449 protein-coding genes, 6 tRNA genes, 7 pseudogenes and 2 riboswitches (2 of these 464 running past the window's edge) are annotated in these 449,616 nt (G+C 72.3%); of the genes and pseudogenes, 279 read left to right on the forward strand and 183 right to left on the reverse strand.

Annotation, left to right across the window (positions count from 1 at the left end):
• Window positions 1-139 carry the 3' portion of an ArsI/CadI family heavy metal resistance metalloenzyme gene (locus CLT75_RS25275; RefSeq protein ID WP_135242761.1) on the forward strand. 296 nt of this gene lie to the left of the window's left edge, so 139 of the gene's 435 nt are visible here — the last part of the coding sequence; its start codon lies beyond the left edge, outside the window; its stop codon occupies window positions 137-139.
• 135 nt (window positions 140-274) lie between these two features.
• Here the strand turns inward: CLT75_RS25275 and CLT75_RS25280 are convergent, their stop codons facing one another.
• Window positions 275-1,510, reverse strand: a complete 1,236-nt coding sequence (locus CLT75_RS25280; RefSeq protein ID WP_209310385.1) for an NAD(P)-binding domain-containing protein — start codon at window positions 1,508-1,510, stop codon at window positions 275-277.
• 79 nt (window positions 1,511-1,589) lie between these two features.
• On the opposite strand from CLT75_RS25280, the gene CLT75_RS25285 reads away from it, so the two are divergent.
• The gene (locus CLT75_RS25285; protein WP_135242762.1) at window positions 1,590-2,486 is read left to right on the forward strand and encodes a LysR family transcriptional regulator; all 897 of its coding nucleotides are present in this window, start codon (window positions 1,590-1,592) and stop codon (window positions 2,484-2,486) included.
• 113 nt (window positions 2,487-2,599) lie between these two features.
• Here the strand turns inward: CLT75_RS25285 and CLT75_RS25290 are convergent.
• The 8 genes from CLT75_RS25290 to CLT75_RS25325 form a co-directional block, all read right to left on the reverse strand.
• Window positions 2,600-2,673, reverse strand: a tRNA-Phe gene (locus tag CLT75_RS25290).
• A gap of 76 nt (window positions 2,674-2,749) precedes the next feature.
• A tRNA-Asp gene (locus CLT75_RS25295) sits at window positions 2,750-2,823 on the reverse strand.
• A gap of 33 nt (window positions 2,824-2,856) precedes the next feature.
• A tRNA-Glu gene (locus CLT75_RS25300) sits at window positions 2,857-2,929 on the reverse strand.
• A gap of 143 nt (window positions 2,930-3,072) precedes the next feature.
• On the reverse strand, window positions 3,073-3,861 hold the full coding sequence (locus CLT75_RS25305) for a polysaccharide deacetylase family protein (protein WP_135242763.1): 789 nt from the start codon (window positions 3,859-3,861) through the stop codon (window positions 3,073-3,075).
• A gap of 76 nt (window positions 3,862-3,937) precedes the next feature.
• Window positions 3,938-4,885, reverse strand: a complete 948-nt coding sequence (locus tag CLT75_RS25310) for a MerR family transcriptional regulator (protein ID WP_135242764.1) — start codon at window positions 4,883-4,885, stop codon at window positions 3,938-3,940.
• Window positions 4,875-5,468: an isopentenyl-diphosphate Delta-isomerase gene (idi, locus tag CLT75_RS25315; RefSeq protein WP_135242765.1), complete on the reverse strand. Its 594-nt coding sequence runs from the start codon at window positions 5,466-5,468 to the stop codon at window positions 4,875-4,877. The genes CLT75_RS25310 and idi overlap by 11 nt, the downstream gene beginning before the upstream one ends.
• Window positions 5,465-6,946, reverse strand: a complete 1,482-nt coding sequence (gene crtI / locus CLT75_RS25320; RefSeq protein ID WP_209310386.1) for a phytoene desaturase family protein — start codon at window positions 6,944-6,946, stop codon at window positions 5,465-5,467. Before crtI ends, idi begins: the two co-directional genes overlap by 4 nt.
• A 29-nt stretch (window positions 6,947-6,975) precedes the next feature.
• Window positions 6,976-8,130: a polyprenyl synthetase family protein gene (locus CLT75_RS25325; protein ID WP_135242767.1), complete on the reverse strand. Its 1,155-nt coding sequence runs from the start codon at window positions 8,128-8,130 to the stop codon at window positions 6,976-6,978.
• 64 nt (window positions 8,131-8,194) lie between these two features.
• On the opposite strand from CLT75_RS25325, the gene CLT75_RS25330 reads away from it, so the two are divergent.
• Entirely contained in the window at window positions 8,195-9,121 is a 927-nt protein-coding gene (locus tag CLT75_RS25330; RefSeq protein WP_135242768.1) for a phytoene/squalene synthase family protein, read from the forward strand.
• Window positions 9,118-10,440, forward strand: a complete 1,323-nt coding sequence (locus tag CLT75_RS25335) for a cryptochrome/photolyase family protein (protein ID WP_135242769.1) — start codon at window positions 9,118-9,120, stop codon at window positions 10,438-10,440. The genes CLT75_RS25330 and CLT75_RS25335 overlap by 4 nt, the downstream gene beginning before the upstream one ends.
• A 330-nt stretch (window positions 10,441-10,770) precedes the next feature.
• On the opposite strand, the gene CLT75_RS25340 is transcribed toward CLT75_RS25335, so the two are convergent.
• Window positions 10,771-11,871, reverse strand: a complete 1,101-nt coding sequence (locus CLT75_RS25340; RefSeq protein WP_135242770.1) for a serine hydrolase domain-containing protein — start codon at window positions 11,869-11,871, stop codon at window positions 10,771-10,773.
• A 92-nt stretch (window positions 11,872-11,963) separates the two neighbouring features.
• Between CLT75_RS25340 and CLT75_RS25345 the strand changes: the two genes are divergently transcribed.
• On the forward strand, window positions 11,964-13,448 hold the full coding sequence (locus CLT75_RS25345; protein WP_135242771.1) for an FAD-dependent oxidoreductase: 1,485 nt from the start codon (window positions 11,964-11,966) through the stop codon (window positions 13,446-13,448).
• Between the two features lie 4 nt (window positions 13,449-13,452).
• Here CLT75_RS25345 and CLT75_RS25350 read toward each other — a convergent pair whose 3' ends face one another.
• The 3 genes from CLT75_RS25350 to CLT75_RS25360 are packed head-to-tail and all read right to left on the reverse strand — an operon-like array spanning window position 13,453 to window position 14,889.
• Window positions 13,453-14,217 (reverse strand): crotonase/enoyl-CoA hydratase family protein, encoded by a 765-nt coding sequence (locus CLT75_RS25350; RefSeq protein ID WP_135242772.1) that lies wholly within the window; start codon window positions 14,215-14,217, stop codon window positions 13,453-13,455.
• 40 nt (window positions 14,218-14,257) lie between these two features.
• The gene (locus CLT75_RS25355) at window positions 14,258-14,683 is read right to left on the reverse strand and encodes a PIN domain nuclease (protein ID WP_135242773.1); all 426 of its coding nucleotides are present in this window, start codon (window positions 14,681-14,683) and stop codon (window positions 14,258-14,260) included.
• Window positions 14,680-14,889 (reverse strand): type II toxin-antitoxin system VapB family antitoxin, encoded by a 210-nt coding sequence (locus CLT75_RS25360; protein ID WP_135242774.1) that lies wholly within the window; start codon window positions 14,887-14,889, stop codon window positions 14,680-14,682. The genes CLT75_RS25355 and CLT75_RS25360 overlap by 4 nt, the downstream gene beginning before the upstream one ends.
• A gap of 110 nt (window positions 14,890-14,999) precedes the next feature.
• Here CLT75_RS25360 and CLT75_RS25365 point away from each other — a divergent pair, with 110 nt between their 5' ends.
• A complete protein-coding gene (locus CLT75_RS25365) occupies window positions 15,000-15,851 on the forward strand; it encodes a Rieske (2Fe-2S) protein (RefSeq protein ID WP_135242775.1) in 852 nt (283 codons plus the stop codon).
• Between the two features lies 1 nt (window position 15,852).
• Here the strand turns inward: CLT75_RS25365 and CLT75_RS25370 are convergent, their stop codons facing one another.
• The 12 genes from CLT75_RS25370 to CLT75_RS25425 are packed head-to-tail and all read right to left on the reverse strand — an operon-like array spanning window position 15,853 to window position 24,802.
• Window positions 15,853-16,869 carry a LysM peptidoglycan-binding domain-containing protein gene (locus CLT75_RS25370; RefSeq protein WP_135242776.1) on the reverse strand — a complete coding sequence of 339 codons (1,017 nt, stop codon included), beginning with the start codon at window positions 16,867-16,869 and terminating at the stop codon, window positions 15,853-15,855.
• A 15-nt stretch (window positions 16,870-16,884) separates the two neighbouring features.
• A complete protein-coding gene (locus CLT75_RS25375; protein WP_135242777.1) occupies window positions 16,885-17,316 on the reverse strand; it encodes a pilus assembly protein TadG-related protein in 432 nt (143 codons plus the stop codon).
• Window positions 17,313-17,786 carry a TadE/TadG family type IV pilus assembly protein gene (locus CLT75_RS25380; protein ID WP_135242778.1) on the reverse strand — a complete coding sequence of 158 codons (474 nt, stop codon included), beginning with the start codon at window positions 17,784-17,786 and terminating at the stop codon, window positions 17,313-17,315. Before CLT75_RS25380 ends, CLT75_RS25375 begins: the two co-directional genes overlap by 4 nt.
• A complete protein-coding gene (locus tag CLT75_RS25385) occupies window positions 17,783-18,265 on the reverse strand; it encodes a TadE family protein (RefSeq protein ID WP_135242779.1) in 483 nt (160 codons plus the stop codon). The genes CLT75_RS25380 and CLT75_RS25385 overlap by 4 nt, the downstream gene beginning before the upstream one ends.
• Complete coding sequence (locus CLT75_RS25390; protein ID WP_013283462.1) at window positions 18,265-18,474, reverse strand: hypothetical protein; 210 nt, start codon at window positions 18,472-18,474, stop codon at window positions 18,265-18,267. Before CLT75_RS25390 ends, CLT75_RS25385 begins: the two co-directional genes overlap by 1 nt.
• Before the next feature lie 23 nt (window positions 18,475-18,497).
• The gene (locus CLT75_RS25395) at window positions 18,498-19,364 is read right to left on the reverse strand and encodes a type II secretion system F family protein (protein WP_135242780.1); all 867 of its coding nucleotides are present in this window, start codon (window positions 19,362-19,364) and stop codon (window positions 18,498-18,500) included.
• Entirely contained in the window at window positions 19,361-20,314 is a 954-nt protein-coding gene (locus CLT75_RS25400) for a type II secretion system F family protein (protein WP_436971608.1), read from the reverse strand. Before CLT75_RS25400 ends, CLT75_RS25395 begins: the two co-directional genes overlap by 4 nt.
• Entirely contained in the window at window positions 20,257-21,798 is a 1,542-nt protein-coding gene (locus tag CLT75_RS25405; RefSeq protein ID WP_135242782.1) for a CpaF/VirB11 family protein, read from the reverse strand. The genes CLT75_RS25400 and CLT75_RS25405 overlap by 58 nt, the downstream gene beginning before the upstream one ends.
• The gene (locus tag CLT75_RS25410; RefSeq protein ID WP_135242783.1) at window positions 21,788-22,624 is read right to left on the reverse strand and encodes a P-loop NTPase family protein; all 837 of its coding nucleotides are present in this window, start codon (window positions 22,622-22,624) and stop codon (window positions 21,788-21,790) included. Before CLT75_RS25410 ends, CLT75_RS25405 begins: the two co-directional genes overlap by 11 nt.
• Window positions 22,624-23,292: an SAF domain-containing protein gene (locus CLT75_RS25415; RefSeq protein ID WP_135242784.1), complete on the reverse strand. Its 669-nt coding sequence runs from the start codon at window positions 23,290-23,292 to the stop codon at window positions 22,624-22,626. The genes CLT75_RS25410 and CLT75_RS25415 overlap by 1 nt, the downstream gene beginning before the upstream one ends.
• On the reverse strand, window positions 23,289-24,242 hold the full coding sequence (locus CLT75_RS25420; protein ID WP_135242785.1) for a hypothetical protein: 954 nt from the start codon (window positions 24,240-24,242) through the stop codon (window positions 23,289-23,291). The genes CLT75_RS25415 and CLT75_RS25420 overlap by 4 nt, the downstream gene beginning before the upstream one ends.
• Window positions 24,236-24,802 (reverse strand): hypothetical protein, encoded by a 567-nt coding sequence (locus CLT75_RS25425; RefSeq protein ID WP_135242786.1) that lies wholly within the window; start codon window positions 24,800-24,802, stop codon window positions 24,236-24,238. Before CLT75_RS25425 ends, CLT75_RS25420 begins: the two co-directional genes overlap by 7 nt.
• A gap of 559 nt (window positions 24,803-25,361) precedes the next feature.
• Here CLT75_RS25425 and CLT75_RS25430 point away from each other — a divergent pair.
• Window positions 25,362-26,138, forward strand: a complete 777-nt coding sequence (locus CLT75_RS25430) for a prepilin peptidase (protein WP_135242787.1) — start codon at window positions 25,362-25,364, stop codon at window positions 26,136-26,138.
• 107 nt (window positions 26,139-26,245) lie between these two features.
• The gene (locus tag CLT75_RS25435; protein WP_135242788.1) at window positions 26,246-28,621 is read left to right on the forward strand and encodes a glycosyl hydrolase family 65 domain-containing protein; all 2,376 of its coding nucleotides are present in this window, start codon (window positions 26,246-26,248) and stop codon (window positions 28,619-28,621) included.
• Here the strand turns inward: CLT75_RS25435 and CLT75_RS25440 are convergent.
• Window positions 28,594-29,076, reverse strand: a complete 483-nt coding sequence (locus CLT75_RS25440; protein WP_135242789.1) for a hypothetical protein — start codon at window positions 29,074-29,076, stop codon at window positions 28,594-28,596. The genes CLT75_RS25435 and CLT75_RS25440 overlap by 28 nt on opposite strands.
• 115 nt (window positions 29,077-29,191) lie before the next feature.
• Between CLT75_RS25440 and CLT75_RS25445 the strand changes: the two genes are divergently transcribed.
• Entirely contained in the window at window positions 29,192-29,965 is a 774-nt protein-coding gene (locus CLT75_RS25445) for an SAM-dependent methyltransferase (protein ID WP_135242790.1), read from the forward strand.
• 6 nt (window positions 29,966-29,971) lie between these two features.
• Here the strand turns inward: CLT75_RS25445 and CLT75_RS25450 are convergent, their stop codons facing one another.
• Together CLT75_RS25450 and CLT75_RS25455 are read right to left on the reverse strand one after the other, a co-directional pair.
• The gene (locus CLT75_RS25450; RefSeq protein ID WP_047892875.1) at window positions 29,972-30,265 is read right to left on the reverse strand and encodes a hypothetical protein; all 294 of its coding nucleotides are present in this window, start codon (window positions 30,263-30,265) and stop codon (window positions 29,972-29,974) included.
• 56 nt (window positions 30,266-30,321) lie between these two features.
• A complete protein-coding gene (locus CLT75_RS25455) occupies window positions 30,322-31,203 on the reverse strand; it encodes an RNA polymerase sigma-70 factor (RefSeq protein ID WP_135242791.1) in 882 nt (293 codons plus the stop codon).
• Window positions 31,204-31,370: 167 nt separating this feature from the next.
• Here CLT75_RS25455 and CLT75_RS25460 point away from each other — a divergent pair, with 167 nt between their 5' ends.
• A complete protein-coding gene (locus CLT75_RS25460; RefSeq protein WP_135242792.1) occupies window positions 31,371-31,856 on the forward strand; it encodes a carboxymuconolactone decarboxylase family protein in 486 nt (161 codons plus the stop codon).
• 94 nt (window positions 31,857-31,950) lie between these two features.
• On the forward strand, window positions 31,951-32,415 hold the full coding sequence (locus CLT75_RS25465; protein ID WP_121686279.1) for a DIP1984 family protein: 465 nt from the start codon (window positions 31,951-31,953) through the stop codon (window positions 32,413-32,415).
• A 231-nt stretch (window positions 32,416-32,646) separates the two neighbouring features.
• On the opposite strand, the gene CLT75_RS25470 is transcribed toward CLT75_RS25465, so the two are convergent.
• Window positions 32,647-33,738: an epoxide hydrolase family protein gene (locus CLT75_RS25470; RefSeq protein ID WP_135242793.1), complete on the reverse strand. Its 1,092-nt coding sequence runs from the start codon at window positions 33,736-33,738 to the stop codon at window positions 32,647-32,649.
• Window positions 33,739-33,832: 94 nt separating this feature from the next.
• On the opposite strand from CLT75_RS25470, the gene CLT75_RS25475 reads away from it, so the two are divergent.
• The 8 genes from CLT75_RS25475 (at window position 33,833) to CLT75_RS25510 (ending at window position 41,937) form a co-directional block, all read left to right on the forward strand.
• Window positions 33,833-34,294, forward strand: a complete 462-nt coding sequence (locus tag CLT75_RS25475) for a MarR family transcriptional regulator (RefSeq protein WP_135242794.1) — start codon at window positions 33,833-33,835, stop codon at window positions 34,292-34,294.
• Between the two features lie 77 nt (window positions 34,295-34,371).
• The gene (locus CLT75_RS25480) at window positions 34,372-34,968 is read left to right on the forward strand and encodes a helix-turn-helix domain-containing protein (protein WP_135244126.1); all 597 of its coding nucleotides are present in this window, start codon (window positions 34,372-34,374) and stop codon (window positions 34,966-34,968) included.
• Window positions 34,968-35,339, forward strand: a complete 372-nt coding sequence (locus CLT75_RS25485; protein WP_135242795.1) for a hypothetical protein — start codon at window positions 34,968-34,970, stop codon at window positions 35,337-35,339. The genes CLT75_RS25480 and CLT75_RS25485 overlap by 1 nt, the downstream gene beginning before the upstream one ends.
• Window positions 35,336-36,241 carry an ATP-binding cassette domain-containing protein gene (locus tag CLT75_RS25490; protein ID WP_135242796.1) on the forward strand — a complete coding sequence of 302 codons (906 nt, stop codon included), beginning with the start codon at window positions 35,336-35,338 and terminating at the stop codon, window positions 36,239-36,241. The genes CLT75_RS25485 and CLT75_RS25490 overlap by 4 nt, the downstream gene beginning before the upstream one ends.
• Window positions 36,238-37,032: an ABC transporter permease gene (locus CLT75_RS25495; RefSeq protein ID WP_135242797.1), complete on the forward strand. Its 795-nt coding sequence runs from the start codon at window positions 36,238-36,240 to the stop codon at window positions 37,030-37,032. The genes CLT75_RS25490 and CLT75_RS25495 overlap by 4 nt, the downstream gene beginning before the upstream one ends.
• A gap of 111 nt (window positions 37,033-37,143) precedes the next feature.
• A complete protein-coding gene (locus tag CLT75_RS25500) occupies window positions 37,144-38,136 on the forward strand; it encodes a DUF559 domain-containing protein (protein ID WP_135242798.1) in 993 nt (330 codons plus the stop codon).
• On the forward strand, window positions 38,123-38,776 hold the full coding sequence (locus CLT75_RS25505) for a hypothetical protein (protein ID WP_135242799.1): 654 nt from the start codon (window positions 38,123-38,125) through the stop codon (window positions 38,774-38,776). The genes CLT75_RS25500 and CLT75_RS25505 overlap by 14 nt, the downstream gene beginning before the upstream one ends.
• Window positions 38,776-41,937, forward strand: coding sequence for a helicase HerA domain-containing protein (locus tag CLT75_RS25510; RefSeq protein WP_135242800.1), 3,162 nt, complete (start codon window positions 38,776-38,778; stop codon window positions 41,935-41,937). The genes CLT75_RS25505 and CLT75_RS25510 overlap by 1 nt, the downstream gene beginning before the upstream one ends.
• Here CLT75_RS25510 and CLT75_RS25515 read toward each other — a convergent pair.
• Window positions 41,919-42,833 carry an NADP-dependent oxidoreductase gene (locus CLT75_RS25515; RefSeq protein WP_135242801.1) on the reverse strand — a complete coding sequence of 305 codons (915 nt, stop codon included), beginning with the start codon at window positions 42,831-42,833 and terminating at the stop codon, window positions 41,919-41,921. The genes CLT75_RS25510 and CLT75_RS25515 overlap by 19 nt on opposite strands.
• 115 nt (window positions 42,834-42,948) lie before the next feature.
• On the opposite strand from CLT75_RS25515, the gene CLT75_RS25520 reads away from it, so the two are divergent.
• The 3 genes from CLT75_RS25520 to CLT75_RS25530 all read left to right on the forward strand — a co-directional run bounded on the left by CLT75_RS25520 (window position 42,949) and on the right by CLT75_RS25530 (window position 45,582).
• Window positions 42,949-43,380 (forward strand): winged helix-turn-helix transcriptional regulator, encoded by a 432-nt coding sequence (locus CLT75_RS25520; RefSeq protein WP_135242802.1) that lies wholly within the window; start codon window positions 42,949-42,951, stop codon window positions 43,378-43,380.
• Window positions 43,381-43,670: 290 nt separating this feature from the next.
• Window positions 43,671-45,149 (forward strand): endo-1,4-beta-xylanase, encoded by a 1,479-nt coding sequence (locus tag CLT75_RS25525; RefSeq protein ID WP_135242803.1) that lies wholly within the window; start codon window positions 43,671-43,673, stop codon window positions 45,147-45,149.
• A gap of 133 nt (window positions 45,150-45,282) precedes the next feature.
• The gene (locus CLT75_RS25530) at window positions 45,283-45,582 is read left to right on the forward strand and encodes a hypothetical protein (RefSeq protein ID WP_167796960.1); all 300 of its coding nucleotides are present in this window, start codon (window positions 45,283-45,285) and stop codon (window positions 45,580-45,582) included.
• A 15-nt stretch (window positions 45,583-45,597) separates the two neighbouring features.
• Here CLT75_RS25530 and CLT75_RS25535 read toward each other — a convergent pair whose 3' ends face one another.
• The 9 genes from CLT75_RS25535 to CLT75_RS25570 form a co-directional block, all read right to left on the reverse strand.
• The gene (locus CLT75_RS25535; protein WP_135242804.1) at window positions 45,598-46,116 is read right to left on the reverse strand and encodes a cupin domain-containing protein; all 519 of its coding nucleotides are present in this window, start codon (window positions 46,114-46,116) and stop codon (window positions 45,598-45,600) included.
• Between the two features lie 88 nt (window positions 46,117-46,204).
• The gene (locus tag CLT75_RS32780; RefSeq protein ID WP_167796961.1) at window positions 46,205-46,381 is read right to left on the reverse strand and encodes a hypothetical protein; all 177 of its coding nucleotides are present in this window, start codon (window positions 46,379-46,381) and stop codon (window positions 46,205-46,207) included.
• Between the two features lie 11 nt (window positions 46,382-46,392).
• A complete protein-coding gene (locus CLT75_RS25540) occupies window positions 46,393-49,272 on the reverse strand; it encodes a CHAT domain-containing protein (protein WP_135242805.1) in 2,880 nt (959 codons plus the stop codon).
• A 22-nt stretch (window positions 49,273-49,294) separates the two neighbouring features.
• The gene (locus CLT75_RS25545) at window positions 49,295-51,697 is read right to left on the reverse strand and encodes a CHAT domain-containing protein (RefSeq protein ID WP_135242806.1); all 2,403 of its coding nucleotides are present in this window, start codon (window positions 51,695-51,697) and stop codon (window positions 49,295-49,297) included.
• Window positions 51,698-51,720: 23 nt separating this feature from the next.
• Window positions 51,721-52,752, reverse strand: a complete 1,032-nt coding sequence (locus CLT75_RS25550; protein ID WP_135242807.1) for a hypothetical protein — start codon at window positions 52,750-52,752, stop codon at window positions 51,721-51,723.
• Between the two features lie 138 nt (window positions 52,753-52,890).
• Window positions 52,891-53,118, reverse strand: a complete 228-nt coding sequence (locus tag CLT75_RS25555) for a hypothetical protein (protein ID WP_135242808.1) — start codon at window positions 53,116-53,118, stop codon at window positions 52,891-52,893.
• A gap of 36 nt (window positions 53,119-53,154) precedes the next feature.
• On the reverse strand, window positions 53,155-55,683 hold the full coding sequence (locus CLT75_RS25560; protein WP_135242809.1) for a caspase family protein: 2,529 nt from the start codon (window positions 55,681-55,683) through the stop codon (window positions 53,155-53,157).
• 31 nt (window positions 55,684-55,714) lie between these two features.
• Window positions 55,715-58,609 (reverse strand): AAA family ATPase, encoded by a 2,895-nt coding sequence (locus tag CLT75_RS25565; RefSeq protein WP_167796962.1) that lies wholly within the window; start codon window positions 58,607-58,609, stop codon window positions 55,715-55,717.
• Between the two features lie 21 nt (window positions 58,610-58,630).
• Window positions 58,631-59,617, reverse strand: coding sequence for a hypothetical protein (locus tag CLT75_RS25570; RefSeq protein ID WP_135242811.1), 987 nt, complete (start codon window positions 59,615-59,617; stop codon window positions 58,631-58,633).
• A 293-nt stretch (window positions 59,618-59,910) separates the two neighbouring features.
• Here CLT75_RS25570 and CLT75_RS25575 point away from each other — a divergent pair, with 293 nt between their 5' ends.
• The gene (locus CLT75_RS25575) at window positions 59,911-60,102 is read left to right on the forward strand and encodes a hypothetical protein (protein WP_091414270.1); all 192 of its coding nucleotides are present in this window, start codon (window positions 59,911-59,913) and stop codon (window positions 60,100-60,102) included.
• Window positions 60,103-60,720: 618 nt separating this feature from the next.
• On the opposite strand, the gene CLT75_RS32785 is transcribed toward CLT75_RS25575, so the two are convergent.
• Window positions 60,721-60,894 carry a hypothetical protein gene (locus CLT75_RS32785; RefSeq protein WP_167796963.1) on the reverse strand — a complete coding sequence of 58 codons (174 nt, stop codon included), beginning with the start codon at window positions 60,892-60,894 and terminating at the stop codon, window positions 60,721-60,723.
• Entirely contained in the window at window positions 60,891-61,109 is a 219-nt protein-coding gene (locus tag CLT75_RS25585) for a flavin reductase (RefSeq protein WP_135242812.1), read from the reverse strand. Before CLT75_RS25585 ends, CLT75_RS32785 begins: the two co-directional genes overlap by 4 nt.
• Window positions 61,110-61,478: 369 nt before the next feature.
• Here CLT75_RS25585 and CLT75_RS25595 point away from each other — a divergent pair, with 369 nt between their 5' ends.
• Together CLT75_RS25595 and CLT75_RS25600 are read left to right on the forward strand one after the other, a co-directional pair.
• A complete protein-coding gene (locus CLT75_RS25595) occupies window positions 61,479-61,880 on the forward strand; it encodes a GntR family transcriptional regulator (protein WP_069088172.1) in 402 nt (133 codons plus the stop codon).
• A 180-nt stretch (window positions 61,881-62,060) separates the two neighbouring features.
• A complete protein-coding gene (locus CLT75_RS25600; RefSeq protein WP_135242814.1) occupies window positions 62,061-62,744 on the forward strand; it encodes a hypothetical protein in 684 nt (227 codons plus the stop codon).
• A gap of 296 nt (window positions 62,745-63,040) precedes the next feature.
• On the opposite strand, the gene CLT75_RS25605 is transcribed toward CLT75_RS25600, so the two are convergent.
• Window positions 63,041-63,904 (reverse strand): DUF4393 domain-containing protein, encoded by an 864-nt coding sequence (locus CLT75_RS25605; RefSeq protein WP_167796964.1) that lies wholly within the window; start codon window positions 63,902-63,904, stop codon window positions 63,041-63,043.
• Window positions 63,905-64,542: 638 nt separating this feature from the next.
• Between CLT75_RS25605 and CLT75_RS25610 the strand changes: the two genes are divergently transcribed.
• From CLT75_RS25610 to CLT75_RS25625, 4 genes and pseudogenes are all read left to right on the forward strand, one after another.
• Window positions 64,543-64,980: a pentapeptide repeat-containing protein gene (locus CLT75_RS25610; protein ID WP_135242816.1), complete on the forward strand. Its 438-nt coding sequence runs from the start codon at window positions 64,543-64,545 to the stop codon at window positions 64,978-64,980.
• 399 nt (window positions 64,981-65,379) lie between these two features.
• Window positions 65,380-66,922, forward strand: a pseudogene (locus CLT75_RS25615) (replication initiator).
• On the forward strand, window positions 66,919-67,116 hold the full coding sequence (locus CLT75_RS25620; RefSeq protein WP_107075187.1) for an excisionase family DNA-binding protein: 198 nt from the start codon (window positions 66,919-66,921) through the stop codon (window positions 67,114-67,116). The pseudogene CLT75_RS25615 and the gene CLT75_RS25620 overlap by 4 nt, the downstream one beginning before the upstream one ends.
• Window positions 67,116-68,335 (forward strand): annotated as a pseudogene (locus CLT75_RS25625) (tyrosine-type recombinase/integrase). The gene CLT75_RS25620 and the pseudogene CLT75_RS25625 overlap by 1 nt, the downstream one beginning before the upstream one ends.
• Window positions 68,336-68,418: 83 nt before the next feature.
• On the opposite strand, the gene CLT75_RS25630 reads toward CLT75_RS25625, so the two are convergent.
• A tRNA-Lys gene (locus CLT75_RS25630) sits at window positions 68,419-68,490 on the reverse strand.
• Between the two features lie 131 nt (window positions 68,491-68,621).
• Here CLT75_RS25630 and CLT75_RS25635 point away from each other — a divergent pair.
• Both CLT75_RS25635 and CLT75_RS25640 read left to right on the forward strand, forming a co-directional pair.
• Entirely contained in the window at window positions 68,622-69,788 is a 1,167-nt protein-coding gene (locus CLT75_RS25635) for a sensor histidine kinase (protein WP_135242817.1), read from the forward strand.
• Window positions 69,785-70,447: a response regulator gene (locus tag CLT75_RS25640; RefSeq protein ID WP_135242818.1), complete on the forward strand. Its 663-nt coding sequence runs from the start codon at window positions 69,785-69,787 to the stop codon at window positions 70,445-70,447. Before CLT75_RS25635 ends, CLT75_RS25640 begins: the two co-directional genes overlap by 4 nt.
• Window positions 70,448-70,514: 67 nt before the next feature.
• On the opposite strand, the gene CLT75_RS25645 is transcribed toward CLT75_RS25640, so the two are convergent.
• Window positions 70,515-70,898: a DUF6223 family protein gene (locus CLT75_RS25645; protein ID WP_135242819.1), complete on the reverse strand. Its 384-nt coding sequence runs from the start codon at window positions 70,896-70,898 to the stop codon at window positions 70,515-70,517.
• 183 nt (window positions 70,899-71,081) lie between these two features.
• Here CLT75_RS25645 and CLT75_RS25650 point away from each other — a divergent pair, with 183 nt between their 5' ends.
• Window positions 71,082-71,381: a hypothetical protein gene (locus tag CLT75_RS25650; protein WP_091332063.1), complete on the forward strand. Its 300-nt coding sequence runs from the start codon at window positions 71,082-71,084 to the stop codon at window positions 71,379-71,381.
• Between the two features lie 37 nt (window positions 71,382-71,418).
• Window positions 71,419-72,501, forward strand: a complete 1,083-nt coding sequence (locus CLT75_RS25655) for an NAD-dependent epimerase/dehydratase family protein (protein ID WP_135242820.1) — start codon at window positions 71,419-71,421, stop codon at window positions 72,499-72,501.
• A 58-nt stretch (window positions 72,502-72,559) separates the two neighbouring features.
• Here CLT75_RS25655 and CLT75_RS25660 read toward each other — a convergent pair whose 3' ends face one another.
• The 5 genes from CLT75_RS25660 to CLT75_RS25680 all read right to left on the reverse strand — a co-directional run bounded on the left by CLT75_RS25660 (window position 72,560) and on the right by CLT75_RS25680 (window position 77,257).
• Complete coding sequence (locus CLT75_RS25660; RefSeq protein WP_135244128.1) at window positions 72,560-73,708, reverse strand: hypothetical protein; 1,149 nt, start codon at window positions 73,706-73,708, stop codon at window positions 72,560-72,562.
• 131 nt (window positions 73,709-73,839) lie between these two features.
• Window positions 73,840-74,589, reverse strand: coding sequence for a ZIP family transporter (locus tag CLT75_RS25665; RefSeq protein ID WP_135242821.1), 750 nt, complete (start codon window positions 74,587-74,589; stop codon window positions 73,840-73,842).
• Between the two features lie 39 nt (window positions 74,590-74,628).
• The gene (locus tag CLT75_RS25670) at window positions 74,629-75,828 is read right to left on the reverse strand and encodes a GNAT family N-acetyltransferase (RefSeq protein ID WP_135242822.1); all 1,200 of its coding nucleotides are present in this window, start codon (window positions 75,826-75,828) and stop codon (window positions 74,629-74,631) included.
• 52 nt (window positions 75,829-75,880) lie between these two features.
• Complete coding sequence (locus CLT75_RS25675; RefSeq protein ID WP_013283512.1) at window positions 75,881-76,600, reverse strand: PP2C family protein-serine/threonine phosphatase; 720 nt, start codon at window positions 76,598-76,600, stop codon at window positions 75,881-75,883.
• Window positions 76,601-76,693: 93 nt separating this feature from the next.
• Window positions 76,694-77,257 carry an XRE family transcriptional regulator gene (locus CLT75_RS25680; protein ID WP_135242823.1) on the reverse strand — a complete coding sequence of 188 codons (564 nt, stop codon included), beginning with the start codon at window positions 77,255-77,257 and terminating at the stop codon, window positions 76,694-76,696.
• A 58-nt stretch (window positions 77,258-77,315) separates the two neighbouring features.
• Here CLT75_RS25680 and CLT75_RS25685 point away from each other — a divergent pair, with 58 nt between their 5' ends.
• Window positions 77,316-78,542, forward strand: coding sequence for a benzoate/H(+) symporter BenE family transporter (locus CLT75_RS25685; protein ID WP_135242824.1), 1,227 nt, complete (start codon window positions 77,316-77,318; stop codon window positions 78,540-78,542).
• Between the two features lie 7 nt (window positions 78,543-78,549).
• Here the strand turns inward: CLT75_RS25685 and CLT75_RS25690 are convergent, their stop codons facing one another.
• From CLT75_RS25690 to CLT75_RS25720, 7 genes are all read right to left on the reverse strand, one after another.
• Window positions 78,550-80,454 (reverse strand): bifunctional diguanylate cyclase/phosphodiesterase, encoded by a 1,905-nt coding sequence (locus tag CLT75_RS25690; RefSeq protein WP_167796965.1) that lies wholly within the window; start codon window positions 80,452-80,454, stop codon window positions 78,550-78,552.
• Window positions 80,441-81,064 (reverse strand): RNA polymerase sigma factor, encoded by a 624-nt coding sequence (locus CLT75_RS25695; protein ID WP_486485268.1) that lies wholly within the window; start codon window positions 81,062-81,064, stop codon window positions 80,441-80,443. The genes CLT75_RS25690 and CLT75_RS25695 overlap by 14 nt, the downstream gene beginning before the upstream one ends.
• A complete protein-coding gene (locus CLT75_RS25700; RefSeq protein ID WP_135242826.1) occupies window positions 81,061-81,354 on the reverse strand; it encodes a hypothetical protein in 294 nt (97 codons plus the stop codon). Before CLT75_RS25700 ends, CLT75_RS25695 begins: the two co-directional genes overlap by 4 nt.
• Window positions 81,355-81,586: 232 nt before the next feature.
• Complete coding sequence (locus tag CLT75_RS25705) at window positions 81,587-81,952, reverse strand: hypothetical protein (protein ID WP_135242827.1); 366 nt, start codon at window positions 81,950-81,952, stop codon at window positions 81,587-81,589.
• Window positions 81,953-81,981: 29 nt separating this feature from the next.
• Entirely contained in the window at window positions 81,982-82,230 is a 249-nt protein-coding gene (locus CLT75_RS25710; protein WP_026268772.1) for a hypothetical protein, read from the reverse strand.
• 77 nt (window positions 82,231-82,307) lie between these two features.
• Window positions 82,308-82,778, reverse strand: a complete 471-nt coding sequence (gene mscL, locus CLT75_RS25715; protein WP_135242828.1) for a large conductance mechanosensitive channel protein MscL — start codon at window positions 82,776-82,778, stop codon at window positions 82,308-82,310.
• A 40-nt stretch (window positions 82,779-82,818) separates the two neighbouring features.
• A complete protein-coding gene (locus tag CLT75_RS25720) occupies window positions 82,819-83,502 on the reverse strand; it encodes an FCD domain-containing protein (protein WP_135242829.1) in 684 nt (227 codons plus the stop codon).
• Between the two features lie 49 nt (window positions 83,503-83,551).
• On the opposite strand from CLT75_RS25720, the gene CLT75_RS25725 reads away from it, so the two are divergent.
• Window positions 83,552-84,820 carry an MFS transporter gene (locus CLT75_RS25725; protein WP_135242830.1) on the forward strand — a complete coding sequence of 423 codons (1,269 nt, stop codon included), beginning with the start codon at window positions 83,552-83,554 and terminating at the stop codon, window positions 84,818-84,820.
• A 10-nt stretch (window positions 84,821-84,830) separates the two neighbouring features.
• Here the strand turns inward: CLT75_RS25725 and CLT75_RS25730 are convergent, their stop codons facing one another.
• Window positions 84,831-85,187, reverse strand: a complete 357-nt coding sequence (locus CLT75_RS25730; protein WP_135242831.1) for an STAS domain-containing protein — start codon at window positions 85,185-85,187, stop codon at window positions 84,831-84,833.
• Window positions 85,188-85,346: 159 nt separating this feature from the next.
• Here CLT75_RS25730 and CLT75_RS25735 point away from each other — a divergent pair, with 159 nt between their 5' ends.
• The 6 genes from CLT75_RS25735 to CLT75_RS25760 are packed head-to-tail and all read left to right on the forward strand — an operon-like array spanning window position 85,347 to window position 90,927.
• Window positions 85,347-86,207 carry an STAS domain-containing protein gene (locus CLT75_RS25735; protein ID WP_135242832.1) on the forward strand — a complete coding sequence of 287 codons (861 nt, stop codon included), beginning with the start codon at window positions 85,347-85,349 and terminating at the stop codon, window positions 86,205-86,207.
• Window positions 86,207-86,617, forward strand: coding sequence for an STAS domain-containing protein (locus tag CLT75_RS25740; RefSeq protein ID WP_135242833.1), 411 nt, complete (start codon window positions 86,207-86,209; stop codon window positions 86,615-86,617). Before CLT75_RS25735 ends, CLT75_RS25740 begins: the two co-directional genes overlap by 1 nt.
• The gene (locus tag CLT75_RS25745; RefSeq protein ID WP_120572138.1) at window positions 86,614-87,033 is read left to right on the forward strand and encodes an ATP-binding protein; all 420 of its coding nucleotides are present in this window, start codon (window positions 86,614-86,616) and stop codon (window positions 87,031-87,033) included. Before CLT75_RS25740 ends, CLT75_RS25745 begins: the two co-directional genes overlap by 4 nt.
• Complete coding sequence (locus CLT75_RS25750; RefSeq protein WP_135244130.1) at window positions 87,030-88,043, forward strand: SpoIIE family protein phosphatase; 1,014 nt, start codon at window positions 87,030-87,032, stop codon at window positions 88,041-88,043. The genes CLT75_RS25745 and CLT75_RS25750 overlap by 4 nt, the downstream gene beginning before the upstream one ends.
• On the forward strand, window positions 88,040-89,386 hold the full coding sequence (locus tag CLT75_RS25755) for a sensor histidine kinase (RefSeq protein WP_135242834.1): 1,347 nt from the start codon (window positions 88,040-88,042) through the stop codon (window positions 89,384-89,386). Before CLT75_RS25750 ends, CLT75_RS25755 begins: the two co-directional genes overlap by 4 nt.
• A 2-nt stretch (window positions 89,387-89,388) precedes the next feature.
• Window positions 89,389-90,927 carry a SpoIIE family protein phosphatase gene (locus CLT75_RS25760; protein WP_135244131.1) on the forward strand — a complete coding sequence of 513 codons (1,539 nt, stop codon included), beginning with the start codon at window positions 89,389-89,391 and terminating at the stop codon, window positions 90,925-90,927.
• Between the two features lie 44 nt (window positions 90,928-90,971).
• On the opposite strand, the gene CLT75_RS25765 is transcribed toward CLT75_RS25760, so the two are convergent.
• Window positions 90,972-91,760 (reverse strand): helix-turn-helix domain-containing protein, encoded by a 789-nt coding sequence (locus tag CLT75_RS25765; RefSeq protein ID WP_135242835.1) that lies wholly within the window; start codon window positions 91,758-91,760, stop codon window positions 90,972-90,974.
• 31 nt (window positions 91,761-91,791) lie between these two features.
• Between CLT75_RS25765 and CLT75_RS25770 the strand changes: the two genes are divergently transcribed.
• The 4 genes from CLT75_RS25770 to CLT75_RS25785 all read left to right on the forward strand — a co-directional run bounded on the left by CLT75_RS25770 (window position 91,792) and on the right by CLT75_RS25785 (window position 95,172).
• Window positions 91,792-92,358, forward strand: coding sequence for a TIGR03086 family metal-binding protein (locus CLT75_RS25770; RefSeq protein ID WP_135242836.1), 567 nt, complete (start codon window positions 91,792-91,794; stop codon window positions 92,356-92,358).
• 71 nt (window positions 92,359-92,429) lie between these two features.
• A complete protein-coding gene (locus tag CLT75_RS25775; RefSeq protein ID WP_135242837.1) occupies window positions 92,430-92,966 on the forward strand; it encodes a PadR family transcriptional regulator in 537 nt (178 codons plus the stop codon).
• Window positions 92,963-93,664 carry an ABC transporter ATP-binding protein gene (locus tag CLT75_RS25780; protein ID WP_135242838.1) on the forward strand — a complete coding sequence of 234 codons (702 nt, stop codon included), beginning with the start codon at window positions 92,963-92,965 and terminating at the stop codon, window positions 93,662-93,664. Before CLT75_RS25775 ends, CLT75_RS25780 begins: the two co-directional genes overlap by 4 nt.
• Window positions 93,661-95,172 carry an FtsX-like permease family protein gene (locus CLT75_RS25785; protein WP_135242839.1) on the forward strand — a complete coding sequence of 504 codons (1,512 nt, stop codon included), beginning with the start codon at window positions 93,661-93,663 and terminating at the stop codon, window positions 95,170-95,172. Before CLT75_RS25780 ends, CLT75_RS25785 begins: the two co-directional genes overlap by 4 nt.
• 4 nt (window positions 95,173-95,176) lie before the next feature.
• Here the strand turns inward: CLT75_RS25785 and CLT75_RS32790 are convergent, their stop codons facing one another.
• Window positions 95,177-95,320, reverse strand: coding sequence for a hypothetical protein (locus tag CLT75_RS32790; RefSeq protein WP_167796966.1), 144 nt, complete (start codon window positions 95,318-95,320; stop codon window positions 95,177-95,179).
• A gap of 33 nt (window positions 95,321-95,353) precedes the next feature.
• Complete coding sequence (locus tag CLT75_RS25790; protein WP_135242840.1) at window positions 95,354-97,450, reverse strand: S9 family peptidase; 2,097 nt, start codon at window positions 97,448-97,450, stop codon at window positions 95,354-95,356.
• A 100-nt stretch (window positions 97,451-97,550) separates the two neighbouring features.
• Between CLT75_RS25790 and CLT75_RS25795 the strand changes: the two genes are divergently transcribed.
• Entirely contained in the window at window positions 97,551-99,170 is a 1,620-nt protein-coding gene (locus CLT75_RS25795; protein WP_135242841.1) for an FAD-binding oxidoreductase, read from the forward strand.
• A gap of 401 nt (window positions 99,171-99,571) precedes the next feature.
• Here the strand turns inward: CLT75_RS25795 and CLT75_RS25800 are convergent, their stop codons facing one another.
• Entirely contained in the window at window positions 99,572-101,632 is a 2,061-nt protein-coding gene (locus tag CLT75_RS25800) for a SpoIIE family protein phosphatase (protein ID WP_135242842.1), read from the reverse strand.
• Between the two features lie 170 nt (window positions 101,633-101,802).
• On the opposite strand from CLT75_RS25800, the gene CLT75_RS25805 reads away from it, so the two are divergent.
• A complete protein-coding gene (locus CLT75_RS25805) occupies window positions 101,803-106,167 on the forward strand; it encodes a HAMP domain-containing protein (RefSeq protein ID WP_135242843.1) in 4,365 nt (1,454 codons plus the stop codon).
• Window positions 106,164-106,721, forward strand: coding sequence for a response regulator (locus CLT75_RS25810; RefSeq protein WP_013283536.1), 558 nt, complete (start codon window positions 106,164-106,166; stop codon window positions 106,719-106,721). Before CLT75_RS25805 ends, CLT75_RS25810 begins: the two co-directional genes overlap by 4 nt.
• A gap of 4 nt (window positions 106,722-106,725) precedes the next feature.
• Here the strand turns inward: CLT75_RS25810 and CLT75_RS25815 are convergent, their stop codons facing one another.
• A complete protein-coding gene (locus CLT75_RS25815; protein ID WP_486485269.1) occupies window positions 106,726-107,250 on the reverse strand; it encodes a GbsR/MarR family transcriptional regulator in 525 nt (174 codons plus the stop codon).
• A gap of 53 nt (window positions 107,251-107,303) precedes the next feature.
• On the opposite strand from CLT75_RS25815, the gene CLT75_RS25820 reads away from it, so the two are divergent.
• Window positions 107,304-108,242 carry an ABC transporter ATP-binding protein gene (locus tag CLT75_RS25820; protein ID WP_135242844.1) on the forward strand — a complete coding sequence of 313 codons (939 nt, stop codon included), beginning with the start codon at window positions 107,304-107,306 and terminating at the stop codon, window positions 108,240-108,242.
• Entirely contained in the window at window positions 108,239-109,831 is a 1,593-nt protein-coding gene (locus tag CLT75_RS25825; RefSeq protein WP_135242845.1) for an ABC-2 transporter permease, read from the forward strand. The genes CLT75_RS25820 and CLT75_RS25825 overlap by 4 nt, the downstream gene beginning before the upstream one ends.
• A 115-nt stretch (window positions 109,832-109,946) precedes the next feature.
• On the opposite strand, the gene CLT75_RS25830 is transcribed toward CLT75_RS25825, so the two are convergent.
• On the reverse strand, window positions 109,947-110,279 hold the full coding sequence (locus CLT75_RS25830) for an STAS domain-containing protein (protein WP_135242846.1): 333 nt from the start codon (window positions 110,277-110,279) through the stop codon (window positions 109,947-109,949).
• Window positions 110,280-110,424: 145 nt separating this feature from the next.
• Between CLT75_RS25830 and hemL the strand changes: the two genes are divergently transcribed.
• From hemL to ccsB, 6 genes are read left to right on the forward strand one after another with little or no spacing between them, the layout of a single operon-like run.
• On the forward strand, window positions 110,425-111,762 hold the full coding sequence (gene hemL, locus CLT75_RS25835) for a glutamate-1-semialdehyde 2,1-aminomutase (RefSeq protein WP_128137298.1): 1,338 nt from the start codon (window positions 110,425-110,427) through the stop codon (window positions 111,760-111,762).
• 2 nt (window positions 111,763-111,764) lie between these two features.
• Window positions 111,765-112,412 carry a histidine phosphatase family protein gene (locus CLT75_RS25840; RefSeq protein ID WP_116503393.1) on the forward strand — a complete coding sequence of 216 codons (648 nt, stop codon included), beginning with the start codon at window positions 111,765-111,767 and terminating at the stop codon, window positions 112,410-112,412.
• Entirely contained in the window at window positions 112,412-112,987 is a 576-nt protein-coding gene (locus CLT75_RS25845; RefSeq protein ID WP_135242847.1) for a TlpA family protein disulfide reductase, read from the forward strand. The genes CLT75_RS25840 and CLT75_RS25845 overlap by 1 nt, the downstream gene beginning before the upstream one ends.
• Entirely contained in the window at window positions 112,987-113,823 is an 837-nt protein-coding gene (locus CLT75_RS25850) for a cytochrome c biogenesis CcdA family protein (RefSeq protein ID WP_135242848.1), read from the forward strand. Before CLT75_RS25845 ends, CLT75_RS25850 begins: the two co-directional genes overlap by 1 nt.
• Entirely contained in the window at window positions 113,823-115,439 is a 1,617-nt protein-coding gene (gene resB / locus CLT75_RS25855; RefSeq protein WP_135242849.1) for a cytochrome c biogenesis protein ResB, read from the forward strand. The genes CLT75_RS25850 and resB overlap by 1 nt, the downstream gene beginning before the upstream one ends.
• The gene (gene ccsB, locus CLT75_RS25860) at window positions 115,439-116,413 is read left to right on the forward strand and encodes a c-type cytochrome biogenesis protein CcsB (RefSeq protein WP_135242850.1); all 975 of its coding nucleotides are present in this window, start codon (window positions 115,439-115,441) and stop codon (window positions 116,411-116,413) included. Before resB ends, ccsB begins: the two co-directional genes overlap by 1 nt.
• Here ccsB and CLT75_RS25865 read toward each other — a convergent pair.
• Window positions 116,382-116,606 (reverse strand): hypothetical protein, encoded by a 225-nt coding sequence (locus CLT75_RS25865; RefSeq protein WP_135242851.1) that lies wholly within the window; start codon window positions 116,604-116,606, stop codon window positions 116,382-116,384. The two genes, ccsB and CLT75_RS25865, sit on opposite strands and share 32 nt — an antisense overlap.
• A 44-nt stretch (window positions 116,607-116,650) precedes the next feature.
• Entirely contained in the window at window positions 116,651-117,121 is a 471-nt protein-coding gene (locus tag CLT75_RS25870; RefSeq protein ID WP_135242852.1) for a MarR family winged helix-turn-helix transcriptional regulator, read from the reverse strand.
• Window positions 117,122-117,184: 63 nt separating this feature from the next.
• Here CLT75_RS25870 and CLT75_RS25875 point away from each other — a divergent pair, with 63 nt between their 5' ends.
• The 4 genes from CLT75_RS25875 to mqnP all read left to right on the forward strand — a co-directional run bounded on the left by CLT75_RS25875 (window position 117,185) and on the right by mqnP (window position 121,827).
• A complete protein-coding gene (locus CLT75_RS25875) occupies window positions 117,185-117,751 on the forward strand; it encodes a carboxymuconolactone decarboxylase family protein (protein WP_135242853.1) in 567 nt (188 codons plus the stop codon).
• Between the two features lie 229 nt (window positions 117,752-117,980).
• A complete protein-coding gene (locus tag CLT75_RS25880; protein WP_167796967.1) occupies window positions 117,981-119,411 on the forward strand; it encodes an MFS transporter in 1,431 nt (476 codons plus the stop codon).
• A gap of 53 nt (window positions 119,412-119,464) precedes the next feature.
• A complete protein-coding gene (locus CLT75_RS25885) occupies window positions 119,465-120,922 on the forward strand; it encodes a menaquinone biosynthesis decarboxylase (protein ID WP_030273542.1) in 1,458 nt (485 codons plus the stop codon).
• Entirely contained in the window at window positions 120,922-121,827 is a 906-nt protein-coding gene (gene mqnP / locus CLT75_RS25890; RefSeq protein WP_013283552.1) for a menaquinone biosynthesis prenyltransferase MqnP, read from the forward strand. The genes CLT75_RS25885 and mqnP overlap by 1 nt, the downstream gene beginning before the upstream one ends.
• A 19-nt stretch (window positions 121,828-121,846) precedes the next feature.
• Here the strand turns inward: mqnP and CLT75_RS25895 are convergent, their stop codons facing one another.
• A complete protein-coding gene (locus tag CLT75_RS25895) occupies window positions 121,847-122,857 on the reverse strand; it encodes a terpene synthase family protein (RefSeq protein WP_486485270.1) in 1,011 nt (336 codons plus the stop codon).
• A 98-nt stretch (window positions 122,858-122,955) separates the two neighbouring features.
• Here CLT75_RS25895 and CLT75_RS25900 point away from each other — a divergent pair, with 98 nt between their 5' ends.
• Window positions 122,956-123,600, forward strand: coding sequence for a UbiX family flavin prenyltransferase (locus CLT75_RS25900; protein ID WP_135242855.1), 645 nt, complete (start codon window positions 122,956-122,958; stop codon window positions 123,598-123,600).
• A 56-nt stretch (window positions 123,601-123,656) separates the two neighbouring features.
• On the opposite strand, the gene CLT75_RS25905 is transcribed toward CLT75_RS25900, so the two are convergent.
• Window positions 123,657-123,923, reverse strand: coding sequence for a BldC family transcriptional regulator (locus CLT75_RS25905; protein ID WP_013473529.1), 267 nt, complete (start codon window positions 123,921-123,923; stop codon window positions 123,657-123,659).
• Between the two features lie 256 nt (window positions 123,924-124,179).
• Between CLT75_RS25905 and CLT75_RS25910 the strand changes: the two genes are divergently transcribed.
• Genes CLT75_RS25910 through cds1 form a run of 3 tightly spaced genes read left to right on the forward strand, consistent with a single transcriptional unit; the run spans window position 124,180 to window position 126,628 of the window.
• Window positions 124,180-124,638 (forward strand): Lrp/AsnC family transcriptional regulator, encoded by a 459-nt coding sequence (locus CLT75_RS25910; RefSeq protein WP_120572118.1) that lies wholly within the window; start codon window positions 124,180-124,182, stop codon window positions 124,636-124,638.
• Between the two features lie 42 nt (window positions 124,639-124,680).
• Entirely contained in the window at window positions 124,681-125,523 is an 843-nt protein-coding gene (locus tag CLT75_RS25915; protein ID WP_135242856.1) for an SDR family NAD(P)-dependent oxidoreductase, read from the forward strand.
• A gap of 10 nt (window positions 125,524-125,533) precedes the next feature.
• Complete coding sequence (cds1, locus tag CLT75_RS25920) at window positions 125,534-126,628, forward strand: L-cysteine desulfhydrase Cds1 (protein WP_120572116.1); 1,095 nt, start codon at window positions 125,534-125,536, stop codon at window positions 126,626-126,628.
• A gap of 16 nt (window positions 126,629-126,644) precedes the next feature.
• Here cds1 and CLT75_RS25925 read toward each other — a convergent pair whose 3' ends face one another.
• The 3 genes from CLT75_RS25925 to CLT75_RS25935 form a co-directional block, all read right to left on the reverse strand.
• The gene (locus CLT75_RS25925; RefSeq protein WP_047891634.1) at window positions 126,645-127,265 is read right to left on the reverse strand and encodes a putative glycolipid-binding domain-containing protein; all 621 of its coding nucleotides are present in this window, start codon (window positions 127,263-127,265) and stop codon (window positions 126,645-126,647) included.
• A 76-nt stretch (window positions 127,266-127,341) separates the two neighbouring features.
• Window positions 127,342-127,551: a helix-turn-helix transcriptional regulator gene (locus tag CLT75_RS25930; protein WP_041798756.1), complete on the reverse strand. Its 210-nt coding sequence runs from the start codon at window positions 127,549-127,551 to the stop codon at window positions 127,342-127,344.
• A 44-nt stretch (window positions 127,552-127,595) separates the two neighbouring features.
• Complete coding sequence (locus tag CLT75_RS25935) at window positions 127,596-127,811, reverse strand: helix-turn-helix transcriptional regulator (protein ID WP_036311366.1); 216 nt, start codon at window positions 127,809-127,811, stop codon at window positions 127,596-127,598.
• A 183-nt stretch (window positions 127,812-127,994) separates the two neighbouring features.
• Between CLT75_RS25935 and CLT75_RS25940 the strand changes: the two genes are divergently transcribed.
• Window positions 127,995-128,192: a flavin reductase gene (locus tag CLT75_RS25940; protein WP_486485271.1), complete on the forward strand. Its 198-nt coding sequence runs from the start codon at window positions 127,995-127,997 to the stop codon at window positions 128,190-128,192.
• Window positions 128,185-128,406, forward strand: coding sequence for a hypothetical protein (locus CLT75_RS25945; protein WP_135242858.1), 222 nt, complete (start codon window positions 128,185-128,187; stop codon window positions 128,404-128,406). The genes CLT75_RS25940 and CLT75_RS25945 overlap by 8 nt, the downstream gene beginning before the upstream one ends.
• 76 nt (window positions 128,407-128,482) lie before the next feature.
• On the opposite strand, the gene CLT75_RS25950 is transcribed toward CLT75_RS25945, so the two are convergent.
• The 3 genes from CLT75_RS25950 to CLT75_RS25960 all read right to left on the reverse strand — a co-directional run bounded on the left by CLT75_RS25950 (window position 128,483) and on the right by CLT75_RS25960 (window position 133,938).
• Window positions 128,483-130,381, reverse strand: coding sequence for a DEAD/DEAH box helicase (locus tag CLT75_RS25950; protein WP_135242859.1), 1,899 nt, complete (start codon window positions 130,379-130,381; stop codon window positions 128,483-128,485).
• A 190-nt stretch (window positions 130,382-130,571) separates the two neighbouring features.
• Window positions 130,572-132,182 (reverse strand): hypothetical protein, encoded by a 1,611-nt coding sequence (locus CLT75_RS25955; RefSeq protein WP_135242860.1) that lies wholly within the window; start codon window positions 132,180-132,182, stop codon window positions 130,572-130,574.
• A gap of 109 nt (window positions 132,183-132,291) precedes the next feature.
• Window positions 132,292-133,938, reverse strand: a complete 1,647-nt coding sequence (locus CLT75_RS25960) for an NlpC/P60 family protein (protein ID WP_209310387.1) — start codon at window positions 133,936-133,938, stop codon at window positions 132,292-132,294.
• 222 nt (window positions 133,939-134,160) lie between these two features.
• On the opposite strand from CLT75_RS25960, the gene mqnE reads away from it, so the two are divergent.
• Genes mqnE through CLT75_RS25975 form a run of 3 tightly spaced genes read left to right on the forward strand, consistent with a single transcriptional unit; the run spans window position 134,161 to window position 136,077 of the window.
• Window positions 134,161-135,330: an aminofutalosine synthase MqnE gene (gene mqnE, locus CLT75_RS25965; protein ID WP_013283566.1), complete on the forward strand. Its 1,170-nt coding sequence runs from the start codon at window positions 134,161-134,163 to the stop codon at window positions 135,328-135,330.
• 7 nt (window positions 135,331-135,337) lie between these two features.
• The gene (locus CLT75_RS25970; protein ID WP_135242862.1) at window positions 135,338-135,766 is read left to right on the forward strand and encodes a MarP family serine protease; all 429 of its coding nucleotides are present in this window, start codon (window positions 135,338-135,340) and stop codon (window positions 135,764-135,766) included.
• 26 nt (window positions 135,767-135,792) lie between these two features.
• A complete protein-coding gene (locus tag CLT75_RS25975; RefSeq protein WP_135242863.1) occupies window positions 135,793-136,077 on the forward strand; it encodes a DUF4229 domain-containing protein in 285 nt (94 codons plus the stop codon).
• A gap of 71 nt (window positions 136,078-136,148) precedes the next feature.
• On the opposite strand, the gene CLT75_RS25980 is transcribed toward CLT75_RS25975, so the two are convergent.
• Window positions 136,149-137,489, reverse strand: a complete 1,341-nt coding sequence (locus CLT75_RS25980) for a C39 family peptidase (protein WP_135242864.1) — start codon at window positions 137,487-137,489, stop codon at window positions 136,149-136,151.
• Between the two features lie 205 nt (window positions 137,490-137,694).
• On the opposite strand from CLT75_RS25980, the pseudogene CLT75_RS25985 reads away from it, so the two are divergent.
• The 4 genes and pseudogenes from CLT75_RS25985 to CLT75_RS26000 form a co-directional block, all read left to right on the forward strand.
• A pseudogene (locus tag CLT75_RS25985) lies at window positions 137,695-139,008 on the forward strand (M14 family metallopeptidase); the annotation flags it as partial.
• Between the two features lie 120 nt (window positions 139,009-139,128).
• Window positions 139,129-139,222, forward strand: a riboswitch (cobalamin riboswitch).
• 107 nt (window positions 139,223-139,329) lie between these two features.
• Window positions 139,330-140,262 (forward strand): ABC transporter substrate-binding protein, encoded by a 933-nt coding sequence (locus tag CLT75_RS25990; RefSeq protein WP_135242866.1) that lies wholly within the window; start codon window positions 139,330-139,332, stop codon window positions 140,260-140,262.
• Window positions 140,263-140,339: 77 nt separating this feature from the next.
• A complete protein-coding gene (locus CLT75_RS25995; protein ID WP_135244134.1) occupies window positions 140,340-141,434 on the forward strand; it encodes an iron ABC transporter permease in 1,095 nt (364 codons plus the stop codon).
• Window positions 141,431-142,210 (forward strand): ABC transporter ATP-binding protein, encoded by a 780-nt coding sequence (locus tag CLT75_RS26000; RefSeq protein ID WP_135242867.1) that lies wholly within the window; start codon window positions 141,431-141,433, stop codon window positions 142,208-142,210. Before CLT75_RS25995 ends, CLT75_RS26000 begins: the two co-directional genes overlap by 4 nt.
• Window positions 142,211-142,618: 408 nt before the next feature.
• Here the strand turns inward: CLT75_RS26000 and CLT75_RS26005 are convergent, their stop codons facing one another.
• From CLT75_RS26005 to CLT75_RS26015, 3 genes are all read right to left on the reverse strand, one after another.
• Window positions 142,619-143,377 (reverse strand): VOC family protein, encoded by a 759-nt coding sequence (locus CLT75_RS26005; protein WP_135242868.1) that lies wholly within the window; start codon window positions 143,375-143,377, stop codon window positions 142,619-142,621.
• Between the two features lie 94 nt (window positions 143,378-143,471).
• Complete coding sequence (locus tag CLT75_RS26010; RefSeq protein ID WP_135242869.1) at window positions 143,472-144,209, reverse strand: ABC transporter permease; 738 nt, start codon at window positions 144,207-144,209, stop codon at window positions 143,472-143,474.
• A gap of 9 nt (window positions 144,210-144,218) precedes the next feature.
• On the reverse strand, window positions 144,219-145,106 hold the full coding sequence (locus tag CLT75_RS26015; protein ID WP_135242870.1) for an ABC transporter ATP-binding protein: 888 nt from the start codon (window positions 145,104-145,106) through the stop codon (window positions 144,219-144,221).
• A 149-nt stretch (window positions 145,107-145,255) separates the two neighbouring features.
• Here CLT75_RS26015 and CLT75_RS26020 point away from each other — a divergent pair, with 149 nt between their 5' ends.
• The 4 genes from CLT75_RS26020 to CLT75_RS26035 are packed head-to-tail and all read left to right on the forward strand — an operon-like array spanning window position 145,256 to window position 147,482.
• Window positions 145,256-145,576 carry a type VII secretion target gene (locus CLT75_RS26020; protein WP_135242871.1) on the forward strand — a complete coding sequence of 107 codons (321 nt, stop codon included), beginning with the start codon at window positions 145,256-145,258 and terminating at the stop codon, window positions 145,574-145,576.
• A gap of 12 nt (window positions 145,577-145,588) precedes the next feature.
• A complete protein-coding gene (locus CLT75_RS26025) occupies window positions 145,589-146,515 on the forward strand; it encodes a WXG100 family type VII secretion target (RefSeq protein WP_135242872.1) in 927 nt (308 codons plus the stop codon).
• A gap of 9 nt (window positions 146,516-146,524) precedes the next feature.
• The gene (locus tag CLT75_RS26030) at window positions 146,525-146,878 is read left to right on the forward strand and encodes a YbaB/EbfC family nucleoid-associated protein (RefSeq protein WP_135242873.1); all 354 of its coding nucleotides are present in this window, start codon (window positions 146,525-146,527) and stop codon (window positions 146,876-146,878) included.
• A gap of 4 nt (window positions 146,879-146,882) precedes the next feature.
• Window positions 146,883-147,482 (forward strand): hypothetical protein, encoded by a 600-nt coding sequence (locus CLT75_RS26035; RefSeq protein WP_135242874.1) that lies wholly within the window; start codon window positions 146,883-146,885, stop codon window positions 147,480-147,482.
• A gap of 110 nt (window positions 147,483-147,592) precedes the next feature.
• Here the strand turns inward: CLT75_RS26035 and CLT75_RS26040 are convergent, their stop codons facing one another.
• Entirely contained in the window at window positions 147,593-149,638 is a 2,046-nt protein-coding gene (locus CLT75_RS26040) for a helicase domain-containing protein (protein ID WP_135242875.1), read from the reverse strand.
• A 237-nt stretch (window positions 149,639-149,875) separates the two neighbouring features.
• Here CLT75_RS26040 and CLT75_RS26045 point away from each other — a divergent pair.
• The 5 genes and pseudogenes from CLT75_RS26045 to CLT75_RS26065 all read left to right on the forward strand — a co-directional run.
• Window positions 149,876-150,127, forward strand: a pseudogene (locus CLT75_RS26045) (type II toxin-antitoxin system RelE/ParE family toxin); the annotation flags it as partial.
• Window positions 150,124-150,444, forward strand: a complete 321-nt coding sequence (locus CLT75_RS26050) for a helix-turn-helix domain-containing protein (RefSeq protein WP_135242876.1) — start codon at window positions 150,124-150,126, stop codon at window positions 150,442-150,444. The pseudogene CLT75_RS26045 and the gene CLT75_RS26050, both read left to right, overlap by 4 nt.
• A 55-nt stretch (window positions 150,445-150,499) precedes the next feature.
• Window positions 150,500-151,081, forward strand: a complete 582-nt coding sequence (locus tag CLT75_RS26055; protein ID WP_135242877.1) for a helix-turn-helix domain-containing protein — start codon at window positions 150,500-150,502, stop codon at window positions 151,079-151,081.
• A 42-nt stretch (window positions 151,082-151,123) separates the two neighbouring features.
• Complete coding sequence (locus CLT75_RS26060) at window positions 151,124-152,380, forward strand: MFS transporter (RefSeq protein WP_135242878.1); 1,257 nt, start codon at window positions 151,124-151,126, stop codon at window positions 152,378-152,380.
• A 136-nt stretch (window positions 152,381-152,516) separates the two neighbouring features.
• Window positions 152,517-153,368 carry a menaquinone biosynthesis protein gene (locus CLT75_RS26065; protein ID WP_135242879.1) on the forward strand — a complete coding sequence of 284 codons (852 nt, stop codon included), beginning with the start codon at window positions 152,517-152,519 and terminating at the stop codon, window positions 153,366-153,368.
• 69 nt (window positions 153,369-153,437) lie between these two features.
• Here the strand turns inward: CLT75_RS26065 and CLT75_RS26070 are convergent, their stop codons facing one another.
• Together CLT75_RS26070 and CLT75_RS26075 are read right to left on the reverse strand one after the other, a co-directional pair.
• Complete coding sequence (locus CLT75_RS26070) at window positions 153,438-154,373, reverse strand: hypothetical protein (RefSeq protein WP_135242880.1); 936 nt, start codon at window positions 154,371-154,373, stop codon at window positions 153,438-153,440.
• Window positions 154,373-155,353: a hypothetical protein gene (locus tag CLT75_RS26075; protein WP_135242881.1), complete on the reverse strand. Its 981-nt coding sequence runs from the start codon at window positions 155,351-155,353 to the stop codon at window positions 154,373-154,375. The genes CLT75_RS26070 and CLT75_RS26075 overlap by 1 nt, the downstream gene beginning before the upstream one ends.
• Before the next feature lie 358 nt (window positions 155,354-155,711).
• Between CLT75_RS26075 and paaA the strand changes: the two genes are divergently transcribed.
• The 5 genes from paaA (at window position 155,712) to paaE (ending at window position 159,594) form a co-directional block, all read left to right on the forward strand.
• Complete coding sequence (paaA, locus tag CLT75_RS26080) at window positions 155,712-156,779, forward strand: 1,2-phenylacetyl-CoA epoxidase subunit PaaA (RefSeq protein ID WP_135242882.1); 1,068 nt, start codon at window positions 155,712-155,714, stop codon at window positions 156,777-156,779.
• 167 nt (window positions 156,780-156,946) lie between these two features.
• Entirely contained in the window at window positions 156,947-157,234 is a 288-nt protein-coding gene (gene paaB / locus CLT75_RS26085; protein ID WP_135244135.1) for a 1,2-phenylacetyl-CoA epoxidase subunit PaaB, read from the forward strand.
• Window positions 157,231-157,953 carry a 1,2-phenylacetyl-CoA epoxidase subunit PaaC gene (gene paaC, locus CLT75_RS26090; protein ID WP_135242883.1) on the forward strand — a complete coding sequence of 241 codons (723 nt, stop codon included), beginning with the start codon at window positions 157,231-157,233 and terminating at the stop codon, window positions 157,951-157,953. Before paaB ends, paaC begins: the two co-directional genes overlap by 4 nt.
• A gap of 55 nt (window positions 157,954-158,008) precedes the next feature.
• Window positions 158,009-158,485: a 1,2-phenylacetyl-CoA epoxidase subunit PaaD gene (gene paaD, locus CLT75_RS26095; RefSeq protein WP_135242884.1), complete on the forward strand. Its 477-nt coding sequence runs from the start codon at window positions 158,009-158,011 to the stop codon at window positions 158,483-158,485.
• On the forward strand, window positions 158,482-159,594 hold the full coding sequence (gene paaE, locus CLT75_RS26100) for a 1,2-phenylacetyl-CoA epoxidase subunit PaaE (RefSeq protein ID WP_135242885.1): 1,113 nt from the start codon (window positions 158,482-158,484) through the stop codon (window positions 159,592-159,594). Before paaD ends, paaE begins: the two co-directional genes overlap by 4 nt.
• Before the next feature lie 12 nt (window positions 159,595-159,606).
• Here paaE and CLT75_RS26105 read toward each other — a convergent pair whose 3' ends face one another.
• Window positions 159,607-160,257: a hypothetical protein gene (locus CLT75_RS26105; RefSeq protein WP_486485272.1), complete on the reverse strand. Its 651-nt coding sequence runs from the start codon at window positions 160,255-160,257 to the stop codon at window positions 159,607-159,609.
• A 104-nt stretch (window positions 160,258-160,361) separates the two neighbouring features.
• Here CLT75_RS26105 and CLT75_RS26110 point away from each other — a divergent pair, with 104 nt between their 5' ends.
• The 22 genes from CLT75_RS26110 (at window position 160,362) to CLT75_RS26215 (ending at window position 184,025) form a co-directional block, all read left to right on the forward strand.
• Entirely contained in the window at window positions 160,362-160,640 is a 279-nt protein-coding gene (locus tag CLT75_RS26110) for a type II toxin-antitoxin system prevent-host-death family antitoxin (RefSeq protein ID WP_135242886.1), read from the forward strand.
• Window positions 160,637-161,047, forward strand: a complete 411-nt coding sequence (locus tag CLT75_RS26115) for a type II toxin-antitoxin system VapC family toxin (protein WP_135242887.1) — start codon at window positions 160,637-160,639, stop codon at window positions 161,045-161,047. Before CLT75_RS26110 ends, CLT75_RS26115 begins: the two co-directional genes overlap by 4 nt.
• Window positions 161,048-161,120: 73 nt before the next feature.
• Entirely contained in the window at window positions 161,121-162,311 is a 1,191-nt protein-coding gene (mqnC, locus tag CLT75_RS26120) for a cyclic dehypoxanthinyl futalosine synthase (RefSeq protein ID WP_135242888.1), read from the forward strand.
• 426 nt (window positions 162,312-162,737) lie between these two features.
• Window positions 162,738-163,997: a cell wall anchor protein gene (locus tag CLT75_RS26125; protein ID WP_135242889.1), complete on the forward strand. Its 1,260-nt coding sequence runs from the start codon at window positions 162,738-162,740 to the stop codon at window positions 163,995-163,997.
• Window positions 163,998-164,097: 100 nt separating this feature from the next.
• Complete coding sequence (locus CLT75_RS26130; RefSeq protein ID WP_135242890.1) at window positions 164,098-164,808, forward strand: demethylmenaquinone methyltransferase; 711 nt, start codon at window positions 164,098-164,100, stop codon at window positions 164,806-164,808.
• A gap of 74 nt (window positions 164,809-164,882) precedes the next feature.
• Window positions 164,883-165,101 carry a hypothetical protein gene (locus CLT75_RS26135; protein WP_030273586.1) on the forward strand — a complete coding sequence of 73 codons (219 nt, stop codon included), beginning with the start codon at window positions 164,883-164,885 and terminating at the stop codon, window positions 165,099-165,101.
• A 134-nt stretch (window positions 165,102-165,235) separates the two neighbouring features.
• On the forward strand, window positions 165,236-166,510 hold the full coding sequence (locus CLT75_RS26140) for a geranylgeranyl reductase family protein (protein WP_030273587.1): 1,275 nt from the start codon (window positions 165,236-165,238) through the stop codon (window positions 166,508-166,510).
• Window positions 166,511-166,644: 134 nt separating this feature from the next.
• Window positions 166,645-167,010, forward strand: a complete 366-nt coding sequence (locus tag CLT75_RS26145; protein WP_013283601.1) for an NADH-quinone oxidoreductase subunit A — start codon at window positions 166,645-166,647, stop codon at window positions 167,008-167,010.
• An 11-nt stretch (window positions 167,011-167,021) separates the two neighbouring features.
• Window positions 167,022-167,702, forward strand: a complete 681-nt coding sequence (locus CLT75_RS26150) for a NuoB/complex I 20 kDa subunit family protein (protein ID WP_013283602.1) — start codon at window positions 167,022-167,024, stop codon at window positions 167,700-167,702.
• Window positions 167,699-168,430 (forward strand): NADH-quinone oxidoreductase subunit C, encoded by a 732-nt coding sequence (locus tag CLT75_RS26155; RefSeq protein WP_135242891.1) that lies wholly within the window; start codon window positions 167,699-167,701, stop codon window positions 168,428-168,430. Before CLT75_RS26150 ends, CLT75_RS26155 begins: the two co-directional genes overlap by 4 nt.
• 55 nt (window positions 168,431-168,485) lie before the next feature.
• Window positions 168,486-169,811, forward strand: coding sequence for an NADH-quinone oxidoreductase subunit D (locus CLT75_RS26160; RefSeq protein WP_120572080.1), 1,326 nt, complete (start codon window positions 168,486-168,488; stop codon window positions 169,809-169,811).
• Window positions 169,808-170,902, forward strand: a complete 1,095-nt coding sequence (nuoE, locus tag CLT75_RS26165) for an NADH-quinone oxidoreductase subunit NuoE (RefSeq protein WP_135242892.1) — start codon at window positions 169,808-169,810, stop codon at window positions 170,900-170,902. The genes CLT75_RS26160 and nuoE overlap by 4 nt, the downstream gene beginning before the upstream one ends.
• Window positions 170,899-172,215 (forward strand): NADH-quinone oxidoreductase subunit NuoF, encoded by a 1,317-nt coding sequence (nuoF, locus tag CLT75_RS26170; RefSeq protein ID WP_135242893.1) that lies wholly within the window; start codon window positions 170,899-170,901, stop codon window positions 172,213-172,215. The genes nuoE and nuoF overlap by 4 nt, the downstream gene beginning before the upstream one ends.
• Complete coding sequence (locus CLT75_RS26175) at window positions 172,215-174,656, forward strand: NADH-quinone oxidoreductase subunit G (RefSeq protein ID WP_135242894.1); 2,442 nt, start codon at window positions 172,215-172,217, stop codon at window positions 174,654-174,656. The genes nuoF and CLT75_RS26175 overlap by 1 nt, the downstream gene beginning before the upstream one ends.
• Entirely contained in the window at window positions 174,653-176,008 is a 1,356-nt protein-coding gene (gene nuoH, locus CLT75_RS26180; protein WP_135242895.1) for an NADH-quinone oxidoreductase subunit NuoH, read from the forward strand. Before CLT75_RS26175 ends, nuoH begins: the two co-directional genes overlap by 4 nt.
• Window position 176,009: 1 nt before the next feature.
• A complete protein-coding gene (nuoI, locus tag CLT75_RS26185) occupies window positions 176,010-176,657 on the forward strand; it encodes an NADH-quinone oxidoreductase subunit NuoI (RefSeq protein ID WP_013283609.1) in 648 nt (215 codons plus the stop codon).
• The gene (locus tag CLT75_RS26190; protein ID WP_135242896.1) at window positions 176,654-177,424 is read left to right on the forward strand and encodes an NADH-quinone oxidoreductase subunit J; all 771 of its coding nucleotides are present in this window, start codon (window positions 176,654-176,656) and stop codon (window positions 177,422-177,424) included. The genes nuoI and CLT75_RS26190 overlap by 4 nt, the downstream gene beginning before the upstream one ends.
• A gap of 55 nt (window positions 177,425-177,479) precedes the next feature.
• Entirely contained in the window at window positions 177,480-177,779 is a 300-nt protein-coding gene (nuoK, locus tag CLT75_RS26195; protein WP_013283611.1) for an NADH-quinone oxidoreductase subunit NuoK, read from the forward strand.
• A gap of 7 nt (window positions 177,780-177,786) precedes the next feature.
• The gene (nuoL, locus tag CLT75_RS26200; RefSeq protein WP_135242897.1) at window positions 177,787-179,748 is read left to right on the forward strand and encodes an NADH-quinone oxidoreductase subunit L; all 1,962 of its coding nucleotides are present in this window, start codon (window positions 177,787-177,789) and stop codon (window positions 179,746-179,748) included.
• A gap of 64 nt (window positions 179,749-179,812) precedes the next feature.
• The gene (locus CLT75_RS26205; RefSeq protein ID WP_120572072.1) at window positions 179,813-181,345 is read left to right on the forward strand and encodes an NADH-quinone oxidoreductase subunit M; all 1,533 of its coding nucleotides are present in this window, start codon (window positions 179,813-179,815) and stop codon (window positions 181,343-181,345) included.
• A complete protein-coding gene (gene nuoN / locus CLT75_RS26210; protein WP_013283614.1) occupies window positions 181,342-182,895 on the forward strand; it encodes an NADH-quinone oxidoreductase subunit NuoN in 1,554 nt (517 codons plus the stop codon). Before CLT75_RS26205 ends, nuoN begins: the two co-directional genes overlap by 4 nt.
• 89 nt (window positions 182,896-182,984) lie before the next feature.
• Window positions 182,985-184,025: a polyprenyl synthetase family protein gene (locus CLT75_RS26215; protein ID WP_135242898.1), complete on the forward strand. Its 1,041-nt coding sequence runs from the start codon at window positions 182,985-182,987 to the stop codon at window positions 184,023-184,025.
• Window positions 184,026-184,162: 137 nt separating this feature from the next.
• Here the strand turns inward: CLT75_RS26215 and CLT75_RS26220 are convergent, their stop codons facing one another.
• On the reverse strand, window positions 184,163-185,359 hold the full coding sequence (locus CLT75_RS26220) for an MFS transporter (protein ID WP_135242899.1): 1,197 nt from the start codon (window positions 185,357-185,359) through the stop codon (window positions 184,163-184,165).
• A gap of 153 nt (window positions 185,360-185,512) precedes the next feature.
• On the opposite strand from CLT75_RS26220, the gene CLT75_RS26225 reads away from it, so the two are divergent.
• On the forward strand, window positions 185,513-186,295 hold the full coding sequence (locus CLT75_RS26225) for an IclR family transcriptional regulator (RefSeq protein ID WP_013283617.1): 783 nt from the start codon (window positions 185,513-185,515) through the stop codon (window positions 186,293-186,295).
• A 117-nt stretch (window positions 186,296-186,412) separates the two neighbouring features.
• On the opposite strand, the gene CLT75_RS26230 is transcribed toward CLT75_RS26225, so the two are convergent.
• A complete protein-coding gene (locus tag CLT75_RS26230; protein ID WP_135242900.1) occupies window positions 186,413-188,539 on the reverse strand; it encodes a PhoX family protein in 2,127 nt (708 codons plus the stop codon).
• Window positions 188,540-188,710: 171 nt separating this feature from the next.
• Here CLT75_RS26230 and CLT75_RS26235 point away from each other — a divergent pair, with 171 nt between their 5' ends.
• Window positions 188,711-189,280 (forward strand): sigma-70 family RNA polymerase sigma factor, encoded by a 570-nt coding sequence (locus CLT75_RS26235; RefSeq protein ID WP_013283619.1) that lies wholly within the window; start codon window positions 188,711-188,713, stop codon window positions 189,278-189,280.
• Entirely contained in the window at window positions 189,277-189,966 is a 690-nt protein-coding gene (locus CLT75_RS26240) for a zf-HC2 domain-containing protein (RefSeq protein WP_135242901.1), read from the forward strand. The genes CLT75_RS26235 and CLT75_RS26240 overlap by 4 nt, the downstream gene beginning before the upstream one ends.
• A gap of 87 nt (window positions 189,967-190,053) precedes the next feature.
• Here CLT75_RS26240 and rarD read toward each other — a convergent pair whose 3' ends face one another.
• From rarD to eccE, 4 genes are all read right to left on the reverse strand, one after another.
• On the reverse strand, window positions 190,054-190,992 hold the full coding sequence (gene rarD, locus CLT75_RS26245) for an EamA family transporter RarD (protein ID WP_135242902.1): 939 nt from the start codon (window positions 190,990-190,992) through the stop codon (window positions 190,054-190,056).
• The gene (locus CLT75_RS26250; protein WP_135242903.1) at window positions 190,989-191,477 is read right to left on the reverse strand and encodes a GNAT family N-acetyltransferase; all 489 of its coding nucleotides are present in this window, start codon (window positions 191,475-191,477) and stop codon (window positions 190,989-190,991) included. Before CLT75_RS26250 ends, rarD begins: the two co-directional genes overlap by 4 nt.
• Before the next feature lie 104 nt (window positions 191,478-191,581).
• Window positions 191,582-191,968: a phage holin family protein gene (locus CLT75_RS26255; protein WP_135242904.1), complete on the reverse strand. Its 387-nt coding sequence runs from the start codon at window positions 191,966-191,968 to the stop codon at window positions 191,582-191,584.
• 67 nt (window positions 191,969-192,035) lie between these two features.
• Window positions 192,036-193,838: a type VII secretion protein EccE gene (gene eccE, locus CLT75_RS26260; protein WP_135242905.1), complete on the reverse strand. Its 1,803-nt coding sequence runs from the start codon at window positions 193,836-193,838 to the stop codon at window positions 192,036-192,038.
• Between the two features lie 245 nt (window positions 193,839-194,083).
• On the opposite strand from eccE, the gene CLT75_RS26265 reads away from it, so the two are divergent.
• Both CLT75_RS26265 and CLT75_RS26270 read left to right on the forward strand, forming a co-directional pair.
• A complete protein-coding gene (locus CLT75_RS26265; RefSeq protein ID WP_018787788.1) occupies window positions 194,084-194,401 on the forward strand; it encodes a WXG100 family type VII secretion target in 318 nt (105 codons plus the stop codon).
• A gap of 20 nt (window positions 194,402-194,421) precedes the next feature.
• A complete protein-coding gene (locus CLT75_RS26270; RefSeq protein WP_135242906.1) occupies window positions 194,422-194,715 on the forward strand; it encodes a WXG100 family type VII secretion target in 294 nt (97 codons plus the stop codon).
• A gap of 119 nt (window positions 194,716-194,834) precedes the next feature.
• Here CLT75_RS26270 and mycP (CLT75_RS26275) read toward each other — a convergent pair whose 3' ends face one another.
• Entirely contained in the window at window positions 194,835-196,058 is a 1,224-nt protein-coding gene (mycP, locus tag CLT75_RS26275; protein WP_135242907.1) for a type VII secretion-associated serine protease mycosin, read from the reverse strand.
• 152 nt (window positions 196,059-196,210) lie between these two features.
• Here mycP (CLT75_RS26275) and CLT75_RS26280 point away from each other — a divergent pair, with 152 nt between their 5' ends.
• Complete coding sequence (locus CLT75_RS26280; RefSeq protein ID WP_135242908.1) at window positions 196,211-199,417, forward strand: SseB family protein; 3,207 nt, start codon at window positions 196,211-196,213, stop codon at window positions 199,415-199,417.
• Window positions 199,414-199,779: a hypothetical protein gene (locus CLT75_RS26285; protein ID WP_114919301.1), complete on the forward strand. Its 366-nt coding sequence runs from the start codon at window positions 199,414-199,416 to the stop codon at window positions 199,777-199,779. The genes CLT75_RS26280 and CLT75_RS26285 overlap by 4 nt, the downstream gene beginning before the upstream one ends.
• Before the next feature lies 1 nt (window position 199,780).
• On the opposite strand, the gene CLT75_RS26290 is transcribed toward CLT75_RS26285, so the two are convergent.
• The 5 genes from CLT75_RS26290 to acs form a co-directional block, all read right to left on the reverse strand.
• Window positions 199,781-200,713 carry an alpha/beta fold hydrolase gene (locus CLT75_RS26290; RefSeq protein ID WP_135242909.1) on the reverse strand — a complete coding sequence of 311 codons (933 nt, stop codon included), beginning with the start codon at window positions 200,711-200,713 and terminating at the stop codon, window positions 199,781-199,783.
• A 132-nt stretch (window positions 200,714-200,845) separates the two neighbouring features.
• Window positions 200,846-201,184, reverse strand: a complete 339-nt coding sequence (locus CLT75_RS26295; RefSeq protein ID WP_135242910.1) for a hypothetical protein — start codon at window positions 201,182-201,184, stop codon at window positions 200,846-200,848.
• Window positions 201,185-201,355: 171 nt separating this feature from the next.
• Window positions 201,356-203,758 carry an immune inhibitor A domain-containing protein gene (locus tag CLT75_RS26300; RefSeq protein ID WP_135244137.1) on the reverse strand — a complete coding sequence of 801 codons (2,403 nt, stop codon included), beginning with the start codon at window positions 203,756-203,758 and terminating at the stop codon, window positions 201,356-201,358.
• A 355-nt stretch (window positions 203,759-204,113) separates the two neighbouring features.
• Entirely contained in the window at window positions 204,114-206,897 is a 2,784-nt protein-coding gene (locus CLT75_RS26305; protein ID WP_486485273.1) for an immune inhibitor A domain-containing protein, read from the reverse strand.
• Between the two features lie 233 nt (window positions 206,898-207,130).
• A complete protein-coding gene (acs, locus tag CLT75_RS26310) occupies window positions 207,131-209,119 on the reverse strand; it encodes an acetate--CoA ligase (RefSeq protein WP_135242912.1) in 1,989 nt (662 codons plus the stop codon).
• Between the two features lie 201 nt (window positions 209,120-209,320).
• On the opposite strand from acs, the gene CLT75_RS26315 reads away from it, so the two are divergent.
• Window positions 209,321-210,067 (forward strand): Fic family protein, encoded by a 747-nt coding sequence (locus CLT75_RS26315; RefSeq protein WP_135242913.1) that lies wholly within the window; start codon window positions 209,321-209,323, stop codon window positions 210,065-210,067.
• A gap of 13 nt (window positions 210,068-210,080) precedes the next feature.
• On the opposite strand, the gene CLT75_RS26320 is transcribed toward CLT75_RS26315, so the two are convergent.
• From CLT75_RS26320 to CLT75_RS26335, 3 genes are all read right to left on the reverse strand, one after another.
• Window positions 210,081-210,887 (reverse strand): HAD family hydrolase, encoded by an 807-nt coding sequence (locus CLT75_RS26320; protein WP_013283636.1) that lies wholly within the window; start codon window positions 210,885-210,887, stop codon window positions 210,081-210,083.
• Window positions 210,888-211,211: 324 nt separating this feature from the next.
• Complete coding sequence (locus tag CLT75_RS26330) at window positions 211,212-212,168, reverse strand: aminoglycoside phosphotransferase family protein (RefSeq protein ID WP_135242914.1); 957 nt, start codon at window positions 212,166-212,168, stop codon at window positions 211,212-211,214.
• 42 nt (window positions 212,169-212,210) lie between these two features.
• Window positions 212,211-212,906, reverse strand: coding sequence for a VHL beta domain-containing protein (locus CLT75_RS26335; protein WP_135242915.1), 696 nt, complete (start codon window positions 212,904-212,906; stop codon window positions 212,211-212,213).
• Between the two features lie 247 nt (window positions 212,907-213,153).
• On the opposite strand from CLT75_RS26335, the gene ssd reads away from it, so the two are divergent.
• The 7 genes from ssd (at window position 213,154) to CLT75_RS26370 (ending at window position 218,157) form a co-directional block, all read left to right on the forward strand.
• Window positions 213,154-214,257, forward strand: a complete 1,104-nt coding sequence (gene ssd, locus CLT75_RS26340) for a septum site-determining protein Ssd (protein ID WP_123109990.1) — start codon at window positions 213,154-213,156, stop codon at window positions 214,255-214,257.
• A complete protein-coding gene (locus CLT75_RS26345) occupies window positions 214,254-215,465 on the forward strand; it encodes a TadA family conjugal transfer-associated ATPase (protein WP_135242916.1) in 1,212 nt (403 codons plus the stop codon). Before ssd ends, CLT75_RS26345 begins: the two co-directional genes overlap by 4 nt.
• 326 nt (window positions 215,466-215,791) lie before the next feature.
• On the forward strand, window positions 215,792-216,364 hold the full coding sequence (locus CLT75_RS33465; protein WP_486485274.1) for a hypothetical protein: 573 nt from the start codon (window positions 215,792-215,794) through the stop codon (window positions 216,362-216,364).
• The gene (locus tag CLT75_RS26355; protein ID WP_135242918.1) at window positions 216,364-217,092 is read left to right on the forward strand and encodes a type II secretion system F family protein; all 729 of its coding nucleotides are present in this window, start codon (window positions 216,364-216,366) and stop codon (window positions 217,090-217,092) included. Before CLT75_RS33465 ends, CLT75_RS26355 begins: the two co-directional genes overlap by 1 nt.
• 23 nt (window positions 217,093-217,115) lie before the next feature.
• Window positions 217,116-217,283 (forward strand): DUF4244 domain-containing protein, encoded by a 168-nt coding sequence (locus CLT75_RS26360; RefSeq protein ID WP_013283643.1) that lies wholly within the window; start codon window positions 217,116-217,118, stop codon window positions 217,281-217,283.
• A 50-nt stretch (window positions 217,284-217,333) separates the two neighbouring features.
• Window positions 217,334-217,756 (forward strand): TadE family type IV pilus minor pilin, encoded by a 423-nt coding sequence (locus tag CLT75_RS26365; RefSeq protein ID WP_135242919.1) that lies wholly within the window; start codon window positions 217,334-217,336, stop codon window positions 217,754-217,756.
• An 8-nt stretch (window positions 217,757-217,764) separates the two neighbouring features.
• Complete coding sequence (locus tag CLT75_RS26370) at window positions 217,765-218,157, forward strand: Rv3654c family TadE-like protein (RefSeq protein WP_486485275.1); 393 nt, start codon at window positions 217,765-217,767, stop codon at window positions 218,155-218,157.
• Window positions 218,158-218,213: 56 nt separating this feature from the next.
• Here CLT75_RS26370 and CLT75_RS26375 read toward each other — a convergent pair whose 3' ends face one another.
• From CLT75_RS26375 to CLT75_RS26385, 3 genes are all read right to left on the reverse strand, one after another.
• On the reverse strand, window positions 218,214-218,792 hold the full coding sequence (locus CLT75_RS26375; RefSeq protein WP_091414614.1) for an LURP-one-related family protein: 579 nt from the start codon (window positions 218,790-218,792) through the stop codon (window positions 218,214-218,216).
• Between the two features lie 115 nt (window positions 218,793-218,907).
• Window positions 218,908-219,114, reverse strand: coding sequence for a hypothetical protein (locus tag CLT75_RS26380; RefSeq protein WP_013283647.1), 207 nt, complete (start codon window positions 219,112-219,114; stop codon window positions 218,908-218,910).
• Between the two features lie 143 nt (window positions 219,115-219,257).
• Window positions 219,258-221,750 (reverse strand): DEAD/DEAH box helicase, encoded by a 2,493-nt coding sequence (locus CLT75_RS26385; protein ID WP_486485368.1) that lies wholly within the window; start codon window positions 221,748-221,750, stop codon window positions 219,258-219,260.
• A 92-nt stretch (window positions 221,751-221,842) separates the two neighbouring features.
• Between CLT75_RS26385 and CLT75_RS26390 the strand changes: the two genes are divergently transcribed.
• The 6 genes from CLT75_RS26390 to topA all read left to right on the forward strand — a co-directional run bounded on the left by CLT75_RS26390 (window position 221,843) and on the right by topA (window position 229,614).
• Window positions 221,843-222,193, forward strand: a complete 351-nt coding sequence (locus tag CLT75_RS26390; protein WP_013283649.1) for an STAS domain-containing protein — start codon at window positions 221,843-221,845, stop codon at window positions 222,191-222,193.
• Window positions 222,193-222,630: an ATP-binding protein gene (locus CLT75_RS26395; RefSeq protein WP_013283650.1), complete on the forward strand. Its 438-nt coding sequence runs from the start codon at window positions 222,193-222,195 to the stop codon at window positions 222,628-222,630. Before CLT75_RS26390 ends, CLT75_RS26395 begins: the two co-directional genes overlap by 1 nt.
• Window positions 222,631-222,951: 321 nt before the next feature.
• Entirely contained in the window at window positions 222,952-225,300 is a 2,349-nt protein-coding gene (locus tag CLT75_RS26400; RefSeq protein WP_135242921.1) for a sodium-translocating pyrophosphatase, read from the forward strand.
• A 101-nt stretch (window positions 225,301-225,401) separates the two neighbouring features.
• Complete coding sequence (locus CLT75_RS26405) at window positions 225,402-225,944, forward strand: hypothetical protein (RefSeq protein ID WP_135242922.1); 543 nt, start codon at window positions 225,402-225,404, stop codon at window positions 225,942-225,944.
• Window positions 225,935-226,543, forward strand: a complete 609-nt coding sequence (locus tag CLT75_RS26410) for a hypothetical protein (protein ID WP_135242923.1) — start codon at window positions 225,935-225,937, stop codon at window positions 226,541-226,543. The genes CLT75_RS26405 and CLT75_RS26410 overlap by 10 nt, the downstream gene beginning before the upstream one ends.
• Before the next feature lie 269 nt (window positions 226,544-226,812).
• Window positions 226,813-229,614, forward strand: a complete 2,802-nt coding sequence (topA, locus tag CLT75_RS26415) for a type I DNA topoisomerase (protein WP_135242924.1) — start codon at window positions 226,813-226,815, stop codon at window positions 229,612-229,614.
• A 47-nt stretch (window positions 229,615-229,661) separates the two neighbouring features.
• On the opposite strand, the gene CLT75_RS26420 is transcribed toward topA, so the two are convergent.
• Window positions 229,662-230,978: a D-arabinono-1,4-lactone oxidase gene (locus tag CLT75_RS26420; RefSeq protein ID WP_209310389.1), complete on the reverse strand. Its 1,317-nt coding sequence runs from the start codon at window positions 230,976-230,978 to the stop codon at window positions 229,662-229,664.
• Between the two features lie 219 nt (window positions 230,979-231,197).
• On the opposite strand from CLT75_RS26420, the gene CLT75_RS26425 reads away from it, so the two are divergent.
• Window positions 231,198-231,773 (forward strand): TetR/AcrR family transcriptional regulator, encoded by a 576-nt coding sequence (locus CLT75_RS26425; protein WP_047893935.1) that lies wholly within the window; start codon window positions 231,198-231,200, stop codon window positions 231,771-231,773.
• A 63-nt stretch (window positions 231,774-231,836) separates the two neighbouring features.
• Here CLT75_RS26425 and CLT75_RS26430 read toward each other — a convergent pair whose 3' ends face one another.
• Window positions 231,837-233,045, reverse strand: coding sequence for an amino acid deaminase/aldolase (locus tag CLT75_RS26430; RefSeq protein ID WP_135242926.1), 1,209 nt, complete (start codon window positions 233,043-233,045; stop codon window positions 231,837-231,839).
• 217 nt (window positions 233,046-233,262) lie between these two features.
• Between CLT75_RS26430 and tmk the strand changes: the two genes are divergently transcribed.
• The 6 genes from tmk to CLT75_RS26460 all read left to right on the forward strand — a co-directional run bounded on the left by tmk (window position 233,263) and on the right by CLT75_RS26460 (window position 239,227).
• Entirely contained in the window at window positions 233,263-235,419 is a 2,157-nt protein-coding gene (tmk, locus tag CLT75_RS26435) for a dTMP kinase (protein WP_486485276.1), read from the forward strand.
• Window positions 235,416-236,687, forward strand: a complete 1,272-nt coding sequence (locus CLT75_RS26440; RefSeq protein ID WP_135242927.1) for a DNA polymerase III subunit delta' — start codon at window positions 235,416-235,418, stop codon at window positions 236,685-236,687. Before tmk ends, CLT75_RS26440 begins: the two co-directional genes overlap by 4 nt.
• Window positions 236,688-236,819: 132 nt before the next feature.
• A complete protein-coding gene (locus CLT75_RS26445; RefSeq protein ID WP_013473591.1) occupies window positions 236,820-237,149 on the forward strand; it encodes a YbaB/EbfC family nucleoid-associated protein in 330 nt (109 codons plus the stop codon).
• Between the two features lies 1 nt (window position 237,150).
• Complete coding sequence (locus tag CLT75_RS26450; protein ID WP_135242928.1) at window positions 237,151-237,456, forward strand: hypothetical protein; 306 nt, start codon at window positions 237,151-237,153, stop codon at window positions 237,454-237,456.
• Window positions 237,456-238,124, forward strand: a complete 669-nt coding sequence (locus CLT75_RS26455; RefSeq protein ID WP_135242929.1) for a hypothetical protein — start codon at window positions 237,456-237,458, stop codon at window positions 238,122-238,124. Before CLT75_RS26450 ends, CLT75_RS26455 begins: the two co-directional genes overlap by 1 nt.
• 260 nt (window positions 238,125-238,384) lie before the next feature.
• Window positions 238,385-239,227: a regulatory iron-sulfur-containing complex subunit RicT gene (locus CLT75_RS26460; RefSeq protein ID WP_135242930.1), complete on the forward strand. Its 843-nt coding sequence runs from the start codon at window positions 238,385-238,387 to the stop codon at window positions 239,225-239,227.
• 40 nt (window positions 239,228-239,267) lie between these two features.
• Here the strand turns inward: CLT75_RS26460 and CLT75_RS26465 are convergent, their stop codons facing one another.
• Window positions 239,268-240,998, reverse strand: coding sequence for a metallophosphoesterase (locus CLT75_RS26465; protein WP_135242931.1), 1,731 nt, complete (start codon window positions 240,996-240,998; stop codon window positions 239,268-239,270).
• 133 nt (window positions 240,999-241,131) lie between these two features.
• Here CLT75_RS26465 and CLT75_RS26470 point away from each other — a divergent pair.
• The 3 genes from CLT75_RS26470 (at window position 241,132) to CLT75_RS26480 (ending at window position 242,372) form a co-directional block, all read left to right on the forward strand.
• Window positions 241,132-241,205 (forward strand) — tRNA-Thr (locus tag CLT75_RS26470).
• A gap of 117 nt (window positions 241,206-241,322) precedes the next feature.
• A complete protein-coding gene (locus tag CLT75_RS26475; RefSeq protein WP_486485277.1) occupies window positions 241,323-241,943 on the forward strand; it encodes a hypothetical protein in 621 nt (206 codons plus the stop codon).
• Between the two features lie 123 nt (window positions 241,944-242,066).
• A complete protein-coding gene (locus CLT75_RS26480; RefSeq protein WP_486485369.1) occupies window positions 242,067-242,372 on the forward strand; it encodes an alpha/beta fold hydrolase in 306 nt (101 codons plus the stop codon).
• Here CLT75_RS26480 and CLT75_RS26485 read toward each other — a convergent pair.
• Window positions 242,267-243,127 (reverse strand): MmyB family transcriptional regulator, encoded by an 861-nt coding sequence (locus CLT75_RS26485; RefSeq protein ID WP_167796968.1) that lies wholly within the window; start codon window positions 243,125-243,127, stop codon window positions 242,267-242,269. The two genes, CLT75_RS26480 and CLT75_RS26485, sit on opposite strands and share 106 nt — an antisense overlap.
• Before the next feature lie 96 nt (window positions 243,128-243,223).
• Here CLT75_RS26485 and CLT75_RS26490 point away from each other — a divergent pair, with 96 nt between their 5' ends.
• Together CLT75_RS26490 and CLT75_RS26495 are read left to right on the forward strand one after the other, a co-directional pair.
• On the forward strand, window positions 243,224-243,946 hold the full coding sequence (locus CLT75_RS26490) for an SDR family oxidoreductase (RefSeq protein ID WP_135242934.1): 723 nt from the start codon (window positions 243,224-243,226) through the stop codon (window positions 243,944-243,946).
• Window position 243,947: 1 nt separating this feature from the next.
• The gene (locus CLT75_RS26495) at window positions 243,948-244,370 is read left to right on the forward strand and encodes an Atu4866 domain-containing protein (RefSeq protein WP_135242935.1); all 423 of its coding nucleotides are present in this window, start codon (window positions 243,948-243,950) and stop codon (window positions 244,368-244,370) included.
• Between the two features lie 35 nt (window positions 244,371-244,405).
• Here CLT75_RS26495 and CLT75_RS26500 read toward each other — a convergent pair whose 3' ends face one another.
• A complete protein-coding gene (locus CLT75_RS26500) occupies window positions 244,406-245,233 on the reverse strand; it encodes a TrmH family RNA methyltransferase (RefSeq protein WP_135242936.1) in 828 nt (275 codons plus the stop codon).
• Window positions 245,234-245,363: 130 nt separating this feature from the next.
• On the opposite strand from CLT75_RS26500, the gene CLT75_RS26505 reads away from it, so the two are divergent.
• Both CLT75_RS26505 and CLT75_RS26510 read left to right on the forward strand, forming a co-directional pair.
• A complete protein-coding gene (locus tag CLT75_RS26505) occupies window positions 245,364-247,538 on the forward strand; it encodes an acyltransferase family protein (protein WP_135242937.1) in 2,175 nt (724 codons plus the stop codon).
• Window positions 247,539-247,580: 42 nt separating this feature from the next.
• Window positions 247,581-248,192, forward strand: coding sequence for a DUF3592 domain-containing protein (locus CLT75_RS26510; RefSeq protein ID WP_135244141.1), 612 nt, complete (start codon window positions 247,581-247,583; stop codon window positions 248,190-248,192).
• Between the two features lie 29 nt (window positions 248,193-248,221).
• Here CLT75_RS26510 and CLT75_RS26515 read toward each other — a convergent pair whose 3' ends face one another.
• On the reverse strand, window positions 248,222-248,842 hold the full coding sequence (locus tag CLT75_RS26515; protein ID WP_135242938.1) for a pyridoxamine 5'-phosphate oxidase family protein: 621 nt from the start codon (window positions 248,840-248,842) through the stop codon (window positions 248,222-248,224).
• Between the two features lie 167 nt (window positions 248,843-249,009).
• Between CLT75_RS26515 and CLT75_RS26520 the strand changes: the two genes are divergently transcribed.
• The 3 genes from CLT75_RS26520 to CLT75_RS26530 are packed head-to-tail and all read left to right on the forward strand — an operon-like array spanning window position 249,010 to window position 251,214.
• Entirely contained in the window at window positions 249,010-249,516 is a 507-nt protein-coding gene (locus CLT75_RS26520; RefSeq protein WP_135242939.1) for a DUF2231 domain-containing protein, read from the forward strand.
• Complete coding sequence (locus CLT75_RS26525) at window positions 249,513-250,049, forward strand: Hsp20/alpha crystallin family protein (RefSeq protein ID WP_135242940.1); 537 nt, start codon at window positions 249,513-249,515, stop codon at window positions 250,047-250,049. Before CLT75_RS26520 ends, CLT75_RS26525 begins: the two co-directional genes overlap by 4 nt.
• Window positions 250,050-250,056: 7 nt before the next feature.
• Window positions 250,057-251,214: a glycosyltransferase family 9 protein gene (locus tag CLT75_RS26530; protein ID WP_135242941.1), complete on the forward strand. Its 1,158-nt coding sequence runs from the start codon at window positions 250,057-250,059 to the stop codon at window positions 251,212-251,214.
• Here the strand turns inward: CLT75_RS26530 and CLT75_RS26535 are convergent.
• Both CLT75_RS26535 and rfaE2 read right to left on the reverse strand, forming a co-directional pair.
• Entirely contained in the window at window positions 251,189-252,061 is an 873-nt protein-coding gene (locus tag CLT75_RS26535; protein ID WP_135242942.1) for a glycosyltransferase family A protein, read from the reverse strand. The genes CLT75_RS26530 and CLT75_RS26535 overlap by 26 nt on opposite strands.
• Window positions 252,058-253,941 (reverse strand): D-glycero-beta-D-manno-heptose 1-phosphate adenylyltransferase, encoded by a 1,884-nt coding sequence (rfaE2, locus tag CLT75_RS26540; protein ID WP_135242943.1) that lies wholly within the window; start codon window positions 253,939-253,941, stop codon window positions 252,058-252,060. Before rfaE2 ends, CLT75_RS26535 begins: the two co-directional genes overlap by 4 nt.
• A gap of 126 nt (window positions 253,942-254,067) precedes the next feature.
• Here rfaE2 and CLT75_RS26545 point away from each other — a divergent pair, with 126 nt between their 5' ends.
• Entirely contained in the window at window positions 254,068-254,625 is a 558-nt protein-coding gene (locus tag CLT75_RS26545; RefSeq protein ID WP_135242944.1) for a type 1 glutamine amidotransferase domain-containing protein, read from the forward strand.
• 53 nt (window positions 254,626-254,678) lie between these two features.
• A complete protein-coding gene (locus CLT75_RS26550; RefSeq protein WP_135242945.1) occupies window positions 254,679-256,346 on the forward strand; it encodes an MDR family MFS transporter in 1,668 nt (555 codons plus the stop codon).
• A gap of 7 nt (window positions 256,347-256,353) precedes the next feature.
• Here CLT75_RS26550 and CLT75_RS26555 read toward each other — a convergent pair whose 3' ends face one another.
• Window positions 256,354-256,845 (reverse strand): NUDIX domain-containing protein, encoded by a 492-nt coding sequence (locus CLT75_RS26555; protein WP_018785677.1) that lies wholly within the window; start codon window positions 256,843-256,845, stop codon window positions 256,354-256,356.
• A gap of 85 nt (window positions 256,846-256,930) precedes the next feature.
• Here CLT75_RS26555 and CLT75_RS26560 point away from each other — a divergent pair, with 85 nt between their 5' ends.
• A complete protein-coding gene (locus CLT75_RS26560) occupies window positions 256,931-258,580 on the forward strand; it encodes a fatty acid--CoA ligase (RefSeq protein WP_135242946.1) in 1,650 nt (549 codons plus the stop codon).
• Window positions 258,581-258,760: 180 nt separating this feature from the next.
• Here CLT75_RS26560 and CLT75_RS26565 read toward each other — a convergent pair whose 3' ends face one another.
• From CLT75_RS26565 to CLT75_RS26585, 5 genes are all read right to left on the reverse strand, one after another.
• Complete coding sequence (locus CLT75_RS26565) at window positions 258,761-259,774, reverse strand: NADPH:quinone reductase (RefSeq protein WP_135242947.1); 1,014 nt, start codon at window positions 259,772-259,774, stop codon at window positions 258,761-258,763.
• Window positions 259,775-259,864: 90 nt separating this feature from the next.
• Entirely contained in the window at window positions 259,865-261,001 is a 1,137-nt protein-coding gene (locus CLT75_RS26570) for a glutathione-independent formaldehyde dehydrogenase (RefSeq protein WP_167796969.1), read from the reverse strand.
• A gap of 41 nt (window positions 261,002-261,042) precedes the next feature.
• Window positions 261,043-261,705 carry an HAD family hydrolase gene (locus tag CLT75_RS26575; RefSeq protein ID WP_209310502.1) on the reverse strand — a complete coding sequence of 221 codons (663 nt, stop codon included), beginning with the start codon at window positions 261,703-261,705 and terminating at the stop codon, window positions 261,043-261,045.
• Between the two features lie 23 nt (window positions 261,706-261,728).
• Window positions 261,729-262,577, reverse strand: a complete 849-nt coding sequence (locus CLT75_RS26580; protein ID WP_209310503.1) for an SCO6745 family protein — start codon at window positions 262,575-262,577, stop codon at window positions 261,729-261,731.
• Between the two features lie 139 nt (window positions 262,578-262,716).
• Window positions 262,717-263,376 carry an FKBP-type peptidyl-prolyl cis-trans isomerase gene (locus CLT75_RS26585; protein WP_486485278.1) on the reverse strand — a complete coding sequence of 220 codons (660 nt, stop codon included), beginning with the start codon at window positions 263,374-263,376 and terminating at the stop codon, window positions 262,717-262,719.
• A 156-nt stretch (window positions 263,377-263,532) separates the two neighbouring features.
• Here CLT75_RS26585 and CLT75_RS26590 point away from each other — a divergent pair, with 156 nt between their 5' ends.
• Window positions 263,533-263,925, forward strand: a complete 393-nt coding sequence (locus CLT75_RS26590; protein WP_013283688.1) for a PPOX class F420-dependent oxidoreductase — start codon at window positions 263,533-263,535, stop codon at window positions 263,923-263,925.
• Window positions 263,926-263,973: 48 nt separating this feature from the next.
• Here CLT75_RS26590 and ku read toward each other — a convergent pair whose 3' ends face one another.
• Entirely contained in the window at window positions 263,974-264,966 is a 993-nt protein-coding gene (gene ku / locus CLT75_RS26595) for a non-homologous end joining protein Ku (protein WP_013473609.1), read from the reverse strand.
• 87 nt (window positions 264,967-265,053) lie between these two features.
• Between ku and ligD (CLT75_RS26600) the strand changes: the two genes are divergently transcribed.
• Window positions 265,054-265,992, forward strand: a complete 939-nt coding sequence (ligD, locus tag CLT75_RS26600; RefSeq protein ID WP_135244144.1) for a non-homologous end-joining DNA ligase — start codon at window positions 265,054-265,056, stop codon at window positions 265,990-265,992.
• On the forward strand, window positions 265,982-266,890 hold the full coding sequence (ligD, locus tag CLT75_RS26605) for a non-homologous end-joining DNA ligase (RefSeq protein ID WP_135242950.1): 909 nt from the start codon (window positions 265,982-265,984) through the stop codon (window positions 266,888-266,890). The genes ligD (CLT75_RS26600) and ligD (CLT75_RS26605) overlap by 11 nt, the downstream gene beginning before the upstream one ends.
• Here ligD (CLT75_RS26605) and CLT75_RS26610 read toward each other — a convergent pair.
• Entirely contained in the window at window positions 266,823-267,947 is a 1,125-nt protein-coding gene (locus tag CLT75_RS26610) for a hypothetical protein (RefSeq protein WP_135242951.1), read from the reverse strand. The genes ligD (CLT75_RS26605) and CLT75_RS26610 overlap by 68 nt on opposite strands.
• Before the next feature lie 95 nt (window positions 267,948-268,042).
• Complete coding sequence (locus CLT75_RS26615; RefSeq protein WP_135242952.1) at window positions 268,043-268,417, reverse strand: DUF4267 domain-containing protein; 375 nt, start codon at window positions 268,415-268,417, stop codon at window positions 268,043-268,045.
• Window positions 268,418-268,504: 87 nt separating this feature from the next.
• On the opposite strand from CLT75_RS26615, the gene CLT75_RS26620 reads away from it, so the two are divergent.
• The 5 genes from CLT75_RS26620 to CLT75_RS26640 all read left to right on the forward strand — a co-directional run bounded on the left by CLT75_RS26620 (window position 268,505) and on the right by CLT75_RS26640 (window position 272,420).
• The gene (locus CLT75_RS26620) at window positions 268,505-269,083 is read left to right on the forward strand and encodes a TetR/AcrR family transcriptional regulator (RefSeq protein WP_135242953.1); all 579 of its coding nucleotides are present in this window, start codon (window positions 268,505-268,507) and stop codon (window positions 269,081-269,083) included.
• A 27-nt stretch (window positions 269,084-269,110) separates the two neighbouring features.
• Entirely contained in the window at window positions 269,111-269,800 is a 690-nt protein-coding gene (locus CLT75_RS26625) for a TIGR03089 family protein (RefSeq protein WP_135242954.1), read from the forward strand.
• Window positions 269,801-270,197: 397 nt separating this feature from the next.
• Complete coding sequence (locus CLT75_RS26630) at window positions 270,198-271,052, forward strand: GNAT family N-acetyltransferase (protein WP_135242955.1); 855 nt, start codon at window positions 270,198-270,200, stop codon at window positions 271,050-271,052.
• Window positions 271,045-271,368: a hypothetical protein gene (locus tag CLT75_RS26635; protein WP_135242956.1), complete on the forward strand. Its 324-nt coding sequence runs from the start codon at window positions 271,045-271,047 to the stop codon at window positions 271,366-271,368. The genes CLT75_RS26630 and CLT75_RS26635 overlap by 8 nt, the downstream gene beginning before the upstream one ends.
• A gap of 92 nt (window positions 271,369-271,460) precedes the next feature.
• Complete coding sequence (locus CLT75_RS26640; protein WP_135242957.1) at window positions 271,461-272,420, forward strand: zinc metalloprotease; 960 nt, start codon at window positions 271,461-271,463, stop codon at window positions 272,418-272,420.
• 71 nt (window positions 272,421-272,491) lie between these two features.
• Here CLT75_RS26640 and CLT75_RS26645 read toward each other — a convergent pair whose 3' ends face one another.
• Both CLT75_RS26645 and CLT75_RS26650 read right to left on the reverse strand, forming a co-directional pair.
• Window positions 272,492-273,850, reverse strand: coding sequence for a pentapeptide repeat-containing protein (locus CLT75_RS26645; protein WP_167796970.1), 1,359 nt, complete (start codon window positions 273,848-273,850; stop codon window positions 272,492-272,494).
• 151 nt (window positions 273,851-274,001) lie between these two features.
• The gene (locus tag CLT75_RS26650) at window positions 274,002-275,681 is read right to left on the reverse strand and encodes a DNA repair helicase XPB (protein ID WP_135242959.1); all 1,680 of its coding nucleotides are present in this window, start codon (window positions 275,679-275,681) and stop codon (window positions 274,002-274,004) included.
• Between the two features lie 216 nt (window positions 275,682-275,897).
• Between CLT75_RS26650 and CLT75_RS26655 the strand changes: the two genes are divergently transcribed.
• Together CLT75_RS26655 and CLT75_RS26660 are read left to right on the forward strand one after the other, a co-directional pair.
• Window positions 275,898-276,773, forward strand: coding sequence for a L,D-transpeptidase family protein (locus CLT75_RS26655; RefSeq protein ID WP_135242960.1), 876 nt, complete (start codon window positions 275,898-275,900; stop codon window positions 276,771-276,773).
• A gap of 121 nt (window positions 276,774-276,894) precedes the next feature.
• Window positions 276,895-277,131, forward strand: a complete 237-nt coding sequence (locus CLT75_RS26660) for a hypothetical protein (protein ID WP_013283702.1) — start codon at window positions 276,895-276,897, stop codon at window positions 277,129-277,131.
• Window position 277,132: 1 nt separating this feature from the next.
• Here the strand turns inward: CLT75_RS26660 and CLT75_RS26665 are convergent, their stop codons facing one another.
• Complete coding sequence (locus CLT75_RS26665) at window positions 277,133-279,595, reverse strand: helicase-associated domain-containing protein (protein ID WP_135242961.1); 2,463 nt, start codon at window positions 279,593-279,595, stop codon at window positions 277,133-277,135.
• 37 nt (window positions 279,596-279,632) lie between these two features.
• Between CLT75_RS26665 and CLT75_RS26670 the strand changes: the two genes are divergently transcribed.
• Together CLT75_RS26670 and CLT75_RS26675 are read left to right on the forward strand one after the other, a co-directional pair.
• Window positions 279,633-280,256 (forward strand): HAD hydrolase-like protein, encoded by a 624-nt coding sequence (locus CLT75_RS26670; protein ID WP_135242962.1) that lies wholly within the window; start codon window positions 279,633-279,635, stop codon window positions 280,254-280,256.
• A gap of 28 nt (window positions 280,257-280,284) precedes the next feature.
• A complete protein-coding gene (locus CLT75_RS26675) occupies window positions 280,285-280,671 on the forward strand; it encodes a cold-shock protein (protein WP_026267952.1) in 387 nt (128 codons plus the stop codon).
• On the opposite strand, the gene CLT75_RS26680 is transcribed toward CLT75_RS26675, so the two are convergent.
• Both CLT75_RS26680 and CLT75_RS26685 read right to left on the reverse strand, forming a co-directional pair.
• A complete protein-coding gene (locus tag CLT75_RS26680; protein ID WP_135242963.1) occupies window positions 280,632-281,462 on the reverse strand; it encodes a 1,4-dihydroxy-6-naphtoate synthase in 831 nt (276 codons plus the stop codon). The two genes, CLT75_RS26675 and CLT75_RS26680, sit on opposite strands and share 40 nt — an antisense overlap.
• Window positions 281,463-281,496: 34 nt before the next feature.
• Window positions 281,497-282,207 (reverse strand): TetR/AcrR family transcriptional regulator C-terminal domain-containing protein, encoded by a 711-nt coding sequence (locus CLT75_RS26685; protein ID WP_135242964.1) that lies wholly within the window; start codon window positions 282,205-282,207, stop codon window positions 281,497-281,499.
• Window positions 282,208-282,324: 117 nt separating this feature from the next.
• Between CLT75_RS26685 and CLT75_RS26690 the strand changes: the two genes are divergently transcribed.
• On the forward strand, window positions 282,325-283,308 hold the full coding sequence (locus CLT75_RS26690; RefSeq protein WP_135242965.1) for an NAD(P)-dependent alcohol dehydrogenase: 984 nt from the start codon (window positions 282,325-282,327) through the stop codon (window positions 283,306-283,308).
• Window positions 283,309-283,365: 57 nt separating this feature from the next.
• Here CLT75_RS26690 and CLT75_RS26695 read toward each other — a convergent pair whose 3' ends face one another.
• Window positions 283,366-284,061 carry a futalosine hydrolase gene (locus tag CLT75_RS26695; protein ID WP_135242966.1) on the reverse strand — a complete coding sequence of 232 codons (696 nt, stop codon included), beginning with the start codon at window positions 284,059-284,061 and terminating at the stop codon, window positions 283,366-283,368.
• A gap of 13 nt (window positions 284,062-284,074) precedes the next feature.
• Window positions 284,075-285,673: pseudogene (locus CLT75_RS26700) on the reverse strand (MFS transporter); the annotation flags it as partial.
• An 87-nt stretch (window positions 285,674-285,760) separates the two neighbouring features.
• Here CLT75_RS26700 and CLT75_RS26705 point away from each other — a divergent pair.
• Entirely contained in the window at window positions 285,761-286,600 is an 840-nt protein-coding gene (locus CLT75_RS26705) for a DUF3027 domain-containing protein (protein WP_135242967.1), read from the forward strand.
• Between the two features lie 4 nt (window positions 286,601-286,604).
• Here the strand turns inward: CLT75_RS26705 and CLT75_RS26710 are convergent, their stop codons facing one another.
• Entirely contained in the window at window positions 286,605-286,868 is a 264-nt protein-coding gene (locus CLT75_RS26710; RefSeq protein ID WP_135242968.1) for a DUF2530 domain-containing protein, read from the reverse strand.
• 92 nt (window positions 286,869-286,960) lie between these two features.
• On the opposite strand from CLT75_RS26710, the gene CLT75_RS26715 reads away from it, so the two are divergent.
• From CLT75_RS26715 to thpR, 5 genes are all read left to right on the forward strand, one after another.
• On the forward strand, window positions 286,961-288,442 hold the full coding sequence (locus CLT75_RS26715) for an NCS2 family permease (RefSeq protein ID WP_135242969.1): 1,482 nt from the start codon (window positions 286,961-286,963) through the stop codon (window positions 288,440-288,442).
• A 61-nt stretch (window positions 288,443-288,503) separates the two neighbouring features.
• Complete coding sequence (locus CLT75_RS26720) at window positions 288,504-288,953, forward strand: MarR family winged helix-turn-helix transcriptional regulator (RefSeq protein WP_030274920.1); 450 nt, start codon at window positions 288,504-288,506, stop codon at window positions 288,951-288,953.
• Window positions 288,954-289,021: 68 nt separating this feature from the next.
• Window positions 289,022-290,308, forward strand: a complete 1,287-nt coding sequence (locus CLT75_RS26725) for an MFS transporter (RefSeq protein WP_135242970.1) — start codon at window positions 289,022-289,024, stop codon at window positions 290,306-290,308.
• A 75-nt stretch (window positions 290,309-290,383) separates the two neighbouring features.
• Window positions 290,384-290,893: a hypothetical protein gene (locus CLT75_RS26730; RefSeq protein ID WP_013283716.1), complete on the forward strand. Its 510-nt coding sequence runs from the start codon at window positions 290,384-290,386 to the stop codon at window positions 290,891-290,893.
• Window positions 290,894-290,897: 4 nt separating this feature from the next.
• Complete coding sequence (gene thpR / locus CLT75_RS26735; protein WP_135242971.1) at window positions 290,898-291,449, forward strand: RNA 2',3'-cyclic phosphodiesterase; 552 nt, start codon at window positions 290,898-290,900, stop codon at window positions 291,447-291,449.
• Between the two features lie 165 nt (window positions 291,450-291,614).
• Here the strand turns inward: thpR and CLT75_RS26740 are convergent, their stop codons facing one another.
• The 4 genes from CLT75_RS26740 to CLT75_RS26755 all read right to left on the reverse strand — a co-directional run bounded on the left by CLT75_RS26740 (window position 291,615) and on the right by CLT75_RS26755 (window position 296,431).
• Complete coding sequence (locus CLT75_RS26740; protein ID WP_135242972.1) at window positions 291,615-292,601, reverse strand: aldo/keto reductase; 987 nt, start codon at window positions 292,599-292,601, stop codon at window positions 291,615-291,617.
• A gap of 63 nt (window positions 292,602-292,664) precedes the next feature.
• Window positions 292,665-293,753 carry a septation protein SepH gene (gene sepH / locus CLT75_RS26745; protein WP_135242973.1) on the reverse strand — a complete coding sequence of 363 codons (1,089 nt, stop codon included), beginning with the start codon at window positions 293,751-293,753 and terminating at the stop codon, window positions 292,665-292,667.
• A 191-nt stretch (window positions 293,754-293,944) separates the two neighbouring features.
• The gene (gene serC / locus CLT75_RS26750; protein WP_135242974.1) at window positions 293,945-295,072 is read right to left on the reverse strand and encodes a phosphoserine transaminase; all 1,128 of its coding nucleotides are present in this window, start codon (window positions 295,070-295,072) and stop codon (window positions 293,945-293,947) included.
• A gap of 252 nt (window positions 295,073-295,324) precedes the next feature.
• A complete protein-coding gene (locus tag CLT75_RS26755; protein ID WP_013283721.1) occupies window positions 295,325-296,431 on the reverse strand; it encodes a citrate synthase 2 in 1,107 nt (368 codons plus the stop codon).
• Window positions 296,432-296,704: 273 nt separating this feature from the next.
• On the opposite strand from CLT75_RS26755, the gene pdxH reads away from it, so the two are divergent.
• From pdxH to CLT75_RS26790, 7 genes are all read left to right on the forward strand, one after another.
• Window positions 296,705-297,334: a pyridoxamine 5'-phosphate oxidase gene (gene pdxH, locus CLT75_RS26760; protein WP_209310504.1), complete on the forward strand. Its 630-nt coding sequence runs from the start codon at window positions 296,705-296,707 to the stop codon at window positions 297,332-297,334.
• Window positions 297,331-298,623, forward strand: a complete 1,293-nt coding sequence (locus CLT75_RS26765) for an MFS transporter (protein WP_135242976.1) — start codon at window positions 297,331-297,333, stop codon at window positions 298,621-298,623. The genes pdxH and CLT75_RS26765 overlap by 4 nt, the downstream gene beginning before the upstream one ends.
• A gap of 16 nt (window positions 298,624-298,639) precedes the next feature.
• Window positions 298,640-299,566: an aldose 1-epimerase family protein gene (locus CLT75_RS26770; RefSeq protein WP_135242977.1), complete on the forward strand. Its 927-nt coding sequence runs from the start codon at window positions 298,640-298,642 to the stop codon at window positions 299,564-299,566.
• Between the two features lie 2 nt (window positions 299,567-299,568).
• The gene (locus tag CLT75_RS26775) at window positions 299,569-300,171 is read left to right on the forward strand and encodes a nitroreductase family protein (RefSeq protein WP_135242978.1); all 603 of its coding nucleotides are present in this window, start codon (window positions 299,569-299,571) and stop codon (window positions 300,169-300,171) included.
• 53 nt (window positions 300,172-300,224) lie between these two features.
• Complete coding sequence (locus CLT75_RS26780; RefSeq protein ID WP_013283726.1) at window positions 300,225-300,530, forward strand: type II toxin-antitoxin system VapB family antitoxin; 306 nt, start codon at window positions 300,225-300,227, stop codon at window positions 300,528-300,530.
• Between the two features lie 31 nt (window positions 300,531-300,561).
• Window positions 300,562-301,722, forward strand: a complete 1,161-nt coding sequence (locus tag CLT75_RS26785; RefSeq protein ID WP_135242979.1) for an acyl-CoA dehydrogenase family protein — start codon at window positions 300,562-300,564, stop codon at window positions 301,720-301,722.
• A gap of 99 nt (window positions 301,723-301,821) precedes the next feature.
• Entirely contained in the window at window positions 301,822-302,598 is a 777-nt protein-coding gene (locus tag CLT75_RS26790; protein WP_135242980.1) for a DUF4230 domain-containing protein, read from the forward strand.
• Window positions 302,599-302,682: 84 nt separating this feature from the next.
• On the opposite strand, the gene CLT75_RS26795 is transcribed toward CLT75_RS26790, so the two are convergent.
• Window positions 302,683-302,886 (reverse strand): PspC domain-containing protein, encoded by a 204-nt coding sequence (locus tag CLT75_RS26795; protein ID WP_135242981.1) that lies wholly within the window; start codon window positions 302,884-302,886, stop codon window positions 302,683-302,685.
• 897 nt (window positions 302,887-303,783) lie between these two features.
• Here CLT75_RS26795 and CLT75_RS26800 point away from each other — a divergent pair.
• The 6 genes from CLT75_RS26800 to CLT75_RS26825 all read left to right on the forward strand — a co-directional run bounded on the left by CLT75_RS26800 (window position 303,784) and on the right by CLT75_RS26825 (window position 312,361).
• Complete coding sequence (locus CLT75_RS26800) at window positions 303,784-305,154, forward strand: L-serine ammonia-lyase (protein ID WP_135242982.1); 1,371 nt, start codon at window positions 303,784-303,786, stop codon at window positions 305,152-305,154.
• A 66-nt stretch (window positions 305,155-305,220) separates the two neighbouring features.
• Window positions 305,221-306,048: an ABC transporter permease gene (locus CLT75_RS26805; protein ID WP_135242983.1), complete on the forward strand. Its 828-nt coding sequence runs from the start codon at window positions 305,221-305,223 to the stop codon at window positions 306,046-306,048.
• Entirely contained in the window at window positions 306,049-306,792 is a 744-nt protein-coding gene (locus tag CLT75_RS26810; protein ID WP_013283732.1) for an ABC transporter ATP-binding protein, read from the forward strand.
• Window positions 306,789-308,690, forward strand: a complete 1,902-nt coding sequence (locus CLT75_RS26815) for a CDP-alcohol phosphatidyltransferase family protein (RefSeq protein ID WP_135242984.1) — start codon at window positions 306,789-306,791, stop codon at window positions 308,688-308,690. Before CLT75_RS26810 ends, CLT75_RS26815 begins: the two co-directional genes overlap by 4 nt.
• Window positions 308,691-308,706: 16 nt before the next feature.
• Window positions 308,707-310,890, forward strand: a complete 2,184-nt coding sequence (locus CLT75_RS26820; RefSeq protein ID WP_135242985.1) for a bifunctional glycosyltransferase family 2 protein/CDP-glycerol:glycerophosphate glycerophosphotransferase — start codon at window positions 308,707-308,709, stop codon at window positions 310,888-310,890.
• A gap of 157 nt (window positions 310,891-311,047) precedes the next feature.
• Window positions 311,048-312,361 (forward strand): ABC transporter ATP-binding protein, encoded by a 1,314-nt coding sequence (locus CLT75_RS26825; RefSeq protein WP_135242986.1) that lies wholly within the window; start codon window positions 311,048-311,050, stop codon window positions 312,359-312,361.
• Between the two features lie 47 nt (window positions 312,362-312,408).
• Here CLT75_RS26825 and CLT75_RS26830 read toward each other — a convergent pair whose 3' ends face one another.
• Together CLT75_RS26830 and CLT75_RS26835 are read right to left on the reverse strand one after the other, a co-directional pair.
• Window positions 312,409-312,756, reverse strand: coding sequence for a hypothetical protein (locus tag CLT75_RS26830; protein ID WP_135242987.1), 348 nt, complete (start codon window positions 312,754-312,756; stop codon window positions 312,409-312,411).
• Window positions 312,753-313,022, reverse strand: coding sequence for a hypothetical protein (locus tag CLT75_RS26835; RefSeq protein ID WP_135242988.1), 270 nt, complete (start codon window positions 313,020-313,022; stop codon window positions 312,753-312,755). Before CLT75_RS26835 ends, CLT75_RS26830 begins: the two co-directional genes overlap by 4 nt.
• Window positions 313,023-313,179: 157 nt before the next feature.
• Here CLT75_RS26835 and CLT75_RS26840 point away from each other — a divergent pair, with 157 nt between their 5' ends.
• Both CLT75_RS26840 and CLT75_RS26845 read left to right on the forward strand, forming a co-directional pair.
• Entirely contained in the window at window positions 313,180-313,980 is an 801-nt protein-coding gene (locus CLT75_RS26840) for a helix-turn-helix domain-containing protein (RefSeq protein WP_091332031.1), read from the forward strand.
• Window positions 313,971-314,159: a DUF397 domain-containing protein gene (locus tag CLT75_RS26845; protein ID WP_135242989.1), complete on the forward strand. Its 189-nt coding sequence runs from the start codon at window positions 313,971-313,973 to the stop codon at window positions 314,157-314,159. The genes CLT75_RS26840 and CLT75_RS26845 overlap by 10 nt, the downstream gene beginning before the upstream one ends.
• Before the next feature lie 13 nt (window positions 314,160-314,172).
• Here CLT75_RS26845 and CLT75_RS33470 read toward each other — a convergent pair whose 3' ends face one another.
• The gene (locus CLT75_RS33470; protein WP_167797016.1) at window positions 314,173-314,532 is read right to left on the reverse strand and encodes a nuclear transport factor 2 family protein; all 360 of its coding nucleotides are present in this window, start codon (window positions 314,530-314,532) and stop codon (window positions 314,173-314,175) included.
• Window positions 314,533-314,559: 27 nt separating this feature from the next.
• Window positions 314,560-315,264, reverse strand: a pseudogene (locus CLT75_RS33475) (nucleoside/nucleotide kinase family protein); the annotation flags it as partial.
• A gap of 100 nt (window positions 315,265-315,364) precedes the next feature.
• Here CLT75_RS33475 and CLT75_RS26855 point away from each other — a divergent pair.
• Window positions 315,365-316,219, forward strand: a complete 855-nt coding sequence (locus tag CLT75_RS26855) for a sulfotransferase family protein (RefSeq protein ID WP_135242991.1) — start codon at window positions 315,365-315,367, stop codon at window positions 316,217-316,219.
• 21 nt (window positions 316,220-316,240) lie between these two features.
• Here CLT75_RS26855 and CLT75_RS26860 read toward each other — a convergent pair whose 3' ends face one another.
• The gene (locus CLT75_RS26860) at window positions 316,241-316,765 is read right to left on the reverse strand and encodes a hypothetical protein (protein WP_135242992.1); all 525 of its coding nucleotides are present in this window, start codon (window positions 316,763-316,765) and stop codon (window positions 316,241-316,243) included.
• Window positions 316,766-316,875: 110 nt separating this feature from the next.
• On the opposite strand from CLT75_RS26860, the gene CLT75_RS26865 reads away from it, so the two are divergent.
• The 6 genes from CLT75_RS26865 to CLT75_RS26890 are packed head-to-tail and all read left to right on the forward strand — an operon-like array spanning window position 316,876 to window position 322,943.
• On the forward strand, window positions 316,876-317,289 hold the full coding sequence (locus CLT75_RS26865) for a GntR family transcriptional regulator (RefSeq protein ID WP_135242993.1): 414 nt from the start codon (window positions 316,876-316,878) through the stop codon (window positions 317,287-317,289).
• Window positions 317,286-318,194 carry an ABC transporter ATP-binding protein gene (locus CLT75_RS26870; protein ID WP_135242994.1) on the forward strand — a complete coding sequence of 303 codons (909 nt, stop codon included), beginning with the start codon at window positions 317,286-317,288 and terminating at the stop codon, window positions 318,192-318,194. Before CLT75_RS26865 ends, CLT75_RS26870 begins: the two co-directional genes overlap by 4 nt.
• Window positions 318,191-319,255, forward strand: a complete 1,065-nt coding sequence (locus CLT75_RS26875; RefSeq protein WP_135242995.1) for an ABC transporter permease — start codon at window positions 318,191-318,193, stop codon at window positions 319,253-319,255. Before CLT75_RS26870 ends, CLT75_RS26875 begins: the two co-directional genes overlap by 4 nt.
• A 49-nt stretch (window positions 319,256-319,304) precedes the next feature.
• Window positions 319,305-319,772, forward strand: a complete 468-nt coding sequence (locus CLT75_RS26880) for a DUF4442 domain-containing protein (protein ID WP_091414765.1) — start codon at window positions 319,305-319,307, stop codon at window positions 319,770-319,772.
• Between the two features lie 46 nt (window positions 319,773-319,818).
• Entirely contained in the window at window positions 319,819-320,571 is a 753-nt protein-coding gene (locus tag CLT75_RS26885) for a beta-phosphoglucomutase family hydrolase (protein WP_135242996.1), read from the forward strand.
• Window positions 320,568-322,943: a glycoside hydrolase family 65 protein gene (locus CLT75_RS26890; RefSeq protein ID WP_135242997.1), complete on the forward strand. Its 2,376-nt coding sequence runs from the start codon at window positions 320,568-320,570 to the stop codon at window positions 322,941-322,943. Before CLT75_RS26885 ends, CLT75_RS26890 begins: the two co-directional genes overlap by 4 nt.
• A 42-nt stretch (window positions 322,944-322,985) precedes the next feature.
• On the opposite strand, the gene CLT75_RS26895 is transcribed toward CLT75_RS26890, so the two are convergent.
• The 3 genes from CLT75_RS26895 to CLT75_RS26905 all read right to left on the reverse strand — a co-directional run bounded on the left by CLT75_RS26895 (window position 322,986) and on the right by CLT75_RS26905 (window position 323,956).
• Entirely contained in the window at window positions 322,986-323,165 is a 180-nt protein-coding gene (locus tag CLT75_RS26895) for a hypothetical protein (protein WP_071097001.1), read from the reverse strand.
• Between the two features lie 81 nt (window positions 323,166-323,246).
• Window positions 323,247-323,594: a thioredoxin gene (trxA, locus tag CLT75_RS26900; RefSeq protein WP_013283751.1), complete on the reverse strand. Its 348-nt coding sequence runs from the start codon at window positions 323,592-323,594 to the stop codon at window positions 323,247-323,249.
• A complete protein-coding gene (locus CLT75_RS26905) occupies window positions 323,564-323,956 on the reverse strand; it encodes a MerR family transcriptional regulator (RefSeq protein WP_135242998.1) in 393 nt (130 codons plus the stop codon). Before CLT75_RS26905 ends, trxA begins: the two co-directional genes overlap by 31 nt.
• Window positions 323,957-324,180: 224 nt before the next feature.
• Between CLT75_RS26905 and CLT75_RS26910 the strand changes: the two genes are divergently transcribed.
• A complete protein-coding gene (locus CLT75_RS26910; protein ID WP_209310390.1) occupies window positions 324,181-324,834 on the forward strand; it encodes a dienelactone hydrolase family protein in 654 nt (217 codons plus the stop codon).
• A gap of 26 nt (window positions 324,835-324,860) precedes the next feature.
• Here CLT75_RS26910 and CLT75_RS26915 read toward each other — a convergent pair whose 3' ends face one another.
• Window positions 324,861-326,012 carry an AI-2E family transporter gene (locus CLT75_RS26915; RefSeq protein ID WP_135243000.1) on the reverse strand — a complete coding sequence of 384 codons (1,152 nt, stop codon included), beginning with the start codon at window positions 326,010-326,012 and terminating at the stop codon, window positions 324,861-324,863.
• A 130-nt stretch (window positions 326,013-326,142) separates the two neighbouring features.
• Between CLT75_RS26915 and CLT75_RS26920 the strand changes: the two genes are divergently transcribed.
• A complete protein-coding gene (locus CLT75_RS26920; RefSeq protein ID WP_135243001.1) occupies window positions 326,143-326,325 on the forward strand; it encodes an antitoxin in 183 nt (60 codons plus the stop codon).
• Window positions 326,326-326,413: 88 nt separating this feature from the next.
• Here the strand turns inward: CLT75_RS26920 and CLT75_RS26925 are convergent, their stop codons facing one another.
• From CLT75_RS26925 to eccB, 8 genes are all read right to left on the reverse strand, one after another.
• A complete protein-coding gene (locus CLT75_RS26925) occupies window positions 326,414-327,022 on the reverse strand; it encodes a C39 family peptidase (RefSeq protein ID WP_135243002.1) in 609 nt (202 codons plus the stop codon).
• A 146-nt stretch (window positions 327,023-327,168) separates the two neighbouring features.
• Entirely contained in the window at window positions 327,169-327,582 is a 414-nt protein-coding gene (locus CLT75_RS26930) for a TIGR03618 family F420-dependent PPOX class oxidoreductase (protein WP_135243003.1), read from the reverse strand.
• 30 nt (window positions 327,583-327,612) lie between these two features.
• A complete protein-coding gene (locus CLT75_RS26935) occupies window positions 327,613-327,948 on the reverse strand; it encodes a YkvA family protein (protein WP_135243004.1) in 336 nt (111 codons plus the stop codon).
• Between the two features lie 97 nt (window positions 327,949-328,045).
• Window positions 328,046-328,879 (reverse strand): hypothetical protein, encoded by an 834-nt coding sequence (locus tag CLT75_RS26940; RefSeq protein ID WP_135243005.1) that lies wholly within the window; start codon window positions 328,877-328,879, stop codon window positions 328,046-328,048.
• 157 nt (window positions 328,880-329,036) lie between these two features.
• Window positions 329,037-329,492, reverse strand: coding sequence for a hypothetical protein (locus tag CLT75_RS26945; protein ID WP_135243006.1), 456 nt, complete (start codon window positions 329,490-329,492; stop codon window positions 329,037-329,039).
• Between the two features lie 160 nt (window positions 329,493-329,652).
• Entirely contained in the window at window positions 329,653-330,939 is a 1,287-nt protein-coding gene (locus tag CLT75_RS26950) for a WXG100 family type VII secretion target (RefSeq protein WP_135243007.1), read from the reverse strand.
• A complete protein-coding gene (locus tag CLT75_RS26955; protein WP_013283763.1) occupies window positions 330,932-331,303 on the reverse strand; it encodes a hypothetical protein in 372 nt (123 codons plus the stop codon). Before CLT75_RS26955 ends, CLT75_RS26950 begins: the two co-directional genes overlap by 8 nt.
• A gap of 116 nt (window positions 331,304-331,419) precedes the next feature.
• Complete coding sequence (gene eccB, locus CLT75_RS26960) at window positions 331,420-332,889, reverse strand: type VII secretion protein EccB (RefSeq protein WP_135243008.1); 1,470 nt, start codon at window positions 332,887-332,889, stop codon at window positions 331,420-331,422.
• Between the two features lie 162 nt (window positions 332,890-333,051).
• On the opposite strand from eccB, the gene CLT75_RS26965 reads away from it, so the two are divergent.
• Window positions 333,052-334,224, forward strand: a complete 1,173-nt coding sequence (locus CLT75_RS26965) for a type VII secretion protein EccE (protein WP_135243009.1) — start codon at window positions 333,052-333,054, stop codon at window positions 334,222-334,224.
• Here the strand turns inward: CLT75_RS26965 and eccD are convergent.
• Window positions 334,208-335,605, reverse strand: coding sequence for a type VII secretion integral membrane protein EccD (gene eccD / locus CLT75_RS26970; protein WP_135243010.1), 1,398 nt, complete (start codon window positions 335,603-335,605; stop codon window positions 334,208-334,210). The two genes, CLT75_RS26965 and eccD, sit on opposite strands and share 17 nt — an antisense overlap.
• Window positions 335,606-335,773: 168 nt before the next feature.
• Between eccD and eccCa the strand changes: the two genes are divergently transcribed.
• From eccCa to CLT75_RS27005, 7 genes are all read left to right on the forward strand, one after another.
• A complete protein-coding gene (gene eccCa, locus CLT75_RS26975; protein WP_135243011.1) occupies window positions 335,774-339,739 on the forward strand; it encodes a type VII secretion protein EccCa in 3,966 nt (1,321 codons plus the stop codon).
• Window positions 339,740-339,812: 73 nt separating this feature from the next.
• Entirely contained in the window at window positions 339,813-340,223 is a 411-nt protein-coding gene (locus CLT75_RS26980) for a YbaB/EbfC family nucleoid-associated protein (RefSeq protein ID WP_135243012.1), read from the forward strand.
• Window positions 340,224-340,239: 16 nt separating this feature from the next.
• The gene (locus tag CLT75_RS26985) at window positions 340,240-340,533 is read left to right on the forward strand and encodes a hypothetical protein (RefSeq protein WP_135243013.1); all 294 of its coding nucleotides are present in this window, start codon (window positions 340,240-340,242) and stop codon (window positions 340,531-340,533) included.
• Window positions 340,534-340,564: 31 nt separating this feature from the next.
• Window positions 340,565-341,293, forward strand: coding sequence for a hypothetical protein (locus CLT75_RS26990; protein ID WP_135243014.1), 729 nt, complete (start codon window positions 340,565-340,567; stop codon window positions 341,291-341,293).
• Between the two features lie 12 nt (window positions 341,294-341,305).
• Complete coding sequence (locus tag CLT75_RS26995) at window positions 341,306-341,575, forward strand: hypothetical protein (protein ID WP_135243015.1); 270 nt, start codon at window positions 341,306-341,308, stop codon at window positions 341,573-341,575.
• Window positions 341,576-341,790: 215 nt separating this feature from the next.
• Window positions 341,791-342,099, forward strand: a complete 309-nt coding sequence (locus tag CLT75_RS27000; protein ID WP_013283772.1) for a WXG100 family type VII secretion target — start codon at window positions 341,791-341,793, stop codon at window positions 342,097-342,099.
• Between the two features lie 28 nt (window positions 342,100-342,127).
• Window positions 342,128-342,409, forward strand: coding sequence for a WXG100 family type VII secretion target (locus CLT75_RS27005; protein ID WP_013283773.1), 282 nt, complete (start codon window positions 342,128-342,130; stop codon window positions 342,407-342,409).
• Window positions 342,410-342,470: 61 nt separating this feature from the next.
• On the opposite strand, the gene mycP (CLT75_RS27010) is transcribed toward CLT75_RS27005, so the two are convergent.
• Both mycP (CLT75_RS27010) and CLT75_RS27015 read right to left on the reverse strand, forming a co-directional pair.
• Window positions 342,471-343,709, reverse strand: coding sequence for a type VII secretion-associated serine protease mycosin (mycP, locus tag CLT75_RS27010; protein WP_486485279.1), 1,239 nt, complete (start codon window positions 343,707-343,709; stop codon window positions 342,471-342,473).
• A 57-nt stretch (window positions 343,710-343,766) separates the two neighbouring features.
• The gene (locus CLT75_RS27015) at window positions 343,767-344,108 is read right to left on the reverse strand and encodes a helix-turn-helix transcriptional regulator (RefSeq protein ID WP_135243016.1); all 342 of its coding nucleotides are present in this window, start codon (window positions 344,106-344,108) and stop codon (window positions 343,767-343,769) included.
• A 156-nt stretch (window positions 344,109-344,264) separates the two neighbouring features.
• Between CLT75_RS27015 and CLT75_RS27020 the strand changes: the two genes are divergently transcribed.
• A complete protein-coding gene (locus CLT75_RS27020; RefSeq protein WP_135243017.1) occupies window positions 344,265-344,918 on the forward strand; it encodes a carbonic anhydrase in 654 nt (217 codons plus the stop codon).
• A 57-nt stretch (window positions 344,919-344,975) separates the two neighbouring features.
• Here the strand turns inward: CLT75_RS27020 and CLT75_RS27025 are convergent, their stop codons facing one another.
• The 4 genes from CLT75_RS27025 to CLT75_RS27040 all read right to left on the reverse strand — a co-directional run bounded on the left by CLT75_RS27025 (window position 344,976) and on the right by CLT75_RS27040 (window position 348,367).
• On the reverse strand, window positions 344,976-346,004 hold the full coding sequence (locus CLT75_RS27025) for a VldE C-terminal domain-containing protein (RefSeq protein ID WP_135243018.1): 1,029 nt from the start codon (window positions 346,002-346,004) through the stop codon (window positions 344,976-344,978).
• Between the two features lie 4 nt (window positions 346,005-346,008).
• Window positions 346,009-346,139, reverse strand: a riboswitch (cyclic di-AMP (ydaO/yuaA leader).
• A gap of 154 nt (window positions 346,140-346,293) precedes the next feature.
• Window positions 346,294-347,568, reverse strand: coding sequence for a YibE/F family protein (locus CLT75_RS27030; RefSeq protein WP_135243019.1), 1,275 nt, complete (start codon window positions 347,566-347,568; stop codon window positions 346,294-346,296).
• Window positions 347,569-347,731: 163 nt separating this feature from the next.
• Window positions 347,732-347,941 carry an SHOCT domain-containing protein gene (locus CLT75_RS27035; protein ID WP_030503502.1) on the reverse strand — a complete coding sequence of 70 codons (210 nt, stop codon included), beginning with the start codon at window positions 347,939-347,941 and terminating at the stop codon, window positions 347,732-347,734.
• A 126-nt stretch (window positions 347,942-348,067) separates the two neighbouring features.
• Window positions 348,068-348,367, reverse strand: a complete 300-nt coding sequence (locus CLT75_RS27040; protein ID WP_013283780.1) for a metal-sensitive transcriptional regulator — start codon at window positions 348,365-348,367, stop codon at window positions 348,068-348,070.
• An 80-nt stretch (window positions 348,368-348,447) separates the two neighbouring features.
• Here CLT75_RS27040 and CLT75_RS27045 point away from each other — a divergent pair, with 80 nt between their 5' ends.
• From CLT75_RS27045 to CLT75_RS27060, 4 genes are all read left to right on the forward strand, one after another.
• Complete coding sequence (locus tag CLT75_RS27045) at window positions 348,448-348,654, forward strand: heavy-metal-associated domain-containing protein (RefSeq protein ID WP_013473785.1); 207 nt, start codon at window positions 348,448-348,450, stop codon at window positions 348,652-348,654.
• Window positions 348,655-348,690: 36 nt separating this feature from the next.
• Window positions 348,691-349,671: a hypothetical protein gene (locus CLT75_RS27050; protein ID WP_135243020.1), complete on the forward strand. Its 981-nt coding sequence runs from the start codon at window positions 348,691-348,693 to the stop codon at window positions 349,669-349,671.
• A gap of 17 nt (window positions 349,672-349,688) precedes the next feature.
• Window positions 349,689-351,944 carry a heavy metal translocating P-type ATPase gene (locus CLT75_RS27055; protein WP_135243021.1) on the forward strand — a complete coding sequence of 752 codons (2,256 nt, stop codon included), beginning with the start codon at window positions 349,689-349,691 and terminating at the stop codon, window positions 351,942-351,944.
• Between the two features lie 67 nt (window positions 351,945-352,011).
• The gene (locus CLT75_RS27060) at window positions 352,012-352,185 is read left to right on the forward strand and encodes a CsbD family protein (protein WP_013283784.1); all 174 of its coding nucleotides are present in this window, start codon (window positions 352,012-352,014) and stop codon (window positions 352,183-352,185) included.
• Window positions 352,186-352,251: 66 nt separating this feature from the next.
• Here CLT75_RS27060 and CLT75_RS27065 read toward each other — a convergent pair whose 3' ends face one another.
• The 3 genes from CLT75_RS27065 to CLT75_RS27075 form a co-directional block, all read right to left on the reverse strand.
• A complete protein-coding gene (locus CLT75_RS27065) occupies window positions 352,252-353,502 on the reverse strand; it encodes a sigma-70 family RNA polymerase sigma factor (RefSeq protein WP_135243022.1) in 1,251 nt (416 codons plus the stop codon).
• Window positions 353,499-353,861 carry a YciI family protein gene (locus CLT75_RS27070; protein ID WP_486485370.1) on the reverse strand — a complete coding sequence of 121 codons (363 nt, stop codon included), beginning with the start codon at window positions 353,859-353,861 and terminating at the stop codon, window positions 353,499-353,501. The genes CLT75_RS27065 and CLT75_RS27070 overlap by 4 nt, the downstream gene beginning before the upstream one ends.
• Before the next feature lie 101 nt (window positions 353,862-353,962).
• Window positions 353,963-355,153, reverse strand: coding sequence for a DUF2786 domain-containing protein (locus tag CLT75_RS27075; protein WP_135243024.1), 1,191 nt, complete (start codon window positions 355,151-355,153; stop codon window positions 353,963-353,965).
• 205 nt (window positions 355,154-355,358) lie between these two features.
• On the opposite strand from CLT75_RS27075, the gene CLT75_RS27080 reads away from it, so the two are divergent.
• Window positions 355,359-356,141, forward strand: a complete 783-nt coding sequence (locus CLT75_RS27080; RefSeq protein ID WP_135243025.1) for a DUF3152 domain-containing protein — start codon at window positions 355,359-355,361, stop codon at window positions 356,139-356,141.
• 27 nt (window positions 356,142-356,168) lie between these two features.
• Here CLT75_RS27080 and CLT75_RS27085 read toward each other — a convergent pair whose 3' ends face one another.
• Window positions 356,169-356,594, reverse strand: a complete 426-nt coding sequence (locus tag CLT75_RS27085; RefSeq protein ID WP_091330304.1) for an ATP-binding protein — start codon at window positions 356,592-356,594, stop codon at window positions 356,169-356,171.
• Between the two features lie 38 nt (window positions 356,595-356,632).
• Window positions 356,633-357,388, reverse strand: a complete 756-nt coding sequence (locus tag CLT75_RS27090) for a methyltransferase domain-containing protein (RefSeq protein ID WP_135243026.1) — start codon at window positions 357,386-357,388, stop codon at window positions 356,633-356,635.
• Between the two features lie 84 nt (window positions 357,389-357,472).
• Between CLT75_RS27090 and CLT75_RS27095 the strand changes: the two genes are divergently transcribed.
• Window positions 357,473-357,691 (forward strand): hypothetical protein, encoded by a 219-nt coding sequence (locus CLT75_RS27095; RefSeq protein WP_013283796.1) that lies wholly within the window; start codon window positions 357,473-357,475, stop codon window positions 357,689-357,691.
• An 8-nt stretch (window positions 357,692-357,699) separates the two neighbouring features.
• On the opposite strand, the gene CLT75_RS27100 is transcribed toward CLT75_RS27095, so the two are convergent.
• Window positions 357,700-358,410: a GAF and ANTAR domain-containing protein gene (locus CLT75_RS27100; RefSeq protein WP_013283797.1), complete on the reverse strand. Its 711-nt coding sequence runs from the start codon at window positions 358,408-358,410 to the stop codon at window positions 357,700-357,702.
• Between the two features lie 145 nt (window positions 358,411-358,555).
• Complete coding sequence (locus CLT75_RS27105) at window positions 358,556-358,948, reverse strand: STAS domain-containing protein (RefSeq protein WP_486485280.1); 393 nt, start codon at window positions 358,946-358,948, stop codon at window positions 358,556-358,558.
• Between the two features lie 194 nt (window positions 358,949-359,142).
• Between CLT75_RS27105 and CLT75_RS27110 the strand changes: the two genes are divergently transcribed.
• From CLT75_RS27110 to CLT75_RS27120, 3 genes are all read left to right on the forward strand, one after another.
• Window positions 359,143-359,847 (forward strand): GAF and ANTAR domain-containing protein, encoded by a 705-nt coding sequence (locus CLT75_RS27110; RefSeq protein WP_135243027.1) that lies wholly within the window; start codon window positions 359,143-359,145, stop codon window positions 359,845-359,847.
• 74 nt (window positions 359,848-359,921) lie between these two features.
• Entirely contained in the window at window positions 359,922-360,881 is a 960-nt protein-coding gene (locus CLT75_RS27115; RefSeq protein ID WP_135243028.1) for an ATP-binding cassette domain-containing protein, read from the forward strand.
• Window positions 360,878-361,672 (forward strand): ABC transporter permease, encoded by a 795-nt coding sequence (locus CLT75_RS27120; RefSeq protein ID WP_135243029.1) that lies wholly within the window; start codon window positions 360,878-360,880, stop codon window positions 361,670-361,672. The genes CLT75_RS27115 and CLT75_RS27120 overlap by 4 nt, the downstream gene beginning before the upstream one ends.
• On the opposite strand, the gene CLT75_RS27125 is transcribed toward CLT75_RS27120, so the two are convergent.
• Window positions 361,614-364,850: a BTAD domain-containing putative transcriptional regulator gene (locus CLT75_RS27125; protein ID WP_135243030.1), complete on the reverse strand. Its 3,237-nt coding sequence runs from the start codon at window positions 364,848-364,850 to the stop codon at window positions 361,614-361,616. The genes CLT75_RS27120 and CLT75_RS27125 overlap by 59 nt on opposite strands.
• A gap of 171 nt (window positions 364,851-365,021) precedes the next feature.
• On the opposite strand from CLT75_RS27125, the gene CLT75_RS33480 reads away from it, so the two are divergent.
• From CLT75_RS33480 to CLT75_RS27175, 10 genes are all read left to right on the forward strand, one after another.
• Complete coding sequence (locus CLT75_RS33480) at window positions 365,022-365,441, forward strand: hypothetical protein (RefSeq protein WP_486485281.1); 420 nt, start codon at window positions 365,022-365,024, stop codon at window positions 365,439-365,441.
• Between the two features lie 184 nt (window positions 365,442-365,625).
• Window positions 365,626-365,715 carry a K(+)-transporting ATPase subunit F gene (kdpF, locus tag CLT75_RS27135; protein ID WP_036311210.1) on the forward strand — a complete coding sequence of 30 codons (90 nt, stop codon included), beginning with the start codon at window positions 365,626-365,628 and terminating at the stop codon, window positions 365,713-365,715.
• Complete coding sequence (gene kdpA / locus CLT75_RS27140) at window positions 365,715-367,370, forward strand: potassium-transporting ATPase subunit KdpA (protein WP_135243031.1); 1,656 nt, start codon at window positions 365,715-365,717, stop codon at window positions 367,368-367,370. Before kdpF ends, kdpA begins: the two co-directional genes overlap by 1 nt.
• 20 nt (window positions 367,371-367,390) lie before the next feature.
• On the forward strand, window positions 367,391-369,565 hold the full coding sequence (gene kdpB, locus CLT75_RS27145) for a potassium-transporting ATPase subunit KdpB (protein WP_135243032.1): 2,175 nt from the start codon (window positions 367,391-367,393) through the stop codon (window positions 369,563-369,565).
• The gene (locus CLT75_RS27150) at window positions 369,565-370,446 is read left to right on the forward strand and encodes a potassium-transporting ATPase subunit C (protein ID WP_135243033.1); all 882 of its coding nucleotides are present in this window, start codon (window positions 369,565-369,567) and stop codon (window positions 370,444-370,446) included. The genes kdpB and CLT75_RS27150 overlap by 1 nt, the downstream gene beginning before the upstream one ends.
• 70 nt (window positions 370,447-370,516) lie before the next feature.
• Window positions 370,517-373,063, forward strand: coding sequence for a DUF4118 domain-containing protein (locus tag CLT75_RS27155; protein WP_135243034.1), 2,547 nt, complete (start codon window positions 370,517-370,519; stop codon window positions 373,061-373,063).
• Window positions 373,060-373,740: a response regulator gene (locus CLT75_RS27160; RefSeq protein WP_135243035.1), complete on the forward strand. Its 681-nt coding sequence runs from the start codon at window positions 373,060-373,062 to the stop codon at window positions 373,738-373,740. Before CLT75_RS27155 ends, CLT75_RS27160 begins: the two co-directional genes overlap by 4 nt.
• 58 nt (window positions 373,741-373,798) lie before the next feature.
• Window positions 373,799-374,905 carry a magnesium and cobalt transport protein CorA gene (locus CLT75_RS27165; protein WP_135243036.1) on the forward strand — a complete coding sequence of 369 codons (1,107 nt, stop codon included), beginning with the start codon at window positions 373,799-373,801 and terminating at the stop codon, window positions 374,903-374,905.
• A gap of 99 nt (window positions 374,906-375,004) precedes the next feature.
• A complete protein-coding gene (locus CLT75_RS27170) occupies window positions 375,005-375,964 on the forward strand; it encodes an ion transporter (protein WP_135243037.1) in 960 nt (319 codons plus the stop codon).
• A 111-nt stretch (window positions 375,965-376,075) separates the two neighbouring features.
• The gene (locus CLT75_RS27175; RefSeq protein ID WP_135243038.1) at window positions 376,076-376,345 is read left to right on the forward strand and encodes a GlsB/YeaQ/YmgE family stress response membrane protein; all 270 of its coding nucleotides are present in this window, start codon (window positions 376,076-376,078) and stop codon (window positions 376,343-376,345) included.
• A 49-nt stretch (window positions 376,346-376,394) separates the two neighbouring features.
• On the opposite strand, the gene CLT75_RS27180 is transcribed toward CLT75_RS27175, so the two are convergent.
• Window positions 376,395-377,981, reverse strand: a complete 1,587-nt coding sequence (locus CLT75_RS27180) for a mucoidy inhibitor MuiA family protein (protein ID WP_135243039.1) — start codon at window positions 377,979-377,981, stop codon at window positions 376,395-376,397.
• Window positions 377,982-378,281: 300 nt separating this feature from the next.
• Here CLT75_RS27180 and CLT75_RS27185 point away from each other — a divergent pair, with 300 nt between their 5' ends.
• Window positions 378,282-378,623 (forward strand): STAS domain-containing protein, encoded by a 342-nt coding sequence (locus tag CLT75_RS27185; protein WP_230651205.1) that lies wholly within the window; start codon window positions 378,282-378,284, stop codon window positions 378,621-378,623.
• Here CLT75_RS27185 and CLT75_RS27190 read toward each other — a convergent pair.
• Window positions 378,603-379,871 (reverse strand): PP2C family protein-serine/threonine phosphatase, encoded by a 1,269-nt coding sequence (locus CLT75_RS27190; protein ID WP_135243040.1) that lies wholly within the window; start codon window positions 379,869-379,871, stop codon window positions 378,603-378,605. The two genes, CLT75_RS27185 and CLT75_RS27190, sit on opposite strands and share 21 nt — an antisense overlap.
• A 202-nt stretch (window positions 379,872-380,073) precedes the next feature.
• Between CLT75_RS27190 and CLT75_RS27195 the strand changes: the two genes are divergently transcribed.
• From CLT75_RS27195 to CLT75_RS27215, 5 genes are read left to right on the forward strand one after another with little or no spacing between them, the layout of a single operon-like run.
• Window positions 380,074-381,672, forward strand: coding sequence for an ABC transporter substrate-binding protein (locus CLT75_RS27195; RefSeq protein WP_135243041.1), 1,599 nt, complete (start codon window positions 380,074-380,076; stop codon window positions 381,670-381,672).
• Entirely contained in the window at window positions 381,669-382,673 is a 1,005-nt protein-coding gene (locus CLT75_RS27200; protein WP_135243042.1) for an ABC transporter permease, read from the forward strand. Before CLT75_RS27195 ends, CLT75_RS27200 begins: the two co-directional genes overlap by 4 nt.
• Complete coding sequence (locus tag CLT75_RS27205; RefSeq protein WP_135243043.1) at window positions 382,666-383,532, forward strand: ABC transporter permease; 867 nt, start codon at window positions 382,666-382,668, stop codon at window positions 383,530-383,532. Before CLT75_RS27200 ends, CLT75_RS27205 begins: the two co-directional genes overlap by 8 nt.
• Entirely contained in the window at window positions 383,529-384,497 is a 969-nt protein-coding gene (locus tag CLT75_RS27210) for an ABC transporter ATP-binding protein (RefSeq protein ID WP_135243044.1), read from the forward strand. The genes CLT75_RS27205 and CLT75_RS27210 overlap by 4 nt, the downstream gene beginning before the upstream one ends.
• Entirely contained in the window at window positions 384,494-385,204 is a 711-nt protein-coding gene (locus tag CLT75_RS27215) for an ABC transporter ATP-binding protein (RefSeq protein ID WP_135243045.1), read from the forward strand. The genes CLT75_RS27210 and CLT75_RS27215 overlap by 4 nt, the downstream gene beginning before the upstream one ends.
• 7 nt (window positions 385,205-385,211) lie before the next feature.
• Here CLT75_RS27215 and CLT75_RS27220 read toward each other — a convergent pair whose 3' ends face one another.
• The 3 genes from CLT75_RS27220 to CLT75_RS27230 form a co-directional block, all read right to left on the reverse strand.
• Window positions 385,212-385,652 carry a hypothetical protein gene (locus CLT75_RS27220; protein WP_135243046.1) on the reverse strand — a complete coding sequence of 147 codons (441 nt, stop codon included), beginning with the start codon at window positions 385,650-385,652 and terminating at the stop codon, window positions 385,212-385,214.
• A 110-nt stretch (window positions 385,653-385,762) separates the two neighbouring features.
• On the reverse strand, window positions 385,763-386,560 hold the full coding sequence (locus CLT75_RS27225; RefSeq protein ID WP_135243047.1) for a serine protease: 798 nt from the start codon (window positions 386,558-386,560) through the stop codon (window positions 385,763-385,765).
• A 167-nt stretch (window positions 386,561-386,727) separates the two neighbouring features.
• Window positions 386,728-387,891 carry a peptidoglycan DD-metalloendopeptidase family protein gene (locus CLT75_RS27230; RefSeq protein WP_135243048.1) on the reverse strand — a complete coding sequence of 388 codons (1,164 nt, stop codon included), beginning with the start codon at window positions 387,889-387,891 and terminating at the stop codon, window positions 386,728-386,730.
• A gap of 169 nt (window positions 387,892-388,060) precedes the next feature.
• Here CLT75_RS27230 and CLT75_RS27235 point away from each other — a divergent pair, with 169 nt between their 5' ends.
• Window positions 388,061-388,537 (forward strand): TspO/MBR family protein, encoded by a 477-nt coding sequence (locus CLT75_RS27235; protein WP_135243049.1) that lies wholly within the window; start codon window positions 388,061-388,063, stop codon window positions 388,535-388,537.
• 15 nt (window positions 388,538-388,552) lie between these two features.
• On the opposite strand, the gene CLT75_RS27240 is transcribed toward CLT75_RS27235, so the two are convergent.
• Window positions 388,553-389,416 (reverse strand): MmyB family transcriptional regulator, encoded by an 864-nt coding sequence (locus CLT75_RS27240; protein ID WP_135243050.1) that lies wholly within the window; start codon window positions 389,414-389,416, stop codon window positions 388,553-388,555.
• A gap of 133 nt (window positions 389,417-389,549) precedes the next feature.
• On the opposite strand from CLT75_RS27240, the gene CLT75_RS27245 reads away from it, so the two are divergent.
• From CLT75_RS27245 to CLT75_RS27295, 12 genes are all read left to right on the forward strand, one after another.
• Entirely contained in the window at window positions 389,550-390,455 is a 906-nt protein-coding gene (locus CLT75_RS27245; RefSeq protein ID WP_135243051.1) for an oxidoreductase, read from the forward strand.
• 87 nt (window positions 390,456-390,542) lie between these two features.
• The gene (locus tag CLT75_RS27250; RefSeq protein ID WP_135243052.1) at window positions 390,543-391,610 is read left to right on the forward strand and encodes a DUF2855 family protein; all 1,068 of its coding nucleotides are present in this window, start codon (window positions 390,543-390,545) and stop codon (window positions 391,608-391,610) included.
• 118 nt (window positions 391,611-391,728) lie between these two features.
• Window positions 391,729-391,947: a hypothetical protein gene (locus tag CLT75_RS27255; RefSeq protein ID WP_244253947.1), complete on the forward strand. Its 219-nt coding sequence runs from the start codon at window positions 391,729-391,731 to the stop codon at window positions 391,945-391,947.
• A gap of 141 nt (window positions 391,948-392,088) precedes the next feature.
• Window positions 392,089-392,820, forward strand: a complete 732-nt coding sequence (locus tag CLT75_RS27260) for a GAF and ANTAR domain-containing protein (protein ID WP_135243053.1) — start codon at window positions 392,089-392,091, stop codon at window positions 392,818-392,820.
• 221 nt (window positions 392,821-393,041) lie between these two features.
• Complete coding sequence (locus CLT75_RS27265) at window positions 393,042-393,761, forward strand: SigB/SigF/SigG family RNA polymerase sigma factor (protein WP_167796971.1); 720 nt, start codon at window positions 393,042-393,044, stop codon at window positions 393,759-393,761.
• A gap of 166 nt (window positions 393,762-393,927) precedes the next feature.
• On the forward strand, window positions 393,928-394,320 hold the full coding sequence (locus CLT75_RS27270) for a LapA family protein (RefSeq protein WP_209310391.1): 393 nt from the start codon (window positions 393,928-393,930) through the stop codon (window positions 394,318-394,320).
• Entirely contained in the window at window positions 394,320-394,685 is a 366-nt protein-coding gene (locus CLT75_RS27275) for a DUF5994 family protein (RefSeq protein ID WP_135243055.1), read from the forward strand. The genes CLT75_RS27270 and CLT75_RS27275 overlap by 1 nt, the downstream gene beginning before the upstream one ends.
• 67 nt (window positions 394,686-394,752) lie before the next feature.
• Complete coding sequence (locus CLT75_RS32810; protein ID WP_167796972.1) at window positions 394,753-394,926, forward strand: hypothetical protein; 174 nt, start codon at window positions 394,753-394,755, stop codon at window positions 394,924-394,926.
• Window positions 394,923-395,936 (forward strand): glycosyltransferase family 4 protein, encoded by a 1,014-nt coding sequence (locus CLT75_RS27280; RefSeq protein ID WP_135243056.1) that lies wholly within the window; start codon window positions 394,923-394,925, stop codon window positions 395,934-395,936. Before CLT75_RS32810 ends, CLT75_RS27280 begins: the two co-directional genes overlap by 4 nt.
• Window positions 395,937-396,074: 138 nt before the next feature.
• On the forward strand, window positions 396,075-397,211 hold the full coding sequence (locus CLT75_RS27285; RefSeq protein WP_135243057.1) for a glycosyltransferase: 1,137 nt from the start codon (window positions 396,075-396,077) through the stop codon (window positions 397,209-397,211).
• Window positions 397,208-398,260 carry a glycosyltransferase gene (locus CLT75_RS27290; RefSeq protein ID WP_486485282.1) on the forward strand — a complete coding sequence of 351 codons (1,053 nt, stop codon included), beginning with the start codon at window positions 397,208-397,210 and terminating at the stop codon, window positions 398,258-398,260. The genes CLT75_RS27285 and CLT75_RS27290 overlap by 4 nt, the downstream gene beginning before the upstream one ends.
• On the forward strand, window positions 398,251-399,753 hold the full coding sequence (locus CLT75_RS27295) for a glycoside hydrolase family 130 protein (protein ID WP_486485283.1): 1,503 nt from the start codon (window positions 398,251-398,253) through the stop codon (window positions 399,751-399,753). Before CLT75_RS27290 ends, CLT75_RS27295 begins: the two co-directional genes overlap by 10 nt.
• Window positions 399,754-399,821: 68 nt before the next feature.
• Here CLT75_RS27295 and CLT75_RS27300 read toward each other — a convergent pair whose 3' ends face one another.
• A complete protein-coding gene (locus CLT75_RS27300; protein ID WP_135243058.1) occupies window positions 399,822-401,114 on the reverse strand; it encodes a GAF domain-containing protein in 1,293 nt (430 codons plus the stop codon).
• A gap of 153 nt (window positions 401,115-401,267) precedes the next feature.
• Between CLT75_RS27300 and CLT75_RS27305 the strand changes: the two genes are divergently transcribed.
• Window positions 401,268-402,653, forward strand: coding sequence for a glycoside hydrolase family 6 protein (locus tag CLT75_RS27305; protein ID WP_135243059.1), 1,386 nt, complete (start codon window positions 401,268-401,270; stop codon window positions 402,651-402,653).
• Window positions 402,654-402,705: 52 nt separating this feature from the next.
• Here CLT75_RS27305 and CLT75_RS27310 read toward each other — a convergent pair whose 3' ends face one another.
• The 3 genes from CLT75_RS27310 to CLT75_RS27320 form a co-directional block, all read right to left on the reverse strand.
• A complete protein-coding gene (locus tag CLT75_RS27310; protein WP_135243060.1) occupies window positions 402,706-403,380 on the reverse strand; it encodes an NAD(P)-binding domain-containing protein in 675 nt (224 codons plus the stop codon).
• A 12-nt stretch (window positions 403,381-403,392) separates the two neighbouring features.
• Window positions 403,393-403,791 carry an ester cyclase gene (locus tag CLT75_RS27315; RefSeq protein ID WP_135243061.1) on the reverse strand — a complete coding sequence of 133 codons (399 nt, stop codon included), beginning with the start codon at window positions 403,789-403,791 and terminating at the stop codon, window positions 403,393-403,395.
• Between the two features lie 66 nt (window positions 403,792-403,857).
• Window positions 403,858-404,544, reverse strand: a complete 687-nt coding sequence (locus CLT75_RS27320) for an SDR family NAD(P)-dependent oxidoreductase (RefSeq protein WP_135243062.1) — start codon at window positions 404,542-404,544, stop codon at window positions 403,858-403,860.
• 118 nt (window positions 404,545-404,662) lie between these two features.
• On the opposite strand from CLT75_RS27320, the gene CLT75_RS27325 reads away from it, so the two are divergent.
• Window positions 404,663-405,298: a TetR/AcrR family transcriptional regulator gene (locus tag CLT75_RS27325; RefSeq protein ID WP_135243063.1), complete on the forward strand. Its 636-nt coding sequence runs from the start codon at window positions 404,663-404,665 to the stop codon at window positions 405,296-405,298.
• A 28-nt stretch (window positions 405,299-405,326) separates the two neighbouring features.
• Here the strand turns inward: CLT75_RS27325 and CLT75_RS27330 are convergent, their stop codons facing one another.
• Together CLT75_RS27330 and CLT75_RS27335 are read right to left on the reverse strand one after the other, a co-directional pair.
• Entirely contained in the window at window positions 405,327-405,635 is a 309-nt protein-coding gene (locus CLT75_RS27330) for a hypothetical protein (protein WP_135243064.1), read from the reverse strand.
• Complete coding sequence (locus CLT75_RS27335; protein ID WP_167796973.1) at window positions 405,632-406,348, reverse strand: CHAT domain-containing protein; 717 nt, start codon at window positions 406,346-406,348, stop codon at window positions 405,632-405,634. The genes CLT75_RS27330 and CLT75_RS27335 overlap by 4 nt, the downstream gene beginning before the upstream one ends.
• A gap of 133 nt (window positions 406,349-406,481) precedes the next feature.
• Here CLT75_RS27335 and CLT75_RS27340 point away from each other — a divergent pair, with 133 nt between their 5' ends.
• The 10 genes from CLT75_RS27340 (at window position 406,482) to CLT75_RS27385 (ending at window position 416,449) form a co-directional block, all read left to right on the forward strand.
• Window positions 406,482-407,123, forward strand: coding sequence for a hypothetical protein (locus CLT75_RS27340; RefSeq protein ID WP_135243066.1), 642 nt, complete (start codon window positions 406,482-406,484; stop codon window positions 407,121-407,123).
• 22 nt (window positions 407,124-407,145) lie between these two features.
• The gene (locus CLT75_RS27345; protein ID WP_135243067.1) at window positions 407,146-407,859 is read left to right on the forward strand and encodes a vWA domain-containing protein; all 714 of its coding nucleotides are present in this window, start codon (window positions 407,146-407,148) and stop codon (window positions 407,857-407,859) included.
• 70 nt (window positions 407,860-407,929) lie between these two features.
• Window positions 407,930-408,649, forward strand: coding sequence for a VWA domain-containing protein (locus tag CLT75_RS27350; protein ID WP_135243068.1), 720 nt, complete (start codon window positions 407,930-407,932; stop codon window positions 408,647-408,649).
• Window positions 408,650-408,689: 40 nt separating this feature from the next.
• A complete protein-coding gene (locus tag CLT75_RS27355) occupies window positions 408,690-409,526 on the forward strand; it encodes a protein phosphatase 2C domain-containing protein (RefSeq protein ID WP_167796974.1) in 837 nt (278 codons plus the stop codon).
• Window positions 409,523-411,037: a protein kinase family protein gene (locus CLT75_RS27360; protein ID WP_135243070.1), complete on the forward strand. Its 1,515-nt coding sequence runs from the start codon at window positions 409,523-409,525 to the stop codon at window positions 411,035-411,037. Before CLT75_RS27355 ends, CLT75_RS27360 begins: the two co-directional genes overlap by 4 nt.
• A gap of 22 nt (window positions 411,038-411,059) precedes the next feature.
• Window positions 411,060-412,538: a DUF4407 domain-containing protein gene (locus tag CLT75_RS27365; RefSeq protein ID WP_167796975.1), complete on the forward strand. Its 1,479-nt coding sequence runs from the start codon at window positions 411,060-411,062 to the stop codon at window positions 412,536-412,538.
• Complete coding sequence (locus CLT75_RS27370; protein WP_135243072.1) at window positions 412,535-414,127, forward strand: hypothetical protein; 1,593 nt, start codon at window positions 412,535-412,537, stop codon at window positions 414,125-414,127. The genes CLT75_RS27365 and CLT75_RS27370 overlap by 4 nt, the downstream gene beginning before the upstream one ends.
• Window positions 414,128-414,332: 205 nt before the next feature.
• Window positions 414,333-415,364, forward strand: coding sequence for a sporulation protein (locus CLT75_RS27375; protein WP_135243073.1), 1,032 nt, complete (start codon window positions 414,333-414,335; stop codon window positions 415,362-415,364).
• A 108-nt stretch (window positions 415,365-415,472) separates the two neighbouring features.
• A complete protein-coding gene (locus CLT75_RS27380; RefSeq protein WP_135243074.1) occupies window positions 415,473-415,694 on the forward strand; it encodes a hypothetical protein in 222 nt (73 codons plus the stop codon).
• A 110-nt stretch (window positions 415,695-415,804) separates the two neighbouring features.
• The gene (locus CLT75_RS27385; protein ID WP_135243075.1) at window positions 415,805-416,449 is read left to right on the forward strand and encodes a cation efflux transmembrane domain-containing protein; all 645 of its coding nucleotides are present in this window, start codon (window positions 415,805-415,807) and stop codon (window positions 416,447-416,449) included.
• Window positions 416,450-416,495: 46 nt separating this feature from the next.
• Here the strand turns inward: CLT75_RS27385 and CLT75_RS27390 are convergent, their stop codons facing one another.
• Entirely contained in the window at window positions 416,496-417,335 is an 840-nt protein-coding gene (locus CLT75_RS27390) for an MmyB family transcriptional regulator (protein ID WP_135243076.1), read from the reverse strand.
• Between the two features lie 102 nt (window positions 417,336-417,437).
• On the opposite strand from CLT75_RS27390, the gene CLT75_RS27395 reads away from it, so the two are divergent.
• The 4 genes from CLT75_RS27395 to CLT75_RS27410 all read left to right on the forward strand — a co-directional run bounded on the left by CLT75_RS27395 (window position 417,438) and on the right by CLT75_RS27410 (window position 420,058).
• Window positions 417,438-418,145 (forward strand): SDR family oxidoreductase, encoded by a 708-nt coding sequence (locus CLT75_RS27395; protein ID WP_135243077.1) that lies wholly within the window; start codon window positions 417,438-417,440, stop codon window positions 418,143-418,145.
• 592 nt (window positions 418,146-418,737) lie between these two features.
• Window positions 418,738-419,034: a helix-turn-helix domain-containing protein gene (locus tag CLT75_RS27400; protein WP_135243078.1), complete on the forward strand. Its 297-nt coding sequence runs from the start codon at window positions 418,738-418,740 to the stop codon at window positions 419,032-419,034.
• A 258-nt stretch (window positions 419,035-419,292) separates the two neighbouring features.
• Entirely contained in the window at window positions 419,293-419,496 is a 204-nt protein-coding gene (locus tag CLT75_RS27405) for a cold-shock protein (RefSeq protein ID WP_135243079.1), read from the forward strand.
• 280 nt (window positions 419,497-419,776) lie between these two features.
• A complete protein-coding gene (locus CLT75_RS27410) occupies window positions 419,777-420,058 on the forward strand; it encodes a hypothetical protein (protein ID WP_486485284.1) in 282 nt (93 codons plus the stop codon).
• Window positions 420,059-420,538: 480 nt separating this feature from the next.
• Here the strand turns inward: CLT75_RS27410 and CLT75_RS27415 are convergent, their stop codons facing one another.
• On the reverse strand, window positions 420,539-421,855 hold the full coding sequence (locus CLT75_RS27415) for a reverse transcriptase family protein (protein ID WP_209310392.1): 1,317 nt from the start codon (window positions 421,853-421,855) through the stop codon (window positions 420,539-420,541).
• 285 nt (window positions 421,856-422,140) lie between these two features.
• Between CLT75_RS27415 and CLT75_RS27420 the strand changes: the two genes are divergently transcribed.
• From CLT75_RS27420 to CLT75_RS27450, 7 genes are read left to right on the forward strand one after another with little or no spacing between them, the layout of a single operon-like run.
• Window positions 422,141-422,677 carry an RNA polymerase sigma factor gene (locus CLT75_RS27420; protein ID WP_135243081.1) on the forward strand — a complete coding sequence of 179 codons (537 nt, stop codon included), beginning with the start codon at window positions 422,141-422,143 and terminating at the stop codon, window positions 422,675-422,677.
• Window positions 422,674-423,459, forward strand: a complete 786-nt coding sequence (locus tag CLT75_RS27425; protein ID WP_135243082.1) for a zf-HC2 domain-containing protein — start codon at window positions 422,674-422,676, stop codon at window positions 423,457-423,459. The genes CLT75_RS27420 and CLT75_RS27425 overlap by 4 nt, the downstream gene beginning before the upstream one ends.
• A complete protein-coding gene (locus CLT75_RS27430; protein WP_135243083.1) occupies window positions 423,456-424,211 on the forward strand; it encodes an ABC transporter ATP-binding protein in 756 nt (251 codons plus the stop codon). The genes CLT75_RS27425 and CLT75_RS27430 overlap by 4 nt, the downstream gene beginning before the upstream one ends.
• Window positions 424,208-425,482 carry a hypothetical protein gene (locus CLT75_RS27435; RefSeq protein ID WP_135243084.1) on the forward strand — a complete coding sequence of 425 codons (1,275 nt, stop codon included), beginning with the start codon at window positions 424,208-424,210 and terminating at the stop codon, window positions 425,480-425,482. The genes CLT75_RS27430 and CLT75_RS27435 overlap by 4 nt, the downstream gene beginning before the upstream one ends.
• Entirely contained in the window at window positions 425,479-426,117 is a 639-nt protein-coding gene (locus CLT75_RS27440) for a hypothetical protein (protein ID WP_135243085.1), read from the forward strand. Before CLT75_RS27435 ends, CLT75_RS27440 begins: the two co-directional genes overlap by 4 nt.
• A gap of 37 nt (window positions 426,118-426,154) precedes the next feature.
• Window positions 426,155-426,736, forward strand: coding sequence for an RNA polymerase sigma factor (locus tag CLT75_RS27445; protein WP_135243086.1), 582 nt, complete (start codon window positions 426,155-426,157; stop codon window positions 426,734-426,736).
• Window positions 426,733-427,578: a hypothetical protein gene (locus tag CLT75_RS27450; protein ID WP_135243087.1), complete on the forward strand. Its 846-nt coding sequence runs from the start codon at window positions 426,733-426,735 to the stop codon at window positions 427,576-427,578. Before CLT75_RS27445 ends, CLT75_RS27450 begins: the two co-directional genes overlap by 4 nt.
• Window positions 427,579-427,618: 40 nt before the next feature.
• On the opposite strand, the gene CLT75_RS32920 is transcribed toward CLT75_RS27450, so the two are convergent.
• The gene (locus tag CLT75_RS32920; protein WP_209310393.1) at window positions 427,619-428,176 is read right to left on the reverse strand and encodes a hypothetical protein; all 558 of its coding nucleotides are present in this window, start codon (window positions 428,174-428,176) and stop codon (window positions 427,619-427,621) included.
• Between the two features lie 460 nt (window positions 428,177-428,636).
• On the opposite strand from CLT75_RS32920, the gene CLT75_RS27465 reads away from it, so the two are divergent.
• The 3 genes from CLT75_RS27465 to CLT75_RS27475 all read left to right on the forward strand — a co-directional run bounded on the left by CLT75_RS27465 (window position 428,637) and on the right by CLT75_RS27475 (window position 430,375).
• Complete coding sequence (locus tag CLT75_RS27465) at window positions 428,637-429,827, forward strand: IS110 family RNA-guided transposase (RefSeq protein WP_135243088.1); 1,191 nt, start codon at window positions 428,637-428,639, stop codon at window positions 429,825-429,827.
• Window positions 429,828-430,021: 194 nt separating this feature from the next.
• Window positions 430,022-430,094: transfer RNA gene (locus tag CLT75_RS27470), tRNA-Arg, on the forward strand.
• A 20-nt stretch (window positions 430,095-430,114) separates the two neighbouring features.
• Complete coding sequence (locus CLT75_RS27475) at window positions 430,115-430,375, forward strand: hypothetical protein (RefSeq protein WP_135243089.1); 261 nt, start codon at window positions 430,115-430,117, stop codon at window positions 430,373-430,375.
• A 618-nt stretch (window positions 430,376-430,993) separates the two neighbouring features.
• On the opposite strand, the pseudogene CLT75_RS33485 reads toward CLT75_RS27475, so the two are convergent.
• Window positions 430,994-431,476: pseudogene (locus CLT75_RS33485) on the reverse strand (recombinase family protein); the annotation flags it as partial.
• Here CLT75_RS33485 and CLT75_RS33490 point away from each other — a divergent pair.
• A complete protein-coding gene (locus tag CLT75_RS33490; RefSeq protein ID WP_486485285.1) occupies window positions 431,378-432,154 on the forward strand; it encodes a hypothetical protein in 777 nt (258 codons plus the stop codon). The pseudogene CLT75_RS33485 and the gene CLT75_RS33490 overlap by 99 nt on opposite strands.
• Before the next feature lie 430 nt (window positions 432,155-432,584).
• On the opposite strand, the gene CLT75_RS33495 is transcribed toward CLT75_RS33490, so the two are convergent.
• The 3 genes from CLT75_RS33495 to CLT75_RS27500 form a co-directional block, all read right to left on the reverse strand.
• Window positions 432,585-433,466, reverse strand: a complete 882-nt coding sequence (locus tag CLT75_RS33495; protein WP_486485286.1) for a S8/S53 family peptidase — start codon at window positions 433,464-433,466, stop codon at window positions 432,585-432,587.
• On the reverse strand, window positions 433,454-434,038 hold the full coding sequence (locus CLT75_RS27495; protein ID WP_135243090.1) for a hypothetical protein: 585 nt from the start codon (window positions 434,036-434,038) through the stop codon (window positions 433,454-433,456). The genes CLT75_RS33495 and CLT75_RS27495 overlap by 13 nt, the downstream gene beginning before the upstream one ends.
• Window positions 434,039-434,136: 98 nt before the next feature.
• Window positions 434,137-434,379 (reverse strand): hypothetical protein, encoded by a 243-nt coding sequence (locus tag CLT75_RS27500; protein ID WP_135243091.1) that lies wholly within the window; start codon window positions 434,377-434,379, stop codon window positions 434,137-434,139.
• A 458-nt stretch (window positions 434,380-434,837) separates the two neighbouring features.
• On the opposite strand from CLT75_RS27500, the gene CLT75_RS27505 reads away from it, so the two are divergent.
• Genes CLT75_RS27505 through CLT75_RS27560 form a run of 12 tightly spaced genes read left to right on the forward strand, consistent with a single transcriptional unit; the run spans window position 434,838 to window position 445,712 of the window.
• Window positions 434,838-435,485, forward strand: coding sequence for an SAF domain-containing protein (locus tag CLT75_RS27505; RefSeq protein ID WP_135243092.1), 648 nt, complete (start codon window positions 434,838-434,840; stop codon window positions 435,483-435,485).
• Between the two features lies 1 nt (window position 435,486).
• The gene (locus CLT75_RS27510; protein WP_135243093.1) at window positions 435,487-436,185 is read left to right on the forward strand and encodes a MinD/ParA family ATP-binding protein; all 699 of its coding nucleotides are present in this window, start codon (window positions 435,487-435,489) and stop codon (window positions 436,183-436,185) included.
• Window positions 436,182-437,510 (forward strand): ATPase, T2SS/T4P/T4SS family, encoded by a 1,329-nt coding sequence (locus tag CLT75_RS27515; RefSeq protein ID WP_135243094.1) that lies wholly within the window; start codon window positions 436,182-436,184, stop codon window positions 437,508-437,510. Before CLT75_RS27510 ends, CLT75_RS27515 begins: the two co-directional genes overlap by 4 nt.
• Before the next feature lie 2 nt (window positions 437,511-437,512).
• A complete protein-coding gene (locus CLT75_RS27520) occupies window positions 437,513-438,337 on the forward strand; it encodes a type II secretion system F family protein (protein WP_421499625.1) in 825 nt (274 codons plus the stop codon).
• Complete coding sequence (locus CLT75_RS27525; protein ID WP_135243095.1) at window positions 438,334-439,242, forward strand: type II secretion system F family protein; 909 nt, start codon at window positions 438,334-438,336, stop codon at window positions 439,240-439,242. Before CLT75_RS27520 ends, CLT75_RS27525 begins: the two co-directional genes overlap by 4 nt.
• A 56-nt stretch (window positions 439,243-439,298) precedes the next feature.
• Window positions 439,299-439,493 carry a hypothetical protein gene (locus CLT75_RS27530; protein ID WP_135243096.1) on the forward strand — a complete coding sequence of 65 codons (195 nt, stop codon included), beginning with the start codon at window positions 439,299-439,301 and terminating at the stop codon, window positions 439,491-439,493.
• The gene (locus tag CLT75_RS27535; RefSeq protein WP_135243097.1) at window positions 439,490-439,882 is read left to right on the forward strand and encodes a TadE/TadG family type IV pilus assembly protein; all 393 of its coding nucleotides are present in this window, start codon (window positions 439,490-439,492) and stop codon (window positions 439,880-439,882) included. The genes CLT75_RS27530 and CLT75_RS27535 overlap by 4 nt, the downstream gene beginning before the upstream one ends.
• Before the next feature lie 59 nt (window positions 439,883-439,941).
• Entirely contained in the window at window positions 439,942-440,403 is a 462-nt protein-coding gene (locus CLT75_RS27540; RefSeq protein ID WP_135243098.1) for a hypothetical protein, read from the forward strand.
• Window positions 440,400-440,828: a pilus assembly protein TadG-related protein gene (locus tag CLT75_RS27545; protein WP_135243099.1), complete on the forward strand. Its 429-nt coding sequence runs from the start codon at window positions 440,400-440,402 to the stop codon at window positions 440,826-440,828. The genes CLT75_RS27540 and CLT75_RS27545 overlap by 4 nt, the downstream gene beginning before the upstream one ends.
• A gap of 13 nt (window positions 440,829-440,841) precedes the next feature.
• Entirely contained in the window at window positions 440,842-443,577 is a 2,736-nt protein-coding gene (locus CLT75_RS27550) for a BTAD domain-containing putative transcriptional regulator (protein ID WP_135243100.1), read from the forward strand.
• The gene (locus CLT75_RS27555; RefSeq protein WP_135243101.1) at window positions 443,574-444,293 is read left to right on the forward strand and encodes a prepilin peptidase; all 720 of its coding nucleotides are present in this window, start codon (window positions 443,574-443,576) and stop codon (window positions 444,291-444,293) included. The genes CLT75_RS27550 and CLT75_RS27555 overlap by 4 nt, the downstream gene beginning before the upstream one ends.
• Before the next feature lie 42 nt (window positions 444,294-444,335).
• On the forward strand, window positions 444,336-445,712 hold the full coding sequence (locus tag CLT75_RS27560; protein WP_135243102.1) for a hypothetical protein: 1,377 nt from the start codon (window positions 444,336-444,338) through the stop codon (window positions 445,710-445,712).
• A 185-nt stretch (window positions 445,713-445,897) separates the two neighbouring features.
• On the opposite strand, the gene CLT75_RS27565 is transcribed toward CLT75_RS27560, so the two are convergent.
• The 3 genes from CLT75_RS27565 to CLT75_RS27575 all read right to left on the reverse strand — a co-directional run.
• A complete protein-coding gene (locus CLT75_RS27565) occupies window positions 445,898-446,344 on the reverse strand; it encodes a hypothetical protein (protein WP_135243103.1) in 447 nt (148 codons plus the stop codon).
• A 483-nt stretch (window positions 446,345-446,827) separates the two neighbouring features.
• Window positions 446,828-447,442 (reverse strand): hypothetical protein, encoded by a 615-nt coding sequence (locus CLT75_RS27570; protein ID WP_209310394.1) that lies wholly within the window; start codon window positions 447,440-447,442, stop codon window positions 446,828-446,830.
• 61 nt (window positions 447,443-447,503) lie between these two features.
• Window positions 447,504-449,616, reverse strand: partial view of an N-6 DNA methylase gene (locus CLT75_RS27575; RefSeq protein ID WP_167796976.1) — the 3' portion only. It continues 680 nt past the right edge of the window; the window shows 2,113 of its 2,793 coding nt (coding positions 681-2,793); its start codon lies off the right edge, out of view; it ends in the stop codon at window positions 447,504-447,506.

Below are 449,616 nucleotides of genomic sequence, written 5' to 3' on the forward strand. Positions count from 1 at the left end.
CCAGGACAAGGTCTGGGTACGCGGCCCCGGCGACGAGCCGTGGGAGGTCTACACGGTCAAGGCCGACTCGCCGCAGCTGGCGAAGGTGACCGAGAGCGCCTGCTGCGCCTCGGACGCCGAGCAGCCCGCCGCGGTCTGAGCCGGATACGGGAGGGATCCCCACCGGCCGGGATCCCTCCCGCCGGTTCAGCCGCCGTTGCGGGGAAGAATCGGGAGTAGCGCAACCGTCGGGCATGGGGCCCACACGAGTTCTGTGCCGCGTGAGTGTCGAGCCCTAGCGGGACCGGACCACGGCCGTGACCTCGACCTCGAGCACAGCACCCGGCAGGAAGAGCCTGCTGACCTCGACAGTCGTGCTCGCCGGCGGCGGTGTGCCCGGGAAGAGCCGGCGCCGGACGGCCGCGTACGCCGGCAGGTCAGCCAGGTCCGTCATGAACGTGCGGATGTGCAGCACGTCGTCGAAGCTCGCGCCGTGCGCCGCGAGCACGCCGCCCACGATCTCGAAGATCCGTTCGGCCTGGGCGCCGGGGTCTCCGGGGGCCACCACCTCGCCGTCGTCGTCGACGGCCACCTGTCCGGCGAGCATCAGCAGCGCGCCGCCGCCGACATCGATCCGGGCGACGTGCGCGAAGCGGTCGCCGAACGGGGCCGCGACGGATGCGGGGTTGTCCAGGGTGAGGTGCATCAGCATCCCCTTCAGGAAGTCGGCTGAGACGAGGGAGGAGAGATCCGCGTCCTGGTCCGGCGCGGCCCGCATCAGGTCGAGGGCGGCCTCCAGCACGGGGGCCGGCACCGGACGGCGCAGCGCCAGCCGCGCATCCTTCGCGGCCAACGCGACTGCGAACGAGGCGCCCGGGGCGGTGACCCGTCCGACCGCGCCGGCGAGGGCCCCACGGCCGAGCACGTCGAGGGCGGCCTGCCTGTCGACACCGAGCGCCGCGGCGACAGCCAGCGCGTCGTGCAGCGCGGCGACAGCAGTCACCAGGCCCGTGTTCGCGACGAGTTTGACGGCGGCGGCTGCGCCGATCGGACCGCAGTGACGGACCGAACCGAGTTGTTCCAGCACCGGAGCCGCCCTCTCCACGACATCGGCGGGGCCGCCCGCGAAGATCGCCAGCGTGCCGGCCCGCGCGGCGTCGACACTGCCGCCGACGGGTGCGTCGAGGAGGGAGACGCCCGCCGGAAGCCGGCCGGCCACTGCTCGGACTTCGTCCGGCCCGATCGTCGACATCTGTACCACGACCGTCCCGGGCCGGAGCGCGGCGGCGACGCCGTCCGGCCCGAACAGCACCGTCTCGACCGCGCCGGCGTCGGCGAGCATGACGACTACGACATCGGCCCCGTCGACCGCGGCGGACGGGCTCGCGGCCACCGTCGCGCCGGCCGCGGCGAGCGGCTCCGAACGCTCCGGGCTGCGGTTCCACACACTGACCCGGTTGCCGCCGGCCAGGAGGCGGCGCGCGATCGGCGTACCCATGTGTCCGGTCCCGAGGACCGCGATGATCTTCACGCGGTAACGCTAGGCCGATAGAAGCAATGCGGCCAACGAATGTCTCGCATACGTGCCATGCGTGACTAGCATGCCTGCCATGGAGACTCAGCTGCTGGAGGTGTTCCGCACCGTCGCGCAGCACGGCTCGATCACGACCGCCGCCCGCGCCCTCAGCTTCACCCAGTCGGCTGTCTCCCGGCAGATCGCCGCACTCGAGGCCGACATCGGCGCTCGGCTCTTCGACCGGCTGCCCCGTGGCGTCGCCCTCACCGAGGAGGGACGAGAGCTGCTCCCGCACGCCGAGGCGGTCCTCGACCGGCTCGCCGCGGCCCGCCGTGACCTCGAGGAGCTGCGCGGGCTCGGTCGAGGGCGGCTGCGTGTGGGTGCCTTCCCGACCGCTGTCGCGGCTCTCGTACCCCGGGCGATGGCGTCGTTCCGCTCGGTCCACCCGGAGATCTCACTGTCGCTGGTCGAGGGTGTGACGCCGCGGCTGCTGGAGCGCCTGCTCGCGGAGGAGGCGGATGTGGCAGTGGTCAGCACCTCGCCCACGGGCGAGCTGGACCGCGAACGATTCGACCTGCGACATCTGCTCGACGAGCGGCTCCTGGTGGCGGTCGCGCGCGATCACCGGCTGGCGCGCCGCCGCTCGGTGCGCCTGGCGGACCTCGCCCAGGACGCGTTCGTCGTGGGCTCGGCCACCGCGGAGAACAGCCTGCTCCGCGCAAGCCTGCCCAGCGGTTTCTCGCCGCGCATCGACATCGTCGCGGCCGAGTGGACCGGCAAGCTGGGATGCGTCGCCGCCGGGTTGGGGGTGGCTCTGGTTCCGGCCCTGGCGGTACGCGGAACCCCGCCGGACATCGCCCTGCTACGCCTGCATCCGGACGACGAGTCGGTACGGCAGATATTCGCGGCGACCGTGCGGGGCAGGACGCCGCCGCCGGCGGTCACGCACTTTCTGGAGCATCTGCGGGCGGAGGCGGCCCACCTGGGCTGACCACCTCAGGTCATCCATGCCTGGACCGGACAGACGGGTTTGCCGGGGGGAAAGCAGAACGCCGACCTGCGTTCCCGCTGGTCGGCGCTCCTGTAGCCCGGCGAAAGGCTATGTGGCCAGGGGCGGGGTCGAACCGCCGACCTTCCGATTTTCAGTCGGACGCTCGTACCAACTGAGCTACCTGGCCGTGGTGCTCGGCACATGCTACCGCACGGGCCGATACGCAGAACGCCGCGCATCGAGCTGCGCGGCGTCAGCGCTTGCGGTCCTGACGGGACTTGAACCCGCGACCTCCGCCTTGACAGGGCGGCGAGCACTCCAACTGCTCCACAGGACCTGGCTGGTGTTGCATCCGGCGTGAGCCGGACCGTGCCCCCAACGGGATTCGAACCCGTGCTACCGCCTTGAAAGGGCGGCGTCCTGGGCCGCTAGACGATGAGGGCGGCCCCGCCATCATTGCACACTCGCAACTTCAAGCGGACTTGCTCCCATCCGGCCCCGCCGGAGGCAGGAGAAGCATATGTCATGCCTGCGCGGACGACAAAACCGGTATGGGGATGACCGTGGGACCGGGTAGAACCGCAGGTCAGCGCGGTAGGGCGATGCCGTACCGCCGCTTGAGGTCCGGGATCAGGTGCCGGCAGGCGGCCATCGTCTGGGCCCGGTCGCCGCCCGCGTCGTGCATCAGCACGACCGAACCGTGCCGGGTGGCGCCCTTCACCCGCTTGATGATCGTCTTCGCCGGCGGGTGGTCCCAGTCCTGCGGGTCCACGCTCCAGTGCAGCGGGCGCAGGCCCATCTGCTTGGCGATCGTGACCTCCTCGGCCGTCCAGCGGCCGCCGGGCTGGCGGAACCAGGTGATCGGCGCCTTGGGCGCGGCGGCGTGGATGGCCTCGTTCGTCCGTTCCAGGTCGGATCGGATCTCGGCGGCGGAGCGCCGGCCCAGGTTCACGTCGTGGTGCCAGCTGTGATTGCAGAGCTGGTGACCCTCCCGGACGATCCGGGCCACCAGCTCCGGGTAGCGCTTGGCCTGCTTGCCGACGACGCAGAAGGTGGCCTTCACGCGGGCCGCCCGGAGCTGGGCCAGGATCTGCGGGGTGTACCGGGGATCCGGCCCGTCGTCGAAGGTGAGCGCCACGCCGGTGCTCCCGCTGGCCCGGTGCAGGCCCGCCGGCAGTTTCTTCGGCAGCGGGCGCAGCTTGGGCTTCGCGGGGGTGGTGTGGGTCGGTGAGGGCTTCGTCACCGGCGTCGGGGACGGCGACGCCGAGGCCGACGGCGGTGCGGCGGCCTTCTCGGGTGACTTGCCGGCTTCGCCGCAGCCGGTGACGAGGAGCACCAGGCCCAGGGCGAGCGCCGACAGGGCGCGTGGACGCATTCGTCGCTCCCGGAGGGGTCGGGGTCAGACGGACTTTCCGACCGTAGTGGACGCCGACCCGGAACGGGAGAGGGGCTCAGCTTGTCGTCGACTGGTCCAGCGAGTCGCGTACGGCCACGGCCAGCGACAACGCCTCGGCCAGGTCCACCGGCCGGACCACCCCGGCGGGCAGCGAGTCGGCCCGCCAGCCGGGCCCGGCGGCGAGCACCAGCAGCGGCCGGCGCGGCACCGCCAGCAGCGCGGTGAGCTGGCACGGGTCGGCCGTCGCGCGGATGTGCGACCAGAGCACCACCGCCGCCGGACCGGTCCGGTTGACCGCCTCGACCAGGGCCGGCACCGGTACGCGGGCACCCAGCATGCGATAACTCACACCGACCTCGGCCAGCGCGGCGGCGAGCGCCTCCAGCGGCAGCGAGTGCTGCTCCTCGTCGGCGCAGGAGAGCAGGATCCGGGGCGGCCCGGAGGTGGGGTGGGCCCACGCCACCGTGGCGAACGCCTCGGAGACGCACCGGGACATGAGGTGTTCCACCTCGATCAGCGCGGAGGTGGCGGCGTGCCGCTCCCCGATGCCGGCGAGCACCGGCCGCAGCAGCCCCTCCCAGGTCGCCACCACCCCGTCGGCGGCCAGCGCGTCGGCGATGGTCCGGCTGATGGTCACCGAGTCCAGGCGCATGGCGGCACGGGCCAGCCCGCGCGCGGCCGGCCCGGCCCGGCCGACCGGGATGGTGGTGCCGCCGCCGTCGCGTACCGTCGAGGCCCTTGCCTTGAGGCCGAGCCGCTCCGGAGGCAGCACGGCCGGCGCCTGCCGGGCCCAGCGGGCGGCCTCGGCGGGCGCGACTCCCTCGGTGGTCAGCCGGCGCATGATCTCCAGGCGGGCGAGGTCGGCGGGCGTGTACCGCCGGTGGTGGCCCGGCACGTGCTCGCTGGGGCCGAGGCCGTAGCGCTGGTGCCAGGTACGGAGCGTGGTGACCGCCACGCCCAGTCGGCGTGCGACGGCCCCCGCGCTCAGCGCCTCATCGGCCACCCGACCGCTCCGGTGCCTCGGTGGCCGGTACGCCCGGCCGGGACGCGTCGGTGGGGTGCAGCAGCCGGTTGACCACGCCGCCGAGCCACGGGGCGTACTCGCGGGGGTGGGCGTCCAGGTCGCCCACGACCGCGCCGGGGTCGACCCAGCGCAGGTCGGCCACCTCGTCCGGGTCGGGTCGCGTGACCAGGTCGGCGGGCACGTCGGCGCGCAGCACGTGGTCGTACTCGAACTCGACCCGTCCGGTCGCCGGGTCCTCGGCGTAGTAGAGGTAGACGCCCACCTCGGTGAGGTCGACCGGGTCGACGCCGAGTTCCTCGGCGAGCCGCCGGTTGGCGGCCTCGGCCAGCGACTGCCCGGGCAGCGGGTGCCCGCAGCAGGAGTTCGCCCAGCGCAGCGGGAACCGCGTCTTGACCGCGGCCCGCTGCTGCAGCAGCACCCGCCCCTCGGGGTCGACGAGCAGCACCGAGAAGGCGCGGTGCAGCCGCCCGGGCGGCTGGTGCGCGGCCGCCACGGTGGTCTCGCCGAGCACCCGCCCGTCGTCGTCGACCAGCTCGACCAGGTGGGTCTCCCGCTCGCTCACGACATCGCCCCGGTGACCCGGGCCGCGGCGATCTTGCCGCTGATCAGCACCATCGGCACGCCGACACCGGGCTGCGTGCCGGAGCCGACGAACACCACGTTCTCCAGCGTCCGGTGCAGGTTGGAGGGGCGGAACGGGCCGGTCTGGAAGAGGCTGTGCGAGGCGGCGAACGGGGTGCCGGCGGCCATGCCCTGCGCGGCCCAGTCGGCCGGGGTGACCGCTCGCATCACCTCGACGCCGTCGCCGAAGCCGACGTAGCCGCGCTCCTCCAGCGTGCTCACGAGCTGGTCGGCGTACCGCTGGGTGAGGTCGCCGGTCCAGTCGAACGGCGCCCGTTCCAGGTTCGGCACCGGGGCCAGCACGTAGTAGGTGTGCCTGCCGGCCGGCGCCACCGACGGGTCGGTGCGACTCGGGTTCGTCACCAGCAGCGACGGGTCGGTCATCAGCTCGCCTCGCCGGATCACCTCGTCGAACGTCCCCTTCCAGGAGCGCCCGAAGTGGATGTTGTGGTGGGCGATCTTGCCATAGCCCTGCGTCGAACCGATGTGCAGCACCACGCACGACGGCGAATAGGTCAGCTTGCGCTGTCGGCTGGGCGGCAGCAGGTCCTGGTAGGCGACCGGCAGGTCCGGGTTGAGCACCACCGTGTCGGCGGGGATGAAGTCGCCGTCCGCGGTGACGACGCCGGTGGCGCGGCCGTTGGCGGTCTCCACCCGGGTGACCGTGGTGCCGTACCGGATCTGCACGCCGTGCTTCTCGGCCGCGCCGGCCATGCCGCGGGAGACCGCGTGGATGCCGCCGCGCGGGAAGCACACACCGGCCACCGAGTCGAGGTACGCGATGACCGCGTAGATCGCCAGCGCGTCGTGCGGCGACAGGCCCGCGTACATGGCCTGGAAGGAGAAGATCCGCTGGGTACGCGGGTCGCGGAAGAACTGGTTGATCTTCGTCTGGAGCCGCCGGAAGGCGCCGCTGGCGAACAGCTTCAGCAGGTTGCCGGTGAGCAGGTCGGTCGGCGCGTCGAGGTTGCGCTCGATGAAGTCGGCCCGTTCCCACTGCCACAGGTTGCGGGCGTAGTCGACGAAGCGCAGGTAGCCGTCGGCCTCGCGGGGGCCGCAGACGCGGGCGATCTCGGCGGCCATCCGGGTGGTGTCGGTGATGACGTCGAGCGTCGACCCGTCCGGGTAGTACGCGCGGTACGCCGGGTCGAGCGGGGTCAGGTCGAGCCAGTCGGTCAGCTCCTCACCCACCGCGCCGAGCGCCTCGGCGATCAGGTCGGGCATGGTGAGGACGGTCGGGCCGGTGTCGAACTCGTACCCGTCGACGCTGAGCCGTCCGGCGCGCCCGCCCGGCACCGGCTCGCGTTCCAGCACTGTCACCTGCCGGCCGCTGCCGGCCAGGTGCAGCGCGCAAGCCAGCCCACCCAGCCCGGCGCCGACCACGACCACCCGGTCGGTCCGTCCCTTGACGGTACGCATTCCGGCCCCCTTGCTCACGAAGTTGCTCATCATGCCCGCCGCGCCGTGGCGGCGGTGGCGAGGCCGGTCAGCGCGGTGCGCGCGGTCTCGTCGATCGGTGCGGTGCCGAGCGCGGCGAGCGCCTCGGTCACCCGGTCGGAGATCATCCGCTCCACCCGGGCGGTGGCCCCGGTGTCCCGGACCACGTCGGCCAGCCGGTCCACGTCGTGTGCCGCGGTGACCGAGCCGGCCCGCTCCAACGCGCGGCGCTGCGCGGGGTCGGCGAGCTGCCGGGCCAGCATCAGCAGCGCTGTCGGCTTGCCGGTACGAAGGTCGTCCCCGGCCGGCTTGCCGGTGGTCTCCGGGTCGCCGTAGACGCCCAGCAGGTCGTCGCGGAGCTGGAACGCCTCGCCGACGGCCAGCCCGTACCGGGTGTACGCGGCGATGAGCGGGTCGTCCGCGTCGGCGCCGGCCAGGCAGGCACCGAACAGCAGCGGACGCTGGACGGTGTAGCTGGCGGTCTTGTACCGGGCCACCCGCAGCGCCCGGTCGACGGTCCAGCTCGCCGAGTCGTTCTCGCCGAGCACGTCCAGGAACTGCCCGGCGACCGTCTCGACCCGCATCTGGTCGTAGCAGCGGCGCACGTCGAGCAGCCGGTCCGCCGGGACCGCCGCGTGTGCCATGAGCCGGTCGGCCCACACCATGCACAGGTCGCCGATGAGGACGGCGACGGCTTCGCCGTACCGGTCGGGGTCGCCCGTGTGCCCGGCGGCCCGGTGCCGGGCGGCGGCGGCCCGGTGCGCGGTGGGCAGCCCGCGCCGGGTGTCGGAGGCGTCCATCACGTCGTCGTGGACCAGCGCGAACGTGTGCAGGAGTTCGAGCGCGGACAGCGCGGGGAGCACCGAGCACAGCGGTTCCTCACCGCCGACCACACCTCGCCATCCCCAGTACGCGAACGTGGGACGGACCCGTTTGCCGCCGGCCAGCACGCAGTCACGTGCCGTCGCGGCGAAACCACCCATCGCTGCGTCGATCTCGGTGAGCGATTCGACTTCCGCGGCCAGGAACGCCGCCAGCGTCTCATCGACCCCTTTGATCAGGTCTTTCGTGAACGCGGCCAGTACGCCGCGGACCGGATCGTCCGTCGCCCCGGGCTGAGCCGGCGCGACGCGGAGCGCATTACCCGCAACTGCGTCGTTGGCCATGTCGGCGAGCGTACCCTAGGGTTACGAGTTGCGTCGATTGCTGCGTCGAAACTGAGGAGGGCCGATGGACACGGATCTGACCGCTGCCTATGACCGTTGCCGCGAGCTGCACCGGCGTCACGGCCGTACCTACTATCTCGCCACCCGGCTGCTCCCCGCCTGGAAACGGCGACATGTGCACGCCTTGTACGGCTTCACCCGGTACGCGGACGAGATCGTCGACCGCACCGAGGACCTGCCGCCGGCCGAGCGCGCCGCCCGGCTGCGCGACTGGTCGGATCGATTCGTCGCCGGGCTGCGCGGTGCGTCGGTCGACGACCCGCTGCTGCCCGCGGTGCTGCACACCATCGCCGTGTTCGACCTGGACCGCGACGACTTCGCGTCGTTCCTGCGCAGCATGGCGATGGACCTGACGGTCATGTCGTACCCGACCTACGACGACCTGCTCGACTACATGGAGGGCTCGGCCGCTGTCATCGGCACCATGATGCTGCCGATCCTCGGCAGCTCCGACCCGGCCGCCGCCCGCGAGCCCGCACGTCAGCTCGGCTTCGCGTTCCAGCTCACCAACTTCATCCGGGACGTCGCCGAGGACCTCGACCGGGGCCGGACCTACCTGCCCGACGAGGACATGGCCAAGTTCGACCTCACCCGCGACGATCTGCTCGCCGCGAAGGCCGCCGGCCGCACCACGCCGCGCATCCGCGAGCTGATCGAGTACGAGGTGACCCGCGCCCAGGCCCACTACGTCGCCGCCGCACCGGGCATCCCGCTGCTGGAGCCGGCCTCGCAGGCGTGCATGCGCACCGCGTACGCGCTCTACGGCGGCATCCTCGACGAGGTGGCCGCGCAGGACTACGACGTCTTCGTCCGCCGTGCCCTGGTGCCGCGGCGGCGCCGGATGGCGGTGGCCGCGCGGGCGCTGCTCACCCCGTCGGGCACGCCGGTGCGGGTGCCCGGCCCGGCACTGGAACCGGCCCTGGCCGGATGACCGGCCGGACGGCGGTGGTGCTGTTCACCCGTGACCTGCGGGTGCACGACCATCCGGCGCTCGCCGCCGCCTGCTCCGCGTTCGACCGGGTGGTGCCGCTCTACGTGCTCGACCCGGCGTTGCAGAAGCTTTCGCCGAACCGCACCCGGTTCCTGCACCAGAGCCTGGCCGACCTGCGCGAGGCGCTGCGCAAGCGCGGCGGCGACCTGGTGGTCAGGCGCGGCGACCCGGTGGCCGAGACGGTCGCGCTGGCGCGGAAGGTGGGCGCCGAGGGCATCGGGCTCTCCGCCGACGTGAGCCGCTACGCGCACCGCCGGGAACGCCGCCTGCGTGCCGAGTGCGACAGGCACCGGATGTTCCTGCGCCTGTTCCCCGGCCTGACCATCGTCGAGCCGGGCGCGCTGCGGCCCGGTGGCGGCGACCACTACCGCGTCTTCAGCCCGTACTTCCGAGCCTGGCGGGGCGCGCGGTGGCGGGACGAGCTGGCCGCGCCGAAGCGGGTCCGGCTGCCCGACGGCGTCGACCCGGGCCGGCTGCCGGACCCGCCGAAGGGCGACAGCCAGGATGCCGCCGTCGGTGGCGAGACCGTCGCCAGGCGCCGGCTCACCGCCTGGCTGCCCACCCTCGATCGGTACGACGACATCCACGACGACATGGCCGGCGACGAGACGTCGCGGCTCAGCCCGTACCTGCGCTTCGGGTGCGTGTCGCCGCTGGCGGTGGCGAACCGGGCGGGTGACCGGGACGGACCCTTCGTCCGGCAGCTCTGCTGGCGCGACTTCTACCACCAGGTGGTGGCCGGTTTCCCCGACCTGTCCACGGTCGCGTATCGGCGCGGCGCGCGGGAGGACTGGCGCGACGACGCGCACGCGTTCGACGCCTGGGCCGAGGGGCGGACCGGCATGCCGATCGTGGACGCGGGCATGCGCCAGTTGCGCGCCGAGGGCTGGATGCACAACCGGGCCCGGCTGGTCACCGCCGGCTACCTGACCAAGCACCTCGGGCTGGACTGGCGGCCCGGCCTGGAGGTCTTCTTCCGGTGGCTGCTCGACGGCGACCGGGTCAACAACTCGGGCAACTGGCAGTGGGTGGCCGGCACCGGCAACGACACCCGGCCGTACCGCGGCTTCAACCCGGTACGGCAGGCCGAGCGCTACGACCCCGACGGCGGGTACGTGCGGCGCTGGGTGCCCGAGCTGGCGTCGGTGGCGGGCAAGGCGGTGCACCAGCCGTGGCGGCTGCCCGACGAGGTACGCCGCACGCTCGACTACCCGCCGCCGCTGGAGGTGCCGGGCGCCGACCCGGTCTGGCTCCGCTGACCGCTGAGTGGCCCGCGCACGATCACGAACGCCGCCTGCGCAGACCTCCCGCGCCTCAGGGGCCGGCTTCCTCGGTGACTGTCGGTGATCGCGTGCCCGGCCGGCACTGTCCACCTCCGGTCCCCTTTGCTCTGCAGCCATATCCGCACCGGTTGCGGAACGTCACCACCCGGGCCTCGCGCGGTTTTCGGGACCTGCGAGGAAATCCCTGCTCAGCGCGGTGCTGCGCCGATGGCTGCAGAGCAAAGTGGGAAAAGGGAAGACAGGGCCGCCCGGCCGGACGAATGCGCTGCGTGACGATGGCTCGGAATTACCGAGGGTGACCGACAGTCAGAGGCAGGAGTGCAACGCCTCGACCAGCTCCTCCACCCGGTCGTGGTCGGCCAGCCGGGCGGTCGCGTACGCGAAGGTGTAGCCGCGTTCCGGGTCGGCCCAGGCGCTGCTGCCGCCGATCCCGCCCATGCCCCAACTGCCGTCCGGCTCCCACTGCATGCCGAGCGTCCAGTCCACCGGCCGGTCCAGCAGCAGGTCCGGTCCGCTGTGCTGCACGCGCGTCGCCTCGGTGACCAGTTCCGGGCTGAACAGGCGTACCCCGTCCAGGGTGCCGCCGGCGAGCAGGCCCGCGTACAGCCGGGCGAGCCCGGCGGCGGTCGCGTGCAGGTTCACCGCCGGGATCTCGGCGGCCCGCCACAGGTCGCTGTTCACCATCGCGACGTCGCGCCCGCCCGGCGGGTTGTCCAGCGCCCGCGCCCGCAACGAGCCCGGCTCGCCGCGCATCGCGTCCGGCCAGGCCGGATCCGCGTACGACAGATCGGCGCACCGCCGCCGGTCGGCCTCACCGAGCCCGAAGGCCAGGTCCAGGCGCCACGGTCCGGCGATCTCCTCGGCCAGGAACCGGCCCACCGAGCGTCCGTCCACCCGGCGGACCAGCTCGCCCACCAGGTGCCCGTACGTCCAGGCGTGCTCGGCCGCGACGGCGCCCGGCGTCCACTCGGGCTCGGCCGCCGCCAGGTCGGCGCAGAGCAGGTCCCAGTCGGCGATGGCGGCGGCGGGCCGGGCCACCGGGAAGGCGGGCAGCCCGGCGGTGTGGGCGAGCACCTGCCGGACGGTGGCCGGGGCGCGGAACCCCGGCCAGTACGCCGAGACCGGCGCGTCCAGGTCGACCCGGCCCTTGTCGACGAGCAGAAGCAGGCAGAGCGCGACCACCGGCTTGCCGGTCGAGTAGACGTCTACGAGCGTGTCCGGTCGCCACGGCCGGTCCGCCCCGGAAGCCGGTACGACAGCGCCGGGCGGGACCGCAGCGGTGGTGCCGCCCACCAGCTCGATCACCGGTACGCCGTCGTGCCACACCGCCAGCGACGCGCCGGTCTCCCGGCCGGTGGCGAACAGGTCGTGGAAGCAGTCCCGGACCGGGGTGAAGCGCGTGTGCATGCGGCCACGGTAGGCGGTCGCGTTCGTGACGAGCGCGGGAATTCGGGCCCGGTGCGGTGGCCGGTGTCCCGAAGGTACGGAATGCTTGCGGAATGGCGGAGCCGGAACTGGTGGACGTAGTAGTGGTCGGGCTCGGCGTCGGCGGCGAGGAGGTCGCCGGGCGGCTCGCCGAGGCCGGCCTCACCGTGGTCGGCATCGAACGGGACCTGGTCGGCGGTGAGTGCCCCTACTGGGGGTGCGTGCCGAGCAAGATGATGATCCGGGCGGCGAACGCGCTGGCCGAGGCGCACCGGGTCAACGAGCTGGCCGGGTCCGCCCAGGTGCGGCCCGACTGGGCGCCGGTGGCGAAGCGGATCCGCGCCGAGGCCACCGACACCTGGGACGACAAGGTGGCGGTGGACCGCTTCACCGGCAAGGGCGGCCGGTTCGTCAGGGGAAGCGGGCGGCTCGACGGCCCGAACCGGGTACGCGTCGGCGACCAGGTGTTCCAGGCGCGCTACGGGGTGGTCCTCGGCACCGGCACCCGGCCCTCGGTCCCGCCGATCGACGGGCTGGCCGACACGCCGTACTGGACCAATCACCAGGCCATCGAGGTCGAGGAACTGCCCGCGTCGCTGCTGGTGCTCGGCGGCGGCGCGATCGGGCTGGAACTCGCCCAGGTCTTCGCCCGGTTCGGCGTCCGGGTGACTGTCATCGAGGCGGCCGACCGGGTGCTCGCGGTCGAGGAGCCGGAGGCGTCAGCGCTCGCCGCCGACGCGCTGCGCGCCGACGGGGTGGAGATCCACACCGGGGTCAAGGCCGGCCGGGTCGGCCACGACGGCGGCACGTTCACCGTGTACGCCGACGGCGCCGAGTTCACCGGCGAGAAGCTGCTCGTGGTGACCGGCCGCAAGGCGCACCTCGAGGAGCTGGGCCTGGACACGGTCGGGGTGGACGCCGGGCAGCGCTACCTGCCGGTGAACGACCGGATGCACGTAACCGACGGGATCTGGGCGGTCGGCGACCTCACCGGCGAGGGCGCGTTCACCCACATCGCCATGTACCAGGCCGGCATCGTGGTGGCGGACGTACTCGACCACATGCGGCGTACCAAGGGAGGCCCGGACGCCAGCGGCACCGCGAGTGTGGTCGGCGGCGCGGCCGGGGTGGTCAGCGCGGTCGGCGGCGCGATGAGCGCGGGCAGGTCGACAGCAGCGCCTGGCAGCGTCTCGGTCGCCGACTACCGGGCGCTGCCCCGGGTCACGTTCACCGACCCCGAGGTCGGCGCGGTCGGCCTCACCGAACAGCAGGCCCGTGAGCGCGGCGTCAACGTCCAGGTCGGGTACGCCGACCTCACCTCGTCGGCCCGCGGCTGGATCCACAAGACCGGCAACGCCGGGTTCATCAAGCTGATCGCCGACGCCGACCAGGGCGTCCTCGTCGGTGCCACCTCGGCCGGACCGGCCGGCGGCGAGGTGCTCTCCGCGCTCGTCGTGGCGGTGCACGCGGCGGTGCCGATCAGCCAGCTCCGACACATGATCTACGCGTACCCGACGTTCCACCGCGCCATCTCCGACGCGCTGCGCGCGCTGAAGTGACGCCTCAGCCGGCCGGCGCACCGTGCCGGCCGGCCCCGTCGGCGAACCGGCCGGCGCCGCGTACCCCGTCCACCGCCAGCGACTCCAGGCCGTAGGCCAGCTCGGCCGCCATCGCCTCCGGCTCCGGCAGCCCCGCGCCGTCCCGCACCGCCGCCCGGTCGTTGCGCAGGCACGTCTGCGGCGACCGGGCGATAGCGGCGGCCAGCTCCTCGGCCGCCGCGCGGGCCCCACCCGGCGCGACCAGCCGGTTGACCAGACCCATCGCGTACGCCTCGTCGGCGCCCACCGGGCGGCCGGTGAGGATCAGGTCCATCGCGCGGCTCTCCCCGATCAGCCGGGGTAGCCGGACCGTCCCACCGTCGATCAGCGGTACGCCCCACCGGCGGCAGAACACGCCCAGCGTGGCGTCCGACTCGGCGACCCGCAGGTCGCACCAGAGCGCCAGTTCCAGGCCGCCGGCCACCGCGTACCCGGAGATCGCGGCGATCACCGGCTTGGACAGCCGCATCCGGGTGGGGCCCATCGGCCCGTCGCCGTCGGGCTCGACCCGGTTGCCGCGCGGCGTACCGACGGCCTTGAGGTCGGCACCGGAGCAGAACGTGCCGCCCGCGCCCCAGAGCACGCCGACCGCCGCGTCCGGATCGGCGTCGAACGCGCGGAACGCGTCGGCCAGCGCTCGTGCGGTCGGCCCGTCCACGGCGTTACGGGCCTCGGGCCGGTCCAGGATCACAGTGGTCACGGCACCGGCGTGCTCGACGCGTACCCCCATGGGCCCAGCATGCCCGCGACGGCGCCGTCGCGGCTACGGGCTATTTGATCGTGCCGGGCCGGGCCAGCCAGCGCATGGGCTGGCCGGTGACGGCCCCGACCTGGTCGAAGTCCCGGTCGTAGTGCAGCAGCGAGAGCCCGTGGTACTCGGCGGTGGCGGCGACGAGCAGGTCGACCGCGCCCGCCGAGCGGTGCGTCCCCCGCGCGGTCAGCTCGCCCTGGATCTCGGCGGCGCGCTCGTAGATCCGGTCCGGCATCGTCACCCAGCCGAAGGCGGCCCGGAGTTGCTCCGCCAGGCGCGTCCGGTCGGCGACGGACCGGGCGGTGTAGAGGAATTCCAGCTCGACCAGCGGGCAGACGGCGAGCAGACCGGCGGTCACCTGCTGGTCCCAGCGCGCCAGCACCTCGCGGTCGCGCAGGAGCCGGACGAGGGCGCTGGTGTCGATCAGGTAGTCGGCCAGCTTCACGAGCGGTAAGCGCCCTTGTCGAGCAGTTCGTCGAAGTCACCGGCCTGCGCGCGCTCGGCCAGCTCCGCCAGCGCGCGGGCGCGGCGCAGTCTCGCCGCGCCCTCGCGGAGCGCGACGTTCACCGTGTCCTTCTTGGTCTTCGTGCCGAACGCCTCGGCGGCATCCGCGAGCGCCTCGTCGTCGACGTCCACCAGGATCTTGGTCATCGCGGCTCCCTATATACGGTCAGCCGCTTGAGTATATCTAGCGGCGGTGCCGTGCGAGGGAATTCCGGGGCGTCCGGTTTGGGGGCTCTCCTGCCGGGAAGTCGGAACGGGTGCGCGAACTACTGACGAAGCTCGAACAGGCCACCGGTCTCGACCGGGTGGGTGACCGGTTGCAGCGTGCCGTCCAGGGCACGCTGCGTTCCCAGCGGGTACGCGACGCGCTGCACGGCGTGTGGCTCGGCCATCCGCTGCACCCCGCGATGGTGCAGGTGCCGGTCGGCGCCTGGATCTCCGCCGCCGTGGTGGATCTGCTGCCCGGCCAGCGCCGCGCCGCCACCGCCCTGGTGGGTCTCGGTACGGTCAGCGCGCTGCCCGCGGCGGTCGCCGGGCTCAACGACTGGGCCACGCTCTCCCGCGACCAGCGCCGGGTCGGGCTGGTGCACGCCGCCGCCAACACTGTCGGCCTGGCGTTGTTCGCCGGCTCGCTGGCGGCCCGGCTCAACGGGCGGCACGGCCTCGGCCGGACGCTGTCCTACCTGGGCCTGTCCGCCGCGAGCGGTGGGGCGTACCTGGGTGGGCACCTCGCGTACAAGCAGGGCGCCCAGGCCAGCCAGAGCGTCTCCGAGCTGCACCTGATCAGCGACGGCTGGCACCGGGTCGGCGACCTGAGCAGCCTGCCCCGGCACGAACTGGTCACCAAGAAGATCGACGACGTCTCGGTGATCCTCTACCGGGACGGCGACGACGTGACCGTCATGCTGGAGCGCTGCCCGCACCAGAGCGGCCCGCTCGGCGAGGGCACGATCGAGCAGGTCGACGGCCACGCCTGCGTGGTCTGCCCCTGGCACGGCAGCGCGTTCCGGCTCGACGGCGGCGAGGTGGTGCACGGCCCGGCCGCCAACGACCAGGTCGTGCTGCCCACCCGCGTGGTGTCCGGCCGGGTCGAGGCGCGGCTGCCCTGAGTCAGTCCCGCCGGTGCCGCCCGCTGGACAGCGCCCGGGCCGGTACCGGCCGCTTGCGCAATCCGAGCAGCGCGCCGATCTGCGCGCCGACGATGCTCGCCACGGCCAGCACTGCCGAGATGGCGAGCGGGCGGTTGATGCCCTCCTCGGCGGTGGCCCGGGACGCGCCCGCCGACATGGCCGGCGGCTGACCGACAGGCGCCTCCACCGTGGGGGTCGCGTCGCGCGGCGTGGGCTTGGGCTTCGCCTTCGGGGTGGTCGACGAGGCGCCGCCGCCACCGGGCTTCACCGGCGCCGTCTCGGCCGGCTCGGTGACCACGATCCGTCCGGCGGCGTGCCGCCGGGCACCCGAATCCGTCGCGCCCTCGGGCAGCGTGATGAGCTGACCCGGGCGGATCCGGTCCGGGTCGGCGAGCCGGTTCAGCCGGGCCAGCTCCTTGTACCTGTCGAAGTCGTCCAGATAGCGATCCGCCACCTCGCCCAGGTAGTCGCCCTTCGCCACCCGGTACACGGCCGGGTCGTCCGCCTTCGACGCGACCGGGGCCGGCGCGGTGACCTGGCTCGCGGCCACGGCCGGTGAGGTGACGGCGGCGACCGCCGGCTGCGGGGCGGTCAGCGCGGCGGCACTCGCCGCGGCCGGGCTCGCGACCAGGATCAACGCGACCGAACCGACGAGGGCGGCTGCGGCCTTCTGCTGGCGGTGCATGCCGGGCAGCTTCGGCGCCGGCCGGCGTACCGCCGCGGCGAGCAGCTCCACCACGACGGAGAACGCGAACGTGGCCCAGCCGAACCAGCCCACCACCGCCAGCGCGCGCAGGAACAGTTGACCGTCGTCGCGGCTGGTCAACGCCGTACCGACCTCGGCCAGCGTGGGCAGGTGATCCGGCAGCGGGTTGCCGGCGAACGCCAGCAGCGCGACCGGCCCGCCGGCCAGCACGCCGACGAGCACGACGAGGGCGCCGAGGCCGGTGAGAACCTGGCCGGCGCGGCGGACGGGGGAGCGTCGGGGTGCGCCCATGGCGGCCTTCCCTTCCTACGGTGGTCCGGTGAGCGCCCGAGCGGTGGCCTCACCGGTGACGGTGGCGGTCTCTTGCACGCCGAACAGACTCAGCAGGTCCCGGCTGTAGGTGATCTGCACGCTCACCCGGATCTGGGTCTCGGTGCCGACCACGGGGAAGTCGACCTCGTGGTCCTGGACGCCGCCCGCGGCGTCGAGGTAGGCGGCGACAGCGGCGCGGGCGGCGACCTGGTCGATCCGCTTCGGGCCGCCCTCGATGGCCCGCGCCCGGTCGATCATCTGGCCGCCGGCGCGGGCCGCCTCGGCGGCCAGGTTGTCCGCGCGCTGGAGCGTGCGCAGTTGACCCGCGCCGTCGTAGGCGAGGCCGATGATCGCGAGTACGCCCGTCATCGCCACGGCCAGGAACAGGCTCACCCGGCCGTTCTCCGCCTCGCGCCGCCCGGTCATCCGCGACTCCGGTAGGTGTCCAGCGGCGAGGTGAAGCTCGCCGAGACGGTCTTGCCACCCGGCACGCCGGGCAGGCCGGGCGCGCTCAGGTCGTCGAAGGAGACGGTGCAGGTCACCGTGACGGTCACGGTCGCCGGCACGCCTGCGGCGCTCTGGTACGCGGCGGCGAAACTCGTCGTCGTCCCGGCCACCGAGCCCGCGAGATCGAGCTGGGGCTGGCCGGTGCAGTTCAGCCCCGCCCAGCCGAGCTGGTCCCAGGCGGCCGTCTCGGCGGCCTCCGCACCGTCGTCGGCGTTACGGGCGAGCGAGGCGGCCCGGGCGGCGTCGTGGGCGGCCGTCTCCACCGCCTCGTCCGCGATCGCGGTCCGCCCGGCGACCCCGGCCAGCACCATCAGCCCGATGAAGGCGGGCGCGAGCACCGCCACCTCGATCGAGACGGAACCCCGGTCCCGCCGCGCCCCGGCGCTCATCCCGTGGTCCAGCGTTCGGCCGGGCCGTGCGCGGTCTGCGTGACCTCGAACGAGACGCCCGGGATGACCGACAGGGAGCGTCCCTGCACCGTGCAGGTGACGCCGGTGGCGCTCTCGACGCAGGTCGGGCCGGTCTGCTCCCAGCCGACCAGCCAGTCCCCGGACTGTTGCAGGAAGCTGATCGCCCGCTGCCGGCCGGCGTCCGGCCCGGCGTCGATCGTGCGCTGGGCGTTCACAGCGGTCTGCGCGGCGTTCAGCGCTGTGGACCGGGCCACGAACCAGACGGCGACCTGGATCGAGCCGAACAGCATCACCAGGATCACCGGCATCACCACGGCCAGCTCGACCGGGTTGGCGCCCCGCTCGCCCTCGGCCAGGCGGGCGCGCAGGGCGGCGGCGAACCGCCCCGGACCGGGCGGGCCGGCGAGCCGGCCGGCAGACGCCGGCCGGCTCCGGACCGTACGGGCGGGGCGGGGCATCACGGGGCCTGCGGCGCCGTGTTGTTCGGGATGGCGTTCATCCAGTTGTTCGCCTTGGCCAGGGCGAGCCCGGTGACCGCCATGGCCACCGCGACCAGGCCGAAGATGATCACCGCGGTCGGCACCGGGCTGTCGCCGCGCTCGGAGTCCCGGCGCAGCTCGGCGAGGCGGGTGCTCACCGCCACGTACAGGTAGGCGTACAGGTGCATGGTCGTCTCCTTCTCGGGTGGGTTCACAGACGGGCGAGGAACGGATAGACGGCGAAGCCGAGCAGGACGAACACCAGCAGCGAGCCGGGGATGTCCAACTTGCTGGTGACCCCCTCGGCCCGGGCCAGGTTGTCGGTGCGGATCTGGTCGCGCAGCGAGTCGGCGCGGGACCGCAACGTCTCGTGCACCTGGGCGCCCTCGCTGCCGGAGGAGCGCATGATGGCGCCCACGTCACCCAGCTCCGGGATGCCGATCCGCTCGGCCAGCTCCTGCAACTCGTCCCAGGGCGAGTGCATCTGGAGCTGGGCGAGCCGCAGCGCCTCCCGGATCCGGTCGAAGACCCAGCCGTCGCAGACCGCCGCCGCGCGTTCCAGCGACTGCACCGGGCCGTGCGCGGCGGACAACTGCAACGCCACCAGGTCGAGGTAGGTGCAGACCGCCTGCCGGAACTCGTCCCGGGCGGCGTCGGCCTTGGCGAGGACCGCGCGGTGCGCGAGCAGACCGGCGCCGAGGGCCAGGCCCAGGCTGGCCACCACCGGTACGGCCACCGGCAGCGCCACCCCGCCGACGAAGAGCACCGCCGAGGCGACCGCCGGGGTGGCGAACCCGATGAGCGCCGACAGCAGCACCGACAGCGCGTACTGCTCCGGGGTGCGGTCGAGCAGCGCGAGCTGCCGGTGCGGCGGGCGCAGCCAGCGGGCGAACCCGCCGAGCCAGTCCGGCCCGGCGCCGGCGGCCGGGGCCTGGCCGGGTGGCTGGTGCAGCCGGCGCAGCGCCGGACCGAGCGCCGGGGTGGCCGGCAGCGCCTCGCGGACGACGAGGAACAACCCGAGCCCGACCGCGCACCCGCCGAGCACCGCGATCGCCAGCTGCCAGTTGAGTGCGCTCACGCGATCGCCTCCTCCAGGTCGGGCGCCGGCAGGAACCGCGCCGGCCGGGGCGGCTGGCTCATCGAGCGCACCCAGACCAGCAGGCCGACGAACGCCGCGCCGAGCACCGCCATCACGAGCTGACCGGTCACCGTCCCGTAGGGACGGATGTAGTCGCTGTTCACCAGCCCGTACGCGAGCGTCGCCAGCGTCATGCCGGTGAGGAAGCGGACCGCGAACCGGGGCTGGGTGCGCTTCGCCTCGACCTCGCGCCGGGTCGCCACCTCGGCCGAGGCGGCGGTGGCGATCGACCCGAGCACGTCGCCGAGGCGCTCGCCCCGGTCGGTGAGGTGCAGGATCAGCGCGGCCACCACCTGGTCGGCGACCGGGTCGGCGATCTCGTCGGCGAAGGCGAGCAGCGCGGAGCGGGCCAGCCAGCCGGCCTGGAGGCGGGCGGCGAGTGTGCGTACCTCCTCCTGGATCTCCTCCGGTGCGGTGGCGATGGTGCCGATGATCGCCTGTTGGAGTCCCTGGCCGGTGGCCGAGATGTCCTTGAGGCGGCGAGTCCACTCGCCTACGGCTTCGACCCGGGCGATGGCCCGCTGCTCGGCCCGGCCGACCGCGAACAGCCACGGCACGCCCGGCACCGCGAGCGCCACCAGCAGGCCGACCACGGGTAGCCCGGTGAGCAGGAACGCCGCCGCCCCGGCGACCACAGCGGCGCCGAGCAGGAGCTGGTAGCGGCGCTGGTCGGCGCGGCTCGCGCCGGAGCCGGTCCAGAGCCGGCTCAGGCCCGGCCCGGTACCGGGCGCCGGACCCGGCGGGCGGCGGGTGCCGACGAGCGCGACGACTGTCAGCACCAGCCCGGCCACGCAGGCGGCGCCGGAGACCAGGGCGATCAGTTCGATCTGCGTCACGCCGGGCCTCCGCTCGGCCGCGCCCCGAGGCGGGTGTGCCGGGGCCGCCGCCACGCGCCCATGCCCGCCTCGACGAACCGGGTGAGCAGGCGGGCGTCGTAGCCGACGCGCAGCAGCTGGTCGCGGATGCGTTCGGGCAGGTGGCGGGGGACCGCGCGGCCGTCCGGCCCGGGGCCGAAGACGGTCGTCGTGGTGATCCGGTTGCCCTCGCCGACGCCGATGACCTCCTCGACGTGCGAGACGAACCGGTGCTTGCGCCCGCCGATCGCTGTCTCGTCCTCGACCGTCACGTAGACGATCAGGTCGAGCGCGTTACCGGCCATCCGGCGGGCCTGGTCGACAGTCATCTCCCGGCCGTGGGACAGCGCCAGCTCGATGATGCGTTCGCTCACCCCCGAGGGCGTACGCGCGTGGATGGTGCACATCGACCCGCGGCTGGTGGTCATCGCCTGGAGCATCGGCACGATCTCCCGGGACCGCACCTCGCCGACGATGATCCGCAGCACGCCCATGCGCAGCGACACCGGGATCAGGTCGGCGATGCTGACCTCACCCGCCGGCCGCCCGTCCGCGCCGCGCTCGCCGTGCCCCTCCCGGGACTCGAAGCTCATCACCGCCCGGTGCTTGTGCCCGCGCCGGGCCGGCAGCAGTTCCCGGCTCTCCTCCAGCAGCACGTACGGCTCGTCGGCCGGGATCTCGTCCATCAGCGCGCGGATGACAGTGGTCTTCCCGGCCCCGGCGAGCCCGGCGACCATGATGTTCAGCCCGGCCCGCATGGACGCGCGGAGGAAGTCCCGCAGCAGCGGGTCGATCATCTCGTCCAGGTCGGGCCGGCCGCCCGCGATGTCCTCCAGGCTCACTTCGAGCGTGTTGTGCTTGCGGATCACCGCGTACGGGCGGTGGCTGACCAGGAACACGGCGGCGAGCCGGCTGCCGTCCGGTAGTTGCAGGTCGAGCGTGGGCTTCGAGGTGGACAGCGACCGCTCGGTGGCACCGGCCCGGCGGGCCGCCGCCTGGAGGATCTCGACCAGCTCGTCGTCGGTCTCGGCGATCGGCTCGGCCCAGTCGACGCCCCCGCCGTGCCGGGTGATGCGCACCTGGTCGCAGCCGAGGATGTGCACCTCCTCGATGCTGTCGTCGACGAGCAGCGTCTGGAGCCGGCCCAGCCCGACGAGTTCGGCCGTCACCTGGTCGAGCAGCAGCCGTTCCTCGTCCGCCGCCATCGGCGTGCCGGCCCGGCGTACCGAGTCGGCGTACGCGGACACCACGGCTACCGCCAGCCGCGCGCGCTCGACCTCTTCGGCGTCGGCGTCGAACTCGCGTCCGCGCTGCCAGTGCGTGAGTCGCTCGCTCAGCTCCCGGCGCAGCTCGCGGACCACGGCGAAGTCGACTCGGGGACGTGGCGGTGGCACCGCCGGCGCGGCGGGCATCGGACCGGGTACGTGGTGCCGCCCGTTCGGCGGGGCCAGCGGCGGGACCGTGGAGACGACGCCCGGATGCTGGACGCGCGGGTCGTGGGATACCGGCTCAAACCGCACCGGACACCCCCGGCACGCTCGGCGCGGTCACCGCGCGCGGTGTGGCTGCCGCCCCGGGCCAGGCCAGCCGGGCGCGCCGCCGGTCCAGCAGCGCCCGTACCGGCACCTCCAGGGCGCCGGCCGCACGCATCAGCGGCCGATTGGCCCGTACGGTGCCGCCGTGGGCGAGCACCTCGGCGGTACGCGGGTCGTGCGGCAGGCGGGCGATCACCGGCAGCCGCAGCGCCTTGCTGATCTCGCTGGTGCCGTGTCCGTCCCCGACGACGAGGAGGCGCAGCGTGCCGGGCGGTACGCGGTGCTCGGTGAGGTCCCGCTCGATCGCGCGGGCGGTGGCCCGGGTGGCGGAGAGGTCGGGTAGGTGCGCGCGGGTGACGAGCAGTACCACCGCGGCGGCCCGTAGCAGCGGCCACGGTGGACCGCCCACTGCCAGCCGGCCACAGTCGACGAGCACGTCGTACGGCGGTTCGCCCCGTTCCAGCCCCGTGAAGTAGTCGGCGAAGCGCTGCCAGAGCGGGATCACGCTGCCGGCCTGGGCCGGGTCCACCACGCCTGGTAGCAGCAGCCGCTCGCGGCGGGGCGCGTCCAGGTCGACCAGTTGGGACCAGAACGCGTGCTCCAGGCTGCCGTCGCGCAGCTCACCCACCGCCAGCTCGCCGATGCCGCGCGGGCCGTCCAGCGCCCCGCCGAGGTAACCGGCGAGGATCGAGCCGCCCGCCGGGTCGCACTCGGCCAGCACGAGCCGCCGGTGCCAACTCAGCGCGGCGGCGAGCGCGGCGGTGGTGACGCCCGGCGAACCCTTCGCCGAGACCAGGGCGATGACCGCCATCAGGCCGCCTCGGTGAGCACGAGCGCGATCCGGTCGTCGGCGGCGAGCGCCACGACAGCGGGCACGTCCCGTACGGCCAGCGCCAGGTAGACCACCACGTCGCCGTTCTGCGGCGTGGCGGTGTCGATCACGGTGCCCTCGAACCGGGTGCCGCCGCCACGGGACGCCTCCGAACCGCCGCCGGTGGCGTTCGACGGCGTGCTGACCAGCAGCACCTTGTCGCCGGGGTGCAGCTTGCGGGCCGGCACCTGCTCGGGTTCCAGCCCCAGCGCGATCTGCTGCTGACCGGCGCCGAGCAGCGGGGCCTCGGTGAGCTGCGCCTCGGTGAGCAGCGTGCCGGGGGTGAGCCGGACGGCCGCCCGCAACCCCAGCACCTCGTTCATCCGGTCGGCGGGCACCGGCCGGAGTTCCCGGCCGCCGGAGACGCGTACCGGCACCAGGTCGTCGGCGCTCAGTTGCTGTCCCACGTCGACCTGCCGGGCCACGGCCAGGTACGTGCCGGTGGAGCGGACCGAGGTGACCGCGAACGCGGCGCCCAGACCGCCGAGGGCGATCAGCAGGACCGCCAGGCCGAGCAGGCCGGGGCGGACGCGTCGTTGCCGGACCACCTTCGGCGGCGCGACCGGCGCCTCCACCGGGGTTCCGTTGCGGGCTGCCACGACACTCATCGGGTCACCACCTGAAGCTCGTTGATCTGTACCAGGACGACGCCGCTGGACCGGCTCTGGGCGATCACGCCGCTCTCGCCGCCGCCGGACCACTCGACGGTCCAGAACGTCGTGGCGCTCACCTGGTAGGTGCCGGCCGTCGGATAGCCCTGGTCGAGACCGCAGTCCGGTGAGGTGGAGCCGGCCCTCGGCCCGTCGGCCCGGTAGGGCGTGCCCGGCCCGTCGCAGGTGACGTCGATGTCGTCGGACATGTGCCAGACGATCCGGTCCACCTTCGCGGTGATCTCCACGGTCAGTCCCCGGTCGGAGGCGGACGCGGACAGCGGCCCGAAGTACGCCGCGCCCGGGCTGGCCCACATCCAGACGGGCAGCCCGACCAGGCCGGGGCCCTGGCTGCGCCGGGGCGCCACTGCGGCCCGGGGCGGGAGCAGCGAGATCGAGGCCAGCGCGCGGCGGGCCAGTTCCTCCGGGTCCGGCGGCGCGCCGTAGCCGGGCGGCGGGGCGTCGAGAAGCGCCCGGCGCAGGCTGCCGAGGTCGCCGCCGTTGCAGGTGAGCTGGTACCACTGCTTGCCGGGAGGCGCCTCTTCCTGCGGCTCTTCGAGCTTGTAGTAGCAGCCGTCGGCGTTGTTGAACCAGCCGAGAATCGGGTGGTAGCAGGGGATGGCCCGGCCGTTCCACTGGCACTTCGGGGTGCCGCCGCCCCCGCCGCCGTTGTCCCCGCCACCACCCGGCCCACCCGGTCCGCCCGGTCCGCCGGGGGTGCCGGGGTCGTCGTCCCAGACGTCGCAGTCGGTCTGTTCGGGCGGGCACGAGCCACCGGGGTCGGCGGCGCGGGCGGGTGCGCCGGTGAGCGTCAGCAGCGCGGCCAGGCCGGCGGCGAGCAGCAGCCGGCGAAGCGCCCCGGCCCGGGCCGGCCGGGCCGGGACACCCCTTCCTCCCCAGGTCAGCACGGCTGGTCCTGGTGCGCGGCACCGCCGTTGATGCGCCACCGGCCGTCCGGGTACCGGACCGCCGTGGCGGTGGCCAGGTAGCGCCCGCCGCGCGTGCCGGGCACGGCCTTGCGGTCCTTGGCGTAGACGAGCCGGTAGCCGCTCGCGTCCAGGCAGTCCTGGATCTCGACGGTGGGCGGGCGCGCGGTCAGGTCGACCGACACGACCTCGGGGTCGGAGAGCAGTTTCCCGGTACGCATCGCGCCATGCTCCTTCGCGTCGAGAATCGCCATTCGCACCCGAGTCAGCAGCGGATCAGCCAGAAAACGGGTCAGAGCGGGATGGGACGGATCGCTACGCGCACTGGCTGCCCGAGACGCGTCGAGATAGCCGGAATAGGCGGCCAGAGCCGCTTTTCCGGCCGCGTTCTCCTCGGCGCTGGAATGGGCGGCGGGTGCGGCGGCGCGGCCGGTCAGCGGACGGGTGGCCGCCTCCGGCTCGGTGCCGCAGCCGGTCGAGCCGACCACCAGCACGACGCTGAGCAGGAAGATTTCCCATCGGCGGGATTGCCGTGTGCGCAACGCCGATCCCTCCTCGGTGCCGGCCCGGGGCGATCACGCCGACCCGCTCCGGGCATGCGGAAGCGCGCCCGGAACTGTCACTCCGGGCCCCCGTCGCCACCACTTGTATTGACCTGTACTGATCGTTGCGGATTCTGTGCCCTGACTCCTCCGACGCCAATTGATCGGGGGTTGCGTCGTACCCAAGGGGCGAGCATAGGCTCACGTCCGCCGATGCAACAGAGGCAATTCACGTGAACACGGTGAGTGAAGACGGGAGGTGGTGGCCGGTGTGTGTCACCACGGTGACGAGCGGGCTTCGGCGGGGTTCCGGGCCGGCTGGTGTGTGCTCACCCGTACGCGCCGCGGCGGTGGCGACGGGCCGCCGGTATGGGTGGGGAGCGTGCCGCTCGTCCGATCCGTCCCGCCGGTCCGGCGGGGTTCACGCCCTGGCTCGTCCCGGCCGGTCGCGCGTCGCGCCGCACGCCGCCGCGGGCTTCCCCCGTCACATCCGCGCGGCCGATAAATCACTCTGCGTGCTCCACGACGGAACGCACGGCGACCGGACGGGGGATCCGGCATGACGGCTGAACGGGTGCTGCGTACCGGACCGGTGGCCGATGCCCGCCGTCCGAGCGCCCGGCTGGCCGCCGCCCTGACGGTCGTACCCCTGCTCCGGCTGGCGGTGGCGCGCTACGCCGTACCGCCGGGTTGTCCGGACCGGACGGCGTGCGACGGCTGCGGCGCCCCGATCGGGCTGGACCGGCCGCTGCCGGCGCTCGGCCCCGCGGCCCGGTGCCCGGCCTGCCGGGCCCGGGTCGGCGCGCCGCCCGCGGTGGTGGAGGTGGCGTTGCTGCTCGCGGTGGCCGTGCCGGTGTTCGCCGGCGGGGCGCCCGCCGCGCGGCTGGCGCTGGCGTGGTGGCTGGTCTGGGCGGTGCCGATGACGATCGTGGACGCGATGGCGCACCGCCTGCCCGACCGGCTCACCTGGCCGGCCGCCGGCGGCGTGTGGGCGCTGCTCGGGGTGGCCGCGCTGACCGGTCCGGGCGTCGACCCGCTGGTACGCGCCGTCCTGGCCGCCCTGGCGCTCGGCGGCGGCTTCGCCGCGACCACGCTGCTGTTCGGGCGGCGTGGCTTCGGCCTCGGCGACGCCAAGCTGGCGCTCGGCGCGGGCGCGCTGCTCGGCTGGTACGGCTGGCCGGTGCTGGTGGCCGGGCTGGTGCTCGCGCTCCTCCTCGCCGGGGTGGCCGGGGTGGCGCTGCTCGCCGCCCGGCGGGTCCGCTGGTCCGGGCACCTGCCGTTCGGGCCGTTCCTGGTGTTCGGCACCGCCGCCACGCTGGTGCTCGTCACCGTGTGATCGGCCACCCGCAGGTGCGGGCGGGTTCGCCAGGGTATCGGAGTCCCAGCCACCTCCCAGCCGGGTCTGGTTCGGTGGCGGTCCAGGCTTCGGACTCGGGAGGGCACGTGCCGCACGGCGACGACGGTTGGCGGATCCGGCGCACGAGCGCGGACCTGGACCGGCTGGGCGAGACCGAGTCCGTCTTCGCGCTCGCCAACGGCTGGGTGGGCTGGCGCGGGACGCTCGACGAGGGCGAGCCCTGCGGCATGCCCGGCAGCTACCTCAACGGGTTCCACGAGCAGCACGAGCTGACCTACCCGGAGAGCGGGTACGGGTTCCCGGAACGCAGCGACACCGTGATCAGCGCGCCGAACGCCGCCCTGATCCGGCTCTGGGTCGACGACGAGCCGCTGGACCTGGGCACCGGCACGATCCGGCGGCACCACCAGGAGCTGGACCTGCGCGCCGGGGTGGTCCGGCGGGAGACCGAGTGGGTCTCGCCGGGTGGCCGGGGTGTGCGGATCCGCAGCACCCGCCTGGTCTCGCTGACCCGCCGTCCGGTCGCCGCCGTCGACTGGGCTGTCGAACCGCTGGACGAGCCGGTCCGGCTGCGGGTCGGCGCCGACCTGCTCGCCAACCAGCGGGTGCCGGAACGCGCCGACGACCCCCGGGCCGCCTCGGTGATCCACGACCCGCTCACCGGCGAGATCGGCCGCGACGACGGCCTCGACGGTGTGCTCGTGCACCGGACCGGGCGCAGCGGCCAGCGGGTCGCCGTCGCCGTCGCGCACCGGGTCGAGGCGCCCGACGAGATCGCCACCGACACCGAGCTGACCGCCGACCGGTTCCGGCTGGCGCTGTCCGGTCCGGTACGCCCCGGCGAGCGGATCCGGGTCACCCGGTTCGCCGCGTACGAGTGCGCCGACGTCGACGGCACCCCGGCCGGTGAGCTGGCCGACCTGGTCGTCGCGGAGGCGGACACGGCCCGCGACGACGGGTTCGACGCCCTGCTCGCCGAGCAGCGCGCCGCGCTCGACGCGGCGTGGGCCACCGCCGACGTCGAGCTGGACGGCGACCCGGAGTTGCAGCTCGCGGTCCGGTTCTCGGTGTTCCACCTGCTCCAGTCCGGCCGCGCCGACGGCGACCGGACCATCCCGGCGAAGGGGCTGACCGGAAACGGCTACGACGGGCACGTGCTCTGGGACACCGAGGGCTACGTGTTGCCGGTGCTGACGTACCTGGCGCCGGAGCTGGCCCGCTCGGCGCTGCGCTGGCGGCACGCCCACCTGCCCGAGGCCCGCGAGCGTGCGGCCGAGCTGCGCCTGACCGGCGCCACCTACCCGTGGCGGACGCTCAGCGGCCGGGAGTGCTCCGGCTACTGGCCTGCGGGCAGCGCGGGCCTGCACGTCAACGCCGACATCGCCGACGCGGTGCTGCGGTACGTCGCGGCCACCGGCGACACCGCGTTCCTCGCCGAGTGCGGCGCCGAGATGCTGATCGAGACCGCCCGGCTGTGGCACGGCTACGGCAACTTCGACGACGGCGGCGCGTTCCACCTGACCGGCGTCACCGGCCCGGACGAGTACTCCGCGCTCGTCGACGACAACGTCTTCACCAACGTGATGGCCCGGCGGAACCTGCGCGGCGCCGCCGACGCCGCGCAGGACTGCCCGGAGGTGGCCGCGCGGCTCGGCGTCGACGCCGCCGAGGTGGCCGGCTGGCGGGCCGCCGCCGACGCCATGTTCGTCCCGTACGACGGCAAGCGCGGCGTGCACGAGCAGTCGGCCGGATTCACCGCGCAGCCGGAGTGGGACTTCGCCGGCACCGGCGAGGACGACTACCCACTGCTGCTGCACTTCCCCTACCAGGAGCTGTACCGCAAGCAGGTGGTCAAGCAGGCCGACCTGGTGCTGGCCATGCTGCGCTGCCCGGGGGAGTTCACCGCCGAGGAGAAGACGCGCAACGTCGCCTACTACGAGGCGCGGACCGTCCGGGACTCGTCGCTGTCGGCGTCCGCGCAGGCGATCCTCGCCGCCGAGGTCGGGCATCTCGACCTGGCGTACGACCTGTTCGCCGAGACGGCGTTCCAGGACCTCGCCGACCTGGGCGACAAGACCGCCGACGGGCTGCACCTGGCGTCCCTGGCCGGCGCCTGGCTGGTGGTGGCGCAGGGCTTCGGCGGGCTGCGCGACGACCGGGGCGTGCTCGCGTTCGAGCCGCGGCTACCCCGGCCGATCACCCGGCTGGCGTTCCACCTGCGCCGGGACGGGCACCGGCTGCGGGTCACGCTCACGCCGCAGGAGGCCCGCTACGAGCTGCCGGACGCCGGGCCTGGTGACGCGGTGGAGCTGTGGCACCACGGCGAACAGCTCCGCGTCACCGGCGACGGGCCGGTCACCCGGCCGATGCCGCCGGTGCCCGACCCCGGTCCCGAGCCGCAGGCCCCGCCCGGCCGCCGTCCGGAACGGCACGCTCAGGAGGCGGCCGGCGGCGACGACTGAGCCGGCAGGCCGGACATCCGGGCGACGACCTCCTCCAGCGCCTCGAACGCGTACGCCCAGTTGTGGCACTTGAAGCTGCGCAGCCCGGTGATCGGGGTGCGGCAGTCGGCACAGTGGACACCCGGGATCGCGTCCGGCACCTCGGTGTTGACGTACTTGCGTTCGCCGAGGATCACCCGCGCGATCATCGTGTGGTCGTGCACGCCGTGCAGCGCGGACGCGACGATGTCGTACCAGGTGACCCGCCGCCCGCACTTCGGGCAGTCCGGCTCGTCGCCGCTGACCCACAGCGGCGCGCCGATGCTGCGCGCCGGCATGTTCAGCAGCTTCTCCAGCCGCCGCACGTCCGCCTCCGGGGTGGTCCACCGGTGCCGCCCGGGCAGTGACGCGGGCGAGTCGTAGACGGCGCGGAACACCGCCGGCTCGACCTCCACCGTCTCCCGTTCACCTGTCATCGGAACCTCCTCGCGCCGGCGTGTCCCACCGTCGTACCAGGTGGAGACCGGGATCGGCCGGACCGTCGACACGACGGGTCAGCGGTGTGTCGCGCAGAGTGCTAGACATCGAGGCGTGACGGAGGCTGAGAACCGACCCAATGTCGCCCGGATGTACGACTACTACCTCGGCGGCTGCCACAACTTCGCCGCCGACCGGGCCGCCGCCGAGGAGATCCTGAAGATCTTCCCGGATACCGGCGTCGCCGCGCAGAGCAACCGCGCGTTCCTGCGCCGGGTCGTGCGCTGGGCGGCCGATCAGGGCGTACGCCAGTTCCTCGACATCGGCGCCGGCCTGCCCACCCAGGGCAACGTGCACGAGGTGGTCCGCGCGGTACGCCCCGACGCCCGGGTGGTCTACGTCGACCACGACGAGGTCGCGGTCGCGTACGCCCGGCGGTTGCTGCCCACCGACGGCCGCACCGTGGTGCTCCAGGGCGACCTGCGGCGTCCCGGCGAGCTGCTGGCCGACCCGACGCTGCGGGACACCATCGACCTGAGCGAGCCGGTGGCGGTGCTGCTGCTCGCGGTGCTGCACTTCGTGCCGGACGCCGACGACCCGTACGCGGCCGTGGCGACGCTGCGCGACGCGACAGTCCCGGGCAGCGTGCTCGCGCTGTCCCACCTCACCCTGGACGGCCTGCCGACGCTGCCCACCGAGCAGGGCACCGCGATCTACCGCCGCAGCAGTTCCCCGCTCGTGCCGCGCACCCGCGACGAGGTGGCCCGCTTCCTCAACGGCTACGAGCTGGTCGAGCCGGGCCTGGTCAAGGTGGCGGACTGGCGGCCCGACGGGGAGCCGCAGGCCGCGGTGTCGCACGGCTACGGCGGGGTCGGCGTCCGCCGTTGAGCGCGGTCAGTCCAGGCCGCCGTGCGCGGCCCAGAGCGCTGCGGCGCGGTCGGCCGCCGCCGCCACGAGCGCGGCCAGTTCCGGCCGGTCCGGCACCCGGAACGACACGTACGCGCCGCGTCCACCCGCTGTGGGCCGGCCGTACGCCTTCGCGGCGAGCCGCCCGTCCGGTAGCAGCCGGATGTTCAGCGTGGTCAGCGTGAACTCCTCGCCGCGCCGGGTGTCGGTCCAGCGCAACTCCTCCGGCACCGTGACGTTGATGGCGAGGGCGCTGACGTCGGGGGAAGCGGCGCTGCTCATCCGGCGATCGTCGCACGGTCCGCCCGCCGTGCCCTCCCGCCGTGCCTTCCCGCCGGTCACCGGCGCAGCGTCGTCTCGCGGGTCATGTGGGACAGCTTCTCCGGGTTGCGCACCGCGTAGAGGCCGCTGATCCGGCCGTCGTCGAGGCGTACCGCGACGACCGTGTCCAGCTCGCCGTCGAGGCGTACCAGCAGCGCCGGGTAGCCGTTGACCTGCACCGGTTCCATCGACGCCACGGCCGCGACCCGGCGCCAGCCGCCCGCGAGCAGGCGGGCCACCTTGTCGCCGCCGGTGACCGGGCGGGCGATGGCCTGCTTGATCCCGCCACCGTCGCCGACCAGCACCGCGTCCGCGGCCAGGACGCGGAGCAGCCCGTCCAGGTCGCCGGTCTCGACCGCCCGCCGGAACGCGTCGAGCGCGTCGCGGGCCTCGGCCGCCGGGACGGTACGCCGGGGGCGGCGCGCCGCGACGTGAGCCCGCGCCCGGTGCGCGATCTGCCGCACGGCGACCGGGGTCCGCTCGACCGTCTCGGCGATCTCGTCGTAGCCGACGTCGAACACCTCCCGCAGCACGAACACGGCACGCTCGGTCGGTGTGAGCGTCTCCAGCACCAGCAGCATCGCCATCGACACGCTCTCCGCAAGCGTCACGTCGTCGGCGACGTCGGGCGCGGTGAGCAGCGGTTCGGGCAGCCATGAGCCGACGTACGACTCCTTGCGCCGGCCCAGCGTGCGCAGCCGGGACAGCGCCTGCCGGGTGGCGATCCGGACCAGGTAGGCGCGCCGGTCCCGGATCTCGTCGAGGTCGACGCCGGCCCAGCGCAGCCAGGTCTCCTGCACCACGTCCTCCGCGTCGGCGGCCGAGCCGAGCATCTCGTACGCGACGGTGAAGAGCAGGTTCCGGTGCGCGAGGAAGTCCTCGGTGGCCGGGTCCGCCATGACTGACTCCTTCGCCGCTCGGTTGCGTTCCCCACCAGACGCCGGCCGCCGTCGTTCTGTGACACCGGGTCGCTGTGGCGGTCCTCACCCGCCCTCGCCGTCACGCCGGACGCGTCCCCGGCATCTCGTGGTCGTCCCACATTCACCCCAGCAGAGAGGGCGCCACCATGCAGACCCGATTCAACCTGTTCGAGAACCAGGTCTCCGCGACGTTCATGAAGCGCTTCGCCGGCGCGGGCCTGGTGATCCACCAGTCGTCGCTGCCCCGCACCGTCCAGGAGTTGGTGTCGCTGCGGGCCAGCCAGATCAACGGCTGCGGCTGGTGCATCGACATGCACACCAAGGAGGCGGTGGCCGGCGGCGAGAGCGCGGTCCGGCTGAACCTGGTCGCCGCCTGGCGCGAGTCGACGGTGTTCACCGAGGCCGAGTGCGCGGCGCTGGCGTTCGCCGAGGAGGGCACCCGGCTCGCCGACGCCCATCAGGGCGTGTCCGACGAGACGTGGGAGCAGGTGCGCAAGCACTACGACGACGACCAGATCGCCGCGCTGGTGTGCCTGCTCGGGCTGATCAACGCGGCGAACCGGTTCGCGGTGCTCGTGCACCAGCGCGGCGGCTCGTACGAGCCGGGCATGTTCGCGGCGGCGATGAGCTGAGAGCCGAAGCGGTGGCCCGGCCCGGTACCTCCGGGCCGGGCCACCCGCGGAAAACGGAACGACACCCGTGATCCCCGTCGCCATACTGCTGACCATGAAGATTGCGGAGGCCCTTGCGCTGCGGGCGGATGCGGCGCGACGCGTCGAACGGCTGCGTTCCCGCATCACCGCGAGCGCCCGCTACCAGGAGGGCGAGACGCCCGCCGAGGACGCCTCGGCGCTGCTCGCCGAGGCGGGTGAGGTGCTGGGTGAGCTGGAGACGCTGATCCGACGGATCAACCGGACCAACGCCGTCACGACGGTGGACGGCGGCACCCTCACCGACGCGCTGGCGCGTCGCGACGTACTGCGTCTGCGGCACGGCGTGGTCACCGCCGCGGCGGACGCCGCCGCCGGCGAAGGCCAGCGCGGCTACCGTCAGCTACGGTCGGAGCTGACGATGATCCCGGCGCTGCCGGTGGCGGAGTTGCGCCGGCAGGCCGACGACCTGGCCCGGCAGATCCGCGAGGTGGACACCACTATCCAGCGGACGAACTGGGAGGTCGACCTGCTGGACTGACGAGTCGCGGAGCAGGTAGCCGACGTGGAGGCGTGCACGCCCCCGAGAGCCGGCGGGCAATCCGGCTCACTCCTGGCGCGCCGAGGGCAGGCGCAGGGGTTCGACTCCCCGGCACACAACGCATGCCCAGCACAGGACACAGGTGACGGCGCACAGGGCACGGCACACCACCAGGTGCAGATCCACGACGGTGAGGGTGGGACAGGGGACTTCCGCGACTCGTCCCAGGCGTCATCGCAGGTTCCAGAAGAACGACCGGACGTCGTCGACGAACAGCTCCGGCACCTCCAGCGCGGCGAAGTGACCGCCGCTGTCGAACTCGCTCCACTGCCGGATCGTGTACGTCAGTTCGGCGATCGGCCGGACGGACCGGGTGATGTCGTGCGCGAACACGGCGACTCCGAGCGAGGGCGGGCAGGGTGCGGGCGGGCCAGCGAACGCGCTCTCCCGCACCAGCCGCGCGGACGAGGCGGCAGTGCCGGTGAACCAGTAGACCGAGACGTCGGTGAGGATGCGGTCCACGCTGACTGCGGATCGCGGGTCGCTCCACTCGGTGAACTTCTCCGCGATCCACGCGAGCTGCCCGACGGGTGAGTCGTTGAGCGCGTACGACACGGTCTGCGGCCGGCTGGCGTAGAGCACCTGGTGGGGGTGCCGCTGCGTCTTGAGCCGCATGATCCGGGCCAGCCGGTCCCGGTCCTCGCCGGACAGTCCGGCCTCCCCGGTCCAGCCCGGTGGTGGGGGCGTGGGCAGGTAGTTGAGGTGGACGCCGACGACGTGCTCCGAGTCGATGCCGCCGAGCCGGGTGGAGATGACCGAGCCCCAGTCGCCGCCCTGTGCGCCGTACCGCCGGTAGCCGAGCCGGCGCATCAGCTCGGCCCAGGCGCGGGCGACGCGGTCGACGTCCCAGCCGCGCTCCCGGGTCGGCCCGGAGAAACCGAACCCGGGGATCGACGGTACGACCAGGTGGAACTGTGCGGACAACGGGCCGAGCACGTCGAGGAACTCCACGACCGAGCCGGGCCAGCCGTGCGTGAGGATCAGCGGCAGCGCGTCCGGGTCGGCGGAGCGTAGGTGCAGGAAATGGATGGTCTGCCCGTCGATGGTGGTGGTGAACTGCGGGTACCGGTTCAGCTCGGCCTCGGCCGCTCGCCAGTCGTACGCGGTGCGCCAGTGCTCGGCCAGCTCGCGTACCCGGGTCAGCGGGATGCCGTAGTCCCACCCGGCGTCCGGTAGCTCGTCGGGCCAGCGGGCACGGGCCAGGCGGTCGGCCAGGTCGTCGAGATCAGCCTGCGGGACGTGGATACGGAACGGCTCGATCACTGTCGTGCTCCGATCGTTGGTGGCACTAACGTTGGTGCCACAAACGGTAGCGCAGATCGTTGGGGACGCCAACGTTTCCGGTTAGGCTGTGCACGTGGAGACCCCGGACCCGGACCTCGTACCGACCCGCCTGGCCGGCCTGCCGAGCTGGCTGATCACCCAGGCCGCCGTACGCGCCGGGCGGCTGGTGAGCGACGGGCTCGCGGCGGTCGACGCCCGGGGCTACCACTTCCGGCTGCTCGCCACGCTCGACGAGTTCGGGCCGGCCAGCCAGGCGGCCCTCGGCCGACGCAGCGGCATCCATGTCAGCGACGTGGTGGCGGCACTCAACGAACTCGCCGAGCGGGAGTTCGTCACCCGCAGCCCGGACCCGGCCGACCGGCGGCGCAACGTCGTCACCATCACCACGGCCGGGCGGCGGCAGTTACGGCGACTGGAGAAGCGACTCGCCGCCGTGCAGGACGAGCTGCTCACGCCACTGTCGCCGGACGAGCGTGCGGAGCTGACCCGGCTGCTCGCGCGGGTGCTGGCCCACCACACCCGCCCGCCCGCCTGACGGCTGCCCTCCGGCACCGTCCTCATTCACCGCCTACCATTATCGTTCTCGATAGTGATAACGTGTGGGGCGTGACGATGTCGATGGAGCGGTGGGCGGAGACCGCGCTGCACCCGGTGCGGATCCGCATCCTGCGCGCGGTCGCCGGTGCCCGGGCGACCACGCACGACCTGGTCGAGCTGCTGCCCGACGTCCCGCAGGCCACCCTCTACCGGCACCTGGCGACGCTCGTGAAGACCGGGATGCTCGACGTGGTGCAGGAGCGCAAGGTCCGCGGGGCCGTCGAGCGGGTGTACGCGCTGCCCGCACACGGCGCGGCGCTGGACCCCGCAGCCCTGGCGACGGCGACGCCGGAGGACCACGCGCGCTACTTCACCGCGTTCGTGTCGAGCCTGCTGTCCGAGTTCTCCCGCTACCTCGCCCGGGAGTCCGTCGACTTCGTCGCCGACGGCGTCGGATACCAGCAGCTCGTCCTGCACCTGACCGACGCCGAGCTGCACGAGTTCGCGGCCGGGCTCAACGCGCTTGTCGGCCCGTTGCTCGCCAGAGGTCCCGGCGACGGACGGATCCCCCGGCTGCTGGCGACCGTCCTGATGCCCGCCGAGCGCCCGGCGACCCCCGGCGACACGCACACGTCAGCGCACGACTCCGACACGACGAAGGGCGACGACTGATGGCCTCGGTAACGCTTGACCGCGACGTGATCGACATCCGGTTCACCGGATGGGAACGAATGTGGGTCGGGCGGGAGCGGTTCACGCTGCGCCTGTCCGCCGTGCGGCACGCCGCCCCGGTGGACGAGCCGATCCGGCTGGCCCATGGCGCCCGGCGCGGGTACACGGTGTCCGGCTTCACCAAGGTCGGCGTCTGGGGCATCTTCGGTGGTCCCCGGCAGCTCGTGGCGGCCCGGCGCGGTCAGCCCGGTCTGCACCTGGTGCTGGACCGCGCGGCGGCCGGCGGCGAGTTCGACGAGGTCGTCGTCTCCGACCCGGCCGCGTCGCACCTGGTCGAGACGATCGAGCGTGCGACGAGGAGCCGGCCATGACCGGCGACCGGCTGGCGATCGAGGCGTCGGGCCTGACCAAGCGCTACGGCGACGTCACCGCCGTCCGCGACCTGACCTTCACCGTACGACCCGGTGCGGTCACCGGCTTCCTCGGCCCGAACGGCGCCGGCAAGACCACCACGATGCGCATGCTGACCGGACTGGTGACTCCCACCAGCGGCGCCGCCACGATCGGCGGGCAGCCGTACGGCCGGCTGGCCCAGCCGTCGCGGACCGTCGGCGCGGTGTTCGACGGCAACGCGTTCCACCCCGGCCACACCGCCCGTGACCACCTGGGTGTCTACGCCGCGATGGCCGGCTGCCCGGACCGTCGCGTCGCGGAACTGCTGGACCTGCTGGGCCTCGCGCAGGCCGCCGACCGTCGTACCCGGGAATTCTCCACCGGCATGCGCCAACGGCTCAGCCTCGCCACGGCGCTGCTCGGCGACCCCCGCGTCCTGCTGCTCGACGAACCCTCGAACGGCCTGGACCCGGAAGGCATGTCGTGGCTCCGCGGACTGCTGCGCCGCCTCGCCGACGAGGGCCGCACCGTGCTCGTCTCCAGCCACGTCCTGCACGAGGTCCAGCAGGTGGTGGACGACGTGGTGGTCATCCGGCGCGGTGAACTCGTCGCCGCCGGGCCGTGGTCCCGGCTCGCCGGCCCGCCGACGGTGCTCGTCACCTCGCCGGACGCCACCGACCTGGCCGCCGCCCTGACGGCGGGCGCCGGGTCCGTCGAACCGGCCGGGCCCGGCCGACTGCGGGTACGCGGACTGGACGCGCCGCGCGTCGCCGACCTGGCCGCGGACCACCGGCTGCGGATCCACGAGCTGGTCACCGAGACCACAAGCCTCGAACAGCTCTTCCTCGACCTGACCACCGACCCGGCGGAGGCCCGATGAACCTGATCAGAGCGGAACTACGCCGGGTCCTGGCCACCCGCATGTGTACCGGGCTGCTGCTCGCCGCCCTCGCGCTCGGCGGCGGCCTGGTCGGGCTCATGGCGCTCGTCGGACCGGAGAACTTCGACCCGCCGATGCCCGGCCTGCACACCGAGGAGGGCCTGCGATCCATCCTCGGCCTCCTCGGTTTCACCGCCTTCGTGCCGGCCGCCGCCGGGGCCCTCGCTGCGACGTCCGAGTACCGGCACGGCACCGCCGCCGTCACGTTCATGTTCGCGCCGCGCCGAGGGCGGGTGCTCGCCGCGAAACTCGCCACCCACGCGATCGTCGGCCTCGGCTACGGGATCGCCCTGGCCGGCTCCGCCGCGGTGGCCCTGTTCACCGTCGCCGCCGCGCGTGGCGTGTCGCTGGGCCTGCCCGCTCCCACAGTGCTGGCGCTGCTCGCCCGCATCGGCGTCGCGATGGCGGTGTACCTGCTCGTCGGCACCGGCGTGGGCGCACTGCTCCGTAACCAGGTCGTGGCCGTGGGCGTCGTGGTCGGCTACCTGTACCTGGCCGAGCCCGTGCTGATGATGATCCCCGGCGTCAACGCGCTCTACCCGCTCCTGCCCGCCGGCGCCACCGCCGCACTCACCGACTTCACGTACGTCGCCGACGCGATGTCCGCGCAGCTCGGCAGCGACGCCGTCGCGCTCCTTCCACCGGCGGCCGGCGCCCTGTTGTTGACCGGGTACGCGCTCGCCGCCGCCGCGATCGCCGTGGTCGTCCCGATGCGCCGCGACATCACCTGAGCGTCGCCGCTTCGTCGCCGTCCGGCGTATCAGGGCTGGCGCCGGCCGAAGACGATTCGTACTCTGGTCCTCCGACGTCCGGGGTCGACGGTGGGGGAGGGCCGACGCTGCATGGACCCGGTCCTCGCCGGTCTGCCGACCGACCGCGTCGTCGCCCTGCCCGGCGCGGACGCCGACGCGGTCGCCATGACGCTCGCCCGCGACCACGCGGAGCTGGCCGCCGTCGTGCACCGCCCGGCCTCGGCGTACGCCATGCCCGCGGACTTCGTGCACGCCGCGCTGGACCGGCTCGAACAGGTCGCCGTCGAGCTGCTGCCGGCCTGGCTGCCCGAGGTCGCGCACGATGTCCGCCCGGACACCTCCGGACTCGCCGCCGTGCGAGCCGCGGCCGCCGCACGCTCGCGCCGTGACCGCTACCCCGGTTCGTTCCTGTCCGATCTGGCCGTCTTCGCGGTGACCGGCCGACGGTCCGGCGCCACGACGCTCCCGCTGCGCGCCCAGGCCGCCGCGTTGGCGCGTCTCGTCGCCGGCGCATTCGGCAGACGGAAAGTGGTGCTGCTCGCCGAGCCGGCCCACGGTGACGGCGCGGTGATGGCGGCCGGGGCCGCGTGGCTCGTGCAGCACGGTGGCCCGGCGGTCTGGCTGGCCGGAGCCGGTGCGGTCGGGCTGGACGGACTTCCGGCTTTCCGCGTCGCACCGCCGGCAGCGCCCGTCGGCCAGGCGCCGGTGGCGGGCCGGCCGCACCCGGGCAGCGACGCCGAGAAGAGGCTGGAGGCGGCGCTCGCGGCCCAGAGTTGGGCGGCCGGACGGAGATGGAACCAGAGCTACCAGTCGCACCGCCTGGCCGCGCCGGTGCGGCTGGATCTACTGTGGCCGGACGAGCGGTGCGTGGTGGAGATCGACGGTCCGGAGCACTGCCGCCCGGTCCGCTTCGAGGCCGACCGGCAACGCGACGTCCAACTGCAACTGGACGGCTACGCCGTCCTGCGCTTCACGAACGCCCGAGTAATCCACGACGTCGGCACCGTGATCCAGCAGATCGGCACCTATCTGCGGGCACGTCGCCGAGACCTGGCGGAAGGACGGCATCATGGCCGGCGATGACCTGACCGCATCCGAGAGCGCGATCCTCGTCGTGCTCATGGCCGAGGCGCGGGAGGTGCTGAACACCGAACTCCGCGACCGTTACGGGCTTGACGTACGCAAGCCGCAGCGCGACAAGCTCACCCGCCTGCACTACGTCGCCAGCCGCAAGAGCGGCTCGACGTACGCCCTGCAACTGGACGACAAGGGCTGGGTACGGATGCAGAGCGACCTCGACTTCACGCTGCGGGGAGCGAGCGCGCTCGGCGCCGCGCTCACCGCGGTGCAGGCGCACCTGCGCGATCGTGTCCTGGCCCGCAGCGGCTGTGCGACGCTCGCCGAACTCTTCGCGCTCACCGACGTGCGCGGCCCGGCCCCGGCACCGGCTCCCGAAGCGTCCGGGTCGCTGGAGGCACGTGTCGTCGCCGCGTACCGCGCGCTCGCCGACGAGCCCGGCGCCTGGGTGAGCCTTCGGCGCCTGCGACCGTTCTTCGCCGATCTGCCCCGCGACGACCTGGACGAGGCGCTGCGGCAGCTCAGCCGGTCCGAGGGCGTCACCATCGCGCCGGAGTCGAACCAGAAGACGCTCACCGAGGCGGACACCGCTGCCGCGCTCCGCCTCGGCGGGCAGGAGAACCACCTGCTGGCGATCGGCGTGTGATGAACGAGGCGGAACGGAACGCGTTGGCCGCCCTGCGGTTCGACTGGGCGCCGGTGCCCGACGACGTGTGGCGGCCGTTGCCCTTCCACGTCGAGGGACTGCACGTCCCGGTCCTCCGGGATGTGCTCGCCGGAGTGGACGAGGCCGCGGCGAACCCGCACGGCAGCCCGCTCGGCCTGGTCGTCCAGGGTCAGCGCGGCTCCGGCAAGACCCACCTGCTGGGTGTGATCCGCCAGCAGGTGCAGGAGCGTGAGGGCTACTTCTTCCTGGTCGGTCTGCTCGACGCCGGTAGCTTCTGGGACGGCGTGCTCGCCGCGATGCTCGACGGCTTGTCCCGGCCGGTGCCCGGCAGGCGCGAGACGCAGCTCAAACTGCTGCTGCGGCGCCTGTCCGCCCTGGTCGGGGCACCCCGAACGGCGCGCCGGGCCGTCATGGGCGACACCGAGCTGACCCGAGCGGCGCTCGACGCATTCCTGGAAGGGCTGGGCGCCTTCGACAGGCATGCCGCCCGCACCTGCCAGGAGACGGCACGCGCGCTGGCGCTCAGCGCCTCCGAGGACATCTCCCACCGCGACATCGCGGAGAACTACTTCCTCTCGGGCGAGGAGGTGGCCGCCGGGGAACGCGCGGCCTGGGGCATGCGCCGCGTTCCGCGCCCTGCCCAGCAGATCGTGCAGGACCTGTCCTGGCTTCTCGCCCTCACCGGCCCGTCGGTGGTGGCGATCGACCAGATCGACACGCTCATCGCCCAGTTGGCGATCCAGAGCGATCCCGCCCTGGGCGGTGCCGCCGCGATGAGCCCGGAGCAGGCGCTGATGCTGGCCCGGATGGCGGACGGCCTGATGGCGTTACGGCAGACGACCCGGCGCACGCTCACCGTCCTGGCCTGCATTCCGAACTCGTGGACCATCATCAAGTCCACCGCCGCCGACACCGTCGCGGACCGGTTCCGGGAGACGCCGCCGCTGCGTCGCATCGACGACGCCGACGTGGCCCGGGCGATCATCGAGAAGCGGTTCACCCTCCGCTACCAGGAGGCGGGGTTCGTCCCGCCGTACCCGTCGTGGCCGGTGTCCCCGCGCGCCTTCGCCGAGGCCGGTGCGTTCACCCCGCGTCAGCTGCTCATCGAGATCGACAAGCACATCCGCGAATGCCTCGCCGACGACGAGGTCCGGGAGATGACGAGCCTCGGCGAGCCGCCCATCGCGGAACCCCGGGCTCCCCGGCCCGCCCCGGTGACCGCCACCGGCGAGGAGATGGACCGCTACGACGCCCGGTTCGCCGAGCTGCGGGAGGCCGCCGACGTCACCGGCCCGCTGCGCCGCGCATCCGAGGACGCGGCCATGCCGCCACTGCTCGCCGCCGGGCTCACCGCTTGGATCCTGGAGCGGGGCGACGCGGGCGAGGCGTTCAGTGTCGACCCGCCCCCGAGCACCGACCCGCCGCTGCACGCCCGGCTGCGGCTCACGCTCGACGAGCGCACCGAGGACCAGGTGCACTGGTGTTTCCGGGCGATCGGCGACGACCACCACGGCAACGCCGCGCTGGCCCGGCTCCGCAAGGCGTCAGTGGCCGCCGCCCTCGACACAGGCTCCGGCAGGCGCAAGCTGTTCCTGCTGCGCAACCGCGCCTGGTCGACCAGCGCGGCCACCAGCAAGGCAGTGGGGGCGTTCACCGCGGCGGGCGGCCAGACGCTCGGCGTCGACGAGGAGGACCTGCGGGTCCTCTCCGCGCTGCGGGTCATGCTCGCCGAGGCCACCATGGACCTTCAGGGCTGGCTGGCCGAGCGCCGGCCGACCCGGGAGCTGAAGTTCCTCCAGCACGCCCTGGCCGACGTGGAGCGGTGGGGCCCCGACGCCGGGCCGATGCCGGAACCCGCCGAGCCGCCGCCAGCCGCTGCCGTCACCGGCCCGGCCGATCCCTCCTTCGTCGTCGGGCACGGGTACGACGACGGGACGCCCGTGCCGCTGGCGTTGGAGGCGTTGCGCAAGCACACCACGATCTTCGCCGGGTCCGGCTCCGGTAAGACCGTCCTCATCCGCCGCATCGTCGAGGAGTGCGCGCTGGCGGGCATCTCCGCCATCGTGCTCGACCCGAACAACGACCTCGCACGGCTCGGCGAGGGATGGCCCGAGCCGCCGGCGCAGTGGCGACCGGGTGACGCGGACCGGGCCCGCGACTACCTCACCCACACCGACGTCGTCGTCTGGACGCCCCGCCGCAACTCGGGTCGCCCGCTGAGCTTCCAGCCGCTGCCCGACTTCACCGGCGTACGCGACGACCCGGACGAGTTCGGCGAGGCCGTCGAGGCCGCCGTCGCGTCCCTCGCGCCGCGCGCCATGCTCACCGGCCGGGCCACCCGGGCTCATCTGGGGCTGGCCGTGCTGCGCAAGGCGGTCGAGCACTACGGGCGGCGCGGCGGCTCCCGCCTGCAGGGCCTCATCGACACGCTCGCCGACCTGCCGGACGGAATCATCGACCTGGACGACGCCGACAAGATCGGCCTCAGCCTGGCGCAGACCCTGACCGCAGCCATGGTGAACGACCCGCTGTTCGGCGGCGAGGGCACACCGATGGACCCCGGCGTGCTCCTCACCCCCGCTCCCGGCAAACGGGCCCGCGTCTCGGTGGTCAGCCTGGTGGGTCTGCCGTCCGACGACGTACGGCAGAGTTTCGTCAACCAGCTCCAGATGGCCCTGTTCGCCTGGATCAAGAAGAACCCGGCCGGAGACCGGCCGCTGCTCGGGCTGCTCATCATGGACGAGGCGCAGACGTTCGCCCCGTCCGGCGCGATGACCGCGTGTACCCAGAGCACACTGGCGCTGGCCGCTCAGGCCCGCAAGTACGGCCTCGGTCTGATCTTCGCCACCCAGGCGCCGAAGGGCCTGCACAACCGCATCCCGGGCAATGCGGCGACCCAGCTCTACGGCCTGATGAACAGCCCGATCCAGATCGAGGCGGCCCGGGAGATGGCCCGGGCCAAGGGCGGCGACGTGCCGGACATCTCCCGCCTCACCGTGGGCGAGTTCTACCTCGCCGCCGAGGGCGCCGCACCCCGCAAGATCCGCACCCCGCTGTCGCTCACCCACCATCCGCGCAGCCCGCTCACCGTCGAGGAGGTGCTGGACCGGGCGCGCGGCGGTCAGGGACGCAGCACGTAGCGTCCGCGTACCCCGCCCTCGGCCACCGCCCGGTGCGCGTCCGCCACCCGGTCCAGCGGCAGGACCGCGTGCACCCGCGCCGGCAGCTCACCGGCTGCGGTGCGGGCGAGCAGGTCGGCCAGGCGTAGCCCGTCGGGGCGCACGTCGACAGCGCGCACGGTGACTCCGCGTTCGGTGGCCGGCAGGGCGTTGGGCCGGACGCCGACGAACACGCCGCCGTCGCCTACCAGCGCGAGCCCTTGGTCCTGCCAGCCCGCGGCGTCGGCGACAGCGTCCCAGCCCGGCTCGGCGGCCGTGGTGAAGTCGGCGCCGAGCCCGCGGACGAACTCCTCGTCCGCGGCCCGGGCCAGGCCGGTCACCCGCCATCCCCGGGCCCGGGCGAGCGGCACGACGTAGCCGCCCACCGCGCCGGCCGCGCCGGTGACCAGCAGCCGGCCGCCGGCGGGCGGGTCGCCGAGCAGGTCGACGATCTGCGCCGCGGTCTGGCCGTTGAGCGGCACCGTCGCCGCCGCCACCAGGTCCAGATCATCGGGTACGACCGCCAGGGCGGCCACTGGTACGACGAGCTGCTCGGCGTACGTGCCGAAGTCGCGGTCGAACCCGCCGACCAGTCCGGCGACCCGCGTGCCCACGGTGAGGTCGACGCCGGGGCCAGCCGCCGCGACGACACCGGCGAAGTCCCAGCCCAGGCCGGTGTGGTGCGGCTGGTGGATGAGCCCCAGCGAGTGGAAGAAGCCGCCGACGACCCCGAGGTCGGCCGGGTTGACCGGTGCCGCCGCGACGTCCACCCGGACCTCGCCGGGCCCCGGCTCGCGCTCCGGAACGTCGATGATCTCGATCGTGTCCGGTCCGCCCGGGTTGCGGACGACGGCGGCGCGGAAGGTGCGCGTACCCATGATGGTGTCTCCTTGTTCGTGAGGGATGCCCTGCTCCACGATGGAGGGGTAACTTTCCTTCGGGAAGTACGCACTTCGGAGTGCGTTGGGTACCCCCGGGTGGGAGGCGCGGACGATGCCGACGCAGACGGCGGCGGAGAAGCGGGCGCAGGCGCGTGAGGAGTACGACGCGTTCCTCGCCGGCTGCCCGAGCCGGCAACTCCTGGACCGGATCTCCGACAAGTGGGTGGCGCTGATCCTGGCCGCGCTCGGCCGCGACGGCCCGGACCGCAACGCGGAGCCGCGGGCCATGCGCTACTCCGAGTTGTCCCGCCGGCTGGCCGGGGTCAGCCAGAAGATGCTCACCCAGACGTTGCGCTCACTGGAACGCGACGGCCTGGTCACCCGCACCGTGACGCCGAGCGTGCCGGTCACCGTCACCTACGAGCTGACCGACCTCGGTCAGTCGCTGCACCAGCTGATGTACGGCATGAAGCTGTGGGCCGAGGCGCACATGGACGAGGTGCACGCCAACCGCGAGCGGTACGACACAGCCGCCCAGAGCTGACCCGGCCACGCCGGGATTCTCCGAAACTTTCGGTACTCCTCTCGGTTCTCGTTGCGCTTCGCTCTCACGGCCGTCCATGGACTCCCGCGCTGATCAGCCGGTGGAGTCCATGTTCGCGTTGACATCGACATTGACCGATCGTGCCGTCGCGGATATCTTCCCAGGGAAGTTACCGGTACATCTTCGAAAAGTTTCAGGGCAGTGACGCGGGGGTGGGCGCACCGCCGGCTCCCACCCGCGTCGAGCCGGGCATCGCCAGCGCATCATCGTCCGATATGCAGAGGAGTGTCATGAAACATCTACCGAGGCGCAGCCACCGCGTGGTGCTGGCCGCCGTCAGCAGCGCGCTGGCTCTCGCCGGCGCCGCGCTCGTGGTGCCCAGCCTCGCCCAGGCGGCGGCGAGCACGCTCGGTGCCGCCGCGGCACAGTCGGGCCGCTACTTCGGCACCGCCATCGCGGCGAACCGGCTGGGCGACTCGACGTACAGCACCATCGCGGCACGTGAATTCAACATGATCACGGCCGAGAACGAGATGAAGCCGGAAGCGCTGCAGCCCCAGCGGGGCCAGTTCAACTTCTCCTCCGGTGACCAGATCTACAACTGGGCCACCCAGCGCGGCCTCCAGGTCCGCGGCCACACCCTGGCCTGGCACGCGCAGCAGCCGGGCTGGATGCAGAGCCTGAGCGGCAGCAACCTGCGGCAGGCGATGATCGATCACATCAACGGTGTGATGGCCCACTACCGGGGCAAGCTGGCCGCGTGGGACGTGGTCAACGAGGCGTTCAACGAGGACGGCAGCCGCCGCAGCTCCAACCTCCAGGGGACCGGCAACGACTGGATCGAGGTCGCGTTCCGGACCGCCCGGGCGGCCGACCCATCGGTGAAGCTCTGCTACAACGACTACAACATCGAGAACTGGTCGTACGGCAAGACACAGGGTGTCTACAACATGATCCGGGACTTCAAGTCCCGCGGCGTCCCGATCGACTGCGTCGGCCTGCAGACCCACTTCACCGGCGGCAGCTCACTGCCCGGCAACTTCCAGACCACGCTGCAGAACTTCGCCGCGCTCGGGGTGGACGTGGCGCTGACCGAGGTCGACGTCACGAACTCCTCGACCAGCCAGTACGCGGGCCTGACCCAGGCGTGCATCAACGTGCCGCGCTGTATCGGCATCACGGTGTGGGGCGTGCGCGACAGCGACTCGTGGCGCTCGAACGAGAACCCGCTGCTGTTCGACGGCGGCGGCAACAAGAAGGCCGCGTACAACTCGGTCCTCAACGTCCTCAACTCCGCGTCGCCCAACCCGACGCCGACCGCGACCGCGACCGCGTCGCCGACCGCCGGGCCGACCGGCGGGCCGACCACACCGCCGCCGACCACCGGCGCGAGCCGGATCGTCGGCAACCAGTCCGGCCGGTGCATCGACGTACCGAACTCCTCGCAGAGCAACGGCACCCGGGTGCAGCTCTACGACTGCCACGGCCAGACCAACCAGCGGTGGACCTACACCTCCAGCCGGCAACTGACCGTGTACGGCTCGATGTGCCTGGACGCCGCCGGTTCCGGTAACGGCTCGGCCGTCCAGATCTACAGCTGCAACGGGCAGACGAACCAGCAGTGGAACGTCAACTCCAACGGCACCATCACCGGAGTCCAGTCCGGCCGCTGCCTCGACGTCTGGGGCACCGGCAACGGCCAGCAGGTGCAGATCTACGACTGCAACGGCCAGGCCAACCAGCGGTTCCAGCTCGTCGCCACGAGCTGACCTCCTCGTACGGAAGGCGCGCGACGGACGGGCCCGGTCTGAACACGATCGCCGGGCCCGCCCGTCGCGTCTCTGAGCATTAGGCTGATCGGAGTGTGTGAGGCGGCCGGGCGCGGGGGGAGCGGAGACGGCAATGATCATCGTGGTCTTCGACGCCGACCGGGAGTGGTACATCCAGGGCCGCGTCTACGCGAACATCATCGAGTCGGTGCCGGCCGGGATGCTCCAGGACGACGACCTGGAGCTGCACATGTGGCCCGCCCGGGCGATGGGCCTGCTGAGGCTGCCGGGCATGGAACCGGACCGAGCCGAGCGAATCGCGGCAGCGCTCGTTGAGGGCGTGACCCGCCGCCTGCGGACCATCGACCAGAGCGACACCGAGATGGTCACGTTCTACGAAGGCCTGCGAGAGATCGCCGCCCGGCACGCCTGATTCGTGCCCGCCAGGTCAAGGGACAAGCAACTCCGAGCGGTACTCGGCGGCCAGCGTGGCGGCCCGGTTCCGGCGCTCGGCCTGCTCCTCGTCGGTGAGAGCCGGCGGCGGCGACGTGGGACCGTCCACCCGATCGCCCACGCGCAGGAAATACTCGTCCTGCCCGGCCGGCGTGCACATGCAGAGCAGCCGCGCGGGCTGGTCGAACGAGTTGCGGAAGAAGTGCGGCGCGTTCGCCGGAATGTTGATCGTGTCCCCGGCCCGCGCGACGGTCTGCTCGCCCCGGAACGTGAACTCCACCGCCCCGTCGAGCACCGTGAACATCTCCTCGAAGTCGTGCCGGTGCGGAGGCGGCCCGCCGCCGGGCGGAACCCGCATGTCGATCAGGCAGTACCGGCCGGCCGTCTGCTCGCCGGTGACCAGGATCGTGTAGGTGCCGCCCGCGATGGCGAGGTGCGTGAGTGCGGGGTCGTCGGGACGGGTGTGGACGAGGGTACGGGTCGGATCGTCGGACGGGATCGCACCGCTGGCCATCAGCTCTCTCCTCGATCGTCGGTCTGCGGATCGATCCCCCTCATAGCCATCCGGCAAGCCGCTAAACCTGGCGCCGCCCTCGGACCGATTACCGCTCCCCGCCAGCTTCGTATCGGTACTCGCACTGCTTCTGCATCGCCTTGATCCTTCGCAGCCGGCCGATCAACTCGGCAGTGATCTGGTTCGGGTCGTCACTGACCTCGATCCGGACGCCTACCGCGCGTCGCAGTTCAGTGAGCAACAGTTCCTTCAGGCTCTCGGACATCCCGGCTCCCGTCAGCGACCGTGGTACGCCAGCGCAGCCCACAGGGCCGGCTGGGTCAGGTCGGTCGTCATGACGGTGTGCAGGTGTGCACCGGTCAGAAACGGTGGCAGTACCCGATCGGTGTCGAGCATCCAGCGTTGCGTGGCGTTCACCGCCGCAGCGGGGCGCAGCCGTCGGTCGACCAGGTACAGGTGGACCATGAACAGGGCGAGGGCCGCGAACGGCGCCGGCACCTCCCACCGCCAGCCGACGACCCCGGTGAAACCGGCGTCCAGCAGCTTCGGTGCGGTGCCCTCCGTGAGCACGGCCAGCCCGCCTCCGCCGTGGAGGTCCGCCATGTCCAGCGTCCGGCCCTCGGCCAGTTCGATGGTGTCGCCTCTTGTTCCGCAAGCCAGGTGCACGAGCGATGCGCCGGGCATCCGCTTGAGCAGGTCGTCCGGTGTCCCGACCGCGTCGATCGGCTCCAGCGATCTGCCCAGGCAGGCCGACCGCGGATAGAACAGCCGCCGTACGACCATGACGTCGGCCATCGACGGGTCGCGGTCGCCGCGTGGATTGACGACGAAGAGCGGTTCGGCATCCACCGGTGTCACCGGTCGTGCGGCGAGCCGTACCACCTGGGCTCCGGACGTCACGGACGACAGCACGACGTCCTGTGCCAACCGGCGATCTCCACCGATGCGCACTGCGCTCAGCGCCAGCCGGTCGAGACCGCCGGTCGCGGCGATCAGCAGGTTGCCGCTGGTCCACCTTCCCAGGACCGCCGGCAGACCAGGGTCATCGGAGTTCAGCGGATCGGCCACGGGAACGTTGGCGAGCAGGTCGAGCCGGTCGGTCCCGGCGTGGAGGCAGAGCACTCCGGCGGTCCGTCCCGCGTCGTCGGTTGGATGCAGGTACACCAAGGCGGCGACGTCGAGTTCTCGGAGCGCAGCGGCGACCATCGCCGGGGTCGGTGGTTCTGCGGCGTCCACCGCGCGCGGTGCTGCTCCGATGATGACTGACAACACGTCACGGGTGAGGTGGTCGCCCGGTCGTTCGGGAGAGGCCCCGGCGACCTCCAGTGCCACGAATGCATCTTCGGTCTGTCCGTCGGCGAGCATCCAGCCTGCGAACCGGGCTGCTCGGTGCCGGTCCGGGTCCGGGCCGCTGAGCGCGTTCACTCCTGCCTCGCGACTGAGCGCGGTGTCTCCGGCAGCGCCCCGACGCCGATACGCCTCGGCGAGCCGCCACCAGGTGCGCGTACGCAGACCGCTGTCGTCGAGAGCGCGGGCGGCACGTGACAGCAGGGGAATCGCGGCCCCCGGATCTTGCAGCTTCAGCCGGACCGCGCCGAGGATCGCGGCCACCCGCGGCGGCTGTCGCCCTGGGAGCGCGTCGACCGAGGCGCTGAGGGCGTCGCGATCGTCGCGGAGCAGTGCGTCGAGTAGTCCGGCCAGTTCGCCGAGGGCGGGGTCGGCGGCGATGGGCTCGCCGGCCCGAACCGCAGCGGCGAGCCGCGCATGCGTGACCGCGACGGACAGGGCCGGTGGCCGGGGATGCGTCGGCACGGCGGCGGCGAAGGCTTCCAGATCGACGGGCATGTCGTCGCGGAGCGCAACCACCGTCCGGCACAACTCGGCGAGCGCGGTCACCGCGGACGGCGGGGAGGGGATCCGCTCCGCGTACGAGGCGAAGGTACCGGCGACGCTCGTGATCGGTCCGGACAGCGGTCGGGTGTCGTCGAGAACCTCGCCTATCGCCTCGACAAGCACGATCGCGGCGGGGTGCCCAGGTGGAACACGATCCGATGCGACGGCGAGATGGTCGGCGGCGGTGGACAGCGTGGCATCGGGCGCCTCGTCGCCGTCGTCACCCCAGCCGCTGCCGTCGCGTCGGTGGCGTAGGCACAGCCCGACGGCAAGCAGCAGCAGGTCGAGGCCGTGCTCCACTGGTGTGCCGTCCTCCTCGGCGGTGACCGCGTTGGCCGCCGCTCCCACGAGGGCGTCCAGGCCTGCGGCCGGCACCGTGAGGTCGGTGGTGAGTAGTACGCGGACCTGCTCCCAGACGGCGAGCCCGGGGTCCGGAACCAGTGCCCTGAGTTGTTCCCGGGCGGCCCGGCGGGCCGAAGCTGTGGGGGACTGGCCGGTCGGCGCGGCGGGGGCGGCGCGGCGCGGCGGGATCGTCGGCTGCTCCGCTGCGGGGCCCAGCATGTCGAGGACCGGGTAGTCCATCGGGTCTGCGTGCAGCAGCGACAGGTACGGACCCATGCCGCGTTGCAGGCGGCTCAACTCCGCCGCCAAGTCACTGAGCTTGCTGAGGTCGAAGCGGGCCAGATCACCGTCGAGTAGCGGCTGGATCATCTCCGTGATGTCAAGCATGGTGCGGGCGGCGGTGGCGATGTCGGGGTTGATCGGTTCCCGGGCCAGCACCCCGCGAAACAGCCGGGCGGCCTCGCTGATGTCCGCGCTGCCGGCTGCCGGAGGACCGCCGAGGAACCCACTGCGAGCGCCCGGACCCAGCGCCTCGACCGCCCGGCTGAGGAACAGTTGACCCAAGATCAGGGGTACGGTCGTGGCCTGCACCGGCGGCAGAGTGGTGAACCTCGTCGCTTCGGCGAGCACGGACATGGCGACTTGCCGGTCCTGGGAAGCGCCACCGTGAGCGGTGTAGCGGGTGGCCAGGAGCCAGCCGTACAGGGCAGCGATCTGGCCGCGTGCCGGGTCGTCGCCCGCGCATGCCAAGCGGTAGGCCTCGCGCCACGCATCGAGCGCGGCGGACAGTTTGCCGAGTGAGGTGGGCTGGCCCGGCCCCATCCGCCAGTACTCTTGGCTCAGCTTCTGGCCGAGCCGCACCAGGGTCGGCAGCCGCGCCGGCCCTCGATCATCCTGAAGCTTCGTCACGTCGTCGTCCATGGCGTCGTCGCCCTCCCGTTCATTACCGTCCCCAGTGGACGAATCCAGCCCAAGCGACCACACGTGCGGGGTCGGCATCCTCAAGCATTCGGCGCAGCGGGATCGGCATCTTCCGCGGCGGCTGCCGATCGTCGTCGAGCATCCACAGCTGCGCCCGGTGTAGTGCGTCCCACGGCGCGCGTCGCTCGGTCGTCAGAAAATGGTGAAACATGTACATGAGCAGGGAAGTCTCCTGGTCGGGGACGCTCCACTGCGTCGACAGCACCGAGCGCGCGCCCGCCGCCATGAACATCGTCCCGAGGCTGTACGCCTCGTCGTATCCGTGGACCGACCGGCCGGAGTTGCAGGCCGCGAGCACCACGAGGGCGATCGGGCGGCGTCCGGCCTCGGTCATGACGCCCATCAACTCGTCCGCGGCAAGGTCGCCCTCCGCCAGCAGCAGGCGCGACGACGCGGATGTCTGGGCCGTCTCGATGACGCCGTGCGACGCGAGGTGCAGAAAGGTGCCGGCCCGGGAACCGTCGGCGCGCAACCAGGTGCGCACGTCATCGGCGGTGCCCGCGCCGGAGCGACTGACCCTTCCGTCCGGGCGCCGGCCGACATAGGTCGCGCCCGGATAGAAGACCTGGTGGATCGCGTACGCCTCGAGCCGTGCGGACCGTAGGTCCGACGCCCGGCCCGCGGTGTCCGGGTCGGCCACGATCATGCCAGCGGGACTCACCGGGACCGGCTCGGCCGCCGCGGTGTCGCACAGCATCCGCGCTGAGACAGCCTGCGTCAGCGCGACATGCTGCACCGCGTAGCTGCCGTCCGGGGCGCGCGCCGCCTGCCAGGGCACGCGGGCGAGGTCCCCCATGGGGATCAGGACGAGGCGTGCCAGGCGCTCCCCGCCGAGGTACGGCTTGAGCAACGGCCCCATCGCGGCCTTCCACGCCCATCCGCACACCTCATCGAGGCTTTCGGCGAGTGCTGGTTCGTCGATCGGATCCACCTCGCGGAGGAGGCGCCCGGCTCGACTCACCACGGCGCTGAGATAACGCTCGACATCGGTGCCGGCGGCGATCGACAGGTGTGGCAGGGCGACGAAACGCGGAGGGCCCTCGATCGGGGCGACCACCGCCCAGCCCGGTGTTCGTGACTCCGCCGGAACCAGGTACACGAGAGCATCCGCGCCGAGCCGGCGCAGCGCCTCCTGGATCTCGTCGAGGTCAGGCGCGTCGAGGAGGCCCGTGTCCCGGGCCAGCACCGCGAGAACCTCCTCGCGCAGCCGCAGCGGCGGATCGCCCACCTCCCGCCACCGGTCGGCCAGATCGCGGTGCCCCGCCTCGACCAGCCGGGTGTACGGGTCACGTAGCTCGGTGGCCGCGAACAACATCAGGCCGCGACCTGCGTCCAGCGCCCGTAGCGCGTCCGCCGGATGGTGGTCGATCAGGAACCGACCGGCGGCCGCCACTGCCTCCTTGGCCGCCTCGGCGGCGACGGCCCGAGCGGACATCGGATCGGGTTGCAGCAGAATCCGCCACGTGTAGCCGCGTAGCCCTTCGAATGTGTGGAGCCGGGAAGGCCGGGCTTCGTCACGTCGCCGCCGAAGCCCGGCGAGCATCTCGTTGACGAACGACCAGTTCGGGTGTTCCGGACCACCGGCCGCCTCGTGGGCGCGCTCCAGCACCGTGATGGCCTCGTCGACGTCGGCGAGTGAGCCGGTCACTTCCGAGCGGTGGGTTAGCCCCAGCGCGAGCGAGGCCAGGTGGAACACGTGGTGTGGGTGGGTGTCGGGACTCAGGGCCACGGCCTCGCGCAGGGCGTCGAGACCGGTGTTGACGGTGTCCAGGTCGGTCTCGGCGCCCTGCCGCATCGTCATGCCGCCAAAGGCCACCAGTTGGGTCAGGCGGTCCGTCGCGGACTCGCCCGCCCGTACCCGGGGGATCGCCGGCACCTCACCGTTGCTTATGGCGCCCAGTGCCTGCGCCATCGGTCCGGCCTCAGCCATCGCCTCACGAAGCGGATGCCCCGGCGAAAGATCGGCGGACCGCTCGGCCACATCAGCGAACAGGGCAAGTGCCGTGCCATCGTCGCCGGCTTGATTGGCCTGGTAGGCGGCAACGAGGTTCGGCAGGATCGCCCGCATCGCGTCGAACTCGGGGTTGCCCGCAATCAGGTCGCTGAGGTTCGACAGTGCCGTCGCGATCCTGCTTCCACCGCCCTGGGGATAGCCGGCGACCATCTCGAGCGTGGCCCCCGCGAGCTCGGCCAGTCGCCGAACCAGCGGATCACCGGCGAACTCCGCAGCGAGGCGGTCCATCTCGGCAATCTTCGCGCGAACGTCGACAAGGCTTCCGTCGTGGGCCGCGCTGAGCACCTCCTGGATCCGGGCGGCGGCCTGTGCTCGCCTGAGGTGCTCGGGCTCTCCCGCACGGCTGGTCATCACTGCTCCTTCCGGCCTGCCTTCTAGAGATCTGACGGACGATCCGCGCGGCTGAACAGCTCGAGCACCGTCTCGATGACGTGATCGAGACGATCCGGATCGCCGATCAGGGCGCCGACCTGCTCCGCGCCCATCGGGTCGTCGCCGGGAGCCCGGTCCAGACCGTGGGCCGCCGGGAGCGCGCCGAACACCGTGCCAAGGACCTCCGTGACGAGGACACGCAAGTCCTCGCCGGCGTCCCGCCGGCTCTTCATCAGTGCGATCGCCCGAGCGGCGAGCTCGAGCATCAGGGCGTCGTCCTTCTCGTGCCGCTCGACCAGGGCGAGCGGCTCAGGCTCGGCGTATTCGCCGGACGATTCACGCCGTGGGAAGTGCACCGGTGCCCGCTTGCGGCCGAGCGGCCGATCCACGTTCCGCTCGTACCAGGTCGGGCGCTGCCGCATCGCGGCCAGCACGGCCTCGATCTCGTCGGCGACCTGCGACTCTCCGGCGCTGTGGTCGCCGGTGCGCACGGCGCGCCGCGCAGACCAGGCGGAGAGCGGCCACAACGAGGAGCCTGCGGTCGCCTCGGTACCGACCCAGTCGAGGATCGCCATGGCCAGGTCCAACAACCAGGGGTCGCGGCCCACCGCCTCGGCCAGCCACTTCGGCACGCGCGGTCGTTGTGGTGCGCCCCGTTCACCACGTCGACGGCGGTAGCCGTCCACTGTCGCCCGCCGCATCCGCATGGTCAGCCAGCCCTCGAGGTTGTCGATCGGCACGTCGGCATGTGCGAACAGGTCGTCGAGAACCGCCTCGACGTCGTCATGGAAGCGGTCGAGGCAGTCGGGCGAGAGCCGCTGCACACCCATGGCGCAGATGTGGTGCCCACGCCCACGCTCGACCCGCCTGGTCACGCGCAGGAAGATCAGCGGCCAGGCGAGCTCGGCGGCGGCGGCGCGGAGCCGCCGGCGCTCCGCTTCGGCCGATGCAGCGAAATGCCGTGTGAGCGCGCCCTGCCGGGCCAGCTCACGGACGACATCCGTCGTGGCGGGTTGCTTCTCGGGACTGACCACGGCGAACTCCTCCGTACCTCGACGTTTGCATCGATCGTCTTGACGGGGTCGCGGTCGGGCGAGGCGTGGCGGTGGAGATACCGGGAAATGCGTACGTGGCCCGTCGCATGCGTACGGGCCACGTACCTTCCCGATCGGTCAGGACATCTCGCTCGGCGGACGCGGAGTCGGGTCGAGGGCGAGCACCACGCTGGAGGCGGTCGCCCCGTTGAGGAAGACGGTGACCGCCCGGCCGGCGCCGTCGTACAGCCCCAACTCGACGGTGGTGCGGTTGGTCATCGCCTCCCGGACCAGCCGCACCACACCGGATGCGTCAGCGTCGGCGATGAACCACTCGGCCGGGCCGATGATGAGCTTCTTGGTCATACTCGTACTCCTTGTCGTGATGGTGATTGGGACGGATCAGGCCACCTCGTCCACGCAGAACGTGAACGAGAAGTCTTGTGGGTGCCGCACGTGGCGGCCGATCCCGAACTGCTCCTGTGCCAGCAGAGATGTGCGGTAGAGCCCGACGCTCGGCCCCACGACACCGGTGAGCAGTTCGTAGGCCGTGTTGACCAGGACCGCTCCGGCGCCCACGAGGGCGACCGCGACGGCGGCGTGTGGCGCGGTCATGGCCAGTCCGGCGACCTCGGCGACGGCCCCGTGCACCACCGGGTCGGTGAGCTTCTTCTCGAGTAGCGAGCTGAGCGCCAGGCTGCCGGTGGTGTCCCGGGAGACCCACACCGCGATGTCCAGAAAGTGCTCGGCCGGCCCGTGATAGATGAGCACGTTGTCCATCGGAAGGCGGTCGCCGTCGCGTACGTTGCTGAACCGCATGGTCTCCGCGCGATAGACCGGCTGCCCGCTCGACCCGCCGGTGAGCACCACCGCGTCCACCCGGATGTCCGCGCTTCCCAACGCCCGGTTGCGGTGTACCACGAGTTCGGCGATGCGGACGGCGAGCTTTCCCGGCGCCGCGCCGCGTGGCGACAGCAGCCGGATCGGTTGCGCGGGTCGCTCGTCGACCAGGAACACGGCTCGTTCCGCCGTGGGAGGTGGCGTCGGACTGAGCATGAAATCGATCGGTTGAACGGCGTAGCGGACCTGGTCGGCGGGCGCGGGACCGACTTCACGAGTGGAGCCGGTGGCGATCTGTGCGAGCAGGTGGGCCAGTCCCGATCCAGTCGTCGGCCGGCCGTCTCCCCGTACACCCGGCCGTTGCAGGCTGGACACATCGATCGGACCGTCACTGACCAGGACCAGTACGGTCTCGGGTCGAGGTGCCGACATGTCGATACCGTCCGGCCAGTTGACGGCCACGCCGGTCAGCTCGTTACGGTCCTCGTTCCAGCCGTACGTGTAGGAGGCACCGGGCTCAAGTCGGACGCCACTCGGATCGGAGTGTGTGAGCAGCGCGATCCGGTACGAGACGCCGATGTCGACGAGTGACACGAACACATCGAGGTCGCCCTCGTTCGTCACCCGGAAGAAGATCCGCTCGTCGGCCTGCGCGAACAGGAGTTCCCCGGAGGGCGCGAGTGGCATCTCCCGGCCGCCGCGCACGCGGCCCCACTCGGTTCGTACCGACTGCCGTAGAGGTCGGCTCGGATCGCCGCTCAGCCGCCGCAAGGCCGTGGCCTGGGCGATCTGTCGGAGGTTGGCGACGACGGCACCGACGCCGGCTGGGCTCGGCCGGTACGGCAGGTGCAGCGGCCCTGCCTCGTCCCGCACCGCGAGGCGGCCCTGCTCATCGACGGTGACCTCGACGGTGACCTCGCCGGTGGTCTCCGCGTCCTGCGCGGCCAGTCGTAGCATCGGGTGCAGGACGATGCCCTCGGCGAGTTCCGCCGTCACCGGATGGTCCGACGGCAGCCGTACCGCCAGCGTAGGCGGCGCGGCGCTGGTGCGGTACGCGCGAGCGTCGGCCGGCACGGCCTGCCCCGGCGGCGTGAGTCGCAACTGCGCGGCGGCCGCTGCGGGCAGCAAGCGAGTGACCACCGCCTTGCCCAGCGCCGGCCCGTCGTGCGAGCTGGTGGCGTCTCCACGCATGATCGCGAACTCGTCGCCCGTCCGGACGCTGAGCAGCGGCGCGCCGAGCAGCCGGATCCGGTCCGGGCCGTCGACCGCGACGGGTAGCCCGTCCAGCGCGTCCGCTTCGGTTGTCTCGAACAGCCGGCGTCCGGAAGGCCCCTCGACCTCGGGTCGCTGCGCGGCCACGAATGTCTGCACCTCACGACGGATCGCGTCCACCAACGCGGCCCAGCTGATCCGCAGCCCGTCCGTCTCCCGCAGTGCGCGAGACAGCGCGTCGGTCAGCAGGCCCATCTCGACGCCGTCCCGGTTGACGGTCTCCCAGGACGAGCCGGACGGCGAACACGCCACCACTCGCACCGCATGCGGATTGCCGATCAACGGACGCCGGTCGATCGGAAGGCCGACGGCGACCAGCCTCTGTACCTGCCGTTCCACGCTCTCGTACGTCGGTCGCCACCGCGCCCGCGCGTCCCGCAACAGCGCCTTCACCCGCCGTTCGGGCTGCCGGGACATGTGCGCGGCGTGGCAGCAGTCGAAGATCACGGTGACGTTGTGGGTGCGATCGGTGAGCCCGGCGAGCAGCACTGAGAGTTCGACGTCGGTGATACCGCGGAAGTCGTCCTCGTCCGAGTCCGCGTAGTCGTCCGGCACGATGAACTGCAGGTCGCGGCCGTCGGGCGACCGTAGGCGACCACCGTGGCCGCTGTAGTAGACGACGACTGCGTCGTCCGTGCCGGCGTCGGCGGTCAGCTTCTCGTAGGCGTCGCGAATCCCGGCCCGGGTGGCGTACGGAGTGACCAGCCGCTGGACGTCGAAACCGCGCGGTGTCAACGCCTGCTCCATCGCGTCGACGTCGTTGAGTACGCCGGCCAGGCCGTGGGTCTGCGCACCGATCAACAGAGCTTTTCGCGTCATGCCCGTCACTGACGGACAGGCGGGCGTGTGGTCAGTCGAAGAGCCCTTCGCGACGGGCGAGGGCGATCGCCTCCACGGCGCTGTGCACGCCGAGCTTCGCGTACACCCGTTCGAGCTGCTTGTCCACGGTCCGCTTCGCCACGCCGCGGGCGTTTGCGATACCCACCGGGTCCTTACCTTCGTAGCGAAGGCGAAGGGTGTCCAGTTCCGCCGGGGTGAGGTCGAAGGGGCGCCGGGCCGGCGCCGGGCGATCGGCGAGGTCGAGGCCGATCCTCGCGGCGAGTTGCCGCACCCGGTCACGCAGGGGCACGGCGCCGAGAGTCTTCGCCACCTGGTAGGCGTTGCGCGCCGGTTCACGGGCTGCCTTCGGATCGGCGGCCGCGAGCGCCAGGGCCTGCCGCCAGTGGGCATAGGCGGCCGGGTAGGGCCGGTCGAGTCTCGCCCAGCCGTGCGCGACCCGCTTCCAGCCGGTGGCGGTGTCCGCGCCTCGGATACGCAGCCGTTCGGCCTTGCAGAGCAACACGAGTTGGTCGATCTCGTCTTTCGCCGGCTGTCGGCGAGCATCCGACGCGAGATGGGCGATCCGGTCGCCGTCGGCCGCTGCGCCGTGCGGATCGACCGTCGCACGGTCGGCCGCGCAGCGCATCCCCACCGCGCAGAGGCGCAGCAGCTCGAGCGCGTTCTCACCTCCACGCACCGCCGCCACGCCCCGGAGTACCTCGTCCGCCGCCCGCGCGAGATCGTTCTCGGCGAGTGCCAACTCCGCTCGGACTCCGTGCAACGGGCCCAGGAACCGAGGGTCCTCGCCGTGCTCCACGTTCTCGATCGAGGTGAGCAACTCGCGCGCCTGGTGGAGATCGCCACGCGCCACCTTGATCTCGGCGAGCGTGAGACGCGGATAGAGGCTTTCCGCCGGCAGCCGGTCCAGGGTCACCTCGGTGATGATCTTTTCGGCGTCGTCCCACTCACCCAGCAGCACGAGCGCGGCGCTCGAATTGTTGGCCAGCACCGTCCCCTGCCGCGTACCGGCCAGGTCGAACCGGCGGGCCTCGTCCAACGCCGCCATCGTCACCTCGGCGGATTCCCGCAGGCGCCCGGCGTGCTCCAGGACCAGACCCAGGTTTCCGTAGGCCCGGAAGAGATCCTCGATATGGTTGGCCGACCGGGCGATCTCGATGGACCGGCGCAGCCGCACCTCACCCTCCGGATCGCCGAGCATGCCGAGGGCCAGGCCGGAGATGTTGAGGGCCCGCCCTCGGACGGCCTCATCCTCGACCGTGGTCGCCATGGTCAACGCCTTGTCCGCGGTCCTGCGGCCCTCCTGGTAGTGCCCGGCCTGCAGGTGGGCGAGCGCGATCCCGGCCAGGACCCGAGCCTTCACGGCCGAAGGGCGGCTGTGGGCCAGCAACGTGGCCGCCTCGCGGAACACCTCACCGGACTCGGCCCGCCGACCGGCTTCCCACAGGTAGGTGGCGCGTCGCTCGTGCATCTCGCCCAGCCGATCGGGGTCGCCGTCGTGATCGGGTGCGTCGATGGCCTCCTCGACGAGTTCCAGGGCCTGGTCGACCCGTCCGGACCAGCGGGCCGCCTCGGCCGCCTCGGCGAGTAGCTGCGAGCGGGTCACACCGGCTCGGGCCTGCGGATCGGCGACGCGGTGCCACAACCGCAGGGCTCGATCGAACTGCACCTCGGCCGAGGAGAACGCCAACGTCCGGGCTGCTGCTCGGCCGGCCTGCACGGCGTACGTGAGCGCCTGCGGCCAGGCGCCCGCCTGATACCAGTGGCTGGCCTGCTCGGCTACGGCCGAGCCGTCGATCAGTGACAACCGGGGGTCGGCTGCCAACGCCTCGGCCATCGCGGTGTGCAGATCGACCTGAGTGTCCCGGACCGTCTCCTGGTAGACCACCTCGCGCAGCAAGGCGTGCCGGAAGCTGTAGCTGTCCTCCTGGCCGGCAACGAGCATCTGCTGGTCGAAGCACTCCTGCAACGCGTCCCGCAACGTCTCGGCCGGTAAGCCGCTCACCGTCCGCAACAGCCGCCGGCTCATCGCCCGCCCGGCCACAGCCGCGACCCGTAGCACCTTGAGAGCTTCCTCGCTCAGACCACCCAGGCGGGCGAGCATCACCGAGCGGATGTCCGGTGGCAGCTGGACGTCTTCGTCCCGACCGGCGAGGGCGCCGGCGGCCACCAACTGCTCGGCGTAGAACGGGATGCCGTCGGACCAGCGCAGGCAGCGCTCCACGAGCCGTGGATCGACGCGCCCGGGGCTACCCGCCGCGACGAGACGGCGCATCTCCTCCAGTGTGAAGGCCGGTAGCTCGAAGCGCTCGGTGCGGCGGAGGAACGTCGTGCCGGCCAGCAGTTGCCACAGTGGGTCGCCGCGCCGGGGGTTGGCGCGGTAACTGCACACGAAGAGAAGCCGGCGGCCGTCCGGGGGCGCCTGGGCCAGATGCCGCACCAGGTCGAGCGTCGAAGGGTCGGCCCAGTGCAGATCCTCCATGATCAGCACGACAGGGCTCTCCGCCCCGATGTGGTCGAGCATCCGGCGGACCGCCAGGAAGACCTGCTGGGGCGTGTGCATGGAGTCGCCCTCGAGATCGAAGAAGGCAGTCAACTTCCGGTACGCCGGGCCGCCGAGTTCCGCAGCCTCCTGGTCGCCGTGCTCCCGGCCGAACGTCTCCAACGCTTCGAGCAGCGGGGCGTACGGCATCGGGTCGCCGAAGTGCTCCTCACACGCGCCGGACAGCACGTGGACGCCGGATTCCCGTGCCTCCCGTGCGAACGCGGCCACGAGCCGGCTCTTGCCGACTCCCGGCTCTCCACCGATCAGTACCGTACGGGCCGTGCCCTGCCCCGCCTCGGACAGGCGGCGCCGCAATGTGTTCAGCTCGTGGTCGCGGCCGACGAACACCGGCTCCTCAGGCACGTACACCGTCCTTCGTCGAAGCTATCGACCGCGCCCGATCTCGATGATATCCAGCACCGTGGCGACGATCCGGTCCAGTTCGCTGCTGTCACGCAGCACCCGCTCCAGGCGGTCGTCGTACGCGCGCCCGAGGTGGCCTCCACCCGCGTCCGCGCCGAACACCGTGTCGAGCACCTCGGCGACCACTGCCGGAGCCGCCTCGCCCCGGGCGAGGCGCACCCGGATGAGTTGCACGGCCCCGTGAGCCAGCGCGGTGAGTAACCGCTCGTTCTCGGCCTCGGCATCGACCGGGACGTCGCCCCGATCGTCGAGGAGCGCTGACGAGGCGACCGGAGCCTGCTTGTGGCCGAGCGGCCCTTCGACGTACTGCTCGTACCACTGCGGACGGCTGCTCATGGCGTGCAGGACGGTGCGGATGTCGGCCTGCAGGTCCGTCTCGCCGTACGTCGACCAGCCACCATGCCGCTCGCAACGTCGTACCACCCAGCTCTCGGTGGGCCACAGCTCGTAGCCGGCGGTGGCCGGCGTACCCGCCCACAGCAGGATCTGGGTCGCCAGGTCGAGCAGCCACGGCTCGCGGCCCAGTTCGTCGGTTAGCCAGGCCGGCACGCGGGGACGCTGCAACGCCCCATGCTCACCACGCCGTCGTCGGTGCGCATCGACAGTGGCCGGGATCAGACGGCTGGCGATCCAGCCCTCCAGGTTCTCTATCCGTGCGCTCGCTTTGCGGGCCACGTCGTCGACCACGGCCTCGACGTCGTTCTCGAACCGGTCCAGGCATTCGGCCGCCAGGTGTCGCACCGAGGCGGCGCAGCTGACATGGCCCCGGCGCATCTCGATCTTGCGGGTGAGTCGCTGATACACGACCGGCCAGGCGATGGAGTACGTCGCACCGGTGAGCCGCGAACGGCGCGGGCCCGAGGCGCCCGCGATCGTGGTAGCCAGCAAACCCTGGCGCGCCAGATCCCGGACCTCGTCGACGCCGTCGGTGTGGGGCGATCCGAGCACCGCACCCTCCTCATAGTGGACCAACGAAGGTGACTCACCTTGAACCAGGGAATTGCGCACGGTGAACGGCGAGATGAATCGTTTCAGTCGCCGGTCAGTCGAGGCGATGCGCGGCTCAGAGGTCGGGTTATCACCGATTGGTCCACAACGGAGGGTCGAGAGGACGATAGATCCGGATGAACGTCGTAGTCCGAAAGCATGACCCTGTCTTGATCGGAAACGGCCTGCCGGTGGGAGCAAATTGCGGGCATGCTGGCGGTGGGCTCGACTCGACGGCCGACAGGAGCGCACCCATGGACGAGGATCCGACCTCCGCCGAGCTGCGCGAATACCTCACGTCGGAGCTGCGCGAGGCGGGCGCGGCAGCCGTTCGCGCCGGTGCGGATCCGGACGCCGTGACGGCTGATCTGAAAGAGCGGCTCCGGCGGATCAACGAGATGCTGGCCGCTGCGGAAGAGCCCACCCGTCCAGACCCGGTCGACTGACCGAGGCACTCACCGGCGCCTGAGTCGGCAATCGGTCAGTGGCGAAACTGTTCTGGTCAGAGGCGCACCTGCCGAATAAGGCCCGTTCGCCGAAGGCCATCTGGCGGCTCCTGCGCCGGGGGTGCTGCCGAGAGTCGAGTGCGCGCCCGGGTCGGTGCCGAGCTGCTGCACCCCGAGACGAACACGGCCGCCTCGGCCGCCACCCTGCCGCTGCCCGACATCTGCACCGTGGTCCTCGGCCTGGCGGCCTTCCGACCTGATCTTCGCCACCCGCTACGGTCAGCCGGTCGAGCTACGGAACGTCAACCGCTCCTGGGACCGGCGCTGGGAGGCGGCGGGAGTCCGACGGATCACCGTGCGGGATGCCCGGCGGACCTGAGCCTCGCGGCTGGCCAGCCTCGACGTGCATCCCCGGTGTCCAGTTCGCTAACGGTCTGTAGCGATACCGGCATACTGACCCGCGGAAGAGTGGGCCGCCAGGGACTCGAACCCTGAACCTATGGATTGCCGGCGAACTGGCTGGGTCGGGCGCGGTGCGAGGTCATCGTGCCTGCTGGCGCGCTTCTCGGCTTGGTTCGGCCGGCACGGTTGCTGTACTTCGCTGCTGTACTGCTGGCATCAGATCAGCCGCTGGATGCGGACCTTAGGGCGCTCGTTCCTGAGGTGGCCTTGCTTGTGCTGGCGGACCTGCTCCTCCCAGACCTCCTGGTCGTAGTCCAGGTCTGGAGGGGTCCACTTGTGAGAGCCGTCGCTGTAGTGGAACTTCTCGTCCCCGGGCCGAAGGATGCTCATCGGGTCCAGCCGAGGAATCGGTGGTGCAGGTGGCCGGCGGGGACGTGGGCCAGGTCCTGGGCGGCGTCGATGAGCTGGGCAGCCAGGTAGAGAGCCATCGACACCGGGGCGCGGTCGTACTCCGCTCGCAGCTCCCGCCGCCGCGTCTGGCAGGGCCAGTCGGCACCGCAGCCGCCGCAGCTCCAAGCCGGTGTGACCGGGAGGTGAGTCGTCATCTCCGCAGCTCCTTCGCCGCCTGGTTCGTTGGTCGGGCGTCTTGCCGGTCGTCCTCAGAAGGCCAGTGGCCTCGATTGATCGGTATCCGATGCGTCGTACGACAGGTCAGCTCGCTTCCGCATCGGCAGACCCTCCGCCATCGCTCCCATGACCAGACCGGCCGGTGCCGCCTGGCCAGAGTGAGCGCGACGGCGATCAGGTACTCCTCGTACGAGACACGAGGCATCGGGCCTCCCTCGGCTCTCGACCAAGGTCGCGGGTGTTCCCGCAGACCGGCTAAGCGCAATGCCGCAGCTCGCATCACCGTAACGACGTAGGACTGTAGATACAATAAGATGTAGAGCTGTTGGACACGTAGCGTCACTTTCGTGATCGACCCGAGTGCGGATCGCGCCGTGTTCCGGCAGCTCGCAGACCTCCTGCGAGACCGGATCACCTCTGGCGACCTCGCGCCCGGGGCTTCACTTCCCAGCGAGCTGCGGTTGGCTCAGGAGTACGGGCTGAGCCGCACCAGCGTCCGACAAGCGGTAGCACTGCTCCGGTCGGAAGGGCTCGTAATCGTGGAACCGCCGCGCGGCACGTTCGTTCGCGCCGTCGAACCAACCGAGACGGTAACGCTCCTCAAGGGCGACACCGCCACCGCTCGGATGCCTACCCCTGTCGAGCGGCGCGAGCTGGAGATGGGCGAGGGCATCCCGGTCATCGTGATCTTCCGTGCCGACGGTTCCCGCGAGCTGTACGCCGCCGATCGCATCCGCGTCGGCCGGTAGCAGCGGCTGATGACCCCTCGCTTGTAAGTTCTGGGCGTTTCGTCCGGTGGGATCCGTCGGTGCCCGCGACCTCAGTCGACCGTCCGCGCATGGCGGCCGACATCTCTCCTCGTCCCGGCCGGTTGCTGTCACCGCTGCTGTCAACAGCAGCCTGTTGACACAGCAAGATATCCAGGGAGCATGACGAAGCAAGAAGCAGCCCGACAGCTTGCGGCCCGGACCGCCATCGAGGTCGGAACCGTAGGCGTTGGTCTCGCTGTTGCTGGTCCGGCGGGCGCGCTAGGAGCCGCTTTCATCAAGCCGGCGCTTGAGCTAGTCGCCGTTCGGGACCGTCGCGGACTCCGCAACATTGAGCGTCTTGTAGAAGCCATCACAGAGTCAACCGGCCTGTCGGCGGAGGAGATCGAGAGTTGGGCCAAGAGCAAGGACGGCCGGCTCATGTTGACCACGGGTGCCATTCAAGCCGCATACTGCACCATGTACGACCGCAAGGTCGCGGCACTCGCTGCTGTGCTGACCGAGAACCTCCAAGACGATGCACGTCTAGATCTGGGGATCCTCATCGTCACCGCTCTCGCCGATCTCGAAGCTGCTCACGTCCGGGTCCTAGACGCCGTCGCCGGCGGCTTACTCCCCCCTCGCCCGGACGGCGCAGACCAGCTCCCCGGAGTCGCACTTCAGTCTCAGCTTGAAGAGCAGTTCCCCAACCTAGCCGCAGGAATTGTGCCGCTGATGTCTGCCCTCGTGCGGCACGGCTTGGCGGAAGACCGGCTCGCCCACGCCGACGACAATGCTGCATGGGCCGTGACGCCCTTCGGCCGCAGCTGCCTGCGGTACCTCCAGGACAGCACGTTGGGGAGTTGAAGCGGAACTGAGAGCCGCCGTCCCCGTACCAGCGAGAACGCCGGTCCGCACCTGCCCATGCCGCGTCTCAGGCTGCCATCGTTGGCGACTGCTTGACGACGTTTGACGGCATCTTGTGCCCCCTGTGTGCCCCAGAGGGACCGGCGCGCTTGACCCTTTAGCGACGGCCCGGGGCAACCGCTCGCTTGTAGGTGCTGGGCGCTCCATCCGGTCAGGTTCCATCCGCATCCGCCCGCCTGCGGCCCAACCAGAGCAGACGTGCTGCTTGGTTAGCCACCCCAGCTCAAACCCTCCGCCTAGGAACTGGCCGGGTCTAAGGCGGTGGGCGGCGGTGAAACTGCCCTATGGAACCGCTCACCAAATGCGCTCCGTATAATATACCCATTTGTGCAGCGCAGTCGCTTTACCATAAACCCTACGTTGAAGCGAATGAATTCCGGCCGCTCTTTAATCCAACTATAAGTGCTCTTACCAATCAAAGAAGCTTCGTAGCCGACTCTAATCAGACCTAGTCGCTCCCAATTGTCGACCCACGCAGGTTGAGCCGGTTCCTCTATGGGTTCGCCGTTGTTTGGGTCACGGAGGTCCATAACGTGTGTCAGCAGAACGTCGTAGCCGACCTCCGGCCGATAGTCGTCTAGACGGACCACCGGAGTCTCTATCGCGACGAGCACGGTGTTGAGCAAGGCCGTTTCTTGGGCGCTCAATTGCTTGATCACTTCAACGAATGCCGGGTGGGCATTTTCAGATCGGCGATCGTCTGCAGCCGTCGTGAGCAGGTTTAGATACATCTCTTTTAGGTTGGGCTCTTCGAAGCTATAACTCAATCCCTGCATTGCCGGGACCGCAATACTCGGGGGCGGTGTGACCATGTGATCATCAGGTATGCCGGCCGTCTTGGCGGCCATCTCTTCCGGAAAGACGTCTTCAAAGTACGCTTGACTTACCCCAATCATTCGCGCGAAGGGCTGATACAACTTGAGCTTTATGCGCTCCTTCACCGCGATTCGCGCCGCCGCCGTGCGAGCTGCCGCCTTGAACTCGGAGGTTTCTTGAGCGGCTTGCAGTAACTCATCCCGCGTCTTGTCGTCTTGGCCGAGGGCCTTCTGACCAATCACCTCAACCGCCTTGCCGGCGGCGACAAATTCTGCGCCAGTCACTCTTGCCACTCTAGTGTGAGCTGCGCCATCCCGTCTGCCGTCGACCCGCCCTCCCGGGGAGCGGGCCGCCGCCCGGGACGCCACGTCAAGACGGCCTTGACGCACGGTCGGACACTGGCGGGTCGGGCGGTGGTCTGCTCGGCTTGCCCGGGTCGATGGCAGACGGGATGGCCTGCGCAACCGCCCACGGACCGCAACACGCCGACGGGGTTGCAACCATCTCGGAGCCCGAGCGCCCCCGCCGGAGGCGCAGTAACCGCTACCTCGCGACCGCCGCCAGCTCGCCGACGCGGCCGTGCGCTCCCCTACGCCGCGCGGGCTCATGGCCGCGTGGCCCGGCCGGCTGCCGGCCCACCACCACCCGGTCAACCGCTCTGTCGTTCTGCGGCGGCCCATTGGGCTCCCCGCTTCCGCGCCAGCCGCCGGGCGTGTTGCGTGGCCGGAGTCGGAGCGCCAGCGGAGCGACGGACGCGCGCCCAGGCGGCGGCGCGTGCGGCCCGTCGAGGGCCGCCTTGATAGACGTACAGAAAGTCCTCCCACACAGGCCAGCGGCGGGCTCCCGCGCCGCTTGATGGGTCGCGTGTGAGCGCGTAGAAAGCCGGTGGTTCGGCAACGGGCGGTCGGGCTACGGTTCGCGGATGAGCATCCTGCCCGGGGCGACGAGACAGTCGTTTGCGGGTCGCAATCTTCGGCATCGCACCCTGGACAGGCACTCCTTCAAGTTCTGCGATTTCCGGGGCGTCGACCTTCGGGGCGCCTCTCTTCGAGGTGCTCGCTTCGCTGGCTGCGATCTGCGGGATGCTGACCTGCGCGATGCGGATCTTTCGTACGCGCAGTTCACCTACGTGAGAACACACGATCCGGAGTACGGGCGCACAGACGTAACCGGGGCACGGTGGGACGGGGCCACCCTCCGAGGCGTAATCACGGAGCGCGTCCTTGGGTGGCCGATGGCCTCTCAGACTCCGGCATTACTTCGGGTTGACGTGTCGGTACCCGGTGCTACTCTGGCGTTCGTCGAGCACGCCAGCGCGGCCTTGCTGCCGGATCGCTGGACTCGACGTCGGAGATGCTGAGCGGCCTTCCTGCCGCTGATGCGGGCCACGCCCCGCCGGCTCTCATCGCGTCGGCCACCATGCCGGTTCCCCGAATCTGCTAAGCGGCCCAGCACGGCCTTTGCCTGCCGTCCACGTTGGCCCGGATTCGCTGATCTCCACGGGTGGGGGCAGCCTGCGGCAACTCGCCGGATGCCGATATCCCAGGCTCCCCACCCGTGCCGGCCTCGATGCCAAAACCACGAGCGTGAAAGGACATGACCCATCGGCGGGAAGTGGCCCGACCACACTTCCGCCCTCCGGCGTCAGCCGCCTTCTCGGCGGTGCCAGGAGACACGACGAACACCACCAGCGGACAGGCGTCCACGGCTGGTGGTGCTTCGTCTTCCGTCCCTGCCACCCCCGCACGAGGAGACAGCCATCTTCACCACCTACCGCCCCGGCCTCGCCGCCGGTCGTGACGCCCAAGTCCTGCACCGCGCCGCTACGCCGGGGTTCTCCGGCTGGCTGGAGCACACCCGCCCCGCCGGCTCGCCCGGTCCGCCTCACCGGCACGATCGCCGCCGTCGACCGCGATACCGGCCGAGTCCTGAGCGAGCAGCACACCGACGAGCTGCCCGACCGGACGCTGTACAAGGCGTGCGGTAACCGCCGCGAGTCGGTGTGCCCGGACTGCGCCTGGGTCTACCAGGGCGACGCCTACCAAGTTGTCTGTCGCGGCCTTACCGGCGGCAAGGGCGTCCCCGCATCGGTCGGTCGGCACCCGGTCGTCTTCGCCACCTTCACCGCCCCGTCCTTCGGCCCGGTCCACCACCGCCACGTCCCACGCCACACCTGCCGTAACCGGCAACGCTGCGACTGCCGACCCGCACCCTGCCGCGCCCGCAGCAACGCCGGAACCTGCCCGCACGGGCAGCCCATAGCGTGCTTCGCCCGCCACGACGCCGACGATCCGCGGCTGGGCCAGCCGTTGTGCCTCGACTGCTGCGACCACGCCCACCAGGTCGTCTGGAACTACTTCTCCGGCGAGCTGTGGCGACGCACCAAGCAGGCGTTCGACCGCCACGTCGGCGCAACGTGCCGTCGACGCGGCATTCCGAAGGTCGGCGTCGTCACCGCCTCCGGCAAGGTCCGCTGGGTGCCGCCCGTGCGGGTGTCCCACGGCAAGGTCGCCGAGATGCAGCGCCGGGGAGCGGTGCACTTCCACGTCCTGCTGCGCCTCGACGGCGTCGACCCCGACGACCCGGACACGCTCGTACCGCCACCGGACGGCATCACCGTCGATGACCTGGAAGACGCGATCCACGCCGCCGCCCGGCAGATCACCGTCACCACACCCCCGCACCCCGACCAGCCGCAAGGCTGGCTGGTCGCCTGGGGCGAGCAGGTCGACGTCCGCCGCATCAACACCGCCGGTGGCGAGCTGACCGACGGCAAGGTCGCCGCCTACCTCGCCAAGTACGCCACCAAGGCCACCGAAGCCACCGGCCACAGCTCCACCCGACTCACCCCCTCCACGGTTGACGACTACGCCGACCCCGGAGGCGACCATGTCGCCCGCCTCATCGACGCCTGCTGGCACCTCGGCCGCCCCACCCAGACCAACAGGAGCGGCGGCGCCGCAACAGCCGGCGACCGTCAAGACAGCCTTGACACCAAACCCAACGTCTACGCCGGGCTGCGCCGCTGGGCACACATGCTCGGCTACGGCGGCCACTTCCTCACCAAAGCCCGCCGCTACTCCGTCACCTTCGGCCAACTCCGCGCCACCTACCGCCGCGAAGAGGACGACGAACCCGCCGACACCATCAGCGTCGGCACCCTCACCTACCTCGGCTCCGGCTGGCTCACCGAAGGCGACGCCCTGCTCGCCAACACCGCCGCAAGGCAGCGACGCGAGAGCAGACGCATCGGACGGGAAGAACTCGCCCACGAAACCTGGCTCACCGGAGCCGCCGCATGACCCACGACCTCCGCCCCCGCTGGTACTCGCCGGCAGAAGTCGCCGTGCTGCTCGGCTTCGGCATCTCCAAGGTCAAGATGAAGATCGCCACCGGCGAACTGCGCTCCATCAAGGACGGCAAATACCGCCGCATCCTCCCCGAATGGGTCGACGACTACATCCGCGAACAGGTCGAACGCCAGGAGGCCGCCTGATGCCCGGCCGCGCACGAGCCAACGGCGAAGGCTCGATCTTCCCCTACCGGAACGGGTTTGCCGCGTACGTCTGGGTCGAGAAGCCCGACGGTAAGCGGGGCCGGAAGTGGGTCTACGGCAAGAGCCGCGAGGAGGTCCACGACAAGTGGATCAAGCTGCACGGGCAGGCCAAGGCCGGCCCGGTGGCGACCCGCTCCCCGACCGTGGGGGAGTACGCCGGCTACTGGCTACGCGAGATCGTCAAGCCGAACCTCGCCCGGGCAGCTACGTCACCTACGAGGTGGTGGTCCGGCTCTACCTCGTGCCGGGGCTGGGCCGGAAGCGCCTCGACAAACTCCGCGTCAGCGATGTGCAGACCTGGATCAACGAGGTGGGACGGACCTGCCAGTGCTGCGCCCAGGGCAAGGACGAGCGGCGCAATCCGGCCCAGCGTCGCTGCTGCGCCCTCGGCCGCTGCTGCCAGGATCTGCCCTCGGCAACCAGCGTCACGCACCTGCGGACCGTGCTCCGGACGCTGCTATCCCAGGCGATCACCGAAGGGCTGATCTCCCGCAATGTCGCATCCCTGGTGAAGCTGCCGCCGGTACGGAAGCGTAAGCGGAAGGCGTGGACGAGCGACGAGGCACGGCGGTTCCTGGAGTCGGCCCGTGCCGACGATGACCCGCTCTACGCCGCGTACGTCCTGGTCCTGGTGCTCGGTCTGCGCAAGGGCGAGATGCTGGGGCTCACCTGGGCGGACATCGACCTCGACGCGGGGGAGTTGACCATTGACCGGCAGCTCCAGCGGGTCGGTTCCGAGCTACTGCACCGCGAGACGAAGACGGCCGCCTCGGACGCCACCCTGCCCCTGCCGGACATCTGCACCGTGGCGCTCGACCGCCGTCGCACCGCGCAGACCGCCGCCCGGGACACCGCCGGTCCGGCCTGGCAGCCCTCGGATCTGATCTTTACTACCCGCTACGGGCGGCCGATCGAGCCGCGCAACTTCAACCGCTTCTGGGACCGTCGCTGCGACGCGGCAGGCGTCCGGCGGATCACCGTCAGGGACGCCCGGCGGACCTGTGCCTCGCTCCTGGCGGACCTGGACGTGCATCCCCGGGTGGCAATGCAGATCCTTCGGCACGCGCAGTTCGCCATCACCATGGAGATCTACACGGTGGTCTCGTCGGCGGCCACCCGGGATGCCCTCAAGCGGCTCGGCAGCGCGCTGGACCGGTGAGCGCTACTGCTGTACTTCGCTGCTGTACCGGCCCGGATCACAAAACAGCGGCCCGAACAAAGGGCCGCTGAGCTGGAACAAAGTGGGCCGCCAGGGACTCGAACCCTGAACCTATGGATTAAAAGTCCACAGCTCTGCCATTGAGCTAGCGGCCCGCACGGCACAGGTTACCCGAAGCCGATCAGCCCGGCGTGCGTCGCGCATCGACCCTCCGACCACGCCCCGACACCGACACGACGCCGCTTCGGGGCCCTCCGCTGCGTCCTCGGGCCGCTACGCTTCGGCAATGTCGAGCTGGCGCCGGCACGGCCCCAAGGCGGAAGCCGCACTGGTGCCTGCCGTCGCCCTGGTGGCCCTGCTCGGCCTGGTGGTGCAGTCGGAGGGCATCGACACCACCGCCGAACTCGTGGCGCTGCTTGTCGTCCTGGCCTCCTCCGCAGCGCTCTACCTGCGCCGCCGATACCCCGTGGCGGTGGGCGTGGCAGCGCTGGCCGCTGTCGCCGCGTACGGGGCACTGCTGCACCGGCCTGGGCCGATCATGCTGGTGTTCGTCGTGGCGCTGTACACGGTCGTCGACGAGGGGTACCTCGCTGTCGCGGTGGGGCTCGGCCTGGCCTCTGTCGTCTCGTTCGCCGTCGCCGACAGTTACACCCGGACTGGGGTCAGCGGGAACGGCGCGACGCTGCTGCACGCCGGCTGGCTCGTCGCGGTCATCGTCGGCGTGACCCGTAACCGGCGGGCCTATCTCGCCGAGGTGCAGGCCCGGGTGCTCGCCGCCGAGCAGCGTAAGGAGGAGGAGGCCCGCCACCGGGCCACCGAGGAGCGGCTACGGATCGCCCGCGAATTGCACGACCTGCTCGGCCACCACCTGTCCCTGATCAGCGTGCAGGCGAGCGCCGCGTTGCATCGGCCCGATCCGGAGCGGTCCGCGGAGGCGCTCACCGTGATCAAGCAGACCAGCCGGGAGACGCTGCGCGAGCTGCGGGCGGCGCTGGGCGTGCTCCGGCAGGAGGGTACGTCGCCGAGCCGGCCCGCGCCCGGTCTCGACCGCCTCGACGAGCTGGTCACGGCGGCTGGGCGGTGCGGGCTGACGGTGCGTACCGAGGTGACGGAGACCGGGCCGCTGCCGCCGGAGGTGGATCTGTCCGCGTACCGGATCGTTCAGGAGGCGCTCACCAACGTGAGCCGTCACGCGGGCGCGACCACAGCGGTGGTCCGGGTCGTGCCGGACGGCGACGAGGTGCTGGTGGAGGTGGGGGACGACGGCGCCGGTCCCGCCGGCCCGCCCGGGAACGGGATCCTCGGCATGGGCGAGCGGGCCCGGGCGCTGGGCGGCTCGCTCACCACCGGGCCCGGGCCGGACGGCGGATTTCTGGTGCGGGCCCGCCTTCCGCTGCGGCCCGCCCCGCTGCCGGTCCCGGCGCCACGCACGGCACAGGGGGAGACGACATGATCCGGTTGCTGCTCGCCGACGACCAGACTCTGGTACGCGCGGGCTTCCGCTCCATCCTCGACGGCGAGGACGGCATCGAGGTGGTCGGCGAGGCCGCCGACGGCGCCACGGCGGTACGGCTGACGCGGGAACTACGGCCGGACGTCGTCCTCATGGACATCCGGATGCCGCTGCTGGACGGGCTCGCCGCCACCCGGGAGATCGTCGCCGGCACCGCCGCCCGCGTGATCATCCTGACCACCTTCGACCTGGACGACTACGTCTACGGCGCGTTGCGGGCCGGCGCGAGCGGCTTCCTGGTCAAGGACACCGAGCCGGCGGAGCTGATCCACGGCGTCCGGGTGGTGGCGCGGGGCGACGCGTTGATCGCCCCGGCCGTCACCCGCCGGCTGATCGCCGAGTTCGCCGCCCGGACCCGGCATCCGGACCCGGGCCCCCGGCTGAACGCGCTCACCGAACGGGAGCGGGAGGTGCTCGCCCTGGTCGCCGCCGGACTGTCGAACGACGAGATCGCGGCCCGGCTGGTGCTCAGCCCGGCCACCGCGAAGACGCACGTCAGCCGGATCATGACGAAGACGCGGGTACGGGACCGGGCTCAGCTCGTGGTGCTCGCGTACGAGTCGGGGCTCACCGTGCCCGGCTGGCTCACCGCCTCCTGACCGAGCCGCCGGGACAGACCGAGCGACCGGGCCGGCGCGAGCCGCCGGGACGGAACGAGCGACCCGGTCAGGCGGTGCGACGGGAACGGGCCAGTGCCAGCCCGCCCAGCACCGCCCCGAACAGCCCCAGCGCCACACCGGCGACCGCACCGGCACGCCCCTGACCGCTGCCCAGACCCTCGGTGGTCAGCGCCAGATGCCACGCGCTGAGGACCAGGCTGACCAGTCCGGCCGCGGCAGCCACCAGGGCCTGGACCCGCCCCTCGCCCGGCCCTCGGCGGGAGCGGCTTAGTGCCAGCCCGCCGACGACCACGCTGGCCAGGCCCACCAGGGCGATGACTGTGGCGCCGGCCCGCCCGGAGCCGCCGATGCCACCGGCGGCGAACGAGGTCTGCGCGGCCGGGGCGAACTCTCCGACGACTGTGGTGGCGAGCAGGTGACGGATCGACATTCTGGAACTCCCTCGGGTCGCGGCAAGTGGTGACGGCGGCAGCGTATGGACGGGGATCGCCGCCGGTCGTCGCCCCGGGGTCGTCGATCGGGCTACCACCACGGGAGTACGCGCTGCGCCCGCGTACCCCAGGGGTTGTCGTCGCCAGGCGTGAACGGCGGCGGCCGGGGAACCTGGGCGACCATGCGAGTCACGAGCACCGCCGCCGTGGCGGCGTCCCGCGAGGTGCCGGGCGACGACGGCGTACGCCGGCCCGGCGGTGAGGTGCACGCCTGGCTGCCGGGCCGGAACCAGACGCTGTGCGGGCTGCCGCTGAGCCGGACCCGGCTGCGCCGTTTCCCGCATGTGCCGTTTGACTACTCCGGCACCGACGTGCTCACCGAGGCCGACCCGGAGGGCTGGCTCTGCCCGCGCTGCCTGGCCGCCACCTCGGGTCGCCGCGATCGGGAGAAGGGCTGGGCGCGGACGAACCCCCGTCCGTGAGCGGTTGCTGCCCGGTTCAGCGGGTACCGCACCCGTCATGCGCATCGTGATCGTGGGGGCGACCGGCAACGTGGGGACGGCAGTGCTGCGCCGGCTGCGGCGGGAGGCGGGCACCGAGCTGGTCGGCGTGGCCCGGCGGCTGCCCGGACCGGACGCCGGTGAACCGTACGACGACGTGGAGTGGCACTCCTGCGACATCGGCGCACCGGGCGCCGCCGACCAGCTCGTGCGGATCTTCGCCGGGGCGCGGGCAGTAGTGCACCTGGCCTGGCAGATCCAGCCCAGCCACGACCGGCGCACGCTCCACCGGACCAACGTCGGCGGCAGCCGCGCGGTGATCGAGGCCGCCGTCCGGGTCGGCGTTCCGGCCCTGGTGTACGCCTCATCTGTCGGCACCTACGCGCCCGGCCCGAAGAACCAGCCGGTCAGCGAGAACTGGCCGGCGACCGGTGTGGAGACGTCGTCGTACAGCCGGGACAAGGCGGAGGTCGAGGCACTACTCGACGGCGTGCAGCGGGAGCACCCGAAGCTGCGCGTCGTACGGCTGCGGCCCGGACTGATCTTCCAGCGGGAGGCCGGTACGGAGATCAGCCGCTACTTCCTCGGCCCGCTGGTGCCGGTGCGGCTGCTGCGGTACGGCCGGGTTCCGCTGGTGCCGTCGAACCGGCGACTACGGATGCAGGCGGTGCACGCCGACGACGTGGCGGACGCGTACGCCCGGGCGGTCGTGGGGGATGCGAACGGCGCCTTCAACGTGGCGGCCGACCCGGTGCTGACGCCGGAGCTGGTGGCCCGGCACTTCCACGGCTGGACGCTGCCGGTGGCGGTGCCGGTGCTGCGCGCCGCGGCGGCGCTGACCTGGCGGGCGCGGCTGCAACCCGTCGACACCGGGTGGGTCGACCTGGCGCTGAACGTGCCGCTGATGTCCAGCCACCGCGCCGAGACCGAACTCGGCTGGAGCCCGGGCGTCGACACGGTGACCGCCCTGAAGGAGCTGTTCGCCGGGATGGCCGCGCGGGCCGGTACCGACGCGCCGCCGCTGTCCCCGGACCCGACGCTCCCCGGTCGACCCGCCGCCCTGACCAGAGGTCACCTCCCCGGCCACCCCAACCCCTACTGACCCCGCCCCTCGCGCCCTCGCCCTACCTCGCAGGGCGCGAGGGCGCGGGCGGGGCGGGTCAGGAGATCTGGGCGCCTAGGAAGAAGATGCCGGGGTGGCCCTTTGTCTCGAAGCCTCGGCTGGGGTTCCTCCGCAGGGTGCTGCTGTCGATCTTCAGGGTGCCGGTGCGGTTGTTGCTGACGAAGAAGATCGCGCCGCCGCCCTCGTTCGCGCTGTTGTCCTCGATCACCGTGCCGGCGATCCGTACCGCGAACTCGTTGCCGTCGCAGTAGATCGCGCCGCCACTGCCGCCACCCGGCGTGCCGCCCCGGGCCGGGTTCGCCCCAGTGCCGACCGCGCGGTTGTCCCGGAAGACGCTGTTCAGCACCGTCCAGGAGACGCCGATGCTGCTCAGCGCCCCGCCGTTGGCGCACACCCCGCCGGTGAAGGTGCTGCTCACCACGTACACCGGTTTGTTCTCGAACTGGCTCAGCACGCGCAGTGCGGCGCCTCCGAGGTCGGGGCCGGTGCGGTCGCAGCGGTTGCCGACGAACCGTGAGTTGATCACGGCGAACCGCCCGCCGCGTACGAAGATCGCGCCGCCTCCGCCGCCCTCGGTCTTCTCACCAGTGGCGTCCCCGTCGGCGAACGTCAGGTTCTGCACGGTGAGCCGGGGGTGGTCCTGGTTCTGGCAGTGCGAGGTGGTCCAGCCCTGCGCCTCGTCGCAGGTGTTCATGTAGAGGATCCGGCGTTTGCCGCCGCCGCTCAGCGTGACAGTGCCGCCGCCGTCCAGCACGACGCGCGGGCCGTGCGAGTTCACCACCTTCGCGGTGGCCTTCATGGTGATGGTGACCGGCGCGGGCCCGCAGTCGAAGGTGATCAGACCGCCGGCCGCGACGGCCTTCACCACCGCCTCCGAGGTGCAGCTCGCCGGGGTGCCGCTGCCGACGGTACGGGTCGGGCGCGAGGTGTCCACCGGACGTGCCTCGGCCGGTACGGCGGCTCGGCCGGCCGGGTTGCCGGCGCGGAACGTGACGGTGGCAGGGCTGGGGCTCGGCCGGGCGCTGCCGAGACCGGCCCGCCCACTCGGGGAGGCCACCGGGGCGGCACCGGAGGCAGCCGGCGTGGCGGCGGCCGGGGCGGAATCAGGGGCCGGATCGTCGTCACCGCAGGCGGGGAGCGTCGCCGTCGCCAGGGCGAGGACGAGCAGAGTGACAGCCGACTTCACGCGCACCGCCCGATGCTAGGAGGACCGGCCACCCCGGCACGACTCCACAGACGATCCTTAACCCACCGCTAAGCCGAAGCCGCCGACAACGGCGGCCACGTGAAAGCGGCACCGGAGGCCGAGCACGCCGGTCAGGCGTGCGAGAGCGCGAACGAGACAAGGAAACCGAGTACGGTGATCAGCCCGACCAGCAGGTGCGCGTCGGCGAACGCCTCCGGGACCATGGTGTCGGTGATCATCGCGAGGATCGCGCCCGCGGCGAGCGCGGTGATCGTCGCCAGCACCTCGGGTGGCGCGCCGCCGAGCAGCGTGTACCCGGCCAGCGCGGCCGCCCCGGAGATCAACGCGATGGCCGTCCACAGCCCGAACACGTACCGCCGGGTACGCCCGGCCTGCCGCATGCCCGCCGCGCTGGACAGCCCTTCCGGCACGTTGCTGAGGAACACCGCGATGACGGTGACCAGGCTGACCGGGCCGCCTGCGAGCAGGCTCGCGCCGATCACCACCGATTCGGGTACGCCGTCGAGCAGCGCGCCGACTGCGATGGCCGTACCCGAGCCGGGCTGTTCCCGCTCGGAGGGCTGCTCGTCGCCGGAGCGCTTGCGGTGCCGCGCGCCGTGCCGGGCCAGCAGCACGTTCATCCCGGTGTACGCGAGCGCGCCGATGGCCGCACCGATCACCACCGGCCGCAGGCCGCCCTGATCGTGCGCCTCGTCGATCAGCTCGAACGAGACGGCGGACAGCAGCACGCCCGCCCCGAACGCCATCACCGAGGCGGTCATCCGGCGCGGTACGCGCGCGAAGAACCCGACGGCCGCCCCGATCAGCAGGGCCGACCCGGCGAGCAGGCCCCAGAATCCCGCTTCCAGCCACTCCGGCACGCGCTGGACCCTACCCCCGGACGCGCGCCGTCAACCGGGTCAGAAGTCGGCGAACAGGTGCGGCAGTTCCCGGGGGAAGAGGCGGCGCAGCTCACCGGCCGCGTCCACAGGCACCTCACCCAGTCCGCGTACGACCACCTCGGCCGGGTCGAGCACCCCGTACGCCAGGGCGGACAGCCCGGCGGCGGTGAGCCGCGCGGTCGCCACGCTGCCCTCGGCGGCGGTCTGCGCCGGCAGCACCGCCAGCTTGCCCGTGGTGCCGTCGAGCAGGTGACGACCGGCGAGCCAGCGGTCGCCTACTACCTCGATCAGTACCCGGCCGACCCCGACCGGCTGCTCGGCGAGCGCGTCCAGGCTGAGCAGCCGGGCCATCGGCGCGGTCGGGTCGGGCCGGGCCACCCGCGCCTCCACCTGCACGTCGAGGTCGGTGAGCCACAGCTCGGGCAGTTCGTCGGGGGTCACCTGGACGCTGATCCGGGCCACCTGGTCGACGTGCCGGGCGAAGAACTGGAGCACCGACGCGCGGGCGTACGCGTCGTCGACCAGCAGGTCGTCGGCGAACAGCGTGCCGGCGTGGTCGTCGATGCGGTAGGTGACAGCGCCGACCGTCTCGCCGCCGCGCACCACGCTGACCAGCCAGCGGTCGTCCCGGTCGCGCAGCCCGACCGCCCGGAAGTCCGGGAAGACCGCGAAGCCGTGGCGTTCGCGCAGGCACCGCTCGGTGTACGCGCGCCACCGCGCATACCCCGCGCCGATCCGCTCCCAGACCAGCTCGTCGGGCAGCTCGGCGCGCAGCAGCGGCGCCAGGTCCGCCGGGTTGAAGATCGCGGTACGCCGCCGGGGCAGCCCGATGTAGCCGAAGCGCTCGTAGAACGAGGCGCGGAACGGGTGCAGCGCGGTGAGCTGGTGGCCCTCGTCGCGTACGCCGTCGAGGAGCTGCTGCATGAGCGTGCGGACGTGGCCGCGCCGGCGGGCCAGCGGATGGGTGGCGACGCCCGCGACACCGGCCATCGGCAGCACCGCGCCGCGCAGGTTCTGCCGCATCGGTATCGCCGACACGGCCGCCGCGGTGACCCCGTCCTCCTCGGCCACCAGCGTCGTGTTCCCGGCGTTGTACGGCAGGTACGCGCGGAACTGGTCGGTCCGGGTGGCGCCCATCGGCGAGGCCTCGAACGCGTACGCCTGGAGCGGGAAGCTGGTGGTCAGTCGTTCATCGGCGGCCAGCCGGCGGATGTGCATCCGTTCATCCCAACCGCACCGGGCGCGGTCCGCAACCGGAAAGGGCGCCCGCTCACGCCTCGGTGACGTCCGAGATGACCACCGTCACGTTGTCCGGCGCGCCGGCCTGGTGGGCCAGTTTCACCAGTTGCTCGCCGCACTGCTGGCGGTCCCCGTAGGTGGCGAGCGCCGCCGCGATGGCGGCGTCCTCCACGTAGTCGGAGAGGCCGTCGCTGCACAGCAGCAGCCGGTCGCCGGGGAAGACGGTGAGCGCCCCGACGGCGGGCGGCGCGTCGGAGCCCTGCACCGCGCGGGTGACGAGCGAGCGCTGCGGGTGGTGCCGGGCCTGGTCGCGGGAGAGCGCGCCCTGGTCGACGAGCGCCTGCACGAACGTGTCGTCGCGGGTGAGCTGGGTCAGCTCGTGGTCGCGCAGCAGGTAGCAGCGGGAGTCGCCGACCTGGGCCAGGACCAGGGTGTCCCCGGCGAGCAGGGCGGCGGTGAGCGTCGTACCCATGCCGTCGCGGGCCGGGTCCACCGTGATGGCCGCGCGGATGCGCTGGTTCGCGGTGCTCACGACGGCGCGCAGCGCGTCGGCCGCCTCGTCGGCGCCGGTGGGCGGCGTCAGCTCGTCCAGGATCCGGATGACGATCTCGCTGGCCACCTCGCCGGCGGGGAGCCCGCCCATGCCGTCGGCCACCGCCACGAGGCGGTCACCGGCGAGGGCGGAGTCCTCGTTGTTGGTCCGGACGAGGCCGACGTCGTTGAGGATGGCCGAGCGGAGGATGAGCGTCATGACGACAAGCTTGCCAAGAAGAACGGGTCCGCGTCTGCACGCGCTGGCGGGTCTGCTGAAAGAAATGTCATCAGCTTGCATCCTGGGTATGCGTCAACTGTCCGGTGTGGACGGACGAGGATAGCGCAGCAGGAGGCTCGCTTGAACCTCCTCCTCGCCCACCGCCGCGTAGGTGTGCGGCACGTCGGAGGTCCACCGCAGGTAGCCCCCGGGACCGGCGGTCAGCGGGGCGTCGGCCGGGCCGGCGCGGAGTACGCCGGAGAAGACCGTCACGTGTTCGGTCACGCCCTTGGAGTGGGCGGGGGAGAGCTGCGCCGGCCCCGGCCCGACCCGCATCCGGTACAGCTCGTATGTCGCCTCCCGGTCGTCGAACACCTCCAGCAGCGTGGCGCCGACCGCGGCCCCGCGTACGGTCGGCGCCTGGTCGGGCGTGGCGAGCACGGCGGTCAGCGGTACGCCGAGCTGCGCGGTGATCGCGTACAGGGTCTCCAGCCGGGGGTTGCGCACGCCGTTCTCCAGACCGGAGAGCGTGGCCTTGCCGACGCCCGCGAGGCGGGCCAGCTCGGACAGGGAGATGCCCCGCTCGGTGCGGAGCGAGCGGATGCGCCGGCCGACCTCCCGGGCGCCCCGGTCATCGGCTGGTGCGGCGGCTGTCATGGGGGCTATCGTGCTACACCGTGCCGTTCCGTAAACGGAACGGTCGGAGGAGGAGAGCATGGGCGGCCGGCTTCAACCCGTCCTGGCCGGCGTGGTGACCGCCCTGGTCGGCTTCGCCAGCTCGTTCACAGTCGTCCTGGCCGGCCTGCGCGCGGTCGGCGCCGACCCGGACCAGGCCGCCTCCGGCCTGCTCGCGCTCTGCGTCGCCAGCGGCGCCTGCGCGGTCTGGCTCGGCCTCCGGCACCGGCTGCCGCTCGCCATCGCCTGGTCCACGCCGGGCGCGGCGCTGCTCGTCGCCACCGGGCCGGTCCCCGGCGGCTGGCCCGCAGCGGTCGGCGCCTTCCTGCTCGCCGGGCTGCTGATCATCGCGGCTGGGCTGATCCCCGCGCTCGGCCGCGTGGTCGCCGCGATCCCCGCCCCGATCGCCTCCGCCATGCTCGCCGGGGTGCTGCTGCCGCTGTGTACGGCCCCGGTACGCGCCCTCGTCGAGGTGCCCCGGCTGGCCGGGCCGGTGGTGCTGGTCTGGCTGCTGCTGCACCGGTTCGCCCGCCGCTGGGCGGTACCCGGCGCGCTCGCCGTGGCAGTGGTCGCGATCGCGCTCACCACCACAGGCCCGGCCCGGCTGGACGCCGCACCCGTCGTCGCGCTCACCGCGCCGGCCTGGACGCTGCCCGCCGTCGTCGGGCTCGCGCTGCCGCTGTTCCTGGTCACCATGGCCGCCCAGAACGTGCCCGGCACCGCAGTGCTCGCCGGGTACGGCTACCGGGCCCCGCTGGGCTCCGCGCTGCGGGTGACAGGCCTCGCCACCGCCCTCGGCGCCCCGGCGGGCGGCCACGCGGTGAACCTGGCCGCGATCACCGCCGCGCTGGCGGCCGGCCCGGACGCCCACCCCGATCCGGAGCGGCGCTGGATCGCCTCGGTCACCGCCGGGATCGGCCTGGCACTCCTCGGCCTGGGCGCCGGCGCGGCGACCGCCCTGGTGCTGCTCTCCCCGCCGGTGCTGGTCGAGGCCGTCGCCGGGCTCGCCCTGCTCGGCGCGCTGGCCGGCGCGGTCACGGCGGCGGTCGCCCAGCCGGACGCGCGGGAGGCGGCCGTGGTGACGTTCGTGGTCACCGCCTCCGGGGTGAGCCTGCTCGGGGTGGGCGGCGCGTTCTGGGGACTGGTAGCGGGCTGGCTGATGCTGCTGCTGTTCCGCCGCCGCGCGGTCGCCCCGCCGGTCGCATCCCCGCCGGTCGGGTCGCCCGAGGCGGAGCCCGCCCCGCCGCTTGCCGCCCGGCCCGGGTGACGAACTGTCAGCCCATTGCGGTCTGCTGAGGCGGAAACCGCAGTTCGAGTTCGACCGTCTGAACGTTCTCCTGACTTATCGTTATCGGTTCCGGCCGCCCGATGTGGTAGCCCTGAGCGAAGTCGACCTCGGCGGCGCGCAGAAGGTCCATGGTCTCCTTGTCCTGGACGTATTCGGCGGCGACACGGATGCCGAGCGTGCGGCACAGTTCGACCAGCGCCGACACCACAGCCTGGTCTGCCGACGATCGGCAGAGGTCGACGATGAACGCTCCGTCGATTTTGACAAGGTCCACGGGCAGGTATTTCAGGTGAGCGAGAGCGCCGTATCCGGTGCCGAAGTCGTCGAGTGCGAGCTGGCACCCGAGTCCTCTGATCCCGGTGGCGAAAGTCAGGGCCTCGTTCCGGTTCTCGATAAGCGCGGTCTCGGTGATTTCGAACGTCAGGCACTCTGGCTTGACATTGTGCCGATGGATCGCCTCGGTCACGAAGGCGAGTAGTCCCGGGTCGGCGAGCGACTTCCCGGAGATGTTGACCTGATAGTGGGAGGTCTGGGCTCCGCGGCCAATCAGTTCCAGGGCGTGGTCGACGACCCATTTGTCCACCGACAGGATCTCACCCACACGCTCGGCCATGTCGAGAAAGGCCCACGGTGCGACCGGCTCGCCGGTGTCGCTGCGAACCCGCAGCAGAATCTCGTGGCGGACGATCTGGTTGAGTTCCAGATCGACGATCGGCTGGGCGTACAGGGCGAAACGGTTTGTCGAAACAGCGCCCAGAATCCGCGAACGGCAGCGCTCCGTCCGCTCCCTCTCGGCGGCCGGATGCTCCAGGACCTTGACGTCGGTCGCGCTCCGGCGTGCGTCGCGGGCCGCGTGCTCGCCGTCGATGAGAAGGTCGAAGCCGGTGTCCGGGATGTCGCTGCCGAAATGGACCACACCGGCCGAGATATTGAGCCGCAGTGGCTTCTGGCGGACGCTGAAGAGATGATTCCGGAACTTGTCGACGATCCGCGCGGCCAGGGCCTCGGCTGTCCCCGCTTGTTCTTGTCCGGCAAGTAGTAAGCCCCACGAGCCGGAACCCACCAGGCCACTGGTCACGTCGTGCCCGACAGCCGTGCGCAGGGTCCGGGCGATTTCCGCCGTCAGTTGGTCCCGGTCCTCGTCGGTGAGTGCGTCGGGCAGGCGTGTGGCGGGTTCGGTTGTCACGACGATCAGGGCACCGCCGCTGGTGCGACGCGCTCTGTCCACCTCGTCGATGACGTAGCCCCGGGTCTGTAGTCCAGTGAGCATGTCCCGTACGGCCAGATCGGCGCCGAGCATCTGACTGCGCACAGCGAGCCGACGTTGCTCCTGGCGAGCGAGCTCAAGTGTGGTGATGTCCTCGCAGGTGGCGATGATGCCCGCCGGTCGGCCTGCATCGGTCAAGATCTCAAGGTGGCAGTGCAGGTAGCGGACGCGGCCGCCCGGCTGTACCACCCGAAAGCCGATCTCGCCGGGGCGGCCCTGCTCCCACGCCGCCCTCACCGCAGCACGCACACGCCCGACATCGGCACGATGGACGAGTTCGAAGAGCGTCTGCGGGGTGAGGCGGAGCGTCCCGGGCGCATGGCCGACGATCATCGCCATCTCGTCGGACCACGAGAGTCGCTCGGAAGGCTCTGCCTGGCTACCCCCGAGCAACCAGGTGACCGTGCCCCGCTTCGCGAGCTGGGCGGCACGCGCGACCCTGATGGCCTCGTCAGCGTCCCACGTCAGCGGGTCGACAAGATCGGTGGCCGTGGTGGTGAGGCACCCGTCCGCCAGGGAGCGGTCGTACCGGCTCTGCACGGTCCGTGCGACACGGCGTGCGCGGGCGAGCTCCAAGGGGCTGGGGCTGGCTTGAGCGAGCGCCAGGATGTCATCGAGATCCACGGTCGCCCCCTTGGCGTCGGCCATTCTCCGAACGGGTGAAGCCGGCGCCCTCGGCCAGTTCGCACAACCTCTTCTTGGCTGCTGTCTTGTAGGAGCGGACGCTGTTCTCGGTCAGTCCGAGGATGTTCGCGATCTCCTGGTTGGAGAAGCCCTCCTGCGACATCTGGAACACTTCGGCGTGCCGAGCCGGCAGTTGGTTCAACCAGCCTCGCAACGTCTCCTGCGCTTCCCACGCGCCTGCGATGTCCGATTGCGGCAACAGTGGTAGGTCTTCCGGCGCTACCACTGCTTCCCGTTGACGCCGCTCGTGATCCTTCAGCAATTTGTACCGGGCCGTGCATATGATCCAGCCGATCCGTTCGACGTGGTCACGAAGCTCGGACCACTTGACTCGACCGTGTAGATACGCATCCTGAAGTGCGTCCTCCACCGCCTGACGATCTTGCCACCGCGACCTGAGGATTCGTTCCACCGATTGGTAGGACTCCTCCATGAAGCGAGTGAACTCCTGATCGTGGGCGTCTTTCAGGCGGGCTGCTTCGACCTCGCGCAGAGTGTCGCTGTCGGTGCGACGGGGTGTCAGAGCGGCTGTGCCCTTGATGTCGGTCACGCCGCCTCCTCGACGGCCTCGGTCTTCGACGCGCTGCGCCCACCCAACTCGACCTCTCGATGCCCGTCGCGATCGCGTTCCACGATCCGCACCACGTCGTGGTCGGCCTCTGCCAGCCGAATCAGCCATGTCACCCGGGCTGTCGTGCGTGTTGTCGCCTCGCGTTCCTCGTTTATCCGGGCCCGGTACGCCACGTAAGCCCGCACCAGGCCCGCCACCACTCCGGCGACGGCTACGGCCGCGGCCACCACCTGGTACCCGGTGAGCGGTTCTGCCAACGCTTCGTTCATCGTTCCCCCTCGACCCCCTTGGTTCGCCAATAACTATCCGTGGCGGAGGGTCGATGTAGATACGTGAGCGCGCGCAATGTTTTTGAAGATCAATGATCAAGGCATTCATCTGCGATTAGAGCGCAAAGTCATGCCATTGAGACTCTGTGCAAGCGGATGGCGAGCGCCTTTCGGGGCAACTTGCATTGATCATTCATTACCGTGGGTGATAAATGCATCACCTCTGCCGGGGTCACTCCTCGGCGGGCAGCTCCGCGGCCGGGACGGTGAGGCGCACCGCGCCGTCGCTCACCGCGGCGATCCGTTCGGCCAGCACGTAGACCGCGCCGGTGCGGACCAGCTCGGTGGAGACCTTGAGGTAGCCGTCGCGCAGCAGCCGGGCGGCCAGGTCGGCCGGTACGTCCGGCTCCTCGGCCGCCGCCGACTCGATCAGCTCGTCCAGGCTGCTGCCCGGGTCGACCGGTGCGGGCGCCTGCACGGTCACCGCGGCCGGGTCGCCGCGCTGCACGAGATCGACTGTGCCCACCTCGACGCCTGCGGAGTCGACCACCCGCATGCCGGTGGTGACCCGGGAGACGGTGTCCTGCTGCTGGCTCATGCAGAAGCGGTTCCCGGGGCGCGCGGGCGCTAAACGGACGGGGCCCAGCCGCCCGGCGGGCGGGGGGACAGCTCGCGCCAGGTGTCGGTGCCGTCCAGCAGCGCGCGGACCGTCTCCTCGGCCTCCTCGACGCTGGCGTGCTCGTAGAACCGGGAGACCCCCTCGGCGCCGCCGGCCCGCTGCTCCACGTGCCAGCGGTCGCCGTCCACCCGGAGGAAGACGTCACGCCGGGCGAGGCGTCCCCATTTCCCGTTCCACCAGTGCCTGCGCTGCTCCATGCCGGGACTCTATCGAACATGTGTTCGATACACGTCGGCCCCCGCGGGATTCCCGCGAGGGCCGATCGGCTATGGCGTCAGCGCGGCGCGGGCGGCTCCTGCCGGCGGCCGAGCACGTCGTCCAGGGCGCTGCGCTGGCCGGGGGTGCCGTGGTTGCCGGCGAGCAGCGCATCCCGGATCTCGGTGAGCAGTTTGACCTCCTCGCTCGGGGCGGAGGGCGGCGGCTCCTCGCCGCGCTTGCGCCGCTCGGCGAGCCTGTTCATCGGGTAGACGACGAGGAAGTAGAGCGCCGCCGCGGTGAGCACGAACGTGATCAGCGCGTTGACGAAGGCCACCCAGTCGAACGGGATGCCCCGGAACATCGGCGTCGAGCCGCTGAGCCCGTCCTTGTTGCCGGTGATCAACACGATGAACACGCGTACCAGCGGTTCCAGGAACGACTTGGTGAGCTGGGTCACCACGCCGGTGAACGCGGCGCCGATGACGACACCGACCGCCAGGTCGACGACGTTGCCGCGCATGATGAAGTCTTTGAAGCCCTTGAGCATCCGTACTCCCGTGCCCTGATGAGTCTGCGTCGGGGACAACCTATGCCCCGGCGGGCCCTTCGAGAAAAGCACCGGCCTCGATCGCCGCCCGCTGCGGGTCGGCGGCCCGGATCGCCTCGACCAGCCGCCCGTGGTCCACGTACCGCTCGGGGGTCAGCGCCTCGCCCATCGCCTGGGCCACCGTGCTGCGCAGCGCGACGCCGACCGAGGCGTACAGCTCGGCCAGCATGGCGTTGTGCGCGGCCGCCACCACGACCGTGTGCAGCGCGGCGTCCGCCTCGACGAACTCGTCCACCCGGCCGCCGCGCCACGCGGCCTCGCGGGCCGCGAGCGCGCCGTCGAGCGCCGCCAGGTCCTCGGGGGTACGCCTCAGCGCGGCGAGCCGGGCGGCCTCCACCTCGAACGCGCGCCGGACCTCGACCACCTCGGTCATCCGGTCGTCGGTGAGCCGGCGGGCCACCACCGGCGCCAGCTCGTCTGTCGACACCACGTACGTGCCGGAGCCCTGCCGGCACTCCAGCACCCCGGCGTGCACGAGTGCCCGGACCGCCTCGCGGACGGTGTTCCGCCCCACGCCGAGCGCGGCGACCAGTTGCGGCTCGGTGGGGATGCGCCCGCCCACCGGCCACTCGCCGCCGAGGATCCGTTCCCGGAGCTGCTCGATCGTCTGCCGGACCCGGTGACCGCGCGGAGGCACGGCGACGGAATCCACGGCGGGTGTCACGGGTTACACCTCGTGCCGAAATTCATCCCATGATTGTAGGTTCGAGGTCATGACTCCGCCACCTGCGCCCGCCGCGACAGTGCCCGCACCGGGCGTCGCATCCGCGGTCACCCCCACCCCGGCGCCGCGCGCGATCCGAGGTGGCCTGCTCGTCCTGACCGGGATGCTGCTGGTCGCGCTGAACCTGCGGGCCGCGGTGACCAGCCTCGGCGCCCTGCTCGACGAGATCCGGGTCGGGCTGGGGCTGTCCGGCGCGATGGCCGGCCTGGTCACCACGCTGCCCACCATCGCGTTCGCCGGGCTGGGCGCGCTCACCCCGTGGCTGGTCCGCCGCTGGGCCGCACCCCGGGTGCTGGTGCTGGCCATGCTGGCGCTCACCGCCGGGCAGGTGCTGCGCGCGGTCACCGGCTCGGCTGCCGTCTTCGTGCTCACCAGCGCGCTCGCGCTGGCCGGCATCGCGGTGGCGAACATCCTCCTGCCGATGCTCGTCAAGCAGCACTTCCCGCACCGCACCGGACTGGTCACCGGGGCGTACACGATGGCCCTGACGGTGGGCACGACGGTGGCCGCTGCCTCCGCGGTGCCGGTGGCGCACGCGTTCGGGTCCTGGCGGGCCGGACTCGGCATCTGGGCCGGGCTGGCCGCGCTGGCCGTCCTCCCGTGGGTGCCGCTGGCGCTGCGGGCCCGCGCCGCGCGACGGAACGCGCCCCCGGCGGTGGCCGTCGCCACCCCGGCCCGGGTGCAGCCCGCCCGGACCCGGCTCGGCTGGGCGATGGCGGTGTACTTCGGGGCGCAGTCGCTCAGCGGGTACGCGATCATGGGCTGGCTGGCCCAGCTCTTCCGGGACGCCGGCTACCGCCCGGAGGCGGCCGGGCTGCTGCTCGCCGGCGTGACCGCGCTGGGCGTGCCGGTGGCGCTGATGATGCCGGCGCTGGCCGGGCGGCTGGCCACGCTCCGACCGCTGGTGCTGTCACTCACCGTGTTCTCCGCTGCCGCGTACACCGGTCTGGCGCTGGCCCCGCACGGCCTGGCGCCGCTGTGGGTGCTGCTGCTGGCGCTCGGCCAGGGCGCGTTCCCGCTCATCCTGACCACCATCGGGCTGCGCGCCCGGACCGCCGAGGGCACCGTGGCGCTGTCCGCGTTCGCGCAGAGCACCGGGTACGTGATCGCGGCGCTCGGACCGCTGCTGGTGGGCATCCTCTACGAGGCGACCGGCGGCTGGACCGCCCCGATCGGCTTCCTGCTGGTGGCGCTGGCCGTGCAGACGGCGGCGGGCATGGTGATCGCCCGTCCCCGCTACATCGAGGACGAGCGCTGAGCGGGATCGGTCAGGAGGAGGCCGGGGTGGGATCGCCCGCGACGGCCTGCTCCACCGTCGGGTACGTGTGCAGCACCTCGACCAGACCGCTGACCTCGAGGATGCGCAGCACGCCGCGCTGCGGGGCGGCCAGCCGGACCACGCCGCCGACCTCGTCACAGTTGTTCTTCGCCCGGACGAACACCGACAGGCCGGTGGAGTCGCAGAACGAAACCTCGGCCAGGTCGAAGACGAGGCGGCTGCGCCCCTTGTCCAGCAGATCCGTGATCTGGTCCTGGAGCTGCGGTGCCGTGGCCATGTCCAGCTCGCCCGCGACCGACACGACGACCACGTCGCCGCGCTGTTCCGTGTGCACCGTCAAGGACATTCGTCGACCTCCTGTGTTCGGGGGAAACGGTATCCCACGATGGGCGCGCCGCGCAGAACGGGAGCGGTCACGGGTGCGGTCGATCATTCTTTGCTCCGCGACAAGTACCGCGTCAGCCTCCGGTGATAGAGTCCGCCCGTCCAAATCAGGGAGGTCACCATGGCGTTGAGCGCCGAACAGGGTGGTCGGCTCGCCCACCTGCTCAGTCAGCACGCGGACCGGTTGACCAACCGCTGGACCGAGATCGTCGCGAGTTCGCTGCGCGGCCGTCTGAGCCGGGCCGAACTGGCTCGCCAGGTGCAGGAGCTGCACCGCGCGCTGATCGACGCCGGTCGGCAGGGCGTCGCCGACCTGGCCGACGAGCACGGCGGTGAGCTGCGTGCCGTGCTGTCCGAGCTGTCCACGAACCGGGCCCGGCAGGGGTTCTCCGCCACCGAGACCGCGATCAGCGTGTTCGCACTGAAGGACACCCTGCTGGAGGTACTGGAGGAGGAGAAGGGCGACGAGACCCTGCGCGACTTCGTCGCCTTCTCCGCGCTCGTCGACCAGATGGGCCTGTTCACGTTCGAGACGTTCGTCCGCGCCCGGGAGAGCCTGATCGCCGACCAGGCGGAGCAGCTGCTGGAGCTGTCCACCCCGGTGGTGAAGCTCTGGGAGGGCGTGGTCGCCGTCCCGCTGGTCGGGACGCTGGACTCGGCCCGCGCCCAGGTGGTGATGGAGCGGCTGCTGCAGACGCTCGTCGACACCGGCTCGCCGTACGCGATCATCGACATCACCGGCGTGCCTGCGGTGGACACGCAGGTCGCGCAGCACATCCTCAAGACCGTGGTGGCCGCCCGGCTGATGGGTGCCGACTGCATCATCTCCGGCATCCGCCCGCAGATCGCGCAGACGATCGTCGCCCTCGGCATCGAGTTCGGCGACATCGCCACCAAGGCGAGTCTCGCCGACGCGCTGCGCCACGTGCTGCGCCTGACCGGGGTCGAGACCACCGCGCGCCGCTCGCGCCGGGAGTCCTGATGGAGCGGGTGCCGATCCTCAAGATCGGCGACATCCTGCTGGTCTCCATCCAGGTCGACATGTCCGACCAGACGGCGATCCAGTTGCAGGAGGACCTCGCCGAGCGGATCGTCGCCACCGGCTGCCACGGCGTGATCATCGACATCACGGCGCTGGACATCGTCGACTCCTTCGTCGGCCGGATGCTGTCCACCATCGCGTCCATCTCCAAGGTGCTGGACGCCGAGACGGTGGTGGTCGGCATGCGCCCCGCCGTCGCCATCACGCTGGTCGAGCTGGGGCTGTCGCTCAACGGCATCCGTACCGCGCTGAACGTCGAGCGCGGCATGGAGCTGATCGCGGCCAGCCGCGCCGACGAGTGGGACGAGGCGGCCGACGACGAGGACACCGAGACGACGGCGACGGCATGACCACGGGCGTCGACCTGGGTGTGCCGGCGACGCAGGCGATCCGCAGCGACGAGGACGTGGTGCGGGTCCGGCAGTTGGTGCGTACCACCGCCGTCGCGGCCCGGCTCTCCCTGGTCGACCAGACGAAGCTCGTCACCGCCGCGAGCGAGCTGGCCCGCAACACGCTGATCTACGGCGGTGGGGGCAGCGCCGAGGTGAGCACCGTCGAGGACGGTCGCCGGCGCGGCGTCCGGATCGTCTTCGCCGACGAGGGACCGGGCATCCCCGACCTCGACCTGGCGCTCACCGACGGCTACACCACCGGTGGCGGGCTGGGCCTGGGACTGAGCGGCGCCCGCCGGCTCGTCGACGACTTCGACATCCGTACGGCTGTCGGCGAGGGGACGCGGATCACCGTCACCAAGTGGTCGCGATGATCGCCGACGTGGTGCCCGACCACGGCATCTGGTTCCGGGTCGACACCGGCGCGACCGCCGGCAGCGTACGCCGGGCGGCCGAACGTCTCGGCCGGCAGCTCGAACTGAGCACGTCGCGCGTCGCGGACCTGGCCATCGTCACCGCCGAGATCACCAGCAACCTGGTCAAGCACGCCCGCGAGGGCACGCTCCTGATGCGCCCCGCGCGCCGGGGCGGGCAGGCCGGGGTGGAACTGGTGGCCATCGACTCCGGCCCCGGCATGGCCGACCTGACGCTCTCCTCCGTCGACGGCCACTCCACCGCCGGGACGCTCGGCATCGGGCTCGGCGCGATCAGCAGGCAGTCGAGCCGGTTCGACGGCTACTCGACGCCCGGCCGGGGCACTGTCCTCGTCGTCCAGGTCTGGGACGCCGCTCCGCCGGAGCCGGACTGGGCGGCCGGACTGGCCCGGCCGATCACCGGGGAGCAGACCAGCGGCGACGGCTACGCGGTCCGCCAGGTCGACGGCCGGCGGCAGGTGCTGGTCTCCGACGGGCTGGGCCACGGACCGCTCGCCGCCGCCGCCACAGGTGCCGCCGTGTCCGCGTTCCGCTCCGCGCCGGACGGGCCGCCGGACGTCGTGGTGCGGCACCTGCACGCCGCCATCTCGCACACCCGGGGCGCCGCGCTCGCGGTGGCCGAACCGGATCCGGCCGCCGGAGTGCTCCGCTACGCCGGGCTCGGCAACATCGCCGCGATGATCGTCGCGCCGGCCGAGCGGCGGCGCGGCCTGGTCTCGCTGCCGGGCATCGCCGGGCACCAGCGCCCCACGATCCGCGGGTACGACTACCCCTTCTCGCGCGACGCCACCCTGGTCATGCACAGTGACGGGGTGGTGGATCGCTGGGACCTGGACGACTATCCCGGGCTCGCCGGCCGCACCCCGCTGCTGGCCGCCGCGACCCTGCTGCGTGACGCCGGCATCCGGCGCGACGACGCCTGCGTCCTGGTGGCCCGGGGGGCGGCATGACCGAACCCCTCCTGCACCTCGCGCTCCGGGTGGAGCAGGACATCTTCCTGGTCCGGCAGCGGGGCCGGGAGGTGGCCGCGGCGGTCGGGCTGGAACATCAGGACCAGGTACGGATCGCCACCGCGCTGAGCGAGGTGGCCCGGGAACTGCTGCACGGGGCCGACGGCGCGGACGTCACGTTCGCGCTCGACCGCGACGCCGTGGGCCGCCGGATCCTCCAGGTGGACCTGTCGCCGCTGCGTCCGCTCCCCGGCGGACGGTACGAGCCGCAGTCCGGCGCCGTCGCGCGTCTGGTGGACACGTTGCGGGTGGTGGCGGTCGATGGCGATACGGTCGTGAGGATGTCCCGACGAGTGCCCGACCACGCCGAGGAGCTGACGGCTGATCGCGCCGCCGAGCTCCGCGCCGAGCTGGCCGAGCGCGCGCCGGGTTCCGCGCTGGACGAGTTGGCCTCCCAGAACGCGCAGCTCATCGCCGCCCTCGACGAGGTACGCAGCCAGCGCGACGAGCTGGCGGTGCTCAACTCCGAACTCCAGGAGACCAACCGGGGCGTGATGGCGCTCTACAACCAGCTCACCGAGGAGCTGGAGGAGACCAACCGCGGTGTGGTGGCGCTCTACGCCGAGCTGGACGAGAAGTCCGCCCAACTGCGGGCCGCGAGCGAGTCGAAGAGCCGGTTCCTGGCGAACGTCAGCCACGAGCTGCGTGCCCCGGTCACCGCGATCATCGGCCTGGCCCGGCTGCTCGCCGACTCCGCCTCCGACCCGCTCACCGGCGAACAGGCCCGCCAGGTGGGGCTGATCCGCTCCTCGGCCGGCGACCTGCTGGGGCTGGTCAACGAGCTGCTCGACCTGGCCAAGGCGGAGTCGGGCCGGATCGAGCCGGACTGGTCCGACGTCGACCTGCGCGCCGTGTTCGGGCAGTTGCGCGGCACGCTGCGCGCGCTCGCCTCCCGCCCCGAGGTGGAACTGGTGGTCGAGGAACCGCCCGCCCCGGCCACTGTGCGCTCGGACGAGGTGCTGCTCGCCCAGGTGCTGCGCAACCTGCTGCACAACGGGCTGAAGTTCACCGAGCGCGGCGAGGTGCGCCTGCGCGCCGAGCGTCGCGGCGACCAGTGGACGCTGTCGGTCACCGACACCGGCGTGGGCATCCCGCCGGAGCTGCGCGAACGGGTCTTCGAGGAGTTCTACCAGGTGCCCGGCACGACCCGGGTCGGTGGCACCGGGCTCGGCCTGCCGTACGCGCGACGGCTGGTCACCCTGCTGGGCGGGACGCTGGAGCTGACCAGCGAAGCCGGCCGGGGCAGCACGTTCACAGTGGTCCTCCCGTCGGGCGGAGCGTGACGGTGGACGGCGGGCCGGTGACCGTGCTTGTGGTCGACGACAGCGGCCCCAAGCGATACCTGCTGGTCAACTGGCTGACCCGGGCCGGCTTCGTCACCGTCGAGGCGGAGAACGGCACGGCGGCGCTGGACCGGGTGGCCCGGGAACACGTCGATCTCGTGGTGCTCGACGTCCGGCTGCCCGACATGAGCGGCTTCGAGGTGTGCGAGCGGATCAAGGAGGCGTACCCGTACATCCCGGTCATCCACGTCTCCGCCCACGCCGTGGACGTGGTGGACCGGGCGCAGGGTCTCACCCGCGGCGCGGACGCCTATCTGACCGAACCGATCGAGCCGGAGGAACTGGTCGCCACCGCCCACGCGGTGCTGCGCTACTACCAGGCCCGGCGCCGGGCCGAGCAGCTCGCCGAACGGCTCGCCGCGCTCGCCGACGCCACAGTCGAGATGCACGCGACACCGAACTTCGTCCGGCTGCTGGAGGCGGCCGCGAGCGGCGCGGCACGGATCTTCAACGCCCCCGCGGCTGTGGTCGCGGAGACGTTCGACGGGGACTGCCTGGCCGGGGTGGCGGTCGACCCGCACACGCCGGCCACCATCGTGCCGTGGGTGGTGGACGACACCGGAGTGCCGATCGGCACCCGGGTACGCGTCGACGAGCCGGCCAACTGGGCGCTGGCCGGCTGGCCGGACGGCGACACCGTGACGGTTGCCGCGTCCCGGCTGCGCGAGGATCGGGCCCCGCTCTACGTGGTGGTGCCGACCGCCACCCAGACCGTCCGCACGCCGGTGCTGGTGCAGCTCGCCCAGGCGGTCGCCTCGGCGGTGGAGGCGCAGCGGTCCTTCGACGAGGAGCACCGGATCGCTGTGACGTTGCAGCGCAGCCTGCTGCCGCAGCGGCTGCCCGACGTGAACGGCCTGGACCTGGCCGTCCGGTACGAGCCGGCGAGCGCGCAGACCGAGGTGGGCGGCGACTTCTACGAGCTGGTGATGCTCGACGGGCACCTGCTGGTGGCGATCGGTGACGTGGCCGGGCACTCGCTGCACGCCGCCACAGTGATGGCCGAGCTGCGGCACGCGGTGCGGGCGTACGCGGTCGAGGGGCACCAGCCGGGCGTGATCCTGGACCGGGTCAACGAGCTGATGCGCACCCTGCTGCCGACCGAGCTGGCCACCATCTGCGTCCTGCTGCTCCACCCGCCGACCGGGCTGGTCCGGCTGGCCAGCGCCGGGCACCTGCCGGCACTGCTGAGCCGGGACGGGCGGGTCGAGTTCGTGACGCAGTCCGGGCCGCTGCTCGGCGTACGCGCGCCGCGCCCGCCGGACCTGGAGTTCGTGCTGCCCGCCGGGGCCACGCTCGTGCTCTACACCGACGGGCTGATCGAACGGCGCGACGCCACGATCGACGACGGCATGGCGGCGCTCGGCGTGGCCGCTACCCGGGTGGACGACGACCTGGACGAGTTCTGCCAGCGGCTGCTCGTCGAGCTGGCGCCGCCGGAGATCCACGACGACGTGGCGGTGGTGGCGGTCCGCCGCCGCTGAACGCTCCTCGTCACCTCCGGCTCCGGAGAGGCGGGGGGCGCGCCTCACTGGTGCAGGGCGGCCAGCGAGCGGGCGTACGCCGCGGGTGACACCCCGGCGACGGCGGTGAACTCGCGGACCAGGTGGGCCTGGTCGGCGTACCCCAGATCGGCGGCGACCCGCGACCAGTCCAGCGGCCCGGCGGCGGCCTGTTCGATCGCTTCCTGGAGCCGGTAGCGGCGGATCACCCACTTCGGACCGACGCCGACGTGATCCAGGAACAGGCGCTGGAGCCGGCGGGTGGAGACGGCGTGCCGCCGGGCGAAGTCCGCCACCCGCAGCACGGTCCGGTCGGCGCGGATCTCCTCGACCAGCGCGGTGGCCTCCGCGGCGAGCGGGTCCGCGACCGGCGACCACGAGGTCAGCAGGGCGTCCAGGCTCGCGCAGCGCTCGTCGTCGGTGCCCGGGCAGACCGGCCCGTCCGGGATCGGGACGCGCCGGCCGGTCAGCTCGGCGACCGGGCGCCGCCAGAACGGCCGGAAACCGCCCGGGCGGAACTGGACCCCGGAGACCCGGCCGGTGCCGTGCAGCGTGACGGTGAACAGGCCGGTGTCGACGCCGGCGATCTCGCCCTGTTCGGGCGCGCCCTCCTGCGCCTGGAACACCACGTTCACGGCGGGGTGCGGCACCACCCGTTGCTCGAACGGCTCGTCCAGGTCCCAGTCGATCAGCCAGTAGTGCTCGACCCAGTGGCGCAGCGCCGGGGCGGCCAGCCGGCGCCGGAACCGCACCTGCCGGCGCAGCCGGTCCGGATCGAGGATGCCCCGGTTGTCGCGCCGCGGTTCGTGTCGCATTTCTTCAAGACCGCCCTCATACGCTGCCCCTATGAGCACGAAGACTAGTGAGCTGCTCGCCGTCGCGGCGCCGCGTACGGCGGCGGTGGTGCGGGGCATCTCGGACGACCAACTCGGCCTGCCCACGCCCTGCCCCGACTACACGGTGCGTGACCTGCTCAATCACCTGTTCGACGTGGTGGTCAACTTCCAGGTGCTGGCACGGCGGGAAGAGGTCGACTGGTCCGGCAAGACCGACCACCTGACCGACGGCTGGCGGGACCGGTTCGCGGCCGAGACGGCGCGACTGACCGAGGCGTGGTCCGACCCGGCCACGCAGGAGGGAGTCTCGCCCGGGATGGGACTGCCGCAGGAGACGGTCGGCCTGATGGCACTGATCGATCTCACCGTCCACGGGTGGGACCTGGCGCGGGCCACCGGTCAGGAGCTGACCGTGGACCCGGCCGTGGCGTCGGCGGGGCACGAGTTCATGGACCGGATGGGCGACATGGGCCAGAAGATGGGCGCGTTCGGCCCGCCGGTGCCCACCGACGCGGCACCGGACGGCATGGACGCGCTGCTCGGACGGGCCGGGCGCGATCCGGCCTGGCCCCGCTGATCCGAACGGCCCGCGTTGTCCCGCGCGGGCCGTTCTTGACAGCGCTATTCACTCAGCGAATAGTAAGGGAGGTGTCCACTCAGCACGTCCTGCTCGGGCTGCTCGCCGCCGGGCCACGCCACGGCTACGAGCTGAAGCGTGCGCACGACGAGCGCCTGCCCCGGGCGCGGCCGCTCGCCTTCGGGCAGGTCTACGCGACGCTGGCCCGTCTGCACCGGGACGGCCTGGTCGTGCCGGCCGGCCAGGAACGCGACGGCGGACCGGACCGGACCGCCTACGCGCTCACCGACGACGGGCGGGCGGCGCTCGACCACTGGCTGGGCACCGTCGAACCACCGATGCCGTACGTGGCGAGCACGCTGTTCGCCAAGGTGGTCGTCGCGCTCCTGGTAGCAGACGCCGGCCAGGCCCGCGGCTACCTGATCGCCCAGCGGCAGGCGCACACGCAGCGGCTGCGGGAGCTGACAGCGCTCAAGACCGCCCCCGGTGCCCGCCTCGACGAGGTGGTCGCCGCCGATTTCGCCATCGCCCACCTCGACGCCGACCTCCGGTGGCTGCACACCACACTGGACCGGGTCGTCGACTGGCACCGGGAGGTGCACTCGTGACGTTCCTGCAAGCGCGTGGCGTGGTCCGCGCGTACGGCCACACGCCCGCGCTGCGTGGCGTGACGCTCGATGTGGCCGAAGGCGAGATCCTCGCGGTCACCGGCCCGAGCGGATGCGGCAAGTCCACGTTGCTGCACTGCCTGGCCGGCATCCTGCGTCCCGACGCCGGTCAGGTCACCTGGCGCGGTGAACGGATCGACACGTGGCCGGAGGCGGCCCGCTCCCGGCTGCGCCGTACCGAATTCGGGGTGTTGTTCCAGTTCGGCCAGCTCGTCGCCGAGCTGACCGCGGCGGAGAACGTCGCCCTTCCGTTGTTGCTCGCCGGCACGGGGCGGCGAGCGGCACGGACGGCGGCGCTCTCCTGGCTGGACCGGCTCGGTGTCGCCGACGTCGCCGACGTCCGGCCCGGCGAGATGTCCGGCGGGCAGCAGCAACGGTGCGCGCTGTCCCGCGCCCTGGTCACCGAACCACGGGTGATCTTCGCCGACGAGCCGACCGGCGCGCTCGACACGCTGGCCGGCGAGCAGGTGCTCACCCAGATCGTCCGGCTGGCCCGCGAGCAGCGCACCACAGTCGTGCTGGTGACCCACGAGCCGCGCATCGCCGCGTACGCGGACCGGGAGGTGAGCCTGCGCGACGGCATGGTCGACCACACCGGGCTCGGGCTCGACCCGGCGCTGCCGGGCGGATCACGGTGAGGCCGGGCACGCTGCTGCGGCTCGCGCTTGCAGGCACCCGCACCGACGTCGCCCGGGTGGTGCTCACCGCGGTGAGCGCCGCGCTGGCGACGCTGGCCGGGCTCGCCGCGCTGACAGTGCTGTCGGTGGTGAAGCCGCCCGGCGATGCCTGGACGCAGTCCGACCAGTACATGAACGCCCTGCTCCGGGAACCCGGCCTGCGTCCCGGTGTCGCGTTCGCGGTGCTGCTGCTCTGCGTACCGGTGCTGGGACTGGCCGGGCAGTGCGCTCGCCTCGGTGCGCCCGGCCGGGACCGGCGGCTGGCCGCGTTCCGGCTGGCCGGCGCCACCCCCGGGCAGGTCACCCGGGTCGCGGTCGCCGAGACCGGCGTGGCGAGCCTGCTCGGCACCCTCGTCGGCCTGGCCGTCTTCCTGGCCGGGCGCCGGCTGCTGCACCGGCCCGACGCCGACGGGCGGCTGCCGCTGCCCACCGACGTGCGTCCGGCCCCGGTCGCCGTGGCCGCCGTGGTGCTCGGCCTGCCACTGGTGGCCGCGCTGGTCAGCGCGCTGCTGCTGCGGCGGGTCACCACCACCCCGTTCGGCGTCGTACGCCGGGTCCGCACCCGGGCGCCCTGGCCGTGGCCGGGCGTGCTCATCCTCGCCGCGCTGGCGATGTTCGCCGCGATCCGCCCGCTCCTGCTCTGGTACGAACGGCGTGGCGCCGTGGCCCCCGACTGGCCGGTCCCGACATTGCTCGTCGTCGGCGGGCTGACCGCGATGATCGGCGTGGTGTCGGGCACCGGCTGGATCTCGTACCAGACCGGCCGGCTGCTGCACCGGCACGGACGCGGCCCGGCCGCCCTGCTCGCCGCCCGCCGGCTGGCCGCCGACCCGTGGGCCGGCAGCCGCACCTTCGCCGCGCTGCTGGCCGCGCTGATCTTCGGTGCCGGTGCCGCGGGACTGCGTGCCGACTTCCAGGCCGAGGCCGAGGTGACCCGCCGCACCGGCTCCGGAATGGCCGACCCGGGCTTCTACCTCGGCGCGATGGACCTGGTCGACCTCGCGGTCCTGGTGGCGATGGCGATCGCCGGCGGTGGGCTGCTCGTGGCGGTGGTCGAGGGGATCACGAGCCGGCGACGGGCGTACGCGGCGCAGGTGGCGACCGGCGTGCCACGGGCCACCATCGGCCGGTCCCTGCTCTGGGCCGCGCTCGCCCCCGCCGTACCCGCGATCGGGCTCGCGCTGACGGTCGGCTACCTGCTGGTCCGGGGCGTCATGCCGGCACCGAGCAACGGCGGCTTCACGCGAACGATCTGCGACGCCGGCACGGAACTGTGCGGCGACCCGGCCACCGCGGCGCGGTACACCCGTACCGAATGGGTGCCGAAGACGACGGTCCCGCCGGACGTACCGTGGGATCAGCTGGCCTGGCTCGCGGCGGGCGGGCTGGCGGCGGTGCTGTGCACGGTCGTGGCCGGCCTGCTGTTCCTGCGCACCGCGACGTCGGTGGAGGAACTGCGCGCGGGCTGAGCGGTCAGCGGCCGAGCAGGCCGGCGGAGCCGGCGACGGCCAGGCCGATCACCGTCGAACAGCAGCAGACCACGAGCGCGGCGGCGACCACCACGAGGAGCAGCCAGGCCGGTGCGCGTCGCGCCGCCGGCTGCTCCTCGTCGCTCATGCGGGCAGTCTAGGTCGGTGCGACGGCCCTTCCTCACACGGTCAGGCCGACGCGGTCGAGGATCCAGGCGTTGACGAACGCCTCCTCGCGCCAGGAGTCGTAGCGGCCGCTCGGGCCGCCGTGGCCCGCGCCCATCTCGGTCTTGAGCAGGTAGTCGCCGGCCGGCGCGAGCGACCGCAGCCGGGCGATCCACTTGGCCGGCTCGTGGTAGAGCACGCGGGTGTCGTTGAGGCTGGTCACCGCCAGGATCGCCGGGTAGTCGGCGGTGGTGACGTTCTCGTACGGCGTGTACGACTTCATGTACGCGTAGACCTCGGGGTCGTCCAGCGGGTTGCCCCACTCCTCCCACTCGGTGACCGTCAACGGCAGCGACGGGTCGAGGATCGAGGTGAGCGCGTCCACGAACGGCACCTGCGCGACGATCCCGGCGAACGCGTCCGGGGCGAGGTTCGCCACCGCGCCCATCAGCAGGCCGCCGGCCGAGGCGCCCCGGGCGACCAGCCGGTCGCTCGCCGTCCAGCCCGCCTTGACCAGGTGCCGGGCGCAGGCCACGAAGTCGGTGAACGTGTTCTTCTTGGCCAGCATCTTGCCCTCGTCGTACCAGCGCCGGCCCAGCTCACCGCCGCCCCGGATGTGCGCCACCGCGAAGATCACGCCGCGGTCGAGCAGGCTCAGCCGGGCGATCGAGAACCACGGGTCCATGCTGGCCTCGTACGACCCGTAGCCGTAGATGACGGCGGGCGCCGAGCCGTCGCGCGGCGTGTCGCGGCGGCAGACGAGCGAGATCGGTACGCGGGTGCCGTCGTCGGCGAGCGCCCAGTCCCGGTGCTGCTCGTAGTCGGCCGGGTCGTACGCCCGCCCGTCCGGCCCGGGACGGACCGGCTTCTGCCGGCGCAGCGTCAGCTCGCGGGTCACCAGGTCGTAGTCGTAGACCGAGTCCGGGGTGACGAGCGAGGTGTAGCGCAGCCGCACCTCGTTCGTGCGGTACTCCGGGTTCGCGTCCAGCCCCACGCTGTAGATCGGCTCGGGGAAGTCGATGTCCCAGCTGTCGTCGCTGCCCACCGGCAGCACCCGCAGGCCGGTCAGGCCGTTGGTGCGCAGCGACACCACGAGGTGGTTCTCGAACGCGTCGACCGCCTCCAGCCGGGTGCCCGGCGTGTGTGGGATCAGCGGCACCCAGTCGCCCGGCGCGTCCGCCGAGGTGTACGCCAGCGCGAAGTCCTCCGCGCCGTCGTTGTGCAGGATCAGGAAGCGGTGGCCGTGGTGCTCCACCGCGTACTCGATGCCCTGACGCCGCGGGGCCACGACGGCGGGCTCGCCGGTCGGGTTGGACGCCGGGATCACCCGGACCTCGCTGGTGATCTTGCTGTGGATGTCGATGACCACGAAGCGCTCAGAGCGGGTCAGCTCGACGCCGACCCAGAACCGCTCGTCGTCCTCCTGGTAGACCACCACGTCCTCAGTGGACGGCGTGCCGACGGTGTGCCGCCAGACCCGGTTCGGCCGCCACGCCTCGTCCACAGTGACGTAGAACAGCGTGGACGCGTCGCTGGACCACGCCGTGCCGTAGAACGTGTCCGGCACCTCGTCCGGCAGTGACTCGCCGGTGGTCAGATCCTTGATCCGCAGCGTGTAGCGCTCGTCGCCGGAGAAGTCGGTGGAGTAGGCCAGCCAGCGCCCGTCCGGGCTGACGTCGAACGCGCCGAGGGAGAAGAAGTCGTGCCCCTCGGCGAGCTGGTTGCCGTCGAGCAGCACCTCCTCACCGTCCAGCGGGGCGCCGTCCGCGCTGACCGGGGGCGCCGTCTCGTCCGGCCGCACCGCACGCCGGCAGTGCACGCCGTACTGCTGACCCTCGACCGTGCGGGTGTAGTACCAGAAGCCGTCCTTGCGGGTCGGCACCGACAGGTCGGTCTCCTGGGTGCGCCGGCGCGTCTCCTCGAACAGCTCCGCGCGCAGCCCGGCCAGGTGGGCGGTGCGCGCCTCGGTGTACGCGTTCTCGGCGTCCAGGTACGCGATCGTGTCCGGGTCGTCCTTGACGGCGAGCCAGGCGTACTCGTCGATCACGGTGTCACCGTGGTGGACGCGCTCGGACGGGACGCGCTTGGCGACGGGCGGTGGGGTTTCGGTCACGGCGCCACGTTACCGGTCGGCAGGCCGCCGCCGGGCTCGCCCGCCGACCGAAACCCGCGACTCGCCGCCAGGTCTTTCGAACATGTGTACGATAACCGCCATGGCGGATGCGGCACGTTCCACCCACCGACTCGGAGCCCTCGACATCACCCGGAAGCTGGCCGCGATCTGCGGCGACCCGTTCGCCCGCTTCGCCGGCCCGGCCGACGAGGTGGCCGGCCGTACCGCCCGATGGGTGGCAGTGCCGGGCGGCCCGCACGCCGCGGCGGAGGTGTTGCGGCTGGCCGCCGCGTACGACCTGACAGTGGTGCCCCGCGGCGCCGGCACGAAGATCGACTGGGGTGCCGCGCCGGCGCAGGTGGACATCATGCTCGACACCGGCCGCCTCGCCGGGGTCTGGCACGAGCCGCGCGACGCGGCGGTGGCCGAGATCGGCGCCGGTACGCCGCTGCGCGCCGTCCAGGCCACGCTCGCGCGCACCAACCGGCGGCTGCCCGTCGACGCGCCCTCGCCGGGCGCGACGCTCGGCGGGGTGCTCGCCGCCGACGAGTCCGGCCCGCTGCGTCACCGGCACGGCAGCCCGTGCGCCCAGCTCGTCGGCGTGCGCTACCTCGACGCCGACGGCGAGTTGGTGAGCGTCGGCGAGTCCGGCACGGAGGCGCTCGGCCGGGCCGCCCCTGGCAGCGGCGGTGGCCGGCCGGGTGGACGCGGTCCGGCGGGCGATGGTGGTGGCGGCGCCGGTTCTAGGCCTGCCGGCGCGGCGGACGGTCTCGGCTGGGATGCCGGCGGTCCGGCGGACGGTCCCGGCTGGGGTGTCGGAGATCCGGCGGCTGGTGCGGGCTGGGGTGCCGGCGGTCCGGCGGACGGTCCCGGCGGAGAACCGGGTCGCGGTGGCGGCGACGCGATACTCGGTCGGGGTGGGGCGGCCGGGCTGGACGTGGCCCGGCTGCTCTGCGGCTCGCAGGGCGGGCTCGGCGTGCTGGTCTCGGCCACCATGCGGGTGCACGCCGTGCCGGCCGGCCGGCTCTGGGTGTCCCGTCCGGTGTGGACGCCGCTGGAGGTGCACGACCTGGTCCGGGCCGTCCTGGCCGCCGACGTCGACCCGGCCGCCGTCGAACTGGACCTGCCGGTGCCGGTGCCGCTGCCCCGCCGTCGCATCCCGGCCACGCACCCGTCGGTGGTCAACCGCCCCGACCATCCCGCCGTGACCGGGCGACCCGCGGCGGGCAGCCTGGTGGTGCTGCTGGAGGGCGGCCCCGCCGACGTGACCGAGCGGGCCGAGCGGCTCACCGCCGTCCTCGGCGCCGAGGCGATGGTCGGTCACCACGCGCCGGAATGGTGGGGGCGGTACCCGTTCGCGCCCGGCGACACCGCGCTGCGCATCGAGGTGCCGATCAACGACCTGCACGCCGCCGTCTACGCGTTGCGCGACGCCACCGGCGGCCCGGTGCCGGTACGCGGCTCGGTCGGCTCGGGCACCGTGCACGCCGCACTGTCCGGCGCGCTCCCGCCCGAGCGGGTCGCCTCGATCCTCACCGCCGTCCGCAGCGTGCTGATCGCCCGGCAGGGCCGGTGCGTGGTGGTGGCCGCGCCGGCGGCGGTACGCCGTGCCGTGGACCTCTGGGGCGAGTTGCCCGCGTTGCCGCGCCTGCGCAGCGCCAAGGCCCACCTGGACCCGCACCACCGCCTGGCCCCCGGTCGTCTCCCCGGCGGCCTCTGACCCACCCGCCCCGCCTCCCCCGCCCGGCCCTGTCCCCGCCGGCCCTCGCCCGGCTCGCCGGCCCTCGCCCGGCCCGCCCTCGCTCGGTGATCAAGGAGTTTGCGTCAGATTTCGCGCACTCCTGAGCCACAAACTCCTTGATCACCGCCGACGGGGCGGGCTCAACGGTCACGACGGCGAGCTGAGCGCCCCGAATGACGGCTGAGGCGTCCGTACAGGAGGGAGCGCTCGTTGACCATGAAGTTGGCGGGGAGGAATCGGGCGAAATGAGCGGCTAAGTTCATGATCGTCGAGGCGGACACCGACGCCGGGGCGGGCACCGACACCAACGCCGGGGCGGGCACCGACGCTGAACCCGGAACGGACGCGGGGCAGCGCCGGGCAGGGGGCGGGCGAGAGCGCTAGGGGGTGTCGTTTCGGAGGACCAGGATGGCTATGTCGTCGCGTGGGGGCTCGACCGAGAACGCGATCGTGGCGGCGCGCAGCCGGGCGGCCACCACGTCGGCCGAGTACCCGGCCAGCGGTGCCGCCGACTCGCGCAACCGGTCGGTGCCGAACAGCTCGCGTCCGCGCCGCCGCTCGGTGACCCCGTCGGTGTAGAAGATCAGCGCGTCCCCGGGCTTGAGCGTCAGCTCGGCGGTCGGTGTGGTGATCGTGTCTAGCAGGCCCAGCGCCGTACCGCCGACGCCGACGAACGTCGCCCCTCCACCGCCGTGCAGCAGGACCGGGCGGTCGTGGCCGGCCAGGTGCAGGGAGACGTCGAGCTGGTCGCCGTCGCCGGGTGCGACGGCCGCCAGCGCCAGCGTGCAGTAGCGTCCGCCGCCGCGCTCCACGAGCGTCTCGTTGAGCCGGCCGAGCACCTCGGGCAGCGGTTTGCCGTCGCCGACGAGCACCCGGATCACGTCCCGGACCAGGCCGGTCACGGCGGCGGCCTGCACGCCCTTGCCTGATACGTCGCCGACCACCACGAGCCAGCGGCCGTCCGGCAGCGGGAGCACGTCGTAGAAGTCGCCGCCGACCTCCGCGTCGTCGCCGGTCGGGACGTACTCGGCGGCGAAGCCGATGCCCTCGACCACCGGGAGCACCGGCGGCAGCAGCGACTGCTGGAGCGTCTGGGCGACCCGACGGCGCTCGGCGTGGATGCGGGCGTTCTCGATGGCGAGGGCGGCGCGGCGGGCCACGTCCTCCAGCACCGACACCTCGTCCGGGTCGTGCCGGTGCCGCTGGTGGCGGCCCACGGCGAGGGTGCCGAGCCGCTGGCCACGGGCGATCAACGGCACGGCGAAGCCCTCCATCGGCCCGCCGAGCGGCACCTGGGCGGCGTTGCGGGACGCCTCACGCAGCCGCGACTGGATCGAGTCCGGGCCGGTCTCCTGGAGGATCCGGTGCAGCTGCGGCAGCATCGCCTCGTCGGCGTGACTCGACGCGGCGAGCCGCAGCCGGCCCCACTCGTCGGTGGTGTGCACCGCGCACCACTGGCCGAGCCGGGGCACCACGAGCTGCGGGACGAGCGCCATGGTCAGCTCGACGTCCAGCGACTGGGCGAGCAGTTCGCTCGCCTCGGCCAGGAACGTCAGCCAGGTGGACCGGCGTACGTCGGCGCGGCGCAGCCGGTCGTTCTCCAGGTGCAGCGACAGCCGCTCGGCGGCCAGTACGGCGAGCGGCCGGGCGTACGCCGAGGGCGCCGCGTCCAGCTCCAGCTCACCGGTGTACGGGCGGTGCACCGCCAGCGGTACGCGCAGCAGCTCGTTGCCCTCGCGTGGCGGCCGGCCGTACCGGGCGAAGACCTGGGTGCCGAGTCCGTCGCCCCGGTCCAGCCGGACGGTGCCACCGGCGGCTCCCACCATCTCGGCGACCCGGGTCAGCAGCCCGGCGGCGAACTCGGGCAGCGGCTCGTCGGCGTACGCGTCCGGGGTGAGCTGCATCAGGTCGCTCATGGCCGCGGCGCTCGGCGTACCGTCGCCGGCCCGTTCCGGTTCGACGACGCGCAGCGGGCCGGCCGACGGCCGGGCGGACCCACCGGGGCCGGGCCGGTCGAGGCGGAACCAGACGCCCTTGCCGGTGGGCAGGTACGTGGTGCCCCACCGGCTGGAGAAGTGGTCGACGAGCAGCAGCCCGCGCCCTCTGGCGGCCACCTCGGTGATGTCGGACGTGGTGTTGCGCACGCCCACGATCAGCTCGTCCACCGGGCCGGAGGCGAAGTCGGTGACTGTCACGGTGAGGCCGTTGCGGTCGGTGTCGACCTCGATGTCCAGTTCGGTGCGCGCGTGTTCGACGGCGTTCGTGGTCAGCTCGGTGGTGAGCAGCAGCGCCTCGTTCAGCAGTTCGGGCAGCCGGGCTTCGAGGAGCATGGTGCGGACCAGCGCGCGGGCCGCCGCCGGGGTGCGGCGGTCGGCGGGGAGGCGGACCCGGCGGACGCGCTCGTCCGCGCCGCCGCTGGCAGGCCCTGCCTCCGCTGACACCTTCGTATCCTCCACCGCGTCCACCCCGGGTGCCAAGCGTCCCGGCGAACCCACCACCCGGGTTGATACCGCACGTGACGCGCGATCACACGCGGTGACCTCGACGAATCGCGCGGCACAATGATGGGATGGCCCGTGTGACGGCACGAGCCCGAGCGGAGCGAGGAACGATGGCCACGGTGAATCAGTCGGTGACCGCTGACCCGTCCGCGTCCGACCACGAGGTGATCCTCGGCGAACTTGTCGAGGCGTTGCGCCGGGTGGGGCGCGGCGATCTGCGGGTGCGCCTGCCCCGGCGGGCGGGTCTGCCCGGTGAGGTCGCCGACGCCTTCAACGACGTGGTGTCGTTGCAGGAACGGCAGCACCTCGACCTGCGGCGGATCAGCCGGATCGTCGGCCGCGACGGCCGGCTCACCGAGCGCCTGGACGACGAGGGCCTGGACGGCTCCTGGGCGGAGGGGCAGCGGGCGGTCAACTCGCTCATCGACGACCTGGGCCGGCCGACCACCGAGATCGCCCGGGTCATCGTGGCGGTGGCCGACGGCGACCTGTCCCAGCACATGGCGCTGGAGATCGACGGTCGTCCGCTGCGCGGTGAGTACCTGCGCATCGGCCGGACCGTGAACACGATGGTGGACCAGCTCTCGTCGTTCGCCGACGAGGTGACCCGGGTGGCCCGCGAGGTGGGCACCGAGGGCAAGCTGGGCGGCCAGGCCGACGTGCGCGGGGTGGCCGGCACCTGGAAGGACCTCACCGACTCGGTGAACACCATGGCGTCGAACCTCACCGGCCAGGTGCGGTCGATCTCCCAGATGGCCACGGCCGTCGCGAAGGGCGACCTGTCGCAGAAGATCACGGTCGGGGCGCGCGGCGAGGTGGCCGAGCTGGCCGACACGATGAACTCGCTCACCGACACGCTGCGGCTGTTCGCCGAGCAGGTGACCCGGGTGGCCCGCGAGGTGGGCACCGAGGGCAAGCTGGGCGGTCAGGCCGAGGTGCCGGGTGTGGCGGGCACCTGGAAGGACCTGACCGACAACGTCAACTCGATGGCGTCGAACCTGACGGCGCAGGTGCGCAACATCGCCCAGGTGTCGACCGCTGTCGCGAAGGGTGACCTGTCGCAGAAGATCACGGTGGCCGCCCAGGGCGAGATCCTGGAGCTGAAGGACACCGTGAACACGATGGTGGACCAGCTCTCGTCGTTCGCCGACGAGGTGACGCGTGTGGCCCGCGAGGTCGGCATCGAGGGCAAGCTGGGCGGCCAGGCGCAGGTGCGCGGCGTCTCCGGCACCTGGCGTGACCTCACCGAGAACGTCAACCAGCTCGCCGGCAACCTGACCAGCCAGGTCCGCAACATCTCCCAGGTCTCCACGGCGGTCGCCAAGGGCGACCTGGGTCAGAAGATCACAGTGGACGCGCAGGGCGAGATCCTGGAGCTGAAGAACACCGTCAACACGATGGTGGACCAGCTCTCGTCGTTCGCCGACGAGGTGACCCGCGTGGCCCGTGAGGTGGGTACCGAGGGCAAGCTGGGTGGTCAGGCCCAGGTCAAGGGCGTCTCCGGTACGTGGCGCGACCTGACCGACAACGTGAACTCGATGGCGTCGAACCTGACCAGTCAGGTCCGGAACATCGCCTCGGTCACCACGGCCGTGGCGAAGGGCGACCTGGGTCAGAAGATCACAGTGGACGCCCGGGGCGAGATCCTGGAGCTGAAGTCCACTGTCAACACGATGGTGGACCAGCTGTCGTCGTTCGCCGACGAGGTGACCCGGGTGGCGCGCGAGGTGGGCACCGAGGGAAAGCTCGGCGGCCAGGCCCAGGTACGCGGCGTCGCCGGCACGTGGCGTGACCTGACCGACAACGTGAACTCGATGGCGTCGAACCTGACCGCGCAGGTGCGGAACATCGCCCAGGTGTCGACCGCTGTCGCGAAGGGCGACCTGTCGCAGAAGATCACCGTGGACGCCCGGGGCGAGATCCTGGAGCTGAAGTCCACTGTCAACACGATGGTGGACCAGCTGTCGTCGTTCGCCGACGAGGTCACGCGGGTGGCGCGCGAGGTGGGTACCGAGGGCAAGCTGGGTGGTCAGGCCCAGGTCAAGGGCGTCTCGGGTACGTGGCGCGACCTGACCGACAACGTGAACTCGATGGCGTCGAACCTGACCAGCCAGGTCCGGAACATCGCCTCGGTCACCACGGCGGTGGCGAACGGCGACCTGGGGCAGAAGATCACCGTGGACGCGCAGGGCGAGATCCTGGAGCTGAAGAACACCGTCAACACGATGGTCGACCAGCTCTCCTCGTTCGCCGACGAGGTGACCCGGGTGGCGCGCGAGGTGGGTACCGAGGGCAAGCTGGGTGGTCAGGCCCAGGTCAAGGGCGTCTCCGGTACGTGGCGCGACCTCACCGAGAACGTCAACCAGCTCGCCTCGACGCTCACCACGCAGTTGCGCGCCATCGCGCAGGTCTCCACGTCGGTGACCCGCGGTGACCTGACCCAGCGGATCAACGTGAAGGCGCAGGGCGAGGTCGCCGAGCTGAAGGACAACATCAACCAGATGATCGTCACCCTCCGGGAGACGACGAAGAAGAACGCCGAGCAGGGCTGGCTGGACTCGAACCTGGCCCGGATCGGTGGTCTGCTCCAGGGCCAGCGCGACCTGGGCGAGGTCTGCCGCATGATCATGCAGGAGGTGACCCCGCTGGTGGACGCGCAGCTCGGCGCGTTCTTCCTGGCGGACAGCTCCGAGGGCAGCATGCGGCTGCGGCTCACCGCCTCCTACGGGTACGTGGCACGCGGCCACGACGTCACGTTCGGCCCGGGTGAGGGGCTGGTCGGGCAGGCCGCCCTGTCCCGCCGGACGATCCGGGTCAAGGCGCAGCCGGACGGACGCCTCGTCGTACGGTCCGGGCTGGCCGACACGCCCCCGGCCGACCTGGTGGTGCTGCCGGTCCAGTTCGAGGGCGAGCTGCTCGGCGTGATCGAGTTCGCCGGCGTGGCCACGTTCTCCGAGCTGCACCTCGCGTTCCTGGAGCGGCTGGTACTCACCATCGGCGTCGCTGTCAACACCATCCAGGCCAACCGGCGTACGGAGGAGCTGCTGGCGCAGTCGCAGCGGCTGGCGCACGAGATGCAGGACCAGTCGGCCGAGTTGCAGCGCACCAACGCCGAACTGGAGGACAAGGCGAAGCTGCTGTCCGAGCAGAAGGCCAACATCGAGACGCAGAACCGGGAGATCGAGCTGGCCCGCCTCGGCCTGGAGGAGAAGGCACAGCAGCTCACCCGGGCGTCGGCGTACAAGTCGGAGTTCCTGGCGAACATGAGCCACGAGCTGCGGACGCCGCTGAACTCGCTGCTCCTGCTGGCCCGGCTGCTGGCCGAGAACCCGGAGCGCAACCTCAGCGCGAAGCAGATCGAGTTCGCCCGGACCATCCACGGCGCCGGCTCGGATCTGCTGTCGCTGATCGACGACATCCTCGACCTGTCCAAGATCGAGGCGGGCCGGATGGACGTGGAGCCCACCGAGATCCAGTTCGCCGAGATCCGCGGCTACGTCGAGCAGGCGTTCGCGCCGCAGGCCGAGGAGAAGGGCCTGGACTTCCAGGTACGGGTGAGCCGCGACCTGCCGCCCGCACTGGTTACCGACGCCCTGCGGTTGCAGCAGATCCTGCGCAACCTGCTGTCCAACGCGGTGAAGTTTACCGACAACGGGGCGGTGACGCTGCGGATCGGCCCGGCGGCCGAGAACGCCGTCTTCGACGTACCGGCGCTGACGAACGCGCAGCGGGTGATCGCGTTCACCGTGATAGACACCGGCATCGGGATCTCCGACGACAAGCTGTCGCTGATCTTCGAGGCGTTCCAGCAGGCGGACGGCACCACCAGCCGCCGCTACGGCGGCACCGGGCTGGGCCTGTCCATCAGTCGTGATCTGGCCCGCCTGCTCGGCGGCACGATCACCGTCTCGTCCGCGCCCGGCCAGGGTTCGACGTTCACGCTCTTCGTACCCGATGTGCTGGCGCCGGACGCGGTGGTGGCGCCGGCGCCGCCGTCGCCGAGCCGCGCGGGCCTGCCGTCGTCGCTGCTCATGCCGATGGAGCTGCCGCAGCCGCAGGAGACGCCCGCCACCCGGCGCCTGGACGGCGTGACCGTGCTGATCATCGACGACGACGTGCGGAACGTGTTCGCGCTGACGTCCGCGTTGGAACTGCACGGGATGACCGTGTTGTACTCGGACAACGGGGCGGACGGTGTCCGCCAGCTCGCCGAGCACCCGGAGGTGGACATCGTGCTGATGGACGCCATGATGCCGGACCAGGACGGGTACGAGACGACAGCGCAGATCCGCCGCAACCACCGGTTCGCGGACCTGCCGATCGTCTTCCTGACCGCGAAGGCGATGCCCGGCGACCGGGAGTCGGCGCTCGGCGCCGGCGGCAGCGACTACATCACCAAGCCGGTGGACCTGGACGAGCTGATCGAACTGATGGCGTCCTGGATCGGCCGGAGCCGAGGCGAGGAGAACGCGTGACGCAGACGGCCAAGGCCCTGCTGGTGGACGACCGGCGGGAGAACCTGATGGCGCTGGAGGCGATCCTCCAGGGTCTCCCGGTGCAGTCGGTTGCGGTGGAGAGCGGCGAGGCGGCGCTCAAGCAACTCCTGGTGGACGACTTCGCGGTGATCCTGCTGGACGCCCAGATGCCGGACATGGACGGGTTCGAGACCGCCACCCACATCAAGCGGCGCGAGCGCACCCGGCACGTACCGATCATCTTCCTGACCGCCGCGGACAAGGACGCCCAGCTCGCGCTACGCGGCTACGCGGCCGGCGCGGTCGACTACCTGACCAAGCCGTTCGACCCGTGGGTGCTGCGCGCCAAGGTGACGGTCTTCGTCGACCTGTGGGTGAAGACGCGGCAGCTCGCCGCCCAGTCGGATCTGGTGCGGGAACGGGATCTGCAGTGGCGGCACCTGACCGACGCGGTCGACGAGGCGACGGCGCTGCTGCGCGCCGACGACGACCCGTCGACCCGGGAACGCGCGGTGGAGCTGCTGGAGCAGGCGCGCTGGGGCAACACCCGCTGACGGTTCAGCCGCCGGCCGGGCCGCCGTGCCCGGTCGCGGCCCGCCGGGCCCGCCAGCGGTCGCCGAGCGATTCCAGTTCCTCCTGTACGAAGAGGAAGAAGTCGCGCATCTCGGCGACCCGCTCGCCGGCCGGTGTGCTCCGCCCGTGCAGGGCGTCGACCCCGCCGGCGGCGATGTCGATGAAGTTCTTGTAGATCGTGGTCTTGGTGATGGTCGCCTCGTACCACGGGTTGTCGGGCATTCGGTAGCGGTCGCTCCGGGAGCCCTTGACCGGCTCGCGGACCAGCATGGCGAACTGGGTCAGGTAGCGCACCGCGCCGCTCACCGCCGCCGCGCTGACGCCGAGCCGGCCGGCGATCTCGCCCGCGGTGAGCGGGTCGTCGGCGCTCATCACGGTGAACAGGACCCGGGCGGCCATCCGGGGGAAGCCCACGTCGGCGAAGGCCATCGCCATCCGCTCGACGAAGAGGTGGACCTCTTCCTCGTCGTGCTGGGGCGGCACGTTCATGGTCGGCTCCTCGACACTCACCCCGTGACCCTACAGTCTTCACAACTTTGTGAAACGAGCGTAGCTTCTGAAGCATGGAAACGGCAATCGATGTGTCCGGCCTGGTGAAGACCTTCGGCCGCACCCGGGCCCTCGACGGGCTCGACCTGACCGTCCGCACCGGAGAGGTGCACGGCTTCCTGGGCCCGAACGGCTCCGGCAAGTCGACCACCATCCGGGTGCTGCTCGGCCTGCTGCGGGCGGACGCGGGGGCCGTCCGACTGCTGGGCGGCGACCCCTGGCAGGACGCGGTGGCGCTGCACCGGCGCCTCGCGTACGTACCAGGCGACGTGACGCTCTGGCCCAACCTCAGCGGCGGTGAGGTGATCGACCTGCTCGGCCGGCTGCGCGGCGGGCTCGACCCGAGACGCCGCACCGAGCTGCTGGAGTCGTTCGAGCTGGACCCGCGCAAGAAGGGCCGCACCTACTCCAAGGGCAACCGGCAGAAGGTCGGCCTGGTCGCCGCGCTCGCCTCCGACGTCGAGCTGCTCATCCTCGACGAGCCGACCTCCGGGCTCGACCCGCTGATGGAGGAGGTCTTCCAGCACTGGGTCCGCCGCGCCCGGGAGGACGGGCGCACCGTGCTGCTCTCCAGCCACATCCTGGCCGAGGTGGAGGCGCTCTGCGACCGGGTGACGATCATCCGGGCCGGCCGGACCGTCGAGTCCGGCACGCTCGGCGACCTGCGCCACCTGCACCGCACCGCGATCGACGCCGAGGTCACCGCGCCGCTGGACGGCCTGGCCGACCTGCCGGGCGTGCACGACCTGCGGGTGGACGGGCAGCGGGTCCGCTTCGACGTCGACACCGCGTCGCTCGACGCCGCGCTGCGCCGGCTCACCGAGCTGGGCGTACGCAGCCTGGTCAGCACGCCGCCCACGCTTGAGGAACTGTTCCTGCGGCACTACGAGACGACGCCTGCCGTCGACGTGGCGCCCTCGGCGGCGGTTCGCGAGGGGGCGGACCGGTCATGAGCACGCTCACCGGCACCCGTCACCTGGTCCGGCTGATCCTGCGCCGGGACCGCCTCCTGCTACCGCTGTGGGTGCTCGTCCTCGCGGTACTGCCGATCACGTACGCGGCCAGCTTCTTCGAACTGTTCCCCACCGCAGCCGAGCGGGCCGCGTACCTGGAGGGCACCGCCCGCAACCCGTCGATCGTCGCGCTGCTCGGCCCGGCGTACGGCGACAGCGTCGGCGCGCTCACCGCCCAGCGCAGCGGCTTCCTGCTGCTCATCGTCGCGCTGGCGAGCCTGCTCACGGTCATCCGGCACACCCGCACCGAGGAGGAAGCCGGGCGGCGGGAACTGCTCGGCGGCAGCGTGCTCGGGCGGCACGCCGGGCTGACCGCCGCGCTGCTCGTCACGTACGGCGCCGACCTGGTGCTCGGGCTGCTCACCGCCGCCGGGCTGGTCTCGACCGGGCTGCCGGTCGGCGGCTCGGTCGCGTACGGGCTGGTCACCGTGCTGACCGGCGCCGTCTTCGCCACGCTCGGCGGGCTGGCCGCCCAGCTCACCGAGACCGCGGGCGGGGCACGGGGCATCGGCCTCGCCGGTCTCGGCGCCGCGTTCGGGCTGCGCCTGGCCGGGGACACCGCCGGCAACGACTGGCCGAGCTGGCTGTCCCCGCTGGGCTGGGCCGCACGCGTCCGCCCGTACGAGGGGGAGCGGTGGTGGGTGCTGCTACTGCCGCTGGCCGCGACGGTGCTGCTCGCCGCGTTCGCGTACCCGATCTCGGTCCGCCGCGACCTGGGCGCGGGCGTGCTGCCGCCCCGGCTCGGCCCGGCCGGCGCGGGCGGCGCGTTGTCCGGTCCGTTCGGGCTGGCCTGGCGGCTGCACCGGGGGCAGATCCTCTGGTGGTCGGTCGGGTTCGGCCTGCTCGGGCTGATCCTCGGCGGCGCGGCGGAGGCGGCCGGCCGGTCCGTCGAGGGGAGTCCGCGGATGGAGGAGATCGTGGCCCGGCTCGGCGGGGCGTCCGGGATGGCCGACGCGTACCTGGGGGTCACGCTGAGCCTGGCCGGGCTCGCCGCCGCCGGGTACGGCATCCAGGCCGCGCTGCGGATGCGCGCCGAGGAGGCCGCCGGGCACGCCGAGCCGGTGCTCGCCACCGGGACGCGGCGCTCGACCTGGCTGCTGTCGCACGTGGCGTTCGCGCTGCTCGGCCCGGTCGTGGTGCTCGGGGTGACCGGGCTCGCGACCGGCCTGACGTACGGGCTGAGCACCGGTGACGTGCCCCGCCAACTGGGCCGGATGCTCGCCGCCGGCCTGGCTCAGGTGCCGGCGGCGTGGGTGCTGGCCGGGCTCGCCGTGCTGCTCTACAGCCTGCTGCCCCGGCTCGCGTCCGCCGCGTGGGTGGTGCTGGCGGTCTGCGTGCTGCTCGGGCAGCTCGGCGCCGTGCTGGAGCTGGATCAGTGGCTGCTGGACGTGTCCCCGTTCACGCACACCCCGCAGGTGCTGCGCGACGCGTGGACCCCCACCCCGCTCTACGTGCTGACCGCCCTGGCGGTGAGCCTGGCCACAGCAGGTCTGCTGACGTTCCGCCGCCGCGACATCCCCGTCCTCTAGCCCTGTTCTCCAGCCCGCGTTGATCTTGCACTTGTGGCCCCGGCGAAAGGGGCAGATCACCCTCATGGAGGGCCGCAAGTGCAAGATCGCGGGGGAGGGCGAGGGCGGGCGAGGGCTACGGGGTGGCTTCGTTGCGGATCATCAGGGCGCTGCGGAGGCCGGTGATGTCCAGGACGCGGATCAGGAAGTCACCGACGTTGGTGAGCATCAGCAGGCACTGGGCGTGACTGGCCTTGCGGCTGAGCACCACGAGCGTGCCGAGGCCCTGCGAGTCGCAGAACGTGACCCCGGCCAGGTCGAGCACGATGCGCGGGGGCGGATCCGCCAGCACCTCGTTCACCACTGTCGAGAGCTGGGCGGCCGTGAGCATGTCGATCTCACCGGCCAGGCGAAGCACGGCTTCGTCACCCGTCCGGTGTACGGTGATGGACAGTTCGGCACGATCCACCCGGTCAGCCTATCGCGATCTCGACCGACGGGCCTGTCGAGCGGATCGCCGTCGGCCGTCGCGCCGCTCAGGCGGGTGAGCCTGGTTACCCCCGTCGCGGGGTGCCTGCCAGGCAGCACTCCGGCGCTGACACAATGGCCCCATCGTGACCGAGACCTTTTCCGCCGGATCCGGCCGCTACCCGGCCGACGCTCCGGCCTCCGAGGCCCTGTTCGACCGCGCCAAGGCCGTCGTGCCCGGCGGGGTCAACTCTCCCGTGCGCGCGTTCCGTGCCGTCGGCGGCACCCCGCGCTTCATGGTCCGGGGGGAGGGTCCGTGGCTCTTCGACGCCGACGGTCGTCGCTACGTCGACCTGGTCTGCTCCTGGGGCCCGCTGATCCTCGGCCACGCGCACCCGGCGGTGGTGGAGGCGCTGCGCGAGGCGGCGGCGCTCGGCACCAGCTTCGGCACGCCGACGCCGGGTGAGGTCGACCTGGCCGAGGAGATCATCGCGCGGACGCCGGTGGAGCAGGTCCGCCTGGTCAACTCCGGCACCGAGGCGACCATGTCGGCGATCCGGCTGGCCCGCGGCTTCACCGGCCGCTCCAAGATCATCAAGTTCTCCGGCTGCTACCACGGCCACTCGGACGCGCTGCTCGCCGCCGCCGGCTCCGGCGTGGCCACGTTCGGCCTGCCCGACTCGCCCGGCGTGACCGGCGCGGCGGCCGGCGACACGATCGTGCTGCCGTACAACGACCTCCGCGCGGTCGAGGAGGCGTTCGCCGCCGAGGGGCAGCACATCGCCGCGATCATCACCGAGGCCGCCGCCGGCAACATGGGCGTGATCGCGCCCCGCGACGGCTTCAACTCCGAGCTGGCCCGGATCGCCCACGCGAACGGCGCGCTGCTCATCGTCGACGAGGTGATGACCGGGTTCCGGGTGTCCCGCGCCGGATGGCACGGCCTCGACCCCTCGGACGCGGACCTGTGGACGTACGGGAAGGTCATGGGTGGCGGCCTGCCCGCCGCGGCGTTCGGCGGGCGCGCGGAGATCATGGCGAAGCTCGCCCCGGCCGGCCCGGTCTACCAGGCCGGCACGCTCTCCGGTAACCCGCTGGCCTGCGCGGCCGGGCTGGCCACGCTGCGGCTGGCCGACGACGCGCTCTACCGGCGGCTCGACGAGACCGCCGCCGCGCTGGGCAAGCTCACCACCGAGGCGCTGTCCGCGGCCGGCGTGCCGCACCGCCTCTCCACCGCGGGCAACATGTTCTCGGTCTTCTTCACCGACGCGGACGTGCACGACTACGACAGCGCCCGCACCCAGGTGGTGCCGGCGTTCAAGGCGTTCTTCCACGCGATGCTCGCCGCCGGCGTCTACCTGCCGCCGAGCGCGTTCGAGTCGTGGTTCGTCTCGACCGCGATCGACGACGCGGCGTGGGAGCAGATCGCCGCCGCCCTTCCGGTGGCGGCGCGGGCGGCGGCAGCGGCGGGAAGCGGGGGGTAACTATGGCGGAGACCGTGGTGCACGTGCTGCGGCACGGCGAGGTGTACAACCCGGACGGCATCCTCTACGGCCGCCTGCCCGGGTTCCGCCTCTCCGAGCTGGGCGTGCAGATGGCCAAGGCGGCGGCGCAGGCGCTCGCCGACCGGACCGTCGTGCACGTGGTGGCCAGCCCGCTGGAGCGCGCCCAGCAGACCGCCGAGCCGATCGCGGCGCAGTTCGGCCTCTCCGTCGGCGTCGACGAGCGGCTGATCGAGAGCGCGAACTGGTTCGAGGGCAAGAAGGTCTCGCCGGGTGACGGATCGTTCCGCGACCCGCGCAACTGGTGGGTGCTGCGCGACCCGGTGACCCCGTCCTGGGGTGAGGCGTACCGGGCCATCGCCGAGCGCATGTTCGCCGCGCTGCACGCCGCCCGGGTCGCCGCCGAGGGGCGGGAGGCGGTGCTCGTGTCGCACCAGCTCCCGATCTGGACGCTGCGCCGGCACGTCGAGCGCAAGCGCCTCTGGCACGACCCGCGCCGCCGCCAGTGCGGCCTGGCCAGCCTCACCTCGTTCCACTTCGACGGCGCCAAGATCGTCGGCATCGGGTACTCCGAGCCGGCGGCCCACCTCGTGTCGATCTCGCCGACCGCCCGGACGGCCAAGGGGGCCTGATGCTCACCCGGAGGCTCGCCGCCGCCCTGCTCGCCGCCGTGACCGCCGGTACGGCGCTGGTCGGCTGCTCCTCCGGCAGCCAGGAGAGCCGGTGCGCGGCCGACGGCTCCACCGTCACCTGCGCCCCCGACCAGCGGTCCAAGACGCCGAAGGTGAGCGGTGAGCTGCTCACCGGCGGCAGCTACGACATCTCCCGCGACCGCGGGCAGGTCGTCGTGGTCAACTTCTGGGGTTCCTGGTGCGCGCCCTGCCGCGCCGAGGCGGACGACCTGGAGGCCACCTACCAGGCCACCAAGGGCTCCGGCGTGACGTTCCTCGGCATCAACGTGCAGGACAGCAAGGACAAGGCGATCGCCTTCGAGGAGGGCCGGGTCACGTACCCGAGCATCTTCGACCCGGCCAGCCGGCAGGCGCTGAACTTCGACATCCCGCCGAACACCACCCCGGCCACCGTCGTGCTCGACCGCGAGGGCCGGATCGCCGTGGTGATCCGCCGGGCCGTCACCCGGGACGAGCTGCGGCCGATCGTCGAGGACATCGCCGGCGAGTCGCCGCCGCCGAACGGCTCCCGCTGATGGGCGAGACGTTCCGCCAGCTCGCCGAGTCCGGCCCGCTGCTGCTCGCGGTCGGCGCGGCCGCCCTGGCCGGACTGGTCAGCTTCCTGTCGCCGTGCGTGCTCCCGCTGATGCCTGGCTACCTGTCGTACGTGACCGGCCTGGCCGGCACCGACCTGGAGGGCCGCCGCCCGGCCCCGCCGCAGTCGCCGGACCCACCGTCGACCGGGGGCGGCGTCGCCGTGGCGGAACGGACGCAGGCCCGGACCACCGCCGCCGTCAAGGGCCGGGTGCTCGCCGGCACGCTGCTGTTCATCGCGGGCTTCACCGTCGTGTTCGTCGCCACCGCGATCCTCTTCTCCGGCGTCGGCAAGCTCTTCTTCCGGTACGAGCGCACGCTGGAGATCGTCATCGGCGCGCTCGTGGTGGTGCTCGGCCTCGGCTACCTCGGGGTGATCCCCGGCATGCAGCGGGAGTTCCGCATCCGCTGGCTGCCCTCCGCCGGGCTGCTCGGAGCACCGGTGCTCGGCGCGGTCTTCGCGCTGAGCTGGCTGCCCTGCACCGGCCCGACGCTCGGCGCGGTGCTCGGCATGGCGGCCACCGAGGGCGGGACCGACCGGGCCGTGGTGCTCGCCGTGGCGTACTGCCTCGGGTTGGGGATACCGTTCGTCGTCTTCGGGCTGGGCTTCCAGCGCCTGCTCGGAGTGTTCCGCGCCGTCCGGCGCAACAGCCGGTGGGTAACCCGGATCGGCGGCGCTCTGCTGATCGCGATCGGCCTGGCGCTGATCACCGGCGGCTGGGTGAACGTGGTGATCTGGTTGCAGACGAACGTGGGCGTGGGCGAGGTGAGCATCTGATGACGACCGTCGACGACCGGCCGTCGACCCCCGCGCAGGCGCCCCGGCGGCGGGTCAACCCGGTGCTGGCCCTGCTGCGCAACTCGTGGCGGCAGCTCACCAGCATGCGTACCGCGCTGATCCTGCTGTTCCTGCTCGCCATCGCGGCCATCCCCGGCTCGGTGCTGCCCCAGCGCGGCGTCAACCCGGAACGCGTCAACCAGTGGTTCGTCGACCACCCCGACCTCGCGCCCCGGCTGAACCAGATCGGCGCGTTCGAGGTCTTCGGCTCGGTCTGGTTCTCCGCGATCTACCTGCTGCTGTTCACCTCGCTGATCGGCTGCATCCTGCCCCGCGCCCGCGACCACGTCCGCGCGCTGCGGATGAGGCCACCGGCCGCGCCGAAGCGGTTCGACCGGCTGCCGCAGCACGCGGTGCTGGAGGCCCCGGCCGCCGCCGACCCCGAGGCGATCGCGGCGGTGCTGCGCCGCCGCCGGTGGCGGGTCACCGTGCGCGGCAACGAGGTCTCCGCCGAGAAGGGCTACCTCAAGGAGACCGGCAACCTGCTCTTCCACGTGTCGCTGGTCGCCGTCCTGCTCGGGGTGGCGCTCGGTTCCTGGTACGGATGGCACGGCAACCGCATCCTGGTGGCCGGCGAGGACAACGCGTTCTGCAACACCCGCCAGCAGTACGCCGAGGCGTCGCTCGGCCCGCGCGTGGACAGCTCCGACCTGCCGCCGTTCTGCCTGACGCTGGAGAAGTTCGAGGCCGACTACCTGCCGTCCGGGCTGGCCTCCCGCTACTGGGCCACGGTGACAGTGGACGAGCCGGGCGGCACGGAACGGACCGCCGGGTTCTCGGTCAACTCGCCGCTGCGGCTCGGCTCGGCGAACGTCTACCTGCTCGGCAACGGCTACGCGCCGCTGCTGAAGTACACCGACAAGTACGGCCGCAGCCAGACCAGCGAGGCGCCGTTCCTGCGTACCGGGGACTCCAACGCGACCGAGGAGGGCGTGGCGATCTTCCCGGACGCCAACGTCGACCCGAAGACCGGCGCGCGTGCCCCGGACCAGCAGATCGCCTTCGACGGGCTCTACCTGCCGACCGCGCCGGAGAGCGCGCCGTACGTCTCGTCGCAGTACCCGGCCGAGCGGAACCCGGCGGTGAACCTGACCGCGTACCGGGGCAACCTCGGGCTGGACGCCGGCATCCCCGGCTCGGTCTACGCGCTGGACCGGCGGCAGATCGACGACGGCAAGCTCAAGGAGATCGGCACCAAGCTGCTGCGGCCGGGGGAGAAGTGGACCCTGGACGACGGCAGCACGCTGGAGTTCGTCGGCACCAAGCCGTACATCACGCTCGCGGTCCGGCACGCGCCCGGGCAGACGTTGCTGCTGGTGGCGAGCGGCACGCTGCTGCTGGGCCTGATGGGCTCGCTGTTCGCCCGGCGGCGCCGGGTCTGGTTCCGGGTTTCGCCCCCCGAGGGCGGATCTCCGACGAGCGGTAGTAGTTTGGTGGAGGCCGGTGGGCTGCCGCGCACCGAGCACCCTGGGTTCGCCGACGAGTTCGCGCAGCTCGTCGCCGCGGTGAGCGGCGACGCGCCGGACGCGCGGCGGGCGCGAGAAGGAGACGACTGATGTCCGCACTCTCCGACCAGCTGGTCGCGTTCGCGATCCTGGCGTACCTGATCGCGATGATCAGCCACGCGGTGGAGTTCGCGCTGGGCAACGCGCGGAAGGTGTCCGCGGCCGCGCCGGCGCGGGAGCTGGTCGGCGCGGGCGTCGGCGGAGGCGGCGGCACGATCGACGAGCCGGCCGTCGCGGCGACGCCGCCGCGCCCGGACCGCACCGGCGCGCGGGCCGTGCTGGCCGGCCGGATCGCCGCCTGGCTCACCGTGCTGGCAGCCGCCGTGCACCTGGGCGCCGTGGTCACCCGGGGCCTCGCCGCCGACCGGATGCCCTGGGGCAACATGTACGAGTTCGTGCTGACCGGCACCTGGATCGGTGTGGCGGCATGGCTCGTGGTGCTCTGGAAGCAGCCGTGGCTGCGCCGGCTCGGGCTGTTCCTGACGCTGGTCATGGTGCTGCTGCTGGCGTTCGCCGAGTTGAAGCTCTACGTGCCGATCGAGCCGCTGATGCCGGCGCTCCAGTCGTGGTGGTTCATCATCCACGTCTCGACGATCATCTTCGCCTCGGGCATCTTCCTGCTGGGCGTGGTGCCCGCCGCCGCGTACCTGATGCGGTCCGGCTGGGAGCAGGGGCGGCGCAGCTTCCCGTACACCCTGGCCCGCCGCCTCCCGGAGGCGGCCGGGCTGGAGCGGCTGACCTTCATGCTGCACGCCTTCTCGTTCCCGATCTTCACCTTCGCGGTGATCGCGGGGGCGATCTGGGCCGAGGCGGCCTGGGGTCGTGCCTGGGGCTGGGACCCGAAGGAGACCTGGGCGTTCATCTCCTGGGTGGTGTACGCGGGCTACCTGCACGCCCGGGCCACGCCGAGCGTGAAGCGCAACGTGGCCACCTGGATCTCCATCGTGGGCTTCCTGACCGTGATGATGAACCTGTTCGGCGTGAACTTCTTCTTCACCGGTCTGCACTCGTACGCCGGGGTGTAGTGGTCGGGCGCGCGGTCAGCACCTCGTCCACCCGGCGCGTGATCTGGTAGGCCACCTCGGGCAGGTCAGCCAGTTCGAGGCGGTCCGCCCGGAGCGCGAACTGGGCGTGCAGCTCGCGGGCCACCGCGTCGCGGATCTCGGCCTGGAGCGGGCTGAGGCCGTCGGGGTCACCCACCACGTATGCGTCCTCCATCCGCCGATGATGAACCGCCGTCGGCGAAGCTGTCAGTGACGAATTCATCCGCCGAACCAGCCGGGGACGTCGAGGCGGAACACGTCGGCGGGGACCATCCGGCGCAGGTCGTCCTCGATGGCGGCGACCCGGTCCGCGCCGAGCGTGGCCGCCCAGCGGTCGCGTAGTTCGTCGAAGACGACCGCCGAGCGGTGCAGCCCGTCGCGGCCCTTCGCGGTCATCCGGACCAGTTTGCGGCGGGCGTCGGCGGGGTCGTCCACGCGGTCCAGGTAGCCGAGCGCGACCAGCCGGTCCACCGTCTTGCCCGCTGCCTGCTTGGAGACGCCGAGGCGTTGCCCGAGGTCGGAGGCGGTGGTGCCGGCCGGGCCGACGGCCTGGAGGACGAAGCCGTGGGCGGGGCGCAGCTCGGGGTGCCCCTGGCGGGCCAGTTCGGCGTGCAGGTCGTCGATCAGCGCACGGAAGCCGGCGAGCAGGAGCAGCGGCAGCGCGAAGCCGGGGCGGTCAGGCGTTGCCATGTTCGACAACCACGTTTACTATTTCGTCAACCACGTTGACTATCTTACGAGAGGGGCCCTGTCATGTCCCGCTTCACCACGTACGAGCCGGACACCGCGCCCGCCGCCGCCCGCCCGGTCATGGCCGGGGTACGCCGCTCGCTCGGCCACCTGCCCGCCGCCGTCGGCCTGATGGCCGGCTCGCCCGAACTGCTCAAGGGCTTCCTCGCCGCCAACGCCGCGTTCGAGGCCACCGACCTCGACCCGGTCGCCCGCGAGGTGGTCGTGCTGACGGTCGCCACCCGCAACGGCTGCCACCTCTGTGTAGCCATGCACACCGCGACGCTCGTCCGGCACGTCGCCGCGCCCGAGCTGATCGAGGCGCTGCGTGCCGGTACGACGCTGCCCGACCCCCGGCTGGAGGCGCTGCGCCGCTTCACCGTCGCCGTCCTCGACCACCGGGGCGCGGTCCCCGACGCCGACCTGGACGCGCTGCTCGCCGCCGGATGGCAGCCCCGGCACGCGCTGGACGTGGTGCTCGGCGTCGGCACGTACACGATCTCCACGTTCGCCAACCGGCTCACCGAGGCGCCGCTCGACGCGCCGCTGGCCGCGTACGCCTGGACGCCCGCCGCCGAATCGGCGGTGTGACGAAGGCGACCGCGAGGCGCGCTGGGCGTGCTTCCGCCCGTCGTCGTATCCTTGGCGACGCCGAAAAGCCATGAGGTCGTCCTGTTGGTCCGCTAGGGCGCGCGGGGCACATCCGCCCACTACATGGCTCTGGTTCACGCCTACGCCACGGCAGTCCACGACCGGTACGCACCAGGTCGGGCGACTGCGGCGTACCGGCTCGCGGGTCGTCCCGGCCGGAGGACCCCGCATGACTCATCCCTCCCCCGTCCCGACCCGTCCGGGCAGCGCCGACCGGCGCTGGCTGGCACTGACCGTGCTGCTGATCCCGGCCGCGCTGACCCTGCTCAGCGTGACCAGCGTGAACGTCGCCATGCCCTCGATCCGCGCCGGACTGGGCGCCGGCGAGGTCGAGCAGTCCCTGGTCCTGACCAGCTACGCCCTGGTCTTCGCGCTGGTGCTGCTGCCCGCCGGGCGGCTCGGCGACCGGTACGGCCACAGCCGCGTCTTCGTCGCCGGTGTCGCCGTGTTCACCGCCGCCAGCCTCTGGTGCGCCCTCGCGCCGAACCCCACCCACCTGATCGCGGCCCGCGCGCTCGCCGGGATCGGTGGCGGGCTGGCCATGACGCCGGTGACAGCGCTCATCCAGCTCCTGTACGCCGGCCCGGAGCGGGCCCGCCCGTTCGGCATCATGGGCGCCGTCTTCGGTGCCTCCAGCGCGGCCGGCCCGCTGCTGGGCGGTCTGCTCATCCAGGCCGGCGGCGAGCTGGGCTGGCGCCTGGTCTTCCTGGTCAACGTGCCGTTCGGGCTGCTGGCCGTGGCGCTGGCCCGCCGGGCCCTGCCGCAGGGGCGCCCCGCCGGTGTCCGTGGCCGCGACCCGGTCGGCCTGGTGCTGTTCACCCTCGGCATCGTCGGGACGATGCTGCCGTTCTCGCTCGGCAACGGCATCGCCGTCGGCAACGTGGTGGTGCTGGTCGCCGGACTGCTGCTGCTGACCGCCTTCGCGCTGTGGGAGCGGCGGCGCGACCGGGCGGACCTTTTCGCGGTGGTGCCGCCGCGCCTGTTCCGGCAACGGGCCCTGCCGGTCGGCGTGATCACCACGTTCCTCGGCTTCGCCGGGTTCACCGCGTCGTTCCTGATGCTCGCGCTGCTCTGGCAGGACACCCTCGACCACAGCGCGCTGGCGGCCGGGCTGCTGGTGATGCCGTTCGCGCTGGGCAGCGTGGTGAGCGCCGGCAGCTCCCGCCGGTTCACCGCCCGCTTCGGCAGCCGCGTCGTCACCGCCGGACTCGGCATGATCGCCGTGGGCCTCGCCGCCGTCGGGCTGCTCGTCCTGGCGCTGTCGCCGGAACAGCTCACCTTCCTGGTGATGCTCGTGCCGCTGCTGGTCACCGGCGTGGGCGTCGGCCTCTTCGTCGGACCCAACACCAACGCCTCGTTCGTCCAGACCGAGGGCCGCGACGCCGGTGTGGCGAGCGCCCTCGTCACCGCGGCCCAGCGCTGCGGCACCGCGGTCGGGGTCGGGCTCCTCTCCGCGATCTTCGCGCTCGCGCCGGGCGGTCCCGGCTCGCTGGGCACCCAGGCCGTCGCCGCGTTCACCACCGCCGGATTCGCCGCCGCCGGGGCGCTCGTCATGGTGCTGTCTCGGCGAAGCGCCCTGGACCACCCGGCGATGCACTGAACATCACTGCACCCGGCGTGGGCGAAGGGCAGCGGGTACGGGAGGATGGCGGTATGGCGGCTCGCTTCCCGTACACCGATCTGAAGGATTTCCTCGCGGCGCTGGAGCGTGCGGGCGAGCTGCGGCGGGTGAGCGCGCCGGTCGACCCCACGCTGGAGATCAGCGAGATCGTCACCCGTACCGTCCGGGCCGGCGGGCCGGCGCTGCTGTTCGAGCGGCCCACCCGGGGTGAGATGCCGGTGGCGATCAACCTGTTCGGCACCGAGAAGCGGATGGCGATGGCGCTCGGGGTGGAACACCTCGACGAGATCGGCGAGCGGATCGGCGACATGCTCAAGCCGGAGCTGCCGCAGGGCTTCTCCGGGATGATGGGCGGCCTGGGCAAGGTCATGCAGCTCAAGTCGATGCCGCCGAAGAAGGTCAAGACCGCCCCGTGCCAGCAGGTGGTCTACCGCGGCGACGACGTCGACCTGAACCGGCTGCCCGGGTTGCAGGTGTGGCCCGGTGACGGCGGGATCTTCCACAACTTCGGGCTGACCCACACCAAGCACCCGGAGACCGGCAAGCGCAACCTCGGGCTCTACCGGCTCCAGCAGCACTCGCACAACACCATCGGCATGCACTGGCAGATCCACAAGAACTCGACCGCGCACCACGCGGTCGCCGAGCGGCTCGGCCAGCGGCTGCCGGTGGCGATCGCGATCGGCGCGGATCCGGTGGTGGCGTACTCGGCCAGCGCGCCGCTGCCGGCCGACATCGACGAGTACCTGTTCGCCGGGTTCCTCGCCGGTGAGCGGGTCGAGATGGTCGACTGCCTGACCGTCCCGTTGCAGGTGCCGGCGCACGCGCAGATCGTGCTGGAGGGCTACATCGAGCCGGGCGAGCGCCTGCCCGAGGGGCCGTTCGGCGACCACACCGGCTTCTACACGCCGGTCGAGCCGTTCCCGGTCATGCACATCGAGTGCATGACCATGCAGCGCGACCCGGTCTACCACTCGATCGTCACGTCCCAGCCGCCCCAGGAGGACCACGGCCTCGGCAAGGCCACCGAGCGGATCTTCGCGCCGCTGCTGCGCTTCCTGATCCCGGACATCGTCGACTACGACCTGCCCGCCGCCGGTGTCTTCCACAACTGCGCGATCGTGTCGATCCGCAAGCGCTACCCGAAGCACGCGCAGAAGGTCATGAACGCGATCTGGGGCGCGCACATGATGTCGCTGACCAAGCTGATCGTGATCGTCGACGAGGACTGCGACGTGCACGACTACAACGAGGTCGCGTTCCGCGCCTTCGGCAACGTCGACTACGCCCGCGACCTGATGGTCACCGAGGGGCCGGTGGACCACCTGGACCACGCCTCGTACCAGCAGTTCTGGGGTGGCAAGGCCGGCATCGACGCGACCCGCAAGCTGCCCGAGGAGGGCTACAGCCGGGGCTGGCCGGAGGAGATGCGCATGTCGCCCGAGGTGGTCTCGCTCGTCGACAAGCGCTGGAAGGAATACGGGATCTGATGACGGCGGCAGTTCAGGAACGACCCGGCCGGGTCTCGTCCTTCCTCAAGCTCGTCGCCATCGAGCACTCGGTCTTCGCGCTGCCGTTCGCGTACCTGTCGGCGCTGACCGCCATGCAGCTCAACGGCGGCCGGGTGCGCTGGGGAGACCTGCTGCTGATCACCGTGGCGATGGTCGGCGCGCGGACGTTCGCGATGGCCGCGAACCGGATCCTCGACCGGCGGATCGACGCGCGGAACCCGCGTACGGCGAACCGGGAACTGGTCACCGGCGCGGTGAGCGTGCGGACGGCCTGGACCGGCGCGGCCGTCGCGCTCGTGGTGTTCCTGGCCGCCGCCGCCCTGCTCAACCCGCTCTGCCTGGTGCTCGCGCCGCTCGCCGTGGTGCCGCTCGTGGTCTACCCGTACGCCAAGCGGTTCACGAACTGGCCGCACGCCATCCTCGGGGTGGCCCAGGCGGTCGGCCCGGTCGGCGCCTGGCTGGCGGTCACCGGCACGCTCGACGGTTCCGGCCCGGCATGGCTGCTCGGCGCCGCCGTCGGCCTGTGGATCGGCGGCTTCGACCTGATCTACGCCTGCCAGGACTCGGAGATCGACCGGGAGATCGGCGTGCACAGCGTCCCCGCCCGGTACGGCCGGCGCTTCGCGTTGCACGCCTCCACTGTCGCGCACGTGGTGACGTTCGCGCTGTTCATCTGGTTCGGCGCCTGGGTCGGCTTCGGCTGGCTGTGGTGGATCGGGCTGGCGCTCACCGCTGTGGCCTTCGCCTACCAGCACATGGTGGTCAGCCCCACCGATCTGAGCAAGGTCAACCGGGCGTTCTTCACCGCCAACGGCTTCGTCGGCATCGCGTTGTTCGTCCTCGCGCTGCTCGACCTGGTGATCCGGCTCGGCCTGCGGCCGTAGCGGCAAGGACGGCACCCGGTCAGGACGCCGCGCCGACCGGGTAGCGGGCGCTCTCCAGCGTCCAGTCGACGGTGCCGCGCACGGCGGCGGCCAGCCCGTCGAGGTGGATGGCGACGGCGTCGTCGAGCGTCGGGCCGAACGACGGCGCCGCCGCCAGGAGCGCCGCGAACCGGTCCATCTCGGCACGCCAGTGCACGGCGACCAGGTCGACCGCCGCCGGCAGCGGCACGCCCCGCTCGGCGGCCGTCGCCAGCACCAGGTTGTGCCCGCCGCCGGTGGCCCGGTCGCGCTCCAGCGAGGCGATGTCGTTGAACCAGGACAGCAGGTCGTTGGCGAGGCCGGCGAGCCGCCGCAGCGCCGGATGGTGGTAGACCGCGTCGGGCAGCGGACGCCCGGACGCGAACTCGATCAGCGGGTACGACACGTACGCCGCCGACGTGGCCCGGCGCAGCCGCACGTACTCGGCGACGCCCGGTGGACGGCCGGACGTGGTGGCGGTGGCCTCCCGGTGCACCCCGTCGAGGTGGTCGGCGACCGCGTCGGCGAAGCGCAGCCGCCACCGGGCCGGCATCCGGCGCCGGGGCTCCCGCCACGCCTGCACGAGCAGGCGCCGCAGCGGGCCGGAGAAGCCCGGATGGCGGGCGCGCGGGCCCTCGCGCAGCAGGGCGAGCGTGCCGTCACGCAGCGCGCGGATCTGCGGTGGGGTGAGGCCGTCCCGTCCGTCGCAGGCGTCGTCGACGAGGAAGAACCAGGTGAACAACGCGGTCAGCACCCGCAGGTCGGGCTCGGTGGCGTCCGGGTAGAGGCGGCCGGCGTACCGGGCGAAGCCGGCCCGCGCCAGCCGTCGCCGGGTGGCCGGGTCAGCCGGCAGGCCGAGCCGGTCGACGAGTTCCACCAGCCAGCCCTGCACGTCGTCGGCGTACGGGGAGAGGCGGGGCGGGATCGGGCAGTCGGAGCGGAGCGCCCGCAGCACCGCCGCCGTCATCACCGGCCCCTCCGTGGAAATGGATCGCCGGTCGAAGAATTTCATGTCGCGGGACGTTCCGTGAACCCTCTGGACATCCCGGGCGGGCCGACCGAAAGGGGGTCGCCGCCCGCCGCCCGCGGCGACCAGGCACGCTTGAGGGCATGCGCGAACCATGGGTGGTGGGTGTCTCCGGCGCGTCCGGGACGCCGTACGCGGCGGCTGTCGTCCGGGGCCTGCTCGACGCCGGCCAGGCGGTGGACCTGATCGTCTCCCGGGCGGCCCGGCTGACAGTGCTGGACGAGACCGGCCGGCCCTTCCGGGACGCGCACTGGACCGAGGACCTGGCCGCCTGGCTCGACCGCGACCTCACCGGCGCGGACCTGCGGCACTGGCCCGCCGGTGACCTGGCCGCCGGGCCGAGCAGCGGCTCCTACCCGGTACGCGGCATGGCGGTGGTGCCGGCCAGCACCGCCGCGTGCGCGGGCATCGCCATCGGGCTGTCGAAGGACCTGCTCCAGCGTGCCGCCGAGGTGAACCTCAAGGAGCGCCGCCCGGTGGTCGTGGTGCCCCGGGAGACGCCGGTGACCCGCAGTCACCTGGAACATCTCATCGCGCTGCACGACGCGGGCGCGGTGGTGCTGCCGGCCAGTCCGGGCTTCTACGGCGCCGGGGCGGCGGCGTCCGCCGGGCAGCTCGTCGACTTCGTGGCCGGGAAGGTGCTCGACGCGCTCGGTGTCGAGCACACGCTGTTCCGGCGGTGGTCCGGCGAGCTGGCCGCCGGTCGCCGGGAGGCGGATCCGCGCTGACGAACCCGTGGGCGACGTCCGGGGCGCGGCCCTCGGCCGGACCGCGCCCCGCACGTTCAGTACATGCCGGCGTTCGCCGGTCCGGGGCCGGTGGAAGCGGTCGGGCCCATGTTGCGGGCCTTGCCCATGTCCTCCGCCTCGTCCAGCATGCCCTCCCCCTCGAGCAGGGCCCGCACCTCGGATTCCCGAAACCGGCGGTGCCCTCCTGGAGTCCGGATACTGCCGATCCGGCCGGCCGCTGCCCATCTGGTCACGGTCTTCGGGTCCACCCGAAACAGCGCAGCGACCTCACCCGGTGTCAGCAGGCGATCTCCAGTGTCCACAGCCCCCTCCTCGCGTCGACGAAGCCCCCGGCTGAACACACTGCCCCCGGCCGGTGCGAGCCCAGAGCCGTCATGAGGGACGTATGGCAATTACAGCACCGGCTACCGGACGTGTCCGCCAAACGCGAAAAACGCACACACTGGGAAGGATAGGAAATGGTACCGGTGGAGAACCCCCTGATCGTACGTTTGTGAAGGGCCGGTGCACCGGTACCGACAGTGTTCGGTGGCCGCCGAGCGGATAGGGTCACTCTCCGTGGACACGATCGACCTGAGCCTCGTGGAGTTGTTGCGGGGCAACGCCCGTCTGTCGTACGCCGAACTGGCCCGTCAGGTCGGCCTCTCCGCTCCGGCCGTGCACGAGCGGGTCGGCAAGCTGGAGTCCAGCGGCGTGATCCGGGCGTACCGGGCCGAGGTCGAGCCGGAGTCGATCGGGCTCGGCGTGACAGCGCTCATCGGCATCATCGAGGACTCCGACGCGGACACCGACGACGTGCTGGAGTCGTTCCGCCGCATCCCCGAGATCGAGTCCTGCTACTTCATGGCCGGCGTCGAGTCCTTCCTGCTCAAGGCGCGGGTCGGCACGATCGCCGAGCTGGAGCAGTTGATCGTCCGGCTGAACCGGACGGCCGGTGTGGCGTCCACCCGCACCAGCATCGCCCTGTCGACCAAGTGGGAGAACCGCCCGCAGCCGCTGGAAGCGCCCACCGCCTGACGCCTCTGGCCCCGGGCCGTCGGTTGCGGTTACCGTGCGCCGATGACGAGCTCGGGACGCGGTGCCGCAGTGGTGACCGGAGCGGCCGGCGGGCTGGGGCGGGCCATCGCCGCCGCGCTGCACGCCGACGGCTGGAACGTGCTGCTCACCGACACCGACGCCGGGGCCGCGTCGGCCGCCGCCTCGTCGCTGGGCGGCTGGTCCCGCCCGCTCGACGTACGCGACGAGTCCGCCTGCGCGGAGGTCGCCGCCGAGGCGGCGGCCGCGCCCGGCGGCCTCGGGCTCTGGGTGAACAACGCGGGCATCCTGGTCACCGGCCCGTCCTGGGGACACGACGCCCCGACCCGCCGCGCGGTGGTCGAGGTGAACGCGCTCGGCGCGATGAACGGCACGCTCGCCGCCGTCGCGGTGATGCGCGAACAGGGCCGCGGCCACGTGCTCAACGTCGTCTCGCTGGCCGGGCTGATCGCCGCGCCCGGCGAGACGGTGTACGCGGCCAGCAAGCACGCCCTGCTCGCGTTCAGCCTCGGCACCCTGAGCGACCTGCGGATGGCCGGCGTCCGGGGCGTACACGTGTCGTGCCTGTGCCCGGACGGGATCTGGACGCCGATGCTGCACGACAAGCTGGACGACCCGGGAGCGCTGGCGTCCTTCACCGGCGCGTTGCTCACGCCGGAGCGGGTGGCCGCGCGGGCCGTCCGGCTGGCCCGCCGGCCCCGGCCGGTGGTCAGCCTGCCGCGCTGGCGCGGCGCCCAGGTGCGGCTCCTGGACGCCTTTCCCCGGCTCGCCCTGGCCCTCACGCCGGTGATCCGGGCCACCGGACGGGCCGGTCAGCGGCGGCAGGCCCGCCGGGTCCGGGAAAACCCGAGCCCACCTCGCTTGTAACGTTGCCGGCGTGACTCACTTCGACAGGTGCGACGAGGCCAGCCGGCGCTGGGTGACCGAGGCGATCGCCACTGTCGAGGCGGACGCCAACCGCTCCGCCGACACCCACCTGCTGCCGTTCCCGCTGCCCCGCGAGTGGGGGATCGACCTCTACCTCAAGGACGAGTCGGTGCACCCCACCGGCTCGCTGAAGCACCGGCTGGCCCGCTCGCTGTTCCTCTACGGGCTCTGCAACGGCTGGATCGGCCCGGACACCACGATCGTCGAGGCGTCGTCCGGCTCGACGGCCGTCTCCGAGGCGTACTTCGCCCGGATGCTCGGGCTGCCGTTCATCGCGGTCATGCCCGCCTCCACGTCGCCGGAGAAGATCGCCCAGATCGAGTTCCAGGGCGGGCGCTGCCACCTGGTGGACGACCCGTCCAAGGTCGTGGTGGAGGCGCGCTGGCTCGCCGAGGACAGCGGCGGCCGGTTCATGGACCAGTTCACCTACGCCGAGCGGGCCACCGACTGGCGGGGCAACAACAACATCGCCGAGTCGATCTACGCCCAGCTCGCGCTGGAACGGCACCCGGTGCCCGCCTGGATCGTGGTCGGCGCCGGCACCGGCGGCACCAGCGCCACCATCGGCCGGTACGCCCGGTACCGGCGGCTGCCCACCAAGCTCTGCGTGGTGGACCCGGAGAACTCGGCGTTCTACCCCGCCTGGCAGGCCGGCGACTGGTCGGTGCGCACCGACCGCGGCTCCCGGATCGAGGGCATCGGGCGGCCCACCGTCGAGGCGTCCTTCCTGCCCAGCGTGGTGGACCGGATGGTGCAGGTGCCGGACGCCGCGTCGCTCGCCGCGATGCGGGCCGGCTCGGCCGTGCTCGGCCGCCTCGTGGGCGGCTCCACCGGCACCAACCTGTGGGGCGCGTTCGGGCTGATCGCGCAGATGCGCGCGGCCGGGCGTACCGGCTCGGTGGTCACGCTGATCTGCGACCCGGGCGACCGGTACGGCGACACCTACTACTCCGACGAGTGGGTGGCCGCGCAGGGCCTCGACCTCGCCCCGCACCTCGCCACGATCGACCGGTTCCTGACCGACGGCACCTGGCCGGCGGCCTGAACCGGACCCCGGACGGTCAGCGCGGGTCGACCCGCTCGGCCAGCCCCGGGTAGCGCACCACGAAACCGTCCGGGTCGACCTCCAGGTCGGCGGCGAACGTGTCACTGGAATACCGGACCCGGCCCGGGCCCAGCGAGGTGTAGACCTGCTCGGCGGGCACCACGGCCAGGCCGGGCAGCAGCACCCAGGCCACCGTCACGGCGGTGGCCAGGTCGGCGGGCAGCCGGCCCAGCCCGATCCGGCGGATCGGCAGCGTGTTCGTCAGCGGGGAACCGCCCAGATCCACGTCGAGTGCCTCGGCCAGCCGGCCCGGGTCGTCGGTGCCCGGCAGGCCCGCCGGTGGGTGGCCCGCCGCGCTCAGCGCCGCGTCCAGGTCACCCTCCTCGCCGGTACGCACACGCCACCCGTCCCGGCCCCGCTCCAGGCGTACGCTCCGCGACCAGCCGGCGCCCTCGGACTCGACCTCCAGCCGGTTCGTCGACCAGTCCGGGCCGACGGTCAGGCGGTACCGGCACGTGTACGGGATCGGATCCACGGCGAGCGCCACACCCTGCGCGGTCAGCCCCTGACCGTCGTCGAGCACGACGTGCTCGGAGCCGGCGGTGTCGGTCCGGGCCCAGAAGAGCGACTTCGGCATGGACCGGACGTTACGCGACCCGGCCGTCGGCGGCAGCGGATGCGCGAACGCCGCCAAGGCCGGGCTTCTTGCCTGCCTACCCCTGCTCGTCGCCCTCGGTGGGGCGGGGCGGCCGGTTGTGGCGGGCCCACTCGTCGACCTCGTCCGCGTCCCAGACGTTCATGCCGATCAGTCGGGCGAGCGGCTCGGGAAACCCGGGGCGGCGGGTGATCTGCAGGACCCGCTGACGCGATACGCCGAACAGGGCGGCCAGCTCGCCGGGCCCATACAGGCGTGGTCGTCTCACCCGCCGAAAGTAGGCGCGAGACGTACTGGTCATACCTCGTCGGGCTACTCGTCGTCGTCCGCCGGCCGGGGCGGTCGGTGTTCCCGGATGTACCGCTCGACGTCCCGCTTCAACCAGACCGCGCCGACCGACAGCTCTTGATACGGCGCGGGGAATGCGGGATGCCGCCGGATCTCGCGGAATCTCGATCTGCCCACGCCGAGCATCTTCAAGATCTCACCGGCCGCGACAAGTTCGCCCGGTCCCGTCTCCTTGGTCACGACTTCGAAGGTAGGAGCGGGCCGACCCGACCATGGTTACGCGAACAAATGACCACACCTATGTGGGCCCGTCAACATTGACAGGGGGCAAGTGAGCGATCTGATGGATCAGGCCCCGCCCGGTGGCGAGTTCGCGGCGGACGGGGGTGCCACCTGGACGCCGAACCATGCAGGAGGCCCCGAGTGACCCAGCCGTGCGAGCACGCCAAGGTTGAGTTGGTCGCTGACTACGAGCACGACCGACGCCACCTCGCCGTCGATCTGGCCGCCCTGATGCGGCAGGCAACCGATGACCTGACCCGGCTCTACTCCGAGCCGCCGGACCCCGCCGAGATGCACATCCGGTTCCTGGGCTGGCTGCGGTCGGTGCGCAATGTCTGACCCGATCGGCACCGGGCTGCTGCTGGCCGCCGTCATCGCCCAGGCGTTCGGCTGCTGGGTCGCCTGGTCGTGGGGCCGGTCCGCTCGGCGCAGCCTCCGGCAGACCATCGACAAGGCCATCCCGACGCCACCGCCCGACTGGCGGCCTCGTCATCGCCTGTCGCTGTGGAATGAGCCGACCCGGCGATATCCCGTCCTCACACCGCGCAGCTAGAACGGGAGCCGAAATCACCCCGGACGCACTGCCGCCGCCGAGCGGATGCTCGGCGGCGGCAGTGGGTGCGCTCAGATCAGTGGGTACGTGCCGGCGGGCGCCCGCCGAAGCCGCGCCTGTCGTCCCGGCCCCGCCCCTCGGCCCGGAAACCGCCGGCCCGGCGCTCGGCCGGACGCGCGTCGCCCCGGTCACCGAAACGCCGCTCGGCGTGCGGGCGGTCGTCCTGGCGCCGGTCGCCGAAGCCGCGCGAGCTGCCCGGCCGGTCGTCGTACCGCCGCTCGTCGCGGTCGTACCCGCGTCCGGTCGTCGGCCGCGGCCGGTCCCCGTACGGCCGCTCAGACCGCTCGCCGAAGCGCCGGTCGTCGCCGCGCGGGCCGCGGCCGCGGTCGTCGGACCGCTGCTCGCCGAAGCTCCGGCCGTCGGACCGCCGGTCGCCGAAGCTCCGGTCGTCGCGACGCTCCGGCCGCCCGAAGCGGCGCTCGCCGCCGCCGGACCGCTCGCCCGAGTACCGCTCGCCGGCCGGCCGGTCGCCGAACCGGCGGTCACCGCCACGATCAGCGAACCGGTCGCCGGACCGCTCGCCCGCGGGCCGGTCGCCGTAGCGGCGCTCGCCCCGGCCGTCACGGTCGCCGAACCGGCGCTCGCCACGGTCGGAGAAGCCGCCCCGGCCGCCCCGGTCGAAGCCCCGGCCGTCGCGGTCGCCGAAGCGGCGCGAGCCGCCGCCGCGTCGCGGCTCCGGCTCGTCCCGCACCGGTACGCCGCTGGGCTCGCGCGCGCCGGTCAGCTCGGCCAGCGCCTCGTCGCCCGCCCGGACCCGGGTCTCGGCCGGCTCGACGCCCGCCTTCTCCATCATGGCCAGAGTGGTGCGGCGCTGCTTGGGCAGCACCAGCGTCGCCACCGCGCCCGACTCGCCGGCCCGAGCCGTACGGCCGGCCCGGTGCAGGTAGTCCTTGGGGTCCTTCGGCGGGTCCACGTGCAGCACGAGCGAGACGCCGTCGACGTGGATGCCCCGGGCCGCCACGTCGGTCGCGACCAGCACGGGCGTGCGGCCCTCGCGGAACTCGGCGAGCGTCTTGGTGCGCATGCGCTGGGTCTTGCCGCCGTGCAGCCCACCGGCCCGCACGCCGACGGCCGCGAGCTGCTCGACGAGGCGGTCCACGCCGAGCTGCGTACGGGCGAACAGCATGGTGCGGCCCTCACGGGCGGCGATGGACGCGGCGACGGCGAACTTGTCGTGCGGCGGGATCAGCAGCAGGTGGTGATCCATGGTGGACACGGCGGCGGTGGCCGGCGCGGTCGAGTGGGTGACCGGGTCGGTCATGAACCGCTTGACGAGCGTGTCGACGTCGTTGTCCAGAGTGGCCGAGAACAGCAGCCGCTGGGCGTCCGCCGGAGTCTTCGCCAGCAGCTGGGTGACCTCGGGCAGGAAGCCCATGTCGGCCATCTGGTCGGCCTCGTCCAGCACGGTGATCTCGACGTCGTCGAGGCGGCACACGCCGCGCTCGATCAGGTCGCCGAGCCGTCCCGGCGTGGCCACGACGATCTCCACACCGCGGCGCAGCGCGTCGATCTGCCTGTCGTACGGCACGCCGCCGACGGCGGTCTTCAGGAACACGCCGACCGCCTTGCCGAGCGGCATGAGCGCGTCGTTGACCTGCATGGCCAGTTCGCGGGTGGGGACCAGGACCAGGGCGCGCGGGTGCAGCGGCCGGGCCCGGTTGCGGTCGGCGAGCCGGGCGATCACCGGCAGGCCGAAGGCGAGCGTCTTGCCGGAGCCGGTCTGGCCCCGGCCGAGGACGTCGCGGCCCGCGAGCGAGTCGGGCAGGGTGGCCCGCTGGATCTCGAACGGGGTGGTGATGCCCTGGCGGGCGAGCGTCTCGACGACCTGCCGGGGCAGGCCGAGCGAGGCGAAGTCGACGGTGTCGGGCGTCGGGTCGACGGACGGGGACGTGCTGGGTTCAGCGAACGTGGTCAAGAAATACCTCTCGAGCGGGGCGCATCTTCGCGATGGCCCGCCGCGGCCTGTCACGCCGCCGAATCGCCCGCAAGATCGCCCATGGGCGCGCGCAGTCGGGCGCGCCAGGTCAGTGATCGCAGACAAGTGTACGGCGCATCGCCCACTCCGCCACGGCGACGCGAGAACGTAGTGGGCGGGCTCACCCCCGTCACTCGATGAGCATGGTCCCGGTCAGCCCGCTCAACGCGTCGTTGGCCAGGAAGACCACGAGCAGACTGATCGCGATCAACATGGTCAGCGCGACGGCCAGCACGATGAACACCTTGGTGTTGCCGCCCCGGGCCGCCGGGCCCTCCTCGGACCAGCCCTGGGCCAGGATGTGCCCGGTCAGCGATCCGGAGTTCTCCAGCGGGTTGCCCTGCGGGAACGACACGGTGGCGAACCCGGGCCCGTCGGTGCCGCCGTACGCGGTGGTGGCGAGATCCGGGTCGGCGGGCTGTGGGCGTACCGGACGGGTCGTGTCGGCCTCGCGGGCGGGCGTGGCCGGCGGCGGCCAGGTCGGCAGCGCCGGGGCCGGCACCACGGGCGGCGGTGGGGCCGACACGGGTGCGGCGGCCCACGACGGCTGCGCGGCGGCCGGCGGCGCGACGAGCGGCGTCGGGACGGCGGCCCGCGCAGGCGGGAACACCGGGGTGGCGGGAGGCGCCGGGAACAGCGGCGCGGGCAGCGGGTCCGCCGCGCCGGTCATCGCCGGTGGCGGCGGGAACGGCGGCGCGGGCATCGGACCCGGTGGCGGCGGGGGCGGGGGTACGGGCGGACCCGGCGGCGGTACCGGCGGCCCGGGGATCGGTGGCACCGGGCCGGGCGTCGGCGTCGGCGGGGTGGGCGCGGGCGGCGCGGGCAGGGGCGGCGTGGGCCGCAGCGGCGGCTCCGGCTCGGGTACCGGCGGCGCCGGTGACGGCGGCGTCGGACCCGGCACCGGGGTCGGCGCCGGCTCGGGCTCCGGGCCGTTCGGCGCCGGGGGTTGCGCGGGCTCCGGCGGCTGGACCGGCTCCGGCGGTTCCGGGTTCACCGGCCCGGCCCGGTAGACGGTGGCGGCGGCGGGCGGAGCGGCCACCACGGAGGCGGCGACCTCCTCGGCCGAGACGCGGCTCAGGCCGGGCACCGACGCGCTGGCCCGGGCAGGCGCGGATCCGGCCTGGTCGGCGCCCGTCGAGGCGCCGGTGAGCGGGGCCGGGCGGTCGGCGGCGGAGGCCGGTGCCGCGTTCGGCGAAGACCCGGCCGAACCGGCTGCCGGGGAGGGGGAGTCGTCGGTTCCGTCCGCCTGCTCGGCCGGTGCGGTGTCGCGCTCCGGTGCGGCGTCGGCCGGTGCTGCCGCGTCGGCGGTTGCGGCGGCCGGCGCGGGCACGCGTGCTGAACCGGAGGCGCGGGGCGCCGGGATGGCGGCCGGAGCACTGCCGGGCGTACCCGGGGAGGCGTCGCCGTCCGCCTCCGCGGCGGGCTGGGGCGTCGCCTGGCGTTCGCCCACGGCGAAGGCGGACCAACTGGACGGCGGCACGGTGGCGCCGGGCAGACGCCGGTCCAGCGGGGGTGGGGTCTCCGCCGGGGTGCCCGCCCGATACGTCGTCGGGCCGGCCTGCGGAATCGGCTGCGCGTCACCGGTGGGCGGCGGTACGGCCGCGCCGGCGACCGACACCCGCGCCCGCGCGACGGCTACCGGCGCGGCCGAACCACGGTCGTCGTCGTCGCCGGCCGGGTCGGCGGGGTCGGGCGTCGGTCCCGGGTGGACCTTCTCCGCCGGAACGTCCTGCTCGCCCATCTCGCCCCTCCGCACCCACGCTCGCCTCCAGCCGTGGCGCCGACCGGACGTGCCTGGATCTCACCGTGCCACATTCCGGCCCGGGAGCACAGCCGGAGTGGCGGTTGGGTCAGTCGGCGCTGCTGCTCGGGCTGGCGGAGCCGCTGCCGGACGTGCTGCTCGACGGGGCGACGCTGCTGCTGCTCGGCGCGGCACTGCTGGTGTCCGGCTCGGCGCTCGCGCTCTGGCTCGGCTCCGGCTCCGCCGACTCACTGGGCGGCGGCGTGGTCGGCGCCGGGCTGGACGTCGTCGGCGTCGGCGTCGGCGTCGGCGTGGTGGGCTTCGGCGTGGTCGGCGTCGGCTTGGGCGTGGTCGACGGCTTCGGGGTGGTGGGCGTCGGCGTCGGCTTCGGCGTGGCCGACGGCTTCGGCGTGGCCGGCACCGTGGGCGGCGGGGCGGGCGTGGCCGGGGCGGGAACCGCTCCGATCACCCGGGTCGCGGCGTAGAGCCGGGACCAGCGGACCACCGAGATCTTGACGACGTCGCCGGTCCGCGGCGCCTCCACCATCTTGCCGTTGCCGATGTACATGGCGACGTGGTGGACGCTGGTCCAGCTGCTGCTGGAGGCGAAGAACAGCAGGTCGCCGGGGAGCAGGGCGTTCGGCGAGACGGTGCGGGACCGGGTGGCGAAGTACTGGTCCTTGGCGACACGGGGCAGGCCCCGGTAGCCGGCCGCCTGGTAGGAGGCGAGCATCAGGCCGGAGCAGTCGAACCGGTCCGGGCCCTCGGCCGCCCACAGGTAGGGGTCACCGAGCTGGGCGAGGGCGTAGCGCACGGCGGCGAGCGCCCGCGGGTCCGCCACCAGGCCGTCGATGCTCTGGTCGACCACGTACGAGGTGCCGAGCCGCTGCTCGGCGGCGTCCGCCAGGCGCTCGATCTCCAGCAGCTTGGCCGCGTTCTCCTTGCGCAACGCGACGAGTGCGGTCTCCTGCTTGCGCAGGTCGGTCTCGGCGCGGGTGAACTCGGCGGCCTTCTCGGTGGCCCGGCGCTGGGCCGACTCGTGTGCCTTCCGGGCGGCCTCCTCGGCGCTGGTGGCGCGCAGGAGTTCGCCGGTCACCGACGTGGTGGCGCCCTCGGCCTTGTCGCCGCGGGTGATGCGCTGGAGGTTGGCGAAGTCGCGCAGGCTGGCGCCGAACTCACCGGGCGGCAGCGCCGCGTCGGCCTTCACGGCGTCGGCGGCGGCGCTCTTGGCGTTGTCCTGGGCGCGGCGGAGCGCGTCCTGGGCCTCCTTGAGCCGGGCGGCGGACTGGGTCAGCTCGGTCTGTGCGGCGTCCCGCTCGGTCTTGATCCCGAGCAGCGCCTCGCCGAGCTGGGTGACCCGGGCGTCGAGCTGGTTGATCTGCGCGATCAGCGGGCCGTCGGCCGGGTTGGTGACGCCGGTGGTGCCCGGCAGGCCCGTCGCGCCACCCGGGGTGGTGACGCCGGGCAGACCCGGGACGGTGCCGGGGAGGCCGGGAACGGTGCCCGGCACGCCGGGAACGGTGCCGGGTACGCCGCGGACGGTGCCGGGCGAGCCGGGCAGCTGCAGCGGGCCGGTGACCTGGGGCCGGGAGCCGGTGTCGGGCACGACGTCGGGCAGCGGGTCGGCCCAGGCGGGTGTGGCGAGCGCCGCGGCCGCGACCGCCCCCAGGAGGGCGGACCAGAGCGCCGGGCGCAGGATCGGTGAGATCACCGGCTGCCGTCCTCGTCGCCGTCGGGCCTTGGTGCTGTGAGCCATACCGCTCCCCGTCCGGTCTGGGGTCCGTCACGCGTGGTTGGGGCGTGTCGGGACAGGACGGCCCTGGTGTGTGTTCCGCCCCACCCTGTCTTACCTCACGGTTGCGACGATGTCGATGTGCGGAGCGTGACCACGGGTGAACCGGCACGCCCAGGTCGGCGGCCGGTCGGACCCGCGACGTACGCTCGATCGGGAACCCAGGTGGAAGGACGTGGCTTTCGGATGGACGCCGGACTCAAGCGCGAACTCGAGGCGAAGGTGTACGCGGGGGAGCGGCTGACCCGCGAGGACGGCATCGCCCTCTACGCCAGCGACGACCTGACCTGGCTGGGCCGGCTGGCCCACCACAGGCGTACCGAGCTCAACGGCGACCGGGTGATGTTCAACGTCAACCGGCACCTGAACCTGACGAACGTCTGCTCCGCGTCATGCGCGTACTGCTCGTTCCAGCGCAAGCCGGGCGAGAAGGACGCCTACACGATGCGCATCGACGAGGCGGTCCGCAAGGCCAAGGAGATGGAGGACGAGCAGCTCACCGAGCTGCACATCGTCAACGGCCTGCACCCCACGCTGCCCTGGCGCTACTACCCGAAGGTGCTGCGCGAGCTGAAGGCCGCGCTGCCGAAGGTCAACCTCAAGGCGTTCACCGCCACCGAGGTGCAGTGGTTCGAGAAGATCAGCGGGCTCACCGCCGACGCGATCCTCGACGAGCTGATGGACGCCGGCCTGGAGTCGCTCACCGGCGGTGGCGCGGAGATCTTCGACTGGGAGGTCCGGCAGCACATCGTCGACCACAACTGCCACTGGGAGGACTGGTCGCGCATCCACCGGCTGGCCCACTCGAAGGGCATGAAGACGCCGTCGACCATGCTCTACGGTCACATCGAGGAGCCCCGGCACCGGGTCGACCACGTGCTGCGGCTGCGTGAGCTGCAGGACGAGACCGGCGGTTTCCAGGTCTTCATCCCGCTGCGCTACCAGCACGACTTCGTCGACTCGGCGGACGGCAAGATCCGTAACCGGATCCAGGCCCGGACCACGATGGCCTCGCCGGCCGAGTCGCTCAAGACGTTCGCGGTCTCCCGGCTGCTGTTCGACAACGTGCCGCACGTGAAGTGCTTCTGGGTCATGCACGGGCTGTCGGTCGCGCAGCTCTCGCTGAACTTCGGCGTCGACGACCTGGACGGCTCGGTCGTGGAATACAAGATCACCCACGACGCCGACTCGTACGGCACGCCGAACACCATGCACCGCGACGACCTGCTGCACATGATCTGGGACGCCGGCTTCCGTCCGGTCGAGCGGAACACCCGCTACGAGATCGTCCGCGAGTACGACGGCCCGCCGTCGCTGGCGGAGCGCCGGTCCGAGCCGCAGCAGGTCTGGGCCTGACCTGGCGATGAGCGACGAGGAACAGCAGCGCGGCTTCCCCCGGCGCGACGCCGAAGGGCGCATCCTCACCCTCGGTGACCTGCTCGGGGTGAGCCTGGCCGGCCTGGTCATCGGGGTGCTGGCGCTGCTGGTCTTCGAGTGGGCGTTCGCCACAGTCGGCGACAGCGGCTTCGGGGGTACGAACGGCTGGCTCGCGGTGATCCTGCCGCTCTGGTTGTTCTGGGACGAGTTCCGGGCCTGGGAGTTCGGCGCCGCCCGGGTGGTGGCCGCGCTGGCCGGTCTCGGGCTCGGCATCGTCGCCGGTCTGCTGGCCGCGGGCCTGGCCTCCGGGCTGCCCGCGCTGTTCACCGGCGCGTTGGCCGCGGCGGTGTTCACCGTGGTCTACGGCGTCATCTGGTTTCATGGCGTGCACTGGCTGGCCCGGCGTACGGGCTGAGGCACGGAGAGAGTGGGAATGCGGGAATGAGCGCGGCGGTCAAGTACACGCTGGGCCGGGTCGGGCTGTTCGTCGCCGTGCTGGCAGCCCTCTGGTTCGTCGAGATGAACATGTTCCTGCGGCTGATGGTGGCGCTGATCTCCTCCGCCGCGCTGTCGTTCTTCCTGCTGCGCAACTGGCGGGACGAGATGGCCGGCGAGATGGCGGAGGCGTCGGAGCGGCGTCGCGCGGAGAAGGACCGGCTGCGCTCGGCGCTCGCCGGTGACGACGAGCCGGGCGCCGAGCCGGACACCGAGCGCCGCGACGGCTGAGCGGACGAACGATGGGCCCGGCGCCGGACACGGCACCGGGCCCTACGTCGTTCACCGGCCGGCCGAACCGTTCACCAGTTGGTCGAGCCCGGGACGACCGGCCACGGCCGGTCGGCCGGCTTGATCAGGTACGCGATGCCGCCGGAGCCGGAGGCCACCGTGCCGTTGGCCCGGTAGCGCTTGGTGCGCAGCCAGATCTGCTCGAACTGCTCCCGCTTGTAGACGTTGCGGACCGCGTCGTTCGACGAGGAGGCCGGGTCGTTGACGATCACGTCGCCGTCGGCGGTGAAGCCGACGATCACGAACAGGTGCCCGGAGGTGCCGTAGTTGGCACCGTCCAGCTCGCTGGCGAGGAACGACTGCGAGGTCACCACCGGGATGCCCGCCTTGATGAACCGTTCCGCCTCGTCCAGCGAGTGCAGCCGGGTGACCCGCGCCTCCAGGCCGGGGAAGCTCGCCGCGTACGCGGTGTTGAACGGCCAGTTGCCGGCGCCCTCGTACTCGTAGTCGTAGGTCATCCGGGCGGCGTGGTCGACAGTCGGGTCGGGGTAGGAGGGGTCGACCCAGGAGGTGTCCTCGGCCGAGGGCTTGCGACCCCAGTACTCGACGACCATCTCCGTCGAGGTGGGTGAGCACCACGCCTCACCGCCGCCGTCGTACTCGGGGTACTCGCCGATGTGGATGTTCTGCGAGTAGCGCGGTACGGCCAGCTCGGTGCCCCAGGCGATGCCGCCCCGGCTCGGCGTGACGGTGAACCGGTCGGGCACGTTCGACGCCATCGCGCCGAGCATCCGTACCTGCGGCGCGGCGGCCTGGCTGGGCGCGCGGTAGAGGGTCAGCCGCAACTGGTACGAGCGCAGCAGCACCCCGGCGTCGGCGTCGTCGACCGAGAACGTGTCGGTCCAGATGCTCGACCACGGGTCGCCCTGGCCGTCCAGCGTGGAGCGCTTGATGTCCTGGTCACCGGAGGCCCAGCGGCCCATGACGTACCAGGGGGTCTGCGCCCCGGTGTTGTACGTGCCGTGCAGCTCGACCTGGATCCAGGTGCCGGCCGGGGTGGCGGCGTTCCACGACGCGACCATCTCGGTGGCGTCGAAACCGATCCGCCGCTCGGGCGAGGTCCAGGTGGCGTACTCCCAGGTGCGGGTCGTGCCGGTGTGCTCGTCGGTGAACTCGGTGGTGCCCGCCGGGCGGTCGATGGTCAGCGCCGGGTGGCGCCCCGGTACGGCGCGGGTGCCCTGGTGGGTGCCGGTACGCCAGTCGGGGAAGCGGGAGAACTCCTGGAAGGTGATCTGTTCGTCGTGCGTGACGCCCGGTCGCGGGGCTTGTGCCTGGACCGGTGCGCTGGTGCCGAGGAGGGTGAGCGCGGTGAGGCCGGCGAGGGCGGCCGCGCGCATGGGTCGTCCGAACATGGCAGCTCCACAGGGAGACGGCATCGTTGCCGTTCACTGTCGCGCTTGGCGGGAAGTTTCGCCAGATGTTCAGGCATAGAAAATCATTGCCGAAGTGACGATCAGGTCGGGATGACCCAAGGCAAAGACAGATATTGATATGACCATGTGTCTCCTGGTGGAGTGTGCGGACAACGGGATCTCCCGTACCCCCAGGAGGTTGTCCATGGCCTTCCGTGCCTCTCCGCTCCGCCGCCGGCTGGCGCTCGCCGCCGCCGTCGGCCTCACCATCGTCGCCGCGGCCGCAGCCCCCGCCGTCGCCCGACCCGCACCGGAAGGCTCCGGCGAGCCGACCACCGTCGCCTACCGGGTGCTCGGCCCGCGTACGGCGGCCGACCGCACCGCCGTCGCCTCCACCGGTGCCGCGATCGACTACTCCGAGCACGGCGTGCTGCACGTCACGGCGACCAAGGCCGAGGCCAACGCGATCACCCGGCTCGGATTCCGGCTCGAGAAGGACGTGGTGCCGGAGCACGCCGACGGGGGCATGACCGCCAACGCGTTCCCGCCCGCCGACTCGAACTACCACGACTACGCCGAGCTGACGGCGGTGGTGAACAAGGTGGTCGCCGACCACCCGACCATCGCCCGGAAGCTGAGCATCGGCACGTCGTACCAGGGCCGGGACCTGATGGCGGTGAAGATCTCCGACAACGTCGCCACCGACGAGGCCGAGCCGGAGATCCTGTTCAACGCCCAGCAGCACGCCCGTGAGCACCTGACCGTCGAGATGGCGATCTACCTGCTCAACCTCTTCACCGACAACTACGGCAGCGACTCCCGGATCACCAACATCGTCAACTCGCGGGAGATCTGGATCGTCCCCACCGTCAACCCGGACGGCAGCGAGTACGACATCGCCACCGGCTCGTACCGCTCCTGGCGCAAGAACCGGCAGCCCAACAGCGGGTCGACAGCCATCGGCACCGACCTGAACCGCAACTGGGCCTACCAGTGGGGCTGCTGCGGCGGCTCGTCCGGCACGAAGTCGTCGGACACCTACCGGGGCCCGTCCGCCTTCTCCGCCCCGGAGACCGCGGCGCTGCGCAACTTCGTCAACAGCCGGGTCGTCGGCGGGGTGCAGCAGATCAAGGCGAACATCGACTTCCACACCTACTCGCAGCTGGTGCTCTGGCCGTACGGATACACGTACAACAACACCGCCACCGGGATGAACACCGACCAGTACAACACCTTCGCCACCATCGGGCGGCAGATGGCGGCGACGAACAACTACACCCCGGAACAGTCGAGCGACCTCTACATCGCCGACGGCACCAGCATCGACTGGATGTGGGGCGCCCACAAGATCTGGGCGTACACCTTCGAGATGTACCCCGGCTCGGCCTCCGGCGGCGGCTTCTACCCGCCGGACGAGGTGATCCCGGCGCAGACCTCACGCAACCGGGAGGCCGTGCTGATCCTGTCCGAGTACGCCGACTGCCCGTACCGGGCGATCGGCAAGCAGAGCCAGTACTGCTGACCTCACCACCGGGCGGGAACCCCGGTTCCACCCCCGCCGGGGTTCCCGCCCACCCCGCCCGTCCGGACGATCTCCGCTGGTCGTGCGCTACCGTGGCACCGACCGTGCCACAGCGAAGCCGGTGTGAAACCGGCGCTGTCCCGCAACTGTGATGCCCCGTACGCGCGGCGCCGGCCTTCCGCCGGCGCCGACGGACGTGGGACGAGCCAGGTCGCCTGAGGCCCGGTCGCGACACGCGCTCTCGAGGAAGGGCGCCTCGCGGACGGGCCTTTCCCCCTGTCGGCGAAGCACCACACTCCTCGACCGACAGGAGGCCCCATGTCCCGACGTACCCCCCGGCTCTTCGCCACCGCGCTCGCGGCCGGCGTGCTGCTTCTCGGCGGCTGCGCCGAGAAGACCTCGACCGACACCCCCGCCGCCGGCGGCTCCGGCGGCGCGTTCCCGGCCACCGTCGGCAAGCTGACGCTGGAGAAGCGGCCCGAGAAGATCGTCTCGCTCTCGCCGACCTCCACCGAGATGCTCTTCGCCATCGGTGCCGGCAAGCAGGTCACCGCCGTCGACGACCAGTCGAACTACCCGGCCGAGGCGCCCCGCACCGACCTGTCCGGCTACCAGCCGAACGCCGAGGCGGTCGCCTCCCGCAACCCCGACCTGGTGGTGATCTCCGACAACCTGAACAAGATCGCCGACCAGCTCGTCGCGCTGAAGATCCCGGTCCTCCAGATCCCCGCCGCGGCCACGCTCGACGACACGTACCGGCAGCTCACCGACCTGGGCACGCTCACCGGCCACCGGTCCGAGGCGGACGCCGTCGTGCAGAAGATGAAGGACGACATCACCGCGCTGACCAAGGACCTGCCGAAGCGTACGGAGAAGCCGACCTACTACCACGAGCTGGGCCCGGAGCTGTACAGCGCGACCAGCAAGACCTTCATCGGCACCATCTACGCGCTAGCCGGCCTGGAGAACATCGCCGACGCGTCCGACGCCGACGGGAAGAACGGCGGTTACCCGCAGCTCTCCCAGGAGGTCATCGTCAAGGCGAACCCCGACTTCGTCTTCCTCTCCGACACCAAGTGCTGCAAGCAGAACGCCGACACGGTGAAGGCGCGCAGCGGCTGGTCCGGCATCACCGCCGTGAACAACAACCAGATCGTGGAGCTGGACGACGACATCGCCTCGCGCTGGGGCCCGCGCGTGGTCGACCTGCTCAAGGTGATCGTCGACGCCACCGCCAAGGTCCCGGCCTGACCGTGGCCCTACGACAGGCGGACTCCGCCCCGAACCCGGCCGGTACGCCTCGGGCGTCCCGGCCGGGCATCCGGCCGCTGTCCCGCCCCGGGCGGCGCGGGGCGCCCGGCGCCGTCGGCGCCCCGGTCCGGCCCGCCGGGCTGCGTAAGCGCTGGCTGTTCGCCGGTGTCGTGGCGGTACTCGTCGCGCTGGTGGCGGGCGTCTCCCTCGGCCCGGTCAGCCTGCCGCCCGGCAGCGTCGCGGCCGAACTGCTCAACCTGCTGCCCGGTGTGCACCTGGACAGCGGGCTCACCGAGCGGGAAGTCGCGATCATCACCGAGCTGCGGCTGCCCCGGGTCGTGCTCGGCCTGCTCGTCGGCGCGCTCCTCGCCCTGGCCGGCGGCTGCTACCAGGGCGTGTTCCGCAACCCGCTGGCCGACCCGTACCTGCTCGGCGTGGCGGCCGGCGCCGGATTCGCGGTCACCGCGGCGATCGTGCTCGGCGCCGGTGCAGGCGGCGCGCTGACCGGGCTGCCGATCACCATCCCGCTCGCCGCGTTCGTCGGGTCGCTCGGCGCGGTCGTGCTGACGTACCTGCTCGGCGCGGCCGGCGGCCGGGACCGGTCCCCGGCCACGCTGATCCTGGCCGGCGTGGCGGTGTCGGCGTTCTTCGCCGCCGGGCAGACGTACCTGCTGCAACAGCACTCCGACAACATCCAGCAGGTCTACTCCTGGCTGCTCGGACGGCTCGCCACCGCCGGCTGGCACGACGTGTGGCTGGTCCTGCCGTACTTCGTGCTCACCTCCGTGGTGGTGCTGCTGCACCGGCGCGAACTGGACGTGCTCTCCGTCGGCGACGACGAGGCCGCCGGTCTCGGTCTGCATCCGCAGCGCTCCCGCTACCTGCTGATCGCCGCCGCGTCGCTCGGCACCGCCGCCGCCGTCTCCGCGTCCGGGCTGATCGGCTTCGTCGGCATCATCGTGCCGCACACCATGCGGCTGCTCGCCGGTTCCAGCCACCGGGTGATCCTGCCGCTGTCGATGCTGTTCGGCGGCGCGTTCCTGGCCCTGACCGACGTGGTCGCCCGTACCGCCGCCGCACCCGCCGAGATCCCGATCGGCGTGGTTACCGCGCTGCTCGGCGGCCCGTTCTTCGTGCTGGTCCTGCGGACCGCCCGCCGGGTGGCGATGTGAACGCCCCCGCGGTGCGCGTCCACGACCTGCGCGTCGCCCTGGGCGGCACCCCGGTCCTGGCCGGCGTCGACCTCACCGTCACGGCGGGCGAGTGGGTCACCGTGATCGGACCCAACGGCGCCGGCAAGTCGACCCTGTTGCGCGCCGTCGGCGGCCTGCTGGCCGCACCGGGCGAGGTGGCCCTCTTCGGTACGCCGATCGGCGCGCTCCGCCGCCGCGACCGCGCCCGGATCGTGGCCACCGTGGCGCAGTCCCCGGTCGTACCGATCGGCATGTCGGTGTTCGACTACGCGCTGCTCGGGCGCACCCCGTACATCCCGCCGCTGGGCCGCGAGTCCGCCGCCGACCTGGCCGCCGTGCACGAGGTGCTGGACCGGCTCGACCTGGGCCCGTTCGCCCACCGCGAGCTGGCCACCCTCTCCGGCGGCGAGCGGCAGCGCGTCTTCCTGGCCCGGGCGCTGGCCCAGGGCGCCACCCTGCTGCTGCTCGACGAGCCGACCAGCGCGCTGGACATCGGGCACCAGCAGGAGGTGCTGGAACTGGTCGACCAGCTCCGCCGCGCGCACGGCCTGACAGTGCTCGCCACCATGCACGACCTCTCCATCGCCGGCGAGTACGCCGACCGCCTGGTGCTGCTCGCCGACGGCCGGGTGGCAGCCGCCGGGCCGCCGGAGGAGGTGCTGACCGAGGAGTTGCTGGCCCGCCACTACCGCGCCCACATCCGAGTGATCCCCGGCGACCACGGCCCTTTGGTGGTCCCCGTCCGCCCCACCTGACCCCCCGCCGCCCTTCCCACACCGTTGATCTTGCACTTCAGGCCCCGGCAAAAGGTGCATATATCGCGTCGAGGGGGCCTCAGCTGCAAGATCGACGGAGGGGTGGCGGCCCTGCTGCTGGACTGCCCGCCCCCGGCGTTCGCCGTCTCGAATCCCGGATCAGCGTCCCGGCTGCCGGGATGGCGGATGAATCTTGGTGCGAACGGGCCCTCCTGGGGGCCGCTCCGTACCAAGATCTCGGCCGTCCTCGCCTCCCCCCGGCGATCTTGCAGTTCAGGCCCCGACAGAAGGTGTGTATGCCGCATGGCGAGGGCCGTAACTGCAAGATCTACGGCGGAGCCGGGCGGGGTGCGGGCGGAACCGGGCGGGCGCGGGCGGGACCGGGGGCGGTGCGGGCGCGGGGGTGGGTCAGCGGAGGGTGGAGATGGAGAAGAGGGCGCCGGACGGGTCTCGCAGGGCGGCGCTGCGGCCGGCCGGGTTGTCGCGCGGCGGTACCAGGATCGTGCCGCCCAGCTCCGCGGCCCGGGCGGCCACCGCGTCGGCGTCCTCCACCGCGAAGTAGACCGCCCAGTACGCGGGCAGGTCCTCGGGCATCGGCTCGGCTCGGGGCAGCATCCCGGCGACGATCCGGGCGCCGCAGCGCCACCCGGTGTACGCGACCGGCCCGGCCGGACGTTCCTCCGGATGCCAGCCGAAGACCAGCGCGTAGAACTCCTTCGCGCCCTCCGGGTCGGGGGTGACCAGCTCGTTCCAGCACATAGCGCCGGGCGCGTTGTACAGCTCGGCCCCGCGCATCGCCATCGGCTGCCACACGCTGAACACCGCGCCGGCCGGGTCGGCGAGCACCGCCATCCGGCCCTGCTGGGCGACGTCGAACGGGGAGACGACGACCTGCCCGCCGGCCGCCTCGACCCGGGTGGCGACCAGGTCGGCGTCGTCGGTCGCCACGTACGTGGACCAGACCGGCACCTGGTCCGGGGTACCGGGCGGGCCTGCTCCGGCGACCGCCTGACCGTCCTTGCGGAAGACGGTGTAGCCGCCGGCTTCCGGTTCGGGGGAGATCTCTCCGGTCCAGCCGAACAGCTCGGGGTAGAACCGTCGTGCGTCGTCCAGACCGGGCGTGGCCAGGTCGGTCCAGCAGGGCGTGCCGGGCTCGACGCCGTTCACGGTGACCCCTCTCGCCGGGGGCGGCTCCGCGCGCCCGCCCTGTCGGCATCGTGGCACCGCCGGGTCGGCCACCGGGCCGGAACCGGACAAAAGGTCAGCTGAAGCGGCGTCCCTCGTCCCGCCGGTACGCCCAGCCGGCGAGCGCGGCGAGCACCAGCACCCAGACCACGAGCATCACCAGCGCCCGGGTGTCCGGCCGGAAGTCGGTGACCGCCGCCCAGATCAGTTCCACGGCGCCCCGGGTCGGCAGGTAGGGGGCGATGGCCTTGATGAAGCCGGGCGCGTCCTCCGGCCCGGAGAGCAGGCCACCGCCGAACGCGAGCGGGAAGAAGATCACCTGCGCCACCACGATCGCGGCCTTGCTCGGCAGCGAGTAGCCGATCGCCAGGCCGAGCAGCGTGAACGGCACCGAGACCACGGCGACCGCGCCCAGGCCGAGCAGGAACTGCACCGCGCTGACCCGGGCCTCGGTGGCGACCGCCGCGATCACCACCACCGGGATCATCGAGACGTAGGTCAGGACCACCCCGGCCAGGATCCGCCCGGCCAGCCGCGGCGCCGGCCCGGTCGGCAGGGTCCGGGTGTACGGGTTCCAGGGCTGGTCGCGGTCCTCGGAGACGCCCACGCCGTACTGGAAGATGTTTGCGGTCATCACCGCGAACGTCACCATGGCGGCGGTGGCGTAGGTGGCGCCGGCCGGGTCGTCGCCGGCGAACGGCACCACGAAGAAGAGCATCGAGGCGGCGGGGAAGAACGCGCTGCCCACCACCGCCACCGGCACCCGGATGATCTCCAACAGGTGGTAGCGGGCGTGGACCAGGGCGAGCGGCACGGCGGTCTCCTAGGCGGGGGTGGGCGCGGGCCGGTCGTCGGCCGTGATGGCGAGGAACGCCTCCTCCAGCGAGGTGGGCCGGACCTCCAGATCGTGGAACGGCACCCCGGAGGTGACCAGGTCGCGGACGAGCTGGTCGGCGTCGGTGGTGAGCAGGTGCACCCGCCCGTCGGCGCGTTCGGTGGTGACCACGCCCGGCAGCGCCGGCAGGTCGTCGGCGACCAGGCTGACCCGGCGTACGCCGACGATCCCGCGGATCGCCGCCACCGAGTCGTCGGCCAGCACCCGCCCGTGGCCGATCACCACCACCCGCTGCGCGAGCGCCTCCACCTCCTCCAGGTAGTGGCTGCTCAGCAGCACGGTGCCGCCGTCGGCGTGGAAGCCGCGGATCGCGTCCCAGAGCGCGTGCCGCGCCTCCACGTCGAGGCCTGTGGTCGGCTCGTCGAGCACCACCAGCCGGGGACGGCCGACGAACGCCAGCGCCACGGCGAGCCGGCGACGCTGGCCGCCGGAGAGGCCGCCGGTCTGCCGGCGTACCTGGTCGGCGAGGCCGAACCGGTCGAGCAGCTCGCCGCGGGGCACCGGGTCGGGGAAGTGCGCGGAGACGAAGTCGACCACCTCGCCGACCCGCAGCGTGCCGGGCAGCCCGGTCTCCTGCGGGGTGACGCCGAGCTGCCGCCGGCTCGCCGGGTCGCGCGGGTCGCCGCCGCACAGCTCGACCCGGCCGGCGGTGGGACGGCGCAGCCCGACCAGCAGGTTGATCAGCGTGCTCTTGCCGGCGCCGTTCGGGCCGAGCAGGCCGACCAGCTCCCCGGACCGGACGGTCAGGTCGACCCGGTCCAGCGCCAGCACGTCGCCGTAGCGGCGGCTGACCTGTTCGGCCTGGGCCAGGATCATCGGCGATCTCCTCGGGCGGAAGGGCTGTGCCTCCCCTGTCTACCGTGCGTGCGCCAGCCCTGCTGTCCCCTGACCGGGCGCTCGCATCCCCTAGTCTGGTGGCGCCGTCGACGACGGTGGAAGTTCCGACCGGACACTGGGGAGGGTCCGTGACCAGTCCGAGCAGGAATCTCGACGTCCAGCCGGAGGCGCTGAGGGCGTTCGCGCTCGCCTCCCGGGACCGGTCCACCCGGTTCCGCGAGCTGGAGCGGGCGTTCCGCGACGGCCATGTGGCCCGGCACTCCTTCGGCGTGATGCCCGCGTCGTTCAGCCTCGCCGCCGCGTACGAGCAGCAGTTCGAGGCGTGCCTGCAGGGGCTGGCGGACGGCGCCGAGACCATGCTGACCATCGCCGCGGGCCTCGCCGAGACCGCCGCCGCCTACGACGACACGGACTCGGCGAACGACACCATGTTCACCGCCGGCGGCTGAGGGGGAGCGGGGATGAGCACCGAGGCGCTCCAGCGCAACAAGACCTACTTCGAGCAGATCGTGTCGGGCACGCCCGACCCGTTCAAGCCGCTGTCGAACGCGGTGCTGTGGCCGTTCGAGCAGCTCCTGGAACTGGTCGCCGGTGAGCCGGACGACCTGATGCGGGCGGCCCAGCTCGCGATGACCACCGGCGAGGCGGTCCGGCAGATCGCCGGTGACCAGATCGCCGACCGGGCCCGGCTGCGCGGCGCCTGGGACGGCGACGCGGCGGAGAAGTTCCACGCCTCGATGCAGTCCATCGAGGAGGCGATGGACGATCTGGCAAAGGGGCTGGACGGCACCAAGGAGGTGCTCGTCGACTCCGCGAACGCGTCGGTGGACGCGTTCAACCTGCTGGTCGAGCTGATCCTGGAGTTCCTGCTCTGGTTCCTGACCGAGATCATCATCGCCGCGGTGGCGGCGGCGCTGAGCGCCGGCGTGAGCCTTGCCGCCACTGTGGTGCGGGTGCTGGCCCGGCTCGCCACCACCGTCGGCCGCATGGTCAAGATCGTGGCGCGGTTCGCGGAGATCCTCACGAAGCTCGCCACCAAGCTCCAGAAGGTCGCCAACCTGCTCGACCACTACGCCAAGGTGGTGATGGAGCTGCGGCGGGCCAAGAAGGCGTACAGCGCGTTCAGCAAGTCCGGCTACACGAAGGCGGCGCTCGCCTTCAAGGTCGAACGCGCCGCCGTCCTCTTCCCGGGCAAGTTCGCCATCAACCAGGCGTCCCCGGTGAACATCCCCGGCATCGGCGGCGCCCTGCTCGACACCGGGATGGGTCTGCACGACGTCTCCGACGGGCGCAAGGACCGTAACTACCTGGTGGACGGCACGTACCGCGATGACCTCGGCCCGTACACCAAGGGCGTGCAGAACGTGTTCGACTCGATCGTGAACTGAGAGGCAGCAATGACGTTCCCGGCCCTGGACCGGATCGAGGCGCTGGCCCGCAACCTGGACGGGTGGCAGCGCGAACTCGGCGCACGGATGGCCGAGCTGGAGCAGAGCAGCGCCGAGGGGGTCAGCGACTCCGGCCTGGTCACCGTCGTGGCCGCCGCCGACGGCAAGATCCTCTCCACCGACATCAACGCGCGGGCCATGCGCTTCGACTCGTACACGCTCGCCGAGGAGATCACCTCGGCGGCGAACCGGGCGCAGGAGGCCGCCGCCGCCCGGGTCCGCGAGATCGTCGGCGAGGTGATGGGCAACGCGCCGGGTACGGAGCGCCCCGCCGACGACGGCTACGGCCACGACCGATACTGAGCCGATGGACGAGACCAGATACCGCGACCGGATCGGCCTGCTCGTCGAGCCGGGCGAGCGCGTCCTGGCCCACGCCAAGGCCGACGTCGGCCAGGGGCTCGCTCCGGCACCGCCGCCCGAGCCGGAGTCCACTGTCGAGCCGAGCCGGCGGACTGTCGGCTCGGTGCTGCTCAACGTGCTGCTGCCCCTTGCCACCTGGGACCGGGGCGACCGCCTGGTCGACCTGATCGGCTGGGGGATCGCCGGACGCGGCGCGCCCGGTTCGGCCGCCTCCCGGCTGCACCGTGCGCTCCGCCCGCCCCGGCCCGACCTCCAGGTCCGGGAGACGCTGCTCGCGGTCACCGAGCGGCGGCTGGTGGTCTGCCGCACCGGCGGGGTCAAGCTGCTCGCCGGGCGCGAGGCCGAGGAACGGGCGCTGGCCGAGACCGCCGTGGCGTGGTCGGCCGCACGGAGCGAGATCGCCTCCGCGCGGGTGGGCTGGCACCGGCTCAACCCGAAGCGGCTGCGGATCGACTTCACCGACGGCTCCTGGCTGTCCTTCACCGTGCCGATCGCCGAGTCCGGCCGACCGCTGCGCGAGGTCGCCGCCGCGCTGTCGGGCTGACCCCGGACCGGCCCGCCGGGCCCGCGGCCGGTCGGCCCATGTCAGCGCGGCCGGTCCGCCCATGTCAGCACGGCTGGCCCGGCCACGTCAGCGCGGCCGAGGCGCGCGGGTCAGGCGGCCAGCGGCGCGGGCAGCGGCTCGCGGTGCAGCACGGCCAGACGGGAGACCGCCCGGGTCAGCACCACGTAGAGGCGGTGCAGCCCGCGCGGCTCGGCAGCCACGATCGCGGCCGGCTCGACGACCACCACGTGGTCGTACTCCAGGCCCTTGACCAGCGTCGCCGGGACCACAGTGACGCGCGCCGCGGCCTCGACGTCGTCGGCCGTAGCGGTCTCGACGCCCGCGTCGGCGAGCGCCGCGCGGAGCCGGTCGACCGCGTCGTCCGCCGCGATCACACCGACCGAGCCGTCGTGCGCGAGCGCCGCCCGTACCTCGGCCACCGTCGCGGCCGTCAGGTCCTCGGCGGTACGCACATCGAGCGCGCCGTCGTTGCGCAGCGACCGGGCCGGGGGTACGTCGACGGCGAGCGCCGGCAGCAGCCGGTTCGCGAACGCCACCACGGCGGCGGGCACCCGGAAGCCCACGCTCAACGGCACCACCGCGGCGTCCGGCTTGCCCAGGTGGGCCAGGGAGTCCCGCCAGTCGGTGGCCGCCCACGGCGCGGTGCCCTGGGCCAGGTCGCCGAGCAGCGTGATCGAGCCGTGCTCGCTGCGCCGGGCGATGGCGCGGCACTGCATCGGGGAGAGGTCCTGCGCCTCGTCGACCACCACGTGCCCGAAGCCGCCGGGCCGTTCCAGCAGCCCGGCCACCTCGTCGATGAGCACCGCGTCGGCGGCGGTCCACCGGGTCGCCTTCGCGGTGCGGCCGATCTTGCCGGAGCGGAACAGCTCCTGCTCCTCGGGCGTGAGCAGGCCGTCCGCGGCGGCGGCGAGCGCGTCGGCGTCGGTACGCAGCCGGTGCAGCAGCCCGTCCGGGGTGAGCGCCGGCCAGACCGTGTCGAGCAGGTCGGTGACCGGCTTGATCCGGCTCATCCGGCGCAGCCAGGCGTCGCTCGGTGACTCCGCCCGGCGCGCCTCGGCCTGGCGTTGCAGCAGCCCCACCACCCGCGCCCGGACCCGCTCCCGGCCGGTGGCGTAGGGCAGCCCCTCCTGCCGGGTCTCGGTGACCAGCCGGTGCAGCGGGTCCAGCCCGATCCGCCACCGGTACGAGCCGTCCGACACCATGATCGGCTCGGTCGGCGTACCGATGTGGGCCTCGACGGCCCGGCGCAGCACCTCGGCCATCCGGACGTCGTGCTTGAGCGCGGCGGCGGCCGGGTGGTCGACCGCGCGGACCGGCACCCGCGCGACCAGGTCCTCCACGGTGGCCTGCTCGACCTCGACCTCACCGAGCGCGGGAAGCACCGCCGCGATGTACGACAGGAACGCCCGGTTCGGCCCGACGATCAGTACGCCCGAGCGGCGCAGCCGTTCCCGGTGCAGATAGAGCAGGTACGCGGCGCGGTGCAGCCCGACCGCCGTCTTCCCGGTGCCGGGCGCGCCCTGCACGCAGATCGAGTCGGCCAGGTCGGCGCGGACCAGCTCGTCCTGCTCCGGCTGGATGGTGGCGACGATGTCGCGCATCGGGCCGACGCGGGGGCGCTCGATCTCGGCGGTGAGGATGCGGCTGGCGGTGCCGAGTTCCTCGCCCCGGTCCAGGTGCTCGTCCTCGAAGCTGGTCAGCGTCCCGGCGCTGAACCCGAACCGGCGGCGTACGGCGACACCCTGCGGGTCGCGCGCACTGGCCCGGTAGAACGACCGGGAGACCGGCGCACGCCAGTCCAGCACCAGCGGCTCGCCCAGCTCGTCGGTGACGTGCCGCCGCCCGACGTGGTACTCCCGCCCGGCGTGGTCCGGGTCGTCGCCGCCGAAGTCCAGGCGGCCGAAGAACAGCGGGGTGGTCGGGTCGTCGGCAAGTTCCTTGACCCGCCGGGCCATGTGCCGGCCGAGCTGCTCGGCGGTGTACGAGTCACCGGCCACCTTGTCACCGGTGGCGAAGAGCGCCTCGGCGCGTTCCCGCATCCGTTTCAGCGCGGCGCGGGAGGCGTCGAGGTGGGCACGTTCGGCGGTCAGTTCGGCGTCGAGGCCGGGTGTGGCGTCAAGGTCGGTTGCGGGCACTGTGAACTCCGATGGCTCAACTGAGGCTCGCTCGCGTGTCCGGGGCGGTTGGCCTGCTCCCGGCGCGGGGACGTCCGCTGCGGTGCATGCTCACCGCGGCCGTCGGGCGGTCCTCCACGCTACGGGAGCACCGGCAGGTCGCGCCAACGAATTCCGGGATGGCTGGCGTTTCGCTCGACCCGGCCTCCACCTTAAGAATATTATTAAGTCCGGAGGCGGGGATGGAGAGTGGGAGATCCTGATGACAGGCGACCTCTCGTCGACAGCATCACCGCCTCGCGTCTGAGCAACCTCAAGGAGCTGCGGCCGCCGTCGGCGGGGCGCACCGAGATCAGGATGCTGTTCGTCTTCGATCCATGGCGCTCAGCGGTGCTGCTGGTCGCCGGCGACAAGTCCGGGCAGTGGACACGGTGGTACCGCGAAGCCATACCGGAGGCGGAGCAGCTGTACGACACGTACCTGAAGGAACGGCAGGAGGAGAACCGATGAGCGGCGTCAAGCGCTGGCGTGACACCACCCACCTGGGCCGGGCGATCGACACTGCCGGCGGCCCGCGCGCGTTCGAGGCCGAGGTCGGGGAGATGCTCGATCATGCGCGCGGGTGGCGGCTCGCCGAGCTGCGCAAGCGGCGGGAGATGACGCAGGAGCAGGTGGCGTCGAGGATGGGTGTCTCGGTCGCCCGGGTCTCGCAGATCGAGGCGGGCAACGTCGCGACCCAGGAGGTGCTCGCGCGCTACATCGGTGCGCTCGGCGGCACCCTCAAGTTGATCGCCGACTTCGGCGACGAGCAGCTCAAGGTCGCCTGAATCCGATGGTTCCACCGCTGGATCCCGGCGTCCGCCGGCGCGGGATCATTGAGGCATGACCGAGGCGCTTCCCGGCCGGAGCCGGGTGACGATCAGTGATCCGCAGGTGATGCGGGCGCTCGCTCACCCGGCCCGCATGGCGATCATGGAACATCTCGGCACGCTGGAGGGTGGCGCGACGGCCACCGAGTGCGCCGAGATCGCCGGGCTGTCGCCGAGCGCGACCAGCTACCACCTGCGCGAGCTGGCGAAGTTCGGGCTGGTCCGGCAGGCGCCGGGCCGGGGTGACGCCCGGGAGCGGGTGTGGCAGGCGGTGAACCCGTCGTATCACGTCGAGGTGGGGCCGGACGCCGATCCGGAGGCGCGTGCCGCCGAGGCGGCCCTGGTCGAGGCGCACATGGTCCGTGACGCCCAGCGGGTCCGGGAGTGGTTGCGCCGCGCGGCGGACGAGTCGCCGGAGTGGTACGCGGCCACGTGGTTCAGCGACAGCGTGCTGCTCATGACCGCCGAGGAGCTGACCGAGCTGAACCAGGCGATCCAGGCGCTGATGGAGCCGTACCGGCGGCGGACCCGGACCGATCCGCCGGCCGGGGCTCGGCCGGTGGCGACGCAGTACCGGGCGATGCCTCTCGACTGACGGGGGTTGCGTACGGCAGTTATGAAGGATTACTTTCGAAGTATGCCCTTCACAACTGACGAGTCGCGCTGGCCGGACGTCTGGCTCGCGGCCACCGCGCGCGGCATCTCCAGTTGCGGGGACTTCCTCGCCGCCGCCACGCTCACGCTCGCGCTCCAGTCCGCCGGCGCCGGCGGACTCGCCGTCTCCGGGCTCCTGCTGGCCGCGACGCTGCCGCTCGTGGTGCTCGCGCCGCTGACCGGCCGGCTCGCCGACCGGGTGGACAGCCGGGTGCTGCTCGTCGCCGCCGGTCTCGCCCAGGGCGCGGTCTGCCTGGCCCTCGCGTACGCCCGGGATCCGGTGCTGGTGATCGCGCTCGTGGCGCTGCTCGCGACCGGGCTCGCGGTCACCCAGCCGGCGATCGCCGCGCTGGTGCCGGTGATGGTCCGGCCCGAGGACCTGCCCCGTGCGGGCGCGCTCAACCAGACCGCCGGGACGCTCGGCGCGCTCGCCGGTCCGGCGCTGGCCGGGCTGCTCGTCGGGCAGTTCGGCACCCGGGTGCCGCTGCTCGTCGACGCGTTCAGCTACCTCGCGCTGGTGGTGGCCGGGCTGCTCATCCGTACCCGCAGGGGAGGGCGCCGGACGCCGGCCGCGGTCGCCGCGGCGGTCGCGCCCGCGTGGCGGCTGCGCCGTGACCCGCTGCTGACGGTGATGGTCGGCAGCGTGGCCGCGGTGATCGGCGCGGTCGGCGCGGTGAACGTGATCGAGGTCTTCTTCATCCGGGAGACGCTCGGCAGCAGCACCACCGTGTACGGCCTGGTCACCGGCTCCTGGACGCTCGGCATCGTGCTCGGCGCGTGGCTGTTCGCCCGGGTGGCTCGCCGGCTCGCCGACGACGGCGCGCTGCTCGGGGCCGGGCTGGTGCTGCTCGGCGGATGCTGCCTGGCGGTGCTCGTCTCGGCCGCGGTGCCCTCGGCCTGGCTGCTCGTGCCCATCTGGCTGGCGGGCGGCGTGGCAAACGGCGGCAACAACGTCTTCGACCAGTTGCTGCTGGCTCGGCGGGTGCCCGAGGCGTCCCGGGGCCGGGCGTTCGCCGTCTTCGGAGCGGCCGCGCAGGGGGCGGCGATGGGCGGCTACCTGGTCGGCGGCCTGCTGCTGGAGGTGGCCGGCCCGCGCGTCCTGATCGCCGGCTGCGGCGTGGCCGGCCTGCTGGTCGTGGTGGCGCTGCTCGGGCCGGTCCGCCGCGCGGTACGCGCCGAGCGCACCGTCGCCCGTACGGCCACGCCTGCCGCCGGATCCGTGGCGGCGAAGTCCGTCTGACCGCTGGTGTTAAGAAGGGACCCTTCCTCTACCGGAGGCGTTAACAAGGGGCCCTTCCTTCCCGCCGGGAGCGGAGTTCACCACTCGATCGGATCCCCAGGCGGCGCGGCGGAAGCCACGGCGATACGGTCGGGTCATGGCCGACCGCATCGCCCGCCCCCGCGTGGGGCACATTCAGTTCCTCAACTGCCTGCCCATCTACTGGGGGCTGATGCGGTCCGGCGCGCTGATCGACGTCGACCTGCACAAGGACTCGCCGGACCGGCTGAGCGCCGACCTGGTCGCCGGTGACCTGGACATCGGCCCGATCACGCTGGTGGAGTTCCTCAAGCACGCCGACGACCTGCTGCTCCTGCCCGACCTGGCGGTCGGCAGCGACGGGCCGGTGCTCTCGGTGAACGTGGTGTCCACCCGCCCGCTGGGCGAGCTGGACGGCGCCCGGGTGGCGCTCGGCTCCACGTCGCGTACCGGGGTGCTGCTGGCCCAGCTTCTGCTCGCCGAGCGGCACGGGGTGCGCCCGGAGTACTTCCGCTGCCCGCCGGACCTGACCCAGATGCTGCTGGAGGCCGACGCCGGGGTGCTGATCGGTGACGTGGCGCTGCGCGCGCTCTACGAGGCGCCGGCCAAGGGCCTCGAGGTGACCGACCTGGGGCAGGCGTGGCACGACTGGACCGGCCTGCCGATGGTGTTCGCCGTCTGGGCGGTACGCCGCGAGTTCGCCGCCGCCCACCCGGGCCTGGTCAAGGAGGTGCACGAGGCGTTCCTGCGCTCGCGTGACCTGTGCCTGGCCGAGCTGGACCAGGTGGCGGAGGCGGCGGCGCGCTGGGAGACGTTCGACGCGGAGACGCTCGCCACGTACTTCCGGGCGCTCGACTTCTCGCTCGGTGAGCGGCAGGTGGCCGGGCTGCGCGAGTTCGCCCGCCGGGCGGCCGCGTACGGGGAGGTGCCGGCGCTGCCGGCCGGCGGCCCGGAGTTCTTCCAGGGCTGACCGCGCCACCGCCCGGGGCTCAGGTCGGCGGGCGGGCGCGTGTGGCTCAGACTGCCGGACCTCGCGGGCTCAGGTCGCGGGGCGCAGCAGCGCCTTGGTGATCCGTTCGCAGGCGTCCATGCCGTACTCCCAGCCGCCCTCGACGCCGAACGGGGTGCGCAGCATCACGCCCATCGTCCAGGTGTCGCCGATGGCCAGGCAGTTGACGTGGTACTCCTCTTCCTTGTCCCGGTCGATCCACCCGTTCTTGATGGCGATCTTCTTCTGCTCGGCCGCCGGGAACGCCTTGCGGATGCCGAAGTCACCGGGAGCGCGGACCTGGCGCATCTCGTTGAGCAGCCACTTCGTCCACTTCGGCCCGGCCGCGCGGCCGTCGTCGATGCAGAGACCGAGCCGGGCGGTGTCCCGGGGGGACAGTTCGGTGCGGCTCCAGCCGCCGTCGGAGGCGACCTCGCTGTCGGTCAGCTTGCAGATCGAGATCAGCCGCTCGATCGAGTCCGAGCCGCCGACGCTCTCGTAGAACTCCTGGGCGCGGGTGTTGTCGCTGTCCCGGATGATCTTCGTGGCGTCGGCCAGCTTCGCGTTGCTCGGCGTCTTGCCGTCCTCGGCGCTCAGGCGCAGGTAGTCGGCCACCACCCAGGACTTGATCAGGGATGCGGTCGTGCTCGTCTCGCCCATGTTCGCCGAGCCGATGATCTTCCCGGTGCGCTTGTCCAGCACGGACCAGGCGTACCAGCCCTTGATCTTCAGGCTGTCCAGGTTCTTCGCCTGGAACGGTAGCGGGGCGATCGACGGTGAGGGGGCGACGCGCGGCGCGTTGCGGTCGACGGACTGCTGAGCGGACCGCTCGTTCGTCGGTTCGGGATGCGAGTTCGCGGTCGCCTCCAGCGGCGAGCCGGGGATCACGCGCAGGGAGAGGCCGAGCAGGCCGACGAGGACCGCAGCCAGGGCGCTGAAGGCGAGCGGGCGCCGATAGCTGCCGGGCCGACGCCGGGCACCGGCCATCAGAGCTTCCCGACCGGCTGCTGCGGCACCTTGAGTGCGGCGCCGGGCTGCGGCGTCACGAGCTGGGTGGCGACGGAGGCGCACACCTTCGCACCGTACGGCAGGCCGGCGCTGCCCGGGTACCGCATCATCACGGAGAGACTCCACTTGTCGGTGAACGCCAGGCAGCTGACGTGCCAGTTGCCGTCGTAGGCGAGCTGGGTCCAGCCGTTCTTCATGTGCACCGGGCCCTGCGACTTGACCGTCGCCGGCAGGCCGTCGATGATGCCCCACCGGCCGCCGCCGGACCGCGCGCCCTGCTTGTTGACGCTGCCGGCCACCTTGGTCATCTCGGTGAGCAGCCACTTGGTCCACTTGGGCCCGGCGGCGCGGCCGTCGGCGATGCAGTCGCCGAGGCGGACCGCGTCGCGCGGGGACATCTCGGTGAAGCTCCACCAGCCCTTGTACTGGGGTACGTCGCCGGGTTTGGTGTCGGTCAGGCCGCAGATCCGGATCGCGCGGGCGATGACCGGGTCCGGCTTGCCGCCCGGCTGGGGCTTGTAGGAGCCGCCGGCCGCCCGGTAGACCATGTTCGCGCCGTCGTCGTCGCTGTTCCGGATCGCCAGGATCGCCGACTTCTGGAGCCCGGCGGTCGGTTCCTTGTCGCCGAGCTGGCGCAGGTAGTCGGCGACGATCCAGGCCTTGAGCATCGACTCGGTGGAGCTGGTCTGGTTCATGTTCTTCGCGCCGGTGACGGTGCCGGTCTCGCGGTCCATCAGGGCCCAGGAGAAGAACTCGCCCTTGAAGTTCACCGACACCGGGGCGTCGGCGAGCGTCGGGGGCGCAGGCGCGGTCGGCGTCGGCGCCGGGACCTGCGCGCCGCCGCCGAGGCCGCCCGCGTCGCCGCCGCCGGCGAGCTTCGCGTACGCGGCCGGCACCAGCATGACGCCACCGATGAGGATCGCCACGATGGCGACCGCCATGGTCACGCGAGGTCGCATGAGTGGTGAACTCCAGATGTCTGGCCGGGGGGACCGGCACTTCCGCATGGGTCCGGCCCGGTCGCCGACAGGCCGGGGGACGATGGCCTGAACGGTGACGATCATGAAGCCGAACGGTTTGCCGGGGGGAAGTCTACTTCCGGACAGCCCTGATGCCAGGTCTCGACACCCGTGACTTTGCCGGGTGGGCGGGATATTGAGCCGCTTTGCCGCCCTTGGGGGATTTCCTCTATTCCGAGTGATCGACATCACAGCTACCAGCGCCGATGGCGGCGCGCGCACGGCCGGTGACGCCAGGTGGCCCGGAAACCTGTTACACCCTCTGGTGTCGTTCGTGCCGAGCTGTAACACTGGCTGCATGTATGGCAATGACTTCGCCCCGCCCGAGGACGCTCCGGGCGGCGGCCTGCTCGGCGAGGTGGAGGCGGCGGAGGCGGCGCTGCGCGAGGCGGCGGCACGTGCCCGGCGCGGTGGCGCGGCCCCGGACGAGGACGTCGAGGCGTACTTCGCCGACGTCATCGGCGCCGACCAGAAGATCGAGCCCCGCGACTGGATGCCCGAGGCGTACCGCCGGACGCTGATCCGGCAGATCGCCCAGCACGCCCACTCCGAGATCATCGGCATGCAGCCGGAGGGCAACTGGATCAGCCGGGCGCCGTCGCTCAAGCGCAAGGCGATCCTGCTCGCGAAGGTGCAGGACGAGGCCGGTCACGGCCTCTACCTCTACGCGGCCGCCGAGACGCTCGGCATCAGCCGCGACGAGCTGGTGGAGCTGCTGCTCGACGGGCGGCAGAAGTACAGCTCGATCTTCAACTACCCGACGCTGACCTGGGCCGACGTGGGCGCGATCGGCTGGCTCGTGGACGGCGCGGCGATCGTCAACCAGGTGCCGCTGTGCCGCTGCTCCTACGGCCCGTACGCCCGGGCGATGATCCGGGTCTGCAAGGAGGAGTCGTTCCACCAGCGGCAGGGCTACGAGATCCTGCACACGCTGGCGCACGGCACCCCGGCGCAGAAGGCGATGGCGCAGGACGCGGTGGACCGCTGGTGGTACCCGTCACTGGCCATGTTCGGCCCGCCGGACGGCGACTCGACGCACAGCGCCCAGTCCATGGCCTGGAAGATCAAGCGCTTCTCCAACGACGAGCTGCGCCAGCGCTTCGTCGACATGTGCGTCGGTCAGGCGGAGGTGCTCGGCCTCACCCTCCCCGACCCGGACCTGCGCTGGAACGACGAGCGGCAGGCGTACGACTACACCCAGCCCGACTACGCCGAGCTGATGCGGGTGATCAAGGGCGACGGGCCGTGCAACAGGGAGCGCATGGCGCACCGGCGCAAGGCGCACGCCGACGGCGCGTGGGTTCGGGAGGCCGCCGCGGCGTACGCCGCGAAGCGGGCGGAGCGAAAGGAGCCGGTGGCGGCATGAGCGAACGCACCGAGCGAAGCGAGGGCCGTGAGGGCATGCCAGGTCGGCACGGCATGAGCGAACGCACCGAGCGAAGCGAGGGCCGTGAGGGCATGCCAGGTCGGCACGGCATGAGCGAACGCACCGAGCGAAGCGAGGGCCGTGAGGGCATGCCAGATCGGCACGGCATGAGCGGCCCATCCTCTCCCCTGTGGGAGGTCTTCGTGCGGGCGCGCCGTGGCCTGTCGCACACGCACGTCGGCAGCCTGCACGCCCCCGACGCCGAGATGGCCCTGCGCAACGCCCGGGACCTCTACACCCGCCGCCAGGAGGGCGTCTCCATCTGGGTGGTGCCGGCGAGCGCGATCACCGCGTCCAGCCCGGACGAGAAGGACGCGTTCTTCGACCCGGCCGCCGACAAGGTCTACCGGCACCCCACCTTCTACGAGGTCCCCGAAGGGGCTGCGCACCTATGAGCCTGTTCGACTTCACGCTCGCCGTCGGTGACGACGCGCTCATCGCGGCGCAGCGCCTCGGTGAGTGGACCTCCCGCGCGCCCGAGATGGAGGAGGACATCGCGCTCGCCAACATCGCCCTGGACCAGCTCGGCGCGGCGCGGCTGCTGCTCACGTACGCCGGCGAGCTGGAGGGCGCGGGCCGCGACGAGGACGACCTGGCCTACCTGCGCGACGACCGCGAGTTCCGCAACTGCCTGCTGGTCGAACTACCGAACGGCGACTTCGGCGTGACCATGGCGAAGCTGTTCTTCCTGGCCGCATACCAGTCGCCGCTCTACACGGCGCTGGCCGGCTGCGCGGACGAGCGGCTCGCGGCGGTGGGGGCGAAGGCGCGCAAGGAGTCGGCGTACCACCTGGACCACGCCGCGCTGTGGGTGAAGCGGCTCGGCGACGGCACCGAGGAGTCGCACCGGCGCATGCAGGACGCGGTCGACCAGGTGTGGCCGTACGTCCACGAGCTGTTCGCCCCGGACCCGGCGGCGCCGGTCGACCCGTCCACCCTTCGGGCCGACTTCGACGCCACCGTGTCCGCGGTGCTGGACGAGGCCACGCTGACCCGGCCGGAGACCGGCTGGGCGCCCGGTGGCGGCCGGGACGGCCTGCACACCGAACACCTCTCCTACCTGCTCGCCGAGATGCAGGTGCTGCACCGCGCCCACCCCGGAGCGCGCTGGTGAGCGCGAGGAGTGCAGCGGAGCGGAGCCCCGCAGTCGCGAACGGAGGGTGGCGCTGGTGACCGACGCCAGGGCGGCAGCGGCGGCGGTGGTGGACCCGGAGATCCGGGTCATCACCATCGACGAGCTGGGCATCCTGCGCGCTGTCGACGAGGAACCGGACACCGGCCGGGTCGTCGTCACCATCACCCCCACCTACACCGGCTGCCCGGCGATGGATGTGATCCGGGAGGACATCCGCCGGGCGCTGGCCGCCGCCGGGCACCCGGACGCCGAGGTCCGCACCGTCTACCACCCGGCGTGGAGCACCGACTGGATCTCCGACACCGGCCGGGCCAAGCTCGCCGCCGCCGGCATCGCCCCACCCGCGCCGCGCGGCGACGACACGGTGGTGCCGCTGACCCTCGCCGTACGCTGTCCGCGCTGCGGGTCGCCGGAGACCACCCAGATCAGCCGCTTCGGCTCCACCGCGTGCAAGGCGCTGTGGCGCTGCCGGTCCTGTTCCGAACCCTTCGACCACCTGAAGGCGCTGTGACTGTCACCATCACCCGGCCGGTGCGCCGCCGGCCGGTCTTCCACCCGCTGCCCGTCGCCGCCGTGGACCGGCTCACCGACGACTCGGTGTCGATCACGTTCGCGGTACCGGAGGCGCTGCGCGAGACGTTCGCGTTCTCCGCCGGGCAGCACCTCACCGTCCGCCGCCCGGCCGACGGCGACGGCGAGGAGGTGCGGCGGTCGTACTCGATCTGCTCCACCCCCGACGAGCTGGCCCGGCACGGCCGGTTGCGGGTCGGGGTGCGTGAGGTCCCGGGTGGGGCGTTCTCCGCGTACGCCTGCGGCGCGCTGCGCGGCGGCGACACCGTCGAGGTGCTGCCGCCGCTGGGCCACTTCACCTCCGCGTTCACCCCGGACCGGGCCCGCCGGTACGGCGCGGTGGTCGCCGGTTCCGGCATCACCCCGGTCCTCGGGCTGGCCGCGACCGCGCTGGCCACCGAGCCGCGCAGCACGTTCACGCTCGTGTACGGCAACCGCACGGCGAACTCGGTGATGTTCGCCGAGGAGCTGGCCGACCTGAAGGACCGCTACCCGACCCGGTTGCACCTGGTGCACGTGCTGTCCCGGGAGATGGGCGAGTCGGCGCTGCTGTCCGGGCGGATCGACGCCGACCGGCTGACCCGGCTGCTCGACACCGTCGTACCCGGTGACGAGATCGAGGAGTGGTTCCTCTGCGGCCCGTACGGCATGGTGGTGGACGCCAAGGCGGTGCTCGCGGGTCGCGGCGTGCCGGACGCGGCGGTGCACACCGAGCTGTTCCACGTCGACGCCCCGCCGGAGCCGGTGCGGCGCGAGACCGACCGGCCCGGGACCGGCACCGAGGTGACGATCCTGCTGGACGGGCGCTCGTCCAGCTTCACGATGGGCCGGGACGAGCGGGTGCTCGACGCGGCGCTGCGGGTGCGCGGCGAGTTGCCGTACGCCTGCAAGGGCGGGGTGTGCTCGACCTGCCGGGCCAAGGTGACGTCCGGTGAGGTGACGATGGCGCGCAACTACGCGCTGGAGCCCGACGAGGTGGCAGCCGGTTACGTGCTGACCTGCCAGTCCAGCCCGGTCACCGACGAACTCACTGTCGACTACGACGCCTAGCGGCGCCGCCGGTCAGAACACCACGGGCGGTGCCGTGGAGGCGCGGCCACGGGCCCGGCTGACGTGGCCGCGCCACCCGCCGACCAGCGCGAGCAGGGTCCATCCCGCCGCGCCGAGCACGAGCATGCCCCGCTTCCCGTCCGGGTCCACGTCCCGCGCGTCGGCAAGTTCCACCTCGCCCCGCGGGTCGACGACCACTGTCAGTCGCTGGCCGACCCGATAGCCGGGGGAGCTGCCCCGGTAGACCAGCGGCTCGTCGAGCCGGCCGGTGTCGCCCTGGAGGACGAACTCGTGCCGCTTGCCGACGGTCTGCACGTCGGTGATCGTCACCTGCTGGGCGACGCCGCGCTCCCGAAGGACCGACTCCGGCGCGAGCTGCACGGTGCCCACCAGCACGAACAGAGCCGGCAGCACCGACAGGAGGGTCAGCCACCAGCCCCGGTGCAGCAGGCGCAGGCCGACCGCGAAGGCGAGACAGCCGGCCAGGGCGACGGAGATCGGCACGGCGATCGGCAGGCCCACGGTGAGGTGGCCGACCACCGCGCTGACCGCGATCACGGCGAGGCCGAAGCCGACGAGCACGGCGGTCATGGTGAGGGACCAGAGGGCGGAGCGGGCGCCGGCCACGCGTACGGGAGTGGGCGGGGGCGATACGACTGACACGTCGAGAGCGTAGGCGGGCGGCGCCAGCGCTCCGCATCCCGCAGTGGCGTTTCGAGTCGACCGCCATCCGTGACGCGTAGAACGTTACGTCCTACACTTGCCTCATGGAGCAGATCGCCGTCCGGGAGCTGAATCAGCACACCAGCCGGGTGCTGGCGCGGGTGCGCGCCGGTGCGACGGTCGAGGTGACCGATCGGGGTGAGCCGATCGCCCGCCTCGTCCCGGTGCTGGCCGGTGACGCACTTCTCGGCCGGTTGGTGGCCGAGGGCCGGGCCACGGCCCCGACCACGACCGGCCCGGTCCCGATGCCGCCGGTACTCGGGGATCCCACGGTGGACGCGGCGGCCGCGCTGGTCGAGGCGCGCGACGAGGAGCGCTGGTGATCTACCTCGACTCGGCGGCGGTCATCAAGATGCTGCGGCGGGAGGTGGAGACGGCGGATCTGCTCGGCTGGCTGAACGAGCGCGCCGGCACCGCCTTGGTGTCGTCGGCCCTCGTCGAGGTGGAGGTGCCACGGGCGTTGCGTCGCGCCGCTCCACAGGCGCTGGTGGGTGTCCCCTCGGTGCTGGGACGTCTCTACCGGGTCGAGATCGACGCCACGGTCCGGGCGACAGCGGGCGCGTATCCGGAGCCGATGCTGCGCAGCCTGGACGCCGTTCACCTCGCCACCGCCGAGATCCTGGCCCGGCAGGCGGCGGCCGAATTCGTCGCGTTCGTCACGTACGACAAGCGGCTGCTGGAGGCGGCCAAGGCGATCGGGCTGCCAGTGGCCAGTCCGGGCATGCCCTGACCGGGTGGGTCTCTCGTCACCGCGTGAGGAGTGGCGTTTCCCGCCGTCGGGCCTGCGACGTACGCTCGGGAGTGTGACGGCGAACCGGGAGATCGACGACATCCTGCAACGCGGCGCGGACGGCGGGCGGATCACGCCCGAGGAGGCGCTGCTGCTCTACACCGACGCGCCCTTCCACGCGCTGGGCGAGGCGGCCGACGCGGTACGGCGGCGCCGCTACCCGGACAACATCGTCACGTACCTGATCGACCGCAACATCAACTACACGAACGTCTGCGTGACGGCGTGCAAGTTCTGCGCGTTCTACCGGGCCCCCAAGCACAAGGAGGGCTGGACCCACCCGACCGAGGAGATCCTGCGCCGCTGCGGCGAGGCGGTCGAGCTGGGCGCCACCCAGGTGATGCTCCAGGGCGGGCACCACCCGGACTACGGCGTCGAGTACTACGAGGAGTTGTTCTCCTCGGTCAAGAAGGCGTACCCGCAGCTCGCGATCCACTCGATCGGCCCGAGCGAGATCCTGCACATGGCGAAGGTCTCCGGCGTGAGCCTGGACGAGGCCATCGCCCGGATCAAGGCCGCCGGCCTGGACTCGATCGCGGGTGCCGGGGCCGAGATGCTGCCGGACCGGCCGCGCAAGGCGATCGCGCCGCTGAAGGAGTCCGGCGCCCGCTGGCTGGAGGTCATGGAGCTGGCGCACCGGCAGGGCCTGGAGTCGACGGCCACCATGATGATGGGCACCGGCGAGACGAACGCCGAGCGCATCGAGCACCTGCGGATGATCCGTGACGTGCAGGACCGCACCGGCGGGTTCCGGGCCTTCATCCCGTGGACGTACCAGCCGGAGAACAACCACCTGAAGGGCCGCACCCAGGCGACCACGCTGGAATATCTGCGCCTGGTCGCGGTGGCCCGCCTGTTCTTCGAGACGGTGCCGCACCTGCAGGCGTCCTGGCTGACCACCGGCAAGGACGTCGGGCAGCTCGCGTTGCACATGGGCGTGGACGACCTCGGCTCGATCATGCTGGAGGAGAACGTCATCTCCTCGGCCGGCGCCCGGCACCGGTCCAACCTGCACGAGCTGATCGGCATGATCCGGTCGGCCGACCGGATCCCGGCCCAGCGGGACACGCTCTACAACCGGCTCGTGGTGCACCACACGCCTGCCGACGACCCGAGCGACGACCGGGTGGTCTCGCACTTCTCGTCGATCGCCCTGCCCGGCGGCGGGGCCGGGAAGTCGCTGCCGCTGGTCGAGGTCAACTGAGCGGGTTCGGCCGTTCGGCCGGTCGCCGTCCGTCGTGCGGCCGGAGGTCCGCCCGTTTCCGGTGAAGCTTCGGTCAGGGGTCTTCACCTGCGTGATCACCGGCGGCTAGCCTGCCCGCGCGACACCACCGATCCGGGCCGCGAGCAGGCAGGTAACAGGTCGGCGGCGACCCGGGTGAGCACGGCCCGGTGAGCCGACGACGCCATTACGCTGGCGGCGTCCGTCGGGGACCGTCGTCCTCCATCGGCCCATGAGGGCCGTTCACATAACGCACCGCGGCAAGGGCGGGATGGGTGACCATCCCGCCCTTGCCGTCTGTCGGTATCGACGGGAATTCCCACCGTCGGACGCTGGCGTGACGCTGCGTCGCTCCGGTACCGTCCGTTCGTTCGGCACGGATCACGCGTCCCTACCCCCGGGGGAACAATGACCTTCCGCTACCGGTCCACGCTGGCCAGCGCCGGCGTCGTGGCCCTGCTCTCCACCGCCGGTCTCGGCGCGCTCGCCGGCCCGGCGCAGGCGGCCGACAAGGCCAACCTCCAGCTCATCCCGCTCAGCTACCAGCTCGCCAAGGGTGTCAGCGAGGCCAAGGCCAAACCGCTCAAGTTCCAGGTGAACAACACCGTCGGGACGGTGGACGCGAAGGACGTCCGGGTCACCGTCGAGACGAAGGGCCTCAAGAAGGCCAAGGTCGGTGTGCTGGTCCCGGCCGGCTGCGACATCCGCGGCACCGCCTTCTCCTGCCTGCTGGGCGACCTGCCCGCCGGGACCACTGAGGACTTCGGCATCCCGCTGTTCTCCACCGGCGGCAAGGGCGCGGCCGGCACGCTCACGGTCTCGATCAGCGCGGCGAACGGCACCGGCGTGCTGGACACGGTCGACCACGACATCACCGTCACCGACCCCGGCTACGACCTGACCACCTGGGTCCAGGACGTGTACGCCGACGTGGCGGTCGACGGCGACGACGCCGGTGAGGCGAACCTGCGCCCGGTCCGGCCGGGCCAGACCGCGCCGCTGGACTGGGCCGTGTTCAACGACGGCAGCGAGAACGCCACCGGCATCAAGTACGGCATCACGCTGCCGGCCGGCGTCACCTTCGCCGAGCTGCCCGAGGGCTGCGTCGAGCAGAACCTGGGCGGGCTCGCCAACGCGTACTGCGAGGACCTGGGCGCGGTGCTCAAGCCCGGTCAGTACTACACCGCCGACGTGCGGGTGAAGGTCGGCGCGGACGTGACCGAGAAGCTGCTCCGGCCGGGCTTCGTCTGGGCCGCCGGGCTGGAGGCGGCCTCCGGCACGCCGGAGGAGCGGCCGAAGGCCGCCACCTCGGCACAGCGCCGCGCGTTCTCCGAGGCCGACGACGGTGACAACACCGCCCAGTTCGACGTCTTCGTCGACCAGAGCCCGCAGTCGACCCCGAGCCCGACGCCGACCGCCGGCCCGACCTCGACGCCGACCGCCCAGCCGACGCCGACCGGCAGCGTGACCGCGGTGCCGACCCCGACGGCCGGTGGCGGTACGGGTGGCGGCACCGGCGACGGTGGCCTGCCGGTGACCGGTATGCAGGTCGGCCTGATCGGCGGAATCGGCGCGGCCGTCCTCGCGGCCGGCGCGGCGCTGATGATGCTGTCCCGCCGTCGCAATGTGGTGCTCGTCACGCCGGGCGAGGAGCGCACCGAGGACTGACCGGCGAAACCGTTACGCGATCAGGGCGGGGTGGACGACCACCCCGCCCTGTCGCGTACCCGGGGCGGGACGGGAGCGACGCGGCTGGCAGAGTGGAGGGGTGAGCCGTACCCCGCAGGGCCAGCGCGCCAGCCTGGACAAGCAGCCGCACGAGGTCGCCGCGATGTTCGACGGTGTCGCGGCCCGCTACGACCTGACGAACACCGTCCTGTCGTTCGGGCAGGACCGGTCGTGGCGGCGGGCCACCCGGGCGGCGCTCGGGTTGCGGCCGGGCGAGCGGGTGCTGGACGTGGGCGCCGGCACCGGTGTGTCGACCGAGGAACTGGCCCACTCCGGGGCGTACGCGGTCGGCGCGGACCTGTCGCTGGGCATGCTGTACGCGGGCAAGCGCACCCGCCCGGCGGTGCCGCTGCTGGCCGGGGACGCGCTGCGGCTGCCGTTCGCCGACGCCAGCTTCGACGCGGTGACCATCTCCTTCGCGCTGCGCAACGTCAACGACACCGACGCGGCGCTGGCCGAACTGGCCCGGGTGACTCGGCCGGGCGGGCGGCTGGTGGTCTGCGAGTTCAGCACTCCGGTGAACCCGGCGTTCCGCACCGTCTACCTGTCGTACCTGATGCGGTCGTTGCCGGCGGTGGCCCGCGCGGTGTCGAGCAACCCGGACGCCTACGTCTACCTGGCGGAGTCGATCCGGGCCTGGCCGGACCAGGCGGCGCTGGCCGCGCGGATCGGCGCGGCCGGCTGGGGCCGGGTGGCGTGGCGCAACCTGACCGGCGGCGTCGTGGCGCTGCACCGGGCCGTCCGAAACTGACCGTCCGACCAGCGGAAGCTGGTCATTTCGTGAATATCCGATTTTGGTCTACTTTGTCCCGTAGGCTCGCCCCCATGACGGGACCAGACCAGGCCGCCACCGACGACGACGCCGCCGAGCTGATCGCGCAGCTCCGCGAGCTGGCCGGCGCGGATCCCGCCGATGTCCGGCAGGTCGTCGCCGAGGTGCTCGCCGCGCTGGACCGGGCCGCCGGTGGCGCGTTGCGCGACCACCTGCCCGAGGCCATCCGCCTCGACGCCGGGCTCGGACCGGCCGCGCAGGCGCGCCCCTGACCGGTCTCGACGCTCTTACCGGCGCGTTTCCGCGAAGTTAGGCCCCCCTCAGCGCGTACTGGTGTAACGCCGGTCATAGACTCCAACCGGATCGGCTTGTGAAGCATTTCACGAGCATGCGGGAGGAGGCGCGGATGACCGCGGTGGAGAACGACGCCGACGTCATCGTCGTGGGCGCCGGTCCCGGAGGATCGGCCACGGCGTACCACCTGGCGCGGCACGGCGTACGCGTGCTGCTGCTGGAGAAGACGGAGTTTCCCCGGGAGAAGGTCTGCGGTGACGGGCTCACGCCCCGCGCCGTACGGCAGCTGATCCGGATGGGCGTGGACACCTCGCCCGAGGCGGGCTGGCTGCACAACAAGGGCCTGCGGGTGATCGGCGGCGGCATACGCCTGGAACTGGACTGGCCCGACCTGGCCAGCTTCCCCAACTACGGCCTGGTGCGCACCCGGCTCGACTTCGACGACCTGCTCGCCCAGCGTGCGGTCGCCGCCGGGGCGAAGCTGCAGACCAGCGTCAACGTCCTCGGCCCGGTGCTCGGCGCCGACGACCGGGTGATCGGCGTGCAGGCCGAGGTCGGCCCGGACAAGGAACCCGCCACGTTCCACGCGCCGCTCGTGGTCGCCGCCGACGGCGTCTCCGGCCGCTTCCCGCTCGCGCTCGGGCTCGCCAAGCGAGAGGACCGCCCGATCGGCGTGGCCGTCCGCCGCTACTACCGCTCGCCCGCCAAGCACGACGACGACTACCTGGAGTCCTGGCTGGAGCTGCGGGCCAAGGGCAGCGACGCGTTGCTGCCCGGCTACGGCTGGATCTTCGGCCTCGGCGACGGCCGGGTGAACGTCGGCCTGGGCGTGCTGAACTCCTCCTCGGCGTTCGGCAAGACGAACTACCGCAAGCTGCTCACCGACTGGCTCGCGAACACCCCCGAGGACTGGGGGATGACCGACGAGTCCAACGCGGAGGGTCCGATCCTCGGCGCCGCGCTGCCGATGGGCTTCAACCGCGTCCCGCACTACACCCGCGGCGTGCTGCTCGTCGGTGACTCCGGCGGCATGGTCAACCCGTTCAACGGCGAGGGCATCGCGTACGCGATGGAGTCGGGCGAGATGGCCGCGGAGGTCGTGGTGCAGGCGCTGGCCCGCCCGGCCGGCGCGGAGCGGGAGCGGGCGCTGATGGCGTACCCGCAGGAGCTGAAGGCCCGCTTCGGCGGCTACTACCGGCTCGGCGGCGTCTTCGTGAAGCTCATCGGCCGCCCCGAGATCATGCGGATGGCGACCAAGCACGGCATGCCGCACCCGATGCTCATGCGCTTCGTGCTCAAGCTGCTGGCCAACCTGACCGACCCGCGCGGCGGGGACGCGATGGACCGGGTCATCAACGCGATGACGAAGGTGGCTCCGGCCGTGTAGAAGACGACCGGCCCGAGGCGGAACGCCCACGGGCCGGACAGAGATCGACCCCCGCCGACCGAGGTCGTGAGGGACGTGAATAGTGTGATTTTGGCCAACCACCGAGGTCAGGGAAGGACGAGCAGGGGACAACGATGACGCTCTCTCCTTACGCACCCATCATCGGGCTGTTCGCCCTCGCTGCGGCGTTCGCGCTGTTCTCCGTGGCCGCTGCCCGACTCGCCGGCCCGCGGCGTCTGAACAAGGCCAAGCTCGAGGCGTACGAGTGTGGCATCGAGCCGAGCCCGCAGCCGGTCGGCGGCGGCCGGTTCCCGATCAAGTTCTACCTGACGGCGATGCTCTTCATCGTCTTCGACATCGAGATCATCTTCCTCTACCCCTGGGCGGTCTCCTTCGACGCCCTGCCGATCTTCGGCTTCGTGGAGATGGTCCTGTTCATCGTCGCGGTCTTCGTCGCGTACGCCTATGTGTGGCGTCGCGGCGGCCTGGACTGGGACTGAGGAGGTAGCAGATGGGCATCGAGGAGAAGCTCCCCTCCGGCGTCCTGCTCACCAGCGTCGAGAAGCTGGTCAACTGGACGCGGAAGACCTCGGTCTGGGGCGCCACGTTCGGTCTGGCCTGCTGCGCCATCGAGATGATGGCGGCGGGCGGCCCGCACTACGACATGGGCCGCTGGGGCATGGAGGTCTTCCGCGCCTCGCCCCGCCAGGCGGACCTGATGATCGTGGCCGGCCGGGTGAGCCAGAAGATGGCCCCGGTCCTGCGCCAGATCTACGACCAGATGGCCGAGCCCCGCTGGGTCATCTCGATGGGCGTCTGCGCCAGCAGCGGCGGCATGTTCAACAACTACGCCATCGTGCAGGGCGTCGACCACGTCGTACCGGTCGACATGTACCTCCCCGGCTGCCCGCCCCGGCCGGAGATGCTCATCGACGCGGTGCTCAAGCTGCGCGAGAAGATCATGCACGAGCCGCTGGGCCCGAACGGCCGCAAGATGCTGGAGGCCCGCCAGGCGCGCGGCGACGTGCCGGTGGTGCCGTACGGCTCGATGCCCTCGTCGTACCGCAGCGACAAGGCCCGGCGTGCCGAGTGGACGAAGGCGGTCCGCGAGGGGCGTGAGGAGCAGCTGCGGATCGAGAACTGGATGAAGGCGCAGAACCACCTTCAGGCGTCGCATAGGGGCCCGAAATGAGTAACGACAAGAACAACGACGGCGGGGTACCGGTACCCACCACCCCGGTCGGTGCCAGCTCCACCGCCCCGGCGGAGTACCCGCCGGCCAGCCCGGCCGGCCGGGGCATGTTCGGCAACCAGGGCACCGGTGACGTCTCCGGCTACGGCGGCCTGGTCCGCCAGCGTAAGCCCATCGAGGAGGCGGCCCGGCCGTACGGGAGCTACTTCGACGAGGTGCGGGACGCGCTGGAGGAGGCGTACCCGGACTTCGGCGACGCGATCGAGAAGGTCGTGGTCGACCGGGGCGAGCTGACCCTGCACGTCCGCCCGGAGCGGATCGCCGAGGTCTGCCAGGTGATGCGCGACGACCTCGCGCTGCGTTTCGAGCTGCTCTCGTCGGTGTCCGGTGTGGACTACCTGGGCGCGCAGGAGCGCCGCCTGCACGTGGTCTACCAGCTCACCTCGATGACCTACCGGCGCATGGTCCGGCTGGAGGTGGCGGTCTCCGTCGAGGAGCCGCACGTCCCGAGCGTCACCGCCGTCTACCCGACCGCCGACTGGCAGGAGCGGGAGACGTACGACATGTTCGGCGTCGTCTTCGACGGCCACCCCGCCCTGACCCGGATCCTCATGCCGGACGACTGGGAGGGGCACCCGCAGCGCAAGGACTACCCGCTGGGCGGCGTCCCCGTCGAGTACAAGGGTGCGGAGATCCCCCCGCCGGACAAGCGGCGGTCGTACCAGTGAGCGCGAGGAGTGCAGCGAAGCGGAGCCCCGCAGTCGCGAACGGAGGGTTGGCACTGTGACCACGTCGAACTACGCGACCGAGCGCGAGACGACCGAGGGCAAGGTCTTCACCGTCACCGGCGGGGACTGGGACGAGGTCGTCTCCGGCACGGACCCGATCAACGACGAGCGGATCGTCGTCAACATGGGTCCGCAGCACCCGTCCACCCACGGCGTGCTCCGGCTGGTCCTGGAGCTGGAGGGCGAGACGGTCCGCGAGGCCCGCTCGGTCGTCGGCTACCTGCACACCGGCATCGAGAAGAACCTGGAGTACCGCAACTGGGTCCAGGGTTCGACGTTCGTGACCCGGATGGACTACCTCTCGCCGCTGTTCAACGAGACGGCGTACGCGCTCGCGGTGGAGAAGCTGCTCGGCATCACCGACGACATCACCGAGCGGGCCACCACCATCCGCGTGCTGATGATGGAGCTCAACCGCGTCTCGTCGCACCTGGTCTGGCTGGCGACCACCGCCATGGAGCTGGGCGCGATCAACATGATGCTGTACGGCTTCCGCGAGCGGGAGTACGTCCTCGACATCTTCGAGACCATCACCGGCCTGCGGATGAACCACGCGTACGTGCGGCCGGGCGGTGTGGCGCAGGACGTGCCGGACGACGCGATCCGCAAGATCCGCGACTTCCTCCAGCTCATGCCGAAGCGGCTCAAGGAGTACGAGAACCTGCTGTCCGGCCAGCCGATCTGGCTGGAGCGTACGCAGCACGTCGCGGTGCTCGACGTGACCGCCTGCATGGCGCTCGGCGTCACCGGCCCGGTGCTGCGGTCCGCGGGCCTCGCCTGGGACCTGCGCAAGACGATGCCGTACTGCGGTTACGAGACGTACGAGTTCGACGTGCCGACGCACACCGACGGTGACGTGTGGGGCCGCTACCTGGTCCGGGTGGCGGAGATCCGCGAGTCGCTGAAGCTGATCGAGCAGGCGCTGGACCGCCTGAAGCCCGGCCCGGTGATGGTGTCCGACAAGAAGATCGCCTGGCCGGCGCAGCTCGCCATCGGCGTGGACGGCATGGGCAACTCGCTGGAGCACGTCGCCAAGATCATGGGTCAGTCGATGGAGTCGCTGATCCACCACTTCAAGCTCGTCACCGAGGGCTTCCGGGTTCCGCCGGGCCAGGTGTACGTCGGCATCGAGTCGCCCCGCGGCGAGCTGGGCGTGCACGCGGTGTCCGACGGCGGCACCCGGCCCTACCGGGTGCACTACCGGGAGCCGAGCTTCGTCAACCTCCAGGCCCTCCCGGCGATGGCCGAGGGCGGCCTGATCGCCGACGTGATCGCCGGCGGCGCCTCGCTGGACCCCGTGATGGGTGGTTGTGACCGATGAGCTTTACCGAAACGACTCGCGCCCGGGCCCGGGAGATCATCGCCCGGTACCCGGCGGACCGGTCCCGCTCGGCGCTGCTGCCGCTGCTGCACCTGGTCCAGTCCGAGGAGGGCTACGTCTCCCCGGCCGGTGTCGAGTTCTGCGCCGAGGTGCTCGGGCTCAACAAGGCCCAGGTCGGCGCCGTCGCCACCTTCTACACCATGTACAAGCGCAAGCCCACCGGTGACTACCTGGTGAGCGTCTGCACCAACACGATGTGCGACGTGCTCGGCGGGCAGAAGGTCTACGACACCCTGGCCGAGCACCTCGGCGTCGGGCACGAGGAGACCACCGCCGACGGGAAGATCACCCTGGAGCACGCCGAGTGCCTGGCGGCGTGCGACTACGGCCCGGTGATGACAGTCAACTACGACTTCTTCGACAACGTGGAGCCGCAGGCCGCCGTCGACGTGGTCGAGGAGCTGCGCGCCGGTGGCCGGCCGATGCCGACCCGTGGGGCGCGGCTGTGCACGCTCAAGGAGATGGCGGTCCAGCTCGCCGGTTTCGCCGACGAGCGCGACGGCGCGGTGGCCGACGGCGGGCCGGGCGAACCGAGCCTGCGCGGTCTGCGCCTGGCCGAGCAGCACGGCGTCTCGGTGCCGGGCTTCGACCCGAAGACCCCGATCCGCAGCAAGGCCGAGGCCGACCGGGCCGCCGCCGAGGCGAAGGCGAAGGCCGAGGCCGCCAAGCCGGCCCCCGCGCCCGAGCCGGCCAAGCCGGAGGCGGCCACCGGCAGCACCGCGCCGGACGTGAAGGCGCCGGACGACAAGTCGCCGCAGGTGCGTACCGCCGAGACGCGGCAGCCGGACGCGAGCACCCCGGTGCCGGACGCCCCCGGCACCAAGGTCCCGGTGGACGGACCGGCTCCGGCGCCGCGCGACGCGCGGGCGGCGGAGGCGGCCGGCGTGGCGGCGAACCCGCCGGCCGGCGACGGCAAGCCCGCCGGCGACGCGGCCGGCGCGCAGGAGCGCAACCTCAAGGAAGCGGAGTCCGGTACGGGCGCGGACGGCGCCGACCCGGCGGACGCGAGCGGAACGGGGGTCCGGAAGTGACCACTCCTCGGCCGGAGACGCTGGCCAAGCTCACGCCGGTGCTCACCAAGCGCTGGCTCTCGCCGGACGCGTGGCGGCTCGGCACCTACGAGAAGCTGGACGGCTACGCCGCCCTGCGCAAGGCGCTCAACGCGCACCCGGACGACCTGATCCAGCTGGTCAAGGACTCCGGACTGCGCGGCCGGGGCGGCGCGGGCTTCCCGACCGGTCTCAAGTGGGGGTTCATCCCGCAGGGCGACGGCAAGCCGCACTACCTGGTGGTGAACGCCGACGAGGGCGAGCCGGGCACCTGCAAGGACCTGCCGCTGATGACCCACGACCCGCACTCGCTGGTCGAGGGCGTCATTATCGCCTCGTACGCGATCCGGGCCAACCGGGCGTACATCTACATCCGCGGTGAGGCGGTGCACGCCGCCCGGCGGCTGCGCAGCGCCGTCGACGAGGCGTACGCCAAGGGTTACCTCGGCCGGAACATCCTCGGCTCGGGCTTCGACCTGGACCTGGTGGTGCACTCCGGCGCCGGTGCGTACATCTGCGGTGAGGAGACCGCGCTGCTGGACTCGCTGGAGGGCTTCCGCGGCCAGCCCCGGCTGCGCCCGCCGTTCCCGGCGACCCACGGCCTGTACGCCAGCCCGACCGTGGTCAACAACGTCGGCACCATCGCCAGCGTGCCGTACATCGTGCTCGGTGGCGCGGACTGGTGGAAGACGATGGGCACGGAGAAGTCGTCCGGCCCGATGATCTACTCGCTGTCCGGCCGGATCGCCAACCCCGGCCAGTACGAGTGCTCGATGGGCATCACGCTGCGCGAGCTGATCGAGCTGGCCGGCGGCATGAAGCCCGGGCACAACCTGAGGTTCTGGACCCCGGGTGGCTCGTCGACGCCGCTGCTGACCGCCGAGCACCTGGACGTGCCGCTGGACTTCGAGGGGGTGGCGGCGGCCGGCTCGATCCTGGGCACCACTGCTACGCAGATCTTCTCCGACCAGGACTGCCCGGTGTACGCGACCTACCGGTGGCTGGAGTTCTACCACCACGAGTCGTGCGGCAAGTGCACCCCGTGCCGGGAGGGCAACTACTGGATGGTCCGGGTCTACCGGCGCATCCTGGCCGGCCAGGGCACCCACGAGGACCTGGACACCCTGCTCGACACCTGCGACAACATCCTCGGCCGCTCGTTCTGCGGTCTGGGTGACGGCGCTACCAGCTCGGTGACCTCGTCGCTGAAGTACTTCAAGCAGGACTACCTCGACTACATCGAGGGACGTACCGCTCCGAGGCTCTCCGACAAGTCTCTGGTTGGAGCTCACTGATGACCGACGTAGCCAAGCAGACCGAGACCGTCACGCTGACCATCGACGGCGTCGAGGTCACCGCGCCCAAGGGCGCGCTGCTGATCCGCGTCGCCGAGCAGCTCGGCACCGAGATCCCGCGCTTCTGCGACCACCCGCTGCTGGCCCCGGCCGGCGCCTGCCGGCAGTGCCTGGTGGAGGTGGAGGGCCAGCGCAAGCCGGTCGCCTCCTGCACCCAGACCGTCGCCGACGGCATGGTGGTGCGGACGCAGCTCACCTCCCCGGTCGCCAAGAAGGCCCAGGAGGGGGTGATGGAGCTGCTGCTCCTCAACCACCCCCTGGACTGCCCGATGTGCGACAAGGGCGGCGAGTGCCCGCTGCAGAACCAGGCGATGTCCACCGGCCGGACGGACTCGCGGTTCCACGAGCACAAGCGGGAGTACCCGAAGCCGCTGCCGATCAGCACCCAGGTGCTGCTCGACCGCGAGCGCTGCGTGCTCTGCCAGCGGTGCACCCGGTTCTCCGAGGAGATCGCCGGCGACAAGTTCATCGACCTGATGGGACGCTCCTCGCACGAGGAGATCAACATCTACCGGGACGACGCGTACGGCGAGGAGGGCGACGAGGGGGACGTCCCGTTCAACTCGTACTTCTCCGGCAACACCGTGCAGATCTGCCCGGTGGGCGCGCTCACCGGCACGCAGTACCGGTTCCGGGCCCGCCCGTTCGACCTGGTCTCCACGCCCAGCGTCTGCGAGCACTGCTCGGCCGGCTGCGCCCAGCGCACCGACTGGCGGCGCGGCAAGGTGCTGCGCCGGCTGGCCGGCGACGACCCGGCGGTGAACGAGGAGTGGAACTGCGACAAGGGCCGCTGGGGCTTCCAGTACACCCGCGCGTTCGACCGGATCAGCACCCCGATGGTGCGCGACGAGAAGACCGGTGAGCTGCGCGAGGCGTCCTGGAGCGAGGCGCTGACCCGGGCCGCCGAGGGGCTGCGCGCGGCCCGCGACGGCGCGACCGGCACGGCGGTGCTGACCGGCGGCCGGCTCACCGTCGAGGACGCCTACGCGTACGCGAAGTTCGCCCGCATCGCGCTGCACACGAACGACATCGACTTCCGGGCCCGCCCGGTCTCCCGCGAGGAGGCCGACTTCCTGGCCAGCAGCGTCGCCGGGGTCACCGACGTGACCTACACGGACGTGGAGAACGCGCCCGCCGTGGTGCTCGTCGGCCTGGAGCCGGAGGAGGAGTGCCCGATCCTCTTCCTGCGGCTGCGCAAGGCGTACCTGAAGAAGAAGCTCACCGTGTACGCCCTCGCGCCGTTCGCCACGCGCGGCCTGGAGAAGCTCGGGGCCAAGCTGGCCCGGGTGGTGCCCGGCGAGGAGGCCGGCGTGCTGGCCGAGCACGCCACGGTGGCCGAGGCGCTGGGTCAGCCCGGCGCGATCCTCATCGTCGGCGAGCGCCTGGCCGAGGTGCCGGGCGGGCTGTCGGCGGCGGCGGACGTCGCCCGGCGTACCGGGGCCCGGCTGGTCTGGGTGCCGCGGCGCGCGGGCGACCGCGGCGCTGTCGACGCGGGCTGCCTGCCCAACCTGCTCCCCGGCGGCCGGGTCGTCACCGAGCCGGCCGCGCGCGCGGAGCTGGGCGAGGCGTGGGACATCCCGGCCGGTGTGATCCCCAGCCAGGCCGGCCGCGACACCGACGGCATCCTCACCGCCGCCGTGAACGGCCAGATCGGCGCCCTGGTGGTGGCCGGGGTCGACCCGGCCGACCTGGCCGACCCGCGCCTGGCCGAGTCCGCACTGGACGCGGTGCCGTTCCTGGTCAGCCTGGAACTGCGGATGAGCGCGGTGTCCCGCCGCGCCGACGTGGTCCTGCCGGTCGCGCCGGTGGTCGAGAAGGCCGGCAGCTTCCTGGACTGGGAGGGCCGGCTGCGCACGTTCGAGAAGGTGCTGGACACCGGCGCGATGACCGACGCCCGCATCCTCGACGCGCTCGCCGCGCAGCTCGACGTGCGGCTGGGTACCGGCGACGTGCCGAGCATCCGGCGCGAGCTGGGCGCGCTGCCGCGCACCCGGGTCGAGCGGCCGTCGGCGCCCTCGGTCGAGCCGGCCGCCGTGCGGCAGCCCGGACCGGGCGAGGCGGTGCTCGCCACCTGGCACCAGCTGATCGACCTGGGCAGCCTCACCGACGGCGACGAGCACCTCGCTGGCACCGCCCGCCCGCCGGTGGTCCGGCTCGGCAAGGGCACCGCCGAGGCGCTGGGCGTCGCCGACGGTGACCCGGTCACGGTGGGCACCGACCGCGGCGCGATCACGCTGCCGGCGGCGATCACCGAGATGCCCGACGGCGTCGTCTGGCTGCCGACCAACTCACCCGGCTCCACCGTGCGGCGCGGCCTCGGCGCGACGTCCGGCGACGTGGTGAGCGTCTCCGCAGTCGGGAACGAAAGGTGGGTGCAGTGAACCCCGTCATCCTCGCGGCGCAGGACCCGACGCTTGCCGACTTCGGCAGGGACCCGTGGTGGCTGGTCCTCGGCAAGATCCTGTTCGCGTTCGTCGTCGCCGTGGCGGCCACGCTGCTCGGCGTCTGGTTCGAGCGCCGGGTCGTCGGCCGCATGGCGGTGCGGCCCGGCCCCAACCAGGCCGGCCCGTTCGGTCTGCTCCAGACGCTCGCCGACGGCGTGAAGCTGGCCTTCAAGGAGGACATCCTCCCGCGCAAGGCCGACAAGGTCGTCTACTTCTTCGCCCCGGTGATCTCCGTGGTCTGCGCGGTCACCGCGCTGTCGGTGATCCCGTTCGGCCCGATGGTGAGCATCTTCGGGCACCGGACGCCGCTGCAGGTCACCGACGTGTCGGTGGCGGTGCTGGTGGTGCTGGCCTTCTCCTCGCTCGCCGTGTACGGCATCGTGCTCGGCGGCTGGGCCAGCGGCTCCACCTACCCGCTGCTCGGCGGTCTGCGCTCGGCGGCCCAGCTGGTCTCGTACGAGGTCACTATGGGCCTGAGCGTGGTCGCGGTGTTCATGACCGCGGGCACCATGTCGACGAGCGGGATCGTCGCCGCGCAGGGCGACGGCACCCGGCTGAGCATCGGCGGCCTCGACCTCGCCGCGCCCGGCTGGTACGCGATCCTGCTGCTGCCCAGCTTCATCATGTTCTTCATCGCCATCGTCGGTGAGACGAACCGGGCGCCGTTCGACCTGCCCGAGGCGGAGTCGGAGCTGGTGGCCGGTTTCCAGACCGAGTACAGCTCGCTGAAGTTCGCGCTGTTCATGCTCAGCGAGTACGTCGCGATGGTGACCATGTCGGCGTTCACCGTGACGCTGTTCCTCGGCGGCTGGCACGCCCCGTGGCCGATCACGATCTGGTCGGGCGCCAACGAGGGCTGGTGGCCGATGCTGTGGTTCTTCGGCAAGGTCATCATGCTGGTGTTCGTCTTCGTCTGGCTGCGCGGCACGCTGCCCCGGCTCCGGTACGACCAGTTCATGCGGTTCGGCTGGAAGGTGCTGCTGCCGCTGAACCTCGTCTGGATCATGGTGCTCGCCGGGCTGCGCTCGATCGAGGACTGGCAGACCCGGGACCGGCTGCTCGTCACCGCCGTCGGCGCGGGCGTGCTGCTGCTGGCCACGCTCTTCTGGCCGTCGCGGAAGAAGGAGCCGAAGCCGTCGCTGCAGGAGCAGGCGGACACCCGGCCGTACGGCAGCTTCCCGCTGCCGCCGATGGATCTTCAGGTTCCGCCGAGCCCGCGTACGAAGCGCGTGCTCGCCGAGCGGGAGCCGGCCAACGTGGTCGCCGGCCCGGACTCCAGGGAGGTGTGACGTGGGCGCGATCACCGGAACGTTCAAGGGCTTCGGTGTCACCTTCTCGCACATGTTCAAGAAGGTCGTCACCACCGACTACCCGTTCAAGCCGCCGGTCTCGGCGCCGCGCTACCACGGGCGGCACATCCTCAACCGGCACCCGGACGGGCTGGAGAAGTGCATCGGCTGCGAGCTGTGCGCCTGGGCCTGCCCGGCCGACGCGATCTACGTGGAGGGTGGCGACAACACCGAGGAGCAGCGCTTCTCCCCGGGTGAGCGGTACGCCAGCACCTACCAGATCAACTACGCCCGGTGCATCTTCTGCGGGCTCTGCATCGAGGCCTGCCCGACCCGTTCGCTCACCATGAGCAACGAGTACGAGCTGGCCCGGGACAACCGGCAGGACCTGATCTTCACCAAGGAGCAGCTGCTCGCGCCGCTGCTCGAAGGCATGGAGCAGCCGCCGCACCCGATGCGGCTGGGCGACAGCGAGAAGGACTACTACGTCGGCGCGCTCACCAACCCGGGCACCTCGGCCGGCGCCGAGCGCTCGCCGATGGGCCCCGGCCGGTACCAGGTGGAGGAGCACCCGGGCGTGACCTTCCCCGGCGCCGAGCAGGCCGAGCAGCGGTCCGCCGCCGCGGCGGGCAAGGGAGGCAAGGCATGACCTCGGCAACGGTGCTCGCCGCCGCCGGCCAGGTGTCCGGGGGTGAGGAGGTCACCTTCTGGATCCTCGCCCCGCTGGCCCTGCTCGGCGCGGTCGGCATGGTGTGGGCCCGCAACGCGGTCCACTCCGCGCTCTGGCTGGTGCTGACCATGCTCTGCCTGGGCGTGTTCTACGTGCTCCAGGCCGGGCCGTTCATCGGCATGGTGCAGATCATCGTCTACACCGGCGCGATCATGATGCTGTTCCTGTTCGTGCTGATGCTCGTCGGCCGGGACGCGTCCGACTCGCTCATCGAGACGCTGCGCGGTCAGCGGGTCGCCGCCGTGGTCCTCGGGCTCGGCTTCGCCGGCTTGGTGGGCACCGGCCTCTACCGCGCGCTCGACGGCGTCCAGCCGGTCGGGCTCGACGAGGCGAACGGTGAGGGCAACGTCCAGGGCATCGCCCGGCTGCTGTTCACCAAGTACGTCTTCGCCTTCGAGCTGACCTCGGCGCTGCTGATCACCGCCGCCGTCGGCGCGATGGTGCTGGCGCACGTGGAGCGGCGCAAGGCGGACCGGATGGACCAGATCGCCACCATGAAGGCGCGGTTCCGCCCCGGCAACTACCCCGGACCGAAGCCCGGCCCGGGCGTCTACGCCACGTCCTCCTCGGTGGCCACCCCGGCCCGTCTGCCCGACGGCCGGCTGACCGACCGCAGCATTCCGGAGATCATGCCGGTGCGCGAGCTGACGGCCGAGGAGACCGCACCGAAGGGGACTGATCGGTGAGCGCGAGGAGTGCAGCGAAGCGGAGCCCCGCAGTCGCGAACGAAAGGCTGGCACGGTGACCCCGGACTACTACCTCATCCTCGCGGCGGTGCTGTTCACCATCGGCGCCGTGGGCGTGCTGGTCCGGCGCAACGCGATCGTGCTGTTCATGTGCATCGAGCTGATGCTCAACGCGGCCAACCTGACCCTGGTCACGTTCAGCCGGATCAACGGCGACCTGAACGGCCAGATCATGGCGTTCTTCGTGATGGTGGTGGCGGCGGCCGAGGTCGTGGTCGGGCTCGCGATCATCATGGCGATCTTCCGGACCCGGCGCTCGGCCAGCGTCGACGACGCCAACCTGCTGAAGTACTGAGGGGCTCGTGGTGGAACAGATTCTGACGATCGCCCAGTCTGAGCCAGCCGAAGCCGTCACCTTCGCCACGGCGGACGGGATGCTGGGCAGTGTCTGGCTGCTGGTGGCGATCCCGCTGGTCAGCGCGGCGATCCTGCTGCTGCTCGGCAGGCGGGCCGACCGCTGGGGCCACTGGCTGGGCGTGGGCGCCATCGGCGCCGCCTTCGTGCTCGGGCTCACCTACTTCTTCCAGCTCCGCGGGCTGGAGAACAAGCAGGTCGAGCTGAGCCTCTGGGACTTCATGGCGGTCGGCAACCTGAAGGTGGACTTCGGTCTGCTCTTCGACCCGCTGGCCGCGGTCTTCGTCCTGCTGATCACCGGGGTGGGCTTCCTGATCCACCTCTACGCCGTGGAGTACATGGCGCACGACGCGGGCCGGCGGCTGTTCTTCGCGTACTTCAACCTGTTCGTCGCCGCCATGCTCCTGCTGGTGCTCGGCAACAACTACGTGATGCTCTACTTCGGCTGGGAGGGCGTCGGCCTGGCGTCGTACCTGCTGATCTCCTTCTGGTACGGCCGGCCCAGCGCGGCCACCGCCGGCAAGAAGGCGTTCCTGATGAACCGGGTCGGCGACGCCGGCCTGGCCATCGGCATCTTCATCATGTTCGCCATGCTCGGCACCACCCAGTACGACGAGGTGTTCAACGGGGTCGGCTCGCTGACCTCGACCACCGTGCTGGTGCTCGGCCTGCTGCTCCTGCTCGGCGCGGCCGGCAAGTCCGGCCAGTTCCCGCTCCAGGCGTGGTTGCCGGACGCGATGGAGGGCCCGACCCCGGTGTCCGCGCTCATCCACGCGGCCACCATGGTCACCGCGGGCGTCTACCTGATCGCCCGCTCCAACGCGATCTTCTCGGCCAACGAGACGCTCCAGCTCGTGGTGGTCAGCGTCGGCGCGCTCACGCTGCTGATGGGCTGCATCATCGGCGCGGCCAAGGACGACATCAAGCGCGTGCTGGCCTGGTCGACGGTGAGCCAGATCGGCTACATGTTCCTGGGCGTCGGCCTCGGCGGCGCCGCGTACGCGCTGGCCATCGTGCACCTGCTGGCGCACGGCTTCTTCAAGGCCAACATGTTCCTCGGCGCCGGCTCGGTCATGCACGGCATGAACGACCAGGTGGACATCCGCCGCTTCGGCGGGCTGTCCAAGTACATGAAGGTCACCTGGCTGACGTTCATGATGGGCTGGCTCGCCATCATCGGCATGTTCCCGTTCTCCGGCTACTTCTCCAAGGAGCCGATCATCGTGGCCGCGTTCGAGCGGGAGGGCTGGACGGCCTGGCTGTTCGGCATGGCCGCGCTGCTCGGCGCCGGGCTCACCGCGTTCTACATGACGCGGCTGTTCGTGCTCACGTTCCACGGCCCGAAGCGCTGGACCGAGGACATCGAGCACCCGCACGAGTCGCCGAAGCTGATGACCGTTCCGCTGATCCTGCTGGCGATCGGCTCGGTCGGCGCGGGCTTCCTGCTCGCCACCTCCGTGCCGGACTGGCTCACCGCCACCAACGGGCTCGGCGCCGAGAGCGGGGAGCACGCGCCGGTGCTGGCGCACTGGCTGCTCACCGCGCTGTCGCTGCTGGTCACCGTGCTGGGCGCCGGGCTGGCCTGGTTCCTGTTCCGCTCCGGTACGGCCACCGAGCCGCAGCCGGCCGGCGTGGTGGTAACCGCCGCGCGCCGGAACCTCTACACGGACGCCTTCAACGAGGCGGTCTTCGAGAAGCCGGGCATCTTCCTCACCCGGGCGCTGGTGTTCCTCGACAACCGGGGCGTCGACGGGCTGGTCAACGGCCTGGCCGCCGCCGTGGGCGGGGGCTCGGGCCGGCTCCGGCGGCTCCAGACCGGCTTCGTGCGGTCGTACGCGACCTCGATCCTGACCGGCGCGCTGCTCGTTGTGGCGGCGTTCCTGGCGGTGCAGGCGGGGTGGCTGGCGTGATCGACCTCAACGCGGCCGCCCCCGCCGGCGGGCCACGCAGTCACGACGGAGGTAAGGCCGAATAATGTCCAACTTCCCGTTCCTCTCGGTGCTGACCGTGGCGCCGCTGGTCGGCGCCCTGGTGGTGGCACTGCTGCCCCGCAGCCGCCCGGACCTGGCCAAGCTGGTCGCGTTCGGCTGGTCGCTGCTGGTGCTGGTGCTGTCGGTGGTGATGTGGTTCGCCTTCTCCGCCGGCGGTGACCGGTTCCAGTTCCGCGAGTCGTACCCGTGGATCCCGAACTGGGGTGTGAGCTTCACCTTCGAGGTGGACGGCATCGCGCTGGTCATGCTGATGCTGATCGCGATCCTGGTGCCGCTGGTGATCCTCGCGTCCTGGCACGACGCCGAGGCGTCGAAGCGCTCGGTGCCCGCGTACTTCGCGCTGCTGCTCGTCCTCGAGTGCACGATGATCGGCGTCTTCGCCGCCGCCGACGTCTTCCTGTTCTACGTGTTCTTCGAGGTCATGCTGGTGCCGATGTACTTCCTGATCGGCAGCTACGGCGGCCACCAGCGGCAGTACGCGGCGGTGAAGTTCTTCCTCTACTCGCTGGTCGGCGGTCTGTTCATGCTGGCCGCGGTGATCGGCCTCTGGGTGGTCGGCGGGAAGACCTTCGACTGGCAGGCGCTGAGCCAGGCCGAGTTCGCCACCGACACGGCCCGCTGGCTGTTCCTCGGCTTCTTCGTGGCCTTCGCGATCAAGGCGCCGTTCTTCCCGTTCCACACCTGGCTGCCGGACGCCGGTGGCGCGGCCCCGGCCGGCGCCGCCGCGCTGCTTGTCGGCGTGCTGGACAAGGTCGGCACGTTCGGCATCCTGCGCTACTGCCTCCCGCTGTTCCCGGAGGCGTCGCGCTGGTTCGCGCCGTGGGCGCTGGCGCTCGGCGTCATCGGCATCATCTACGCCGCGCTGCTGGCGGTCGGCCAGAACGACCTGAAGCGGCTGGTGTCGTACACCTCGATCGCGCACTTCGGGTTCATCGGCGTCGGCATCTTCGCGTTCACCACCCAGGCCGGCACCGGCGCGGTGCTCTACATGCTCAACCACGGCCTGGCCACCGGCCTGCTGTTCCTCGTGGTCGGCATGCTGATCGCCCGGCGCGGCTCGGCGCTGATCAGCGACTTCGGCGGCGCGGGCAAGCTGGTCCCGGTGCTCGCCGGCGTGCTGTTCTTCGCCGGTCTCGCCTCGCTGGCGCTACCCGGCACCGCACCGTTCGTCTCCGAGTTCCTGGTGCTGATCGGCACGTTCACCGTCAACAAGCCGGTCGCGGTGATCGCCACGCTCGGCATCATCCTGGCGGCGGCGTACGTGCTGTGGATGGTTCAGCGCACCACGCAGGGCACCCTGAACCCGGCGCTGACCGAGGTCGAGGGCATGCGACGCGACCTCACCCTGCGCGAGAAGGTGGTCGTCGCGCCGCTGATCGCGCTGATCGTGCTGCTCGGCTTCTACCCGAAGCCGGTCACCGATGTCATCAACCCCGCCGTCCAGGCGACCATGCAGGACGTCGGCAAGTCCGATCCCGCCCCTGAGGTCGGCAGCGTCCAGGAGGCTGCGAAGTGAGTGAACTGAGGCTGCCGTCGATCGACTACGCGGCGCTGGCTCCCATCCTGATCATGCTGGGGGCGGCGCTGCTCGGGGTCCTGGTCGAGGCGTTCGTGCCGCGTCGCCTGCGCAACGCGGTACAGCTCGGGCTCGCCCTGGTGGCGATGCTCGCCGCGATCGTCATGGTGATCCTGAACGCCGACGACCGGCTGATCACCATCGGCGGCGCCATCGCGATCGACGGCCCGACGCTGTTCCTCCAGGGCGCCATCCTGGTGCTCGCGGTGATGGCGCTGCTGCTCGTCGGCGAGCGCACGGTGGAGCGGGGCGGCGCGTTCGTGGCGCACGCCGCGGTCACCGCCGAGTCGGCGGAGGACCGGCGGCAGGCCGAGGGCGTCGGTGGCGCCACCGAGGTCTACCCGCTGATGTCGTTCGCGATCGGCGGCATGCTGATCTTCGTGGCGGCGAACGACCTGCTGACCATGTTCGTCGCGCTGGAGGTCTTCTCGCTGCCGCTCTATCTGCTCTGCGCGCTGGCCCGCCGCCGGCGTCTGCTGAGCCAGGAGGCGGCGCTGAAGTACTTCATGCTCGGCGCGTACGCCTCGGCGTTCTTCCTGTTCGGTGTCGCCCTGATCTACGGCTTCACCTCCGGGATCCCGGGCCGTACGGCCGGCGTCGACTTCGCCACCGTGCACGCCGCGGTCACCGACTCCCCGTCCAGCCCGGTGCTGCTGTTCGCCGGCATGGCGCTGCTCGCCATCGGCCTGCTGTTCAAGGCCGCCGCCGCGCCGTTCCACGTCTGGACGCCGGACGTCTACCAGGGCGCGCCGACTCCGGTCACCGGCTTCATGGCGGCCTGCACCAAGGTCGCCGCGTTCGGCGCGCTGCTGCGCGTCTTCCACGTCGCGTTCGCCGGGGCCTCCTGGGACTTCACCCCGGTGCTCGGCGCGATCGCGGTGCTGACCATGCTGGTCGGCGCGGTGCTGGCGGTCACCCAGACCGACATCAAGCGCCTGCTGGCGTACTCGTCGATCGCCAACGCCGGATACCTGCTCGTCGGTGTGCTGGCGCCCAGCCGTGAGGGGCTCTCCGGCACCATGTTCTACCTGGCCGCGTACGGCTTCTCGGTGCTCGCCGCGTTCGCCGTGGTGACGCTGGTGCGCGACGCCGACGGGGAGGCCACCCACCTGTCCCGCTGGGCCGGGCTGGGCCGCCGCTCGCCGTTCTTCGCGGCGATCTTCACGTTCATCCTGCTGGCCTTCGCCGGTATCCCGCTGACCAGCGGCTTCACCAGCAAGTTCGCGGTCTTCGGCCCGGCCCTGGAGGCCAACCAGGCGTGGCTGGTGATCGCCGGCGTGCTGACCAGCATGGTGCTGGCCTTCCCGTACCTGCGGGTCGTCGTCATGATGTGGCTGTCCGAGCCGGGCGAGTCCACCCCGACGGTGACCGTGCCCGGCGCGCTCACCTCGGCCGCCCTGGTCATCGGCGTGCTCGCCACGCTGGTCCTCGGCGTGGTGCCCGGCCCGCTGCTCGACCTGACCACCGGTGCCGCCGAATTCGTCAGATGACAGAGGTGTTCCCACCGGGGGCCGGTACGCCGTGGCGTACCGGCCCCCGGCCCGTATCCCCGTCGACGAGCAGGTCGAACGGGTGTGGCATGGTTGAGGACGTGGCGAACCCGGCTGGCGAGCGTTCAGGTCAGTTCGGCGCGCTCGGCCTGCACCTCGCCGACCCGCGCGTCGAAGCGTCCGTGCTGGGCGTGCTCGACCGGGTCGAGACGAGCCTGCGGGCGAGCGTGGCGAGCGCCGATCCGCTGGTGACCGAGGCGTCCCGGCACCTGGTCGAGGCCGGCGGCAAGCGGTTCCGTCCGCTGCTGGTGGCGCTGGGCGCCCAGTTCGGCGACCCGGACGCCGACCAGGTCGTCCCCGCCGCGGTGGTGATGGAACTCACCCACCTGGCGACGCTCTACCACGACGACGTGATGGACGAGGCCGCCGTGCGTCGCGGCGCCCCGAGCGCCAACTCCCGGTGGACCAACTCGGTCGCCATCCTGGTCGGCGACTACCTCTTCGCCCGGGCCGCCGACATCGCCGCCGACCTGGGCCCCGAAGCGGTACGCCTGCAGGCGCGCACGTTCGCCCGGCTGGTGCACGGCCAGATCGCCGAGACGGTCGGCCCGCGCGACACCGACCCGGTCGCGCACTACCTGCACGTGATCGCCGAGAAGACCGGCTCGCTGATCGCCACCTCGGCCCGCTTCGGCGGCATGTTCGGCGGTGCGGCACGCGAGCACGTCGAGGCCCTGGCGGAGTACGGCGAGGTCATCGGTGTCGCGTTCCAGCTCTCCGACGACCTGCTGGACATCGCCAGCGAGTCGGTCCAGTCCGGCAAGACGCCCGGCACCGACCTGCGCGAGGGCGTACCCACCCTGCCGGTGCTCTACGCGCTGGCCTCCGACGACGCGGACGCGGCGAGCGTACGGCTGCGCGAGATCCTGGCCACCGGCCCGCTGGTGGACGACGCGCTGCACGCCGAGGCGCTCGGCCTGCTGCGGGAGTCGCCGGCGCTCAAGCGCGCCCGGGAGACGGTGCGCAGCTACGCCGAGGACGCCCGGGCCCGGCTGGCTCCGCTGCCCGAGGCCCCGGCGCGTCGCGCGCTGGAGTCGCTCTGCGACTACATCGCCGACCGCACCAGCTGACCCCCGCGCTGACCCCCCTCGCGCCGCCCTCACTCGCTCGGGCTCTCGTCGATCATGAGGTTGACGGTCGCCCATACGGCGTGTCGCGCCGCTAACTTCATGATCGTCGCGACGGGGCTCGGGGCCGACGCGGACGGTCAGGGAAGAGCGAGGGCGGGGGTGGGGCGTAGGAGGCGGGCGCCCAGCAGCATCAGGAAGGCGGCCAGGAGCATCGCTGCGGCGGCAATCAGCCACATCGCCGGGTAGCCCGCCGCTCCGGCCAGCGCGCCCAGGCCGAGCGGACCGAGGCAGCCGCCCGCGTACACCCCGGTCTGGGTGATCGAGGTGGCGGCGGCCGGGGCCTGCGGGTGGAGCCGGACCACGGCGAAGTTCATCAGCCCCGGCCAGGCCCAGCCGAGGCCGAAGCCGAGCACCACGCCCGCTACCAGCGGCGCCGAGCCGGCCACCGCGAGCAGGATCAGGCCGACCGAGCCGGTCAGCAGCATCGCGGCGATCAGCCCGACGTGCCCGCTGGTGCGCCGGTCGGCCAGCCAGCCGACGCCGACCCGGGCGAGCACGCACACCACGCTGCCCAGCGTCAGCGTCAGGCCGGCCAGGCCGGGGGAGAGGCCCCGCGCCGCCGCCGAGTCGACCAGGAACGTGCCGAGGGCGTTCGCCGCGGCGGCCGCTAGCGTCGCGGCCAGCCCGATCACCACGAGCGGGCCGGTGCCGCCCGGACGGCGACCGGAGGCGGTGCGGGCCCGCCGATCCCCTCCGGCCCGGGGTACGGCCGGCAGTACGGCGAGCGCGGCCACCGCGGCGGCCACGAAGGCCCAGCGCCAGCCGGCGGTGAGCGCGACAGTGGGTACCGCCAGACCGGCCAGCAGCGTGGCGGCCGGTACGGCGGCCTGCTTCACGCCGAACGAGAGGCCCTGCCGGTGGGCGGGTACGTGCTCGGCCAGCGCGGCGTTGCTGGCGAGCTGCCCGAGGGCGTTGGCGGCGGCGCTGAGGGCCAGCAGAGCCACCAGGACCGGGTACGAGCGGGCCAGCCCGGCCACCGCCAGCAGCGAGGCGGCGGAGAGCAGGATGGCGGTCCGGGCGACCGGGGCCGAGCCGAAGCGCTCGACCAGGGCGCCGGAGGGCACCGAGGCGAGCGCGCTCACGCCGAAGTAGATCGAGACGGCCAGGCCCAGCCCGGCCGGGCTGAAGCGGAGTTCGTCAGCGAGCTGGACGGCGAGCCCACCGACCAGGAAGACGGGCAGGACGCACACGATCGTGGTGAGGGTGGCGCCGGCGCCGACCGTGACGGCGTGCCGGGACGCCGGAGGGGCAGCTCGCGAAACTGTTTCAGTCATCGCGAGCACACCTTACGCCCGGACGTTTTGGCTGCTCATCGTGTCCGCCGACACACTGTCTGTGTCCGGTCTTCTGGCATCCTCCATCCGAACAGGCATTTCGCACTCGGCCGGTTTTTCATATGGTGTAAGTCCCCGGCGGCGGAGGTGGTTGTGCGCGACCCCTTGGCGGAACCTTCGGACCTGATCCGCAGCGTGTCCCGCGCGCTTCGAGTGCTCGAGTCGGTCGGCCGTGCGCCGAGAGGGCTCACCGTGAAGCAGATCGCCCGGCGCTGCGAGCTGACCGTCGCCACCACGTACCACCTGGTGCGCACGCTCGCGTACGAGGGCTACGTGATCCGGCGCGAGGACGGGACGTACATCGTGGGGTTGGAGGTGGCCGACCGCTACCGCGAGCTGGTCACCGCGTTCCGGGGGCCGCCGGCGGTCGGCGAGGCGCTGCGCCGCGCGGCGTCGGACACCGGCTGGAGCCACTACCTCGGCCGTTTCGTCGGCGGGCAGGTGGCGGTGACCGCGTCCGCTGAGGGGCCCCGCTCGCCCTACATGGAAGACCTGGTGCCGGGCTTCGACGAGGGCGCGCACGCCACCGCGCTGGGCAAGAGCCTGCTCGCCACGCTCACCACCGAACAGCGCTTCCGCTACCTGCGTGAGTACGGCATGCGCCCGTTCACCACAGCCACCCTCACCACCGTCGAGGCGTTCGAGGCGGACCTGGCCGCCGGTGACCGGCGCGGCATGCAGCTGGAGCTGGGGCAGTTCCGGCAGGGCGTGGCGTGCGCCGCGGTGCTGGTCAGCCCGGACAAGGACATCGAGCGCCGGGTGGTGCTGGCGTGCGCGCTGCCGGCCGGCGAGATGATGACCTCGGCCCGGGTGGTCCGCGCCAAGCTGCTCACCGCCGCGCGCGCCATCGCCGACGGGATCGCCTCCGAGAACTGACCCGCCGCGCGCCGATCCCCGCCGGGACCGCCTCGGAGAACTGACGAGGGGCCGCCGACCTGGTGGGTCGACGGCCCCTCGCGGGGCGGTCCAGCGCCGGACCGCCCCCGGGGTGGGTCAGCTACCGACCGGGCCGCCGTCGAGGCGCCAGGTGACCACCACGCCGGGCTTGGCGAAGTCGCCGTCCGGCCAGGTGGAGGCCGGGCTCTCCACCGACGCGCCGGAGACCTCGCCCGGGTGCTGCACGGCCACGAACACCGAACGGTTGTCACCGGTGATGAACGGGCCGCAGGTCTCCGCGCCGAGCGGCACGGTGAGGAACTGCTTCAGGTGGCCCCGCTCCGGACCCTCGACCGCGGTGGCGAACAGGCCGTCGTTGCTGCCCAGCGCGTTGCCGTCGGTCGAGATCCACAGGTTGCCGGTGGCGTCGAAGGCGACGTTGTCCGGGCAGGAGATCGGGGAGACCTTCGTCTTGTCGTACCCGGCGAAGTAGGTCGACGCGTCGGCCGGGTCGCCGCAGACGATCGGCAGCGACCAGGCGAAGGTCTCGGCGGTGTTGTCGCCGCGGTCCTCGACCAGCTCCAGGATCTGCCCGTGCTTGTTGCTGTTGCGCGGGTTCGCCTCGTCGGCGGGCGCCTTGCCGGCCTTGCCGCGGTCGCTGTTGTTCGTCAGCGCCACGTAGACCTTGCCGGTGAGCAGGCTCGGCTCGACGTCCTCGGGCCGGTCCATCTTCGTCGCGCCGACCTTGTCCCCGGCCAGCCGGGTGAAGGTGAGCACGTCCGCGGCGGTCATGCCGTCGACGTACGAGTGGTTGCCGCTGACCAGCTTGATCCAGCGGCCGCGGCCACCGAACCCGCCGTCGGCCGGGAGCGTGCCGGAACCGTCGATCTCGGCGGCCGGGCTGTCGCCCTCGATCTTCGCGACGTAGAGCGTGCCCGACTCCAGCAGCGTCAGGTTGTGCCGCCGCGCCACCGAGGACTTCCCCGGCATGAACTTCTTGTCCGAGACGAACTTGTAGAGGTAGTCGAAGCGCTCGTCGTCGCCCATGTACGCGACCACCCGGCCGTTGCGCGCCACGATGACGTTCGCGCCCTCGTGCTTGAACCGGCCCAGCGCGGTGTGCTTGCGCGGCTTGGCCTGCGGGTCGAACGGGTCGATCTCGACGACCCAGCCGAACCGGTTCGCCTCGTTGGGGTGCCGGGCCAGGTCGAAGCGCTCGTCCGCCCGCTCCCACTTGCGGCTGCCGCTGGGGTGGCGCACGTCGGTCGGGATGCCGTACCGGGCCAGCTTCGGCTTCTGCTCCTCCGGCGCGCCGTCGCCGCCGACGAAGTACTGGTTGAAGTTCTCCTCGCCGGAGAGCACGGTGCCCCACGGGGTGACGCCACCGGCGCAGTTGTTGAGCGTGCCGATCACCGTTCGGCCCTTCGGGTCGGCGGCGGTACGCAGCCACGCCGAGCCGGCGGCCGGGCCGGTCAGCTCGAACTTCGTGGCCAGCGCCGTGACCCGGCGGTTGTACTCGCGCCGGCCACGCCGTACCGGCCGCCACTGCCCGGTGTTCTCCACCCGCTCCAGCTCGACCACAGACATGCCGTGGGCGGCCATCGCCACCCGTACCTGCTCCACTGTGAGCGCGTCCTGGCTGGTGAAGCCGGGGAACATCAGGTCCTCGTTCGTGTACTCGTGGTTGACCACGAGCAGCGCGCGCCGCCTGTCGATCGGCAGCACCCCGACGAAGTCGTTGTTGTAGCCGAACTGCTTGGACTGAGCGGCGGCGGTCTGCCGGCCGAGGCTGAACGCGGGCGCGCCGGGCACGACCTCGTCACCCCAGCGGATCACCACGGAGTGGTCGTACCCGTTGGGGACCACGAGGGTGTCGAGCTTGTTCGGCGGGATCGGCTTGAACGTCAGCGCGCCGCTACCAGGGCGGCCCGCGCCGGCGGGCGGCACCTCGCCGCCGCCGGGAACCGGCGGTGCGGCGGGTGCGGCGGCGGCCGGCGCGGCGCCGGTCAGCGCGCCCGCGGCGGCGCCGCCGAAGCCGAGAACCAGCGCGCCGACCGCGCCGGCCCGGACCACGCCGCGCCGGGAGATCTCGGTGTCGACCAGGTCGCCGAAGTACGGGTTGTCGGTCGGGTTCGGCACCGGGTGGTCACACGCGTTGCCGCACCGGTACAGACAGGTCATCGCGTCGCGACTGCCGTGGCGGGTGCCACCCAGCAGCGGAAGCAGGCGAGGCCGGTCGCTCATGAGGTGAAGCCTCCTGATCTCAACGTCGGGAAGGCGCACGGGCGAGACGGCCCGGGCGCTCACCCGCCGGACGCTGCCAGGGCACGGTGAGCGGGGATCGGCCCGGACCTGAACCGGACGTGAACAGCTCCGCGTTGACCTGCGGATGAACCGTTCGGCGTCACGGCACGTATGGAAGGGCGAACGCATCGCCGGTTTCCCCGCCGCCGGAAGCGAGGTACCGCCATCAGCGACCACGACGCCCAACTGCTGCGCGCGCTGCACGACGAGCATGCCGACGCGCTGTACGCGCACGCCCTGCGGCTCGTCAACGGCGATCGGCCCCGCGCCGAGGACCTGGTGCAGGAGACGCTGCTGCGCGCCTGGCGGCACCCCGAGTCGCTGGACCCGCGGCGCGGCTCGGTACGCGCCTGGCTGTTCACCACCGCGCGGAACCTCGCCATCGACGCCTGGCGGCGGCGCTCGGCCCGGGTCGGCGAGGTCTACACGGACGAGCTGCCCGAGACCGCCGAGACGGTCGACGAGACGGAGCGTGCGGTGGAGGCGTGGACCGTCGCCGAGGCGCTCAACCGGCTCAGCCCGACCCATCGGGAAGTGCTGGTCGAGTGCTTCTACCAGGGGCGTTCGGTGGCGGAGGCGGCGGCGCGGCTGGGCGTACCACCGGGGACGGTGAAGTCGCGTACCCACTACGCGCTGCGCTCACTACGGTTGGCGCTGGCCGAGATGGGGGTGACCGGGTGACAGGCTGCGAGTTCGCGCACGACGACGGGGCGTACGTGCTCGGTGCCCTCGCCCCGGCGGACCGGGTCGCCTACGAGCGGCACCTGGCCGGGTGCGCGCAGTGCCGGGAGGCGGTGGCCGAGATCGCCGTGCTGCCCGGCCTGCTGGGTCGGCTCGACCCGGCCGGGCTGGAGCAGTTCCTGGAGGTCGGGCCGGCGGCGTCGCGGGTGCCCGCGCTGCTCGACGCCGCGCGCGAGCGCAAGCGCCGCGAGCGGTCCCGCTCCCGCCGACGGTACGCGCTGACTGCGCTCGCCGCCGCCGCGCTCGCGGTGCTGGCGGGCGTCGGCGTGGGACTCGTGCAGTCGCCGGCCGAGCCGACGAAGCCGCCGGTGGCGCTGGCCTCGATGCGGCCGGTGGCCGGGACGGTGCCGGTGCACGCCGAGGTGGGGCTGACCGAGACGCCGTGGGGCACCGAGGTCACCATGCACTGCGGATACGACAGGCGGGCCGGGCACCGGGAGGCGTACACGTTCCGGCTGGTGGCGCACGGCCCGGACGGCGCGACGGAGCAGATCGGCTCGTGGCTCGCCGCTCCCGGTGACGACCTGCGCTTCTCCGGCGTCACCCGCTTCACCAAGGGCGAACTGGTCCGCCTGGAGTTGCTCCGAGGAACAAACGCCCCCGTCCTGGCCTACGACCTCCGCTGACCTGGCCCTCCCTCTCCCCGTTGATCTTGCACTTGTGGCCCTCGGCGCGGATGGTTCGCCCCTTTCGCCGGGGCAGCAAGCGCAAGATCAGCGAGACGGGGTGGGGGTGGAGGCCGGCATGGGGACGGCTGGGGTGCGGGCGGCCTGGCGGGTGCGGTGGGAGTGGCGCAGGGCGTCGGCGGTGAAGACCACCAGGGCGAGCCAGACCAGGGCGAAACCGGCCAGCCGGGCCGGCGGCATCGGCTCGTGGAAGATCAGCACGCCGCAGCCGAGCTGGAGGATCGGCGCGAGGTACTGCAGCATGCCGACAGTGGACAGCGGCAGCCGGTTCGCCGCCCCGGCGAACAGCAGCAGCGGGATCGCGGTGGCGGCCCCGGCCAGCACCAGCAGCGCGGTGTGCCCGGCCGATACGTGCCCGAACGTCGAGTCGCCGCGCGCCGACAGCCACCCCAGGTACGCCATCGCGGGCAACGCCAGCACCGCCGACTCGACGAACAGCCCTTCCGTGGCGGGCAGCGCGAGCCGCTTCTTGACCAGCCCGTACCCGGCGAAGCTGAACGCCAGGGTGAGCGCCAGCCAGGGCAGACGGCCGTAGTCGACGGTGAGCACCGCGACCGCGAGCGCGCCCACGCCGAGCGCCGCCCACTGGGCCCGGCGCAGCCGTTCCCGCAGCACCAGCACGCCGAACAGCACGGACACCAGCGGGTTGATGAAGTAGCCGAGCGCCGTCTCCACCACCCGGTCGGAGTTGACGCCGTAGATGTACGTACCCCAGTTGACGGCGATCAGCGCGGCGGCGAGCCCGATGCCGGCGAGCGCCCGGGGCCGCCGGGCCAGCTTGCGCAGGAAGCCGGCGTGCCGCGTGGCGGCCAGCAGCAACGCCACGAACGCCACCGACCAGAGGATCCGGTGCGCGAGGATCTCCACCGGCCCGGCCGGGCGCAGCAGCTTCAGGTAGATCGGGAAGAAACCCCAGATCAGGTACGCGCCGACGCCGTACAGGTAGCCGAGCCGGAGCTGGTTCACCGCTCCACCGTAAGTGGTGGATCCTTGTCTTGGTCCTTATCGGTGACCGGCGTCACCCGCTGATCCAGCTCCATCCACCGATCCGCTGCGACCGGCCGGAAGCCGATCTTCGCGTAGACCCCGTGCGCGTCGAGCGTGGCGAGCAGGATCCGGCGTACGCCCAGCTCGCTCAGGTGGTCGCGGACCGCGCCGGTCAGCCAGGTGCCCAGCCCGCCACCGCGCTCGGCGGGGTCCACGTACACGTCGCACAGCCAGGCGAACGTGGCCCCGTCGGTGACCACCCGGGCGACAGCGACCTGCCGACCGTCACCCGGCCGGTAGACGCCGAAGCCGATCGAGCCAACGAACGCGCGCGCGACAGTCTCCCGCTCCCGCCCCAGCGCCCAGTACGCGTCGGTGGAGAGCCAGGCGTGCACCCGGTCCAGGTCGAACCGGTCCGGGTCGGTGCTGATCTCGTAGCCGTCCGCGCGGGTCACTGTGAACACGCGGCCGAGGCTAGTGCCACCGCCCCGCCCTCTCGCCAGCCAATTCCCTACTGCTGGCCTGGTGAGCCCGGCCGGCCGCCGTGGCGACCGGCCGGGGCCCGGCGTCAGTCGCGGTCGAGGACGGCGCCGAGGATCCAGGTGACGATGCCGACGAACAGCGCGCCCAGCACCGCCTCCGGCCAGAACCCGTCCACGTGGAAGGGCAACCCCGCCTCACCGGCGATCCAGCTGGTGAGCAGGAAGAGCAGGCCGTTCACCACGAGCGCGATCAGGCCGAGGGTCAGCAGGTAGAAGCCGCACCCCACGGTCTTGATGATCGGCTGGAGCACCGCGTTCACCACACCGAAGATGACCGCGACGAGCACCAGCGTGATCACCGTCTCGGTGGCCGAGTCGGAGTCGAGCGAGATGCCCGGGATGAGCAGGGTGGCGAACCAGAACGCCACCGCCGTCGAACCCACGCGAATCAGAAGACCCTTCAGGAAATCCATGGCCGGGATCGTGCCACGGCCGTACCACCAGGGGAAGGCTCGACCTGGCACGCGGCGGTGCGGTTCGTCAGTGCCGGGCCGGGCGACCGACCAGTTGCGACTCGACGGGCGTGGGCGAGAGCAGCGCCCAGCGCAGGGCCCGCCGGTTGACCACCGCGACCATGTCGTCCCGGATCCGGGTCAGCCACTCCGCGGAGCCGCCCAGGCCCAGCGCCGCGCCCGCCAGCGCGGCCTCGTCCGGGTCGAGCGGCTGGAGGATCGCCAGGTCCGCGCGGGCCAGCGCCTGCGTGTCGGCCGGGGTCAGCTCGTCGCGGACCACCAGGACCGACTGCCAGGCGGCGGCCGGGCCGGCCTCCGGCGGCACCGGGCCGGCGTCCACCACCACCAGCAGCGGGTGCAGCGGCGAACCGGGCGCGCCGCCGACCGGACGACCCGGCGGAAGCAGCGGTACGCCGCCACCGAGCGTCCCGACACCGCGTACGAACGGCTCCCAGAACCGGGGACGGCCGGTCTGCACCACCACGCGCGCGCCGAGCGCCAGCGCCCGCAGCACGAGCAGTTGCGCCGCGGCCACGCCGCCGACGAGCAGCACCCGGGTCGTGGCCGGGCGGAACAGGCGGACGGTGAGCGCGGCGCCGTGCCGGTTCGCGCCCACCATCAGGCCGGCGGTGGCAGGCGGCAGGTCCAGCGCGGGTGGGGGCGACCCGGCCGGGGACGCGGCCCCGCCGGTCACCGCCAGCGGCAGCGTGGCCGCCAGCCCGGCCAGGTGCTCACCGTCGAGCCGGCGCAGTTCGCCGCCGACGTCACCGGCGACCCGGCGCAGCGTGCGTTCCGCGGTCGACAGCTCGGCCGCGCTCCCGGCCGCCACCCGTACCGCCAGCTCGGCCGGGACCGGCGTCGCGCCGATGCGCGGACCGGCGGTGAGCGCGACGGTGGTGGCGGTGGCCGGCAGCGCGAGCAGCCGTCCCACCAGCCCGCGGGCCGGCTCGCCGCGCGGATCCGGCCACCGCCGCAGCCGCCAGGTGGCCTGCGCCAAGCCGCCGACGGCGAGCAGCGGCCAGGTCTCCCGCACCGGGGCGCCGGGCTCGTGGTGGGCCAGTTCGGCGATCACCCGCAGCGCCGCGTCGCCGCCGAGCGGCCGTGCGGTGAGCGGGCCCAGCCGGCGGACGAGCCGCCGCAGGGTGCCGGACAGCGCCCGCAGCAGATCCTCGTCCGGCCAGCCGTCGGCGCGCAGCACCTGGACGGCCAGCACCACGCGGGTCCGCCCGGCCACCCGGCCGTCGGTGAGCTGGCGGTACGACGTACCCGCCGGGCCACCCGCGACGGCGGGCGCGGGTGCGGGCGACGCCGAGAACACCAGCTGCAACCGGATCGCGGGGGCGTCCGGGCCGGCCGGGGGAAGCAGGTCGAAGGGCGTGGGCAGCTCGGGCGCGTGGTCGCCGAGCAGGTCGTCCGGGTCGCCCAGCTCCAGCAGCGCGGTCAGGCCGGCGGCGTCGTGCACCACCGCCGCGCCGCCGGACGCCTCGGTCGCGCCGACCACCGCGCCCGGCCGGAGCAACTCCAGCAGCGCCGCCGGCTCGGCCGCCGCCGGCAGGGCGCGGCGCCGGGTCAGGTACGCGGCGGCGGTGACGAGCCACTCGTGCAACCAGCGGCCACGCACCCGCACCCAGGCGGCCGGCAGCAGCAGGGCCGTCGCCAGCAGCGAGACGGCCGTCGGCACGACACCTCGCCCGGCGGCCGCGACCAGCACCGCCACCGCGACCTGGGTCGCCACGATCTGACCGGCGCGCAGCCGCGCTGCCGGTCGGCTCGTCCACTGTGGGGCCCGGACCGGGACGGACGCGGGCCGCTCCAACGTACTGGCGGTCACCGAACCTCCTCGCCGGGCCTCCGCGTGACGCTGCCGTGGCTCATCGTAGTGGGCGAGTTGTCCACAGGGGAGCCCGAAGGGGTAGCAGAACCGAAGTCGGACGGCTACCGTCAGCGACGAAATCGTCGAGTTGCGTGTCCGCCGCCGCCGGGCTTCCCTCTCCACCGGCCCCGGACCCCCGCCGACGAGTCCACGGTGGTCACACGGTGGCCAGCCACGACCGAGGAGACGAGGTGACGTCCGGGATGTCCCAGACCCAGGCAGAAGCCGCGGTGATGCAGCAGACCGCCGCGAAGTTCGAGCAGGTCGACCAGTCGCTCCAGACCATGCTCAGCGGCCTGATGGCCGAGCTGGAGGTGTTGCAGCAGGCCTGGCGGGGCGCCGGTGGGCGCTCGTTCGCGCAGGTCAAGCAGCAGTGGGCGCAGGATCAGGCCGCCCTCCAGCGGGCGCTGCGCGAGACCGCCACCGCGATCCGCAGCGCCGGCCGCCACTACGACGTCTCCGACACCGAGGCCGCCGGCCGGGTGGCGGGCACCAACCGCGGCATCCAGCTGCCTCTCTGACAACCGGAAGGATCGAACTCATGGAGCACGGTGTGCTGGTCGTCAACTTCGCCGCCCTGCAACAGGCGGGCGCCGACATCCAACGGGCCCTGTCCACCCTGGAGAGCCAGCTCGGTCAGCTCGAACGCGACGCCGCCCCGCTGGTGGCGAGCTGGAACGGCGAGGCCCGCGAGGCGTACGAGGTGCGGCAGTCCCGGTGGCGGGCCGCCTCGCAGGACCTCCAGGCGATGCTGCGCGACATCAAGCTCGCCGTGGAGGACTCCGCGGCCGACTACCTCGACACCGAGAAGCGCAACGCCAACCTGTTCCAGTGAACCGACGCCGCGCGGCCCGGGGCAGGTGATCCGGGCCGCGCGGCGTCGCGTTGTGACCCGTGGTCGCGCGCCTTCGTACGCGATCCGTGGTCACGCGCGGTGCCGCACGCGACCCGCTGTCATCTCGGCGCGACAGTGCCGGCCGGGTCGGCCGCCCGCCACCGCCGACGTGCGCCGCGCGGCAGCACCAGGGCGAGCGCCGCCACCAGTGCCACCGCCCCGCCCGCCACGGCGGCGGCCAGCAGTGCCCGGCCCCGGGCCGAGTCCCGGCGGGACTGGCGGGCCAGCGCGGCCGGATCCGGGCGGTCCTCGGGAAGCGCGGCAGCCGGCCGGGTACGGGAATCCGCCGCGCCGGCCGACTCGGTCACCGCCCGGTACGGGTTCAGCACCCCCGCGCCGTAGCCCGCGTCCCGCCCCGGCGCCGGGTCGGCGGCGGCCACGATCCGCCCGGCCACCTCGTCCGCGCTCAGCCGGGGCCGGTACTGGCGCAGCAACGCCGCCGTACCCGCCACGAACGGGGTGGCGTAGCTGGTCCCCTCCGCCCGCTGGTGCCCCGACCGGGGCGCCGCCATCAGCACCTCGCTACCAGGGGCGACCACGTCCACGTACGAGCCGGTCTGGGAGAACGCCGAGCGTGTCCCGTCCCGCCCGATCGCACCGACGCCGAGCACCCCGTCGTACGCCGCCGGGTACAGCCGGGGATCACCGTTGTCGTGCAGGTTCCCGGCGGCGGCCACCACGACCACGTCCCGCCGCACCGCGTAGGCGACGGCGGCGCGTACCGCCGGGTCGTCCGCGTACAGGACCACCGAGAGGTTCAGCACGTCGGCGTCGTGGTCCACGGCCCAGCGGATGGCCCGGGCGAACCCGGCCGCGTCGACCGTACGCCCCGACTCCCGCCCCTCGACCACCTGCTGCTCGCTGACCCGTACCGGCAGGATGCGCGCGTCCGGCGCGAGGCCGCGGAACGCGACGCCCGGCTGCGGGGCGGCGGCGATGATGCTCGCCACCCCGGTGCCGTGGCCGGCGCAGTCCCGGGTGCCGTCCCCGCCCCGGTCGAGGAAGTCGGCGCCGTCGAGAACCCGGCCGGCCAGCTGCGGGTGGGACCGGTCCACTCCCGAGTCGACCACCGCGACCACGATCCCGGTGCCCGTCGCGAGCGGGGTGAGCCGGTCCGGGGCGTACCGCTGCTGCGGCCACGGCTGGTCCGCCACCGGGCGGGCCGGCGCGGGCGGCGAGGCGCAGCCGGCGGGTGCGCGAGCCGCCGCCGGAGCGGCCGGAACCGCCGTGACGAGGAGCGTCGCCAGGGCGGCCACGGCGGGGTACGCGACTGGCCGAGACATCGACGACCTCCGTAACGTGTCGGCTCCGGAACGGGATGTTATCGGCTCGCTGACGTCGAGGCCGACCGTCGATGGCCAGAAGTCCTGATCTTGTTGCCACCTTGTAGGTTGTAGGCGATGCCTGTGGCCTGTTCGCGGAAGGAGAGGTGGCCGTGACCGGATGGGAGCCGGCCACCGAGGCCGAGGTGGCGATGCGGGACGCGCTGCGCGCGCAGGACCAGCAGCAGTACTTCCGGGTGCTGACCCGTGTCGATCTCCTGCTTCCGGTCGCGAGCGGACCGACCGCCGGATGGGGCACCTGGACCTCCGGGGGTCGCACCCACGTGCTGGCCTTCACCTCCGTCGCCGCGCTGCGCGCGAGCCTCGGGGAGAACGCGGGGCCCACCCGCCGCGTCCCCTACCCGGATCTGGCCACCGGCTGGCCCAACCCCGAGTGGTGGCTGGCGGTCAATCCCGGCCTGCCGATCGAGGGCTACCTGCCCGCCTGGTACGTGGCTCAGCTCTCCCGGGGCGACGTCCGGCTCCCCGGCCGCACCATGGGCGCCCGCGCCCGGCTGGAACGGGTGGAGAACGCCACCCGGGGAGCCCGGAACACGGTGCCCGAGGCCGCGCCCCGCCCGCCTGCTGTTCCCGTTCCACCGGCCGCCGTCACGCCCGCGCCGGTGCCCCATGCCGTCGTCCCGCCGGCCGCTGTTCCGCCACCGGCTGTGCCGCCGCCCGCGATGCCGCCACCGGCCGTGCCGCCGGTCGCCGGTGCGCCGGGCCGGGACGAGCGGCCGATGGAGGCCGGCGAGCCGCCCACGGTGCCGATGCGCGCCGCCTCGGTCCTGGGGCGACGGCTGCCCACCGTGCCGCCCCGCCGCCGAGGGCCGGACGGCGACGTCCCGAGCCGGACCGCTCCCGGCACCGAGCCGGAGACGGACGCCCTCGACGGCTGGCTCACCGACCTGCGCCGCCGCCCGGACGAGCCGGACCCCTTCGCCGCCGCCCCGGCGGCACCCGCCGACGAGCCACCGGCCGCCGCCGCTCCGCCGCCGGCCCGCTCCTTCTTCGAGCCCTCGTCCGGTGGCCGCTCGGCCCGTCGCCCGTCGCCGCTGGACCCGTCGCGCCGGGCCGGTGAGCGTGCCGCCCCGCCGACCCGGTTCGCCGGCGGGCAGCCGTTTCCGCGCCGACGGCCGCTGAACGAGCCGGTACGCGAGGGCCCGACCCAGGCCTTCACGACACGGACGGACGAGCCGTCGACCGTGCCCCGGTCGGAGGAGGCCACCCAGGCGTTCCGGCCGACCCGCCCGTCCGAGGACGCGACCGAGGCGCTGCCCCGGCGGCACACCGGCCCGGCCCCGACCGCGCACACCGCACCGGCCTCTGCGGCGCAGGCCGGACCGGCCACCGCCGCGCACGTCGGACCGGCCACTGCCGACGGGTGGGGGGCCGCGCCGGGCAGGTCGAAGGGCGACACCGCGGGGTGGGAGATGATCGACGAGCCGGTGGAGGAGTTGCCTCCGTCGATCGCCGAACCGGTGTCCGCACCGCCCTCGTCGCGCCGCGACTTCACACCGATCGTCATCGAGGGCACCGTCATCGAGGCCCGCGACCTGACCGAGCCGGAGCCGGTCTGGTCCGCGCAGCCGACCGGCCCGGTGCGCGCGGAACCGGCCGAGGCCGGGCCCTGGGCCGGCACCGCCGACCCGACGATGCCGCTCTCCGTGGACCCGCCGGTCGCCGACGACACGGTGAACCTCGCCGAGCCCGCGCCGACCCACCTCGGCGCGCCGGACCGGAGCGCGGAGCCCGACGAGTCGACGGTGTCGCTCGCGTCGGCGTCCGAGCCCACGACGTCGCTGTTCGAGTCGCCGCCGCAGGCAGCGGAGCCGACGACGGCACTGTTCGAGTCGCCGGCACCGGCAGCGGATTCCACGGCGCCGTTGTTCGCGTCGTCGTCGGCTGAGCCGACCGTCTCGCTGTTCGACCGGGTGCCGGCCGAGCCGACAGCGCCGCTGACCGGTCCGGTTGAGGGCGAGCCGACGGTGTCGCTCGCCTCGGTGTCCGAGCCGACGACGTCGCTGTTCGAGGCGTCGTCCTCGGCAGGTGAGGCCACAGCGCCGCTGTTCGCGTCGTCGGCTGAGCCGACCGTCTCGTTGTTCGACCCGGCGTCGGCCGAGCCGACGGCGCCGCTGACCGGTCCGGCTGAGGGCGAGCCGACCGCGCCGCTGACCACGTCGCCGGCTGAGGCTGAGCCGACGGTGTCGCTCGCGCCGGCGGAGCAGCCGACCGTGTCCCTCTTCGAGCCGGCAACCAGCGACGACGAACCGGTCACCGCGTCGCTGTTCGCGTCCAGCGACGCGACCGTCGCGCTGTCCGAGCCCGCGGCACCCACCACGACAGACGACCCGGCGGCCGCCGAGTTCGTACCGGCGAACGACGTCGAGGAGGACCTGCTGGCCGCCGCGGGCAGCGGCAGCACCGACGGTTTCCTCACCACGCTGCTGCTGGCCCGGGTGCTGCTGCCGGTCGCGCCCGACTCGGCCGCCGGCAGCCGGCCGGGCGACCCCGGCTTCGTCTGGCACGCCGACCAGGTCGACGGCGAGAGGTGCGTCTCGGTCTACACCTCGCCGGAACGCCTGGCCGAGCACACCGAGGGCCAGATCGAGACGGTACGGGTCAAGTTCGTGCAGCTCATCCGCAGATGGCCGGACGTGGCCTGGTCGTTCCGGGTGAACCCGGGCAGCCCGGTCGGTGCGGCGTACCCGGGGGAGCAGGTCCTCGCGCTCGCCAACTGGGCGGCCGAGGTGGGCCTCGGTGACGACCTGGAGCCGGCGGCCGCGCCGCAGCCGGCGGAACGACAGCGCCGGGAGGCGCCCACCATCGCCGCGAACCGGCCGGTGGCCATGCAGAAGGCGATCGCGGCGAGCCAGCTCGCGTACTACCTGGAGCGTGGCTACGACCGGGTCTCCGGATTCGTGCACCGGGCCGAGGAGCTGGCGCATCTGCGTACCCCGGCGGAGCTGTACGGCGCGCTCGGGCTCGGCCACCCGGGCTCGCCGTTCTCCCCGGACGACGAGGAGATCTACCTGCTGCGCTGGCCCGCCTACCGGCCGAGCCTCTACCGGATCCCGTACGGCGGCCCGAACGAGGCGGCGATGCGGGCGATGGAGGGCTGGGTGATCGAGCGGCCCCCGTTCCGCGGCAACGGCTTCGCGCCGGGGGAGAGCAGCGACGTGATCGCCGAGTTCAAGGTGGACAGCGCCCGGCTCCCGCACGGTGCCGAGCTGTGGCGGGTCGGCGCGGACGGCGACAGCAGGCTGGTCGCGGTCCTGGACACCGACGAGCTGCTGTGGCGCAAGGCGGACGAGGCGTGACCCGCGACGGCTACGTGGCGCGCTGGCGGGGCCGGGAGTACCAGGCCAGCCCCGACGGCGACGACATCCGCCTGTACCAGCCGGGCCCGGACGAAGGATTCACCGAGGTACGCCCCGGCCGGTACGTCCGGGTGGTGCCGGCCGCCGAGGTCGACGATCTGGCGTACGTGCGGACCACCTGCACCTGGCAGGGGCAGCCGTTCATCGTGCTGGCCGAGCACGAGGGGTGGCTGCGGCTGGAGTACACCGGTGGGCGCTGGCCGGTGGCCGAGGCGATGGGGCTGGAGGCGTTCGACTTCGGCGTCTACCAGGGCTGGGCGCCGGCGGCCGAGGTGGCCGACCTGGGCGAGCAGCGGGTCTGAGTCAGGACTTCGCCCAGCGCAGGATCTCGCCGAGCACCAGGTCGCGCGCCTCCACGTGCGGGAAGTGGCCCACGTCGTCGAGCAGCCGCCACTCGTACGGGGCGGTGACGTAGCGGCCGGAGCCCTGGGCGGTACGGGGAAGCGAGGCCCGGTCGAGGGCGCCGTGCAGTTGCAGGGTCGGCGTGACCAGCGGCTTCTGCATCAGCTTCACGAAGCGGTAGCCGTGCAGCCGCAGCACCGAGCGGAACGCCCAGCGGTAGCCCTCCATCGCGCAGAACGCGGCCTGCGGGATCTGCATCGCCACCCGGCAGCAGTGCGCGTAGTCGGCGAAGTCGGGGCCGGACACCCAGCGCGGCCCGCCCCACCGGCGCAGGATCTCCTCCACCTCGGCGGCGTCGTCGCGGGTCAGCACGTGCTCGTAGCGGGGAAGCTGGAACTTCAGCGTCGCGGTGGCCGAGGTGAACTGGCCGCGCGGGTCGGCGACGATTGCGGCCCGCAGCCGCAGCGGGTGCGGCGCGCCGAGCACCACGAGCCGCCGGACCAGGGTCGGGTGGAAGGAGGCGGCGGTCCAGCCGATCAGCCCGCCCGCGCCGGTGCCGACAACGGTGGCGGATCGTTCGCCGAGGGCCCGGATCAAGCCGGCGACGTCGGCGGCGAGCGTGTAGCCGTCGTACCCCCGGGGTGGTTTGTCGCTCGCGCCGTAACCGCGCAGGTCGACCGCGACCGCCCGGAAGCCCGCGTCGGCGACCGCCGGCAGCATCTCGTGCCAGGCGTACCAGTATTCGGGGAAGCCGTGCAGGAAGAGCACCATCGGACCGGTGCCCGCCTCGACGACGTGGAACCGGCTGCCGTTGGCGCCGACGAACCGGTGCGTCCACGGCCCTTCGGGCAGGACGCAGGAGTCGTCGACGGGTCCGCCGCGCTGGTCGGTCATGGGGCACAGCCTAGGGCCGCCGGTCGCCCACCGGGCCCGCAGGTGGACAGGATCAGGGAATTCTCCGGGCGGTCACCCGGAACCGCGCACCGGGGCCGCTTCCCGGCGTGGTGAGCGGTCTGCCACCGGCTGTCACTCCTCGATGATCCGCATGGGGATGCCCGGTCCGCAGTCGACGGAACGGTCCCGCGCGGTGAGCCGCAGCGTGACCAGGTCGCCCTTGCGCAGCTCGCCGGCGTTCGGGCCGTACACCGCGTACTCCGTGCCGTTCTCGTCGATCAGCCCGTAGCACGGCCCGGAGCCGCCCCGGGTGATCCAGCCGGCGACGACGCCCGTCGGCCGGTTGTCGGTCGGCGTCTTCGGCGGCCCGGCGGGCCGCCGAAGCGTCGGCAGGTCGGTGGCGGACAGCGGGGTGGGGCGACCGGCGGGCGAGGCGGGGCCGCTGGCGGCCGGCTGGTGGTCGTCGGACACGGATCCTCCGTCTCGGCCGCGCCGCCGATCAGCGCCATCGCGGGGGGCGGCCGGCAGCGTGGTGCGGGTGTCGAACGGATGGGACGCGGGCGGGGTACGCCGGGTTCCCGGAAAGGGCGATGCCCGGGCGGGTGAACCGCCCGGGCATCGTGTGGTGCGTCGATCAGTGGATCAGGAGAAGCGGACCTTCACCGAGGTGCCGTTCTGCTCCAGAACCTTGATCTTGGTGCCGGTGGCCGGGAGCTTGACGCCGTGGTTCGGCAGCTCCGGGAACCAGTACTGCTTGGTGTCGTCGAACAGCGGCTGCGCCGCCTGGCCGCGGATGTACTGCGGCTGGCTGTTGAGGTGCAGCGTGAACGAGTCGGCCTTCTTCAGGCTGAACGGCGCGTCGTAGACCTGGACGCGGGCCCGCCAGGGCTGCCCGGTCAGGTTGTAGATCGGCCGCGGGTGCGCGTCGATGATCATGTTCCGACCCTCACCCGGGTGCGCGAACGTGTCGTTGTCCGCGAACCGGAGGTTCCAGTAGGAGATCAGCAGACCCTCCTGGTACGCGTAGTGGTCCACGTAGTCCGGGCGGGTGTTCGCGTAGCCGAAGAAGTACGGGCCGGTCTTGAGGTACTTGTCGTACGAGACGTACGACCGGTTGCCGGCGATGTAGTAGTTGTCGAACTTACGGGTGTAGGTCTCCTCGACGATGCTGAAGCCGCTGAGGGTCCAGCCGTTCGCACCGGCCTCGGCGCCGTCGGTGAGGAGGGTCTGACCGTCGGCGGTCACGGTGATCGCGTCACCGTAGAAGCCGCCCTCGGAGACACCGCCGTCCGTCTGGTAGCGGAGCCGGAACTGCACGACGTTGCCGGCGACCGCGTCCATCGGGATGTTGACGTCGACCCACTGGTTGTTGCTGGAGCCGTCCAGGGCGTAGCGCCCGGGGGAGATCTCCTTCAGCGGGGTGCCGTTGGCCGTACCGGGCAGCGAGGTCCAGGTCTGGCCACCGTCGGTGGACGCCTCGAAGAACAGGTAGTCGTAGTCCGCCTCGATGCTGTAGCGACCCTTCATCGACAGCGCGGCGCTGGTCTTCCCGGTGAGGTCGACAGTGCGCGTCATCGTGGTGTTCAGGTCGTCGTCGTTGCCCGAGAAGAACTGCTTCGTACCCTCGAACGGCTTGCCGTTCTGGAACGTGTACTCCCGCTGCGGCAGCACCACCACGGCGGCCTGGGCCTTGTTGGAGTTGTACTCCTGCGGGCCCAGCTCCAGGGTGCGCTTCTGGCCGGCCACGACGACCTCGTAGTCGAGCCAGCCGAGCTGGAGCTTGTTCCAGGCGCCGAGGTCGCCACCGCGCTCGCCGATGCCGCCGTCGTTCTTGGCGCCGAGCCGGCTCTGGGCCATCAGGGTCCAGTGCTCGTTGTTGTTGTCCCCACCGCTGACCACGTTGTAGTCGTCCGGCAGACCGAGGTCGTGGCCGTACTCGTGGTAGAAGACGCTCCGGCCACCGTTCTCCGGCTGGATGGTGTAGTCACCGATCCAGACGCCGGTGTTGCCGATCTGGGTGCCGCCGGCCGGGAAGTTCTCCGGGCCGGTGTTGCCCTGGTCGCTGGCGAAGGCGTACCACCGGTGGCTCCAGATGGCGTCCTCACCCTGGTACGGGTCACCGTCGGCCTCGTCGCCGCCGGCGTGGACGATCTGGAAGTGGTCGATGTAGCCGTCCGGCTCGTTGAAGTTGCCGTCGCCGTCGAAGTCGTACCGGTCCCACTCGTCCATCGCCTTGACGTCCGCGGCGATCTCCGCGTCGGAGCGGCCCTGCGCCTTCTGGTCGGCGACCCACTGGTTGGCGGCGTCGCGGACCAGCGCCCAGGTGTTGGTGCAGACGTTCGAGGCGCACGGGTAGCCGCCGGAGCGGCCGTAGCGGGCCTCGTTGTACCGAACCTTCACCCAGTTGGTGACCTCGCCGTCGACGCTGTACCGACCCGAGGACTGGGCCTCGTAGTACTGCTTCAGCGACTCGTCACCCGGGTTGGTGCCGAAGTACAGCTGCCGGTAGTGGTCGGCGCTGTAGTCGGCCTGCCACACGGTGGAGTTGTCCACCGCCCGGTTGGGCTGCGGGATCTGGTTGCGGAGCGGACCGTCGAAGCGGGACGGGCCCGGGGTGTCCGGGTCGGTGTCCTGGTCCGGGTAGTTCGGGTGCCGCTCGTCGCCGAACTCCGCGAGGATGACGAAGATCTTGTCGGTCCGCTTGCGGGAGAGTTCGACGTACTGGTCCTTGACCGGACCCTTGCCGGCCTTGGTGCTCTTGGCGGACCTGCCCGCCGAGGGGCCTCCGGCAGCGCGCTCGCCGACCTTGACGACCGTGCTGCCGTTGATCTTCTCGGCCTTCGCCCTGCCGGACAGGACCTCGCTCAGGCCCTCCTGGCGCAGCGCGCGCCGCTTCTCCTCGAGCGGGTTGGGCAGGTCGTGCTCAGCCTGCGCAGGCTCGGCCACCGACGGAGCGGCGGCCGGCAGCTTCGGCGTCGGCGCGGCGCTGGCGGACGTGCCTGCCATCAGCCCCGTCGCGGTCAGCGAAAGCCCGAGCAGACCCACTGCGACTTTGCGCACGTGGTACCTCCGGTGTGAGGGAACCGGCCCAACTGGGGGTACGGGCCGGTGGAACGTCCCACTAGTGGGACCAAGGGTGAACATAGACACTGCTGCGACTGGTGGGAAGATGTGTGCGTCGATTTGTAGCAACTTTTTGTTGGGGATGCTTTCCGCCGTCACACGCCGTGCCGTCACCGAGCCGTTGACCAGCAGCGATGCGTGGATCATGTAGTGCAGTGACAGTCATGGATAAGCCGTCGCGCGGAAGGGCCGGGAGCGCTCACGCTCCCGGCCCTTCCCCCATCGATACCGTTCAGATCATTTTTCGGTCATTCCGGTTCCGGTTTGACCGTACCGTTCAGTTGCGCGGCGGAACCACGTACACCTGGGCGTACGAGTTGTCCTTGGCGGCCCGCTTGATGATGATCGAGACGCCGTACTGGACGCCCGCGTCACCCGGGTTGCCGGTGCCGAGCACGATCGCCCCGCCACCCAGCGTCGAACCGTAGTAGTCCGTCGCCGGAGTGCCGTCCGGGTTCACCACCCGGGTGGTGTACTGCTGGTTGCCCCGCGACGGGACGACCACCGAGGCGTCGTTGTCCCGCGAGTACGCGGCGCCGTCACGGATCTCGATGCCCGGGTACCAGCCCTTGGCGTCGGTGAAGCCACGCACCGGAGCCTGCGGGCCGAACTTCGTGCAGTACTCGCTGTACGGCTCGTCCGCCGCCTCCAGGCACTCCTTGAAGGGGTACGTCGGCTTCAGGCCGAACGCGGCGTTGGAGGACTGCGGCCGGCTGGGCAGGTTCTTCAGCACCGACGGGTCCTTCTCGGCCGCGACGCCCTTGCGGCGCAGCGGGTCGTTGTGCGAGTCGACGATCAGCAGACCGCCCTTGGCGCCGTAGCTGGGCAGCGCGGTCATCTGCGCGGTGACGTGGTTGACGTCGCCGAGCTGGGTGTCCCGGTACCAGACCAGCATGCCCGGCGCGTTGTACGCGATCCGGTCGACCTTCCAGGCCTCGTGCGAGTAGACGGTGTCGTAGGTGTACTTCAGGCCCTTGTCGAAGCCGTCGAAGTTACGCCACTCGGCCAGGTAGTAGTGCGACTTCACCTGGGTGCCCGAGTCGATGTACCAACCCGCGCCGCTGGTGTCGGTGAAGGTGCCGCCGGTCTGGGTCCAGCCCGCCGCGCCGCTCTCCACGTCGTCGCTCCAGGTGGTGGCGCCGCCGCCGGTCACCGAGAAGTCGTCGGCGAACCAGCCGCGCTCCACGAACGCCTCGTCGGTGGCGTAACGCAGCCGCACCTGCACGGTCTGCCCGGCGTACGACGACAGGTCGACGTAGTCGTGCCGCCAGCCGCTCGTGCTGCCGGTCAGGCCGTACTTCTTGTTGCCGAAGTCGACCATGCGGCCGTTCGGGTCGGCATAGCCGTCGTTGGTGGAGACCAGCGCGCCGCCCTCGGCGTACACCTTCTGCTCGCTCCAGGTGGCGCCGCCGTCGGTGGAGACCTCGACGAAGCCGAAGTCCCAGTCCGCCTCGATGACGTAGTTGTTCCACATCCAGAACTTCGCGTCCGCGGCGTTCGGGACGGTCACCGTGCGGCTGAGCTTGACGTCGGCCCAGTTCTGGTCGGCGCCGGAGTACCACATGTTCGAGCCGCTGTGCGGCGTCGCCAGTGAGATCACCTTGTCCGGCAGGTCGATCTTGATGCCGTCCTCGGTGCCGACCGGCGTACGCGACGTCTGCCCGAGGTTGACCAGCTTGGACCGGTCACCCGGCCCGAACGTCTTCGGCTCGGCCCAGCCCAGCACCCACTTGTCCCAGAGGCCCATGTGCGTGGGCAGCGCCTGGAAGATCTCACCGGAGTGCGAGCCGGACGCCATCAGGTCCCAGAAGTCCACGTCGGAGTCGGCGTTGCCGGACGTGTCGTAGAGGTCCGGCAGACCCAGGTCGTGCCCGAACTCGTGGGCGAAGACGCCGACGCCGGCGTCCTCCGGCTGCACGATGTAGTTCGACACCTTCAGGTTGGTGCCCGGGATCGTGTAGCCACCGGCAACGGTCGAGGAGTGCGCCCAGACCGAGTAGATGCCGACGTCGCCGCCACCCCGGGACTTGCCCTGGTTGGCGTGCACCAGCACCAGGTGGTCGATCACGCCGTCCGGCTCGTGGAAGTTGCCGTCACCGTCGCGGTCGCTCTGGTCCTCGATGTCGTAGTCGGCCCAGGGGAAGTCCGGGTCGGCCGCGGCCAGCGCGTCGATCGCGTCGGTGGCGAGCCGGCCGGCACCCTGCGGGTTGTCCGGGTGGCCGTTCATCGACTGCTCACGCCCGGCGACCCAGTTGCCGTTCTCGTCCTGGAAGCAGCGCGAGGCGGCGTACCAGCCCTCCGAGTGCGGCACCGTGATCCACGGGCTGGCCTGCCCGTCCACGGTGTACGCGCCCTTTGACATCTCCAGGTACATGTTGTGCATGGTCCGCCCGGCGAGGCTGATGCCCGGCTTGCCGTCCGGCCCCTTCAGGTCCTTGCGGACCCGCTCGGTGATGCCCTTCTTGCTGTACAGCATCTTGTCGTAGTGGGCCGGCGAGAAGTCCGGCACCCACATCGAGTTGTTGTCCTTGTGCGGCAGCGTGGCCGGGTTCGGGATCGTGTTGTGCCGCGGCCCGTTCTGCACGGTGCCGGGAACGCAGGTGCGGTCCTCGAACACCGTCTTCGGGACCATCACGTTCGTGAAGTCGTCGTTGGCCTGGTCGTTGAACTCGACGAGCAGCGTCAGCAGCTTGGCGGTCTGCGTACTCTTCGCCTTCTTGATCTTGCGAGGGCTCTGGCCGGTCCGGATGGACTTGGCCTCCAGCTTGGCCAGCTCGCGCGCCGCGATCGGGTTGCCCCCGGCGTACTTGCGGTCGTAGGCGCGGGCCTCGTCCGCCGGCGAGGAGAAGATGCCGTCGCGGCCCTTGACCTCCTTGCCGCCGGTGTCCGGCTGGACCTCGGGCTCGGCGTAGTTGATGTAGTGCTCGTCCGCCCCGATCGTGACCGGTGCGGACCGGGCCGGCTGAGCCGCCGCGCTGCCCGTCACGGTCAGCGACGTGGCCGCGAGCGCGATGGCGGGCAGTGCGACGAGTAAGCGTCGCCGTGCCCTGTGCTGCGACATGGGGAGCATGCCACTCCGTTCGTAGGGAATGGTGAGGGACCGGCCGTCTCAGTGACGCTCGTCGAAATCCGCCGGCTGGCTGAACGTAACCGACGACGAGCGACATCGACAGAGTTGATCAGGCCCTCTGGCCGATCAGGTCAGTCCCGGATCCCCCGATCGACCGGCGCGGATCCCGGATGCGACGAGGGGGCGGACCGCCCGGCGGCCCGCCCCCTCGTCGTCAGTCGACGTCAGTCCTCGTCGGACTTCCCGCCGCTCATCCCCGACGAGATCAACTCCATCACCGAGGAGTCCTGGAGCGTGGTCACGTCACCGAGCGACCGGTTCTCCGCCACGTCCCGCAGCAGCCGGCGCATGATCTTGCCGGAGCGGGTCTTCGGCAGCTCCGGCACCAGCATGATCTGCCGCGGCTTGGCGATCGGGCCGAGCGTCTTCGCCACGTGGTTGCGCAGCTCGGCGATGAGCTGCTCGCCCGCGTCACCGGAGATCTCCGCGCTGCCGCGCGGGATGGCGAACGCGACGATCGCCTGGCCGGTGGTCGGGTCGGTCGCGCCCACCACCGCCGCCTCCGCCACCGACGGGTGGCTGACGAGCGCCGACTCCACCTCCGTGGTGGAGATGTTGTGGCCGGACACCAGCATCACGTCGTCCACCCGGCCGAGCAGCCAGATGTGCCCGTCGTCGTCCTTCTTCGCGCCGTCACCGGCGAAGTAGACCCACTCGTCGCCGGTGTTCGCGCCGGCGCCGAACCGGGACCAGTACGTCTCCAGGAACCGGTTGTCGTCGCCCCAGATCGTCCGCAGCATCGACGGCCACGGCTCCTTCAGCACCAGGTATCCGCCGCCGCCGTTCGGCACCGACTGGCCCTGGTCGTCGACGACGTCGGCGACGATGCCGGGCAGCGGGCTCATCGCCGAGCCGGGCTTCGCCTCGGTCACGCCGGGCAGCGGCGAGATCATGATGGCGCCGGTCTCGGTCTGCCACCAGGTGTCCACCACCGGCAGCTCGCCGCGGCCGACATGCTGCCGGTACCAGATCCACGCCTCCGGGTTGATCGGCTCACCGACGCTGCCGAGCAGGCGCAGCGACGACAGGTCGTACCCGGCCGGGATGTCCTCGCCCCACTTCATCATGGTGCGGATCAGCGTCGGCGCGGTGTACAGGATGGTCACCTTGTACTTGTCGACGACCTCCCAGAACCGGCCCTTGTGCGGGGTGTCCGGCGTGCCCTCGTACATGACCTGGGTGGCGCCGTTGGAGAGCGGGCCGTACACGATGTAGGAGTGCCCGGTCACCCAGCCGATGTCGGCGGTGCACCAGTAGACGTCCGTCTCCGGCTTCAGGTCGAACACCGCGTGCGTGGTGTACGACGTCTGGGTCAGGTAGCCGCCGGTGGTGTGCAGGATGCCCTTCGGCCGGGCGGTCGTGCCGCTGGTGTAGAGGATGAACAGCGGGTGCTCGGCGTCGAACGCCTGCGCCTCGTGCTCCGGCGACGCCGTCTCCACCGTCTCGTGCCACCAGTGGTCCTTCGCCGACCAGGCGACCTCCTCACCGGTACGCCGGACCACCAGCACGTGCTCCACCGACGGGCAGTTCGCCACCGCCTCGTCCACGGTCGGCTTGAGCGCCGACGGCTTGCCCCGGCGGAAGCCGCCGTCCGCGGTGATCACCACCTTGGCGCTGGCGTCCTGGATCCGGTTGGTGAGCGCGTCGGCGGAGAAGCCGCCGAACACCACGCTGTGCGTGGCGCCGATCCGGGCGCACGCGAGCATCGCCACCGCCGCCTCCGGGATCATCGGCAGGTAGATCGCCACCCGGTCACCGGCGGTCACGCCCAGCTCGGTCAGCGCGTTCGCCGCCTGACAGGTGAGCCGGTGCAGGTCGGCGTAGGTGACCGTACGGGTGTCGCCCGGCTCGCCCTCCCAGTGGATCGCCACCTTGTCGCCGAGGCCCGCCTCGACGTGCCGGTCCAGGCAGTTGTACGCCACGTTGAGCTTGCCACCGGTGAACCACTTCGCGAACGGGGCGTTCGACCAGTCGAGCACCTGCTCCCACGGCTGGGCCCAGGCCAGCCGGCCGGCCTGGCGCTCCCAGAAGGCCAGCCGGTCACCGGCCGCCTCCTCGTACGCCTCGGCGGTCACGTTGGCGTTCGCGGCGAGTTCAGCCGGCGGCGGGAACTGGCGCGTCTCGTTCAGCAAGTTGGCCAATGCCTCGCTCATGCGGTGACTCCTTCGTCGCGTGACCTGCGTCTCCTACTCCGGGGAAGGTTAGTCCCGCCGTACCCCGCTCGCGACCGCCCGGCCCCTCACCGCGCGCCGAGCGGCCCCGTACCCGCGCCGAGTGCACCGCGCGACGCCGACGGCGTCACTTTCCCGGCGGGCGGAGGCGGATACCGGCCCGGCGGTCGCTAGCGTGACGGGGTGACCACCGATCCGCTCGCCCCGCTGCTCGCGCTCGCCGACGTCGCCACCGCCGTCGAGCAGGCCCGCGAGCGGGTCGACCTGGCCCACCGGCACCGCGCGCTGCGCCGCCAGGGTGGCCAGGTCGCCGCCGAGGTCAGCCTCCGCTCCGCCGTGGCCAGCGCCGCGCTGGAGGGCCGCGTCCACGACCGCGAGGAGGTACGCGCCGGCACCGTCACCGACCCGGTGCTCCAGGGCGCGCTGCGGGTCGCCGGGGCGCTGCCCGGCCTGAGCGACCTCTGGCCGAAGGCCCCCCGGCAGGTGATGGCCCGGCTGCACGTACTCGCCGCCCGCGACGTGGTGACCGAGGAGGAACTGGGCCGGCCGGTCGCCGACCCGGTGGTCGCGGCCCGCCTCGACGGCCTGGCCGCCCTGGTCGCCGGCGGCACCAAGGTGCCACCGCTGGTGCTGGCCGCCGTCGTACACGGCGAGCTGCTGAACCTGCGGCCGTTCCCCGGCCCGTCCGGGGTGGTGGCCCGCGCCGCCGCCCGGCTGGTGCTGATCTCCACCGGGTTCGACCCCCGCGGGCTTGTCGCGGTGGACGTCGGTCACCGTGAGCGCGAACCGGAGTACGTGGGCGCGGCCGGCGCGTTCGCCACCGGCACGCCCGACGGCCTGCGCTCCTGGCTGCGGCACTACATGACGGCGGTGGAGGTCGGCGCCGACCAGATCACGCTGATCGGAGACGAGATCCTCGCCGCGTCCTGACGGGCGCGGTGTGTCAGGCGGTGGGTGCGGCGGCGCGGGTGCGGCGGTGCCGGCCGTACCAGGCGATGCCGATGGCCACGCCGACGCCCACGCCGAGTGCCGCCGCCGCGACCGGCACCGCCGGCCGCTCGCGCAGCCGGCGGCCCAGCGGGATCGGGTGCCGGAACTCCAGCACCGGCCACGCGTTCTCCACCGCCAGCTTGCGCAGCGCCCGGTCCGGGTTGACCACCGTCGGATGCCCCACGCACTCCAGCAACGGCCGATCGGAGTACGAGTCGGAGTACGCGTACGAGTCGGCCAGGTCGTAGTCGCGCTCCAGCGCCAGTTCGCTGACCGCCTCGACCTTGCTCGGGCCGGCGGCGTAGAACTCGACCTCGCCGCTGTACCGGCCGTCCACCACGCCCATCCGGGTGGCGATCACGTCGGTGATCCCGAGCAGCTCCCCGATCGGCCGCACCATCTCGTCACCGGACGCGGAGACCAGCACCACGTCCCGCCCGGCGGCCTGGTGCTCCTCGATGAGGGCGGCCGCCTCGGCGTACACATAGGGGTTGATCAGTTCGTGGAGTGTCTCCGCAACGATCTGGCGGACCTGTTCCACCGGCCAGCCCTTGCAGAGCGTGGCGAGGTAGTCCCGGGTGCGGGCCATGGTCTGCTCGTCGGTGCCGCCCAGCCGGAACATCAACTGCGCGTACGCCGACTTGACCACGTCACGCCGAGTGATCAGCCCGTCCCGGTAGAACGGCCGACCGAACGCCAGGGCGCTCGACTTGGCGATGACGGTCTTGTCGAGATCGAAGAAAGCGGCGCTACGGCCCACGGCGCGAAAGTCTAGCCCGATCGGAGGCGTCGAGGCGTCCGCCCGGGTCGCGAAAGCCGATGAGCACCCGGTGGAGTGACGGCGGTCACAGGTAGCTATCGATGAATTTAGCTTTGCGTGGAGTGAACAACACTCGACGTATAAGGGTCGACTGCGGCATGCTTGTCCTCGCGACGGGAGTTCGCATACCCGGCGCCGATGGGCCTCGGCGGTTGCACCCCCCGTAACCGCTGAGTCGGTTCGGCTCGACCCCCCCGGAGCCGAACCACAAGACGACCCCCGTCTCCCCCCGACGGGGGTCGTCCCTTTGCGTCCGCAGTGAGATCAGGACTCGCCGGCGACCGCCTCGGCGATCCGGGTTAGCCAGTGCAAGTCGTTGGCCCGGGACTCCGTACTGGCCTCCGGATTGAGGATGCTGCCCAGAAATGTCGCGACGTCGTCGAGGTGCCGCTCGCTGCGGTAGTAACTCAGCAGAACCGGGTCCGGCTCCAGCGCCCCATAGCCTTCGCGAAAGAGTTCAGCCCGGCGCGCGTTGATCGGGTGGTCGCCGAAGTCGGTGCTGTAGACGAACATCAGATCCCGCTCGCGCGGCGCCAGGATCGGCGCGTCCCAGTCCACGACGTGCAGCGGACCGTCGCCGTCGGCGATGAGGTTGCCCGGATGGATGTCGGCGTGGCAGATGACGTGCTGCCCCGGCGGCACGTGCGACGCCAGGTCGTCGACAGCCCTCGCCAACCGGTGCAACGCGGGACCGTACCGCTTCCAGAAGGCACCCAGGGTCTCGCTCGCGGCGGCCTGCCCGCCGAGGGCTCGGAGCCGGTCGCCCGCGCTCGATCGGTACGTCTCGACCGGCAGGACGGCTGCCACCTCCGCGCTCGGCGTGACCCGGTGCAGCCGGCCCAGGAACTCGCCGTACTCGATCCACTGGCGGTCGGTGAGGCCGCGCCCCCACAGGCTGCCGCCGTCGTGGAACGGGTAGAGCAGTAGCCGATAGTCCCCGAACTCGCGCCCGGCACCACCCTCGGGGAGGTCCAAGGGCGCGACCACCTGCCGAAGGCCCTGCGCGCGCAGAAGACGGGGCAGCAGGACGGCGGCCGGCGTGAAGTCGCCGCGGCGCACCTTCAGGAAGTAGCGCCCGCCGTCGGACGTCCCCACCCGGTACGCCCATGCCTGCCCGTCGAGCCCGACCGGCATGAACACCAGGTCGACGACGTCCACCGACCAGGCGGCGGTAACCTCGGCCGCCAGCGTCCGCTCGTCGATGTCGGGCTTGTCGATCACCCGACGGAGCGTCGCAGCCGCCGGTCGGGCCCGGCAAGGGAGTTACCGGATCACCGCGCGCAGCGTCCGCCGGTCCGGCTCGAAGCAGACCAAGCCTCGGCCTCGCTCGTCGGTTACGACCCACGGATGACCGACGTACGTCTGCTGCCGGTAGGACTGCCCGGGCCGGAGCACCGCGTACTGCTGGCGACGGCCGTCGTAGTTGATCCAGTGGACCACGACTGTCGACTCCCGGGTGTTGACGAAGTCGATGAAGGTTGACGGGCCGCCACCGTGCGAGCGCAGCCGCGACTCGCGCGAGGCCGGTAGCGGGGACAGTTCCCCGGGCCCGACCACCGGCGGCTTCGGCCGGGGAGGTGTGGGCTTCGACGAGGTCGGCCGGCTGCTCGGGGTGGGGCGGCGGGTCGGTGCGGCGGTGCGGCTGGGCGGCACGGCACGGCTGGAGAACGACACCGACGGCGGCGCGTAGGACTCGGCCGGCGTCTCCGTCACCGACCCCGCCCTCGTCGGGGACGCCAGGATCGCCTGGCCTTCGAGCGGCGGCGGGAGGCCGGGGCGACGCGGCGTGGCGAAGACGCTGACGATGCTCGCGAGCACCACGACCACGAGTCCGATGGCGATGGCGGCGAGCAGCGTCGGCGACGGATCGCGGAGCCAGATCTCGCCGCCGGCCGTGGGGGCGGACCGTGAGTGGGGTCGTACCGAGGGGGGCGTGAGGGGGTGCGGTGAATCGGTCATGGCCTCGATTCCGCAAGCCGGTGCCGTTCATCGAGCGGCGAGGGGCCCCGATTATCCGTTACTGATCATCCCTGTCGTCAATGGTCGACGGGCCACTCGTTGCCTCCGTCTCCGGCACATAGCAGATCAACCGGGCCACCGAGGTCTGTCCACAACGCCCTCCGTTGTCCACAGGGCACCGGTCTCGCCGCCCCCGGCCGGGCAGGCTGCACCCCGGCACGTCCGAGTTCGACCGATGGAGGCCGCCATGCCGCCCCGTACCCCGCTCCCGCCGTACCGTCGCCTGCCCCTGCTCGTCACCTCCGACGGCGACCTTCTCGACGAGCTGTTGCGACTCGCGGCGGCCGGCGGCACCGAGGTCGAGCTGGCGGCCGATCCGGCCGCCGCCCGGGCCCGCTGGGCGCCGGCGCCGCTGGTGCTCATCGGCGCCGACCAGGCGGCGGCCTGCCTGCGGGCGCGCCTTCCCCGCCGCGCCCGCACGGTCCTGGTCGGTCGCTCCGGAGAGCTCGATCCGGGTACGGAGTTGGCCGAACTCATCGGCGCGGAGCACGTCGCGACGTTGCCGGCGGCCGAGCCCTGGCTGGTCGACCGGTTCGCCGAGTGCGTGGCCGGTCCGGCGGGCCCGGGTCAGGGCCGGGTGGTGGCGGTCCTCGGCGGTCGGGGCGGCGCCGGAGCCAGCGTGCTGGCCGGTGGGCTCGCCGTCAGCGCGGCCCGGTCCCGGCTCCGCACGCTGCTCGTCGACGCCGACCCCCTCGGCGGTGGTCTCGACCTGGTGCTCGGCTGGGAGCAGCTCGACGGCTTGCGCTGGCCCGAGCTGGCCGGCACGGACGGGCGGGTCGATCCGCCGTCGCTGATCCGCGCGCTGCCCAGCCGGGGCGACCTGGTGGTGCTCTCCTGGGACCGGGGCGACCTGCGGCACCTGCCGGCCGAGGCGATGGCCGCCACCGTCGACGCCGGCCGCCGGGGGCGGGACCTGGTCGTGCTCGACCTGCCCCGGCACCTTGACGACGCGGCGGTGGTCGCGCTCCAGGCCGCCGACCGGGCGCTGCTCGTCGTACCGGCCGAGCTGCGGGCGGCGGCCGCCGCAGCCCGGGTCGCCGCCGTCGCCGCGCCGCACTGCGTCGACCTGTCGGTCATCGTGCGCGGTCCGGCGCCCGGTCGGCTGCGCGCGGCCGAGGTGTCCCGGGCGCTGGGGCTGCCGCTCGCCGGCACGCTGCGACCCGAGCCCGGGCTGTGCCGTGGGCTGGAGCGGGGCGAGGCTCCGGGCGCGAGCGGAAAGGGGCCACTCGCCGCGCTGTGTCAGCGGCTCGTGGACGAGCTGGTCGGGTCGTCCGCAGCGGGTGCGGCGTGACCGCGCCCGCCGACCCGGGGGAACTGGCCGCGCGGGTCCGGCACCGGTTCGCCGCCGAGGCCACCCCGATCACGCCCGCCGCGATCGTCTCCGCGGTACGCGCCGAACCGGCGACGGCGGTACTCGGCGACACCACGCTGCTGCGGATCGCCGACCGGGTGCACGACGACCTGGTCGGCGCCGGTCCACTGGCACCGCTGCTCGCCGATCCGCAGGTCACCGACGTACTGGTGAACGGGGTGCGGGTCTGGGTCGACAGGGGACGGGGACTACAGCAGGTCGCCGTGCCGCTGGGCACGCTCGACGACGTACGCCGGTTGGCGCAGCGCCTCACCTCGGCGGCCGGTCGCCGGCTCGACGACGCCTCCCCGTATGCCGACGCGCGCCTGCCCGACGGCACCCGGCTGCACGCGGTGCTGCCTCCGGTGGCGACAGACGGGCCCTACCTCTCGCTGCGTACCTTCCGGCAGCGGCCGTTCACCCTCGACGAACTCGTCGAGCGGGGCACAGTTCCCCGGCCGGTCGCCCCGCTGCTCGCCGCACTCGTGGCGGCCCGCCTCGCGTACCTGGTCAGCGGCGGCACCGGATCCGGCAAGACGACGCTGCTGAACACGCTGCTCGGGCTGGTGCCCGGCACCGAGCGGATCGTGCTGGTGGAGGACGCCGCCGAGTTGCGCCCGGTGCACCCGCACGTGATCGGTTTGCAGGCGCGGACGGCGAACGTCGAGGGCGCCGGTGCCGTCGGGCTCGGTGACCTGGTCCGGCAGGCGCTGCGGATGCGGCCGGACCGGCTGGTAGTGGGCGAGTGCCGGGGCGCCGAGGTGGTCGACCTGCTGGCCGCGTTGAACACCGGCCACGACGGCGGGGCCGGGACGCTGCACGCGAACGCCCCGGCCGACGTTCCAGCCCGGCTGGAGGCGCTGGGGATGCTCGGCGGCCTGCCCCGGCTCGCGCTGCACGCCCAGGTCGCCGCCGCGTTGCAGGTAGTCCTCCAGCTCCGCCGCACCGGCGAGGGACGCGTCCTGGATTCCATCGGCCTGCTGCTGCCCGACGGGCCCGACCGGGTGGTGAGGGTGGTCCCGGCCTGGGTGCGGGGCAGAGGTCTCGGTCCGGCGGCCCGGGCGCTCGCCGACCTGGTGCGCGAGCGGGGAACGCCGGTGCCCCCGATCCTCCAGGCGGCGTGGCCCACCCCGGCGGAACCGTCGTGACCGGCCACCTCTGGCCCGTGGTCCTGCTCCTGGCCGCCGCGGCGGTAGCCGTCGCCTGGCCGGTACGAGCCGGGCGCGCCCGGCGACTGGCGGTCCTGGGCGAGACGGGCACCCCGGCCGAGCGGGCGAAGGGCGCGCGTTCAACACCGCCGGACCCGCCACGGCGGCCGCTCGACTCCGGGCCGAAGGCGTCCGCCCGTCCGCCCGGCCGGGGCCGCGAACGGCGTCGACCCGGGCATCAGATACGGCGGTGGACCGAGCTCGTGTCGGTTCCGGTGACACCCTCTGCGGCATCGGCTACCGCTCCGGCGCTCTCCGCCGGACGCGTGCTGCCCGTGGCGGCGCTGTGCGGCGTCGTGACCGGGGCGCTGCTCGGTGGCCCGGTGGCAGCCGTGGTGCTCGCCGCCTATGGCGTGCTCGCGGCCCGGGCGGTACTGCGCCGGCGTACCCACCGGATGGCCGACCTCGCGCACCGCCGCGATCTCGACCGGCTCGCCGCCGTCGCCGCCGACCTGCGGGCCGGGCTGCCGGTCGACGGCGGTGTCGACGACGGCCCGGGACGCGTCGCGCGGCTGGCCCGGGCCGCCGGAAGGCTGGCCGACCGGACCGGCGCGCCGCTGGCCGATCTGCTGGAACGGATCGAGGCCGACGCTCGCGCCGCCGACCGGGGACTTGCCGCTGCCGCCGCCCAGGCTGCAGGGGCGCGGGCGACCGCCTGGCTGCTCGCCGCGTTGCCGCTCGGCGGGATCGGGCTCGGCTACGGCATCGGGGTGGACCCGGTGGCGGTGCTCCTGCACACCCCGGTGGGTGCTGGCAGCGCGGTGGCGGCGGTCGTGTTACAGGTCGGCGGGTTGCTCTGGGCCGAGCGGCTCGGCGTCACGCCCGGGCGGGCCGCCTGATGTCGCGCCAAGTGCTGGCCGCCGTCTGCCTCGGCGGGGCCGCGTCGCTCCTGGTCGTCGCCGGTCCGGTGGTCCGCCCGGCGCGGCGGCTGCGCCGGCTCGCCCCGGCGCCGCCGCCGACTCGCCCGGCGTGGTGGCCGGATCGGGTACGCCTCGGCGCAGCGCTGGCCGGGATCGCCGTGGCAGTGGTCGTCGGCGGTGTGACGGGCGTGGTCCTCGGGCTGCCGGCCGGTGTCGTCGCCGACCGTCTGCTGCGCCGGATCGAACCGCGCGCCGCCCGTGAACGGCGGCTGCGGGAGAGCGCCGACCTGCCGCTGGCCGCGGACCTGCTGGCCGCCGCGCTGCGGGCGGGCGCACCTGTCGACCGCTCGGTGCTCGCCGTCGCGGAGGCGCTCGGCGGGCCACTCGCGGACCGGCTCGGCCGGGTCGGCCGCACGCTACGGCTCGGTGGCGGCCCCGGCGAGGCGTGGGCGCACCTGGACGGCGTCGCCGGTGCCGAACCCGTGGTCGCGGCGGCCGTCCGCTCGTCGAACAGCGGCGCCGCACTGGCCCGCGCGCTGACCCGGCTGGCCGACGACCTGCGTGCCGAACGGTCGACCGCAGCCGAGGCGGCGGCCCGCCGCGCGGGCGTGCTCATCGTGCTGCCCCTCGGGCTGTGCTTCCTGCCCGCCTTCATTCTCGCCGGTCTGGTGCCGGTGATCGTCGCCGTTCTCGGCGACGTGCTGTGAACCATCGAGAAGGGACGTACGACATGCGCAAGCTCCTCACCCGCCTACGAGGTGACGCGGGTATGAACACCGCCGAGTACGCGGTGGGCACCCTCGCGGCGGTCGCCTTCGCCGGGATCCTGTTGAAGGTGCTCACCTCCGGCAACGTGCAGTCCGCGCTGACCGCCGTCATCGACCGGGCCCTGAAGTGATCGGGCGCCGGCGGGCCGGCCGTGGTGGCCGGTCGCTCCACCCGCTCGACGTGTCGACCGAGCCTGCCCGGGACACCGTCGGCCGCCGGGCCGGGGCGCCGTGGCGCGGGTGGCGCTCGCGGGTCGCGTGCGAGCGGGGCTCGTTCACCGCCGAGTTGGCGGCTGGCCTGCCGGCGCTCATGCTGCTCCTCGTCGCCGGGCTGACCGCAGTGAACGCTGTGGGTACCCGGGTCGCGTGTGTCGACGCGGCCCGGGAGGCGGCTCTCGCCGCGGCCCGGGGTGAGTCCGGCGCGGTCGCCGGAACCCGGTACGCCCCGGACGGTGCCGAGGTGGCCGTGACGGTGGCCGGTGATCGGGTCACGGCGACGGTCCGGGCACCGGTCCGGACGTTCGGTACGCGGCTGCCCCGGCTGGTCGTGTCGGCGGAGGCGGTGGCCGCAGTGGAGCCCGGCGCGCCAGGCCCGGTGCCGTGAGAGCCGGCGTGCCCGTGGAGAGCGGGGAGCGCAGGAAGTCAGCCGGCGGTACGCCTCAGGCCGACCGGGGCGGCGCGACCGTCTGCCTGCTCGCGATCGGGCTGGTCTTCGTCCTGGTCGGGGTGTTCGGCGCCGGGCTCGGGGCGGCCCGGTGCGCACGGCATCAGGCCCGCAACGCGGCGGACCTCGGGGCGCTGGCCGGTGCCGCCCAGGTGCTCGACGGCGCCGACGCCGCCTGCGCTCGCGCCGCCGACCTGGTCTCGGCCAACGGCGGCCGGATGACCGGCTGCCGCGTCGACGGCCTGGATCTGATCGTCACGGCACGGGTACGTGTCGCACCGCTGCCGAACCTGGCCCGGGCCGTCACCGCGACGTCCCGGGCCGGCCCGGCCCGGTCCTGACGGGCGGACGCCAGTGCCGGAACCGAGAGCCGGGCCGGGACCGAGGGGGCCGCAGGTCAGCGGGACTGGAGGGCGTCCAGTCCGACCGCCATGGCGATCACCAGCCGACGGTCGATCTGCGGGTGCTGGATCTCCACCGAGTACCGGTCCCGCAGGCCCCACTTCCGGTCGACCGAGAACACCGGCTGGCCGCCGGCCATGAAGTCGAAGTGGTACGGCAGCCAGGAGAGCGAGTCGACGAACCGGCGCAGCAGCGCGACCGGCAGGCTGCGCTCCTGCCCGGTGGCGGGCGGCAGGCCGGGCTGCTCGACGTGCCACGTCGAGCGCAGCAGCGACTGGGCGAAGTCCTTGCGGAACAGCCCGATGGGGTTGCCCGCGTGATCGGTCACGTCGTAGGTGGCGCCGAGGTCGAGCCGCTGACGGGCCTTGAAGCCGAGAAGGGGGTACTGCTTGGAGTCGTCGGTGTAGATGGTCACCTGCTCCTTGAAGGCGAGCCGCTTCTGCTGCGCGAACGCGAGCAGCCCACCTTCGGAGCCGTCGGGCGCGACCGAGTGCACCTCGTACTGGTTGACCATCATCCGGAGCCGCTGACGGATGATGAACCGGTGCTGGGCCTGCAGGTTGTCGGGCGACATGCGATCTCCTTCGAGGGGTCGCCGGAGTCTTGCACAGCAGGCCGACCACCGCTCACCCGATCGGACCCCGACACCACGACGCCGGCACACCGGGCGAGGCGCAAGGTCAGCGAGGTCAGCGACCGCCGTCGACCGTGGCCTTCATCGCCCAACTGTTCAGCACCTGGTGGATGCCGCGCAGGCGCTCGTTGATCTGCTCCAGCCGTTCCGCCTGGGCGAGCGTCGCCATCGCGGTGCCCAGCGCTATCTGCTGGTCGGGCGTGAGGTTTTCCTGGTCGATGGTGTAGAGCAGCTCGACGGTCTCGGCGATCGTGTCGGCCACGGTGGCACCTCCGGCGGGACGGGTCTCGGGACACCTGTGCGCTACCGGAAATGATGCATGGAAGCGCTCCCATACATCAATGCCCCGACGGCCCTGCCCTCATGCACGCGTCCCACCCACCAGACACCCCGGCACCGGAAAGGTCAGCCACCACCCGCAGCCGGAGCCGGGTGGGCCACCCGGTCGCCCTGCCGGGGCAGCGCCCCACCGGGCCCCGCCTCCGGCGATATGGCGCCGTCCGCCTCCGGGGACGGGACGCCGCCCGCGCGCCCGGCCGTGGCGAGGTTGGTCAGCACCACGTCGAGGACCTTCACCGCCTCCGCCTTGGCCAGCGGGTTGTTGCCGTTGCCGCACTTCGGGGACTGGACGCAGGACGGGCACCCGGTCTCGCACCCGCACTCGGCGATCGCATCCCGGGTGGCGCGCAGCCAGGCGGCGGCGGTGCCGTACGCCCGCTCGGCGAAACCGGCACCGCCGGGGTGACCGTCGTAGACGAAGACGGTGGGTGCCTCGGTGTCCGGGTGCAGGGCGGTGGACAGCCCGCCGATGTCCCACCTGTCGCACGTCGCCATCAGCGGCAGCAGACCGATGGCGGCGTGCTCGGCGGCGTGCAGCGCGCCCGGCACGTCCGCCGCCTCGACACCGGCGGCGGTCAGCGACTCGGGGGAGAGCGTGAACCACACCGCGACGGTGCGCAGCTCCCGGGCGGGCAGGTCCAGCGGGCGGGTGTCGATCACCTCGCCGGTGGCGATGCGCCGCCGCTGGTACGACACCACCTGGCTGGTCACGTCGACCTCGCCGAGGAACAGGCCGACCGGTCCGGCGTCCACGTACGAGCGGACCGACACCACCGACAGCGAGGTCACGTCGCGGGCGTGGGTGGACCAGTCCGGCTCCTCGGCGTGCACGAGCGCGCACCCGTCGGCCAGGTCGAGCGAGTCGACCACGTACGAGACGCCCTGGTGCAGATAGACCGCGCCGGTGTGCAGCAGGAAGTGCGCCGACCCGCCGTCCACGGTGCCGAGCAGCCGGCCGGTGGACTCCTCCACCACGCAGACCGGGGCGCCGCCCTCGCCGCGCAGGTCGACCTCGGGGCGTTCCCGGTGCCGCCAGTACCAGCCGGTGGGCCGCTGCCGCAGCGCTCCCGCCTCGACCAGCGAGTCCACCGCCTCCTTCGCGCCCTCACCGAACAGGTCCAGGTCGGCCGGGGTGAGCGGGGACTCGTGGGCGGCGCAGGCGAGCTGCGGCGCGAGCACGTACGGGTTGGCCGGGTCGAGCACCGTCGCCTCGACGGGCCGCCCGAACAGCGCCTCCGGGTGGTGCACCAGGTAGGTGTCGAGCGGGTCGTCCCGGGCCACCAGCACGGCGAGCGCCTCGTCGCCGGAGCGCCCGGCCCGCCCGGCCTGCTGCCACAGCGACGCGCGGGTGCCGGGCCAGCCGCAGATCAGCACCGCGTCCAGCCCGACCAGGTCGACGCCGAGTTCGAGCGCGTTCGTGGAGGCGAGCCCGAGCAGGTCGCCGTGCAGCAGCGCCCGTTCCAGCTCGCGGCGTTCCTCGCGCAGGTAGCCGGCCCGGTAGGCGGCCACCCGGTCGCCCAGCCCGGGTACCGCCTCGTCGAGCGACCGACGGGCGTTCGCGGCGACCACCTCGGCGCCCCGGCGGGACCGCACGAACGCGAGCGTGCGTACCCCCTCGACCACGCTGTCGGCGAGCAGGTCCGCGGTCTCCCGCAGCGCGGAGCGCCGGACCTGGACGAGGTCGGCGTCGGCGGACGAGTCGGTGGGCGGCAGCAGCGGCGGCTCCCAGAGCGCGAACGTCACCCCGCCGCGCGGCGACGTGTCCTCGGTGACGGCGGTGACGGGCAGGCCGGTGAGCCGCTCGGCCGCCGCCGCCGGGTCACCCGACGTGGCGGAGGCCAGCAGGAAGACCGGTGTACGCCCGAAGCGCGCGCACTGCCGCCGCAACCGCCGCAGCACGTGCGCGACGTGTGAGCCGAAGACGCCCCGGTAGGTGTGGCACTCGTCGACCACCACGTACGCGAGGCGGCGCAGGAACCCGGACCAGTGGGCGTGCCCGGGAAGGATGCCGTGGTGCAGCATGTCCGGGTTGGTCAGCACGAACCGGGAGTGCCGGCGGATCCACTCCCGCTCGGCGCGCGGAGTGTCCCCGTCGTAGGTGGCGGGGCGTACCCCGTCGAGTTCGAGACCGGCGACGGCGCGGAGCTGGTCGGCGGCGAGCGCCTTGGTCGGCGCCAGGTAGAGCACAGTGGCGCGCGGGTCGGCGAGCAGGGTGCTCAGCGCGGGAAGCTGGTACGCCAGGGACTTGCCGGACGCCGTGCCGGTGGCGACCACCACGTGCCGGCCCGCGTACGCCAGCTCGGCGGCCTCGGCCTGGTGCCGCCACGGGGCGGTGACGCCGCGCCGCGCGAACGCCGCCCGCAGTTCCTCCGGCGCCCAGCCGGGCCACCCGACGGGCTCGCCGGCGCGGGCCGGGACGCGTTCGACGTGGGTGACCGGGTCGGTCGGGTGACGCAGCCGCAGCCGGCGCAGCAGCTCGCCCGGCGCACGCCGCGGGCCGGGGCTGTGGTCGGTCACGTCCTGCACTCTCGCACTGGTGTTCGGAATTGGGAACCGCAGGGTGGGGGTATGGGGAGGGCGTGGCCGGTGACCCGAGAGGGCCGCACGGGGGGATGGTTAGATGCCCAGGAGAGTTTACCGAGGAGGGACCGATGGAGCTGTCGCTGGCGACCCGCGCCGTGGGGGAGCACACGGTGCTCGAGGTCGGTGGTGAGGTGGATGTCTACACCGCTCCCCGCCTGCGGGAACGGCTCCTGGAGTTGATCGACGGCGGGGCCCGCCACGTGGTGGTCGACCTCGGCCGGGTGGACTTCCTCGACTCGACCGGGCTGGGTGTGCTCGTCGGCGCGCTCAAGCGGCTGCGCTCGGCCGGTGGCTCCTTCGCGCTGGTCTGCGACAAGGAGCCGCTGCTCAAGATCTTCCGGATCACCGCCCTGGACCAGGTCTTCCCGCTGCATCCGACGGTCGACGCGGCCATCGCCGCCGACTCCACCGGCGCGTGATGGCGACCGTCAAGCTGTCCTTCTCTCCGGCCCCGGTGCACGTGCGCACCGCCCGCCTGGTCGGCGTGGCGGTGGCCCGGCGGGCCGGCGTACGCGAGGACCTGCTGGACGAGGTGCGCCTGGCCATCGGTGAGGCGTGCACCCGGGCGGTCGCGCTGCACCGGCAGTACGGCCTGGCCGACCCGGTGTACGTGGAGATGTCCGACGGAGGCGGCTACACGGTCCGGGTGGTGGACCGGGCCCCGATCGAGGCGGGTCTCGGCCTGGCCGCGCTCGGCCCGGACGAGCTGGCCAAGGAGTCGCTGAGCGAGGACGCGCTCACCACCGGCGTGGGCTTCGCGCTGCTCGCCGGTTTCGTGGAGGATCTCCAGGTCCGCCCGGTGGACGACGGCGTCGGCACCGAGGTGCGGATGTCGTGGCCGGCCGGCCGCGCCTGACCCGAAACGCACACGGAGGCCGCGTTCCCCGAAGGGGGAGCGCGGCCTCGTCGTATTGGCCGCGCCATATATCAGATTTCTTCGCATAACACAGTTACGAAGATCATCGAGACACGGTGCCCCCTCGGTGTGACCTCCGCCACGCCGGAGGGCTACAGTACGCGGGTTGTCAGCAAGTGATCCCATCCCGTAGCCAGCGGGAACGGGAGTTCATCGCTGGTCCGCCGGGGTGGGTTGGCGCGCGCTTGCGAGTCCGCATCCAGGCGTCGGCCCGTGCGTCTCCACAGGTCGGCGCGAGTTGTTCGGTACAGGAGGACATAGATGTCCGGGACCTTGGCCGCCGACGGCGGCGCACTGTCCCTTACCGGAGCCAACGTGACGTACGTCGTCATCGCCGCGGTCATCGCGCTGGTGGCGCTCGTCTTCGCGGCCGCCCTCACCAGGGCGGTCCTGGCGGCCGGTAAGGGAACCACAAACATGCAGGAGATCTCCGGCGCGGTGCAGGAGGGCGCGTCGGCGTACCTGCTGCGGCAGTTCCGCACGCTGGCGATCTTCGTGGTGATCGCCGTCGTGCTGCTGTTCCTGCTGCCGGTGCACGACACCGACGGCAACGAAACCCTGGTGAAGCTCGGCCGCTCGGCGTTCTTCGTGGTGGGTGCGCTGTTCAGCGCGTTCATCGGCGGCGCCGGCATGTGGCTGGCGACCCGCGCCAACCTGCGGGTGGCGGCTGCCGCGCGGGAACGAGAAGGCGGGCGGGAGGCCGCCATGAAGATCGCCTTCCGCACCGGCGGCGTGGTCGGCTTCCTCACCGTCGGGCTCGGCCTGTTCGGCGCGGCGCTGGTCGTGCTGATCTTCCGGGGTGACGCACCGACCGTGCTGGAGGGCTTCGGCTTCGGCGCCGCGCTGCTCGCCATGTTCATGCGGGTCGGCGGCGGCATCTTCACCAAGGCCGCCGACGTCGGCGCCGACCTGGTCGGCAAGGTCGAGCAGGGCATCCCGGAGGACGACCCGCGCAACGCCGCCACCATCGCCGACAACGTGGGCGACAACGTCGGCGACTGCGCCGGCATGGCCGCCGACCTGTTCGAGTCGTACGCGGTCACGCTCGTCGCGGCGCTGATCCTCGGCCGGGCCGCGTTCGGCGAGACCGGCCTGGTCTTCCCGCTGATCATCTCCACCATCGGCGTGCTGGTCGCGATCGTCGGCGTCTTCATCACCCGGCTGCGCGTCAGCGACCGCAACGGCCTGACCGCGATCAACCGGGCCTTCTACCTCTCCGCGCTGCTCGCCGCGGTGCTCGTCGCGATCGCCGCGTTCGCGTACCTGCCGGCCACGTTCGCCGAGCTGGAGGGCGGGCTGACCGACGTCGACCGCAACCCGCGGCTGGTGGCCATCGGCGCGGTGGTGATCGGCATCGTGCTGGCCGCCGCGATCCAGGCGCTGACCGGCTACTTCACCGAGACCAACCGGCGCCCGGTGCAGGACATCGGCAAGAGCTCGCAGACCGGCGCGGCCACCGTCATCCTCGCCGGCATCAGCGTCGGCCTGGAGTCGGCCGTCTACTCGGCGCTGCTGATCGGCGCCGGCGTCTTCGGCGCGTTCCTGCTCGGCGGCAGCTCGATCACGCTGTCGCTGTTCGCCGTCGCGCTGGCCGGCACCGGCCTGCTCACCACAGTCGGCGTCATCGTCGCGATGGACACGTTCGGCCCGATCTCCGACAACGCGCAGGGCGTGGCCGAGATGTCCGGCGACATCGACGAGCACGGCGCGCGGACGCTCACCGAGCTGGACGCCGTCGGCAACACCACCAAGGCGATCACCAAGGGCATCGCGATCGCCACCGCGGTGCTCGCCGCGACGGCGCTGTTCGGCTCGTACACCGACACGCTGCGCTCCGCCTACGAGGACGCGGGCGTGAACGACGTGGGCAGCGAGATCCTCAACTCGCTCAACGTGTCCAACCCGCGCAACCTGGTCGGCCTGATCATCGGCGCCGCTGTGGTGTTCCTCTTCTCCGGCCTGGCCATCAACGCGGTCTCCCGCTCGGCCGGCGCCGTGGTGATGGAGGTACGCCGGCAGTTCCGCGAGATGCCGGGCATCATGGACCGCACCCAGCGGCCCGAGTACGGCAAGGTCGTGGACATCTGCACCCGGGACGCGCAGCGCGAGCTGATGACCCCCGGTCTGCTGGCCATCCTGGCCCCGATCGCTGTCGGCTTCGGCCTCGGCCCGGGCGCGCTGGCCGCGTACCTGGCCGGCGCGATCGGCGCGGGCACGCTGATGGCGGTGTTCCTGGCCAACTCCGGTGGCGCCTGGGACAACGCCAAGAAGCTGGTGGAGGACGGCGCGTACGGCGGCAAGGGCTCCGACGCGCACGCCGCCACAGTCATCGGCGACACCGTCGGCGACCCGTTCAAGGACACCGCCGGTCCGGCGATCAACCCGCTGCTCAAGGTGATGAACCTGGTCTCGCTGCTGATCGCCCCGGCCGTGGTGGCCTGGAGCGTGGGCGACGACAAGAACCCGGCGCTGCGCATCACGATCGCCGTGGTGGCCGCGTTGATCATCGCGGCGGCCGTGGTGTTCAGCAAGCGCAAGGGTGTGGCGATGACCGACGAGGACAGCGATGCCGGCACCCCGGACCAGCGTCCGGAGACGGTGAACGCCTGATCGCACGCGACGGTTCCCGGCCGGCCCCGGCCGGCCGGGAACCCCGTGCCCGGCAAACCTGACCGGTGGCGGTTCGGCCCGGAGGTCGTACGCTGCTTCGCATGCGTACGCGCCGGGCGGCAACCGCCGGAAAGCTCACGGTGGTCCTGGCCACGCTGGTCCTCGTGGTCACCGGGTGCGGCGGCGGTCCCAGCCCTCGGGTCTGGGCCGCGTCGGTGTGCCAGGCGCTGACCCCGTGGCGCGCGGAGATCTCGAAGCTGACCAGCAGCACCCAGCAGCAGATGACCGCGCAGACGACTCCGCCGCAGGCCAAGGAGAACCTGGTCCGGCTCTTCGCCGGCGCCGAGCAGGCCAGCGAGACGGCCCGGCGCAAGGTCGAGGAGGCGGGCGTGCCCGAGGCCGAGCGCGGCGCCGAGGTGTCCGCCGGGTTCCTGGGGTCGCTGAGCAAGATGCGCGACGCGTACGGCCGGGCCCGGGACACCGTCGACCGGCTCGACACTGCCCAGGCCGGTCCGTTCTACGACGGCGTGCGCGCCGCCGTGGACACGCTCAACAAGGAGTACGACGCGAGCGCGCTGGACACCAGCAAACTCAACTCGACCGAGCTGAAAGAGGCCTTCGACGAGGTCCCGGAGTGTCGCTGACCCCTCCCACCCCGAACCCCGCCCGCCAGCCCTCACTGTTCTCCACCGAGGCGGCCGATCCGGCCCTGGCGGATCTCGCCGGCCTGCTCGCCGGACCGGGTGAGGTGGGACGGATGGGCGGCACGGCCCGGATCTCCGTGGTGGTCGAGGCTGCCTGGCGGGTGCACGTGCTGGTGGCCGAGCTGGGCGCCCGGGGCGTGCCGGCGAGCTGGGAGCCGACCGAGGACGGGCGGCACCGGGTGCGCACCGCGTACACGAGCATGCTGGCACCGCTCGCGCGGACCTGGCTGCGCGGCGGCGTGAAGCGGCCGCCGGTCCGCTTCCACCTGGACGGACGGCGGCTGCGGCTCTGGGTGGCCGCGGCCGGCACGGCCGAGCCGGCCGGTTTCCGGCTGCGGCTCGGACCTGCGGACGAGCCGTCCTGGCCGGTGGTCCGCGCCGCGCTGGCGGCGGTCGGCCTGCCGGCCGCGTTCGTGGAGCCGGACGAGGGCGGGCCCGCGTTCCGGATCGGTGGACGGCGCATGTCGCGGCTCGCCGAACTGGTGGGGGAACGGCCGGCCACGGCGCCGGCGGCGGAGTGGCCGGGCTCGCACGGCTGACCGTCCGGTGTCCGAACCCGGACACCCGGCGACGGCTCCGCCGGGTGTACGCGATCGTCACAGTGACCCGCCTGTCGCCCTACCCACGGTGTACCGTGACGCCGTCCGGCAGGGTGCGGCCGGCGGTCGCCGGGAGGGCGGCCCGTTTGCCGCCCACGAAACCCGGAACGCGGACGGCGCGTTACGTTGGACATCCGGACCGCCTGTGGTCCGGGTGGCGCAACACGGCCCGAAGCGGGCATGGCGTAGGAGTGAGGTCGGGGAGAGACGTGCCGAGCAACGCTGGAACCACCCGTCTGGTCATCGTCGAGTCACCGGCGAAGGCCAAGACGATCTCGGGCTACCTCGGCCCGGGGTACGTCGTGGAGGCCAGCTTCGGCCACGTCCGGGACCTGCCCCGCAACGCCGCCGACGTCCCGGCGAAGTACAAGGGTGAGCCCTGGGCGCGCCTCGGCGTCGACGTCGACAACGGCTTCCACGCCCTCTACGTGGTGTCGCCCGACCGTAAGCAGCAGATCAGCAAGCTGGTGAAGCTGGCCAAGGAGGTCGACGAGATCTTCCTGGCGACGGATGAGGACCGCGAGGGCGAGGCCATCGCCTGGCACCTGGTGGAGACGCTCAAGCCCAAGGTGCCGGTCAAGCGGATGGTCTTCCACGAGATCACCAAGCCGGCCATCCAGGCCGCTGTGGCGAACCCCCGGGAGATCGACCGCGACCTGGTCGACGCCCAGGAGGCGCGGCGTATCCTCGACCGCCTCTACGGCTACGAGGTCTCGCCGGTGCTGTGGAAGAAGGTCATGCCGAAGCTGTCGGCGGGCCGGGTGCAGTCCGTGGCGACGCGGATCGTGGTCGAGCGGGAGCGCCAGCGGATGGCGTTCCGCACCGCCGAGTACTGGGACATCCTGGCCACGCTCGCCGTGGCGAAGCCGGGCGAGGGCCCGCGCACGTTCAACGCCACGCTCGTCGCGCTCAACGGTGACCGGATCGCCACCGGCAAGGACTTCGAGCCGACCACGGGTCGTGTTCGCGCCGGTGCGGGTGTCGTCCACCTCGACGAGGGCGGGGCCCGGGGGCTGGCCGCCCGCCTGGCCGACCAGCCGTTCACCGTCACCCGGGTCGAGGAGAAGCCCTACCGGCGCCGCCCGTACGCGCCGTTCATCACCTCCACGCTCCAGCAGGAGGCGGCCCGCAAGATGCGGTTCTCGTCGCAGCAGACGATGCGCACGGCGCAGCGCCTGTACGAGAACGGCTACATCACCTACATGCGTACCGACTCGGTGAACCTGTCCGAGACGGCCATCGCGGCCGCCCGCCGGCAGATCGTCGAGCTGTACGGCGAGCGCAGCGTGCCGCCGGAGCCGCGCCGCTACACCGGCAAGGTGAAGAACGCGCAGGAGGCGCACGAGGCGATCCGCCCCGCGGGCGACAACTTCCGCACCCCGGGTGAGGTGGCCAAGGAGCTGTCCGCCGAGGAGTTCAAGCTCTACGAGCTGATCTGGCGGCGCACCATCGCCTCGCAGATGACCGACGCGGTCGGCTCCAGCGTGTCGGTGCGCATCCGCGCCGTCTCCTCCGCCCAGGAGGAGGCCGACTTCGGCGCGACCGGCAAGACCATCACCGACCCGGGCTTCCTGCGCGCGTACGTCGAGTCCAGCGACGACGAGAACGCCGAGGCCGAGGACGCCGAGCGGCGGCTGCCCACGCTGGTCAAGGACCAGCCGCTGACCGCCGACGAGCTGGCCGCGCAGGGCCACCACACCCAGCCGCCCGCCCGCTACACCGAGGCGTCGCTGGTCAAGGCGCTCGAAGAGCTGGGCATCGGCCGGCCCTCCACGTACGCGTCGATCATGCAGACGATCCAGGACCGCGGGTACGTGGTGAAGCGCGGCCAGGCCATGATCCCGTCGTTCCTGGCGTTCGCGGTGATCGGGCTGATGGAGCGGCACTACCCGCGCCTGATCGACTACGACTTCACCGCCAGCATGGAGAACGAGCTGGACGAGATCGCCGGTGGTGACCACGCCGCCGTCGACTTCCTCACCTCCTTCTACTTCGGCAGCACCAACGGCACCGGCGACCAGGCCATCGCGCACGCTGGTGGCCTGAAGAAGCTGGTCACCGAGAACCTCAGCGAGATCGACGCGCGCAGCGTCAACTCCATCCCGCTGTTCACCGACGACGAGGGCCGCGAGGTCGTGGTCCGGGTCGGCCGGTACGGGCCGTACCTCCAGCGCGAACTGCCGGGCGGCGAGCAGGCCACGCCCTCCGGTGAGGGCGAGGAGGGTGGTTCGCAGGGTGACCGGGCGCCGATCCCGGAGGGCCTGGCGCCCGACGAGCTGACCCCGGAGAAGGTGCACGAGCTGTTCCTCGGGGGCGGCGGTGAGCGCAAGCTCGGCGACGACCCGTCGACCGGCGAGCCCATCCTGCTCAAGTCCGGCCGGTTCGGCCCGTACGTGGCGAGCGGCGAGCGCAAGTCGTCGCTGCTGCGCTCGCAGACGCCGGACAGCCTCACCCTGGAGCAGGCGTTGCAGCTGCTGCGGCTGCCCCGGCTGATCGGCGTGGCCCCGGACGGCGCCGAGGTGTTCGCCAACAACGGCCGCTACGGCCCGTACGTCAAGCGCGGTGACGAGTTCCGCTCGCTGGACTCGGAAGACAAGATGTTCACCGTCACGCTGGACGAGGCGCTGGCGTTGCTGGCCGCCCCGAAGACGCGTCAGCGCCGGGCAGCCGCGCCGCCGCTGCGGGAGATGGGCAATGACCCGCTCACCGAGAAGCCGCTGGTGATCAAGGACGGGCGCTTTGGGCCGTACGTGACGGACGGCGAGTTCAACGCGTCGCTGCGGCGCGGGCAGACGCCGGAGGAGCTGACGCTGGAGCAGGCGTCGGAGATGCTGGCCGAGAAGCGCGCGAAGGGCCCGGCGCCGAAGAAGAAGGCCGCGAAGAAGGCCGCCCCGGCGAAGAAGACGGCGGCGGCGAAGAAGACGACGGCGGCCAAGAAGACGACCGCCGCGAAGAAGACGACGGCCAAGAAGGCCGCCCCCAAGAAGGCGACCTCAACCCCGAACGAGTGATCTTGGAAGGAAAGGGCCCCGATAAGGGCCCTTTCCTCCCAAGATCCTCAAGCGCCCAGGACCTGCGTCAAGTAGGGGTTCTGGAAGATGTGGGAGGGGTCGAGGCGGGCGCGGACGGACTGGAAGTCGGCGAATCTCGGGTAGGCGCTCGCCAGGGACTCGGCGGTGCGCCAGTGCAGCTTGCCCCAGTGTGGGCGGCCGCCCAACTCCGTCGCCACCTCCTCGAACGCGCGGAAGTACGGCTCGTACGGCATGCCCACGTACTGGTGCACGGCGATGTACGCCGAGTCCCGCCCGTACGAGTGGGACAGCCAGATGTCGTCGGCGGCGGTGAACCGCACCTCGACCGGGAACAGCACCTTGAACGGCAGCCGGTCCACGATCCGGCGCAGCTCGGCCAGCGCGGTGGGCAGCGCCTCGCGCGGCAGCCCGTACTCCATCTCCACGAAGCGGACCCGGCGCGGTGTGCAGAACACCCGGTCGGAGCGGCCGGTGTAGGTGCGTTCGGTGAGCGCGCGGGCGGAGACGGCGCTGATCCGGGGTGCGAGTGCGGGTACGGCGCGGCCGAGGCGGCAGGCGCCGGCGAAGACGGTGTTGGAGAGGAACTCGTCGTCCAGCCAGCCGCGCCAGCCGGGCAGTGGCTGGTCGTCGGCGGGTACCCGGTCGTTGGTCTTGACCTGCACCCGGTCGGTGTACGGGAACCAGTAGAACTCGGCGTGGTCGTGCGCGTCGTACAGGCCGGGCAGGTCGTCGAGCACTTCGGCGAGCGGGGCCGGGCGTTCGTGCGCGCGCAGCACGAAGGCGTCCACGCAGCGCAGCGTGACCTCGACCAGCACGCCCACCGCGCCGAGCCCGACCCGGGCGGCGTCGAAGACGTCGCGGTTCTCCTCGGCCGAGCAGCGCAGCACCTCGCCGGTGCCGGTGACCAGCGTCAGCCCGGCCACGAAGGTGGACAGGCAGCCCAGCTTCGCCCCGGTGCCGTGGGTGCCGGTGGAGAGCGCACCGGCGATGGTCTGGGCGTCGATGTCGCCCAGGTTCGGCATCGCGAGGCCGTGCCCGGCGAGCAGATCGTTGAGCGTGTGCAACGTCATCCCGGCCGGTACGGTGACCAGGCGGCGCGCCACGTCGACTGTGACGTCGGTCTCCAGCTCGGCGAGGTCGATCCGGTGCCCGTCGGCGACGGCGGTGGCGGTGAACGAGTGGCCGCTGCCGGTGGTCCGGACGGTCCGGCCCGCCGCGGCGGCCTGGCGGACCGCCTCGACGACGTCGGAGACGCTATGCGGGCGCACGGTGAGGAGCGCGGTGCTGTGCTGGTTGCCGGCCCAGTTGGACCAGGTGGCGGTGGTACCGGTCATCGCGGCCACTCCTCGACATGAATATGAACTGAATTCATATCAGGAACGTTGTGCCTGGTAAATACCGCAATCGAGCCCGGCTCGTTGTACCGGTAGTCACAGACTCGTGACGTGCAGATATGTTCATCCGTCGAAGGGGGGTGGCGCCGAGTGTCCACACCAGCCGCCACGACCGGGCCGCTGCGTCGGGTACCGGTGCAGGGTCGAAGTGTCGCGCGGGTCCAGCGGATGCTGGACGCCTGCGCCGAGCTCGTCGACGAGGTGGGGTACGAAGGGCTGACCACGACCCTGCTCGCCGAGCGTGCCGAGGTGGCGATCGGGTCGGTTTACCAGTTCTTTCCGGACAAACGGGCGATCGTGCAGGCGCTGACGCTGCGCACCATGGAGTCCTACCTCCAGCGGCTCGACGAGCGGTTCTCCTCGGACGACCTGACCCACTGGTGGGACGGCGTCGACGCGGCGATCGACGAGTACATCTCGATGCACCGCACCGTCCCCGGCTTCCGTACCCTGCACTTCGGCGACGTGGTCGACCTGCACCTGCTGGACGACCAGCGGGACAACAACGGGGTCATCGCGGAGCAGCTCGCCCGCGTACTCACCGAGCGTTTCGGCCTGGCCGGGGTGCCCGACCTGCGGTTCCACCTGGAGGTCGCGGTGGAGGCCGCGGACGCCCTGATCAAGCTGGCCTTCCGCCGCCGCACCGACGGCGACGAGCGGGTGCTGGTCGAGGCCAAGGCGCTCATCCGGGAGTACCTGCACCGGCAGGTGAACGCCCCCACGGAGGCCGCCCACCAGGGCTGAGCGGCACGCCGAGCGGCGGGTTCCCGGGTGCGCCGGGGCCCGCCGTCGTCACGTCGCGGCGGCTCAGAGGAAGGCGTGCCCCTCGCCCCGGTAGGTCGGCACGGTGGCGACCACCGCGTCCCCCTCGACCAGGTGCACCTCGTTGACGTGCTCGCACAGCTCGCCCGCCTTGGCGTGGCGGAACCACACCCGGTCGCCGACGCGCAGGTCGTCGGCGGCCTTCCCGGCCAGCGGGGTCTGCACCTCGCCGGCACCCTCCGCGCCGAGCAGCTTCAGCCCGTCCGGCAGCCAGGGCCGCGGCAGCCGGCTGTCCGCCGCCTGACCGGAGGCGATCCAGCCGCCGCCGAGCACCGTCGCCAGCCCGGGCGCCGGGCGGCGGACCACCGCGCAGGCGAAGAACGCCGCCGGGGTGGGCCGCCAGGAACGGTACGCGTCGAACAGCGTCGGCCCGTACAGGCCGGAGCCCGCGGTGACCTCGGTGACCGCGGGGTCCGCGCTGGTGGCGGCCACGCTGCCGGTGCCGCCGCCGTTGACGAACTCCAGGTCGGCGTGCTCGCGTACCGCACCGACCGCGGCCGAGCGGCGCGCCAGCAGTTCCCGGTACGACCCGCGCTGCGCGACCCGGATCGCCGAGCCGAGCATCGCCTGTCCGGGTGGCGCGTCGCCGAGGCCGGCGATCTGTGCCTCGTACGACATCAGGCCGACCAGCCGGAAGCCCGGCCGGCCGGCGACGGCGGCGGCGAGCGCGCCGGCCGCCGTGGCGCTGTGCACCGGGGAGCGGCGCACGCCGACGTGCACCCGGCCGCCGAGTGGGCGCCAGGAGGCGTCCAGGTCGAGGCAGATCCGCAGCGCGGGGCGGCGTCCGGGCGGGCACACCCGGTCGATCAGGTCGAGCTGTGCGGTGTCGTCGATCATCAGCGTCACCGCGTCGGCGAGCGCCGGGTCGCCGGCCAGGTCGGCGAGGCCGCCCCGGTGGGCCGTCGGGTACGCCACGAGCACGTCGTCGCTGACCCCGGAGCGGCCCAGCCACAGCGCCTCGGGCAGCGTGAAGGCCATTACGCCGTGCCATCCGGGCCGCTTGAGCGCCCGGGTCAGCAGCTCGCGGACCCGTACCGACTTGCTCGCCACGCGCAGCGGCTTGCCGCCGGACCGGCCGACCAGCGCCTCGGCGTTGGCGTCGAACGCGGTGAGGTCGACCACCGCGTACGGCGGGTCGAGGTGAGCGGTCGCCCGGTCGAGACGATCGCGAAGTTTGTCACGGTCGATGGCCACGTCTGCACGCTAACTGTCTGGACGGCAATGCGAAATACCCTCGCGTCTGTCCGGGCTGCGGGCGGTGGTCCCGGCGGCCTAGGCTCGGCGAGCAGGTGAATGTCGCGGGGGACGACCCTTCCTGCGCGACTAGAGTGTTCCACCGGGGATGCCCAGACCTGGGCCGGCACGTGGAGGTACGGCCATCGAAAGCCAGAACAACGGCGAGTCGCCCGGCGTGTCGTCGCCCGGGACAGCCGCCGATCACTCCGGTGTCGCCGCCATCCGGTCGGTGCTGCGCATCCGGCCGTTCCGCAGGCTGTGGATCGTCCTCAGCGCCGCCTCCTTCGGCGACTGGCTCGGCCTGCTCGCCACCGCGCTGTTTGCCGCGTCCCAGGTCTCCGGCAGCACCGCCCAGGGCGCCGCGTTCGGCGGCGTGACGGCGATCCGGCTGCTCCCGGCGCTGGTGCTCGGCCCGGTGGCCGGTGTGTTCGCCGACCGGTTCGACCGCCGGTGGACCATGGTCATCTGCGACCTGCTGCGCTTCGTGCTGTTCGCCTCGATCCCGCTGTACGCGCTCACCGGCGCCGCGGGCGGGCTGGTGGTCGGCTGGGCGCTGATCGCCACCTTCCTGATCGAGTCGATCACGTTGATGTGGATCCCGGCCAAGGAGGCGGCGGTCCCCAACCTCATCCCGCGTACCCGGCTGGAGGCGGCGAACCAGCTCACGCTGATCACCACGTACGGCCTCACGCCGGTGGCCGCGGCCGTCGCGCTCGCCGTGCTGGACCGCGGCGTGCGCGGCGCGGTCGGCGGCGACCTGCCCGACTGGGCCGAGCCGGCCCAGCTCGCGCTCTGGTTCAACGCCTTCTCCCGGCTGGCCACCGCGCTCGTGGTGGCGTTCGGGATCAAGGAGATCAGCCACGCCCAGCGCGGCGAGGCGGAGCGCTCCGAGCAGAGCATGTTCCGGCAGTTCTCCGAGGGCTGGAAATACATCGGCCAGACCCCGCTCGTCCGCGGCCTGGTGCTGGGCATCTTCGGCGCGTTCGCCGGCGGCGGCATCGTGGTCGGCACGGCCAAGTTCTTCGCCAACTCGCTCGGCGCCGGTGACGCCGCGTTCTCGCTGCTCTTCGGCGCGATCTTCGTCGGCCTGGCGCTCGGCATCGGCCTCGGGCCGATGATCGTGCGGGACATGTCCCGCCGCCGCTGGTTCGGCATGAGCATCGTGCTCGCCAGCGCCTCCGTGCTGGTGCTCGCGTTCGCCATCCACCTGTCGATGGCCATCCTCGGCGCGATCCTGGTCGGCGCGGGCGCCGGCATGGCGTTCCTGGCCGGCACCACGCTGCTCGGCGGCGAGGTGGCCGACGAGGTGCGCGGCCGGGTGTTCGCGGTGGTGCAGATCGGCACCCGGCTGGTGCTGATCCTGGCCATCGCGCTCAGCAGCCTCCTGGTCGGCGTCGGCGGCTCCCGCCAGCTCACCATCGCCGACCTGGGCATCTCCATCTCCTCCACCCGGCTGCTGCTGCTCGCCGCCGGCGCGGCCGGCATCATCGCCGGCATCAGCGCGTTCGGCCAGATGGACGACAAGAAGGGCGTACCGGTCCTCGCCGACCTGTGGGGCTCGATCCGGGGTCGCCCGCTGATGCCGGCCGAGCCGTTCGTCTCCAGCGGCCTGTTCGTGGTCTTCGAGGGCGGCGAGGGCGCCGGCAAGTCGACCCAGCTCGCCGCGCTGGCCGAGCGGCTGCGCGCGCAGGGCCGCGACGTGGTGGTCACCCGCGAGCCGGGCGCCACGCCGGTCGGCGAGCGGATCCGCTCCCTGGTGCTCGGCACCACCCACGGCGAGGCGCCGTCGCCGCGCGCCGAGGCGCTGCTCTACGCCGCCGACCGGGCGCACCATGTGGCCACCGTCGTCCGCCCGGCGCTCGTGCGCGGCGCTGTGGTGATCAGCGACCGGTACGTCGACTCGTCCCTCGCCTACCAGGGCGCCGGCCGCACGCTGCCGGTGGACGAGGTCTCCTGGCTCTCCTCCTGGGCCACCGGCGGCCTCAAGCCCGACCTGGTGGTGCTGCTCGACGTCGAACCGCGTACCGGCCTGAGCCGGGTCGAGGACCGCGCCGAGGGCACCGACCGGCTGGAGGCCGAGTCGCTGACGTTCCACGAGCGGGTCCGGTACGCCTTCCTCGACCTGGCCGCCGGTGACCCGAAGCGCTACCTGGTGCTCGACGCGTCCCGCCCGATCGACGAGACCGCCGACGCGGTCGCCCGCCGGGTGGGCGAGCTGCTTGCGGATCCGGCCGGCATCGTGCACCCCCGTCCGGCGCAGGGCCCGGACACCTCGGTCCAGCCCGAGTTATCCGACGCGGAGCTGGTGACGATGGAGCAACCCCGAAGATGACCGACGTCTTCGGCGATCTGGTCGGGCAGGACGAGGCGGTGGCCATGCTGCGGCGGGCCGCCGCGTCGGCCGCCGCCCTGCTGCGCGCGCCGGTGACGTCCCCCGCGGGCGGGCACGACGACCTCGACGCGCTCGCCGAGGAGCACGACGGCGACCCGGGCCCGGCCACGCCCGCCGATCCGGGCGCCGGGATGACCCACGCCTGGATCTTCACCGGGCCGCCCGGATCGGGCCGCTCGGTGGCCGCCCGCGCGTTCGCCGCCGCGCTGGAGTGCGTGCACGGCACCGGCTGCGGCACCTGCCCCGGCTGCCACACCACGCTCGCCGGCACCCACGCGGACGTCCGCCTCGTGGTGCCCGAGGGCCTGTCCATCGGCGTCAACGAGATGCGCGCGCTGGTGCTGCGGGCGGCCAGCGCGCCGTCCGGCGGCCGGTGGCAGATCGTGATCATCGAGGACGCCGACCGGCTCACCGAGGCCGCCGGAAACGCGCTGCTCAAGGCGATCGAGGAGCCGCCGCCGCGTACCGTCTTCCTGCTCTGCGCCCCGTCCACCCACCCGGACGACATCTCCGTGACCATCCGGTCGCGCTGCCGCGTCGTACCCCTGCGGCAGCCGCCGCCCGCAGCGGTGGCCGAGGTGCTGGTCCGCCGCGACGGCGTCGCGCCGGACGTGGCCGAGTGGGCCGCCGCGGCGGCGCAGGGGCACGTGGGCCGGGCCCGGCGGCTGGCCCGCGACCCGGAGGCCCGGCAGCGGCGTGACGCGGTGCTCGCCGTACCGCGTCGGCTGACCGGCGTGGGCGCGGCGTTCGACGCGGCCTCGGCGCTCATCGAGGCCGCCGAGGCGGAGGCCGCCGCGTCCGTCGCGGAGATCGACGAGGCGGAGCGTACGGCGTTGCAGACCGCGCTCGGCGCGGGCGGCACCGGCCGGGGCGCGGCCGGCGCCATGCGCGGCGCGGCCGGTCAGCTCAAGGATCTGGAGAAGCGGCAGAAGTCGCGTGCCACCCGCGCCCAGCGGGACGCACTCGACCGGGCCCTGGTCGACCTGGCCGGGTTCTACCGGGACGCGCTCATCATGGCGCTGCGGGCGCCGGTCGCCCCGGTGCACACCGACACCGCGTCGCTCGCCGGTGCGGGCGCGCAGAAGTGGGACGCCGAGGGCTCGCTGCGCCGCCTGGAGTCGGTGCTGGAGTGCCGCGCGGCGATCGAGGCCAACGTCAAGCCGCGGATCGCCGTGGAGGCGATGATGCTGGCCCTCTGGCGCGGCTGAGCCGGCCCCTTCCGCACTGTCCACAGGGCATCGACACGCGCGATTGGCGTGCGGTACGGTCCGGTGATGCCGCGGTGACCGAGGCGGCACGCTCAGTGAGGGTCGGGCCGACCGGCCGGGAGGAGTCCGCCGATGCCGCGGGGCGAGATCGACGAGGCCTGGATCGAGGAGGCGGTGCGGCGCTACCGCCGGATCGAGAACCTGCAGGCCGAGTTCGACCAGGCGGTCGCGACGGTCGAGGTCACCGTCCGCTCACCCGACGGGCTCGTCGAGGTGGTGGTGACCGCCGGCGGACGCATCACCGACGTGCGTTTCCTCGGCCCGCTGCACCATCGCAGCCCGCGTGACGTGGCGGGTTCGGTGCAGGCCGCGGTGACCGCCGCCGCGGACGCGGCGCAGTGGGCGCGGGAGAAGCTGCACAACGAGACGTTCGCGGCCTACCGGCCGCTGGCGGGGGCCTGACATGGAGACGCTGCGTGCCCTGGCCGCCCGTCTCGACGAGGCCGGCGCGACCCTCGCCACCCTCTCCCGCACGGTGACCGCCACCGACCCGCCGCATCCCGCGTTCGGCGCGCACGCCACCGGCCGCCCCGGCGAGGTGGGCCGCGCGCTGCACCGCCAGTGGACGCTTGCCACAGCCGACCGGGCGCGCGAGGCGCAGGCCGCCGCCGTCCGGCTGGCCGCCGCCGCGGCGGCGCTGCGCAGCGCCGCCGACCGCTACGCCGCCGCCGACGACGCGGTCGCCCGGCGGCTGGCCTGGGAGGCCTGATGGACGCGCTCGACCGCCTCGCCGAGCCGGGGCTCGACCTGCTCGCCCGCGTCGACACGCTGCTGGCCGCCGGCGCGCCCGAGGGGCACCGGCTGTGGCCGCTGCTGCGCCGCATGCAGGTGCTTCCCGGCGCGGCCGTGCGCGAGTTCCTCGACCTGCATCCCGCGCCGCTGACCGGCGCCGGCCACGCCGTGCGCCGGCTCGTCCGGGGGTACGACGACACTTGCGCCCTGCTGGCCGACCAGGTCGCCTGGTCCGGTGCCGCCGCGTCGGCGTACGACGAGGCACGTGCCGCCCTGCTGCGGCACCTGGACGAGGGGCCGGACAGCCTGGTGGGGCGGCTGGAGTCGACAGCGGGCTACGCCGACGCGCTGGCCGGCTGGGTGGAGGGCAGCCGGGCGGCGCTGGCCCGGGCGCTGGCCGAGGTGCTGGGCTCGTCCGAGGCGGTCGCGGTGCACGCGTCGACAAGGCCCGGCGCCGAGGCCGGACGGGCCGGCGCGTCCGCCGCGGCCGAGATCGCCACGAGGATCCTGGGTGTGCTCGGGGTGGCCTACGACGGTGCCGAGACGCTGCTGCGCCAGTGGGGGCCGAGCCTGGCCGAGACACAGTGGCGGGACCGCGCCACCACCGCCCCGCGCTACGGCGGCACCACCCGGATCGGCTACTGACGGTCCACGGCGCCGCGCGCCGATCCGGCCGTGGCCGGGTGACGGCGGCGACGCCGTGGCCTTCCCCTGCACCCCCCGCAGGTATGCCTTCACTCAACGCGTCCGGGCGGTGTTTGTCAGGGGCCCCACGGAGATTCAGCCGTCCGGGCGAGGCGATGGGGCCGGTTCGGCCGGGTCGACGACGATGATCGCTGCGGTGGGTGACCGGGCGGCGACAGGTGCGCCGTGCGGCGGTCGTCGATCCGCGTAGGGTGTGGCGTATGGGCATGCTCTGCGCGGTCAGCTTCAACCGGTACGGGCGCCTCTACTACCTCGACCCGGGCGAGCTGCGCCCGCAGGTGGGCGACCGGGTGCTGGTGCCCACCGACGAGGGGCCCGAGGTGGCCGAGTGCGTGTGGGCCGCGCAGTGGGTCAGTGAGGACACCGACAGCTTCCCGAAACTGGCCGGGATCGCCGGCGACGACGACCTGCGCCGCGACGAGATGCTGCGCCGGCGCAAGGCCGAGGCGAAGGTCGCCGCCAAGCGGCTGATCCGCGAACACGGCCTGCCGATGAAGGTGGTCGCCGTCGACCACGTCCTGGCCACGCCGGAGAACGGCAGTGACCGCACCACCATCTACTTCACCGCGCCGCACCGCGTCGACTTCCGCTCGCTGGTCCGCGACCTGGGCGCCACGCTGCACTGCCGGGTCGAGCTGCGGCAGCTGTCCGCCCGCGACTCCGCCCGGGTGCAGGGCGGCATCGGTTCCTGCGGGCGCGACCTGTGCTGCGCCACGTTCCTGACCGACTTCGAGCCGGTGACCATCCGGATGGCGAAGGACCAGGACCTGCCGCTCAACCCGTTGCGCATCTCCGGGGCGTGCGGGCGGCTGATGTGCTGCCTGAAGTACGAGCACCCGCTGTACCAGAAGTTCCAGGAGTCTGCCCCGGCGGTCGGCAGCCGCGTGTCCACGCCGCAGGGCGAGGGCAAGGTGGTCGGCCACAGTGTTCCGCGCGACGCGGTGACGGTCCGCCTGGACGCCGACGGCTCCCGCTCGATGTGTTCCCGCGCGTCGGTGTGCGGCCCGAGGCAGGCCCACGAGCAGCACTACCCCCAGCCCTGACCGTCCCTCTCCCCGCTCGTTCCCGAGGTGATCGGTGGGGTCAGCGGATGACGATGGGGGGTTCGGCCAGGCGGGCGGTCAGCGGAGTCTTCGGGGTCAGCCAGGAGGCGGTGGGGGACTGGTCGGGGTTCAACTGCCAGTCGTGCGACACCTTGTCGACGGCGATCGGGTAGATGGTCAACGTGCCGTCCGGGTCGATCCGGAACCGCAGGAACGCCTTCGAGTCCTCGATGCCCTGCGCCGCGAACAACTCGTTCAGATTCACCCCGAACGCGCCAGCCACCAGCAGATAGAGCGCCACGAGCTGGCTGGCCACCAGCCCGCTCACCGGCCCGTAGAGCACCACCGCGGCGACCGCCGGCATCGGCCACGGCCAGTCGTAGAACGGCAGCTGCAACCAGACCCACGTGCCCCCGGCGGCGAGAGCTATCTGGGCCAGCCCGTGCGCCACCCCGAGGATCCAGTGCCGGGCGTGCCGTTTCCCGCCCGCCGTGGGTGGCTTGGCGAAGAACACCGCGCTCATCATCGCCACCACCAGCATGATCGCCAGCGGCACGCTGAACAGGCGCTGCTCGGTGGTGCCCACCCGCTGCACCGCCACCCCGGCCATCGCCAGCATCAGCAGCGTGTGCAGGGTGCCGAGCAGCGTGGTGAAGCCCGGGTTGCGGAACGGCAGCCGGGCGAAGATCCCCCAGCCGTACCGGCGGGAGCGCGCCTTGTCCGGATAGCGCGCGGCCAGGTCGTACTCCTGGGTGTTGCTGGCCCGCCGGGTCAGCGTGTCACGCGGCGGCACCTCCAGCCTCTCCGGCAGCCGGTGCGTGGGGTAGAGGTAGGCGCCCCCACCGCCGCACGTGATGAGCTGCCGGTCCGTGCCGGCATAGCGGGCGTAGTGGTGCAGGTCGCCGGAGACCAGCACCCGCACCTGCGCCCCGGTCGGCGCGACGAGGGTACGGATGAAGTAGTCGATCGAGTCGTACGCGTTGGGGTGGTCGACGGCCTTGACCCACGTCGGCGCCGGCACCGCCAGGATCACCTTGGACTCCGGGGTGAGCTTGCGGGCCACCTCGTCGAAGTAGGTGAGCTGCGGGTCGTCCAGGTACGAGCCGGACTGGTCGTCGAGGCCGAGCAGCCACCAGCCGGCCGGCAGCTCGACGGCGAAGTACGAGCGGGACTGGCCGGTGCCCCAGCCGCCGAAGTGCCGGTCCCGGGTGCGCACGAACAGGCGCAGGAACGCGGTCAGCCCGTCGTACCAGTCGTGGTTACCAGGCACCGCGAACAGCGTCGGCTGCTCCGGCGGGGCGACAGGCAGCGCCGACTGGTAGGGGCCCTTGCACCGGTCCTCGTACGCCTCGTAGCCCGCCGCCGGATAGACCTGGTCGCCGCCCATCACCAGCGTCTGCGCGCGGGGAAGGCGGTGCCCGTCCACTGTCAGCTCCGGCTGGGCGAGCAGGTACGCCACCGAGTACGTGGCGTCGAAGCCGTCACCCAGGTCGGCCACGTAGTCCAGCCAGAGCCCGCCGTCCGGCCCGACCTGCCGGAACGTGCCGTCGCCGAACGCGTTCTGCAACTCGCGTTTGTCCAGGTACGCCCCGAACAGCATGGCCAGCAACGTCCGCAGGCCGGTGCTGATCAGCAGCAGCGGCGCGAGCCAGGGCACCGGCCGGCGCGGGGTGAAACCCAGCTCCCTGGGGTCGATGCCGCGGGGGCGGCGGGTGGCCCGCTCGCCGGGATGCGCCTCGGGAGCCGGTGGTCGCGGCGGTTCGTCGGTCACCCGCCGCAGGGTAGTCCGGACCGGGCGCGAAGTCTCTCCCGTAGCGGGGCGGATGTGGTCCGGTGTCCGGGTTCGGAGGCGGGGGGATCCGGTTCGGCTTCCGGCGGGGCGTGCCGTACACTTGACGATCGTTGCCGCCTTAGCTCAGTCGGCTAGAGCGACGCACTCGTAATGCGTAGGTCGACGGTTCGATTCCGTCAGGCGGCTCGGTACAGAAGCCCAGGTCATCGGCCTGGGCTTCGCCGTTTCCCGAGGTCGGTCAAGCCGCCGTGATCGGCCTCCCTTCCCGGTTGTTACGCTCCCCGGCCTGCAAGGGAGGAAGTCGTGGGCAATTTCCTGGACCGCTTTCGCAAAGTCGACCGAGGTGAGCCTGCGCCGGGCTTGAACCCGGACGGCGCCGCCCTCGGCGCTGCCGCAGCCCGCCGGCTGAGGGAACTCGGGCACGTCGAGATTCAGCGCGGACTGACGGTGGAAGAGTTCGCTCGCGTGGAGCACACCTTCGGCTTCCAGTTCGCCGACGACCACCGTGCCTTCCTGGCCGCCGGGGTGCCGACGGGCGATTCGTGGCCGGACTGGCGGCGGGGAGACACCTCTGCCCTTCGTGACCGCCTGGAGTGGCCCACCCACGGGGTGCTGTTCGATGTCGAGCACAACGGCTACTGGCATGAGAGCTGGGGAGAGCGGCCGAGCAACCGACGTGAGGCGGTGGCGACCGCCGAGCCGCACCTCCGGAGGGTGCCGCAGATGGTGCCGGTGTTCAGCCATCGCTTCCTACCCTCCGGGCGCGGCTCCTACGGGCACCCGGTCCTGTCCATGCACCAGACCGACATCATCTATTACGGCTGCGACCTGGAGGACTACATCCATCGGGAGTTCGGTGGGCCGGCAACGGAGCGAGGCCGGGAGCCGAGTGCCACCGTCGCTTTCTGGAGAGACTTCGTCTAGCGGGTTCCGCAAAGAAGCCGGCCTGCGGGTCGTCATCTCGACGACATTTGTCCAAGACGGATGGCCGGTGCGCCGCGCACCATCGCCTGCATGACTGCGCACGACGTTGAGCACCTGCACGGCATGCACGACGGTCCGCGGGAGGCGCCGCCGCTGCTGCTCATCCACGGGTCGGGGGCGGCGGGTGCTTCCTGGGAACCGATGATCCCGGCGCTGGCCAGCCACCATCACGTCATCCGGGTCGACCTTCCGGGCTGCGGCCGGTCCTCGCCCGCGCCGTCGTACGACGTGGCCGCCCAGGCGGACCGTGCTGTCGAGGGCCGTCACGAGGCCGTACGGGCCGTCCTGTCCGGAGCGGGCAGTTCGGCGGCCACGGTGCCCAGCAGCGCCAGCGCCTGCGCCGAACGACTGCCCGCCTCGGCCTGGTAGACGACCAGTTGCTGGCCCGTCGCGCCGGCGACGGTGAGGGAGTCGTACGTGAGGGTCAGCTCGCCGACGTCGTGATGGTGGAACAGCTTCGCCTCGTGCGTCTTTCCCCGTACGTCGTGACGGGCCCACAGCCGGCGGAACTCCGGGCTCTTCAGCGAGAGTTCGCCGACCAGTTCGGTGAGCCGCGCGTCGTCGAGCATCTCGGCTGCGGCGGCCCGCAGCGCGCCCAGGCTGGACTGCGCGACCCGGTCCCAGTGGGGATAGAAGGAACGGGCCGCCGGGTCGAGGAAGACGAACCGGACGAGGTTGGGCTCGTCGGCCTCGAACAGCGTGGCGAACAGGGCGCGGCCGAGCCGGTTGGCGGCCAGCACGTCCATCCCGCGGTCGATGATCAGCGCGGGGGTGTGCAGCCAGCCGTCCATCAGGCGCAGCAGGCTCGGCCGGACGGTCTCCCGCGTGCCCCGCCGGACAGGCTTGCGGCCGCTCCTGGCCAGCAGGTGCAGATGCGCCACCTCTTCGGCGTCGAGCCCGAGGGTGCGGGCCAGGGCGTTCAGCATCTGTTCCGACGGGTGCTGTTCCCGCCCCTGCTCCAGGCGGGCGTAGTAGTCGGTGCTGACCCCGGACAGCTGGGCGACCTCCTCGCGCCGCAGACCCGGCGTCCGGCGCCGGCCCGAGGAGACGATGCCGGCCTCCGCCGGGCTGGTCGTCTCACGCCGGGCACGCAGGAACTCGCCGAGCGGATTGCTGCCGTCCACCACCCCACCGTAACCGCGGGCGGTCGGCCGCCAGGAGGCTCAGCCGGGGTGTGACGCACCCTGGTTGCGACCGGCCGTACTCCGCACCGTGGACTCATGGAATCCACACAGAAGGTCGTTCTGGTCACGGGCGCGAGCAGCGGGATCGGCGAGGCGACCGCACTGCGGCTGGCCGCCGAGGGGCACGTCGTGGTCGCGGGCGCGCGGCGCCGCGAGCGGCTCGCCGCGCTCGCCGAACGGCACGACAACATCAGGGTACGGCGGCTCGACGTGACCGACCGCGACGACGTCGCGGCGTTCGTCGGCAGCGCGGTGGACGAGTTCGGACGGGTCGACGTGCTCGTCAACAACGCCGGTCTGATGCCGTTGTCCCGGCTCGACGCCCTGCTGGTGGACGAGTGGGACCGGATGATCGACGTCAACGTGCGGGGCCTGCTGCACGGCATCGCGGCCGTCCTGCCGGTCTTCCAGCGGCAGAACGGCGGCCACCTGGTCACCGTCGCCTCGGTCGGTGCCCACGAGGTGGTGCCGACCTCCGCGGTGTACTCGGCGACGAAGTTCGCCGCGTGGGCGATCACCGAGGGTCTGCGCCTGGAGGCCGACCCGAGCCTGCGGGTCACCACGATCACGCCCGGTGTCGTCGAGTCCGAGCTGGCCGAGTCGATCACCGATCCGGTGGCCCGGGAGGCGATGCGGGAGTACCGCAGGAACGCGATCTCACCGGACGCCGTGGCGCGGGCCATCTCGTACGCCGTCGACCAGCCGGCGGACGTGGACGTCAACGAGATCATCATCCGTCCGACCCGGCAGCGAGGCTGACATGTCAGGTACCAACCACCGCAAGGCCGCCACCGTCTTCCTGACGGCGGCGCTCACCGCCTGCGGCACGGAGACAGCGCCCGCGCCGCGCTCCGCGCCGTTCGCGACGCAGGCGCGGCCCCCGGCCTCCGGGACCGTCCATCCGTACGTCGGGATGTGGGTCACCGCCGACGGCTACATCCGGCAGGAGCTGCTGCCCGACGGCAGGTACGACGAGGCGCGTGGCGACCGGGCGAGCGCCTACACCGGCCGGTACGAGGTGACCGGCGAGCACATCGACTACTGGGACGACAGCGGGTTCACCGCCGACGGCCGCTTCGACGGCGACGTCCTGCACCACGGCGGCTACCTGTTCTATCGCGAGGGCAGCGCGGCCCACCGGCGGGCGGTCGAGGCGCGGGCATCCACGCGCCCGTCCGGATAGAGGAGCGCACCAGGCGCCCGGTAGCGGCGCGACCGCTACCGGCGCCCGGCCCGCTGACGGGCGGCCTCGTACAGCGCCACCGTCCCGGCCGCCGCCGCGTTCAGCGAACTCGCCGCCCCCACGATCGGGATGCGCACCATCCGGTCACTGGCCTCCTGCCAGCCCTTGCTGAGCCCGTGCGTCTCGTTGCCGACCAGCAGGAGCGTGGGGCCGGTCAGGTCGTGCTCGGCGACGTCCACGTCCCCGTGCTCGTCCGTACCGATGATCTGGACCTGCGGAAGCCCGTCCGCACGCACCGCGGCGACCCAGTCCAGGACGTCGCGGTGGCCGGCGACGCGCACCACCGGTACGGCGAACAGCGACCCGGTGCTGGCCCGGACCGCCTTCGGGTCGTACGGGTCGGCGGCGTGGCCCGTGATGATCACGGCGGAGGCGCCGAAGGCGTCAGCGGAGCGGATCAGCGTGCCGATGTTGCCCGGGGTCTTGGGGCGGTCGAAGACCACCACGAGCATCGCCGGCCCGACCGGGATGCGGGCCAGGTCGTCGGCGGGTTGCGCCACCACGGCCAGCAGTTCGGGGGACTCCTCCTCCTTGCCGCTCAGTTCCCGCATCAGCTCGGGCGCGAGGGCGACCCGCCGGGCGTCGGCGCGGTCGAGCAGGTCACGGCACCAGCGGGACAGGGGCTGCCGGTCCGGGTGGAGGAGGGCGCGGATCTCCCAGCCCTGCTCCAGGGCCACCGTGATCGGGCGTACCCCCTGGACCAGGAACTCCCCGGACCGCTGCCGCTTGGTGCGGTTGGTCAGCAGCGCCTGCCACTGCTGGAAGCTCGCGTTGCGGGTGGTGATCGTCAGGGTCTTCGCCACGCAGCCGATTCAACCGCATCGGGGTCGGCGGCCACGCGGCGGTGAGGCGCGCGCCGCGGCGCGATTGTCCCGCCGAGTGACCAGCCGCTATCGTTCCCTCGCCCCCAGCCCGCAGAGTTTGAGGATCGCGATGACTTCCCCGCCGTTGACGAAGGTTGCCGATCGGGAAGGTTCACCCGCCGAGGAGCCGGGCGGTACGGCGACCACGCGCGAGCCGGGCAGGGAGGCGACGCCGAGCCGGTTCCGGGCCGACGTCGCCGGGCTCCGGGCCGTCGCCGTGGGGCTGGTGCTGCTCTACCACGCCGGGCTGCCGTTCATCCCCGGTGGCTTCGTCGGCGTCGACGTCTTCTTCGTGATCTCCGGCTTCCTCATCACCGGGCAGCTCATCTCGGAGATCGAGCGCAGCGGCCGGGTCTCGCTCGTCGGCTTCTACGCGCGCCGGGCCAAGCGCATCCTGCCCGCCGCCACCGTGGTGCTGGCCGCCACCGCCGTCGCGGTCCGGCTGTTCGTACCCCGGGGTGAGTGGCAGGTCGTCGGCGGCGACATCGCCGCCGCGGCGACCTACATCGTGAACTGGCGGTTCGCCGACCGCGCGGTCGACTACCTGGCCGAGGACGTCGCGCCGTCGCCGGTCCAGCACTTCTGGTCGCTCGCCGTGGAGGAGCAGTTCTACCTGCTCTGGCCGCTGCTGATCGTGCTGGCCATCCTCGCCGCGCGCAAGCTCCGGCGGGCTAACGTACGGCCGGCCCTGTGGGTCGGTCTCGCGGTGCTGGCGGTGCCGTCGTTCGTCTGGTCGATCATCGAGACGGCCGACTCGCCGCAGCGGGCGTTCTTCGTCTCCACCACGCGGCTGTGGGAACTCGGGGTCGGCGCCGCGATCGCGCTGCTGGCGGTCCGTGCCGCCCGGATGCCCCGGTCCGTGGCTGTCGTTCTCGGATGGCTCGGCCTCGCCGCTATCGTCGCGGCGGCGCTGCTGGTCAGCGGGAAGACCGCATGGCCCGGGTACGCGGCGGCGCTGCCCACGCTCGGCGCGGCGGCGGTGATCGCGGCCGGTGCGGCAGCGGGCCCCCGCGGCCCGGTGATGGTGCTCGGCACGCGTCCGTTCCAGTGGATCGGTGACCTGTCGTACTCGCTGTACCTGTGGCACTGGCCGATGCTCGTGGTGGCCGCCGCACACTTCGGTGACCTGTCGCTGACCGAGGGCCTGCTGGTGGCGCTCGCCTCGGTGATCCCGGCCTGGATCACGTTCCGGCTGGTGGAGAACCCGCTGCGCTACTCGCGGAAGATCTCCACGTCGCCGCGTCTGGCGTTGAGCCTGGGCGGCAACTTCACGCTCGCCGGCATCTGCGCCGGCATGGTCCTGGTGCTGATGGGCGCCTGGGCCGCCGCCGCGACCACCACGAAGGGCCGGTACGCCCCGGGTGCCGCGTTGCTGTCGACGGCGCCCGGCACCGCCCCGATCGGCCCGGTTCCGGAGCGGTTCGACGTGATCACGCCGGACCCGCTGCAGATCCGGCAGGGCTTCATGGACGTGCCCGACACCAACCGGGACAAGTGCTTCCAGCAGGTCGACGGTGCCGAGGTGCTGTCCTGCACGTACGGCAACCCGAACGCCGCCACCACCGTCGCGCTCGTCGGCGACTCGAAGATGGACCAGTGGCTGCCCGCGTTCCAGGTGCTGGCCGAGCAGAACGACTGGAAGATCCTGATCGCCGCGAAGGCGTCGTGCCCGTTCACCAGCGCGCCCGCGGTCCGGGCGGACGACCCGAGCAAGCTCTACACCGACTGCATCGACTGGAACCGGTCGCTGATGCGCAAACTGGTCGAGGAGCGGCCCGACTACCTGGTCACCTCGCAGGGCGCGGCGCGCGCCTTCGACAGCGCGGCCGAGGAGCCGACGGTCGAGGCGATGGTCGCCGGGGTCAGGTCCGCGTGGAAGAAGCTCGACGCCGTGGGTACGAAGGTCGTCGTGCTCGCCAACAACCCCGGCCCCGGACCGGCGGTGACGTGCGCCGACAAGAACCGCAAGCGCCTGTCCCGGTGCGCGTTCGACAGGGAGCGGCACGATCAGGACCCGGCCTACCGGATGCAGCGGCAGGCCGTGTCCGGCGCGCCGAAGGTCAAGATGATCGACCTGTTCGACGCCGTCTGCCCGACCGACAGGTGCCCTGTGGTGTTCGGCAACGTGCTCATCTACCGGGGTGGCTCGCACATCGGCGCGGCGTACGTGAAGACGACAGCACCGCACCTCGCCCGCGCCCTGTCCGACGTCGGCGTGCCGGCGCGCTTCAGCCCGGCCGGGTAGCTCGGCGGAGTTGCGGCGCCCGGTCACGATGGCGGCGTGATCATGCGTCGGCCGCTCTGGCTCAGCCTCGCGTACGCGCTGCTGGCGGTCGCCGGCGCCGCCCTGCTCTGGCTGCCGTTCCACACCCAGTCGGCACTCGACGACTGGGCGGTGACGCTGCGCGAGCGGGGTACGCCCGCCCGCGCGACGGTCGTCGACCAGGTGACCGAGAGCGGCGGCAACAAGGGTTCCTCGTCGAGCACCATGTACTTCAGCTACGTGGTCGACGGCCGGACGCACGCGCAGGAGGTGCCCTGCTTCGAGGTGTGCCGGGCGGCCGGCACCGAGGTGCCGATCTGGGTCAACCCGGCGGACCCGGGCGACTTCGTCACCGACTTCGGGCAGCTCAGCGGCCATCGCGGGCGCGTGCAGGGCGTACTCGGCGTGGTCGGGCTGGCCGCCCTGGGCACCGGCGTGGTGCTGACGCTGTCCCGCATCCGGCGCGCCGCCCGGCCGGGCCACGACCGCGCCGGTCGAGCGGGCCACGACCGCGCCGGTCGAGCGGGCCACGACGCGGCGCGCCCCGACCGGCCGCGCCGGGTGGCGCCGACGCCGGTCGGAGACGGCGGCCCCTACACCGGCCGGGGCAAACGCAAGCGCAACGTCCGGCGCTGACGCAAGCGCACCGCTCGGCGCCGACACGGTCAGCGGTAGAGCGTCTCCAGGTAGGCCGGGCCGTAGTGGCGCTCCAGGTCGGCCAGGCTCTCCGCCGGGGCCTCCACCTCCTTGATCAGCCGCGCCCGCGTCGGCAGCACGTCCGGCTGCCAGGTCTCCGGCTGCCACAGCTCGGAGCGCAGGAACGCCTTCGCGCAGTGGTAGAAGATCTGCTCGATCGCGACCTCGACGGCGAGCAGCGGTCGATGGCCCTTGACCTCCATGCCGGCGAACCACGGCGCGTCGGAGATCAGCCGGGCCCGGCCGTTGATCCGCAGCGTGTCGGTGCGGCCGGGGATCAGGAAGATCAACCCGACGTGCGGGTTGGCCAGGATGTTGCGGTAGCCGTCGGCCCGCCGGTTGCCGGGCCGCTCCGGGATCGCGATCGTGGTGTCGTCGAGCACCAGCGCGAAACCGGGCGGGTCACCCTTGGGGGAGACGTCGCAGGTGCCGTCCGCGTCGGCGGTGGCGATCAGGCAGAACGGCGAGGCGGCGATCCACTCCCGGTCGCGTTCGTGCAGCGTACGGCGGTCCTTGGCGGCAGCACGCGGCATCGGCGTGCCGATCAGCTCACGTAGTTCGGACTCGCTCGTGATCTCCCGGGTCGTCACGTCTTCCTCCCCCGTCCGTTGACCTTGACGGCGGTTCCGCCCCGCGACGGGCCGCGATCCGCCACAGTCAGCCTAGGAGAGCGCGTCGAACGCCGGGTTTGCCCTCAGGGCCGGCGGGTAGGGACCGGTTCGCAGCGTGCGGCCGGACGTGACGGATGGAGGCCGAGATGGAGAGCCGGATCAAGGTGCTCGGCCATCCCGTGCACCCGATGCTCGTGATGTTCCCGGTGGCGCTCTTCGTGACCGCCGTGATCTTCGACGTGGTGGACACCGTGGGCGGGCCCGGCTTCCTGGCCGAGGTCGCGTACTGGAACATCACCGTCGGTCTGATCGGCGGCCTGCTGGCCGCGGCGGCCGGTGCGTTCGACCTGCTCGCCCTGCCGGCCGGCACCCGCGCCAAGCGGGTCGGTGTCACCCACGCCGCCGCCAACGTGGCGGTCATCCTGCTGTTCGCCGCGGTCTGGGCGGTCCGGCTCAACGCCGACTCCCGGGCGGCCGGCGGCGCGCTCGTCGCCATCGAGGTGGTCGCCCTGGCGATCCTCGGCGTGAGCGCGTGGCTCGGCGGTGAACTGGTGGACCGGCTCGGTGTCGGCGTCGACCCGGAGCACGATCTCAACGCGCCCAGCTCGCTGCGACCCCCCTCGGCGACACAGCGGATCGGAGACGCGCGATGACGGAACAGGGCGGCGGACGGGGCTGGCGTGGCCGCCAGCAGGGCTGGGATCCGATGGGCGAGCTCCAGTCGCTGCGCTCCGAGCTGAGCCGGCTGGTCGGCGGACGGTCCGGCAGCCAGGACGTGGACCTGGCCGAGACGGCCGACGGCTGGGAGGTGGTCGTCCGGCTCCCCGGCGTCGCGCCGGAGGAGGTCGCCGTCGAGCTGGACGACCGGGAGCTGTGCGTCCGCGCCCGGTCGGAGGCCGAGGTGAACGCCGACCACGGCATCCCGGGCGGGTTCACCACCCGGGGCTTCGAGTACCGCGTGGACCTGCCGTCCCGCGTGGACCCGGACCGGATCGACGCGGTGATGGACCACGGCCTGCTCCGGGTGCGCCTGCCCCGGGCGACCCGGCCCGCGCCGCGCACCATCACCGTCGGCCGGACCGGCCCGCGACCGGGTGCCGACCGTACGCAGATGCCCGCCGACCCGGCCGCCGACCGGGAGCTGCACCACCCGGACACCGCGCTCGACGAGATCGACAAGCCGTAGGGGCCGCGTGACCAGCCCGCCTGACTCCCGCTCGCCGCGCCGCGACGTGGAGCCGTCGGCGCTCGGACCGGTCGGCGAGCGAGTCCCTGACGTCGAGCGGATCGCCGTGCTGCGCGCCAACGCGCTCGGCGACTTCATCTTCGTGCTGCCGGCGCTCGACGCGCTGCGGTCGGCGTACCCGTCGGCGGAGATCGTGCTGCTCGGCGCGCCGTGGCACGCGGCGCTCTGGCGCGACCGGCCCGGCCCGGTGGACCGGGTGCTGGTGGTGCCGGCGGCGCCCGGCATCCGCGACCCGGGGCCCGGCGAGTCGCCGGGTGACGTCCCGGCGTTCCTGGCCGCCGCCCGCGCCGAACGGTTCGACCTGGCGTTGCAGGTGCACGGCGGCGGCGGCAACTCGAACCCGTTCGTGGCCGGGCTCGGCGCCCGGGTCACCGCCGGTCTGCGGGCCGAGGGCGCGCCGCCGCTGGACCGGTGGCTGCGCTACGTCTACTACCAGCACGAGGTGATCCGCTACCTGGAGGTGGCCGCCCTGGTCGGTGCGCCCGCCACCACGATCACCCCGGCGCTCGCGGTCACCGCCGCCGACCGGGCGGAGGCCGCCGCCGTGCTCGGCGAACCCGCCCGGCCGCGGGTCGCGCTGCACCCGGGCGCCACCGACACGCGGCGGCGCTGGCCGCCGGAACGCTTCGGCGAGGTCGCCCGCGAGCTGACCGGAGACGGGTACGAGGTGCTGGTCACCGGCACCCCCGCCGAGCAGGAGACGGTCGACGCGGTGGTGGCGGCAGCCGGCGTTCCGGTGCGTCCCCAGGTGGGCACGCTCAGCCTGGGCGCGCTCGCCGCCGCGTACGCGGACTGCGCGTTGGTGGTCTCCAACGACACCGGCCCGCTGCACCTGGCCGCCGCCGTGGGCGCGCCGACAGTCGGTGTCTTCTGGGTCGGCAACCTGATCAACGGGGCGTCGCCGCTGCGCGGGCGGCACCGCCCGATCGCCGCCTGGACCACCCACTGCCCGGTCTGCGGCGTCGACTGCACACCCGGGATCTACCCGCACCGGCCCGGCGACGGCGAGTGCCCGCACCGGGTGTCTTTCGTGGCCGACGTACCGGTCGCCGAGGTGGTCGAGGCGGCCCGCGAGCTGCTCACACCTCCGCCGGCGACTCGCTGAGCACCACTTCCCACGCCTCCACGTCGCGTTCGGTGACAGTGGTCGGCGACTCCAGGTGGTAGGCCCCGCTGGGCAGGACCCCGGCGCCGCCGTGGCGCTCCAGCACGGCGAGCTGCGCGGCGACGTCCTCGCCCTGGTGCCGCTCGGGCAGCCGCTCCCAGAAGTCGAAGCCGCCGGCGTCGACGAGCTTGGCCCGGTCGTAGAGCACACACCCGCCGATCCAGGAGACCTTGTACGCCCGCCACTCGCCCGCCGCCAGGTTCAGCTTCTCGGTGATGTGCAGCAGGTTCGCCGCCGGATGGATGGACGCCCGGTGCCACTCCGGCGTGCCGGGCATGATCCGTTCCGGCACCGGCGGCCCGGTCCACTCCTCGTAGTGCTGGTGCGTGTCCGGGCGGACGTCGTCGGCGTAGGAGAGGCCGTGCACCGCGTTGCCGACGAACCCGCAGCCCAACTCGTCGAGCGCGGTGACCAGGCGGGACAGCGTGCCCGGTTCCAGCCACACGTCGTCGTCGAGGCAGAGCACCGCGTCGGCCGCCGACTGGGCCAGCAGGTACGACCGGTGCTCGGCCAGGCCGCGCCGGGGCAGCCGCCGGGTCAGCAGCACCGGATGCCCCCGGTGGCGCAGCGCCCGGACCATCGTGGCCGCCGCCGGGTGGGCGTACGCGGGATCGCCGTCGGACTGGTCGCTGACCACCACCCCGAACCCGGGTACGCCCTCCTGCGCGGCCAGCCCGGACAGCGTGACCGCCAGTTCGGCGGGCCGGTTGCGGGTGGGGATCAGCACGTCGAGCCGCCTGGGGTGCCGGAACCGTCCGGGCGTGCCCGGGTCGAGCGGACGGGTCACGCCGGCCTGCCCTCGCCGACGGTGCGGCTGTGCTGGTCGGGCATGGCCTCACGGCCCTCGCTTCGCTCGGTGCGTTCGCTCATGCTGTGCGATTGGGCGCGGATCCGGTCGATGATCGCCGAGGTGGAGCGGTCCGGCACGTACCCGAGCGTGCGCACCTGCCCGCCCAGCCGCCGTACCAGCGGCGCCTCCGGCACCATCTCCGGCGGGTAGTCGCCGCCCTTGACGTAGACGTCGGGGCGGACCGCCTCGATCAGCCGGGCCGGCGAGTCCTCCTCGAACACCACCACGTGGTCGACGCAGGCCAGCGCCGCCAGCAGGGCGATCCGGTCCTCGACCGGGTTGACCGGCCGGTCCGGGCCCTTGAGCCGGCGGACGCTGCCGTCCGAGTTGACCGCCACGATCAGCAGGTCGCCGAGTGCGCGGGCCTGGGTCAGGTAGCGGACGTGCCCCGGGTGCAGCACGTCGAAGCAGCCGTTCGTGAACACCACCGACCGCCCGGCCTGCCGGTGCTCGTCCACGAGCGCGGCCAGCTCGTCGGCGCCGACCAGCGCCGGGTGTCCGCCCTCGTCCGCGTCGGTGCCGAGCGCGGCCAGCAGGTCCTGCCGCCGGCACACGCAGGTGCCGGTGTCGGCCACCGTGATGGTGGCGGCGAGCTGGGCGAGCTGGGCGGCGGTGGGCAGGCCCGCGTCGGCGGCGAGCGCCAGCGTCATGGCCGCCAGGTACGCGTCCCCGGCACCCACCGCGTGGCTGGCCGGGACCGGGGTGCTGTGGCTGCGCCGGGGTTCGCCCTCGGCGCCGCCGACCACCGCGCCCTCGGTGTCCAGGGTCACCGCCACCACGTCGGCGCCGGTGTGCGCGCGCAGCTCGGGCAGGCGTGACTCGGCCAGCACGGCCCGGTCCACGCCGGCGCCGGCCGCCGCGCTCACCGTCACGCCGGTCCCGGTGACGCTCAGGCCGTCGCCGGTCAGCGCGACCCGCTCCTCGCCCGGCATCGGCTCGCCGGTCGGACCGGCGGGCACCTCGGCGGCGGGCGTGCCGGAGGTCGGGTGCGGGCTGCCGGGTACGCGCTCACCGGACCCGCCGGGCGCGGCGCCCACCATCAGCTCGGACGGGCCGTCGGCCTCGGCCGGGTGGTCCAGGTGCACGTCGCCGCTGGGGACGGCACCCCGCTCGGCGTGCGCGAACCCGGCGGCGGCGCGGGCCAGCAGGCGGGTCGCCTCGGCGAAGCTCGGCGTCACCACAGTCGGGTTCAGTCCGCGCCAGTCGGCCAGGTCGTGCGCGTCGAGCGCCACGGTGCCGTACCGGTCGCGGTTGGCGACCAGCCAGGCGCGCACCGCCGACGGCAGGGCGCCCAGGCCGTAGTCGCAGACCACAAGCGTGAGCGGCTGCCCGGCGGCCACCGCGCGCAGCTCCTCGGTGGCGCAGTGCAGGGCGGTCAGCAGGCGGGCCACGCCGTCGGCGTCCAGCCCGTCCTCCGGACCGCCGGAGTCCTCACGGAGCAGGATCTGGTTGCCGGCGAGCATCCGCCGCTTGACCGGCGTGGGCCGGCCCGGCTGGCTCACCGTACGGTCCCAGACCGCCGCCCGGTCCAGGCAGTCGTGCAGCTCGTCGCCGGCTACGTCGGCGCCGACCGGGGCGACCAGCGCGGCCCGGCCGCCGAGCGCCGCGACGTTCACCGCCGTGTTGGCGGCGCCCCCCGCGGCGGAGATCCGCCGCCGCAGGGTGAGGACCGGTGCGGGCGCCTCGCGGCAGAGCCGCTCCGACTCGGCGAACCGCCACTCGTCCAGCATGGCGTCCCCGACGACCAGCACGGGACGCTGCTGCCAGCTCGCCACGACTGTGGCGAGCCGGCGCTCTTCCGCTGCTGCTCCTGCCATGCCCCTGCGGATCCCCCCGGGCCGTCGGGCCAAACCTTGGTGCGACGCGGGCCACCCGATGCGTCCGGTTTCGCGGCATCGGGCGGGGGAACCGTCTCAGACGTACCCCGGAGAGGAGAGAACAGCATGGCAGCGACACTTCAGGGCAAGCGCATCGCCTTCCTGGCCGCCGACGGCGTCGAGGAGGTCGAGTACACCAAGCCCCGGGAGGCGGTGGAGAACGCCGGCGCCCAGGTCGAGCTCGTCTCCATCGAGTCCGGCACGATCCAGGCCTTCAACCACCTCGACCACGGCAAGCAGTACCAGGTCGACGTCACCACCAAGGAGGCGGACGCCGGGGCGTACGACGCCCTGGTCCTGCCCGGTGGCGTGGCGAACCCCGACTTCCTGCGGACGGACCCGGAGGCGGTCCGGTTCGTCAAGGCGTTCTTCGACGCCGGCAAGCCGGTCGGCGTGATCTGCCACGGCCCGTGGACGCTCGTCGAGGCGGACGTGGTGCGGGGCCGCACCATCACCTCCTGGCCGAGCCTGCGCACCGACCTCACCAACGCCGGCGCGAAGTGGGTCGACCAGGAGGTCGTCACCGACAACGGCCTGGTCAGCAGCCGCAAGCCGGACGACCTGCCGGCGTTCTGCGCCAAGATCGTCGAGGAGTTCGCCGAGGGGCGGCACGCCGCCCGCTGAAACTCGTACGCCCACCGGGGGCATGATCCGCCCCCGGTGGGATAGGAAGCGGGATGACCGCCCAGGCCGCCCGCCCCGCGTTGCCCGCCCGACAGATCCGCCTGCTGATGTTCGGTCTGATGACCGGCATGCTGCTGGCGGCGCTGGACCAGACCATCGTCGGCACCGCGCTGCCGACCATCGTCGGTGAGCTGGGCGGCATCAACCACTACTCGTGGGTGGTCACCGCGTACCTGCTGGCCTCGACCGCCTCGACGCCGCTGTACGGCAAGATGGCCGACCTGTACGGGCGCCGGCCGGTCTTCCTGTTCTCCATCGGGATGTTCCTGCTCGGCTCGCTGCTGGCCGGGCTGTCGCAGGACATGACCCAGCTGATCGTCACGCGGGGCGTGCAGGGCCTGGGCGCCGGTGGCCTGATGACGCTGGCGTTCACCATCATCTCGGACGTGGTGTCGCCCCGGGAGCGCGGCCGCTACCAGGGGTTGTTCGGCGCGGTGTTCGGTGTGTCGTCGGTGGCCGGACCGCTCGTCGGCGGCTACTTCGCGGAGAACAACTGGCGGTGGATCTTCTACATCAACGTGCCGCTGGCGATCCTCGCCATCGTGGTCTGCTGGCACGTGATGCGGCTGGTGCCGTTCGAGCGGCGGGACCACACCGTCGACTGGATCGGCGCGGCGCTGCTGGTGGCCGGCGTGAGCTGCCTGCTGCTGGCGCTGAGCTGGGGCGGCGCCGAGTACGCCTGGGGCTCCGGCGTGATCGTCGGGCTGTTCGCCGCGGGCGCGGTGCTGGGCGTGCTGTTCGTCGTCCAGGAGGCTCGGACCAAGGAGCCGATCCTGCCGCTGCGGCTGTTCCGCAGCGCCACGTTCGCGCTCGCCAACGGCGCGGGTTTCGTGCTCGGTCTGGTGATGTTCGGGTCGATCATCTTCATCCCGCTCTACCTGCAGATCGTCAAGGGTGCCTCACCGACCCGCAGCGGTCTGCTGATGCTGCCGATGATGGCCGGCGTCATCGTCACCTCGGTGCTGACCGGCCGGGCGATGAGCCGGATCGGCAGGTACAAGTGGTTCCCGGTGGCCGGTGCGGCCGTGCTGGTGGCCGGCATGCTGCTGTTCCAGCAGCTCCAGGTGGGCACCTCGCTCTGGCTCGCGTTCGGCTACATGGTGGTGATCGGCGTCGGGCTGGGCCTGTGCATGCAGTCGCTGATCCTGGCCGTGCAGAACGCGGTGAGTGTCCGCGACCTGGGCGCGGGCACCTCGTCGGCGACGTTCTTCCGGTCGCTCGGCGGCTCGTTCGGTGTGGCCATCCTCGGCGCGGTGCTGTCGTCCCGGCTCACCTCGGAGATGTCCGCGCGGCTGCCGGGTGCGCTGGCGCAGCTCCCGCCGGAGCAGCGGGCCGCGGTGACGGCCGGCGGGGACTTCTCGATCAACGATCCGGCGGCGATCCTCGCCCTGCCCGCCCCGGTACGCGCCGCCGTTCAGGCCGCGTTCGTCGAGTCGCTGCACCTGGTCTTCCTGACCACCGGGCTGATCGCCGTGATCGCGGTGCTGGTCACGCTGGCCATGCCGAACCTTCAGTTGCGCGGCACCGGCCCGGAGGGCGCCACCGGCGGCGCCGACCCGCTCGGCGGGAAGGCGCCCGCGCCGGGCGGCAAGCCGCTGACCAAGGAGTCGAAGGACGAGGCCGCCGCCGACATGGAGGCGAAGTCGCAGACGATGCTGTGACCGGCGGCTACTTGAGGATCAGCCGGTTGGTCTGCTCGAACACGTCCAGGTCGGCGAGCGTCTCGTGCACGCTCGACGACAGCGGGTGCGGGAAGTCCGCCGGGTGGAAGAACCCGGAGTCGGTGGTCTCGTCGGTGAACCGGGCCAGCTCGCCGTCCCACTCGTCGACCCGGAACGCCGTGGTGAAGACCTGGTACGTGTGCCCGTACATGTTGGTGTGGGTGCGGTCCGGGCCGGTGTAGAGCGCGAACGCGCTGACCCGCAGCGCCCGCAGCCCGGTCTCCTCCCGGACCTCGCGTACCGCGCAGTCGGCGATCGACTCGCCGAGTTCCATGGCGCCGGCCGGCAACGCCCACTGGCCGTTGTCGGAACGCTGGATCAGCAGCACCCGGGCGGCGTTGTCGCGCACCACGGCGCGCGCGCCGACGAACATCAGGGTGCGGTCACCGGCCAGGGCGCGGAGCTGCCCCACGTACGAGTCGGCCCACGAGATGCTCACCCGGACAATCTACGCATCATCTGTGATCACCTCGGCGATTCCGGGGGGTTCCGCAGATGTGACCGCCGCCACTACGTTGTCACCCATGCGTAGCACGATGATGGATGCCCCTCTCCAGGTCGCCCGGATCCTCGAACACGGCTCCACCGTGCACGGCGCGGCGGAGGTGGTCACCTGGACCGGCGCCGAACCACGCCGGATGACGTACGCGGAGGTCGGCCGCGCCGCCGCCCGGCTCGCCCACGCGCTGCGTGACGAGTGCGGGGTGACCGGCGACGAGCGGGTCGGCACGTTCATGTGGAACAACAACGAGCACCTGGTGGCGTACTTCGCCGTCCCGAGCATGGGCGCGGTGCTGCACACGCTCAACATCAGGCTCTTCCCCGACCAGGTCTCCTACATCGCCAACCACGCGCAGGACCGGGTGGTGCTCGTCGACACCACGCTCATCCCGCTGCTCGCCCGGGTGATCGGCGACATGACCACCGTGGCGCACGTGGTGGTGGTCGGCGGTGGCGACCCGGCCCCGCTGCTGGCCGCGGCCGGCGACCGGATCACCGTGCACCACTGGGACGCGCTGCTGGCCGACCGCCCGGACCACTTCGACTGGCCGGAGGTGGACGAGCGTGACGCCGCCGCCCTCTGCTACACCTCGGGGACCACCGGCAACCCCAAGGGTGTCGCCTACTCGCACCGCTCGATCTACCTGCACTCGCTCCAGGTCTGCATGCCGGAGGGCTTCGGGCTCGGCCCGAACGATAGGGAGCTGGCGATCGTGCCGATGTTCCACGCGATGTCGTGGGGCCTGCCGTACGCGGCGTTCCTCTCCGGCGCGTCGCTGATCATGCCGGACCGGTTCCTCCAGGCCGAGCCGATCGCCGCGATGATCGCCGCCGAGCGCCCCACGCTCGCCGGCGCGGTGCCGACCATCTGGACCGACCTGCTGGCCTACCTGGACGCGCACGAGGTGGACCTCTCCTCGCTGAAGGAGGTCATCGTGGGCGGGTCGGCCTGCCCGCCGGCGCTGATGCACGCGTTCCACGACCGCTACGGCATCGACGTCATCCACGCCTGGGGCATGACCGAGATGTCGCCGCTGGGCTCGGTCTCGCGGGCGCCGGCCGGCGCGACCGGCGTCGACGCCTGGCGCTACCGCTACACGCAGGGCCGCGTCCCGGCGGGCGTGACCGCGCGGATCGTCGGCCCGCTGGGCGAGCCGCTGCCGGCCGACGGGACGTCGGTGGGCGAGCTGGAGGTACGCGGGCCGTGGGTGACCGCTCGCTACATCGGCGACGACGCCCCGGACGAGGAGAAGTTCCGGGACGGCTGGCTGCGTACCGGTGACGTCGGCACGCTCTCGCCGGACGGCTACATCACGCTCACCGACCGCGCCAAGGACGTGATCAAGTCGGGCGGGGAGTGGATCTCCTCGGTCGAGCTGGAGAACGCGCTGATGGCCCACCCGGCGGTGCTGGAGGCGTGCGTGGTGGGCGTACCGGACGAGCGCTGGGACGAGCGTCCGCTGGCCACTGTGGTGGTCCGCGAGGGCGCCTCGGTGACCGCGGAGGAGCTGCGGGACTTCCTCGCCGGCTCGGTGGCGCGCTGGCAGCTTCCGGAGCGGTGGGCGTTCATCGACGCGGTGCCGAAGACCAGCGTCGGCAAGTTCGACAAGAAGGTGGTGCGCTCGCGGTACGCCGACGGCGGCCTCGACGTGCGGGAACTGACCGCGTCGTAACGTTTCGCGGCGTACCGTCGCCTACACGGGTAGGAACGCGTTCCCAACGGACATTCCTCCCAGAGGGCGGCCCCGGCGTTCGCACCGCGCCGGGGCCGCCCGTCCGTTACGGGGTGACCCGCACCGTCATTGTTGCGAAACTTGTTCGCGTCTGTCCGGCTGTCGGGGAAATCCGGTCGCCTACTCGTCGGCGGTGCTCACCAGCACCTTGCCCACCACGCTGTCCTGCACCGCCTGCTGCGCGGCGGCGGCCTCCGCCAGCGGATACCGGTGCAGCGGCAGGCCCGCCTCCTCACCGACCCGGATCGCGCCCTGCGCCACCGCCGCCGCGATGTCCGTGACCGCCTGCGCCTTCGCCACCTTCGGCGCGGTGTAGATCAGCACGAACTGCCAGCGCGCGTTCGGGCCCATCAGCGGCCGGATCGGCAACGTCACCTCGTCGCCGCCGTCGTCGGCGTACACGCAGACCGCCCCGCCGGTGCGCAGCATCCGGACGTCGGCGGCGGCGTTACGGGCGGCGGACACCTCGACGATCGTGTGCACCCCGTCGGGCGCGACCTTGCGGACCTCCTCGACCACGTCCTGCTCGCGATAGTTGATCACGAAGCTGGCGCCGGCCACCGCCGCGAGCTGCGCCTTCTCCGGGCTGCTCACCGTGGTGATCACGCACGCGTCGGCCCAGCGGGCGAGCTGGATCGCCGCGTTGCCCACCGCGCCCGCGCCGCCCTGCACCAGCACCACGTGGTCGCTCAACGCACCGGCGTGCAGCTTGTCCGGCATGAACTCTCCGGCGGTCAGGCAGCGGTGCGCGGTCATGAACGGGATGCCGAGCGCCGCGCCCAGGTCGAACGAGGCCGGACCGAGCGGCACCGCGTGCCGGACCGGCACCAGCGTGTACTCGGCGGCGGTGCCCCACGGCCGTTGCCAGGCCGCCTCCCACACCCAGACCCGCTCACCGATGAGCGTCCGGTCCACGCCCTCGCCGACCGCCTCGACCACCCCGGCGCCGTCCTGGTGCGGGATCTGCCACCCGGCCGGCAGCGGCCACGCCTGGCGGGCCTTCCAGTCGGTGGGGTTCACCCCCGACACGGCCATCCGGACCAGCACCTCGCCCGGCCCGGGCTCCGGCACCGGCCGCTCCACCACCTGGAGCACCGAGGCGTCCCCGCTGTGCTCGTACACGATCGCCTTCATCGCCGTCCCTCCGCCGTCCTTCCGGGTGCGCTACCCGGCAGCCGCCCGAACATGCGGCCCCGGGCGCACCGGCCACCGTACGACGGCTCGTCAGGCGGCCGGCTTGAGCACGACCTTCGAGTAGCCCGGCTCCCGGCGGTCGAAGCGCTGGTACGCCTCCGGCGCCGCGTCCAGCGGCAACTCCTTGCTCACCACGAAGCTCGGGGTCGCCCGCCCCGCCGTGATCAGGTTCCGCAGGTACGCGTTGTAGGTCTTCACGTTCGCCTGCCCGGTGCCGATCCGCAGGCCCTTCTCGAACAGCTTGCCCACCTTGAACAGCAGCTCACCCCGGGCGGAGTGCTCGTCCGGGGCGCCCGGGTCCGCCGAGAGGTAGAGCCCGACCACGCCGATCGCCCCGGTCGCGCGCACCACCTCCACGAGCGTGTTCAGCACCAGCGCCGGCTGCTCCTCGCCGCTGGGCGCGGACGCCTGGTATCCCACCGCGTCCACGCCGTGATCGGTGCCCACCCCGTCGGTCCGGTCCCGGATCTGCTCGACCGGATCACCCGCGCTGAAGTCGATCGCTGTGGCGCCGATCGACTCGGCCAGCCGCAGCCGGTCCGGCACCCGGTCCACCACGAACACCTCGGACGCCCCGATCAGCACCGCCGAGTACGCGGCCATCAGCCCGACCGGCCCGCCGCCCATTACTGTCAGGTTCTCGCCCGGCCGCAGCCCGGTCATCGCCACCCCGTGGTAGCCGGTCGGGAAGATGTCGGCGAGCATCGCGTAGTCGTTCTCGTGGTCGGTGCCCGGCGGCAGCTTCAGGCAGTTGAAGTCGGCGAACGGCACGCGCAGGTACTCCGCCTGCCCACCCCGGTACGGCCCCATCGACACGTAGCCGTACGCGCCGCCGGCGAAGCCCGGGTTCACCGTCAGGCAGAACCCGGTGCGCTGCTCCCGGCAATTGCGGCAGAACCCGCACGCCACGTTGAACGGCATCGAGACCCGGTCACCCACGCGCAGGCTCGTCACGCCCGGCCCGGTCTCGACGATCACGCCCATGTTCTCGTGGCCGAACACGATGCCCGGCTCGGCGGCCGTCCGACCCTCGTACATGTGCAGGTCCGAACCGCAGATCGCGGTCGTCGTGACCTGGACGACCACGTCGTTCGGATCCTCGATCCGCGGATCGTCGACCTCGTTGACGGCCACCTCGTGCGGCCCCTCGTACACCACAGCCCTCATGTCACCGACCGTAGGCCGGGTGGTGGCGGCGGGTGGGTGGTTCAGTCGATCCCCGCCACCACCTCGGGCGTGAGCGCGCCGATCGAGGGGAGCAGCACGGCCGCGAGCGCCTCGGCGTCCGGATCGAGCGGGTACGACGCGTGCGGCACCGCCACCACCCGGCACCCGGCGGCGGCCGCCGAACGGACCCCGTTCGACGAGTCCTCCACCGCCACGCACCGCGCCGGGTCGACGCCCAGCCGCTGCGCCACCGCGAGCCACACGTCGGGCGCGGGCTTGCCCCGGGCGGTCTCCTCGGTCGACAGCGTCGCGCCGAACGCGCCGGCCAGGCCCGTCGCGTCCAGCGCCGCCGCGATCAGCCGGGTCGGTGAGGAACTGGCCAGCCCCAGCGGCCACCGCGCGGCCATGCCACGCACGACCGCGTCGGCGCCGTCGATCAGCGGTACGCGCTGCGCGTACCGCCGGGCCATCTCGGTCACCACCTCGGTGGCGACCTGCTCGGCCGACCTGCCGACGCCCAGCTCACCGCTCAGGTAGGCGGCCCACTCGCCGGTGCTCATGCCCATCAGCCGGCGCTGCGTGTCCGGCTGCCAGACGCCGCCGTGCTCGGCCACGTACGACCGCCGGACCTCCTCCCACACCGGCTCGGAGTCCACGATCACGCCGTCCAGGTCGAAGAGCACCGCGTCCACCACGTCGACCATCCTGCCCCAGCCGGCGGCCGGACTCACCGTGGCAGCACCGCTCCGGCCGAACGCTGTGCCGGAAGGCCGATCGGGGCCTTGGCCGGGATGATCGTGCGGCAGCGCGTCGCGATCGGTTCCAGCAGCTCCCGCAGCCGGGCGGTACGCTCCGCACCCAGCGCCCGCCACGGACCCGCCGCGGCCCGGTCGGTGGCCTCCTCGACCACGCGGAACGTCTCCGTGGCGTACGGCGTGGGGTCCAGGTCGTCGGTCAGCCAGCCCTTGTCCACCAGGCGCTGCTCGGCGGCGGTCCACTGCTCGTCGGTCCAGCCCCGGGCCGGCTGGTGGAACTCGCGGGACTGGTCGACCCGGCACCGCCAGGCCACCACCTCGGCCGGTTCCAGCCCGGTCGTGACCAGCGCCGCCACGTGGCCGTCGCCGCGGTGCTCGCGCAGCGTCGCGGCGGCCTGCCAGAGCCGGGCCAGCGGGTACTCGCCCCGGGGCAGGGCGGCGTTCACCGCGCCGAGCACCCGCCCGGCCGTGTCCACCAGCCCGGCCGCCTCCTCCAACAGGTCGGCGGCCTCGACCAGGTGCGACTCGGGCAGCTCGTAGGTGAACTCGGCGAGCGCCTGCACGCCTCCGGTGAGCCGGGCCCGCAGCGCCTCCTCCGGGGTGGCCAGGCGCCACACCGACGGCAGCGCGCGGGCCACCATGGCCGGCGCGAAGCTGAAGAACGCAGCCGTCACCGCCGGCGCGTCGACCGCCCCGAGCGGCGCGGCCCGGCCAGCGAAGTAGCCGCGCCAGTAGCCCCGCAGCCCGACCGCCTCGAACGCGGCCCGGGCACGGGGGTGGAAGTAGGTCACCGCGTGGACCGGCTCGTAGAGCGTCCACATCTGCCGGGTCACCCCGGCCTCGTCCAGCGCCGCCACGTGCACCTCCGCGTCGGTGGGCAGATCACCACGGACGGACGTGCCGCCCGTGGTGACCATGAACCTACTGCCGCTGGGTGACCGGACGGAAGCCCGGAGTGATCTACTGCGCAGCCAGCACGTCGACGACGAAGCGCAGTGGCCCGGCCGGACGACCGCCGGCGGCGTCGTTGCCGTACGCCAGCTCGGCCGGGAGGTCCAGCTGGACCCGGCTGCCCACCGGCACGCCGACCAGGCCCTGGTCCCAGCCCTTGATGACCTGGCCCACGCCGATCTGGAAGGTGGCCGGCTGGCCGCTGTCCCAGGACGCGTCGAACTGCTTGCCGTCCTTGTAGAAGACACCCACGTAGTTGGTGGTGATGTTCTGCCCCGCCTTCACCGCCGGGCCGGTGCCCTTGACGATCGTGGTGACGGTGAGCTTCTTCAGCTCACCGGTACCGGCCTGCACTGTCGGCTTGGTCTTCAGCGCCGGGTCGAAACCGGCGGGCAGCTCCGGAGCGGGCGCCGCGGTCGGCTCGGCCGGCGCGGTGGGGCTGGCCGAGGAGCCGGCGGTGGACGCCTTGTCGTCGTCCCCGCTGTTCAGCCAGACCAGGCCGCCGACCAGGGCCACCACGGCGAGCACACCGACCGCCGCGCCGAGGATCGACTGCCGGCGGCGGCGCGCCTCGGCTGCCTTCTTCTCGGCCAGCTGGGCGGCCAGCCGCCGCTGTGCCTTGGTGGCCGGGGCCTGGCCCGCCGACCGGTTCTCCACACGCTCGCTCACGTCGACTCCCTGCAGGGTGGGTGGGTGCGCCCCCGGCGGGCCGCCGCCGAGGCCAGCGCACACGGTACCCGCCCGGAGCCCCAGCGTGCCCGTACGGCCGCCACGATCCGGACACGATGCCCGATACGGGGGCACCGCACGGGGTACGTTCCGACCATGGCGATCCTCAGCGAAGAAGACCTGGCCCTGCTCGGCGAGCCGCAGCTCGCGCACGTGGCGACGATCGAGGCCGACGGCACCCCGCACGTCACCCCGGTCTGGGTGGACACCGACGGCGAGCACATCGTGTTCAACACGGCCAAGGGGCGGCAGAAGTACCTGAACATGTCCCGCAACCCGGTGGTCGCGGTGTCGGTAGCGGACAAGGCCGACGACTTCCGCACGCTCTGGATCAAGGGCACCGTCGAGTTCGTCACCGAGGGCGCCGACGAGCACATCGACCGGATGGCGAAGAAGTACCTCGGCCAGGACACCTACCCCTGGCGCCGGCCGGGCGAGGAGCGCGTCATCGTCCGCGTCACCCCGACCGAGAAGCTCGGCCGCGGCTGAACGGCGGAGCCCCGCCCGCCACCGGGGGCGGGGCGATCGCCGTACGCGTCAGGCGGTCTTCTTCTTCGCGGGCGTCTTCTTGGCGGCGGTCTTCTTTGCCGGTTCGGCCTTCTTCGCCGCCGTCTTCTTCGCGGGCGCCTTCTTGGCAGTGGTCTTCTTCGCCGGTTCGGCCTTCTTCGCCGGCGCCTTCTTCGCGGCCTTCTTCGCCGAGCGCGCCGACGAGATCGGCGTCGGCTCGGCCCCGCCGCCGGACGGCGCCTCGCCCCGGGCCGCCCGGGCCCGCTCCACCGACGCCTTCAGCGCGGCCATCAGGTCGACAGCGGCGGCCGGCGCCGCCTCTTCCTCCTCCGGCTGCACCACCTCGCGGCCCTCGACCTTCGCGTCGATGACCTCCTGCAACGCGGCCCGGTAGTCGTCGGTGAACGCGTCCGGCTCGAACTCCCCGGCCATCGAGTCGATGAGTGAGCTGGCCATCGCCAGTTCCGGCGGGCGTACCTTCAGGTCCTCGTCCAGGAAACCGAAGTCGGGCCGGCGGATCTCGTCCGGCCACAGCATGGTGTTGAGCAGCAGCACGCCCTCGCGGACCCGCAACGTGGCGAGCTGCTCCCGCTGGCGCAGCGCCACCTTGACGATCGCCACCCGCTCCGAGTCGGACAGCGCGTCGCGCAGCAGCACGTACGGCTTCGTGGCCGAGCCCTCCGGCTCCAGGAAGTACGCCTTGTTGTAGAGGATCGGGTCGACCTGCTCGGCCGGTACGAACTCCAGCACGTCGATCGCGTGCGAGGTGCTCAACGGCAGGTCGGCGAAGTCCTCGTCGGTGAGGATGACCATCTCACCGCCGCCGATGTCGTACCCCTTGGCGATGTCGTCGTAGGTGACCTCCTCGCCGCAGACCGAGCAGGTGCGCTTGTAGCGGATCCGGCCGCCGTCCTCACGGTGCACCTGGTGGAAACGGATGTCCTTCTCCTCGGTGGCCGAGTAGACCTTCACCCCGATCGACACCAGGCCGAACGACACCGCTCCTTTCCAGATCGCCCGCATAGCCGCGCTCCTCTCCCCGGTTGACCACCAGAATCGCAAACGATCGAACGGGACGCACGCGCTTCCGTGCGCAACTACAGTCAGGAGGTGCCCGGCGCGCCGTTGAAGCCGATGCTCGCGACGACCGGGCAGCTCCCGGCCGGCGCCGCCTGGTCGTACGAGTTCAAGTGGGACGGCGTCCGCGCGCTCGCCGACATCTCCCGCGGCGACAGGCACTTCTACGCCCGCTCCGGCGTCGAGATCACCACCGCGTACCCGGAACTGCTCAACCTGGCCGAGCAGGTCGGCGACGCGCTGCTCGACGGCGAGGTGGTCCTCTTCACCGACGGGCAGCCCTCGTTCACCGCGCTCGCCGAGCGGATGCACGTCCGCAACCCGGCCAAGGCGGCGCGGCTGGCGGCGACCGTACCCGTCACGTACATGATCTTCGACCTGTTGCGGCTCGACGGCGTCGACCTGACCGCTCGGCCGTGGCGGGAGCGGCGGGCGGCGCTGGAGTCGCTCGGGCTCGGCGCCGCCCGGTGGGCGGTGCCGCCGGTCTTCGGCGACGGCCCGGCCACCTACGCGGCGGCCGGTGAGCACGGGCTGGAGGGGGTGATGGCCAAGCGGGTCGACTCGCTCTACCGGCCGGGCGTGCGCTCGCCGGACTGGGTGAAGGTCAAGCTGGAGGTCACCGCCGACTTCGTGGTCGGCGGCTGGCGACCCGGGGCGCGGCGCGTCGGTGGCCTGCTCGTCGGCGTGCCGGGCCCGGACGGGCGGCTCGTCTACCGGGGGCGGGTCGGCGGCGGGATCGGCGCGGCCATCGAACGGGAACTGCTGCGCGAGCTGGAGCCGCTGCGCGCCACCGACTCGCCGTTCGCGGCCGGCGTGCCGCGCGAGGATGCCCGGGGCGCGATCTGGGTAACTCCCCGGATCGTGGTGGAGGTCAAGTACGGCCAGCGCACGCCGGACGGCCGGCTGCGCTTCCCGCGCATCCTGCGCCTGCGCCCGGACAAGCCGCCCGAGGAGGTCGACGATGCCGTCTGACCGGCTCAAGGTCGAGGTCGAGGGGCGCTCGCTGGAGCTGTCCAACCTGGACAAGGTGCTGTTCCCGAAGGCCGGATTCACCAAGGGCGAGGTGATCGACTACTACACCCGGATCGCCCCGGTGCTGCTGCCGCACCTGAGTGATCGCGCGCTGACCCGGATCCGGTTCCCCAACGGCGTCGACGGCGGCTCGTTCTTCGAGAAGAACGCACCCGCCGCGACCCCCAGATGGGTACGCACCGAGAACCTGCCCGCCCCCGGGTCGACGAAGGGGCGGGAGACCATCGACTACGTGGTGTGCGACGAGCTGCCCACACTCGTGTGGCTGGCCAACCTGGCCGCGCTGGAGTTGCACACTCCGCAGTGGAAGATCGGCGCGCACCCGGACATGATGGTCGTCGACCTGGACCCGGGCGCCCCGGCCTCGCTCAAGCAGTGCTGCCGGGTGGCGCTGCTGATGCGCGACCGGCTGGCTTCCGACGGTGTCGAGGCGTACCCGAAGACGTCGGGGAAGAAGGGCATGCAGCTCTGCTGCCCGATCGCCGGTACGCAGGACGCCGAGATCGTCTCCGACTACGCCAAGCGGATCGCGCAGGAGCTGGAGCAGGCACACCCGAAGCTGATCGTGTCGAAGATGGCGAAGAACCTGCGCCCCGGCAAGGTCTTCATCGACTGGAGCCAGAACAACGCGGCGAAGACGACTGTGGCGCCGTACTCGCTGCGGGCCCAGCCGGTGCCCTCGGTGTCCACGCCGCTGACCTGGGACGAGGTGGAGGCCGGAGCGGCGGGAAAGCGGCCGTCGACGCGGCCGTACACCGCTGGTGAGGTGCTCAAGCGGGTGGAGAAGCAGGGCGACCTGCTGGCGCCGCTGCTCGACGGCGGTCCCGAGCTGCCGTGACCCGCCACCACGCGCCGCCCACGAGCAGCAGCACGATCACGCTGATCGCCACGTCACCCACCAGCGCCGCCGCCGGGCTCGCCGGGGCATAGGTCGGCACGGTGTACGCGAGCGCCGCCGCGACGACCAGGCCTGCCGAACCGGTGGCGAGCACGTGCCGCTGCCCCCAGCCGGGCCGCCGGGACCAGCGCGTCAGCAGGGCGGCGGCGATCCCGGCGAGCGCGAGGGCGAGCACCACTCCCGGCCACCCCGGGGCGATCGTCGGACCGACGTACGCCACCGCCACGACCAGCGCGGGCCGGAGCGGCCGGGGCGGGCCGGCTTCGGTGTGCGGTCGGCCGGCGGGCGGTCGGCCGGTGAGCGTTGGCCCGGTGAGCGTCGGTCCGGCGGGCGTCGGCCCGGGCGTCGGCGCGGCGGGCGGTGGCCCGGCGTGCCGGTGGCGGAGCAGGGCGGCGGTGATGAGGGCCAGCGCCACGCCGACGGCGACCGCCAACTGGACCGGCGAGGCCAGGAAGTTCTTGCGGCCTCCGTCGTCGGCGAACACCAGCAGGCTGCCACCGAGCCAGAGCAGCGCCGCCGCGGTCAGCCCCGGCCGGCCCAGCCAGGGCCGCGTCCGGCGGCCCGCACCGAGGTACGACTCGACGAGCGCGATCGGCGCGCAGATGGTCAGCACCACGTGGTTGCCCACGTAGTCGACCGCCTGCCTCGCGCTGAACCCGAGGCCGGGCACCAGCGTGGCCTCCGCCGCGGTCCGGGTGTCGGCGAACTGGGTGTCGTCGAGGAAGCCGGGATTGAACAGCGACTGGTCGACCAGGCCGGCCTGGATCACGCCGAACGCGGCGGCGAGCAGCGCGATCCCCGGCCAGCCGAGCCCGAGCCGCCGCGCCGTCTCGCGGATCAGCAGCGCGGCCCCGCCGTACATCGGGGCGAGCACCAGCACCACGAACGGCATGCCGGTGAGGGTGAAGCCGCCCCAGGAGCACTCGGCGGTCCACGGGGCGAGCAGGAGCAGCGCGATCGCCGGCACCAGCCGCCGACGCGGGGGTTCGGTCGTCATGCCCGCACGGTCCCGCAGCCATCCGGCCGTTCGATACGGCCGTCGGACGACCGGGCCCGCGACCAAAGTCGACGGTCGCGGGCCGGTGGGCCCGGCTAGAGCGCGAACAGCAGGGCGGCGTCGAGGAGGACGACCACCGCGGTGGCGAAGTGGATGCCGAAGGCGGTCGCCCGGGAGCCGCCGTGCCGCAGCACGACGAGGGTGTCGCCCAGCGGGGCGAGCGCGACCACGAGCATGAACCAGGCGACGGCGTCGGCGCTGGTGAAGGCGATCAGGGCGAGGCCGACCAGGCCGTAGGTGAGGTCACGCAGCCCTTTGATCGTGAGGTACGCCGGATCTCCCGTCCCCTCCGCGGCCGGGACGCCGTAGCCGGCGGCGGCGACTCGGGGAGTCAGGAGGAAGCGTGCGCCGATCAGGACGATGAAGAGGCTGAGGACGACGGCGAGCCCGTAGGCGATGGGGGTGAGCATGTCGGCTCCGATTTCTAGCAGTGCTAGGGATGAGAGCAAAGCTAGCAGAGCGTCGATAGATTGGCTAGCGATGCTAGAGTGCCGCTCATGTCGATTCGGGCCCGCCGGGAGCGGGAGCGGGCGGACCGCGAACGGGCGATCATCACCGCCGCCCGGGACCTCGCCGAGTCGGAGGGCTGGGACGCGGTCACCACCCGCCGCCTCGCCGCCGAGATCGAGTACAGCCAGCCCGTCCTCTACAGCCACTTCAAGGGCAAGGACGCCATCATGGCGGCCGTCGCCCTGGAGGGCTGCGCCGAACTGGCAGTCGAACTCGCCGCCGCCCGGGCCGCCGCCACCGACCCGCGTGCCGCGGTGGCCGCCATCGCCACGGCGTACGCCGCCTTCGCCGAACGCCGGCCCGCGCTCTACGACGCGATCTTCACCCTCCCCGTCGCCCTCTCCTTCGCCAGCCAGGACACCCCCGTCGAGCTGGTCCGGGCCTTCGCCGAACTGGCCGAGACGCTGAGCCCGTTCGCCGGTGACGACGACCTCGAGACGTTCACCGAGACGTTCTGGAGCGGACTGCATGGCCAGGTCACGCTGATGCGCGGCGGCCGTCTGCGGCGCGACGAACACGAGCGGCGGCTGGCCCTCCTGGTCGACCGGTTCACCCGGCTAGGGTGAGCTGACCGCCAGGGAGGAGCACATCCGATGGCCACCCGCGCACCCGCCGCTGTCGCAACCGACGAACCGCTGCTGACCTACCTCGACGACGCCACCGGCGAGCGCACCGAGCTGACCGGGCCGCAGCTGGGTCAGTGGGCGGCCCGCAGCGCCGGGCTGCTGCGCGACGGATGCGGGCTGCGCCCCGGCGACCGGGTGGCGGTGCTGCTGCCGCCGCACTGGCGTACCGCGGCGGTGCTGATCGGCGCCTGGTCGATCGGGCTGACCGTGTCGTTCCGTCCCCGCGCGCTGGCCGGACTGCCGGTGCTGGAACCCGGCGCGGACCGGCCGTACGACGCGGTGTTCGTGACGCCGGAACGCCTCGACGACTGGCTGGAGGACGTACCCGAGGGGACGCACCGCTACCTGGTGGGCACCGGGCCGGAGCCGCTCGGCGAGGTGCCGCCGGGCTGGTTGGACTGGTCGGCCGAGGTGCTGCGACACCCGACCGACCCGCCGGACTACACCGCCGTCGACCCGTCCGACCCGGCCACGCCGGACGGCACCAGCTTCGGCGCGTGGCGGCATCTGGCCGCCGAGATCGCCACTCGGATGGACCTGCACCCGGGCGACCGCCTCGTGGTGGACCCGAGGGAGGACGAGCAGCCCGTGAAGTGGCTGCTGGCCCCGTTGTCCGCCGGCGCCACAGTCCTGATCCACACCACCCCCACCCCCTAGCCCCCGCCCCCGCCCCCGTCGATCTTGCGATTTCGGCCCTCACGGTGCCCGGGTTGCGGCTTTTATCGGGGCGGCAACTGCATGATCAACGAGGTGGCGGGGGCGCTCCTGTCGATCTTGGAGTTGTGGCGCCCAGATGGTCGGATTTGCGGTATTCGTGAGGTGTCACAACTCCAAGATCGTGGAGGGCGGGGGAGATCTTGGTACCGCGCGGCACCTGTGGGGGCGCTCTCCTTCCCGGGTCTCGGCCGATCCCGGTCCGTGGGGCGTCTGTCTCAAGGTGGGCGGCCCGAAGCGGCGGGGCGGTGGGGAAACTGGTTGACCGTGGGGGACGGGGTGGTGCCTACTGCGTCGGAGTGCCGGACCGTGAGGGTCGGGCGGGGTGGCGGGAGTGGGCGTGGACGGGACGGATGCGCTGGTCTGGCGGGAGTTCGGCGACGACGACCTGCCCGCGTTGACCGGCCTGGCGCAGGCGTGCCTCGCCACTGACGGCGGGTTGCCGCTGTTCGGGCGTACCCCGTTGGCGCGGGCGCGGCTGCTGCAGACGCGTACCCACGGCGCCTGGTCCGGCGGCGACCTGGTCGCGGCCGTCGGGGTCGGCACCGGGCGGACGCCGGCCACCGCCACCGGCCTGGTGCACCCGGCGTGGCGCGGGCGTGGGCTCGGCGGCGCGCTGCTGGACTGGGCGGAGAAGCAGGCGGGCGCGGGCCTGCTGGTCACCACCGAGACGTGGACCGCTGGTGCGGAGGAGTTGTTCGCGGCGCGCGGCTACACGCGGACGTTCCTGGAGTGGGTGCTGCGGCACGACCTCGACGTGCTGCCCGAGGTCGCCGCGCCGGACGGCGTGACCGTGGAGCCTGCGACGCTGGGGGCGGAGCTGTTCGCCACCTACCGCGCGTCGTTCGCCGACCGGCCCGGATTCGTCGAGCCGGAGGTCGACGAGTGGCTGGGCGACCTGCGTGACGACGAGGACTTCCGGCCGGAGCTGACGCTGCTCGCACGCGGCCCGGGCGGCACGGCGGCCGGCTTCGTCACAGTGCTCGACAACTGGATCGACCAGGTCGGCGTGGTGCCCGGGTGGCGTGGGCGACGGGTCGGCGCGTACCTGGTGGCGCGCGTGCTGCGCGGCCTCGCCGACGCGGGCGCGGACGCCGCGTGGCTCTGCGTCAACGACGACAACCCGGCCGCCGGGCTGTACCGGCGGCTCGGCTTCCGCGACTTCGGCCGCCGCGCCCGCTATCTGCATGGCTGACCCGACGCGGGAGGCGATTCTGCGGGCCCTCGCCGACCTGTGGGCGAACGGCTGCCCGGTGCCCGCGCCCGAGCTCCACGAACGGCTCGCCGACGTCGGCCTGCGCCGGTGGCGCAGCGTCGCCCGCCGGCACCGGGGGCGGCGGCTCGGCCCGGACGACCGGCTCAGAGATCTGGTACGCGGACTGGTCGCCGCGTTCGAGCCGGACCCCAAGCTGGTCGGGCCGCTGGTGCGCGACTACGAGTGCGTGGCGCGCGCCATCGCCGACGCCGTGACATCGACCGAGCCGCCGGGGACTGTTGCGGATGCCCGGTGACGTGGTCTTATGGCGGAACGACGACGTCATCGATCCGCAGCTTTGACAACCCCGCGTCGGTACTCCTTTCATGCCTCTCGAAAGGTGCAACGATGCACAGGAAACCGACGATCCACCTGGCAGTGCTCGTCGCTGCCGCAGCCACCTTCCTGACCGCCGGCGGAGCCCCCGTCGCGGCCACGGCCGCACCCGTGACCGCCTCTCCCGCCGCCGTCGAGTGTGAGCCGGGCGCCGACACGCACAGCGCCGCCCGGGTACGCGAGGGCGCCACCGCCAAGGAGCCCGAGCTCTACTCGACGAACGAGGCCAAGGCGTACGGCGTCATCAAGGACTCGCCGCGCCTGGCGAACGGCAGCGTCACCGTGCCGACGATCTTCCACATGATCTCGGACCACGAGTTGAGCGCGGCCGAGAAGGCCCGCTGGAACACGCTCATCTCGGCGCAGATGACGGTGCTGAACGACTCGTTCGCGGGTCGTACCGCGGCCGACGCGTCGGACACGCCCTTCCGGTTCTCGCTCGTGGACACCACCTGGACCGTCAACAGCGCCTGGTACACGGTGGTGCCGGGCAAGAACGAGCGGGACATGAAGAAGGCGCTCTACACCGGTGACTCCCGCACCCTGAACGTCTACGCGGCGAACATCGGGGACGGGCTGCTCGGCTGGGCGTACTTCCCGAAGGGCTACAACAACGGCCGCGACTACATCGACGGCGTGGTGATGCTCGACGAGTCGATGCCGGGCGGTACGGCCGGCAAGTACGCGCTCGGTGACACGCTGACGCACGAGGTGGGGCACTGGCTGATGCTGGAGCACACGTTCGCGCACGGCTGCTCCGCGTCCGGCGACTTCGTGGCCGACACGCCGCGTGAGGCGGCGCCGCAGTTCAACTGTCCGATCGGGGCGGACACCTGCACCGCGCCGGGCCTCGACCCGATCCACAACTTCATGGACTACACGCAGGACTCCTGCATGAACATGTTCACCCCCGGCCAGGCCGACCGGATGAGCGACGCCTGGGTGGCGTTCCGCGCCAGCGGACGAGGCTAGACCGGACAGTGACTACCGGATGGGTGGCACCCGCCTCGGCAGGTCTGCCCATCCGGTAGCCGGTTGATCAACTAGCCCTGCCGGCTCCGCTGCAGTGCGGGCGGAAGCCTCGTGCGGTGGTCGGTCCTGGCATCCGCGAGATCATTCGCGTTCAGCCCTTCGACGGGATTCTTGCCGCTCGAGTCACAGAGCCGGGCCATCCGTAGGTCGGCACCCCTGATATCCGCACCCGACAAGTTCGCCCCGGCCAGATCAGCGCCGATGAGAGCAGCGCCTCGTAGATCCGCCTCGCTGAGGTCGACCCGCCTCATCTGGACCCCCACAAGACGCGCATTGCGCAGATCAGCGGACTTGAGAACCGCTCGATTCAGTCGGGAGAAGCCGAGGTCCGCCTTCGCCGCCGAGATGTGTGCCATGTTGGCGCCGTCGAAGTGGGAGTCGCGAGCCTCGGCCTGCCGTAGGGAGGCGAAGCTTAGGTTTGCGTTGTGAAGACGGCATCGGTTCAGACGCGCGTGGCACAGGTCTGCTCGCGTCAGGTCCGCCAACTGCAGGTCCGAGAAAGAAAGATACGCGTTGCGCAATCTGCACTCGGACAGGCACGCGTCGAGAAGTAGCGCGTGTGAGACATTCGCGCCCAGCAAGGTGGACAAGGTCAGGTCAGCGCCGCTGAGCGAAACCGCGAACATATTGGCGTGGTCGAGCCGGGCCAGATGCATTTTGGCATAGTTCATGCTGCTCCGGTTGAGTTCGGCGCCTCGCAAGTCGGCCTTGCTCAGTTCGGCGTAGTCCAGCATCGCCCGGTACAGACGGGCTTCCCGTAGCTTGCATCCGGAGAAGTCTGAGTTATGCAGGCGCCCGTACGGAGCATGTAGGTAGTCGAGTCTCAGGTCGTGCAGGTCCAAGCCCGTCCGTTCCGTGCCACGTCGCCCCGGCCGGTAAGCGAGCGCCGTCACGGTCGCCCTGACGTCCTCCGGCGGGTCTTGGGGCAGATCCTCCGACGACTCATACGTCGAACCAGGACTGTCGGAACCGGGCGCGCTGCGGTCGCGTAGAAAGGCGATGAGCACGTCGACGGTGTCCTGGTGATGAGACGGAGAATCCTGAAGAACTCGAGCGAGGGCGTGTATACCGCCGATGCGGATATGGATCTTCGTAGAATCCAGCCGCTCTAGTGCCTTGGTGAAGCGGTCGGTGACTTGGCCCCGATTCGCGAGCCGGTAGTTGCGTGCGGTGTACAACAGGCCGATGGCGACGACGATCGCCCCGCCGAGCGACGTCACCAGCAGCCTGGCGTTGTGATAGGCGCTGAGGCGGGCGTCGGGGCTCGCTTGGCGCAACGCGGTCCGGTCCAGCAGGCGTGGTGCTTCGGCGATCGCCCAGCCGTAGACGGCAAACGCCGAGCCTATGACGAATGCTGACAGCAGGAGCACCCACCGCCGCTGTGCGTCATGCGCGGCGAGTGGCCGATGCGGTCTGCTCCAACCGAAGTCTCGAGCGAAGAGACGGAGTGCTGCTTTGATCCGCCACCAGCGCGCACGTAGTCTCGCCATGACGCCGTTCTAGCGCATCTCCGCCAGATCGTCAGTCGACTGTGGGCAGCGACGGGCCGAGGACGTCGTCGGCGTCCACGATCGTGTACGCGTACCCCTGCTCGGCCAGGAACCGCTGCCGGTGCGCGGCGTACTCGGTGTCGATGGTGTCCCGGGAGACCACCGTGTAGAAGTGCGCCTGCCGGCCGTCGGCCTTCGGGCGCAGCACCCGGCCGAGCCGTTGCGCCTCCTCCTGCCGGGAGCCGAACGTACCGGACACCTGGATCGCCACCGCCGCCTCCGGCAGGTCGATGGAGAAGTTCCCGACCTTGGAGATGACCAGGGTGCGGATCTCGCCGGAGCGGAACGCGTCGAACAGCCGCTCGCGCTCCTTGTTCGTGGTGGAGCCCTGCACGATCGGCGCGTCCAGGTATTCGCCGAGCTGGTGCAACTGGTCGAGGAACCCACCGATGACGAGGACCTGCTCGGACGGGTGCCGGTCCACCAGGGCCCGCACCACGGGCAGCTTCGTGCGGGCGGTCGCGGCCATCCGGTAGCGCTCCTCGGCCTCCGCCGTCGCGTACGTCAGCCGCTCGGCGTCGGTGAGCGTCACCCGTACCTCGGTGCACTCCGCCGGTGCGATCCAGCCCTGCTGCTCGATGTCCTTCCACGGCGCGTCGTACCGCTTCGGGCCGATCAGGCTGAACACGTCGCCCTCGCGGCCGTCCTCGCGTACCAGAGTCGCGGTGAGGCCGAGCCGGCGGCGGGCCTGGAGGTCCGCCGTGAAGCGGAAGATCGGCGCGGGCAGCAGGTGCACCTCGTCGTAGACGACCAGGCCCCAGTCGCGGGCGCCGAACAGGTCCAGGTGGGTGAACGCGCCGCCGCGCCGCGAGGTGAGCACCTGGTACGTGGCGATGGTGACCGGGCGGATCTCCTTGCGCTCGCCCGAGTACTCGCCGATCTCCTCCTCGGTCAGCGAGGTGCGGGCGATCAGCTCCCGTTTCCACTGCCGTCCCGCCACCGTGTTGGTGACCAGGATCAGTGTGGTCGCCTTCGCCTCGGCCATCGCCGCCGCCCCGACGAGCGTCTTGCCGGCGCCGCAGGGCAGCACCACCACGCCGGACCCGCCGGCCCAGAACGCCTCGACCGCCTCCCGCTGGTACGACCGCAGCGTCCACGGCTTGCCGCCGTCCTTGCCGGACTCGGCCAGCTCGATCGGGTGCGCCTCGCCGTCCACGTACCCGGCCAGGTCCTCGGCCGGCCAGCCCAGCTTGAGCAGCGCCTGCTTGAGCCGCCCCCGCTCGGACGGGTGCACCGCGATGGTGTCGTCGTCGATCCTGGCGCCGAGCATGCCGGCGAGCTTCTTGCTCTTGGCGACCTCGATGAGGACCACCCGGTCCAGCGCGCGCAGCACCAGGCCGTGCACCGGGTCGTTGGCGAGCTGGAGCCGGCCGTACCGGTCCATCGTCTCGGCCACGTCGACGAGCAGCGCGTGCGGCACCGGGTAGCGCGAGTACTTGATCAGCGAGTCCACCACGCCCTCGGCGTCGTGGCCGGCGGCCCGGGCGTTCCACAGACCCAGCGGCGTGAGCCGGTACGTGTGCACGTGCTCCGGCGAGCGTTCCAGCTCGGCGAAGGGCGCGATCGCCATCCGGCACGCCTGCGCGTCGGGGTGATCCACCTCCAGCAGCAGCGTCTTGTCCGACTGCACGATCAGTGGTCCACCGCTCACGCCAGCGTCCTCTCGCATCGCCCGGAACCCGCTGCCCGGAAACTCGTCGCCCGGAACCCGGTCACCCGGCATCCCGTCCGCACCCCGGCTGACCTGCCGCAGGCCGACCATCCAGTGTTGCACGCCGGAGGGCACCGCAAAAAAGTCTCGCTGGACAGGCAACGTCATACTCGTCCCACACGTCTAGCAAGCGGGACGACTGTCCAGGGAGGGCCCATGCAGCGTGTCCGGTTTCTCGCACGGGCCACCGCCCTGGCGGTGGTCGTGCTGGTCGGTGTCGGCGCCTGCGCGCTCGATCCGCAGGCGGAAGGCGCCGGGGGCGGCACCCCCGGCCCGGTCGGGCTGACGGAGGGAGCATCGGGGGCGAGCGCGTCGCCCACGCCGGATCAGCCGGTCACGTCCCCGTCGGCGCAGCCGAGCCGGACGGCCTCGCCGAAACCCTCCCGGTCGCCGGAGGCGACGAAGACGACGAAGCCCAAGCCGAAGCCGAGCGCGTCCGCCGGGTGCCCGCAGGGGGAGCACCAGCGGGCCGTGGAGACGTACCTGACCCGGCTGGGCGGCTTCGGGACGCTGACCGTGGACGGCGAGCAGTCCGCCGCCGACTGCGCGGCGATCAAGAAGTTCCAGATCCGGTACGGGATCAGCCCGTCCTCGGGTCGCGCCGGCCCCACCACGTACGACGTGGCGAAGCGGCTCGCCAGCACCGACACCGCGCGGTGCAAGGCCGGTTCCCGGCTCACCTTCTGCGTCGACCTGACCCGGCAGACGGTCTGGGCGATGCGCGGCGGGAAGGTGGTGATGGGCCCGACAGTCACCCGCACCGGCATGTCCGGCTACGCCACCCCGGCCGGCACGTACTCGGTGGGCCGGAAGAACCCGCGCGAGTGGTCCAACCCGTACGAGGTGTGGCTGCCGTACTGGCAGCAGTTCAACGGCGGGATCGGCTTCCACGAGACCACCACCTACCTGCACAACGGCGCGATCGGCTCGCACGGCTGCGTGAACCTGCTGCACCGTGACGCGGTACGCCTGTGGGAGCTGGGCTCGGTCGGCACCCGCGTGGTCGTGATCGGCCGCCGCCCGGGTACCTGAGCCCCGGAACCCGTCCCACCCGTGACCGGACCGCCCGGATCAGGGTTTTAACCCCTGTCCGCGCGGTCCGGTTGGTGTAACCCTGGAAGCCGGGTCCATGCCGGGACGGGGAGGGACTGCCATGACCGTTGACCAGGACGTGCTTCCCGAGGACGAACGGACGCGGCAGCAGGAGGTGCCCACGGCGGTCGTGCTCGCCTACGCGGCCGCCGCCGCGGGGGTGTTCGGCTGGTTCCTGTTCGGGCTGCTGGTGCAGCAGCAGGGATTCGTCGACTCGGTGGGCGAGTCGGCCGGTGCCGCGTTCGCGTTGCTGCTGGCCGTGTCGGTGATCGGCACGCTGCGCCGCAACGGGGAGTAGCTCACTCCTCCAGCACGGCCGCAGTGATCCGGTGCAGCGCGAACGTGTGCAGCATCTCCGTCCGGTCGTCCTCGGCGCGCAGGTAGCCGGCGCCGATCGACACCGGCCGGACGAGCCGGGACGCGGTCGCCCCGTGCGCGTCGACGTAGCCGACCCAGACCAGCGCCTTGTCCCGTACCGCCTGCTGGAGCACCGCCAGCGCGTCGCCGTGCCCGGACACGGGCGCGGGACCGCCCGCCGCCGGGGCGCCGCGGACCACCGCCGGGGCCCGCCGCGCCGCCCGGGCCGCCGCCTCGCCTCGTCGGATCTGCTCGACCACGCCGAGCAGGCGGGGCATCGGCAGCTTCGGCGTGGCGAGCGGGTCGACCGCACGACCGATCGCGGTACGCGCCGGCGCCCGCCGGGTCTTCGGGCGCGCCAGCACCGTCGCGCCGCTTGCGTCCTCGGGCACCGGGGCGTACCCGGCGTCGCGCAACGCGGTGAGCATCCGGTTGACCTGGTACGGGGTGACCAGCACCGTGGGCGCGAGCCGGCGGAACGCCAGCGGCTCCAGTCGCCGGTCCGCCTGCACCTCGGTGAGCAGCGCCTCGTCGTCGCTGCGCACGTACGCGCCGGCCGACCCGACGCGCAGCCCGCCGTGCTTGCGGGCCACGTCGTCGACCAGATAGGTCAGGCCCTGCGGCACCGGGGTACGCGACCGGCGGCGGAACAGCGCGTGGAGGTCGTCGGCGGTGTAGCCGGCGTCGAGCGCCCGCCTGATGCTCCCCGTGGTGACGCGGTGCACGCTGGCTCCGCCCGCCGACTCGTGCTCGGCCACCACGTCCAGTTCGGCGGCGAGCGCCGGGTCGGGCGGGCCGGGCACCACCACCGTCAGGTCGGCCTGCACCAGCACGTGGTCGACCGGGGCGGGCAGCAGTCCGTCCAGCGCCCGTACCGTCGTCGACGCGTCGCCCGACTCGGCGTCGGAGCGCAGCCCGAGCGGGTCGTCACCGCGCTCGTCGGCCTCGGTCAGCTCGGCGAGCAGCAGCCGCCCGTACGAGGTGAGCGCGCCGAGCCCGGTCACGCCCAGCGTGGCGGCCTCGGCGAGCACCTCCCGGTGCGCCGTCTCCCGTCCCCGGGCCCGCCGGGGCGCGCGCCAGTCCAGCAGTTCCAGCACCTCGTCCGGCGTCGGCGCGGTGCCGGGTGGCAGGTCGGCCAGCACGGCGAGCACCGCACGGCGGGCGGCCGGCGCACCGGCGCGTTCCGCCTCGGCGGAGAGCACCGAGATGGGCCGGTCCCGGTCGTCGCGCTGGCCGATCAGGCCGGCCTGGCGGGGCATCGACATCCAGGCGCGGGCGAGTTGCTCCCAGCGCTGGGCCAGCGACACCGCGCGCCACACCTCGTACCCGCCGGTGGGCAGGATCTGCTGGTCGCCGCCGTACCGGGTGGTGGCCGCGCCGGTCAGTTCCATCTCGCCGGTCAGCCCGGCCGCGTACGCCACCTCGAACAGCAGCGCGGTGGTCGGCTCGTCCAGCCCGAGGCCGCGGGCGAGTCGCCGCAGGTCTCGGACGCCGACGCCGCCGGAGCGCAGGACCGGTGCCGGTTCGGCGGTCAGCGCCTCCAGCATCGCCTCGGTGTGCCGGACCACCTCCATGGTCTGCCCGGCGCCGGCCGAGTCGACGGACTTCACCTCGCGCGGCGGGCCGGACACCACCGGCGGGCTGGTGCGCAGCGGGCCGAGCGGACCGGCGTCGCGGCGCAGCACCAGCCCCACCTCGCGGGGCAGCTCGACGGTGCCGTTGCGGCCGCCGGACATCCGGACCAGCAGCCGGTGCTCGACCAGCCAGCGGATCGGTGAGCCGGTCGGCGCGCCGCCGTTCACGAGGTCGGGCGGGAGCACGTCCTCGGCGCCGGTGGCGGGGGCCTCCAGCGCGCCGGGCGCCACGGTCCCGACCGGCGGCCCGGCGGCGAGCCGGTCCAGGACCGCCCGGGCCGAGGGCGGCGCGGACAGCAGCGTCCGCCGCAGCTTCGCCGGGTCCGCGCAGAGCGCCGCCGCGCGCGGGTCCAGCTCCGCCGCCGGCCGGCCCAGCCCCGCCGGGTACGGGGACACCTCGTCGATGCCGCCGGCCACGCACAGGTCGTGCTCGGGGCCGTACAGCAGGAACCGGGCCCGGAGCCGGTCGACGGCGGCGCGGACCGCCGTCGGTGCGGGCGGGTGCGGCCCGGCGGTGGCCATGGCCAGGACCTGGTCGGTGGAGGTGGCGCCCTCGGGGCCGCGGGTGAGCCGGGCGGCGTCGAGGATCTGGAGGGTGAACTGGTCCAGCCCGTCGAGCGCCCGGGCCACGGAGACCCGGGACTGGGCGCGCAGGGCGAGGGCGGACACGTCGGCCGGCACCGGCACGACGAGGTCGGGCCGCAGCTGGAGCAGGGCGGCGAGCGACTCGTCGGGGAGGGCCCGCAGGTGGTCGGCGAGTGAGGTGGTCATCGTCGTACCACGCTAGCCCGCTGGGTAGGTTCTCGGCATGTCTCCGCTGATGGTCGGCTTCGACCTCGACATGACCCTGGTCGACTCCCGGCCCGGGATCGCCGCCGCGTTCCGGGCGCTCACCGCGCGCACGGGCGTGCACGTGGACGGGGAACTGGCCGTCTCCCGGCTGGGCCCGCCGCTGCGTACCGAGCTGGCGCACTGGTTCCCGCCGGAGCGCGTCGAGGAGGCGGTGACGCTCTACCGGGAGCTGTATCCGGCGTACGCGATCACGCCGACCGTGCCGATGCCGGGTGCGGAGGCCGCGCTGCGCGCGGTGCAGGCGCGCGGCGGGCGGACGATGGTGGTGACCGCGAAGATGGGCCGGCTGGCGAAGCTGCACCTGGACCACCTCGGGCTACCGGTGGACGAGCTGGCCGGGGACGTGTTCGCCGAGCAGAAGGCGGTCGCGTTGCGCGAGCACGGCGCGACGCTCTACGTGGGCGATCACGTGGCCGACATGGCCGCCGCGCGAGCCGCGGGAATCCCGGGCGTGGCAGTGGCGACCGGCCCGTGCTCGGCCGACGAACTGACCGAGGCCGGGGCGTACCTGGTACTTGATGATCTCGTCGAATTCCCGGGGGCGCTGGACCGGATCATCGGGCTAGCCTTGGAGGGGTAGACGGTTCGAGTGGAGCGGGGTTCAACAGGTGCCGACGGGTCGAGTGAAGTGGTACGACGCCGCCAAGGGGTACGGGTTCGTCACCAGTGACGAGGGTGGCGACGTGTTCCTGCCGAAGGGCGCGCTACCGGCGGGTGTCGCCGACCTGAAGGGTGGCCAGCGGGTCGATTTCAGCGTGGTCGACAGCCGGCGGGGCGCCCAGGCGATGGGGGTCAAGCTGCTGGAGGCGCCGCCGTCCGTGGCGGAGCTGCGCCGCCGGCCGGCCGAGGAACTCCACGGCCTGGTCGAAGACATGATCAAGGTGCTGGAGGCGAAGGTCCAGCCGGACCTGCGCCGGGGTCGCTTCCCGGATCGGAAGACCGCGCAGAAGATCGCTCAGCTGGTCCACGCGGTGGCGCGCGAGCTGGAGGTCTGAGGGACGAGCCCGGCGTCGGCGGCCCGGCCCAGCAGCGCCTCCACGGCGGCGAAGCCGGCCTCTCCCAGGTCGGCGGTGAACTCGTTGACGTAGAGGCCGATGTGCCGGTCCACCACGTCGGGCTCCATCTCCTGCGCGTGCGCGAGGACGTACTCGCGGCTGGCCTCCGGGTCGGCCCACGCCTGGCGTACCGACTCGCGGATCCAGGCGGCGGCCTCGACCGGGTCGACGGCGCCCCGGCGGGCCAGGATCGCACCGAGCGGGATCGGCAGCCCGGTGTCGCCCTCCCACCACTCGCCCAGGTCGACCAGGGCGGTCAGCCCGTGCCGCGGGTAGGTGAAGCGCGCCTCGTGGATGACCAGGCCCGCGTCGTACCGGCCGGCGGCCACGCCCGGCATGATCTCGTGGAACGGCACCACCTCGATGCGCGCCGGGGCCTGGTCGGCCGCCCAGAGGCGGAACAGCAGGTACGCGGTGGTCCGTTCGCCGGGCACCGCCACCGTCGCCCCGGACAGGTCGGTCCGGTCGCCACGGGTCAGCACCAGCGGGCCGCAGCCCCGGCCGAGCGCGCCGCCGCAGGGCAGCAGGTGGTAGTCGTCGAGCAGCCAGGGCAGCGCCGCGTAGCTGACCTTCACCAGGTCGAACGCGCCCCGCTCGGCGGCGGTGTTCGTGACGTCGACGTCCGCGTAGGTCACCTCGATCGCCGGCGCGCCCGGCACCCGGCCGTGCACCAGGGCGTCGAAGACGAACGTGTCGTTGGGGCAGGGGGAGATCGCCAGGGAGAGCGCCACGGTCCCACCGTAACCCCGGCGGCCGGGCGGCCCGTCACCCCGTCCGGTGTGACGTCCAGCCGGTCCGGTGCAGCCGCTCGATGCCGTCGAGCAGCAGGTCCAGCGCGAACTCGAACTCGAACTGGTCGTCGCAGCCCGGCCCGACGACCGAGTCGCCGTCGTGGGACGCCGCGGTGGCGACGGCCGCGAGGTTGGGGAACCGGGCGGCCACCTCCGGCGGCAGGTCGGCCGGCGCCTCGGGCACCGTCGCACCGGACCGGCCGGCCTGGCGGGAGGCGTCGAACAGTTCCTGGCTGAAGCCCAGCACCCGGCTGCCCAGCGCGTGCATGACGTGGTGGGCCAGGTCGGTGGAGAACCCGCCCGCCCGCAGCGCGCCCACTGTCGAGTCGAGGTACGCCAGGACGGCCGGGGTGGGCGTGGTCCGGGACTCGATCGCCAGCGACGCCCACGGGTGGCGGAGCAGCATCTGCCGCGCCGACAGGATGCGCCGGCGGATCGCCTGCTTCCAGTCGCCGGCCGCCGGCGGGTCGATCTCCGCGACGACGATGTCGATCATGCCGTCGAGCAGTTCGTCCTTGTTCGCGACGTGCTTGTAGAGGGCCATCGGCACGACGCCCAGATCCTGCGCGAGGTTGCGCATGCTCAGCGACTCGATGCCGGTCCGGTCGGCCAGCACGACTGCGGTACGCAGGACGCGATCCCTGGTCAGGGGTGCCCTTCGCGCCGTCTCCAGCCGCTCCGCCATGTCGTCCCCAGTCCTCCCGAAGGCCGTTGACACAGTAACCGTCTTGACTGGTGTACGGCGTACACCTAGCCTTGTCCCATCAAGGTGTACGCCGTACACCTGGGAGGGAGTGGCGACATGAAGGCGATCGTCCAGGAGCGGTACGGCCCCCCGGAGACACTCGCGCTCGCCGACGTCGAGACGCCCGCGCCCGGCCCCGGCGACGTCCTCGTCCGGGTCGAGGCCGCCGCGCTGAACGCGTACGACTGGCACGTCATGCGCGGCGACCCCCGGCTGTCGCGGCTGGCGCTCGGCCTCACGCGGCCCCGCGCCCGCATCCGTGGCCGCGACTTCGCCGGCCGGGTCGAGGCCGTCGGCGCCCAGGTGCGGCAGGTACGCCCCGGCGACGCTGTCTTCGGCGACCTCGGTGAGGCCGACGGCGCGTTCGCCGAGTACGTCTGCGTGCCCGAGCACCTGGTCGCGCCGCGGCCGGCGAACCTGACCCCGGCGCAGGCGGCGGCCCTGCCGCTGGCAGGTGTCACCGCGCTCCAGGGCCTGCGGGACGCCGGGCAGGTCCGGCCCGGCCACCGCGTCCTGATCAACGGGGCCTCCGGCGGCGTCGGCACGCTCGCCGTCCAGTTGGCGAAGGCGCTCGGCGCGACGGTGACAGGCGTGTGCCGCACCCGCAACGTCGACCTGGTCCGCTCCCTGGGCGCCGACCACGTGGTCGACTACACCCGCGAGGACTTCACCCGCGACGGCCGCCGCCACGACGTGGTGTTCGACCTGGTCGGCAACCGCTCCCTGACCGCGTTGCGGCGGGCGCTCACGCCGGACGGGACGCTCGTGCTCTCCGGTGGCGGCGTCTACCGGGGCGGCAGCCTGCTCGGCCCGATCGGGCTGCTGGCGCGGGGACGGCTGCTCGCGCCGGTCGTCAGGCAGCGCGTCGTCGTCCTCGCCACCTCACCCGGCCGGGCGCACCTCGACGTGCTGCGCGAGCACGCCGAGGCGGGCCGGCTCACGCCTGTGGTCGACCGGACGCATCCGCTGCGCGAGGTGCCCGAGGCCGTCCGCTACCTCGAAACCGAGCACGCACGCGCCAAGGTCGTCATCACGATCTGAGCCAGCCGTCCCCAGCCCGACGACTTCTCCACAGGGTTATCCACAGGTGGACGGGGATCAGTGGAGGGCCGCCGCCGCGGCGGTGAGCGCGGCGAACGCCTCCCGCATCCGCCACGCGCTCCGGTCACGCGGGCCGATCGGGTTGGAGACCGTACGCAGCTCGGCGAAGGGCACACCGGCCTGAGCGGCGGCTACTGCCACGCCGTACCCCTCCATCGCCTCGGCCACCGCGTCCGGGTGCCGTTCGGCGAGGGCCGCCGTGCTCGCGGCGGTGCCGGTCACCGTGCTGACGGTGAGCACCGTGCCGACGGTGGCCCCCGGCAGCGCGGCGCGCAGACGGGCCAGCAGGCCCGGGTCGGCGGGCACGATCCGGCCGCCGCCCAGCAGTTCGGGAGGCATGCCCAGGTCCTCGACCGGGATGAAACCAGACGGCGACTCGGCACCGAGGTCGGCGGCGACGCTGCGGTCGGCGAGCACCGTGCCGCCCACCGCGACCCGGCCGACGAACCCTCCGGCGATGCCGGCACTGAGCACCGCCCGGTACGGCCGCCCGGCCGCCTCGGCCAGCGCCAGCAGCCGTGCCGTGGCGGCGCCGGCGACGGCCGGGCCGACCCCGACCGGCAGCACCGTCACGTCCGGCGATGCAGTCCCGTCGGGCGCTGCTGTCCCGTCCGGCGCTGCCGGTGCGGTGAGGCCGGCACGGATCGCCTCGGCCTCGGCCGGCACGGCCGTGACCACGAGCAGGCCGGTCACGCCACTGGCCCCGGGGATCGCGCCGCTCGGTGTCCTCGACGCCGCCCGGCCCGCCCACCGAGGAGGACGGCCGGTAGATGTGGAAGCCGGGCGGGGCCAGCCCGTCGTCGTCCGGCGGCGGGCCGGAACGCTGGGGCGCCGGTGACGTGGGCGCCGGGTCGTCGAACGAGGTGGCGGCCGGTTTCTCGTCGCGGGTCACCTGCTCCGCCGCCAGTTCCTCGTCGCCGAGCGGCCGGCCGGCCAGGTGCTCACCGCGCAGCTTGCCGGCGACGAGCACGCCGCGTACGGCCACCAGCGCGGCCACCGCGGCGGCGACCGTCACGCCGATCAGGCCGGTGAACGGCACCAGCCCGAGCCCGCCGCCGGCCACGAACGCGAGCATCAGGGCGGTCTCCGAGTGCGCGAACGAGCTGGCGCGCAGCCGCTCCGGGATGCGTTCCTGGATCGAGGCGTCCACCGCCAGCTTGGCGATCCCGCTCATCATCGCCGCGACCAGGCAGAGCAGCGCCACCATCGGCAGCGAGAACTTCAGCGCGGCGAGCACCGCCACACCGGCCACCACGATCGTGCCGCTGGACTGGAGCGCTGTCGGCCGGTGGATGCGCAGACGGGTGCCGAGCGCGGTGGCCAGGAACGTGCCGACCGCCAGCGCGCCGCCGACCAGGCCCAGCGCGCCCTGGGCGCCGAGGTCGCGGCCGAAGAAGTCGGTGGTCAGGTCACCGGCCTTGATCGCGAAGGCCAGGAACAGCAGCAGGAAGCCGTAGAGCCCGCGCAGTGCCGCCGCGCCGATCAGCGTGGCGATCACCAGCCGGCCGCTGGGGCGACCCCGGCCGAGCGGGCGCTCGCCGTCGCGGCGGCGCAGCGCGCGCAACGGGTGCGGCATCCGCTCCGGCGGCTCGGAGTCGGCCTTCGGTGGCAGCCGGAGCGAGATCACCATGCCGATCAGGAAGATCACCGAGGCGACCCGCAGCGGCCACTGCGGCCCGAACCAGAACGCGGCCAGGCCGATCGGTGCGACGAGTGCGCCGGCCACCGTGCCGTAGACGCTCGCGCGCGCCCCGACCTGGGACAGCCCGAGCCCTTCGGGGAGCAGCCGGGGGACCGCCGCCGAGCGGGCCACCCCGTACGCCCGGGAGAGCGCGAGCACGCCGAACGCCGCGGGATAAAGCCCGAAGCTGCCGATGTAGTCGGAGATCAGCCAGGCCAGGAACGCCCGGCCGAGCATGGTGGTGGCCAGCGCGTACCGCCGGCCGTGGCGGAAGTGGTCGAGCAGCGGGCCGACCACCGGGGCGAGCATGGCGAACGGGACCATGGTGACCAGCAGGTAGAGGGCCACCTTGTTGCGCGCCTCGCCCAGCGGCACGTCGAAGAAGATCGTCCCGGCCAGGCCGATCGCGATGAGCGTGTCACCGGCGCAGGAGAGCGCGTGCAGGTCGAACAGGCGGACCATGCCCACCTCGTTGCCGGCGCTGCGGGCCCGGGCGGTGCCGGCCCGCCGGGTCATCCAGCGCCCGCCGTGCATCGAGCCCCGCAGCAGCAGCCGGGTGGCGCGGATGCCGGTGCCGACGGTCCGCCCGAGGAAGGAGCGGCCGGAGCGGGAGGACAGCGCCATGCGTCCCATCCTCACCCATCCGCTCCACGTGCGCCGCATCACCCGGAGAGAATGACTCCGGGGAGTGCCTGTCGCCCGTGGACGGGCATGGGGAACAATGGTCCGGTGACCAGGCCCGCCTCCGCCCGCGCTCCCCGGCTCGACCAGGTCTGCGCCGCCGCCGTCGAGGTGGCCCGCGACGCGATCACCGAGGTGGAGCCCACCGACATCGGCGATCATCTCCAGGCGGTCGCCGAGGGCGACCGGGTCGTCACCCACTACTTCGAATGCCGGATGGCCGGTTACCGCGGCTGGCGCTGGGCCGTCACGGTGACCCGGGTGCCGCGCAGCCGGCACGTCACGATCTGCGAGACGGTGCTGCTGCCCGGCCCGGACGCGCTGCTCGCCCCGGGCTGGCTGCCGTGGCAGGAGCGGCTCAAGCCGGGCGACCTGGGCCCTGGTGACCTGCTGCCCACCCCTGCCGACGACGAGCGGCTCGCCCCCGGCTACCTGCTCTCCGACGACCCGGCAGTGGAGGAGACCGCCTGGGAGCTGGGCCTGGGCCGGCCCCGGGTGCTGTCCCGGGAGGGCCGCGCCGAGGCCGCCCAGCGCTGGTACGACGGCGACCACGGCCCGGACGCCGCGATCTCGGTCGCCGCGCCGGCCGCCGCCCGCTGCGGCACCTGCGGTTTCTACCTGCCGCTCGCCGGTTCGCTGCGCCTGGCCTTCGGCGCCTGCGGCAACTTCTTCGCACCGGACGACGGCCGGGTGGTGAGCGCCGACCACGGGTGCGGCGCGCACTCGGAGACGCTGGTCGAGGCGGCCGAGACGCCCGTCGACGAGCTGCCGACCGTCTACGACGACAGCGCGGTCGAGGCCATGACCGTCAGCCGGGCCCCGGGCTCGGTGGAGTCGGCCGAGCCGGCGGAGCCGTACGGCCACCCCTGACGGGTCAGCGCTGCCGCTGCGCGGCGGCAGCGCGTCGGCGACGCCGGTTGGCGTCGTGCCGCATCATCACCGCCAGGCCGGGAAAGCCCCACAGAAAACCGGCCAGGCAGGTCCAGAGCCAATTCTGACGCCCGGACTCGGTGAGCCAGTCCCGGAAGAAGATCAGTAGCACCAGGCCGGCCACCGCCCAGGCGATCAGCCCGGCGACGGCGAACGGCACCATCGGCGGGTCGAGCGGCTCCGGCCGCGGCTGTTGCTCCTGTGACACCGGCCCAGCCTACGTGATCGTTCTTCCCTGCCTGCCAGGTGATCTGGGACGATGCGCGCGACAAAACCCGGCCGATGACCAGATGAGGAACCATGTCCATTGCCCCGCCGCCGGATCACGGCACTCCGCCCGATCCCGCGCATCCACGTAACGCCTTCGACCGCTACTTCCTGATCTCGGCACGCGGGTCCACGCTGAGCCGGGAGCTGCGAGGCGGCTTCGCCACGTTCTTCACGATGGCGTACATCGTGGTGTTGAACCCGCTGATCCTGGGCAGCGGTAAGGACGGCGACGGCCGTTCGCTGGCCATCCCGGCGCTCGCCGCGGCGACCGCGCTGGTCGCCGGCCTGATGACCATCCTGATGGGCGTGGTGGCCCGGTTCCCGATCGCGCTCGCGGCCGGCCTGGGCGTGAACGCGCTCGTCGCCTACGAGATCGCGCCCCAGATGACCTGGGCGGACGCGATGGGCCTGGTGGTCATCGAGGGTGTGCTGATCGGCATCCTGGTGCTCACCGGATTGCGTACCGCGGTGTTCCGTTCGGTGCCGACGCAGCTCAAGACCGCGATCGGCGTCGGCATCGGTCTGTTCCTGACCATCATCGGCCTGGTCGACGCCGGTTTCGTCAGGCGCGTGCCGGACGCCGCGAACTCCACGGTGCCGGTCGGCCTGGGCATCAACGGCAAGATCGTCAGCTGGCCGATGCTCGTCTTCGTGGTCGGCCTGCTGATCACGCTGGTCCTGGTGGTACGCCGGGTCCGGGGCGCGATCCTGATCGGCATCCTGGCCTCCACCGTGCTGGCCATCGTCGTCGAGGCGATCGCCAACATCGGCCCGTCCTTCGTCGACGGCAAGCCGAACCCGAAGGGCTGGGCGCTGAACGTGCCCGAGCTGCCCAAGCAGATCGTTGACCTGCCCGACCTGTCGTTGCTGGGCCAGTTCAACGTGCTGAACTCGTGGAGCCGGGTCGGCTGGCTGGTGCCGCTGATGTTCATCTTCACGCTGCTGATCACGGACTTCTTCGACACCATGGGCACGATGGTCGCGATCGGCCAGGAAGGGGACATGCTCGACGAGACGGGCACCCCGCCGAAGGCCAAGGAGATCCTGCTGGTCGACTCGATCGCCGCCGCCGCGGGTGGTGCCGCCTCGGTGTCCAGCAACACCTCGTACATCGAGAGCGCCGCAGGCGTCGCGGAGGGTGCCCGGACCGGCGTGGCCAACCTGGTCACCGGCGGGTTGTTCCTGCTCGCCATGTTCCTGGCGCCGCTGTCGCTGATCGTGCCGTTCGAGGCCGCGTCGACGGCGCTGGTGGTGGTCGGCTTCCTGATGATGACGGCGGTCCGCACGATCGACTGGACCGACTACGAGATCGCCATCCCGGCGTTCCTCACCATCGCGCTGATGCCGTTCACCTATTCGATCTCGAACGGCATCGGGGCCGGCGTGATCAGCTTCGTGCTGCTCAAGGTGGCGAAGGGTAAGGCCCGGGAGGTCCACCCGCTCCTGTACGGCGTCGCCGTGCTGTTCATCGTGTACTTCCTGCGCGGGCCGGTCGAGTCCGTGTTGCTCTGACGCTGGTGAGCCTGGTCATAACGCATGTCGTTAGCCAGGCTCATTAGTTAGGCTAACTAGTGTGACGGAGCGGACGGTGACGGCGAAACGCGTGCCACCGGCGCAGCTGGCTCCTCAGCTGCGAGATGCGATCACCCGGCTCAACCGGCGGGTCCGACAGGCCCGGCCGGTCGGCGACCTCACGGTCACCCAGCTGTCGGCGCTCACCAGCCTCAATCTGGCGGGCGCCCTCACGCCACGGGAACTGGCTGATGTCGAACGGGTGCAGCCGCCCACGATGACGAAGATCGTCGCGAAGTTGGAGGAGCGCGGCCTCGTGCAGCGCACTCCCCATCCGACCGACGGACGGCAGGTCATCCTGGCGGCGACCGAAGGGGGAAGGGCCGTACTCGACCAGTTCGAGCGGGCCCGCAACGAGTGGCTGGCCACCCGGCTGGCCGCGCTGACCGAGGACGAACGCGAGACGCTACGCCGAGCAGCGGACATCCTCCAGGGCATCGCTCGCGCCTGACACCGCCGCCCGCGGTTCGCTTCGTCAGCTGTGGATGAAGCGTACCGACGCGAGGAGGCGCACCTAGAGTGCAGGCCAAGCTGAGCACGATGTTCCAGTCCCTACGAGTCCGTAACTACCGGCTCTTCGCCACCGGGCAGCTGATCAAACTGATCGGTGTCTGGATGATGTTCATCGCCCAGGACTGGCTCGTCCTCGAGCTCAGCGACAACTCCGCGACCGCGCTCGGCGTGGTCACCGCGTTGCAGTTCACCCCCGTACTCCTGCTCACGCTGCTGTCCGGCCGGCTCGCCGACCGCTACGACAAGCGGATGCTGCTCTTCGTCGCCAACGCCTTCTGGACCGTGCTGTCGCTCGCCATGAGCATCCTGGTCCTCACCGGCCTGGTGCAGCTCTGGCACGTCTTCACGTTCGCCGCCCTGCTCGGCGTCGCCAACGCGGTCGAGACGCCGGTCCGCCAGGCGTTCGTCTCCGAGCTGGTCGGCATGCCGCTGCTGCCGAACGCGCTCTCGCTCAACGCAGCAGTGTTCAACTCCGCCCGGATCGTCGGCCCGGCCGTCGCCGGTCTGGCCATCGCCGTCGTCGACGTCGGCCCGGTCTTCCTGGTCACCGCGCTCAGCTCGATCGCCCCGCTGGTGAACGTGGTCCGGATGCGTACCGACGAGCTGCACCGCAAGGACCTGCCGCCGGCCGGTGAGCGGGACCAGGCTCGGGTGGTCGACGGCCTCCGGTACGTGGCGCGGCGCCCGGACATCCTGCTGCCGATGGTCCTCATGTCGGTGATCGGGATGAGCCTGTTCAACTTCCAGCTCACCCTCGCCGCGCTCGCGAAGACCGTGTTCAACACCGGAGCCGCCTCGTTCGGCCTGTTCAGCACCGCGCTCGCGGTCGGCGCGCTCGTCGGCGCGCTGGCCGGCACCGGCCGGCGCAGCCGCCCGTCGGTGTGGCTGGTGCTCGGCGCCGCGATCGGCTGCGCCGTCTTCGGCACGCTGGTCGGGCTCGCCCCCGCCTACTGGGCGGTCGTGACGCTGCTGCTGCCCGCCGGGTTCTTCATGGTCTACTTCGCCCAGGCGGCCAACCAGCGGGTGCAGCTCGGTGTCGACGCGTCCTTCCGGGGACGGGTGATGGCCCTGTGGGTGCTGGTGTTCCTGGGCACCAACCCGGTCGGCGCGCCGCTGATCGGCTGGGTCGCCGAGACGTACGGCGCCGGCGCGAGCATCTGGGCCGGTGGCCTGATCTCGCTCACCGCCGCGCTGCTGGCGCTCACCTGGCAGCTGCGCCGCTCCGGTGCCCGGCTGCGCATGCGGGTGCTGCCGATGCCCCGCTTCTACGTGGTGTCGCCCGGGGCGAAGTAGCCCCGATAGCCGGTCGTACCGGTCCGATTACCCAAACGGGTGGCGGGCCGGTGCGGCAGGGCTTAGCGTCGATGTGTGGAAGTGGGGCAGGGACTGCTGCTGGCGCTGGCGATCCTCGCCGTCTGCTGCCTGCCCGCCCTGTTCGCGCTGCTGTTCTGCGCTGACGAGATCATCGACCGGGTGGCGTGCGGGTGGGCCGAGTGGCGGGAGCAGCGCCGGGAACGCCGTACCATCGCGCGGCTCGACCGAGCCATCGAGGCCGAGGCGCTGACCCGCGACATCGACCTCACCGAGTTCGACAAGGACGGCCGCCGTCCGCTGGAACAACTCGCCACCGACCTGCGCCGGCTCGGCGGCCACCGGCTCGCCGCCGCCGACCGCAGCGTGGTGTGGCACGGTGCGGTCATCGAGGCGTACGACGAACGGCTGCGCGCCGCCTGCCACGCGCTCGGCATCGCCGAACACCTGGCCGAGCTGGACGGCGTCGACCGGGAGATCGAACGGGTACGCGTCGAAGGGCTGCTGCACGCCGCCGGGCTGACCCTGCCGGCCGCCCGCGCCGCGCACCACCAGCGGCACCGCTGACCGGGTGCGTCTCTTCGCGGCGATCTACCCGCCTGCCGTGGCGGTCGCGGATCTGACCGCCCGGATGAAGGGCCTGCGGGTCGCGTCCGCCCGCCACGCCCGGCTCGCCGACCCGGCGAACCTGCACCTCACGCTCGCCTTCCTCGGTGAGGTGCCGGACGTCCGGCTGCCCGATGTGGAGCCGGCGCTCGCCTCGGCCGCCCGGTCGGCTCGCTCCCCGCGGCTACGCCTCGCCGGTGGCGGCAGATTCGGTCAGGGCCGGTCCACTGTGCTCTGGGTGGACGTGCGTGGCGAGGTCGACGCGCTCGACGCGCTCGCCCGGTCGATCCGCGACGGGCTGCGCGGGGCCGGGCTGCCCTGCGACGACAAGCCGTTCCGGCCACACCTGACCATCGCCCGCCCCGGCGACCGGGTGCCGGAGTCCGACCTCCGCGCCGACCTGGCGACCCTGGACGACTACTCCGGCCCGGACTGGCCCGCCGACCGCCTGACCCTGGTCCACAGCAATCCAGGCCCACCCACCCGCCACACCCGAGTCACCACCTGGCCCCTCTAGCCCCGCCCCCGCCCCCGCGCCCCGCCCTTTCCCCCGCCCGCGATCTTGCAGTTTGTGCCCGGGCAAAACACCCGAACCGCCCCGAGCGGGGGCGCAAACTGCAAGATCAACGGGGCGAGGGCGAGGGCGAGGGCGAGGGTGAGGGCGAGGGCGAGCGGGCCGGGTTTACCAGGCCCATGCCTCGGGGCCGGGGCCGCCGTTGCCGGCCGGCGGGAACAGCTCGTCGAGGCGGGTCAGCGTCGACTCGTCCAGGCGGACGTCGAGGGCGCCCAGGTTGCGGTCGAGCTGGTCCATGGTGCGCGGGCCGACGATCGGGGCGGTCACGCCCGGCCGGGACAGCAGCCACGCCAGCGCCACATCCGCCGGGTCGTGGCCCAGGTCGGCGCAGAGCTTCTCGTACGCCTCGATGGTGTTCCGGTGCTCGGCCAGCGCGTCGGCCGAGCGGCCGGTGGTGCCGCGCGCCGCGCTGCCCTCGGCCATCTTGCGGATGATGCCGGAGAGTAGCCCGCCGTGCAGCGGCGACCAGGGGATGATGCCCAGCCCGTAGTGCTGGGCGGCCGGCACGACCTCCAGTTCGACGTACCGGGTCAGCAGGTTGTAGATGCACTGCTCGGAGACGAGGCCGAGGAAGTTGCGCTTGCCGGCCGCGGCCTGCGCCTGCGCGATGTGCCAGCCGGCGAAGTTGGACGAGCCGACGTAGATCACCTTGCCTTGGGCGACGAGCGTCTCCATCGCCTGCCAGATCTCCTCCCACGGCGTGGTCCGGGAGATGTGGTGCATCTGGTAGAGGTCGATCGTGTCGGTCTGGAGCCGGCGCAGCGAGTCCTCGCAGGCCCGGATGATGTGCCGGGCGCTCAGGCCCTGCTCGTTGGGCCACTCGCCCATCTTGCCGTACACCTTGGTGGCGAGGACGACCTTGTCGCGGCGCCCGCCGCCCTGCGCGAACCAGCGGCCGACGATCTGCTCGGTGACGCCCTCACCGAGTTTCCAGCCGTAGACGTTCGCGGTGTCGAAGAAGTTGATCCCGTGTTCGAGCGCCCGGTCCATGATGGCGAAGCTGTCCGGCTCGTCGGTCTGCGGACCGAAGTTCATCGTGCCGAGGCAGAGTCGGCTCACGGACAGACCGGTGCGTCCCAGGTTCGTGTACTCCATGACTCCACCCTGGCACGCCGGCACTTAGAGTGCCCTCTCAACGAGCCAGGGTGGAGCGATGGATCAGGATGATTCGCGGGCCGCCGGGCCGGTGCCGAACAACACGTCGTCCCAGCTCGGCAGCCGCTTGCGCGGCTTGCCACCGGCCTCGGTGGACTCGGCGGCCGCACCGCCGGTCGCCGCCGCGGGGCCGGTGCGGCGGGGCCGCAGCACGGCCAGCGAGGGTACGGCCGGGATCTCCTTCGGCGCGTCCGAGTCGTCGTCGAAGGCCGAACCCTGCCCACCACCGAGCAGCGCGGCGGCACCACCGGCGACGGCCCGCTGACGGGGCGCCTCCTGCCCGGCCAGCGCGGCCGGGGAGCGGGTGTCGAGACCACGCCCGGACGTGCCGCCGAGCGGACGGTCCAGCGAGGCGAGCAGCGCGTCCCGGCCGGCGCGGATCGGGTCACGCCCCGGACGGGCGTGCTCGGAGGCGGCCGGCAGGCCGTGCCCACCCCGGCTCGGCTCGCCGCGCGACGGACCGGGCAGGGCGTGACCGCCCCGCTCGGGCGCCGGCTCCTGGCCGAGGATCGGCGTGGGCCGCTCGGCGCACAGGTATTGCGCCATGTCGTCGTGCGGGGCGACGTTCTGCCGGGTCTTGTCCAGATCCCACACCGCCTGCGCGGTGGCCTTGCCGGACGGCCAGGTCGCGATGATCCGCCAGGTGCCGTCGTCGCGGCGGTAGGCGTCCCACGAGATCTTCTCGGTGTCGATGCCGTGCTGGGCCAGCCGGCCGTTGACGACCTCGGCCAGCGGGGTCGGCTTCTCCGCGCCCTTGAGCCGGGTGCGGCGGGCGTGCTGGGCGAGCATGGCCCGCTCCTGGAGCACCGGACCGGCGTAGCGCAGCACCCGGTCGACTGGCACACCGGCGATGCGGGCGACGTCCTCCGCGGACTCGCCGGACCGGATCCGGGCCTGAATGTCCCGTGGGGACAGCGACGGCGTCGGGTCGGTGGCGCTCGGCACCACCGCGAGCGGCGGGGCGCCCGGCTCGGCGTGCAGCGCCGACGCGATCCGCTCGTCGATGGGCAGCGCCAGCAGGCGCCCCACCTCGTCGGCGAGCACCAGGGCCTGGCCGTCCTCGGAGAGGGCGACGAAGCGTACTGGGCGCATGGGCTTGCCTCCGTCCCGCTTCGCTGGCCGTCACGCCACGGGAGCCGGCCACCCGGGCGTCTCGCACCACCGTACGCTCATCTACCCGCCGATGGGGACTGCGACACCCCGGCATGTCGTGACTGAGCTGCGGTAACGATCACGGTGGGTGGCCGCCGGAGCCCCGACGGCCACGCACCGTTACGACGTGATCAGAGTCGCTCCACCACGTAGTCGATGGACGCGGTGAGCGCCTCGACGTCGGCCGGCTCGACGGCCGGGAACAGCGCCACCCGCAGCTGGTTGCGGCCCAGCTTGCGGTACGGCTCGGTGTCGACGATGCCGTTGGCGCGCAGCGCCTTGGCGATCGCCGTGGCGTCCACCTCGTCGGCGAAGTCGACGGTGGCGACCACGTTGGACCGCAGCGCCGGGTCCGACACGAACGGCGTGGCGAACGACGAGCGCTCGGCCCAGCCGTACACGATGCCGGCGCTCTCGGCGGTGCGCTTGGCCGCCCAGGCCAGCCCGCCCTGGGAGTTCATCCAGTCGGTCTGCTCCGCGGCCAGGAAGATGGTCGCCAGCGCCGGGGTGTTGTACGTCTGCTCCAGCCGCGAGTTGTCGATCGCGGTGACCAGGTCGAGGAAGGCCGGGATGTAGCGGCCCGACTCCTTGACCTCGGTGGCCCGGGCCAGCGCGGCCGGCGACATCAGGGCCAGCCAGAGCCCGCCGTCGGAGCCGAAGCACTTCTGCGGCGCGAAGTAGTAGACGTCGGTCTGGGCGACGTCCACGTCCAGGCCGCCCGCGCCGGAGGTGGCGTCGACGAGCAGCAGCGAGCCCTCGTCGGCGCCCGCGACGCGGCTGATCGGCACCGCGACGCCGGTGGAGGTCTCGTTGTGCGGGGTGGCGTAGACGTCCACGCCGGCCTCGGCCACGAGCGACGGGGCGCTGCCCGCGTCGGACTTGCGCACCGTCGGCTCACCGAGGAACGGTGCGTCCTTGACCGACTTGGCGAACTTGGCGCCGAACTCGCCGAAGCTGGCGAACTGGGCCCGGTCGCGGATCAGGCCGAACGTGGCGACCTCCCAGAACGCGGTGGTGCCGCCGTTGCCGAGCACCACCTCGTACCCCTCGGGCAGGGAGAAGAACTCGGCCAGGCCGCGGCGCAGCCGGGCCACCTGGTCGCGGACCGTCTTCTGCCGGTGCGACGTGCCCAGGTAGCTGGTGGCGACGTCGGCGAGGGCGGAGACCGCGGCCGGACGGACCTTGGACGGGCCGCAGCCGAATCGTCCGTCGGCGGGCCTGATCTCGTCGGGAATCCGGATGGTCGGTGCGTCAGCCACGGTCTTGAAGATCCTTCCGCATGGGCGAGAGGTGAGCTGGCAGGCGCGGACGATGTCCTGCCGCGTGGCGGCGGGCGGCGTCCGAGCCCGTTCCGGCGACACTGCCACGGCCATCCTCGCACCTGCCCGGGCACGTCCGGCGGGCTGTCCCACCCCGGTCGGTGAGGCGTCCGCCACACGGGCGGCGTGCCGGTCCCGGAAATGCCGGGGCCCCGCTCCACCGAGGGGTGGAGCGGGGCCCGGGCGGAGACGTCAGACGCCGTGCGGGATGGCGTCCCAGCCCTCGACCTGCTGCGGCTTGCGCGGGCCGTGGCCGACGTACGTGGCCGACGGCCGGACCAGCCGCTGCAGCTTCTTCTGCTCCAGGATGTGCGCTGACCAGCCGCCCATCCGGGCGCAGGTGAACATCGAGGTGAACATGTGCGCCGGCACCTCGGCGAAGTCCAGCACCACCGCCGACCAGAACTCGACGTTGGTGGCGAGGACGCGGTCCGGGCGGCGGGCCTGGAGTTCGGCCAGCGCGGCCTTCTCCAGCGCCTCGGCGACCTCGAAGCGGGGCGCGCCCAGCTCCTTGGCGGTACGCCGCAGCACGCGGGCGCGCGGGTCCTCGGCCCGGTAGACCCGGTGGCCGAAGCCCATCAGGCGCTCGCCCCGGTCGAGGACGCCCTTGACGTACCCGTCGGCGTCACCGCTGCGCTCGACCGCCTCCAGCATGCTGAGCACGCGGGACGGGGCGCCGCCGTGCAGCGGGCCGGAGAGCGCGCCGATGCCGGAGGAGATGCAGGCCGCGGCGTCCGCGCCGGTGGAGGCGACGATCCGGGCGGTGAAGGTGGAGGCGTTCAGGCCGTGCTCGGCGGCCGAGATGAAGTACGCGTCGACGGCCTTGACGTGCCGCGGGTCGGGCTCACCGCGCCAGCGCTTCATGAACCGCTCGACGATGGTCTCCGCCTTGTCGATCTCCTTCTGCGGCACGGCCGGCAGGCCCAGGCCGCGCGCCGACTGGGCGACGAAGGACAGCGCGGTGACCGACACCCGGGCCAGGTCCTCGCGGGCCTGCTCGTCGGAGATGTCGAGAAGCTGGTTGAGCCCCCAGTACGGCGCCAGCATGGCGACCGCGGACTGCACGTCGACGCGGATGTCACCGGAGTGCACCGGCACCGGGAACGGCTCGGCCGGCGGCAGGCCCGGGCCGAACCGGCCGTCCACCAGCAGTGCCCAGACGTTGCCGAACGAGACCTGGCCGATCAGGTCCTCGATGTCCACGCCCCGGTAGCGCAGTGAACCCCCCGCGCGGTCGGGTTCGGCGATCTCGGTCTCGAAGGCTACGACGCCCTCGAGGCCCGGTTTGAAATCGGACATGTCGTCTCCTGGCTTCGGCTCGGCGCGCCCGGGCGGGCTGATCGAGCCCCGCAGCTCAGGCGACCCTTCAGGGATGTGGTTCGGAACATCTTGCCCGGTGGGTAACGCGCTGCGCGACCCACAGCCACTGTGCGCCACGCGACATCCCCGCCGGTGGACGCCCGTTCGGGAAGGAGAAGACTGGGTACCGGGGCCTGGCCAGCGTCGGGGGACGCCGGCACGCCCGGGAGAGGGACTACCACAGTGACAGGCGACACACCCGCCCCGGCCGGTATGCGTAACGAGTACGCCGCCGACCTGGGCCTGACCGAGACGGATCTGGCGCCGGACTGGCACACCCAGTTCGCCCGCTGGTTCGCCGACGCGGTGGCCCATCCGCTGCCGGAGCCGAACGCGATGGTGCTCGGCACCGCCGACGACCGGGGCCGGCCCAGCGGGCGCACCGTGCTGCTCAAGGGGTACGACCCGGAGGGCTTCGTCTTCTACACCAACCACGGGTCGCGCAAGGGCACCGAGGTGACCGGGAACCCGTGGGCCAGCCTGGTGTTCCCCTGGTTCCCGATGCAGCGGCAGGTGACGGTGACCGGCCGGGTCGAGCAGGTGGACCGGGCCGAGACCGAGGCGTACTTCGCCGGCCGGCCGCGCGGCTCGCAGCTCGGGGCGTGGGCGAGTGCCCAGTCGGCAGTGGTGCCGGACCGGGCCGCGCTCGACGAGGCGTACCGGGCGGCGGCCGAGCGGTTCGCCGACGTGGACCCGATCCCCGCGCCGCCGCACTGGGGCGGGTTCCGGGTCCGTCCGGAGACCGTCGAGTTCTGGCAGGGCCGGGCCAGCCGGCTGCACGACCGGCTCCGCTTCCGGCGTACCGGGGACGGGGTCTTCGTCGTCGAGCGGCTCGCGCCGTGACCGACGTCACGCAGGCCCGGCGGCGGGATGCGCGCCGCTGGGCGATCGACCTGCGCCCGCTGCGCGTGCCCGCGTACCGGCGGGTCTGGACCGGCAACGCGATCGCCATGTTCGGCTTCCAGTTCACCGCCGTGGCGGTGCCGGTGGAGATGTTCGACCTGACCGGCGGCTCGCTCTGGGTCGGCCTGCTCGGCATCGCCGGCTTCGTACCGTTGCTGCTCTTCGGGTTGTGGGGCGGCGCGGTCGCCGACGCCCGGGACCGCCGCCGGGTGCTGCTGGCCGGCGGCTGCGTGCTCTGGGCCTCGACGCTCGGGCTGCTGGTGCAGTCGCTGGCCGGTGTGCGCAGCCCGCTGCTGCTCCTGCTGCTGGTCGCCCTCCAGTCGACCGCCTTCGCGATCACCTCGCCGGCCCGCAGCGCGATCCTGCCCCGGCTCGTGCCGGCCGAGCTGGTGCCGGCGGCCACCACGCTGAACTTCACCACGTTCACCGCCGCCGCCGTCTTCGGCCCGCTCGCCGCCGGGCTGATCTTCGCCGCCTGGCAGGTCGGGGTGGCGCTGCCCATCGCGTACGCGGCGGACGCGCTGCTGTTCACCGCGTCGCTCTGGGCCACGCTGCGGCTGCCCGCGATGCCGCCCGCGCCGGACCCGGACGGCGGTGTCCGCAAGGCCGGGTTCGCCAGCATCGTCGACGGCTTCCGCTATCTGGCGACCACGCGGGTGCTGCTGCTCTCCTTCGCCATCGACCTGATCGCGATGATCCTGGCCATGCCGCGGGCGCTGTTCCCGGAACTGGCGCAGGACCGCTTCGGCGGCGCGTCGGCGGTGGGCTGGCTCTACAGCTCCATCGCCATCGGCGCGATGCTCGGCGGCCTGACCTCCGGGTGGATCGGGCGGGTCCGCCGCCAGGGTCTCGCGCTCACCGTGGCGGTGGTCGGCTGGGGCGTGGCGATCGCGCTCGCCGGGCTGGCCGGTCAGTTGTGGGTCGCCGTGGTGCTGCTGGGCGTCGCCGGCGCCGCCGACCTGGTCAGCGCCACGCTGCGCCAGTCGATGCTGCTGGTCTACGCGCCGGACCGGATGCGTGGGCGCCTCCAGGGCGTGAACACGGTCGTGGTGGCCGGTGGTCCGCGCCTGGGCGACCTGCGGGCCGGTGCGATGGCCGCCGGTTTCGGCACCGGCTTCGCCATGGTCGGTGGCGGCCTGGCCGCCGCCGTACTCGCGGTGCTGCTGGTGGTGGCGTTCCCGGCGCTGCTGCGCTATCGCTCGACCACCCCCGCCGAGGAGCGCCACTGACGGTAGGGTCGCCGACATGGGGATCGACGCGCAGCCACCGTCCGGTGCACAGTGGACCATCGCGGCCGACGGCCACGAGGCCGTCGTGGTCGAGGTGGGCGGCGGGCTGCGGGCCTACCGCTACGACGGCGTGGACCACCTCGACGGGTACGCCGAGGACGAGGTCTGCCCCGGCTCGGCCGGGCAGGTGCTGGCGCCCTGGCCGAACCGCATCCGGGACGGCGTCTACACGGTCGGGGAGCGGTCGTTTCAGCTCGACCTCACCGAGCCGGAGCGGCACAACGCCCTGCACGGCCTGGTGAACTGGGTGCGGTGGCAGCCGATCGAGCAGTCCGCCGACAGCGTGACCATCGGCTACGACCTGCCGCCGAGCCCCGGCTACCCGTGGGCGCTGCGGCTGCGGGCCCGGTGGAGCGTCGGCCCGGACGGCCTGCGGGCCGAGCACGAGGCGACGAACCTCGCCGACGAGCCCGCGCCGTTCGGCTTCTCCGTGCACCCCTACCTGCAACTGCCCAAGGTCGGCGTGGACGAGTTGCGGCTGCATCTGCCGGCCCGGCGCCGGGTGCTGGTGGACAGCCGTCTGCTGCCGGTCGCCGCCGCCGAGGTGGCAGGCTCCGAGTTCGACTTCACCAGCCCGCGCCCGATCGGCGACCTGGTGCTCGACACCGCGTTCGGTGACGTCGAGCGGGATGCCGACGGCGGCTCGGCGGTGGTCCTGAGCGCGCCGGACGGCTCGTCCGGGCTGCGGATCTGGGCGGACCGCGAGTTCGGCTGGTGGCAGGTGTTCACCGGCGACACCCTCGGCGGGGAACGGCACCGCCGGTCCGTGGCGGTGGAGCCGATGACCTGCCCGCCCGACGCGTTCCGCTCCGGCAAGGACCTGATCATGCTGGAGCCGGGGCAGACCTGGCGGGGCGCCTGGGGCGTCCGCCCGGAGGTCTGAGCGTGGAGTTCGCCGAGGTCGTCCGGCGCCGCCGGATGGTGCGCAACTACGACCCCGACCGGCCGGTGCCGCCGGAGGTGGTGGACCGGCTGCTCGACCACGCCGTGCGAGCCCCGTCGGCCGGGTTCTCGCAGGGCTGGGGCTTCCTGGTACTGGAGGAACCGGAGGACCGGGAACGGTTCTGGGCCGCGTCCACACCCGGTGGCGGCGGCCGGGAGCGCTGGCTGGCCGGGATGCGCCGGGCGCCGCTGATCGTGGTGCCGCACGCCAACCGCGACGCCTACCTGGACCGCTACGCCGAGGCGGACAAGGGCTGGGCGGACCGCGATGAGGACCGCTGGCCGGTGCCCTACTGGTACGTGGACACCGGTTTCGCGGCGCTGCTGATGCTGCTCACCGCCGTCGACGAGGGGCTGGGCGCCTGCTTCTTCGGCATCCCGCCGCAGCGCATCGGGGCGTACCGGGAGGCGTTCGGGGTACCGCCGGAACTGCACCCGATCGGTGCGATCACAGTAGGTTACCGAGCTGTCGACCACCGGTCACCGTCGCTGCGCCGAGGGCGGCGTCCGGTGCAGGATGTGGTGCGGCGGGGACGGTGGACCTGAGCGGTTAGGCTGACATCCACATTGTCAGCCTGGCCTGGGGAGGAGAGCACGCCGTGATCTTCAGGGCGGTCCGGGACGGGCGTCCCTACCCGGAGCACAACCTCACGCTGAAGCAGTGGGCCGAGATTCCGCCGCGCCCGCTGCGGCTTGACCAGCTCATCACCACCAAGCGCGAACTCGCGCTGGACAAGCTGCTCGCGGAGGACTCCACCTTCTACGGCGACCTCTTCCCGCACGTCGTCCAGTGGAACGGCGGCCTCTACCTGGAGGACGGCCTGCACCGGGCGCTGCGCGCGGCGCTCCAGCAGCGCAACCAGATCCACGCGCGGGTGCTCGTGCTCGGTGACCAGGGCGAGTGACGTCTCCCTGAGTCTTGGTTAAGGTGACGCCATGACTCCGCTCGACCTGCTCGACATCGATGCGTCGCTCAGCGACGAGGAGCGGCAGATCCGCGCCGTCGTGCGCCGGCTCGTGACCGACCGGGTACGCCCGCACGTCGCCAGCTGGTACGAGGACGGCCAGGTCCCGGCCCGCGAACTGGCCCGCGAGTTCGGCAAGCTCGGCCTGCTCGGCATGCACCTGACCGGGTACGGCTGCGCCGGCGCGTCCGCCGTCGCGTACGGGCTGGCCTGCCTGGAACTGGAGGCCGGCGACTCCGGCGTCCGCTCGCTGGTGTCGGTGCAGGGATCGCTCGCCATGTACGCCATCTGGCGCTACGGCAGCGAGGAGCAGAAGCAGCGCTGGCTGCCCGCCATGGCGGCCGGCGAGGCGATCGGCTGCTTCGGGCTCACCGAGCCGGACCACGGCTCCGATCCAGGGTCGATGGCCACCCGGGCCCGCCGCGACGGCGACGACTGGATCCTCAACGGCAGCAAACTGTGGATCACCAACGCGCCGATCGCGGACGTCGGCGTGATCTGGGCGCGTACCGACGACGGGGTGCGCGGCTTCGCCGTACCCATGGACACGCCGGGGGTGACGGCGCGCGAGATCCGGCACAAGATGTCGCTGCGCGCGTCCCTGACCGGCGAGATCGCCCTCGACGACGTCCGGCTGCCGGCCGACGCGCGACTGCCCGAGGCGATCGGGCTCAAGGCGCCGCTGGGGTGCCTGACCGAGGCCCGGCACGGCATCGTCTGGGGCGCGCTCGGCGCGGCCCGCGACTGCCTGGAGACCGCACTGGAGTACGCGACCACGCGCACCCAGTTCGGCCGCCCGCTCGCCGGATTCCAGCTCACCCAGGCCAAGCTCGCCGACATGGCGGTGGAGTGGAACAAGGGCATGCTGCTCGCGCTGCACCTGGGCCGCCTCGCCGACGCGGGCACGCTGCGGCCCGACCAGGTGAGCGTGGGCAAACTGAACAACGTCCGTGAGGCGCTCGCCATCGCCCGGCAGTGCCGCACGATCCTCGGCGCCAACGGCGTATCGGGGGAGTACCCGGTGATGCGGCACGCCAACAACCTGGAGAGCGTGCTCACCTACGAGGGCACCTCCGAGATCCACCAGCTCGTCATCGGCCAGCGGCTGACGGGCGTGTCCGCGTTCGCCTGACCTGCGGTTTCACCCGATCGAGGCGCTCGGCGAGCGACTGTCGCACGGTGGCCGTACCGTCATTGTCAGTCGATGTGTCGGACGAGGACGGTGAGGGCGATGGCCCGCGACGGTGACATCAACGAGCCCACCCGGGAGTTCCCGGACTACCCCACCAGCGAGTCCCTTCGCGACCGGGCGGAGGGCTCGCCCGACCACGACCGCGAGTACGCCCCCGGTGCCCCGGCGTCGGGCGGCGGCCCGGTGCGCGGCCTGCTCTGGGTGCTCGGCGCGGCGGCGCTGGCGGTCGTGGTGCTGCTCGGCGTGCAGGCCACCGGTCTGCTGCCCGACTTCCGCAACCCGTTCGCCAAGGAGCAGACCGACCGCAGCCAGCCGCCGCTGCTCAAGTCGATCCGTGACCTGAGCCGCTACGTCGCCGCCGAGGGCAACTTCCAGGTCGTGGTGGACGTGCAGAACGACAGGCGCAACGTGCCCGACTTCCTGCTCAACGAGCGCACGCTGTTCGTCGGGGCGGGCCGGGTCGAGGCGTACGTCGACTTCACGAAGATCGCCGACGGTGCCGTGGTGGTCTCCGAGGACGGCAAGACCGCCGAGATCAAGCTGCCCGCGCCGCAGCTCGGCGAGACCGATCTGGACATGGACAAGAGCTACGTGTTCGCCGAGCAGCGCGGCCTGATCAACCGGCTCAACGACCTGGTGGCGGGCGACCCGAACCGGCAGCAGCAGGTCTACAAGCTCGCCGAGGACCGGATCACCGCTGCCGCCCGGGACAGCGGGCTCACCGCCCGGGCCGAGGAGAACACCCGCAAGATGCTCGAAGGGCTGCTGCGCTCCCTCGGGTACGAGAAGGTGACGGTCACGTACGCGGCACCCTGACCTTCCTGCTCTGACGCCGCGCGCCCGCCCCGATGATGCGGGGCGGGCGCATCGCGTGTGTGCCGGCGACCGGCTCGTGTCGCGTCAGCGGGTGGCGAGGTAGCGGTCCTCGTTCGGCATCAGGACCCACAGGACCAGGTAGATGATCACCTGCGTGCCGGGCAGCAGCAGCGACAGCAGGAACAGCAGCCGGACCATCCCGGCCGACATGCCGAACCGCTGCCCCAGGCCGGCGCAGACACCGGCGATCATGCGCCCCTGGCGGGGCCGGACCAGTTTGCGACTCATCGTCGTCTCCCACTTCTGCGGCGATCCGCCGCGCTGATTCCACGGTAGAAAGGGGTACGCGCCGCGCCCTCAGCCCCGAGGAGGATCGGCGACCCGGGCACCCGTAGGTGCTTACCCCGGCCCCTCCCCACCAACGCACCCCCGCTCCGTCGCCCCGCGCTCGCGCCGTCCTCGCCCCGCCCTCGCGCCGTCCTCGCGCTGCCCCGCGCTGCCTCGCGCTGCCCTCGCGCTGCCCTCGCGATCTTGCACTTGTGGCCCCCGTTGTGCCCGATTCGCGCAGTTGTTCAGGGCCGCAACTGCAAGATCGGGGGAGTGGTGGGGTGGCGTCGGGCGGGAGGCCGGCTCGGCGAGGGGTGCTGCGTCGAGCGCTTTCCGCCTCGTGGAACTGGGGTTCCGTTGACTGGGATCAGTGGAGATCTTGGTAGGAAAGTGCCCCTATGGGGGCCATTTGGTACCAATATCTCCCAGGGCCTGGCCTCAGCGCGTCGATCTTGGAGTTGTGGCACCTCGCGAATGGCGTTAATCGGGCATCCTGGGTGCCATAACTCCAAGATCGACGGGGAGAGGTGCGGCGGAGTCGGTGGCAGTGGCGCGAGGGCGGGGTGGGCGAGGGCGGGCGGGGCGGGCGTGGGCCTGAGCGGGCGGGGGAGGGCGAGAGGGGGCGGGAGAGGGGGCGAGAGAGGGGCGGGAGAGGGGCGGGAGAGGGGCGGGAGAGGGCGGACAGGTGTGCCCGGGTCGGGTATGTGGCGGAGTGGGGGCGGGTATTCACGGGGGCGAGGTAGGCTCGCCGGTCGGGCGCCCCCACCCCGGGCGCCGGCCGTCTACCCGCCCGGCGGGCGCGGCACCTACGCACCGGCTCGGATCCGCACAACGGGGACGACGGCGAGGAAACAGCAAATGATCAGTGTTTTCGATCTTTTCAGCGTCGGTATCGGGCCGTCCAGCTCGCACACCGTCGGGCCGATGCGGGCTGCCCGTACGTTCGTGGCGGGTTTGAAGGCCGACGGTCAGCTCGCCGGTGTGGCGCGGGTACGGGCGGAGCTGTTCGGCTCGCTGGGTGCGACCGGGCATGGGCACGGCAGTGACCGGGCGGTACTGCTGGGACTGGAGGGCGAGGTCCCGGAGACCGTCGACACCGACTCGGTCGGGCCTCGGGTGGAGCGGATCCGTACGCAGCGGCGGCTCGAGCTGTTCGGCAGTCAGGGGATCGACTTCGACCCGGACACGGATCTGGTGCTGCATCGGCGGCGGTCGTTGCCGTATCACCCGAACGGGATGACGTTCGCGGCGTACGACGCGGCCGGGAACGAGGTGCGGACGCGCACGTACTACTCGGTCGGCGGCGGGTTCGTGGTGGACGAGGCGGCGGCCGGGGCGGACCGGATCAAGGCGGACACGACCCGGGTACGGCACCCGTTCCTCACCGGTGCGGAACTGCTGACTGTCACCTCGGAGACCGGCCTGTCGATCAGTGAGGTGATGCTCGCCAACGAGCTGGCCTGGCGCAGCGAGGCGGACGTGCGGGCGGGGCTGCTGGAGATCTGGCGGGTGATGCGCGAGTGCGTGGAGAACGGCTGCACCCGTGACGGCGTACTCCCGGGTGGGTTGAAGGTCCGGCGGCGCGCGGCGGAGATGCGGCGCGGTCTGGAGGCGGAGACCGGTAGCCGGGATCCGTTGCGCGCGATGGACTGGGTGACGTTGTTCGCGCTGGCGGTCAACGAGGAGAACGCGGCCGGCGGGCGGGTGGTCACCGCGCCGACGAACGGTGCCGCCGGGATCATCCCGGCCGTGTTGCACTACTACACCCGGTTCGTGCCGGGTGCCTCCGAGGAGGGCGTGGTCCGGTTCCTGCTCGCGGCGGGCGCGATCGGTGTGTTGTTCAAGGAGAACGCGTCGATCTCCGGGGCCGAGGTGGGCTGTCAGGGTGAGGTGGGTTCGGCGTGCTCGATGGCGGCGGCCGGGCTCGCCGAGGCGCTGGGCGGTACGCCGGAGCAGGTGGAGAACGCCGCCGAGATCGGTATGGAGCACAACCTGGGGCTGACCTGCGATCCGGTGGGTGGCCTGGTGCAGATTCCGTGCATCGAGCGCAACGCGGTGGCGAGCATCAAGGCGATCACCGCGGCCCGGTTGGCGTTGCGCGGCGACGGGGTGCACCACGTGTCGCTGGACAAGGTCATCAAGACCATGCGGGAGACCGGCGCGGACATGAAGGTCAAGTACAAGGAGACCGCGCGGGGCGGGCTCGCCGTCAACGTGATCGAGTGCTGACCCCGTTGGGGTGATCCCGGCCCGCACCCGGCCCGGGAGCGCTACTGACAAAGCGACCATCATGCGGTGACGTCAGGCGTCGCGGCGCTCTGGTCCGCCCGCACCTCGCTGCGCATCCTGGTCCGCCGGGACCTCGCGGTGAAGTACCAGCAGTCGGTGCTGGGCTACTTCTGGTCGCTGATCGAGCCGCTCGGCATGGGCCTGATCTACTGGTTCGTCTTCGGCGTGCTCTACTCCGGTGCGACCCGGCGGCACCTGGGCGAGGCGGCCGGGTCGTACCCGCTGTTCCTGATCACCGGGATCTTCGCCTGGATGTGGGCGAGTTCGGCGCTGACCGAGGCCGCGAACGCGCTGACCGGGCAGTCCCGGCTGATCACCACGATGAACCTGCCCCGGCCGATCTTCCCGATCGGGCGGGTCGCCGGACGGTTCGCCGAGTACCTGGCCGGGCTGCCGGTCCTGGCCGCCGTCGCGGCGATCTACGCGAGCCAGGGGAAGATCCGCCCCGGCTGGAGCCTGCTCGCCCTGCCGCTGGCGGTGGCGGTGCAGTTCGTGCTGCTGGTGGGCCTGGCGCTGCTGCTGTCGGCGGGCAACGTGCTGATGCGCGACATCGAACGCACCATGCGGCTGATCATCCGGCTGCTGTTCTACGCGACGCCGATCATCTACCCGCTCGACCTGGTGCGGGAGTCGGGCATGCCGGGCTGGCTCAAGATCGGGTACGAGCTGAACCCGCTGGTCGGGATCTTCCAGCTGCACCACGCGGTCTGGTATCCGGACGAGTTCCCTGATGCCCGGCTGCTCACGATCACGGTGTCCGGCAGCGTGCTGGTGCTGGCGCTGGGCTGGTGGGCGTTCCACCGCCTCGAACCGGCAGTGCTGAAGGAACTCTGAATGGCGCCGATCATCGAGGCGGACGGGCTCGGCATCCGGTTCGTCCGCAACCGGCGCCGTCAGCTGCGGCTGCGGGAGCTGATCGTGCACCGGGGCGCCCGCGACCCGGACGCGGGCCGGTTCTGGCCGTTGCGCGACCTGTCGTTCCGGGTCGAGCCGGGCGAGACGGTGGGCGTGGTGGGCCGCAACGGCACCGGCAAGAGCACGCTTCTGCGGCTGATCGCCGGTGTACTCATCCCGGACGAGGGCTCGATCCGGGTGCACGGCCGGGTGGCGCCGCTGCTCGAACTGTCCGCCGGGTTCTCCGGCGACCTGACCGGCCGGGAGAACCTCTACCTGGTGGGCGGCCTGCACGGCCTGTCGTCAGCGTACCTGCGGGAACACTTCGACGAGATCGTCTCGTTCGCCGGTGAGCAGGTGGAACGCGCCATCGACACGTCGGTGCGGCACTACTCGTCGGGGATGAAGGTGCGGCTGGGTTTCGCGGTGATCGCGCACCTGCCGCACCCGGTGCTGCTTGTGGACGAGGTGACAGCGGTCGGGGACGCCGAGTTCCGCGCGAAGTGCTATGCGACCATCGAGCGACTTCTCGCGGAAGGGCGCACGCTGGTGCTGGTGTCACACAACGACAAGGACCTCACCCGGTTCTGCCGTCGGGGGCTGTACCTCGATGCCGGACGGCTGATCGTCGACGGGACGATCGACGAGGCGCTGGCCGCCTATGCCGACGCGGCGAAGCGGTGACGCTCGCGATCGTGCTCGCCGCCGAACCGGCGGCGGGCCACCTCACCGAACGGCTGGCCGCGCAGTGGCGCCGGGCCGGGGCGGACGACGTGCGCATCGCCGCCGACCTGACCGAACTGGCCGACCTGGTGGCCGGCGCGACCGGCCCGGTGCTGGTGAGCGGCGCTGACCTGGTGGCGCACACCGCCGTACTCAAGCACCTCGCGACCAGCCCGGTGGGGCCGACGGTGGCGCTGGTGCTCACCGATCCGCCCGCTCCCGGGCAGGCCACCGTGCGTGAGGAGCGCGGGCAGGTGGTCGAGGTCGGCGCCGCCGACGCGAGCGGCGTGTTCGGTGGCGCGCTGCGGGTGGGCGCGGCCGACCTGCCGGCGCTCACCGAGGCCGCCCGCCGCGCCGCGGGCAGCGGGCCGCTGGGCGCGGTGGACCGGCTCGTGGCCGACCTCGCCGCCGGGGGCACGCTGATCTTCGCCCATCGGGTACGTCTGCTCGTGGCGCACCGGGTCGGCGACGAGGCGCAGCGGGCGGCGGCCGAGTCGGCGGTGGCCGCCGTCGACGAGGACCGGGCCGAGTTGAGGCTGTCGGTGAAGGAGCGGGACGACTTCTTCACCACGTTCTTCGTCAGCACCTGGTCGCCGTACGTCACGAAGGCGGCGGCCCGGATCGGGATCGGCCCGACCGGGGTCACCATGGTCTCGGTGGCGTTCGCGGTGGCCGCGGCGGTGCTGTTCGGCACGGGTGGACGGCCCGCGCTGGTCGCCGGCGCGGTCCTGCTCTACCTGGGTTTCGTGCTCGACTGCGTGGACGGGCAGCTCGCCCGCTACACCCGGCACTTCAGCGCCTGGGGCGGCTGGCTGGACACGATGGCCGACCGGTTCAAGGAGTACGTGGTCTACGCCGGTCTCGGCTTCGGCGCCACGCATGCCGGATTCCGGTACGGCTGGGCGCTGGCGCTGGCCGCGATGACGTTGCAGACGGTGCGGCACATGACCGACACCTGGTACGGCGCGCTGCACGACGAGGCGGCCCGGCGGCCGAAGGTGGTCAGCGCCGACGCGGGTGGCATCGGCGGGAAGCTGAACGCCGCGTCGACCCGGGTGCAGGCGGACACCGGCTCGGTGTCGTACTGGCTGAAGCGCACAGTGGTGTTCCCGATCGGTGAGCGGTGGGCGCTCATCGCGATCGCCGCCGCGCTGTTCGGGCCGCTGGTGGCGCTGGTCGCGGTGCTGGTCTGGGGGACGCTGGCGTTCGCGTACACCGGGGGGTTGCGGACCTTGCGGGCGCGGTGGATGCGGGTGCCGGTGCTGACCACTGTGGACGCGGGTCTGCACCGCGACGACGGCCTGCTGGTGCGGACGCTGCCGACCGCGCGACGGCCGCTGCTGCTGGCGGTGCTCGGCGCGCTCGGCGCGGCGGGGACGCTGGTGTGGGCGCTGCTCGCGGTGCACGGCGGCGGCGACCTGCCGGTGTGGGTGCCGGTGCTCGCGCTGGTGCTGCTGCTGGGTGCCGCGCAGGCGTCGCGGGCGCCGCACGACGGGTCGCTGGACTGGCTGGTGCCGGCCGCGTTGCGGGCCGCCGAGTACCTGTTCGCCATCGCGGTCGGGGTGGCGGGCCGGGCGCCGGCCTGGCTGATCTTCGGGTACGTGCTGGTGCTCACGCTGCTGCACTACGACCTGACCGCCCGGCTGGAGAAGCGCCAGGCAGCACCGCCGCTGCACGCGGCCACGCTGGGCTGGGCGGCACGTTCTGTGTTGCTGGCAATCGGGCTGATCGCCGGGTATGCGAGTATCGCTCTGGCTACACTCGGTGCGTACCTTCTCGTGGTTTTTGTCGCGAGCGTGGTCCTCGCCTGGGTGGTCCTGCCGGCCCGCGCCCGTGGGGGTGTGCGCTCGCCGGGCTGACGGAGGGCGGGCCGGGGTGACCTTGATCAGCTTCGTCGTGCCGGCCTTCAAGGTGCAGGGCTACCTACGGGAGTGTCTCGACTCGATCCTCGACCAGCCGTTGCGCGACATCGAGGTGATCGGCGTCGACGACGCCTCCCCGGACGGCAGCGGCGAGATCCTGGCCGAGTACGCGCTGCGCGACCCCCGGGTCCGCCCGGTACGTCTCGCCGAGAACGTCGGGCTCGGTCCGGCCCGCAACATCGGGCTGGACCGGGCCGTCGGCGAGTACGTGTGGTTCGTCGACGGGGACGACTGGCTGGTGCCCGGCTGCCTGCCGCACGTCGCGGACCGGCTCCGCGACACCGCGCCGGACGTGCTGATCGTCGACCACGTCCGGGCGCACTGGAACAACATCGGCACCCGCAGCGCGATGCGTGACGTGTTCCCCGACCCGCCCGGCGCGACGACGTTCCCGCTGCGGGACCGGCCGGAGACGCTGAAGCTGCTGCACACCGCGTGGAACCGGGTGGTACGCCGGGAATTCCTGCTCGAACGCGGGCTGCGTTTCGAGCCGGGCTGGTACGAGGACGTCTCGTTCAGCTATCCGGCGCTGATGGCCGCCGGGCGGATCGGCGTACTCGACCGGATCTGCCTGAACTACCGGCAGCGCCGCACCGGCGCGATCACGAAGACCCGGGGGGACCGGCACTTCGAGGTCTTCGCCCAGTGGCACCGGGTGTTCGGGCTGATGGACCGCTGGCACGTGACCGGGCTGCGACCGGCCGTCTTCGAGCGGATGATCTGGCACTACCTGACGGTGCTCGGCAACGGCGACCGGATCGCCCCCGAACTGCGGGCGCCCTTCTTCGCCCAGATGCACGCCGACTACGTGCGGTTCCTGCCGCCCGAGGGCTACCCGGTCCCGCCCGGCCCGGAAGGGCTCAAGCACCGGCTGGTGGCGGCCGGGCGCTGGCGGACGTTCAGCGCGTTGCGCGAGGCGCACCAGGCGGGGGAGACGGCCCGGCGTACCGCGCGGCGGGCCCGGCGGCGGGTCACGCCGGTGGTGCGGCGTACCGCCCGGCGGGCGCGTGACCTGGCGCTGGGCGAGTACTACCGGGCCGAGCTGCACCGGCCGATCGACCCGACGCTCGCCGTGTACGCGGCCTACTGGTACCGGGGCTACTCGTGCAACCCGGCGGCGATCTACGAGGCGGCCCGCCGGCTCGCGCCACAGGTGCGCGGCGTGTGGATCGTCCGCCGGGACCGGGTGGGCGCGTTGCCGCCCGGCGTCGAGTACGTGGTGGCCGGCAGCCGCGAGTACCACCGCGTGCTGGCCCGCGCCCGCTGGCTCGTCAACAACGTCAACTTCCCCGACTTCGTCCGCAAGCGGCCCGGCTCGGTGCACGTGCAGACCCATCACGGCACGCCGGTGAAGGTGATGGGCCTGGACCAGCAGCGCTACCCGGTGGGCGCGATGGGGATGAACTTCGCCGGCCTGCTGCGCCGGGTGGACCGCTGGGACTACAGCATCACCTCGAACAGCTTCTCCACGCAGATGTGGGAGCGGGCGTACCCGGCGGACTACACCACGCTGGAGGTCGGCTACCCGCGAAACGACCGGCTGGCGCTGGCGACCGCCGAGGACCGCGGCCGGGTCCGCGCGGCGCTGGGCATCGCACCCGACGAGTACGTGGTGCTCTACGCGCCGACGCACCGCGAGCACCTGCCCGGGTGGCGGCCACCGTTCGACCCGGATCGGATGCTCGACGTGCTCGGCCCCCGGGGCCGGCTGCTGATGCGCAGTCACTACTTCCACGACCGGGAGCGGCATCCCCGGGGACCGGCGGCGGACGGCGTGCTGGATGTGAGCGCGTACGAGCGGGTGGAGGACCTCTACCTGGCGGCGGACGTGCTGGTCACCGACTATTCCTCGGCGATGTTCGACTACGCGGTGCTGGACCGGCCGATAGTGGTCTACGCGCCGGACTGGGACGCCTACCGGGTGGCCCGCGGCGTCTACTTCGACCTGCTCGCCGAGCCGCCGGGCACCGTCGCGCTGGACTTCCCCGGGCTGCTCGACGTGTTCCGTTCCGGCGCCGTCGACGACGAGGCGGCCGAGCGGGCCCGGGCGGCGTTCCGGTCGCGGTTCTGCGCGCTCGACGACGGGCACGCCGCCGAGCGCGTGGTGCGCCGCGTGTTCCTCGGCGAAACGCCGTAAAAGCGGTTACTGGCTGGTCACTTAACCGTGGAGCCCGGCGAATACCGCTTAATAGGACTGTCACGAGCCGAACATGGCACGTTTACCCGATGTGCGAATCAGATGATCCTGGTCACAGTCATTCCCGGGTTTGGGGCGAGTAACTGGGGAGGTGGCGGTGGCGACCGTCGCGCTCAAGGATGTCACCAAGGTGTTCCCGGACGGAACAGTCGCGGTCGACACCATAAATCTGGACGTCAACGACGGCGAGTTCATGGTGCTGCTCGGCCCGTCGGGCTGCGGCAAGTCGACAGTGCTACGCATGGTCGCCGGGCTGGAGGACCCGTCCTCCGGCGCCATCATGCTCGGCGGTGAGCTGGCGAACGACCTGCCACCACGCGACCGGAAGATCGCCATGGTCTTCCAGGACTTCGCGCTCTATCCGCACATGACGGTCGGCGACAACATCGGCTTCCCGCTGCGGCTCTCCGGCGTCGAGCCCGTACCGCGCGGCGAGCGGATCCAGGACGTGGCGAGCGCGCTCGGCATCGGCGACGTCCTCGGGCGCAAGCCCAGCCAGCTCTCCGGCGGCCAGCGGCAGCGGGTCGCCATGGGGCGGGCGATAGTGCGCCGGCCCGGCCTGTTCCTGATGGACGAGCCGCTCTCCAACCTGGACAGCGGGTTGCGCGCCGAACTGCGGGCGGAGATCTCCGGCCTCACCCGCGAACTGGGCGTCACCACCATCTACGTCACCCACGACCAGGCCGAGGCGCTGACCATGGCCGACCGGGTCGCCATCATGCGCAAGGGCGTGCTCCAGGACGTGGGCACCCCCACCCAGGTGTACGGCCGGCCGGCGACGCTCTACGTCGCCGCGTTCCTGGGCAGCCCCCGGATGAACCTGCTGGAGGCGTCGGTCTACGTGCACCTCGACCGGTACGTCGCGCTGAACCTCGGTGAGCAGTCGCTCTACCTGCCCTGGGACGACATCCGCAGCCGGGCGGTGGCGCACTACCACGGTGAGCGGATCGTGGTCGGCATGCGCGCCGAGGCGCTCACCCCGGTCGCCCCGGACACCGCCGGTGACGTGCTGCACGGGCGCATCCGCTACCTGGAGCACCACGGCCACGAGTCGCTCGCGTTCCTCGACATCGGCGCCACCGCGATCGTCGTCGACGAGATGGGCACCCCGGTCGAGCAGGCCGCACCGGGCCAGCGCGGCCTGCGCCGGTTCAACCAGGTGATGCAGCGGCTCACCGGCCGCGCGACGGAGTCGTCGGCTCCGGCTCCGGAGGCGGGCGGGGGCGGCGGCAACCGCACGAGCGTGCTGCCCGACCCGGGCCGCCACCACCGTCGTCCGGCGGAACTGGCGGTACGGCTCGCGCCGTACCCGCAGGTGTCGCCCGGGCACCCGCTCGCCGTGCAGGTGCGGATGGACGCGCTGCACTTCTTCGACGAGCGGGGCGATCGCATCGACGTCGGCTGGCGGTGAAAGGAAGGGCACCCTATTAACGCCTCCGGTAGAGGAAGGGCCCCCTATTAACAGTCACCGCCCGGAGAGACGGGCGGGTGACGGCGGTACGGGCCCCAGCCGACGAAGCGAGCGAACATGTCGGCCGGGGCCGGCGCGTCGTTCGGGTTCAGCCGGTAGAGGTCGCGCGTGGCCTCGTACAGCAGCCCGCACAGGTAGATGGACAACCCGATCCGGTTGTCCTCGTACTCGCTGCGCAGCAGCAGGCGGGCCATCGGGCACGGCCACGGCTGGCCGCAGGCCCGGCAGCACCACATCGGACGCAGCGGCGTGTGCGGGGTGGCGTGCAACGGGTACGGCCGGGGGCGATCCGGCCTGGGCCCGTCCGGCGGCTGCCCGAGCTGGTGGCTGATCACAGGCGCTCCTCGTGGTGGCCGTCTCCCGGGCGCTGCTCCGGGGCGGACCGATGGCCGCCGCCGTTCCCGCGCTGCTCCGGTACGGACCAGCGACCACCGTTGGCCCGCCACTGCTGGGCCGGGGTGAGGTTGCCGACCCGGCCGGGGCCCATCGTCGGGAGTGGACGTGTCGGCTGCCGCATCCACTCCGGCAGGTTGTCGCCCCGTACCCGGTGGGGCAGTGTCGGTGCCGACGCACCCCGGCAGCGGAACCAGCGCAGTCGCACGGCGCAACTCCTCTCGGTAGCGGGAACCGGACGAATTCGGCTCCACTGCGTGACAGTCTCGTCACCACGCCGCTAGGGTCGGAAGGCGTTCCACCCCCACCTTCCCGGCCGTCCGACCGGCCGATTTCCGTGTGCAGCCGTGTGCAGAGGTGTGCAGATGATCCGTGTGCCGTTGTGGGAACTGTTCGCCGGTGAGCTGCGCCGGTTACGCACCGATGCCGGGCTGACCCAGGAGGCGCTGGGCGAGCGGGTGAGCTATTCGGCGTCGCTGGTGGCGGCCGTCGAGCAGTGCCGCCGGGCGCCGCGCGCCGAGTTCACCGAGCGCTGCGACGAGGTGCTGAACGGCGGCGGCCTGCTGGTGCGGATCCGGGACGCGCTGATGCAGGAGGCGCTGATGCCGTGGTTCCGCGAGTGGGTGAGCATCGAGCAGGAAGCTGCCTCACTGCGTAGCTTCCAACCGCTGGTGGTGCCCGGCCTGTTGCAGACCGAGGAGTACGCCCGTGCGCTGCACGAGGGCGCTAGCCCACTTGTCGGTGATGCTATGGAGCAGCAGGTGGCCGCACGGATGGCGCGGCAGGTGGTGCTGGACCGCCCGGCTCCGCCGCAGTTCGTGGCAGTGCTCGACCATTCGGTGCTCACTCGCGCCGTCGGCGGCCCCAAGGTGATGCGGGAGCAGCTGGCGCATCTGGTCGAGGTAGGTCGTCGGCCTCGCGTGCACCTGCACCTGGTGCCGGAAACGGTCGGTGCCTATCCGGGGCTCAACGGCGCTTTCGTGCTCGCGACCCCCGCTGACGGTGACGACGTGGGCTACCTGGACAACCAGTTGCACGGCACGATTGTGGAGCGGCACGCGGACGTAAAATCACTTCGGCAAACCTGGGAGTCGGTGCGCGCGGAAGCTATGCCGCACGGGGCGACTCTGGCGGCGATCACGGAGGCGGCGAAACGATGGAGTTGACCGGCGCGATCTGGCGCAAGAGCACCCGCAGCAGCGGCAACTCCGGCGACTGCGTCGAGGTGGCGGACAACCTGCCCGGTGTGGTGGGGGTGCGGGACAGCAAGGACCGGCAGGGGCCGGTGCTGACGTTCACGCCGTCGAGCTGGGCGGCGTTCGTCGCGTACGCCAAACGGGGTTAGACAGCGGCCGCCGTCACGGCGCGAACGGCCACTCCTCGAACGACCGGCAGCGGCCGTCCTCGGCGAACCGCATGATCCAGAGGTCGCGCCATTCCTGGTGGACCGGGTCGCCGTACCGGACCTGCACCCGAGCCACGGCGGTGTCGCCGTCGACCGCGACGACCTCCGATGTCATCTCGAAGACCTCGTCGGGTCCGTCGCGCTCGCTGTCCCACATGCGGGTGATGGCGGGTAGGCCGACGACCGGATCCCGGTACGGTCCCTGCTGGTAGCTCGCGTCGGCGGTGAACATCGTGCCGAGCGCCGCCGTTCCCGGTGTGCGCCACGCCTGTTCGTACGCCGCGATCCAGGCGGCCACCCGATTCCTGTCCATGGTCGCCAGCCTGCCATCCGTGTGCGTGCGGGTCTCCCAGATCGGTCGCCGGGGATCGTCGTTGTGCACGACGACATCGGCGCGCTCGGCCGGGCGGGCCGTGGCGAGGTAGAGACGCTGGGCGGGAAGGTAACGCTCCCGCCAGCGCCGTTCGACGTCGGCCCGGGACGACACCCGGCTCTCCCGGACCACCGCACGCTCCACCGTACGGTCCGGCGCGGCCGACACGAGCACCCGCAGTTCCCACCGGTCGAGCAGTTCCGGGCGCAGCAGGAAGACACCGTCGAACACCAGCACGGCGTCGGCGGGAGCGGTGGTGAGCGGCGGGGACAGCACCGCGTCGGTGGCGTGGTCGTAGACCGTGTGCCGGAAGCGCCGGTCGCCGCCCGGGCCGAGCGGATCGAGCAGCACCCGCTTCAGCGTCCCGTGGTCGTGGGTGTCGACGTAGCAGCCCTCGGCCGAGAACTCACCGCGCCGGTAGCGCCGCTTTCGGGGGAAGAGGAAGTCGTCGACTGTCGCCCGGATGACGTACCGGCCCCGGGCGTGCAGGACGGCGGCCAGCTCGTCGGCGAGCGTGGTCTTTCCGGCGGCGGGCGGCCCGTCGACGGCGACCCGCGTCGGGTGCGGCACGGCGACGGACCCGACCGCATCGGCCAGGAGGTCGATCAGCTGATCGCGGCGGGGGTAAATGGATTGCCCCGGCACCGGGCCGAGAGTTTGACTGCCGTCCATGCCGTCCCCCTCACCGGTCTTCGTCGCGGGCACGGGCCGTTCGGGCACGTCGCGGATCGCCGACGTCATCGGCCAGCATCCGCTGATCCACCGGATCCCCATGGAGACCAAGTTCCTCGTCGAACCGGGCGGCCTGCGGGACCTGGCCGACGCGCTCACCGACCGGTACGACCCCATCGTCGGTGAGGACGCGCTGCACCGGCTGAGCGACTTCCTCACCGTACGCGTGCCCGGGCGGCGTGACGACCGTGGCAAGACCGTGCCCGAGCTGGTCGGCGTGGGTCGGTACCGGGACGCCGTACACCGGCTCTGGCCGCAGGTCATCGCGTACGCCTTCGAGGAGCCCGCGCCCGCGGAGGGCTTCGGCGACGGCGACCGGCCGGCCGGGCCGTTCGGGCCGGCCAGCCGACGGCGGGTCGTCCCGAGGTACTTCCGTGACCGGGGCGAACTGATCGGCATCCTGCGGGGCCTGGTCGACACCCTGTTCGGCGGGGCGGCGGCCGACGCGGGCAAGCCGACCTGGTGCGAGAAGACGCCGTTCAACCTCTTCTACCTGGACTTCCTCTGGGAACTGGTCCCCGAGGCGACGATCGTGCACATCAAGCGTCACCCGCTCTCGGTGCTCGCCTCCCACCTGGCCCAGCCGTGGGCGCCGTCCACCGTCGACGGGGCGCTCGCCTACCTTGTGCCGGTCTACCAGAGGTGGCTGGCCTGGAAGAACGCGGCCGACCTGACGGGCCGGCGATACATCGAGGTGAAGGCGGAGGACCTGGCGGCCGACTGGCCCGGGCAGCGGCGCGCTCTGTTCGAGCAGCTCGGCGTCGAGGACGCCGTCACCGCCTCGACGTTCCAGGCGGACAAGCTCGCACACCGCGACGACCAGTTCGACGCCGGCACCCGCGCGTACGTCGAGCGGGAACTGGGCGAGATCATCCCCGCGATGGGATACGAGTGACGGCCGCGACGGCCCCCCGGATCACGCCTTGTGGCGCAGTTCGCGGAGCACGCCGTGCCGGCGGAGCGCCCACCCCAGGCGCCGTGCGCTGGGGTGCCTGACGAACAGCACCGCCGCCCGGCGGATCAGCCCGAACCGGTTGTCGCTCACCTGGTCGTCGACTGCCGGCCAGATCAGCTCGCGTACGCGGGCGCTGTCCAGCATCGCCCGTACCTCGTGGCGTACCCGGGGATCCTCGGCCGCGGACGTGACGGCGGTGACCAGGCCGGGCCGGTCGGCGAGCGGCTCCACCGCCGCGGCGACGAGTGGCCGGCGTACGGTGTCCCGCTCCAGCAGCAGCAACACCGCCTCCCGGACCTCGGTGCTGTCGAGCCCGGACCGCAGCAGGCCCAGCGCGCTCCGCTCGACCTCGCGGTCGCGGTCCGGCAGGGACAGCGCGGCCAGCAGCACTGTCACCTCGTCGAGGTCGACGAGGTGACGCAGCCCGTCGCGGAACTCCGGCAGCGCCCACGCCACCGTCAGCCCACGCGCGAGATCACGATTCATGGGCCACTCGCTACCCGGAGTCGGCAGCCTCCGAAACGCCGTCCGGTCGTTGCCATGCCGCTTGACTGGTGTTCTACTTAACCATAACAATCTGACGGAGGGTCACCAGGGTGATCAACTTTCATGTCGACCGGTCCAGCAGCGTCCCCGCGTACGCCCAGCTGGTGCGGCAGGTCCGTGAAGCGCTGCGGATCGGGACGCTGCGGCCCGGAGACCAGCTCCCCACCGTGCGCAGCGTGGTGACAGCGTGCACCGTCAACCCGACCACTGTGCTCAAGGCCTACCGGGAGCTGGAACTGTCCGGCCTGGTGGAGGCGAGGCAGGGTGCGGGCACGTTCGTCAGCGGGACGCTCGGGCACGCCGATCCCCACGTCATGGCCCGCCTGCGCGGCAGCCTGGCCCGGTGGCTCGGCCAAGCCCGGGAGGCCGGCCTGGAGGACGAGGACGTCCAGGCGCTGCTCGCCTCCGTGATCGAGGCGAACGCGGCGCCCGCGAGGAGAGAGAACGCGGAGGGCGCGGCGTGAGCGGCGAGCCGGTCGCCGTCGAGGCGCGTGACCTGAGCCGGCGCTACGGCGCCGTGTGGGCGCTGCGGGAGTGCTCGTTCGCGCTGCCTTCCAACCGGGTCGTCGCGCTGGTCGGCGCGAACGGCGCGGGCAAATCGACGCTGCTGAGCATCATCGCCGGCACCCTGGCGGCCACCGGTGGCACGGTGTCGGTGCACGGCCGGCAGGTGGTGCGGGGCGGGTCCGTCGACGGCGGCAGCCGGGTGGCGATCCTCGCCCAGGACAAGCCGCTCTACCGCGACTTCACCGTGTCGGACATGCTCCGCTTCGGCCGCTCGACGAACCGCGTGTGGGACCAGCGGCGGGCGCTGTCGTGGCTCGACCGCTTCGCCGTCCCGCTGGACCGGCGCTGCGGCAAACTGTCCGGCGGGCAGCGGGCGCAGGTCGCGCTGGCGGTCGCGCTCGGCTCCCGACCCTCGGTGCTGCTGCTGGACGAGCCCCTCGCGAACCTGGATCCGCTGGCCCGCGTCGAGGTGACAGGCGAGCTGCTGGCGGAGGTCGCGGACGACGACATGACTGTCATGCTGTCGACCCACATCGTCGCCGAGCTGAGCGGCGTCGGTGACCACCTGCTGCTGCTCGACGCCGGTCGGCCCGTCCTCGCCGGCGACGTCGAGGAACTGCTCGACAGTCACGTCCGGCTGACCGGGCCCCGCGCCGACCAGCCACCCGGGCCGGGCACGGTCGTCCAGGCGCAGCACACCGGCCGCCAGTCCACCTTCGTCCTCCGGCGGCCGGCGGCACCGGCGGCCCACGCCGTCGTCGCGCCCGGCTGGACCGCTCAGCCCATCACCCTGGACGAGCTGATCCTGACCCACCTCAGAGCGTCGGCCGCCGCGCCGCACGAGCGGGAGGCAGCCGCATGAGCTCGATCGGCCAACTGTCCGCGCCCGCGAACCGCCGGAGCGACCCCGGGCACGCCGGGGGCGTACGCGGTCTGCTCTGGCTGACCTGGCGTCAGCACCGCTGGACCGTGATCGGCACGCTGGTCCTGGCCGCGGTCCTGGTGGGCTGGATGACCTACCTGTCGGTGGAGCTGACGAGCCTGTGGCACCAGTGCCACGAGACGTTCTGCGCGGAGGAGTCGCCACAGGGCCGGCGGCTCGGTGGCTCCTCCAGCCTGGTCCTGACGCTGGCCGTGCTGTCGCAGGTGGTGCAGTGGATGCCGCTGCTGATCGGCGTGTTCGTCGGCGTCCCGGTGCTGACCAGGGAACACGAGCAGCGCACCCTGCTGCTGGCCTGGAGTCAGGACGTCTCCCCGCAGCGGTGGCTCTGGACCCGGCTGGCCCTGCTCGGCCTGTTCGTGGCGGCGGTGACCTCGGCCGTCGCCGGTGTCAGCGACCACCTGGAGCGACTTCAGGCCCGGGTCGCCCCGGTGAGCCTGTTCGAGTACGGGCCGTTCCTCAACACCGCGATGCTTCCGGCGGTGATCAGCCTCTGCTGGTTCGCGGTCGGCGTCGCGCTCGGCGCCGCGATCAAGCGCACGCTCCCGGCCGTGTTCGGCGTGATCGTGGGTTTCGTCGGCCTGACCTATCTCGTCCGGTGGCGCTACCCCACGCTGATGGAGCCGCTGACCGCGCACCGCGTCATCGGCGGGCCCGGCGTGGGTGTGCTGCGCGACAACGCCCTGGTCGTCAAGGGCGGCATGATCGACTACGGGATCGACGGGCCGTCCGGCGCGTTCGACGCCTCCGGACGTGAGCTCAGCGGGGTCGAGCTGCAACGCCTCTGCCCACCCGACAACGGCACCGGCCGGACGCTCGCCTGCTTCGTCGAGCACAACCTTCAGCAGCACCTCCAGTACCAGCCGGGCAGCCGGATCCCCGAGTTCCACCTGATCGTCGCCGGCGGCTATCTGGGCCTGACCGCGCTGGCGCTCCTCGTCGTCTGGTGGATCGTCCGTCGTACCGACCTGAGCGCGGGCTGACCTGGGGACCGGCCTTGCCGGTGTTGTTACTGGCGAGTAGCGTTCGGGCATGAGCATCGACTCTCGCCAGGTGGCGGCCGGTCTTCTCGACGCCGTGCCGTTCGCCCGCACGCTCGGAATCGAGTTCGTCGAGGTGGCGCCCGAGGCCGAGGGCGGGGTCCGGGCCGTGGTCCGGCTCCCCGACGACCCGGCGCACCACAACCACGTGGGCGGCCCGCACGCCGGGGCCATGTTCACGCTGGGGGAGACCGCCTCGGGCGCGGTTGTTCTGGCCGCGTTCGGGCAGGTGCTCGACCGGGCCGTACCCCTGGCCGTGACCGCGACCATCCGCTACCTCAAGGTGGCGGTGGGGCCGGTGCTGGCGACGGCGCGGCTCGGCGGTGTCCCCGCCGAGGTGCTGGCCGAGCTGGACGCCGGACGGCGGCCGGAGTTCCCGGTCGAGGTGGAGGTCCGCACCGAGGACGGCACGCTCACCTCGTCGCTCACCGTGATCTGGACGCTGCGCCCGAACCGCTGACCGGGAAAGGTGTTTGCCCGGGGCGGGGCCTGGATAGATTCAAGCGATGCTGGGCCTCCCCGCGCACGTGAGCGCTTGTCTCTTCGATCTGGACGGTGTGCTGACGCAGACCGCCAAGGTGCACAACGCCGCCTGGGCGGAGACGTTCGACGCGTACCTGCGGCGACGGTCGGCCGAAACCGGCGAGCCGTTCCACCCGTTCGACCCCGGACCGGACTACAACCGGTACGTGGACGGCAGACCGCGCGCCGACGGGGTGCGCACATTCCTGGCCTCGCGCGGCATCACCCTGCCCGAGGGATCGCCGGACGACCCGCCCGAGGCGGACACCGTCAACGGCCTCGGCAACCGCAAGAACGTCGTCCTGCTCCAGCGGATCGAGCACGACGGCGTCGAGGTGTACGAGGGTTCGGTGCGCTACCTGGAGGCGGCCACCACGGCCGGGCTGCGCCGCGCTGTCGTCTCGGCCAGCGCCAACTGCGCCGCCGTGGTGCACGCCGCCGGACTGGACCGCTGGCTGGAGGCCCGGGTGGACGGCGTGGTCGCCCGCGCGAACGGGCTGCGCGGCAAACCGCACCCGGACACGTTCCTGGAAGGCGCCCGGCTGCTCGGCGTCGAACCGTCGCAGGCCGCCGTCTTCGAGGACGCCCTCGCCGGCGTCGCCGCCGGGCGGGCCGGCGGATTCGGGTACGTGGTGGGCGTCGACCGGGTCGGCCAGGCCGACGAACTGCTGGCGCACGGCGCCGACGTGGTGGTCACCGACCTCGCCGACCTGCTCGCCGCGGAGCCGGCCGCGTGATCCGGGAACGGGCGTATCCGGTCGAGCCCTGGCACGTCCGGGAGATGCAGCTCGACATGGACGTGCTGGCCCAGTCCGAGTCGGTGTTCGCGCTGTCCAACGGGCACATCGGGCTGCGCGGCAACCTCGACGAGGGCGAGCCGCACGGGCTTCCCGGCACCTACCTGAACTCGTTCTACGAGCTGCGCCCGCTGCCGTACGCGGAAGCCGGCTTCGGATTCCCCGAATCCGGGCAGACCATCGTCAACGTCACGAACGGCAAGCTGATCCGGCTGCTCGTCGACGACGAGCCGCTCGACGTGCGCTACGGCGAACTGCTCGCCCACGAGCGGGTCCTCGACATGCGTGCCGGCACGCTCCAGCGGGAACTGCACTGGCGCTCCCCGGCCGGTCGCGAGGTCAAGGTCCGCACCACCCGGCTGGTGTCGTTCACCCAGCGCTCGGTGGCGGCCATCCACTACGAGGTCGAGCCGGTCGACGGGCCGCTGCGGCTGATCCTCCAGTCCGAGCTCGTCGCCAACGAGTCGCTGCCGCCGCAGAGCCGCGACCCCCGGGTCGCCGCCGTCCTGGAGTCGCCGTTGCAGGCCGAGGAGGAGCTGACCACCGACGACGGCGGCCAGCTCATCCACCGCACCAAGGTCAGCGGCCTGCGGGTCGCCGCCGCGATGGGCCACGACGTGGACGGGCCCGAACGCACCACGATCGAGAGCGAGGGGTACGAGGACTGGGTCCGCACCACCATCGGCTGCGTGCTCAAGCCCGGCCAGAAGCTCCGGGTGGTCAAGTACCTCACGTACGGCTGGTCCAGCCGCCGGTCCCTCCCGGCGCTGCGCGACCAGGTCGGCGCGGCGCTCGCCGCGGCCCGGCTCGACGGCTGGGACGGGCTGCGCCGGGCCCAGCGCGAATACCTGGACGCGTTCTGGGACGCCGCCGACGTACGCGTCGAAGGCGACCCCGAGGTGCAGCAGGCCGTCCGGTTCGGCCTCTTCCACGTCCTCCAGGCCGGCGCCCGCGCGGAACGGCGGCCGATCTCGGCCAAGGGCCTCACCGGCCCGGGATACGACGGCCACGCGTTCTGGGACACCGAGATGTTCGTGCTGCCGGTGCTCACGTACACGCAGCCCGGCGCGGTGCGCGACGCGTTGCAGTGGCGGTACGACACGCTGGCCCAGGCCCAGGAACGCGCTCGCACGCTGAACCTCGAAGGCGCCGCCTTCCCGTGGCGCACCATCGAGGGGCCGGAGTCGTCGGCGTACTGGCCCGCCGGCACGGCCGCGTTCCACATCGCCGCCGACGTCGCCGACGCGCTGCGCCGCTACGTGCTGGTCACCGGCGACGAGGCGCTGGAACGGGAGATCGGGCTGGAACTGCTGGTCGAGACCGCCCGGCTGTGGCGCTCGCTCGGCCACCACGACCGCGCCGGACGGTTCCACATCGACGGCGTGACCGGCCCGGACGAGTACACGGCGGTGAAGAACGACAACGTCTACACCAACCTGATGGCCCAGCGGAACCTGCGTACCGCCGCGGACTGCGCGATGCGCTACCGGGACCAGGCGCTCGACCTCGGCGTCACCGAGGAGGAGGCCGCCGTGTGGCGGGACGCCGCGAACGACATGCACGTCCCGTACGACGCGGAGACCGAGGTGCACGAGCAGGTGGAGGGATTCACCCGCTTCCAGGAGTGGGACTTCGAGCACACACCGCCGGAGAAGTACCCGCTGCTGCTGCACTACCCGTACTTCGACCTCTACCGCAAGCAGGTCGTCAAGCAGGCCGACCTGGTGCTGGCCATGCACTGGCGGGGCGACGCGTTCAGCGCCGCCGAGAAACTGCGCAACTTCGTCTACTACGAGCGGCGCACCGTACGCGACTCGTCGCTGAGCGCCTGCACCCAGGCGGTGCTCGCGGCCGAGGTCGGCTACCTCGAACTGGCCCACCGCTACCTGCGCGAGGCCGCGCTGATGGATCTGCACGACCTCAACGAGAACACCCGCGACGGCGTGCACATGGCGTCCCTGGCCGGTGCCTGGATCGCGCTGGTGGCCGGGTTCGGCGGGCTGCGGGACCACGACGGGACGCTCTCCTTCGCGCCCCGGCTCTCCAGCCGCCTCAGCCGCCTGGAGTTCTCGCTCCAGTGGCAGGGGATGCGGCTGCGGGTCGACGTCCGGCCGCACCAGACGACGTACTCGCTGCGCAACGGCGGCCCGGACACCGTCGTGGAGCTGCGGCATCACGGCGAGCCGCTGCGGGTCACCTCCGCGCAGCCGGTCACCGTGGCGGTGCCGCCACCGGCACGCCCCACCGGGCCGCAGCCGGAGCAGCCGCAGGGCCGCGCGCCGCTGATGCACCTGCCGGAACGTACGGACTGAGCGGCCCCGCCACTACGGGCGGGACCGCTCGGTACGCGTACCTCAGAACTGGCGGCCGTTGGACGGACGCCCGCCGGCGTCGCGCGGCGCCGTGGCCCGCGGATCGTCGGACGTCCGCGCCGTCGAGGCGCGGTCGGCCCAGTCCGGCGAGTCCTTCAGCTCCTGCTTGCGGCGTTCCTGGTCGGTGAGTTCCTGTTCCCGGGACCTGTCCTGTTTCGCCATGACGATCCTCGCGATCGGTCGGGGTCCGTGGTCACCCCGCGCGTTCCCGCCCGGCGGCGGCTCAACCGTCCGGGCGAGGGCTCAACCGTCCACGTGCTGGGCGAAGCTGCGCCGCAGGTGGTCCTTGGGGCGGGAGCCGACGATCGAGCCGACCACCTCGCCGCCCCGGAACACCAGCATGGTCGGCGCGGACATGATCCGATGGGCGCGTGCGGTGGCCGGGTTCTCGTCGGTGTTGAGAGTGACGAAGCGCAGCGCGTCGCCGAACTCCTCGGCCAGCTCGGCCAGGTGCTTCGACACCACCCGGCACGGCGGGCACCACTCGGCCCAGAAGTCGACCACCACCGGCCGGTCGGCGGCCAGGACGGTGGCCGCGAAGGTGTCGTCGGTGACCGGGTTCAGCCGGCCGGTCCCCGTGTCCTGAGGCATGTTTCCTCCCGTTGGGTGATCGCGTGGGCGAGCTGGTCGTGCAGCCGGCGGCGGACGTCGCCCAGCCGGTCGAGGTAGTCGTCCACCTCGGCGAGCTTGCGCCGCAGCACCGCCACCGAATCGGGGCAGACGTCACCGGAGTCGTTTCCGGCGCGCAGGCAGGCGACGAACGGGCGGATGTCGTCCAGGCCGAAACCGATCGCCAGCAGGGAGCGGATCTCGCGGACGACGCGTAGTTCCGCCTCGTCGTAGACCCGGTATCCGTTGGCGGACCGGTTCGGCCGGACCAGCCCGTGGGCCTCGTAGTAGCGCAGGGTGCGGGTGCTCGTACCGGCCCGCTGCGCCAGCTCCCCGATCCGCATCCGCCGCCCCCGTCCGTCTCCGTGGGTCGACGCTAAACCTTGCCGCCGACGTCAACGCAACCCCGCACGCGTCGGCTTTCCCGCCCGCTGTCCGCCGGGTTCCCTGATGGTCCCCGTCGATCATGAAGTTGGCGGGTGGGGGGAGCGCTTTCTGGGGCCTCAACTTCATGATCGTCGGGGTGGGGGGTATGCGTTGGGGGAGAGCGGGAGGGGCGGTGAGGGGAATGCGTGAGGTTTCGGTGCCTGTGGTGGACGGCGGGCTCGTCGGGGACGTGGTGGTGCCGGCGGGGGCCGGTGGGGTGGTGCTGTTCGCACACGGGAGCGGCAGCTCGCGGCACAGTCCGCGCAACATGGCCGTCGGGCGCGCGCTCAACGAGCGCGGGCTCGCCACGATGCTGGTCGACCTGCTGACCGCCGACGAGGAGGCGCGGGACGAGATCACCGCCGAACTGCGCTTCGACATCGGCATGCTGGCCGAGCGCCTCGCCGGGATCGTCGACTGGATGGGCGCCGACCCGGAGCTGGGGCGGCTCCCGATCGGACTGTTCGGCGCCAGCACCGGCGCCGCCGCCGCGCTCGTCGCCGCCGCGGCCCGGCCGGACCGGGTGGGCGCTGTGGTCTCCCGGGGCGGCCGGCCCGATCTGGCCGGCAGCTCACTGACTGCGGTACGCGCACCGACGCTCCTGCTCGTCGGCGGCCTGGACGAGCAGGTGATCGCACTCAACGAGCAGGCCCGGGACGCGCTGGGCGAGGTCGCCGAGCTGCGGATCGTGCCCGGTGCCACGCACCTGTTCGAGGAGCCCGGCACGCTGGAGCAGGTGGCCGACCAGGCAGGTACGTGGTTCACCACGCACCTGCGCCAGCCACACCCCGCCTGACCGCCGTACCGTCAGCGCGTCGGTCGTCAGCCCGCTGCCTCGGCGGCGCGGCCCGGGTCGGCGGTCGGTGCGGGAACGCCGGTGCCGCTCCGCTCGGCGGCGCGATGCCGCTGCACGGTGTCCAGCACCCGCCACAGCACCGCCGCGATCGGCACCGACACGAACGCCCCGGCGACCCCGGCCACAAGTGTGCCGGCGGTGACCACCACCAGGATGACGGCCGGGTGCAGCTGCACCTGCCGCCGCATGACCAGTGGTTCGAGCAGGTTGCCCTCGATCTGCTGGACGGCGATCACGGCGGCCAGCGTCAGCAGCGCGGTGGTGGGGCCGTTCGCGGCGAGCGCGACGAGCACCGCCACCGCACCGGCCACCGTGGCACCGATGATCGGTACGAACCCGCCAAGGAACGTGATCAGGGCGAGCGGCAGGGCCAGCGGGACACGCAACACGAGCAGGGCCAGCCCGATGCCGATGGCGTCGATGGCCGCGATGATCATCGTGCCCCGGCTGTACGCGCCGAGCGTCCGCCAGCCGGCCCGTCCCGCCTCGGCGGTCAGCTCCCGGCGCGGGCCGGTGAGCCGGCGCAGCACCCAGCGCCACATCGAGCGGCCGTCCTTGAGCAGGAAGAACAGCAGCACCAGGGCGAGCAGCACCGCGCCCGCCACCTCGGCGACCTTGCGCGCACCGGCGACCGGGTCGGGCGCGCCGCTGCTCAAGCCCTGCCGGATCTGCTCGACGAGCCGGTCGAGCTGCTGGTCGGTGACCGGCAGGCTGGACGTGACGAAGTCCCGGGTGCGCTGCAACCCCTCGTCGAGCTGCTGGCTCAACTCGCTGAACTGGCTCGCGGTGAGGTTCCAGACCAGGACGCCGGCGCCGCCCAGGATGCCGAGCAGCAGCAGGATGCTCAGCAGCGCGGCGAGCCCGGCCGGCACTCGCAGCCGGCGCAGGCGTACCAGGACCGGGTCGAGCAGCGCGGCGAGGAAGAGCGTGCCGGCCAGCGCCACCGCCAGCGGCGCCAGTAGTACGGCGATCTGCCCGAGCAGCCACAGCCCGGCGGTCACCACCAGCAGGCAGGCGCTCCAGGTGACCGCCGTCCGTACCGGCCAGGGAAGTCCCGCCCAGGTCTGCCGCGGTCCGGCGGTCGGTGCCCGCCCGGTTATGCCAGCGTCGTCGTCCACGTCGCCCTCCTCGATCCGGGCCGTTGGTACCCGACGCGGGCCGATCCGACACCAGGGACGTAACCACCCACCCGGTGTTTGTGCTCCCGGCCTCCGGGAAGGCATTCACCGTATCGAAGGGAGATCGGGCATGAGTGACTTCATGGACAAGGCCAAGGACTTCGCCGACAAGCACGACAAGCAGGTCGACCAGGGCATCGAGAAGGCCGGTGACGCGGCGGACAAGCGCACCGGCGGCAAGTACGACGCGCAGGTCGACAAGGGCGTCGACATGGCGCAGCAGCGCACCGGCGAAGGCGACACCGGCCGCTGACGTACACCCGCTCCGGCGCCGGAACACGACGGCGGCCACGCCCCCGCTGGGAGCGTGGCCGCCGCGGCGTCGGGCCGGCCCGTGCGGGTCAGGAGCTGTAGCCGCGTCCGGCGATCCAGTTGGCCAGCTCGGTCACGTCCATCCAGTACGTCGGCTCGTCCGGCCGGGCCGGGTCGGCGATCAGCACCCGGTCGCCGTCGCCCTCGTACCGCACGACGGTCACGTAGTGGCCGGGGTAGCTGTGCTCCACCCCGTCGATGTCCCGGGCACCGCCCAGGATGTTCGCCACCACCGGCCGGTCGTCGTCCACAGCGGCACGGATGTCCGCGCGCAGACGCTCGACCTGCTCCCGGGTGGCCACGTCGTCGCGGATCTCGGTGGTCTTGTACTTGCCACCCGTGTACTCGTTGAGCACCCGGGTGATGTCGATGGCCGAGTCGGTGCCGTTCTCGGTGGTGCCGAGCTTTGTCGCCAGCTCGTCCTGGCTCACGTCCCTGCCCTCGGCCGACAGGGCGATCCGGGTCGAGGCGGGACCGCAGTAGAAGTAGTTCGGCTGTGCCTGGTACTCGTAGTCGGCGGCGCGGTCACCCTTGCCCTTGACCGGGGCGGCGTGGGCGGCGGCCGGACCGGCCACGGCTCCGCCGGCCGCGGCCAGACCGGCGACGGACAGCACACACTTACGGATGATCGGGTTCATGGTCGAGGCTCCATTCGGGGGTCGACGGCTCCGTGCGGGAGACGCGGCACCAGGAGTGGCGCTCGGCGTACGGAGAGTTCAACCGCCCTGTTGCGGCAGCCCATTTCCGGCCGTGACCGGGGCCACCGCCGAACCGGACATACGTCTCAGCCGGGAAGACTTCCCAGGAGCCGGTTCACCGCGATCTCGATGACCACCCGTTCCGGATTCGGGCGCGGCGTGCGATACCGCTCGGCGTACCGGCGCTCGGCCTCGGCCACCGACTCCGGGTCGCGGCGCAGCACCGCCCGGCCCTCCACCGTCAGCCACCAGCGGCCGTCGACCTGGCACACCGCGACCGGGACGCCGTCCGGCCCGGCCGCCGCGACGTGCCGGGCCTTGGCCGACCCGGCGGAGGTGATCACCCGGGCCAGCCGGGTCGCGGGGTCGAAGGTCACCCCCACGGGTACGACGTGCGGAGTGCCGTCGGCACGCGGTGTGGTGAGCGTGGCGAGGTGCCGGTCCGCGAAGAAGCGGGCCACCCGTTCGTCGCTCGGATCCAGCCGATGCCGCGCCGCCATGTCGTCTCCTCGTTCCGTGCCGGTGACGTCTCAGCGGCGGGGTGCCGCGCCTGGCGGCAACGTCGCCACCGAGGACTCCCCGGCGGCCCGCTGCTCGGCGCGGTGCTTGGCGACCAGCCGGCCCAGGTAGAACAGCGCGCCGGCCAGCACGCCCATGTCGTCCAGGTAGATCGGGTCGGGCAGCAGGTCCACCGGGAGGATCGTGTAGATCAGCGCACCGTAGAACGCGACCTTGCCGCCGGCGCCGAGCGCGCCGAGCATCCGGCGGGTGCGGACCACCCGGATGGCGAGCAGCACCGCCCCGGCCAGCATGGCCGCCGCGAGGACGGCGGCGAGGACGACCAGCACCCAGGCTTCACGGGACACGCCACCACGCTAGCCGAGCCCGGCCCGCCACGCCCGGCAGTCGTCCCCCGGGCGCACCGGACGACGTCCCGTCGGGCCGCTGCCGGGCGACGCGCTCTCAGGCCGCCACGGCCGCCCGGCCGCGAGCCACCGGCGGCAGCTCCCGGGTGACCTCGGGGCCTGCCGTCCCGCTCGGCAGCTCCCGGGTGGTGTCCGGCCCGGCGAAGCCCACGATGGACAGCTCGGTCTGCGGCTCGGCGACCGGGTGCAGGGCCGCGAACGCCTCGTCGCGCAGGCTCTGCGCCGCCGCCGAGGCCAGCTCGGCCGCCTGCCAGGCGGCCTGCTCCCGCTGCATGGCGGCCCGGTGCCGGGCCGCCATGTTGTCCCGGACCAGCCGGCGCAGCAGCAGCTCCTGCTCGACCGGGTGCCGGCTCGGGTCCCAGCCGTTGCCGCCGAGGATGTCGCTGAGCTGCCGCACCGTGATCTCGTTCCGCCACTGGGCGTCCATCGCGGCCCGGTGCAGCCAGCGCTCCCGGTCCGCGTACTCGGCCGGGGTCCGGGCGGTCCGGGGCAGCGGCAGCGCCGCGGCGGCGGTCAGGCGACGGACGTCCTCCTCGGCTGCCTGGTACGCCTGCCAGGCGGCCTCGGCCTCCTCCTGGGCGGTCAGCCACTCGGACCGGCTCCGCTCGGCGGTCGCCGTGGCACGGGACGCGGCCACGGCCACCTCGTCGGCGTAGCGGATCTGCTCCTGGTCCCGTACGCGGGCACGCTCGGCCCGATCGATGCTGCTCGGCCGGGCGGCGTCGCTGATCCGGTCGACGAGTTCCGAGCGGAACCGGGACGGGCGGACGATCAGCGCGGTGACCACTGTCGCGGCCACGGCGAGCAGGACCAGCCAGATCACGGCGGCCGCGGGCATGTCGGGCAGGACGGAGGAGAAGACGGTCTGCATCACCAGCACCTCGTGGTGGAACGAAGGACGATAAACGGTCGTGGCCCGGACATCCGGGCGGGTGCGCGTCGTGACTCGGACGCGACGGGACGCGCGGCAGGGCGCGAGGCGTGCGGCCGGTGGGGCCGCGCAGGGGCGTACCGGAAGGGGCGCCCGGTCAGGCGCGCGGCGGACCGCGACGGGCGATGTCCGCCCGGCCGGGGTCGGCGGCGGCGACGACCTCGACGCCGGGGACGCGCCCGGCGGAGTCGGCGGAGAGGGCTTCCGTGACGGCCGGGCCGGTGCCGGGGCCGGTGGTCCGCAGGGCAGCGGTCGTCGCGTCGGCCGCCGTGAGGTCGGCGGAACGCACGGCGCCGGTCGTGACCGCCTGCCGCGCCGCGACGTGCTCGATGGCGGCGGCGTGCTCGATCGCCGCGATGTGCTCGATCGCCGCGACGTGCTCGGTTGCGACGGCGTGCGAGGCGACGGTGGCGTGCGAGGCCGCGGCGGCGTGGGCGGGTGCGGCGGCGATGCCTTGGAGGCCGGCGATGATCGCCAGGCCGGCCACAGCCGTGCGGGCGATCCGGCGCAGCGTCGCCGTCCAGGTGGACGGGGTGAACGCTACGGGCAGCACCTGTTCAACCTATCGGTCGACGGACGATCCCGCAGCTCAAGGATCTTGCGGGTTACGTGAGCCACCCCACGGGTCGGTGTGGACGGACACTCACGCAGGCCCGACGCGGAACGGCGCGGCACCCCGGCAGGGGTGCCGCGCCGTTTCGTGAAGGCCGGACTCAGTTGCCGCCGAGCACCGGCGGCGGGGCGGCGTCGCCGTCGCTCCAGACCATCTCGTCCTCGGTGAGCCAGGTCAGCCGGCCGTCGGACTCGTCGTCGCCGTGGCCGCCGCGCCCACCCAGCACGCCACTGCGGCCGGCCATCGCGGGCCGCCCGGTGGCACCGCCGGCGCGCTCGGCGGGCTTGCTTCCGGCGTCGACCACGAGACCACGGCCGGAGGTGAGCCGGCCGGTGCCGGCCGCCGAACGGTTCTCCGCGCCGGACATGCCGCCGAAGCGGGCCGAGGACGCCGCGTTGGTGCCGGTGCCCGCGAGCGAGCCGGTGCTCAGCACACCGGGGGCGCCGTAGAGCCCGCCACCCGGTCCGCCGGCGCTCATCGTGGTCGGGCCGGCACCACCGGTACCGAAGCCCGGGCCGCCGCCGACCGTCGGACCGCCGACGGTGCTGGTCAGCGGCGCGGCGCCGGCAAGCGAGGTGCCGCCCGGGTCGACGGTGCCGCTGGTCGGCACCGAACCCGGAGCGCCGGCGCCCGGCTGGCCGCCCGGCGTGCCCGCACCGGGCGTGCCCTCGCCCGGCGTACCGCCGGTCGGGGCCGTGTGGTGCACACCCGACGTGGTGGCGGTGGCGTTGGCGCCCGGGCCGAAGCTGCCCAGGCTCGGGCCGGACGACGGCGTCTTCACCGACGGGCCGTTCTGCAGCGTCGGGTCGCCGTTGCTCGTGTGGCCGGGCAGTTCGGTCTCCGGCGGGTCCGGCACGACGATGCGGCCGTACGCCGAGAAGTCGTAGCCCTCGGCGAGCTTCGCCACGACCTGCACCATCCGCTGGTGCGCCTTCTCCTGCTCGGCCTTGTCCTGCTGGTGGCCGACGATCCCGCCGATCACCGCGCCCGGGGCGCCGCCGATCAGGAAGCCCTTGCCGGCGCCGGAGAGCAGCTTGTCGTTGTCGTCGGTCTTCTCCGGGCTCTCCGCCTTGGACTGCGCGGCCCGCAGCTCGCTGGACATCATGTCCAGGCCCTGCCGGATGCCGGTCATGCCCTCGGACAGGTTGCCGGAGTAGCGGACGACCATGTCCAGCCGGCGGTGGAACTCCCGCGCGGCATCGCCGGTCCAGGTCTTCGCCAGCGCCTCCAGGTCGGCGGTCAGGTCGCGGCCGAGGTCGTCGAGCGTGCCCTTCAGGGAGGTCCACTGGGCGCTGAGCGCCTCGATCTGCTTCGGGTCGCCGGCGTTGACGCCCTGGTAGAGCTCCTCGTGGCTGACGTGCTCGTAGCGCCGGGTGTACTCAGACACGCGGGTCCTCCTTCGGCTGCTTCATCGCCTCGTTGAGCCCGGAGAGGGCGGCGGCGATGTCGGCCGCGGCGGCGGCGTTGCGGGCCTCGGCGGTCTTGTAGTTCGTCATGATCTTGTGGGTCGCCTCGCGGGCGGCCAGGATCGCCCGGCGCAGCCGGTCGACGTGGTTGACGTAGCTCTGGTGCGTCTCGGAGTAGCGACGTGCGTTGTCGGTCGCGTCGGTGAACGTGCCGAGCGCCGGCGGGCGGCACTGCATCTGGGTGTTGAGCTTGCGCAACACCGACTCCGCCTCGTGCAGGCGCCGCTCGAGCCGCTGGTGGAAGTCCTCCAAGGACAGTACGTCTACCGTCGTGCGCCCCGTCATGGCTGCATCCCCGTAGTCATCGTCGATAACCGTTCGCCGTACTCAGGTTAGTCGAAGCGAGCCAACCCGGGCGACCCGTGACGGAGATCCTCCACTTCGGATCGCCGCAAGGCTGCTCAACCGCCCTGGACCTGCGCCGCCCCGCCAGCGGCAGAGGGTGTCGCGGTGGCCCTCGGGGGCGCCGCCGCATCGAAGTAGGTCATCGCGTCCTCGCGGGACAGCGTCGGGCCGGTCGGCACCAGCGCCAGCAGCGAGGCCGGTACGGCCAGTGGCGTCACGTCGCCGTACCCGAGCGCGCTCCTGGCGTCGCCCCCGGCGGTGCCGAGCGGATAGCGGATGCCCTGGGCGGTGATCAGGTAGACAGTGGAACCGGCCGCCGCCTTGCCGCTCTCACCGGCCGTGGCCTGCACCAGCACGCCCTTGCCGCCTGGTAGCAGCACGTTCTCGGCGGTGCGCACGGCGTCGCGGGCGCCCTGCCGGGCCGGCATCGCGGTCGCCGAGGTCAGCTCGGCCGGCGGGGAGTCGAAGACCTCCAGCGTGGTGGTCGGCGGCTGACCGGCCGGGCCGGGCCGGTAAGTGGCGCACAGCACGGTGCGGCCCGGCCGGACCTCGTGCAGCGTCGGCAGCCGGGCCGGCAGGCCGTCCGCGTCCAGCCGCTGATCGGTGAGGAGCCGGCCCGCCTCGTCCGGAGTGATCTGCGTCACCTCGCCGCCGCTGCCGAGCAGCAGCAGCGCGGTGACCTCGCGGACGGTCGCCAGGCCCTGCCGGGTGAGCACGTAGTACTGGCCGGCGGCCTGGTAGACCTGGCCGATCCGGGCCGGCCGGTCGGCCACGGTGAGCCCGCTCGCGCTGCCGTCCCCGGCGATCGCCGGCTTGCGCAGCACCGGGCCGACCGGCACCGCGTTCAGCAGTTGCTGCCCGACCGTCAGGTTCGTCGCGCCGGCCATCTTCAACGCCACCAGCGCCTGCTCGTCGCCGGCGACCTGCAGCCGGGAACCGCCGGTGAGCAGGTAACGGGCGTCGCTGGTCCGCACCACCACGGCCCGGTCGGTCAGCGCCGTGCCGCCGGGCAGCGCGCGGTCGATCACCAGGTGCGTGGTGGAGCGCTGCGGGTCGTTCGGATCCGGTACGTCGCACACCGACCAGGGCAGCCCGACCAGGGACTTGCGGTCCGGCAGGTCGTCCGGGGCGCCCACGATGCCGACCAGCCGCCCACGTGGACGGTCCTTGATCGACGCCTGGGACATGGTGCGCGGCTGCGCCGCCGCGTCGTTGACGATCAGCCGCGCCGAGGCGTAGTTGAGCGTCGGGCGCAGCACCTGGTCCTCGCCGAAGTAGTACGTCGCGCCGGTCTCCCGCTCGATCACCAGCGTGTTCGGCTCCAGCGGCGCGGAATTGCTGGTGAGCTGCCCGTACGCGCCCACGCCGCCGAGCACCACGGCGGCCGCGATGACGCTGCCGAACACCGCCATGCCGAGGCGGCGCATCGGCAGGTCGTTTGTCTCCGGATCACCGGAGAGCAGCGCCGAGACGATGCGGCGGGTGACGAAGCGGTACGCCTGCACCTGATCGCGGCGGGTCCGCATGACTAACCTCCGGCGGGGGTGGGTCCGCGGCGACAGGTCCGAACAGCGCCGCGGGCTTCCCTACGATAAGGGGCCGTCGGGGGTGCGCCGGACCCCGTCCGCCGCCCGAACGACCGCACCCGCCCGGCGGATGCCCAGGATGTCCAGAAGGGACGCACACCGATGACGCAGCTCCAGGCGCCACCCGGTCGTACCGCCACCGCTCCCGCCGTACCGCCGGACCGGCCGGTCACCCCGGCCGACAAGCGCCGCCGGGGACGCCTCGGCCCGGTCGTGGTCGGGCAGCTCGTGGTGGTGGAGTGCGCGGCGCTCGCCGTCTGGTTCGCCACCGCCGGCCCGGCGTGGCTGCTCGCGGTGGTCGGCGTCCTGGCGCTGCTGGCGGTGGCCGCGGCGTTCGCGCGCCGGGGCGGCCGCTGGTGGTACGAGGACCTGATGCTCCGCCGCCGGCTGCGCCGGCGCCGCGACCGGGCCCGGGGCGCGGCGCCCGGCGGTGACCCGCGGCTCGCCGCGCTCGCCCCCGAGCTGACGGTGGTGGAGCTGACCGAGCGCGGCACCCGGCTCGGCATCGGGCAGGACGACCGGGGCTGGTTCGCCGCGCTGGCGCTGACCGGCCGTCCCGGCGCGCCGGCCGGCTCGATCGAGGCGGCGGTGGTCGACCGGGCGCTCGCGGTGCTCGCCGACTTCTCCGGCCCGGTCACCCAGACCCAGGTCGTCTCGCACACCCTGGTCTGGTACCCGGCACCCGGCGCGCCGCCGTCCGCGTACCGGACCGTGTGGGTGGCGCTGCGCCTGTCGGTGTCCGACGCGCGGGCCGAGGCGGTGAGCCGGGGCGGCGGCCTGCGCGGCGTGCACCGCACGGTGGCGGCCGGGGTGGGCCGGCTCGGCAAGGCGCTCAACGCCGCCGGCCTCGGTCACCGGGTGCTCGACCGCAACGAGCTGCACGCGGCGGTGGTGTCCGGCGCCGGGCTCGACCTGGCCCCGGAGTCCCCGGTGGAGACGTGGACCAGCCTGCGCGGAGGCGGCTGGACGCAGCGCTGCCTGGCCCTGCGGGTACGCCCCAACGGTTCGCTCGGCGCACTGGTGGACGCGGTCACCTCCACCTCCGCGCCCTCGCACACGGTCGCCGCCGTGGTGCTCCCGGGCGGCCGGCGGGTGCCGCCGCTGCTGCGGGTGGCGGCCATGGACGGGCACGCCGAGGCGCTGGTGAAGGCGGTCCGGGAGATGGCCCGGCGCGCCGGCGTGCCGGCCCGCCCGCTGGACGGCCAGCACGGCCCGGGCGTCTACGCCACCGCGCCGGTCGGCACCGCGATGGGGACCGTCACGGTCGAAGGTTGACGATCCAGCCGTACGCGCCGCACACCCAGACGGCCAGCGGCACCAGCGCGATGATCAGCAGGATCTCGACGATGTCCAGGGTCCGGCCCCAGACCGGGGAGATCCGCTTGCCGGCCACGGTCAGGCCGTAGACCAGGCTGATCACGGCCAGCACGGCCAGGCCGCCGAGGATCAGGCCGAGCCGTACCGCCAGTGAGCCGGCGGCGAAGGTGGCGGCGGCGACCAGCCCGAGGCCGACGGTGCCGGCCAGCAGCACCGGCGTGCGCTGGGCGCGGCTGAGGAACGGCCGGGCCCGCAGCAGCGACAGCAGCGCCAGCACCAGGCAGAGCAGGACCGCCGGGAGCCGGCCGTCCTCGGCCAGCACCACCTCGCCGCCGAGCACCAGCAGCGAGACGGTCCACAGCAGACCGGTGAGGAACGCGTCCGCGCGCTCGCTGTTGCGCAGCACCGACGGCCCGTCCACCGACTCGGTGTCGGTCTTGAGGTCGTCCGGGCCGGTGGGGATGGACGGCACCGGCAGCCGGGCCAGGCGGTAGGCGAGCATCGGCAGCGCGGGCAGCGCGCCGAACGCGACAGTCGCCACCACCGCCGCCGAGGCCGCCGCGCCGATGTCGAAGGTCAGGCTGAGCACCGCGCCGAGGCCGACCGCGCCGCCCACGCCGACCGCGCCGAGGAACAGCGGCAGGCGGTCGCCGACCGCCAGCGCGGCGACCGCGCCGAAGACCACCACTGCGGTGCCGGCCAGCAGGACGTGCGGGCCGGCCAGCTCGCCGAGCGTCCGCTCACCGGCGAGCACCAGCAGGCCGCCGACGCCCGCGTACCCGATCCCGACCAGGGCCAGCACCGCGCCGGTGCGGCTGTCGCCGGCCGCGCGGGACAGCACCGCGGCGCCGACCAGCAGCGCCACCGCGACCACGAACGCAGCCGCCGCGCCGGGTAGCTGCGGCGGGCCGGTGAGCAGCGCCGCCACCGCGCCCGCGGCCAGTGCCGAGCCGGCCAGCAGGACCGCGAACGCCCGCGTGGTGCCCACCTGCCAGGCGCCCGCCCGCTGGGTGGTGGAGGTGGCGACCGCGTCCACCACGTCGTCGAAGACGATCTCAGGGGCGGTCGCGGCACGCGGGTTGAAGTAGAGCACTTCGCCGTCGCGGACACCGAGCTGCGCGGCGGTGCGGCCACCGTCGAGCGGTTGACCGCCGAGCCGGGACAGGGCCCAGCCGCCGTGCCGTACGCCCTCGTCGGCCAGGTCCTCGCCCGCGTACCGCAGCAGGGTGGGGAGCAGGTCGGCGAGCGGCACGTCGGACGGCAGCGCCAGATCCATCCTGGTACGCGGCGCCACGATGGTGATCCGGCTCAGTCCGCCGGTCGCCGTCTTCGTCGCCACAGTGGCCTCCTCGTGCTCGCATACGATCCGCTGGGCCGTCGGCGTCGCCACACGGGTCCACGACGCCTGACGGAGATTACCTACGATGGCGGTCGCACAGGTGGCCCACCCGACGCTCACCGGCGGTGGCAGACCACGATCAGGGCCGCTTCTGGGGAGGGGAGAGCCGTGAGTACGGTGGTGTTCCGCCGACTTCCGCGTCAACCGGGGCCCGCGCTGCCGCGCGGCGAGGTGCTGCTGGAATCCCCGCCCGAGCTGCCGGAGCCGCAGGCCAAGGGCATGGGTCAGGTGCTGATGATCCTGCCGATGCTCTGCGGCGTGGGCGCGATGGCGTTCCTCTACGCCGGCCGGGGCGGCGGCATGATGACGTACGTCGCGGGTGGCCTGTTCGGTGTGTCCATGTTGGGCATGGCGATCGGCACGCTCGGCAACGGCGGCAAGGACAAGGCCGAGTTGAACGCCCAGCGGCGCGACTACATGCGTTACCTCGCGCAGATGCGCAAGCGCACCCGGCGGGCGGCCGAGCAGCAGCGCGCCGCGATGACCTGGCGGCACCCGGAGCCGGACGCGCTCTGGTCGATCGCCGCCTCGCGCCGGCTCTGGGAGCGGCGGATCACCGAGGACGACTTCGGCGAGGTACGGATCGCGCTGGGCCCGCAGCGGCTGGCGGTGGAGATCGTGCCGCCGGAGACCAAGCCGGTGGAGGACCTGGAACCGATGAGCGCCATCGCGCTGCGCCGGTTCGTCCGGGCCCACTCCAGCGTGCCGGATCTGCCGACCGCGCTGTCGCTGCGCGCGTTCAGCCGGATCGCGTTGCGCGGCGACCGGGAGCCGGTGCTGGACCTGGCCCGGGCCGCGCTGGGCCAGCTGGTCACGTTCCACGCCCCGGAGGACCTCCTGGTGGTCGTGGTGGCCGCGCCGGACCGGCAGGCCGCCTGGGACTGGGTGAAGTGGCTGCCGCACGCCCAGCACCCGGGGCGTACGGACGCGGCGGGCGCGCGCCGGATGGTGTTCGCCGCGCTGGACGAGGCGGAGACCGCGCTGGCCCAGGACCTGGGCGGACGGCCCCGGTTCGCGCCGGAGGCGAAGCCGCTGACCACCGCGCCGCACGTGGTGGTGGTGCTGGACGGCGGCGAGGTCTCGGCGACCTGCGCGCTGACCGGGCCGGGCCTGCTCGGCACGACGGTGTTCGACCTGTCCGGCGCGGTCCCGCGCGACGCCGGCCGCTGGCTGCTCTGCCTGGACGCCGGGGACGGCAGCGGGCTGGACCTGGTGCGCGGCACCGCCACGTCGCGGCTCGGCCGGCCGGACCGGCTGTCCCTGAGCGCGGCCGAGGGGCTGGCCCGGCAGATCGCCCCGTTCCGGCTCTCCCAGCAGCAGGGCGCCAGCACCGAGGAGCCGCTGGCCCGCAGCATGGAGCTGCCCGACCTGCTCGGCGTCGGCGACGCGGCGACGGTGGACACCCGGCAGACCTGGCGTCCGCGCAGCCACCGCGACCGGCTGCGCATCCCGCTCGGCCTGGGACCGGACGGCAACGTGGTGGAGCTGGACTTCAAGGAGTCCGCGCACGAGGGCATGGGCCCGCACGGCCTGGTGATCGGCGCCACCGGTTCCGGCAAGAGCGAACTGCTGCGGACGGTGGTCGCGGCGCTCGCGGTGACGCACTCGTCGGAGGAGCTGAACTTCGTCCTCGTCGACTTCAAGGGCGGCGCCACGTTCGCCTCGCTGGACGCGTTGCCGCACACCAGCGCGGTGATCACCAACCTGTCCGACGAGCTGCCGCTCGTGGACCGCATGCGGGACGCGCTCGCCGGTGAGATGAACCGCCGGCAGGAGGTGCTGCGGGCGGCCGGCAACTACGTCTCCCGGTACGACTACGAGAAGGCGCGGGCCGCCGGTGAGCAGCTGGAGCCGATGCCCAGCCTGTTGATCATCTGTGACGAGTTCTCCGAGCTGCTGGCCGCCAAGCCGGACTTCATCGACCTGTTCGTGATGATCGGCCGCCTGGGCCGGTCGCTCGGCGTGCACCTGCTGCTCGCCTCGCAGCGGCTGGAGGAGGGCAAGCTGCGCGGCCTGGACACGCACCTGTCGTACCGGATCGGTCTGCGCACGTTCTCGGCTGTGGAGAGCCGGATCGTGCTCGGCGTGCCCGACGCGTACGAGCTGCCCAGCGCGCCCGGTCACGGCTACCTGAAGACCGACACCGCGACCATGCTGCGGTTCCGCGCCGCCTACGTGTCCGGCCCGTACCGGGCGCCCGGGCAGGTGCAGCGCTCCACCCGGGCGCAGGTGCAGCGCCGGATCGTCCCGTACGGCATCGACTACGTGCCGGCGCCGGCGGCGCCGAGCCCGGCGGAGGCGGCCCCGGAGCCGGAGCAGAGCGGCGACGGCAAGGCCGTGGCGATGCTGGATGTGCTGATCGACCAGCTCAAGGGCCGCGGTAAGCCGGCGCACCAGGTGTGGCTGCCGCCGCTGGCCGAGCCGTCCGGGCTGGCCGAGCTGCTGCCGAAGCTGAGCGTGCACCCGACGTACGGCCTGACCACCGCCGACTGGCCGGGCCGTGGCCGGCTCGCCGTGCCGGTGGGCATCGTGGACCGCCCGTACGAGCAGCGCCGCGACCCGATGATGGTCGACCTGGCCGGGGCCGGCGGTAACGTGGTGATCGTCGGGGCGTCGCTGAGCGGCAAGAGCACCATGCTGCGCTCGATGCTGGCCTCGCTGGCGCTGACCCACACGCCGCGTGAGGTGCAGTTCTTCTGCCTCGACTTCGGCGGCGGCGCGCTGCGCAGCCTGGACGGGCTGCCGCACACCTCGGGTGTGGCGGGGCGGCGCGACGTCGAGGCGGTCCGGCGGACGGTGGCCGAGGTGGTCGCCGTGATCGACGAGCGGGAGAACCGGTTCACCCAGCACGGCATCGACTCGGTGGCGAGCTACCGGCGCCGCCGGGCGGCAGGTGAGTTCGCCGACGACCCGTTCGGTGACGTCTTCCTCGTCGTGGACGGCTGGAACACGCTGCGCCAGGAGTACGAGGAGCTGGAGCAGACGATCACCAACCTGGCGAACCGGGGCCTCGGCTTCGGCGTCCACGTGGTGATCACGGCGGTGCGCTGGGCGGAGATCCGGATCAACATGCGGGACCTGCTCGGCACCAAGCTGGAGCTGCGGCTCGGTGACCCGTCGGAGTCGGAGATCGACAGGCGGGCCGCGCAGAACGTGCCGGTGGGCGCGCCCGGTCGCGGTCTGACCCGGGACAAGCTGCACTTCCTGACCGCGATCTCCCGGATCGACGGCAAGCGCGACATCGAGGACCTGACCGAGGCGTCGGTGGCGCTCGCCGGTCACGTCGCGGCGAACTGGCCGGGACAGCCGGCGCCGAAGGTCCGGCTGCTGCCGCGCAAGCTGGCGGTCACCGAGCTGGCGAAGGTCATCGACAGGTCTGCCCCGGGCATCCCGATCGGCGTCAACGAGTCGGCGCTCGCCCCGGTCTACCTGGACCTGGCGGGCGAGCCGCACCTGACCGTGTTCGGCGACGCCGAGTGCGGCAAGACGAACCTGCTGCGGCTGATCGCCCGGGGGATCGCCGAGCGGTACACCCCGGCCCAGGCGCGGCTGGTCATCGCCGACTACCGGCGTGGTCTGCTGGGTGCGGTCGAGGGGGACCACCTGCTCGACTACGCGCCGTCGAACCAGGTGTTCAGCCAGGGCCTCGGGTCGATCCGCAGCGCGTTGCAGAACCGGCTGCCCGGCCCGGACGTGACCACCGCCCAGTTGCGCGACCGGAGCTGGTGGAAGGGTCCGGACCTGTACATCCTGGTGGACGACTACGACCTGGTCGCCTCCGGTGGCAGCAACCCGCTGAGCGCGCTGCACGAGCTGCTGCCGCAGGCGCGGGACATCGGCCTGCACCTGATCATCACGCGCCGGGTCGGCGGTGTGGCCCGGGCGCTGTACGAGCCGGTGCTGCAACGCCTGCGCGAGCTGGACTCGCCGGGCCTGCTGATGTCCGGCAGCCGGGAGGAGGGCGCGGTGTTCGGCAACCTGCGGCCGACTCCGCAGCCGCCGGGCCGGGGCACGCTCGTGCGCCGCCGCGACGGCCAGCAGCTGATCCAGACCGCGTGGACGGAACCGGCCTGACGGGACGGACGGCGGGCCGCCCGTCCGGTAGCGTCGGCCCGATCGATAGCCGCGAGTGGGAAGGGGCGCGTCCGTGAGCAGCCCGTCGGGTTTCGGTGCCGCCGTGGAGGGTCTGCTGCGGCAGGCACAGGAGCAGCAGCGCCGGCTGGCCGAGGTCCAGCGGCAGCGCGCCGAGCTGCGGGTGACCGGGGAGAGCCCGGACGGGCTGGTGCGGGTGACAGTGGACGGCGACATGAAGGTCGGCGACGTCGAGCTGAACGCGCGGGCGATGCGGCTGGACAGCTTCTCCCTGGCCGAGGCGATGCAGGCGGCGATCGACGCGGCCTACGCCGCCTTCGAGGAGCGCCAGCGGGAGTTGCTGGGCGAGATGCTCGGCGACTCCGAGATGGTCCGCCGGGCGCAGGACGGCACGCTCACCCCGGAGGACTGGTTCCGCCAGTTCGGGGTGGACCTGTCCGACCCGACCCGCAACCTGCGGCGCTGAGCGAGAGGAGCCGACGATGCCGAACACGGTCGACGTCGACGCGATCCGGAAGGCGGGCCGGCGGCTCGACGCCCCGGACGGCCCGATCCAATACCTCCGCAACGTCGAGACGTTGCTGGCCGAGGTGAAGCTGCCCGGTGGCGCGCTGAGCTGGTTCGGCACCGGTGCGGTGGAGCGGCACAACGCGGCGGTGGACGGGCACCTGGACAACGTCCGCACCGGTGTGGAGCATCTGCGCAGGGCCGCCGCGCAGCTCGAACAGAGCGCGAAGAACTGGGAGAAGTCGGATCAGCCCTGGGTGGTCAAGTGATCGGCCGGGTCCGCCACGGGAAGGACGCCTGATGCCACCGGAGATCCTCATCGCCAACGCGTCCGGGACGGTGACCGGCTCGGTGTCGGTCGCGCAGACCACGGCGCCGGTCCGCTCGGCGGCGGCCATCGCCAAGGGCAACCTGGTCTGGATCGCCGCCTCGGCGGCGCTGATCGGCACGATCCTCTACCTGGAGTCGTTCGACAACCAGGAGGTGAACGAGTCCATCAAGAAGTGGGACGAGGCGGCCCGCCTGCTCGGCGCGGACCAGTTCGGCGCCGCGATGGCGGCGGTCCCGCCGGACGCGGCGGAGTGGGACTTCGACGACCGGGACGCGTTCGACCTGTTCCTGCGCAAGCTCGGTGCGGAGATCAACTCGCTGGCCGAGGCGTTCGCCGCCAACCGGGACACGCTCACCGCCGCCCGGGACGCGTACAACGACGCGGTCTCCGGCCTGGCTCAGGCGCTCATGCCGATCCTGGTCGCGGTGATCGCCTCGATCGCGCTCCAGTTCTTCCCGGCGACCACCGCGCTGGCCCAGGCCATCGGCATCGCCGGTCTGGCCGCCACCGCGGCGATCCTGGTCCTGGTCTTCGGCGAGATCAGCGCGCTGCTGCACGCGCTGATGGCCGCCTTCCACACCGACAGCCGGTTCACGTTCACCGCGGACTCCCGTCCCGGCTGGGCCCCGACCGGCTCCGACCCGGACATCAAGGACATCAAGATCGACTGGGTGCGGGACTCCAAGTTCTACGGGTGACGGGAGCGATGCGTGGACACCCTGCTCTTCTCACTGCTGCTGTACGTCCTGCTGACCATCCCGGTCTTCGTGGTCCTGATGCTGTTCGCCGGGCTGAACCGTTCGGCGCGGCTGCGCCGGGCCGCCGAGGTGGTGGCGCTGAGCACCTGCGCGGCGCTGCTGGTGCTGTCGTTCCAGCGCGCGTTCGAGAAGCCGGTGCTGTGGGTCGTGGTGGTGATGCTGGTCGCGGTGCTGGCATTCGGCGTGTCGACGTTCGTCAAATCCTCGCGCGATCGGTCCTGACCTCGGCCTCGACCGTCCACCTCGTACCCAGGGGTTGCGGCTCGCGTCCGTCGACAGTGGCATGTCGGAATACGACGATGGGTCAGCAGGGCTGCGCGGGTTGGACATCGTCCGCTACGGTTCGGATGAAGTGTCCGTCGGTGGGGTGTGTACGCCTTGCCGCGGGGGAGGGCGCGGCGGAACCGCCGCCACAAGATGACGGAAGGGTGTGAAGCATGGCGTTCGAGGTCAGTGCAGCGACTCTGCACACCGCCGCGAGTGACGTGCGGTCCACGCGCAGCGACGTCGACGGCGAGCTCAAGAAGCTGTGGAACGTGGTCGACGACCTGGCGATGGCCTGGAAGGGCCAGGCGTCCACGGGCTTCCAGAGCCTGATGACTCGCTGGAACGAGGACACGACGAAGCTGCTGACCGCGATGGACAACATCGCGGACCTGCTCGACAAGTCGGGCACCACGCACCAGGTCAACGACGAAGAGCAGCAGCAGATGCTGGACAAGTTCCACGCTGCGCTCAACCCGTGATCCGCGAAGACAGGCAGAGGAGGAATCGATGAGCATCAAGGTTGATTACGCTGTTCTGGAGAGCAGCAACCAGCAGATGCAGGCCATCTCGCGGACCATCGACGAGAAGCTGGACACGCTGCGGGCGATGCTGACCAAGCTCGAGTGGGAGGGCCAGGACCGGGCCGCCTACCAGCAGCACCAGGCCCAGTGGGACGCCGCTGTGCGGGACATCAACAAGGTCCTGAACGAGATCGGTGGCGCGGTGGGCATCGCGCGCGAGAACTACATGACCACGGAGATGAGCAACTCCAAGGTCTGGGGCAACTGACCCCCGACCGGTCCACAGCGGCTCCGCTACGGCTCGCGCCGGGCGGAGCCGTCGTGCATCGTCAGGCGTCCTGCGGGACGTCGCGCCGACCCGGCCGCCACCCGCGCCGCCGTCCCCGTACCAGGATGGGCCGTAGCGTCAGCAGGACGCCGGCCAGCAGCGCGCCGACGACGGCGACCCAGATCGCGACGGTGCGCTGCCCTGCCAGCGGGTCGGCCGGCGGTGCCGGTGGCGGCATCGCGCCAAGCGGCGGGTCGCTGCGGGTGCCCAGCAGGCTGGTGACCGCCCGGTACGGGTTGACCATCCCGTAGCCGACCTCGGCGTTGTGCCCGTCGGGCGGGCTGTCGGCGGTGCGGGTCAGCCGGTAGGCGACCTCGTCGGCGCTGATGTCCGGGTGTGCGGCCCGCACCAGCGCGGCCGCGCCGGAGACGTACGCGGTGGCGAAGCTCGTCCCGCCCTGCGGCTCGCCCCGGTACCCCGGCCCCTGCGGCGCGGGCCCGACGATGTTCAGGCCGGGGCCGGCGATGTCCACGTAGTCCCCGCTGACCGAGCTGCCGACGTGCCCGCCCTGCTCGTCGATCCCGGCGACGGCGACGACACCCTCGTAGGCCGCCGGATAGGCGGGCCGGTCCTCCCGGTTCTCCTGCCGGTTGCCGGCGGACGCGACGATCACCACGTCCTTGCCGAGCGCGTACTGCACGGCGGACTTCAGCGCCGGGTCGTCGAGCGTGACCAGGGACAGGTTGATCACGTCGGCGTCGTGGTCGACAGCCCAGCGGATCGCCTTGCCGATCTCGGCCGGCACGTCCGGGTCGAAGTTCTCCTTGTTCTCGGCGAGCACCCGCAGCGGCAGGATCTTCGCCTCCGGCGCGATGCCGGTGTACGGCGTGCCGGTGCCCTCCCGGCCGGCGATGATGCCGGCGACCATGGTGCCGTGGCCGACCAGGTCGCACTGCCCCTTCAGGCGGACGAGCTGGTTGAAGTCCTCACCCGGCAGCACCCGCCCGCGCAGCAGGGGATGGGTCGGTGAGACCCCGGAGTCGATCACCGCGACGGTGATCCCGGCGCCCTTGCCGAGCCGCCAGGCGGCGGCCGGGTCGAGGCGGCTCAGCGCCCACGGCACCTCGGTGGGTGCGGGGCCGCCGGCCGGGCCGCACTTCGGGGCGGCCAGCGCGGGCGCGGGCACCGCCAGCACGCCGCCGAGCAGGGCGGTCACCGCCGCTCCGGAGAGGACGGACCTGATCCGGTGTCCGGCCAGGACGCGTCCCGTGGTCGCGCCCGGCCGCAAGCTGTCGCGCACGCGGTGAGATTACCCGCCGCACCCGCCCGCGCGGGGCACACGTGGTGCCGGCCCGGGTCACCTGCCCGCGGTGGCGTCCCCGGCGGGCTCGGCGGCGAACAGGGCCAGCAGCGCGCCGACCTGCTGGTCGGCCTCGGCCGGGTGCCGGAAGCGGCCCTTCGGGTTGATCGTGTACTCGTTGCGCCGTCCCACCCGCGTACGCCGCAGGTAACCCCCGGCCTCCAGGTCGGCCACGATGGCCTGGGCCGCCCGCTCGGTCACGCCCACCTCGTCCGCCACGTCCCGCAGCCGGGCGGTGGGGTTGCGCGCGATCGCCAGCAGCACGTGGCCGTGGTTGGTGAGGAAGGTCCAGTTACGGCGGCTCCCGTCCTCAACTGGTGTGGTCGCCATGGTGGTCATGCTATGGCCACGTCCGCCACCTGCCGAATCGGCGCGGTCCGGGGCGGGAAAGTATGAAATGCGTATCACGAATCTTGACGGACCCCGAGGGGCGTGTGACCGTGGGTCGCGAGGCCGTTCGGCCTGGTGGTTCCCCAGGTAGACGAGGTGAGGGACATGACGCCGAGCACCCCGGAGCAGGCACTGACCGAGCTGCGAGCCGGTAATCACCGGTTCGTCACCGGCGTCCCGCAGCATCCGAATCAGGACGCCGGGCACCGGACGGCTGTGGCCGACGGCCAGCATCCGTTCGCGGTGATCGTCGGCTGCTCCGACTCGCGGCTCGCCGCCGAGATCATCTTCGACCGCGGTCTCGGTGACCTCTTCGTGGTGCGTACCGCCGGGCACACCGCCGGGCCGGAGGTGCTCGGCAGCGTCGAGTACGCCGTCACCGTGCTGGGCACGCCGCTCGTGGTGGTGCTCGGGCACGACTCGTGCGGCGCGGTCCAGGCCGCCCGGGAGGGGGTCCGGACCGGCGCCGCCCCGGCCGGGCACCTGGGCGCGGTGGTGGACGCGGTCTCGCCGAGCCTGCTGCGCGCCGCCCGCCAGGGCGTCGAGGACCTCGACGGCATCATCGACGTCCACATCGCGCAGACGGTGGAGACGCTGCTGGCCCGGTCCGCCGTGCTGGCCGAGCGGGTGGCCGCCGGGCGGTGCACGGTGGTGGGCATGTCGTACCGGCTCGCCGGTGGCGAGGTGCGGACCGTGGCGCAGGCCCCGGCCCCGCTGCCCGCCCCGGCCGCGCCCGCCGACCCGGCGCTGGCGAGCTGAACCGTACGGACGAGAAAAGGGGCCGCCCGAGGGCGGCCCCTTTTCGTGGTGTCCGGGTCAGAGCAGCGACATGTGGACGTGGTCGGTGTGGTTCGACGGTCCGCTGTACGAACTCCAGCCGGTGGCCGGGAACCAGATCTGCCGGTTCCAGATGACGTAGTAGATGCCCAGCCGGTCGGCGTTGCGGATGAGGAACGCGGCCACCTCGTTGCCGTACCGGCGGGTGTCGTTGTTGTGCCAGGGCGCGAAGCCGCTGTTCTGGAGCGACCAGTCGCACGCCTTGCCCTTGGGGTGCTCCCACGGCCCGCCGGGCCGGTAACAGCCCACGAAGCGCTTGAAGCCGGCGCGCCGGACCTCCTTGTACGCGTGCAGCGTGCGCGGCGTGACGCAGCCCGAGGTGGTCGGGTCGTCCTCGCTGCACGACTCGGCCTTCCACCCGCCGTCGGCGGTGCGGCCGGGGGCGATCTTGGCGACCGGTGAGGTGGCGGAGACCAGGCCGCCGGTGAAGCCGAGACCGCCGACGAGCTTCAGCGCGCGCTCGGCCTGCACCTTCTCGCGCTCCATCGCGTTCTTCTGCTTCTCCTGCTCGCGCACCTCGGCGTCGAGCGCGATCTTGGCCTGCTCGGCGCGGGTCTTGACCGCGTTGATGGCGGCCAGGCGCTGCGCGTTGAGGAGGTTCAGCTCGTCCAGGGCGTTGACCCGGCGGACGAACGAGTCGGGGGAGTTGCTCTCCAGCAGCATGGCCATCGCGCCCATCCGGCCGGTCCGGTAGGACTGGGCGGCGAGCTGGTTGACCTGCGGGCTGAGCGCGTCGAGTTCGGCCTGTGCCGTCTTCACCTCGGCCGCCAGCCGCCGCTGGCGGTCCTGGGACTTGGCGAGCTTCGCCTTGGCCTGGAGGAAGGCCCGGTTGGCGGAGTCGATCGCCTCGGTGATGAGCGGAGGTTCGCCGTCCTCCTCGTGGCCCGAGGGGCTGCCGGGGGCCGCCGCAGCGGGGGCCGCGGTCGCCGGGTTCGGGCCGGCCAGCACTGCCAGCGAGGCCAGCACGGCCACCACGGGTGTCAGCCAGCGGCGCAGGGGTGCCGTCACAGTGTTCCCTTCCGTCGGCCGCCGACCGGGTTAGCTGACGGGTTCGGGACGGAAGTGGCCCCTACCGCTGTCGCGGATTCACCCCATGTACCTGGTTCCCCGGTTCGCCCGTGAGCGATTGGGCGGCGGCACCGCTGGCGCCGGTGCGCGCCTTCGGCGGTGACCGGCAGCGAGGTTACCTGACAGCACTCGTGAGGATCTACGTCCGGAAGCCGACCAATAGCGAGATTTCGCCGTGGCACACCGTGACCAGCGTCGCGTTTGAATTCGATGGTCACGCTGCGGAGTGTCACCATGCGGCCTCCGTACTCCTTCCGCCGCCGAGGGCCTCCAGCGCGTCGTCCCGTTCGGCCGGCGGCGGGGGCGCGGCGGGCGCCGGCTCCGCGCCGGGCGAGCGCCGCCCGGCGGTGGTCACGATCGCGGCCAGTCCGGTCGTCAGCGGTACGGCGGCGATCAGGCCGAGTGTCGCCACCGCGCTGCGGACGATCTCCTGGGCGAGGAACTCACTGGTGAGGATCTCGCTCACCGGGCGGGAGTCGGCGACCAGCAGGAGCAGCAGCGGCAGCGAGGCGCCCGCGTACGCCAGCACGATGGTGTTGACGGTGGACGCGATGTGGGCCCGGCCGACCCGGGTCGCCGCCCGGTAGAGCTGCCGCCGGGACAGTCCGGGGTTGGCGTGCGCCAGTTCGGTGACGGTGGCCGCCTGGGTGACTGTGACGTCGTCCAGCACGCCCAGCGAGCCGATGATGATGCCGGCCAGCAGCAGGCCGTGCAGGTCCACGTCGCCCTGGAACATGGACAGCGTGGTGGCGTCCTCGCTGCCGAAGCCGGTCAGGTGGGTGGCGGACGTGGCGAGTAGGCCGAGCACGCCGGTGACCACCAGGCTGCCGAGCGTGCCGAGCACCGCGACCGACGTCTGCGCGGTGATCCCGTGGGTCAGGTAGAGCACCACGAACATGATCAACGCGGCGCCCACGATCGCCACGAGCAGCGGCGGCTGGCCGGCGCCGATGCCCGGCAGCACGAAGCCCAGGAGGATGGCGAAGCTGGCCACCAGTCCGCCGAGCGCGGCGAGCCCGCGCCACCGGCCGAACGCCACGATCGCGGCGGCGAACAGCACCATCAGCCAGATCAGCGGCGTACCGCGCTGGTGTTCGGCGATGTTGTAGGACTTCACCGCCGGGTCGGCCGGGTCGGTCAGCTCGACCAGGACGACCTCGTCGCCGACCGCGACCCGGGGCGCGCCCGGCCCGGCCGGGATCGGCGTCTCGACCTGCCGGCCCGCGTCCGGGCCCTGCTCGGCGGTGACGGTCACGGTGCCGCAGGGGCCACCCCCGCCCTCCGGGGCCTCGGGCGTCGGTGGGCAGGGCTCGGTGACCACCCGGGTCACCGTGCCGTGGTAGCGGGGGACGTCAGCGCCGCCGACCGGCTCCCGGTCCTGCCCGGGCCAGAGCACCAGCGCCGCGATCACGGTGAGCGCGAACAGCGGCACCACCACGGCGACGAGCAGCCGCCGTACGCCCGGCGGCGCGGCGGGTGCGGGGCGGGTGTGGTCGGCACCCATGACGTCTCTCCCAACGGTCGCGGCGACGCCTGGTCCGCCGGACCGGTCTGGTCACCCGGCCGGCGCGGACGTGTCGACCACGTCCGGGTCGTCGCCCGGCCATGGTAGGCAGCCCGGCCGGCCGCTCCCGCACACCGTGGCCGGTGACGCGCGCCCCGCGCGGTCAGGCCAGGCCGGCCCGGCGCCGCCGGTACTCGTCCTCGTCGATCTCACCGCGGGCGTACCGCTCGTCCAGGATGCGCCGGGCCGTCGTCGGGCCCAGGTACTGCGGGCCGGTCCATCGCACGGCCGCCCAGACGAGCCCCGCCAGCACGGCGAGCACCAGCAGGGACCAGATCCACATCCAGCCCATCATCGGGCTCTGCCACATCATCGGGCCGCCCTCCGTCCGTCACCGCGGGTCCGCCGGACCGGCCTGCCCGCCACTTCGACGGTACGTCCGCCCGGTCGCGTCGGCACGGGTCGATGTGCCCTGGTCGGAGGGGTCGGAGGTCCCTGCTCAGCCGCGCTTCATCAGGCGGCCGACGGCGGCCATCATCTCGGTCGCCATCTCGTCGGCCCGGCCCTCGGCGGCGCCCTCGTGCATGCAGTGCCGGGCGTGGCCGTCGAGCAGGCCCAGGCCGACCTTGTCCAGCGCCGCCTGGATGGCCGAGATCTGGGTCAGCACGTCGATGCAGTAACGGTCGTCCTCGACCATCTTCTCGATGCCACGGACCTGGCCCTCGATCCGGCGGAGCCGGGCGAGGAGTTGGTCCTTGCTGGCGGTGTAGCCCCGGGTCGGGCTGGACGGCGCGGTCATGAAACCGAGGATAGCGTACCCCTCGGGGGTATGCTAACGTTCCGAACGTACCCCAGGGGGGTATCAGATCGGAGGGCGAGATGGAGACCACCTACCAGGTGAACGGCATGACCTGCGGGCACTGCGTCAACTCGGTGAGCACCGAGCTGAGCGCACTTCCGGGCGTCACCGACGTCCAGGTCGACCTGGCCGGCGGCCGGGTCACCGTCACCAGTCAGAACCCGCTGGACGTGGACGCGGTCCGCGCGGCGGTCGACGAGGCCGGTTACGACCTCGTCGGTGCGTGACGGGTCCGGCGGACCCGCGACAACCGAGGAGACACCATGAACACGGCGACGAAGCTCAGCGGCTTCGCGCTCGGCCTCGTGGCGGTGTTCGGAGCGGCGTACGGGATCGGCAACCTGGCCGATCCCGTCGCCCCGGCCGCCGAGACCCGACACGACGACAGCGACAGCGACCACGGGGCCGGCGACACCGGCCACGGTGACGAGAGCCAGGCGGGCGGCGCCTCCGCGCACCTACCCGGCGGGCTGCTCGTCTCCGAGCGCGGCTACACGTTCCAGCCCGCCGACGCCCCGGCCGGGCAGTTCGCCTTCCGGATCACCGGCCCGGACGGCACGCCGGTCACCCGCTTCGAGGTGGCCCACGACAAGCGCATGCACCTGATCGTCGCCCGCCGGGACCTGTCCGGGTTCCGGCACGTCCACCCGGAGATGGCCGGCGACGGCACCTGGCGGGTCGCCTCACCGCTCGGCGGCCCCGGCGTCTGGCGGGCGTTCGCCGACTTCACCCCCGAAGGCGGCGAGCCGCTGACGCTCGGCCTGGACGTCACGGTCCCCGGCGAACTGACCGCCCGGCCGCTGCCGGCGCCGGCGACCAGCACCACCGTCGACGGCTACACGGTCACCCTGACCGGCACGCCGGAGCCGGGCCGGACCAGCCGGCTCACGCTCTCCGTCAGCCGCGACGGGCGGCCGGTCACCGACCTTGCGCCCTACCTCGGCGCGTACGGGCACCTGGTGGCGCTGCGGCAGGGCGACCTGGCGTACCTGCACGTGCACCCGGAGGGCACGCCCGGCGACGGGCGCACACCTGCCGGTCCAGCGATCACGTTCGCCGCCGAGGTGCCCTCGGCCGGGGCGTACCGTCTCTACCTGGACTTCCGGCACGGCGACGCGGTGCACACCGCCGAGTTCACCGTCCTCGCCGGCGACCGGACCGCGCCGCCGCCCGCCGCGCCGGCATCCACCACCGCACCGACCCCGGACGCCGGACACGGCACCCCGGGGCACGGGCACAGTTGAGCGCCGGAGGTGCCGCGATGACTGCCACGGGAAAGGCGCTGCCCACCGCGCCGAACCTGATCGAACTGGCGATCGGCGGGATGACCTGCGCGTCCTGCGCCGCCCGGATCGAGAAGAAGCTCAACCGGATGGACGGCGTCGAGGCGACGGTGAACTACGCCACCGAGAAGGCCACCGTCCGGTACGCCGACGACATCGCGCCGGCCGACCTGATCGCCACCGTCGAGAAGACCGGCTACACCGCAGTGGTTCCGCCGCCGCCCGAGCAGGCGGAGGCGGCAGCGGCCGGGGAGCCGGTGGACGAGCTGCGCACCGCGCGTACCCGGCTCTGGGTCTCCGCCGTGCTCACCCTGCCGGTGATCGTGCTCGCCATGGTTCCGGCCTGGCAGTTCGACTACTGGCAGTGGGCCTCGCTCACCCTGGCCGCCCCGGTGGTGGTCTGGGGCGGGCTGCCGTTCCACCGCGCCGCGCTGATCAACCTGCGGCACGGCGCGGCGACCATGGACACGCTCGTGTCGCTCGGCACGCTGGCCGCGTTCGGCTGGTCGCTCTGGGCGCTGTTCCTCGGCGACGCCGGCATGCCCGGGATGAAGCACCCGTTCAGCCTCGACATCACCCGCGGCGACGGCGCCGGCAACATCTACCTGGAGGCCGCCGCCGGGGTGACCGTGTTCATCCTGGCCGGGCGGTACTTCGAGGCGCGCTCCAAGCGCACCGCCGGGTCGGCGCTGCGCGCCCTGCTCGAACTCGGCGCCAAGGACGTGGCGGTGCTGCGCGACGGGCAGGAGACCCGCATCCCGGTCGGCCGGCTCGCGGTCGGCGACCGGTTCGTGGTCCGGCCCGGCGAGAAGATCGCCACCGACGGTGTGGTCGAGGAGGGCACGTCCGCGGTCGACGCCAGCATGCTGACCGGCGAGTCGGTGCCGGTCGAGGTGGGCCAGGGCGACGCGGTGGTCGGCGCCACGGTAAACGCCGGCGGCCGGCTGGTGGTCCGCGCCACCCGGGTCGGCGGGGACACCCAGCTCGCCCAGATGGCGCGACTCGTGGAGCAGGCACAGACCGGCAAGGCGGCGGTGCAGCGGCTCGCCGACCGGATCTCCGGCGTCTTCGTGCCGATCGTGATCGCGCTGGCCGCCGGCACGCTCGGCTGGTGGCTCGGCACCGGCTCCGGGCCGACCGCCGCGTTCACCGCCGCGGTGGCCGTCCTGATCATCGCCTGCCCGTGCGCGCTCGGCCTGGCCACCCCGACCGCGCTGCTCGTCGGCACCGGGCGAGGCGCGCAGCTCGGCGTGCTGATCAAGGGGCCGGAGGTGCTGGAGTCCACCCGCCGGGTCGACACCGTGGTGCTGGACAAGACCGGCACCGTCACCACCGGCCGGATGGCGCTGGCCGAGGTGCTGCCCGCCGACGGCGAGGACGCCGACGAACTGCTCCGGGTGGCCGGCGCGCTGGAGGCCGCCTCCGAGCACCCGATCGCGCGGGCCGTCGCCGAGGCCGCGGCCGAGGCCGGACCGCTGCCGCCGGTCGGCGAGTTCGCCAACGCCGAGGGGCTGGGCGTGACCGGCACCGTCGACGGCCGGACCGTGGTGGTCGGCCGGGCCCGGCTGCTGCGGGAGCGGGGTCTCGACGTACCCGAGGAGGTCGTGCGGGCCGCGACCGGCGCGGAGGCCGCCGGGCGGACGGCGATCCTGGCCGGCTGGGGCGGGCGCGCCCGGGGCGTGCTCGCGGTGGCCGACGCGGTGAAGCCGACCAGCCGGGCGGCCGTCGCGCGGCTGCGTGAGCTGGGCCTGAAGCCGGTGCTGCTCACCGGCGACAACACCACAGTGGCGAAGGCGGTGGCGGCCGAGGTCGGCATCGACGAGGTGATCGCGGAGGTGCTGCCCGCCGACAAGGTCGACGTGGTCGAGCGGCTCCAGCGCGAGGGCCGGGTGGTCGCCATGGTCGGCGACGGGGTGAACGACGCCGCCGCGCTGGCCCGCGCCGACCTCGGGCTGGCCATGGGCACCGGCACCGACGCGGCCATCGAGGCGGCCGACCTGACGCTGGTCCGGGGCGACCTGATGGCCGCCGCGGACGCCATCCGGCTCTCCCGGCGGACGCTGGCGATCATCAAGGGCAACCTGTTCTGGGCGTTCGCCTACAACGTCGCGGCGCTGCCGCTGGCGGCGGCCGGACTGCTCAACCCGATGCTCGCCGGAGCGGCGATGGCGTTCTCGTCGGTGTTCGTGGTGGGCAACAGCCTGCGGCTGCGGAGCTTCCGCCCGATCGGGTGAGGGGATTGAGCCGACAACCGACGGGGTAACCAGTTGTCGTCAGGCAACCGCATCAGTGGAGGTCATCATGGGTCTGGACGACAAGATCGACAACGCTTCCCAGGACACCGCGGGCAAGGTCAAGGAGGGCGTCGGCCGGGCGACCGACAACGAGCGCCTCGAGGCCGAGGGCCGCAACGACCAGGCGGGCGCCAAGCTCAAGCAGGCCGGCGAGAAGATCAAGGACGCCTTCAAGAGCTGAGTACGCGACGCACACACACCACCGGGTCGGCCCACGGGCCGGCCCGGAGTGCTGTCCGGGCGCGGGTCAGCGCGGCCGGTCACCGGCCAGCCGCGCGGCGCGTACCTCCAGATAACGCCGCTCCGGCAGGCTCGTGGTGGCCCGCGCGGCGGCCAGGTACGCGGCCCGGGCCTCCGCGCGGTCACCGGCCAGGTCGAGCAGGTGCGCGCGGACGGCGGCGAGCCGGTGGTGCCCCGCGGTCCGGTCGTCGCCGTCGAGCGTGGCCAGCAGCGCCAGCCCGGCACGCGGCCCGTCCACCATGGCCACCGCGACGGCCTGGTTGAGCGTGACCATCGGGTTCGGCGCGACACGTGCCAGCACCCGGTAGAGCGCGACGATCTGCCGCCAGTCGGTGTCCTCGGCGGTGGGCGCCTCCGCGTGCACAGCGGCGATCGCCGCCTGCACCTGGTACGGCCCGGGCGCCGACCAGGTGAGCGCCTCGGTCACCAGCGCCACCCCCTCCGCGACCGCGTCCCGGTCCCACCGGCTGCGGTCCTGCTCCGCCAGCGGCACCAGCTCGCCGTCCGTCCCGGTACGGGCGGCCCGGTGCGAGTCGGTGAGCAGCATCAGCGCCAGCAACCCGGCCACCTCGCCGTCGTCCGGCAGCAACCGGCGCAGCTCCCGGGTCAGCCGGATCGCCTCCCCGGTCAGCTCGGCCCGGTGCAGCGCCTCGCCGCTGGACGCGGTGTAGCCCTCGTTGAAGACCAGGTAGAGCACCCGCAGCACGGCGGCCAGCCGCTCGTCCCGGTCCGCCGGTGACGGCAGCGTGAAACGCGCGCCGGACGCCTCGATCCGCTGCTTCGCGCGGCGGATCCGCTGGCTCATCGTCGCCTCCGGCACCAGGTAGGCGCGGGCGATCTCGGCGGTGCTCAACCCGCCCACGGCGCGCAGCGTGAGCGCCACCTGCCCGCTCACCGGCAACGCCGGATGGCAGCAGAGGAACAGCAGCTTCAGCGTGTCGTCCCCGCTGGGCGGCTCCTCGTCGGCGGGCGGGGCGACAGCCGCGTACGCGGGCTGCCGCACCGCCACCGCGACCTCGCGTTCCCGGCGGGCGTGCTCGCTGCGCCACTCGTCGGTGAGCCGCCGGGTGGCGACGGTGACCAGCCAGGAGCGGGGGTGGTCGGGCAGGCCCTGTTCCGGCCACTGCACGGCGGCGGCGAGCAGCGCCTCCTGGACGGCGTCCTCGCAGGCGTAGAACTGGCCGTGGCGGCGGACGAGCACGCCGAGGACCTGCGGCGCGAGCGTACGCAGCAGGTCCTCGACCACAGGTGCTGTCACATCTCCGTCCCGGCCTGCTCCATCACCGCCCGCACCTCCAGCACGCCGAAACCGTGCCGTACGTCCGGCCAGCGCGCGGCGATCTCGGCGGCGCGCTCCGGGGTCTCGCAGTCGACAGTCAGGTAGCCGGCGAACTGCTCCTTGCTCTCCATGAACGGCCCGTCGGTGACCTCGACGCCGCCACCGGCCGCCGGGCGGGCCGTGCGGGTCTGCGAGGGGTGGGCCAGCGCCTCGCCGCCGACCAGCTCGCCGGACTCGGTCAGCTCCTTCATGATCTCGTCGACCTCACCGAAGATCGCGGTGCGTTCCGCCTCGGTCAGCTCCTCCACGAAGCCGGGCCGGTTCCAGATCAGCAGCATGTACTTCACGGTGTACTCCTCGGGTGCGGGCCACCGGCGGTGGCGCCTCGCAGACGGGTCGGAGCCGGTCCGCCCGATCCGACATCATCCCCCGGGAAAGGTCAGCGGCCCCCGCGCAGCGGACGGCGTGCCGGGCGGCCCGGGTCGAGCGAGGCCCGGTCGGCCGCGCTGGTGCCGGAGACCCACCCCTGCTCGTCACGCACCTGGAGGCGGTGCCGGGTGGTGCCGGGAAAGAGTTGGTCGACGCGTTCCCGGACGGCGTCGGAGCGGGCCGCGAGCACCGGCAGCAGCCGGTCGTCGTCGAGTTCCTCGGCTGCCGCCGCGCTCGCCTCCCGCAGCCGGTCGCCGACGCGCAGCGCGAACGCGTTGAGGAACGACTCGTCGTAGCCCTTGGTGCGCCGCCCGCCGGCCCTGCCGCGCTCGCCCCGGCCGCGCAGCATCGCGGCGGTGGCCTGCACGAGCAGCGACGTGTGCAGCAGCTCGACAGCCGCCAGGTCGGCCGGGAAACCGAGCACTGTGGCGAAGCCCAGGTCGTCGGACCAGACCGACTCGCACCGGTTCGCCGCCGCCACCTCCTGGATCAGCAGCGCCTTCGCGGCCGCGTACGGGGCGTCGACGCCGATCCGCACCCCACCCGGGCCGCCGGTCCGGTCGGCCCCGGCGTCGAGCAGCGCCGCGTCGATGCTGTGCCGGGCCATCAGCTCCTGCGCCTTCGCGGTGAACGCCTCCGCCTCGGCCGGGTAGCCGGTCGACTCGGCCTTCGCCAGCAGCGCGCGTACCCGGTCGAGCATCCGGGAACCGCTCGGTGTCGCGGCCGCGAGTGCGGTACTCGCCGAGCCGGGCGGTGGCCGGAGCGCCGCGATCGGCGGCAGTCCCGCCACCAGGACGATCGCGTCGACCGCGTCCCGTAGCGCGGTGATCCGGTCCCCGTCGGCGCGCCGGTCCAGCCAGCCCGCGTCGTCGTCCCAGCGGGCGCCCGTCTCGGTGAGCTGCTCGTCGAACCAGGCCGGGACCGGCACGGGCAGCGTGCGCCGCTGCGCGGCCATCGCGTCGCGCAGCAGCCGGGCGCCGCGCGGGGTGAGCCGCCGGACGGCGAGCCGATCCAGGTCGGCGGGCTGCCAGCCACGCGGCCAGAGCCGGCCCACGTCCCGCGTGAGCCGGGCGAGCAGCGCCGCGTCCACCGCCGCGCCGTCGGCCACCACGAGCCCGTCGAGGGCCCGCTCGGCAGCGCGTACGTCGGTGGCGCGCGCGGTCGCGACGGCGGCGTCGAGCAGTCGCTCGGCTGGTGACACGGGTGGCTCTCCCTGAACTCCGACAGGCGGCAGGTCGCCCACCCCGGCACCGACGGTACCCGGCCCGCTCGTTCAACCGTCCGGGCCCGGCGTCCGTACTCCTGCCCGGAGCGGGGCGGCGCGACGGACGGAGATCGACGTGGGCGGGCATGACCGGGGGCTGCACCGGCGACGACGGAGGCCGCGATCACCGCGGGTCCTGGCGGTGGTCCTGGTCGGGGCCGCGCTCGCCGCCGGCGGGTACGCCGCCCGGCACCCGGACCTGCTGGACGGCATCGAGGCGCGGCGGACCGTGCAGGCGGCGGCACCGGGCGCGCCCGCGCCGGACGCGCGTCCCACGCCGACAGCCGCGCCCACGCCGGTCCCGGCGGCTGGCCGGGTGGCCCCCGGCATCGGCTACCCGGCCCGGGGCGACGGCACGTTCCGCACCGCCGACACGGTCGGCGCGGTCGCCGGCCGCTCCGGTGAGCTGCTGCGCTACCGGGTCGCCGTCGAGGACGGCATCCGCGACGTGGACGTGGAACGGTTCGCCCGCGACGTCGCCGCCACCCTCGCCGACCGGCGCGGCTGGACCGGCGACGGCCGGTGGCGGCTGCAACGAGTGGGCCGCGACGACCGCGCCGACTTCACCGTGCTGCTCACCACGCCCGTCACCCGGGGGCGGCTGTGCGGCGACCCGAGCGACCGCTACACGTCCTGCCGCAACGGTGACCAGGTGGTGATCAACGTGGCCCGCTGGGTGTACGGGGTGCCGCACGTGACCGACCTCTCCCGCTACCGGCAGTACCTGCTCAACCACGAGGTCGGCCACCGGCTGGGCCGCGGCCACGAGCGCTGCCCCCGGGCCGGCGGCCCCGCGCCGGTCATGGTGCAGCAGACGCTCGGCCTGCACGGCTGCACCCCGAACCCGTGGCCGCTGGTGGGCGGCGAACCGCTGTCCGGGCCGCCCGGCCAGTACGACGACCCGATCCCGGCCGGGGACCGCTGAGCCCTCGCCCGGCGGCCGCCCCGGCCGTCACCGGGAGAACGAGGCCCAGATGTTCTTGGTCTTCTCGGTGCCGTACCAGCCCACGTCGAGCGAGACCGACTGGGCCAGGAACAGACCCCGCCCGCCCGAGTCCATCGGGTGGATGTCGGTCAGCTCCGGCACCGAACTCACGTCGTGGTCGGCCACGTCGAGCAGGAACCGGTCGTCGGTGGCGAGCAGCGTGATGATGGTGGGCGGGCGACCGTGCCGCAGCGCGTTGCTCGCCAGTTCGGTGGCGACCAGCACGACCAGATGCGGCACCTCGTCGAGGTCCGCACCCTGCACCAGGCCGTGCCGGTTCAGCGCGTCGCGTAGGGAGGCGCGCAGGCCGCGCAGATCCTCGGGACTGTCAAGCACCCACCGCTCCAGCTCGGTGGCCTGTGGCGGCGGCGGCGAGGTGCGCAACTGTCCCATGATCTGGCTTTACCCTGCGTAGCCGTTCGTTAAGCAGGTCAGCGCCGCAGCAGCGCGAACACGCCCCACCCCAGATACTCGCGCTGGAAACGGACGTACCGCACCGGGTCCTCGGTCAGCTCCCGCCGCAGATCCGGGGCCAGTTCGTCGTCCGGGTTGGCGTCCAGCCAGCGGCGCAGGTTCAGCCAGTGCGCGGCGGCGTACCGGTCCCAGCTGTCCTGGTCGGCGAGGACCATCTCGACCAGGTCCCAGCCGCAGTCGCCGAACGACGCGACCAGGCCGGGCAGGTCGCGGAACTCGTCCCGGGACCGGGCGTGCGAGCCGGTGACCGCCTCGTCGTCCGGCGGGTCGCGCCGCCAGTAGGGCTCACCGACGAGCGCCATGCCGCCCGGCCGCAGCGCCCGGCCGAGCAGGTCCAGGGTGCCGGGCACCCCGCCGCCGATCCAGGTCGCGCCGACGCAGGCGGCCACGTCGACCGGCCGCTCCGGGGTGTACGCCGCCGCGTCGCCGTGCACGAACCGTACCCGGTCTGCCACGCCGAGTCCGGCGGCGCGCTCCCGGGCGGCGGCGGTGAAGACGGTGCTGATGTCGACCCCGGTGCCGGTGATCCCGTGGTCACGGGCCCAGGTGCAGAGCAATTCGCCCTTTCCGCTGCACAGGTCGAGCAGCTCGTCGCCGGGCCGCAGCCGGATCGCCCGGCCCAGCGTGGCCAGCTTGACGTCGTCGAACGGGTTGAGGATGCGCAGCTCGCCTTCGCGAATGGTGAACTGGCGGGGAAGGTCCGGTGAGGTCATTCGTGGAGGGTGCGCCGCCCGGTCACGCGGAGCAACGGAATTCCGGTCTGGGCCCGTCCGGGTCTCCTGGGGTACGGTCACCGCATGGTGGTCGAGGAACACTGGTGGAACGGCGTCAGCAACCCTCGCGGACGGCGCGACGTCTACATCCGCACCGACGGAAGCCAGTGGCAGGTCCAGGCGCAGATCGGCGGGGCGAGCGGCCGGTCCCGGATTCAGCAGTGCCCGAGTCGTGGCTCAGCGACGATCCTGGCCGGGGCGTGGCGCGCGAGCGGCTCCGGCTGGCGCGAGATGCCGCGCTGACCTCACGCTCAGTCACGAGGTCCGTGCACCGCGCGATCGACGAGTGACTCGGCGACCTCGCGCAGCTTGCGGTTGGAGTCCTGCGACACCCGGGCCAGGATGGCGAACGCCTCGTCGGCCGAGCAGCGCCGCTGCCCCATGATGATGCCCTTCGCCTGCTCGATCACGGCCCGGCTCTGCATCGCCTCCTGCATCTGCTGCGCCAGCGTCGCCGTGCTCTCGTAGAGGTGGACGTTCGCCAGCGCGATGGCGGCGTACCCGGCCAGCGTCTGCGCCAGCTCGACCTGGCGGTCCAGGACACCCGGGGACGCGCCGTAGATGTTCAGCGCGCCGACCATCGCCTCCTGGATGGGCAGGCCGATCGACAGCGAACTGGCCGCGCCCGCCGCGTGCGCCCGGGCCGCCCACTCCGGCCAGCGGCTCTCCGCCGCCATGTCCGGCACCAGCATGGCGGTGCCGGTCGTGGCGGCGTCCAGGCACGGGCCACGGCCCTGCGCGTACTGCCACTCGTCGAGTGTCAGCGCCAGCTCACCGGTGTACGCGGCGGTGTGCGCCTCCGTGCCCTGGACCAGGGTGACCGAGACCTCGGCGGTCCCGGGCAGGGTGTCCTTGGCGACCTGGGCGATGGTCGACAACACCACGTCGAGGTCGACTTCGTCGTACTTGATCCGACCGAGTCTGATCAAGGCAGCGGCGAGGTCGGGGTGGGCCTGCGGCATGAGCGGTGACGTCCTTGGGGGAAGCGGCGGGGATCGGCCCGTGGTGACGGACCGGCACCCCGATTCCGGCATGGTTCGGGACCGGCGCCGCTTCTTGACGCTCGTTCGTGACGCCCCGGACGGGACGTCGACGATCGGGACAACTCTACGACCCGGAGCGGGTCGGTACGACGGGACGTGCCGACCCGTCGTCGGCGGCCGGCAACGCGGGCCGATCGACGACCTCGAACGCGGTGAGCGTGCCGGTGACGCCGAGGACGCGCCGGACCACCGGGGAGGGCCGGTGCAGGACCAGCCGCCGGTCGTGCCCGGTGAGCACCCGCTGCGCCAGCACCAGCGCGTTCGTGCCGTACGCGCCGAAGAAGCTGACCTCCGCGAGGTCGATCACCACGAGCGGCGCGGGCGCCGCGGCGGCGGTCTCCACGAGTTCGGTGAGCAGGTGCGCGTTGCTGAGGTCCACCTCGCCGGTCACCGAGATCTGGGTCACGTCCGTGCCCACGTGGCAGCTCAGCCACATGATCGGCTGTTCGTCGGACACGGCACCCCCACCTCGACGTCCGAGGAGCTCCCGGCGGCACTCGCCGGGAGCAGGAGGGCGCATGTCTTGACCCGTACCGAAGATACGCCGACCAGGTGGACATCGCAGCGTGGGACGAGTTCGGACCCGCCGGTCCCGGGTACCGTCATCGGAACGACCGCTGCCGATGACCTCCGTCAGGACAGGACGAGAGCATGGAAGCCCCCCGCATCGACCCCGGCGAAGCCCTCGCGGAGCTGAGCCGGATCCGGCTCGACGAGGTGGCGCTCGACGACGTGCTGGCGCGCGTCGCCGACCTGGCGAACCGGGCGGTGCCGGGCAGCGCCGAGGTGTCCGTCTCCCTGGTGCAGGCCGGCGCGAACCGGGCCATCGCCTACACCAGCGACCTGGCCCGCAGCCTCGACGAGTGGCAGTACGAGCACGACGACGGCCCCTGCCTGGACGCCTCGGTCAGCGCGGTGAGCATCTCCCTGCCCGACCTGACCGACGAGCCGCGCTGGCCCGGCTGGGCGGCGCGGGCGCGCGCGGCGGGCGTGCAGAGTTCGCTGTCGATCGGGCTGCCGATCCAGGAGGCGGTCACCGGGGCGCTGAACGTCTACGGAAGGTCCACCGACGCGTTCGACAAGGCGTCGATCGAGCTGGCGGAGGAGTTCGCCGCGTACGCGGCGGTGGCGCTCGCCAACGCCCACCTCTACGAGAGCACCGCGACGCTGGCCCGGCAGATGCAGGAGGCGATGCGCAGCCGGGCCGTGATCGAGCAGGCGAAGGGCATCATCATGGGGCAGCGGCGCTGCTCCGCCGAGGAGGCGTTCACGCTGCTCGCCAAGCTCTCCCAAGACTCCAACCGCAAGCTGCGCGAGGTGGCCGAGGCGCTCGTCTCCCGCGCCGCCGCCCGCTGACCCGCACACGTCGTCGCGGGGCGTGAAACCGTCGTGAAACCGCGCTGATCCCGCCTGCCGTCACGGTTGCGGGCATGACGACGACGAACTCTCCCGGCGCGATGGTCGAGGTGTCCGGGCTGCGCAAGGCGTACCGGAGACAGGTGGTGCTCGACGGTGTCGACCTGCGCGTACCCGAGGCCACTGTCTTCGCCCTGCTCGGCCCGAACGGCGCCGGCAAGACGACCACCGTGCAGATCCTCTCCACACTGATCCGCCCCGACGCCGGCACCGTCCGGGTGGCCGGCCACGACCTGACCGCCGAACCGGACCGGGTACGCGCCGCGATCGGCGTGACCGGCCAGTTCTCCGCCGTCGACGCGCTGCTCACCGGCGCGGAGAACCTGCGGCTGATGACCGACCTGCGGCACCTCGGCCGGGTCGAGGGACGGCGGGTGGTGGACGACCTGCTGGCCCGCTTCGACCTGACCGAGGCGGCGGGCAAGCCGGTGGCGGCGTACTCGGGCGGGATGAAGCGCCGGCTGGACCTGGCGATGACGCTCGTCGGCCGCCCCCGGCTGATCTTCCTGGACGAGCCGACGGCCGGCCTGGACCCGCGCAGCCGCCGGGCCATGTGGCAGATCGTCCGGGAACTGGTGGCCGAGGGCGCCACCGTCTTCCTCACCACCCAGTACCTGGAGGAGGCCGACCACCTGGCCGATCGGGTCGCGCTGCTCGACGGCGGTCGCCTGGTCGCCGAGGGCAGCCCGGCCGAGCTGAAGCGACTGGTGCCCGGCGGCCACGTACGCCTGCACTTCACCGACGCGGCGCACCTGGCCGCGGCGGCCGGGCTGTTCCCGGCGGCCACCCGGCACGACGACGACCTCACCCTGCGGGTGCCGGGCGACGGGAGCGTCAGCGGGGTACGGGCGCTGCTCGACCGGCTCGACGCGGCCGGTGTCGCTGTCGATTCGCTGAGCCTGCACACCCCCGATCTGGACGACGTCTTCCTGGCCCTCACCGGCCACCCCACCGAGGAGAAGGTGACCGCATGAGCACGCTCGCCCACACCGTCGGGGACTCGGCGACCATGCTGCGCCGCAACCTCAAGCACGCGGTGCGCTACCCGTCCTTGACCGTCATGGTGATCGCCCTTCCGGTGATCTTCCTGCTGCTGTTCGTCTACGTCTTCGGCGGCACGCTCGGCAACGGACTCGGCGGTGTGGCCGGGGGCCGGTCCGCGTACGCCGACTACGTGACCCCCGGCATCCTGCTGCTCGCCATGGCCGGTGCGGCACAGGGCACCGCGATCGCCGTGGCCATGGACATGACCGAGGGCATCGTGGCCCGGTTCCGCACCATGTCCATCGCCCGCGCGGCGGTGCTCACCGGCCACGTCGTCGGCGCGGTGGCGCAGACGCTGCTCGGGCTGGCGGTGGTGGTCGGTGTGGCGCTGCTGGTCGGGTTCCGGCCGGACGCCGGCCCGGCGCAGTGGCTCGCCGCCGTCGGACTGCTCACCCTCACCGCGTTCGCGATCACCTGGCTGTCGGTAGCGCTGGGCATGGTGCCCAAGACCGTGGAGAGCGCCAGCAACCTGCCCATGCCGCTGCTGCTGCTGCCGTTCCTGGGCAGCGGGTTCGTGCCGACCGACTCGATGCCCGGGTGGCTCGGCTGGTTCGCCGAGCACCAGCCGTTCACTCCGATCATGGAGACGTTGCGCGGCCTGCTCCTGGCCGGTCCGGTCGACGGCGGTGACGCGGTCGCGGCGGTGGCCTGGTGTGCCGGGATCAGCCTGCTCGGCTACCTGTGGGCGCGCCGGCTGTACGACCGGGATCCGTCCCGCTGAGTTCCGCCACGGCGGCGAGCCGCAGCTCGTCGTGGTCGAGGGCGGCGTACGACGCGCGGGCCGCGTCGTACGCCGCCGCGTCCGCGTCGCGCGCCGCCCGGCGGGCCGCCGCCGAGGACATGGTGGGCTGGAAGTTGCGCAGGTAGCCGAAGCGTTCGGCGAGCGCGACCAGCCGGGCGCCGGCGGCGGCTCCGTCGCCGGTACCGCCCGACCGGTCCAGCTCGACCAGGGCGACGGCGAGCAGCAGTGACCCGTGGATCGGGAGCTGCACGAGGAAGCCTGGCGGTTCGGCGATCGGGTCGGCCAGCAGCGCCACGCTCCGGCGGCGCAGCGAGTCGGCGAGCCCCGGCACCAGGTCCAGCCGGCCGTGCCGGGCGTGTGCGGCCAGGGCGGCCGCCCGGATCTCCAGGTGCCACGGCGCGTCGCCGGGCGGGCCGGACCAGATGAGCGGGTTCGACGGCTGCCGCAACCCGTCCAGCGCCTCCCGCCAACCGGCCAGTCCGGCCTCGACATCGCCCCGGGCCAGCGCGAACTCGGCCCGGATGCCGCGCTCGTACGCCTGCATGCCGTACTGGTCGTCCGGCACCGGCGGGGCGTCGTACCGGCTGTCGCAGGCGTCGGTGGTGGCCAGCCGCAGCCAGCGTTCCGCCTCGTCGACCTCGCCCAGCGCCAGGTTGACCAGCACCAGGCTCCAGCGGATCTGGAGGCGGTCCCACCACGGGCCGGAGTCGGCCAGCAGGTCCAGCGCGGCGGTGAGGTGGTCCCGGGCCTCCGCCGAGCGTTCGGCCTGCATGCAGAGTTCACCGACCCGGGAGTGGGCGAGTACCAGCAGCCACCGCAGCGGCCGGTGCGCCAGCGCGTCGAGCATCCGTCGGGCCGCGTCGAGCGCGTCGTCAGGCCGCCCGGCCTGCTCCAGCAGATAGCTGGCCAGGGCGTTCGCCATCGCGGCGACAAGCGGTTCGCGGTGCGCGCGCAGCGCGGTGAGCACGGCCGGGTCGGCGTCTATCTCGGGGAGCGCGCCCAGCACCACCGCCATCGCACCGGCGACCGTGTCCGGCGGTGGCGGCGGCAGGCGGCGCAGTACGACCAGCGAGCGGGTCGAGCGGCGCCCGGCGATCATCAGGGTGTGCGCCACGCCGAGCACGGCGACGGTGCGGACCGGTGCCACGAACTCCGGCGCCGGACGGTAGTGGGACAGCAGGAAGTCGGTGTCGGCGACCAGCGCGAGCATCCGGGTGTAGCTGGTGTCGAGCGTCCACACCGCGGCCAGCGCGGCGGCGACACCCGCCACTGTCGGTGCGTCGGACCGGGCCAGGGCCAGGCGCAGCGCGGCGACCAGGTTGTCCTGCTCGGCGCGGACCGTCGCGACGGCGGTGAACGGTTCGGCGCCGAGCAGCGCCTCGTGGTGCCCGAGGCCGAACTCGCGGGCCCAGGCGAGGTACGCCGCCAGCACCCGCTCGTCCTCGCCGGCCTCGGCGCGGCGGGCGGCGCCGAATTCCCGCACCGTCTCCAGCATCCGGAACCGGATCGCGTCCGGTGTCTCCTCCACCCGCAGCAGCGACTGGTCGACCAGGTGTTCCAGCACCGGCAGCGCGTCCTCGCCGAGCACCCGGTCCGCCGCCGCGGCGCTGAACCCGTCCGGGAACACCGACAGCGCCCGCAACGCCGCCCGCCCCTCCGGCCGCAGCAGGTTCCAGCTCCAGTCGACCACCGCGTGCAACGTGTGGTGGCGCGGTGGCGCGTCCCGGGGGCCGCCGCGCAGCAGCCCGAACCGGTCGTCCAACCGGCGGGCCAGCTCCGGCACGCTCATCGCCCGCACCCGGGCGGCGGCCAGCTCGATCGCCAGCGGCATCCCGTCCAGGTGCCGGCACACCTCGGCCACCTGGTCGGCGGGCAGCACCACGCCCGGCCGGGCGGCGCGGGCCCGCTGCGTGAACAGCTGCACCGCCGTGTCCAGCGGCAGTTCGGGCAGCGCGTGCACCGCCTCCGAGGTCAACCCCAGCGGGGTGCGGCTGGTGGTCAGCACCCGCAGCTCCCGGGTCGCCGCAAGCAGCGCCGCCACCAGCTCGGCGACGCCCCGGACCACCTGCTCGCAGTTGTCCAGCACCAGCAGCACCGGCCCCGGTCCGAGCGCCGCCACGATCGCGGCGACCGGCTCGGCGGGCACCGGCAGTGCGCCGACCGGCCCGGCGACCGGCTCGCCGACCCCCAGCGCCGCCGCGAGGGCCTCGGGCACGTCGCCGTCGGCGGTGACTGCGCCGAGCGCCACCAGGCGTACGCTGCGCTGCGGCGCGCGCCGGGCCACCGCGTACGCGAGCCGGGTCTTGCCCAGCCCGCCCGGACCGACGACGGAGACCACACGGGAGCCGGCCAGCAGGGACTCCACCGAGGCCAGGTCGCCGTCGCGGCCCAGCAGTGGGTTCGGCTCGTAGGGGATGCCGGGCCGGGCCACCCGGCTCTCGCCATCGAGCAGTTCCCGGTGCAGCTCGCGCAGCGCCGCTCCCGGCTCGGCGCCCAGCTCGTCGCGGAGCGAGCGGCGGTAGTTCTCGTACCGGGTCAGCGCCGCCGACCGGCTCGTCACCGCTGCCTCGCACCGGAGCAGTTCGGCCAGCACCTCCTCGTCCTGCGGACCTCCGGCGGCCAGCGCGGCGAGACCTGCGAGCGCCTCCGCGGGCCGTCCGAGCCGGGACAACGCGAGCGCCCGCGCCCGGGACAGTTCGCGGTACGTGGCGGCCCGGTCCGCGCGCAACGCGGCGAGCGGATCGCCCTCACCCGGGTCGTCGCCGGGCGGCCCGGCCCAGTACGCCAGCCCAGCCTCCGCCTCGGCGAGTGCGGGCGCGTGCGCACCCGCACGGGCGTGCCGGGCCGCCGCCCCGGCGTGCCGCAGCACCGCCGCCGCGTCCACCTGCGCGTCGGTGAGCGCCAGCCGGTAACCGGTGGCGGTCCGGACGATCAGGTCGGCGCCCAGCTCGGCGCGGGCCCGGGAGACCAGGATCTGCAACGCCTTCACCGGATGCCGGGGCGGATCGTCCGGCCAGAGCGCGTCGACGAGCGCGCCGGTGCCGCAGCCGGGCCCGAGCCGGCCGGCCAGGAGGGCCAGCAACCCGCGCAGCCGGGCGCCGCCCACCGGCACACCTCGGCAGACCACGTCCGACAGCAGGGTCAGTTCGGTGGTCACCGGGCCAGCGTAGGCGGCGGACCGGCCCGTCACGGTCCCCGCGCCGGGCGGTGCGTGAAGGCGGCGTGAAAAGCGGCCGGTGGCGCGTACCGGATCCGTCAAAGCCGTCGACCGTACGCACCCGGCCCGGCTGGTATGGCCGCGAAGGACATACCGACGCGGGAGGCGGACATGGGACGAGATCGGGCGGACGGGTGCACCGGGTTCCGGGTGGCTGCCGGCGCCGTCGTGGTGGTCGGCGCGGCGCTGGTGGCGGCTGGGGTGTTCACACCCGACGAGCGGCCCGGGCGGGTCCTGGTGATGGCGGGCGTCGTCGGGGCGTACGCCGCTGTGGTGGCCGACCTGCGCGCGGTCGCCGCGGTGGCCGCGCTGGGTGCGGCGGTCTTCGTCGGGTTCCTCGCCCACCGCTACGGCGAGCTGACCGGCCCGGGTGACGCCTGGTCCCAAGCCGTGCCGATCGGGTTCGCCGCGGTGCTCGGCGCCGGCTACCGGCACCTCCGGTCGATCGGCGCCGAGGCCCGTCCGGTGACCCGGATCACCGGCCGTGGAGGCGGCGTGAAAAGCGCGTCAAGAAACCGCGGCCGCGCGTGATGGTCGCGTCAAGACCTCTGTCCGTCCGGCGGATCCGGCGCTGTGATTGCCCGGCGCGGCCGGGAGGCGGTCGCGAGGACATCTTCCGCTAGGAGAGGTCAGCCGTGTCTGACGTGCTGTTCGTGTTGCTGACGGTGGGGCTGTTCGCGGCTCTCGCCCTCGTGGTGAGGGGCGTGGAGAAGCTGTGAACGCCGTCAACGCCGTCGGCCTGGTGCTGGCGATCGGCCTGGGCGTGTTCCTGGTCGCCGCCCTGCTGTTCCCGGAGCGCTTCTGATGAGCATGACGACAGCCGGCGTGCTCTTCGTCCTGTCGCTGGTGGCGGCGCTCGTCGCCGTGCACCGGCCGTTCGGCGACTACATGCACCGCGTGGTCGCCGGAACCCGGTCGTCCCGGGTCGAGCGGGGGATCTACCGCCTGGTCGGGGTCGACCCGGCCGCCGAGCAGACCTGGGGCGTGTACGCCCGCTCGGTGCTGGCCTTCTCGGCCGTCTCCCTGCTGTTCCTGTACGCGTTCCAGCGCCTGCAGAACCACCTGTGGCTCTCGCTGGGATTCGACCCGGTGGTGCCGCACGGCGCCTGGAACACCGCTGTGTCGTTCGTGACAAACACGAACTGGCAGTGGTACTCGGGTGAGTCGACCATGGGCCACCTGGTGCAGATGGCCGGCCTGGCGGTGCAGAACTTCGTCTCGGCGGCGGTGGGCATCGCCGTGGCGGTGGCGCTGGTCCGGGGCTTCGCCCGCAGCCGCACCGGCGAGCTGGGCAACTTCTGGGTCGACCTGACCCGGGTCACGCTGCGGATCCTGCTGCCGATCGCGGTGCTCGGGGCGCTCGCGCTGATGCTCGGCGGCGTGGTGCAGAACCTGTCCGGCGGCACCGACGTGACCACGCTGACCGGCGGCACCCAGACTGTCACCGGCGGGCCGGTGGCGAGCCAGGAGGTCATCAAGGAGCTGGGCACCAACGGCGGTGGCTTCTACAACGTCAACAGCGCCCACCCGTTCGAGAACCCGACCGCGTGGACGAACTGGCTGGAGATCTTCCTGATCCTGGTGATCCCGTTCAGCCTGCCCCGGGTCTTCGGCCGGATGGTGGGGCAGAAGCGGCAGGGTTACGCGATCGTCGCCGTCATGGCGATCCTGGCGCTCGCCAGCATCACGCTGACGAACGTCTTCGAGCTGACCGGCGACGGCACGGTGCCGCAGGCGGTCGGCGCGGCGCTGGAGGGCAAGGAGGTGCGCTTCGACGTGTCGAACTCGGCCACGTTCGCGGCGGCCACCACGCTCACCTCGACCGGCGCCGTCAACTCGTTCCACGACTCGTACACCGCGCTGGGCGGCATGATGACGCTGGGCAACATGATGCTCGGCGAGGTCGCCCCCGGCGGCGTCGGCGCCGGCCTGTACGGGCTGCTGATCCTCGCGGTGATCACGGTGTTCGTGGCCGGGCTGATGGTCGGGCGAACCCCGGAGTACCTGGGCAAGAAGATCGGCTCGCGCGAGATCAAGTTCGCCTCGATGTACTTCCTGATCACCCCGGCGCTGGTGCTCACCGGCACCGCCGCCGCGTTCGCCACCGGCAACGCCTCGACAGCGCTGAACGTCGGGCCGCACGGACTGTCCGAAGTGCTGTACGCGTTCACCTCGGCCAGCAACAACAACGGCTCCGCGTTCGCCGGCATCACCGTGAACACGCAGTGGTGGAACACCGCGCTCGGGCTCTGCATGCTGCTCGGCCGGTTCCTGCCGATCATCTTCGTGCTCGCGCTGGCCGGCTCGCTGGCCCGCCAGCAACCCACACCCGCCTCCGAGGGCACCCTGCCGACCCACAGGCCGTTGTTCGTCGGCATGGTCGTCGGCGTCACGGTGGTCCTCGTCGCGCTCACCTTCCTTCCCGCACTCGCGCTCGGCCCGCTGGCCGAAGGGCTGTGACCACCATGAGAGACAAGGACATGACAGCACCTGTGCAGACCGCCGACGCGCCGGTACCCGGCACACCGGACCGCCGGGACAACCGGGTCGGCGGCGGACTGCTCGACCCCCGCCAAGTGCTCCGGTCGCTGCCGGACGCGCTGCGCAAGCTCGACCCGCGCACCCTGTGGCGCAATCCGGTGATGCTGATCGTGGAGATCGGCGCGCTGTTCACCACAGTGCTCGCGGTGGCCGACCCGTCCGTCTTCGCGATCGCGATCACCGTCTGGCTCTGGCTCACCGTGATCTTCGCGAACCTGGCCGAGGCGGTCGCCGAGGGGCGAGGCAAGGCGCAGGCCGACACGCTGCGCCGGGCCAAGCAGGACACCATCGCCACCCGGCTGGTCGGCTGGACGCCCGGTGCCGCCGCGAACGCGTACCGGGACGAGGCGGTGCCCGCGCCGCAACTGCGGCAGGGTGACGTCGTCCTGGTCGAGGCCGGCCAGGTCATCCCCGGCGACGGCGACGTGGTGGAGGGCATCGCCAGCGTCGACGAGTCGGCGATCACCGGCGAGTCCGCCCCGGTGATCCGGGAGTCCGGCGGCGACCGCAGCGCGGTCACCGGCGGCACCCGGGTCCTCTCCGACCGGATCGTCGTCCGGATCACCCAGAAGCCGGGCGAGAGCTTCATCGACCGGATGATCGCGCTGGTCGAGGGCGCCAACCGGCAGAAGACGCCGAACGAGATCGCACTGAACATCCTGCTGGCCGCGCTGACGATCATCTTCCTGCTCGCCGTCGTCACGCTCCAGCCCATGGCGATCTTCGCGAAGGGCTACCAGGCCGCCGCGCCGGACACCGCGGCGATCACCGACTCCGGCGTCACCGGCGTCGTCCTCGTGTCGCTGCTGGTCTGTCTCATCCCGACCACCATCGGCGCGCTGCTGTCCGCGATCGGCATCGCCGGCATGGACCGGCTCGTGCAGCGCAACGTGCTGGCGATGAGCGGCCGGGCGGTCGAGGCGGCGGGCGACGTCAACACGCTGCTGCTGGACAAGACCGGCACGATCACGCTCGGCAACCGGCAGGCCGCCGAGTTCCTGCCGGTGACCGGCGTGGACCCGGCCACGCTCGCCGACGCGGCGCAGCTGTCCAGCCTGGCCGACGAGACCCCCGAGGGCCGCTCGGTGGTGGTGCTCGCGAAGAACGAGTACGGGCTGCGCGAGCGCGAGCCCGGCCTCATCCCGCACGCCACGTTCGTGCCGTTCACCGCGCAGACCCGGATGAGCGGCGTCGACCTCGACGCCGACGGGGGCGTCCGGCATGTCCGCAAGGGCGCGGCCGCCGCGGTGATGAAGTGGGTACGCGACAACGGCGGCCACCCGACCGAACAGGTCGGTGAACTGGTCGACGGGATCAGCGGCACCGGCGGCACGCCGCTCGTGGTGGCCGAGCACGTGGCCGGGGAACCGGCCCGGGCGCTCGGCGTCATCCACCTCAAGGACGTGGTGAAGGCCGGGATGCGGGAGCGCTTCGACGAGATGCGCCGGATGGGCATCCGCACCGTGATGATCACCGGCGACAACCCGCGTACCGCGAAGGCGATCGCCGACGAGGCGGGCGTGGACGACTTCCTCGCCGAGGCCACGCCGGAGGACAAGCTCGCGCTGATCAAGAAGGAACAGGAGGGTGGCCGGCTCGTCGCCATGACCGGCGACGGCACGAACGACGCGCCCGCGCTGGCCCGGGCGGACGTCGGCGTCGCCATGAACACCGGCACGTCGGCCGCGAAGGAGGCCGGCAACATGGTCGACCTCGACTCCGACCCGACCAAGCTGATCGAGATCGTGGAGATCGGCAAGCAGTTGCTGATCACCCGGGGTGCGCTGACGACGTTCAGCATCGCCAACGACATCGCGAAGTACTTCGCGATCATCCCGGCCATGTTCGCCGGCATCTACCCGTCGCTGGACCGGCTCAACATCATGCGCCTGGCCAGCCCCGAGTCGGCGATCCTCTCCGCAGTCGTCTTCAACGCGATAGTCATCGTGGCGTTGATCCCGCTGGCCCTGCGCGGCGTGCGTTACCGCCCGGCCAGCGCCTCGACGCTGCTGCGCCGCAACCTGTGGCTCTACGGCCTCGGCGGCATCGTGGTGCCGTTCGTCGGCATCAAGCTCATCGACCTGCTCGTCCAGTTCGTCCCGGGGATCTCGTGATGCGCCTTCCCAGTTGGCTCTCCCAGCACCTGGCCGCCCTGCGCGCGGTGCTCGTCTTCACCGTCCTGCTCGGTCTGGTCTACCCGCTCGCCCTGGTCGCCGTCGGCCGACTGCCAGGCCTCGACGGCAAGGCGGACGGCTCACTGCTCACCGTCGGCGGCCGGACCGTCGGCAGCTCGCTGATCGGCCAGTCGTTCACCGACGCGGACGGCAACCCGATCCCGCGCTACTTCCAGTCCCGCCCGTCGGCCGCCGGGGACGGCTACGACCCGACCGCCACCGCGGCGAGCAACCTCGGCCCGGAGAGCGTCGTGGACACGCTCACCGGCGACGAGGAGACCTCGGCGCAGAGCCTGCTCACCCAGGTCTGCGCCCGCAGCAAGGCGGTCGGCGACCTCGACGGCGTCGACGGGCGGCGCCCGTACTGCACCCCGGACGGGGTGGGCGCGGTACTCGCCGTGTTCCGCGCCGACGGCCTCACCGGCCGGATCACCCGCGTGGTGAGCGTCAACCAGGCCGCACCCGCGACGCCGTTCATCACCACCTGGCAGGGCGTACCGGTGGAGGCGGCCCAGCCCGGCCACGACTACGTGGCCGAGGGCGGCATCGTCACCCCGGTACGCGGGGACGCCCCGGCCCGCCCGGCCGTGCCGGCCGACGCCGTCACCGCCGGTGGCAGCGGCCTCGACCCGCACATCTCCCCGGCGTACGCCCGGATCCAGGTGGCCCGGGTGGCGCGGGAGCGCGGCGCGGACCCGGCGGCGGTACGGCGGCTGGTCGCCGAGCACACCACCGGCCGGGCGCTGGGTTTCATGGGCGAGCCCGGGGTGAACGTGCTGGAACTCAATCTGGCGCTGGACGAGGCGTTCCCGGCGCGCTGAGGCGACAGCGACCGGAGCGGCCCGGGGAAGACCCAGGGCCGCTCCCGGCCGGTCAGGGAGGATGGACGCTGTGGGCAGGGGTGAACTGCGGATCTACCTCGGGGCCGCGCCGGGCGTCGGCAAGACGTACGCCATGCTGGAGGAGGCCCAGCGCCGGGCCGAGCGCGGCACCGACGTGGTGATCGGCCTGGTCGAGACGCACGGCCGCCGGCACACCGCCGAGATGATCGGCGACCTGGAGGTGGTGCCGCGCCGGTCGATGACGTACCGGGGCGTCGAGTTCACCGAGATGGACCTGGACGCGGTGCTGGCCCGGCGGCCCGAGGTCGTCGTGGTGGACGAGCTGGCCCACACGAACGTGCCCGGCTCCCGCCACGAGAAGCGCTGGCAGGACGTGCAGGAGCTGCTCGACGCCGGGATCAGCGTGCTCTCCACCGTCAACGTGCAGCACCTGGAGTCGCTCAACGACGTGGTCGCGCAGATCACCGGAACCACCCAGCGGGAGACGGTGCCGGACCAGGTGGTCCGGGCCGCCGAGCAGGTCGAGCTGGTGGACATGACGCCGGAGGCGCTGCGCCGCCGGATGGCGCACGGCAACATCTACCGGCCCGACAAGATCGACGCCGCGCTCGGCAACTACTTCCGGGTCGGCAACCTCACCGCGCTGCGCGAACTGGCGCTGCTCTGGCTGGCCGACAAGGTCGACGAGCAGCTCGACGCGTACCGGGCCCAGCAGGGCATCTCCGACACCTGGGAGGCGCGGGAACGGGTCGTCGTCGCGCTGACCGGCGGGCCGGAGGGCGAGACGCTGATCCGCCGGGCCGCCCGGATCGCCGCCCGCAGCAAGGGCGCCGACCTGCTCGCCGTGCACGTGGCCCGCAGCGACGGGCTGGCCGGCGCCGACCCGGCCCAGCTCGCCCGGCAGCGGGTGCTGGTGGAGAGCCTCGGCGGCACGTACCACCAGGTGCTCGGCACCGACATCCCGGCGTCGTTGCTGGACTTCGCCCGGGGCGTCAACGCCACCCAGCTCGTGCTCGGCGCGAGCCGCCGGGGCCGGTTCGCGCAGGTGTTCTCCCGGGGCGTCGGCGTGACCACCACCGCGCTGTCCGGCCCGATCGACGTGCACCTGGTCACCCACCCCGAGGCGGGGCGCGGGCGCCGGGGCACGTCGGTACCCGCCGCGCTGTCCCGGCGCCGGCGGCTGATCGGGTACGCGCTCGCGGTACTCGGCATGCCGATGCTCACGCTCGTGCTGCGGACGCTGCCCGACCTCACCCTGACCAACGACATCCTGCTGTTCCTCGCCGGTGTGGTGGGCGTGGCGCTGGTCGGCGGACTGTGGCCCGCGCTGGTCGCCGCGCTCGGCGGCTCGCTGCTGCTCAACTGGTTCTTCACCCCGCCGTACCGGACGCTCACCATCGCCGAGGCGGACAACCTGCTCGCCCTGGGCGTGTTCGTCGGCGTGGCCATCGCGGTGAGCTGGGTGGTCGACGTGGCGGCCCGGCGTACCCGGGAGGCGGCCCGGGCCTCCGCCGACGCGCAGACCCTGGCCACCGTGGCGGGCAGCGTGCTGCGCGGCGAGCGGCCGCTGCCCGCGCTGCTGGACCGGCTGCGGGAGACGTTCGGGCTGCGCGCGGTGAGCGTGCTGGAGCTGACCGACGAGGCCGGCGGGCGCCCGGCCCGGGCCCGGAGGGCGGACGCCTGGCGGGTGGTGGCGAGCGTCGGCGAGCGGCCGCCGGGCAGCCCGGACGCGGGCGAGACCGTGGTGCCGGTGGACGACCGGCTCAGCGTGGTGCTCGCCGGCCGGCGGCTGGAGGCGGCCGACCGGCGGGTGGTCGAGGCGTTCGCCGCGCAGGCCGCCGTCGCGCTGCGCCAGGAACGGCTGGCCGAGGAGGCCGCCGCCGCCCGCCCGCTCGCCGCCGCCGACCGGATGCGGACCGCGTTGCTCGCGGCGGTCAGCCACGACCTGCGTACGCCGCTGGCGTCGGCGAAGGCGGCGGTGAGCAGCCTGCGCAGCCACGACGTCGAGTTCGACGCGGACGACCGGGAGGAACTGCTCGCCACCGCCGACGAGTCGCTGGACCGGTTAGGCCGGCTGGTGGCGAACCTGCTCGACATGAGCCGGTTGCAGGCCGGCGCGCTGGGCGTGAGCGCCACCGCGATCGGGCTGGAGGACGCCGTACCCCTGGCCCTCGACGAACTGGGCCCGGCGGCGGCCGAGGTGACCACCGACATCCCGGCCGACCTGCCGGCGGCGCTCGCCGACCCGGGCCTGCTGGAGCGGGTGCTCGTCAACATCGTGGCGAACGCGCTGCGGCACAGCCCACCAGGCCGGCCGCCGACGATCACCGGCAGCGCGCACGCCGGGCAGGTCGAGCTGCGGGTGATCGACACCGGGCCGGGCATCCCGGAGGACCAGTGGGAGCACGTCTTCCTGCCGTTCCAGCGCCTCGGCGACCGGGACAACCAGACCGGGGTGGGCCTGGGGCTGGCGCTGTCCCGGGGACTCGCCGAGGCGATGGGTGGCAGCATCACCCCGGAGACCACGCCCGGCGGCGGTCTCACCATGGTGCTGCGGCTGCCGGCCGCCACCCAGCCGGAGGGGCCGCAGGAATGACCCGGATCCTGGTCGTCGACGACGAACCGCAGATCCTGCGCGCGCTGCGGATCAACCTGCGCGCCCGGGGCTACGACGTCGAGGTCGCAGGCAGCGGCGCCGCCGCGCTCAAGGCCGCCGCCGGGCACCCGCCGGACCTGGTGGTGCTCGACCTCGGCTTGCCCGACCTGGACGGCACCGACGTCATCCGGGGCCTGCGCGGCTGGACCGCCGTGCCGATCATCGTGCTGTCCGGGCGGGCCGGCAGCGAGGACAAGGTGTCCGCGCTCGACGCGGGCGCCGACGACTACGTGACCAAGCCGTTCGGCGTGGACGAGCTGCTCGCCCGTATCCGGGCGGTGACCCGGCGGCTCGCCCCGGCCACGCCCGCCGTACCAGCGCTGCGGATCGGCCGCAACACCGTCGACCTGGCGGACCGGACCGTCACCCGGGACGACGGCGTCGAGGTCAAGCTCACCCCCACCCAGTGGGCCATGCTGGAGAAGCTGCTGCGCAACCCGGGCAAGCTGGTCAGCCAGCGCCAGTTGCTGCACGACGTGTGGGGACCGGAGTACCACCACGAGACGAACTACCTGCGGCAGTACATGGCCCAGTTGCGCCGCAAGCTGGAGGACGACCCGGCCCGGCCCCGCCACCTGATCACCGAACCGGGCATGGGCTACCGCTACCGCCCCTGACGTTTGCGCGAGCGCGGGCGGGGGACTCGGCGACCCGGTCGGGCAGCGGGGGAGGGGCATGGCGGACAACCGGTCCTCGGAGGGGTTCGGCCGCCGCCTCGACGAGCACGCCATCGACGCGGGCGCGGCCGAGCCGGAGCGACCCGACGGGCTGGTCGACAGCGGCGTCTACGTCGGCGGCGTACGCCGGGCGTCGCCTGTCACCCTCGCCGACACGTTCCGCTGCCTGCAACACCTCGACGACGCGATGGCCTGGATCGGGCTGCGCCGGCCGGGCCGGGAGGAGATCGCCTCGCTCGCGGCCGAGTTCCAGCTCCCCGACCTGGCCGTCGAGGACGCGATCAACGCCCACCAGCGTCCCAAGCTGGAACGCTACGGCGACACCCTGTTCGTGGTGCTGCGCGCCGCCCGCTACCTGGACGCCCGGGAGGCGGTCGAGTTCGCCGAGCTGCACCTGTTCCTCGGCCCCGGTTTCGTGATCACCGTGCGGCACGGCGGCACACCCGACCTGGCCGGCGTACGGCGGCGGCTGGAGGCCGAACCCGAGGTGCTCGCGCTCGGCCCGGAAGCCGTGCTCTACGCCGTACTGGACCGGGTGGTGGACGGCTACGCGCCGGTGGTGGCCGGGCTGGAGAACGACATCGACGAGATCGAGACCGAGGTGTTCGGCGGCGACCCGAACGCCAGCCGCCGCATCTACGAGCTGAGCCGCGAGGTGATCCAGTTCCAGCGGGCCGCCCGGCCGCTGCTGAAGGTGGTCGACGCGCTCACGCACGGCTTCGACAGGTACGGCACGGACGAGGAACTGCGCCGCCGGCTGCGCGACGTGGCCGACCACCTGACCCAGGTGGTGGAGCGGGTGGACGGGTTCCGGCACCTGCTCCAGAACATCCTCACCGTCAACGCCACACTGGTGTCGCAGGCGCAGAACGAGGAGATGCGCAGCCTGACCGCGGCGAGCTTCGAGCAGAACGAGGAGATCAAACGGGTCTCCGCGTGGGCGGCGATCCTGTTCGCGCCGACCCTGATCGGCACCGTCTACGGGATGAACTTCACCCACATGCCGGAGCTGGACTGGCGGTACGGCTACCTGTTCGCGGTCACCCTGATGCTCGCCGTCTGCGGCGCGCTCTACCTGCTGTTCAAGCGCCGCGGCTGGCTGTGAGCCGGGCCCTGCGCGCCTCGGCCCCGGCCGCCCGCCCTCGGTGATCCACTAAAGTGTCCGGGTGGCTACCCCCCGTCGTCCGCGCGTCGTCCGGCTCTCGTGTGCCGGAGGGGAACGCTGATCGGGGACACGGTTCCGGCCCCGCGTGGCGGGCGCCGGACCAGTGACGGAAAGCGTGGGCTGGCCGGCCACTGTGCCCGGATCGTCGCGTCCCGGCCGTTCGAGGTGGCCATCGTGGTGCTCATCATGGCCAACGGCGTGGTGCTGGGCATCGAGACGTACCCGAACCTCGGCGCGGCCGGGCCGGTGCTGCGGTGGACGGAGTGGATGTTCCGGGCGGTCTTCGTCGTGGAGATCACCATTCGGGTGCTCGCGTACGGCCGCCGCCCGCAGGACTTCTTCCGGCACGGCTGGAACGTCTTCGACCTGCTGGTGACAGCGGCCATATTCGTCCCGGGCCTGCACGGCGACTCGGCGGTGCTGCGGTTCATCCGGGTCGCCCGGGTGCTGCGCCTGGTGCGCTTCTCACCCGGCCTGCGGACCATCGTGGCGGCGCTGTGGCGCAGCCTCCCCGGCGTCGCGGGTTTCCTCGCGCTCGCCGCCGTCACGCTCTACGTGTACGGCATGGCCGGCTGGCTGATCTTCGGCGACCGCTATCCCGAGCAGTACGGCGACATCGGCCGCTCGCTCGTCACGCTGTTCGTGCTGCTGTCCCTGGAGACACTGCCGGACCTGCTGGAACAGGGTCTGGAGGTGTCGCCGTGGACGCTGCTCTACTACGTCAGCTTCGTGATGATCGCGGTGAACCTCCTGCTGAACATCCTCATCGCCGTCATCGTCAACTCGATGGAGGAGGCGCGGCGGCTGGAGATGACCGAAGGGCTGGCGTCCGACTACGACTCCGACGGGGACGGGATACCGGACGAGGTGGACCGGATCGCGATCAGCCAGCGCCTGGACGACCTGCGCATGGTGATCGCCGAGCTGGAGCGGGAACTGCGCATCGACAGGGAGGAGGCGCCCGGCGCGCCGCGCCGCCGGCAGCCCTCGGACCACTGATCAGGGACGGTCATGACAGTTCCGTGACGAAAGCGGCTCCCGGGTTTGGCCGACTGGTTGATCGGGGCAACCAGGCTGACGCCAACACATTTGAGGGAAGGGACGCCTCTCGTGGAGATCACGGGCTTCTTCACCGCGCTCATCATCGGTCTCATCATCGGTGCGCTCGGGCGCCTGGTGGTGCCGGGCAAGCAGAACATCCCGATCTGGCTGACTCTGCTAATCGGTGTGGTCGCCGCGCTCGTCGGCACGCTGGTGGCCGGCGCGTTCGGCGTCGACGACACCCCCGGCATCGACTGGATCGAGCTGGCGCTCCAGGTCGGCTTCGCCGCCGTCGGCGTCGCCGTCTTCGCCGGCCTCTACGGCCGCCGCCGCATCTGAGGCACCCGACGGGGCTGCTTCCGCACGTCGCGGAAGCGGCCCCGTCGTGTCACTCCCGCCAGCCGGTCAGCTCGACGCCCTTGGCCAGCTCCACCCGGAAGCCGAGTGCGATCTCGCCGTTCTCACCCGGCGCCAGCGACAGCCGCCAGGTCAGCTCGCCCAGTTCCGTACGCTCGGCCGGCGGCGGCGTCAGCGCCGTCTCGCGTACCACCACCGCCTCGTCCCGGGACACCGGAAGCTGATCCCGCACCTCCACAGTGGCCGGCCGGGGCGTGTGGTTCGCCACAGTGATGCGGTACTCCACCTCCCGCCGCCGCGTCGACCCGAGCGTGGCCTTGCTCTCGGTGCGCCGGGACAGCTTCCGCTCCACCCGCAGCCGGTCGTCCACCCCGAGCGCCAACTCGGTCTCCTCGCCCGGCGCCCACGTCTTCAGCCGCGTCGCCGCCACGAAATCGGCACCGTGGAAGACCGACGCCGGGCCGGGCAGCAGCGTGTGGTCCGACGTGTTGCGGACCGTGGCCCGCAGGTGCGCCTCGGCGGCGCGTACCGGCACACTCACGTGGTCCAGCCGGGCCGGCAGCTCCAGCACCGCGATCGTCACCCGGTGCGCGCTGCCGTCCGCCGACACCGCCACCGGCCGCGCGGGCCGGTAGGTGGCCGCCGTCACGCCCTGCTCCACCTCGGCGACGCTCTCCCGCACCGCCGCAGCCCGCGCCGCGCGGGGACGACCGCCCCCCGCCCCCGGCGCCGCGCCGGGCGCCGGGGGCGGCGCCGTGCCGCCGAACGACGCGGCCGACACGGCCATCGGCGGCTCCGGCCGGAACCGGTCGAGATACCAGGGCGACAATTCGGGTACGCCGCTCGCCGCCGCCGGCCGGGCGGTGGAGAGCTGGAGTTCGCACTCCGGCCAGTCCTCCCCGGTGCCCTGGCTGACCAGCCCGAACCAGGTGACAGTCATGGTGTCCTCGACCAGCCGCAGGTCGTAGGAGGGCGTCCAGCGGGCGCCGTCCACCAGGTACGTCAGCTCCAGCTCCACCTCGGTGTCGTCGGCGTCGACGGAGACGGACACCTCGGCGGTCAGCCGGTCCGGCTCTCGCTTGCCGCGCGCCGCGTCCAGCTCCCGGTCGACGGCGGCCAGCTCCTCCGCCAGCTCGGTGCGCCGCCGGGCCAGCCCGCGCCGCCGGGCCCGCGACTCGGCGAGCTGACCGGCCACCGACTCGGTGAAGGCCGCGACGTCGGCCGGGGCCGCGTCGCCCGCGGCCAGCGCCCGGGCGTACGTGCCACCCGCGCGCTCGGCCAGCCGGGTGAGGAACTCGCCGCGCTGGTCCTCGATCCCGTCGGTGTCACCGGCCTCGGCCAGCTCGTCCGCCAGTTCGCGCCGCCGCCGTTCCAGCTCGACCACCTGGGCGTCGGTGCTGCGGGCCTGCCGCCACGCGGCCACGTCCACCCCGAGCACCGTCACCGCGCCCCGGCCACCCACCCGGATCGAGTCGCGGCGCAGGCCCAGCGGGAGCGGGGCGACGCGTACCCGGTGGTCGCCGACGGTCAGCCGGACGCGGCCGCGGCGGGTGACCCGGGCGCGGTCCGGGTAGACGGTCACGCCGACGACAGGCGCATCGATCTCCAGAGTGTCCACGGCGGCGAGGGTAGTTCAGCCGCGCCCGCGGCGGGGCTACCGCAGATGGAGCCGCTGGTCGACGGCGACAGCGGCCAGGTCGCGCGCGGTGAACGGCAACGGGGGCGCGGGCCCGGTGGACCCGGCTCGACGAGCCGACCGGCATCGTGATCGGGCTCGACCGGCACTGAGGTGTCCTCCACCACGTCGCGGCGAGGCCGCTGAGCCGCCGCGCACCCACGGGAGGCGATCAGGGCGGATTTCTGGCACGGTGTCGGGTAGCGACGGGTGTGCGGTTGAGGGGGAGTGGTGGAGTTCTCGGTGACGACCAGGCAGGGGCGTGTCGGCCCGGTGATCGAGGTCGCCGGCGACCTGGACATGGCCAGCGCACCGACGTTGCGTGACCGGTTGCTCGAGGTGGTGGAGACCGGCGCCCGGACGGTGGTCGTCGACCTGACCCAGGTCGGGTTCGTGGACTCCAGCGGCCTGGGCGCGCTCGTGCTCGTCTACAAGAACCTGCGGGAGCGCGACGGCTGGCTCGGTCTGGCCGTCGTCCGCCAGTCGATCCGCAACGTCTTCTCGATTACCTCGGTGGACCGCGTCATCCCGCTCTTCGGCACCGTGCGGGACGCCGAGGACGGCTCACCGGCGGCGGTGCGCTGAGCGCTCCTCGTCGGGACTGACGCGGGCGGTGTCGGCGCCGGCGGTGCTGTGCCGGGGCCCGTGGTCGCCGTACCAGTCGACGACGAGCAGCGTGGCGTCGTCGGTCAGCGCCGGCCCGGCGATCTCCAGCACCGCGTCGGACAGCGCCCGCACCGCCTCGCGGGGATGCAGGTGGGAGAGGCGGAGCAGGGCGGCGGGCAGGTCGAGGTCGGCGGCGTTGCGGTCGCGCATGCCGTCGGTGACCACCACCAGCCGGTCGCCGGGCCGCAGTGGCAGCTCCCCGCTGCGGTAGCCCTCGCCGGGGAACATCCCGAGCGGGAAGTTGCCCGGCAGGTCCACCGGTACGACCCGGCCGTCCCGGACCAGCATCGGTGGGACGTGCCCCGCGTTCACCAGTTCGCAGCGTCCCGTGGTCAGGTCGATGCGGCCCAGCACGGCGGTGACGTACGCGCCGCGCACGTTCGCGTTCTCCGCGACGGCCCGGTTGGCCTCCTCGGCCTGGGCGACCAGGTCGGCGCCACGCCGGCGGGTGTTGCGCAGGCTGCCCACGCCGAGGGTGGCGGTGAGCGCGCTCGCCACGCCGTGGCCCATCGCGTCGGTGACGCTGAGGTGCAGCAGGTCCCGGGCCAGGCTGTAGTCGAAGGTGTCGCCGCCGACGCTCGCGGCGGGTTCCAGCCAGCCGGAGAGGGCGAAGGCGCCGGCCTCGCAGGTGAACGAGGCGGGCAGCAGGCGGCGCTGGATCTCGGCGGAGAGGCTGAACGGGGTGGTGCGCTGTCCCCACTCGAACAGGTCGGTGTGTCTGCGGTTGGCGATGACCACGAACGCCAGCGCGTGCGCGGTGCGGGCGACCCAGTTCACCACGTCGCCGTCCGGCTCGTCGGGCAGGTCGATCTCCAGCAGGCCGATCGCCTCACCGCGGTCGGTGACCGGCGCCAGCACGGTCCAGGCGCCGTCGCCGGGGACGACCACCGGGGCCTGCTGACGGAGCGCCTGCTCGTAGGGCCCGCCGTCGAAGGGGAGGACCTCGGCGTCCTCCTCGCCGTGACGCCGGCCGGTGCCGCCGCCGGCCGGCTGGTGCGTCAGCCGGACCAACGCACGGCCGCTGAGGTCGGCGATCAGCAGCGAGACACCGCGCGCGTTCAGCGCCGTGGCGATGACGCCGGTGACGGCCTCGACCGCCTGCACCGGGGCGGCGTCCTCGGCCGACTGCAACATCCCGGCCAGCACCGCCTGCTCGCTGTCCCTCACCCCCTGAGCATATTCAGCGCGCCGGACGTCCGCCTCGCGAGCGACACCGGGGCGGCGGGTCGCCGTCATCGACCAGAGGTTATTGCATATAGTTGGCAACTACCGAATAGTGGCGGTAGCGGGCGCTCCGGCACGCGATGATCGATCCTCGCCGCAGCGCCCGCCCGCTGCCACCCGCAGACGAGTGTTCGAGGGGTTGCCGGTGGCGATCAGACCCAAGCCCGTACGCGTGGCAGTGCTGCTCGCCGCCGCCCTGCTCGCCGCCGCCGGCTGCTCGTCGCCCACGGCCTCGACAGGCGGCCCGAACAGCGCCGGCACGCTCGTGGTCGCCACCGCGGGCGAGCCGGACACGCTCAACCCGGTGCTCAACTACGGCGTCGACGGCGCGTCGCTGATCTTCGACGGGCTGGTCGCCCGGGACGCCCGCAACGAGTTGGTGCCCGCCCTGGCCCGCGAACTGCCCACCGTCTCGGCGGACGGGAAGACGGTCACCGCGAAGCTGCGCGAGGGCGTGCTGTTCCACGACGGTAGCCCGCTGACCGCGCAGGACGTGGTGTTCACCTACCAGGCGGTGCTCGATCCGGCCGTCGACTCCACGCTGCGCTCCGATCTGGACATGCTCGCCTCCGTCACCGCGCCCGACCCGGCGACTGTGGTGTTCACGCTGAAGTACGCGTACGCGCCGTTCCTGCAACGGCTGGCGCTGGGGATCGTCCCGGCGAAGGCCTTCGCCGGGCAGGACGTCAACAAGGCCGCGTTCAACCGCAAGCCGGTCGGCACCGGCCCGTACCGGTTCACCTCCTGGACCCCCGGTGACCGGCTCGTGCTCGCGGCGAACGAGACGTACTGGGACGGCAAGCCGGCGAACTCCGGCGTGGTGGTGGCGTTCGTCGCCGACGACAACGTCCGGGCCCAGCGGATGCGGGCCGGCGAGTTCGACGCGGCGGAGCTGGCGCCGAAGCTCGCCTCCGGGTTCGAGAACCGGAACGGCTACCGGGTGCACCGGGTGCCGACCGCCGACTACCGGGGCGTCATGCTGCCGATGGGCAACCCGGTCACCGGCGACCTCGCGATCCGGAAGGCGCTGAACGTCGCGGTGGACCGGCAGGCCATGGTGACAGGGGTGCTCGGCGGTGCGGGGGAGCCCGCGTTCGGGCCGGTGCCGCCCACGTCGGAATACGCCGAGCCGTCGATCGCCGGCAGGCCCGCCGCCGACACCGCCGCGGCGACCGCCGCACTGGACGCCGCCGGGTGGAGGCCCGGCCCGGACGGCATCCGCGTCAAGGACGGGCGGCCGGCCGCGTTCGCGCTCCTGTACCCGGCCACCGACAGCCTGCGCAAGGAACTGGCCCTGGCCGTCGTCGCCGACGCGAAGAAGGTCGGCATCACTGTCACGCCGGAGGGTCTGACCTGGGACGCGATCACCCCGCGGATGGGCCGCGACGCCCTGATGATGGGCTACGGCACGCCGTACGACCCGGACTTCGTCTCCTACAAGCTGTTCAACTCGGCCTTCGCCGGACAGGGCTTCTTCAACCCCGGTTCGTACCGCTCGGCGGTCACCGACGCCGCGTTGCGGGCCGGCCGGGACAACGCCGACCCGGCCGCCCGCAAGGCCGCGTACGCCACGTTCCAGAAGCGGCTCGCCGCCGACGTGCCGTGGGTGTTCCTCACCTACCTCCAGCACACCTACGTGCTGAAGGACGCCGTGACCGGGGTGACGCCGCGGGTCGAGCCGCACGAGCACGACGTCGCCAACAGCATCTGGTGGAACGTGCACACCTGGACGAAGAAGTCGTGACGGCGCCCGTGACCGGCCGGCGGCGACTGGCCGGGGCGGGTGCCGTGGTCCGGCGGCGGCTGCTGGTCGCCGTACCGGTGCTGGCGGCCACCAGCATGGGCATGTTCGCCCTCGGCGCCGCCTCCCCGATCGACCCGGCGCAGCAGTACGCGGGCGCGGCGGCGTTCACCACGAGCGAGGAGAACCTCGCGCAGATCCGCGCCAACTGGGGCGTCGACGACCCGCTGCCGGTGCAGTACGCCCGCTGGGCCGGGAACCTGCTGCGCGGCGACCTGGGCTGGTCGACGAGCCGGCACGAGCCGGTCACCTCGGTGCTCGCCGCCCGGGCCGGCTGGACGCTGCTGCTCGTCGGCACCGCGCTCGCCCTGGTGCTGGTGGCGAGCGTGCTGCTGGGCACGCTGGCCGCGTACCGGCGCGGCGGCTGGTTCGACAGGGCGCTGCGCGCCGTCGCGTACGCGGTGCAGTCCATGCCGGTGTTCTGGATCGGTCTCGCGGCGATCGCCGTGTTCGCCCTCAGCCTCGGCTGGCTGCCCGCCGGCGGGCTCACCGACATCACCGCCACCGGCACCGACCCGGCCGACGTGGCCCGGCACCTGGTGCTCCCGGTGACGGTGCTGGCGATCTCCCAGGCGCCGTGGTTCGTGCTGTTCGTCCGCGACGCGGTCGCCGAGAGCCTGCGCGACGACCACGTCCTGGCCGCCCGCGCCAGAGGGCTCCCCGGCCGGGTCGTCCTGTTCGGACACGCGCTGCGGACCGCGCTGCTGCCGTTCCTCACCCTGGTCGGCACGCACCTGCCCGAACTCGTCGGCGGCGCGGTCCTGGTGGAGACTGTGTTCTCCCTGCCCGGCCTCGGCGCGGTCACCGTCGAGGCCGCGCTGGGCGCCGACTTCCCGCTGCTCGCGGCCACGACGCTGGCCACCACCGTCGTGGTGCTGACCGCGAATCTGGTCACTGACCTCGCCTACGCCGCCGCCGACCCCCGGGTACGCCTCGATGACTGACCTCGCCCTCCCCGCGCGCGTCCGGCGCCTGCGCCGAACCGGCGGTGTCGGCACGACCGTCGCCGTCGTCGTGCTCGCCGGTGTGGTCGCCGCCGCGCTGCTCGCCCCGGTCCTGTGGCCGCTCGACCAGAGTGCCGTCGACCTCTCCCGTACCCGGCTCGCGCCCTCGCCGGAGCACCTGGCGGGCACCGACGACCTCGGCCGCGACGTGGCTCTGCGCAGCCTCTACGGCCTGCGCGTCTCGCTGCTCGTCGGCGCGGTCGCCGCGCTCGTCGCGGCGGTCATCGGCGGCCTGGTCGGCGCCGTCGCCGGCAGCGTCGGTGGCTGGGTGGACCGGGCGCTCATGCGCGTGGTGGACACCGTCGCCGCGTTGCCGCACCTGCTGCTGGGCATCTTCATCGTGGCGATGCTGCGCCCCAGCCTCGGCGCGGTGATCGCGTCGATCGCGTTGACGCACTGGCTGTCCACCGCCCGGATCGTCCGCTCCGAGCTGCTCAGCCTGCGCAACCGGCCGTTCGTGGACGCCGCGATCTCCGGCGGTGCCGGGCGCGTCCGGGTGCTCACCCGGCACCTGCTGCCGCACGTGCTGCCGCGCCTGGCGCTGGCGACCACGCTCATGGTGCCGCACGCGGTCTGGCACGAGACCGCGCTGTCGTTCCTCGGTCTCGGCCTGCCGCCGCACCTCGCCTCCATCGGCAACATGATCAACGACGGGCAGCGGTCGCTGCTCACCGGCGCCTGGTGGGCCAGCATCGTCCCCGGCCTCCTGCTGGTGGCGGCCACACTGGCGCTCGCCGTGCTCACCGGCCGGTGGCGTGACCGCCTCGACCCGCGCGTCCGATCGGAGCTGCACCTGTGACCGCCCCGGCACTGCTGACCGTCGACGGGCTGACCGTCCGCTTCCGGCTGCGCGACGCGGTCGTGCACGCCGTCACCGACCTGAGCCTCACGCTGCGGCCCGGCGAGCTGCTGGCGGTGGTCGGTGAGTCCGGGTGCGGCAAGTCCGTCCTCGCGCACGCCCTGCTCGGCCTGCTTCCGCGCAACGCCGCCGTCACCGGGCAGGCCCGCCTGCACGCGCCGGGACGCGAGGAGGTCGACCTGATCGGCGCGGGGGAGCGGCACCTCGCCCGGCACGTACGCGGCCGGGGCGTCGGCCTGGTCCCGCAGAGCCCCGCCACCGCGCTCACCCCGGTGCGTACCGGGCGGAAGCTGCTGGAGGAGACGCTGCGCGCGCACGGGCACACCCGTCGCGACGCGCCGGCCGCCGCCGACCGGATCGCCGCCGAGGTGGGTCTCGACCCGGCCGACCTGGACCGGTACCCGCACGAGCTGTCCGGCGGCATGGCCCAGCGGCTCGCCACCGCGCTCGCGCTCGCGCCCGACCCGCCGGTGCTGCTCGCCGACGAACCCACCACCGGCCTGGACCGGCCGCTCGTCGACCACACGCTGGACCTGCTGCGCCGCCGCTGCGACACCGGCGCCGCCGTCCTGCTCATCACGCACGACCTGACCGCCGCGCGCCGCGTCGCGGACACCGTCGCCGTGATGTACGCCAGCCGGATCGTCGAGCACCGCCCGGCCGGGGCGCTGTTCGACGACCCGGCCCACCCGTACACCGCCGGTCTGCTCGACGCGCTGCCCGACCGCGCCTTCGTGCCGGTACCGGGCCACCCGCCGGCGCTCACCGACCTGCCCGGCGGCTGCGCCTTCGCCCCGCGCTGCGCCCGCGCCGCCGGCACCTGCGCGACGCTGCCGCGCCTCGCCGCCGGCGGCGCGGGCCGGGTCGCCTGTCACCACCCGCTGCGCGAGGAGGTACCGGCATGACGCTCACGGTTCCCGGCGCCACCGACGCCGCCGCCCCGGGCGCCACCGACGCCGCCGGGCTCGCCGCGCACCAGGTCTCCGTCGCGTACGGCGGCCAGCGCGTCCTCGACCGGGTCGACCTGCACATCGCCCCGGGCGAGACGGTCGGGCTGCGCGGCCCCTCGGGTAGCGGCAAGTCCACACTCGCCCGTGTCCTCGCCCTGCTGCACGCCCCGGACGGCGGCCACGTCACGATCGACGGGCAACCGCTCGGCGGCGTCCGCCACCGCCTGCCGGCGCACCTGCGTACCCGCGTCGCGATCCTGTTCCAGAGCCCGCGCGCCGCCACCGACCCGAGGCTCAGCCTCGCCGACATCATCGCCGAGCCGCTCCGCGCCACCGGCACATCCCGCGAGCAGGCGGCCGCCCGTACGGCGGAACTGGCCGACCTGGCCGGCCTCACCGCCGACCTGCTGACCCGCCGCCCGCACGCGGTGAGCGACGGGCAACTGCAACGCGCCTGCCTGGCCCGCGCCCTGGTGCACCGGCCGGACTACCTGCTCTGCGACGAGGCCACCGCGATGCTCGACGCCTCCACCCAGGCGCACGTCGCCGCCGTCATCGGCGACTACCAGCGCCGGCAGGGCGCCGGGGTCCTGGTCATCACCCACGACCCGGCGCTGATGGCCCGCTGGGCCACCCGGGTGGTGGACCTGCCGGCGGCGTGACGTCGCGTCACTCCTCGACCGGACGGCGTACGACGCCCAGCGCCCCGGCGACGACGGCCCCGAATCCGACGGCCATGAGCGGCATCCCCATCTCGAACGGCAGCTCACCGACCCAGTTGATGCTGTCGCGTTCCGGCAGCGCGCCCAGGCTCACCGCGACCACCGCACTGGCGAGGAACATCCCGGCCACCGCCGCGCCGACTGCGAGCTTGGCGCACGCCACGCTCCGCCCGGCCCAGAGGCCGGCCAGGACGGCGATCACCAGGGACACCACGACCAGCCAGGTCCAGCCGCCCTCGGTCTCCAGGTAGGCCCAGCCCGAGTACGACCACTGGTGGAGGCGGCTGGCGCGGAACCACGGGATCAGGTAGCCGAGCAGTGCGGTGGCGCTGCCGACCGTGAGCAGCACGTCGGGGGCCGGGCGGTACCAGCGAGGGGAGTCGTCCATGCGTCCGGAAGTTAGCAGTCACCGTCACCGTCGTGAGCGGGCGGCGGATCCGCGCGGACATGGCGGTGGCCCGGCCGCTTCGCCGCGACCGGGCCGCCGCGCGTGCGTTGTCAGCCGCCGAGGCTCGCGGCGGCGGACTGGATCGCCGAGGCGAACGTGCTGACCTGGGTGTAGACGCCGGGGTAGTTGGGGCGGGCGCAGCCGTTGCCCCAGCTCACGATGCCCACCTGGATCCAGGCGTTCGCGGCGTCCCGGCGGAACATCGGGCCGCCGGAGTCACCCTGGCAGGTGTCGATGCCGCCGCTGGCGTATCCGGCGCAGATCTCCTCGCTGGGGATGACGTCGCCGCCGTAGTAGCGGTTGCAGGTGGTGTCGTCGACGAACGGCACGCTGGCCTTGAGCAGGTAGCGCTGCTGCGCGCCGCCCTCCCGCGCGGCGCCCCAGCCGGCCACCGTGAAGGTGCCGTTGTCGTACGCCGTGGTGGTGGCGATCTTCAGCGTGGCGAGCGAGGTGACCGGGCTGGCGAGCCGGATCAGCGCCCAGTCGTCGCCGTTGCCGTTGTAACCGGGCGCCCGGTAGACGTAGTTGGAGCGGACCTGGATCCGGCTGGAGGACTGGAGGTCCACCACGCCCAGCGTGGCGGTGATGCTGGTGTTGGAACCGGTGCGGCCGACGCAGTGCGCGGCGGTCAGGACCAGTCGCGGGCTGTAGAGCGCGCCGCCGCAGCCCATCGAGAGCCGGACCATGAACGGGAACTCGCCCTGCGCGGCCCGGGTGCCGCCGACGACGTACGGCGTCATGTCCCCGGCCGGTGCCGCCGTGGCCGGCGCGGTCACGCCGACCGCTCCTGCGGTGACCACTGCCAACACGGCCGCCATCCGGCCGACACATCTACGCCAACGGACCATGGTCCCCTCCAGACATCGACTGTGTGCCGCCCGCCGGGGCCGCACGCGGTGGCAGGGAGCCTATGGGCAGACATCGATGCTTGGCAATGGATATGTGCATCCCGTCTGCGTCATACGCCGCGCGTGCCGGTGCCGTGTCCGGGCACCGGCACGCGCGGGTCGCGCGGTCAGCACCAGCCGTTTATCGGCCCGTTCACTCCGGTGGAGAGGTAGGCGTCGGACACCCAGCTGCCGTCGCTGAGCCGGTCCCACAGGGCGGTGGTGCCGTAGCGGCCGGTGTGCGAGGTGCCGTTGGCGGAGCAGGAGACGGTGACGGTGGCGCCGTCGGCCACCGACCCGAGGGCGCCGTACCCCGTTCCGGGACCGGAGCGCCGGGTCAGCGTGCCGCCGCCGTTGGCGTCGACGACTCCCTGGTTGAAGCCGAGCGCGCCGTAGTTGTAGACGCCGCCACCGCCGCCGACGTAGGCGGACCCGTGCCGGGCGCCGCCCTGGTACGCCGCCGCGCCGCTGACGAAGTCCCACTTGCCGATGCCGTGCCCGGCGATCGGCACGTACGCCGAGTTCTGCCGCAGCCCGAAGTGCACGTGCCGGCCGGTGGCGGAGCCGCCGCAGGTGACGTCGGTGCCGGTGTAGCCGAGGTACGCACCCTGCGCGACGGCGGCGCCGTTGACGGAGATGCTGCTCCACAGGTGGTAGTAGTCCGTCGAGTAGCCCCGGTCGTGGATGACCCGGATCCACCCGGTGCACATCGTGTACGCGGTGCCGGCCCGCGCGGCCCGGACCACCTGGTCGCCGCCGGCGAGGTCGACCGAGCTCCACGGCGCGGCGGCGCCGCCCCAGCCGTGCGGCCCGGAGGTGAGCGTCCACGTCTGCCCGACCGCGAACGGCAGGGCCATGCCGGTGCGGAAGTCTCCGCCCGCGAGCAGCGGCGCGACGGGCGTGGTGAAGACGGCCTTCTCGGTCTCGCTCACCAGCGGCGACGCGGCGGCCAGGTCGCCGAATGCGGCCTCCCCGTCGAACGCGACGGTCCAGCCCCGGGCGTCGGCCCGGGCGAGGAAGACCGAGCCGGTGGGGTGCGCGTCGGCGGACCGGTCCGCCGGCAGCACGGCGGTGCCGAAGGCCCACCGGCCGTTCGTGCGGGTGACGGTGACCCGGGCCTGCTGCGCGTCCGCCGTGCGGGCGGTGGCCGCGTCGGCCGAGGCGAGAAGTTTCGCGGTCACGGCGTCGGCGACGGGTCCGGGTGTCGCGCGAGGTGCCGCAGTGGCGGGTGCCGGCGCCACCGCCCAGGCACCGATGGCCGCCAGGGCGCAGGAGAGCATGAGCCGTCGCATGGAGCCTCCTTATCGACATCTGTCACTGAATAGAGAGGCTATCGACGGTCGTGAAAGTTGTCTACGACTCTCGGCGCGACGGTGAAGGATCTGTGCATCGGGGCGTATCCGGAAGTGGATCTTCCGGCAGTGGTGGGTTGAGTCGCCGCCGGCCGGGTAGCTGAGCGGTATGCGAGTACCGACCCTGGTCAAGACCGCGGCGGCAGTCACCGCGACCGCCGCAGCGGGCGCCGCCGCCACCTCCACCGGCACCTCGTCGCGCTGGTACCGCCGCCTGCGCAAGCCCGCCTGGCAGCCGCCGTCGGCCGCGTTCCCAGTGGTCTGGACCCCGCTGTACGGGCTGATCGCGGTGGCCGGTGCGCGGGCGCTGGACCGCTCCGAGGGGCCCGAGCGCGCCGCCTTCGCCCGCGGCTACGCGCTCAACCTGGCGCTCAACGCGGGCTGGAGCGCCCTGTTCTTCGGCGCCCGCAAGCCCGGCGCCGCGCTGGCCGGGATCGCCGCGCTCAACGCGTCCAACCTGGTGCTGCTGCGCCGCGCGGCGCGCACCGACCGTCCCGCCGGGGCGGCACTCGCCCCGTACGTCGCGTGGACCCTCTTCGCCACCGCCCTCAACGGCGCGATCGTCGGCCTCAACCGGGGACGGTGACCGGCGTCCGCCTGATCAAGCGGACGCCGGGCGGGTCGCGCGCCACGACGCCAGGAGTCGTAGCCGATCAGCGTCCGGGCTGCCCGGCTCGGCGGTGAAGACGAGCATGACCGGGCCGGGACTGCCCGGCAGCGGATAGGTGTCCCAGTCCAGGACGATGTCGCCCAGTCCGGGCACCCGGAACGTCTTGGTACCGCTCACCGAAGCGCGCACGTCGTGCCGTGCCCACAGCCGCCGGAAATCCGCGCTGCGGATGCTCAGCTCGCCGACGATCGCGGTGGCGCGGGGATGGGTCGGGTCGTCGGCGACGGCGGCACGCATCATCCCGATGTAGTCCAGCGCCTGCCGCTCCCAGTCCGGGCAGCTCCGTCCCCCGGTCAGCGCGTCGTCGAACAGCAGCAGGAGCATGTTGAGCCGGCCGGGGTGGTCCGCCGGGTCACCGAGCAGCGCCTGCGCCATCGGGTTCCAGTCGAGCAGGTCCAGGTGCCGGCCGAGGACGACCGCCGAAGTGTCCATCACCCGCAGCAGCCGCCGGGTGCCGTCCGGCACCCGCTCCGGCGCCCGATCGACGCGGGCGGGCACCGGCCGCCGGGCGGCTCGGGCCAGCGTGAACAGGTGCCGGCGTTCGGTGTCGTCCAGCCCGAGGGCGCCGGCGAGCGCGTCCAGGACGTCGTCGGAGGGGCGTACCTCCCGGCCCTGCTCCATCCGCTGGTAGTAGTCGGTGCTCAGCCCGGCCAGCAGGGCCAGTTCCTCCCGCCGCAGGCCGGTCACCTTGCGCCGCCCGCCCGGCTCCAGGCCGACATCGCGCGGGCGCAGCCGGCCACGCCGGGCGCGGAGGAAGGCGCCCAGCTCGCGTGCGTACGGATGCGGGCTGCTCATGCCGCCAGTCTGCCGCGACGCCGCACGCCCAGGGTAGGTCCCGCGGACCTAGGCAACCGCGAACGACCGAGACCGCACGGATCGCTCCTAGCGTCATCGCTCGACGCGAACCGCCGTACCCGAGGAGCAGCAGATGACCGGATGGACCGCCGACCGCATCCCCGACCAGCGCGGCCGGGTCGCCGTCGTGACCGGCGCGAACTCGGGCCTCGGCCTGGTCACCGCCACCGAACTGGCCCGCCGTGGCGCCCACGTCGTGCTGGCCGTGCGGAACACCGCCGCCGGCCGGCAGGCCGCCGGCCGCATCGGCGGCGACACCGAGGTACGCGAGCTGGACCTGGCAAGCCTCGAATCGGTACGCGCGTTCGCCGCGAAACTGACCGCCGACCACCCGACGATCGACCTGCTGGTCAACAACGCCGGCGTGGTGCTGCTCGGCCCGCGCCGTACCTCCGCCGACGGCTTCGAGCTGCAGTTCGCCACGAACATGCTGGGCCCGTATGCGCTGACCGGCCTGCTGCTGGACGCCCTCGCCGGGGCGCGGGCGGCGCGGGTGGTGAGCCTCAGCTCCCTCACCCACCGCAACGCGCGGCTCGACTTCGACGACCTGTTGTCCGAGCGCGACTACCGGGCCTCCGCCGCGTACGGCCGCTCGAAGCTCGCCACCACCGTCTTCGGCGTCGAGCTGGACCGCCGCCTGCGCGCGGCCGGGTCGCCGGTCGTCAGCGCGCTGGCGCATCCCGGCCTCACCCGCAGCAACCTCACGCCGCGGGCCTGGGAACACCGGGGCCGGCTGGGACGCGTGATCGGGCGGCTCGGCCTGCTCGCCGCCCAGCCGGTCGAGCGGGGCGCCCTGCCGCAGCTGCGTGCGGCGACCGACCCGGAGGTACGCGGCGGCGAGTTCTTCGGCCCGTCCCGGTTCTTCGAGACCTGGGGTCCGGTGGCCGAGGCGCGGTTGAGCCGGCAGGCCGCCGACCCGGCCGTGGGTGAGCGCCTCTGGGCTGCGGCGGCGGAGCTGACGGGTGTTCGTTACCTCTGAACCGGCGGTGCGCAACGATGCGGCCGAGTGGGATTTTGCACTCCCAGTGCACTTGTCTGGGGTTCCGTGTCTGCCTAGCGTCAGGCCATGGCTGACTCGTGGACGTTCGCTGTGGCCCGTGACGACCTCGCTCGCACCACACTCGTCGACGGGGCCGTGCCCGACCTCGCCGACGGGGAGGCGCTGCTGCGCGTGGACCGCGTCGGCCTGACCGCCAACAACGTCACATACGCGGTGCTCGGTGAGGCGATGCGCTACTGGGAGTTCTTCCCGCCCGAGTCCCGAGGACTCGACGAGCGGTGGGGCCTCCCGCCACTGTGGGGCTTCGCCGAGGTGGTCGCCTCCACAGTGGCCGGCGTCGAGCCGGGAGGCCGGGTCTACGGCTACCTGCCGCCCGCCGGTCACCTGGTGGTACGCCCGGACCGGGTGGACGAGTCCGGGTTCCGCGACGCCAGCGCACACCGGGCCGGCCTGCCCTCGCCGTACAACTCCTACCGGTCCACCGACGGCGACCCCGCCTACCGGGCGGAGCAGGAGGACCTGCTGATCCTGTTCCGGCCGCTGTTCTTCACCTCGTTCATGCTCGCCGACCAGGTGATCGACGAGGACGCCTACGGCGCGCAGTCGCTGGTGCTGTCGTCCGCGTCGAGCAAGACGGCGTACGCCACCGCGTTCGAACTGCACGGCCGCGGCCGGCGCCTGATCGGGCTCACCTCGCGGGGCAACCTCGCCTTCACCAGGTCGCTGGGCTGCTACGACGAAGTCCTCTCCTACGACCAGATCGACGCGCTCGACGCCGTACCGGCCGTCTACCTCGACCTGTCCGGCTCACCCACTACTCGCGCCGCCCTGCGCGCGCACCTCGGCGACCTGCTGGTCCGGGACATCGCCGTCGGCCTCACCCAGCAGACGCCGAACGCCGGTGCCGCCGGGGAGGTCTTCTTCGCGCCAGTGCGCATCCGCAAGCGGAGCCAGGACTGGGGTCGTGACGGCCTCGACGAGCGGTTCGCCGGCGCCTGGCAGCGGTTCTCCCGGGTGGTGAGCGGATGGCTCGACGTGCGGGTCGGCACCGGTCCGGAGGCGCTGCGGGACGCGTGGCACGACGTCCTCGCGGGCCGTACGCCGCCCCGGGTGGGGCACGTCGTCCAGCTCTGAGAACGTCGCCGATTTCGACCGTGACGGGCCCGGTCGGCCGATGCGCGCTAGGCTGTCGGTACGGGGTACCGACGGCTGATCGCCGACCCCTTGCTTCTCCCACGGTTTCCCAGCCGCGATGACTGAGTCGAGCGCTGCCGTGCAGATTCCCTTGGAGCACCTCGTGCCCGACAACACGTTCGCCTTGAATCCCTTCCGTGCGGAGAGGTTCGGGGTCACCGACGACGAGCGCAGTCCGATCGCGGACATCAGCGCCGAATCCATGACCCGCCTGCGGAGCCCGTTCACCGCAGAGCGCTTCGCTCGCGAGTCGGCCGGCGAGCCCGCCCGGCGCTAGGCCGTCATCCAGGGTGACGGACGCAGAGACCTACCTCTGAATCGGGTCGTGGGCGGGCACCACGTGCATCTGGTCCGCCAAGGCGATGACGCGCCGCCCGGCGGTCCGACCGCGGGACCGCTGATCGGCGAGGTGACCGAAATGACCGAGATCCAGCTGGCCGACGTCTTCGTGGAGATGGCCGACACTCTCGTCGACGACTTCGACGTGATCGAGTTCCTGCAGGGGCTGACCGAGAGGTGTGTCGAGCTGCTGGGTGTGTCGGCGGCCGGGCTGCTCCTGACCGACCAGCGGGACACGCTGCAGGTGGTCGCCGCCTCCTCCGAACGCACCCGGCTGCTGGAGCTGTTCCAGCTCCAGACCGACCAGGGGCCCTGCCTCGACTCCTTCCGTTCCGGGCAGCCGGTGTCGGTCGCCGACCTGACCCTGACCACGGCCCGATGGCCGAGGTTCACCGCCGCCGCGGCCGAGGTCGGCTTCGCCGCGGTGCACGCCCTGCCCATGCGCCTGCGCTCCGAGGTCATCGGCGCGCTGAACCTCTTCGACGTCCGGCCGGGGGCCCTCGACGAGGACAAGCTCCGCATCGGTCAGGCGCTCGCCGACGTGGCCACCATCGGGTTGCTACAGCACCGCGCCATCCACCGGCGCGACATCCTCACCGAGCAGCTGCAGACCGCCCTGAACAGCCGCGTCCTGATCGAACAGGCCAAGGGCATCCTGGCCGAGCGCCTCCAGGTGGACGTCGGCCAGGCCTTCGCGATGTTGCGCGACGGCGCCCGCAGCCGCAACCGGCGGCTGTCCGAGCTGTCCCAGGCGATCGTCGACGGCTCCGAGCAGCTCGCGCCGGTACCCGTCGCCGACAAGTCCGACTGACGACCGGTTCGACACCTGAGGGCGCTTCGCCGGGCCGCCCGGGTTTCGGTCGGGGGGATGAAGGCGTACGGTGACGATGTCGCCCGGGTCCCCGGTGGCCGCCAGTCTCGCCGCCACCAGCCCGTTAGGGGCATAGGACAATGGTCACCACAATCGTGACACCGCCGGCCGTGCCGTCCCCTCCGACAGTGACCCCGGCAACGGGGGCGAGTGAGCAACTGTTGCGTCGACGCGCGGCCCTGAGCCCCGAAGACCCCGGCCGGGCCCGGCTGCGAGCCCGGATCATCGAGGCGAACCTGCCGATGGCGGGCCGGCTGGCCCGCCGCTACACCGGCCGCGGGGAGTCCTACGAGGATCTGGCTCAGGTCGGCGCGCTCGGTCTGATCAAAGCCGTCGACGGTTACGACGCCGACCTGGGCGCGCCGTTCGCCGGCTACGCCATCCCGACCATCCTCGGCGGCATCCGACGACACTTCCGCGATTCGGCCTGGGCGATCCGGGTGCCGCGATCGACGCAGGAACTGAGCGCCCGGGTGCCGGAGGCGCGGAGCAAGCTCGGGCAGCGGCACGGTCGCGAACCGACTGACGCAGAACTCGCCGACCACCTGGAGGTGACAGTCGCCCAGATCGTGGCCGCCGTCACCGCCTTCGACTTCTACCGCCTTCAGTCGGTGAACGAGCCACGGCCCGGGGGCAACGGCGTCGAGCGGATCGCACACGTCGGCGCCGCCGATCCGGGATACGCGGCAGTGGACGACCACCTCACCCTCCGAGGACTCCTCGCGGCGCTTCCCCTACGTGAACGTCGGATCCTGATCATGCGGTTCTACGGTGACCTGACCCAGGCAGAGATCGCCGCCCGGGTCGGGCTGTCGCAGATGCACGTCTCCCGGCTGCTGACGCGCTCTCTGGCCCAGCTGAGAGCCGGGATGCTCCGCTGAGCGGTCGCCGGCCGGGGCTCTGACGGTACGTGTTCGGCCAGAGGGGTAGTTCCGACATCTTGGACGTACCGATCGGTCAGGCGGCGAGTAGGCTCAGGATGTCGTCCCGGACCCCGACGGCCCCGGTTCGCGTTGTTCGCGCACCACCGCCGAGATGAGGTCCACCATGACCAGGTTCGCCGACTCCACCCGCTCCGCCACCGTGCGGCCCACACCTGAGATCAACAACCAGCCCCGTCCGGTGCCGCGCGTCCGCGCCGCGGGATCGCTTGTCGCGATCACGGCCTTCGCCGTGGTGCTGCTCCTGCTTCTGATCTTCATCCTGCAGAACGGTCAACGCACGACCGTGCACTTCTTCGGTGCGAGCGGGGAACTCCCGATGGGGGTCGCGCTGCTGCTGGCCGCGGTGTTCGGCGTGCTACTGGTGACCGTCCAGACCACCACGCGACGCGTCATCCAGCTGCGGCTGGCGACCCGCAGGCGCCGCGCCACCCCCGGCACCCGTCCAGACCCCGCCGGCACCGACCCGGACGCCGGCGTACGAGAGGGACGGAACTGATGGTCCGCTCAGCCCAGGACCGCATGACGTGGATCTGCACCAGTGAACCGCCGACGGCACGCCTGCGGCTGGCCGATCCACCGTCCAGCCGCGCGATGCTCGACGGCGGTTGGTGGCCCACGTCACGAGACCCGGTCGTCGAACTGTCCAGCCTGATCACCGCGCTCGCCGCCCGAGGCGACGGCGTGATCGAACGGGTCATGCTTCCGCCGGCGGCCTGGGACAGCCATCCGACGCGGATCGGTGTCGGCGGCGCCGTGGTGCGGGTGGGCTGGTTCGCCACCCTCGACGCCGAGCGGGTGATCCTCACAGGCACGCGGAATCTGCGGATCGACCTGGCCGTGACATCGCCGGTCCGGACCTGAACGCCCGGACCAGCCCGGCCCGGGGGAGGGCCACGACCGTTCCGCACCGCTTCACGAAGGGGTACCGATGAGGATCGCCAGATACCGGATCGCTGCGGCGCTGCGCGAGCGCGGGCAGCAGGTCAGGGCCGAGTGGGTCGAGCGGGAGCTGCCGGAGCTGGTGGATTCCGACCAGCACGCCGGGCTGCTCGCCACCCTGCGTCTGGATCCGGCCGACCTCGCCGCCACCCGGTCCTGGTGAGGGTTGCCCTGCTCGGTCCGGTCGCCTGGCGGACACCCCCGCACCACTACGGTCCCTGGGAGCAGGTGACCGGGCTGCTCGCCGAGGGGCTGGTCACTCGTGGCGTGGACGTGACTCTCTTCGCGACGCTGGACTCCGTCACGTCCGCCGTCCTCGACGGCGTGTGCCCCCGGGGGTACGCCGACGACCCCGGAATGGACGGGCGGGTGTGGGAGGCGATGCACGTGTCCCACGCGATGGCCCGTTCCGGCCGGTTCGACCTGGTGCACAGTCATCTCGACTGGCTGCCGCTGGCGTTCGCCGAGCACTGTCGTGCTCCGCTGCTCACCACCGTGCACGGCTTCTCCGGCGCGGGGATCCTTCCCGCGTACGCCCGGGCCCGCTCGTCCTACGTGTCGATCTCCGACGCCGACCGGAGCGCGGAACTCGACTACGTCGCCACGGTGTACCACGGTGTCGACCTCACCGCCCTGCCGTTGAGGCGGGAGGCCGGTCCGGGACTGGCCGCCTTCGGCCGGATCCATCCGGACAAGGGCATCCACACCGCCATCGAGATCGCCCGCCGCGCCGGACGGCCGCTGACCATCTGCGGCATCGTGCAGGACGAGCGGTACTTCGCCGAACAGGTGGCCCCGCACATCGACGGCGACCAGGTCGTCTTCCTCGGCTCGGTCGGCCCGAAACGACGTGCGGAGGTGCTGGGCGCGAGCGCCGCGCTGCTGCACCCGATCGCCTTCGACGAGCCGTTCGGGCTGTCGGTGGTGGAGTCGATGTCCTGCGGCACGCCTGTCGTCGCGTACGCGCGAGGATCCATGCCGGAGGTGGTCGACGAAGGGGTGACGGGCTTCCTCGTGCACACCGTCGAGCAGGCCGTCGACGCCGTCACCCGGGCTGCCGGGCTGGACCGGGCCGCCTGTGGGGCGCGGGCCCGGGAGCGCTTCGGCGGCGACCGGATGGCCACCGAATACCTTGCCGTCTACGACGACCTCATCCGTCGACCGAGACGCTGAACCTGCCGGGCGGCGCCCCGCACCGGGCAGCTCCCGAATCCGTTCCGCCGGCCACACACGCTGGCCGGCGTACGCCGATACCGCGTGAGGCTCGTCCCCGTACCCGGAGGTGGCCGACAACCGGAAGGCCCGACACCCATGCCCAGCTACGGATTTCTCAGCACCCACCCGCCGACACGGTGTGGACTGGCCACCTTCAACTCCACCCTCGCCGCCCACCTGACCGCCGACGGCACGCGCGGTGGCATCGTCCGGGTCACCGACCGCGGCGACGACCAGCGGGCCGGGCCCGGGGTCGTGCACACCTGGTCGACGTGCACCCAGGCCGGCTGGCGGGACGCCGCAGCCGCCCTGAACGCCTTCGACGTGGCCGTCGTGCAGCACGAGTACGGCATCTACCCCGGGGCGGACGGCGAGGACGTCCTGCCGGTGTTGCGCCGGCTCACCGTGCCCAGCATCGTGGTCCTGCACACCGTGCTCCGCCGTCCCACCGCCCGGCAGAAGTCCCTGCTTGAGCAGATCGTCACCGCCGCCGGAGCGGTCGTCACGATGACCGGCACGGCTCGCGACCGGCTGCTCGTCGGCTACTCCGTACGGCCGGAGAAGGTGACGGTGATCCCGCACGGCGCCGCCGACCACGTCCGCGTGCCCGCCGACCGCCGTACCCGCCCACACCTGCTGACCTGGGGACTCCTCGGCCCCGGCAAGGGCGTCGAGTGGTCGTTGCAGGCGCTCGCGCGGTTGCAGGACCTCGATCCGACCCCCACCTACACCGTCGCGGGCCGGACCCACCCGAAGGTGGTCGAGCACCACGGGGAGGCGTACCGGTCGGGACTGCACCGGCTCGGCGCGCAGCTCGGCATCGCCCACGCCGTGGATTACCAGGACGTCTACCACGACCAAGCCGCCCTCGGCCGGTTGATCCGCTCCGCCGATGTGGTCGTGCTGCCCTACGACTCCCGCGAACAGGTCACCTCCGGGGTGCTCGTCGAGGCGGTGGCCGCCGGGGTGCCCGTCGTGGCCACCGCCTTCCCGCACGCCGTCGAGCTGCTCTCCGGCGGCCCCGGTCTGGTCGTACCCCATCGGGATCCGGCGGCGCTGGCCGCCGCGATCCGGCGGATCCTCAGCGAACCGGGCCTGGCGGCCCGGCTGGCCGGCCGCGTCCGCCCGCTCGCCCCGGACCTGCGCTGGCCGGCGGTGGCGGCCCGCTACGGCGCCCTCGCCGAACGGCTCGTCGCCGCCCGCCTTCCCGCGGTCAGTGCGGCATCGGCGTGACCGCGACCACCGGCCTGTCCAGCATGCCGGGCAGCAGCCGCCGGCATCCGGCGCCCCGGCCGAGCTTCGCGCACCTGATTCGGTTGAGTGACGACACCGGGCTGTTCGAACACGCCCGGCACGCCATCGTCCGGCGCGAGCACGGTTACTGCACCGACGACGTCGCCCGCGGCCTGGTCGTCACCAGCCGGGAACCGGAGCCGGCCGAGGAGGTGCTCCGGCTCGCCGAGCGCTACCTCGCCTTCCTGACCCACGCCCAGGACGCCGGCGGCGCCTTCCACAACCGGCTCGGGCACGACCGGCGCTGGACCGACGAGGCCGGCCTCGGCGACTGGTGGGGCCGGGCGCTGTGGGGGCTCGGCACCGCCGCTGCCCGCAGTCCCGCCGCCTGGATCCGGGAAGAGGCACTCGTCGCCTTCAGCCGGGGCGCCAACCGGCGCTCCCCGGCGCCGCACACGATGGCCTTCGCCGGGCTCGGCGCGGTCGAGGTGCTTCGCCGCCACCCGGCCCACGCTGCCGCCGCCGCGCTGCTGACGGACGCCGTGACGACGATCGGCGGCCCCGGATCCGACCCGCGGTGGCCCTGGCCGCAGCAAGGGCTGACCTACGCCAGCGCGGCTCTCGCGGAGGTCGTCGTCGCCGCCAGCCAGCTGCGTCACGGCGGTCCGTCCCTCGACGACGGTCTACGGATGCTGACCTGGCTGCGTGAGGTCCAACTGCGCGACGGGCGGCTGTCGGTCGTACCCGCCGGCGGGTGGCAGCGCGGCGCGGCACGGTTGCGCCACGACCAGCAGCCGATCGAGGTCGCCGCCTTCGCCGACGCCTGCGCCACGGCCGCCGAGGTCACCGGCGATCCCGGTTGGGAGGTCGGGGTGCGGCAGGCGGTGGGGTGGTTCCTCGGTGAGAACGACGTCGGCACGCGGATGTGGGATCCGGCGACCGGCGGCGGCTACGACGGGCTGACCGCGCACGGGCCCAACGTCAACCAGGGCGCCGAGTCGACCCTCGCGTTGATCTCCACCCTGCAGCATGCCCGGCGGTGGTCGTGACCGGGAGCCTGGCCGTCCGGCAGGACGTCGTCCTCACCCCGGACCCACGCCGGGTGATTCTCAAACTCTTCGTCCCGGGCGAGGACGCCGCCCTGGTGCACACCCGCGCGCGGGCGCTCATCGACCGCGTCGCGCACCTCGACGAGGAGGAGATCGGCCGCCTGTTACGGGCCACCTTCGAGCGCTTCGGAGCTCGGCACCGGGACCTGGACGGCCGGCTCCACCACCACTACGACCTGGTCCGGCACCGCGCCGCCCGGGCCTGGGACCTGTCCCCCGCCGCCCGGCTCCTGGTCGGCGCCTACTTCAGTCACGAGTACGCGGTCGAGTCCGCCGCGCTGTGCAACCCGTCCATGGTGGAACACCCCGATCAGACCGGTCTGAGCGCCGGGCAGGTACGCGTCGCGGTCAGCCTGCGCCAGATCGGCGAGGGGCACCTGTCGTCCATCGGCTTCGCCACCGCCGTCCTCGGACCCGGACGCCGGCTGACCGTCGCCGAACGCTCCGGTCCGCTCGTGGTGGGGCAGCGGACCGGCGTACGGCACCGGCGGGACCTCCTGGCCGCCGGCCTGGCCGAGGTGGACTGCGACAACGAGATCACCGCCACCGTGCTGGACGCCCTGCCCGAACGGTACGACGAGGCCACCTTCGCGCGGGTGCTCGGCGACCTGCCACCGGACCTGCTGTCCCGCAGTAGCGGGATGGCCAGTCTCGAACAACTGCGCCGCACCAACGCCGCCGGCTACGCCACGACCTTCCCCGCCGACACCGCCCTGCATCAACGGGTGCTCTGGCCGGCCACGCCGGCGGAGAGCAACGGCATGGAGGACGCCCGGTTCGTGCGGTTCACCGACGAATCCGGACCGGTGTACCGGGCCACCTACACCGCCTACGACGGACGGCACATCGCCACCCGCGCGCTGGCCAGCACCGACCTGCGCCGATTCGAGGTCACCCCGATGCGCGGGCCGGGCGTCCGCAACAAGGGCGTCGCGCTGTTCCCCCGTACCGTCGGCGGCCGGCACCTCGCCCTGTGCCGCGCCGACGGCGAGACCATCGGCCTGACCCGCCTGGACGGCGAGAACCGGTGGCAGGAACCGGTGCCGCTGCACGCCCCCCGGGACAGCTGGGAACTGATCCAGGTCGGCAACTGCGGATCCCCCATCGAAACCGACGCCGGCTGGCTCGTGCTCACCCACGGCGTCGGCCCGATGCGCCGCTACGCCATCGGCGCGCTCCTGCTCGACCTGCACCGACCGGAACGGGTCGTCGCACGGCTTCCCGGCGCGCTCCTGTCCCCCGACGAGGCAGACCGGGACGGATACGTACCCAACGTCGTCTACTCCTGCGGCGGCCTCGTCCACGCCGGCGAGCTGTGGCTGCCGTACGGGGCCAGCGACGCCCGGGTCGGCTTCGCCACCGTGCCGCTGGCCGCGCTCATCGGGGCGATGGTGCGATCGCCGCACGACCCCTCCGCCCAGGCGGCGGAGTAGACGAAGGACGCGCCCGCTCCAGGCCTCGGCGCGGCGTCGACGCTTCCGAGCGCGGGATCGAGCGGTGGTCAGCGGTTGAGGTAGGCGGCCAGGCCGCCGAGTTCCTCGTTGGCGATGAAGACCGAACGCACGTTGATGATCGCCTCCTCGACGTGGAGCGGGCAGCCCCACGCCGAGTCGCCCCACGAGTCAGCGATCTTGATCTCGGCGGGTGCCGTGCAGCCGTCGCCGCCGCCGAGCTGACACCGCTCGGGGCGCGGACTGGCGGCCTGCGCGGCGGCGGCGGCGCGCAGCCGGGCGGTGAGTTCCGCCGCCGCGGCGGCGCGCTGCTCCGCCTCGGCCCGCAGTTCCCGCTCCGCCCGCACCACCCGGGCCAGCTCGTCGTGGGCGGCCCGGGCGCGGGCGTCCGCTTCGGCCTTCGCCTGTTCGATGTGGTGGCGTTCGATGGCCAGGGCGGCGGTGCCGGTGAAGACCCGGGCGAGGGCCAGGTCGGCCTCCCGCGGGACACGCGGGGTGCGGTGGTACATGGCGAACGTGCCGAGCAGGCTGCCGTCGCGGGCCAGGATCGGCGTGGACCAGCAGGCGGCCAGCCCGGCCCGCTCGGCCAGGTCGCGGAAGTCGGCCCAGAACGGGTCGGTGGCGATGTCGGTGACGACGACCGGCTCGCGCCGGTGCGCGGCGGTGCCGCACGAGCCGACACCCTCGCCGGTGGCGATCCCGTCGATGGCCTGGTTGTAGAAGTCGGGCAGGCTGGGCGCGGCGCCGTGGCGCAGGTGCCGGCCGTCGGCGTCGGCGAGCAGGACGGAGACGAGCACCTCCTGCGGCGCGAGGTTCTCGATGCAGCGGGCCATCCCGTCGAGCACCTCGGCCAGCGGCGCCTGCCGGGCGATCTGCTCCAGCATGGCGCGGTGCTCGGCCATCAGCCGTTGCGCGTGCTTGACCTGCGTGGTCTCCACCCCGATCACGCGGATCCCGGTCACCGTGCCGTCGGCGTCGCGGCGTGCCTCGTAGGTGAAGTCGAAGAACGCCTCCCGCGCCTGCGATCCGGTGCCGAGCATGATCCGGGCGTCGTGGGCGGTGTAGGACTCGCCCGTGCGGTAGACCTCGTCCAGCAGGGCGATGAAGCCCTGGGCGTCCAGTTCCGGCATCAACTCGGCGAGCGCGACCCCGGTGCGTGCGCGTTCCTCGCCGATGGCGGTGAAGAACGCCGGGTTCGCCGCCTCCACCACGTGTGTCGGCCCGGCGAGGGCGGCGAAGACGGCAATGGACTTGCCGAACAGTGTCCGCAGATCCTCGTCCGCGGGCCGCCCGGCGACGGACGAACTCGCCGTAGGCAGATGCTGGCCTGGTAGCGCCGTCATGCCTGGTCTTCCTCCTCGCCGCTTCGCCGACGTCGCCAGATTACGGGGCAGTGCCCGACGTTCACATCTTGGCATCGACGCCCGCCTCCGTTACCGTCGTGGGAACGCTCCCATGAACTTAGATACGTCTATGTGATCAGGAGGAAACACGACGTGGCTATCCTCTCGTCCCGCCGCAGATCAGCGGCCATCAGCGTGGCCGCCGTCGCGGGGCTCGCCGCGGCCGGCGTCGGCTTCGCCGTCGGCGGCGCGTCCGCCGGCACGGTGTCCGGATCGCTCTACCGCGACCCGAGCTCGGCAGTGGTCCGCTGGGTCGCGGCCAACCCCGGCGACTCCCGCGCCGCCGTCATCCGCGACAAGATCGCCAGCCAGCCGCAGGCGCGCTGGTACGCCAACTTCAACCCGTCGACCATCCAGTCCGAGGTCTCCGGATTCGTCGGCGCCGCCAACGCGGCGCAGCAGATCCCGGTGCTGTCGGTGTACGAGATCACCAACCGGGACTGCGGCGGCGCGAGCGCCGGCGGGGCGCCGGACCTCAACCAGTACCAGACCTGGGTGTCCAACTTCGCCAGAGGACTCGGCAACCAGACCGTCCTGATCATCCTGGAGACCGACTCGCTCGCGCTCCAGACCTGCCTGAGCACCGGTGAGCTGAACGCCCGCAACCAGGCGCTCACCACGGCCACCCAGACCATCAAGTCGGCCAACCCCAACGCCAAGGTGTACCTCGACGGCGGGCACTCGACCTGGAACAGCGCCAACGACACGGCCAACCGGCTCCGCGCGGCCGGCGTGCAGTACGCCGACGGCTTCTTCACCAACGTGTCGAACTTCAACCCCACCTCCAGTGAGGCGAACTTCGGCCGGGCCGTCATCTCCGCGCTCAACGGCATGGGCATCTCCGGCAAGCGGCAGGTCATCGACACCAGCCGCAACGGGGGAGCCGCCGGGGACTGGTGCGCCGACGACAACACCGACCGGCGCATCGGGCAGTACCCGACGACGAACACCGGCGACGCCAACATCGACGCGTACCTCTGGGTGAAGCCCCCGGGTGAGGCGGACGGCTGCCGCTACACGGCCGGTTCGTTCCAGCCGGACCTGGCCTTCAGCCTCGCGAACGGCGCGCCGAACCCGCCGACCACCGCGCCGCCGACGACCAACCCGCCGACGACCGCGCCGCCGACCACGGCTCCGCCGACGACCGCGCCGCCCACCACGGCGCCGCCGACCACCCCGCCGCCGGCCGGTAACGGCTGCTCCGCGGCGGTCGCGATCAACCAGTGGAACGGCGGCTTCACCGCGAGCGTGAACGTCACCGCCGGATCCGCGGCCATCAACGGCTGGACCGTGACAGTCGCGCTGCCGGGCGGCGCCGCGATCACCGGCACCTGGAACGCCCAGGCCAGCGGCACCAGCGGCACCGTCCGGTTCACGAACGTGGGCTACAACGGGCAGGTCGGCGCCGGCCAGACGACCAACTTCGGTTTCCAGGGCACCGGCACCGGCCAGGGCGCCACCGCCACCTGCGCCGCCTGACCGGACCCGGCACCGGGCCCGGCGCGGAGGATCGTTCTCCGCGCCGGGCCTCTCACGTCCCCGCCGCTGTCCGCGACGGAGTCACGAACCGCCGGGCCCGCCTCAGGTTGCGGGCCAGCTCCTCGCGGTTCTGGTGCGCGTGGCGGATCCACGCCGGCTGGCCCGGGCCGGTACGCCAGGACTCGCTCAGCGGACTGTTGTCCACCGTGTCGAAGCCGAACCGGTCGTAGAGCCGCGTCACCAGTTCGACCGCCTCCGGGTGGTCGCTGGAGACGGACAGCGCCAACCGGTCCGGCGCGCCGGCGGGCCGGGCCGAGGTGAGCAGCCGTGGCGCCTGGATGTGGGTGAACGCCTTGGCGACCTTCGACGTGGGAAGCTGCTCCTGGCGTAGCTCGTGGACCGTCTTCTCGCCCGAGTCGAGGACCGGGATGTTCCCGTCCCGCCAGACCATGTAGTTGTTCGTGTCCAGCACCACCTTGCCGGCCAGTTCCTCGACCGGCATGTCGTTCACGACCTTCAGCGGTACGGCGACGATCGCGAAGTCAGCCGCTGCCGCCGCCTCCGGCGCGTACGCCGCCCGCGCCGACGGCCCGAGTTCGGCCGCGAGGTCCGTCAGCGTGTGCGGTCCCCGCGAGTTGGCGATCACGACCGTGTACCCGGCCGCTACCGCCGCGCGGGCGAGCTGGCTGCCGACCTCGCCCGCGCCGATGATGCCGATGGTTGTCATCGTCGGTCTCCGTCAGCGGGCGGCGGTGAGCTGCCGCAGCATCTCGGCCGAGTCGTGCAGTGCGGTCATCTGCACGAACCGCCCGTCGCTGACCTTGTAGATGGCGTACTCGACGATCTCGAACGAGGCGCCGGAGGGCGGGACGCCCAGCCACTCCTTCACCGGTGTGCCGTAGTTGATCGCGCGTACGGCGATCCGGTCGCGGTCGAACAGCAGTTCCTCGACCTTCCAGCGGAGGTCGGGAACGGCGTCCACGTCGTGCTTCTGCACCGCGATGACGTCGTCCCGGGTGCCCGGCTCGCCGTTGAGCATCACCGTGTCGTTGATGAACTCGTCCATGCCGTCGAACTCGTGGGCGTTCAGTGCGGCGACATAGCGCAGGTACCAGTCGCGGAGATCGTGCTGAGTCATGTCACTTTTCCTCTGATGTGCGGATGATGCGCGGACCTCGGCCGGGGTCGCGGTCGGGGTGGTCGGCTACCAGCTCAGGAGCCCGGAGTCGTCCTGGAGGGTTCCGGTCGGGCCGTCGGGGGGAAGCGTCGCCAGGCGTACGACGGTCCTGGCGCTCTCCGCCGGGGTCCGGCCGCCGCCGATCGCGGCGGTCAGGTCGGTGGCGGTGTAGCCCGGCTCGACCGCGTTGAACCTGATCCCCGGCTGGGACTTGGCGTACTGGAGGGTGATCATCGTGGCGGCGGACTTCGACGCCGAGTAGAGCGGTGACGTCAGGTGGTACTCCGGCCGGTCGGGGTTGGTGACCGCCCAGAAGGAGCCGGCGCTGCTCGACACCGTGACCACTGTCGGGTTGGACGACCGGCGCAGCAGCGGCAGCGCCGCCTCCGTGACCCGGACGACCCCGACCACGTTGGTGTCGAAGACGCGCAGGGCGGTCGGCCCGTCGACGACGCCGTTCTCGGCGATGCCGGCGTTGTTGACGAGGACGTCCAGCCGCCCCTCGTCGGCGTCGATGGTCGCCAGCGCCCTGGTCACCGAGTCGTCGTCGGTCACGTCGAGCGGCACGAACCGTGCCCCCAGAGCCGACGCGGCCTCCTCGCCCCGCCTGGCGTCGCGCGCTCCGAGGTAGACGACGTGCCCCAGGTCGAGAAGCTGTCTGGCGGTCGCGAAACCGATGCCCTTGTTCGCGCCGGTGATCAACGTGACGGTCATGCTCTTCCCTCGTGTTCCCAGTTTTGTACTGATCGGTTCGGGGGTCACCGTAACAGCTTTCTGTACCGATCGGTTCGTGGGCTCGGTCACGTTCTGTACCGAGCGGTATAGTCAAGGCATGGGCACTGAGACTCCGACCCCGGGACGGCCGCGGGCCTTCGACGAGCAGACGGTCCTCGACCGGGCCGCCGAGGTCTTCTGGCAGCAGGGCTACGAGGGCGCGTCGCTCAGCTCACTCACCAAGGCGATGGGCATCAACCGGCCCAGCCTCTACGCCGCGTTCGGCAGCAAGGAGGAGCTGTTCAAGCGGGCCTTCGACCGCTACCACGAGACCAACCTCGCGAACGCGCGCGCCGCCCTCGACCAGCCGACCGCGTACGCCGCGATCGAAGCCTTCCTGCGCGCCAGCGCCGACAACCTGACCGCCGGCGGCCACCCCGCCGGCTGTCTCTCCATCCAGGGTGGCCTGGCCTGCTCCCCGGAGAACGCCCGCATCTCCGAGATCCTCGCCGCCGGCCGGGCGGCCACCGAGGCCGCGCTCGAAGAGCGACTGTCTCGCGCGGCGAAGGAGGGGGATCTCCCGGACGGCCTGGACAGCCGGGCGCTCGCCCGTTTCGTGATGGCGCTCAGCGAGGGGCACGCCGTCCACGCGGCGGCCGGCGCGAGCCGCGAGGACCTTCAGGCCTCCGTCGACGTCGCCATGCGAGCCGTCGCGGCACTCCACCCCGGTGCCGCGCCAGCGGCGTCCGCGTAGTCGAGGGCGGCCTGAGTTCCGGGTGGACTCAGAAGCGACGGCGGACCCATCTGCCGATCATTCCCAGCGTGAACAGCAGCATGAACAGGAAAATGCCCGCACGCCAGTTGTCGCCGCTGGTGTTCCGCCCGGTGTAAGTCGACATCCCGTAGAAGAAAAAGATCACGTCAGCCGGCAGGACGACCAGAAGCGCCTTGGTGTCAAGGTGCGGTCCGCGTTTCTGCGCAAGGTTGTTGTTGATGTTGATGTTTCCGGTCTGGGTAGCGTAGACGTTCCCCGAGTTGGTGTTGATGTTCTGGCCCGCCCCGGGTGGCGTCCCCTTCTGACCGGAACTCATAGCGGCTTCACCATCAGATGCGGTGCGGCGCCCGGCCGTGCCACCAGTTCGGCGATGCGCGGATCGGCGGAGCCGTTCACGCCCAGCATGGCGACCGCCTGCTTGAACGCCCGCGGAATGGTCCGGCCGAAGCCCAGAGCGGAATAGAACGAAGCGGCGAATGCGATGGCATCGTCGTCGGGGATGGCCGCGTTCATGCCGACGACGTAGTCGACGTATCGACTGATGGCTTGCACCGCGGCGGCGGAGTGGCAGGCGTTGACGACAACGACCCGAAGGTTGTCGCTTGTGGCGTGGAAGAGCTCCGCGAGAGAGGCGAGACTGACTGATCGGGCGATGCCGTCGTCTGCGGACAGCAGGATTTCCCCGGTGCGATCGCCGTGGCCACTGAAGTGGACGATGTGCGGGCTGTGTTGGTTGAGGTACTGAAGGAGATCCATCGGACGGACCGCCCAGCAGGTGATGAGTTCGAACGCCTCCCGGTCACGGGAGAGGCGTAGTCGCTCCGTGATCCGCCGCGCCTCCTCGTCGATGGCCAGCCGCGCGGTGGCCAAGGGATTCGCGGCGAGCATGAGGATGCGGATCCGGTCGTCGGGAGCCGCCGTTTCGTGAATGTTGACGTCGCCGGTCTGCGTGGCATAGACGGAACCACCGTTGGTACTGACGTGCTGGTGCAAGCCGGTGCCGGCAACCGACTTCTTCGCGTCCCTCATGGGCTGCCACTCCATCATGATCTTGTCGACGTCGGATGACGGCGACTACTGACGGACAGCCGTCCGTCAGTAGTCGCCGTGCGATGCCTGTCAGGTCCGACGCCGCCTGCCGGCCCTCAATTGGAGCTATGCCATGGCTGAAGTGCGCCGCAAGATCTACGTGACCTCACCCGGCTACGACGACATCGGGCGCGTGTTGAAGTCGATGGGTGTCGAATACCAGGGCTTTTCGGGGTCGTACGACTGTTCACTCTTGTTCGTCAACTGCGGCACCCCCGACGCGGTGGACCCCCGCAGGCTGGCCGAGTTCGTCGACGCCGGCGGCTGTCTCTACGTGTCCGACCTCGCCGGTGACCTGTTGGGGCTCGCGTTCCCGGAGCTCTTCGTCTTCGACGGACGCGGCGGCCGGACTGGCGAGATAGATGCCCTCGTCGTCGATCGGGAACTGCGTGAGATATCCGGTCGCATGATCAGGATCAGGTTCGACATGGGCAGCTGGAAGGTCTTGCGCCACTGCCAGGGCCACGCCATCATCCGGTCGGCCAACCCGGGCGAGTACGCCGATCTCCCGATCATGGTTTCGGTTCGCTGTGGCCGCGGGACGATCTTCTACACCTGTTTCCACAACCGGTCCCAGCAGTCGATCGAGGAACAGCGCATCCTCCAGTTGCTGGTGCTCAAGCAGATCGGCCTCACCGAGGGTTCCAGTGTTGAGCAGGTCGGCCGATCGCTCGGTGTTCAGGTCAACGAGTTTCGTCGCGACCTCAGGAGCTGATGCGGCGGTGGAGAGGAGGAAGATGTCTCAGGCAGTCGAAGGGCAGGTCGTGATGCCCTTCTACGTCCTCTGCGACGTGTCGGGTTCGATGTGGGCCGACATGCCGGCACTGAACGCGGGCCTTGCCCAACTGCGTCAGGCCGTCATGCGCGACCCGGTGGTCGACGACCTGGCGATGATGAGCGTCATCGCCTTCGCTGACACAGCTCACACCGTCGTACCGCTGAGCTTCCCCAGCCAGGTGGAGCCGCCGGCCCTCGTATCCGGGGGTCTCACCAACTTCGGGCCGGCCTTCCGCGAGTTTCACCGGGCTTTCGAAGCGGATCGGGTCCGCTTGAAGAGCGAAGGGAAACGGATCTTCCGTCCGTGCGTGTTCTTCCTCACCGACGGTGAGCCGACCGACGGCGACTACGCGCAGGTCTTCGCGTCGCTGCTGCGTTATGACGTGATCACCAAGCAGGGTAACCCGCGGTATCCGTATGTAACCGCCTTCGGCTTCCGCGAGGCAACGGCGGAGACCATGCAGACCCTCACGTACCCGGACTTCGGCGAGAAGCGTGGCCGCTACTTCCTGGCCCGGGATGGCGCCGTGGTCTCGGAGATCCTGAGCGCGATCGCCGGCGCCATCGCCACCTCGGTCATCGGCTCAGCGCTGAGTACCGGCAGTGGCAAGCCCCAGTACATGGCGCCCGCGAAGGACGCCGTCGGAGGCATGAAGGGCAGCCTCATCCGCTGAGGGGCGGGCTGTCCGTCAGGGAGGAGCAGGCGGGATTCCGCCGTCCCCCAAGACCATCGGAGGAGAAGCCATGTCCGAGCGGGCCACCGAGGGGCAGGTAGTGATGCCCTTCTACATCGTCTGTGACGTCTCCGGATCCATGTGCGGCGACATGGCCGATCTCAACGCAGGGGTCGCCGGTCTGCGCCAGGAGATCATGAAGGACCCCGTCGCCGACGACCTGGCGATGCTCAGTGTCATCGCGTTCGACGACACCGCCCGCACCGTGATGCCACTCAACTTCCCGAGCGCGATGGAACTGCAGACCCTGAACTGTGGTGGCCTGACCAACTACACCGCCGCCTTTCAGGAGTTCCACCGGGCATTCGAGGCCGATCGGGTCCGGCTGAAGAGCGAAGGCAAGAGGGTTTTTCGCCCGTGCATCTTCTTCCTCACCGACGGCGAGCCGACGAGCAGAGACCACCGGCAGGTCTTCCAGCAGCTCCTCGCGTACGACCCGGTCACCAAGCAGGGGAACCGCCGCTACCCGTACGTCACACCGTTCGGATTCCGTAGCGCGACTGAGGAGTCGATGAAGGCCCTCGCCTACCCCAACTTCGGTGAGAAGAAGGGACGCTACTTCCTGGCGAAGCAGGGCGCATCGGTCCCGAGCCTGCTCAAGGCCATCTCCGGAATGATCGGCACCTCAGTGCTCTCCTCCAGCCTGAGCGGCACTGTCGGGACGTTCCAGTACACCCCGCCGGCCACCGACGCGTCGCCGGAACTGGAGGGCAGCTTTGTCGACGACTGACGTGTGGCGGCGTACCGAGACGCCCGGGGCGAGTCCGTACGTGATCGGCGATCCGGGCCGTGCCGCCACTCAGTTGGAACCCGGCCCGCCCACGCGCTTCCCGGACTCGGCCGATCACGAGCTGAGCGACTGTCGAGTGCCAGGCGCACAGGTCCGTGCCGCCAGCGTACGAGGAATCCTGCATCGCTATCGCAATCAGCCGCGGCAGGACCGCTTCTCGGTGGTCTTCGACCCGCCCACGATGACGCTGGTCGTTACCGTCTGCGACGGCGTCGGGCAGTTCCCCCTGTCGCAGGAGGCGGCCGGGTTCGCGGCGGCCGACGTACCTCGCGCCTACCTCCGTCACGGTGACTGGCAGCTCGCCGTGACCGAGGTCAACGAGCGTCTCAAGGACTTCGTCGCGACGGCCGGGAGCCGTCCGCACCTCGATCACGTCCCTGATGGCGTCCGGATGGCGACGACCCTCGTGGCCGCGGCGATACGTCTCGATCCGGACGAACGGCACGTCTCCGTCGCCTGGACCGACGACTCGTCGGCCTGGGTGCTGGCCGAAGGCCGGTGGCGGAACCTGACGCACGATCCGGACGCCGGCGACGACGACAACGGCTTGCACTCCGGCCGGGTCAGGGCGCTGCCGCACGCCGACCCCCGGCTCAGGACAGCCGAGCACCTCCTCGGCGACGGGCCGCTCTTCCTCATGACCGATGGCGTGGGCGTCCCGCTCGAGGGCTCCGTGCAGGTGCGTGAGACCCTCGCCGGCTGGTGGGCCACCGCCCCCGACGTCTTCACCTTCGCTCAGCAGGTCGGCTTCGCGCGGAAAGGCCATATGGACGACCGCACCGTCGTCGGCGTCTGGTTCGAGGCGAGCCAGCCGTGATCCGCATCGACAGACGTCGGCTGGGCACACTCAAGCCGCTCGGCCAGGGCGGGATGGCACAGGTGCATCTCGTCGGTGACCACATCCCTGAGTTGCCGGGCAGGCTCGCGTTCAAGGAGCTGTTGCCGTCCGTCGACGCGAAGAACCGTGGACCCATGCTCAGCACAATGCGGCAGGCTGTCGCGCTCCGTGACGCGATGAGCCCGGCGGAGCAGGCCGAGCTCGACCTCCTCACCGTGTGGCCGCTGGCCATGGTCCATGAGAAGGGCACCGACGTGGGCATGCTCATGCGGTGTATCCCTGACGACTTCTTCATCGACGCCAATGGCGGACGCCGGGTCTTCGAGTTCCAGCTGCTCGGCGCCGACTCGAAACAGGCCAAGGAGAACGGTTTCGACAAGAGCCGCGCACCGGCCGACAAGGAACTCGTCCGCCTGGCCTTGATGGCCCGCCTCGCGTACGCGATCGAAGTGATCCACCGGCCACGAGGCGGCCGGCGTCTCGTCTACGGCGACATGAACCTGCGCAACGCCGCCGTGGCCACCGATCCGCCACGAATCCTGCTGATGGACTGCGACGGGGTAGCCGATGTCGCCGACGCCACCCGGATCCAGCCGAACACGCCGTTCTTCGTGCCGCCGGAGGTGCGGAAGAAGCAGCAGAAGCTGCAGGACCAGCTCACCGACGTCTACAAACTCGCACTGTGCGTGATCCGGGGCCTCGCCACCGGTCGCGGGTCCACCCAGCTATCCGATCCGGCCAGCCCGCTCGTCCCCCCGGGCCTGCTCGACCAGGTAGGAATCGACCTGCTCAGGCGTGCGCTCAGTGACGACCGTGTCCAGCGGCCTACCGCGCAGGAGATCAAGGAATATCTCGTCGGCCGGGTGCTCGATCTCGCCGACCCACCGGCACTGCTGTCCGCGGAGCTCAGCACCAACGTGACGCTGCGTGGCTCCGAGGTCTTCGTCCGCTGGCAGCACAAGGGCGCCAAATCGGTCCGCATATTCAGCGACGTCAACAACTTCGCCGTCGGGGATCTCGACCCCGACGGCTACCCGAACGGCTATCCCGTCAAGCCGCCTACGGCGTGCGAGATCAGGGTCGCCGTCGTCAACGACCATGGCGAGGACGAAGGACCGGCGGGCCGGCTGCACTACTACGAGATGCCGCCGGTGCAGGTCTCGGTCAACCCGCCCGCAGTCGTGCTGCCGGACCTGCCGGTGATGCGGCTGCCTCGTACACACGCAGAGCTTCCGCCGTACCCACTGCCCGCGGCGGACGTCGTTCCGCTGCCACCGTTGCACTGGCCGCAGGTGCCGCCGGTGGACCTCGCGCCGGCTGTGCCTGAGGCGCACACGGCGAAGCAGCTACGGGACGTGATCGGGAGCGCCTACCGGGCCGCCGGCGTCGGGGTCGACGCCGCGATCCGCGAAATGCTGCGGCGCACAGCACAGAAGCTTCGTGCGGATTCCAAGCAGAAGGCCTCCGCCAGCGGTTTCCCTCCCCCGTGAAGACCTTGAAGGACTGATGCAGATGCAGAGATCCAGCACATTTCTGGCTCGTCTCGGCGGTGCCGACCCGGGTGTGCTCGCCCGCGCCAAGCAGATCAGCCGAGGCGGTGTGGCCAAGGACCAGGCCCGCTTCGTGGCGCTGGGGCTCGTGCTGCTCGCCACTGCCGGCTTGGCCGTGGTGTCGATGGCCTTCGCGATGACCGACGGGCTGCGCGTCGGTGTGGCCGGTGCGGTGCTCATCGGCATCTTCTGGGGCGTGATCATCCTGGTCGTCGACCGTGCGCTGATCCTCAGTCTGAAGCCGACCGGCAGCAAGTGGTTGCTTTTCTGGATGGTCCTGCCGCGGATCCTCATGGCGGCTCTGCTCGGCCTGGTCATCTCGACTCCGCTGACGCTGCGCATCTTCGCCGACGAGATCGAACAGCAGATGACGCTCGACAACATCAGAAAGGCGGAGGGCGCGTCGATCGTACTGGCGGAGGGAAACCGGCAGAAGGAACTGGCGGATCTCAAAGGGGAGATCACGAAGTACGAGCGATACCTCGCCGGCGAGGTCGCGGTCAGCTCACCCGTGCTGGCCGCAGCCGAGGCGGAGCACACGCAGGCCACGACCGACTACCAGGCGAAACAGGCGAGCGCAGAGAAGGCGTGGGCTGCCTGGCGGTGCGAACTCGACGGCGAGCTCTGTGAAGCCGGCAGCGGCAAGCGGGGCGATGGCCCGCGCGCCCGGGCGCTTCGGCGGGAGTACGACCGGAAGGAGAAGGACGCGACAGCGGCCCGGAAGCTCGTCCAGACGAAGCTCGCAGCCCTCGAGAAGGCCCGGGCGGACTTGCGCCAGGACAGCAGCCGGACGGTCTCCGAAGCGCAGGGGGAGGCCAAACGAGTGCTGCCGGGCCTGCGCCAGCAGCGCGACATCCTCCAGGCGGCGATCCAGAGTGACCTGGACACGAGCAACAAGGAGGCCGCCGACAACACGGGGCTGCTGGCACGCCTGGTCGCGTTGGCTCACCTGGGGGACGAGAACGGCTGGGCGAAGCTGGCTCATCTGCTGGTCGCCGCACTGTTCTTCATGATCGAGCTACTACCGGTCGCGATCAAGTCGCTGTCCATCCTCGGCCCGCCCAGCGCCTACGACCAGATCGACGAGCTCGACACCAAGGAGGTCGTCAAGGCCGCAGGACGGCAGGAGTACATCGACAAAGATCTGGAGAAGCGCAAGAAGCGGATTGCTGAGGCGGTCCATGACGAGGTCGAGGCAGTGATGCTCGAGCTCGCCGCTGACCAGGTCGAAGCGTGGAAGCATAAGGTGAGGCAGATGGGTGTCCAGCCGCCCCCCAGCACCAGCAAGGGCAGTGGCTTCTGGCCCGGCAACGGCCAGCCTGCACAGGCCACCGGATCGGGCGCGCCACCGGCCCGGGCCACCGTCACGGGTCGACGTTCGGCGGCAGCGAGGGTCGCTGCCGCGCTGAACCTGCCCCCGTCGGCCAAGCGCCCGTCATGAGCTCCATCGGCATGACCCCGTACTGGCCCGCCGAGGAGGACTGGGCCGGCTTCCTGGTGGTGATCGTTCCCGTCGGTCCTCTGCCGCTGCCTGCCGAGGAACTGTGTCGGCAGGTGCAGGCGCAGATCGGTACCGACCCGGTGCTCTACGACCTGGTAACGGTGCGGCTCGCTCCCCGTTTCGAGCTCACACCGGAGTGGGACCGCGCGTTCGTGAGCACTGTGGTCGAGACGGCGATGCCGGCAGGCCACTTCTTCGCGCCGCGGGGCGTCATCGGGTTGGTGGTGGTGTCCGACGACCGGGAGAAGCTCCGCCACGTCTTCGACAGCCTGCGTGATCTGCCACCCAGCAGACGTCTGTGGGCGCGGATCTTCGGCACCGGCGTACGGGACTCCCGCAACGGAAGCTCGCCGACCGCCGCCGGAAGAGTCGCGAGCACCGTCAACACGCTCATCGAGATGTACGACGAGCAGCCTCAGATCGCTCTGCCCGAGTCCACATTCCTCGATCGGGTCAGCGCTCTGATCGAGGAGGGTTACCTGAGCCGCTCGGCACTCAGTCCCGAGCCGGTCCCGGTCTCAGCGTCGGTCGTGGAGCCCGCGCCGGCTCCAGAGCGACTAGAGCCGGTTGTCGAGCCGCCGCGCGCCACCGTGCCGGCACCCGCGGTCGAACGGCAGCCTCGCGCCGTACCGGCGCCCGATCCGGCGCCGGCGGGTACGCGAACCTCGATCGCCCCGAACGCCCGGTCTGCGCAGAAGCCCTTGCTGGAAGCGGTGATGTACGACGGCTCCGAGATCGTGACCGTAGACCAGCGCTCGCCGATTCAACGCCTGACCGGCCAGCAGCAGACGGACGCCGACTGCATGGACGAGCTTCATCGGGGCGGAACGACGGTCGGGCTCGTCCATCTCGTCTTCGTTCCGGACGACGGTGTCGTGCCCAGGCGGGTGACGAAGCGGCGCAACGAGGTTGCTCTGGAGCTCGATCAGCTGTTGGATTCCGTCGAACTCGACGCGGCGAGCGGCCAGCCGGTGCGCATTGCGGTCGAAGTTCTCTCGGCGACCAACCCGTTGCAGAAGCACGGCGTGCTTCGTGTCGCGGGCACCATCACCGAGGTCGCGCTGCCGAAGGTGAAGATCGAATACTTCTCGATGGCCGATGTCGTCGAGCCGCTGCTCGACGCGGCGGGCCGGACCTCGCGTGCATTACACGCCCGGGGGGTGCAGGTCGTGAGCCAGCACTTCGTCTTCCTGGCTGCGATGAGGTTCCCGGCCGACGAGGCGACCGAGGACGACTGGGTCAGACTGCTGGAGAACGGTCGAGTCACATGGGTCGACTTCAGCCCGGCCGGCGGACGTCAGGCGCTGCATCCGATGCCGCCGTCGCCGTTCGGCCTGCATGTGCTGACCGACAAGGAGGACGTACTGGCGGTGATCAAAGAGCAGTCCGGAGCCATCTACCGGTATGCGCAGCGGATGGCCACCAACCCGGCTCCGCACGACACGCCCGAGCAGGACGGGCACGAGCCGATCCCCTCGACGGCCAATGGCCGCCGCTGGTGGCGGTTCGGCAGAAGGCCGGGTGATTGAGGAACCCTTCGTCAGCTTTCGAGGCGGATCGTGCCTGAGAGTGATTGTGCGAATGCATTCAGCGATTTCTCAGGCGGTGTTGGTAGCTTCCCCGCTCAACGGCTTCCATTATGGACGCCGTTGATCTCGTTGTGGCACAAGGGTTTCACGTGAAAGTTTCACGGTCCCCGTGCCGCGCGTACGGCGGTCGTCGAGGGAGAGGTTCGTGGTGTTCAAGAAGATGCTTGGTGCGTTCGGGGTGGGCGGCCCGAGCGTCGATACGGTCCTGTCCAATCCGAGCATTCGCCCGGGCCTGATGCTGGGCGGCCAGGTGAACCTGACCGGCGGCAGCCACGATGTGGAGATCGACCACATCACCGTCGGGCTGGTCACCCGGGTGGAGATCGACGGCGCGGAGGAGGGGTACGACGCCCTCGTCGAGTTCCACCGCGTACAGGTCGCGGGTGGTCTGCACCTGCGCGAGGGTCAGCGGTTGTCGCTGCCGTTCCAGGTGGCGATGCCGTGGGAGACCCCGGCGACCGACCTGTACGGGCAGAATCTGCACGGCATGACGATGGGCCTGCGCACCGAGGTGGCGATCCGCGGCGCGATCGACAAGGGCGACCTGGACCCGGTGTACGTGCACCCGCTGCCGGTGCAGGAGCGCATCCTCGAGGCGTTCGGCCGGCTCGGCTTCGGCTTCAAGGGCGCCGACCTGGAACGCGGGCACATCTCCGGACTGCACCAGAGCCTGCCGTTCTACCAGGAAATCGAGTACTACGCCGCCCCGCAGTACGCCCGCGGCGTCAACGAGGTCGAGCTGACCTTCGTCGCGAACGAGCACGGCGTCGACGTGGTGCTGGAGTTCGACAAGCGCGGTGGCCTGTTCACCGCCGGCCACGACTCGTACGGCCGCTACCACGCCGCGCACGCCGACGCCGACCGCGTCGACTGGGCCGCGCAGGTCGACACCTGGGTCCGCCAGGCCCTCGACGGCTACCAGAGCCGGCACGCCGGCCACGGCTACGCCCCGCCCGCCCAGGGATACGGCGCGCCCGGCTACGGGCACACCGCCTACGGCCACCCGGGCGGGCACTCCAAGGAGGAGCACCACCAGGAGCGTCCCGGCGGTCCCGGCATGGGTGCGGTCGCCGCGGGCGTGGTGGGTGGCGCCGCCCTCGGCTTCGCCGGCGGCATGGTCGCCGACGAGGTCTTCGACTCCTTCGGCGACGACGAGGGCGGCGACGAAGAAGCCTGAGTCACTCGTCATCCACAGTGGACTGACGTATCCGCTTCGTGATCTAATTCTGGCGCTTTGTCCGTAAACGATCGGTTTTGACCGGTCGGGATTCCCGAAGGAGTGCGCATGCCCGTCACCGCCGACCTCACCAAGCTGGTCGACAAGGCCTACCAGGACAAGACCCTCACCGAGATCGTTGACGCCCCGGTGTCCGCCCTCGCCGGGGTCAGCGACGGTGACGCGAAGCTCCTCAAGGACGCCTTCAACATCACCACCGTCGGCGACCTGGGCCGCAACCCGTACTTCCGGACCGCCAACGCCCTGGTCGCCCTGACCGGCACCAAGTAGCCCCACCGCCGGCGGCCCGGGGAGACCTTTCCGGGCCGCCGGACGTCCGCTCCGACCGGTGTGGTTGGTCCCGGACGCTTCCGGGCAAGGGCTCGTCGGCACCTGTCTCGGTGGGACGGCCGGAGCGCTGGCCTACTGACCACCCACACCGGGACGTACGACGAGGGGAAGCCCCCACCGCGCTGCACCCGTTCGGGTACGCCCGCGAGCGCTACGTCTACTCGTTCATCGTCGCGATCATCCTGTTCACCCTCGGCGGTCTGTACGCCGTCTACGAGGGCTACCACAAGATCAGCGACCCGCATGAGCTGTCCTCACCGCTGATCGCCGTCGCCGTCCTGCTGATCGCGCTCGCCCTGGAGGGTTTCGCCCTGCGCACCGCGGTGAAGGAGGCGAACAAGGTACGCGGCACGCGGACCTGGGTCTCCTTCGTTCGCCACGCCCGCGCCCCGGAACTGCCGGTGACCCTGCTGGAGGACGCCGGCGCCCTGCTCGGCCTCCTGTTCGCCCTGGGCGGCGTGGGCCTGAGCGTGCTCACCGGGAACGCGCTCTTCGATGGCATCGCCACCCTGTGCATCGGCGTCCTGCTCGTCGTCATCGCCGTCGTCCTCGCCGTCGAGACCAAGAGCCTGCTCATCGGCGAGGCCGCGCTGCCCGAAGAGGTCACCGCGATCCACACCGAGCTGGTCTCCACCCCGGGCGTCGACCGGGTCATCCACCTGCGCACCGCCGCCGCGTCCGGCCCCGGCGACTGAGCACCGCTCCTCCCGTGGCCTGAACGGCAGGGCGGCCCGCGCACGGCTACCCGGCGAGTGCCTGGGTGCCGACGACGGTGAGCAGGGCCAGGCGGTCCGCGTCCCCGGTGCCCGGCTCGGCCGTGTAGATCATGATGCGCAGGTCGCTGCCCGCCACGGTGAGCACGTCGCAGTCCAGGGTCAGCGGGCCCACGTACGGATGATCGATGGTCTTGCGGGCGGCCTCGTGCCGGCCGACGGCGCCGGACTCCCACAGCCCGGCGAAGCGGTCGCTGTTCGCCCGCAGTTCCGCGACCAGCCGCCGGAGCCGTTCGTCGGCCGGATACCGCCCGCCGGCCGCGCGCAGGTCCGCGACGAGCGCGCTCTCGAACGCCCGCCGGGACTCCGGCGTGTGCCGGGCCCGGGTGCCCGGGCCGAGGAAGTGCCGCCACACGGCGTTGCGCTGGTTGCCGCGCCATCCGGACGGATCGCCCATCAGCGCCGCGTACGGCTGATTCGCCAACAGCAGCGCCCAGGACGCGTCGTAGACCGCCACCGGTGTCCCGGTCAGCCGGTCCAGCATCCGCTGGACGCTCGGGGTGATGCACGCGGGCACCGCCGCCGGACCCGGCAACGCCAGCCCGGCCAGCCGGAACAGGTACGCGCGCTCGTCCCCCGACAGCCGCAGCGCCCGAGCCAGCGCCTCGACGACCTGCGCCGACGGGTTCGACGCGCGGCCCTGTTCGAGGCGGGTCACGTAGTCCACGGAGATCCCGGCCAGCAGGGCCAGCTCCTCACGGCGCAGCCCGGCCGCGCGCCGATGCCCGCCCGCGGGCAGCCCGGCGGCCTCGGGCGAGACCCGGTCGCGCCAGCGGCGCACCGCCTGCCCGAACTCGCTCGTCGCCATGCCCACAAGTCTGCCCCGCCGCCCGCGGCCCTGACTGGTATCGGCAGTCCCAGGAAGACCTGGTGACTGGCTGACCGTCCCGCACGGCGAGAACCTGGCTCCATGACGACGACACTGATCACCGGGGCGAACAAGGGCCTCGGCTTCGAGACCGCTCGCCGGCTCGTCGCCGCGGGCCACACCGTCTACGTCGGCAGCCGGGACATCGAACGCGGGCGCCGTGCCGCCGAGCAGCTGGGCGCGCGGGCCGTCCAGCTCGACGTCACCGACGACGCCTCGGTGCGGGCCGCCGCGAAGGTCATCGAGGCTGCCGGCGGGCTCGACGTACTGATCAACAACGCGGGCGTCGAGGGACGCGGCCCCGGCAACGCCGTGATCGGCGCCGCGGACGTGACCGCCGACATGATGCGGGAGACGTTCGAGACGAACGTCTTCGGCACGGTACGCGTCACCCACGCGTTCCTGCCGCTGCTGCGGCGCTCGGCCGCTCCGGTCGTGGTCAACGTGAGCAGCGGGCTGGCCTCGCTGACCCGGGTCACCGACCCGGGTACCCCGACGTACGCGTACCCGGGAGTCGCCTACCCGGCCTCGAAGGCGGCGGTCAACATGATCACGGTGCAGTACGCGAAGGCGTTCCCGACGATGCGGATCAACGCGGTCGAGCCCGGCTTCACCAGGACCGACCTGAACGGCAACACCGGTGTCCAGGCCGTCGAGCAGGGCGCCGAGATCATCGTACGGATGGCGCAGGTGGGTCCGGGCGGTCCGACCGGAGGCTACTTCGACGCCGAAGGCCCCCTGCCCTGGTAGTGGTGGGCCTCGCTGTGACCCTGACGGGGAGCGACCAGAAAATCTAGGCCTGAACGACTAGACATCCTCAACGGTGTGGAATAATCTTCCTCGAGTCGAGAAGAAAGATCCGTCAAGATGCGGACGGGCCGCCCGGGCGTGAGGTCACGACGGACGGCAAGAGCGGAATTCGTTCCGCAGCAGTAGTGGGAGCACGTCAGCCCCAACGCGTGATGCGCGATGGGGCGTGTAGGTGGGGCCGAAGCTTGTTCAGGGCTCCAGCTGATGTTCGTCGCACTAGCGGGGCCATGAAGTCGCGTGGGCTCCGGTGTCGGCGGACCGTACGACCGAAGGGAAAGTAGAAGCAGAGGAAAGGGAGGGCCGTACACCCGTTGGATCGCCCGCCGGCAGCCGTCATTCCAGGCTCGGCGGACACCGCAGTTTCCATCGAACGAGAGGTGGTCTCCGGTCACGCATATGCGATCCTCGCACCCGAAGCCTTCAGTGGCCGGTGCGAATACGACAAGCCGACGTACCTGTCGGTAGATGGTGTTCTGACCCGTAACCCTGGGCCCCGGCGCTTGTGCGCCGGGGCCCTCGACGTGGAGGTGAGATGGGGCAAAACCTCGATGACATGTTCGGCGACGAGAACACGCCGGCCTACACGATCGGTCAGGCCGCGGAGATGCTCGGCGTTACGCAGGACTTCCTGCGCCGCCTGGACGAGGCCAGGCTGATCAACCCGCACCGCTCTGCCGGCGGGCACCGCCGCTACTCCCGCTACCAGTTGCGTCTGGCCGCCCGGGCCCGCGAGATGGTGGATCAGGGCACGGCCCTCGAGGCCGCCTGCCGGATCATCATCCTCGAAGACCAGCTCGAGGAGGCCCTGCGGCAGAACGAAAAGCGGTAGCGGGGGCCACTGCCGCAAGCCGGCCGGCCCGCTCCGGGGGCGGCTCAGGCCGCCGTCGATGGAGTTGGCGTCCGGATCACGTGCTATGGTAGCCGAGTTGCAGTTTTGATTTCCGTAGACGTTTTCCGGGCGCCTGATGGGTATCTGAAAACCATCCAGGCGCCTTTTCGTTTTTCGTGTCGTTTCGACGCGGGTGATCAACGCGGCGGCGTAAGGGTCCGCAGAGTGCGGTCTCTAACAGCCTGCGAAGGAGCAGACATGGCTACAGGTACCGTGAAGTGGTTCAACGCCGACAAGGGCTTCGGCTTCATCAGCCCGGACGGCGGCGGCGCCGACGTCTTCGCCCACTTCTCCGCGATCTCGGCGAGCGGCTTCCGCAGCCTGGACGAGAACCAGAAGGTGGAGTTCGACGTCACCCAGGGCCAGAAGGGCCCGCAGGCGGAGAACATTCGCCCGCTCTGATCCACGCTCTGCAAGCGGCGGCCCGACTGGTTCAGCGGGCCGTCGTTTCGGCGTCTCAAGCGTTCGCCGCGGCATTGCACCCGACCTCTGGCGCTGGCCTGCCAAGCATCGACCCTTATCCCTAACGAGCCGAATACCGCATCGCCGCCCCCTTACGGCCGAGGCACGTACGGCCGCGGTCAGGTGGAGCACCACGGCCGGACTCGACGCCGCAGCTCCTGACTGTGCGGCAGCCCGGACCCGGGGGTGCACGGCGTCACCTCCTGAAGGGCTGATGACCATGACGACGAACTACTCGGGTCCGGCGAGGCTGATCCTGGTCGACGGCGCCTGCATCTCCGGCATGGCTTCCCTCAGCACCAACCAGCGCGGAGGACTCAACGGCTGGGGCGGCACGTTCCGTCCGGACGAGATCACGGCAGACCTTCGCAACGCAGCCCAAGGGCTGCAATTGGAGCTGCCCTACGATCGGGTGGGGACTGTCGCCGTCACCGGCATGCGCAAGCTACTCGCCACGCAGGTGTTGGTGTCGTTGCAAGGCCGCGGACCCGCACCATTCTGATCTGATTGTCCGCCGCGCGGCGGAACGTCGTTGATCTCCGATGAGGTGCGCGGTGTGCGCTCTCCAGTGGATGCCAACCCGGGTGAACCGGTGCCAACGCGGCTCACCGCGACCGACCGCCGGTCAGAACCTGCGGTTCCTGTGCGCGGGGTGTGCTCCTGGGCTGCGACAACGGCGGCCAGGGGAACGTGGGCCACTCCCTTTCACCCTGGTGAACCCCGAGGTCGCGAGACTGGGCCCTCGCGCCCTCGTAGCTCAGGGGATAGAGCATCGGTTTCCTAAGACGACGCTCTATCTGTACCCGGAGGCTGACTACCTGCCGGTTCCCATTTTGTTTTCGTGTTAGTGGGTCGCACACGCGCGTTGCTGTGCTCGCTTGCTGAAGATCAGCAGAACGGGCGTAAGTCCTGTTCAGGCCATGCTTCGGTCGCTTCGACGCGTCCTCGCCGAGATCCGGTGAAGCTGCCGCGTCGCCTCAGTTTACGGTGTCGCGAGAGCGTGGGACAACAGCGTGGCGAGTTTGGCTGCGCGTGCCGGGTGCTGATGGCCGACCCAGAGAACTCGTCCGATCAGGTATTGAGCGAAGTAGGGGTGGCCGGTCCGATTTTGGCCGGCGAGGCCGGTGCGGGCGGCGTTGTGGAGGATGGCGCGGAGCCGGTCGTATTCGTCGCGTGGTGCGGCGGGGTGGTGGTGGTTGACGACGAGTCCGGCGAGGAGTTGCCGGTCGGCCCGACCGCGGACGCGGGTCTTGGCTGGATGGACTCGGAACCCCTCCTCGCGGGCGATGTCGGTGACGTCGGCGATCAGGTCGTGGATGCGGCGTGGGGTGAGGTCGCTAGAGAAGGCGAGGTCGTCGGCGTACCGGGTGTAGGTGGTCTCGAAGGCCTTGGCGAGGCCGGTGAGGCGTCGGTCGAGTCGGTAGGCGCACAGGTTGGCTAGAGCGGGGGAGGTGGGCGCGCCTTGGGGCAGGTGGCCGGTGCGCAGCGCGGCGAGCCGGGCCGCCCGGTGCGGCAGGCCGGTGGGTGCGCGGCGGAGGACGGGGTTCGGGGTGCGGGTGGTGCAGAGTCCGGTGAGGGTGTGGGCGACGGGTTCGGGGTAGCCGGCGGTGCGGAACAGTCCGTGGACGCGGGTGGCGGGGATGTGGGAGAAGAAGGCGAGCAGGTCGATCCGGACGACGACCGGTTGTGCGGTGTGGGCGGCGGCGAAGGTGTGCGGGGAGCGGCCGGGTACGAAGCCGTGGGCGGCGGGGTGGACCGGGATGGGGCCGAGGACCTCGGCGAGGAGCCGGCGTTGCAGGGCGCGTAGCCGTGATTTCGGTGCCTCGATCAGCCGGCCCCGGTCGGTCCATCGGTAGTGGTAGTGGTGCAGCCGGTGGGCGGTGGCGCGTCGGTTCATGGCGCGTCGGTCGGCGTACCAGTCGAGGTGTTCGATGCTCAGGTCGAGCATCGCGGCCAGGTCATCGACGGTGTCGATGACGGGGGTGTGCCAGGGCCGGCGGACGGTGCGGGTCGGCGTCACCGGCCGGGCACGGATGACGATCGGCCGCTGGTGCTGGCGGGCGGCGGCGACTGCCGCGCGCAGCGGGTCAAGGGTGCTCAGGAACGTGGCCAGCTCGCGTGGCCGGTCGGTGGGTGGGCGCGGGTAGGCGACCAGCACCGCGTCGGCGACCGGCCACAGCCAGCGGCGTCGAACCCCGAGGACGAGCCCACCCTGGTCGACGAGATCGGCGCGGCGCCAGCCGCCGCCGGCGAGGAATGCGTCGGCGAGCGCGGTGGCGAGGGCGTTGATGGTGGTCACGATCGGGCCGGTGGTGGCAGCGTGTCCCGACGATGCCCGGTCGTGCGGGTGCACAGGCTCGCGGAGCGTGCCGACGCACCTGTGGTGTGGTGCCGAGGTGAGTATCGCGTCCCCGGGGTTGCCCCGGAGAGACCATGACCGGACCCCACGCGGGGGACCGGCCTGGTCAGCTCGGGACACGCTGCCATGGGAGCAGCGTAGAGAACGGAGACCGTCATCGGTGTCCGCGATGCGTGTGGCGCGGCGGAGAGAACCGTTTCGCCGAGTGGTACGTCCTAACCTTGCGTGATGGACGTGGACGACGAGGAGCTGTTGCGCCTCGTCGGGGAGGGTGACCGCGGGGCGTTCGACGTGCTGTATGCGCGTAACGCGCCGTGGTTGGTGCTGCGTCTGCGCCGCAGGTGCCGGGATCCGGAGCTGGTCCGGGAGGTGGTGCAGGAGACGTTCCTGACGGTGTGGCGGGCCGCGGCCGGCTACCGCGGGGACGGTGCGGCGGTGGGCTGGCTGTGGTCGGTGGCCGCCGGGCGGCTGATCGACGCCCGGCGTCGCGCGTTGGTCCGCCCGCAGAGTGTGGGAGCACCAGGCGACGAGGTGTTGGCGTGGTCGCCTTCGGCGGAGGACGAGGTCTTGGCCGGTGCGTACGACGCCGAGTTGGAGCGTGCACTGCACCGGTTGGCTCCGGAGTTGCGGGCGGTGTTGCAGGCGACGGTGCTGGACGGCCTGACGGTGCGGGAGGCCGCGGTGTTGCTGGGTGTGCCGGAGGGCACGGTGAAGACCCGGGCGATGCGGGCGCGCCGCGAGTTGCGGGAGGCCCTGTCATGACCGGTTTCCACGTCGACGCCGGGGTGCTGGCGGCGTACGTCGAGGGGCGTCTCGCGGACGTGGACGCGTGGTCGGTGGAGGCGCACCTCGACCGCTGTGTGGTCTGCCGGACGAGCATCGCCTCGGACGCGTCGACGGCTTCGGTGGTGGAGGCGGTCGCGGTGTCGCTGGGCGGTCGGTTGCCGCGGCAGGGGCGGGTGCGACGGGCGACCGGGTGGCGGCGGTTCAGGGTGTTGGTGGGCGCGGGCCCCGCGGCCCGGGCGGCGTGGTTGCTGTCGGTGGCGGTCACCGGGATGCTCATCGCGGGGTTGGCTGTCAGTCCGACGGTGGTTCCGCCGTGGTTGCTCTTGTTGATTGCGCCGGCGCTGCCTGCGGTCGGCACGGCCCTGTCGTACGGGCCGCGGACCGATCCGTTGCATGAGTTGATCGCAGGGACACCGCAGGGCGGCCTGCGGATCGTTCTGTGGCGCACGCTGGCGGTCCTCGCGGTCGCCGGGCCCGTCGCGGTCCTGGCCGGCGCGGTGACGGGCATCGGTACGCCGGGGTGGTGGCTGTTGCCCTGTGTCGCGTTGACCGTGCTGACGTTGGCGCTCGGCTCGTTGGTCGAGCCTTCGTACGCCGCGCTCGTGGTGGCAGGGGCGTGGGCGGTGGTGGTGCTGGCGCCGCCGGTCGGCGGTGTGGCGGTCCTGGTGTCGAGCGGGCCGGGGTGGCTGGGCGTCACCGCGGTGGCCGCGGTGGTGGTGTATGTGCGTCGGGAACGGGTGGGAAGGCAACCGGCATGACGACGGTGAGCGTCGACGGCCTGCGGGTCAGCTACGGCAGACGGGTCGTCTTCGACGACCTGGACCTTGAGCTGGGGGTGGGCGTGCACGGGTTGCTCGGCCCGAACGGCGCCGGCAAGACCACCCTCATGCGGGTCCTAGCCACGGTGCTGCGCCCCGACCGGGGTGAGGTCCGGCTGCTCGGCCACCGCATCGACGACCCGGCGGCGTTGCGGCAGGCGCGCCGCCAGCTGGGTTACCTGCCCCAGTCGTTCGGGTTCTATCCACGCTTCACGGTGCGCGAGTTCGTCGAGTACTTCGCCTGGCTGAAGGAGATGCCGCCGGCGCGGATTCCGCTGGCGGTGGACCGGGCGATCGAGCGGGTCGGCCTGCTGGAGCGCGCCGACGACCGGATGAAGCACCTCTCCGGCGGGATGCTGCGCCGTGCCGGCATCGCCCAGGCCATCGTGAACGACCCCCGGCTGCTGCTGTTGGACGAGCCGACCGCCGGCTTGGACCCGGAGCAGCGGGTGCAGTTCCGGGCGCTGCTGCGGGAGCTGGGCCTGGATGCCGTCGTCCTGGTCAGCACGCACCTGGTCGAGGACGTCGTAGCGGCGTGCACCCGGGTGAACCTGGTCGACGGTGGGCGGCTGGTCTTCACCGGCCTCCCCGACGAGCTGATCGCCGCCGGTGAGGACGGCGACAGCGGCGACTCCCCCATCGAGCGCGGCTACACGGCGGTTCTGCGCGGCGCGCGGACGGCACCGCGGTGAGGCGCGCGCTGAGGGTGGAGCTACGCCGCGGCACGGCGCCCTTCGCCGCTGCTGCGATGTTCGGTGCCGGAGTGTGGATGCTGGCCGTGCACCCGGACGACTGGGCCGGCCGGTGGGCGGGCTTCGCCACCTACCTGCGGGTGTCGCTGCTGATCCTGTGCGCGCTCATGATCGCTGCCGGGGCGTGGCAGTCTGGCCGGGAACGGCGGCGCGACACCGACGAGCTGATCGCCTCCACCCCCCGTCCGGGCTGGCAGCCACTGGTGGTGGCATGGCTCGCCGTCACCGTGGCCGGTGCCGCCGGCTTGCTGGTCGCGTTCGCCGGAGCCGGGGTGCTGATCGCCCGGGTGGCGACGTACGCCGGCGGAGGCTGGTGGTGGACGCTGATCGTCGGTGTCCTCGCCCTGGCCGCCGCCGCCGCGGTCGGCGTCCTCGTCGGGCGGCTCGTACCGCTGCGGGTTGCGGCCCCGATCGCCGGCCTCGCCACCTACCTCGGCCTGGCCATCATCACCTACTGGGACGGCACGCCCGCCGCGTGGCTCTCGCCGGTCTACGGAGGCTGGGCGGTGTACTCGCGCGTCCCCGGCCGGGTCACCGCGTTGCAGGCAGCCTGGCTGGTAGCCCTAACGGTCCTGCTGCTCGCCGTCGCCGCGCGGCAGTGGCGCGCAGCCCTGCTGGCCGGCGGACTCGCCGTCGCCGTCGCCGTGCCGATCACCACCGGCCCGGGAACCCACCGCCTCCCGGCCGACCCGGCCGCGGTCGAGCTGGTGTGCACGAGCAGCGGCCCGCAGGTGTGCCTCTCCCGGATCAACGCGTTCCTGATCGACGACGTCACCAAGGTTGCCCAGCCGATCCTGGCCCGTCTCGACGGGATACCCGGAGCGCCCCGACGGGCCGCCGACCAGGCCGCACAGCCGGCCGGCCAGCCCATCGAACGGGACGACGGCACGGTCTGGCTCAACCTCGACTACCAATCCACCGCGCTCGGCGGCCTGGCCAGCCGGAAGAACCTGCGGGCGGACTTCCGGCAGGTGACCCGAGCCAGATGCGAGGACCCCTCCGGGACACGCAACATCGACCAGCGGGTCTACCGGACCGACACCCTGGCCACCGACTGGATGCTCGACGAGGCCGCCACCCCGGACAACGCGCCCCTCACCAGGCTCCGCGCCCTACCCGAGCCGGCGCAGCGTTCCTGGTTCGCCGCCTACCTCGATGCCGCCCACCGATGCGACATCCCGGCGCTGATTCGCCTCGGCGAGCAGCCGTGACCAGCCGCCTGCTCACCCTGCACCTGCGCTCCCGGGGCGCGTCCACGTTCGTGGCCGGTGTCGGCGTCATCACGCTGCTGGCCTGGGCCGCCGGAACATGGCTCGCCAGCCGGCACTACTTCGACGGGCCCGCCGCCCGCGTCCCCATGGTCGCGCTCGCACCGCTGCTGGCCGCACTACTGCTCGGCCCCACCCTCGCCAGCGCCGACGAGGACCTCGAGCACAGCACACCGCTGCCGTGGCGAGCCTGGCGAGCTGGTTATCTTCTCGTCGCCGCCGTTGTCACCGCCATGGCGCTCAGCCTGACCGGGTTACGGGATTCCCACACATTTGGTGCCCACGCACTGGTGCGCAATGTTCTCGGTTGTGTCGGACTGGTGGCCGGCGGGGCGGTGCTGCTCGGCGCGCGGCTGGCGTGGCTGCCCGCCTTCGTCTACGTGTGCGCCGTCTACGCCGCCGCTCCGCGTCAGACCGGCACCGCCGTTGCTGCTTGGGCCTGGCCGATCCAACCCTCCTCTGCGGCGGCATCCTGGTTGGCCGCTGCCACGATCTTCGCGGTCGGTTCCGCGGGATACGTGCACGGCGGGTCCCGCGCCTCGGTCGGCCGCCGCGCTCGTGCAACAGGCGCGCTGTGAGCTGCAACAGAGTCGGCGTGGGCGGCCATAGTGTGGTGTGAGGCATCAGCTGCGGCCGTCGGACGAGGAACTGTGGTCTTCGATCGTCGCCGGTGACGAGGTGGCGTTCGGTCGGCTCTTCGATCGGTACTCCCGTCCGGTCTACAACCACGCGTTCCGGCTGACCGGGTCGTGGTCGACGGCCGAGGACGTCACTCAGGCGACGTTCCTCGTTGCGTGGCGCCGTCGGCGCGACGCTCGACTCGTGGACGGCTCGGCGCTGCCGTGGTTGCTGGTCGTCGCCACGAACGCGGTCCGCTCCGAGTGGCGGTCGGCGCGCCGGTGGCTGGCGCTGCTACGGCGTCTACCGGGAGAGCGGTACGCCGATGGTGACCTCGCCGAGGACGTCTCTGCGCGGCTCGACGACGAAAGGCGGATGGCCGAGGTCCTCTCGGTGGTCCGCGGGTTGTCACTGGCGGAGCGGGAGGCGGTGGCGTTGTGTCTGTGGTCCGGAGTGTCGTACCCGGACGCGGCAGCCGTGTTGGGCATCAGCGAGGTGGCGGTGCGGTCGAGGGTGAGCCGTGCGCGCAGCCGCCTGGCCCGTCTGATGCCGGAGGAGATCCAGGAGGGGAAGCGGTGAACGACATTCTCGACCTGCCCGCGGAGCGGGACCTGCCGCCGGAGGCGGCGCACGCGATGCGGGCCCAAATTCTCGGCTTCGTGAGCCCGCCTCCTGCGCGTACCCCACGACTGCGGATCGCTATGGCTGCGGCGGTGCTGCTGGCCGCGGCGTCCGGTGCCGTAGCGGTGGTGTGGGACCGGCCGGACCGATCGGCCGTGCAGGTGCTGGCCATGGGGCCCGGGGAGCTGTCGCCGACGCTGCAAAAAGCGGCCGAGCGGTGCCTGCAGTGGAATTCCCCGCAACAGCAGACCCGGCAGAATCCGGGTGAGCAACCCGTCCCGGTGTCCCTGGCCGATCTGGCGGTGGCCACCGAGCGAGGTGACCGCGCGCTGGTGTTGTTCATGAACGACGTCGGCTATGCCACCTGCGACGTGGAAGGGGCGGGAACACCCCGGGAGTCCGGCGGGGGCGTCACTGAGCCGTGGCCGCACGGTGACCTGCTGCCCGGTCCGGTGCAGCGGCTGTTGCTGACCTCCACCGAGTTCGACGGCGGGGACGTCAGCGTCAGCGGCCGGGTCAGCAGCCGCGTCCACCGGCTCGTGCTTGACCACGGCGACGGGCGCAGCACAACAGCTCGGCTCTCCGGGGGAGCGTTCGGCCTGATGACCAGCGATGCCCGACTCAAGGCCGGCAACGATCCTGAACTGGTTAGCTACGACGCCCACGGGACGGAGATCGACAGGCGTCCGCTGTTTCAGGCCGAGGACCAACTCGAGCACTGCTATACGGGCCGGGACGGGAAGCGGATCTACGGTAAAGCGACCAGCGACTGCCGTCCTGCCGAGAAGTGGGGGCGTTAGCCATGATCGGAGGCTGACCGCTGCCTGCGGCGTAGGGTCGTCACTCGCGGGTCAGCCCCGGTGGCAGCGCATCTTCGTCAGGTTGAATTTGGCGGGCATTGACCACGGGGTCGCGTTGGAGGGCGTGGATCACGGGTGTCGGGCCACCAATGCAGGTCCAGGTGTCGTCCCAGAGCGCGGAGACCAGCCATGACCGGTCGGCGGGGAAGAACAGGTCGGGTAGCGCGCCGTGCGGGTGGCGGATATGACCACCGGTGCGCCAGGTGAGGGCTTGCTCGGGGCCGGCCTGGACCAGCACGTACGGCCAGTTCCAGTAGAGAAACACCCGTGGGGCGTGGGGGAAGACGACGTGGTGGGCGCCGGTGTCGAGGTAGGCCAGCCACCACAGCTGGTCGGGCGTATGAGTGGTGAGCTCCTCGATCAGGGCCTGCTCGTAGGCGGCGGCGACATCGTCGGTCTGGTACGTGGTGGCGTAGGCGTCGAAGACCGGCGGGATGGCGGTGGTGATCGAGACTCCGGCAGTGGTGTGCCCGGCGATCCAACCCACGTCGGCGGCGGCGCCGATGCGCCAGTCCCGCCCGTCCTTGGTGACCTGCACATCGCTATTCAAGCCGCTGTGGCGACGGCTGGCGTGGGAAGCAGGCTGGTACCGCACATCGTGTCCGGGATGCCGGCCGGCGACGGCGGCAGGCTCAGGGTTGCCGCGCCCGCGGAGCCAGGGGGTGGGGATGGCTGAAGTGTGTTCCGCCGTGATCGTGGCTGAGCCTCGAGGTGCCACCCACTTCTCGCTCCGCGGGCCGGTTGGTTGAACGGGTGCGGCCCTGCGGGCCGTAGGCCCTGATGCCAGGAGGCGGTGGGTATGGCTGCGTGTGTTTCGTCGAGATCGCTTGGCTCACGGTAGGAGATGCCACCCGCTGCTTCGTCGTCTGCGAGATTCGGTAGACCGCTGATGGAGATCCGCGACCTGCGTTCGCCTCGTGAGAAGGTGCCGGCAAGTCCGAACCCGCAGACCAGGGCCATTCGCAAAAAACAGACCGATCATGTGAAGGAGCGCGAGGGTGGCGAAGCTGTGGATCGGCGTGGACATCGGCAAGACCCACCACCACGTCGCCGCCATCGACGGCGACGGCCGGCTCGTCTACTCCCGCCGCGTCGCCAACGACGAGACCTCACTGCTCACCGTCATGGCCGAGGTGTCGACGCACGGCCGGCCGGTCTGCTGGGCGGTTGACGTCACCACCGGCCTGTCGGCGCTGCTGTTGACCCTGCTGTGGCGGCGGCAGGTTCAGGTTCGCTACGTCTCCGGGTCCGTCGCGTTCCACATGGCCGCCGCGTTCGCTGGGGAGAACAAGACGGACGCCCGCGACGCGGTGGTCATCGCTCAGACGATCCGCATGCGCCCCGACATCCCGATCCTGGAACCCTCCGACCGGCTCCTGGCCGAGCTGACCGTGCTGACCGGGTACCGCGCGGACCTCGTCGGGCAGCGCGTCGCGACCCTGTTTCGGTTGCAGGAACTGCTCACCGGGATCAGCCCCGCCCTCGAACGGGCCGTGGACCTGAACCGGAAGGCCCCGATGATGGTCCTCGCCTGCTGGCAGACACCGGCCGCGATCCGGCACGCCGGCGTCGATCGGATCACCGCCCTGCTCCGCCGCGGGCACGTCAAGAACGCCGTCCAGGTCGCTGAGGCGATGGTGGCCGCCGCACGGCAGCAGACCGTAAGCCTGCCCGGGCAACGGGCCGCCGCAGTGGTGGTCGGGCAGATGGCCACCGAGATCCTCGCCCTCGACCAACGCATCGCCGCCGTCGACGACCTCATCGCCGAGCAGCTCGACCAGCACCCGCTGGCGCCGATCATCGAGAGCCTGCCTGGCATGGGACCCCTGCTCACCGCCGAACTACTCGTCCACACCACCGGCATGACCGAATACGACAGCCCCACCAAACTCGCGGCCCATGCGGGCCTGGCGCCGGTTTCCCGCGACTCCGGAACGATTTCCGGCAACCATCGGCCTGCCCGCCGATACCACCGGAGACTGCGGCACATTCTGTGGATGGCCGCGTTCACCGCAGCCAGGGAATGCCCCACCTCACGCGCCTACTACGAGAAGAAACGCGCCGAAGGAAAGAACCACCGCCAAGCAGTACTCGCCCTCGCCCGACGGCGGGTTGACGTCCTGTGGGCACTCATCCGCGACGGCAAGACCTTCACCCGACCGGCACCCACGGCCCGCGCCGCAGCCTGAACCAGCCCGCTCCACGCCGACGCGAACCCATCGCGCCGGCCGCTTCACCCTGCCCGCCAAGATCAACCAGAGTCACATGGAGACTCGGGGTGTGGTCCTGGGCTGGGAGAACACGGGTCCGGGGAACGTGGGTGAACGTGGGCCACTCCCTGCCACCCCAGGTGAACCCCCAGGTCGCTAGACTAGGCCCTCGCGCCCTCGTAGCTCAGGGGATAGAGCATCGGTTTCCTAAACCGTGTGTCGCAGGTTCGAATCCTGCCGGGGGCACGTAGAACATGGGAACGGGTTTGACCGACAGGGGCGGACGCCAGCGCGTCCGCCCCTTCTGCTTCGCGTTCGGGCTGCCGCTGCCTCGGAACCTGCGGGGCCTTGCCCGTGGCGTCGGCAGCAGCCTGGCTGATGACGTCGATCATCTCGGCGCGTACGGCGACGCGCAGTGTGATCCGCTGGAGGTGTCGGTCGTACCGGATCTCCAGCTGGAAGGCGTCGAACAGCTGCCTCTGCATCTCGTCGGGCAAGTCGAGCACGTTCAGATCAACGTGCGGTAGTTGGTCCACCAGTTCACGTGTTCCCGCCCCCTTCGGCTGTGCGGCCTTGGCCAGCTCCTGGAGTTCAGCAGCGAGTACCTGCTTCCGTTTCGCGTTGTCGGCGAACTGCTGCTGAATGCCGGTCCGCCATTGCGCGTCGATCTCCGGGTCGCCCGAACTTGTCATCTGCTGAAGTGACAAAATCAGGTTCTTGTTGGCCGCATCAAGATCGTTGATCTGACGGGCGTAAGCGGCAGCCGTCGCCTCCGTGCCGGACCGGATGGGCTCGTCTGCCGGTCCCTCCAGGTAGTCCAGCCGGTGGGCGCCGAACACCCTCTCGTTGAAGAACCGTGCGACGAAGGTGTCAACGATGTCTTGATTCACGGTGAGAGCGGGTGGGTGAATTTCGTACCACATCTCATTCTTGTGGTGCTCGCGCTTGGTGACGCAGGCGTAGTACGTGTAGTCGGGGCGGGTCTTCCTTTGGTGCGTCTTTCCAAACATGCGTCGTGAACAGATGTCGCACTTGATGTAGGACCGGTATCGGTAGCTGCGCTTGGTGTTGGGGTGGGTGTTTGTGCTGGCCTTCGAGCGCGACCCTTGCCGGTACCGCCCGACCGGACTTCCTGCGTCGAAAAAGGCGCGGGTCGTCAGAGGCTCATGGGTGACGCTCGGCGACCATACCCATTCGCTGGGCGGGTTGACACGGCCTTTCACTCCTCGATCCGGCCGTGAGCGCTTGCGTCGGTTCCAGACCATGTATCCGGTGTACTTGGGGTTGTTAAGGATGTCTCGTACGGCGGTTGAGGTCCATGCACCGATAGCGGTGTTGTAGGACTCCCGCTTGACTGGTACCGGTGGCGGGTATCGGTCGAGGTCGGTGTTCAGCCGGTCGGCGATGTGCTGGTACGACAGTCGCTCCAGCGCTCGCCAGGCGAAGATCTGCGTCACCACAGGCCCGCAAGTGGGGTCTCTCACGAGCCGGTGCTTGGTGATGCCCTCTTCGCGCTTGGCCTTGACCGGGTGCGGATGGCGCTCTCCGATATATCCGTACGGCGGCTTGCCGATGTTCCAGCCCTGTGCGGTGTGCTGCATGAAGCCTTTCCACGAGAGTTCCAGCATTTGCAGGACGTACCACTCGGAGATGGCTTGCTTGACCCGCCGGGTCAGAACGGAGGTGGCGTTCTTCGGACCACCAGTTCCGCTCGGGCGTACCGCGTCTCGATCAATGCCCTCGTCGGCAGCGAGCAGGGCGACGCCGGCCTGTTCGAGTTCGTGCTCGATCTTCGTGCCGTAGTAGGTCGTGCGAGCGATGCGCTCAATGGATTCGCAGACGACCGCGACGAATCGCCGGTCGGGCCGCTGGGCCTCTGCGAGCAGGTCAGCGATGCTGCCGTCGCGCGGCACAGGGATGTCGAAGGCTTGGTACGCGTCGCTCTGACCGCGCAGGTCCAGGAGCGTCCGGCCAGATTCGATGTCATAGAAGTGGGCCACGATCACGAAGCCGGGCGGCAGCTTGACGTTCACGCTGTCCAGCTGACGCGGGATGGCGAGCGTCGGATCTTGCCTGTCCTCGGTCGAGGTGCGGGCGAGGAAGGCGACTGGCACGATCGTCGGAACGTCGTCGTTCGGCCGGTGCTGGTCGGCCATCTGCATGAGCCAATCAAGGATGCCGACGTCCATGTTGTCGGCTTCATCTGCGACTGCTGTCATTTTCCCTCCCCAGGGTTGTCGTCGCGGGCCTGCTGCTCGATGGCCCACCGCAGGGCGTCGCGAATGGCGCGAGCTTGTATCGCCTGAAGCTTCTCTCCCTCGCGCCCCGAAATAGCGACTATTTCGAGGCGGAACGAGATGCCACCTTCGGCCGAATTGCTGTCGTCCCGATCCCCAATCGCGTTGATTGGCGACCGTTCCGCCGTCTGTTCATCGTACATTTCATTGGATTCGTGGGCAGTGGCATCAACCACGCTATTCCCCCTGTTTTCGCAGCGCACAGCGGTGCACTGAATCGCGAATCAGCCATGGGGAACCCCCTTTCAAATGACGAGGCAAGCACTCCTTGTGAACGCTCAAATAAAGCCGCTCTGAATTCGAGCAAGAAGAAAGCCCGCAGAGCGCGTGCTCTGCGGGCTTCCTGTGAGCTAGGTTGTTTGCGGAAGAAGCGAAGACCCCTGAGCCGAGAACGGGGGATCTCGGCTCAGGGGCCTGTCTGGGGCGAGCGTGGCTCCGGTTAGCGGACTACCACGGCTCGTTGTTCGGTGACGGTGACGCTGACCGTCGTCGTGGTGGTAATCGCGGGTTCGGTACCAGAGAAGCCACCGCCGCTCCACGACACGTCCCAGGTGGCGACGGCCCGGAGGGTGAACTTACCGCCGGGACTGTCCGCGGAGGTCTTCGTGTAGGTGTGCCCGCAGGTCGGCGAGGCCGACAGGGGGTTGGCCGAGGTCGTCCAGGGCGTGCCCGGCCCGTTGCACACGGCGGACGAGCCGTCCCCCGCATACCACGTGATCTTTCGCGGTACCGCCTTGGCCTCAATGGTGAGCCCACCAGCCGAAGCGCGTGCGGTCTGGGTCTGCCACCAGCCGGGCTGCACCCACCACCACACGGGGACGTGGACGAACTGCGTCGCGGTCAAGGAGGGGTTGGCGGCGATGACCGGTCGGGGAATCGTGAGGTTGTCTACGGCTCGCTGTGTGACCACGCCGAGGGCCGCTGGCGGCTGGAACAGCGTGACGATGGTCAGCCCGGGAAGGGGATCGCCGGTAGCGGGGTCGAGGCATGTCTTGATCCACTGGTTGGCGGGAAGGAAGTTGCCGTCGTCCTTGCCGTAGTAGCAGCCATCTTTACCGAGCCAGCCGAAGGCGTTGTGGCACTCGACGACGTTGCCGCCGACCTTGCAGACGGTGTTCCCGCCGCCCCCTCCACTGTTGCCGTTGCTGTTGCCGTTGCCGCCGCCGGTGTAGGTCACCGTGACGACACATTGCGGGGCGTCCGGGGTGACGGTGCAGTTGGTGTCTCCGTAGGAGTCCGCGTGCGCTGGGGCTACCGCTGCGAACGCCATCGTCAATGACGCGGCGGCGACGGTGAGCAGGCGCAGCGCTAGAGCTTGCATGATCCCACCTCTCTGATGCCGATGCCTGTCACCTTCCATTCGCCGCCGATGCGTTCCACGTCCGCCAGAACGAGGCGCATGCCGCCGGGCGAGTCCTTGTAGGGACCGCCGTCCGCCTTGTAGCGCTCGGTTTTGCTGGTGTCCATGCAGTCCTGCACGGACGCCTTGGTCGGCGCGGCCGGGGGCGACAGCGACGCGATCTTCGGATGGAAGACAGCCTCGCCGCGCGACAGCAGTCCCTGCGTCTTGGCCGACTTGAGTCCGTTCGTGAACAACTTCAGGGCATCGCCGGTGCCGTACTTGGCAAGATCGGGGAACTCGGGGTCACCGGCGGCGCCAGCCTTCTGGAACGCGGTCTGGAACCCGAGGTAGGCGTCGATCGCGTGCCGCTTGGCCTGATCCGGTGTCTCGGCCGCCGCGGACGGCGAAGCCGAAGGGCTCGCTGACGCTGATGCCGGCGCGGCCGAGGTCGGAAGTGTGGTCGGTGTCTTGTCGCTATTGGTGCAGCCAGCGAGCAGCGCTCCCAGTGCCGCTGCCGCCATGAGTCCTGTGCGGGTAACGGTGCGTTTCACTTGTCCTCCAACGCGAGAGGCCCCGTAGATCAGTCGTACCGCACGGTCGGCGGGGCGCGCTACCGACAGTTGTGTACGTACATGCTGTCAGTAGCGCGTCAAGCTGCGCGCTTGCCGTCGAGTCCACCGTGGACTGGGCAGGCCCCGTCGCAGTCGTCGCGTGACATGTTGACGTGCGCGAAGACGCGGGCAAGGGCCTCGTAGGTGACGAGGTAGCTCTCACCCTTGTCGGCCAGGGCGTAGGTCTTGATGATGCGGCTGCCGAAGTGCTTGCTGTCGGCGCGGATCGCGCCGGCTTTCGTGAGGCGGTGGAGGCTGCGCGACACTGCGTTGTCGTCCACGTGCTCACCGAGGTGCGTTTCCAGCCGTGTGTGAAGCGCCCGGTACCTGTAGGGCCGTTCGGCCAGCACCGCGACGACCGCTGGGTCCAAGCGGTGGCGGAACAGGTCGGCAATCCGGACTAATGCATCGATGTCAATCTTTGTTCCCCCATGGATGCAAGTTGCAGAACGAGCTACCAACCTGCCACGGAGGACTTGGAGCGGCAAATGATATCGAGCCGTGTGCCTTGGGGGATCACACATTGCGCTTTTTGGCCTGATAACCCTGGGCTCTTTGAGCGATGCCGAGTCCTGACATGTCATGAACTGCGAATAGCGCCGCGCGCGTGCGGCCTCTACCTGCATGTCGTACGTACATCGCGTACGTACGCAGCCTACGTACTCACATGTCCGTGGCGGCGATCCTTCGCACTCAGGTACGACGAAGATTCGGACTTTTGCAACGGGGGTGAGGAACCATGACCGCGGTCGCCGAACGCACCAAGACACCGGCACGGCCGAGCATCAGTACGGCGCAGCCGAAGCGGCGCTGGTCGCTACTGGTCGGCGGTTTGCTGCTTGTTCTGTTGTCCGCAGGCGTCTTCGCCGTGATCCAGCTGGGCGGTGATGCCCGGGTTCAGGTGCTTGCGGTCGCGCGGCCGGTGGCCGCTGGGCAACCTATCAGCGCTGCTGATCTTCGGAGCGTCGGGGTGGTTCCCGACCCGACCGTCAGGCTCGTCGCGGCGGGGCAGGCGCAGCAGATCGTCGGCCGCACGGCCGCCGTTCCGCTGGCCGAGGGCGTCCTGCTGACCGAGTCACAGCTCGGCCCGGCCAGCTGGCCCGACGCCGGGCAGGCGGTGGTGGCCACGGCGCTCAAGCCGGGCCAGGTCCCGGCGGGTATCGCACCGGGAAGTCGTGTCCTGGTGGTCATGGTCGCCAAGGACGGCGGTCCCGCCGACCCGGCTCTGCCGTCCGCACCGGTGTCGGTTCCGGCCACGGTGGTCGAGGTCGTGCCGGGCGCTGACGGCGCGGACACCACCGTGGTGTCGCTGCTTCTGGGCCGTGACGATGCGACCAAGGTTGCTGGTTCCGGCTCGGCGGTGTCCCTGGTCGTGGTGGGCAGCTGACATGTTGATCGCTGTCACCTCTCTGAAGTCCGGCGGAGCAACCACCGTCGCCGCCGCGCTCGCGGCCGTGTGGCCCGAGCCCGCGTGCCTGATCGAGGCCGATCCGGCGGGTGGTGACCTCGGCGGCTGGCACCGTCTGCCGGACGCCCCGGGGCTGGCGTCGCTGGCCAACGCGTGCCGCACTGGGCAGGCCGATCTCACCGAGCACGCCACGCGGCTGCCGTTCGGCGTCGACGTGGTGCTCGCTGCCGCCGGTCGCCCGCAGGCCAGCGCCGCGATTGGGCTCCTTGCCGACACCGAACCCGCACGCTGGGCAAAGGAACGCCCGATTGTCCTCGATGTCGGCCGTCTGGAGCCCGGTTCCCCGGCGCTGCCGCTGCTGGAGCTGGCCGACATGGTCCTTGTCGTGGCCGGCGGCGACGTGCTGTCCCTTCTGCGGGTCTCCCTCGCCGACATCCCGGTCCGGCGAGCTGGCCTGGTCACGGTCGGGCCGCTGGCCCATCCGCGTGAAGACCTGGCTGGGTTGCTGCCGCTGCCGCTGGTGGCCGCGATGCCGTGGGACCGCCACAGCGCGGAGGTCATCGCCGGTACCCGCAGGCCCCGGCGGGCGTGGACCCGCGTGGGTCTGCCCGCCACCGCCCGCGCCCTAGCCGTATCCCTTGCCACACCGACGATCCCCGCAGGAGGTGACCCCCGATGACCATGCCGTCGAACCCGGCCGACACGGAGGCCGCGCTCGTCGCCGACCTGCGCGCCCAGGTGAGCCAGGCGCTGGCCGGACACGCCGGGGGCGGGCCGCTGCCTGCCGCCGAGCGCCGCCGCCTGGCAGAGCAGTACACCGGCGAGGCTCTCGACGCCCACGCCCAGCAGGCTTTGGGGGCCGGGCGGGCGCCGCTGTCTGCCAATGTCGAGGCCCGCGTCGCCCGCGCCGTGATCGACCACCTGGTCGGCGCGGGCGGGCTGCAGCACCTGCTCGACAACCCCGACATCGAAAACGTGCACGCCAACGGCTGCGATGAGGTGTTCATCCGCTACGCCGGAGGCAAGTCGGAGATCGGGCCGCCGATCGCCGAGTCCGACGAGGCGCTGATCGAGATGATCCGGGCGCTGGCCACCGAAGCCGCGTTCGGCGACGACTTCTCCGGCCACGGCGAGGAGCGCACCTTCGACCGCACCAACCCGGTCCTGGATCTTCGGCTGCGCGACGGGTCGCGGCTGTGCGCGGTGATGTCGGTGTCGCGCCGCCCGTCGCTGTCCATCCGCCGCCCGACGATGATCAACGCTGACCTGGAAGACCTGGTGGCCAAGGGCACCCTCGATGAGTCGCTGTGCCGGGTGATCCAGGCCGTCATGCGCGCCAAGCTCAACATCATCTTCTCCGGCGGCACCAACACCGGCAAGACCACCCTGGCGCGGGCCGCTGCCCGCGCGATCCAGCCCAATGAGCGGCTGATCACCATTGAGGACAGCTACGAACTGGAGCTGCACGATCCGGTGGCGCACCCCAATGTCACGGCGCTGCAGGCCCGCCGCCCGAATCTGGAGGGCGTGGGGGCGGTGTCGATGTCGGCGCTGGTGCGTACCGCGCTACGGATGGACCCCGACCGGGTCATCGTCGGCGAGGCGCGCGGCGACGAGGTGATCGACCTGCTCAAGGCCATGAGCCAGGGCAACGACGGCTCCTTCGCCACGGTGCACGCGAGCTCGTCGGCGCAGGCGTTCAGCCGCCTCATGATGTACGCCGTCCAAGCGCCCGAACGGCTCAGCTTCGAGGCATCGGCGATGCTGATCGCGGAGAGCCTGAACCTCGTCGTCCAGCTGTCCTGGTCGCCGGACAAGACCCGGGTCGTCAGCAGCGTTCGCGAGGTCGTCGGATTCGACGGCAGGGACGTCATCAGCAACGAGGTGTGGCGGCCCGGCCCCGGGCAGCGGGCGGTGCCCAACACTCCGTTGCGGGCCGACACCATCGAACGCCTCGAAGCAGCCGGGCTCGACCCTGCCGTCATCGACCGGGTCGGGTGGTAGCGGTGACCGCACTGTCCGCACTGCTCGGCGCGGGTTTCGGCCTCGGGCTGATCGCCATGCTCGCCGGGCTGCGCCGTCCCGCCGCCACCGACCGGCCGCGTACCGCTGGCGTGCGCGTGACCCGCGAGCAGGTCATCCGCCTGGCCGTCGCGCTCGTCGTCGCCGCGCTCGCGGGGCTGCTCACCGGCTGGCCGGTCGGGGCAGTGCTGGCCGGGATCGGGGCGTACGCGCTGCCGATCGCCCTCGGCACGGACAAGCACGCCGCTCGCGCTCTGGCGCGGACGGAGGCGATTGCGATGTGGGCGGAAATGTTGCGCGACAACCTGTCCGCCGCCGCCGGTCTGGAGCAGGCCATCCTCGTGACCGCTCCGTACGCGCCGGCCGCCATCCGCGACGAGGTCGCCGAGCTGGCCGCCGCGGTGCGGCTCGGCCAGCGCCTTCCTGTCGCGCTGAGCGAGCTGCGTACGCGCCTGGACGACCCGACCGGGCGTCTGGTGGTGCGGGCGCTGATCCAGGCGTCGACCCGCCAGTCCCGGCAGCTGGCCGAGCTGCTGTCGGAGCTGGCCAGCCGCGCCCGTGCCCGAGCCACGCTGCGGCTGAAGATCGCACCGGGCCACGCGAAGATCCGCACGAACGCCAGGGTGATCACCGGTTTCACGATCGCGATGGCGGTCGGCCTGATCGTGCTCAACCCGGCCTTCCTCGCCCCGTACTCCAGCGTCACCGGGCAGCTGGTCCTCATCGTCGTTGGCGTCGTCTTCGCCGCCGGGTTCCTCGGCATCGCCCGCCTGGCGAAGGTCGGCGTCACCGAGGGAGGTCCCCGATGACGACCGCGATCATCCTCGGCCTGGCGACCGGCCTGGGGCTGGCGCTGCTGGCCGCGTACGCGTTCCCGCCCCGCCTCACCCTGGCGCAGGCGTTCGCCGCGCTGCACCCCCCCACGTCGATGATGACCGCGCCTACGCGCCCGGCCATCGCCGTGCAGCCGGGCGGGCGGCTGGCCGGTGTCGGCCAACCCTTCGTTCCGCTGCTGGCCCGCCTCGGCCTGCCCCGGGCCAGCGTGCGCGCCGACCTCGGCATCTGCGGCCGTGACCCGTCGCGGCACCTGGCCGAACAGGCGTCCATGGCCTTGCTCGGGTTCCTCATCCCGCCCGCGTTCGCCGCCGTGGTCACTCTCGGCGGTACGCCGATCGGCTGGCAGCTGCCGGTGTGGGCGTCGCTGATCCTGGCCGGGCTCGGCGCGTTCGTGCCCGACCTCGCCCTGGCGTCGGAGGCCGTCAAGCGCCGCGCCGAGCTGCGTAACGCGGTGTCGGGCATGTTGGACCTGGTCGTCATCTCCCTCGCGGGCGGCGCCGGAGTCGAGCAGGCGCTGCGCGACGCGACCGACGACGCCGATGGCTGGGCTCAGGCCGCTTTGCGCCAGGCGGTGGAGGCGGCGCATCTGCGGCGCCGGCCGCCGTGGCAGACCCTCGGTGAACTCGGTGAGACCGCGGGCATGACCGCCCTAGCTGAGCTGTCGGCGGCGCTGTCGATGGCAGGCAGCGAAGGCGCACGGATAAAGGCCACCCTGTCGGCCCGGTCGGCGGCGCTGATGACCCACCAGCTCGCCGAGGCCGAGGCCGCCGCCGCGTCGGCCACCGAACGCATGGTCCTGCCCCTGGTCCTACTCCTGGGCGGATTCATGATTTTTCTCATTTTCCCTGCTTTCGCGTCGATCTTGGGCGCTCTCTAGGACCCCTGCGCCGGAACGGAAAGGCCGCTCCGGCACTACCTCACGGGAGGAAAGACATGATCCACCAGCTGTATGCGTACGCCGCTGTCGTCGGCATGGAGCTGCGCGACCGGGCCCGGCGGCGTACCCCGGACGGCGGCTACTCCACCGAGGCCATCGCGGTGACGGCGTTCCTGGTCGCGCTCGCCCTAGCGGCGCTGGCGATCCTCGGGCCGAAGGTGATGGCGAAGGTGCGGGGCATCAACCTGTGACCGGACTCCGGCGGCGTCGTCGCAGGGACGAAGGGGCGGCCAGCGTCGAGCTGGTGCTGGCCACCCCGCTGCTCCTGCTGCTGATCATGGCGGGCGTCCAGTTCGCGCTGTGGGCGCACGCCCGCCACATGGCTCAGGCCGCCGCCAACGAGGGCGTGCAGTCCGCGCGGGCCTACCACAGCAGCGCCGCCGCCGGGAAAGCCGACACCGAGGCGCTGCTACGCGACCTGTCCGGCGGCTCGCTGACCGGTACCGCCGTGACCGCCAGCCGCAGCGCCACCACCGCCACGATCACGATCACCGGCCGCGCGTCGTCGGTCATCCCCGGCCTGACGTTCCCGATCCGGGTCACCGTCACCGCACCCGTGGAACGAGTGCCCGGCACATAACCATTGCGCTACGGCGCAACGCATCCGCCCGCATTGGCGCGGGCCGAAGGAGGTGCCTCTTGTTGAGCTTCAACGGTGACGGCCGCCTGCCTTGTGCGGGCGGCCCCCGCCGCCTTCGCGCGGCCAGCGACCGCGGCTCGGTCACCACCGAGATGGCGGTCCTCGTCGTGCCGTTCCTGATCCTGCTGGCCATGTTCATCGTCGTGGCCGCCCGAGCCGCCTCCGTCTCGATCGACGCGCGGGCCGTGGCCGCAGCGGCGGCTAGAGCCGCCGCCGACGCGCCGACCCCCGCCGCCGCCCGCACCGCCGCCACCAGCGCCGCCAACGCCATGGCCTCGGGCAGCCAGTTCCGCTGCACCACCACCACCGACACCGGCCAGTTCCGCCGGGGCGGCGCGGTCACCGTGAACGTGGCCTGCGTAATGCGCCTGGACGACCTCGGCCTACCGGGTGTCGGCACCACCAAGACCGCACACGCCTCGGCCACCGAGCCGATCGACACCTATCGAGCTGGGACATGAGAGCCGACCGCCGCAACACCGTCCGCCGTCTTCTGCGCCGCGATCGGGGCACAGTCACCGCGTTCACCGTGGTCTGGATCGCCACCGCGCTGCTGCTGGCCGGGCTCGTCCTGGACGCCGGGCTCGCCGTGTCCACCAAGGTCAGCGCCCGGTCGACGGCCCAAGCCGCCGCCCGCGCCGGAGCCCGCGAACTCGACGTGGCCACGCTGCGCCGCACCGGGGTCGCGCGCCTGGACCCGGTCAAGGCCCGCGCCGCCGCTACCGGCTGGATCGCTCGTGCCGGGCTTCGCGGCACGGTGACCGTCACGGCGACGAGAGTCATCGTCGAGGTCACCACCACGCAGCGCACGCAGCTGCTCAACCTCGCAGGGATCGACAGCATCCCGGTTCACGCCACCGCGACCGCCGAAGCGGTCACCCCCTAGGAGGAGGTCCGTGATGGTGTCCTGGCTGGGCCGCTGGCTGGTGCGCGCCAGCGCAGGCAGCGCCCTCGTTGCCGCACTGGGCGGAATTCCGACCTTCCTGACCATGGCGATCGGCTGGCCGCTGCCCCACGCCGTGCCCGACCGCGAGGCGCTGACCGGATTCCTCACCGGCGGGGTCACCGACCGCCTGGTCCTGAACCTGCTCGCCGTCGCGATCTGGCTCGTCTGGGCACTGTTCGCTCAAGCGGTGCTCGCCGAGCTGCACGACATCACGCGCGGGGTCAAAGACCTGCACCCTCGCCGCCACCGCAACCCCATGCGGACCACCGCCTCGCTGCTGATCAGCTCCATGCTTCTCGGCAGCGTCCTGACCGCGACCGCCGCCACCGCCACCCCAGCCCGCGCCCTCCCCGCAACCCCGGTCACCGCGACCGCGCAAGCCGCCCCGGCGCTCACCCAGGCCGCCGAAGGCCCGACGATCGTGCACGTCGGCAACGAGCGCTACGTCTACACCGTCAAACGCGGCGACTACCTCTCCAAGATCGCCAAGGCGTGGCTCGGCGACGCGAACCGGTGGCCGGAGATCTGCGACATGAACCGGCACCGCCACTTCCCGAAGGCCGGCGGGACGCTGCGCGACTGCAACCTGATCTACCCCGGCTGGGACCTTCGGCTGCCCGCCGACGCCCGGCCCCCGCACGGAGCCACGCCGGTCAAGCCACCTGTCACCACAACCCCGCCGCCGGTCGTCACCACGCCGACCCCGTCGACGTCGCCGAGCAGCCCGGCCGTCACCCCGAGCCCCACCATCACGGCGAGTCCGGGTATCACGGCCAGCCCCGGCGTGGACAGCCCGGTCGCCGTGCCCCCGGGTGTGCCATCCACCGTGCCCGTGTCGCCTTCGCCGAGCCCGTCGGCGTCCGGGTCGCAGTCAGCGTCTTCGAGTTCCTCGGCTTCGGTGTCGCCGGCCGCCAGGGACGCCGAAAGCGCGGACTCGGCCGATGAGCACGGGGTCCAGCTGTCCCCGTCGAGCTGGCTGCCCTGGGGGCTTGCCCTGGCGATCAGCGCCGCCGTGGTCCTGGTGTGGCTGCAGCGCCGCAGGCGTTTCACCGGCCAGCCCGACGACGACCCGCCAACCATGCTGCCCGAGCCGGTCGTGCGGGTACGCCGCGCGGTCGCCCGCCGCCCGGAACTGGCCGTGCCCGAGGACACCGACACTCAACAGCCTCCGCTCATGCCGGACCTCGCGCCGCTACCACCGGGCGGGACCGGTATCACCGGCGACGGCGCGTCCGCCGCCGCACGGGCCGCGCTGGTCGCCGTGCTCGCCTCCGGCGGTCCCCACCACCCCGACACACGCGGCGAGGTCATCATCGACGCCGCCACCCTGGCCACCCTGCTCGGCCCGGACGTCGTGACCCTCGGCGCGTGGCCTCGCCTGCACGTGGCCGACACCATCGACGAGGCCCTCACCGTCATCGAGGGGTGGCTGCTGCACCGCAGCCGCATCCTCGACGAACACGCCCTGACCGACCTGGACGAGCTGCGCCAGCACGTCCCGGACGAGGAGGCGCTGCCCCCGGTCATGCTCATCACCGAGACCCCGCCCGCCGGCGCCCGGATGCGGGCGAAGGTCGCCCTCGCTCTGGGCGGCGGCCTTCAGGTGACCGGGCTGCTGCTGGGCGAGTGGGCGCACGGCGCCACCATCGAAGTCGCCCCGGATGGGCACACCAAGCTCGTCGCGGGGCAGTCCGCCGACCCGATCCCGGCCCGGCTGCCCGTCCTCGATCCGGCCGCCGCAATCCAGATCCTGACCACTCTGCGCGAGGCGCAGACCGGCGAGCCTCCGGCGATCGTGTCCCCGGCCGTGCCGCTGACCGTCGTGCCCCTGCACGCCAGCCGCACCACCGTCGCGGCCGATGACGAGACGCAGCGCTCCGGCGAGGAGCAGCCGCATCCACCTGCCGACGATCCGGCCGCGCCGGCCGCGACGACCGGGCCGGTGAAGGCGAAGCTGCGGGTCATCGGCCCGCCGCGTATCGACGGCATCGTCCACGACGGCCGTGCGCTGCGCGCCAAAGCCAAGGAGCTGGCGGTGTTCCTGGCCGTGCATCCAGACGGCGTGGAGACCAGGACCATCGGTGACAACATCGAACTCGACGCCCGCATCAGCCAGGCCGCCCAGCGCGTGCACACCAACGCGAGCAACCTCCGGCATGTGCTCGGCCGGGCCGCGGTCCCCGACGCGCAGAACGCGTACGTCGTCAAAGGCGGCGGAGGGTACAAGCTCGACCCTGCGACCGTGGATGTGGACGTGTGGACGCTGCGTGACCTGATGCGCAAAGCCGCCATCGCCTCCGGCCCGGCTCGCCGCGAGCTGCTGACCGCAGCCTGCGACCTCTACACCGCGCCCCTCGCGGAGGGCGAGGACTACGAGTGGCTGGCCCCGCACCGTGAGACGGTGCGCCGCTGGGGCACCGAAGCCCACCTGCTGCTGGCCGACGAGCTGCTCGCCGACCACCACGCGCAGGAGGCATCTGACCTGCTCGACAAGGCCATCGGGCTGGACCGCTACAACGAGGTCCTGTACGTGCGGGCGATGCATGCCCGCCATGGGCTCGGTGACGCCGACGGCATCCGGACCCTGCTGCGTGCCCTGACCAAGGCGCTCGCGGATCTGGATGCGGAGCCGCAGGACGACACCCGGACCCTGGCGGCGAAGCTGCGCACCAGCCTGGAGCAGAGATGACCGCCACGACCGCTGCCCGCCGCATCGGCGTAGGCACGGCGCTGCCCGCGCTGGCCGTCGTCCCGCTGCTGCGCCACACCATCGCCGTGCACGCCGTGCCCGACGACCAGCCGTGGCGAACCGCGTGCCCGTGCGGTAAACCGCTGTGGCCCCACGCCATCGGACCGTCCGGCTGCTGTGCCGGATGCGGCGTGCGGGTCGGCGCACCGCCCTACGCGGTAGAAGCGGCCACGCTCGCCGGGGCGGCCGGGCTGGCGGTTTCCGGGCTCGGCGGCTTCGCCCTCGCCGGGTACGCGGTATGGACCGCCGCGATGATCGTGCTCGCGTTCGTGGACGCGGCCGTGATGCGGCTGCCGCACCGGCTCACCGCCGCCGCCACGGCCGGGTTCCTCGGCCTGCTCGCCCTCGGCGGCCCGGCGGACGCGTGGGTGCGGGCGGTGGCCGCCGGACTCGTCCTGGCCGCGTTCTTCGCCGTGCTGGCCGCCGTCTCGCGCGGGCAGCTCGGCTGGGGCGATGTCACCCTGGCCGTGCCGCTGGCCGCCGCGCTCGGCTGGCACAGTTGGACCGCCGTCTACGCGGGCGTCCTGCTCGGCCTCGGCACGGCCGCGCTCACCGCGATCACCCTGCGCCGCCTCGGCCGCTTGGCGCCCGGGACCTCGCTGCCGCTCGGCCCGTTCCTGATCGCCGCCGCCTACACCGTCGCCGTCTGGCCGTAAGGCCGTTACACCGCAATCGAACCACGGGGAAGGAATCCGGTCGTGAACTCCGACGACCTCACCGCGCTCTACCAGGTCAACCAGAACGTCATCACCGGCCTGGCGCTGCTGGTCCTGGTCGGCCTGCTGCTGCTGACCGCCAACCGTATGCGCAAGATGACCGCGCACCGCGCCACCCTGCTCGTCGCGAACCTGCTGACGATCGTCGCGGCGGGCCTGGCCACCGCCGTCAGCGCCTCGGGTATGTGGAAGTTCTTCACCGACATCCTCGGCGATTCACCGTTGCGGTACGCGTTCTTCTGGTTCATCGAAGTCGCCCTGTTCGCGAGCGCTCTGCTGGCCCGCGCACGGCTGCTGCGCGACCCGGCCAACGCCAGCACCGGCGTCGACGGCATCGCCGTCTGGGTCTTCGCCGCCCTCACCGCGTCCCTGTCGGCCACGGACGCCGACAGCTTCCGCGAGGTCTGCCTACGGCTGGCCGCGCCGCTGGTCGCCGCGTGGATGTGGGAGCGGGCACTCGCCGCCGAACGCAACGCCCGCACCGGCACCGCAACCCGGCGCATCCACCTGACCCTTACCCTGGAGCGCGTCCTGGTCTGGCTCCGCCTGGCCGAGGCTCAAGGCCGTGACGTGACCGAGGTCGACCGCGTACGCCGGCGTGCCCGCCTCGGACGAGCCCGCCTCCACCTGTACCTGTTGCAGAACAAGAAGAAGACCTCCGCGTGGCGGCTACGCCGCGCCCACACCAAGGTCATCCGGCGGGCGATGCAGGCCGCCGAGCACATCGGCCTGGCCGACATCCCCGAGGCGGCCAGCGAGCGCGAAGCCATCCAGATGTACATGGCCACCATCTACGGCATCATCGACGCCACCACCCCCGAGGCGGTCGCGCACCTCAACGCCTGGGCCAACCCCCAGGCCGCACCAGCCCACGAGGCGACCAGACTCAACGCCCCCGGCCCCGAGGCCGCACCGGCGCTTACCGAGCTGGCGCAGCGAGTCAACGGCCACGCGATACCCGCTACCGATGCCACCGGCACCGACCTCGGAGGCGAAGACACCCCGGAGATCGTCGTGGCCGCCACAGCCGCTGGCGGCCCCGGCGCGGGCGCGCCCGGAAGCGCACCCGATGGAGAATCCGCCAGCCACCAGCCTGACGGGGAGGTGATCGACGACGACCGCGACGACGACGCCGAGGACGACGACGAGACCCAGGACGACCTGTCGGCGGTCGCGGCGATGCGCCGGTTCTGGGACACCGAGACCAGCCAAGGCCGCATCCCCACCGGTGCGGAGCTGTCCCGCGCGGCTGGCGTACCGCCCGCCACGGGCCTGGGACGGCGCAAGCGGCGCGCCTGGGAGGCAGAACTGCCCGACCACCTCCGCCGATCGCTCGCCCACTCCGGTGACAGCCGGTAAAGCCCTGGCCTGGTGCATCGAGCGCGCACCGCGCGACCTTGACCACCCCAGCTGCAGGGCACGGAAAAGCCCTACGCCGATCCACGGGGGAAGACCGACGTAGGGCTCGGCTCAACGATAGCGGCAGTCTGCGCGGCGTCTGTCCCTCGCGGGGAGGACCGGCTGTCGTCCGAATGTGCCGAGGCTCATGGTGCCCGGCTCAGATCGGGATCAGGTGGCATCCAGGCTTCTTGCCAGAGGCGTGCCGCCCGCGACCGCATCGCAGCCCATCCTGGCCACCAGCGCCTCCGCGCGGGAGGAGTGATTGCTCGACGCAGCGTGACGACCATCGCGGCGATGGCACGAGCACCGGCGATGAGGTGCAGAGCCGTGATGATGTGATGCCGCGTGTCGGCTGCCAGGTCAGCCGCCCGCTCCAACGGCAGTTCCGTGCCAGGTTCGTCCTCGTCGGCCAGCGGCGCGGCCAGGTGGAGGATCTTCGCCGTCAGGTCGCTCGTCGCGGCGGCGGTGTCGAGCAGGTCTGCGACCGGGTGGCGGCCCGATTGCGCCAGTACGACACGGCACCGGTCTACAGCGTCGCGTACGGCCGCTAGGGCGTCGGCTACGGCCGGTGCATCGCGGCGATCAGTCATGATCAGGCCTCCCGGGGGTCGGATGGTACGGGCAGGTAGACGGCCCCGATTCCCGCTCCATCCGCGCCGCACGTCAAGCCAAACCCATGTACCACCGTGAACCTAGGTATGACCAGGGAAAACCGGCCCCTGGTGTGCGTCGGCTCGACGCGCCTTGTGGGCCTTCGCCAGAAGGACGATTCCGCTTCCGCGGTATGGCGCCAGATCGTGCAAGCGCTCGGAAGGCGGATGGTGCCGGGCCTCGCGGCGCAACGCTGGTTCGCCCACGACGAGTGCCGTCTGGAGTTACCGGCCACCGAGCCCTCGACCTTGCCCCCAGCCTCGCCAACGGCCTACGGATCGCCGACCTGACCATGAAGGCCCCTCACGCGGGCCGGCGAGGTGGACGCTCAAAGTCTTTGTATCAAGGTCTGCTTGGCGTGGCCGGGCGGGCGGCGGCCCGCTCCCCGGCAGAGCGGGTCGATGGCAGACAGTGGATGGTCCTCAGTGGTCGCTGACCGCGACTGCCCGCAGGTCGATGGTGTGATGCAACAAACGAAGCCGATCATGATGGCGGCTAGCGGTGAGATGAATGCGAGGCGACCATTGGGTCGGTATCTGCAGGCTGTGAGACGGACCGAGGTCCGCTTCTTCTGCGATGACGGCATTCACGGCAGTAATGGCATCGGGAGGTGCGTCGCGCAGAACATACCCCAACATGGCACCCAAGCCGTGACCATCAGACGAGTAGCGACCATCGATAAAGCGCCGCATCCCCTCTTGGACGTACTTTTTCGGCAAGCTATCACGCAGGTGCAGGCGCTTGGCCTCCACGTGCACCAGGGCAGAGCCGATCCGGACGTTCAAGTCGGGGCGCGAAGCCTTCGACGGGTCCTCAAGGCCGGCCCGCATGGCGCGGTTTGGCTGCGGCCCATCGTACTGAACGTGGATCAGCGCCCACTTTAGGCTGTCGCCTTCGATGACTCGACACGCACAGTCAAAAATCCGCACAGTGCACGGGACTTCACCGTCGCTGTACCTGCTAAATCCCTCCTGTTCCCACAGCAGGATCGCTTCAATTAGCAGCTCTCGGATAAGGCCGTCAACTCTGTTGGCCACGCGAGCTTTGAGGGTTACAGCAACCTTGCCCTCAACGCGAGCCCGTAGTCTCTCCAGCAATTTATTCGCCGAAGGCGAGGGCGGCCAGGATGCGCTCTGCATCATCGAGCGCCGCGTCCCTCGACCAGCGGTCGCGGTCGGCAGTCTTTACCACATAGACCGTATCGTCATCAACGAAAAAGCCGGCAGGCTGCGCCACGACTCCCGTGGAGGTAGCTCCCCGATCAGCGTTCATCTCGACGATCCTCTGCATATCGACCGTTGTGCCGCTAGGCCATGTATCTTGCACGACCGCGTCACCCTCCGTCAATGTCACGGTCACAGCCCGGTATGATCTATCCCTGAAGTGTCGAGCCTCGATGCGCAGGTCAGGCAGCGTTGCCGCTAGAACCTCTCGAATCGTTGCGGCGTACTGGCCCAGCCCATCGTCATCTATGGGTGCCGCGTAGGCCAAGGGGCGCTGGAACCGGTCCAGGCCGAAGGCCAGGCGATCATGGACCCGAAGCTGGTCAGCCGTCGAAAGCTCATACATGTCGAAGACAACGCTGTCGAGCTGGTCCCGCCAACCGGTGGTCCTGGGGTCGGAACGAACCCGAGAAAAGATGTCCTGAAGCTCTATGACGTGATCGGGGCCCGGCGTTGCCAGGGGCAGAGACAGGTGTTCGTTAAGCTCGACAAAATCCCGTTCAACGCCCCAAGATGCGCTTGTCATGAAATGGTAGTAGTTACCCAGTGAGGAAACGATGGTTGCCGCGAGCGCCATAAGAAGCGAACGATCGTGACGTGGGCCGGCGAAGCCGAGTAGCCCGTTCGGGAAGACAGCATCCTCTTCAACGAAGACTGCTGCCAATCTGCCCTGGTGAAGTGTTCGCCGCACCAAGACATGAGGAGAACGGAACAACTCCCTGTCTCTGGGGCGGTGGAGGGTCCGCATGCCGAAAGCTTCGAAGAGATCCGACTCAATCCGGAGGGGCTCAACCATCTCGGTGGGAATGATGGGGAGGCCTTGCAGGTGAGAGGCGTCATTTGCATCTCCACCTCCGACCTGATAGCCCTGGCCATAGACCCACCCGCGTTCGGTGGCAACTTCCTTGACCGGCGCGAATTTGATTCTCAGCCGGTCAAGGAGGTCGATGTCACGCAATCCTCCCCACAAAAGCACCTTCCAGATATCCGGCCGGTACGCGGCCTGACGCCTACTTAGCTCCGTGACCTCCTCAGGTGAAATTACGACAGCGTCGATGGCTGAATTCAGCGGCCGCGGATGGGCGGCAATGTGGAGCACCCGGTTTGAGTTCTGCCACGGCTCCAGGTCTGCCGGGATGCTTTCATCGGGCGCCCTTGCGACCACAACCGCTGCTGGCGCGATGGCAGTTGCAAAAAGAGCGCGGCGTATCGCGGATAAGTCGAGTACAGCTTGAACGTTGAGCTGCTCGAAGAGGGCAGTCCTGAAGGCCTGTGTAGATCTACTCCGGTTATGTAGGAGCGGCTTTGAGGGCATGACAAGGCCAAGGGTTCCGCCGGGCTTCAGAAAGCGAGCAGCCAGCCACAGGAATGCTTGTGCGATCTGCTGGTCCGCTATAGGTGCGCTGCTCTTCCTGACGAAACGAGCTGCCGCTGGCGTAAGCTTGCTCTTCCAAGGCGGGTTTCCGATTACGGCGTCGAAACGCATTTTGGACAAGGCATGGTCGTTGAACGCGTCTGAGACGACGACATTCCTGCCAAGTAGGCGAGGCAACACGGCGGTTTCCCAGACCGTTGGAGGATCAAGTTCCTCCAGTAAGGCAAGATATAGGCCGAAAGCAGCGATGCGAGCAGAGTCAGGGTTCAGTTCTACGCCGTAGATGCTCGACAGCAGGATGTCCTGAAGCTCCTGGTAGGACAGGTCCCGGCCGACCCGTGTTCGTTCTCGATAGGCGAGACGGCGGAAGGCCTCAGTCATAAACGCGCCGCTGCCGCAGGCGAGATCAATGACCTTCGGCCGTGATTGCCCGATCCAAGGAACAACTTCATCCAGGACAGTGTCCACGAGGAATCGTGGAGTGTAGTATGCGCTGTCGGTCGTCCTGTTGCCCTCAAGAAGCTGCTCGTAAATGCTGCTGACCAGATCGGCTGGCAGCACCGAGAAGTCATACGGCCACAGGGATTGTTGCCCGCTAGGGAGGTCGTCACCT

The sequence above is a fragment of the Micromonospora sp. CNZ285 genome, assembly GCF_004637285.1.

Coding starts and splice junctions, on each gene's coding strand:
- CLT75_RS26125 (WP_135242889.1), top strand. CDS start 162,738: ATGACCTTCCGCTACCGGTCCACGCTGGCCAGCGCCGGCGTCGTGGCC.
- CLT75_RS26220 (WP_135242899.1), bottom strand. CDS start 185,359: ATGACTGAAACAGTTTCGCGAGCTGCCCCTCCGGCGTCCCGGCACGCC.
- CLT75_RS26920 (WP_135243001.1), top strand. CDS start 326,143: ATGAGTGACTTCATGGACAAGGCCAAGGACTTCGCCGACAAGCACGAC.
- CLT75_RS25415 (WP_135242784.1), bottom strand. CDS start 23,292: ATGAGTGTCGTGGCAGCCCGCAACGGAACCCCGGTGGAGGCGCCGGTC.
- CLT75_RS26845 (WP_135242989.1), top strand. CDS start 313,971: ATGGAGTTGACCGGCGCGATCTGGCGCAAGAGCACCCGCAGCAGCGGC.
- CLT75_RS26135 (WP_030273586.1), top strand. CDS start 164,883: ATGACGGGACCAGACCAGGCCGCCACCGACGACGACGCCGCCGAGCTG.
- CLT75_RS32790 (WP_167796966.1), bottom strand. CDS start 95,320: ATGAGCGACGAGGAGCAGCCGGCGGCGCGACGCGCACCGGCCTGGCTG.
- CLT75_RS25670 (WP_135242822.1), bottom strand. CDS start 75,828: ATGCACATCCGCCGGCTGGCCGCCGATGAACGACTGACCACCAGCTTC.
- CLT75_RS26030 (WP_135242873.1), top strand. CDS start 146,525: ATGACGTTCCCGGCCCTGGACCGGATCGAGGCGCTGGCCCGCAACCTG.
- CLT75_RS26490 (WP_135242934.1), top strand. CDS start 243,224: ATGGAATCCACACAGAAGGTCGTTCTGGTCACGGGCGCGAGCAGCGGG.
- CLT75_RS26405 (WP_135242922.1), top strand. CDS start 225,402: ATGCGTACGCGCCGGGCGGCAACCGCCGGAAAGCTCACGGTGGTCCTG.
- CLT75_RS26880 (WP_091414765.1), top strand. CDS start 319,305: ATGAGCATCGACTCTCGCCAGGTGGCGGCCGGTCTTCTCGACGCCGTG.
- CLT75_RS26810 (WP_013283732.1), top strand. CDS start 306,049: ATGGCGCCGATCATCGAGGCGGACGGGCTCGGCATCCGGTTCGTCCGC.
- CLT75_RS26205 (WP_120572072.1), top strand. CDS start 179,813: ATGTCCAACTTCCCGTTCCTCTCGGTGCTGACCGTGGCGCCGCTGGTC.
- CLT75_RS26640 (WP_135242957.1), top strand. CDS start 271,461: ATGCACAGGAAACCGACGATCCACCTGGCAGTGCTCGTCGCTGCCGCA.
- CLT75_RS26670 (WP_135242962.1), top strand. CDS start 279,633: ATGTCTCCGCTGATGGTCGGCTTCGACCTCGACATGACCCTGGTCGAC.
- CLT75_RS27045 (WP_013473785.1), top strand. CDS start 348,448: ATGGAGACCACCTACCAGGTGAACGGCATGACCTGCGGGCACTGCGTC.
- CLT75_RS27405 (WP_135243079.1), top strand. CDS start 419,293: ATGGCTACAGGTACCGTGAAGTGGTTCAACGCCGACAAGGGCTTCGGC.
- CLT75_RS25730 (WP_135242831.1), bottom strand. CDS start 85,187: ATGTCCTTGACGGTGCACACGGAACAGCGCGGCGACGTGGTCGTCGTG.
- CLT75_RS26785 (WP_135242979.1), top strand. CDS start 300,562: ATGACTCCGCTCGACCTGCTCGACATCGATGCGTCGCTCAGCGACGAG.
- CLT75_RS27240 (WP_135243050.1), bottom strand. CDS start 389,416: ATGAGCAGCCCGCATCCGTACGCACGCGAGCTGGGCGCCTTCCTCCGC.
- CLT75_RS25990 (WP_135242866.1), top strand. CDS start 139,330: ATGTCCCGACGTACCCCCCGGCTCTTCGCCACCGCGCTCGCGGCCGGC.
- CLT75_RS26790 (WP_135242980.1), top strand. CDS start 301,822: ATGGCCCGCGACGGTGACATCAACGAGCCCACCCGGGAGTTCCCGGAC.
- CLT75_RS25885 (WP_030273542.1), top strand. CDS start 119,465: ATGGCGGCTCGCTTCCCGTACACCGATCTGAAGGATTTCCTCGCGGCG.
- CLT75_RS27250 (WP_135243052.1), top strand. CDS start 390,543: ATGGCTGACTCGTGGACGTTCGCTGTGGCCCGTGACGACCTCGCTCGC.
- CLT75_RS26620 (WP_135242953.1), top strand. CDS start 268,505: ATGTCGATTCGGGCCCGCCGGGAGCGGGAGCGGGCGGACCGCGAACGG.
- CLT75_RS27150 (WP_135243033.1), top strand. CDS start 369,565: ATGCGCCTTCCCAGTTGGCTCTCCCAGCACCTGGCCGCCCTGCGCGCG.
- CLT75_RS25545 (WP_135242806.1), bottom strand. CDS start 51,697: ATGACCAGCCGTGCGGGAGAGCCCGAGCACCTCAGGCGAGCACAGGCC.
- paaC (WP_135242883.1), top strand. CDS start 157,231: ATGAGCCTGTTCGACTTCACGCTCGCCGTCGGTGACGACGCGCTCATC.
- CLT75_RS26505 (WP_135242937.1), top strand. CDS start 245,364: ATGACTTCCCCGCCGTTGACGAAGGTTGCCGATCGGGAAGGTTCACCC.
- CLT75_RS26140 (WP_030273587.1), top strand. CDS start 165,236: ATGACCGCGGTGGAGAACGACGCCGACGTCATCGTCGTGGGCGCCGGT.
- CLT75_RS27225 (WP_135243047.1), bottom strand. CDS start 386,560: ATGGTCCGTTGGCGTAGATGTGTCGGCCGGATGGCGGCCGTGTTGGCA.
- CLT75_RS25345 (WP_135242771.1), top strand. CDS start 11,964: ATGGCGGAGCCGGAACTGGTGGACGTAGTAGTGGTCGGGCTCGGCGTC.
- CLT75_RS25505 (WP_135242799.1), top strand. CDS start 38,123: ATGGCCGGCGATGACCTGACCGCATCCGAGAGCGCGATCCTCGTCGTG.
- CLT75_RS27310 (WP_135243060.1), bottom strand. CDS start 403,380: ATGACAACCATCGGCATCATCGGCGCGGGCGAGGTCGGCAGCCAGCTC.
- CLT75_RS25725 (WP_135242830.1), top strand. CDS start 83,552: ATGACTCCGCCACCTGCGCCCGCCGCGACAGTGCCCGCACCGGGCGTC.
- CLT75_RS25495 (WP_135242797.1), top strand. CDS start 36,238: ATGAACCTGATCAGAGCGGAACTACGCCGGGTCCTGGCCACCCGCATG.
- CLT75_RS26580 (WP_209310503.1), bottom strand. CDS start 262,577: ATGTGGACGCTCTACGAGCCGGTCCACGCGGTGACCTACTTCCACCCC.
- CLT75_RS27565 (WP_135243103.1), bottom strand. CDS start 446,344: ATGACTGATCGCCGCGATGCACCGGCCGTAGCCGACGCCCTAGCGGCC.
- CLT75_RS26360 (WP_013283643.1), top strand. CDS start 217,116: ATGCGCAAGCTCCTCACCCGCCTACGAGGTGACGCGGGTATGAACACC.
- CLT75_RS32785 (WP_167796963.1), bottom strand. CDS start 60,894: ATGAGCATCCTTCGGCCCGGGGACGAGAAGTTCCACTACAGCGACGGC.
- CLT75_RS27395 (WP_135243077.1), top strand. CDS start 417,438: ATGACGACGACACTGATCACCGGGGCGAACAAGGGCCTCGGCTTCGAG.
- CLT75_RS27545 (WP_135243099.1), top strand. CDS start 440,400: ATGAGAGCCGACCGCCGCAACACCGTCCGCCGTCTTCTGCGCCGCGAT.
- CLT75_RS25600 (WP_135242814.1), top strand. CDS start 62,061: ATGACGAAGCAAGAAGCAGCCCGACAGCTTGCGGCCCGGACCGCCATC.
- CLT75_RS26070 (WP_135242880.1), bottom strand. CDS start 154,373: ATGGCCGGTGCCCGGCGTCGGCCCGGCAGCTATCGGCGCCCGCTCGCC.
- CLT75_RS27020 (WP_135243017.1), top strand. CDS start 344,265: ATGACGCCGAGCACCCCGGAGCAGGCACTGACCGAGCTGCGAGCCGGT.
- CLT75_RS25655 (WP_135242820.1), top strand. CDS start 71,419: ATGCGCATCGTGATCGTGGGGGCGACCGGCAACGTGGGGACGGCAGTG.
- CLT75_RS26065 (WP_135242879.1), top strand. CDS start 152,517: ATGGCCGACCGCATCGCCCGCCCCCGCGTGGGGCACATTCAGTTCCTC.
- CLT75_RS25955 (WP_135242860.1), bottom strand. CDS start 132,182: ATGGGCGAGCAGGACGTTCCGGCGGAGAAGGTCCACCCGGGACCGACG.
- CLT75_RS27050 (WP_135243020.1), top strand. CDS start 348,691: ATGAACACGGCGACGAAGCTCAGCGGCTTCGCGCTCGGCCTCGTGGCG.
- CLT75_RS26390 (WP_013283649.1), top strand. CDS start 221,843: ATGGAGCTGTCGCTGGCGACCCGCGCCGTGGGGGAGCACACGGTGCTC.
- kdpA (WP_135243031.1), top strand. CDS start 365,715: ATGAGCATGACGACAGCCGGCGTGCTCTTCGTCCTGTCGCTGGTGGCG.
- CLT75_RS27390 (WP_135243076.1), bottom strand. CDS start 417,335: ATGGCGACGAGCGAGTTCGGGCAGGCGGTGCGCCGCTGGCGCGACCGG.
- CLT75_RS27035 (WP_030503502.1), bottom strand. CDS start 347,941: ATGATGTGGCAGAGCCCGATGATGGGCTGGATGTGGATCTGGTCCCTG.
- CLT75_RS27085 (WP_091330304.1), bottom strand. CDS start 356,594: ATGGGACAGTTGCGCACCTCGCCGCCGCCGCCACAGGCCACCGAGCTG.
- CLT75_RS27365 (WP_167796975.1), top strand. CDS start 411,060: ATGCAGAGATCCAGCACATTTCTGGCTCGTCTCGGCGGTGCCGACCCG.
- CLT75_RS26660 (WP_013283702.1), top strand. CDS start 276,895: ATGACCGTTGACCAGGACGTGCTTCCCGAGGACGAACGGACGCGGCAG.
- CLT75_RS25375 (WP_135242777.1), bottom strand. CDS start 17,316: ATGACCGGGCGGCGCGAGGCGGAGAACGGCCGGGTGAGCCTGTTCCTG.
- CLT75_RS25850 (WP_135242848.1), top strand. CDS start 112,987: ATGGGCGAGACGTTCCGCCAGCTCGCCGAGTCCGGCCCGCTGCTGCTC.
- CLT75_RS25285 (WP_135242762.1), top strand. CDS start 1,590: ATGGAGACTCAGCTGCTGGAGGTGTTCCGCACCGTCGCGCAGCACGGC.
- CLT75_RS26655 (WP_135242960.1), top strand. CDS start 275,898: ATGCAGCGTGTCCGGTTTCTCGCACGGGCCACCGCCCTGGCGGTGGTC.
- CLT75_RS26625 (WP_135242954.1), top strand. CDS start 269,111: ATGGCCACCCGCGCACCCGCCGCTGTCGCAACCGACGAACCGCTGCTG.
- CLT75_RS27255 (WP_244253947.1), top strand. CDS start 391,729: ATGACTGAGTCGAGCGCTGCCGTGCAGATTCCCTTGGAGCACCTCGTG.
- nuoE (WP_135242892.1), top strand. CDS start 169,808: ATGAGCTTTACCGAAACGACTCGCGCCCGGGCCCGGGAGATCATCGCC.
- CLT75_RS26175 (WP_135242894.1), top strand. CDS start 172,215: ATGACCGACGTAGCCAAGCAGACCGAGACCGTCACGCTGACCATCGAC.
- CLT75_RS26635 (WP_135242956.1), top strand. CDS start 271,045: ATGGCTGACCCGACGCGGGAGGCGATTCTGCGGGCCCTCGCCGACCTG.
- CLT75_RS25700 (WP_135242826.1), bottom strand. CDS start 81,354: ATGAACGAAGCGTTGGCAGAACCGCTCACCGGGTACCAGGTGGTGGCC.
- CLT75_RS27300 (WP_135243058.1), bottom strand. CDS start 401,114: ATGACGGCGCTACCAGGCCAGCATCTGCCTACGGCGAGTTCGTCCGTC.
- CLT75_RS25485 (WP_135242795.1), top strand. CDS start 34,968: ATGGCCTCGGTAACGCTTGACCGCGACGTGATCGACATCCGGTTCACC.
- CLT75_RS26445 (WP_013473591.1), top strand. CDS start 236,820: ATGCCGCGGGGCGAGATCGACGAGGCCTGGATCGAGGAGGCGGTGCGG.
- CLT75_RS27220 (WP_135243046.1), bottom strand. CDS start 385,652: ATGGACGACTCCCCTCGCTGGTACCGCCCGGCCCCCGACGTGCTGCTC.
- ccsB (WP_135242850.1), top strand. CDS start 115,439: ATGTCCGCACTCTCCGACCAGCTGGTCGCGTTCGCGATCCTGGCGTAC.
- CLT75_RS25430 (WP_135242787.1), top strand. CDS start 25,362: ATGACGGCTGAACGGGTGCTGCGTACCGGACCGGTGGCCGATGCCCGC.
- CLT75_RS25745 (WP_120572138.1), top strand. CDS start 86,614: ATGACCACGGGCGTCGACCTGGGTGTGCCGGCGACGCAGGCGATCCGC.
- CLT75_RS26930 (WP_135243003.1), bottom strand. CDS start 327,582: ATGGCGGCGCGGCATCGGCTGGATCCGAGCGACGAACGGGTGGCCCGC.
- CLT75_RS25480 (WP_135244126.1), top strand. CDS start 34,372: ATGTCGATGGAGCGGTGGGCGGAGACCGCGCTGCACCCGGTGCGGATC.
- CLT75_RS32810 (WP_167796972.1), top strand. CDS start 394,753: ATGAGGATCGCCAGATACCGGATCGCTGCGGCGCTGCGCGAGCGCGGG.
- CLT75_RS26885 (WP_135242996.1), top strand. CDS start 319,819: ATGCTGGGCCTCCCCGCGCACGTGAGCGCTTGTCTCTTCGATCTGGAC.
- rfaE2 (WP_135242943.1), bottom strand. CDS start 253,941: ATGGCAGGAGCAGCAGCGGAAGAGCGCCGGCTCGCCACAGTCGTGGCG.
- CLT75_RS27165 (WP_135243036.1), top strand. CDS start 373,799: ATGGCGGACAACCGGTCCTCGGAGGGGTTCGGCCGCCGCCTCGACGAG.
- sepH (WP_135242973.1), bottom strand. CDS start 293,753: ATGCGCCCAGTACGCTTCGTCGCCCTCTCCGAGGACGGCCAGGCCCTG.
- CLT75_RS26035 (WP_135242874.1), top strand. CDS start 146,883: ATGGACGAGACCAGATACCGCGACCGGATCGGCCTGCTCGTCGAGCCG.
- CLT75_RS27060 (WP_013283784.1), top strand. CDS start 352,012: ATGGGTCTGGACGACAAGATCGACAACGCTTCCCAGGACACCGCGGGC.
- CLT75_RS27115 (WP_135243028.1), top strand. CDS start 359,922: ATGACGACGACGAACTCTCCCGGCGCGATGGTCGAGGTGTCCGGGCTG.
- CLT75_RS25710 (WP_026268772.1), bottom strand. CDS start 82,230: ATGGAGCAGCGCAGGCACTGGTGGAACGGGAAATGGGGACGCCTCGCC.
- CLT75_RS25555 (WP_135242808.1), bottom strand. CDS start 53,118: ATGACCAAGAAGCTCATCATCGGCCCGGCCGAGTGGTTCATCGCCGAC.
- CLT75_RS26215 (WP_135242898.1), top strand. CDS start 182,985: ATGGTTGAGGACGTGGCGAACCCGGCTGGCGAGCGTTCAGGTCAGTTC.
- CLT75_RS25740 (WP_135242833.1), top strand. CDS start 86,207: ATGGAGCGGGTGCCGATCCTCAAGATCGGCGACATCCTGCTGGTCTCC.
- CLT75_RS26025 (WP_135242872.1), top strand. CDS start 145,589: ATGAGCACCGAGGCGCTCCAGCGCAACAAGACCTACTTCGAGCAGATC.
- CLT75_RS27285 (WP_135243057.1), top strand. CDS start 396,075: ATGCCCAGCTACGGATTTCTCAGCACCCACCCGCCGACACGGTGTGGA.
- CLT75_RS26905 (WP_135242998.1), bottom strand. CDS start 323,956: ATGCGGATCGGGGAGCTGGCGCAGCGGGCCGGTACGAGCACCCGCACC.
- CLT75_RS27160 (WP_135243035.1), top strand. CDS start 373,060: ATGACCCGGATCCTGGTCGTCGACGACGAACCGCAGATCCTGCGCGCG.
- CLT75_RS33480 (WP_486485281.1), top strand. CDS start 365,022: ATGGGACGAGATCGGGCGGACGGGTGCACCGGGTTCCGGGTGGCTGCC.
- CLT75_RS25500 (WP_135242798.1), top strand. CDS start 37,144: ATGGACCCGGTCCTCGCCGGTCTGCCGACCGACCGCGTCGTCGCCCTG.
- CLT75_RS26400 (WP_135242921.1), top strand. CDS start 222,952: ATGTCCGGGACCTTGGCCGCCGACGGCGGCGCACTGTCCCTTACCGGA.
- CLT75_RS26455 (WP_135242929.1), top strand. CDS start 237,456: ATGGACGCGCTCGACCGCCTCGCCGAGCCGGGGCTCGACCTGCTCGCC.
- CLT75_RS27410 (WP_486485284.1), top strand. CDS start 419,777: ATGACGACGAACTACTCGGGTCCGGCGAGGCTGATCCTGGTCGACGGC.
- CLT75_RS27030 (WP_135243019.1), bottom strand. CDS start 347,568: ATGGGTGCCGACCACACCCGCCCCGCACCCGCCGCGCCGCCGGGCGTA.
- CLT75_RS25980 (WP_135242864.1), bottom strand. CDS start 137,489: ATGTTCGGACGACCCATGCGCGCGGCCGCCCTCGCCGGCCTCACCGCG.
- CLT75_RS26235 (WP_013283619.1), top strand. CDS start 188,711: ATGGAAGGGCGAACGCATCGCCGGTTTCCCCGCCGCCGGAAGCGAGGT.
- CLT75_RS27275 (WP_135243055.1), top strand. CDS start 394,320: ATGGTCCGCTCAGCCCAGGACCGCATGACGTGGATCTGCACCAGTGAA.
- CLT75_RS33495 (WP_486485286.1), bottom strand. CDS start 433,466: ATGCAAGCTCTAGCGCTGCGCCTGCTCACCGTCGCCGCCGCGTCATTG.
- CLT75_RS25525 (WP_135242803.1), top strand. CDS start 43,671: ATGAAACATCTACCGAGGCGCAGCCACCGCGTGGTGCTGGCCGCCGTC.
- CLT75_RS25450 (WP_047892875.1), bottom strand. CDS start 30,265: ATGAGCAGCGCCGCTTCCCCCGACGTCAGCGCCCTCGCCATCAACGTC.
- crtI (WP_209310386.1), bottom strand. CDS start 6,946: ATGCGTACCGTCAAGGGACGGACCGACCGGGTGGTCGTGGTCGGCGCC.
- CLT75_RS26665 (WP_135242961.1), bottom strand. CDS start 279,595: ATGACCACCTCACTCGCCGACCACCTGCGGGCCCTCCCCGACGAGTCG.
- CLT75_RS26305 (WP_486485273.1), bottom strand. CDS start 206,897: ATGTCGCAGCACAGGGCACGGCGACGCTTACTCGTCGCACTGCCCGCC.
- acs (WP_135242912.1), bottom strand. CDS start 209,119: ATGAGCGAGGCATTGGCCAACTTGCTGAACGAGACGCGCCAGTTCCCG.
- CLT75_RS25390 (WP_013283462.1), bottom strand. CDS start 18,474: ATGCACCTGTACGCCTACCTGTACGTGGCGGTGAGCACCCGCCTCGCC.
- CLT75_RS27335 (WP_167796973.1), bottom strand. CDS start 406,348: ATGAGGGACGCGAAGAAGTCGGTTGCCGGCACCGGCTTGCACCAGCAC.
- CLT75_RS27055 (WP_135243021.1), top strand. CDS start 349,689: ATGACTGCCACGGGAAAGGCGCTGCCCACCGCGCCGAACCTGATCGAA.
- CLT75_RS25960 (WP_209310387.1), bottom strand. CDS start 133,938: ATGGCTCACAGCACCAAGGCCCGACGGCGACGAGGACGGCAGCCGGTG.
- trxA (WP_013283751.1), bottom strand. CDS start 323,594: ATGCCTCAGGACACGGGGACCGGCCGGCTGAACCCGGTCACCGACGAC.
- CLT75_RS26940 (WP_135243005.1), bottom strand. CDS start 328,879: ATGCAGACCGTCTTCTCCTCCGTCCTGCCCGACATGCCCGCGGCCGCC.
- mqnE (WP_013283566.1), top strand. CDS start 134,161: ATGGACGCCGGACTCAAGCGCGAACTCGAGGCGAAGGTGTACGCGGGG.
- CLT75_RS25530 (WP_167796960.1), top strand. CDS start 45,283: ATGATCATCGTGGTCTTCGACGCCGACCGGGAGTGGTACATCCAGGGC.
- CLT75_RS27095 (WP_013283796.1), top strand. CDS start 357,473: ATGGTGGTCGAGGAACACTGGTGGAACGGCGTCAGCAACCCTCGCGGA.
- CLT75_RS25640 (WP_135242818.1), top strand. CDS start 69,785: ATGATCCGGTTGCTGCTCGCCGACGACCAGACTCTGGTACGCGCGGGC.
- CLT75_RS26495 (WP_135242935.1), top strand. CDS start 243,948: ATGTCAGGTACCAACCACCGCAAGGCCGCCACCGTCTTCCTGACGGCG.
- CLT75_RS27120 (WP_135243029.1), top strand. CDS start 360,878: ATGAGCACGCTCGCCCACACCGTCGGGGACTCGGCGACCATGCTGCGC.
- CLT75_RS25795 (WP_135242841.1), top strand. CDS start 97,551: ATGGCGGATGCGGCACGTTCCACCCACCGACTCGGAGCCCTCGACATC.
- CLT75_RS26770 (WP_135242977.1), top strand. CDS start 298,640: ATGGGGATCGACGCGCAGCCACCGTCCGGTGCACAGTGGACCATCGCG.
- CLT75_RS26575 (WP_209310502.1), bottom strand. CDS start 261,705: ATGGTCGACGTGGTGGACGCGGTGCTCTTCGACCTGGACGGCGTGATC.
- CLT75_RS26510 (WP_135244141.1), top strand. CDS start 247,581: ATGCGTCGGCCGCTCTGGCTCAGCCTCGCGTACGCGCTGCTGGCGGTC.
- CLT75_RS27425 (WP_135243082.1), top strand. CDS start 422,674: ATGACCGGTTTCCACGTCGACGCCGGGGTGCTGGCGGCGTACGTCGAG.
- CLT75_RS25460 (WP_135242792.1), top strand. CDS start 31,371: ATGCAGACCCGATTCAACCTGTTCGAGAACCAGGTCTCCGCGACGTTC.
- CLT75_RS25880 (WP_167796967.1), top strand. CDS start 117,981: ATGACTCATCCCTCCCCCGTCCCGACCCGTCCGGGCAGCGCCGACCGG.
- CLT75_RS26590 (WP_013283688.1), top strand. CDS start 263,533: ATGGCGATCCTCAGCGAAGAAGACCTGGCCCTGCTCGGCGAGCCGCAG.
- CLT75_RS27270 (WP_209310391.1), top strand. CDS start 393,928: ATGACCAGGTTCGCCGACTCCACCCGCTCCGCCACCGTGCGGCCCACA.
- CLT75_RS26855 (WP_135242991.1), top strand. CDS start 315,365: ATGGAGACCAAGTTCCTCGTCGAACCGGGCGGCCTGCGGGACCTGGCC.
- paaA (WP_135242882.1), top strand. CDS start 155,712: ATGTATGGCAATGACTTCGCCCCGCCCGAGGACGCTCCGGGCGGCGGC.
- CLT75_RS25455 (WP_135242791.1), bottom strand. CDS start 31,203: ATGGCGGACCCGGCCACCGAGGACTTCCTCGCGCACCGGAACCTGCTC.
- CLT75_RS25705 (WP_135242827.1), bottom strand. CDS start 81,952: ATGAGCCAGCAGCAGGACACCGTCTCCCGGGTCACCACCGGCATGCGG.
- CLT75_RS26520 (WP_135242939.1), top strand. CDS start 249,010: ATGGAGAGCCGGATCAAGGTGCTCGGCCATCCCGTGCACCCGATGCTC.
- CLT75_RS25465 (WP_121686279.1), top strand. CDS start 31,951: ATGAAGATTGCGGAGGCCCTTGCGCTGCGGGCGGATGCGGCGCGACGC.
- CLT75_RS26925 (WP_135243002.1), bottom strand. CDS start 327,022: ATGAACCCGATCATCCGTAAGTGTGTGCTGTCCGTCGCCGGTCTGGCC.
- mscL (WP_135242828.1), bottom strand. CDS start 82,778: ATGCTCAAGGGCTTCAAAGACTTCATCATGCGCGGCAACGTCGTCGAC.
- resB (WP_135242849.1), top strand. CDS start 113,823: ATGACGACCGTCGACGACCGGCCGTCGACCCCCGCGCAGGCGCCCCGG.
- mqnP (WP_013283552.1), top strand. CDS start 120,922: ATGACGGCGGCAGTTCAGGAACGACCCGGCCGGGTCTCGTCCTTCCTC.
- CLT75_RS26290 (WP_135242909.1), bottom strand. CDS start 200,713: ATGACCGACCAGCGCGGCGGACCCGTCGACGACTCCTGCGTCCTGCCC.
- CLT75_RS25510 (WP_135242800.1), top strand. CDS start 38,776: ATGAACGAGGCGGAACGGAACGCGTTGGCCGCCCTGCGGTTCGACTGG.
- CLT75_RS25440 (WP_135242789.1), bottom strand. CDS start 29,076: ATGACAGGTGAACGGGAGACGGTGGAGGTCGAGCCGGCGGTGTTCCGC.
- CLT75_RS26985 (WP_135243013.1), top strand. CDS start 340,240: ATGCCGAACACGGTCGACGTCGACGCGATCCGGAAGGCGGGCCGGCGG.
- CLT75_RS25975 (WP_135242863.1), top strand. CDS start 135,793: ATGAGCGCGGCGGTCAAGTACACGCTGGGCCGGGTCGGGCTGTTCGTC.
- CLT75_RS25360 (WP_135242774.1), bottom strand. CDS start 14,889: ATGACCAAGATCCTGGTGGACGTCGACGACGAGGCGCTCGCGGATGCC.
- CLT75_RS27040 (WP_013283780.1), bottom strand. CDS start 348,367: ATGACCGCGCCGTCCAGCCCGACCCGGGGCTACACCGCCAGCAAGGAC.
- CLT75_RS25585 (WP_135242812.1), bottom strand. CDS start 61,109: ATGACGACTCACCTCCCGGTCACACCGGCTTGGAGCTGCGGCGGCTGC.
- CLT75_RS26155 (WP_135242891.1), top strand. CDS start 167,699: ATGAGTAACGACAAGAACAACGACGGCGGGGTACCGGTACCCACCACC.
- CLT75_RS25635 (WP_135242817.1), top strand. CDS start 68,622: ATGTCGAGCTGGCGCCGGCACGGCCCCAAGGCGGAAGCCGCACTGGTG.
- CLT75_RS27400 (WP_135243078.1), top strand. CDS start 418,738: ATGGGGCAAAACCTCGATGACATGTTCGGCGACGAGAACACGCCGGCC.
- CLT75_RS26425 (WP_047893935.1), top strand. CDS start 231,198: ATGCTGGACGCCTGCGCCGAGCTCGTCGACGAGGTGGGGTACGAAGGG.
- CLT75_RS26440 (WP_135242927.1), top strand. CDS start 235,416: ATGACCGACGTCTTCGGCGATCTGGTCGGGCAGGACGAGGCGGTGGCC.
- CLT75_RS25335 (WP_135242769.1), top strand. CDS start 9,118: ATGACCGGCCGGACGGCGGTGGTGCTGTTCACCCGTGACCTGCGGGTG.
- CLT75_RS26450 (WP_135242928.1), top strand. CDS start 237,151: ATGGAGACGCTGCGTGCCCTGGCCGCCCGTCTCGACGAGGCCGGCGCG.
- CLT75_RS26060 (WP_135242878.1), top strand. CDS start 151,124: ATGCCCTTCACAACTGACGAGTCGCGCTGGCCGGACGTCTGGCTCGCG.
- CLT75_RS25305 (WP_135242763.1), bottom strand. CDS start 3,861: ATGCGTCCACGCGCCCTGTCGGCGCTCGCCCTGGGCCTGGTGCTCCTC.
- CLT75_RS26910 (WP_209310390.1), top strand. CDS start 324,181: ATGCGTGAGGTTTCGGTGCCTGTGGTGGACGGCGGGCTCGTCGGGGAC.
- CLT75_RS27315 (WP_135243061.1), bottom strand. CDS start 403,791: ATGACTCAGCACGATCTCCGCGACTGGTACCTGCGCTATGTCGCCGCA.
- CLT75_RS25535 (WP_135242804.1), bottom strand. CDS start 46,116: ATGGCCAGCGGTGCGATCCCGTCCGACGATCCGACCCGTACCCTCGTC.
- CLT75_RS25540 (WP_135242805.1), bottom strand. CDS start 49,272: ATGGACGACGACGTGACGAAGCTTCAGGATGATCGAGGGCCGGCGCGG.
- CLT75_RS27100 (WP_013283797.1), bottom strand. CDS start 358,410: ATGCCGCAGGCCCACCCCGACCTCGCCGCTGCCTTGATCAGACTCGGT.
- CLT75_RS26335 (WP_135242915.1), bottom strand. CDS start 212,906: ATGACCGATTCACCGCACCCCCTCACGCCCCCCTCGGTACGACCCCAC.
- CLT75_RS25805 (WP_135242843.1), top strand. CDS start 101,803: ATGGCCACGGTGAATCAGTCGGTGACCGCTGACCCGTCCGCGTCCGAC.
- CLT75_RS25645 (WP_135242819.1), bottom strand. CDS start 70,898: ATGTCGATCCGTCACCTGCTCGCCACCACAGTCGTCGGAGAGTTCGCC.
- CLT75_RS26190 (WP_135242896.1), top strand. CDS start 176,654: ATGACCTCGGCAACGGTGCTCGCCGCCGCCGGCCAGGTGTCCGGGGGT.
- CLT75_RS27325 (WP_135243063.1), top strand. CDS start 404,663: ATGGGCACTGAGACTCCGACCCCGGGACGGCCGCGGGCCTTCGACGAG.
- CLT75_RS27320 (WP_135243062.1), bottom strand. CDS start 404,544: ATGACCGTCACGTTGATCACCGGCGCGAACAAGGGCATCGGTTTCGCG.
- CLT75_RS26550 (WP_135242945.1), top strand. CDS start 254,679: ATGACCGCCCAGGCCGCCCGCCCCGCGTTGCCCGCCCGACAGATCCGC.
- CLT75_RS26795 (WP_135242981.1), bottom strand. CDS start 302,886: ATGAGTCGCAAACTGGTCCGGCCCCGCCAGGGGCGCATGATCGCCGGT.
- CLT75_RS27345 (WP_135243067.1), top strand. CDS start 407,146: ATGTCTCAGGCAGTCGAAGGGCAGGTCGTGATGCCCTTCTACGTCCTC.
- CLT75_RS27550 (WP_135243100.1), top strand. CDS start 440,842: ATGGTGTCCTGGCTGGGCCGCTGGCTGGTGCGCGCCAGCGCAGGCAGC.
- CLT75_RS26895 (WP_071097001.1), bottom strand. CDS start 323,165: ATGGCGAAACAGGACAGGTCCCGGGAACAGGAACTCACCGACCAGGAA.
- CLT75_RS33470 (WP_167797016.1), bottom strand. CDS start 314,532: ATGGACAGGAATCGGGTGGCCGCCTGGATCGCGGCGTACGAACAGGCG.
- CLT75_RS25650 (WP_091332063.1), top strand. CDS start 71,082: ATGCGAGTCACGAGCACCGCCGCCGTGGCGGCGTCCCGCGAGGTGCCG.
- CLT75_RS26055 (WP_135242877.1), top strand. CDS start 150,500: ATGACCGAGGCGCTTCCCGGCCGGAGCCGGGTGACGATCAGTGATCCG.
- CLT75_RS25575 (WP_091414270.1), top strand. CDS start 59,911: ATGGACGAGGATCCGACCTCCGCCGAGCTGCGCGAATACCTCACGTCG.
- CLT75_RS25560 (WP_135242809.1), bottom strand. CDS start 55,683: ATGACGCGAAAAGCTCTGTTGATCGGTGCGCAGACCCACGGCCTGGCC.
- CLT75_RS26875 (WP_135242995.1), top strand. CDS start 318,191: ATGAGCTCGATCGGCCAACTGTCCGCGCCCGCGAACCGCCGGAGCGAC.
- CLT75_RS26375 (WP_091414614.1), bottom strand. CDS start 218,792: ATGTCGCCCGACAACCTGCAGGCCCAGCACCGGTTCATCATCCGTCAG.
- CLT75_RS25675 (WP_013283512.1), bottom strand. CDS start 76,600: ATGACGCTCATCCTCCGCTCGGCCATCCTCAACGACGTCGGCCTCGTC.
- CLT75_RS25340 (WP_135242770.1), bottom strand. CDS start 11,871: ATGCACACGCGCTTCACCCCGGTCCGGGACTGCTTCCACGACCTGTTC.
- CLT75_RS27505 (WP_135243092.1), top strand. CDS start 434,838: ATGACCGCGGTCGCCGAACGCACCAAGACACCGGCACGGCCGAGCATC.
- CLT75_RS26460 (WP_135242930.1), top strand. CDS start 238,385: ATGGGCATGCTCTGCGCGGTCAGCTTCAACCGGTACGGGCGCCTCTAC.
- CLT75_RS25825 (WP_135242845.1), top strand. CDS start 108,239: ATGAGCACGCTCACCGGCACCCGTCACCTGGTCCGGCTGATCCTGCGC.
- CLT75_RS26355 (WP_135242918.1), top strand. CDS start 216,364: ATGTCGCGCCAAGTGCTGGCCGCCGTCTGCCTCGGCGGGGCCGCGTCG.
- CLT75_RS26545 (WP_135242944.1), top strand. CDS start 254,068: ATGGCAGCGACACTTCAGGGCAAGCGCATCGCCTTCCTGGCCGCCGAC.
- CLT75_RS27070 (WP_486485370.1), bottom strand. CDS start 353,861: ATGCTGCTGATCTGGAACCGGCCCGGCTTCGTGGAGGAGCTGACCGAG.
- CLT75_RS27245 (WP_135243051.1), top strand. CDS start 389,550: ATGACCGGATGGACCGCCGACCGCATCCCCGACCAGCGCGGCCGGGTC.
- CLT75_RS25925 (WP_047891634.1), bottom strand. CDS start 127,265: ATGCCGAAGTCGCTCTTCTGGGCCCGGACCGACACCGCCGGCTCCGAG.
- CLT75_RS25755 (WP_135242834.1), top strand. CDS start 88,040: ATGACCGAACCCCTCCTGCACCTCGCGCTCCGGGTGGAGCAGGACATC.
- CLT75_RS25380 (WP_135242778.1), bottom strand. CDS start 17,786: ATGAGCGCCGGGGCGCGGCGGGACCGGGGTTCCGTCTCGATCGAGGTG.
- CLT75_RS25770 (WP_135242836.1), top strand. CDS start 91,792: ATGAGCACGAAGACTAGTGAGCTGCTCGCCGTCGCGGCGCCGCGTACG.
- CLT75_RS25945 (WP_135242858.1), top strand. CDS start 128,185: ATGTCTGACCCGATCGGCACCGGGCTGCTGCTGGCCGCCGTCATCGCC.
- CLT75_RS25820 (WP_135242844.1), top strand. CDS start 107,304: ATGGAAACGGCAATCGATGTGTCCGGCCTGGTGAAGACCTTCGGCCGC.
- CLT75_RS27430 (WP_135243083.1), top strand. CDS start 423,456: ATGACGACGGTGAGCGTCGACGGCCTGCGGGTCAGCTACGGCAGACGG.
- CLT75_RS26860 (WP_135242992.1), bottom strand. CDS start 316,765: ATGAATCGTGATCTCGCGCGTGGGCTGACGGTGGCGTGGGCGCTGCCG.
- CLT75_RS27555 (WP_135243101.1), top strand. CDS start 443,574: ATGACCGCCACGACCGCTGCCCGCCGCATCGGCGTAGGCACGGCGCTG.
- CLT75_RS25870 (WP_135242852.1), bottom strand. CDS start 117,121: ATGGCAACGCCTGACCGCCCCGGCTTCGCGCTGCCGCTGCTCCTGCTC.
- CLT75_RS26560 (WP_135242946.1), top strand. CDS start 256,931: ATGCGTAGCACGATGATGGATGCCCCTCTCCAGGTCGCCCGGATCCTC.
- CLT75_RS25410 (WP_135242783.1), bottom strand. CDS start 22,624: ATGGCGGTCATCGCCCTGGTCTCGGCGAAGGGTTCGCCGGGCGTCACC.
- kdpB (WP_135243032.1), top strand. CDS start 367,391: ATGACAGCACCTGTGCAGACCGCCGACGCGCCGGTACCCGGCACACCG.
- CLT75_RS27350 (WP_135243068.1), top strand. CDS start 407,930: ATGTCCGAGCGGGCCACCGAGGGGCAGGTAGTGATGCCCTTCTACATC.
- CLT75_RS26690 (WP_135242965.1), top strand. CDS start 282,325: ATGAAGGCGATCGTCCAGGAGCGGTACGGCCCCCCGGAGACACTCGCG.
- CLT75_RS27235 (WP_135243049.1), top strand. CDS start 388,061: ATGCGAGTACCGACCCTGGTCAAGACCGCGGCGGCAGTCACCGCGACC.
- CLT75_RS26740 (WP_135242972.1), bottom strand. CDS start 292,601: ATGGAGTACACGAACCTGGGACGCACCGGTCTGTCCGTGAGCCGACTC.
- CLT75_RS25750 (WP_135244130.1), top strand. CDS start 87,030: ATGATCGCCGACGTGGTGCCCGACCACGGCATCTGGTTCCGGGTCGAC.
- CLT75_RS26480 (WP_486485369.1), top strand. CDS start 242,067: ATGCACGACGGTCCGCGGGAGGCGCCGCCGCTGCTGCTCATCCACGGG.
- CLT75_RS25620 (WP_107075187.1), top strand. CDS start 66,919: ATGACCCACGACCTCCGCCCCCGCTGGTACTCGCCGGCAGAAGTCGCC.
- CLT75_RS26990 (WP_135243014.1), top strand. CDS start 340,565: ATGCCACCGGAGATCCTCATCGCCAACGCGTCCGGGACGGTGACCGGC.
- CLT75_RS27515 (WP_135243094.1), top strand. CDS start 436,182: ATGACCATGCCGTCGAACCCGGCCGACACGGAGGCCGCGCTCGTCGCC.
- CLT75_RS27005 (WP_013283773.1), top strand. CDS start 342,128: ATGAGCATCAAGGTTGATTACGCTGTTCTGGAGAGCAGCAACCAGCAG.
- CLT75_RS26265 (WP_018787788.1), top strand. CDS start 194,084: ATGTCCCAGACCCAGGCAGAAGCCGCGGTGATGCAGCAGACCGCCGCG.
- pdxH (WP_209310504.1), top strand. CDS start 296,705: ATGCGTAACGAGTACGCCGCCGACCTGGGCCTGACCGAGACGGATCTG.
- CLT75_RS27525 (WP_135243095.1), top strand. CDS start 438,334: ATGACGACCGCGATCATCCTCGGCCTGGCGACCGGCCTGGGGCTGGCG.
- CLT75_RS26075 (WP_135242881.1), bottom strand. CDS start 155,353: ATGCGACCTCGCGTGACCATGGCGGTCGCCATCGTGGCGATCCTCATC.
- ligD (WP_135242950.1), top strand. CDS start 265,982: ATGCCGTCTGACCGGCTCAAGGTCGAGGTCGAGGGGCGCTCGCTGGAG.
- CLT75_RS27370 (WP_135243072.1), top strand. CDS start 412,535: ATGAGCTCCATCGGCATGACCCCGTACTGGCCCGCCGAGGAGGACTGG.
- CLT75_RS26050 (WP_135242876.1), top strand. CDS start 150,124: ATGAGCGGCGTCAAGCGCTGGCGTGACACCACCCACCTGGGCCGGGCG.
- CLT75_RS26150 (WP_013283602.1), top strand. CDS start 167,022: ATGGGCATCGAGGAGAAGCTCCCCTCCGGCGTCCTGCTCACCAGCGTC.
- CLT75_RS25350 (WP_135242772.1), bottom strand. CDS start 14,217: ATGGGGGTACGCGTCGAGCACGCCGGTGCCGTGACCACTGTGATCCTG.
- CLT75_RS26525 (WP_135242940.1), top strand. CDS start 249,513: ATGACGGAACAGGGCGGCGGACGGGGCTGGCGTGGCCGCCAGCAGGGC.
- CLT75_RS27510 (WP_135243093.1), top strand. CDS start 435,487: ATGTTGATCGCTGTCACCTCTCTGAAGTCCGGCGGAGCAACCACCGTC.
- CLT75_RS25900 (WP_135242855.1), top strand. CDS start 122,956: ATGCGCGAACCATGGGTGGTGGGTGTCTCCGGCGCGTCCGGGACGCCG.
- CLT75_RS26570 (WP_167796969.1), bottom strand. CDS start 261,001: ATGAGGGCTGTGGTGTACGAGGGGCCGCACGAGGTGGCCGTCAACGAG.
- CLT75_RS27260 (WP_135243053.1), top strand. CDS start 392,089: ATGACCGAGATCCAGCTGGCCGACGTCTTCGTGGAGATGGCCGACACT.
- CLT75_RS26965 (WP_135243009.1), top strand. CDS start 333,052: ATGACGCAGCTCCAGGCGCCACCCGGTCGTACCGCCACCGCTCCCGCC.
- CLT75_RS25490 (WP_135242796.1), top strand. CDS start 35,336: ATGACCGGCGACCGGCTGGCGATCGAGGCGTCGGGCCTGACCAAGCGC.
- CLT75_RS25895 (WP_486485270.1), bottom strand. CDS start 122,857: ATGAAATTCTTCGACCGGCGATCCATTTCCACGGAGGGGCCGGTGATG.
- CLT75_RS26610 (WP_135242951.1), bottom strand. CDS start 267,947: ATGACGACCGAACCCCCGCGTCGGCGGCTGGTGCCGGCGATCGCGCTG.
- CLT75_RS27090 (WP_135243026.1), bottom strand. CDS start 357,388: ATGACCTCACCGGACCTTCCCCGCCAGTTCACCATTCGCGAAGGCGAG.
- CLT75_RS27230 (WP_135243048.1), bottom strand. CDS start 387,891: ATGCGACGGCTCATGCTCTCCTGCGCCCTGGCGGCCATCGGTGCCTGG.
- CLT75_RS25865 (WP_135242851.1), bottom strand. CDS start 116,606: ATGGAGGACGCATACGTGGTGGGTGACCCCGACGGCCTCAGCCCGCTC.
- CLT75_RS25915 (WP_135242856.1), top strand. CDS start 124,681: ATGACGAGCTCGGGACGCGGTGCCGCAGTGGTGACCGGAGCGGCCGGC.
- CLT75_RS25970 (WP_135242862.1), top strand. CDS start 135,338: ATGAGCGACGAGGAACAGCAGCGCGGCTTCCCCCGGCGCGACGCCGAA.
- CLT75_RS26755 (WP_013283721.1), bottom strand. CDS start 296,431: ATGTCCGATTTCAAACCGGGCCTCGAGGGCGTCGTAGCCTTCGAGACC.
- mycP (WP_135242907.1), bottom strand. CDS start 196,058: ATGTCTCGGCCAGTCGCGTACCCCGCCGTGGCCGCCCTGGCGACGCTC.
- CLT75_RS27340 (WP_135243066.1), top strand. CDS start 406,482: ATGGCTGAAGTGCGCCGCAAGATCTACGTGACCTCACCCGGCTACGAC.
- CLT75_RS27530 (WP_135243096.1), top strand. CDS start 439,299: ATGATCCACCAGCTGTATGCGTACGCCGCTGTCGTCGGCATGGAGCTG.
- eccB (WP_135243008.1), bottom strand. CDS start 332,889: ATGCGGACCCGCCGCGATCAGGTGCAGGCGTACCGCTTCGTCACCCGC.
- CLT75_RS26565 (WP_135242947.1), bottom strand. CDS start 259,774: ATGAAGGCGATCGTGTACGAGCACAGCGGGGACGCCTCGGTGCTCCAG.
- CLT75_RS26145 (WP_013283601.1), top strand. CDS start 166,645: ATGACGCTCTCTCCTTACGCACCCATCATCGGGCTGTTCGCCCTCGCT.
- CLT75_RS25840 (WP_116503393.1), top strand. CDS start 111,765: ATGGCGGAGACCGTGGTGCACGTGCTGCGGCACGGCGAGGTGTACAAC.
- CLT75_RS26715 (WP_135242969.1), top strand. CDS start 286,961: ATGTCCATTGCCCCGCCGCCGGATCACGGCACTCCGCCCGATCCCGCG.
- CLT75_RS26015 (WP_135242870.1), bottom strand. CDS start 145,106: ATGATCCTGGCCCAGGCCGAACAGGTCAGCCGCCGCTACGGCGACGTG.
- ku (WP_013473609.1), bottom strand. CDS start 264,966: ATGCGGGCGATCTGGAAAGGAGCGGTGTCGTTCGGCCTGGTGTCGATC.
- CLT75_RS25680 (WP_135242823.1), bottom strand. CDS start 77,257: ATGACAGCCGCCGCACCAGCCGATGACCGGGGCGCCCGGGAGGTCGGC.
- CLT75_RS25325 (WP_135242767.1), bottom strand. CDS start 8,130: ATGGCCAACGACGCAGTTGCGGGTAATGCGCTCCGCGTCGCGCCGGCT.
- CLT75_RS27380 (WP_135243074.1), top strand. CDS start 415,473: ATGCCCGTCACCGCCGACCTCACCAAGCTGGTCGACAAGGCCTACCAG.
- CLT75_RS26255 (WP_135242904.1), bottom strand. CDS start 191,968: ATGGATTTCCTGAAGGGTCTTCTGATTCGCGTGGGTTCGACGGCGGTG.
- CLT75_RS27015 (WP_135243016.1), bottom strand. CDS start 344,108: ATGACCACCATGGCGACCACACCAGTTGAGGACGGGAGCCGCCGTAAC.
- CLT75_RS27330 (WP_135243064.1), bottom strand. CDS start 405,635: ATGAGTTCCGGTCAGAAGGGGACGCCACCCGGGGCGGGCCAGAACATC.
- CLT75_RS27205 (WP_135243043.1), top strand. CDS start 382,666: ATGACTGACCTCGCCCTCCCCGCGCGCGTCCGGCGCCTGCGCCGAACC.
- CLT75_RS25765 (WP_135242835.1), bottom strand. CDS start 91,760: ATGCGACACGAACCGCGGCGCGACAACCGGGGCATCCTCGATCCGGAC.
- paaB (WP_135244135.1), top strand. CDS start 156,947: ATGAGCGGCCCATCCTCTCCCCTGTGGGAGGTCTTCGTGCGGGCGCGC.
- CLT75_RS26840 (WP_091332031.1), top strand. CDS start 313,180: ATGATCCGTGTGCCGTTGTGGGAACTGTTCGCCGGTGAGCTGCGCCGG.
- ssd (WP_123109990.1), top strand. CDS start 213,154: ATGCCGCCCCGTACCCCGCTCCCGCCGTACCGTCGCCTGCCCCTGCTC.
- CLT75_RS25685 (WP_135242824.1), top strand. CDS start 77,316: ATGGGCGGCCGGCTTCAACCCGTCCTGGCCGGCGTGGTGACCGCCCTG.
- CLT75_RS25370 (WP_135242776.1), bottom strand. CDS start 16,869: ATGGGCGCACCCCGACGCTCCCCCGTCCGCCGCGCCGGCCAGGTTCTC.
- CLT75_RS25845 (WP_135242847.1), top strand. CDS start 112,412: ATGCTCACCCGGAGGCTCGCCGCCGCCCTGCTCGCCGCCGTGACCGCC.
- CLT75_RS27215 (WP_135243045.1), top strand. CDS start 384,494: ATGACGCTCACGGTTCCCGGCGCCACCGACGCCGCCGCCCCGGGCGCC.
- CLT75_RS27110 (WP_135243027.1), top strand. CDS start 359,143: ATGGAAGCCCCCCGCATCGACCCCGGCGAAGCCCTCGCGGAGCTGAGC.
- CLT75_RS32780 (WP_167796961.1), bottom strand. CDS start 46,381: ATGTCCGAGAGCCTGAAGGAACTGTTGCTCACTGAACTGCGACGCGCG.
- CLT75_RS26395 (WP_013283650.1), top strand. CDS start 222,193: ATGGCGACCGTCAAGCTGTCCTTCTCTCCGGCCCCGGTGCACGTGCGC.
- CLT75_RS25520 (WP_135242802.1), top strand. CDS start 42,949: ATGCCGACGCAGACGGCGGCGGAGAAGCGGGCGCAGGCGCGTGAGGAG.
- CLT75_RS26615 (WP_135242952.1), bottom strand. CDS start 268,417: ATGCTCACCCCCATCGCCTACGGGCTCGCCGTCGTCCTCAGCCTCTTC.
- CLT75_RS26800 (WP_135242982.1), top strand. CDS start 303,784: ATGATCAGTGTTTTCGATCTTTTCAGCGTCGGTATCGGGCCGTCCAGC.
- CLT75_RS25515 (WP_135242801.1), bottom strand. CDS start 42,833: ATGGGTACGCGCACCTTCCGCGCCGCCGTCGTCCGCAACCCGGGCGGA.
- CLT75_RS26270 (WP_135242906.1), top strand. CDS start 194,422: ATGGAGCACGGTGTGCTGGTCGTCAACTTCGCCGCCCTGCAACAGGCG.
- CLT75_RS25330 (WP_135242768.1), top strand. CDS start 8,195: ATGGACACGGATCTGACCGCTGCCTATGACCGTTGCCGCGAGCTGCAC.
- CLT75_RS26230 (WP_135242900.1), bottom strand. CDS start 188,539: ATGAGCGACCGGCCTCGCCTGCTTCCGCTGCTGGGTGGCACCCGCCAC.
- CLT75_RS26110 (WP_135242886.1), top strand. CDS start 160,362: ATGGAGCAGATCGCCGTCCGGGAGCTGAATCAGCACACCAGCCGGGTG.
- CLT75_RS26955 (WP_013283763.1), bottom strand. CDS start 331,303: ATGACGGGGCGCACGACGGTAGACGTACTGTCCTTGGAGGACTTCCAC.
- CLT75_RS25735 (WP_135242832.1), top strand. CDS start 85,347: ATGGCGTTGAGCGCCGAACAGGGTGGTCGGCTCGCCCACCTGCTCAGT.
- CLT75_RS25385 (WP_135242779.1), bottom strand. CDS start 18,265: ATGCCCCGCCCCGCCCGTACGGTCCGGAGCCGGCCGGCGTCTGCCGGC.
- CLT75_RS25875 (WP_135242853.1), top strand. CDS start 117,185: ATGTCCCGCTTCACCACGTACGAGCCGGACACCGCGCCCGCCGCCGCC.
- CLT75_RS27000 (WP_013283772.1), top strand. CDS start 341,791: ATGGCGTTCGAGGTCAGTGCAGCGACTCTGCACACCGCCGCGAGTGAC.
- CLT75_RS26685 (WP_135242964.1), bottom strand. CDS start 282,207: ATGGCGGAGCGGCTGGAGACGGCGCGAAGGGCACCCCTGACCAGGGAT.
- CLT75_RS25610 (WP_135242816.1), top strand. CDS start 64,543: ATGAGCATCCTGCCCGGGGCGACGAGACAGTCGTTTGCGGGTCGCAAT.
- CLT75_RS26705 (WP_135242967.1), top strand. CDS start 285,761: ATGGGGAACAATGGTCCGGTGACCAGGCCCGCCTCCGCCCGCGCTCCC.